The organism is Bacteroidota bacterium (assembly GCA_041658205.1).
Lineage (GTDB): Bacteria > Bacteroidota > Ignavibacteria > UBA10030 > UBA8401 > UBA8401.
This window is the reverse complement of sequence record JBBAAO010000001.1, coordinates 57,672-519,044: the sequence shown is the minus strand read 5'-3', so window position 1 is coordinate 519,044 and position 461,373 is coordinate 57,672. Positions and strand designations below refer to the sequence as shown.

Here is a 461,373-nt window from a genome sequence, read left to right as displayed (position 1 = left end):
CTAATGTCTTTAAAGTCTCAACTGAGCGGACAATATTTCCTTTCCCCTCATATAACTTTGACATTGCATCTTTATAGACATCCTTTGATTTATCCAATTGCTTCCCGACATCTTTCATATCTTCGATAAATCCGACAAACTTATCATAAAGCGCTCCGCCACGCTGAGCAATATCTATTGCATTTTTTGTCTGCTTCTCTTGTTTCCAGATTGATGAGATTGTTACTAATGTAGCGAGAAGAGTTGAAGGACTAACAATGACAATCTTTTTATCCCACGCAACACTGAACAACTCCCGATCAGCTTGAACAGCAATGCCAAAAGATGCTTCGATGGGAACAAACATCAGTACCAGCTCCGGTGAATTCAACGATTCAGCAGTTTGATAATTCTTATCACCGAGCAGCTTCAAATGACTTCTCAATGAAGCGATGTGTTCCTTTTTGAACTGTTCTCGTTCCTCATCATTCTCTGCATTGACAAGTGCTTCATATGCAGTCAGAGAAACCTTGGAGTCAATAATGATATGCTTGTTATCAGGGAGAAATACAACAACATCCGGACGGATCGTATCTCCATCAACATTTTTTGTAGAGACTTGAAGTTTATATTCCCTGTCTTTCTCCAATCCGGATCGCTCAAGGATTTTTTCAAGAATGAACTCTCCCCAATTTCCCTGGGTCTTGGTGTCTCCTTTTAACGCACGGGTCAAATTATTCGCTTCATCACTGATACGAATATTCTGTTCTGCCAGTCGCCTCACTTCATCTTTTAAACTTAACGTATCCCGCGATTCCTTTTCATACGTTGTCTCCACTTGTTTTTTGAATTCTTCAATCCTCTCTTTCAATGGATTAAGAATGGAATCAAGCGAGGTCTTATTTTGTTCCGTAAACGATCTACTCTTTTCTTCCAGAACGGTATTAGCAATATTTTTGAATTCTGTCGTCAAACGGACATTGATCTGTTCCAATTCCTTCTTCTGCTCTTCCATTCTCGCCGAAAGGTTCTTATTCTCTGTAAGTGCTTCGGAAAGCTGGCTGGTCATTAGAAGGGATTTTGCACGCTCGGTTTCTAGAAAAGTCTTCGCTTCATCCAACGATCGTTCCAATCGGTTCATTGCTTCTTGAAATTGGGCAGATTCGATCTTCACCCGGGATATTTCTGCCTGGGCGGCATCAAATTGCTCTTTGGTAAACGGCAACGGCTGTTGATATTTTGATTTTGAAACTAACCAACCGGCAGCAGCACCAACAACTAATCCAATAACTAGAAAAATAACATCCATATTAAAAAGGTTTTGTAAAAAAAATATAGAGGACAACAACAAGGATGGAATACATCATCACTCGTGCATAGAACATACTCCAATTTTTGATGCGATTCCAGACATAAGAAACTCCCATGGTTGCAGCAATCAATACTGCCGCCATCATCATCACTTCAGGAACGGTTTTTGTTTTTCCGATAATGAATGCAAGACTCTTATTGTCCCAAAACATTCCATAGATCGCTAACAGATGTCCGGCATACGCAACAAGCGATTCCGAACCAACAACACTTACCAGTGATCTGCCGGACTTAGCGGTCTTTTCCCAAATCCATAATGTTGAGAGTAATATTAGCACAATTCCCATACGGATGAAAAAGAATCCGGGACTTGCTCGCCAAAAATTGTGTTCCGGAAAAATCACAATGGGCAGCAGATCGGCAATGATCGATCCTATGATCAACACTATTCCCGCAACAAAAAAGCGCGTAAAGATCTTTTGCTCCTCCATCGTCTCTTTCCACCAGACAAGCAGTTGCGACGTTAATCCGCCAAACAATACAAATCCCATCCACGGAAACAATGGAAACTGTGACCGGTGAGCTGCCGTGAAATAGTTTCCAAGCTGTTCCGGCATGATATGATCGATATTCCTATCATACATCCATGGCGAGCCGAAGATCATTGCAAATGCAAGCAGAGCAACAGCAAAAAAATATTTCTTCTGTGTACGAGCGATCAACACAAGAGCGAGCAACACCAGCAACGAAACAGCGATGGCGTGCAAAACATCCACTTTCCAAAAAACACCCCACTCTTCCCAGGAAATATTGAGTAATTTATTGAATGAGAAGAAGGGCAAATGCAACGCGTATCCAACCGCCAACACTTGAAGGATTCTTCCCAACTGTTTCCAAAAGACAGGACTATATGCAAGATAATCGTTCCATTTTCGTTGCGCGATCAGCACAAAGGAATATCCGGCAATAAAAAGAAATGATGGGGCAACCAGTCCATTTACAAAATTCAATATTTTGAACCACGGTTCTTCCTTGATGACGGGGATCAAGAACGCGTTGAACACGTGAACTTCGATCATAACGATAACAGCCCATCCCCTCAGGAGATCGATATAGACAAAACGAGATTTTTGTTTTCCCATCAATAAGGCCTGGTTAAAAATAAAAAAATGAACGTCGCAGCAACAACAATTCGTACGGCCATAGCCGTTTTGTTAAAATGTTTTTTTAAATGGTACCATCCATACGTAAAGGATGAAATGGCAATAAAAACAATAATAAAGACAAATGATGTTTCAATTACAGATAATGTCGGAAGAATGATATGCTGCAATCCTTTGTTCACTACTGATCCGTACAAGATGATTAAATGAATAACATAAATAAACAACGATTCACGTCCCATAATCTGAGGGACTTTTGACGTGATCGTATAGGAATGTTCTGCAAAGAAGACACCGCTCGTCACCAATAACACAAATCCCAAACGTGCAAAGATAATCAATGGGTTCACTTTCCAAACGTCATGCAGCGGATAGATGTGTGTCGGTAAATTCACAACAATAAAGGATACAATGAGCAAGACGATGCCAATGGAAACTGTTTTCTGCATCAGATTGACGGCGTGGTGGTGTTCTTTCGCATTCAAAAATATGGATGAAAAAATGACCCCACAGAGAATATACGATGACCACGGAAAGATGGGAAACCAAGAATTATTCCCAGCGTTAATATACGATGCAAACCACAGAGGAGTAATTTTTGTAAAATCGACCGTCCAAATAATAGGAGAGAGGAAAATGATGATCACTGCAAATCCGATCGTAAACCATATAAACCGTTTTTCATCTTTGAGAAATAAGACAGCCGATTGCAGAATCAACATTGTTAGAGCAATGCAATGGAGTGCATCTACCTGCAGCCACATGGCGATATCAGACGACGTTGCCTCCGTGAGAATTTTTTTGAGAGAAAAGAATGGAAGATGCAATGCATACCCAATTACGATCAAACCGAAAAATTTACCGAATCGACGGGCAACATGTTTTGTCAGTGCAATATGTTCTTCCCACTTTTTCATTGTGGAAATGCCAAATGCTACACCCGACGCGAATAGAAACATCGGTGCGATAAAGCCATGGAAAAAATCATGGGCAAAGAATAAAATGTTTGAGCGAAGATTAAAATCCAGCAGCGCATCGAATGTATGACCCTGGATCATAAACACGACGGCAAGGAAGCGGAGCAGATCAATAAAGAGGTAACGTTGTTTGGAATGGATCATGAAAATCAAATTTCAAGATTACAGAATTGCAAGATTGCAAGATTACATCATCGTCTGGAATATTCTTCAGCAAGAATTTTGTAATATTGAAAATCTTAATAATTTTGATGACTATGTAATAACCTTCATTTTCTTGCCAACTTTTTCAAACGCATCAAGTGCATGATCGATATTTTTCTTCGAAAGAGCCGCAGAGATCTGAACCCTTAAGCGCGCTTCACCTTTTGGAACAACCGGGAACCACAATCCTTTCACATACACTCCTGCTTTGAGCAATTGTTTGCTCATTTCCTGCGCAACAGTCGCTTCACCAAGCATCACCGGTACAATCGGATGATCTCCTTCAAGAATATGGAAACCGAGCGATGTAATTTCCTTCCTGAAATAGGCGGTATTATCATGCAGTCGAGTCACAATCGATCTGTCTTTTGTTAACAGATCGATTGCTGCAATACTTGCCATCACAACTGAAGGTGGAAGTGAGTTTGAAAATGTGTACGGACGCGATTTTTGACGGAGATATTCTACTAATTTGTTGCTCCCGCTTACGTAACCACCAAGCGCGCCACCAATCGCTTTCCCCAACGTCCCGGTCAACACATCAACTTTTTTGAGAACACCGAATTTTTCCGGTGTTCCTCTACCCGTCTTGCCAACAACTCCGATTGCATGGCAGTCGTCAATAAATAAGATCGCATTATATTTGTTCGCCAACGCAACCAACTTATCGACATGTGCATAGCTTCCTTCCATGCTGAACACACCATCCGAAGCGATGATCTTAAACCGATAATCGGCATTTTTATCTGTCTCGAGCAACTGTTCCAATTGAGCAACATCATTATTCTTATAGATCTTTTTATCAGTCGTCTCTGTTTTACAGAGCCGCATGCCGTCAATAATACTGGCGTGATTCAATCCGTCCGTATAAATAACGTCGCGATAATTTTCATATCCGAGTTTTTCATTCAGCAATGAGGGAAAGAAGGCATTATTTGCGGCAAAAGCAGAAGAGAAAAGGATCGTAGCTTCCGTACCGATGAATTTCGAAATCTTTTTTTCCAGCTCCAGATGAATTGTTTGTGTTCCGCATAAAAATCGGACCGAAGCCATTCCATAACCGTATTCTTTGATTGCGTCAATCGCCGCTCTTTTCACCACCGGATGATTCGACATCCCCAAATAATTATTGGACGCCATCATCACTACTTTTTTGCCGTTCACTGTCACTTCGCCCGCTTGCGGTGTGGAGAAGGAAGTCTCATATTTGTACGTATTTGCTTCGTGGATGCGCGTTAACTCATCAATAAACAGATTATCATATTTCATATTCTTCCTCATAATAAATGATGGCAGGTCGGCGTTAACGCCGACTTGCCAAGTATACTATTATTGTTTCATCAATCGAATTGCGAACGAACCGTCAATCCCGTTTCGATGCGGGAAAGTCTCAATAAACCCATCGGCAGATACAATTTTCTCGTCCACATATTTTGATGCTTGGTCAATTTCGTATTCGGGATGATTCGTCAGAAATTTCTTCACGACATTAAAATTTTCTTCGGGTTCAATGGTGCAAGTACTGTAAACAATTGCTCCCCCGGATTTCAACAGGGTCGAAGCATTATTCAATAATTGCTCTTGGATCTTCACAACCTCATTAATATCTCTCATTTCACGTTTTATCTTTATGTCAGGTTTTTTCGATAATACACCTAATCCGGAGCAGGGCGCATCGATCAAAATTTTATCTGCCAGTTCCGTTTGGTACTCAGTCGCATCTGCAGCAACACATTCCACATTCGTGATTCCGAGTCTGTCGCATGAAGATTTCACAAGATTCAGGCGGGTCTGATATTTATCAACAGCAATTATCGTCCCCTGATTCTTCATTACCTCACCGAAGAATGTCGTTTTACCTCCGGGAGCAGCGCATAGGTCAATAACACGGTCTCCCTGTTGCACATTAAGCAGCGTGGCGGCAAGGCCGGCACTTTCATCTTGAATAGTAAAAAAACCTCGCCGGAATATCTCGGAATTGGAGATGTTCGTAAGATTTGATGCTCGCATAAACGTTGAAAGGAAGTTTGATTTTTCATAGGAAATGTTTTGCAGGTCGAACATCTTCCGAAAATCTTCGATGGTTGTTTTCATTGTGTTGATCCGAAGCGTCAGTCCCGGTTTTTGATTCTGTGCTTCCAACAATTTTTCAGTCTCATAGAATCCAAACCGATTCATCCATCGCTTCACCATCCAGAGCGGAAATGAATACATCGTGGAGAGATACAACGCTGCATCGTTTTGAACGTCGGGATAATGAATACCCTCTTTATTTCTGATAATATTTCGGAGGACACCGTTTACAAGTCCGGCTGCTTTTTCTCCGCGGATACGCTTTATAAATTCGACAGCTTCATTCACAGCGGCATGATCCGGCACTTTGTCTAAGAATAGAATTTGATACAGAGCTGCACGCAACGTATTGCGAACGGTTACTTCCGCTTTAGAGAAATTCCCATGGAAAAAACCGTTCAATACCCAATCCAATTTAGATTGCCAGCGTAATACGCCATGAACAATCTCCATTAATAAAGCCTTATCGAAATCATTCAGTTCGCCGGAGCGCAGCTCCCCTTCGAGTAGTTTATCAAGATAAGAATCAGTTCTTTCAACACGATTCAAAAGTTTTACCGATGTACCACGCACTCCACTGAATAATTGTTTGCGTTCATCTTTTGTTTCTACAACTTCTGGTTGATTTTCCATATTGTAATTTTACACATTTAATGCAGAATCATATATCGCATGAATTATAACGGCATGCCTCGTTTTCTTCGCTCATCACTAGTCAAATCAAAAATCTTTCGGAAAAGCTTCTCTTCTGGTTCGCTCAGATCAATCTTTCGACGATTCATTACTTTATTAGCCACACTTAACGCCTTCTCTATATTATAGGTCGTAAACGTTTCTCCCGCAGCACCCCAAGAAAATGAAGGGACATACTTCGGTGGGAATCCGGTTCCAAATACGTTCGATGAAACGCCGATGACTGTTCCAGTGTTGAACGTTGAATTGATCGCGGTCTTCGAATGGTCTCCAATCGTTACCCCAACAAACTGCATGCCGCTATCAACCGGCTCGCCATTCACATACACTTTCACAGTGCTGTAATTATTTTTGAGATCGCTTGTCACAGTCCCCGCACCGCAATTAACCCAAGCACCAAGGTACGAATGTCCGAGAAAACCGTCGTGCTGTTTGTTAGAATAACTGTGAAGAATTGTTGCTTCAATCTCTCCACCGATCTTACACACCGGACCAATGCTGCAATCACTATAAATCTTTGCCCCCACTTTGACAATCGATCCATCACCGATATACGAAGGGCCAATAATTGTTGAGAACGACATCACCTGAACATTCTTCCCGATATAGACTGGTCCATTTTCAGCATCAATCACTACTCCAGGTTTTATCACCGATCCTTCCCCGATGAAGACATTCTTCTCATTCAATATATATACACCGGGATATTTTTTTGATTTCGCTTTTTTCTTTCCGTGCAATTTTTTTAACACTTCATAGTCAGACCTTAGTTGATCGCCATTGTGCTTGATCAATTCCCACGGATAACTGATCATCTTCACATCCACTTGTTGAATATGAAGCCCGTCAAAATCAGAAATGGAAAATATTCCATTCATATGGCTTTTTAACATTTTTAATTTTGGTCCGCTCACACGCGCTGCCACCACCGTATCATCCTTTACGTATACAACATCGGAATCTCCATCGAGTGGAATCATCTTCATAAATTTTTCATCCACAATCGTACGGCCGTTAATAAAGAGAACTTCTTTTGCGGAAATCTCATTGACCGCATGACCGGGGTTCCTCAAGCGCATATAATCCGCCATATAGGAACGGCAGTGCAGGTTCACTTCCGCTTTCGGATATGCGTATTGCACTTTCTCCTTCAGTGAGAGAATACCACAACGCAAGTTAAATGTCGGACGGAAATAGACGAGCGGAAGTAGGTTTGGAAGGTAGATATCTTCGAAGAGACAGATTTGTTTAGTCATACAATCCTTTCAGGTGCTACGCGTTGCTTAAAAAGTTCACCGCAGAGATCGCGGAGAGCACAGAGTCAATCCTTGAAATTATTTACAAAACGTTTTAATCCTTTCGTTAAAATCAGTGAATTAAAATTAATTAAAAGGCCAACTGATTTCTTGGAAAGTTTAAGATATGTTAAAATTTGTGCTTCGTGTATTGGAAGAATTTTATCTACTGCTTTTAATTCAAGCACTATTTCTTTTTCAACCAATAAATCTATTCTATACCCACAATCAAGTCTAACAGTTTTGTACATAACCGGAATTTCTTTTTGTCGTTCTACAAATAATCCCGATTGATGCAATTCGTAGAGCAAACACTCTTCATATGTTGATTCCAATAGCCCAGGGCCAAGATATTTATGGACTTCTATACAACATCCAATAATTTTTTCAGTTATTGAATTCAATTTCATAAATGTTCTCGGCGAACTCAGTGTCCTCTGTGGTGACATACCGTTGCAAAATAAAAAACGGAATGATCAAAAGATACATTCCGTTTTTCCCGCCAGAGGCGGATGCGCCTTTGGCGCAAAATATTCAACATAAAAAAATATTATGCTGTTGGCGCCGCGGTCTTCTTCGCATACTTCCTGTTGAATCTTTCAACACGACCGGCAGAGTCAAGCAGTTTGTGCTTCCCGGTATAGTACGGATGACACGCAGAGCAGATTTCGACATGGATGTTACCCATCGTCGAGCGGGTTTCAAAAGTGTTTCCGCAAACGCAGGAAACAACCGCTTTTCTGTATTCTGGGTGAATATCGATTTTCATTGTAGTACTTTCTTTAATTAATTGTGAAATAACATTATTAATATAACAAAAGTGAGGGGCAGTTGCAAGACAGGATTATTTTGCACCATTCCTTGCTAATTCTCTAGCTCGACGGTATAATCTCACATTTCGTTGATGTTCTTCATAGTTTTTTGCAAAGCGATGACGCCCATTATTATCCGCAACAAAATAGATAAAATTGTGTTTCATGGGATAAAGCGCAGCGATGATCGATTGTCGTCCCGGATTGCTAATTGGGCCGGGAGGTAATCCATAATAAAGATATGTATTGTACCGCGAATCTACTTTTAGACTATTCCTTGTTAATCTTTTTGAGGAATCAGAGACAACAAACCAAACAGTTGGATCTGCCTGCAACCGCATCCGTTTCTTTAAACGATTATAATAGACACCGGCAATGATAGGGCGTTCATCGTCATAGACCGCTTCTCCTTCAACAATAGATGCCATTGTCATCACATCATTAAGATCATACCCAAGTGATCGCATTCGTTGTTGAAGTGAATCGACAAAAAACTCCCTGAACTCCGTGATCATCCGTTGGACAATTCCCAGTTCGTCATCCTGCCAGAAGAATGAATAGGTGTCTGGCATGAGATATCCTTCAATCGATTGCGCATTGTGTGGATATATTCCAATGAGAGATGTGTCGCGATAGTATTGCATAAAACGGGAGGAATCAATCCCTATGTGACGTTTGAGGATCCGTGCAAAAATCCTTGCTCTTACTCCTTCGCGAAGAGCCACATTGGAATTGACCGTTGAAAGCCCCCCTTCAATATCATCTAAAATATTTTTGTTTGATATTCCGCTGACAAAACTATACTTCCCTACACGCATCTTGTGTGTAATCCCCATGATTTTCCCGGCAAGTTTGAAAGTAAAACTGCTAAGAATAATTCCCTTATCAGCCAGTGAATCTGCCAAACTGGAAAATGATTGACCTTTGCTGACAGTGATAAATTTGGGAGATTGGTCGAAAGAGTTGGGAAGGTAAAAAAGGATTCCGCCGATAATCAGGCAAACGATAACAACTCCAATAACACTACGTAATAACAGACGTTTACTTCGGTTTCTTCCGTTCACTCATTGCCTCTCGTTCAAGTTTGCGGGATTCGTCGATGATACGCTCGAACAATCGGCGAAGGGCAAGATCGTTCAGAGGTCCTTTGTTATGCTTCATGATATTTTCCAACACTTCCTTTTCTCTTTTTGGAGAATAAGCTTCCATCCCCAGCTGTTCTTTAATCTTACCAATCTCATCAGCAAATAGAGCACGCTCATTCAATAACTCAACAAGTTTCTTGTCTGTCTCATCAATCTTATTTCGCCAATGTTCAATGTTATCCATATTTACACTAATGAAGTAAGAAATTGTGATGCAGTGGCGGTAACTTCGTCGATGGTGCGTTTATCTGCAATTGCTTGCAATAACGCTGAACCAACCACTGCGCCATTTGCCATTTTCGATATCTGAATGATTTGCTCCTTACTCTTTATTCCAAATCCTACCACGAACGGTTTTTTGGTATTCATTTTTACGCGTGTTAAAAATTCATCAAAATTTCCGCCAAACGAGTTTCGTGCACCAGTAACGCCGGTCATGGAAACGCAATAGGTAAAGTCAGTTGAAAGTTCATCAATATATTGTATCCTTCCATCCGATGATGTGGGTGCGATCAAGAAAATATTGCTTAATCCATTTTTTTTGCATAACAAACGGAACTCTTCACTCTCTTCGGGCGGAAGGTCCGGGATAATCAATCCATCAACACCGGAAGAATTAGCATCAACAAGAAATTTTTCTACACCATAATTCAAGATGGGATTGTAATATCCCATTAAGATCAGCGGAATCTCAGTTTTCGTCCGGACTTCTTTCACAACTTCCAATACTCGTCTAAGTGTAGCGCCATTCTTTATTGCAATTTCTGATGAGTGTTGAATAGTCGGTCCGTCTGCGAGAGGATCAGAAAAAGGAATTCCAATTTCGATCATTGCTGCCCCTGCTTTTTCAAGAGCAAGAATTAGCGGTACGGTGACTCCTTTGATTGGAAACTCCGGAGTAATGTACGGAATAACTGCATTTTTTTGGGAGGTTCGATATTCTTGAAATTTTAAGGTAATTCTGTTCATAATTCTAAATTCGCTGTCGCCGTAATATTCATGGAAGATACCATATTCCGAATAAATTTTCTGTAACCTACTTCTGCAATCATTGCACCATTATCCGTGCATAGTTCAAATTTTGGAATAAAGAGATTCAAACCGTTTTGATCAGTAGCTCTTTTCATCTCTTCGCGCAATCGGGAATTTGCCGATACTCCGCCTGCAACGGAAATATCATCTACCGAAAAATATTTTGCCGCACGAATAGTTTTTTGAACAAGCACATCAACAACGGAGGATTGAAAGCTTGCACAAATATCTGCAAGACGCTGTTCGGGAATTTCCGTATCTCGTAATTTATGATCGCGAAGATAATACAATACCGATGTTTTTATTCCGCTAAAACTGAAATCAAAATCATTTTCCGTTGCGTATGGTCGTGGAAATTTTATTGCTGTCGGATTTCCTTTCTTTGACCATTTGTCTACCTGTGGACCGCCGGGATATCCTAATCGTAACATTTTCGCAACCTTATCAAATGCTTCTCCCGCTGCGTCATCCTTCGTTTCGCCTATGATTTCGTATGAAAATTCATCCTTCAATAATACTAATTGTGTGTGACCTCCAGAGACCGTCAAATTTAGGAAAGGAAATCGCGGAGTCGGATCCTCTATAAAATTGGAATAGATGTGCGCTTCCATATGATTAACGGCAATAAAAGGAATCCCCAATCCATATGCGAACGCTTTTCCAAAATTCACACCAACCAGAAGTGATCCCATCAATCCTGGACCAACGGCAACTGCGATTGCTGAAAGTTCTTCTTTCCGCACTTCAGCTTTTGCCATCGCCTCATTCACCACAGGGACAATTAATTTTTGATGTGCGCGCGAGGCAAGTTCCGGAACGACACCGCCGTACTGTTCGTGAACGATCTGCGAAGAGATAATATTCGATAATAATTTTCCGTCACGAAGAACGGCAACGGAGGTTTCATCACATGATGTTTCTATTCCAAGAATTATGGCAGATTCCATAATTGAATATAAGAAAAGTCGCCTGAAATTCAATTCGTAGCCCGTAACACCTTCCGGGTCTTTAAGACCTGGAAGGTGTTAAAAAACGAAAGGATGATCAACGATCATCCTTTCTTAAAAATACTTGTTTATAGATACTGATTATTATTTCAGCGTTGCAATCCTGATACTTCCGCCGGAAGTATTTGCGCGAATCGGGTTCCCTCCTCCGTTAATTTTTCCATGCAGTTCGCTCTCTCGAACTTTTCCGCGAACTGTTACCGGTAAATCACAATCGACCGACCCACCGCTTGTCTCAGCATCAACATCGGCACCAATTCCATTTTTCACAAAAATATCAATATCGCCGCCGGATGTTTCAACTTCGATCCCTTTATTATCCCCGGTAACTTTTACAGTAACATTGCCTCCCGATGTTCCCCCTTTTACTCTTCCATCAACACCGGCAAATTCTACATCGCCGCCTGATGTATAACCTTTCACATTTCCGACAATATTTTCACAGAACACATTCCCACCGGAAGTTTCTGCATCAATATCTCCTTTCACTTCTATTGCATCAACATTACCGCCTGAAGTAGAAAGAATTGTTTCTCCATCAATTTTTTCAACCTTGATATTCCCACCGCTCGAATTATAATCAACCTTACCGATAAGATTCTTGGACTCAACATTCCCTCCGCTGGTCTTCACAACGGTATTGAATTTTTTGGGGGTGTAGATCGTATAATATGCTTCAAGGTCGCCAACATGCCATTTGAAGAAACCTTTGTCTCTTACTTTTCCGGTGACATAAATAATATTTCCTTCCTGTCTAAACTCCACTTTATACTTCTCCGCACGACTGTCGCTCCCTTCAATCTCCACAACAACGCTCACTTCATTTTTTTCCCATGAATCGATCTTCACCGTTCCAGCATCCGCTTCAACATTCACTTCGCCTCCTTCTTGAACGATAAAAAGTTTTTCGTACTTACGATTGCGATCATCTACAGAAACAGCACCCGATGCCGATGAAGATACGTCCGAATCAAACGAATCAGTTTCGTGTTTTGAATAACCTCTGGAATTTGAATATGCGATGAGTCCTGTAACAAAAACTGCGGTGAGAAGAACAAAAAGTGTCAGTCGAAGTATTGAAGATGAATTCATATGATTTTCCTTTTTATTGAATACTCTTTTAACGCATAACAATAGTAAAAGTTACGGAAATACCTAATTCTTTTGACCAGCTTGTGAGGAAAAAGGTTTCTTCGTATATTATTTTAGATTTAATGCTCGGGTGGCCCGCACTCCCGGCAAATCAGCAAGGTGGAATGTCGTCCCGATGTAAGAAACACAATGATCGCGACTCCAAAATTGGCTTCGTTCTTTCATTTTTTAGTTCCAAAATGCCCGGGTGCTGTCCCGCATTCGGATCAGTTAGCAAGGCGGGATGTCGTCCCGATTTAGAGACACGCATGATCGGGATTCCAAAATTGGTTTTGTTCTTTCATTTTTTAGTTCCAAAATGCCCGGGAGGTGTCCCGCATTCGGGTCATTCAGCAAGGCGGGATGTCGTCCCGATTAAGAGACACGCATGATCGGGACTCCAAAATTGGTTTTGTTCTTTCATTTTTTAGTTCCAAAATGCCCGGGTGGTGAAATTGGCAGACACGCAGGTCTCAGAAGCCTGTGGCCGAAAGGCTGTGCTGGTTCAAGTCCAGTCCCGGGCACATAAAAGTCAGAAGGCGTCCTTTGGACGCCTTCTGACTTTTAAATGACAATTGAATGATATTCCGTCCAGTGAAGCATCGTTATTTTTTAATATTGCGACATCCCGCTGTTTTATAGCGGGATCCCGAGCACAGAGTCGCCCTTTTTCGAAAGAATTAGGGCGATTTTATTTTAACCCTGGCATGAATTCCCAATTTTTTCTTGCAGAGAACTTAGTAAAAGATAATCGTAAGTCGATTTTTTCGATAGCTTCCAATGAAACCGAACAATTATGAAGCACGCTCTTACAAATGGAATGTCGGACTGGAACCAGTTCGTAAAAACCGGTCAGGTTGATCTTGCTGGAAAAATGATGCTGCTGGAATATTTAAATGTTTGTGAAGATTTTTCATCATTGCAAATGAAAGTTTTCTTTTCCCATTCAAAACTTCACTGACACGGTTTTTCCGCCAAAGATTTTTGCAAGTTACTCACGTGTAATACTCATTTGGTCTAACCGAAACTTTTGCCACCTGAAACGGTGGCATTATCATCTTCGCATTATAGGACGTACAGAATGTTGTTTATTTCATCAACAGTAATTTTCTGATTTGAGTTTTTCCTGCCGATGTAAGTTTCGCAAAATATATTCCGCTGGAAAGCGTAGCACCGTCAAAACGAACAGAGTATGTTCCCGTTTCTTTCACTTCGTTCACTAACGTTACAACTTCTCTTCCAATTGCATCAAACACTTTCAATGATATCTTACTACTGTTTGGTATTTGATAACCGATCACTGTTGAAGGGTTAAAAGGATTGGGATAATTTTGTTTGAGTGCGAATTCTTTGGGTGATTGTTCGAATGTCACTTCCACAGATTGTGAATACGTGAATTTCCCATCACGGTCAATCTGTTTTAAACGATAAGAATATTTTCCTACAGACATATTCTTATCGGAGTATGAATACTCTTTCGGCGCGTTTGTTGTTCCGTTTCCCTCCACAAATCCGACTCTTGCCCACGCTTCTGCTTTATTCTGACTATTGACTTCTGTATTCCGTATTCTGCTCTTCTCAATTTCAAACCCAAAATTATTTACTTCCGTTGCTGTTTGCCAATGTAACGTTACAACTACACCGGCTGTACTTGCAGCAAATGAAGTAAGCTCGACCGGAAGCGCATCAGCATTTAGTTTATATTCATATGCACCCATATCAATCGTGCCGGTTGCACCGGCAATTTTTTCTGATTTTCTGGCATATCCTGCACCGCGAATATCATATACTTGAGAATTGTACGAATCGTAGCCAACATCGACACAGGATGACGTTCCAAGAATAGAATATGGATGTGTTGCGTTAATTGAAGAACCAACAAACTGAGGATCGGTGGTAATATTGTTGTTTGTGGCAGTAAATGTTCCAGTATTTATATAGATATCTCCAGCTAAATTTGTATAACAGGAGTAATTCAGTGTAGTTGTTCCGTCATAAATAAAGAATTCATGACCATCTGTAGCCACATTTCCCCAAATAATGCAATTATTTAATGTTGGAGAGGAATAATCAGTAGATACTCCACCATAATAATTAAACATTCCGCCACCTCTGTATGTAGCCGAATTCAATGAGAATGTGCAATTGGTGAGTGTTGGAGAAGAAGTATAATTATTCATCCCACCACCGTCAGTGGTTGCCAAATTTGATGTGAACACACAATTGATGAGTGTTGCAGAATAAAGATAATTATACATCCCACCACCGCTAGCCGACGAATTCGATTTGAATGTACAATTGGTGATAGTTGAGGAAGAAGTAGAATTAGCCAGCCCACCACCAAAACTAGAAGCCGAATTTGATGTGAATGTACAATTCGTGAGGGTTGGAGAAGATCCATTATTATACATTCCACCACCACCAGTGCCGGCTGAATTCGATGAGAAGGTACAATTTGTGATGATTGGATTAGATCCAGCTTGATTAATCATCCCACCGCCGTATGTACCGGCAGAATTCAACGAGAATGTACAATTGGTGATGGTTGGAGAGGAGGCATCCCAATTATACATCCCTCCACTCTGGTAAGTAGCCGAGTTAGATGTGAATGTACAATTGGTGATTGTGGGAGAAGAAGAAGAATTATACATTCCGCCGCCATGATAATGCGGGTCACTACTAATTGCATTTGCATTTCCGCCTTTAATGGTAAAGCCATCTAAAATTGCAGAACTGGTCAAACTCAAACCTGATGGATGATAGAAAATGTGGTAGCAATCATTATCATCCTTTCCATTATTGTTTAAATCGCCACTCAATATGGTCTCGTTTGTTCCTCCAACACCATAGCTTGTTCGCTGACTTGTGACAGATTCCGTCCCGGCAAAGCCGCCGTATATTGCGACTCCGTTAATCATTCTAAAATGGTAGTAGCGTGAAGTATTTGTTAAATCATAAGCAGAGCTTGGCTTATGCGTTCCCTTTGCAACCCAGATTTGGTCACCGGATGTTGCAGCAGTTAAGGCCGATTGGAATGAAGCGGCATCTGACCAACTGGTGCCGGCGCCGGATCCAATAGCCGTGACATATTTAATTCCACTCTGCAGATTGGCAGTGAATGCAAGTATAAATGAAAGAGCCAGGAAGAGATTTTTCATGAGTCATACTCCTTTTGTACACTGTAAATGACAATTACATTAACCGGAAGCTGAGTTGAGTGCGGACAAATAATCTAGGGAGTTAATACTGTTCTAAAACGAAAAAACCTCTGTTACGCTTTCGCGCTACCAGAGGTTAACGATACAAATGACAAGCCCATTCCCCTCTAATCGGCACCGGTTCTTGACAATACTATAATATAGTCAATAGCAATTGAAATAAGTGTCTTAATACAATCTTTTCTTTTTTTGAATTCTATCAATCAGATGTTTTTATCTGCAATAGAAAATTTTTTTAAGCTTTTCCTAACATCTTCCAGGACTTTTCGGAAAATATTTGCTCGGCAATCATTTCAATAATTGCATTTTCTTCAGCTGCACTTCATGACCGCTTTGCAACCGAACAAAATATATTCCGCTCGAATGTTTTGTTCCGTCAAACGGTTTAGAATAATATCCTGCCTCTTTTGTTTCGTTCACCAAGGTGGCTACTTCTCTTCCAATCGCATCGTATACTTTCAACATTGTAAAATTGCTCGTTGATAACCGAAAATTTATCATCGTAGAAGGATTGAATGGATTGGGATAGTTTTGTTCGAGTGCGAATACGTTCGGTGTTTGTCCGACTATTATTTCAACAGATTGTGAATATTCAAATTTTCCATCGCGATCGATCTGTTTTAATCTGTAAGAATATTTTCCTACAGAAATATTCTTATCGGAATATGAATATTCTTTCGGCGCATTGGTTGTTCCCGCACCTTCAACGAAACCAATCTTGCTCCAACCCCCACCCTGCCCTCCCCCTACAAGGGGGAGGGTTTGGGAGGGGGTCATTCGTTCAATCTCAAATCCGTAGTTATTCACTTCTGTGGCAGTTTTCCATTTCAGCACAACATGGCCAGTGATAACAGAGATTGTAAAAGAAGTAAGTTCAACCGGAAGAACAACCGGCCCGGATGAACCAGTATAACGAACTAATGCACCATAGTAGCCGTGAGACATCCCCGCCACAACAATCTTCCCGTCGGTTTGGAGGGCAACACTGTTTCCCACATCGTAGCTTCCTGAACCAAAATCGGTGGTTACTTTTCCGTCAGTATCAAATGCAGTATCTAATGATCCATCACTGTTATAACGGACTACCGCAAAATCATTATTACTACCGTTGTACGTAAATCCGGCAACAACAATTTTTCCATCTAATTGGATGGCGACGCTATACCCCCAATCACTTCCTGAACCAATCGCGGTCGTTACTTTTCCGTCACCATCAAATCCAGTGTCCAAAGATCCATCGCTGTTATAACGGACTACTGCAAAATCATCATTTGTTCCATTATTTGAATATCCAGCAACAACAATCTTTCCATCGGATTGAATGGCGACACTGTTTCCCCAATCCGTGGCCGCACCAATTGCGGTCATTACTTTTCCATCAGTATCAAAACCGGTATCCAATGTTCCATTGCTGTTATAGCGAGCTACCGCAAAATCAACCGCAGTATTGCTACCACTAAAATATCCCGCAACAACAATTTTTCCATCAGTTTGTATTGCAACGCTGTTTCCGACAGCGGCTCCTGCACCGAAATTGGTCGTTACTACCCCATTGGTGACAAAGGTATTGTCAAATGTCCCAACACTGGTAAAGCGGACTACTTCAAAATCATCATACGAACCGATATGAGCATATCCTGCAACAACAATTTTTCCATCTGATTGAATGGCGACGCCGTATCCTGGATTGTCGCTATTGCCAATCACCGCTGTTATTATTCCACTTGTCCCAAATGTGTTGTCCAATGTTCCATTACTGTTGTAACGAATAACGGCAAGATCATTATCAGTACCGTTGGAAGTAGTGCCCGTAACGACGATCTTTTGATCAGATGATTGTACGGCAATGCTGTACGCAACATCATTGTATGAACCAATCGAAGTTGTTACTTTTCCACTCGTGCCAAAAGTATTGTCCAATGTTCCATCACTGTTATAGCGGACTACTGCAAAATCATCATTCGTGCCATTGCTAGAATATCCTGCAACAACAATTTTTTGATCGGCTTGTATTGCGACACTTTTCATTCCGGAAAGCGAAGTGTTTTCTACTTTTCCTGTTGAGTTAAATGTAAGATCCAGCGCCCCTTCCTGTGCAAAAAGTAACGGACCGCTGCAAAAGTGTCCGGTTCCGCTATAGGTCCCAGCTCCTGCAATCACATCGGCACACACATCTGCTCCGGCACCGATATCGATGTTTGTACCTGCACTATAATTCGAATTACTCTGGCTTTGGCAGTACATCAGTGAAGAAATGAAAAGAGTGAAAAGGCCATATATTTTAATTTTCATTTCGTCCCCAGGCTCACATTGGTAGTTTCATTATTATTTGCTTTTAGCTTTTCTATTTCAGCAGCTAATTGAATTTGCATCTTCTCATATTTGGTTAGTCTATTTTTTAACTCATCGGTGGTAGTCTTTAAATTCTCATTAGCAACCTGAGACATTTCATTTTTTGATTTTAATACGTCATTCTCTTTTTTCAAATCCTGTATTGCTTTTACAATAATTGGCAGAAGGTTGCCTGAGGTTGCCTCTAATTTGTTTGGATTTGTTTTCAACACGAGATTAAGCCATTCAGCATTTTCACTCATCTGTGCTGTATCAAGTTCTTGCGCTATAAAGCCAGCAGTGGGTGCCTTCTGCATTTTGCTCCCATCTGATTTTTTACTGCCATACCATTCTCTTTTATCCCAGTTGAATTGTCTTGGTTTTAATTTCATTAAGAAATCAATTCCTAAATTTAAATCTTTAATATTTTTTTTATCTCTTGCATCGGATATCGTGGTAATTGTTGAAGTTCCAGACCGAAGTATAGTAACTCCATTTCCAAATGTCATCTCATTCATTGCAGTGCCGGCGCTCGGCTGAGCATCATATCCAATTAAGGTGAGATTAAATCCGGTTGTAACATTGTAACCTGATTTAGATCCCAATGCAGTGTTAAAGTGACCAGTTGCAAACATCAGAGAATAACTACCTAAGGCAGAATTATACGTGCCGGTTTCATTGCTGTAGAGTGAAGCATAACCAAATGCTGAATTATAGTGACCTGTCGTGTTAGCCTGAAGTGAACTTAATCCAAAGGCTGAGTTTACTTGTCCTCCGGTATTGGCAAAAAGCGAACTCATCCCGAACGCGGAATTACCATTCCCTGAGGTATTGCTATGAAGTGCCGTGCTTCCAAAGGCGGAATTAGTATAGCCCGTTGTAATAGAGGATAATGACAACTCACCAAATGCATTATTATAACTTGCTTCATTGTTAGTGCCACTCATCGTAAAATTACCGGCATTTATTCCCATAAATATGTTATACCCGTCTGTTCCTGGCGCTTTATAATCGTGAATAAACCTATCCGTTCCTTTAAATATTACCCCGGTTGTTGCGCTATTTCCTGTTACCTCAAGCCGTAAACCCTTTAAAATATTGACTTGTCCGGTTGATTGGGTTAAGGTAAAAAAATTGCTGGTTGCGTCTTTTATGTAAAATACTCCGCCTGCGCCAAGAGTATTAGTAATGTTTTGACTGTAGATGGATGTCGTAAGTGCAACTATCAATACGATACTGAATAATTTTGTTTTCATTGACTGTATCCCTTTAGATTTGATAAAGATGCCCTCCAAAGAGAGCGTGCGTTGTTTGATATATTACATTTTCTTCTTCTGTATCACGACTGTTGAACAATGCGTCCCGACAACCCTTCAACTTTGCTCAGGTCCAAAGGACTCCTTCGGAAGTGACATCGGGGCGCAAACGTTCAACTAAAAAACTATTTCATCAACAGTAATTTTATCATTTGTGTTTTTCCTGACGATGTAAGTTTCGCAAAATATATTCCGCTGGAAAGTGTAGTGCCGTCAAAACGAACCGAGTATGTTCCTGCTTCTTTTACTTCGTTCGCCAATGCAGCAACTTCTCTTCCAATTGCATCATACACTATTAATGATACTTGACCGCTCATTGGTAATTGATAACTGATCACCGTTGAAGGATTGAAAGGATTGGGATAATTTTGTGAAAGAGATAATTCTGCTGGAAGTATTTTTTCGTTCTTCTCTACCTTTGTTGTTTTTGCATTTATTGAAAACGTACGTGGGGTAGAATAAGTGAATGTATATGATCCAACGTGTTCCATATCAACAAGAGCCCCGCTACTGTTATCTTTAAGACTAAACTGTAACGTTCTTGACAAACCTCCCAGCAATGTATTATTCCAAGAAAGCGTAATATCATCATTCTGTGAATTTTCAATAGTAAAGTCCCAATTTGCATTGGAGCTATCTCTGAAGTCTTTCGCATATTTACTGCCAAGCACTGCCGGGTACTTGCCGCCTTTATGAGTGAAATACATCTCAAGATAATTGTTCCCCGGATTTCTTGGCGGGCGCGGCGCATCATATTCCGCATCAAAATCTGCCGTTGAATTTTGCTTAATGCCAATCATTGCAATATCATCTGTCTGCGAGGCGGTGGATACTTTTATCGGTAATTCCCAATTCATAGCAAATATTTGCGCTTGTTTTACAAGCGGCGTGACAATTGAAACATTTGGCTTTTGTGTTAACTGAATACCGTTTTGCAAGACGCCAATCCAATATCCGCAAAACAGCGACATCGTATCTACAGATGAATATGACGATGATGTAAAGCCATATAATGCATTGCTGATAAGTCCGGCGCTGACGGCGGAGTTGAAGTTGTAGTATGAGCCGGATTGTGCGAAGAATAGATTATTCTTGGAAACATTTCTGACAAAATTGTTGCCGATGATGTTATAACCGGGCTGTAAATTTTGAGTGCTGCTGTCCGACTCATTGGCCATACCTTTGACGAACCAATTCTTTTGCGATAATATCCCAAGGAAATAGCCATTGCCAAGTGTTATTTGTGATGGCTGCGTGAATCCTGTTGATGGCAGATATAACCAGAGATACGATGAATTATCAAAGATGCTGGAAGTAGTAGGATCCGTTGGGGTAAGCGGTACGCTAATCAAAGACCAACCGGGGGAATTTGTAGTCGCAAGACTGTCTCCAACAACGGTAAATGTTTTTGCTGATCTTACGGTTGATGTATTGCCAAGCGAATCCCGGGCAATGATCTTTATAGAATAATTATTATTCAGATATTCGCTTGGAACATTCCAATTGTATGATTGCGCAAAACCTAATGACATTGATAATGAATATGACGCTCCAGCATCTGACGATGAATACACGAAAATTGTATCAATTCCAGTTTCATCGCTTGTTAACCACGAAATATTTTTACTTGTTCCGCTTCGCCAGATGTTGCTGCCGTTTGGTGTTGTAAGCGCTAATGATGGAGCGGTGCTGTCTCCAATAATCAGCATAAACGATCGTGCAATTGCAGACGTGTTATAATATTTGTACGAAGAAGTATTTTTGAGATTTATTCGTTTTCCCGTATTCAAGTCGGTGAAATATTTTCCAAATGCTGATGGAATTCTATCGTTCATAAATGTAAGTGTCACTGTATCATTGAGGACATTGGATGTGACCTGGAAATACCATCGCTTTACAGTATCGGCAAGAGCAGTATTCAGTTTTATATCGTCGGCAAAATTATCGCCGGTATTTGAGTGCCATTCTGCATGAGGGAAATAGAGGGAGACATAATTTCCCGGAGATGCCGGCGGTTCCGGTATATCAAATGATGCATCCTGTCCATCGGTAGCAATATCAGAGACTCCGGCAAAATTCTCGTTGTCTTGATACGATGAAATAGAAGCACTGATTTGCATTCTCCATCGTACTAATTCTGTCGGAAGAGGGCCCGAAGAACCGTTATAACGAACTACCGCCATACTCACACCACCGCTATGGATGGTGGTACCGGCAGCAACAATCTTTCCATCGGATTGCAGAGCGACACTGGATGCAAAGGAGCCGATTGCTTCGATCGCGGTCGTTACTATTCCATCAGTATCAAATCCGGTATCCAATGTTCCATTGCTGTTATAGCGAACTACCGCAAAATTATTATGGCTGCCGCTAACAGCAGACCCCGCAACAACGATCTTTCCATCCAGTTGGAGGGCAATACTGCCTCCACTGCCTCCTTCACCAACAGCAGTCGTTGCTATTCCGCCGGTACCAAATGTGCCGTCCAATGTTCCGTCGCTGTTATAGCGGACGACGGCATAACCGCTGCCGCTGCCGCCTGCAACAACAATCTTTGCATTTAATTGAACTGCAACGCTGGAGGCAGAGGAGCCGGCTGAAGGGATCGCGGTCGTTACTTTTCCGCCAGTACCAAATCCCAAGTCCAATGTTCCATCACTGTTATAACGAACGATCGCCATATCATTGGATGTAGAACTGGCGTTTTGAACCGTTCCCACGACAACAATCTGTCCGTCGGATTGGATGGCGAGACTGTTTGCAACTTCGTTGTTTAAACCGATCGCGGTCGTTACTTTTCCGCCGGCACCAAATCCACCGTCCAGCGTTCCGTCGCCGTTATAGCGAACCACAGCGAAATCATATGAATTATGCTCAGCACTCATTTGAGCGGATCCCGCAACTATAATTTTTCCATCGGACTGGATGGCGACGCAGTTTGCAATATCATCTACTGGACCGACCGCAGTCATCACTATTCCACCAGTTCCAAATGTGTTGTCCAATGCCCCGGTGCTGGTATATCGAACGACTGCAATATCTCCATTGGTACCAGCGTAACCCAATGCATGTCCGGCAACAACAATGTTTCCATCGGATTGGATGGTGACGCTGGACGCATACGCGTTGGCCGGCCCTATCGAAGTCTTTACTATCCCAGTCAGATCCGGACCAAAACTATTGTCCAACGATCCATTGACGTTGTATCGAACAACTGCAAAGACATCATAACTACCGTTATGACAATATCCCGCGACTATAATCTTTCCATCGGGTTGGATGACAACGCTTCCCGCTCCTGTGGCATTATTGATGAAGGTTGTTACTATTCCGCCAGTGCCAAATCCGGAGTCTAACGTTCCATCCTGCGCAAATAAAAAGGACGAACTCAGGAACAAATAATTGATAAAGAGTACTGTTAGTTTCATCTTGGTTCCTCTATTGTCTATGTGGTTGTTTCTTGTTTGCTTCTTCAAAGTATTTCACCATTCCTGATTTTAATTGAAGTTTTGTTCTTCAAATTTTTTAATGACGCTCGTAACTTTTCTATTTTTTCAGCAGAAACATTCGGATCATGCTCCAGATCAGCGATTGCTTCCTCAAAAGATCTGAATTCTTTTACATTGCCGTCATCGGCATTCTTTTTTATAATTAAAAGAGGTGCGGACTTTGGAGTTTTTTTTGTGAATATACTCATCAGCGTTTTTATGGTTTTTATTTTGTCATTATACGGTGTATTGGAACCTATAGAAAATGTGCAGGTGCTACAATAGCTAACAAGCTTGCGGTACGTTTAATTAATTTAACGGTAGGTATTAGTAAACGAACGGTAGGAGTAAATAGAGGTATTTGAATACTATCACGATGGTGTCATTGAGAAGTGTTCTTTGCTGAGGTACCGCTTTTTGAATTCCGCCTTAAATGGGATTCATAAAAACGGACTAATCTCGTTTTTATTCGATGAAGCAGACTACTTCGTCGCTTCCTGCCCGACGACGTTGTTCAGGCGGCGCTCCTTGTAATGACAATAATTTAGTTCTTAAGGTGTTTCAAATAATTACTCGGTAAGCGACGAAGGAGAGTCGGATTCGGAAAGAATGATTTTATAGAGCGGCGGGGGAAGTGAAATTATTACTTCTGTTCCGTGTGAATTGTCATTGCGGGTACCGAGATCATCGAACATGATCGGCGTAGGAAGCTCCATTTTGGAGCTTAACAACCGGAGACGTTCTTCAATAATGTGAATCCCTTTTGAAATGTGATCTTCTTTTTTATTCTTTTTTGCTTCTGTAATTCCAATCCCATTATCGGTTACTTTTATTATTAATGATCGGCAGATGATGGAGTCGATATCAACATCTTCAAATGTAAATGAAATTGTCACGTGTCCTTTCATACCGGAATTAATGATACCGTGCCAAAGGGTATTTTCCACAAACGGCTGGATGATCATATTCGGTATCATGATAGAACCCGTATCAACATCCGTTCCGGTGTTAATTTCATATGTAAAACTTTCCTGGAATCGCAGTTTTTCCAGATTAAGATACAGTGTCAGCCGGTTTATTTCTTCTGATAGAAGAATAAATCCGTTTCCTGCCGTGTCAAGATTTTTTCTGATCAGTGTTGCCATCATTGCGATATAATCATTTGCCTCTTCGTTTCTCTGGCTGTTGATGAGGAATTGCACCGAATTAAGTGAATTAAATATAAAATGCGGATTCATCATTGCAGATAATGCCTGATGTTTTAGCTCGTTGATCCTTTCCGTTAACGCCAATTCTTCCCGATTTTTTTTATTGTTCAGTTTCAATCGCCACGTTACTGCAAAGACAGAGATAAAAACAACAATTGATATGATCCCTAGTTTAAACCAAATCGTTTCATCGTACCGAGGCAGCACTTCGAAGGTGAGATGATATGGTTTGCCCCAGTAACTATTCTGAGATTTTGCCATGATCTGCAATTCATATTTTCCGCTCTCAAGAGAAAGAAAATCTAGAAAATCATGGTCAGTTTCCTGCCACTTGCCGTTCAAACCATATTTATATTTCACTGAGCCCGGTGAAGAAAAGCTGAGTGCTCTAAAATCAATGTACACATGATGATGTTCCGGCTCAAAAACTAATTCGCGATAGTTTGTATAAACCGAATCCCCTGCCTTTATACTGATTATTTTAACATCAAGTAAAGAAGGAACATAATTATCGAACATGGTTATGTCAAGGAAGGATATCCCGTTACTTGTGCCGACATAGAGAATATTTTTCGTGTCGTCATAATGGAGTGAAAATACTTCGTCTGACGGAAGACCTGTTTGCCTGTTAAGCAGTTTGATTGAACTGCCGTCAAATAAATAAAGTCCCTTTATATTTCCGATCCAGATCCTTTTCTTACTATCTAACGCAAGCGAAGTTGAAGAGGATAAATCATATCCTCCAATTTTTGTGTAATTGGTGACCGAATCATTTTTTAGATTATACCGTGCAATTCCATTTTCGCCTGCAAACCAGACGTTATTTTCATTGTCATGATTGATTGAATTTATTTTTGAATTCAGAACCGGAGAAGAGGGGAAAAATGTTTTCTTCCATACTGCTTTTCCCGATGTATCGGGAATGATGGATATTTTGCATAAACCAAGACCTGTTCCTATCCAGATATTCTTTTTTGTATCCTCGTAGATATCGTGAACGCGGTTTATACTTGTGCTATCTCCATATATATGGAACCGGAATAATTCCGATTGTTTATCATTAAATTCGTTTTGGACGAGTATAGAATTCCACCCTGTTCCAAAAAGGTTTATTCCATTGCTTATTTTACAAAAAGATGGCTGATTGAAGATATAAAATTGTATCCCTTTGTAATGAATATTTGTCTCTACATTTCCACCGAACGCACCGCTTATATAAAATTCGTTATTAATATTCTTAATACTGTAGATATAATCCGTTAACGTTTTTTCCGAATTGCTTTTGATATGGTCGAATCTTCCGTTTTCCAACATGTTAACACCGTTAAAAGTCCCGATGATTAATTTCCCGGATTTCTCTTTGACAATGGAATAAACATTATTGCTGCTCAATCCGTCGCTTTCATTATAGCTTTTTAGATAAAGATTATTGAGACAATAAACGCCTTTGCCAAATGTGCTTATCCAGATATTTCCTTCACTATCTTCAAGATAATTATTGACAAGAGTATTCTGCAGTCCCATTTTACTTCCGATATCAATGATGTTACCAGAACCGTTCTGAATCAGATAGAAGCCTCTGTTCATAATCGAAAACCAAAGATTATTATTTTTGTCGCAAAAAATAGCGTTAACATCATTATTACCGGATAAATTTATTTTATATCGTCTGATTACATTATTGTTTTTAATCTTATAGATCATCCCTTTTGTGCCAATGAAGCAACTGCCATCATCCCCCTCAGATAGACAATAAACCGCAGCATCGGGTAAACCATTAATGTACAATTTTGAAAGAGTATCATTTATTAAATTAAATAATCCGCTTGTCGTTAAAACTCTTATTTCCCCATTCTTGATCATTTCTAATTTCACTATAACGGCGGGTTTAATATTAATAGGATTAATACTACCAGCAATTAATCTTCCGGTTTTATTTCCCCTGATTGAATTTATATACCCCGCGCTCCGGTAGGCGTAAATTTTTTGTTCATCGTTCCCCGAAGGGACGAGCAATAAATATGATAGAGAAAAACTTTTTCCGTTAATCTCGCTGCAATATTTTTCAATCCGGCCGTTTCGTAAAACATTGATCCCCTTTTCATAATTGCCGATATACAATTCGTTCTTTTCCCCTTCGGCAAGAGATATAATTGAATTGGAATTTAAACCATCGTTTATTCTGTATGTCGTAAAACGTTTTCCATCGAACATGCTTATTCCGTTTATTGTGGCAAACCAGATAAAACCGTTTCTATCTTGAATGATATCATAAACAGTAGAGGAAGCAAGACCGTCAGATGAAGTGTAGTGATAATATGAGGGTGTCTGCGAATTGAGTTGAGATAATTGAAGGATATTGATTAGTATAAATCCTAAAAACAATTTTACTTTAGTCAAACTGTATTAATCACTGCTTTCACTCTTTGTATAAATTCCGGCGTTTTCCGGCGTGACATTGCAATTTTGCTGCCATCTGTCATCGTCACAATATTTCCACTGACATTTGAATAGTCTTTGATATACTTCAAATTGATTAGGTGAGATTTATGAATTCTGAAAAATTTATCTTTTGGTACGGACTCTTCAAAATCTTTTAATGTGCGCGTTATTGTCGTATTTTTTCCGTTTTTCATCACAACTTTTGTATAGCAACCTTCAGCTTCCAGACGGATGATGTCGTCAATTTCTAAAACAGTAAATCCATGCGATGCGGGAAGAACCATTTTATTAGAGTCAACCATAGATTCAACTTCCTGCTCTTTATTATTTTTGATCATGAGCAGTTTTTTTACCGTTTGCTTAAGTTCTTTGATATTTACCGGTTTTAGAAGATAATCAACCGCGCCGGTTTTAACGGCGTCGATCCCAAATTCCTCATGTGCACTAACGAAGACAACCATAAATTTCCGGTTGTTGAATTCATTGAGAAAATCAAAACCGTCGAGCACCGGCATATTAATATCGAGGAAAACAACATCGGGATGATGAATCCCGACAAGTTCTTTTGCGTTCACTGCGGAATCAGCGCAAGCAAGAATTTCTATCTCACTGCAATACGTTTCAATGATTTTTTTAAGATTTTCCCTACCGTAAAGTTCATCATCAACGATGATTGCTGTAAGCTTAGTAATCACACTTTGTGTTGACATAATTCGCAGGTTTTGTTTGCATTTTACATCTTGAACAGATTTTAAATGCTTATTTAAAACGTAAGTACCTCTTTCACGCATTTGCAATCCAAAGGATTTATGAAATAAAATCCACTAGCATCATAGTTCCGTTACGTCTTTATTAATAAGGTAGTCATTTGAACACACACAAATGTGTAATATTTCTACGCATCATTCGATGATAACAGAACAACAGACAATTTTGTCGGTTATTAAAGAAGAAAAAAGAGACTGCTAGCACAATCCCATTGTCATGTTTATGCTTTATCCAATTTCCTACTAACACTTTATGGAATTAAAATTTTCTTTTGATTACGATTTATATCAATACTCCATCTCTTTAACTACGATTAAATTTACAGTAAATCTTTGCCGAGTCCCGGGCACTCAACTGGAAATAGCATCCGAAAGGATGCCATTTCTAGTTACAGTCTTGCGAATGGAAAACTACTTTCTATCACTTGCTGTGATAAAGCAATGCAAAATTATCACTCATAACATAGAATCACTCTTCTCCAAAATACATTGATAAAAACAACAAGATCCTTCGCTCCCTTCTTTTCTTGACTGAGTTCCAAAGGAATGCCGTTCAGAAATTAACCATTTCATGTGGCACAAGAAAAAAAGTCCCGCCCTTGGCGGAACGAAATTTAACGCACGCGATGAATCCTCGACGAGTCGAGTCGTCGACCGTTCGCTCTTGCCCGTTGATGGCGCGAATCGCGCCATCAAAAGTTCCGTCATTCATCGCTTTCCCATTCGCTCAATCCTCCTAAATTTCGCCTACCTCGACGTTCGCGAAGCGACACCTTTAGTGCAGGCAGGCACCCACGCACTTTAATACAATCTCTACAATACAACTAAGGGGCTTACGACTTGTTATCAAAATATATTTACCCAATTTGAGGTAGTATGGCCAATTTTGTATTCACTTATAACTTATTTTGGAAAGCAGTGTTGCGATATGAATATTTATCATGTAGCGGTTGAATGATACATGAATTCACACGAAATGGGATATCAGAATGATAAAGAAAATACTATCATTTTGATAATAAATCTGATCTAAACCTTTGTAAATTCTCCAGAAATGGAATCTTACCACTCGGCACAATTTGTGTAGCTTTTGGTCAGATGGCTCAGGCAGATTTTCATATAGTCATTTCTGAGATGATGCAGGAACAGCTTTCACTTCATCAAGTAGAACATTTGGTTCGACAGCAGTATATAGAATTCGTCCGCTCCAAATGTGAATCTGATGCTGATGCTGCACAAAAACTGGGACTTGCCCCGCCGAATTATCACCGAATGTGTAAAGAGCTGGGGATGAAGTAATGCTATTATTTGTATCCATCGTTTCTGTTTCCGCTAACAGTCCTCATCATTATGCTTATCCCAGTGTGTAATAAAAAACAGAATCATATTATTTTTAGAGAGACAATTCCACTGCACTATATTTCGGGAGATTCTTTGATGTCTCAAAAATCTCTTCTCTGATAAACCTTTATTGAAAAAATTTATGAAGAATTTACTATCGTTTGTTCTCGTCTGCCTCGGTACAGTTTTATGTTCTGCTCAACAGTCAGATTTGCCTAAAGACATCACTGTATTCACTACGGCAGAAAAAACGGATTACCGGTTAACACGCACAGGAACAAATCCTTTTCTACCTTCGATACAGCCACTTGAATCAGAAATTTGCATTTTTGTCAATCCCCAGAAGACTTTTCAGACATTCCTCGGTATTGGCGGTGCAATAACGGATGCTTCAGCAGAGGTATTTGCAAAGCTTCCGGCCGCCAAACAGCAGGAACTGTTAACTGCATACTATGACAGCACTAAAGGAATCGGGTATTCATTTGCGCGCACAACAATTCACAGTTCAGATTTTAGCAGCGGAAGTTATACCTATGTAAAAGAGGGTGATAAAGAATTGAAGACATTTTCAGTTGAGCATGATAAACGTTTCCGGATTCCGCTCATCAAGCAGGCAATAAAAACTGCAGGCGGAACATTAACACTGCTTGCAAGTCCGTGGAGCCCCCCGGCTTTTATGAAAGATAATAAATCAATGCTTAAAGGAGGCAAGCTGCTACCGGATTTCTATAAGAGCTGGGCGACATATTTTACAAAATTCATCAACGCATACGAAGCCGAAGGAATTCCGGTGTGGGGTGTTTCCGTGCAAAATGAACCGATGGCAACACAAAAATGGGAATCATGCATCTATACCGCCGAAGAGGAACGTGATTTTCTGAAACTCTATCTTGGACCAACAATGGCACAAAAAGGATTTTCAGAAAAGAACATTATTGTATGGGACCATAATCGTGATTTAATAAACCAGAGAGTCAATGTAATCTACAACGATCCCGAAGCTGCCAAATATGCATGGGGTACAGGATTTCACTGGTATGAAACTTGGGCTGGCGGCACACCGATGTTTGACAACGTCGGAGCAGTGAACGAATCATATCCCGACAAAAAACTTCTCTTTACTGAAGGATGCGTTGAGAGTTTTAACGCAGAGCGTTATCAATACTGGCCGAACGCTGAACGGTATGGGACGTCAATGATCAATGATTTCAACAATGGAACAGTAGGCTGGACTGATTGGAATATTCTGTTAGATGAAAATGGAGGACCGAACCATGTCGGCAATTTCTGTTTTTCTCCTGTACATGCAAATACAATAACGGGCGAATTGATCTTCACCCCTTCGTACTATTATATCGGCCATTTTTCAAAATTCATCCGTCCAAATGCGAAGCGCGTTAGCACCGTCAGCAGCCGCAGTCTATTGCTTAGCACAACATTTGTCAATGTGGATGGTTCAATGGTTACAGTTGTCATGAATCAATCCGATGTACCTGTAACGTACAAACTTGTCGTTGGTTCTAACTCAGCGGTGCAAACTATCCCTGCAAGAGGAATTCAAACGTTAATCTATTAATTCAATAGCGCTACTGGTTACTATAGAGACAAAACATGAAAAAAATATTGTGGATATCTTTTATCATTGTGTTCACCGCAATGGCTCAACAAAAATCAATCGATCAACGCATTGATTCCGTTTTGCAGTTAATGAATCTTGAAGAAAAAATCGGTCAAATGAATCAATACAATGACGATTGGAAAGCGACGGGTCCCGTAACAGTAGATAATGACAAAGGAACGCAAGTTCGTTATGGACAGTTAGGTTCATTGCTGAATAGCTTGGGGACTGAACGGACAAGAAGCTGGCAAAAACTGGCAATGCAATCTCGTTTGAAAATACCGCTCCTATTCGGACAGGATGTTATTCACGGATATAAAACTACATTTCCAATTCCATTGGCCGAAGCTTGCTCCTGGGATTTGGATGCTATTCAATTATCGGCAAGAATTGCTGCAACGGAAGCAAGTGCCGGAGGCATCCATTGGACATTTGCACCAATGGTTGATATTGCTCGCGACCCTCGCTGGGGAAGAGTGATGGAAGGTGCCGGCGAAGATCCATATCTCGGTTCTCTGATTGCGTCCGCACGAGTAAAAGGTTTCCAAGGAAATACATTGGGAGATGTAAATTCAGTTATGGCGTGCGCTAAACATTTTGCGGCATACGGTGCCGCTATTGGAGGAAGAGATTATAATTCCGTTGATATGAGCGACAGACTTTTATGGGAAGTATATCTTCCCCCTTTCAAAGCTGCTGTTGATGCAGGAGTGGCAACATTCATGAACTCATTCAACGATATTAACGGAGTTCCTGCAACAGGAAATTCTTATTTACAAAGAGATATTCTCAAAGGAAAATGGGGATTTAAAGGATTTGTCGTCAGCGATTGGGGCTCCATTGGTGAAATGATCAATCATGGTAATGTAACAAATGGATATGAAGCAGCTTTATCCGCAGTTACCGCTGGCAGTGATATGGATATGGAAAGCCGCAATTACAAAAATCATCTGATGCAATTGGTAAAAGATAAGAACGTTTCGACTGATTTGATTGATGATGCAGTTCGAAGAATCTTACGGAAGAAATTTGAGCTCGGTTTGTTTGATGATCCTTTCAAATTTTGCAATGCCGAACGAGAACAAAAAGCATTACATAATCCTGAACATGCCAAAGCGGCAAGAGAAATTGCTGCAAAAAGTATTGTTTTATTAAAGAATGAAAATAATTTGTTGCCCTTATCCAAGAATACAAAAACAATCGCGTTCATCGGTCCGTTGGTGAAACCTCTAAAACAAAACAAAGGATTCTGGGATATCGAACTGCCGGGAGTTGATTCTAACTTTATTGTATCCCAATGGGAAGGCCTAAAAAATAAAATAGGCAAAGGAACAACATTGCTGTATGCACAAGGTTGTGAAATTGAGGGAACCAATAAGAATGGATTTGCCGAAGCTATAAACGCTGCAAAACAGGCCGATGTTGTCATTCTCAGTATTGGCGAACGAAGAGATATGACCGGAGAAGCGAAAAGCCGCAGTGATATTTCTATTCCCGGCGTACAGGAAGATTTACTGAAGGAACTTCTTGCAACCGGAAAACCGGTGGTGGTTTTAATAAATACCGGCCGTCCATTAGTATTTAATTTCACTGCTGACAATGCTCCCGCCATATTATATACGTGGTGGTTAGGGAGCGAAGCAGGAAATGCTATTGCCGATGTGTTGTTTGGGGATTATATTCCTGCCGCTAAACTTACAATGACTTTCCCTAGAAGCGTTGGACAAATACCGATCTATTACAGTCATTTTAACACTGGCCGTCCTGCTATCAATGATAATAATCATAATTATAATTCTTCCTATACAGATTTATCCATCTATCCAAAGTATGAGTTTGGTTATGGATTAAGCTACACCACGTTTCAATACAGCAATTTGCAACTGAATAAAAAGAAAATGACAAGCACTGAAAAAATTGAAATCTCTGTAACAATCGCCAATACAGGAAAATCTACCGGAGAAGAAATCGTGCAGTTATATCTCAGGGATAAAGTTGGGTCAATTGTCAGGCCCGTCAAAGAGCTGAAAGATTTTAAGAAGATAAAACTTATGATTGGTGAGCGTAAAACAATTCAATTTGTGATTGATAAGGAAAAGCTTTCGTTCTATAATCAGCAATTACAGTGGGTAGCTGAACCCGGCGAGTTTGATATAATGATCGGAGCTTCATCGGAGGATATTAGAGTAAAAGATAATTTTGAATTTGTGAATTAATATCTGAACAAACAGCAAACTCCTGTTGTAGTCCATGCATTATCCGCTATACTATAGATTTTACGATTACAATTTTGAAATTGATACCGGGCTGCACCGGTGGATAGACAAAGCAAGCTGAAAACAAGGAATTTATTATACGATCATGAGATCCAATTCACGACAAGAACCAACGATTTAAGACTTTCGTGTTACAAACGTACTGACGAATAAATAAATATAGAATCAACAGGAAGTATTTTCCTAAGTGGTTGTATTTGTTATAGATTCCTCAATAGATTTGATGACACCTTTTTCATGAATCTAAACATGGCCAAACACTCTTTCCGAAATATATTCGCCTATGGATAATGAAGAAGTCGCTGCCGGAGAGGGTGCATTACAGACATGGATAGTTGATGTCTCTTCGAGAATATAAAAATCATCGAGTAAGTTTCCATCATAATCGCACGCTTGAGCTCGAACACCGGAACCGCCTGCAACAAGATCTTGTTCGGTAATTTCCGGAACCAATTTCTGTAGCGCTTTCGTAAATGCCGTCTTATTCAATGAACGATAAAATTCCCCCGCACCCATTCGCCAATATTTTCTGGCAATCGATCGGAATCCCGGCCATGCAACAGATTCAAAAATATCTTTCACATTAAAACTGGAACGAGTATATCCTTCACGAGCAAATGCAAATACGGCATTTGGTCCAGCCTCGACATCACCATGGATCATTCTGGTAAAGTGAACACCGAGAAATGGAAATGAAGGATCGGGAACCGGATAGATAAGATTTTTTACAAGATATTTTTTCTCTGTTTTTATTGTATAGTATTCGCCGCGGAATGGAATGATTCGCAAACGGAGATCTTTTTGTGTCAATCGTGCTATCCTGTCGGAATGTAATCCTGCACAACTAACAATCACTTTACAAAAATATTCACTTTGTCGTGTTTGGACAAGAGAGCCATTATTTTCCTTTTGAATACCAATCACTTTTTCTCCGCAACGAATCTCCACTCCTCCATTCAAGAGAATGTACTTCATGGTATTGGCAACTTCACCAAAATCTACAATACCGGTCTGCGGAACAAAAATACCTTGGATGCCATTAACGTGCGGTTCAATTTCTTTTAACTCGCCGGCCGATAATTCTTTTAATCCGGCAAGTCCGTTAGCAAGGCCTCTTTCCAATAATTTGTTTAATTGAGGAATTTCTTGGTCAGATGTTGCAACGATGATCTTGCCACATATTTCGTGTTTAATTTCATTTTCTCGACAAAATTGCACCATCTTTTGATAACCGCTTACACAATTTTTGGCTTTCAGACTTCCCGGCTTGTAATAGATGCCTGAATGGATTACTCCGCTGTTATGACTGGTTTGATGTTGAGCAACAACAGATTCTTTTTCGAGGATGAGAATTTTACGCGATGACTGTTTAATGTGAATTTGTAGTGCGGTCGCCAAACCAATAATTCCTCCCCCTACAATTATTATATCGTATTGTTTGCTCATAGTAATTTTTCAATTTTGTAACGCGCTTGGAAAATGCAGCTCCATCGACTCCTTCAAATATGAATGGCTGAACAAATTGAGTATATTAATATATCTTTTTTTAGATTAGGATATCTCACTCTACTCACTATCAAAGATAGAATTTACATTATGAAAAGTACCTTTGGATTTACACTCCGTATTTCTCTCACTTTATGTTTTATCTCTTCACTTTCGATTGCACAGGGGATCGGAAATCTGACTGAGATTCAGATCCGACAGAATCAACTGATACTAAACTGCACTTCAGACCAAGTAGTCATCAGGGCTATATCCGATAATGTGGTCCAGGTAAATTTCCGACCGAATCGTATAAAAAATAATGATACGCCAGTTTTGGGTGATACAAATTGGACATACTCTTCAGCAATCATCGACACCTCATCTGATCCTATCATCTATAAAACGAGCAAATTTTTACTTGAAATACATCGATCACCGCTTCGTTTTGCGGGATACGAATCAAGCGGTAAACTCCTTTTTAATGAACCGGCAAGCGGCGGATTTATTTCCAACGGACTTTTTCTGCACGCAATCGGTAATAATTTTTACGGCATCGATAACAATGCTACCGGAAGTCTCACCAAGAACAATGGAGCAAAGATTGATGCTGGAGCTCAAGGTGGCGCAGGAGCACCCTTTGTCTGGACAACAGATGGTTGGGGGATGATGATGGATACCGATGGAGGGTCGATTTCAATTTCAGGATCGAGCGTACAATATGTGCAGAGTTCGGAAACCAATAAAATTGATATTAATGTATTTTTCCTTTTTGGAACCCCAAAGGAAATCTTTAAAGGAATGACGGATGTTTCCGGTAGAGCGCCGATGCCTCCGAAGTATACATTTGGATTTATGAATACAGAATGGGGAATAGATGAAAATGAATTACGGTCGAATGTTCAATCCTACCGTACAAAAGAAATTCCGATTGATGCTTACATTCTGGATTTTGATTGGATGGCATGGGGTTCAGATAATTATGGTGAATTCCGTTTCGGTGATAAGTTTCCTTCCGCCCCTTCTGGTCAATTAAAACATGACATGGATTCTGTCGGATTAAAACTTATGGGAATTCGTAAACCTCGTATCCACACAGGAACTGTTCAAGGAAATTACGCGAAAGACAATGGCCTCTTCATTGATTATGTCAATGACTATTTCAGCGGAAAACAAGTTGGAAGATTAGATTTTCGAAAAAAGGAAACACGGAATTGGTATTGGGATTCGTTCGTGAATAAAGGCGGTGCATATCAAAATGGCATTATCGGATATTGGAATGATGAGAGTGATGAGTATGGCGGAAATTTGATGACTCTTTATATGGAATCATCAGAATACGAAGGGCAACGCTTATTTAATGATCGAAGAGTTTTTTCACTGAATCGAAATTTTTATCTGGGGGCACAACGGTACGCTTATGGCTTATGGTCTGGAGATATCAATACAGGTTTTGCCAGTATGGCAAATCAACGCCTGTTTATGCTCTCCAGCATCAATCTCGGTGTTCCGTGGTGGGGAATGGACATCGGAGGATTCAATGGCAATCCTACACCGGAAAATTATTACCGATGGATTCAGTTTGGCGCGTTTGTTCCGATCTTCAGGGTGCATGGAACATTGAATCAGGAACGGGAACCGTGGAATTATGGAACCGAAGCGGAAGCGATCGCAAAAAAATATATCCGTTTGCGGTACGAACTTCTCCCATATATTTATTCTGCAGCTCGAAAAACTCATGAGCTCGGAATTCCCATGGTTCGTCCCTTGATCTTTGACTATCCTCAGGATGCGAAAGTCATCAATATATCCAGCGAATGGATGTTTGGCGATAACATGCTCGTTTACCCAATCGTCGCACAGGGAGCTACTGTTGCCAATGTGTATTTTCCTGAAGGAGAATGGATTGATGCTGTTACCGGACAAGTTTTTAATGGGCCAGCATATGTTAACGTTTCGGTGACAAAAGAAGATATCCCGTATTTCATCAAATCCGGATCGGTTATTCCAACTGCAAAGGTAGGAGCATTTGTGGATGATCCGAACACACAGAACATTCTCGTCTTAAAAGGTTTTGGAATTGGATCGGGATCAACGATTCTCTATGAGGATAATGGAACGAATTATGATTATGAAAAAGGAATCCATACAAACAGAATATTCTCACATCAACGAAATAATGATAAAGCAACAATCTCTATCGGTGCTCCTGCAGGTTCATATGTTACTCCCGTACGAGATTATATTGCTGATTTTTGTTTCACTCATATGCCCGACTCCGTAACAGTTGATGGACAATTGATTTCATATGTTTCTTCAGACAGTGTTCGTAATTACTCCATTAAAGCATGGGGTTACGATGAACAGCTCAAAAGCACGTTCGTCCGACTTCCCGATAATCAATCAGCACACATAATTTCTGTTTATCTCGGACTCGACAAAATAGCACCAAAAGTCGATACAGTCTCCATTCTTACAGACTCAACACTCTATGTGCAGTTTGATGAGCAGGTCTTGCTTGGAACGAATGGTTCGAGTGCAGAAAATCCGGCAAACTATTCCATTTCCGGAGGGATCACGATCAGAAAAATTGTATCGAATATGCAACAGAATGGAGTAACCCTCTACACGTCGAAGCATCAAAAGAAAACAAAATACACATTGGCAATATCTAATATTGCCGATCAAAGTGATCAGCACAATGTTTTGAACAAAGTAGAATTCTCGTATACAATGCCGCGACGAATGAAAGTCATACTACAGCAAGGGATGAATGGTTACAATGGAACAACTGACACACATATTGCCGAATACATGCCCAATAACAACATGGGAGGCAATGACCTGTTTGAGGCTTGTCGTTTCGGAGGTAGTAGTAATAATGATGATAAATCGGCGTTAATCCGATTTGATCTTACCGGAATTAAGATTGTCGATAGCAGTCTGGTAAAAGCAGAATTACTTCTTACGCTCGCTGATAATCGAAACGGTTCCATTGAAAAACAATTGGCTTCCTATCGCGTATTGACACCGTGGAATGAAGGAACAAAAAGCGGAATTGACGGGAGCCTTGCCGATCCAGAAATGGTTACATGGAACAGCGCAAAATATAATGTACTTACCTGGAATACTGCCGGAGGAGATATTACTCCTTCATATTCATCTGTGGTTACCGTCAACAGCAATACTCAAAGCGAGTTTGCGTGGGATATTACAGACTATGTTCATTATTGGAAAACAAATCCTGCTGAAAATTTCGGAATATTATTGAAGGAGCCAGATCCTATAGCACAGAATGGAACGAAAGTTTTTTATTCAAAAGAAAATTCATCGAGTGCCGTTCGACCACAACTGATTTTTACATATAAGGATGATATCGACGATATTGGATTGAGTGTGCACAATGGCGCCTCAGTTATTCTTCCGGAAAATTTTCAATTGGAACAAAATTATCCCAATCCGTTTAATCCCATCACAACCATTCGATATGCGGTACCCTATTCTGCTCATGTGAAACTGACCATTCACGACATTCTTGGGCGTGAGATTGCAATGTTAATGGATAATGAACAATCTGCCGGGTGGAAAGAACTTCAATGGAATGCAAACAATGTTTCTAGCGGGGTATATTTTTATCGATTGCAATCCGGAGGTTTTGCCGAAATGAAAAAAAGTTTACTGTTAAAATAATCTTCAGTGTGTGCCTCGTTCCAGTCCCACAACTACGTTTTTACTTATAAAGAAAATACCAACATCTTAGCCGTATTTTTTTGTTAAGCACTGCAACTGATTTATGTGTCAACTATATCGTCATGAGGCATTTCTGTATCGATTGGATTGTTCGTTCAATATCCTCCTCCGAATGCGATGCCGAAATAAAAGCTGCTTCAAATTGAGACGGCGGCAGATAGATTCCTTGTTCCAACATGAGCCGAAAATATTCACCGAACTTCACTGTATTACAACTCCGTGCATCATTCGCATTATGCACTTCGTTTTTGGTAAAGAATAGGGTAAACATTGATCCGACTCTGTTCACCGTAAGGGGAAGATTTTTATCTTTCGCGATACGCAGAATCTGTTTCTCTAATGTTGATCCTTTTTGCTCCAATTGCGTGTATATCGAACTGTCATTTTTTAAGATGTTCAATAGCGTCATACCTGCAGCCATCGCCAATGGATTCCCCGACAAGGTTCCCGCCTGATACACCGGACCTGAAGGTGCAATCTGCTGCATGATTTCTTTCTTTCCTCCATACGCTCCCACTGGCAGGCCGCCACCGATGATCTTTCCGAGTGTGGTAAGATCAGGTGTAATATTATATAATTGTTGAGCTCCTCCAAGTGCTACACGAAAACCTGTCATCACTTCATCGAAGATTAAAAGAATATTTTCTCGAGTACATAAGGTGCGAAGTTCAGTCAAAAAATTTCCTTGTGGTGGAATACATCCCATATTTCCAACAACCGGCTCGACAATGATTGCCGCAACATCTCCTCTATGAGCATCGACAAGCGCTTGAACCGATTGGATATTATTAAAATCTGCAACAAGCGTTTGACTAGCTACCGATGATGTAACACCGGGACTATCCGGAACACCGAATGTTGCCGCACCTGATCCCGCTTTAATTAAAAATGAATCGGCATGACCGTGATAACATCCGTCAAATTTTATGATCTTGTTTCGTTTGGTAAATGCGCGAGCCAAACGGATAGCACTCATTGTAGCTTCCGTACCTGAATTCACCATTCGAACCATTTCCACTGCAGGCATTATGGAATGGATTAGTTCGGCCATTTCCACTTCACGTTCCGTTGCTGCTCCAAAACTTGTTCCATCAATTGCGGTTTTTTGAATCGCTTCAATAATGAGCGGATGTGCATGTCCGAGTATCATCGGACCCCATGATCCGACAAAATCGATATATTCATTTCCATCTTCATCCCACATTTTTGAACCGAGTGCTTTTTTTATGAAGACAGGATTCCTGCCGACAGATTTAAACGCCCGCACGGGTGAATTGACTCCTCCCGGAATGAATTGTTGTGCTCTTTCAAATAATGTATCGGATTTTTTTGTGTTCATGGATTTATTTCCTCGCCAATACTTTTGCGGCATCTTTTGCAAAATACGTTAAGATAAGGTCGGCTCCCGCACGCCTCATACCGATGAGTGTTTCCATCATTACTCGCTCTTCATCAATCCAGCCATTTCGCGCGGCCGCTTTAATCATTGAATATTCGCCGCTGACATTATACGCTGCGGTAGGAATATTGAATGTATCCTTTACTCTGCGGATGATATCCATATACGCAAGAGCGGGCTTCACCATAATAATGTCAGCCCCTTCACGAATATCCTGCTCCACTTCACGGAGCGCTTCGTTAGAATTTGCCGGATCCATTTGATGCGAACGGCGGTCACCAAACTTCGGTGTGCTTTCAGCCGCCTCTCGGAACGGTCCATAATATCCTGACGCGTATTTTGCAGCGTAAGACATAATCGGAGTATTCTTAAAATTATTGTCATCCAATATTTTGCGAATTGCACCGACACGACCGTCGAACATATCGGACGGAGCAATCATATCTGCGCCCGCCTGTGCATGGGTCAATGCTTCTCTCGTTAACAGTTCCACTGATGCATCGTTGACAATCTCGTCACCATGAACAATACCACAATGCCCGTGCGAAGTATATTCGCAGAGACATACGTCGGTGATAACGACAAGTTCGGGAACTTCTTTCTTTAAAGCCCGGACTGCCTGTTGAATAATTCCGTTTTCGTCGTATGCTCCGCTGCCAACCTCGTCCTTATGATCCGGTATGCCGAAAAGAATCACTGCGGGAATTCCTAATTTATACGTTTCAATACTATCGTTAACTAGCTCATCGATGGATTGTTGATACACACCAGGCATTGATGATATTTCTCGTTTGATATTCTTTCCCGGAACGACGAACAATGGATAAATAAAATCGTTCGGTGCTAACTCCGTTTCCCGCACCATACTGCGAAACGCAGGAGTCATTCTCATTCTGCGAAGACGTTGGTTCGATTCAATTGTTATTTTTGTATCAGCCATGGCAGCCTCATAATGTTGTTCGTGAAGCAAGATATTCATTAACTCGTTGACTTATTTTCCCGGATTGTATCACACAATCACCTACGCTAATCCCATCACGATAATTACCGGAAAGGAAAATTCCGGGGTGACGTTCTTCAAATTGTTTCATTTGCTCCACAATGTTGAGATGCCCTATATGGTATTGCGGAATTGCTTTCTCCCACCGGGTAATGTGCGTAAAAACAGGTTCGCCATCCACTTGCATCAATTCCTTCAATTCGGTACTTACAGTTTGCAAAAGTTCGGCATCATTCCGAAGAGCATACTCCGGCTGCCGTGATCCTCCCACAAAAACTGTTAGAGCAACTGATCCTTCGGGAGCTCTTCCTTCAAATAATGTGGAAGACCAGATGACCCCAAGAATTTGCCGTTGTTCTTTTGCGGGAATCAAAAATCCGAAACCGTCTAATTGACGGTGTACTTGTTTTGACTTGTAGCCAACAAATACTTCTGTTACTGGAGGATAAACAATATTGTCAATACTTTTGGACAACGTATCATCAAATGGTTCGATCAATCGGGCTGCAACTGAGGCCGGAACGGCAAAGACAATGCTATCTGTATGATGTGTGTGCACTGATCCTTTTGTAGAATAACGAAGAACATATCGTTTCCCTTTTTCGTCGTACTCCAGCCCTTCAACATTTGATGAAGTTTGGATATCATTTCCCAATGCCTTAGCGATTGCATCCGGCAATGTTTGCATTCCATTTTTGAATGAAAACATTTGTGCCCGGTCTTTTGCCACTTCTCCCCGTTTCTTCCGCTCGCGAGCCCCACCAATTTGCCCTCGAATTAAACCGCCATATTTTTCCTCAAGGGCATATAATTTAGGAAATGCCGCACGCACACTTAATTGTTCCGGAGCACCAGCAAATATTCCTGCAACAAATGGATTAATCGCATAGTCCAGCAATTCTTTGCCAAGACGTCTCTCGACAAATTCGGCAATCGATTCTTCTTTTTTTGCTCTTCCAACGAACGGTTCCTTCAGTAATCGAATTTTCCCTGACAAAGACCATAAGTTGGTTCGTAAGAATTTTACCGGAGACATTGGAAGTGGGTGTAGCATACCGTTGCGTAAAATGTATCGGTTATTTCCGACAGGATTTGCATAGACAAGTTGATCGGATAAACCAAGATCAGCGAACAACGTTTTAAATAACAGAGATGTTTCCAGCGCACTGTTCGGACCGGTTTCAATCAGCCAGCCGTTGTTGCGGATAGTCTTCATCGTTCCGCCGACTGTCGCATCACGCTCCAGAACTTTGATTGAATAACTCTGCTTACGAAGCCACCACGCTGTCGTCAGTCCGGAAATTCCACCGCCAATGATTGTGATTTGAGAAGAGGTCATTATTTTGCAGCTAATTTTTTCTCTACAAGATCCGATAAACATCCGATAAACAGTTCATCCGTTAACAACGCGGGCATCATGTCGTAGTATTTCACTCCTAATTTCATTGCCTCATCTCGCGCTTCGATGTTGATTTCGGAAAGAGTTTCGATATGGTCGGTAACAAATGCAATCGGCACAACAAGAAGATGTGTTGCTCCCTCATGTCCTAATCGTTCGATTGTTCCGGTCAATGAAGGGGTCAGCCATTTTTGCGGGCCGACCTTACTTTGGAAACATAACATATGGGGAAGTCCAAATTGTCCGCGCTCTACAACCAGTTCGTACGTTTTTCGGATATGATGCGAATAAGGGTCACCATCGCGGACTAATTTCATTGGTGTGCCATGAGCACTGAACACAATCTGCACTTTTGATCTTTCGTTATTCGGCACACGGTTTAGCGCGCAGCGTATCCGCTTTACAATGGCATCTATATAAAGTGGGTGATCGTAATAGTGATCAACAAGAGTCGTGGGAATACTCGGAAGCTTTAATTCTTTCACTGCGCGTTTCCACTCATTCACACTTGACCCGGTCGTTGCTTTACAATAATGCGGATACAAAGGCAATAACACGATCCGATCTGGTTTTGATGCCATAACGTTTTTTACAATCTCGGCTGTCAAAGGATGCCAATATCGCATCGCAATATGCACATCAACATTATACCCCTTCTCTCTTAATGATCCCAATAAACTCTTTGCCTGAAGTGTCGTCTGTTTGAAAATTGGAGATCTTTTGCCGATCCGTTTGTATAATTCCTGTACTTTGGGTGCACGACGGGATGAAATGAGACGGGCCAATGATTTCCGAAACAGAAATGCTCCTGGAATATCAATGATATCCGGATCACAAAACAAATTATAGAGAAATGGTTCTACCGATTCAAGACTGTCCGGTCCCCCCAGTTGAAGCAGCACAACGGCAATTTTTTCTTTTTTACTATTCATAAATGACTAAACAGTTTTAGAGAAGATCGGTTTTTCTTTCATCATGGCATCAATATATGCATCGAATGACATGGCAATATTCCGGATGACAAGCCTGCCAAGACCGTGAACCAATATCTTATTCGGTTCAAGAGTTACCAGACCATCATCAATGAACGGTGTCAATTTGTTAAAGGCTGGTGCGAAGTAATCCCGAAAATTAATCTTATGTTTTGCTTCAACCGACGGGATATCAAGTTCCATGTCGCACATGATCCGCATTATCACATCTTTCCGAATGTGGTCATCATCGGTCATTCTGTATCCGAGCGTCGTTGCAAATTCATTCTTTCCAGCTGCATCGGTATATTCTTTTACTGTTTTTAAATTTTGGTGATATGAATTCCTGAAGTGACCGATAGCAGACATTCCGAATCCATACAGATCACATCCGGCTTTTGTAGAGTATCCCTGAAAGTTGCGGTATAACGTTTTATTTTGTTGTGCAATCGACATCTCATCGGTCTTTTTTGCAAAATGATCCATGCCGATATTCCAGTAACCGGCATCAAGAAGTTTTTCTATTGTCATCTTGAAAATTTCGAGCTTCTCTTCCACTGTTGGCAGAGTTTCAGTCTTGATCACTTTCTGGTGCGGTTTTAGCCAAGGAACATGAGCATAATTGAAGACGGCAATTCTATCCGGCGAAATATCAATTACTTTATCCACCGTCTCTTCAAACGTTTTTAATGTTTGATACGGCAGGCCATAGATCAGATCAAGATTGATGCTGGTAAAACCGAGACTGCGGCTCCAATTCACTGCATCCCGTGTGATCGATTCAGGCTGGATTCGATTAACTGCCTCTTGTACTTTTTCGTTAAAATCCTGCACACCCATACTCACACGATTGAAGCCGCTTTCACGCAATGCTTTCATATGTTCATATGTCAGCCCGCGCGGATCAATTTCCACGCTCGCTTCAATATCGTTGTCAAAATGAAAATGATTTTTAATGAACGAACCGATATTGAGAATCTCTTTCGGATCCTGATACGATGGCGTTCCCCCGCCCCAGTGCAGCTGTGTCACTTTGCGGTTTCGAGCGATCATTGGTGCGACCAGTTCAATCTCTTTTTTCAAATACTCATTGTATTTATTAATGAGACTCTGGTCGTGAGTAACAAGCATTGTACAGCCACAGAAATAGCAGAGTGTGTCGCAATATGGAAAATGAAAATAGAGGGAAAGATCTGCATTTTCATCGGCAGAGTTCGTCTTGAGAATCTCTTCCTTGTATTCTTTCGGACCAAATGCTTTTGAAAATAGAGGTGCAGTAGGATAACTGGTATATCTCGGTCCCTGCCCGGAGTATTTTTTTAAGAGTGCAACATCAATTGATTCAAACTGTTTCATCGACTTATTTCGCTTTCTTGTGATACTGCATGCTGTGTGTCTTCACTGCATTAATAAATGCCTTCACATTTTCTACCGGTGTTTCGGGAAGAATCCCGTGTCCGAGATTAAAGATATGCCCCGATCCATTACCATATTTTTGAAGAATCGATTGCACACCTTGTTCAATCCGCTCTGGAGTTGAAAACAACATTGTCGGGTCAAGATTTCCCTGCAGCGCGACCTTGTTTCCAATGGCATTCCGTGCTTTTCCAATATCTGTTGTCCAATCCAACCCTACAACGTCCGCACCAATCTCAGCGATCTTTTTAAGCGAGTGGCCGCAATCTTTACAGAACACGATGACCGGGACATTTTTCTTTTTCACCTGTTCAACGATCTGGTGAATATAACGGAGTGAAAATTCTTCAAACTCTTCCTGTCCCAGTATTCCACCCCACGTATCAAACATCTGAACGATATTTGCTCCTGCATCCACTTGTGCAGAAAGATAATCAGCTACTGATTGTGCAAGTTTCTGCAACAAGATATGCGCCTGCTGCGGATGGGAAAAAATTAATTCTTTAATGTAGCGATAATTCTTTGATCCTTTTCCTTCTACCATATACGTTGCCAGTGTCCATGGCGAACCGGAGAAACCAATCAGCGGAACTCTCTCTTGCAGTCGTTCTTTCGTCACGCGCAGGGCATCCATCACATATCGCAATTCTTTGTTCGGATCGATTGTGTGGAGTTTATTTATATCGTCGACAGTACGTATCGGAGAAGGAAAGCGCGGTCCCCCTTTTCCTTCTTCAACTATCAACTCCATGCCCATTGCTTCCGGAATCACGAGGATATCGGAGAAAATGATTGCAGCATCAACACCGACCAGATCGACCGGTTGCACAGTCACTTCGGCAGCAAGATCGGGCGTTTTGCATAAGGTGAGAAAATCTACTTTATCCCGAATTGCACGGTATTCAGGTAAATACCGGCCTGCTTGCCGCATAAACCAGACCGGGGTTCGTTCAACAAATTGTTTTCGTGCAGCTCGTAGTAACAGATCATTTTTCAAGTGAACATCTTCTTTCATGTTAAGTTGTATAATAGTTTCGGATCGCCTTTGCAAATGCTTCCGCCGTTGAATGTGGTGAAACCAGCACAAGATTCATTCCTTCGCGCCGAGCAGCATCGGCTGTCGTTTGACCGATAACAGCAACATCTATATTTTTTATCGCCTGTTGCGTAGCACGCAAAACATAATGAGCAACACTGGAAGGACTAAAAAATGTTATCATGTTCGCTTTCTCTTCTATCGTCTTCAACATCTTCTTCCGTTCATCAGTAAACGGCGGTTCCTGCGTACGATAGATCGTGATAGAATCAACCCTTAATCCATGTGAAGAAAGAGCCGTTTCAATATCACTCTTTGCAAGATTTCCCTTTGGAAACAAGAACCGTTCCCCTGCAACTGATTTACGCACAATTTCCTGAGCTAATTGTTCCGCTGAAAATGTTTCCGGTATTTTTTCTGTCTCCATCCCGTATCGATCAATTTCTGATTTCGTTTTTTCACCAACCACATACAATCTGCATTTTTTCATTTGCTCTATGCTAAGATGATATTCCGCACGATGAAAAAAACACTTAACCGCATTGGCACTGGTAAAAATAATTCCCGCATATGTGCTCATTACAGCAATTGCAGTATCGCATTCGCTCCATGTTTTCGGCTCTATAATTTCGACCGTAGGGAAAAGAATAACCTGTGCACCATATTGTTCCAACAGTTGAGAAAAATCTTTCGCCTGCTCTATTCCTCTGGTGACAGCAATTGTCTTGTTTCGAAGAGGTAACTGATTGGCATTACGATCATCGCTCACGACGCAGACTTCCGTATTTCTTCCAAAATCTCTTTTGCTCCGTTTGACATCAATTCCTTTGCAAGCGCAGTGCCGAGTGTCTCCGATTCTTCCGGAACGCCATTGACCGATCCTTTTACAATCCTTTTCCCATCTAGTGAACCGACCATTGCATCCAGAAAGAATTTCCCTTGCTCTATTCTGCCATACGTCCCTATTGGTATTTGACAGCCTCCTTCAAGATGACGGAGCAGCGCACGTTCACCGAGTGTTGCTTGGTATGTTTCTTTATGTCCTAACGGAGAAATCAATTTCAATATTTCAGCATCATTTTCCCGGACTTCAATTCCTAACGCCCCTTGCCCGACTGCGGGAAGGATGAACGCAGGTGAAAATACTTCGGAAATCATTGATGTCCAGCCAAGACGGGTCACTCCTGCTTTTGCCAACAACATTCCATCCCAGTCACTTTGTTCAAGTTTTTCTTTTCGTGTTTTTAGATTCCCACGGATGTCGATGATGGTTAAATCCGGCCTGTGATGAAGCAATTGGCATTTTCTCCGCAGACTCCCTGTTGCAATCATCCCACCCTTCGGAACATCATTCAACGATGAATATTTTTTCCGCGGATGAGAAATAAAGACATCTCGAATATCTTCCCGTTCGGATATCGCACCAAGAATCAATCCGGGATTCAACTGTGTCGGCACATCTTTTAAGCTATGGACGGCCAGATCTATTTCTCCGTCAAGCAATGCCCGATCCAATTCCTTTGTAAAGAGTCCTTTGTCACCAATTTTTGAAAGGGGTGAATCCAAAATGATATCACCGGTCGTTTTAATTTTTTTAATCTCAACGGTAACGGAAGGATGTAATTGTTGAAGTAAAGAGGCAACGTGTTCAGATTGCCAGAGAGCCAACGCACTGGCCCGTGAACCAATAATGATTGTATTATTCCGCACGTTCTGTCTTTTCGGTATGTTGTGATTGTTCTTGTGAATGATGATAAAGGCCGAACAAATCGCGAATAGCTTGGAGTTTTGCTTCCTTCTGCTGCCTGGTGTCCCCTTTTCCATTTCGCAATTCAGAAGCCGGCAGTTGAATCAGACGGTGAATAATTCTTCGTGTAACCAGTTCGACTGTTTCTTTATCCTTCTCACTGAATTTATGGATGTGATAATCCAATTCCTCTTGTCTGATGGTATCATATAACTCACGCAAACGATCGATCGTTGGAGCGATAGCATGTGATTGATACCAGCGATTAAATTCAGTCAATTCTTCTAACATAATCGCATTGACTGAAGGGATGCACGATTTTCGACGTGCATGATTTTGTTCTACAATGTGGGAAAGAGAATCGAGATCATGCAAGAAGATGTTTTCAAATTTATTAATGTCCGGATCAACGTTACGGGGAACACCGATATCGATGATCAATAAGGGGGATTGCCTTCGTCCTTTATTGATATTTTTGAATTGTTGAGCATTCAACACATAATCCGTTGCGCCAACGGAAGAGATAACAATATCAACTTCAGAAAAAGTTGACATAAATGATTCAAAGGGAACCGGTGATGCGTTTAAAGTCGCCGCAACTTCTTCCGCTTTCTTCAATGTGCGGTTTGTAATCAATAATTTGCCAATTCCGCGAGCAACCAGATGTTTTGCAGTCAGTTCACCAGTTTCACCGGCACCGATCAACAGAACAGTTTTTTGGGATAGGTCAAAAAAGATTTTTGCTGCAAGATCGACCGCAGCATAACTTATCGATACAGCACCTTTTGATATCTCTGTTTCTGTTTTCGTCCTCTTCCCGGCATGAACCGCCGATTGAAGAAGCTTATTCATCACCGATCCGCTCACTTTTGACTCGGCGGCAATTGCATAGTGATCACGAATCTGATTTAAGATCTGCACATCTCCCAAAATCATCGAATCCAAACCAGTTGCGACTTTAAACAAATGATTAACAGCGAAAATATCCTTTAAGTGATAAAAGTGCTTTTCCCCAACAATCGGCGATGCTTTTTTTGTGGTAAGTATTTCCTTGGTCAATTCCGACGTCAGTTGTTCTACTGAAGTGTCAAGAATCTCAGATTTTGTTACACCATATAACTCTGTTCTATTGCATGTTGAAATCATAAAACATTCGTCAAAAAACTTTTCCTTCACTGCCGGTAAAAACGTACGTATCTCGTTATCTGAAAACCAGATCTTTTCCCGTACTGCGACGTCCGCCGTCCTATGATTAATACCTAAAAGATATAACATGTAACTATTTGATAAAAAAATGAAACGATGTTAAATACATGTTAATAATTGTCAACGAAAACACCGTGAACAAAAAGCCGGATATTGCTAAATGCATTACTTGGCGTCCTCGCCTTTTTCCACTTTGGATAAGATAAATTTCAACCGCATACATACTCCAAATAATAATTGTGCCGATGAGTTTTGGATCAAGGTATGAAAAATTATCAATTGCACTCGGAAGCCATACATACCCTATCACAATTGCCACACTTAACGGAATGAATCCAATCAAAATTCCTTTTTTCGTCAGATATTCCAATCGCTCCAAACTTGGAAGATTATCAAAAATAATCCCGAATGAGTTCGATTTAAGAGCACGATATTGAAGCAGGTACATCAGGCCATACACTGCCGCAATCGTGAAGGCGGAATATCCTAAGAGCGCGCTCAGAACATGTATCCCAAGCAAATTATTGCGCAGCACCTTATCGACCACATAGACATCTTCAATAAACAGTGAGGATATTACTTGAAATACTAACGCAAAAGCCAAAACAAACAATCCCGTATTTTTTATCTTGGTTTGCATTTCAATAACACGATATGATGCCGCAACAGAAAATGCTAACAGCGACATAATTTCAAAAACCGAAATAATGGGAGGGTGTTGAAGATCTATCGTGCGAAGAAGTAAGTAAAAAAAATGTGTTACGATTGTTACGAATAATAAAACTGTTTTGAATTTTTTTGCCTGTTGCTGTTGCCTGAAAAATGCAACAGCATAAGCCGCTACAGTAATACTGTAAAATAGCGGCAGTAGAATTTCGAATATTTTTCCCATTTGGTCCATGATGTACCCTAATGAAATCACATGTAGCAGATGTTCGTTCAATGGTGATCGCCTAATAAAATGCTCTTTTGCTAGTCGATCAGTTATGGATTTTTATTCAATAATTAATCAAGAAAGGTGCCAAAATTAGTTATTGTTTTCTGCAAACAAAGACATTTATTAAAGACTTATTTGTCGATTTTAAGAAAAACTGTGGAAATTTCTTATTTTAGCACTTAAATCCTACTTAATATAAGCAAGATTTACCGTTCTTACACTATTACGGAAAAATTTGACCAACGCTTAGAATGGAGTGAATTATTCCAGAGGAAATAATGACAGTAGGTGGAAGGATTTTTCCTATGCCATACGGTGTAGAATTTTTTTGAGGTATCGATCAGATTCGAAGTGAGGCAAAGGGGTTGCAGACTCTCTCCTTAACTGCTCGATCACAGCACCACAGCCCTCGTCAAATGAATCTCAAAATTGAAAGTACCTTCAATTGTCACACTGAGCGGAAACTACGTGCGACAATTGAAGGGAAGCACGCCACGGTCTCGTTCGGCATAACAGTGATTCAATGTTATTGCGTTTCTTCTAAATAGAAATTGAGACACGTGCATAGACAAATCTTCACACAAACGGTTCACTTGAGAAGTAGCATCTTTTTCATTTGCATCTTTTCTTTACTTTGTAATCGAACAAAATAGATTCCGCCGGCAACCGTTGATCCGTCAAATTTTTCTGTGTAGAAACCGGCATCCTTAAATCCATTCACGAGAAAAGCAATTTCCCTGCCGAGAATATCATGCACTATAAGTGAAACATTTCCGGAAAGCGGTAACTCATACGAAAGTTGTGTTGTAGGATTAAATGGATTTGGATAATTCTGCCGAAGAATAAAGTATTCCGGTATATTGGCCGAATTCGTTTTCACGGATGTCGCCATTTCTGATAGTGGTCTTTTCCATATACCATCGGCAGTCCCAGCAAATAGATTTGAACCAAATACCGTTAATACATTCACCCTAGGACTTGACATCCCAGACGTGGCTTTTGTCCAACCTGATCCGCTATTATTCGAAAAAAGAACATCTCCATTTGTTCCGGCAAAAAGCGTAGTGTTATTAACGGCAAGCGAAAGTGCATATTCATAAGGATAACCGGTATTTACCGCATTCCAATTTGCGCCATTATTAGTTGATCGAAAAACAAATTCCTGAGTTCCGGCAAAAAGGTTAGTTCCAATTGTTGCAAAAGCATACACATACGTATTCGTCAAACCAGAACTGAGTGTGAGCCAATTTGTGCCCCCATTTGTCGTGCAATAAATTCCATCCGTAGTGCCTGCAAATAGATCTGCACCGTTTGTCGCTAATGTGACGAGATTTAGTGATGATGTAATTCCAGCACTTATTTTTGTCCAATTGGTTCCTGTGGTAGAGTGATACACTGCACCGCCGGAAAAAGAATATGTGCCAGCATATATGTTTGTACCGATTACGGCAAGTGCGGTAACATCGGTTTCCGATAAGCCGGTGTTATTGAGTGTCCAGCCGGTGCCATTGTTCGTGGAAATAAAAATACCTCCATCAGTACCTGCATAAACCGTTCCCAGAGAATTTACTGCCAGCACATTTATAAATTTATCTGTCAATCCTGTGTTTACTTCGGTCCAGTTTGCACCATTGTTCGTGGAAAGAAAGACTCCATCCCCTTCCGTTCCGGCAAAAAGATTTGTACCGGAAGAAGCAAGAGTGATTACATATTTTCCGGTCAATCCGGCTGTGACCCATTGAGCATCTGTCTGAGTGCCAACAATTAACAAACACAGTAATAATCGTAGATTGGTTTTCATCTGTTCCTCCCTTTTTTGAGATTGTAAGAAACGACAAAAAATTCCGAGCAATAACACAACGAATTTTTTCACACGGAGATCACGACAGCAACTTGCTCCATAAACAAAAAATCCTCTTTCACGCATCAGCGATCCAGAGGTTCACTTGTATAGGCTTTTGATAAAACCATCCCCCGTGGTTCGATGCATGCCAATGCGAGATTGTAGAGAAGATTCGTCAGAGAAGCAATGCGACTAAGCACAAGTTTTTTTATTTTTACTTTTTAAAAGATAAAAAACTCCGTTAAGGTTAGACTGGTTCGGGAATTGCGCTATTCATATTAAGTGAATATATTCATTCGTTTAAAGACGATAACCTTGTTTACACTCAATAATTACAGTTATGATAAAACATCTCCTCTTCCCAATCCTATTAATATTGATTATGAATACACAAATGCTTGGACAATCGACTGCCTCCGAACCGCTAAGAATCGGAGTGATTGGTCTTACACACACTCACGTTCATTGGATATTAGGTAGGCCGGATCGAGGTGATATAAAGATTGTGGGTATTGTTGAACCCAATCGAGAACTGGCTCAACGGTACACAACTCAACATAATTTTTCCATGAAGATTGTCTACAACACAATGGAAGAAATGATTGCCGCCGTAAAACCGGAAGCGATAACGGCGTTTGGGACTATTTTTGACCATCTGAAAGTTGTTGAGACATGTGCGCCACTCGGCATTCATGTAATGGTTGAAAAACCGTTGGCCGTGAGTATGGACCATGCAATCAAGATGAAAGCATTCGCCGAGAAACATCACATTCAATTACTGGTCAATTATGAAACAACATGGTATGCTACAAATCATAAAGCGTACAACATGGTTCAAAACGGAGCAATAGGAGAATTGCGAAAGATTGTTGTCCATGACGGACATAAAGGACCAATCGAGTTAGGCATTAATCAAGAATTTTTGGATTGGCTTTCAGATCCTGTAACCAATGGAGCTGGAGCACTCACAGATTTTGGCTGTTACGGAGCGAATCTTATAACGTGGATGAAGAACGGTGAACGGCCTGAAGCGGTAACGGCAGTTGTACAGACAATTAAGCCGGAGCTCTATCCGAAAGTGGATGATGAAGCGACAATCATTTTAGGATATCCAAAAATGCAAGGCATCATTCAAGCGTCTTGGAATTGGCCAATCTCAAGGAAAGATATGGAAGTGTATGGTAAGACAGGATATATTTTTAGTGACAATCGTTCCACCATTCGTTTTCGCTTAAACGAAAGCACAGACGAACAAAAAGAAACATTAGCAGAACGGCCTTCGCCGTACGATGATCCATTTTCATTATTCGCTGCGGTGGTAAAAAAGAAGATCACATTGCCTGCGTACGATCTCTCCTCTCTGGAGAATAATATGATTGTAATGGAAATATTAGATGCGGCAAAGGAGAGCGCTAAGACCGGAACAACCATTCTACTCAAAAAATAATATGATGACCAGATCAGTGATTCTCTTCCTCCTTTTAATTTTTCAGACTCACAGCAGGAATAGTAATTGTAAATATAGTTCCACTCGGAAGGTTGTTCCTAATTTGTAGTGAACCGTTATGCTGGGTAACAATTTGATGTGTGATAGCTAGTCCCATACCCGTGCCGGTAGATTTTGTCGTAAAATAAAGATTAAATATTTTTTCTTGAATTGCAGTTGGGACCCCCAATCCCGTGTCAGAGATTTCAATCATCACATCGTTACCGATTTGGCTTAATCTCAAAGTAATTACTCCCTTTTTTGGTGTCGCTTCCAAAGCGTTTTGCAGCAGATTCAACACAGCCTGGGTCATTTGTTCGGAATCAATCGATAATTGAATTTCTTCCGATTGAAACGAAAACGATACCTTCTTCTCCTTTGCTTGTGACTGGAATAACGTCGCTACATGGTTAATGAAGTCCAATGAAGAAACATGCTTTTGTACTATTGTTTTTGGTCTGGCAAACTTTAAAAATTGTTGAATAATCCCATTAATGCGAATCGATTCACGTTTGAGTACACCGGTTAGCTCCTTATATTCACGGACTCCTTTTTTAGGTAAAAATTCTCTCTCATATCGTTGCGCAATCATCGATATGGCATTCAATGGATTCCGAATTTCATGTGCAACACCGGCTGCCAATTCTCCCATTGCGGTCATTTTTTCTTTTCGCTGAATCTCTTTTTCCAGCAGTTTGGATTCTGTAAGGTCTTTAATAACCAATGTTAATGTCTCCCGTTCTCCATTATTCATCAATGTTTCCGATGTGGAAACGGAAACGATTCGCTCTTTGTTTTTTGCACACAGCAATGATCGTTCCAGGTGCTCTTCTTGTTGAGAAATTAATGATAATAGACAAGTGCGGACATTTTCGGGAAGCGTTTCTATTGAATAACCGATCACATTCTTTGCATCGATATCAAAAAGCATCTCGGCCCGCCGATTGAATATCGTTACGTGATGAGAACCATCAATTGTGATGACCGCGTCATTCATATGCTCAAGAATATTACCGGTCAACGTCTGTATCGAACGATACTTTCCCGAGATGAGTTTTATGTTTTGTGAAGCAACAATAAATGAGACGATGATAACGCCAAGAAAGATAAACACGAGGGACATGATGACCATCCGGCCTTGCATCCGTTCATCAACGGCTCGTAGTTCATCCATGGAAAGTCCAATACGCAAAACACCGACTGTTGCTCCTTTAATTGATAATCGTTTTAGTACTTCAAATGTTGTACGCTGATGAAACATCATTTCTCTGCTGATCGTTGTATCGAGATCCAGCACAGTAAGTAGTGATGGATCATTTTCAACAGTCGACATTTCTGTTACATCTTTCGTTGCGGCAAGTATTCCTTCTTTATCCTGAATAACAACGTATTCAATTTCCGAATTGTTACCAAGATCGTTCACAAGTTTACCAATCCCAATCTGTTTTCGGAATTCGATAAACTTTGCCGCATCCAGATTAGCGACAATTGCCCCACCAGCACGGTTCGTTCGTTTGACTGCAACAGCGTACCGTTGACCTTCTTCAAACCGGGCTTCTTTTAACCCGATGACAATTTGATCGGTTTCCCCTCTCAAGATCCGTAACAAATATTTTTGAGGAGAGTGTTTTCCCGGAAGTTGTTCTTTGTGCATTTCGGGAAGATGGCTCGAAAGAATTCTTTTCCCCCTCCGATTAAAAACATTAATGCGATAAATTTCATTTTGTTCTGCTATTGCGCGTAACATGTTTCCATCTACTATTCCCATGCTGTCCAACAATGCAACAAAATGAGCATTGTTTAACAATCGCTCAGCCAATTGTTCTTCTATCTGATCGGTAGAAAGAACAACATTGGCACTGCTATTGATAATCGTTTCGGAAAGTGATAATGCATGTTCTTGAAGAATATGATAAAGTTCTTCGCGACTTTGGCGCAGTTCAAGAAATGCAGAAGTGAACATCAATACCGCTACGCCAAGCGTAATGGCAATAATGTATCGGGGTTTAATAATGGTAATAAAACGGATCAAGGGAACCTATAGTTACTAAGTAAGATGCTCACAATAGCAATAAGGATCCCTTTATGAACGAGTTTTTTGTTCTTAAAATCAAGGCATTCCTTTTAGAAAGGAATACCTACTTCCAGGGTAACGGCATTGTTGTTGTATTCATAGAATGCATCATTCGATGAGTTTTGAATGATATCAATTGCTCCTTTTAATGAAAAGCCGAGTTCATCAAAATTTTTGGATAAACCAATATTGATATAAGACCGCATATCAATCCGTTGATCAGCGACATAATTTCCAGCCATATCGTATGCGGCAAGTGATGAATACAGTTTGTTTTGAATTCCGCCGGAGAGTTTTAATGTCATCGATTCAGAAAGAAGCGATGTCACAGTCGCACTTGTATGCAATCCTTCATAGCCGTAATGATCATCAAAGAGTTCATCGTCCGAAATGAATCCATACTCAGAACTGAGATACCTGGTTTGTTTCTGAAGATTCCATTGATATCGTCCGGTAACACTTAACCCTATTTCATCGGATAATCGTTGCCCAATTTTTATTGTTCCAATAAACTGCGTAACACTTGGCATTAGAGATGATAAGACCCCTTTTCGCATGGATGAACTGGCCATTGATGGAGTTGAAGAATAGAACTTACTGCCAAGATCCGTTTGAATAATTGCTGTGGTGGTTGAGGTTGCGGCAAATGCTGCATGAAGAAATATTGAATGCTCCGTATAACTAAAGTCATCCAATGAAAAAAAGGTGATGTTCCGCAGTGAATACCCTGCTTTATGGATCATCCAATCAGCAACAAAATATTTGTAATTCATATTGCCGGAGTAAACGTTGTGATCAAAAATCGTGTAAGCATCCCTGTTCACACTTGTCCCGATTAATCCGCTTATGTTGAATGCATTTTCATTATCATCACCATAATACTGAGAGAAGTCAGCATTGAGCGAATGGAAATGATTAGTGCGTTCAAGCAGAGATTCAAAATAGGTAAAGGTTCCATCATAGGATAACTGAGTCAACGAGCTTTCTCCTTCTAATACATACCCTCCGGTAAAGTTCATTGTGGTAACATTACTTTGTAATTGAAGAGCGTTATTATTCACATTATCGTCATACATAGAACTTATCGTTGTCTGTGCTTCAACTTGGCCTACTGCATGTTGAGCAAACAAGACAATAATGATACCGGTAATAAGTTTGATTGTTTTCATTTTTGTTTTCCTTGTTGTCGTTTTCCTGATTGATTGGGTGATTGAGTTTTACCGCGGCGAAATCCAAGACCTTGTTCGCGAGTATCGCAGATTCCGTCTCCGTTTGTATCGATAAACCGGTCGTGCATTTTCATTTTTTGTTTAGCACCTGATTGTTGAAGTTCTTTCGTATCGTCTATGCCGTCGGCGTTAAGATCGTTAACAATGGGTGTTGTTGCCTTTTTATCCCCCTTCTTTTTTTCCATCGATTGTGATGATTGCGCCACAGTGACGGATCCGAAGAATATCGTCATCAGAAGGAACGTTTGAATGATGTTGTTCTTTTTCATTGTTTTGTACTTTACAGTGTAATGAATGTGTTTCGTTAAGAGTGCATATGGAAAGTTCACACCTTCCATATGCTAAAGAGCACCTTACTTTTTGCCTGTACGATTCATATTTCCCTTTGGTCCTGTCCCATCACAGATACCGGTTCCTGTGCAATTACCTTTTCCGGCACCATATCCTGTTCCATCTTTCGGTCCTTGACCTTTGTTGCCTGTACCATCTTTCGGACCCATCCCTTTTCCTTTTTGACCATTTCCCATTTTCTGGCCCTGATGTGTTCCGAAATTGTCACAAATTCCATCGCCATCTTGATCGACAAAATATTGACCGTTACCTTTTGGTGTTCCGGTCCCTTTTTGCTGTGCAAATGCAGAAGCTGTGAACATAACACCGAGTGCGAAGACTACGGCAAGTGTTAAAGCAGTGTTGATGATGCGTTTCATAAAACCTCCTATTGGATTGTAGTGTTGGTAAATCAGTTGTGAACTTGTTGCGTTCTGGTCATAGTATCACAACCACCGTGCCAAAACATTTTTAATGTTTTTGCTGAGAGAAATGAAAGATTTTAATTTACCGGTAAGATTAATCGACAAAATTGTCGAATCGATTCGACGTTTATGTCGAGCATAGAAATGGAAACGCGCTAGAAATTTTTCAAAAAATAAATACGTTAAGATTTGTTCTTCGCTCATAAGGAAAATATGCTCAGATCCTTCGCTTCGCTCTAAGGTAAGCATGCTCAGATCCTTCGCTTCGCTCTAAGGTAAGCATGCTCAGATCCTTCGCTTCGCTCTAAGGTTAGCATGCTCAGATCCTTCGCTTCGCTCTAAGGTTAGCATGCTCAGATCCTTCGCTTCGCTCAGGATGGCAGTGGGTGATGGTTGGAATGGAAGAAAGGGGTGCTCTTAAGGAAAGCGATGGAATTACTTTACGCCCCATTTTTTTAAGCGATAGCGTAAATTTCGTTCTGAAAGTCCCAGAACTTCTGCTGCTTTGGATTGGTTGTTGCCATGAAGGCGTAGAGCTTCGAAGATAAGTTCTTTTTCTAATTCTTCCACTTGATCGGAGAAGGAATGTTGTTCACGTTTCTTTTGGCTGATCTCGTGGGAAGTGCCGCGGACAATTAACGGTACATCCTCGGTGGTAATCATATCTCCCCTTGAAAAAATAACAGAGCGTTGAACAATATTTTCCAACTCACGCACATTACCGGGATAATCATATCGGGTCAACAACTCCCAAGCTTCTTTGGAATAGGACAATTTTTTCCGTTTATGTTCTTTGGCAAACCGAAGCAGGAAATGTTCCAAAAGCAATGCAATGTCCTCTCTTCGTTTGCGAAGCGAAGGTATTTCAATGGAGACAACATTCAAACGATAGAAGAGATCTTCGCGAAATTTCCCTTCGCTAATAGCCGTTTCAAGATTTTTATTGGTCGCCGCAACAACACGAACATCAACAGAAATCGTTTCGGAACCACCGACACGCTCGAATTGCTGTTCCTGCAAAATACGTAACAGTCGAACCTGTGTCGCGGGAGAAATGTCCCCGATCTCATCCAGGAATATTGTCCCGCCATCAGCAAGCTCAAATCGGCCGCGGCGTTGTTTTTCCGCGCCGGTAAACGATCCTTTTTCGTGACCGAATAATTCACTTTCCAAGAGATTATCATTCAGTGCAGCGCAATTGACCGCAATGAATGGTTTATTTTTTCGAGGACTATTGAAATGGATGGCGCGCGCAATGAGTTCTTTACCTGTTCCGCTTTCACCCCGAACAAGCACCGGAGCTTTTGTCTGAGCAACACGCGATGCAGTGGACAATACCTCCTGCATAGAGGCAGATTGGGAAACAATTTCTGTAAAGGCAAATTTATCGACAAGCTGTTGACGTAATGATTTATTTTCCGATATCAATTCCTGACGTTCCTGTAAACGCCGAATAAGAAGATCGATCTCATCCAGTTCAATCGGTTTACTGAGATAATCGTATGCACCGGCGCGCATTGCATCCACAGCCCCTTCAATCGTGCCAAAAGCAGTCATCAATACAACAACTGCTTCTGCATCAACCTTTTTTATCTCTTGCAAAAGATCAAAGCCGGTTTTCCCCGGCATTTTATAGTCTGTCAGAACCACATCAAAATGTTGATTGCGGACCTGCGTCATTGCTTCCTGAACTGAGGCGGCTTGAAAAATGGAATGTTTTTTCTTTTTTAAATAACCGGAGAGGACATCCCGTTGGGAAGGTTCATCATCAACAATCAAGATACGGAAGGAGTTCATCGGTCAGCTATCATTGCAACACTGAAACAAAACACATTATATTTTCGTTACAGATATTTTTTTAACTTTATTACTGAAAATTAGCCTTTTAATTGCAGAGAATAGAGGACATTGTGTACAGAAATTCGTGGCAGACATAACAATGAACATCCCACCCACAAATAGTCCGAAATATTGATGAAGTCCATTGATCACAAACACAAGAATCTGAACCAGACCAAAAGTAGCAAATAATAGCCGGACTATCTTCCTTTTTGTCATTCTTCCCTTTCGCGATGCGTGGCACTAGAAGTATCTCAAAAATGAATTTTATTGTCATTCTCTACGAGTCGTAGACCGAACTAAGTGAGGAATCTCGTTTTTATAATTGAAGACAAAATCGAGATTTCTCGATGCTTCGCATCTCGAAATGACAATGTTTAGGTATTTTTGAGACCACTCCTAATTATTTTATCCCTTTTTCTTTAAGGTATTGTTCAAAATTCTTCTTTTCAAAATGGTTCTCACCAATAAATGTTAATACATGGATGAACATTTTCGGCTCGGAAAATCCCGGAAGCACGGTAATTGGCTCGCCGTTTGTTTTCATAAACAATGTGGCAGGATATCCATCGACTCTCATTCCCTGAGCAAACTCACCCGGACTCATTTTTTGTCCTGAATATGTAATCTGCTCATTTCCCTCTGCGTTTAATTTGATCAACACATAATTTTTTTCAAGATATGCTTTTATTTTTTTATCCTTATAGGTCACCGTGTCCATTGTTTTGCACCATTTACACCAATCCGTATAGACATCAATAAGTACTTTTTTGCCAGATTTTTTTGCTTCGGAAATTCCTGCGTTGAATTTTTTCCACGGAAGGTCTTTCGCCAAAACAGTTGAGGATAGTGTAATAACAAGCATTACAAATAATAATCTTTTCATATGAGTCCTTCTTATCTTCTGTAAGCTACAACATTGTTTTATAAGCCGGGCATATCATACAATCCGCCGGCATTAACGACATCAGTATATCCTGCGTTCTTTAGCATGCGGGCAACGTACGCACTTCGCGCGCCGGAAGCACAATAGACGATGACCGAACTGTTTTTGTCTCCGAATTCACTCATCCTCAGCTGCACTTCATTTACCGGAATGTTCACTGCATTCGGAAATGCTTCTTCATTAAACTCTTCCACTGTTCGTACATCGACAATTTTTGCACCATTTGATATTTTGTCTGCTAAACTAGACATTTCTTTCTCCTTAAAATAAATATGATATTATATCAGACTTGTTCAAAATACATTAAAAAAAACAACAAAATACTTCACTCTCTTCTTTTCTTGACGGAGCAAGAAAAGAAGCAAAAGAACTCCTTGCGAAATTTAACGCGCGCGATGAATCCCGTTCGCTCTTGCCCGTTGATGGCGCGAATCGCGCCATCAAAAGTCCCGTCATTCATCGCTTTCCCATTCGCTCAGTCCTCCTAAATTTCGCACCCACACACTTTAATACGATCTCAACAATACACCAAAGGGGGTTTACTACTTGTTATAAAAATATATTTGTCCAATTTAAGTTACTACAGTAAATTTTGTATTCATTTAAGACTTATTTTGGACAGCAGTGATATTATATATTGAAATTCCAACCATCAAACCATTGTGCCGCGGAGTATCCACCCGTAATATTAAATATGTTAGTCCATCCTTCGGCTTTAAGAATCTGTAAACTCGTGTGTCCAAGGAAACCATCTTTGCTTAATAAATATACCGTTTTATTTTTCGGTATATCATCAAGACGATCTCGAATTTCATCTGCAGGAATGTGAATAACATTCAACAGAGGAGCTTTCGCCTGTTCTCCAACAGTTCTCACATCCAGAATAATTCCATTCCCTTTTTCCAACTCTTGCATTACTTCAACTGGCGTCTTTATTGGACTATATCCGCTGATATGATTGAGACCGATGAATGATGCCATATTTACGGGATCGTTTGCGCTGTTGTATGGTGGAGCATAGGCAAGATCCAATTCAGAAAGATCTTCCAGGGTCATTTTTCCATGAAGAGCTGTTGCAAGCACATCGATTCTTTTTTCCACTCCAGCTTCGCCGTATGCTTGTCCACCAAGAAGCTTCGTCGTTTTCTTATCATACACAATTTTCAATGCAAGTGGTTTTCCGCCGGGGAAATAAGTGACATGATTATCTTTAAAGACATAGGCAATCCCAACATCAAAACCTGATTCACGTGCCGCTTTCTCCGATAATCCTGTTGAAGCAGCAGTTCGATCAAATAATTTTACAACCGATGTCCCAAGCGCGCCCCGATACACCATCTTGCCGCCAAGCACATTTGTCCCGGCTATTCTTCCTTGTCTATTTGCAGGTCCGGCAAGAGGAATACGAACTTTCTTACCATGCACCTTATTTTCTATTTCTACCATATCACCGGCAGCATAAATATCCGGATCATTTGTACACATTGTTTCATCAATAATAAGACCGCCGCTTGGGCCAATCTCTAATCCGGCAGATTTTGCCAGCGTCAATTCAGGACGAACACCAATCGAAAGCAAAACCATATTTGCTTCAATTGTTGAACTATCACTCAGCGTTACACTGTTTTCTGCAATCGCAGAAAGACCGATTGACGTTTTGACAATGATACCTTTTTCTTGAAGTCCCGATTTGATCATCGCTCCAAATTCAGGATCCATCAAAATCATCACTTGTGGAGCCAATTCAACTAATGTTACTTCTATCCCTCGTGCATGCAGTGCTTCTGCCATTTCCAAACCGATAAATCCACCTCCGGCAACAACAGCCTTCTTTGGTTTTTTCTCTTCGATAAATTTATGGATGCGATCCATATCCGGAATTGTCCAAAGCTTAAAGACATGATCATTCACAATACCGGGAAGTGGCGGAACAATTGGTGAGCCCCCTTGAGCTAATATCAATTTGTCATAGGAAAATTGTTCTTCACCTTGAAGTGTTCTTGCAAAAACTATTTTTTTACTTCGCTGAATTTCGATTGCTTCCGTATTGGTCTTAACTTGCACACGATAACGACTGAAGAATCCTTCCGGAGTCTGAAGAAGCAGATTTGAGCGACGCTGAATATCTCTACTAATAAAGTATGGAAGTCCGCAATTGGCAAAACTAACATACGGCCCTTTTTCTAGGACTGTAATCTCTGCCGTTTCATCCAATCGTCGAATACGTGCTGCCGCCGTTGCGCCGCCGGCTACGCCGCCGATGATCAATATTTTTTTAGGATTGCTGTTTGTCATAAAATTCTTAAAAATCTCTTTATTCCATCTGTATTTGAAATAAGTCTAAATAGTCCGGTTGCACAGTTTCTTTCGTTGATATGATGCATCAAAGTACACTTTCGATTCAAACATAATCACAAAAAAGGAAGAAAAATTAAGAATAATACTCCAAGATCGAAAAAAATTGCATTTGAGAGGAATTCATGAGTGAAAAACTATTTTTATTCGGTTTTTTAAAATAAAAACGCCAATCGGATGACTGGCGTTAAAAATTAGTGTTGCATTTCAAGTGCAATAAGCGTTATTCTTTCATCGTGGTGAGATTAATTCTTGTTTCGGATTGCATGGTTGCCGGTTTTGACGCCTTAAACCCGCGCGTCTTCACCAAGAATGATTTCAAGTCTTCTTTAAGGTAATCATATCCATCAATACTTTCGATTGGCGCCGGATCAAATTTATCAGTCCGTGCAAAAATTTGCAGTACCTCACTTCCAAAAGGAGGTGAACATTCAAATTCTTGCGGTATCTCATACGCAACATTCACTTTGGTAGCATCCAGAAAATATTCATTATACAATAATGCCCGTTTCCCATCTGCCAGGTGATAGATAAAGCGGATATAAGAAGGCATATTCACACGAACAGTTACTTTCATCTTTTCTCCCTCGGTGAACAAATTCCCTTGGGTCTCTTTGTTCGTCCACGCTTCTACCATCAAACCTCCCCCGGCACTCTCTCCCTCTGCAAATATTTTTTGATCGGCAAGCGCACTTTTGTAATTTTCCGGCGTCATGCTTTTATTACTTGATGCAATGATTAATATCGGGACCGTCGCCTCAGCGCTGGCAATAATTCTTCCATCCTTCACATTCCTCATATTGATCAGGAATTTAACATTCTCTTTCTGTTCCCAATACGATCCGGTCAAAATATACGGCGCACCTGCCTGTGCAACGGCATCCCATTGAGCTACTTCCGGCAATTTTTGTTCCAGTACTTGATTGAAATATCGTGAGAACGAACTTCCAATTTTCGTATCCTGATAAACTAATGGAGTCACCAATGTTTGAATTTTTCCTGACTGCTTTTGTTCTGCCTGATCTTTCAATTGATAACTAAGAAACCATGCCAAGTCATCCACCGTGTTGATTGGACGTTGAACGATCTTTGACACCGCTTCCCGAATTTGGCCGACGGTAACTTCATTTGTTTTTGCAGTTTGTTCCAGTTCATTTAAGGAATTTGAAACTTTTACAAATGTAAGGATCGATTGCGATTCTTCTAATTGACGAACCAGCGGATAACAGCTGAGATATTCGTTTAAAGCCTGAGTGGATTTTTTTTGCCCCTCCATTGTTTTTGCCAGTTGTATTTTGTCCTCAATCTCTTTTTTCAGTGCACTTACTTTAGAAGAATAGAGCAAAACAAGATGGTCCCTTTTCACAAACACAAACGCATGGATCTCCTCTTCATCGTCATCGTAAAACGTTTCAGTTTCTAATCCTTGAATTTCCAGATTGGACGTTGATTGAGTGGCACTGGAAAAAAATGATGAAAATGCACCTCCGGTCTCCTCCGATTTCGCAGCAACGGTCGATTGAATATTAATTCGGATCTTTTCAATAAGATTTTTGCGGGCGTCGGCAATAGCATTCCCTTTTGCCTTTTCTTTTTGAGCATCATTCTCTACCGATTCAATCCCATACCCAGTAAGAAATTGAAACTCGGGATGCTTTGAACTTTTCCCCTGCTTTGTCACCCATTCGGGTGTTTGGCTGAAGAGCAACGATATTGAGAAGACACAAAGAAGAGTTTTCATAATAAACCTTTATACTAAAAAAATACGGCACGTGGAGTACCGTAGTTTTTACGCTAACGATTTTGCGATACCACTTTGTTAAGATACCGTGAGATCACTTCAGCAGCAACATTTTTTTTGTCTGCACAAAATCCTTGGAATATAAGCGGTAAATATAGACGCCGGTAGCGAAGTTTTGAGCATTCCATCGTGCTGTGTAATAGCCCGCTTTTTGGTTTCCATCCATCAACGTCGCAACCTCTTGTCCTAAAAGGTTATACACCTTTAACACAACTCGTGTATCTTTCGGCAGCTGATATTCGATAGTCGTTGCCGGATTGAATGGGTTAGGATAGTTTTGCGAAATGGCAAAAACTTCCGGAACGACCGGACGCCAGCTAATAGACGAAGTTCCTCGTGCGATATATTTCACTGCTCCGCGATAATCGTAATATACTGCCGATAATTCGATTGGTTCTTCCGTTAACTTCTTCGTGGTATACAGTGAAAGTGAAAGCGCCCGATCGATATTTTTCTTTTCCAGCGTAGAATCGAACGAAGCAACAGTAAATGTAATCAAACCGTTATCGCCGTTTTTATTTACCAAAGAGAAATTGTTTCCTTCACTGTGCGCTTGAACGGAATCGAGAGCAAATGATCCCACTGTTGTCTTAATATAGACTGCGACTGCCCTCGCTGAATCAATTTTTGGTAATTGGATTGTGAAGTTCTTCTTCTCATTCGGTTTTAAGTGTGTCTGTCCGACCAAAGCAACTTCCTGTTTTTCTTCCGTTGATCGTTTTGCGAAGAATGCATTCGGCACAGGATTTTCTACCCACCAATTCCACATGCGTGAGAATGTCATTAAATCTTCAAAATCGCGGTTTTTATCTTTGGCAATGACAAGATTTGGAGGCGTGCCTGTTGCCGGACCGATATCGACAACACTTAAATTGTTATTGGACCAACCGTTAGCAAACACAGCAAGGTCGCCCGTGGATACACCTTTTACGCCATCAAAATCTGCAATGTACGGAACATCATATATCTTCACTGCGTTATTGGTATCGATATTCCACATTGCATCTCGTGACCGGACATAAAAGTAATATTTTTTATTGTTTTCAAGATTTCGAATGGTATCACTTGTTGATGCCAGCGAATCATACTCAGCAGGAAGAGTATTTTTATCAAACACATTTTGTGAATGATAGATATAATACATAATCGGCTTAGACGTATCTTTCGCACTACTCCATTGCAGAATCAACGAACCCAATTCATGCGATGCATTATCCAATACAGTGGTGATACCCGAAAATTCCGGTATTTTCGTATCCACAGTGAAAAGACCAGATTCGCCAGCAACGCCAGATCCGCCTCTTCCATTAGGAACTATTTTAATTTTTACTAAAGCGCCTTCGAAATTCGGAATCTCTTGCAATGGATTCCATTGGACGGACAATAATGATCCAAACTGAGTTATGGCAGATTGTGTACCGGTGATTTTTGATGCAGTTTTCCACTCTGTTCCATTATTAGTAGAATAGGAAATAGCAATTGATGCTGTATCATTATTCACTGATTCCAGCAGATACGAGATCGGGACAGATGACCGGTACGTTGCTGATGAGACTGTGACTGTTAATGCCTTTATTTTCCTTGATGGCACAACGGAAAGTATTGTACTATTTTGTTCACTGTTACCTACAGCATCACTCCCCCGAACCGCAAAATAATAGGTCTTAAATGCTGTTAAATTTTTAATCACAATTGTAGTATCTGTCAAATCTGTTACTATAGGTTGTGTATAATTTATCGTAGAAGATTCGGATTGATACAGCGAATACTTCATCGGTAAAGAATAATCATTTCCCCTATTCCATTGTAGGATGACTCCGGTTCCACTGGTATCCGCAATCGCAGCAACCAAGCCACCAAAGACGGGCGCTTTGTTATCAATTGCAAATTGAGAGGAAATAAGTGAAACGCCATCACCAGCTCTTCCAACCGGCACAAGCTTAAGCGTAACTGTTCCTACTTCTCCCGAAATATCGGCGGATGTATTCCATGTGAGCGTATCGTTTTTCGATTGAGTAATTTTCTGCGCTGAAACAGGAATTCCTTTAACAGTGTCATACACTATACCATTGATAGAGTGCAGAGCCACAAGACTAACTGTATCCGAAGTAGCCACAACAACCGAATATGGTATTTTTATTGCACCACGTTGTGTAACGGACGGAAGCGTTATCAATGCTATTCGTGATTTTGCAGAGGGAATTGCTGTGACTATTGTTGTGTTCGTATCAAGATTTCCCACAGCATCAATAGAACGAACAACAAAATAATATCGTTGAAAATTCTGAAGGTTTGCGATGGTAACCGAAGTTCCAGTAAGTTGGGTATCAATCTTTGAATAATTGAACGATCCATTTTGTGTAGCAATGAACACGCGATATGTTATTGGCGGAGTAATGTCCGCAGCTGCTCCCCACGAAATGGTAACCTTGTTCGTATCACCAATTGCAACAGTTGCCCCTGCAAATTGCGGTGTTTTATTGTCAACCGAAAATATCGGCGTTACCACTGAATCACCGATGCCGCCAAGTCCTGTCGGACTGATATAGAATTTCACTGAAGTCAATTCTTGATTTGGCAAATCGATTTTTGTGTTCCAATAGACTGTATCCTGTAATGCCGAAATGATAAGGTTAATTTTTCCCGAAATGTTACTTGTTTTCACGTACGTCTTACCGCTATCGGTAGAATAATAACCGGTAAGTGAAACAGTATCAGCGGTTCCTAACGATACCGTATATCGAATTGCAACAGTGCCGAATTTTGTTGAAGGAACAGTAGCAATCGGAGTGAGTGCTGTAATTTTTGGTAACGTTCGAGTAGTCTTTATTTGTAATACATTGCTCCAAGCACTCGAATCGTTTATTTCGTTTAGTGCCGAAATGCGATAATAATAATTTGTTGATTCTGTTAAACCGGAATCAATAAAAACCGGCTGCGCCGATGTCCCTAGGATTGAAAACTCGGATCCGTCCAGACTCCGGTAAATGATATATTTTGTTGGTGTACCACCTCCGCTTGACCATTGAATTTTAATTCGGGTATCTTTAATCTGCGATGCACTTAAAGAAACAGGCGTTTCTGGTTTTGCTATTACTTTTATCGCAAAACTTGTATCACCTGTTGCATTAAACGCTGTCTTTGCGCCTACTTTGTAAAAATATTTTCCTGAAGGACTCAACGTTGAATCGATGTGCAGTGTGTCCGATACCGTTCCTATGAGCGCAGTTGTTACACTGTCAGCACCTCGATAAATGGAATAGGAAACAGCATTTGCGATACTTTTCCAAATAAGTGTTGCACGAGTTTTCTGTATTGCTTGTGAAGAAAGAGCCGGGGCATATAATTTGGTGATAAATAATGCGGCATAACTTTTTTCACTTTCAAATCCTGTAATATCCACGGAGCTTAATCGATAGTAATATCGTTTCCCTGATTCTAAATTAACACTGGTGAAATTTGTTTGTATTGTGGAATCAATCAGCACAACGTTCGACGAATCCGATCCTCGGTAAATTTTGTATCGAGTCAATGCAACTTGTCCACCACCCTCTTGCCATGAGAGCGAGATATTCGTATTACCTAATGTTGCCGTTATATTGACGGGAGGAGCTTGGAGATTAAACGATTGTGGAGCTCTTGCGATCTTGGAAATTCTCACTTCATCGATCAAACCTTGCCACCGTTCAGCCATTGTGCCTGACGTTCCAATTTTCAGATCGGCAGTGTTTGCATCACCAATGTTTCCTGCTGCCGAACTCAACAGTCTCCCATTCACATACATCCGTAACGTTGTTCCGTCGAATGACCCGACAACGTGAGTCCATTTATTCATCGGTGCAAAAACGGTATCGGATTTCACTTCAGAGAGGATACTATTTTTTTTTGCGTTAAAGACATACCCTTTGCCGCTTTCCCATACAAGTTGGTAATTTATCTGATCAGACGTTCCTACTCTTTTACCAAGGATATGCATACTTCCAGAAATGGGATTGCCGGTCCGATAGACCCACGCTTCTATTGTTAAAGGATCGGTAGAAGTAAAATTAAGAGACGCTGAATTTGCAACTGTAATTTCATCGCTCGTCCCATTAAAGTTTCGTGCTCTGCCAAATCGTCCTGTAACAATTGTCGTTCCCGTTGCTATTCCATTGTTACTCAATGATGTTGAATCTGTAACGGATGTCCCATTTAATTCGTTCATGTGAAGAATCATTGAGGTATTTGCATCAACAAAATATTCACCGGCAAACAGACCAGTCGGTGTTGCAGAAAGTATTTGACTGTATTCTCCCTGTTGACCGACACTATCGACGGCGGCAACGCGAAAATAATATTTTTGATAATTGATAAGGCCGGAAATTACCCGCGATGTATCATTTTGATTTCCGGCAATAGTGGAATCGATCTGCTTTAGGGGAATGGCTGATGTATCGGCAAAGATGCGGTAGCGGAGAATGTCTTTGTCTGAGACTTTATTCCATTTAATGGTAACTTTTGCGTCGCCTGACAATGCAGAAACAAAGATTGGAATAACCGGAGGAGAATTTAGGGTTATTGTATTTCTCAGGATCATGAGGTCATTTACCGTTCCCGTTGCCGACAGGATATCGGTTCGTCCGTCATTATTAAAATCACCCAGCGACATTGAATATGATACCGTCGGTTGATATTGCGGCGACGCTTCGAATGAGTTTACGCTGAAGCTCGATCCGCTGCTGACGATCTTATTCCTGAAGATCGTTACTGGGCCCACAATCAGATCCGGCTTCCCGTCTCCGTCCATATCGTTTATCCCTAGCACGGATGATGCTGACGAGATCAATACTGCTGTCTGGAACGTGAGACTTCCCGGTGTGGTCGTGGTATTACGGTAGGCGTTAACACCAGAGACGCCAACGGTAAAGATATCCAACTTCCCGTCTCCGTTCGCATCACCAACAACAACTTTGTCCGAGTTACCGCTATTAGTACTGCTGAACTCAACTTTTGCGGCCAATGAGACCGTTCCGGGTGTGCTTGTATTCAGAAGAACACTCACACTCCCGAATGTGTTTGTGGTCGGGCAAGACGCGATAATATCTAGCTTCCCATCACTATCGATATCTCCCAACACAACATTCCCCGGCGAGTTGCTACTGGTCGATGCCGTTGCCTCTACCTTCGGAGCGAAGGAGAGCGTTCCGCCGGCTGTGGTGTTGCGAAGAACCGATATGACCGCGCTTGTGCTCAACACAACAATATCATTCTTCCCATCTCCGTCGATATCACCGATCCTCAATGAGTTAGGACTGCCGGTTGCCGATACCGCCATCGTCACCGGACTGGCGAACTGTACCGTGCCCGGAGTTGACTCGTTCAGATAGGCTGATACTGTCTTATCAGTAAAATTATTTACTGCGATATCTATCTTCCCGTCTCCGTTCAAATCTCCGCTGGCCATACCATACGGACCAGACACCGTGTTGACTGTTATCTTCGCATCAAATGAACCGACAGAAAATGCTCCGGTTCCAGTATGATTATTGCGATACAATAAAAAATTGCTCGCATTATAATCGCCGATAGCAATATCCGTCTTCCCGTCTCCGTCAAAATCTGCAGATGTTGAGCCATAGAGTAATCCGCCGCCACTGGTTGCTGCGCTGGTAACAGTCACCCCCGCTGCGAATGAGTTCGCATCAAAACTCTGAACACCAAGAAAGGTCGGCGTGAAGAATGACTTCGATGTTGCGGTGAGTCTTGTTGCTGTATCTGTGACAGTAATTGCTCCAAGAGTTGCGCCATACGGCACAGTCACAGTGAGCGTTGCTGCGCTGCCGCTGGACGGTGTTACCGATACCGCGCCAAAGATCACTTTATTGTTTGTTGTTACAACATTAAAGTTAGTTCCAGTGATCGTGATAACGTCGCCTGGTTTTGCGGAGGTTGGAGTGAATGAAGTGATCGTAGGAATATCCCTTGGCGTGAACCCTTGCGCTGCAGAGTAATTTGTGTTTCCAATACTGTTGATGGCTCTTGCGCGCCAGAAATACTTCGTGTTGGCAGTAAGATTGTTTATGGTAACTGTTGTTAATGCTGTAGTGGTATCAAATGTCGGTGATACAAAACTGCTGTCGGTTCCTACTTGAATACGGTAACTTGTTGCTGCCGTGGATGAGGACCAGTTGAACACCACCGGGTTCCGTTCGTTCGATCCATTCATTGGTGAGATCGGTGTTGGGACAGGAACATAGGCAAGAGTATTTCTATGTATTTGGAGATCATTTGCTGTGCCGGTGGCCGACATGATATCCATTCGCCCATCGTTATTAAAATCACCCAGCGATATTGAATAGGTGATGGTCGGCGTATAATTCGGCGATGATTCGAATGAGTTGGTACTAAAACTCGAGTTGCTGCTGGCAATCTTGTTCTTCATGATATATACGCCGCCTATAATCAAATCCGGCTTCGCGTCACCATCCATATCGCTCATCACCAGTGACGCGCTTGTTCCTACACCTATGATGACCCCAGCCTGGAATGTGCTCACTGATATCGTGCCGGGTGTCGTGGAGATATTTCGATAGATATAGAGTCCACCAGGACCCGCGGAGAACATATCCAGTTTACCATCACCATTAGCATCACCCAAAACGACACTCTTTGAGCTATTGGAATTGGGACCGGCGAAGTCCACTTTTGTCCCCAGCACAATCGCTCCCGGTGTGCTGTTGTTGGGAACAATGGAGATATTACCAGATGTATTAGCAACAGGCGAAGACATCACAATGTCGATCTTCCCGTCTCCATCCACATCTCCGAGTGCAATATTCCCATATTCGACCTCGGATCCTGCCGTCGCGTCCACACGAGGAGCGAATGACAATGCTCCGGATGTGCTGGTGTTTCTGTAAACCGAAATCAATGTACCAAGTGTACCCACTACCATATCCTGCTTCCCGTCTCCGTCAATATCTCCGATTGCTACGGTAATTGGATTTATCGGTGTTGAAACTGTCAGCGGGTTAGAAAACTGGACCTGTCCCAGTGTCGATTCGTTCAGATACGCCGATACTGTTTTATCATTATAGCTAACGACAGCAATATCAACCTTTCCGTCCCCGTTCAGATCGCCTGATGCTATTCCATACGGGTGCGATCCCGTATTGAACGATACCTTCGCATCAAGCGAACCTGTAGTGAACGTACCAGTTCCTGTAAGCTTGTTGCGAAAAACTGAAAAAATACTCGATGCTGCTTCAACGATAGCAACATCGGTATTCCCATCTCCATCAATATCTGCTGAGATTGAATTGTGAATGAACCCGGCTCCCGTTGTCGCTCCACTGGTAACCGTCACCCCCGCTGCGAACGAGGTCGCATTAAAACTCTGTGTCCCTAAAAAGGTCGGTGTAAACGTGCGCATAGAAGCAACGGTAAGACCATTCACCGTCACTGTAATGGGACCAAACGTGGCCCCAAATGGGACGGTTACTTTAATATCGGAAAGCGATGAACTGGCGACGCTTGCTTTCACTGCGCCAAAATAGACGATATTGCTCGCCTGAGTTGCGCTAAATCCAGTACCTGAAATCGTGATGGTATCGCCAGGCTTACCAAAGAGGGGTGCAAAAGAAGTGATGGAAGGAACCGAAGAACCTCTGCGTATGGTAAGATTATTAGAATAATTGCTTACTGCATTCGCTGTGTTGACTGCTGTAATACGAACATAGTAAAATGTTTGCAGTTGAATGTTTGTAAATGTTTTGGATGTATCACCGGCAGTGAGCATACTGTCAACTAATGTTGTCGGATCTTGCGATGTACTGAAGTAAATCCGGTATTTTGCAAAATCGATATTTGTATTCTTACTCCATTTAATTGTGACATTTCCTCCGGTCGTATCTGTTACGACTAATCCGCTTGGAGTTGTTGGAATCACAGTACTTTTTGTAAACGACTTCTCAATCACCACACTCCATTTATTATTGGAATCTTTCGCCCGGACAAAGAGTTTATGTGAACCGGCAGCGAGTCCGCTGATATCCGCAGTAAAAGATCCTGTCGCATCATTTGCGGATGAAATTGTTACTGCGGTACCATTTCCATATCCCGGGTCGGTGTTAAAATAATATTCTATCCTCGTAATATTTGGATTGGAAGCAATATTTTGAAGAATAAAAGGCTTTGAGACAGGAATTCCCCAATGCCCGTTCTCATCCATCGCCCGAATATATAACACATGTATCCCTTCGGCCACACCTGTAAGACTTGCGGTAAAATTTTTTGTCAGATTATTAGCGCTCGTAATTGTAACGCTCGTTCCACTGCCAAAGCCCGGATCGGTGTCGATAAAATATTCTACTTTGGTGATTTGTTGAGCATTCACGCAAATGTTGAATAGAAGGAGAAAAAGGAAAGTCTTGAAAAGTCTCATAATCATACTATTATCGTTAACAAATTTCAGTGAGATTAATTTTTCCCTTGCACTTTAATTGTTACTGGTAACCCTGAAGAATTTGACCCGGAAGAAGATGCACTAAAGAAATAAACAAGAGGTATAGGTGGAAGACCGGAAAGGACATATGGATCGCTCCCACCAAACACGCCGCAATCTTCGCCGTTAGAACCAGCGGCAAGAGCAGGAGAACCTGATTTCAACTGCATCCAAGAATCACCTGAACTATAAACTGCGAGATTATTTACTAAAACAGTGCTTAAATCGATATTTAGCTTATTGTTATTACCTGATGGAAGTGGACTTCCATCGCAGATATTATTTCGAGCAATCGATGTACCTGTTGAAATTGATGATGTTGTGATGATATTATTTTCCAATACTCCCGCTCCCAACCGCATTTGACTTGCCCCCCACAATATATTGTTGCGTATATCAACTGTAGCATTCGGCGAATAAACAGGATCAGCAACTGCAACTCCTTGTTGGATATAATTATTTGAAACAGTGATATTATTACATCCAGATGTCACGTCAATTGCTGAAACACTTGACGAATTGTAAATATAATTTTGTGTCACTATAACGTTAGAAATTGCAGAAGTTCCACCGTTTGGCGCTTGCCCAATTCGAATTGGTCTGGCAGTACTTGTTATACCAGAATTTCTCTTAAACAGAACATTGTTTGCAGAGATAAGAATATAATTATTGAAAACGATACCCATCACCGTTGTTCCGCCTGCATTTGACGTTATGTAAAGTGCATCAACAATAAAGGAGGAATTTGTTATTGTGCTTGCAACAGATGAAAGAAAATATCCAGGTCCAATAAGTGTCAGTTTTTTATCAATGGTAATGTATGGACCGGTTCCCCATCCAGAATATCCTGTCGTTGATCCAATGAGATAGAGTGTATCACCAGCAGTTGCACCTGCAACTGCGGATTCCAGTGTCGTAAAATCCGATGATTGCCCAACATTATTATTCACAATCCAAATTTTTGCATAAGAACCGACAGACAGTAATGAGAGCATTACTAATAAAAAAAGAAAACGTGATTTCATCTGATATTCCTTATAACTTGATTGATAAAATATTTAAACTTTTGTCGCTCGTGAAAAAGTGCCTGCGTAATTACATTTATTCTCAATTATCCATTATCAATTCTCAATTGCTTTTCTATTGTATTACCAATTTCCCATTCACCATCTCATTTAACCCGAGGGGAACATTGTTCGAATCGCGCAATGAAGATTCTGCTTTCACAAAGGTAATGATTGCATCGGCTTTGACTTTTGCACGGATAGATAAGGAAAGTATCACATCGCTCCCAGTTACCTGTTTTGCTACTCCTTTTTGCTGTGCCAGCAATGCAAGATTAATCACCATTTTACCACTCGATGGGGTCAGTAACTGCACTGTTGCATCAAGTCCGTTCTTTTTAAAGAGTGAGCCGGTAAGATCGTTTGCAGAGACAATTTCAATTTGGGATGGATCGTAGGTGAATGTCAGTTTTGCACCGGCAACACTGCTAATCTCCTCGCCGCGAATCTGGTAAGTTATTGTTTGTCCGGTCGACACTTTCAGCGCTCTGGGATAGAACCAAATGGATTGTGCCGGAATGGCGTTAACGATAAATGTCCTTTTTGGCGGATTCTCCTCGTATGTTCCATCCTTATGTTTTGCCCGGACAGAAACGGTATGTGATCCTTCATCAAGATCCGATACGGTCAATTGTCCTTCCGAAAAATCGGGTGACCATGCTCCGCCATCCAATGCATATTGGAATGCTATAACATCGCGTGTACCGGTGAAAGCTACTGTCACCGACGAAACGGAAATAGTCATACCGTCATTCAATGTTCCGCCGAAGGTGGTGACAGGTTTAATGTAATCTTTGCTGGAAGGATCAATCGCATTATTAATAGAGGAAAGATCCTGCTCTTTTTCGCAGCTAAAAAAGAGCGTGCAAACGAATGCGAAGAGGAGAATTGATGTGAACTTCATTGTTTACCTTTATAAATAAAATGTGACAAACTTATTTACCACGATCATTTTCTTGTTTCCAACGATACAGGAGTCAAGAATTTTTGAACATTGATTCTTTAATAAAAACTGACATTTCTCACCCCGTTTACGCAGAATGAGAAATGCAAAATGTACTAAGAGGAGTTACCAGGAAATTGATGCCATCACCTGACCGCCACTCTGTTGCGGAACAACATGCAGCGAAAGATTATCCGGAGTGGAATTCCAATCCGGTTCAAACAAGTAGACATCAAGAATGTTATAGAGATAAGTCCCCGCAAGTGCAGAAAGTGCAAGCATCCGCTGATCTTTCGCGTTTTGAAGATCATCGTATGCCTTCACTAACGCAGCCTTTTTCGCCGGAATTAATAATGGAATTGTCTCTTTTTTATATAATAGTGTTGCGGTATTAAATTTATCGGTTTTTCCATTCACATTATTCACAGTGAAGAGAGCACCTCCAGCAGCGGCAAGAAATGATACACGAATGAAATATCCCATCCCATCCCGTTCTTGATAAAACTGACCGCCACCGGGAAACATCATGGACTTCACCATGGCGCTTGAAGCAGTTTTCGGAACAAGCTGATAATCGATCTTTAATGATTGGTCAGGACGAGCGCTGAAGGATTGTTCGAATTCTTCATAACCTGCTCGAGTAACAAGGAGCGTATGATGCCCAATTGGAATCTCAACATTTTTCGCAGGAGCATCACCGAAAAACTGATCATTGAGGAATATTTTTGATTTTACTTTTCCATTCAATGCAAGCAAAGCTGTTGCAGGTTTTAGTTTTGCCAGCACATCGTACCGTTTGAATTCACTCAGAACAATTTTTTCACGGAACGGTTTGTATCCCTCAGCATTCACCTCCACGGTATACTCGCCCCATGGAACATCATTTAGAGTGAGAATAGTTTTTGATTCGGTTAATTCACCAATCGGTTTCCCGTTTAAGGTTACTTTCCCATCCACCTGAACGGATGATCCGATATTCAATCCCGACAACCTGATCTGTTCCATCGTGAGATCAATATTTTTTTCTTCCGCCGATGCAATTTGAATAGTCGATTTTGCACTTTTATATCCTGTCTTTCGTACTTCAATCTCTGCGCTTCCAAATTTTACTTTCGGAATTCGCAATGTGGGTGATGCTTTGCCTATCGATTTTCCATTCAAGAATACATCAACATCCTGTACCATACCGGTATTAATGATCAGATCGGAGTATTGAGCAGAGGAAGCCCCAATGCGCGCGAATACAAAATCGCCCCCTTCATCTCCCACTTCCTGAATCACACCATATTGTGGCATTTGTCTGTTCGGACTGTTATTTACCACCGGTTCTTGAATACTGGCAAATAATTTTTGTGCATTCAGGAAGGCATCTTTATTTTCAGATAATTTTTTAATCAAAAATTCAACAAAGACGCTTTTATCCGGTACAACTTTTAATGTTCCGCTCGTCATCGCTCGTCGGCTTGGTGTCTTGATCAGTTCCTGCATCGCAACATTTGCGTTGGAGAATGCATCGCGCGTCCGGAAAATACCTCCGGAGAAACATGCATCACTAATGAGCATGGTATGTTTTGCTTTGATCCCTTTCAGATAATCGCGAATGTCGCCGTTGGAGATCCACATATCGCGAACTTTTTGTTGTGCATCGGAAGGAAGCCAGTATCCTTGTCCGCGTTTCTCATCGAAGTATCCGTGACCGGCATAAAAAATTAAGAGATTATCTTTTTCGGAGATCTTGTCAACGTACGCTTCGAGCGTGGAATAAATATCGCGTCGTTTCGGATTTTTCAAAAAGGTAATATTGTCTTCGGCAAATCCGTAGTTATCCTGTAACACCTTTTTTAATTTTGTCGCATCGTTCACCGGTTCCGCCAATGGATTAATGCTGGGATCGGAATATTCCTGCGTCGCGATCAATAACGCATAGTACGTTCCGATTTCGTCTTCACCATTTTGCTCTCCTTCCGGAGTACTCACTTGGAATCCGCGGTTTTGAGCAATGGATAACGTCATGAACGTAACCAAAAAGAAAACTGCCGAACAAAAACGTAGAAGAGTGTTCATAGAAGTTTTACCTTTTTAATTGTGGATAAATTTGTCTTAAAATCGGACAGAATAATAAAAATGTTTTTCGAAAATAATATTAGGCGACGTTTTTCGTGATGGCTAACGAAACCATTTCGGCAAGAGTCTTCACATTCAATTTCTTCTTCATGTTTTTTCTATGAGTCTTTACCGTGTGTTCGCTGAGGTTCAGTTTTTGGGCAATAAGAGGTGCTGTTAATCCTTGAGATATCAAGGAAAGAATTTCTTTCTCTCTCTTCGATATTTTTTTCCTTTTCATAGTAATGCCCACAGGAATTGACTGTAGAATTAACTCCTCTTTGCAATTACATACAATACCCAGAAGTGGGTATTTTTGTCTCACCTTAAAAAATTAGGATCAAACTATTTTTTCATTGAAATGAAAAAACATGCATCAATGTTACCTGCAAAGGGTGTGCTAGTATACGCATTCGAGAAGGGGTGTGAAACTACGAAAGTTCGTAGTTTTTCCAGAGCAGAAAAATAAAATATCTATGGTTAGATGATTTTTTCTCGAATCGTCTTGGCGACAGCATCTGGAAGACTATTTACTTGCAGTTTGCTATAGATATTGCGGATATGAAAATCGATGGTATGATAACTGAGGAAGAGTGAGCTGGCAATTTTTTTACGAGAAATGCCATGAACGAGTAATTCCAGAATCTCTTTCTCCCGGACTGTCAGAGCATAATCGGAGGAAGAGTTGGTATTATTTTTAAAAACGGCAAGAATTTTATTAGCAATATAGGAGTTGATTGGCGACCCTCCCATCAACACTTCTTCAATGGATTGAATGATTGACTCTATAGTGGAGATCTTCAAAAGATAACCATCCGCACCGCTGGAGATTGCTTGGAAGACATTTTCCTTATCTTCTTGAATTGTGAGGATAAGAATTTTTGTGGAAGGAGAAATTCGTTTAATGCGTTTTAGTGTCGTTACTCCGTCAATTCCCGGAAGACCGATATCGAGGAGCAGCACGTCGGGAGGAGTCTCTTTCTGGAATTCTTCCAGAACAAGCTCTCCCGATTCGAATGCTTTACATTGAGAGATCCACGATTCGTCTAACAGTACTTTCGTAAGATTTTGTCGATATACTTTGTTGTCTTCAACAATCCATATCGACACAGAGCGTGCTTGTATGTTAGCAATTGCATTCACAGTAACAGAGTATTCAGATTTATGAATAATAGCAACTACGAGATTTCGTGGTTATTAGTTGACGGAATGGTGAGCGCAATTGTTGTTCCATTGGTATTTGTAAGAATATCCAATTTCCCCTTACATGCGTCGGCACGTTCTTTCATTGACGGCAATCCCAAACCTGATTGCTGCTCTGTCGGATCAAATCCCTTCCCGTCATCTTGAATCAAGAGCGTAACGTCCGATTGTTGCGTTGATAATCGTATTTGAACATTCGCCGCATTCGCATGTTTCGCGATATTATTCAACGCTTCCTTATAGACAAGAAAGAGCTGACGACGAGCTTCCAGGGAAAGGTATATCATCTTCGGATTGTCAATATCAAACTGCACATCAACCATCCTCAATAATGTTGCTGCCGTTTCTTTCATCTTTATGATCAGGTTTTCCATCGAATCGTTTTGTGGATTGATGAACCAGACAATGTCATGCATGGCATTTGCCGTCTGCAATGCGGACTTCCCAATCTCCTGAAATTCTTTTTGATCGCTTTCGGAATATTTTCCGTCGCGTGCTTTTAGTTGTGTTGCCAGCGCAATTCCGCTAAGACTACTCCCAATCTCATCGTGCAAATCCCGGGCGATCTTTTCTCTATTCTGCTGCATGGTCACAGTGTAATCCCTGCGAAGAGAGAGATTATGCTGAAAAAGAAACAGTACCATCGCCAACAGCATTACAAATGGAATGTAATATATCGGTCTCAGATAAAACGGAAGTGGTATTTCAAATTGTGTTACGCTGCTTGTATAAATCGTTCCGCTGTTCCGATCTTTTGCTTGTACAGCATGTAAGTGCTGGCCGTACGATAATTGGTCATAATATTTTTTCCGGTCTTGCGACCAATCTGACCACGATCCTTGATCAATCTTATACCGTGTCTCAATATTTTGTGACGGCACGCTTCCCCAAAAAGAATAGACATGCCATTCCACTTGCGCATCGTCATTATCAATAAACGGTTCCTCAACTTCTATCTTCAAGGGTACTTCGGATTCTTTACCATAATAGACACTCACACCCGTTCCGTGTCCACCAACATAAATTTTATTCTTCAATGGCAGCGCAACACGAAGTTCGCGGATATTCTTACCTGCTCCGTTGTTGCAGGAAGTCAGGACAGAATCTTGGTATTTGAGGAGTCCTTTGTTTGTTGCCAGCCAAACAACACCGGCACTATCGCATTGAATGTCCCACACTTTTTGACTGAACTCTTGTGGGCCAGTCCATCGCCAAAGCCAATGAATCGAATCATTCCGATCGATAAAGCCGAGTGTTGCCGCATAGTTTGAGAACCAGACATTATCCTGATGATCCAGCGCTAACGTATATACTTTTGGCATCATCTTAAATTCAACGTTGCCCCAATGCTTCCATTGACCGTTTTTGTACCGACTCAATCCCTCCTGTGATCCAAACCAGCTACCCCCGCTGTTGTCCTCAATAAATGCATACACTCTTCCATCTAATAGTCCGTCGGCAACTCCAATATTGGAAAACTTCCCTCCGCGATACACAAACACTCCATCTCCTTTATTCGGGTATCGGAGGGACAAAAAATAGAGATCTCCGTTTTTTCCTTTTCGAATTTTATGGATATACACTTGATGAAATCCTGCTTCTACACCAACATGCTCCCATCGAATTCCATCCCATCGATATGCGCCATAAAATTCCGAACCGCTGGATATCCAAATGTTTCCATGCACATCTTCATTGATGCCGGTGACAAGACCAATTCTCTTTCCTAAGATGGATGGAAAGTGTCGTCGTGTTCCATTTTTCGCAATCACCTCAACTCCATCAATTGTTCCCACCCACATTTCCTGCCGTGAACTCTGGAACAATTCCATCACAATATTCCTTGGGTCGGAAAAAGGATAGGATAATTTTTCCCATTGATTAAATGATTGGCGAAAAAGAAACAATCCGTTTTCAGAACCGATCCAAAAATCCCCATTTTTTCTGCAACGGATGACACTGGCATTAAGCATTTGCGCTGGGATCGGCTGAATATCAATCCATTTTCCCTCGTGTCGCCAATGAACATCCCCTGTTTCATAAATAGCCAGAGCGTCACCATTGGGAAACATATCCATGGATCGAACAGAAATGCCACGTTCAGTTTTGGAATATTGCAACACATTATCTTTGGACCATTCTCCGATGCCAATATATTCTTTGGGAGCATCGAAGGAAATGATTCCTTCCCCTTTTTCATTTTCAGCAATCACCCGTGGAGCAAGAGGGTAGACATAAATATTTTTTGTTGATATGTGACGGGATCCAACTCCGGTCACTCTCATAAATTCTTTTTTTGTGTTATACCATATACAGTCTGTCGTAATCTTACAGTATGTATATTCAGGAGGCACAGAAATCACTGCCGCATCGTTAGAACGAATTACTATCAACGAGTTGATTTTTTTAACAAGGATGGAATGATCGTCATGTTTGCAAGCTTGTAACACACTATCATTTGTGTAACCGCCGGGAAAAATCATTTTTTGGAATCTGCGTTGGTCTCCTATATATAATTTCCCCTCCCAAATTGCTAATAATTTTCCATGATTCCCTGTCGATATTTTTTGAGGCGTTCCTTCCGGCAATCCATGCTCAGCTCCCATACGATGCCAGCGATATCCGTCAAACCATGCAATGCCATTTTCTGTTAACACCCATACTGTTGAATCTGTCGTTTCAACGACACTCACAATTTTATCGGAAGGGAGTCCTTCATACACAGTGAAATGCGACCATTTCCAGATATCATGTAATCCATCAATCTGAGTCGAAGCGATATTTGCTAACACCAAAATGAGTGCACAACTATAATAAACAGACTTTACCATATCGAAGATTAAATCACGATGATTTATTTTGGTGTCGGAAAAAGGAAAGTGAAACAAATTTATTTTTTTGTAGGTCGTACTTACCTATTCAATACTATCTCTTCCTGCAAAAGTATGAAAAGTATGGAAACAATCAAAATATGTTGGATGTTAATGAGGAAAGAAGGACGAAGAAATAAAAGCTTGCGAAGGTAATTGTGGTACGAAGTTTTTAGAAGTATCTCAAAAATGAAACTATTGCCATTCTGAGCAAGCCTTGGATGTTTTTATACTAAGCGCAGCGAAGCTCCGCAGTACGGAGTGCCGCACAATACAAAATGATGTCGGCAAATCTGATACTTTTTTCAGATTCTTCATCCCGATATCCTTCGCTTTGCTCAGGATTGCATCGGGATTCAGAATGACCGTTGTTTTTGTGTTTTTGAGGTGAGTTCTACGTTCTTCGCAAGGTTATCTTATTTTTATTTCTGGAGTAATTCCGATAATGCAGCTTGCTCAATCTTCAGAGCACTAGCCGCTTTAATCATCGCTTCATCTTCAGATGAGCCGACTCCCTTAGCAGAAAATGTTGCTGAACCAATTATGGAATTGGATGCATTATCTTTACGATGCACTGTTGCTTCAAGGGTAATATTATAGAGTGTCCCAGCCATCCCTTCAATCTTCCCCGGCACTCCCGATGTCACTTCTATCGAAAGAGTATTGTTGGACATAGTAACTACTTTGTATCCAATCTGTGTTATAGCAGATGAAAGTTTGGACTGAACGGATTCAGCAAGTTTTTTATTTTTGGCGTTCACAGTGATGGAGAATGCTTTATCCGAAGCTTGTGCATTCCATGAAAACACAACAGCAGAAGAATTGATATTCTGTTCAAATTCTCTTCCAAGTCCAGGCAACGCTATCTTTGCTTTGATTCCATTTCCACTTCTCACAATAGTTGAGAAGGACGCATCCCCTTTCTCATCAGTAATGGACTCACCAAGTTTATTCTTTTCGTCAATCAAGAAAGCAACCGTGATACCTGAACAGGCAACACCATTGGCTTTTACCGTCACAATAAAGGAAGTTGAGAATTTTTCTCCGATCTTCCCTTTTTGATTATCGCCACTTTTCTTTTCCATTTTCACGTTCGCTAAAAATGTCCGGATGTCTCCTTGTAATGCGGCCGGATTAAACACAGAAGGAAATGTGAACGGGGCGGCCGCTGCCGCGTTATGCAATATCTGCTTTGCCAATAACGGTGCAATTATCTGTTTAATCTGATTGATACTCTGAATAGCTTCTATCAGTTTTCCTTTTGCAAAAAAATCATTTCCTGCTGCACGAAGATCGCTTGCCTGTTTCCAACCGTTTTCAAGTTCTGCGCGAAGACTTCCACTGTATTTCTCTCTATTTAAAACCACCAACGCATAGGTTGTTGCGCTTTGTTCATCGACGACTGTTTCAATCACATCCGCACCGGTGATCTCATCACTCACAACTGTCCGTGACTGACGTTTGAAGTCTGAATACACTTGTTCATCATCATTCACGGATAAATTCTGTGTGAATTCTTTCATTTCAGACTGGACTTGAATGCGAAGCTGCGATGCAATATCCGCCATCGCCGATTTTTTTGCTGCATCTATTCCGGCGCTGTTGCTTCCACCAGTGCCCACTCCAATAATGAATTGTGCTGTCGGGTATTTAGGATGAGTGTGAGTGGAATACCAATTTGGAACTTGAGAAAAAGCAAATGAAGTGATTAAAAAAATAAATAGTATTTTTGATTTCATAAACACTCCAGTAGAAATTTCATCGAAACACTAAAATTTTGTTCACCCTGAGCAAGTCTCGATTAGTTGTTTAATCGAGACGTATCGAAGGATATCATAAAATTATTCCACCCCAACGACAATCAACTTCCGGTTCAGTGTCACCTGCTTTAACTTCCCTTGCGCAAAATTATTATTGAATTCTCTCCTCAATTCACGAAACAACGCGGAAGGAGACTGCATATCTTTATCCTGGATCCAAGCGATATAGTCAATTGTCTTATCGGCAGAAACATTTTCTTTCGTCTTGTTGGCGATTTTTTTTAACGTCTTCGCAGCTGCATCGGCAATATCGTATCGAGTATCTTCATCAAAATCACCGAGGATGGTGAAAATAATTTTATACGGAGTGCCGTTTTTCATGTCTTCTTGCCAATACGCATTGATCCGAGAAATAACGTTATTGAGTGCGTTGGTCATTGCCGCTTCTGTAAGAGCAGTAGCCGGCGCAGCAGATTCTTCACTATAACCGGTTTCTGTGCCAAGAACGCGTGAGGTTGTTGTCTCAAACGCCTTCACTGAAGCAGTCACTTTTCGTACTTCGGTAGAACCAACGTTACGCGTATCAATAGTGATCGTATAGGAAACATAAATATCACTTCCAACCGAAAGAGCAATCATATACGAAAGATCTTCTTCATGTCCTTTTAGGTTCAACTGTGCTTTTTGCTGTTCGTAGATCTGCGCCGCTTGTTCTGGTGAAACAACATTATATTTTTTTTGCGTCAAGTACGATTCAATTACTGATGCGCCTTGTTTTAATACGCTATTTGAACGAAGTTCATTTAACGGATTTTGACCCGGTTTTACTTCAGGCAATGCCATGAGTGTTGGCATGCCAAGCTCTTCTGTAATATCCTCTAATTTTTCAATAACTCGTTTATCGATCAAATATGTCTGTATCGCTGCACGGTTAATGCGAAACTGCTTTTCAATTCGGATCTTCTCCCCGCCGGCAATTTTCACGCGACTGTCAAAACTGTTTGCTTCCCATGCAATAAATTTTTGCACATTATCGGCAACAAAAAATTCCTGTTCCATCAGGCCGAATTTTCGTTTCTCATCTTCATTACGGACAAGACCGTCAAGTCCTGCTCCACCGTACAGAACAAAATAGACCGCAGCTTTTCGGGCATCAATCTCAGCCAATTTTACTGATTCCTCTTCTTTAAATCCGAACATTCCAGATTTACCGCCGAGCCCTTTTGCTTTGATAAGTATTTCATTTGCAGTAACTGCTTCCACAAATGTCGCTTGACGCGATTCGGGAAGATTTCCCTGAGCAATAACCGAAGTCGCTATCACGATTGTTGCAAGAAAAATATAATTAATCATAGTAGGCTCTATTATTTTGAAATTATGAGGAGATGGTTTCGTCAATTATCTGCAGAATATTATAGAATATCTTAAAAAATATTTACACTTGACTGACAAGGATCAATTCAGCGACGGGAGCGAATAGTTGAACCAAACGAACCACCCAAGTCCTGAGTATTTCACTTCCGGACCTTTGGCATTTTCCAATTTCGTATCATTCTTATCTTTATCGGTAATGGTAACATTCCATTCGTTATGGACAGGTGCACCGGAATATTCAGCTCCACCGCCGATCGAAAACTCAGGCGTTATATAAATTTCCAGAGCCGCTTTCGCATCAAATCCAAACGCTGTGTGCATTAATGAATATGTTAAATCATCACCATTCTTATCCTTGGCAACATCTGAGAGATAGGTCAGATTATAACGCATATCCGCTTGAAGAATCAATCCAAATCGGCGGAGATAGAATTTTTTGAGAAGTCCGACATCAACATATCCCCCGAGTCCTGGACCGGCATTTTTTGAACTATCATCCTTCAAAGGAGATGAAGAGTAATCTTTAAAAATGAATTTTCCCGTCATATTGGGAAATCCAAGCGCTGCGCTCATGTTCAGCCAAAGTTCGGAGACATTGGTTGCTCCTGCAAGACTCGCCTGTAGTGCTGCAGTGGGTCCAAACATACCCGAATAATCTTCATCTATTCGTAGGGTGAATGTTTTCCCATCCGGAAAAATGAATACATTTTTAGAATTTGAAATCTTTATCGGAATCTTTCCAAATCCGCCGATACCATTAATACCGATAAGCGGGATCTCTGTAACATTTAAACCGGGAGAGTAATTAGATCCGGTAATTGTCTGTGCATACGAAACGTCAGATTCATTCTTTTTATTGTTCCCGACTTTTCTAATCTTCACGAAACCACGTCGTTCTTTTTTAATATTTCCCGCCTCGTCTTCTACCAACTCCTCCACCCAATACGAATCATCAAGCCCTACACCTTCGCGCGATCCCAGATTGAGATTAATTCCAAATCCTGAAGTTTCCGTCACACCGCCGGTTAACTTAAAATCTTCCATTTTTTTTGTTTCATTATTCACATTTACCGCACTGATATTCACCACCGACGTAAATACATCCCAATCTGCTGTGCCATCTACTCCATCATCTTGATCCTCGGAACGGACAATGGCATCATTTCCCCACCCTTTCGCCGTTCCGACAAATGAAATAGTTGCATTATTCGCTTTATCAACTTTTAGTCTGTACCACAATAGTCCCACTTTCATCGAATGAGAGTAGGTTGTATAAGCTTGTTTGCGGACCACTTTCCCTGCATCATTTTTGATCTCACGTTCTCCGCGGCTTGTTGTTCTGGAATATTGTTCAACGAATGGAACAAAAAAGAATCCTGAATTCAAGATAGATTCAAGTTGTGTAGCAGAAAGTCCTGCGGACTGTGCTTTGGTTGCAAGAAATGTATTACGATCAGCTTCACTGAGGTTTTGCTTACTCAACAGTTCCTTGTTCACGTCAAGAAGTTCAAGAAGTTTTGGCGCAAGCGTTTTTTCAATAATTGGACGAACCTTTTCGGGGGAAACAGAATTCATCTGAGATGTTTCGGTTGAAAATTGAGAGATGATATTATCTGGAAGCGCAGCGTAATTAAAACGCTCCATTTGCACACTTCTTCCGATTGTGGACGAAATATAATCGCTTTGACGCTGATCGAGTCCCGATGACGAAGCAGAAAGAATTTTTTTAACGTATGAAACTGTCTTTTTCTTGTATTGTGCGTTGATGATAACTGCGGTGAAACAGAACATAACAATGACCAGTGCGATCTGTTTTTTCATATGTCCTCTGGAATTTATGTAGTGACTGTGCTGAAAGCGGGTGGGATTTTTGTGGGCGTTCACGGGATCGAACCGCGGACCTTCTGCTTGTAAGGCAGACGCTCTAAACCAGCTGAGCTAAACGCCCTTGAAGAAATTCACTTATTTTCCACCAATTTCTTGTACTTTGGTTTACTTATATCGTCAAAAAGTGTTAGAAATTGTGTTAGAAGTTTTATGATGGATTAATATAGTAAATTTCTTCGATGTTTCAAATTACTTACTGAAAATCAATTAGTTTAATTTCTTGCATTGCGGACACCATCTCATCTGTTGGGACACCAAGGTATAATTGCGTAACTCTCTCGCTAGCATGGCCTAACAAATGTGAAATTACATACTGTGGGACTCCTTTTCTTCTTAGTTCAGTGGCATATGTTTTGCGAAAACTATGAAAACTTAATCCTGCTCTTAATTGAAGCTGGTTGGTAATTTTCTTTAATTTTTTTTGCAACCTGCCTCCATCAATATTCACCCCTTTATCATCACAGATAACAAATCGTGTTTCGATTCCACATTCTCTATTGTTTGTTTTGATTACATTCAGAATACCTTCTATTTCTCGATTTATTGGGATATTTCTGGTTTTTTTGAATTTAGTATCATGTATTTCCGTACTCGTAACCGTAATAACGTGTTCTTCAAAGTTAATATTTTCCCATAATAAATTTGCAATTTCCCCCCGACGCATTCCTGTTAATAACGCTAATTTAATTGCATCACTCATCCATTTAGGTAAATTATCATGATGTAACAACATATACAATTCATCTTTTCCCCAAATTATTTTTTGTTTAGACTTTTCGGGTAGTTGTTTCAATCCTTTAAAAGGATCTTTTTCAATATACCCCTTTTTGAATGCTCTCCTGATACACGCTTTTAATGCCCTAGTATAATCATTAATGCTGGTTACATTGATTGACTTTTTTTCACGCATAGACTGGACAAATCTATCATAGTCTCTGGTGGTAATCGCTGTTACTGTTTTGTCCCCAGTAAATTCTATAAAATTATTGATGATCATTTTTGTGTTTTTCAGGTAACTTGATGATCGATTGGATAAAAATGATTGGATATCCTCATCCAACCATTGAGAAAGTGTAATATTTTGCCCTTCTAATTGTTCCGGTATGAAATATAACGAAGTTACATTAATACCAAATTCCAGGAATTTGATTAGAACATAGTGCTCTTTCCGTTCGATGATGACATTCATCTTTGCGGATAGTTTATCGATCTTCCGAAGAAATTCTTCTTTTTGCATACTGAAGAATCTGCCAATATCTTCATAGAGAAATGCTACTTGAAAAGGTAGTAATAGGATTGGTTCATCATCACAAAGGAATTGTGTTGACTTAACAGATTTTGCATTTACGAGCCCATATGCAACAATCGAACAGAGCTTAGGATCTCGAATTATGTCTACATCAAAAAGCGATTGGAGTAACATATTGCTACAATCTTTCCATCACCCGGATGGACTAAAAACAAAAAAGCCCAACATCCCAGATGAAATTATAGGTTATAAACAATTGGATTGTTTATCTGTCTATACTGTTATCTGTGATGTTAGGCTGTTTATTTCTTCTGTTTTGCCTTCGCCGTTCCAAAAGGTAGGCGACCTGTATTCCAATTTACCGCATAAATTAAAAATCAAAGAACAATTACGAATCAAAAGTAGTAAAATTATCTAACCCTGTCAATATGCGCTTAACTTTTTTCTAACTTAATTAGTAGTGGGGTCTTTTGAGTTCTACTGATTGTTTTTTTTATCTGACTATTGATCAATCTGTGAGAATTTGGTACGGGAATTACTGATTGCAATTGAGGGCGGTTATTCTGATAATTGCGGGAATTCACTGTGTCTGTCATTTATCTAATGAGGTGTTATTATGGACAATGTTAAAAAATATGAATATGAAATAGACGATAAAAAGATCAATCTCCTAATGATTCTTTTTCATAATACCGATGGAGCACCTATTGTCTTAATAAAGGTTAGAGAAAATAACCATAATATGAGAGCAAAGTAATGTTGAAATTTTTTTTAAATTTTAATCTCAATGGTTGAAGTATTCCTGCTTTTTGACTGTTCTTTGATTTTGATTAAATACCATCGTTTTCTAAAGACTTCACTACCGTAATTTTTTCTCTTCTGTAAATCGAAAGATTTTTTTTCACTGATAACTGGTTTAGTTGCAAGTTTCTTGTTTGTGTTCTAATTTCAATGAAAAAAATCAGAGTTTAATTCACTCGGTCTCTGATTTCATTGATTTTGTAAGATTAAACCCAAGAATAATTATTCAAAGTAAGCCATTCCCGTGCTTCTTTACTGCCTTGATATGCTGCTTTTTTAAACACTCTTATTTTCATTCTTAAATTATTTTTGAGTTCGTAAACAAGACCTAAATTGTAAAAAGCTGTTGAACATTCAAAATCAATCTCGACTGCTTTTTTATAACAAAGAATTGCTTTTTCAATATTGCCATTACTCTTATAAATTAATCCCAATTCATTGTATGCATAGGCATCTTGTGGATCAATTTTAATAACTTCTTCAAAACAATGAATTGCCCTATTAGTATTTCCTTTGCCTTTAAATGCAAGTCCTAAATGGTAGTATGCGTATACATCTTTAGGGTTGAATTCTATCGCCTTTAATTGAAATTGAATATTTAATTCGTTATTTCCTTTCATTCCATACGATATTCCCATCTTACAATATGCGTCTGAATATTTCGGATTATACTCAACAGCTTTTTCAAAACAAATAATGGCTTGGTCAAATTCTTTTAGTTCGTTAAATGTCATTCCTAAATTGGTGTAGGCTATGTAATCTTTCGGATCAAGTCTAATTGCTTTGTCAAAATGATATATAGCTTTGTCAAAATCATACTTATCGTAATAAATAAGTCCTAAATTATTATATGCCTCAGAATATTTTTGATCGATTTCAATGGCTTTTTCATATGCTTTAATTGCCTCATCAATGTTTCCTAATCCAGATTGTGCGATACCAATATTGAAATAGGATTTTGAAAATTTAGGACAAAATTTAATAACCTTTTGATAGTATTTGATTGCAAGACAATAATTTGAATTTTCATTAGCTTCAAATCCTTTGTTAAACCAACGTATTGCCCTATCCGCATCGGACATAGGAGTGTAATGTCGTTTCTTCTTATTTATCATAAAATGTTTATCCAGTAATAATTATCACTTAAGTCACAATTCTTTAGATAAATAAATTCGAATTTATTTCTGTTGAACAGCAATCAGAAATAAATTCGAGTTTTTACTGTGAACGTTTCTTGATTGTTATGCTATCAATTGACGCTCACAAGTTGGTAAAGAATCTATTTATTGGAATTCCCTAAAAGTTACCAAATAATTACTTCATCATAAGTTTTCCTTTGATTTGAGCTGTTGTATCACTTAACTCATTTTTAGCAAATCGCTTCATATATGTTGAAAGAGATCCTCTATTAATCCCCTTACCCTTATAAGAAAATTTCTGCAAAGCATAATTCTTTGCCTGTTCATTCCCTTGCTTAAAAATCCTTTTATTTACACCGGCAATTAAATATGCTGCTAAAGCTACTAATGTATCATCCCATTCAATAGGCTTGAACTCTTTAGATGTTTTGTTTGTTTCAGAATATTCAATTTTAGTAATTGCTTTTTGTATTTGTTGAATATTATGACGAAATATAATCTGTTTATCGTTATACATATGCATCTTAATTGATGAAAATGCTAACAACATTTTTCTTGCCTTTGTATTTTTCCTTTTTAGATACTTCTGATATTTTCTTAGAGATTCGTCGTATATTTTTGTAGCAAAGATCAACTCTTTTTTATTGTATTCCAAAAGCAACAACAAGTTAGATAAAGTAGATTTTGTTAATTTGAGATTATTTAATATCAAATCACGATGATATACGGCAGATACTTTCGGAGTGGTTTCGTGTTTTAACATTGAAGATGTCACTATTAACTTATGTTCATGAACTGACAATATTTGCAAGATGGTAGTTTTGTACGAAGGTTTTACCTTTGAAATGGAGTGTAGGCATAGTTATTTTTAATTTAATTTAGCGAGTATTGCATTATACAAATCAACAAACTCATCGTTCGTTCCATCAAACCAAGTTAATCGCAATTCATTGTATGTTAGATTACAAAAATGACGTTCCGCCACTTTACTGCCACCGATTCTACCTCTAATAGCATCATCAGGATAATCTCTGCAAATGTGCTTTGCGTGATCAAAATCGCCGTATGCAATTACAACATTGGGAACTAATCTTTGTAACGCAGTTGGATGTATATAATTCTCCAACAATCGTTTCTTTGTCAATAAAAAATCTGTTGTTGGAGTTAATCCGTAATTTGTTAAATCTGTAAGATTTTTTGAAATAGAAGCTGCATTATCCTTATCGCTATCTAAAAAAATGAAAAATGGTTTTTGAAGTTTAGTAAATAGATCAAGGTTCACCCAATGTTTTACACCACCGCACCCTCCAATTGGTATGATATTTATGTTAAGTTCATCAAAAGTATGAGATATTAATCCGTTTTGCTTATAAAGAGTTGCTAAATGATGCATTGCAGTTACGTCATCAATTCCTTCTACAAGAAAAAGCAATCGTGACGTAGAAAATAGTGGCGTGAACGTGTTGTCTGGTTTTATTCCTAAATCAATCGCTAATTCTTTATAATCTATACCGTTTTGTTTTATCGTATAAATATTATTCGGTTTTGAAATATGAATGATGTTCTCTCGTTTTGAGTTACCAACAATAGTTGATGAATGAGTTGAAACAATAACCTGATAACCATTTTCGGTAAGCAAATTTAATTTTTCAAATAAGTTTTCTTGGGCTGATGGATGCAAAAATGTTTCCGGTTCTTCAAAACTAAAAATAATTTGTTGTGTAGCAATTGCTCTTTGTGTTTCAGCCAAATATTCAAAGTATGACATCATAGTGATTCTTCGAAACCCGTCGCCTCTTAAACTTAATGGGATATTGTTACCTGATGAAGTGCTCACAAATGATGTTGATATTAATTTACTCCAGTCAAAATCGATTTTAGGTTCAACTGTTTCAGTTGAACTAACAACTTCATTTATTTTATCGGTTATCTTTTTAAGAACATCACCTAATTTTTCTTTTATTTCAGTTTCTAAATTATCGGTATCAATATCACTTTCAATTAGCCGATAAGCCATATCCTTGAAATATTTTTGAATTGCAGTATCAGTATCAGATAAAGATGTATCTGCCTTAAAATATTGAAAAGCAGGAAGAGATTTCTTAATTGCATCACCGATTATTTTTGCTTTACCAGTGCCTGAAGTTGGAATCTCTTCCTCTTCATAAGTAAACGCAATAGCATTTTGAGCGTTATGCTCTCTTAGTTTTTGTCTTTTCTCTACATTGTTAAATTCTTCTCCATTTCCTTTAACGGTTTGAATATTCTTAGTGTTACAAAGCACCATTAATTGGGGTTCTGTCTTAAAAACAAAATCATTATTGCCATCATATGTTTTTCTCAAAATAGAAGTTTTTGGCTTTGAAATATTTGTGTCCGTTATCCTCCATACTTTTTTCAATACCAATAAATTATCTTGATTCGTTAACTCTTCTGCTTCAATTGTAGTAGGAATCTCTTCGCCTAGTAAAGATGCATTATTTTGACAATCGAAATACAATTCAACCGCTATTTGGTTATCTTGTGCAGTAACATTATAATCTGCTCTTGTTGGTCCATTATCGTTAATAAAAGCATCTAACGCTTTTAGAATGGTAGATTTCCCTGCATCATTTTGTCCAACGATGCAATTAAATAGACCAAAATTAACTTCAATTGAACCGTTCATACCACGAAAATTCGTGATTACTGCTTTTTTTAAGATCATTTGGTTTTGAATTATTTTTGAATTTCTTCAACGAATTTAGAAGTTTTGGCTGTATATTTTCTTTTCCAATATACGAATTTGAATTGTTTCATATCTGCTTTGTTGCTTTTTAAAACACGCCCTTCCCATTCAACAGCCGAAACTAAATACAATTCTTTTAATGCTCTCGTCATACCAACAAACAACAGCCTTCTTTGCGCCTCAATAGTATCCAAGCCAAAAGTTTCGTTCGGCAAAAATGATCTGCCCCCAGTTTATGTACCAATGCTAAGTTAATAAATTTCTTCAGGCATTGGCAATCTGAAGTGGATAAAAAGTTACCGGTGCTGGTGGACGATACTTCAAACTACTGTGTGGCCTAATTGTGTTGTAATGTTTTCTCCATTGTTCTGTGATAACTTCAGCTTCACACATTGTATCAAAGATTTCTCCATTCAATAATTCATCTCTGAGCTTTCCGTTGAACGATTCAATATAACCGTTCTCCCATGGACTTCCTGGTTCGATGAACAGTGTTTCCACGCCAACATTATGTAACCACGTTCTAACAATCTCTGCGACAAATTCCGGTCCATTGTCTGACCTGATATATTGCGGAGTGCCTCGAACTACAAAAAGTTTTGCTAACGCTTCAACGACATCATTGGCGGTGATTTTTCTGCCGATGTGAATGCTCAAACATTCTCTTGTGTGCTCATCGATGATGTTCAGCATCCGTAACGCTTTTCCGTTACTTGTCTTATCAGCAACAAAATCATAACTCCACACATGATTCCGGTGCGTTGGACGAAGGCGAATACAGGATCCGTCGTTGAACCACAACCGTCGTCGTTTGGGTTGTCTTTTCGGCACTTTTAAGCCTTCCAGACGCCATATTCTCTCGACTCGCTTATGATTCACACGCCAGCCTTCATAACGCAGCAACGCTGTTATTCGGCGATAACCATATCGTCCATATTCTAATGCTAGCTCTGTGATGCGCGCTTTCAGTTGCTGTTGCTCTTGACTGATCTGTTGTGCTTGCCTCTGTGTTGATCTGGGTTGTTCTAGAACCGCGCACACACGACGTTCTGAGTATCCCAATGCTTCCTGTGCTTGTTCCACCGCCCGACGTTTTTTGGCCGGGCTTAAAAGTTTCCCCGTGCGACTTCCTTTAAAATGGAATTATCAATCGTTAGATCTGCTACCACTTTCCGTAGCCATTGATTCTCTTGCTCAATCTCCTTGAATCGTTTTGCCTGATCGACTCGAAGACCTCCATATTCTTTTCGCCATTTGTAATACGTTACTGAACTAATTCCCAATTGTCTCACCACTTCTTCCAGTGATTGTCCCTTTGATTGCAAAACTTCAGCTTCTCGAAGTTTATTGATGATGTCTTCTGCAGTGTGTTTCTTTTTACTCATAATTGGGCAATTGTATACTTGAGAAACCACATCAAATATCGTATAGTGAAGGAGATTCAAAATGAAAAAGAATAAATCAAAGAAACGCCGCGTAGTAAAATTCCACATTTACCCACTGCCGAAAAAATGGTTTGCTACTGAAGATAACGACTTGCAAAGTCGGCATGTATCTCGTTCATTGCATCACGCATCTTTTCATCGTAATCTCGTAAAACGGATTGCAAAGTTTTTTCGGGATTTAATTGGCAAATCAGTTGAGCCGTGAGATGGGCTAATGCCTGCGTATGTGCTAAATTTGTTGCCATTAACGCTAAATATGCAGATGGTTCCTTGCCAAATTGGATCGTGAATTGATGGTTAAACAGGCTTGGCATAATTCCTCCGATTGTGGGCTTTTATGTAAGACTCTTTTATCACAATATCAAACGCTAAACTTATGAAAAAGCAAAAAACAACAGACGATAAGATTTTGACTCTCAAGGGATTATCTAAGGACTACGGCAGAGAAGATGAGGCAAGAGAGCTTCTTGAGTCTCTACGGTGGGCTGATGGCGTATGCTGTCCTTGCTGTGGTGGTGATGCAGTTGTGAAGGTAGAAGCTAACGCAGAGAAGAAAATCCGCAAAGGGTTGTATCGCTGTAAGGATTGCAGAAAAGCAAAACGTAGCAATCAATTCACGGTTACGGTAGGAACTATATTTGAAGATTCTCATATCCCGCTTTCCCAATGGTTGCAGGCAATTACTTTGCTTTGTTGCTCTAAGAAGGGTTTCTCTGCTCACCAATTACATCGTCAATTAGGCGTAACCTATAAAACGGCGTGGTTCATGGCTCATCGCATTCGTTACGCAATGGGTACAAGTGTCTTTACAAAGATGAAGGGTATTGTTGAAGCGGATGAAACACACGTAAGTGGGAAATCTCGAAGAGCGTTTAATCAAACAGGCATGGAAAATAAAACTCCCGTTGTTTCTTTGGTTCAGCGTAATGGTAAGGTGCGTTCTTTTGTTGTTCCCAATGTAACGGGTACAAATCTTAAAGAGGTGCTAACGAAAAACATTCATCCTACGGCTAATTTAATGACGGACGAATTAGCCGCATATAAATCCATTGGAAACAATTTTGCATCCCACGATGTTGTAAATCATAGCAAGTATGAATATGTTCGCGGAGATGCTTATACTAACACTGTTGAGGGATTTTTTAGTATATTTAAGCGCGGGGTGAATGGTGTATATCACCACATTAGCAAAGAACATCTCCATAGATACCTTGCTGAATTTGATTTCAGATATAACAACAGAAAAATAGATGATCACGAACGAACATTAAAGGCATTAGCAGGCTTTGAAGGAAAATGACTTAAATACACAGACTCATAAAACTCAACGCTTACAAAAGGAAAGCAGAGAGAAAAAGACAACGAATGAAAAGACTATATCCTTATTCCCACTTACAACAAAAGAAGCGTTGAGAAAATTACTGCAAGTTAAGCTACCAGAAAAGAAAAAGCCGAGATAAATTCTCGGCTTTTTTATTTTGCCACCACTTCTTTTTTACTAATATATCCCCGTTCCTCCGATAATTTTACAAAATTTAGTATGGGAAGAATTATATTTGGCAAATTTGCATAAGAACATAACGAATAAACGTATTGTCTAATGAATGGATAAATAATAGCAGGCGCATTTATATAAGCAAAATTCGTTTTTTGTTCTTGGTTTAACTCTGAAGTTTCAAATAATCCAATATAATTTAATTCAAGATTGACCTGTTCTTTATCTAAGTTTTTAGAGGTTAGAATAAAATTAATACCTGTTGCAAACTTTGAATCTTCATTAACTTTTGCATTGAGTTCAATTTTAAAATTGTTCTCTTCCTTGCCGTCAAAGACAGCATCTGGGATTCTTAAAAATTTTGAATCTACTAAAATTACTCCAACAAGTTTAATTTCATTGTTTGGTATATCGGGCATTAGGAAGCCTTTGCGTAACTAAATGTTGGCGTAATATCTGGAGAATCTGCTGAGTCTATAAATAAATTATCGAGATTATATTTTAATTGTTTACGATTCGAAACAACAGAACCATAAATGGTAGTATCTTCGTTTATTAAGCAATTTGCAATATTGAAGTAATCGTTATTATATGTCGATCCAAACAATGGATCTAACGGGGAATGGGGATTTACAAAAACACCATTTGAAGCTGATGGAATTATACTTACAAATACCTCGGTTGCAAAGGAACCAAAAGGTTTGTTTATTTTATTTAAATCTTTCCAGGATATGTTTACCAGAGCAGGATTGTCCGGCAACGCTCTAATACCACGCATTGTATAATTAAATAAAGATATTTCATTATATACTATAACTGCGTTTGACGATAATTTTGTCAATGAATTTTCTGAAATAAATGAAATCGAGCTTTCAAAAAGTGCTTCCCATTTTTCGATAAACTCCATTGCAATCAATTCAAAGGTTGAAATAGTAATGGTTGACCGAGGAATAATTTCTACAAAATAAGTGTTCGTAGTTTTAAATAATTCAAAACTAATCTTTTTAATTGAGAATTGTTGCAGAATGTTGCCGACAAAACTTTCAATTGTTTCTTGTTCATTCATATTAATTTTGATTTTGTAAGAATACCCTTAATATTTTTACAGATGTTCTGTGCCGATTCTGCACTGTTTTTCTTTATTTCTGTATTGAAGTAATCAGAGGAGGTTCTAAATTGTTGTAAATCTTTGAAATTAGTATAATGTTGGAACTTTAAATGTTTATCGTTAATTTTTTCGTGTATAATTTTAAAAGCATCGGCATGTTTACTTTTTGAAAGACGATTACTGTGAAGAGTATGTTCTTCATCAGAATCCTCTTCGAAAGTTATACCTATTTCTTTAAGAAGCGCATGTAAATAAAGTTGTATAATCGAAAAATACGAACAATGTACACTCGATGCATATCTTTCGATAAGTATCAATTCCCCTGCTGCTTTTAAGTTTTGTTCGCTTTTGTTTAAAATGTGGCTCATTTATCAAGAGAAGCAGCCATTAACTCACCACAATTTATATAATTGTATCTTTTTATGGTGGTATATGCAATACACGATTATACGTATTTATAAGACGAACAAGGTGATTAACAATTGCACCAAAATATCATTAATTTCAACATTACTTGCAAATTTCATCAAAAAATATAGTGAAAATCACTCAAAATTGATTAAAGTAATTATCTGTGTATATTAACAAATATAATGGGGCATTAGTTCAATTGGCAGAACAACAGACTTCTTAAATTCATTTAATAATGGATTTAAGAATCTGTGTGTTGAGAGTTCGAGTCTCTCATGCTCCACTGTAATCAAAAGATATGGTTAGGTCAGACAACATTTTAAATAAGTTAATACTGTTCACACCAAATGGTTTACAAACGTCTGGTATTTTGATTTTTGTTTTTGAGTCTTCCGCAGAGACCTCTTGAGTAACAACAATCCTATTATCCGTATCTAAACTTGCAAATGCAATGAGCCACCCATCCGCACCGATTGCAAATTTTGCTTTTGCTTGTTTCTCGTATTGCTTTTTTCCGTCAACCCAATTTATTATTTCCGAAAATCTATTTGCTACGGTTGGAATATCGGTTTTGTCAAAAAAAATACGAGGAAGTTTCTTCTTTATAAATTCTTTTAACTCATCACCATGCTTATTTGATAATATTTCGTTTCTTATTTTATCAATACTGCCAACATTTTCAACTTTACCATGCTCAATTAATGATTTCCAATATCCAGGACATATTGAAAATGAATAAAAGGCATTTTTTGCTTCAATAAACGCATTTGCATCTAAAAGATATATTTTTTTACCACTCATTGAAATCCAAGTTTTTTACCATACTGATCAAACGTATTTCCATATAGACCAGTCAAGCTAAATCCATCTCGGTACAACAATCTACCCTCTTTCACAGCACCAATTACCGCTCTGGCAAACCTTTTTCCTATACGAATATTTTGATTGTTGTAAAAATTTCCGCCTGGTTTTTTCTTTTTCCTTTTCTTTATTCCGCCATCTGTATACACATTGTAAAATATTAAAAATTTTTCTTTGCTAATATATCCTAAATCAAGCATTCTTCTTGCGGTTGCAAGTTCTCCAACTTTAAAACGTTTAGAAAGTGCTTTAATTGGATTACTACTCAATCTATATAATTTCCAAAGCCTCTTCATTTCATCTTCTGGTATTAAAAATTCAGCCGCAACTTTGTTGCAAAATATTTCATCAACGTTGTTAAAGGGTTGAAGATTCTCCAAATTAAAAATTGCACCCTTCCCAAGCCATATATGCGCTAACTCATGAGCCATTGTAAATATTTGCGCACCATCAGAATCATTACCATTAATAAATATTAAAGGAGAATATTCATCAATTAATACGAACCCACGAAATTCTTCAACATTCAATTTTCTATGTGGATTGTTACCTACAATTCCATTCCCAGCAATAAGTATTCCCGCCTTATCTATACTATTTCTTAGAGCCGTTACAGCTTCATTCCATCCCTCATAAACAGATGCCCAATTTGGTAATAAACCAAGTGTGGATCGAATTTTTTCCGCCGCAATTTTTACATCGGTCTTAACGGTAATAGATCCGATAAAATTTAACGGGGATTCATCTTCACTTACAAGATATTCCCTCATCCAATCTTGTCTTCGTTGCATTGTTTGAACTGTTTCAATTAGATTAGGGCTTGGTTGTGTTATTGGTTTATCTTTTACAGTTCTGAAATTCGGAATAGGAAGAGTTTCATCTGGCGGTTCATTCAAAAAGAAATATCCAAATGGTGTATATGTAGCATTAGCTAATTTATTCAATTGCTTAAGCGTTGGCAAAGAATTACCATTTTCCCAATCGAGCAACTTGGGAAACTTCTTTATCAACGCATCGATGGATTTACCAGATCGTTCACGCGCCCATACTATAAGATTATTTTTAACGGAGATTGCTTCCATAACGAGATAAGGTAGTACTATTTTAGATTTTAAACAAGGGGTAGGGGCAATATAGTTTCAATACCGAAACTTGTCAAGGCTGGAGAAATGGCGATTTCACTTATTTAGGCACGGTTTGTTAAGTATAAAACCCCCCATAATTGACCTTTCTTGATGACCTCTAATATATTAAATTGGATCATCTTTTGGGGGGCAGGTCAGAAGGTGTGAGATTATGAATTCAATCAGAAGACATTATCTGTGTATTATTTGAATCGGGACTTTCGGAAAATGCAAATCCGAATATTAGAATCATATAAATAAATGTGTTCAATTCTTCTCCACAATTATAATTTTTTCTATAAATCCATACCGTTGAAATATCTTTTTATCATTATTATACTATGGTAGACAAAGTATTTCAAAAACGATTCGGTATTAATGCTGCTAAATTAAATATTTCATGCAGACATTTTTTAGCGAAAAAGTGATGGCGTTAAATTAATATTACTTGAGTTTTAGCAAGTGTTTAAAATAAAAATGCCCTGTCTCTTATCAAAAAAACTGGGCAGCATGAATGTTAAAATAATTTAAACTAAGAGTTCTATAATTAGGCTATTCAATTAGAGATAGAGAAAATTTTTGATTCCTAGATCTTTCGTTCGAAAAATTATTGATCGTATAGTTCGTCATAATAATAGGATCGATGTATTTTATTTGAAATCACAAGTATAATAGATTAACTAATTGCGTTTTTGGTTAATTGTGGATCTTTTAATTCCTTTTCTCTTAATCTTGATCTAAGTATATCATTTAAAAGAGCTCGGTCGAAGTCCTGAATATTTTCTACATCAATCTTAGATGTCAATTCACTTCGTGAATACTCAAAAGCTAATCGTCCAAAAATCTCATCAAAAAAAGAAACAGAAGCAATTAAGATGTTTCCAAAATTTATCTTGATCTTTTGACTAGTGTTCCAATAATCTTTAATTAAATCGTGTACTTTTTTACCGTCGTCTCGTGATACAACATTCTTACCACAAATATCAATTATATTAATCATTCCGTCCATATCTAAAATATTTGGTCGTCAACATTTTCTGATGAAAGTATGTATAATCCCTCAGCATCAGCTCTTGCAATAATATTCACAATAGTCCCATCAAAAGCAATTTTCAATACTTTTTCCTTTATAGTTACACCATTAGGTTTATAATCCCAATTAACCCATGCATCACCCGAAATAATATGCATTTGTCCTTCATTGATTTTAAGAAATTTATGGATATGGGCTAATCCGAGGCCGGCTCTTACACCTATACGGCTTGAAACGCCTTCTTGTATCGCTAACTTAATAGCATCCAAAGAATTTGCAATGTAACTATACTGTTCAACTGATTTAAGTGCTTTATGAATTCCAATTCCAAAATCCGCAATACAAATACTGACATTACCTCGTGTAGTAAAAGCTTGAGCGCAAATTAAGCATCCCCCAACAGATTTACTATGATCAAAAGTATTAGTCATCATTTCATTAATACTCATGTGCAAAGAATCTTGAACACCTTGCGATAGGTTAAGAGAACCTTTTAAAACTCTGATTACAGATTGAGTATAAGTTGGATCTACTGCTTTAAAATGTCGCAATTCTGCAGTATGATCTGGAAATTTCACAACTCTACCAATACCAGCTCCCCAATTATAAAATCCTATAGCGTTAAGATAACTTTCAAGCCTAACATTTTTTGAGCGGTTAAAAGTTACGTTATGTTCTTTTGCAATACATGATTTAATTACCCCAACGATTAATGAAATAGCAAATGGATCACAAAAACCGCAGTTAGAGAAATCAAATAATATATCCTTCTCAGAAGTTGAAATTGCTTGTTGACATTTTTCGATAATACTTTTAGCATAACGTATTGTTAAAAATATCGGAAATTTTATGATATGCATTCTTTGGATACTTTCGATTCAAAGTAAATAATTAGGCCACAATTGGTGGATTGGGTCCAATCATGATGGCAATTTTTGCGACTGTATATGGACTGGAACATGCAACAAATTCATTTTTTGTATCAGAAAGTATGAAGTCATCGTTGTAACCGTCTTTATACGAAGCATACCAAACTGTTGAGATATCTCTGCCCACATTTTCAATCTTGTTCCATTTTTTCTCGACAAGGCATTTATAAATTTTTTCCCTGTCCGTTGAATTAACATTTGGGAAGTCTGCTGTTACAAGAACGTATCTTGACATAATTCCTCTTATAAAACGTTTTTATTTAAATAATTAAGACAGTAGTCATTATATTTATTTTAGCTTCATTCATTTCACAAAATCAATTAACGATTATCAAGGATCTTTCATATTCCATTTTTGTAGCATTAAAAGGAAGCCATACTATATTACATTTATATTGATTTGTTTTTTAAGAACAAATCATTAGTGTGCTAGAATATAAGTAGATGTTGCTTAAAAAACAGATAACATATTTAAGCATTCCAATTCTTTCTTAAGTGGAATTTAACAAATCATTCCATTTACATTAAGCGATTCTATGAATCAAAATTCAACCAGCAATTAATGGGTTAAATCATATAAATACTGCATTCTAAAGTCAAACGCATATTGTAATCTTTGATTATTTTTAGTTCTAAAATTGAAACAATATGTATCTAAAGTGGTATTCTTCATCAACAAAAACCTTGTATAGTATATATGAATTAACTTCAGGCAATCTATCAAATAATGGGCTAGCTAACCTTAAAATCTGAGCACCCATATAATGTATTTATTTTAGGTAATATTTAAGAAATAGATGTGCGGAGAGAGTAAAAACATTAATAATATCTTACTTCTTATAACATTGTGTAAAGAAATATGTTTGGAATTCAATCTATTTATACTTTTCATTTTATAAAGATGATAAATATATTTTCCTTGATGGAATAGAAACGTTCAAAAAGGAAAAGGATAGTTATTTCGATTGGCCAAAAATTAATTCACGAATATGGACACAATTATATAATGATTATTGTCCTGATAGACCCCTTGATAGTGGTTGTAAATATTTTATAAATTGTGATAATTAATAATTCTAATACATCAATTAGGACTATATCGAATAGACATTAATTCATAAAATAGTTTAAACCCGTTTCACTCGTAAAATTGGCAGCTTTATAGAAATGGAAAAACGTGGGTTACGTCCTTACTGGGCGTGACTGAAAGCGTCTTTCCATAGGTATGCCAATACCTTCGAGTGAGGCGTAAGTAAGTTACGCCTTTTGTTTTTAATTCAATTCTCGGAAAGGATATGGCAATGAAAAAAATTCTCGTTTTTGTAATGTTGATAGTAAATGTTATGATGTCGCAAGGAAGTGGTTATTTTATTGAAGGATTTGATAGTCTTAAATGGGGAATGTCTCCTTATCAAACAAAAATATTATTTGCATCAGATTCAATCTCGCAACTATCAATTGAATATCATCCTGAACTGATAATAAAAATTGATGGTAATTTGAAGGAATATGCAATACAAGAAATAAAGGCTGAATTCAAAAGCGCACACAAACCTACTTTCAATTGCATTTTTATTGATAACAAATTATGTGGTATAGAAATAATTCGGGGCATCTTTACAGGAAAAAGGTTTTTTTATGAGTTACAAAACCGGTTTAATTATCTAACCGAAAAAGGTGGGCTTTTCAATAGCGGTGGTGACAAATATCCATACGTTGAAGAACGTTGGAGGAAAGATGGGGAAATAATTATCGAATATAAAAATGAAAATATTCGTTTATTTCAACATGAAATGAAAGAATTGTATGATATATTAATCCAAAAAATAGGTGAGGATCGCTTTGCTCCTATTAAGGGATAAAAATAATAGTTTGTCTCAGACAACTACACATTTACAGGTTTTTAACAGAGAAAGGGTATAGATTTGCAGATCGAAATCGAGTTACTGGTTGGGGCTATTGTTTATTCAGATTGTAAGATTGATGCGGTCATTAATGTTCTTCAAAGAAAAGGTATTACCGTTTCCTCAGAAGAAATTCAAAATGAAACACAAAGCGCTTATGAAAAGGAATTTGAGTTGAAGAGAGAGAGAGAATAATACGAACTTTTGGTGCAGCAAGTTCCATATAATAGTTTTTATATTTTGTATTTGCTGATGATCTAAAACCCGGTACTGCTGAATACACCGGGTTTCCTCTCTCTGTAATTGCTCTCTCCGATATCTGATCTTCGTTTTATTCAACATGGCTGAAATATTTCCTCTTTTTGACTGTTTGTTGATTTCTGTTAAATTTCATCGTTTTCAAAAGACCCCACTACCCTTTTTTCCGTTTTACTTCATATCGTTTCGTGTCAATTGATCCGTCTTTTTTTCCGTTTTTGTCAATTGAAAATATTGTGAATTGCTGAATGTTCTCTCATTCTCTCACCGCCGGGATACTTCCTTCTGTGGAAAATGTTTTTGTTGCCGGGAGATGCGGAAAATGTTTGAAATTTTTCAAAATTTACATGTTGAAAAACGACAAAAGTGTTCCGTGTTCTATATTGTATTGGTGTGTATAGACGTTTTTTGTCGGATAAACTGATTTAGAATATCACAAATTATTTTGGATCAACAATTACCTGAGTTTTAACATGTTGACGCTAGAAAAAAGGTTGCTTGTTTCTAAATGTGAATATATTTGTGTCATTGAAATATTCGAATGACCCAACAACTTTTGTATAAAAATAAACTTACCCCTTTTTGAGCAAGTATACTAGCAAAAGTGTGCCGAAGTGAATGAAAATGAAGCGAATTGTTTAACCCGTTGACTCTCACGGCTTTCTTAAATTGCCTGCTGACATAGTCAAGAAATGCTTTACCGCTCCTTCTTCTCCCCTTGAAAACGTAATCTTCTTTCGTTGATATTTTCTATGACAAATCATAGAATTATTGTATGCAACACAAAGATGCAAAGAAAATATCTCCGAAAGAATAGTCTAGATGTAAACTTTCGTGGAACTTGTCAATACTATTGAAACAAAACTATAATATATGATAGCATCCAGATAATACACTAAAATTCATTCATCAAGTATTAACTCGTTCATCTTTCCAAACAGAGTATACTGAATCTTTTTTTGTGTTATCTTACTTATGAGTAATCCTCTCACTTTATCCCCTTCTTTCACGTATGCCAAGGAATCGTTGTCAAATTCCAAGACCGCTGTCAGATTGGACCTGTCCTCAATGATTCCTAATAGCTTGATATTTGGATGATTTTGTGCGGGTATAATTGATTGCCTGTGATTCAATGTATCTTTAACAATAGTTTTTGCTTTGTATAATGGATAAAACGGATCTTTTGCATTGTCCGGAAAAACAAATTTATTTGTATTCTCGTTGCTACCAATGAACCGGACATCATTCTCTTTCAGCCCTTCTTCGCTAATACGAAAGAATAGTTGATACACAATGATCCCCCAAACAAAGATCACAATAATCATCAAGAAAATATTTATGATTTTTTTAACGTTGTTTGGCATCATTATAGATATACGCTTTCAGATCGATAGTTCCCATAAGATCAGATTTTGAGTGTTCTGTTTTTTTTAATTCAATCTGCGAAAGAACAACCGGAATACCGCCGTTTTCAATATCTGTAAAAAGCTTTCCTATATTAACAAATCGCCCCCGTACAGAGAGTCTGTATGATAGTTCATCGAAGTATCCGTTTTTTTTGTTAGTAAGCGGAAGAACAGAGGTTATGGCAACAGAGTTTCTTTTTGACAGTTTTGTAGCGTATTCAAATAGATCGATATCGTTTTGAGTAGTGTTTTTATACAATTTGTTAAATTCTGTTGTATAGGTCTTCTTTAACTGGAGCAGTTCATACCTTCGAGATTCAAAATTACCGATATCGCTTATTTGGGATTTTACAGAATTATATTCGTCTAATAATAAGAAAAGAGCAGAATATCGCCCAGCTATTTCTGTCACAAACAAATAGAGGGATAATCCTGCTATGGCGAGCAGGTATAACACATACTTATTCTGAAGATTGGAAATATTCATTTTCTTGTAGTAACAACAATATCAAAGAGTATTTTGTTTTTTAAAGCTCCGTATTCATCTTGTGTTACACCCGAACTTTTCAATTCGACACTTGACAATAAAGTGCTTGCTTGGAGTGATTTCAAATATCGACTTAATGACTCATTTGACACGGCTTCTCCTTTTATTTTGACCGTTTCATTTTTACTTGATTGAGCAATAGATTGTACTGATTGTAGCGCAATTCCCTCATCAGTTTTTTCAGAAAGTTCCAGCAATGTTCGTGAGACTGTTGTCCGGCGATTTGTACTGCTTTGCTTTTGAATTTCAGATTCAAAATAGGCGATTTCTTCCTGTAATTTATGCAATTCCTGCACTTTTGAACTCTCTGCTATTAAACGTTCCTGATATTCTGCAATTTTGTTCCCTACATAGATCGCTGAAACTGTTTCAAGTGTAAGAAAGAAAAAAAGAAGTATGCCCACAGTAAGGACAGCTCTTTTCAGTAACCCTTGTCCCACTACATCAAATGTTTTTTGTCGATGATTGTTCGAAAGGAAATTGACCGGTGATATTTCTGATAAAAAGCCTTTTATTCCGAGTCCAAAAGCGTGGAGATATTTTGTATGTAATTGAGGAGCTTCTAATTGTTGGAACTGAAAATTCGGTCCAAAAGAAAATGATTCGTTACCATAAACTTTCAAAGACTGCCGTTGTTCTTTTTCAGATTCAAGCTTTAACGCTTCAGCAATATCCGCGGCAGGTAACTCTTTATAATCAGTTAAAGAATAATTGTTTAATGAATATAAATGTATTTTATCGACCGAGGATAAAGCAACAAAATGTCTATCGTTGCTCGAAACGATATTCACAATGTCTCGTTTGGAATAACCAATACTAAGAAGTTCTATTCCTGCATTTAACAATATCGATTCAGTTTGATGGATCTCGTTTTTCTTTGCAATGACAACGATGATTTTCTGAAACTCTTCATTCCGCTCAAGTAGTTCATATTGAATAATGATATCATCTAACGAGATCGGAATACGTATTAGCTTCTCTACGTTATCGCCGATCCATTCAATGACATTAGAAACATCAAATGGGATCGTAGTAACGATAGTTTTGACACCAATTGATTGGAGCGATGTTACGGCAAGTTTGGTCGATATTTTATTCTCAACGATGGCTATTCGTATCTTTTCGGATTTGATTTCAGCAGTATCGGTAGGTGAGAATTGAATGGAAATCGATTTGAGCGGAAAAAAAAGTTGTGTGAATTTTTTAAATGGATTACCGCGAGCTTCCACCTCGACAATATTCGCTTCAAGTTCTGAAAGTTCAACCCCCAGAATACGCTTGAATCCCGCAAACCGGAGAATATCAAGATGTGAAATCAAACGTTTCAATGGCATTATTTCTCAAAATGACCATCACCATTCGGCAAGGAGACATTCTGGAAAGCCTCGCCGTACGATATGTGAGTTGTGAGGTAAATAATAAGCTCTGTTTTCCGGTTTGACTTTGAGGTTGACGAGAAAAGACCGCCAATCCATGGAATATCTCCAAGAATCGGTACCTGCGAACGGGTTTCCGACTCGGTCTCCTGTATCAATCCTCCAAGGACTATGGTTTCCCCTTCACGTATAACAACCGTCGAACTCATAGTCCGTTGATTAATTGTCGGTGGAATGGTTGAATTAAATGCCCCGACAGGGGTTTTAAAATCCGGTTTTATTTCCAGTGTAATTAGCCCGTTGACACCAACATACGGCGTTAACTCCAACTTTACATTGGCTTCAATTGTTTGAAATTGCTGTGACTCCTGTAATAAAGTCTGCGTCTGATCCCTATAAGGAATCGTTGATTTAAGAATATAATATTGTGTTGTCCCAACACTAAGACTTGCTTGATTTCCGTTAATTGTTGCAAGAAGTGGACGTGAGCGAATATTCGCCAAACCTTTTTCCTGCAATGCTCTAATATTCATGTAGAAATTTGGCGGTAGGGTACCAAGGTTGGCAATGCCGATTTGATTTCCAATTGTATTTAGACCTTCATTTACCGTTTTGTTTCCAAACAGAACATCAATCCCTGGTATATAGAAATCGCCCCGGGCAGCCGTTGTATCGGAACTCGAACGAATACCCGCGTCAATTCCGAATTCTTTCCCATCAGAGAGATCGAAATCAACAACAAGCGCTTCAATCAATACTTGAGCCACAGGTTTATCAATTTGAGCAATAAAATCTTCCAGTTGATTAATTACATCCCCGGGTGCAATTGCAACAATTGCATTATGTTCTTTCATTATTTTTAATGTCGCTTGGGATGAAATTGATTGCGGTACAATATCAAGGAATTTTTCTGATCTGAGGTATTTCAATTTTAACAAACGTGTTGAAACCATTGATTTATTGATCTTCTCGCCGACAAAATATATTCCATCAGATTCACGAAATGTGTAAGTGGTATTGCGAAGAATCAAATCCAATGCTTTAGTAAGAGAAACATTTGTGGCACGGGCTGTCACCGTGCCGGTAACAGTATTGTAATAGACCACATCGGTATTTAATTGCCGTGATATGTCGGTAATAATGCGTTCAAGCGGGGCGTTGGTGACATCGATGGTAACTGAGCTGTCTTTTACGCTGATCCAATATGGTCCTGTTTTTTGTCCTTGTTGCGCTGTTTGAGAACCGACGAAGTAATCTAATCTACTGACGACATAAATGTTGTTTTTCTTTTGGACAGCGAAACCATTATTGTTCATTAATTGTGTAAATCCAAGATCGAATTCAAGATCAATCAATTTTCCAGTCACAGTTCCATTGGTACCGCTTGTAACAAGAATATTTTTATTCGACTTGTCTTGAATTGCTAGAATTAATAGTTCAAGATCGACATTCTTCACCTCAAGGTAAAGATTTCCTTTTTCAAACAGGATATAAGGCTTTTTAGGTTCTTCTTTTTTAATGACGGCAACCGGAGTATTTGAGATCTTAAAGATGCCTGATTCAAGATTTAACTGTAAGCCATTTTGTTCGCATAAGAATTGTAAAGCGTCATATACTCTTATTTTGTTCAACGATACTGTAACATGTTTGGTTATCGTATTCTCAACAAAAATATTAAGATTGTATTTATACGAAATTGCCCGAAAAACATCGCGGATATCGGTATCCTTAAAACTAAACGTCAATGTATCATTAGCACGTAGAGGTAATTGTTCTTGAAATGTTTGTTGTTCGAGCGGAGTGTGCCCAGATTGGATAGAATCTTGTTGAGCGATAATAATTTGGAGCCCAAGTATTATTACGCTAAATAGTATTTTTTTCATGTTGGTCCTGATGTGTTAACATTTTAAGATGTTGCCAGTGCAATTTCAATCTTGCAGCGACCATGTCCATTCTCTGTTGTTAGCTTCTCTTATTCAAACCCGATTACTGTTGCTCTTTGGTGTATCGGTCATACTCATATTTGTAACCTTCCTCTATTGTGTAAACTGGTTTAAATATCAGTTTTGCTTTGGTTCTCTTTGCTTTTGTTAAGATGGGGCGAAGCCACGGGAGTTCATGAAATACTAATATACCCAGAAGATTGAAACCAACGATCTATTCAGTTATTAAGAAGCTTGGTTGAGATAGATGCATTTTTTTAGTGTTTTTTTAACGTAAAACATTTTACCATGTCAAGCATCGATATTTAATTTCACTCTAACCTTTTAACCTAATTCAATTAATTATCTTAACTTTACAAAAGAAATAATATATACTCAGTGAAAATGTGCGGTCCATCATAAACGATAGCTATGTAGATATATTTTTATTATAGTTTATATTTACTTTCTTCCAGAACATTTCAGCATCATTTTTAGTGTGGAATGCTTTTTTGGGAATAAAATGTCCAATTTGTGGAGTGAGGAAAATATAATAATACTCGTCATCCTCAACTAATTTGTAAATACCATTCCATTTTTTTCGATCCTCATTAACCTCCGTAGATTCTATAATCCAATCGTCAGATATTGTTATGGTGTGTTCACAAATAACACCTTTTTGTTTATCGGGTTTATAAAAATTCCATTCAAGTATTTTATTAAATAACCAGAACAATGTTAAATTGAGTAACAACATAGTCCCCATAACAAAAATAAAATAACCAATTTTATTAACAACACCTTGCTCATCGTAATTATAGACCATAAATAACGCAATCAATAAAAACCATATCTTCAAACCATATCTTAGTGTTTTTCCTTGCGAAGTATGTAATCTACAATATTTAATAAAATGTTGATAATCTTTTTTTCCAATTTTGTACGTGATTGTAATATCGTTCATACTATTTTAATTGTAGTAAACAAATGTCTTTATATTTTTATCGATTCACTATATTGGATCTTCATTCATAAACTCTAAAATCAGTTATGGAAAATTTTAGTTTTTTTCATTATGCTCGCAATACTCATTTATTAAATCTATAATTTTTGATCGCCCCACAATTCCATTCAATATTACTTCCTCATTTGGAATATTTGTCGAATTACCGTTTAGATATATTTCAAGAGTATAAATCCTACCTACATACCTTATTTTTGCACAGCGAATTGTGTCCCAAGATCTAAAATTATATTTTTCTGACCACATTCCCTGTTTCCCAAGTTTAATTTTGGGATTTCGATCACATATTTTCCTAACACCATCAATCATTATAAATATCCCAACGGTAGATAAAAATAAACAAAACACGATAATTGAAAATACATGAACTGTGTTTGTAAAAATATAAAAAGCGTATACAGTAAATGACATTCCTACTAAAACTTCAATAATTTGATAAATAACCGAATTCTGAAAAATTATGTCATAATTTGGAGATTCAATATACTTTAATTGGTTTCTAATATTTTCCAAAGACATAAAAAATTAATCGAAATTCTTAGTAAGGATCATTATGATTTCGCCATCCATATATCTCGGACCATGATTTTAATTGAGTTTGATTGTATACGCCAGATTTATCCTTAGTTGCATAACTAAAACCGGCAACTAGATCTGAATCAAATCCTTCGGGTAAAAATGTTGCTATCCCAATTTGTTTTGGATTGCCCGATTTGCCAATTTCATCATTATTTGTCAGTAATTCAAAAAATATACCTGCAACATGTCCTTTAACTCCGATTACGCCTGCAATAAATCCAAACAAACCTCCTGATTGAGCTTCATCAATAGAATTTTTTCCCATAGTAATCGCACCCATAACTGCTCCCGTCGCCGCACCTATACTAGTTTGAATAATTACATTTGACCAAAAGGAAGAAAGACCAAAAAATTTACCATTTGGATCATTAAAATTAATTGGGTCACTTGTGGCATAACAAAATATATTTATATCTTTCCCCTCAAACAAAATTGGGTCTTTGCTTGTCCACCTTCCCGCTGTCACATCATAGTCTCTTGCACCAAATCTAACAAGTTTTGTTTGAGTATCAAACAACCCACCCGCATATCCAAATGGTAAATCAAGTGAGTCTATTTGATTTATAATATTTCCATATTCATCATAATCAAATCTGGAGACAACAATTCCAGTTGTTGAATTGAGGACAAGACGAACACTGCCAAGATGATCTGTCACAATCCGATAAGAAATTCCAGATTTTACAATATATTCCGGCACATTTGGCTTGTCTATATAAACAAATCTTGCAACAACATTATCATTGCTGTCTAACTCTGCTATTGGTCGTAACTGATTTTCGTAAATCCACCGTTTAATAATTTGTCCATTAAGTTTTTTCCCAATCCGCCTGTTATTTGCATCGATTAAATACACAATCACATCCCCATTTGGTAAACGAACATCGATTAAATTACCCAAAGCATCATAAGAGTAATAAGTAGTATCAATACCTTCAATCTTACTTTGTAATTCACCGTTGAGTGTATATGAGTAAGAAATATTTGCATAGTTAAAAAGCCTGTCTTGAACATCATAACTGCCTGAGTCAACTGAAACTGTTGTTATCTTAGCAAGTCGATTGCCCGTCGAATCATACACATATTGTGAGGCAAGAGTATCGTTTCTCCAAACCTTTTCCAATCTTCCTGCAAGATCATATGCATAACGAAATACTTTTGCCTCACCTTGGATGGTCTCATTGAGTGTCGTAATTCTGCCAAGCGAATCTCTTGTATATGATGTTGCAAAAATAGAATTGCCGGAATACTTCGCATTCAATCCAGAGACTTCACCGAGGGTGCTATACGATATTGCCGTTGTAACATTTACAAGTGTATCAGCAATCGGCAATCCATTTGTGGAATTATATGCAAGTTTTAATGCACCAACACTTGTAAGTTGATCGTCAGTATTATATTTAAAACCAATACTGTCTCCACCGTTAACCTTTTGAGCAATAACTCTAAAACTGCTGTCATATTGTATTGTCACATAACCACGCACGGCACCACGCCATTCTTCTTTTATTGGCATTGTGCCATCGTAGGTATAAAGCAGCGTATCGTTTTCTGCAGAAATTATTTTGGTAATAAGTCCACTTTTTGCATTGTAATCGTGTGAGATTGTTCCTCTGTCAAATGTAAGAGTTTTGATGTGAGTGTTGCCGTTCGCAGCGCCGCCGGTTGTATCATACACAAACAGTAATGTTGTACTATCGGCGCGCACTACTTTTACATTTTGTTTGTCAAGATTGTACTCATATCCTGTTGGTGTTAAGCCATCAACTGGAAGCAATGGCGGATTGTAAGCCGACTTCTGATCGACATCATCATATGCAAATTCGTGCGCCGGTTTACTCGGAGGCGTTAACGAAGTCATATTGCTGTTTGCATCATACGAATAACCGATTGTTCTGCCGTCAGGTAGGATTTGCAGTATTGATCTTCCAACAGAATCATACAAAGTTGAAGAAGTTCTCAGCATCGGATCTTGAATACTTTGCAGGCGTCCAAGATTGTCGTACGTGAACATTGTTACACGTGTTCCTTGCTTTGTCTGAACCAACTGTCCTTTTGAATTATATGTGTTCGTTTTAGATGTAATTCCTGGAATAGAATCTTTAACCACTCTCCCTTTTGTATCAATGAAACTGACTTTCTTCCTTCCCAATGACGTAGTGCTGGTGATTGTTCGCGTAATTCCGCTATAATCACTTTTTGAAACTCGACCGTTGATAATGGAACTGTCTCTCAATCCCATTACCTGCAATCCGGCCATTTGTGTTATCAGTCTGCCATGAGACTCTGTAGTGGTTAATCCGCTCGGCTTGCGAGTGATTTTGCTTTTATCAACTGGAACCATCATCCCAAACCGTGGGTCAGGTCCGGCAAGAACAATCGTAACCGTACTATCAGGAGACGTGATGGTTGATGTGCCGTCAGGATTTTCACGTGTCAAAGTGTTTTGCCCATTTTCGTCAGTTTTTGTTACAAGAACACCACCGGGGGTAACACGCTCAACACGGTAAGTGGTTTTCTTTCCAAGTGCTGTTGTCATTTCAACCTGATACCCGCCGCTGAATTCAGTCCTATTCAACGCTTTGAATCCGCCGAGCGGATCTTCATCTTTCGTGAGGAGACCCTTCGAATTGTAGGTAAATTTATAGAGCTTATTTTTCGGATTGCTCATCGTCTTCATCAATCCACCGCCGTCATATGTAAAACGGTTTGTCTCTCCAGCTGGGTTTGTCAGTGAATCGAGATATCCATCATTATTGATGTATAAATACGTCCGTTGCCCGTACGGTGATATGACTACGGTTGCTTTTCCTGTTGAATCTCGTTCAATCGTGGTGAACAGACTATCAATATCACGGATGTGAGTGAGTAGTCCCTTTGAGTTATAATAAAAATCGAATTTAATAACACCGGTCAACGCGTCCAGAGTCTGTTCGTGTCTCCCCGCATAATTGAAGATGAATAATTCACTGCCATCTTCCGAAGGGATAACATTCGTATTAAGAGAAAACTGAGGAAACGGTTTGGAAATTTTACGAACACGTCCGCTAAAAATATCACTAAAAAACATCGAACCATCAGGGGCAAATCTCACACTGAATGGCAGATCAATATTTGCACCCGTTGCAGGCAATCCATCTCCATTAAAATTACCATTACCGCTTCCACCGATAGTCGAAATTGTGCCTCCTACACTTACACGGCGAATGCGTTTATTACCAGTTCCTCCAAAATTATCCGAAAAAATAATATTGTTTTTACTATCAACATCGATTCCCTCGGAACCATTAATTGTTGCCGAAGTTGCTGCATTACAGTCTCCGCTGAATGATCCTGTTCCGGTTCCTGCTATTGTTCTGATGATTCCATCAGGTCCTACGCGCCGTATTCGCTTTTGACTGGCGGAGGAACCAAAATAGACACTCCCGTCTTCTCCAACGGCAAGCGAGGAAATTCTACCAATTGCAGCAGTGGTAGCCGGAATATTATCTCCATTAAACGCAAAGCCACCATTGCCGGCAATAGTCGTGATGATTCCATTTGGATTGACTTTTCGAACCCTGTAATTTGCGTCATCTGCAATATAAATACTGCCATCAGGACCAATGGCAACATTAGAAGGTGAAGCAAGTTCAGCATTCACTGCAAGACCGCCGTCTCCGCTGAATCCTCGTCCATTGATATACTGTATTGTTGCTTTGCCTGCAACCGTTGTTATTATTCCGTCAGGGCTGATCTTACGAATCCGATGAATTTGTGTATCAGCAAAATAAATGCTTCCGTCCGGAGAAACAGCAATTCCCATCGGATTTGAAAGCGATGCAGAAATCGCAGGAATATTATCGCCATTGTAACCAAACGTCGACCCGCCTCCACTGGTCAATGCACCGGCAATTCTATAAATTCTCCCATCATTTTTCACTACTTGAATTAGATTATTATTCGTTTGGGTGACGTAAATATTTCCTTCAGGGCCAAATGCCAAACCATCAGGCGAATTTAACGGCGCCTGTATAGCTAAGTCGCTATCATGTGCAATTGTTCCACCGGGATAGCTTCCGCTTCCATTGCCTATCACAGTGGTCATAACCAGGTTTGCATTTTCTGCGCTTCGCGTATTACCATCGCCGTAATACAATCGTTGACCAACCGCATCATATACATGGTGATTATTGAATGTCCAACTTCCGAGACTGCGCGAGGCTTCGCTCCATATCCCAACCAAACCGGACCAGTATTGCCACAGTGTTGAAGTTGTATTCGAACGACGTTTATTCAATGTCGAGCCCGACGTATTTCCAAAAGACTGACCGCCTTGTGGTATCTGGAAGCTTGCGTTGTAATTATATCCGATTGAAGTCTTTATTGGTTGACGTCCTTGCAGTGTTCGCCCGTACGCATCTTTTCCATCCCATTCAAAATTGTATGAAAGATTTACAGATGGGGTAAAATCATAGGTAAAAAACTGTCCCGCAACTTCAATATCAAGAAAGATTCGATTCAACCCTGGTGGGAGTGTAACACCAGTTAAAGGTATACTCAATGAAAATGCATCTTTTCTTCCGGGAACTCTGTCGCTCTTGTAATAAATACTGAATGGCGTCCCGGTTATGGGCAAAACCTCACCGAGCGTTTGATTTTGAATTCCGATGATAGAACCGGAGGTAGTGCAGTCTTTATCAAGTGTCTGCTTTGTTGGTCCAGGCAGTTTCGGCCATTGTGCTGTGACAGGAGGACCGAAGGGCCAACTGAACGAAAATGAACCAAGGCGATTTGTTTCAATTCTCATGAAACTTTCACCGATACCATACATCGATGCAAGCATCTGGCGCTCATCGTTACTGATGCCAAGTGAATCCAAATTGACTTGTGCGGAAATCGAACCACTTCCGGTAACATCAAGATTTGCCAATCCGCTGCTAATAGAAATAATTTTAACAGCTCTACCGTCATTAATCGGTGTCCAGATCCCTTTCGATGAATCAAAATATGCCGTAGGTACCTTGCTCCCAATTGGCAGTGTTAAGAAGTTGTTCACATACAGTGCAAATGGCTTATCAAAAAATACGCTTTTGGCATTGCCATTGACCGCCTCATCGCTTGTTAATTCAACACCATATCCGAGAGCACTTGTTGGCGGTAACGTGCCGGGTAAAGAAACAACGCAACTTCCGCTTAATCCATATTCAGTAGCACGCAGTGTTATTGTATCTAGCGATTGGCTTGTACCATTCGAAAAACTCATCGTCGATATTGTATTGGGTTCAAAGATCAATGTGGCACGACGGGTTCCATCAGCATCGGTGACTGTGCTGCTCTGTGCGCTTTGCGATACTGCCTGATTGATAATAAGAGTCGCAACGGAATCTGCAGGAAGAAGAATAACACTGTCTGCATTAGTATAGTTCAACCAGTCGGTTTGTACTTGTCTTTGTGCCGGGATGAATCCTGATTTTGAGTATTGTAATGTCAAATAGCCACCACCGTTCAAAACAAGGTCGAACATTCCATCGTTTCTGGAAATTGTTTGTCCGTATTCCGGATGACTCAACACCATTATTTTTGCTCCCGGTAATGGAGTGCCGCAGCTTGAAAGTACTTTCCCCCGTATCACTGCCAATCTTGTTGCAGTAAGTTTCGAAGTGTCAACTCCTGTTTGAATCGGCTGCGATCCGGTGTATAAAAATTTTGTGACGTCATAAATCGTTGTTGTTACAGTCGTATCAAGCGGAGGTGCGATCGATTTCGGATCCGACGGAATTGTAGAATAGGTAATTGATCTGAAAATTGACGTACTGTTCCCTGCAGCATCAGTAATGACAAGTGAAATAATATTCACCCCTTCAACAAGAATCACTTGTTGTGAAAATGAGCCATTCGGATTTATTACTACGGGAATTGAATTAATCGTAAGTGATGTTGCGGTTGAATCATCAATTGAGCCTGAAATAATAGCACTGTTTAATTGTGTGGTTATTCCATCAGCGGGAACAATATTCGTCACTGTCGGTGAGGCGGTATCTAATCGCACAATCTTTGTTTCTGTCGCACTATTTCCTGCTGCATCTGTTGCAACGATTGTAATCGTGTTTATTCCTTCCACAAGCGATAAAACAACACCAAAACTTCCGTTGCTTCCAATAGAAAGCAATGTGCCGTTGACTGTTATGGATGCTGTCGTTGAATCTATTACAGTTCCCGAAACAAACACAGAAGTTTGATTTGTAATACTGTTGTTTGCCGGAATTGTCACTGTCAGAGTCGGTACTGAAGAATCACGGACAACGGTACGCGTTTCGGTCGAAATATTCCCTGCAGCATCGGTTACAACAATAATTATTGTATTGCTCCCTTCATTCAATGCCACCTGGCTGCTGTAGATTCCATTGATGGCTGTAACTGCATTTCCATTAATAGTTATTGTGACAAAGGATGAATCATTAACGGTTCCATTGACTGTGATGAGAGAGTTTTGTGTCAACAAGCTGTTATTTGGCGAAGTAACAACAAGCGTCGGCTGAACAGTGTCCAAAATCACCGTGCGCATTTCTGTTGAAATATTTCCCGCCGCATCAATCGATTCGATTGTGATCGTGTTTGTCCCTTCGCTTAACACCACTGATGTAGTGAAATTTCCATTTCCGTCATGCAAAACTATATTGCCGTTCACACTCATTACAACCTCATTGGAATCTGAAAACGATCCTGAGATCGTGACACTTGTTTGATTCGTAATAAGGTTATTTGCTGGTGAAGTAATGATCAAAAGAGGTGATTGTGAATCAAGAATTATTGTGCGGATAATTGTCGAAATATTCCCTGCAGCGTCAGTTGCGGTAATAGTAATATTGTTCAATCCTTCAACCAATCCGAAAGACAGGTTAAATGATCCGGTCGAATCAATGAGAACAGATGTTCCGTTAACAGTAAGAACCACTATTGTCGAATCAAACACTGTGCCTGAAACAACTATAGAATTTTGATTTACGATTATGCCGTTTTCAGGGTTTACGACAGTAAGACTTGGATTTTGAGAATCTTTGATCACAGTCCGCGTCAATGTCGTTAAGTTTCCTGCCCCGTCAGTTGCTACAATTGTGATAATGTTGTGACCTTCATTGAGGGTGACCGAATGGGTAAATGTTCCGCTGTTCACTTCAACAGTATCTCCATTCATTACAACCGTCACTGTTGTCGAATCATTTACAGTACCGCTCACCGCTACCGAGTTTTGAATTGTTATTATCCCTTCAGTAGGATCACTAACGGTCATTGATGGCGGCGTTGAATCCATTGTCACCGTACGGGTGACCGTTGTGGAATTTTCCGCCGCATCCGTTGCGATGATAGTGATAATATTCTTTCCTTCGTTTAATTGCACATTTCCTGAATACGAACCGTCTGAACCGACGATAACAGTATCTCCATTGAAAGTGACAGTAATAACAGCAGAATCAGCAACTGTGCCATTAATGGTAATGCTCGATTGCTTTGTAAGGGTATCGCTGGCAGGAGAATAGAGTACTACTGTTGGTGGAATGGCATCCTTAATCACCGTACGTGTTACTGTGGCATTATTCCCCGCGGCATCAATCGCTACAACTGAGATTGCATTCGCTCCTTCGTTTAAGAAAATAGTTTGCGAAAAAACTCCGCCGCTGCCGATAGAAACAAGATTTCCATTGATGGAAAGGGAAACAGTAGTGCCATCTGTAACCGTACCGGAAACGACAACAGATGTTTGCGTTGTATAAATCCCATCGTTCGGAGCAGAAACTGTTAACTGTGGTATTGTGCTGTCTTTAATAATATTTCGTGTTATTGTAGAACTATTTCCAGCTTGATCAGTTGCAATAATAATAACTGTATTGTTTCCTTCAACCAATGAAACAGAAATATTTAACACACCTCCTGCTGCGAGAGTGACCGGGTTTCCATTGACTGTAACAGTGACTGCCGTTGAATCGAATATTGTCCCAATTATATCACTACTTGATTGGGTGGTGATGTAACCTTGAGGAGGCTGCGAAATTGAAATAGTTGGATCTGTAGAGTCCAACCGAACCGTGCGAATGACTGTAGAAGTATTCCCAACATTATCGGTGGCAATAATAGTAATTGCATTTGTTCCTTCGGATAGTAAGACAGCAGTACTAAAGGTGCCGCCAGAACCGATTGTAACAATAGTCCCGTTCACTTTCAGTTCTGTTGTGTTGGTACTTGATACTGTTCCACTTACAGTAACCAATGATTGATTTGTTATTCCGCCGTCCGTTGGGGATGAAACCGTGATTGCGGGTGGAATGGTGCTTCTGGTAACGGTGCGCGTATCGGTCGTTGAATTTCCCGATGCGTCGGTTGCAACAGTAGTGATTTCATTCGATCCTTCATTCAAAGATAATGAATATGTAAATGTTCCGGCAGGACTCACTGAAACAGATAAACCGTTAATGGTAAGCAATACGGTCGTGGAATCGTATACCGTCCCCTGCACAAGTGTTGTTAATTGAATCGTCGTGGTTCCGTTCTCGGGGGTGGAAACAGTCAGCGATGGTGAAATTGCATCCTTGATAACTGTGCGCACTTTGGTTGTTTGATTATTGCTCGCGTCTGTTGCTATCACTGTAATCGTATTCGTTCCTTCACTAAGTGTTACGGCTGTTGAAAAAGCGCCACCGGATCCGACCGTTACTGCTGAACCATTAACCATTACCGTAACCGCTGATTGATCCGTTGCAATTCCATTTACAGTTACATTGTTTGTGTTCGTTATAAAACCATCGACCGGCGAAGATAGTGAAAGCGTAGGGGGGATGGTGTCCTGTTGCGTTGTCGAATGTTTTCCAATCACGGCTAATAGAAGAAATGTTTTTGGTTTTCCTGCAACGGTAACTTGAATCATATTGGTCGCCTGCAGCGCGACACTCTTCGTCAATAACGGGTGAAATTTTTTAAAGTCAGACGGGGAAAATATTGTTGTTCCATTAATACTAATTGTTGCACTAGTTACGGTGCTACCCAAGCTAAAGGGATTGACCACAATAAGTGTGTACGGTACCGAAGTATTGGAAGGAAGTGTAAATGACTGTGTTACTGTTTGCGGGCTGCCCGTTGCGCGATCATATTTTTGGGGCCCAAACACCAATATCGGTAACTGATGTTGTCCGATACTTTGGTGAAGTATTTGTTCCGCAATGTTGAGATCAGAATTTTGGGCAGTTACTAACGATGAGTATAATGCCAGAAAGGTTACACAAAAAAGGATTTTTTTCATTTGAACTTCCCCCCTGAAGAAATAATAAAAGAAACAACCACGTTTTATCCAATGCAGTCTGAGCTATGAATCCCCCTTCTTACGGTTTTTGACATGATGAATGTAAAGGAATAATAGTACTTGCGCTATCACGTAAACACGTGTTTTTTAAAAACACTGTTTTTCTACTTGCTTCTTAGAAAAAGAGTTGTTTTTCACAGTTTTAAAAGGACTACGGCGGGAGATTTCGTGATTATCTAGCAATCATATTTATATGAAATTGCCGGAAAGACATCGCGGATATCGGTATCTATAAAACTAAATGTGAGTATATCGTTTGCACGAAGGGATAGTTAGTCTTGTGACTGTTGCTGAACAAGTTGGGTTTGGTTTGATTGAGTAGACTCTTACTGCGAAAATAACAACTGGAGCATTATTATTACACTGAAAATAAATATTTTACCAATAAATTATTCCAATCGGTAATGCTGTACAAGTCAGAACATCATCTGACATTTATGAATTAATCGGTAACATTGATGTCAACCGAGTGTAAGTTATCGAGTATCTTGTTCATTGCATATCCAAGCATTAAAAAAGGTCTACATCTGTGTTCGATCACAGCACATTTTCTTAGAATGAGGCCATTCGATGTTGTAAAGAGTGATCTAAGCACCAAGATCACTGTGGAGTTGCTCAAGACTCTAGTGTAACTATTTCCTGAACGCTGTTTGATAAAACTTCTAATGCGTTTAGGAGAGATTAAATAGCCCGACTTTGTTTTGATAATTTTTTGATTTTGAGTCCTCTGACACCACCTATTTTAGCGAGTTAATAATGTATCGGATGATATTCTAACCAATACAGATAAAGACGAACCTGTGAATTCTGCAATATTGCCAGCAATCCCTCCTCAAGCCAAAGGAAATTATTTATCACAATATACCCATCGTTCGTGTTAATTAGCCTGCATCTTGATCTGATGAATGATTCTCTTTTGAGAGGAACTTGTTAAAAAAAATTAACCAAAGTGCAAAAGCTATGATATACCCGATATGGAAAGTTTTATGTATTATTGATAGATCTTTGAAATTAATGTTCCACAAATCAAAAAATGTTTTATAACCAAAAAATGATAGGACTAAGATAATTGCAAATATACCTCTATAGCGCAGTCCTATCTTGTAAGATTTTTCCTTCAAAATCATTATTTACCCTCAAGTCTATTATTGCCCTTTAATTATTTCAAGAAACATTTCAGTCATAGTTTCAACCATAGATTGGACACCACCTTGTTTCCATAGTGTATTGACTCCAACTGTCCCAGTTAAAGAAGAAACCAAACCCGTAGGCTCTTTACCTGGACCACGACGCACTAATTTCCCTGCCAGTTTACCTGTTGCTGCTCCTATAACCGTTTGCTCCGCAAAATCTACAAGATCCGACCACTCTGCGTTCTCTTTACATAATATTTTTTTTAAACCAATTGAAACCGCAGAATATGTGGCTGATGTTTGTAAAACGCCTCCGCTCGCACCCACTGCGCCCGCTATAGTACCTGCTACGGTATTTGCCACATAATCTTGCCACCCTACATTAGCACCTAAAGCATCTGACAAAGCTGTAGATAAGACGCCCCATACTAAACCTGCTAACGCACCTGCACCAGTGGTAACTTTTCCGTTTTTATCTATTTTGTTTATTGGATCATTTGCAACATATGCAAATAAATTTCCACTACTACCACGAAATTTTATCGGATCCTTGCTCGTCCACCTTCCCACACTTGCATCATAATCCCTCGCGCCAAATCTAATAAGTTTTGTTTGAGTATCATACAAACCACCAGCGTAAGCAAATGGTTGGAAGTCGGGATTAGTATCTTGAATAATATTACCGAATTCGTCATAATCAAGTCGTTGCGCAATTGCACCTGTAGAAGTATTGACCACAAGTCTTATACTGCCAAGGTGGTCTGTTATCAAGCGATAGGTTGCTCCTCCCTTAGTTATTATTCCTCCAACAAATCGCGCAACCATGTTACCTGCACTATCAACTTCTGCTACCGGAGACAACTGACCTGAATATATCCATCGTTTTACAAAACTGCCATTAAGCTTTTTCCCAATACGGCGATTTTGACCGTCAATGATGTATTCAATTATATCTCCATTTGAGAGAACTACTTTGGTGAGATTGCCGAAGTTGTCGTAGGTGTAGCGTGCAGTATCATTGCCATTTACTTTGGTTTGCAGTTCCCCGTTGGCTGTATAGAAATATTGCGCGTTACCATAACTCAACATTCTGTCTTGTGCATCATAACTACCGCTGTCAATCTGTAAAGCAGAGTTCCGTGATACACGGTTGCCGTTGGCATCGTACGTATATTGTGAAATTAAGAAGCCATCTATCCACACTTTTTCCAATCGTCCAACTGTGTCGTATCCGTATAGAAATACTTTTGTCGTATCAAGCGATGTTTCAGTTAATGCAGTTATCCGACCGAGAGAATCTCTTGAATAACTAGTTGCAAAGAGTGTAGAAACTCCATACGCTGCCGTATAACTTGCAAGTTCACCTTTATTGTTATATGACTGACTTGTTGTAATGTTACCAAGTGATGTCCCTGTCGGCAATCCATTTTGCGGGTCGTATGTCAGCGACATACCACCAATGTTTGTTATTTGTCCGTCATTATTATATCCAAAGTTTACTGCAACTCCATTGACACTCTGCGAACTTACACGGAAATTATTGTCGTATGCAACACTCACTGTACCCTTTACATTCCCTTTCCATTGTACGCTTTTCGAAAGAGAACCATCGTACGTATACAGTAGCGTGTCCCCTTCGGGAGTAATTGTATTAGTGAGCATTCCTGTCAATGAATTATATCCAAAGGTTTGTAATCCGCGACCGTATGCAATTGAACGGATTCTGCTCGCACTCCCACCACATCCACATCCGGATGAATCGTACGTTATTACAATGGAATCGCCATTGGGTAAAATGGTATGTGTAATCCGTTTATCAAGATCATACAGATAATTTGTTATGGTCGTGTCAAATCCCGCAATAGGCGGCGCATATCGGTTTGTTAAATTTGTGGCTGTATAATCAAAGGTATGTTCCGGTTTTCCTGGAGGAGTTAAATCGAGAAGATTCCCGTTCACATCGTATCGGTATGCAATAATATTCCCATCAGGCAATGTCTGCACCAATGTCCTTCCGACAGAGTCGTATACAAAACCTGCTGTTCGTAATAACGGATCAGTAGCTGATGAGACTCTCCCGCGCGAATCGTACGTAAATGTTGAAGTACGTTCACCCTGCGTAACGGAAACAATGCGTCCTTTAGTATCATATACGTAATTCACAGAAGCCATACCCTGAATAGAATCTTTCAGTGTTCTGCCGACCGAATCAATGTAGGTGAATGTTTTCCGGCCTTGTGGTGAAATAGTTGTAAAGAGATTTTGATTCCCATCGTAAGTTGTTAAAGAAACTTTTCCATTCGCATTGACGGAATCCATAATTCCCATAACCGTCAGCCCAACTAATTCTGTCACAGTTCTTTTGTGTGAAACAATAGATTGGAGTCCACCAGGAGTTGTGACGGTCACTGATGTTAAAGGCGATTGCATGCCAAAGCGGGGATCTGGTTTTGATAACGTGGATATTGTGGTACCATTAGGATGGAGAGTGGCTTCTGTTCCGTCGAAGTAATCCGAAGTAACTGTTGCTAATCCTGCATCATCAATCATTGTGGAACGAATGCCCGATGTAGGAATTGTTTCGATACGATATTTTGTCTTTTGCCCTTGTGCAGTTGTAGATACTACTTCGTAGCCATTCGCCAGTTCCGTTCGTGTTAATGTTCTTCCTCCTCCAATAGGATCAAGAGCAGATATAAGGCGACCATTGATGTTGTAGCCGTACTGTTTTTCGGATTGTTTGGCATCCTTCATTGTATAAAGAAGTCCATCAATGGAATAGCCAAAAGAATTTCCCTCGCCAGCCGGGTTTAGCATAGATGATAGATAGCCCACTGAATCGACCGACAATATAGATCGTTGACCATATGGAGAAACAATTGCATTCGGTTTTCCATCGCCATCGCGTTCAATTATCATCGTCAAGTTGTTGGCATCATGAATTGCTGCAAGACTGCCTGAAGTATTATATGAAAACTCCAACAAAGTGGCACCGGTAAGAGAGTGTGTCGTTTTCAGATGTCTGCCATTTGCATCAAATTGATATAACTCTGTACCATCTTCAGAGGAGACCGTAAATTCGCTGTTGGTGAATTTCGTCAACGAGTTTGTTATCCGCCGAATTCTTGCATTCCCATTGTCTGCAATATACACGACACCGTCTTTCCCTAATGCTATCGCTTCCGGCAAACTCAATTCAGCACCATTGGATGGGCCTCCATCGCCGCTGTACCTACCTCCGTTAAACCCGGTAATAGCACCATAACGTCCTGCGTATCGAGTAATTATTCCGTTGGCATCAATCATTCGGATGTGGTGAGAATAATTTTCAGAAATATATATACTACCATCAGAAGCTAAGGCTATATCGGTAGGATGTACTAAACGTGCCAGTTTAGCGGGGCCTCCATCACCACGCGTGGGGGGAATAATTTCTTGCGAATTATAACCTATACTGCCTGTACCGGCAACAGTGGAAATAATTCCATCGGTACCGACCTTTCGAACTCGATTCTGTATTTGATCGACAATATATAATGCACCGTCAGATCCTACCGCAAGTGCGTTAATGTACATAAAGGGGCTTTCTGTCGCCAAAATTCCGTCAGCACCGAGACCCCAATTGCCGTTACCCGCAACTGTAGAGATATAACCATCCGGTGTTACTTTCCTGACTCGATTATTCCCTGCATCGCCGATATACACACTTCCATCAGGTCCAACCGCTACCGACCAAGTGTCTGCTAATTCTGCATCAATCGCTTTTCCACCATCTCCGCTAAATCCATATCCCCCTATTCCGGCAAATGTTTCTATCATTCCATCTGGCCGAACGCGGCGTATTTTGCTGTTTCCATCCTCTGCAATATACAAACTGCCATCAGGACCAAGTGCAACATCTGTTGGAAATGATAAAAACGCCTGTGTTGCTAATCCTCCATCGCCGCTTCCGTCTCCACCGCCTATTAACATTGCTGCGAAACCAGCACTTTCGTTGACTCCGGCAACGGTAGTAATAATTCCTTGAGGATCAATCTTCCGAACAACATTTGCATCGGCATCCGCATAATACACACTCCCATCAGGTGCAGCACACATTCCGAAGCTGCTCCCTACTTGTGCATTCAGTGCCGCACCACCATCACCGAGCGCACCATATTCTCCATTACCGGCAAAAGGTTGCATGATTCTCCCGGTAGCTAGAACACTTCGCTTTTGAGTGTTACCGTAGAATAGCGTGCCACTATTGACATCATATGAATGATAATCACTGAGACTCCATCCTCCCAAATCTGCTTTAGGCGCAATCCAGGTTCCTAATTCATCATTAAGAACCTTCCAGTACGTAATCTCTAACTTATCGCGCGAGGCTGAAATAAGCGGCTGCTGCGCAGTAGGAGGCGTTGCACCAAAAGCACGACCAAAACCGTATGGAGTTGAATATTGTGCAGAATAGACGTATCCAATATGTATTTCTGCGTTATGCTTTCCTTGTATTGTTCTTCCGTATCCATCTTTTTGATTCCAATAAAATCTCCACGAAATATTCGGAGCGGGTTGATATTTCCTGACTGTTCTTGTTCCAGCAATCATTACTTCCACCACTATTTGCTTTAAACTCAATGGGATGGAAGGTCCGCTCACAGGTATATCAATAAATTGTTTATACCCTTCCGTTCTATCACTTGCGTAATAGAGAGAGAATGGTGTCCCAGTTATCGGCAATACTTCGCCCAGTGTTTGATGTTCAAATCCAATAATTGAACCGCAACCGGTTTTATCTTTATCCGTTTTTGGATTGTTCAATTGAGTATTCGATGATACTGCATCACTTGGCGGTACATATGGCCAATTATAATCCCACGGAGTAAAGTGATCTACTTCCACTCTCCACAATGATTGTCCAATACTATACAAGGAGGTGAGACGTTCCTGCTCTGCGGTGGAAATTCCTAACGCTGAAAGTGTCAGTTCATCATCTGCAACATCATCCCCAGTAATGTCGAGCAATGCCTTTGTTCCGTCAAAGCCTACAATTTTTGTGACAATACCATTGTTGGAAGGAACCCACTCTCCTTTCGTTCTGTCATAATATCCTGAAGGAACAGTGGTTCCAACTGGAAACCCAATAAAATTATCCACATAGAATGATACGGGCTGACTGAAACGTACGTCGGTTGCACTTGCGGAAATTGCTTCATCAACACTCAACTCTACACAGTATGTGTAACCGCTAGTCGGCGGAAGCTGTGCTGGCATTGAAGCCGGTCCGTTTTCTCCGACAGTATATTCCGTAGCACGGACGGAAAGATTTGTTAATGGCACGCTGTCTCCATTAGCAAGTGTCATCCATGCCGACGTTCCTTGTTTGAATAATAATGTTGCTTGCCGGTTTCCATCAACATCGGACACAACTGAACCGCGGGCGATTTCAATAGTATCGGAAAAATCTATTTGCGTCACCTGATTATCAATTTGAATCATAATGATGCTGTCAGCAAAAATATAATCTTGCCATGGAACATCTACCTGACGCTGCACCGGCAGGTATCCTGTTCGCTGGAATGACAAAACCAACTTACCTCCTCCATTCACTACTAAATCATACATTCCATCGACTCTGCTGACTGTTTGTCCAAATTCCGGGTGATCAAGAATTGATATCGTAACACCGGAAAGGGGCTGAGCATCGTTTGACAAGACTTTCCCCCGAATAACCCCGATCCGTACTTGATCTAGCATCGAAGTATCGACACCAGTCTGAATTGGATTGGAGCCTGTATAAATAAATTGCGTTGAAGATGTTACTGTAGTCGTCACAGTTTGATCAATTGGAGGCGCAACTGTAGCGGGATCAGGCGGTATTGTAACGGCTGAAGAATTCAACGTTACCGTTCGAACGATAGAGGTAAAATTTCCAACTGTATCAGTTGCAACAATAGTTATGACATTATTTCCTTCACTTAGAGTGAACGACGAATTAAAACTACCGTTTACGACAGAAATTTGAGAGCCATTCAATGTTAAAATAAATGATTGTGCATCTGTTACTGTTCCAGAAACAGAAATTGATGAAGCATTTGTAGTGATCCCATCTGCTGGTTCTATTACGTTTACAACTGGAGGAGTACTGTCAAGAATAACTGTTCGGACTTCTATTACACTATTTCCCACCACATCAGATGCGACAATGGAAATCGAATTGCTCCCTTCAACAAGAGAAAGTACGACGCTAAAACTACCATTGCTGTTCACTGAAAGCGGCAAACCATTTACCGTCAGAGTTACCGGGCTTGAATCATCCACACTACCTGAAACAACAACAGAAGTTTGATTTGTAAGGCTATTATTAACCGGTAAGGTCACCGTCAACGCTGGGGCTGCGGTATCCAGAATGACAGTGCGGGTTTCCGTTACGACATTTCCCGCGGCATCGGATACATTCACTGAAATGATATTTGATCCTTCGCTTAACGCAATAGTATGTGAAAATGCACCATTGGTTAATGCGACAACATTCCCATTAATAACAACTACTGTGGAAGTTGCATCAGAAACTGCTCCAGAAATCAGAACAGTTGTTTGATTAGTGATTGTGGAGTCATTGGGAGCAGCAATCGTTAATGCGGGAGGAGTTGAATCGCGGATCACAATGCGTGGAACCGTTGTTGTATTCCCTGCCCCATCTTCGGCAACTATGGCAATCGTATTCAATCCTTCAGTAAGATTGAGAGAATGTAAAAATGAATTGCCCGCTTCAATTGTAACATATGTCCCATTAATACTTACCGCAACTGATGATGAGTCAAAAACTACCCCGGTAATCTGCACGGTTGATTGATTTGTGACTGCTGAATCAATCGGCGATGTAATTGACAGCATTGGAGGTTGTGAATCTCGTACCACAAAACGAGAAACAGTGGTTGAATTTCCAGCAGCATCAGTTGCAACTATGGTTAAGCTATTTCCGCCTTCATTTAGGCTGACAGTGAACGAAAAAGCTCCTGTGCTATCTAAAGCAACTACATTGCCATTTATTGTCAATGTCACAGAAGAAGCATCTGTAATTAATCCTGTAATTTGCATCGTTGTTTGATTCGTGATTAAAGAGTCAATCGGCGAATATATTGTTATCACCGGAGAATTTGAATCCCGGTTCACGATACGCTCAACAGTAGTTGTGTTCCCAACAGCATCCACAGCAACAATAGAAATTGTATTTGTCCCATCCAGCAATGTTGCGATATAAGTAAATATTCCGGACGAATCTATGGAAACAGGAATACCGTTAATTGTCAACGTTGTGATTGTCGAATCGTAAACACTTCCCACAAATTGTATGTTTGTTTCATTTGTCAGTGTGTTATTATTTGGAGAGGAAATGTTCACTATCGGGGGTGTCGTATCCAGAATAATAACGCGAGTCTCAGTTGAACTGTTTCCTGCTGCATCGGTAGCTACAAAAGTGAAAACATTTCTTCCTTCTGTAAGAAGAATCTGTGTAGTAAACGATCCACTATTTACGGAAACAGGATTGCCATTGACGGTGAGAGTCACAGAGGAAGAGTCGGAAACGGTTCCTGTTACGTTCGCCTGTGGTTGATTCGTAATAGAGTTAATAGATGGCGAGGAAATTGTGATTATTGGTGAGGCTGTATCAACAATTACCGCTCGTGTAACTGTAGTACTATTCCCTGCCTCATCTGTCGCAATAATTGTGATCGTATTGTTTCCCTCGACTCCAGAAAGAGTTGTTTGAAAAGAGCCGTTGGATAAAGTGACCACCGCTCCATTTATTGTTACGGAGACAGCTGTTGAATCTGAAATTGTCCCTGACACTTCAATAGAAGTGGAATTGCTAATAAAATTAATACCCGGCGAAATAATGTTCGCAATTGGCGGTTGTGAATCCTTTAAGACGATCCGTGTTTGGGAAGAACTATTCCCAACAGCATCTGTTGCCACAACAGTTATTGTATTTTTTCCTTCATTCAACGCAACTGTATTTGTAAATGATCCGTCTGAACTGACCGTTACTGCTGTTCCGTTTACCGAAAGAGATACTGCCGTTTCATCAAACACCATTCCGCTGATAATAGTCGATTGTTGATTGGTGACAATAGACTGTGGATTATTCACAGTCAATTGCGGCGCTGTGGCATCTTTTCGAACCGTACGAACAACTGAAGAAGCGTTATTCGAAGCATCGGTCGCAACTACTGTAATCGTATTGAGTCCTTCAGCAATAACTATCTCTTCGGTAAATGCTCCACCGGCATCAACGACTGCATCAATTCCGTTTATCTTAACACTCACCGCGGAGTTATCTGTGGCAGTGCCGCTGACGGTAATAATACTATCCTTCGTAATCATTCCATCTACCGGCGTAGAAAGTGCAAGTGTCGGCGGTGTGGTATCGGTTTGTTGCGATTGTTTGCCGACAATGGTAATGAGAAGGTGCGTTTCCTGTTTACCTGCAATTTTTACGCTAAGAGTATTGAATTGAGCAAGTGTAACTTTTTTTATCAGCAGCGGTTTATGTTTTTTAAAATCAGAAGGTCCGAAGATTTGCACGCCGTTCAGTTTAATTGTTGCGCTTGTTATCTCTTTATCATCGCAGAAGGCGCTCGTGACCACTATTGTGTACGGTGCAGTACTGTTCCCTTTAAGAGAAAAAGTATCAACCATTGTTTTCGGCGAGCCGTGTTCTCTCTCAAATTCTTTCGGTCCGTATACAATTACTGGAGTAGGAAATTGGGGCAGAAATTGCCTGAAAATATTGTGCGACTTGTGCTTATCCTTCCTGGAAGATTTTTCAGCATGTAAAAAACTGATTTGTGTTATGCAAAGTAGTACTGCTACAATGGCAATGATTTTTTTCATGACGAGCTCCCCAAAAGATAAATCAAAAATATTTGAATGGTACTAATTGTCATCCCGACGCAGATATAACTACCCCACGATATTTGATGTATTACGAATGTAAAGAATCATTCGAAATGGAGATGTCACGTGAATACGTGATTTTTAAAATACCGGACTTTGTACTTGCTTTTTAAAATTGGCGATTTACTGATTGATGAGTTTTAGAAGGTAAAGACTTAAACAGCAGTTTCTCTCAAAACCTCATAGAGTGTTGTTTCACCCTTTTGGGCTTTGAGAATGGCGTTTTGGCGGATGGTGGTAAAACCTTCAAGATGTGCTTGTGCGTGAAGTTCTTTTGCAGATGATCGTTTGACGATTAGTTCACTCATTTCGGCAGAGATATTCAACATTTCATATGTCGCTGTTCGCCCTTTATAGCCTGAATTCAGGCAATGCGAACATCCCTTCCCCTTAAAATATTGAGCGCCGTTTTCTCTTATTCCAAGTTCTGTTAACTCTTCTTTAGAAGGATGATATTGTTCTTTGCAGTGTGGGCATATTTTTCGTAATAGACGCTGTGCTATAATTAAACGGACCGAAGAAGAAACTAGGAACGGTTCAACACCCATATCGATTAATCGGGTTACTGCAGAAAGAGAATCGTTCGTGTGCAAAGTAGAAAGAACTAAATGGCCTGTCAAAGCCGCTCGAACAGCAATTTCTGCTGTTTCGTAATCTCGAATCTCTCCAAGCATAATCACATTAGGATCCTGGCGTAAAATAGATCGAAGTACATTCGCAAATGTTAAGCCGATCTCCGCATGGACATGTGTTTGATTGATACCGGGAAGGTTATACTCAATTGGGTCTTCAATCGTGGTGATATTTACTTTTGAATCGTTGATATAATTGAGCGCTCCATATAAAGTAGTGGTTTTACCACTTCCTGTTGGACCAGTTACAAGTATCATACCATAGGGTAAATGGAGAGTCTTTTGAAATAGTGCTAAATCGTTCTCTTCAAATCCTAAATTGGTGAGCTGGAGATTCAGATGTGACTTGTCCAGAATACGAAGCACAATCTTTTCCCCGAAATCAGTAGGGAGTGTAGAAACACGGATATCGATCGTTTTTTCATTTTGCTTGACCCGGATTCTACCGTCCTGAGGTCGGCGTCTTTCGGCTATATCAAGATCGGCCATGATCTTCAAACGGGATATCAGTGGTCGTGATTTTGCTACTGGTAGGGTCATTAATTCATGAAGGACACCATCTAAACGCGTACGAACCCTTAAGAGCTTTTCGTATGGCTCTACATGAATGTCGCTTGCATTAAGCTGAATTGCTTCAGTAATGATTTTATTTGCCAGCAAAACAACGGAACCGTCAGAGGTGGCTTCTGTTTTTCCCTCTGAGTTTTCTTTTACAGAGAGCAATTCTATTCCTTTTGATGATGATTCTTTATTCATCTCGAGAGTAGAAATATCGTAATTTCGTTGGATTGCCTCGAAAAGGATTTCCCGCGGGAATGTTAGGACAGTAATTTTTTTACTTAAAAGAAATGAAAGATCGTTAACAATCTCTTGATCATATTTTTCCGGTAGACCTACTTCGATTGATTGTTCTGAAACTGATAACGGAAGTACGCAAAATTCAATTGCAGTTTTCTTGGGGATGAGCTTAAGAATCTCCGGAGAGATTATTTTTGAGTTTAACTGATCCATGTATTAAAGAACTCTTCAATATGTTTACGGTATAACATTTCAACTACAGAAACGCTAATAAGAATTGCCCCAAACGGAATTTTTGTTGATTGCTTCCCTTGTATTTTATTTACAATTCCATAGAATGAACCAAATACCGAAGCGATCCAAAGAGCCACTAAAAAGAGAGGCAACCCCAAAACAAAACCTATAAATCCTGAAAGCTTTACATCCCCCATCCCCATTGATTCCCTCTTTAAGAAGTAATTGCCTAAAAACATTATCAATAAAACAAAAATAAATGAAGTCAGTCCAAAGAGTATTTGATCCAAAACAAGAGAAGAATTATCGAATAACCGTATTCCAAGAATAAGCGCAAATCCAACGAACAATACATTGTTGGGAATGATCAAATGTTTCCAGTCAACAAAAGCAATAACGAGTGCAACCTGAAAGTAAATGAGATATTCGATGTATTCTAATGAAAATCCAAACTGATTGTACAATGATAAAAATATTATAGCAGATAATATTTCTACAAAGGGATTTTGAATCGAGATTTTAGTTTTGCACGAACGACACTTACCACTTTGTAAAATGTAACTTAGAACCGGGATGAGTTCAAACCATTTAAGCTGTTTATTGCAACTTGTGCAGAACGACCGTTTTGCAACCACAGAAATGCTACGAGGTATTCTATAAATGCAGACATTCAAAAAACTGCCAATTGATAGTCCAACGATAACAATAAATACTATATCCAAGTAGAACCTTTACCACGGAGACACAGAGTCACGGGCAATTTAAAAATTCTGTGTCTTTGTGCCTCTGTGGTTGCTTTTTATTTTTAATCTGGCACTTTTTCTTTTATTGAACCACTTTCATCAACAATCCAAACATTCATGGTTCCGTCATTATCAAAATCCACAATTGATGTTGCTTGGGCAGAAAACACTTTGTCATCAGCTGTAACAACTTCAATTTTATATCGCGCTTGACCGCCTTCTGTTGTAAGTTTTTCCTGTTCAAAGCCGATATCTGTCAATTCTATGGAATATCGATCATGTTCAAATTTGAAGCTCTTTTGTAGCGTGTGAACTTGCTTAAGCATTAATTTTGCCTCGGTTGTTTTTGCTTTGGTAACCACCGGCGCTAAACGAGGCAAGGCAAGTAATACCAAAACACCAATTATTACCAAAACGACCATAAGTTCGGTCATTGAAAAACCAGTTTGCGAATTAATTTTAAGAGTCTTCATAAAGATGCCACGATCAGATTGCTTCAAATATTAAGCGTTTCAATTTTATGCATTATCGCAGTAACTGCATTTTTCGAGTGGATATAAACTTCCTTCTTTTGCCGTCAACCGACAGTGCTTCAAGTCTACAAAAATATATACCACTTGAAAGTTCTGTATTCCAGCGAGCTTCATATAACCCTTTATCCTGTTGTTGATGGACTATTTCCTTTATTTCTTGCCCCAATATATTAAATATTTTTATGGAAACAGTGGACTCAAAAGATAAATTATAATGTATGGTGGTCATACCATTAAATGGATTCGGGAAATTCTGATAAAGATCAAAATTATTCGTCACAATAGAATTGTTTTTGACGTTCAAGACTGGATTTTTAAAATCTAATATATTCATCCATATACTTGTCATACTTGGCACACTCGAATTGCGTTTTGTCCATACAGTGAAAATTTTATTTTTGTGTAATCGCACTTTGGGAAAGTTGTCAATTCCGGTAAGGTTACCATTGACGATAAAATTAGTTCCTATCTTCGTACTATTTTCTGAAAACCGTTGAGCCATTATATTTTGACCATCTTCCCAAACAACAATGATATTTCCACCGATGTCCCTGTGGGAAGATATCGTACTTGATATTTTTGCTAATGCTTCGTTCACTTTGATTTTACCACCAATTGCAGCTCCATTTTCAGTAAATTCTTGCCAATAAATATTTGCTTTGTTTGTCAAAGTATCCTTCGACCAAAGGATGATAATATTGCCGTCATTTTTTTGAATTGCTGTGGGTCTATACAAGTATGTAAGAGTATCAAATTCAATTAACGTAAACTTAGGAGATGTTGGTTTTAAACTATCCGTGCACTGAATTCCTGATATCCTGCTCACTTTTTGAGAATCTCTTTCTGCCCAAAGTAATACATACCCGTTGCTTGCTATTTTTTTTATTGGTCTTATTTCTTCATAGTCAGTCCTCACCGAAGTATTATTAAGTGGATAATTATCACCACTCTTCTGTATTGGCATTAATAATTTTTCTGCATAGATGTCAGATTGTGAATATGTTTTAGAATGATGTCCTTGCCCACTCCATGTGCTGAATAAAATGGAGTCGTTGTGCCATAATATTTTTGGATATTTTCGGAAAGCGTCTATCGCCGCATGGTTAAAATCTCCATCGTCAATTTGGAACTCATTTCCGATTGGTAAACCATTTTTAAAAACTCTTCCTTTTATATATGAACTAAATATTGTTACCGATGATGATACTCCGTCTTCCCAAACAATTGCTGATGTGTTTTTTCTCGTCTCAATGTTTGGATCGTTCGTGTAAAATGAGTTTGAAATCCTTCTTATTTCATATAAACTATTACCGAGACTATCTAACCCGATGTACATTGTTGATCTGTCATCCTTTTTTGAGCTAATCCAAACAATATGAATATTATTATCACTATCAATATCGAACGTTGGCTTTGATCCTGAATCCGATATCATAAAATCACTACGATATTGAGCGCTACAAAGAGAAAATAGAATAAACACAGAAAAAAAATAGTTCATGATTCACAGTATCCATTATTACTATCTTAAATATAATAAAAATGTCTCAAGTAGAAATACTTGAGACATTTTTTAATTTCATAACTTATTTTTGCAATAACATTTTCTGAGTTATTTTTGTGTTCCCAGTAGACATTGTATAAAAATATAACCCGCTTGAAAGATGTTTTGCGTCATACTCAATTTGGTAAAACCCTGGTTGTTTTACACCTTCTGTAATCGTTGTGATTTCCTGCCCAACACCATTAAATATTTTTATTGATACATACTGTTCATTGGGGACAGAATATTTTATAGTTGTCGTAGGATTAAAAGGGTTTGGGAAATTTTGATACAATGTTGGATGAGAAGGGATTTGGACGATTTCAAGCATTTCATTTTGTACGCCTGAATACCTCACTCGAAGCGATGACGATCCATTTGATAGTAGATTTGTAAGATCCTTTGCTTTCACATAATACCATGCACTATTTGGATTGCTTCCACCAATGGTAAGATCGTAATCATCATATGATGTAGTCGGAGAATTCACTTCTGCAATTTTTGAATACCCTGAGCCCATATCTCTCCAAATTTCGTATTTTGTGACATCCCATTCGGAATTTGCCGACCATGATATCTTCGGGTGACCACCGTTATTAATATATGATAGATTTTGAGGTGCTGCTGGTGGTTGGACTGCTTTGTATGCATTAATTCTGCCATAACCAAGATATTGATTCCAACCGAAACCATCGTATGAATGAGTGTTCGCATCAATTTTATCTGTAGTTTTAGTAATATAATCAGTCACTTGTTGAATTGTTAAACTTGAATTGCATGAAAGCAATAATCCCGCTAATGCAGCAGTCAATGGTGCTGAGAAAGATGTGCCTGCATAGACGCCATATCCACCGTATTGTTCTGTAGTTTCAATATTATCACCAGGAGCTGAAACATCAACAAAATTCCCATAATTAAAATAAACAATGTAACCCTCTGTTCCATTCAGCGTGGTTCCTGAGACACCAATTACATTGGGATATTGTGCAGGCCATGATATAAATGGTACTTTATGATTATCACATGAATAAGAAGACCAATCTGGAAAACCTCCATTTGGAGATGTATTCCCTGTGGCGGCAACACAAACAATACCTTGGTTGATCGCATTTTCTACAGCAGTTTCGATTTCAGTCGCATTATAGGGTCTTTTGCTATTTTCCCATCCTTCGGGATCTATACACCCTAATTCATCTAACTCCTCATATGTCATTATCTTTGCAATTGACCAACTCATATTTATCACATCGGAATATGTTGTTGCTTCATATAATGCATTGGCAATCGAAGTATAGGAAGAACCAATATCGTACGAATTTAACTTAACATTAAATCCAAGACTGGCGATCCCTATCGCATTGTCAGTGTTCGCTCCGGCAACACCAGCAACCAATGTTCCGTGAGGATGTGAAATGCTATTGTCTGAACGGAAAATCTTCCCCTCAATATCTTCGTGGGTTTGACTAACTCCACCATCAACAATACCTATTTTTATAGCTGAAGAGCCTTGAGTAATGTTCCAGGCATCATATGCCTGAACAGCTTGAAGACCCCATGCGCCCGGACTTGTGATCATAGGATCAGATGGAGTATAATGATAAATTGCCAAAAGCGGTGCGTGAACATACTCAACTTCGGGTATATCTGACAATAAAGTGACCACTTCTTTTACAGATACTGGATTTTTAAACCTTATGGAATACAATTGAGATAAGTCTTTGATTTTTACGGGTTTTCCTGTCCTTTTATGAGATTTTATCAGATTATTTTCGTCGGCGCTTTTGATTTGTTTAATCAATTTAACTGATCCAGCTTTATTTTCTAACTGTTTTAGGCTATTCAGCACTTTGTTGAATTTTGAATCTATTCTCTCAGCATACGATTTGCTATCATCGGTAGATATAACAACTTTTTCTCTAAACTTTACGGTAATAGCATCGGACAGTAAATTATGACCTTCAGAATAAAAATTTGCCTCGGCAACAACATTTTTAGGAAATATTAACTTTTTTGGTTGGGAATTAGTCAGAACCCCAATAATTATAAGAGTTACAAAAATATTGAGCAACCTTTTCATGTTCGATCCTTTCGAATATTTGTGTATGATTTTCATGAATTGTATATTGTGGTTGCAAACAAACAATGCCGCACTTTTTGTACGGTAAAGACCTGTTTTGCTTGCGTTGTAACCGCCTAGGTTCTAGTAAAACTTGGGCGATTTTTTTATGGTGATTTTAGATGTTCCTTTCTGTTTGACGTTATTAACATCTCAGGTATTCCAAACGATTTACTTTCAAGTGAATACATTCAATATTGTATAACTATGATTCCTGTCAAATAAATTTTACTCTTCTACAAAAAGATAAATAGTCTTCCCCCTCTTATAATTTAGGTGATCAGTATATATTCATTGTTCGACGCTATGTTTATTCAGTATAATTTGCAATTGTGGGTTTAAATAACACATTCCGATTGGGAATAGGCATAACAAAATAAATATTGTCCAATATTTATCTGTGTATATATAATTTTTATTTTTGTATAGGCTCATATATTTGGAAACGAAGTTGATTGCTAAAAAAATACTAACAAGCGATAAAATATGAAAGACTACAAATAATAATAAAGATATTCCTTCTGCCCTGACAAAAAGATTTAATTTAATAAACACCATGATAAATATGAGGTACATAATCATGTATACTACACATGATTTGAATAAAAAAATTGATTTTAAATTATTGTTCACATTTTTTATTAAAATTGTACCTGCCATATATAACCATATCAGAAAAGGTAGCCCAGATATAATTCGCAATAACAATACTGTAGTTCCGTAAATGTCAGTTGGAAGCATTTGCACAATTAGAAAGGGAATTGAATATAATAGAAATACAGATCTCTTGCTTAATCCAAAAATTAGTTTAACAAACATATTTTCTCCTATTTCTTAGTTATCTAGTTCTTTAATTGCATCAATCAATTTTTGTATTTCCATGTTAGCTTCAATTTTCAATCCAATTAATGGTACGCTTAATTCAATGGCAGGAGGGCTGCTTTTTGTTTTTTTCTTTGATTCAACTTTGCGACTTGAGATATTCTTGGTTTTTGTTTCAGTAACATTCTTTTCGAAGGTCACTCCCAAAACAGTAAAATGAGAGCTTTCGGTAACAGAATTTGATTGGGTAAATGTGTTCAGGTCTGTTTTCACAGGGGTCAATGTTTTTTCTGTTCCTGCTCCAAAAATTGCGAGATCAATTTCTGCACCATTACTTTTTTGCTCTCCATTACTTTTGAATCCTTCAATAAAGTTTCCTTCAACATAATTGTTGCTATAAAAATTAACCCCTACCCCTACCCCTACATTAGCAACCTTAAGCTCAAATTGTGCTTGAGCACCATATGATACTGTTATATTTGTTGCTTTTAAGAGAGCCGATAGGAAACTCTTGATTCCTTTTCCATCTGGATCATAAAGTGATATAGGATTATTCGCCGCATAATTATATGGGCTTAATTCAGGGTACTTCTCTAACAACGGATCCACTGACATCCATTTGCCGATTCTACTGTCATAATATCTTGCACCAAAATAATCATATCCCGTCTCTATATCCCGCTCTTTGGTCGTATACTTATACCGAGTATCGGCTGATCCGCTACCACTTCTTTGGTCCATCGTAACCCCAAATGGATAATAATCATCCCATGAAACAGGAGTCCCACTGGAATTAACTGTCATTCGAATATTTCCGAGCTGGTCTTTCAAATAATAATATCTGGTCAATGTCGAGTAATTTCTTCTAATTTGGCCAAACATATCATTACCATTTAGATTATACAATGGTGTATAACTATTCAAACTTGTGACCAATTCTGTCTTCCCATCAATACCATTAACATAATATTCATCTATTCCACTACGTAATTTGCGAATTCTATTTCCTTTTGTATCATAACTGTAATAGATAATTTCACCGTTTGATCGATAAATACGAATTGGCAAATTAAAAATATCATAATAAATGAAAGAATTATTATCTCCTGTGGATTGCAACATGTTACCGTTATGGTCATATGTGTAATTATCCGCCGGCTGAGTATCAATATCATATGTAAAATAACTGGGATTAATTTGGTCGGTTATTCGTCTCAGCTTATTCGTATTTGGGTAGTATTCGTATGTGAGTTTATCGGAGAACATACCGCTCGTGGTCTTACGTTGAAGGTACTTTATATTACTCCCACCAGAATCATAGAGCATAGACATCATATCATACGGATTCCAGTTCACCCAGCTTGAAGTATATATTCCAAAATTTGCATCCTTAAATGTATTGTTATTATAATATGCAAATGTATAGCCAACTAAACTGGTGCCACCGGTGTTTACACCGGACATATTGTATATCATCCAACTAATATTCCCATTAAATTGAGGAACGGCATTTTGATAACCTGGATCACCAATGTGTCCAGGAACATTATATCCAAAAATCATACCTAATTTGTCTACTGGTAAACCAGAATCATAGCCATCTCTCCCTGGATCCTGAGGCTGACCTTGATACAATCCGCCTAGGTTTTGATGATTTATTGCTTTAAGCCAATCACGCTCTGAATACCGATAATCAACACCTTGAGCGTTTTCTAACTGCATTCTTTTTACTTTACCTGATGCAAAATATGTATACGCTGCTTCCTGATGTTTTCCAGCTGGATTTCCTGTTACGGAAGTATAGACTTTTAACATTCTACCAATTTCATCATAGTCGTACCACGTATAAAGCATATTTGTCGAGGACATATAATCTTCATAGATCTTCCGTGTGACATTGCCCTGAAGATCATACTCATAACTAATTTTTTTGGCGTACCAACCTAATCCGTCTTGAATCATATATTCCACACGACCCAACTCATCATATGAATAGATTGTTTCGAGTGATAAACTGCCAAGTGTATACGATCTCTCTGACGATAGTCTCCCTTTGAGATTTCGCTGCGATCCGGCGAGTGGATTTGTACTCGCAACGTCATATGTAAATGAGCGATTTACAAAATAATGATTCGTCGGGAAGGGTCCATAATTTGCATTTGATTGAGTGAAATTTGCGATATTGCTTGATTCATATTCGCCAACTTCTTTTACTCTATTTAGTTCGTCATATTTATAATACACAAATTCTAAGTTCTCACTGCATTCAATCGTGTATTCAAACTCCCCGTAATAGCCATATGAAGTTACTTCATATGTATAATCACCTTTTGGAAGCGAAAATGTACTCGAAGTCCAGTACCAATAATCGGAAGTGGCAGTTGCTACAATTGCATTGTTTCTTCTGATGTTGACAATGATATATTCATCACTATACATATCATACACTCCAGTCGATATTGTTACTCTACCAGGCATTGTCAATGAAAATGACCCTGGTGTTGTTGATGGAACTGAGATAACACCGTTTTCATAGACATAATTTGCAGCTCCTGTATGATTTGAATCTTTCATTAAACGGAGATTTCCATTTTTATCATAAAGATATTGAACAGATCCAGCATCGGGCGTTTTTTTAAGTATTAGTTGGTTTTGGGCATTATATGTATACGTGGTTGCATGCAGTGAATTTGTTTCGCCTCTTGGAGGAGTTGTCTTTAATATATTTCCATTGGCATCATATTCAAACGTAGTCTTATACTTTAATCCATTGGGATCATCTATTGATTGAATGACATTACCGTGAATGTCACTATAAGAGAGTTTAGGAATTTGATTTTCATTATACGTTGTTGTTTTAAATAACGTGTTGGCACTATATCCTGGAACTTCAACCGAAGGATTATTCGTATTTGAGCCATATTCAAATCTTGTAAAATGATTATTTGATCTAAATTCGATACCTGGGTACTTGATATTCACTGGCCGGGTACCAATTTCGTCATAGCTATATTCAGAATACGGATAAGAATCTTGAAATCCTTCGAAATAGACATTTGAATTATAGTATGAATTAGCATTCGTTAAAACATTTGCATCTGAAACGAAAGAGTTGGCACTCTGTTGATATGGTTTGTATTCTTTTGAAATTCTCCCAAACGAATCATATACCTTATGAGTCACTATTTTATCCGACCCTAGGTATAATTGAGTCTGTAGTTCCAATCCCAAACCATCGTAGTACTGATCGCTTGTGATGGGGTTTACACTGTTTATGTCCCTGTATTTTTTTTGGTTAATTTTATTGACATAGGAAAGACTATAGTTATCTCCCGCCAACGTATAAGAGTAATCGGATAATTTTTGGGATGGGTATGTTGGACCAAACGTATTTTTTAATCGACCAAATATGTCATATTCATAGCGAAATGTATTATTATTTTCATCAGTTTGGTCAGTAATATTTCCCCTAAAATCATATTTAAATTGAGCAATTAAATTACTTGGACTTATTACTTTTTCAATTGCTGTGACAAACGCATTTTTTAATGTTGTTCCAGATCCCAATGGATTAGTATTATCACCATAATAATACTTTGTTACGTTTCCGTTGGCATCTGTTTCTTGCTTTAGATTTCCATAATTATCATAATCATTAAAAGAGCGAATTGTGGTATAATTTGAAGCATCAGTCCATATCTTTTCGAGTGAAGGTTTCCATTTTCCAGATGATGATGTGAAGGTCGAATTCCACTCTGTCAATTGCTCACTTTTTTTGTCCACTCCTTGATGAATTGAAACAGAATACGGCTGCGAATACATAGTTGCATCACTCATTCCTTGATATACTGAACAAGCATAAACATACGTTGTTAGTTTATACCATAAACTATTCCACTCTTTCTTTGATTTTATTTGCCCATTAGCAGGATGTTCTCCAGGTATAGTCGATTCTGTAAATGCTTTATAATATTCATAGTCTGTTGTTGAAGTTACTCCATCCTCTAACTTTTCTGTTTTAATTAATTGAGGCCAAAGAGATTGATATTGAACGGTTTGGTTATGTTGATATCCCGAAAAATCCGCACCATATGTATATCGATCTAAGAAACTTTTAAGGGGCTTAATGTTGTATGTGTTTGTGATAGTCGAATAGAGAGTATTTGTATTCTTATATGATTCTTCTTTTAGAACAAGACCTCTTATACCTATCCTCGAAGTTATCAAAATATTTGGTTGACTCATAATTGCGGTAAAACCATCCCTATATGTACTATTTATGCTTGAACTATAATAAATCCGCTTTTTACTCGTACCATCTGGAAAGACAACATCTACATATTCATGCCCAATAGAACACCCACTGAAATAGATACTACGTTTGGAATCATTATAATCTCTATTGCTACCGTTCCATTTCACAGTGTAATTCATTGGCAATGGATGGCTCGGAGTATCAAAGTGCGCACCTGGATAGTTGTAAGTAAATGTTTTCGAACCAGTGACATTATCTTGGATAGTTTTTGTTTTCACACGTGCCCTCGGATACCATGGAAATCCTTGAGGCAGAGATTCACTAGAAAAGGCATTACCCTGTGGATCATATGCAGGATTGAATGGTTCATACGAATAATTAACATTTAATCCACTGGGGTAATGTATTTGTTTTAATTTCCACGCATCAACTGCCATACCATCTTGCTCATTTGTATAAAACCCCGGAAAATCTCCAGCTGGATTATTAACGATTTGAGCTATATCTATGAAAGGATTTTTAACATATTGAAATCGATATGAAGGAAGCACATTGCTGTAGTCTTCCGCTGGAACTGCACCAACTTGTGTAGTTATCGACAGTAATGTAAGTTGATTGTCTTTTAACTTCTGCCCGCTAACCCAATCAGCATTCATTCCTGAGTTGTTATTATCTACAGATGCATATCCAAATATTACCCTTTTTACTTCAGAGCCATCAATTTTACTGTATAGGACGATTTGCTTTAGCTTAAAATATCTGTCGGCGGTGGTAAGTTGTTCTGTTTCGATAACAGCGTAGTGAGTTTCTGTCTCGACAGTACAAGGTATTGAATATTGGAAACCTACTGATCCTAAATAACTTGAAGCTGATGAATTCGGTGAACCAAAAAAATTGCTGTTCTCATTAGTGTAATTATAGGTGTTCCCTCTATCCATATAAACACTCTCATAATTTCTTGAAATATGCTGATCCAAATTCGCTTGAGTATATTTGATGGTCGTAAATGCTCCGTCGGTATAGAGAATTTTAGCTAAGTTCCAACGATATACAAAGTAATCAGTTTGTTGAGATCCTGCCATCCCTGTTACCTTTGCTTCATCAAACTCATTGCTATTTGGGATATCTGGATTCTTACCAAAATAATATTTAGTTCCGTCATCTTTGGTTGCGTCAAAACTTGTTATCCTAGAACTCATGGTTGAGGTGATTTGCAATGGCTTCCAAGATAACGGCAAAAACAAAGCATTGGAAGGATTCCCTGTTTCATCAACTGGGAATGGCAATATTTCAAATGAATTCCCATCCATCGATATTGAATATGAATCAACCACATCTACATTTTCACTATTGAGTGCAGGTTGATTACCCATTAATCTACTATTTTGACTAACACGGTCATTATTACCATACCCAATAGCATCATCATCAGGACGACCATAAACCTGTCGGTCTACATGACCAAAATCTAAACTCCAACCCAATCCAACCCAACTTGCTTTTTGTCTTTGGGTAACATTACTATTGTAATTTAAGATCAGTGGGAAATCATGACCATTTCTACCTGGAATAGTCATAATCGGTATTGTGAGGCTTAAATCGCCTGTGTATGAAGCTCCTTCGGTTGATAGGACTTCTTTGAAATTAAAAACTTCATAGTTAGGAGATTTCATATTATCATTTTGTGAACCTGCAAATTTGTATTGTAAGGTTTGTGAATGACTTGTAATTGTCACACCTACTATCAACAAAGTGATACTGAGTATTGATGCTTTAATATTTTTCATGATATTATCCATTAGTGGTGGAGTAAATATTTTAATGTTTTATATAAAATAAATTCTTTTCGCTATTCCATGTCAATTTTGAATGGTAAGTTTTCCACCACCAGTCTCTATATTGCTTAGGTGTCATTTCAATTTTGTTTGTTCCTATTTTAATAATAATCGGTTTTCCGTTTACAACGGCACCGAGATCTTTTTCTGTCCATCGGAGCAAACCTTCCCGTGCTATTTTACCGATACTCTTTTGAAATCGTTCGACCATAGATGTATCATCAGCAAATTGTAATAATAATTTTATTGTTTCTTTATTTGGCAAAGTTTTTGGCTGGGCTACAATTGTCCTCTCATAATAACTATGAGCAAATACATTCACGATTGCACCTCTAACGTTATCATCCTGCTGAAAAGAGATCGATTGAGAAAGGATGTTTAACACATCGGGCGTGCCAATTACTTCGAGTATATAAATCGAATAAAGTTTTAATGAAATTAAAGTGTGCACTGAATCATTTTCTACAGGAATACTGTCTATCTTAATGACTATGGGTTCTTTGTATTTCAATATCCTGCTTAATATTGGAATAACATCATTTTTTCTTTCTGCTATTTTTCTAATCATTTCGAAGTTATTATACTCTCCGTGCTTTGCTTGTTTCAATATTTGAACAATATTTTTTTCGGTAAGTGTTGTCGGCAGCAGAAGAGGCTTAATCGACTGAGATATATTGTTTTGATGCAACATCACAATCGTCAACATTAATATTTTGATGTATTTCATGTGACACCCTTTAATAATTAGTTAGTTTTTGAATTTATACATTTAAGAGATATAAGAATGTCTAGTCTTTGGACGTAAATTCATTATTGCCTCTAAAATTTATCTTACTGTCGTTAATTTAATTTGAAATTGAATATTACGATGTAACGTAAACACGTGATTTTAAATGTCAACGCTTTATGCTTGCTTTTTAATTTCTTTTACTTATTGGGATTATGCTACAGGAGTGACCAGCTTAATACATCGAAATGAGTAATGCTACATTCTTTCAAAAGAGTGCTATCTCAGCATCATTTTTGAAATTGCACCAGAGCGAGTGTGCACTTGCAGTTTTTCATAAATTCGCCTGATGTATGAATCAATGGTATGGGGGCTTAAATAGACCGTTTCAGATATCTGGTTATTCGTTAATCCTTGACTCATCAGTTCAAGTATTTCTCTCTCACGACCAGATAACTCTAAATCTTGCGAAGGTTTTCGTAGGTGAGTAAATGCAGTAACAACTTTTTTAGCGATGGAAGGATTCATAGGAGACCCTCCGCGGACAACATCTTTTATCGATTGGATGATCGTTTCTTCTGTTGAGGCTTTTAATAAATATCCAGACGCACCTGCACAGAGTGCATCATAAACATGACCATTATCACTTAAAACAGTAATCATAATTATTTCAATGCCATAATTTAAAGCCTTGAATTTAGATGTGCCCTCTACACCGTTCATGCCCGGTAAATTAATATCCATTAAACAAACTTTTGGAGCATTTTTTTTGGTGATACTTTCTAACGCTGATTCACAGTTAGGAAATACCTCTGTACATTTCATACCTCTTGTTTTATTGATGAGTTTTGAAATAGTATTTCGATAAAGAGTATTGTCTTCCACAATCCACACGGTAATTGGATTGCGCTGCTGTTGTTTTGATTTTTGTTTTTTGGGGGCGGCCACTAGAATTCCATTTTTTCAACAATATAAATAATTGTTTAATCTGGTACTGTCACGTATTCACGTGATTTTTAAATGTGACCGAAATGCTTGTTCCTATTTCAGGAATACTGTGAATAATAATTTCTCCCCCTACTTCTTTCGCTCGAAGTTCAATATTATTAAGGCCATTTCCCCTTTTTATTTTTGTTATATCAAACCCAACGCCATCCTCCCTTATATCAATTCCAAAAGAGTCGATATTTTTAAAAAAGATAATTTCGACCGTTGTTGCATTTGAATGCTTAATAATATTATGTAGAATTTCCTTAAAAATAAGATAGATGTTCCGACGAATAACAATTCTTGAATCTAAATCCTTGGCATCGCCAGAAATATGCAAATATATTTTTTTTCCTTTCAACATTACTTCTGCTATTTCTTTTAAGTGATAGACAAGATTGTCCGAAGTATCGTGTTTCGGGTCTGTGTACCATACGATGTCTTGCAAATAATTAGCCGTTTCAAGGGAGGTTTTGGTGATCAACGAAAGATCATTTTTCGCTGTTCGGGTCAGATTTTTATCATGAAAGAGTCGTTGACTGAGTAGCGCAATAGTTCCAAGATTGCTCCCAATTTCATCGTGAAGATCGCTCGATATTCTTTCGCTATTTCTTTGCACCTTTAATTCATAGATCTTTTTTTGCCGCTCATTCCTTAACACCAACGTCAATATCACAACGAGTACAGCTCCATTGACTGAAATGAACGCTGGGGACAAATAAAATGGGGGCTGGATATAATATGAGATTACTTCTTCACTTTGAACTTCCGAACTATATGGATGTTTTGCTTGCACTTTCAATGTAAGACGACCAAACAGGGAATTTGCAATGGACAATTTTCTATCTTTAGTCCATTGAGACCATCCTTTTCCAGTGATACAATACCTAGTTTCAATATCCTGGGATATTATTAAACCCCAATGCGCCGCCACTGACCATTCAAAATGTGTATGGGATTCCTCATTTATTGGCTTTCGTATATGTATTTCAAGAGGAATATTCGTTAACGATCTGTCAAGAACTCCTATTCCAGATCCATGTCCGCCGACCCACACTTTGTCTTTTATTGGAAGCACAACTCTTAACTCCCTTAAACTCGCACCGGCATCAGCATTGAGGTGTGTCCATATAGAGTCTTGATAACTAAATAAACCCTTTGTTGTTGCGACCCAGAGAACATCGTTTTCGTCACTTTGAATATCCCACACCTTTTGGCTGTAATAATTTTCTTCATTCACATTCCATACAAACTGCATTGAATCATTACCGTCTATAAACCCTATTTTTGAATTGAAGTTTGAGAACCAGACTCTATCCTGTTTATCAATTTCTAATACGTAAAATCTTTCGGAGGGTGTTTTCCAATATTTCCATGTACCGTTATCATATTTACTGAGACCATTCGACGTTCCAAACCAAAGCGATCCAGATTTCGTTTCGGCAAATGAGTAGACACGATTATGAAGCAACCCATTATCGACGTTTATATTTTTAAATTTTCCTTTTTCATAAACAAAAGCACCGGGATCTTTATCCTTCTCCGTAGCACCTAAACCTAAAAACCATAATCTCCCTTTGGAATCTTTTCTGATTTTATGAACTCGTTGCGCATGTAATCCTTCAGCTCTTCCGTAATGCTTCCAGAACTTCCCATTAAAGCAATATGCTCCTTCAAAATTTGCCCCACTGGAAATCCATACCCCTTGTTCATCCTCATTAATACCGGTAATAAGTCCGAGTGGTTTTGATTGGATGTGAGAAATGTATCGTACGGGCATTCCAGGTTCACGAATTTCAAGTCCATTCGCCGTCCCAATCCAAATGGTATTCTTACGATCCTTAAATATTTCCATCACAATATTTCGGGAATCAGGATCCTTGTGACGCAACATTGTCCACGGAGAGCCAGTGGTGCGGTGTAAGAATAATCCATGATCCGTCCCTACCCAGAGATCGTTATTGGAACGATATTTGACAAATAAAACACCGGTAAGCTGTTTTGGAACCGGTGTAATCTGCATCCAATCATTTTTTCCTTTTTCTTTTACATCTCCCGATTCAAACACCGCAAAGATATTACCATCATTCGATATATCAATCGTTCGGACCGGCTGGTATATTTGCGAAGAATGTTGGTAATATCTTTTCCTATTTTGATATTGCCATACGCCAATTTCTTCTTTAGGGGAATCAATAGTAATGGCTCCGTATCCCGACTCATTTTCAACAACAGAACGGATAAATCTCTCGTGAGTTGTCTCGTAATCCCAAATATTTTTCCAGCTGTTTTCACTCCAATAAAACAATCCATTGTGAGAATTGATGATGATTCGTCCGCTTTTTGTGCACCATAAGCCAGTCACCGGTGTAGGGGTTTTTGCGTGGGATTTACTAACTCCTCCGTGAGAATAAAAATATGTTTCCGATATTTTTATTGTCGTTTGAATAATCATTAATGAATCACTTCGATAGTTTGCCGCAAAGATACGCGAATCCATTATCGCAATATCTTCAGGGATATCGATCTTCTGAAATCCATTTTTATTCCCGACATAGATCTTTCCATTGATAACGACGGATAACATTCCGGAACTGTTAATACACATTTTCTGTGGCTGTACTTCCGGCAGCCCCATCGCCGAATCAATTTTGTTCCAACGAAAACCATCATACCATGCAATACCGGATAAGGTTGATGCCCATACACCGCCGTCGGAAGATTCGACAACATCAAAAATAATATTTGAAGGAAGTCCATCCTCTTTTGTGAAATGCACCCAACGCCATTCTTCAAGATAATTTCCAACTTGTCCAAACGATGTTTGGCTTGATATCGCAAGCACACAGAGCAAGAAATATTTTTTGACGTTAATCAACATAGCGTGCAGAATTACTTGTTTTATGTGTTACGGTGTTGAGATTTAATGTATTCACAGATCAGTTCACCACATTCATAATCTCAAACATTGGCAGGTACATTGCAATCAATATCCCTCCCACAAACACACCTAAAATTAGGATAATGATCGGTTCAAGAAGCGTTGAGATGGTATCGACAATTCGTTCCATTTCTTTTTCATAATATTCTGCAACGTGGAGGAGCATTTTATCAAGATCGCTTGTCTCCTCTCCTACTGCTATCATTTGTGATACCATTGGCGGAAATAGTGAAGAACTCACAACAGACGATGAAATGTTTTTTCCCAACCGTATCTTTTTTGTGATACTTTGAATTTCCGATTTCACTTTTTCGTTGGTAAATATTCTCTCCGTAATTTTTAATGAGTCCATCAATGAAACCTGCGCTTGCAATAAAGTCCCAAGCGTTCTACAAAATCTTGCCACAGTGATGAGCAATAATATCTTCTTGATGTACGGAAGCGAAAAACTTAAGGACTGAGCTTTCTTCTTTACCGTATCATTTCCTCCGAACCAAACCAAGGTTAAAACACTGACGATACCAAGGATAATGATGGTAAAAATATTCTCTGTCAGGAAATTGGAGAGAGCAACAATAATTTGAGTTATGAGAGGGGGTTGGACCTGAAAATTCTTAAACATCTCTTCAAATGAAGGGACAATAAAGAGGAGCAAAAACAGAATGGCGGAAATAGCTACGAGAATAACCAGCGCCGGATACATTAACGCTTGCTGAATCTTTTTCTGAAACTCTACCACTCTTTCAAGATACTTTGCCAAATCTGCTAATACTTCACTCAATTTCCCGCTCTCTTCACCGACTTCAGCCGTTGTGATGAAGAGACTATCAAACGTTTTTGGATGTTTCGCTAATCCTTTGTAAAACGGATTCCCCCGCTTCACCTCTGCTAAGATATCGGAGGCGATGTTCTTCATCCCCGGATGCTGGCATTGATGAATAAAAATTTCCAGAGCCCGTTGAATGGATATTTTTGCCCCAAGCATAAATGATAATTGGGTGCAAAAATCCAATTTTTGCCGAATAGAAACTGATGAGAAGATTTGGGAAGAGGTGAAAAAAGATGTTAATATAGGTGTTTTCGCAGTGCTATTTTCCAGGGTAAAGTCTTTATACGCCATACTACTAAAATAGATGATGCTTAAATCGTTGTTTCTCCCCCCGGAGATTTTCACTTGTTGATTTTACCGTAGTATAATTAGGACTTTTCCCCGATAAATGCAAATCAATTTTTTGTTTCGCTGATGCAGAATCGGCATAAGCTTGAACGGTCAGTCGAAGAGAATCAGACTTGAGTATCATCATATCGTTTCGAAAAACCAGGCCAGACCGAATATGATATTCAATTGTATCTTCTCCTGCGGTTACAAGGATCAGGGTGGAATCATCCTGAGCAAGAATTTCCTCAGATAGCTGTATATCCTTCGTCATTTGCAGAGAAGTCCGTACCAAATCGTCCTGCTGCTCTATTCTTCCTGTCCAAGTTAAGTATGTTCTTTGGATAAATGAAAAAGTAATGTTTGAAAAAATAAATAACAATGATCCCACAGCCAAAACAACAACAAGTTCTTGTATCGTAAACCCTTGTTCATTTTTTAGTCGTTTCAACATTATTTCCCGATGAGAAATGATTTTGATAGTTTGACAATTTCTTTATTGTCATCCCGCTTTTGAACGGAGACAACCAGCGTTACTAACCTTCCATCTTTAACATAGTGTTTATCGACGATCATATTATCTATTATTGCCCTGGAATCTTGTAGGACTAAATCTTCTGATTGCAGTATGAGATTCGATTGACCGAGTAATAAACCTTTTTTTTGTTCCATGATTTTTTCATTAAATAATATCTTTACGAAAAATGTGAAGAACACAGACAACACCAGAACAAAAATTGACATCGCAACAAGTGTTTCCACCAGTGTATAACCTGACTCACCTTTTAAAGAATTTTTTCTCATTGCCAATCAAGTATTCCTAAATGAGACGCTGTCGAGAAACCAAAAGGGATCATATATCCATCCGGCAGTTTTTTGCGATTAATCTCACCGCTTCTCATCCATCCATAATATTGTGTTGGTGCGTCGTAGAACTGAAAGTCTTTTGTAATCAACGTCCCAAATAATGAGGTATTAAAATCAATATTTGTTTCAGAATAAAGAGCACCATAGACGGATGAACCGCTTTCAAACGATATTTGAGAGGTTTTGGTTTGAGTTGAAATTAACACAGTTCCTTCTATGATAGCACCCGTTTGCACTAATAAAGCACCATTTTTTTTTGAGGGAGTTAGGCACACAATAGAAGGATATGTTACTCGTACTTGAGATTCGATGGAGATCTTCGGGGCGAAAATCTGACCTGCGATTGATGCATTCGATTTAATTGCAATGGAATCTTCGCTGATTACTATGACATTATTTAACCGTGTGTTACCTTCAACAACTATTTTCCCTTTTGCTTTGAATAAAACAAAACCATTAATGTCTGTCCCGTTAGTTATCGTGATATTCCCATCTGATTTAATGAGGACAATTCCCTTTGCTCTTTTCAACACGCCTGAAATAGTACAATTGCCGTTAATATTGATAATGTTCTGATTTTCAGGAATATTTTCGAGTGTTAGTAAGTTCCCTGAAACAAAGACTTCACTATTTTGCTCTTGAATTAAGCGTTCCGTTTTTTGAATTGATTTACTATAATCTGAAATATTAAAATAATACGCTCCTGAAGAAGACAAACGTGTAATATTTCCTTCAATGGGAATCCGTCGAGGTGTTTGGTAATTCCTTAACGTTCCAATCGTAACACCCCGGTTACCCACCACCACATCGCCAGTGATATTTACATTGCCAGTTAAGATTAATTGATGTTCCTGATTATCAAAAATTAACGCTTTGGAAAATTCTTTCGGAGGATAATAACCGACTAATGCGCTTTTGGCGTGTTTTATTTTTCCGGATCGCCCTGTTGCTTGGACGAACAAATATCCGCCCCACGGAATAACATCAACAGAAGATTCCCCACCATCATCAAAAGTAAATTGGAAATGTGACAGTGTCGACTCGCTGTTATATCTGCCGAATTTTTCAACCTCGTTGATCACTTTTTCGATACCGCTTGTTGCTGCGTTCATTGCTTTTACCTTGGCAATATCAATCAACGTTTCTTTTGTGCGGAGGTATTGAAGGACAATAAGAGAAAAGATTAAAACGGTAAGGATTGTGGCGATGAATAATACAGATGGAAGGGCAAAGCCAAATTCATTACGGATGATATTTTTAATAGTATACAATGAAGGAATTTTGTCTGTTATTATTATCCATTAAAGTACTCCGAGTATTTTAGAATCAATGTTCTATAAATAATAAACTTTTCCTTACCGATAGTTTTCACAAGTTGTTTCTTCAAATTCTTGACGCCTGTAATACTTTGGTTCAACATTTTTTGTAGAAGTCCAATAACATTATCTGGCACTTTCTCTATTTTCAATCTCTCTAATACCTCCTCTGTAATCTTGTAACTTGCAAAATCTTCTGGCCAAATCATTGTTTTGTTATCAATAGCGCAGATATAATTAAAACTATATGCATTATAAAGTTTAATAGCTCGCTGTTGTTTTCTTCGATTTAACGGTCGTAACGGAGCGTAATACAACATCATTTTTATTGCGTTATACCCTGCTTCGTCTGGTGACATACCCTCCCAACCTTTAGGGAAGTCCTTTGAAGAATAAATATATTTTCCGACCTGAGACATATACCAGTATGTCATATCATATGCCACTTGTTCAATTGATTCTTCAGACCAGCCTAATGTTATTTTCCACACCCTTTTATTTATTTGAACAGCTGCATCTTGTTCATCCGGCTCATCTAATTCCCAAAACTCTATTCTACTTCCGTTGTCTGTTTTTATTCTTCTCCATTCCCTATTCAGTTTCCATTGTGAGGGTTCTATAATAATTTTAATTACTTTTGATGGATCAACTTTAATTTCGTTCTTATGGTATTCATTTTCTTGCAGTTTTAATCCACCCTTTAACCGTATAATATGTCTTTGAATTTGCTCAAGAAGTTTCCGTCTTGACAATTTCATTGATTTAATTTCAATGACCCCATCTACAGAAATATCTCTGCCATTAGATTTGGCAACTCCAGTGGAAACTATTAATCCATCTGCCCCCTTCGTATACCCTCCAAACTCTTTACCTGTAATCTTTTTACGACTTCGTTCTTTAATAGTGTCTCCAAAATATAATTGGCCAGTGCTTTCAAATTCTCCAGACTTGATTAAATTGTTTAGAAGTTCGACACACGGTTTGATCGAAAGTAACTCTGCAAGTTCTCCTTTGAATCGGTTTATTATTGAAAAAAATATAACATTAATGGCAAAGCCCAATTCAGTGTCTGACAACACTGTCTTGCCATCGCTATTTGTCGTTTTCCTTTTTTCAGGATTGTGCGGTCCGTATTCAATTAATCTTCGAAATAAATATCCTCGCGGATGTGATTCAATATCACGAATTGCAGATTTTAACGAGTAGTCAAAAACATCCCAAACGGAGGTACTACGAGCTAAATGTACGTTAGGAGAGTTCAATCCAGCAGAGATAGAATCGTATAAAGCTCTTGAGATTGGTTCTCTACCTAAAATTGAAGATATTCTATAAGTAGTTTCATCTGACATAATTTAATTCTCGTGAATCATTGAATATTTTGTTTTCTCCAAGCAATAACTGCGTCATTAATGCCATCATCATATTTTTTTTCTGCCCACTTATCCCAAAAGTCCACAGTACCACTATTTGGTTTAGAATTTGGTTCTTTAATTCTTATTCTGCTTGGAAGCAAACTAGCATCACCAACAACTAAAGCCTCCCCTGTATCAAGCACTGGCAAAATATCACTAAATCCGCCAAGACTATCAGGTAATAGACGTTTTACGACAGATTGATCCTCAGCATTCGTTAATCTCATTGAAACTAAATTATTGCATTGACTTAAAACAGTATGATTAACTTCAGAGGGGCGTTGGCTAATTACAACAAGACCTACTCCATACTTACGCCCTTCTTTGGCAATCTTTTCAAAGATTCTCACCGCAATTTCATTTGACGAATCTCCTTCAGATCTCTCGGGAATATAAATATGTGCTTCATCACAAAATAGTGCCATAGGGTGTCGTTTTTCTAGAACAGTCCATTGTTGTAAAGAAAACGCAATCCTACCAATTAAGCTCACTATAAGTGGTAAAATATCAGATGGGACTTCAGAAAAATTTATAATTTTTATACCTCCTTTTTTGTTTTTTTGTAGACTAGTTCCAGAAAACATCATTCTTGATAAATTATCCAACCATTTAAGTTGAGATGCATCTTCGGGAACTTGAAAAAGAAAACCCAAACGTCTGTCAGTTAATTTATTTTCAAGCCTTGCAATCATCCGACTCAATTTTCCATAAAAATCCCCTTGTTTTTCGCCTCTCGAACCAGTTACCATTTCAGTATTTAATCGATTAAGTTCTTCCAACAATTCTTCTAGAGAAAAAGGAACGGGGCTATCAATCGTAAAATTATCAAGAATATCTTTTTGTTTTTTTTCTTCTAAATATTTCTTTTTTAATTGGACAACAGTTCTCGAAATAATCATTGACTGATTTGGTGCATTTTGATCTGTTCGATCAACCAACATTGAAATCAAAGCTTCATATCCCAGAAGCCAAAAAGGAAGATACATTATTCCGTCATCTAAACTCTTACCACTTCCAAGATCACTAGGACCTGCTATTCGATAGTGTTTAATTCCGTCTGATTTCATTGGTCCATACTCTCCATGAACATCAAATACTAATGCATTTACACTTGGTAATTCTGCCGCCTGTTCAATTACCCTCGCCGTAGTCCAAGACTTCCCAGAACCCGTACTTCCAACTATTACTGCATGTCGCTGAAAGAACTTATTACCATTTAAAAAAGCATCCGCACTTTCATCTAGGGTGTATTGTCCCAACGAAAGTTTTTGCCCTTCTCCAGCAACATTTGAAATAACTCTCATAAAAGAAGTCAGGACGTCACCTTCGACAGCAAAGCACTTTGCATCTATTTCAGGAACTGTTTCAAGAGTCCTTCTAAAAACATTTTCTTTTTTTCCAATTTTATCAATTAGTGTTCCTATTAAAACTGCTCTTACCAAATTCAATTGTGGTTGTAATGAACCTAATTCAAGTTCATCCACTTCAATTTGACCCGATTGATCCTTATCTGAGCTGTTCCTAGTGATTTTTTGGACAAGTCCAATTAAATGTTGTCCAGGTTTACTACTTTGTAATACTACAAGTCGATTTACCTGCATCCGTCGAAGTCTTTCGATATCGGCCACTTTAATTATTACTGTTCCTGTATCGACTGATGATACTGCACCAAGAGATTCTTCATCTTTATATTTAAATATTTGCATATTCGACTCCTTTTTAAATTACTTTTGCCAGAAGTTCACCAAGGCTCCATAGATTTATACCAGGAATTTCAATCCCAGCTAAATACTTTGGAGAATACATTTTAGTGCCCTTACTATATTCTTCGAAAACAACAAAGTTTTTACATCCACCTTTTAATAAAACTGTTTGTGCTGCCTTTGTCATTTGTTTAGTAATTACAACAATATGTTTATCTTCTTTTTTACATTTCGAAATTAATTTAGGCTGAATATGCTCGTCGTTAAATCCATACCCAATGCATATAAAGCTCTCACCAGATTCAATCGCATGATCAGCCCCAGATAATATTGACCTAAATGGTTCTTCGTGGGTTCTTTTATATTTTTCGATGCCTGGTGTTACAATTACATTAGAATATTTTTTTGGATTTTTTGTCACTGCTGGTAAATAATACACGGAACCATCTTTCGAAGCGAACCAATCTAAGGAACCGTGAACCTTCCAAATATCTATTGTTCTTAATAAGCTACTATTTTTATAAAACTGAAGTTTACTGTTACTGTAGTTATTTCCGATATAACCATTTCCAAATCCTGTTGACCAAGCATAGCCTACTGCATCTGCTGCATATTCAGCAAGACAATCATAATTTGGAGTAATTACCTGAATTCGTGTTCGAGTGCTATTAAAAAGATGCTTATAGAGTTTAGATAATGACAAATAACTGGGATTTAAAATAACTTTAGTTAAAACTTTTCGATCAAACGGGTATATATATTTCCATGTTTTTTCAATAATTAAATTTGATAATTCTTGACTTATTTGTAATTCTTGTAAAGATGATTCCAAATCTGTTGATTTAATTTTCTGTTCAAGAGTTTCCCATACTTTCTTATCTTTATCAAGAACCTCTTTTTCGACTTCTTTAATAAGAAAATCTGAAAGAAGTCCCATCCCGGGAATTTTATATCCGCAGGAATGCCCACTACCCAATACAATTACAGGAAATGACTGGAAACATTTTTGTACTGTCTCGAATGCATTTTTAAGTAAATCTTCTTTTTCTTTCAATTTCATAAAATTTTATTTTTAATTTGATTATTAATTTACCCCTCCAATTCATCAATTTTTATATATTGATTTTTACTAGGCATCAACAATGATTGTTTTTCTTCGATGCGATTTTGCACGAGATCCTTTAATTTATAATCAATCGTTGATATGTCGATAAATACACCTTCGTATAAATGATATCTTTTTTGCCATATTCGTTTGTGGGATGTGATCTCTACTTTTAAATCTTTGCCAAGATCCATCAGTTGATTAACTACATCATTGATCTTGTTGTTGTATCCATTTCCGGATAGGTAGCCATACACACGCTGCACGGCTTTCTGTTTTGCCACATTTGACATCTTGAGAATTGCCATCTTTACAAGACTTTCACGAAGAGCGTAGACAATTAGTTATAGACTGATAGGACTAATCAACTATTTGCATATCAGCAATCACATTTTTTAATATCTTAATTCGCCAACCAGTTGAATTTATTCATTTCTTAGTCGGACACTTCTGGAGTGGATTCATCTCTATCAATCAACTTAGACTGAAAATATGCATGATATTTTTTTATCAATATTTTAATTTTATTTCTAAACGGAAATACAGCCCAATCATATTCATCAGAAATATTTAAGCGTTCACATATTTTTCGTCTCATATATTGTGATTCTATGTGTTTGCTAATATAATATGTATAATCAACACCATAACAATTATGGTAGTATAAATACGACATGCCATCTACTAAATGTTGTTTTAGATCAATTATCGAATTGATTTTGGCATATGGAAATTCTTTAGATATTATTTCATGTAAATCATAATCAAATGGTAACATGTGCAAGTGCGCATGATCAATACAACAACCGGCATTGTAAGAATGATTCACAATACCATGTTCAAATATTGTAACGGATCCTTTGTAAACATCAATCATGAATTGTTTTAAATGGGTAACTACATTCATAAGTTCAGTAAACTGATTTTCACTTAAGTGAGAAATACTTGGAATATGACTTTTTGAAACAATTAGTAAATATCCTTCCACAAATTGACCTAATGCGGGCTTGACGTAATAATTATCTGTTTCAAATAAAATAGTATCTTCTACCATTATTTCTTTTTTTGAGTAGTCTACTATTGAACAAAATAAGCAATTATTATTTATAGTCATTTAAGTAAACATTATTAATAACTTTCCCATCATAAGCTGTATCCCAATCAATAAACCGTCCCGTACCTTTTTCAAACTTAAATTCAAAACTTACGATTGTCAGATCGGTTGATTGAACAGTTTCACAAAAAGCGTACAATTTGTCTTTTTGGCGATTAATTAATTCTATAACTGCGTACATACAATTTCGAACGTCTACTGTATCTAAATTTTCATAGTTCGATATAATAGTTTGTTCAATTTTAAATTGGAGTTGCCCATCTTCTCTTCTTAATCTTGCATAGGGAAAGTTCTTATTCTCGAGATTCCCTTCAAGCATTCTTGGACTTGTCCACCATATTATTTCGATAACTTCGACAAGGGTATTTGTAAAATCTATTAAATATCTACCACTGAAATTTCCCTTATTTTTTTCAACATTAACTGAGCAAACCCAATATTCGATTACATCAATACTGGTTATTTTTTGTATTTTTTTTTTAAGATCGACTACAGAGGTGGGAGAGGAAACTCTGAGATTATAGAGTTGACCATAACCATCCAAAGTGACAAATTTAATTATTGCTATTTTCGAATTGGTTATATTGTCTAAAAATATTGTACTAACATATTTAGCAACTTTGTGGAGTTTGTCTTTTGAATATCTTTTTATTGCTCGTTCTAAGTAACTACTCGAAGTGAGACCAAATTGGCTTAATAATTGATATTTCTTCCATTTATTCGGTATCATTTATTTCATGTCGATGTGTGTTTATTTCAATAAATTTTTTAATTACTGGCTTCATATTCTCAATAACATCATACTTATTTATTTCTTCAAACAGCACCCACGCATACTCGGATATATAATCATCTTCCTCATGTTTTGAAAAAGATATTTCTGTTGTATTGGCATAGCACAGACTTGCAGCTGCTACTATCTGCATCTGTAAATCCACGCCTTCTTTGTTTTTTCTTTGAATTATCCATTGCCACAAATAGAACGGTTCTGCTACTTTTATATCAATTCCCACTTCCTCCTTGACTTCTCTTTTAATGTGCTCTTCAAGGTTTTCACCGAATTTCATCCGACCACCCGGCACTTCCCATTTATTAGCCTGATTTGGATCTGCCTCAGATTTTTTAATCAATAATAATCTTCCTTCATTAGTTATAAATGCTTTTTGGGCAAAATAAAATTCTTTGATCATAATACACTCCTTATTATGGTTCAATTTTTGTTTTTGATAAATTATATAGGCTCTTAAACGCATCAAGAACTGTTTTTATAAATATTCCAAAAAATATATTTCTCAACCAGTCATACCCATAGTAATGGAAAAACAACGACACCGTTAAAGAACCATAAAATATCAAGACATTCCATGAAAAATCGAGACCAAATGTGTATGAGTATTTATACCAGCTCCATATTTTAATCAATATGTTTGATTTAATTTTTGGTACATCACTCATAGTTTTAATAACAGATTTGGCATAAACATAGTATCCTCCTCCAGCTCTGTGTCCGCTCGTATCATTTTTAAATAAATTACCATCTATATTTTTATTCAGGGACATGAATACTTTATATCCCACTAATGTCTGAATAAATAATAAGTTATAGGGTGATAATAAAATCAAAGATTCTAATAAAATTATATCACTTGGCAATCTAAAATATCGAGTTCTGCCATTGTCGTGGTAATCTACATTTGTAGGATTAGGAAATTGCACTGGATTATAATACACTTTTGAATGAAGTGACTTAATACAGAATTTAATTTTGTGTTCTACATTTTTTCTATTATTTACCTTCAAAGTTGGCAATAGAATTAAAGTATTATAAATATACAATTGTAAATAGGTATTCTCTGTATCCTCAACATGCATTAATAAATAGTTTATCGCACTTTCGATTATTTCTCTGGAAATATTGTGATCATTAATTACACATCGTAATACCATTGCTGTAACAACAGGTGAACCAAACGGTGAATTTATCAATTCTCCCCAAGAACCTTGTGAATCAATAAATCCTCTCCTTAATCTTTCTAATAAAATTGTTTTTGGGCGATCACAGTCATTGCATTTTGATAATGCAAAGTATGCGAAGCATATTTTTGGAATTACGGTTTTTAATTCAACAATCTGTTTTAAATTATTTTCGTTTTCTGCAGGATTATCTATTAATATCCAACTTGCTAACTTCAATTTGCAGTTATTAATTAAATGATCATATCTAGCAAGTTGTTCTGCTGATATATTTTGAAAGGATAAATCTGAAGAAAGAATCAACCAACTACTCATGCCGTAAATACCATATTGTGCTTCCGATATTCCTTCTTCATCCCAAAACTGACCTACTAATTTTTCAATATCTCGGAGTTGTGCGTACTGCAATAAACTATTGGAGAGATTTTTTAGCAAATTGTCAATTTTATTTTTCATAACAGCAGTTTTTTTCCTTTGTCTATCGGTTCTTTATTTCGTTTACTATTGAAACTATTTTGCAACAGGATTTAGAGCAATAACTTAATGCGATGTCGGTAACTACTCTTCCAATATGTTGGGCCATCAAAGCGAATATACTTCGACAAACACGTTGCGGATACAGTCAACCCAAAAATTCAGTTGTTCTTCGACAACATCTTAGGCTCTGAGCTGGTCTTCATAAGATAATTCAACAACAAAATCGAAGTAAGAATAAAAAACTCTTCATAATAATTCCCGATACACAATATCAGAAAAACTAACCGTCACTACAGCCAACAATACTTTGTAGTGGCTTACAATTAATTCGTAGATTATAAGTGAAACATTGTAATCTTTTAATCTAGCTTTGGCAAGACCGTAAGCACGTATATTGCATTTTTTGACAATTTGAGACAAAAAACTCTTGGCTAAAATCAGTAAAAACTTTAAATCATTTTTTTATTACATGTTGACTGCTGAACGCTAAAATCTGAATGCAATTATTCAATGTTCTACTCACTTGATCAATTTGCTGAAGTTTGTAAACATTGCATGTCCGGGAAACGCATGATTTAACTCACGATAATTAACATCCAGAAGGTTATCCTGAGGTATAATGATCCTGTCGAACTCTCCTTTAAGAATGGCTTTTAAGTCTTCCAACTTCTCACGGATATCAGATGTTAATTCGAATGCCGGAGTTGGAAAATCACTTCCGAAAATCAGATACTCTGATGGCAATTTAGCTACATCCTCAAAATAATTTTGTCGGAACGGTGTGCAAAACGCAGAGACGTCGGCAAAGCATTGGCCATTATATGATTTTACCTTGTTGTTATTTAGATATTCTGATATTTCGTTAAAATCGGAATGCTCAAGGAATTTCCCTGCAATACCCGACGCAAAATACGGCAGCCCGCAATGAGCAAAAATGATTGTCATTCCTTCATCAAGCCCAGTTCGGATATTTGATCGTATTTGTTCCACTTCTGGTACAAACCATTTATCTCGGCCCAAAAACCAATTTTTCACATTATCGGTAAAGCCCCAAGTCAAGAAATCATAGGATTTTGTTCTCTGATCCGAGGACTCAATTGCATATTCTGGACCGACATGCAGCAGTAATGGCAACGGCTTACCATTTTTTGCAGTTGCAAGAAATTTCATCGCCTCCGCTACCCTTTCATCCGCCAGATTTATTTGTTGTGCGGAGGGGAGCCATTTCAGCAGCACAGCTCCCTGGTCAACACACGCAGCTATACGTTTTTTAAATTTAGGATCATACGGATGAACCGAAGCGCCGAACAACACTTTTTCTCCAGCATCCTTTTGCAATTTTTGGATATATGCATTGTCGATCCACATGTGGGAGAGCTCTTTTCTCTCATTTCCCCTGATATCAAATACAGGATCTAGTGCAAGACAAACCACGCGGTCCAATGTGCTGGTGTTGATTGTTTCAATAGTTTTTTCATGCAGCACTTGATCGCATACAATATCAGGGTCGATGCGCGCATATAATAAAAATATTTTGAAGACCGGTTGCCGTGTGAACCAATCAGACATTTTTCCCAATCCACCCCACTGATCCCCAAGAAGGCCTACATGCACATGCATGTCAATATGTTCATCGATGTGAAGTATCGGCATAAACATCCTTTCACAATTGAAATGCTAGATTAGTTTTAATGCAATCCTGCAGTGCAGTGGGATCGATGGGCGGATTCGCCATCGTGACATCTACAGTCGTTTCATCAGAAAGATGGGCGAAGAGTGTATTTAAATCGTCCAAAAAAACAGGCGTTACTTTCGTCTCCATTTTTTTTGTCAGAGGATTTGTTTTCACATCAATCATTAAAAAACTTAAATACATCGACAGATCTCCGTCTTCTACGGCAGAACGGACAAAGCTCTCGGTAATATCATGCATTAGGGTTTTCTGCATGTTCAATGCTGCAATAATTTTCCTTCCTCGAGATGAAATATCAGACCACAATTTAGCATCGGGATAACGGATGCTTTGATAGCTGCCTGTTTTATAATCGGTACTTTCCAGATAGGCACCTCCACCTCCGGCAATGGCATAGTGAGGTGCTGATACAGCTGTTCCATTATTTCGCAAATGCTCAGTCGTTAAATATCTCTGAAACGTATCCGGCGAATAATATTGAAAGTTATGTTCGTGACCGCACACAACTAATCGGATGCATTTGTACTGTGCTATTATTTTATGCAGAGTGGTCAAATATTTTTCCTTGTGATTTTCCTCTAAAAGGGCTGGAATGTGAAAGAGGACTATTACCGACGCGTTTGCTTTGGTTGCCTCTTTTAATCTGCCATCAAGCCAATCGTGCTGTTCGTGATCAGGTTCAATGTGTCGTTTCCAAATTTGCCACCAGTCATTACTGTCGTCCATATTGGCTTTCATCCCCGTATCGAGACCGAGCACAACCAGATTGCTGGCGCCAGAATTATCGCGCAACTCCCAAAAGGTTCCGGGCTGGGGCACATGACGCAATCCGTACCGTTCCCACAAGCGATCAAAGCGGTGAGTGCAAAAAAGATGGTAATACTCTTTCCCCTTATGAGGAGAAAAATATTCATGATCGCCGGGAGTCGACCAGATGGTACATTGAAGGTTCCGGTATGGCTCAAAAAAACCGGCAATAAAGTCGTTTGTATCACGGTCCATTGAGTCCATTCTTGCTGCGGGATACGCAATATCTCCGTTAATGATCATGAAATCCGGCTGTAGGGTGCGGAAGAGGGGTATTAGTGAATATTGTGAATTGTCTCCTTCTCCGGTATCTCCCACGACAATAAAACGAAACCCTTCGGAAACGTTTTTCCCTTCTTGTAATAGATTCGTAAAGGGAACAGATCTATCGGCAGGATTAGGCTCTCCAAACGTTTTTCTCCATTCTCCGGAATAATCAAGACGCGTATATTTTCGACGTGCTGCCAACCAATTCTTTGGTTGCAGCCAAAATCCGGGACCGCGGAGTTCTGCTGGATTAGGAAATATGATCTTAGCCATTAGTATCCTCACTTGCTTTTACCGGTTGCGGTTTCTTCTGTCCTTTTTGCAGGTTCAGCAGCGATGAGCTCAAATCATTCCAAAATGGAGCCCCAAAACTAATCATCAGTGCCGTAATAAAACAGCCGAAGAAATACCGGAGGATGTTTTGTACACCGTTCGTTGAACCGTGATCCCACATTTTCTCCACTTCAGACCAGTCAAGAAGATAATTAACCGGCATTGAATTCGCCTCACCTGATACAAGCCTCATTGCCTCTTCAAAACTTTCGGACGGATTATAAACCGATGTACTTTCCGGTTTCGCTTCTTTGGATGTCTCTGTTGTTCTGCGTTGATACACATCCATAGCATATTCAGCTACTTTGGCTGCCTCCTCCGGGGACATTGCTGCTGCTTTCCGGTAGAGAACATCTATCGGTAGATTGCAACCGACAGCCAGTAGAATAGCAAAGATAAATGTTTGACGAGTATTACGACGGCGGTAGGAATATTCGTAATTGGTCTGCAACCGTGAAAAATTTTTATCCACTTCATCGACGTGCTGCATAAAATGTGCACGAAAGGCGATAAGCATCCGGGAAGCGTCGATCACTTGCGGTAATTTTATTGTTCCAATTGAAAGAGATTTTGTCTTGCTAGAACTCGGAACAGTGTGTTCCCATTCCTTCAAGAATTGAACAACGCGATGCGCATTCCAATAACCGGGAGAAGCTGTCCCTGCCCGGCCAAGTTCAGTAAGAAACTGTTTCCATTGCGGTGAAGCGCTCGATGGTGTTCCTTTTTGCATCGTTGATTCTGCGGTGATGTGGTCAAGCGTTCGTTTAATCCAAGGGGGAACGGTTTTTTCCAATCCTTCAATCAACTGATTTTTTTCAAGGGGAAGTAAAGAGCCCTTTGGGCGTATTTTAAAAAGTTGGAAGGGAGACCTCATCTGAAAGTCGCTAACAATGGAGGGTTGGAAGAAAAGCGTCGACCAAGGACCGAGAAAATCAGTTAGGGCATTAGTATAAGCTCGGCTTTTACTGCTGGTGATATACTTATACATTTCCTGGAAAATCTGCACAGCAATTGCCAGGCCTAAAAACGTTCCCGCCAATCCCAATATAGTGCTCAAAAGAGATGATTCCATTAATACCTCCGAGTGATTTATTATTGACAATCATAAGCTCAATTTAATAGTGGCAACAGGATCATTATTTGCAGATGCATAGCCACCTGCATGGTAATAGTTTCAATCACAATTTGGTTACATTTCACTGTCTCTTCGACAGCGCATTGGTATGCTTATTCAATGAAGGGGGAGAACAAACGCTTTTTTACAAAAACTGATTTATATCTGAAGGGTTGTTTATTGTTTAAGATATTTTTTAAGTTTGTTTCCCCATTTTTTATTTAAAACGAAATTAACATCACGTCGGGATTGTCGTATTGCTTTTTCAGCATACTTCCTTAAGCTGACTGACTTCGACGCTTTCAATGATTGCCCAGGATACAATTCCTTCACAATTGCATCAAACACATTAGGTGTTTGAATTGATTGTTCAAGATTATTGAACGCTTTGTTAAACAATGATTTCATCGTTGTTGACATCCGTTCAAGATAATAGCCGTGATACAACCATAGCGCCGATTGAAGTAAAGGATAATCCTTGGCAGCTTTCATCAACTGCTTTAACTGACTGAGAAACGCTGAGTATTTAATAAATCCCCATACGCCGCTTTGCGCTTCCGTTTTTTCTTTGGAAAGAAATGCTTTTTTTAGTTTTTCAAATGACCGTAAGATATCATTCACATCATCGATGGTGTCGTCATCATACCAGACATGATCAAGCATGTTGATGAACATCTCAATATCTTCGTCATTTTTTAGATACCGGTTCAGGGATATAAACTCATTAAATATACTCAACGTAGCAGGGGTCGGTTTCTGGATGAACGGCTTTTGAGCATGTATGTAGTTTAATGTCACTGAACACATAGTGTAAGGATAATGCTTAGTGTAATATGGTTTTACCGAAGGATGGTCTAAAATACTTTGTATTTCCAATTTAATTTCTTCGTTGAGCAGCGGGGGAACGTATCCGGAGAATACAGCAACAAGCAATAGATTGTAGAATTCGAAAAGAGCGTCAACTTCAAATCGTCTGGTAAGTTCTGCTCCATAAACGCCATCAGGAACATGGAAACGAAGGAAGTAGGCAAGTTGTTTATCTTGGTTGTTCTGAAAGAACTTTTGGATATTATTCAATCCTCGGGCAGGCCCACCTTTGTCGTGATATTCCGTAATGAGCGATTGTAAATTTCTCTTGGCAATATCCATAGAATTATAAGATTGATTTAAGCAATTCGAATGGTTTGAGGTATTGCACGTCGGGTTTACATACGCTAATATGATTTTTATTTTTTATGATCTCAGCCGGTTTATCCAGTAAGTATTGATAACTTTTTACCACTTTATCCCCTTTTGCATGAACAACTAACTTCGCTTTAGTAAAATTAGCTTTTCCTTTGTTCTGCAATGATTCTGTTTGCGTTTTTATGGAGTTAAGAATTCCACCATCTTTTGCATCTAAATCGTTTAATATGGGGAAATTTAATAACCCGAATAGGCTAATCAATTTATTTACTCCCGATAAAGCTTCTTTAACTAATGATGTAATGTCTGTTCCATGATGCGCCGGTGCAAATAACACCAGCATCGATTTGTTCACCCACTTTCTTTTATCGATATATGCAAGCAACTGAGCTTGTCGTGCTAATACAGCTCCCAATGAATGAGCGACAAAAATAATTCGTTTATACTTTCGCTCTGGCAGATGTTGATCCGCAGGTAAAATGTTATTTTTCAATGGAGCAACAGCAAGATTGATAAAATGATACAATTCGGCAGCATGATCTCCAGCCTGACCCCGAAATGTATCATACCCGTAGATTAGGATATCAGATTTTTTACATTTACTATCCTGGAGCGACAATGAAGGAAATGTACTCCATGTTGTCTGCGTACTTCCTCCGAATCCATGAACAAAGATTATCAACGTAGTCGGATTTTTATAACTAAAATATCCTAGTGTATTTATGCCGTGAAGTATGCCAATCTGTGCAGTATGATTTGAACTCATAAAAAGTCTGCATTAAATGAAACTACCATCGCATTATGCATCAGCAGTTTTTTTGATGAAGCATAACTTAACACTATTTATTTTGCAAGAAGGTATAACTATCGCAAAGTAGTGTCAATACCGTAAATAGGGTATATTTGGAAATATGGAACATGAATTCTCGAAGTAAAATGGTCATTGTAGAACTGAGTTTTTAAATTTCGGAGTGGGGTAAGAAAATTTCGGATTTCACTTATTATACAACCACCTGCTTGATGGTAAAGGCCGTGAAATTAAACTGACTACGTCTAGAGGCAGTAGGTTTGGTATCGGCTAATGCCGACTCAAGTCTCCCAGCTTTAGAGAAGTCTGAGTCAGGAGTTTCTGGTACATCTTGATTTTTGATAGACTCAGAAATTACTTCTTCCGTCACGTTTCCAAAAATCACCACTATTAGCAATTTAAAACATATATTTTGTGGGTATAAATGGTTTAATGTCAAGGAGATACGGAAAATATTTGAAATTTTGCAAATTTTGCTACTAATAAGCGTCCCAAAGTGTCTATGTCTCTATAGTTGTAGTGTGCTGTATAGGCACTTTTGGGACGCTTGAATTACCATCTGATGATAATAATTTCTATCAGCAATTGATTATCTTAGCTTCAACAAATTGACGCTAGAAAAAAGATTACTTGTTTCAAGATGTGAATATATTTGGGTCATGGAAATATTCGAATGTCCCAATAATTTTTGTATAAAAAATAAACTCACTCCTTTTTGAGCCAGGATACTGGCAAATGTATGCCGAAGTGAATGGAAATGCAGTGAATTGCTCAACCCGTTGGCTCTCACGGCTTTTTTAAATTGTCTACTAACATAATCAAGAAATGCTCTGCCGCTATTTCTTCTCCCCTTGAACACATATTCTTGTTTCGAAGTCATATTAGATAATAGTGCAAATAATTCATCATTCATTGGAATGGTTCTCATTTTTCCAGCTTTCACCTGATAATTTATTGAACTTTGGATATGGATGCTTTTATTTATCAAATCAATATCCTTCCATCGTAAGTTGATGATCTCGCCCAAACGTGCCCCGGTAAATGCTGCAAAGAGGACAATATTATGTAACCATTCATCTTCTTTGATAGAATCCAAAAACAAATGCAGTTCTTCAAGGGTAAAGAATGCCGGAATTTTCTCCTGAATTCTTAATTGTTTTACTCCATCCATAGGATTTGTTTGAATCACTTGCCACGCTTTGATGCAATTAAAAAATGCTTTGATCGCTCTTATCTGAACATTGATGGAGATATTCTTCATAGATTTGGTGCTCTCAACAATAAATGCATCCAAATGTTTTCGGGTTATATCGTAGATCTGAATATCTTCAGTAAACTGCATAAATCGCCCCAGGGCGTGTTCATATATCTTAACGGTCTTGATTCCTCTGGTTGCTTTAATGAACGCCGTATAATCGAGAATTTGATGCGACAAAAGAGTTTTGTTGCGGGGGTTGCGAAGAGAAATGAGATTATTTATTGCTTTGTGCGCATCTAGCGCATTTCGAGTCCGAAGTGATCTCCAAATTTGTTTCTTGTTTTCTCGAATGATCGCATAGTAAATTCCTGACCGGGGGTGTTTGATGATTGATGCCATGGTTGTCAATCCCTTTCTTGGGCTTGACGATATGGTTTCCAAAGTGTGCTTGTTAGAAAAAGTGTTAGACGCTGGAGAAAAAAGTGGGGAATTCTTTAAGGTATTTACGGGTGTGCGTAAAATTGTAAGGCAGACGCTCTAAACCAGCTGAGCTAAACGCCCAAAAGACAATGAATAATTAACAATGCATAATTGAAAATTATTCAACTGTGGTAATCAATTAAATACTAAAAGAACAAGCAGAAGCTCTAAATGCCAAATTGTTTCACGACTACGTTCTTCGTGGGAATGGTTGACAATTTCAGCATCCCGCCGTTTTTAGGTCAGAGCATAGCACCCAAAAACAACTATTAAATATAGAAATATTTCATCTTTTTTCAAAGAAGAAAGTATTCACGAGTCCATGCACCATTCAAATGAACAAAAAATGAGGAGAGCAATTATTATTATTATGGATCACCTCATCATAATATCTGATGTTTCGTAAAGAGGTAAAAGTGGTTCAAGGAACAGAAAAGTTATAAATCAGTGAATCATAATTGACGTCCGAGTTTTCTTTCTTTCCAATCATATCGAGTAAAATATCCTCCAAAAACTGCAGCGATTGTGAAAGGGATATGTATTACCATTGCAGGAATGTAATATCGCAGTAGATTATTTATTTTATATTTCGTTGTAAATATATACAGTATGATAAAATCAATTGCCGCTTTAATCGCAAAAACATACAGGGGCAAAATATTGTTTACAAATAATGTCAGCGGAAGTGTAATGGCAAGAAAACAATAAAGAATAAATGTGCTGATCATAAATATTTGCATCGTCCAACGATATTTTGTTGTCTGTGCAGACCAACGCATGCGCTGATTCAGGAACTTCATCCACGTATTAACAGGATTTGTTGTGACGAAAGATGTTGGGTCGGAGATATATTTTGCTTCCCATTTTTCTGTCGCAACAATCTTTTGGACAAGAAAAGAATCATAACCGGAGTTAATAGTACGGAACGCTGAGAACCCTTTGACATCTTCAAACGCCTTTCTTCGAAAAGCCATGTTACAGCCATTCGCAGTATTCGGACTTCCAATGCCGATAGATCCTGCACTGACTGAGTTAAGAGAGATATAATCAAGGTATTGTATTCCAAAAAGCATTTGGGGAATATTTGCATTATTTCGATACTTCGTCAATCCAGTTACCGCACCAATTGAATCGGACATGGTTGAAACGATAGTGGAGATCCAATTTTCTGTGACAAAACAATCTGCGTCGGTGGTAAGAATTATTTCATTTGATGTTTTTGAAGTAGCATACGATAATGCATTTATTTTTGGGGAGATATTATGCGGCTCGTCCGTTACTTTTAATAGTGTTATTCTATCCGGATAGCGTAAGCAGTAATTTTCTACAATGTGCGCAGTATTATCGTTTGAGTTGTCATCGATTATCGTAATTCGATATTTTGTACTTGGATAATCTTGATTGAGAAGGGATTCGATACATTTGGATATCCCCTCTTCTTCATTCCGTGCTGCAATTAACACATCAACAGAGTATTCATTTAGATTCACCGAATCATGCAATCTAAATAATCCAATTGTCCACCGTACTATTTGGATTACATATATTACAAGAGTGACAATAAGTATTACATTGATAATATTATTCATTTTTTTATCTTGGATTCTCCCTGATAAACCGATCCACCACATCTCTCCAATTCGCAATAATTCTCACAAAAACAAATTGCCGTCAAAACGACATTACTGAGAGATGAATCGATTTGCTTTTATGTTTTCCTTCTCCCCGCGTGTCCAAAGGACCACTTCGTGGAGGCGGGCAGGCGTGTCCTCCCTGCCTGCCGGCAGGCAGGCAAGTGCAACCTCCGCGGTGAATTTTTCTTTACCGATACTTGCTTAAAGGGAATGCACCTGCTTTTACCTGGAACTTGAATCCTGAAACAGTAAAGTTTTTATTTCTTTCTTCTCTGTGCTCTCCGTGCCCTCCGCGGTGAATTTGCTTTATCGATACTTGCTTAAAGGGAAAGCAACTGCTTTTACCTGGAACTTGAATCCTGAAACGGTAAAGTTTTTATTTCTTTCTTCTCTGTGCTCTCCGTGCCCTCCGCGGTGAATTTGCTTTATTGATACTGCTTAAAGGGAATGTAACTGCTTTATTTGAAACTTGATTCCTGAATCGATTGGCTTTCATTTTCCTTCTCGGCGCCCTCTGTGACCTCCGCGGTGAATGCTTTTAGGTAATCGGGTATTCCTTCAAAAACCTATCCACCGCATCTCTCCAATCCGGAATCGTTATCCCTAAATCGTCTTGAAGTTTTTGGTTGGACATAGCAGAAAATAACGGTCGCTGCGCAGGACTTGGAAACGTGCTCATCGGCACAGGTATAATGGTCGATTTCAATAATAGTTTTTTTGCAATATATCTACCCCATTCATATCGAGAGGCGTAATCGCTATTAGTAAGATGATAGAGTCCTGTTAATCCTTTGTCGATTGATCGCAAGGTGAAATCGACAAGATCAATGGTACTCGTTGGGACAGAAACTTCGTCTGCTGTCAGTTTTAAAACTGGATTCTTTTGAGACCATTGCATCATCTTATTGATGAAATTCTGAGTTCCTTTGCCATACGCCCAGCTCGTCCGAAATAGCAAATATTTTCCGCCGGAAGAAAGAACGGACTCCTCGCCTTCTTTTTTACTTTTTCCATAGACATTCAATGGATTAGAGAGATCCGACTCGTTATAAACATTTCCTTTCAATCCATCAAACACATAATCTGAACTGTATTGAACAAAAAATATATTTTTCTCTTTGCAGAGAGCAGCAATATTATTAACGGCAATTGAGTTTATCAGATATGCAGATTTTGATTGCTCCTCTGCAAGATCTACTGCATTATATGCAGCGCAGTTAATGATAATAGTTGGGTTTAAGGAATCGATATATCGGGATAGTATTTCAACAGAAGTAATATCGCAGTCTTTTTCGTCAGGCGCTAATACGGGTACATTTCTGATCGCTAAATCTTTTGCAAATTGTTTACCAAGCTGGCCGTTGGCACCAAGAATGAGATATTTTTGATTATTCACTTATTTTTTATAAATAAAATTATGATTGAGTTCTTTTAATGGTATGCCTAACAAGTCTTTTTGGGATACAATTGGATTTGCTATTTTCTAATCTATATGAAGCGTCGGATCATTATAAATTAAACATCGTTCTGATGCTTTGTGGTAATAATTTGTGCGCTTATAGTGGAACAATACGGAATCCGAAAGGACAGAAAACCCATGTGCAAATCCTGGCGGAATCCATATTTGCTTTTTGTTTTCCGAGGTTAATTCTACAAAGATATACTGACCATATGTGGGTGAACCAAATCGAATATCAACTACAACATCTAACACAGCACCTAAAAGCACCTGGCATAATTTTCCTTGAGCATACTCGGCATTTTGTAAATGCAATCCGCGTAGCGTATTCTTTGCAGACCGTGAAATATTATCCTGAACAAATGTTACCTCGCCAATGTATTCACGATATTTCTTTTCTTGAAAGGACTCATAAAAATAACCACGTTCATCTTCGAATATCGATGGTTCAATAATAAAGACTTCCGGTATTTTCGTTTGAGTAATCTTCATGCTTCGTCGTGCGCAACAATATTTTCTAAATATTCACGGTAAGAAGATTTTGGGAGTGAGTTAACTAAATTGACAAAGTTTTCTTTTTTAATAAACTTTTTATAATATGCTATTTCTTCAATGCATGCAACTTTTAATCCTTGTCTTTCTTCAATCACACCAAAAAAATTTGAAGCCTGCAGCAATGCTTGAGGTGTTCCCGTGTCCAACCATGCTACACCTCTCCCTATTTTTTCAACAAATAATTGATTTTGTGTCATATAATTAACATTAACGTCAGTGATCTCAAGTTCACCTCGAGAAGAGGGGTGCAAATTCTCAGAAATATTTATTACCGAATTATCATAAACATACAAACCAGGTACCGCATAATTTGATTTAGGAATAATTGGTTTCTCTTCTATACTTATTGCTTTACCAGCTTTATCAAATTCAACTACACCATATCGTTCAGGGTCTGATACCCGATAACCAAAAACTGTCCCGCCGGCTTTTTGTTCCATTGCTCGATAGAAGAAATCCAAGTTTCCGTAAAATATATTATCACCTAATATTAATGTTACTGAATCGTTTCCAATGAATTGCTTACCCAAAATAAATGCTTCTGCTATGCCATTTGGCGCACCTTGTATAACATATGATATTTTCAATCCCACCTGAGAACCATCACCAAAAAGTGTTTGATAATGTGGGATTGTGAGTTCGTTTGAGATAATTAATATTTCTTTAATACCACCAAGCATTAACACAGATAACGGATAATAAATCAGTGGTTTATCATATATAAGAGTTAATTGTTTACTATATATTTTTGATATGGGAAACATGCGAGATCCTGAGCCACCCGCGAGGATTATACCTTTCATTGAATTTCCTTTAATCTAAATAATAATTTTAAGGATATTGTGCTTCATAATATTTTTTATATTCCCCGCTGATAATCCTCTCCCACCATTTCTTGTTCTGTAAATACCACTGGACAGTCTTTTTGATTCCATTTTCAAACTGATATGCTGGAACCCAGCCAAGATCTTTCTGTATTTTCGCAGCATCAATAGCGTACCGTTTATCATGGCCGGGACGATCTTTTACATATGTGATTAGAGATTCAGGTTTACCAAGCTCTTTCAAGACCAGTTTTACAATATCAATATTCTTCCATTCATTGTGTCCGCCGATATTATATACTTCGCCAATTGTCCCTTTATGAAGAACAACATCGAGAGCAGAACAATGATCTTCCACATAGAGCCAATCGCGGACATTCGATCCATCGCCATACACAGGAATAGGTTTATCATTCAATGCATTGGCAATCAACAATGGGATTAATTTTTCGGGGAACTGGTATGGCCCGTAATTATTGGAGCATCGGGTAACAAGAGCCGGAAAGCCAAATGTGTGTTGATACGCAAGCACCAACATATCCGATGAAGCTTTGCTGGCGGAATACGGACTATTAGGATGAAGCGGGGTTTCTTCCGTAAAATATCCAGTCGCACCGAGCGATCCGTATACCTCGTCTGTAGATACATGAAGGAATCGTTCAATACCAACTTCGCGCGACGCATCTAACAATACCTGTGTACCAACTACATTCGTATGCACAAATATTGCAGGACCGGTTATGCTTCTGTCCACATGTGATTCGGCCGCAAAATGAACTACGGTATCTATAGAGTGTTCTCGAAATGCTTTTATGACTTGATCTTTATTGCAGATATCCCCTTTGACAAAGAGATAATTTGGATTTCTTTCAATCGTACTGAGATTTTCAAGATTTCCAGCATATGTAAGCGTATCGAAGTTGACGATCTTATAGTCAGGATGTTTGTTCAACATTAAATGAACAAAATTACTGCCAATAAAACCGGCTCCTCCAGTTATGAGAATATTTTTCATCGGTCCAAAAAATGTTTATGAATTTAAGAATTTACGAAAAAATGCCAGTATTTCCAACGATTAACACTACTGACAGGTTGCGCGGGTGAAATGATGCAGTTAGTAAAGCAGAATTTATAATAAATAATTGCAAAGGATATGAAAAGTTCAGTTCATTCAAAGATTCTGATGTATAAATACTTTAGAAGAGACCATATGAAACTTGCAATTCGACACCATATTTTTCATTGTCCTTATTTTCATAAAACCCTTGAACTCCAAAACGCATGTCGTGAATTGGCTCATAGAGTAAATTCATCCCATAAATTGTATTCCTAGTTACTGTTCCGTAAAGGAATGGTAACGATGGTAAAACATATTGAAAATGAATGTCCTCTAATCCGCCTTTTCGAATATAATCATAAAAGAACCCTATCTGCAATTGAGAAATAATTCTATAGTCCACTTTAAGATATATTTGATCCGAATTTTGCCCGATATAGTGACCTAAAAGATATCCATCACTTTCATAAGTTTGAGTCTGTATATAGTGAGAATAAACCCATGGCAATATTCTAGTGTATTCTGCTGTAAACGTCGCATCAGATAATAACTGAGAATTATAAATAATACCAAGAGAATATCCCAACTGGTTACGTGACTTATCTTCATTAAAAATGGCTGTTGTTCTAATTTCATCGATAAACAATGATCCAAATAATTCAAGGGAATTGAATACGCGGAAATCAGCATTTAAAAATATTTGAGAATTATTTCCGTCATCATTATTTGAATTTGTTGTCAAGTAATGATCAACAGCACGATAAAACAATATTGGATTAAGGAATAAAAGGTTGGGAGGCATATCACTGTATATGATAGATTCTCCAAATGATATATTGAGATTTTTCAAAAGTGACACAGAAACAAAATGTGCAGCAATATATTTTGGTCTAAATATATTTCTTTTCTTTGAAGGGATTTTTGCATCATATGTACTTATAGAATCTAGTACATCCGATTGAAGCCAGCCATGAAGGTAATAAAATCGTAACCATTCAGTTGGTCTGAGATCAAGTCGTAGGAATGGAAAGGAAGGAGCTTTCGATGATAGTATCAGCTTGCTTCTTTGCCCCATTCCCCAATTAATATAATCTTTCCCCAATGAGAAACACCCCCAACCCCACTTGACACCAATTGCTGCCCGAATATCACTATACTCTATAGAATTAATATTGGGTTGACTATATAGGTTTATTCCAGTAGAAGGAATATTTTTTTTGCTTTTATCAATACGAGTGCCAAATTCAGCATTCTCTGTGAAATGAAAAGTATAACCAATGACGTTTCCTAATTGGCCATACAATTTTGCACCGCTGAATCTATGCACTGCATTTTTTTTAATATTGGCTCCCAATATCGGATCTAACGTAAGATACAATATTGTATCTGCATATTGGTAAAGATGCCAAGTATTACTATCCTTTTCATGAACTATTCTCAGTGCTCGAAGTTCATGGAACAAATCTCTTTCGTAAAATTCAAGTTCTTCTTTGTCATTTGCACTTAACTCAGAATCACTTTGGCGTATACGGTATAAACATTCTGCGATCCTTGTGCGATCCAGAGGGATCACTTCAAGATTTTCATTATGAAGGCCACGAACATATGTTCTCTGCAGGAATGCATATATAGATTGGTCCAAAGGCTCATAAACAACTTGAGCTTGACCAAGAATTACTAAGACCAAGCTCAACATTACGTAAATAATTATTTTCTTCATCTTAATCGCTAGTTATTCTCTATTTTTCCCTTAACATTTTCAAATATTCATTATACAATATCCATTGCTTATTAATATGCCCCTCTTCCAAACAGCACGGTGGGTATTGTTTCAAACAATAATTCCATATCAAAAAGAATGGAGTGATTTTCTACATAATACAGATCCAATAGTATCATTTCTCTAAATTTAATATTGCTTCTTCCAGACACTTGCCATATTCCCGTCATCCCTGGTTTGACATTTGCGCGGTCTCGTATTGCTTCCCAGAATTCATCTGATTCATCGACGTTTTCAAAGTCGTTGATTGGTAAAGGACGGGGACCAACAAGACTCATATCTCCTTTGAGAACATTAAATAATTGGGGAAGTTCGTCAATACTAAATTTGCGTATGAACTTACCTACTCTTGTGATACGAGGGTCATCTTTAATTTTAAAGAGTGCTCCGTCAGATTCATTTTCCTTTCGCAACTCCTCTTTCAGTTCTTCTGCATTGGAGACCATACTTCGGAATTTTATAAAGAAAAACTCCTTACCACCCTTGATTGATGCTCTACGTTGTAAAAAAAAGATCGGTTTTCCCGACTCAATAAATATAGCGACAATCGTAAAAATGAATATCGGGCTCAGAATCATCACTACGAGTGATCCAACAAAAAAGTCAAACGTTCTCTTGAGAAAAGATTTTAATTTATTAATATGAACTCTTGGTTGAGAGGTAAGAGTAATTCCTGCAATATCGTAGATTCGAGCTATCTTCAATAACTCTTCTGACAATGGAGACAATATTTTTACTTTAATGCCGTGTTTTTTACTAAGCGCTTTCACTGTAGAAAATCCATTCACAATAATTTCTGTAGAAGGAATAAATATTCTATCAATATTTTTAGTAACAATAATGTTTTCAAGCTCTTCAAGAGGATAAGCCTTTAGATTATCCGGTAATTGAGGATGTCGCCCTTTCTCTTTGACTAAAAATCCACTGATCTTATATCCAAGTTCAGGAAATGATGTAAAACGGTCTGCGATTTTAATTCCTTCATTATCATACCCAACAATGATAGAATTATGCACACCGAACCCCTTTGATTGGAAATAGAGATTCAACCAATATAGCAGAGACCTGTTCATTAAAAAAAATAGTGGCAGTGAGGCAGTAAACGTAAAAACTGTAAATCGATCTATATAAAGATTTTTTATAAGAGAGACAAACGCGAGAGTGATCATAATGCTGATCAAATACGATCGTGCCACGATAAAATTTTGAAGACGCAAACTGAGATGAAATGAGCCTCTGTATAAACCCAGCAAAGATGACAATGTCATGGAAACAATTGTATATATACCGAGCACTGGAACGGATTGATCAAATGGGGTATGGACTATTACGTTTACAGTATGTAGAAATGAACAAAGTAAAACAGAACAGAGAATGGCCAAAATATCAAATAATTGTGACATGGAAACAAATATTATTTTCCAGTTCCGTTTTATCACTTACAATAGTCCTATATTATTACAGTCTTTTTTCCAGTCGCTCAATGCGCTTTCCAATGAGTATGAAAATGTAAATCCGGATTCAAGCAATGCGTCAGATGATAGATGTGTGGAATAAAATAATTTTTCAATTCTTCTGTGATGAATCGGATTCTTTAATCCAATGCTATTCAATAATTCAAAAGTGTAGGAAATTCCTAATAATAATCTAAAAGGCGCAACAGGAACGAATCTTCTCCACCCCATGACTTTACAGATCGACGAGCAAATCTTACCTATAGTGTCAGGTTTCGGAAACACGACGTTATACAGAATGCGTTCCTTGGAATCACTTTGAAGGAATAACAAAGCACGCACAACATCTTTGACATATACACTCCCTTTGATCGTATCTCTTTTGCCAACGTAAACAAACAAATTAAATTTTAATGCCCTAGCCAATCTCGAAAAATTTCCATTTTCACCTTTCCCAAAAACAACACCTGGCCGAATAATTCGCAATCTGTGTTTTTTATGGCTTTTCTCCCAACCGAAGAGAACTTCTTCAGCAAGTAATTTGGATATTCCATAAGCTGTATCTGGAGCTGTTATATCCTCCTCGGTATTTCTTTTTTCGCCGGATTTGAATACCATCATTGTGCTAGTAAAAATGATATTATTAACATTATTATCAATCGCGAATTGACATATGTTTTTAGTACCAAGATAATTCGTGACAAAATATTCCTCCCAAGAATATCCCGGTTCTTTACAAAGCGCCGCAAGATGGATTAATATTGGATTATTAAAGTTTTTCTTTATTGAAATCGATTCATTAATGTCGCAATAGATATATTCTGTGTTACAATGTAAATTTTTAGGAGGTATTTTATCAAGCACAAATATTTTATCATTGGAATGGTGTACTTGTAAATATTCAATGAGATGAGATCCAATGAATCCAGCAGCACCGGTAATAATATATTCCATGCAATTATAGTTCCCTGCCGGATTTTGAAAGATATCTTCCATAGTTCAAGCCCAGATATCCCATAAATGTTTGGAGCACAAACACCCCTATCCAATATACATTATGTTGATGCAATAAATATTTAATCCCGCTTATCAGATAGTGAATTCCTTCACTTTGGAAACTTTTCCCGAGATTTTCAATAAAATTCAGCTTTGATTGCACAAATCCCATTGATCTATATCGTTTGAAGAGGTCAAGAACGCCTAAATTATGAGAGTGTATCACACCAGCAAGCGGAATATAGGATATCGTGTACCCCAAATCAATCAACTCTTTTGCAAATGCAGTATCCTCAAATATCGGTATATCCTCTCTAAATTTAATCAATTTCCATGATATCTTTCTAATTGAACAGTTGACCGTTGAAAAGAAATAATTTCGATGTCCGAATGTCTTCAACGATTCGGTATTTTTTTGAATCATTTTATCCTGATAGTTCCACGACAATCTGAAAGTATTGATAGGATCACAATCTGCTTTTGGAAATTGTTTGCCATAAACAGCACATATACGATCATCATTTAACAGCGGATCAACCAATAAATCCAACCAATTTGAACTCATTGGGCATGCATCACCTGCTATATAGATCAGATAATCACCTTGTGAAAGTTCTGCACCTAAATTTCTCGTGCCGCCATGATGAAACGCATCTCTGCGAATGTTATGGATTCGAACGGGATATTTTCCAGCAATCTCCAATGTTTTGTCGTCGGACGCAGAATCTATGACGATTACTTCAAATGAGTATTTCGTTTCCTGATTGAATACATTTTCAAGGCATCGATGAATATTTTTCTCTTCATTCAACGTCAGTACGATAATGGATACAAGAGGTGAGGTATTCATATTCAGCTTAAACATTTGATGTTAAAAATGACTTCAAAGACACTTTCCAGTGCGGCATAACGTTCAAATTATTTTTTTTCAAGGCGGCATTTTCCAATACAGAATAAAAAGGTCGTTTTATTGGTATGGATTCTTGATTGACGGTTGTCTCGAACAATGGAGTATTTATTTTCATTATTGAAAATATCTCTTTGGCAAATTCATACCATGAACATTCACCTTCATTTGTCATGTGGTAAATCCCCTGGCTGGGACGTTCTTCAATGAGAAGTTTTGTATTTATCGCAATATCATACGTCGACGTTGGAGTTAAAATTTCATTTCCAACAACTTTTACTTCAGGCTTTTCATTTGCTAGACGGAGCATCGTTGTTATAAAGTTACCTCCTTTTGCTCGACATGGCACCTTACCATAAATACCGGATATTCGAATGATATATCCTTGCTTAGAATAGTTCAATACAAAATTTTCGCCTGCACGTTTAGTGATCGCATAGACATTCAGCGGATTGGTCGCGTCATCCTCAAAATACGGTCGTTTTTTTATTCCATCAAATACATAATCGGTGCTGTAATGGACAAGCGCATAATTCAATACATTTGACATTGTTGCCAAATTCAACGTTCCAATTCCGTTAACAAGAAATGCGTGCGCAGAATCTTGTTCACAATTTGGGACATTATGTGCAGCTGCAGTATTGATCACAACATCAGGTTTAATTGCGGATAAGATTTCTTTGACTTGACCTACATTGATAATATCAATATCACTATGATTCAAACTTACAACCTCGTGTGTGGATGAAAATACAGCATCAATATCTGAGCCTAATTGACCGTTACCGCCAATAATTGCAATTTTCATATATTATAATTTTATAGATGATTCAATATTTTTAAAAACGTGAATATTATAGAAGTTTGGGTTTGAAAAATCCTTGAACGCATCATAGTTTGCAATCAAGTTTTCAAGAATGGATTCAACGTCATGTTTTGGCTTGAAGCTGAGAATATTTGTTGCTTTTTCGATGCTTACCTTATAGTTTCTGAAATCTTGAATATGTTTAATATTGAGTGAAATTTTTTTACTGAAATGCTTATCGACAGCTGTTTTCACATAATCAGCAACCTCTCCCACAGTAAAGTTTCCCGAAGCAATATTGAAAATACCTGATATGGAAGAACTAGCTTCGATTGCTCTTACATAACCATTAACAGCGTCTTCAATACTCAGTATAGGTCTCCAAATGGAAGGATTACTGATGTATATTTCATTTTTTTCCAACGCAGATTTAAACATCGTATTCACGATCAAATCTAACCTCATTCGGGGACTATATCCGCTTACCGTACCTTGACGAAAACAGATCACCGAAAAATTCTCATCCGCCATTTGCAATGATGCTTGTTCACCTTGAAGTTTGGAAATGCCGTATGGATAGTTGGATACCGCCGGAGATTCTTCATTGTACAGTTCATTGACGGTATAACCATACACCGAACACGAACCGGCATAAATGAATCTTTTCACTCCAGCACGTTTCGCTATGTATGCCAGATATGCAGGTGCTGAAGCATTAAAAACAAAATTCATGCTTGGAGAAAATTCTGCCATTGGATCGTTCGATAATCCGGCTAAAAATATTATCTGTTCATATCCTTTGACATTTTCTTCCTTTAAAGAGAAAATATCTTTCTGTATCACCTTAACTTGCATTGGCAAATTGTTGCCAAACCATAATAGATCTACAACATCAACTTCATAACCCCTATCAAGCAGTTTTGGGACCAAAAGTGAACCAATATACCCAGCTCCGCCGGCAACCAATATTTTCATAACTTATCCTTATTGTAAAAATTAATATTTGAAATTATTTGATTCATCACGTTGTAACCATTGTTTCAATGTCTGCGCTTTTTCATCTTTTCCTGATAAAAATGGATTTTTTACAGGCCATTCTATACCGAGTTCAGGGTCATTCCAAAGAATTCCGGATTCAGCTTTATTACTATATATGCCGGTACATTTATATTGGATTTCTGCAAAATCGGAAAGGACACAAAATCCCCGCGCAAACCCAGCAGGAGCATAAATTTGTAATTTGTTTTCGGCAGATACTTCCCTTCCATACCATTGACCAAGTGTCGGAGACCCTGTACGGATATCAACTGCAACTAGGAAAGCACTCCCAAACGTCACTCGCATAAGTTTTCCCATAGGCGGTTCCCATTGAAAGTGTAACCCTCGAACCACATTTTTCATTGAACGCGAATGGTTGTCTTGTACAAAAACCTCAGGAATCCCCAGCTCCTTACATTGATCCGTTCTAAATGCTTCCAAAAAAAAACCCCTGTCATCCTGAAAAACTTCAGGTTTTATAACAACAAGACCATTTAAATGTTTTGACTCAATGCTTATTTGCATGTAATCCTCTATATGTATTAAATTAAAAAAACTTCGATGCTTGATTTGATATGTAGTCACCGATCGAAAGTGATGAAGTTGCTGCAGGGGATGGCGCATTACACACGTGAATGATCGTCCCTTCTTCAAGAATATGGAAATCGTCCAATAAATTGCCTGTAATACTGCAGGCCTGGGCGCGAACTCCTGACCCACCCTCAATCAAGTCATCCTGCTGGATCTCTGGAATCAATTTTTGCAATGCTGTCGTAAATGCCAATTTACTGAGTGAACGATAGAATTCTCCTGCACCTGTCTTCCAATATTTTCTGGCCATCGTTCGAAATCCGGGCCACGAAACGGCCTCCCAAAAATCTTTTAAATCAAAACTTGTCCGTGAATAACCCTCCCGCTTGAAAGCAAATACAGCATTCGGTCCGGCTTCTATACCGCCATGGATCATTCGAGTAAAATGAACCCCTAAAAAAGGAAATGAGGGATCCGGAACCGGGTAAATGAGATTATTCACCAGGTATTGCTTCTCTTTCCGGATCGAATAATATTCGCCGCGAAACGGGATAATTCTCACCTCCAAGTCCGGCTGAGTGAGCCTTGCAATTCTGTCCGAATGCAAACCGGCACAACTTATAACAACTTTGGATTCATAGACTGAATTGCTCGTTTCAATGATATTCTTGGAATCTGTACTCTTTATTGAAACGACTTGCTCATTAAAGTGCATTGCTACGCCGCTCTGTTGAAGGATGTGTTTCATTGTTTTCGCAACGGCAGTATAATCAACGATGCCGGTCTGCGGAACAAATATTCCCCGTATTCCGTTAACGTGCGGTTCGATTTCCTTCAATTCCCGTTGTTCTAATTTTCGCAATCCCTTCAATCTATTTGCAATACCGCGGTCAAACAAGGTCTGCAAACCCGGCAATTCGCTTTCATCCGTTGCCACGATCACCTTACCGCAAATCTCATATGGAATATTATGCTGTGAACAAAACTGCACCATCTGATTGTATCCATCAATACAATTCTTTGCCTTGCGGCTCCCGGATTTATAATAGATACCTGAATGGAGTACCCCACTGTTGTGTCCTGTCTGATGTATCGCAACGGACGCTTCTTTTTCAATAATGATAATCGAGAGATTTGGATGATGCTTCCTTAGCTGAACGGCAGTCGCTAATCCGACAATTCCTCCCCCTATGATAATGATATCTGAGGAATGCATGATTATTTTCGACCCATAACTGACTGCAATTCCACAAAAATCAGTTTGCAAAGACTAAAAAGAAACTTCACCGGTCCCCGTTTTCGATTGATAAATAATTCATTTTTGGCAGAAAAATGTTTGGACAAATATGACATCTCATTGCGGGTTTTCCATCCGCGACAATGAAAGGCTATGATCTTTGGATTATAATGTATCGGATACCCACCCGCCTTGGTCCTGATGCTCAATTCGATATCCTCTTTATACATGAAAAAATTGTTTCGAAAAAACTCGTTTTGGGAGATCTGAACACGTTTTATCGCATCAGAACTGCACACCATTAATGCACCGCAAATTGCTTCCGGCATTAAATAGTTATCGTCATACTGTTGATGATCGATCTCTCCCTGCCCTCTATCATACCACCGACCATACCATTTTTGGAAAATCCCGGTAGAGTCTATAATATCAGATTCCCTGTTCTTTTCCAGGTCATACCGTAATAGTTTAGGACCTAATATACCAATTTCTTTGTTTATTTTTAAATAATCGCCGATGTCTGATAAAAATTCTCCAGGTAAGACGACATCCGGATTGACAAATATTGTATAGGGTATTGTATCAATAAAGTCTTTTGCTGCAAGATTATTTGCTCTGCTGAATCCGATATTTGATTCATATAATATCCTCACTTTGTCGCCATGAATCTTTTGAAGGTATTCCCGCTCTCGTGATCCGGAGTCAACGATTGTAATCATGTAATCAGAAACAGTTTGCGAAAGAATGGACTCCAAGCAAAGCGTAATGGAATCCTGACTGTTATGAGTGACGATGACAATATGGTAATTCAATTCACGAGTATTCATAAAAAAATTAGACATTCCAATCCGAGACTGAGCGGTATCACGATCTGCCTTCATTACTCCTTGTTAAACGGAGAAGCTGTATCAGATGTATTTTTGACCTGTGCAGAGACAACATCGGTAATTTCATAAATCCTCAACGTTATCAGCATAAAGGCAATGATACTGAACGGTGTGTTCAATAACGGATTGGTATTTCCTGTTACCCAAAAGACCATTGCTCCAAATATCAGTGCAATATCATTTTTAACGAATAAAGGAGCCTTTCGTAATTTCCACAGTTTATACGCTGATTTATACAGCCAGAACAAATACAACATTGCATATGGTATTCCGAACCACAACGCAGTATTCATGATTGCCATTTCCATCACTTGGATCTTCGTTCCAATGAAATTATTGTATATCTCACCCATCGGCCCTGCACCTATGAAGGCGATAATTGGATTGTTCTGTAGCAAAGTGAGATATCCATCAATATGACCAAATCGAACAAGCGTTGAACCATCTTCAACATTGATGAGTTCCGTTGTTCTCGAAAGAAATACTCCAGTAATACGGTATCGGATTGGTTCGAAGAGGGCGATTGCAGCACCGAGTAAAAGAATGAACAGAAAATATTTTTTAAGAATAGACCTGAAAGATGATGCTGTTGAAAACACTGTAACAAACAAAAAGACAAATACACCCCCCATAATTAATCCTCGTTGACCCAAAATAAGAAGAGCAATGAAATATAATGCGGTGAAGAATGGTGAACGCAACAATTCAAATCCCAGCATCAATATCATTGCATGGGCAACAAATGGACGAATTTCAACTTTTTGATTAGATTCTACAAAATCATCCACAACCCGGACATCTGGGCTAAATACACCAACCTTATATTCTGTCGTAAAATCCTCGAATTGTCGTACATCGATGACATTGATCAAGTTCAATACAAACAATATGCTCACAATAATTGCGACTGCTCTGAATCCCACAATCATTTGTTTATAAATAAAATTGCTTCCCACAGAAATAAATAAAGGGTACAACAAGAACCATGCTGCGACAGATATTGTATTATACGATCGTCCAATAAACTTCATAAGATCGACATTTTCTGAAGAGAAAAAATAATTTTCCGGTGTATGGATAATGATAAATAACAAAGGGATAAGTAGGATGACAATAAAATCCGCCATACGATCGCCGATGATGCGAATGCTTGATTTATTTTGCAATACCCAAAGGAATGCTAGGACAAACACGGCATACTTTATTCCGAAACCACCGTAATAATCCAAAAAAAGACCGGCGAAAAAAAGTTTCGTGATGATTTTACCGGATCGACTGGATGGTTTGACATCCCATTTCGAGGCATCAGCGGGAGTATGTTCAAGTGTATTGCTTCCCATATTATGAATTAATGAATCCTTTTCATAAAAAGAATAGATTCATTCATCATTTTGATTAATACTTGAGGAAAAAATGATGAGAGGTAGGCCAAGAACAGTCTGATACTGTACCATTTATGTGGAGCAATACTTGATCTCGCTGCTAAACTTCTGCCGTTAAGGATATCGTATTTGGCGACACTGTACTTGATTAATTGAACTTCAATATATTCGACATCCTTAGGATATTTTTTTGCAAATAGCGGATCCATATGGTTGAATTTTTCAAGTAAAAATTGGATCTCTTTAGGACCTCGTTCTGGAGATCTCATTGTTCCCATGTTTTTGTGGATTCGCCACACAGACAATGGTTCATCAATATAGGAAGCCTTGTGTTTATAAAGAACCCTCATAAAAACGTCGAATTCTTCGATATGTTGGAACCGCTCATCAAACAACGAATCGAGTGAATTTAACGATCTCCGCGATATCATGACCGAAGAAAGGCCTACTTGATAACTATACAGGAATTTAAAAAAAATCATTCCTTCTGGCTGTTTATCTTTAAATCCAAGGGCTAAACGCTTTCCTGTATATGTTGTCAATTTATAGTAGTTAGAATACACAAAATCCACATCCTGATTATTTCTCATGACGCTAACCTGTTTTGCAAGTTTTTCGGGGACCCAGAGGTCGTCATGATCTAAAAAAGCAATGAACTCACCCGATGAGTGCTCCAGCGCCTTATTCCTGGAATATCCCAATCCGTGATTCTCCTGATAGATGTAGCGAATTGGATGACCCCGTTGAATATAGTCATGAACAATGGCTTCGGTAGAATCTTTTGAACCATCGTTGATGATGACTAGTTCCCAATCCTTGCATGTCTGCTTAATAACACTGTCGATTGTCTCACGAAGGTACTTTTCGGAATTGTAACAACATAAATTTATGCTGACTGTCGGCTGCATGACTGATTGCTCGGATAGAAATAAAAAAATGAATATAGATATCTGATCAAATAGAAAATGACAGATATAGATCGTGAATCCAGCACAGGTGTCGGATATTTTCGACAGGAATGCTGGACAGATCAATCGCTATTTGCTGCAAAATTCTTTCACAGACAGTATCACCAAATCTACGTCTTCGTCCTTCATGTCGTTGTACAACGGCAGCGTAAGAATTTCCTTCCATAGAATATCCGTGGTAGGCAACGGTGTCGAGTATTTCAAGAAGAACGGTTGTATGTGGTTCGCGATGTAGTGAACACCAGTTCCTACCCCTTTCGTTTTGAGGAATTCCATTGCTTCATCCCGTTTACCGTCCAAAACCCGTATGATGTACGTGAACGGCGCTGTCTCTTCCATATTGATCGCTAGGGTCTTCAATCCCTTCACTGAGGTAAATGCCTGGTTATATTTCCGGACGATCTCCTTCTTCCTTGTGACGAATCCTTCGAACTTCTTCATTTGTGCAAGTCCAATGGCTGCATTGATGTTGCTCATATGGTAACGATAGCCTTGTGTCGTAATCTCATAGAACCAGCTTCGTTCATTTCTGTACCTGTGCCATGTGTCCTTGTCAATACCGAGGATCCTTTTCCGCCTGATCTCTTCCGCGATCTCGTCATTTGCAAGCGTGATAGCCCCTCCTTCACCGGTCGTGAGATTCTTTATCGGGTCAAAACTAAAACATGTTGCATCACCGAAGCTGCCGATCTTTTTCCCTTTATAAGAGGATCCAAAAGCATGCGCCGCATCCTCGATGATCAAGATCCCGTGGGGTTTGGCAATCTGGAACAAACCATCCATATCACAGGCATTGCCGTAGTAGTGGACGCAGATGATCGCCTTCGTTTTCTTTGTGATCTTCCTCTTCACATCGTTGATATCGATATTGAGGTCGGATTCATACACTTCGCAGAACACCGGCACAGCCTTCAATGCGGTGATCGCCTGAATGGTGGCACAGAATGTCAGCGATGGAACAATGACTTCGTCCCCTTCTTTTATCCCGAACGCATCAAGGGCAAGATGGATGGCCGTTGTTCCAGTGTTTACAGCAATGACGTTCTTTGCGCCGATGTATTCCTTGATCTTGTTTTCAAACTCAAATACTGTTGAACCTAAACCGAGCCAGCCTGTGTCGAACACTTTCTTTACTTCTTCGAGTTCTTCGTTTCCAATCGATGGTCTTGATACTGGTAGCATAATTGTCCCTTACATAAGGTTTCTAGTGATGATACAGATGTATTATTATTTAAATAATTTTTTTCTCGCTTTGAACAATCTCATGACGATATTGTTCCGGTACGGTTCAATATGCTGGTATCTTAATTCGGTCCGGTCGATGTAATCCAAAAGTTTTTTCGACACCGATGCAATATCATGATGATTCTTATAATATTGATAACACCGATCACTAACAGTTTGATACCGCTGGGGATCATGAAGTTCGTCAAGAATCTCTTCCATGGAATGCTCTCCCGTTGTAAATCCTTCACCGTCTATGTCCTTACCCAAGGTATAGTCTTTAGTTTCAAACAAATACCTGTACCGGTAATCGATACCAATGGGATGATATGAAAAATCAAGAATAATCGTCGGGATGCCGAGCCTTGCCCCTTCAAGGGCAGAAGCACCCATAGCAAAGAGAACATTTCCGCGTTCGGTCAAATACTCTTTGATCTTCGCATTTTCAATTTCCCCGATCAAGCTGACCGAGAAATACTCATTCTCACATCCAGGAATTGACCGATGCATCTGCTCCGCCTCAGGTCCATCACCAATAATATGGAACTGCAAGGCACGGTTATGTTTCAGTGCGTATTGGGACAGCTGCCTCATTATATACAGAAGGATCGATATCTTAAAATCCGCGATTCTTCCCACCCAGACGATATTTTTTCCTGAGTCAAAATGATGTCGTTCAGCTTCATCCGAAGCAACCGGTAAGTAATTTTCCTGCGGAATTATTCTATGCAATATCATTTCGGCACTCTTTTTATTCTCCTCATCCATAAACAAAAGACCGTGATGCTCCATCGCAGTGGAAGCAAACTTTCTGATGAGATGCTGGACATATGGCGAGGCGATTTTATACACTGCAGGCACATTCCTGCGATAGTTCTTAAAATACATCAGCAGATTGTAAGGATGCAGGTTCCAGAACAATAATCTCGTTCCCTTTTTCAATTGCAGTTCTTCTTCGATGTACCAGGGAGATATCGTTTGAAAAATCACGACACTATCCTCTGGAACTTCACATTTTTTATTGGGGGAAATTAGCAATGCTTGAATCTTAGAATTCCGATTGTTCAGGTACATATACCCATCGGTAAAATCACCGATATAGATATTGCAATCTGTGTGATCGGCAAAATAATTCGCGAGTTTTAGGAAAAGAATATTGACACCGCCGGCACCTTTGTTATAAGGAAAATAAAAAACAATATTCCTAGATTTCATAACAGAATTCTGAAAGCGTCTCTTCAATAAGTCGAATTGAGTTTTGGTCACTTAACTGCTTCCATAGCCCAACATTTAATTTTGATTTTTCAGGATCAAAATGTTTTTTCTTAAGCGTATGCTTACTCTTATCAACTTCTAAAAAATTTAGAATTTCTTTTAAAGTTTTATCATATTTTAAAACAATATCTTCGTATCGTAATCGTAATATTTTTTTATTATCGTCGATCTTGATTGATTTATTAATCAAGAATTGATTTTTAATGAATGAGTCAAGCTTATCGACCATTAAAAATCCTTGTTTCATTTTCCAATGATCTGGTGATTTTAAAAATTCTGGTACAAACCCTTTATTAGGCATAAATGTTGATGCAAAAATATCTCTCGGATCTCTTCGAATGACGATACTTTTGGAATTCGGGAATAATTCCATGCTAAACCGCGGATTATACGGTTCAAAAGTATTGTTAAGGACGATAGTGTGAATTTTTTCGTTACTTACAGTAACTGAAAAGAGACTGTCGAGGTAATGTTGACTCTTTTCAATGAATCCGTCTGAATCAACAAAAAGATATTCTGTTAAATATTTAAAATTAAAATATCTCTCTAAAGACAATTTTCGAAGTGTCTTAAAGAAAAATAGCACCCAATATGATTCATCGATACGCAAATAGGGCCAATCATGTTTTATACTTTTTGACTGAATCAATGAGTCTATATATTTATTTGTTTCTTCAAAAAATATTTTCCGAAAATATTTTTCATATTGTGTTCCATAAACCGCCAATTTGCTTTTTGGATCTGAAAATAAAGATTCAACCCCCATCCTATAGGCGACATTACGAAATCGTTTGATAGCTGCATCTGACCGTATAGGGGACCAGTTATCATGAACATTGTGCCTAAGGTCAACCAATCCACCGGGTATTCTTAAGAGATCAAATTCAAAAAAATAGTCCGGCACTTGGAATCCATCTATTTCTTTGAGAAGATCAATCATCACCGATTTACCAGAGTGTCCGTATCCAGAAACATCAACATAATTGTACATTATTAATTCCTTATCTGCTTACTAACCAGTCGTACATTTTTTTTAACCCTACAGACAGAGTATATTTAGGCTCCCAGTTTAAATGCTTTTTAATTTTGTTATTATCTCCATGGATGCCAAGAATATCTCCTTCGGTTTTGCCTTCAATTTTTTGAGTGATTTTGTTCGGGAAAAAACTCACCATTAATGAAATGAGTTCTCCAACAGTAGTCTTTTGCCCTGTACTTACATTAAAATAGTTGTAGCCTGTAAGATTTGATTTAAATGCAGAAATAAATGCAGATACAACATCATCAATATAAATAAAATCCCTATATCGGTTTAGATCTCCTTTAATTTGAATATCTCCATTGGTAAATGCTTGTGCTAAGAAAATACTAACCATGCCTTGACGTAGATTATCCATGTTTTGGCCAGGACCATAAACAGTAAAAAGTCTCATCGCAAATGAGTCAATCCCATATTGTGCATATAATCTTAGATAGTGCTCACTGGCTAATTTACCTACTCCATAAAAAGATTTTGGTGTTTTTTCTTCATCTTCATGAACTGCATGTTCTCCTAAATATCCATAGATGCTCATTGTGGAGGCATATAGAACTTTTTTACATCCAATTTTTAAAGCAAGTTTTAGTAATAACAATGTCGAAGAGGCGTTTGACTCAAGATCATATATTGGGTTATCAAAACTAATTTCTCCTGAACTTTGTCCCGCAATGTGAAATATTGCTTCAAAATTGTAATTTGCTAAACTATTGATAATTTTTTCGTCTTGGCAATTACCCTCAACAAATATTACTCCTTCAGGAATGTTAGAACGAAATCCTGTTGTAAGATTGTCGACAGTAACCACAATATAACCCATCTTTTGAAGTTCTTTTGCGAGAGTAGATGCGATGAATCCTGCTGCTCCTGTTACTAAGACATGTTTCATATGATTTTAAGTTTATTATTTGAGGAAAGTTAATTATTTTTTGAGGAATGAAATATTAAAATTGCAAAAAAAATGTTTGATTTACTAAATCCTTACAATCGATGTAAAATATATTAATTATGAATTAAAATTATTACATGAATTAATAACCTTTGCGACATCTTCCTGAGACATAGAAATATCTATTGGTAAGCTAATTACCGTTTTATGAATTTCCTCGGTAGTGGGAAATCGTAATTCATTATATTCCTTGTAAGCTTGTTGCTTATGAGGAGCCAGCGGATAATGGATCACTGTTTGAATCCCTTCGTTCAATAAAAACTCCTGGAAGCCGATACGGTTTTTCGTCCTCACAACGAAGAGATGCCATACATGTCTGTCAGCATCCGTCACAGCCGGCAGTACTAACTTTGGATTGAGAATTCCTTTCAAGTATTTCTTTGCAATCTCTTTTCTCTTATTATTTTCATCATCCAGGTACTTTAGTTTTGCATTAAGAATAGCCGCCTGCATTTCATCTAATCTGCTATTGATGCCTTTATAAAGGTTATAGTATTTTTTATGGGACCCATAATTTCTTAGTGCCAAAATTGTTTCATACAGTTTGCTATCATTTGTTGTAATTGCACCCGCATCTCCCAACGCACCAAGATTCTTTCCCGGGTAAAAACTAAATCCCGATGCATCGCCAAGATTTCCAGATTTTTTCCCATGATAAACTGCACCGTGGGATTGCGCAGAATCTTCAACAACTTTTAAATTGTATTTTGCTGCGATGCCGTTAATACCGTTCATATCAGAGATTTGTCCGTATAAATGAACGGGGAGGATAGCTTTGGTTTTTGACGATATCGCCTCTTCGATTCTTGAGGGGTCAATATTAAATGTTTTTATGTCCGGTTCAACCAATACCGGGAATAACCTGTTTTCAGTAATTGCCAATATCGTTGCGATATACGTATTAGCAGGGACGATGACTTCATCACCCTCACTCAAAATCCCCATCTCTTTATATGCACGGAGGATGAGAATCAAGGCATCAAGACCGTTTGCAACACCGATACAATATTTCACACCGCAATATGCTGCAAAACTGGCTTCAAACGTTTTGACAGATTCTCCAAGAATATACCATCCTGAGTCAATGACTTTTTCAATTTCCTTCAGGATTTCATTTTTATGTCGGTGATTTATCTTTTTAAGATCTAAGAATGGTATCATTTTTTTACATAGGAAATAAATTGATCATAATCGCGTATATAATCCTCACTGTCATAGACATCTGAGGCGAGAACTAGAAGCATGGCATCTGACGAATATTTATATTGAATTCCCCACACTTTTGGAGGGATATAAATACCGATCCCCTTGGAATCTAACCGATACTCTTCTCGCACAGAACCGTCATCCAACGCCACCGAACATGTGCCATTGATACAGACCAAGAATTGATGAAGCGTTTTATGAGCATGCTCCCCTCTTACTTCTTTGCTTGGTACATTATGCACTAAGAAAAACCGTTTAGGAATAAACGGTATCTGGTGTGAATACTCGGCGGCCAACAAACTGCCCCTTAAATCATCAACCATTGGAAGCTGCACTATTTTTACATCTTTAATTTTTGAGACAGGCAATACATGATGCGACAATTCCATGTATTTATCCGGCAGTTTTATATTTTCGGTACCAAAGTATTTTCGGATCGTCGCAGGATTACCAGCTACAATGGCATTCGGAGGTACATTCTTTGTTACAACAGCACCGGCAGCAACCATTGCGTTAGTACCTATGGTTATACCCGGAAGAATAGTAGCATTGGCTCCAATAGAAGCACCTTTTTTTATTATAGTCTTTAACCATTCTCTTGGATATTGCTTGCTTCTCGGATAAAGATCGTTGGTGAAAGTAGCGTTGGGACCGATAAAAACATCGTCTTCAAGATACGCACCATCCCATAACTGCACACCGGATTTTATCGTAACCCTGTTTCCCACCGAGACTTTATTTTCGATGAATACATGATCACAAATATTGCATTCGGAACCAATGACCGCACCTGGCAGTACGTGAGCGAATGCCCAAATACGTGTTCCTTCCCCGATGTGATCGGTCTCAACAATAGCATTAGGATGTTTATAGTAATTCATATATTAATTGTTTCTAAAATACTGTTCCAATAATTTTAAGAAGCTCTGGTCCATGGGAATCTTTGTTTTAATGAGTTCACCATAACTCTTCATGAGAATGCATACCAACTGATCATCGACATTCTTTTTATCCATCTTCAGGTACTTTATATACTCGACTGCTTTGATCTCTTTCAAAGGATATGAGGGAAAATTCATGGAGAGTTTTGACCGGACCTGCGCATACAGGGTTTCCGCCATCAATCCATTCTGGACTGATATGAGGTTCGCGATATCCATACCGATCGTCACAGCCTGGCCATGTTTGATGGAATAATTTGTCACGGATTCCAAGGCATGACCGAACGTGTGGCCGTAATTGAATTTATTCCTCTCCCCTTTGTCGAATTCATCGATTTCAATGACCGATTTCTTGATGCGGAGACTTTCGGTGATAAATTTTTTCAGTGACTGTCTGTTCTTCAACAAGTCATTATAGTCATCAAAAAGAGAACCGATAAACGTACTGTTCGCATAATATAGATAATGCAAAATCTCCCCTATTCCGGACTTGATGTCATCCGCCGGCAGCGTATCTAAAAAAGAGAGGTCGATGTAGATTTCCCTGGGCGGATTAAAGTTGCCGATCGTGTTTTTGATATCACCAAAATTAATGGAGGTCTTCCCGCCGATACAACTGTCTGTTTGTGCCAACAGGGTGGTGGGGATGAACGACCAGTCCACACCGCGGAACAGGACAGAAGAGATAAACGCGGTGATGTCCTGAATGATGCCACCGCCGATCGCCACCAATGTACTGTTCCGTTTGATACCTTTCTTCAATAACTCTTCGATGACCGTGCCGCAATACAGATATGATTTATGCGGCTCCGTAGCATTGACGACCAAGAACCTGTTATGTTCAATCAACGTATCGCATTGTTTCCTGTACAATTTAAAAATAATTGAATCAATGATATAGAATGAACTCTCTTTTTTTTCGTTGTTGACAAGCGAAAAAACATCTTCCACAAACTCCAACGAGTAGTTCCTCAATCTCGAGTTGATGACAATCTTTTCAGACATTGACAAATCCTCCATCCACAATAATATTTTGACCTGTCATAAAGGTGTTATTCCTGCCCGCCATGAATATGATCACTTTCGATATCTCCTCTGGAGCAGCGAAACGCTGCAGAGGAACCTGCTTCGACAATTCTGCGATCTCCGCTTCGCTTAAAATTGATTTCGTCAATTCCGTAAGAACGAATCCGGGGGAAAGTGTATTCACTAACACACCATACGGCGCCAGATCGAGCGCGGCGGCGATGGTCAGTCCGTGTAATCCATGTTTTGTTGCAGAATAAATCGAACGTTTCGATTTGCTGATCACTCCGAAAATCGAGCCGATATTAACGATCCGACCATACTTCTGGTCCTTCATTTTCCTGCTCACATGGCGCATCAACATGAAGGGGGCTTTTAGGTTCACGTCCGTGATCTTTTGCCAATCTTCCATGGCAGTGTCATAGATGAAATCAACTTTATTGATCCCCGAATTATTGATGAGAACATCGATCCGCTCGAATGCGCCAATTGCTAAGATGAAATCATTCATCGCATTAATGTCTGAAAAATCAACCGGAAAGAAATGTACTGCCCCCTGCCTCCCCTGGAAGTGCGGCCGGACCGATTCGAACGATTCCTTTTTTGTGCCGGTAATGATGAGATCCGCCCCCTGATCGTACAGTTCCTTGGCGACATTGAATCCAATCCCCCGGGTTCCGCCCGTAACGAGCGCTGTTTGTCCTGAAAAGATATTGGTCATGTTGTCACTCGGGACTGATTGTGCTGATCAAATTATTCACCGCTTCCATCTCCATTTCTCTCCTGCATTCCAACGTATAGGATCCTACGTGCGGTGTCAGGAGAACATTCTTATACCGACATAAGGGACCCTTATATGGTTCTTCAACAAACGTATCCAACCACGCTCCTCTTACCTTCTTCGTGTCCAACGCCTCGATGAGCGATGGTTCATCGATCGCATTTCCCCGGCTGGCATTCAGGATGAACACTCCATCCTTCATAAGGGAGAATTCATTCCCAGATAGAAGACAACTTTCACCGCTGCTGTGGATAGTGATAACGTCCACGGCGTGAAGAATCTCTTCAATCCGTTCCGTCTTTCGATATCCGATTTGTGACTGCAGATAAGGATCGTACACGACAATATCAGCACCAAAAGCGTGCAAAAAATCTGCAACGCGTTTTCCGATCCGACCAAAGCCAATCACGAGGCAAAGTTTATTCCTTAGTTCAAATCCAATCTTTTTAGACCATTTCCCGTTATGCAAGTCTTCGTTCATTTCGGGTATTAACCGGAGCAAACTGAGCAACGAGCCGAGTGTCAATTCGGCAACAGATTGTGTCGGCCCGTCCGGAGTTGATCTCACAGCGATGTTCAGGTCTTTAGCAGCAATTAGATCCACATTCGACATACCCGATCCAACTCTGGAAATACACCGTAGTGAAGACGCTTTCATCACTTCACGGTCCAATTTTTCCAGACCTGCGATCAATCCGATCACATCGGGTTGCAATAATTGAAGAAGTTCAGTTGTTGTTAATTTCCTTCCATAGGGATTATTGATCACTGAATATCCATTCTTTTGCAGTAGTTCTAATGGGCTTTTATCTTTCTCTGCAAACGAAGACGGTCCTATCAATATCTTATTTCTCGTCATTTTTTACTCTCTTCTGTCTTTCATATGCCACTGAATCCCTTCATGATCGGTAAAAAAATATACAGGACCTTCCGACGATGACAGTTCCTTATCGATCGTCAAACCGAGGCGTGAAATAAACGCTTTGGCATCCGGTCTTCGCAGGCAGGGGTTACAAAAACCTATTGATGACGGAAGCTGATCCAATTTGGTCTTCTTCACTTCGATATGTATTCCATCGGGGCTTAAGTACATCGATGTTCCGCTGTCGGAAATTTTTTCATACGTTCCCCCTTCAAAAATCGCGACAAGGAAATCGCAGTACCTGTTGATCTCCTTTACATGCGTTTCGATGTGATCGAACTTTGTACCCATAATGACCTTTCCACAAAACTATTTTTTGAGTTTCAGTTGAAACCAATGGGCTAAGATATGGTTAACAATCAGATGCGCATCCTCCACCGGTCCATACTCGCCGTTCACTGATTTAAAATGGAGGGAAATATCGCAAAGCTCCTTCAGTTTCCCTCCGGTGAATCCCAGCAATGCTACAGTCGTTCCCCCCTGGCTTTTTACCCATTCGACGGCATTAATAAGATTACCGGAATTGCCGCTGGCCGAAATAACGATGAACTTATCTCCTTTTCGGAAGTGGATCTTAAGCTGATTGAGGAAAATATTCTCATATCCTACGTCGTTGGAAATTGCAGTAATCACGGAATTATTATCGGTCAGAGCAAGGACTTTAAACGGCAGGTCCGTACCGGTCTTTTTCAGAATGTCGAATCCCAGGTCATTCGCCATGGATGTTGCAGTCGTAGCAGATCCACCATTCCCCGCAATAAAGATCGTTTGACGGTTTTCCCTGGCTTCTAAAAACATCTTTTCTAATTTCTCCAATTCCGAAAAATCAGTGTTTTTCAATACGAATGAGAGATACTCCGCATATCCTTTTGCAAAATCTTTAATGTTGTTGTTTTTCGTATAAAGTGAATCTATGTTGTTCATTATTTCCTCATCGTTGTTTATTGTTTGGGAGAACAATATGATAATTATCTCTCCATTTTTTGTCTGAAAAATATATTTTTTGAATTAATTTCATAATTTTCAAAGCATCCTCGGGGCTGCCGTTTACTACTTTCTTATTATTAATTATTACATCCGAAAACTCATCGATCTCTCTTTTCCAAGACAAGTCATCCAAAAATATTTTGGATATCTCATCAAAAGCTCCATTATTCGATTCAATATTTCTAGGGATAATTTTTAATCTTTCCTCCCCATAACTTTTTGAGCCAGAAAGAATTCCCGATAATTCGATTAATGCTTTGTCCAGGGTTAATTCTAAACGAAACCGATGTTGCCATTGCGTCGCAGTAGAATGGATCATTGCAACGCAGCCAGATTTATTCCTCATCATCACATATGCATTATCTTCGACATCGTGTTTCCAAAAATCATTGGAAATGAAACTGTGAATTTCATCAAAATCACCGGCTAAAGTACTGATCATATCTAGCATATGAATTCCTTGATCTAACAGAATTCCTCCGCCAGCATAATTTCTATGCGAACGCCATCCGCCTTCAAAAGTCACCATTCTGCTTTTGCCGTATACCCCCCTAATATTCTTTAAATTCCCATATTTTTTCGACTTAACAATTTTTGCAGCTTCTACATATGAATCATGATACCGGTGATTAAATCCATATTTCAATTTCAGTGTAGGATAATGTTTTTTTACTTTAAGTATTTTTAATACCTCGTCAACATCTTTTGCGGGGGGTTTTTCACAAAAAACATGAAGACGGTTTTTTAATCCTAATATTGTAGCTTCGGCAGCTAAATAATTTGGAAGGCATACAAAGAGAACATCTATTTCTTGATTGATTAACAATCGAAAATCCGAATAAAACTTAGTCCCATCGGGAAATATTCCTTCCCCTTTATATTTTATATCACTAACAGCCACCGTTTTAAAATGAGGGTTAGAGTCAATAAATGTACGGCGTCTTTTTCCAATAATTCCATACCCGGCTATCCCGACTTTTAATTTGCTATTTTTTGAATTCATATTTTAAAGTTAATAAAAGGCTATAAACACAGTTTATTAAGTAACTGATCGGGAAAGACTAACGTTTTTAATTGTTATATTTATAACGTTCAAAATATTTATCGTTTTCCATTCTCGATAAAACATTTTCTTTATCTGTAAGAACATCTATTGAGCAAAAATAATCTGGATAATTAGTTTTCACAAATTTAATTTTATAGCCATATTCTATCAATCTATTCATATCAACAGATTCAATTATTTCCAATGGCGTGGATTTCATTTTTACATATTCTAGAAGTGTTCTTTTTTCAAACATGATTAATCCAGGCTGCCTCCACATTGGAACATTGCTGTTAAATTTTTTCCGTGAAGGAATTGGCTCCCGCGAATAGTAAATGGCATACTCATTCAAGTCCATAACCACCTTTACGTTATTTGGACTTTCAAATTCTTGAGTATCAGATATTTTAGATATCATATCAACTATTTTTAAATTTGACTCGAGTTTCAGTGGCGAGATTATTTCATCTATCATTTCGGGCATAATTAATGGTAAGTCACCCTGGATCATTACAACATAATCTATTGATTCCCCAGTACTAGTTTCAATGATGGAAACAGCTTCGGCGGTTCTTTCAGATGCACGTTCGTGCATATCAGAAGTCATTATAACTTTTCCACCAATGCTTTCAATGTATTTTTTAATTTCAATATCACACGTAGCAACATAAACATCAGTCAATTTCTTACAAAATTTTGTCCTAAAAAACACATGTCCTATCATTGGAATACCAAGGATATCTGTCATTGGTTTATTTGGAAATCTTGATGATGCGAGTCGCGCAGGAATAATCCCAACTATTTTCATAATATTTAATGATAATTGTTTTATTTTAAAGATTGTGATTGCAAGAATTTCATTTGATCTCTAACAATCGACCCTAGGAAAAGGATATCAACACTAAAAGCAATAAAATTATAACCTTTGAATATTTTTTCTTTAACTAATTCGAAATCTGGTTTTATTATATGAAAGCCAATGAATTTATCATATTTTTTTGCAATGGTTTCATACTTAAGTAACGCATTGACCACATCTTCGTCATCATACATCCCTGGTTTTCCCATAGAACCAGACAAATCATACGGCCCTATAAATGTTCCATCAATTCCTTCAACAGAAATGATATCCTCCAATTCATTAATTGCATTAATATGTTCAATTTGTGCTATGAGTATAATTTGTTTTGAATTTACATCGCGATAATTTTCAAAATTAAACCCATAACCCTGTGCCCGCGCCAATCCAACTCCTCGGTTCCCTTCCGGCGGATACTTAACCGCCCGCACTGCTTTTACAGCATCTGCTTTGGAATTCACAGAAGGCACAATGATACCATCGGCACCGGCATCAAGAACGCGTTTAATGATTCTTGGATTATTCTCGCCGACACGTACATATGCTTTGATCCCTTTACCCTGGATCGCCGTCATCAATTGCTGAGTTTCAAAATAATCAGTAACTGAGTGTTCCAAATCGATACATAACCATTCAAAACCTGCATCCGCTAAAATTTCACCTATCGATGGATGATTAAGAGTTATCCATGATCCTATTGATATTTTTTTTCCGTCTATTTTCATTTTCCTCTTTCAAAAAGAAAATTCCTCACCGATGATTTCTTTTCTTCATTATAATCAACCCATTTACTTTTAAGAACGAGTTTGAAACCATGAGAGCATATATTTGAAATAAATATCTCCATTTCATTGTCCGAAGAATATTCATATTCAATAATTACCCCTTTAAGAATTGGATCTGAAAATATTTTATCTGCTGCCTGTAGTATTTTTGATTCGTGTCCATCAACATCTATTTTAATAAAATTCGGTTTTTTAAAAAACCGATCGTTATATAGATTGTTAAGTGTATTACAATATACCCCTTGCAAAAATGACTGAGAGTGAACTATCCCGGCATATTCCTTACCCACTGCAGCTGCACCGGCGCCAGATTTAACAATTCCAACATGTAGTAAATCAAATTCTACCGTATTCGATAACGCAATTTGAACTGGAATAATATTTTTTAAATTGTTATTAGAAATATTGCAGCAAAGCGATGAGAAGTTTGTAGCTTCCGGTTCAAAAGAATACACTATGCTATTTTGGTGAATTGTCGCTGCAAAAAGGCTATAAATTCCAATATTGGCACCGATATCATAAAAAATGAATTTATCATCACCATTAAGTTCTTCAAAGTGTCTAATCCAATCCAACATTTCGGGTTCTTTTGTAAAAAACGTTTTTGCTCTATGCACTTCATGCATGTTTTTTGTTTCGATACTGAACTTTATTTTGTCTGTGATTTTTATTTCTGCTGTTTTAAATAAATAACTGTAAAGAGAATAGAAAACAAACTTCAATCTTATTAAGTAGTTCATATTTTGCAATGTTTTAATTATTAATGAAATAAATTAATTGGTTCTTAAAATAACGGCCTTACATTCATTCTAAAAAGAATCTACAGCGATCGAGACACAAATCACTCCAGATAATAATTTTTTCAATCCTTTGTTTTTTTATTGAAAACATACAATTGTTCAAATAATTGCAGAGATATATTTTTAATAATATTTCTATCCTTTTCATTAAAAAGAAATATAATATTTAAGGCGCTGATTATAATAATTAAAATAATATTGACGCCTGTCTGCATGAGGATATCCATTTTGATATTTAATACGATTTCAACAACACTAATGAGAATAACAAATGGAATTGAGAGCAAAAATAGATTAATACTAATTGGAAAATAGTTATTAGATATTTTATAAATAAGAATTGCACAAATTCCAAACGAAGCGAGTTTTGAATACGCCGCGATGACAAAGCCATACATTGGGACAAATATCGAATTGAGAATTAAGTTAACTATAATACCAATTAAATATATTCCGATATAAATGCTTAATCGTTTATTTAGATAAATTCCAAAATCCAAAATATTTGAATACCCATATATGAGCTGCGAAAGGAATATTATTGGAATTATAGTAATAGCATTTTCATATTCAATATTCTTTGAAAGCAATCTAAGAATAATATTGAGGAAAAGTGATATGCTCAGTATTGCAGTGATTCCAATAAAGGTATAAAGTTTAGTAATTAAGGCAAAAAAGATAGATGTGTCACCATCTTTTGCATATTCCCATCTTATGGACGACCAAACCATTGAAAAAGGCTGGACATATAACGCTGAAATCAATAGACCAATTCGGCACCCGAATGAATATATTCCCAAATCAGCTGATGAAACGTGATTGTTCAACACTATCCGGTCCAGCCAATCTAGTAAATATGCGGTCAAACTAATCACTACTGCAGGAATACCAAATTTTAAATATTCTATTAAGTCATCATGAAAAAACTTTATAATAAATAAATTCCGCAGAGCAATTATTAGTATAACAGTTCCTATTAAATTTGAAATTAATGGACCTATTATCAATGAAACAAAGCCTAATTTTAAATAATCCAATAAATAATATGTTGTACCAAAATTAACGATAAACATGAGAATATTTGAAACAGAAAATAGTATCGATCTTCTTTCAACTCTTAATTGAAGCAATAAAAAGTTGAATAAAAAACCAAGACCTGAAGCAATAAACATGTAAAATATATAATCTGAAAATTGATCAGATCGAAATAAAAAATACGATATATTTTTAGTAAAGATGAATCCGACACATATTTGGGCAATAAAACCAATAAGAGTTAAATAAAAACAAGTTGAAAAAACTTTGCTTCTATAATAAACTTCGGACTCTTCAAAATAATATCGAGACATGGCGCTTGTCCCTCCCAAATAAAAAACAGAAGACGCCATTGTACCCACCATAACTACTAGGGAATATATACCATAGTCAGATGGTATAATATTTTTAGTAATAATTGGTAGTAAAATAAAATTTAAAGCGGATTGAGCACCTGATCCAAGAAAAAAAATGAATGAATGCTTTCCGGTTTGTTTTACTTTATAAACTAAATTTTTATTAATATTCAATAATTTTACTTGCGAATTTCAATCAATTGGTTGATTGGAAAATATTTCTGCTTTCGTGACGTTGGATTTATTTTCTCAATACTACAACACACAAAATCGATCACGAAAGTAATATTGAGAAAAATTGCATCTCATTACTGGGTGTATTTACAGAGTGCTTCAATTGAAGGTAAATCCAATCAAGTTATTCAGACAACGAGCGAATTCTCATTAAAAATTGAGAAATTTCTTTTCCATAAAGATATTCAACAATTATTTTCCCAAGGATCATAAAAAAACTCAAAATAAATATCACAATAACTATTACGGCTCTTTTTGGTTTATCCTTCCTGGCAGCAGCATGTGCAATATCCATTACATTAATCACAGGAATATTTTTAACCTCTTCAATTTTAACCAGTTCATATTGCTTTCGAAGCTCTGTATAGATCGTTGCATTAATCTGCACGTCGCGGATCAGGCGTTCCTGTTCTAACAGAAGCTGAGGTGACAATACCTGGCGGTTCTTCTCCCGGAACTCTTTCAGAATATTTTCAGATAGCGTAAGATCTCTCTTCACCTCAGTAAGTCTACCTTCGACAAATTTCCGCTGCTCGCCTGCGCTGGTCGTTCTTTTGTTTCGGATGAACTTGTCCAACTCGGAAGAGACCTCGTTGACTATATCAGCAGCAAGCTGTGGTTCGGGCATCAGGATGGACATCGTAATGACAGCAGTTTTGGCATCCATTGCTATTTGTAATAGGTCTCTCAGGTTCTTCAATGCGTTCTCGTATTCCAATTCTCGGGTCTTTTCTTTAATCTCCCAATATTCAATAAGGTTGACTGGCTGTGAAAACTCCTTGGTCTGGTATTTCCTGAAGATCACGTTCCTGAGGACCGATTCACTTTTGAGGATCGTAGGATAGAGCTTTACCAGCGTCCCTTCCCCGCCTACATTGACACCAGCCAGCGATGCAAGATCGGAAAGCCCCCCAAGAGATGAAAGTTTGCTTTTGTCAGTTTCTGGAAGAATAACTGTCGTCGCCAAAAAACTTTCCGATAACACAAAACTTATAGCAATACTAAATAATGTCGCCACTCCAACAACAATAGAGATCAATTTTCGTTTCACCCACAATGCCCTGATCAATGCAAAAATATCAATAGAGCTTTCATTATTTTCCGGAAGTTGAATTTCTTCAGCAGGCATATTTTTTATTGTATTTGAAGATCGAACAAGATCATTTTTTTTTATCTTGTAATAGAAATAACAGATACCGTTATTGCTAACAGACTAGCAAGTGTTGTCACAATATCTCTCACGTACGGCCAGGTAGTATCAGGCTTTTCCACTTTTTTGGGAGCAATAATTGTACTTCCTGGAAGAATTTCCGGATCAGGAAGAATACTCCAGCTGGATTCCCACTTTTTTCCTGTAGGTAAATACGCGGCTACCGCATCTTCATTTGCCTCACTCGTAAAACCGCCACCTTGAGAGATATAATAATTAATGGATGCACCTTCTTTGTACAAAACAGGCAGTGGAACATTGAATTCTCCTCGCATGTACACAACATCATCCTTCCACCATATATATATTGAATCACCGCCATTAACCTGGACATTATCCGGTGAGCTGTGATCTGAAAGTGCTTTCTTCAAATCGAATGGAACCATTCCAGTTCCTTTAACTTTGCGAGTGTACGTCGCCCCTTCAAGATAGGCATTATCCAGAAGTCCGCCGGCTCGTTCGATAATATCAGAAATACGATCACCAACACGTGATACTGGATAAACTCCAGGGTACTTTACTAACCCTTGAATTGTAACCAATTGCACACCTGATATTTTAGGATCGCTCGGAACGTTTACAACATCAAGGTCCAACAATTGTGTTGCTAAACCATTAATATTTTCCCAATAATTTTTCGATGATGCTATTTTCTTAGTTATCATTAAATAGTTAATATCCATTGTATCCAATCTTGACAACTCAACTGAATCTGTAAAAGCAGTTTCTGTAAAACCTCCCGCTAACACAATAAGATCCGATATCGTCATATTCTCACTGCGAGGGTATTTTCCGGGTCTACGAACTTCACCATAAATATCTACCATGCGCGACGGATGAAACATTATTTGTTTGTAGACTACCAATGAGTCTTCATTCTCAAGAGCGAAATTATTGGCAGGATCACCTTCAATTGTTTTATTCGGATCAAAAGGAAGAATCTCTCGCCGCCGGTCTGATAAATATCGAAAAACAAATCCTTTTGAAAATGTTGCATCATTCAAGCTGTCCGCTTTCGCAATAATATCTTTTACCTTCATTCCGTTCACATACTCATATACGCCTGGCTTCTTTACATTTCCGGTAATCGAAACACGATTTTGCAAGAAATCATTGATCTTATAAAATGCAATGACATCTCCATCCTGAACTTCGAAGGTACTTTTGTTCAAATCATCAAACGTTTGGAACCGTATATCGATATCTAATAGGTTCTTTTGATATTCAGTCCTTTTTTCAAATGGTATAATGCGCTCAATATGAATTCGGTTAACATATGAATCAAACAGCAATCCTCCCGCAATTCCTATAACGTCTTTTAGCTTTTCACCAGGACGCAATTCATATATTGCCGGACGAAAGAGATTCCCAGTCAGTGCGACTCTTTTTCCAACAGGTTTTACAAAAACAATATCGCCGTCTTGCAATCGAACATCTTTTGAATTATCTGCTTTGGTAAGATAATCATAGACATCGAGCGTTTTGAAATTTTTTCCATCTCGCTTTAATTGAACCTCACGCAAACTCCCTCCAACCGTGGGACCACCGGAAAGATATAGCGCCTGCATTATTGTGGCAAGTGAAGAGAGAGAATATCCACCTGGGCGGTTAACTTCACCAATAACAAAAACCTGGATCGTCTTAAGTTTTCCCAACGAAACATCCATTGAAGTCGTAGCATCAGCAGCACCATTCCGAAGGCTTGAATAAACTGAAGACATTCTTTTAAGCAGTTTTTCACGAAATTGCTGGATAGTATTACCAACAGCATTTACCGGTCCAATATCGGGGATAACGATATTTCCCTCTTTATTGATGATAAGAGTATAATTCAAACGAGTTTCACCCCAAACGGATACAATTACTTCATCGCCTACACCCAGTAAATATGTCGGTGGAGTAGCAACATTAACGATTGGCTCAAACGTCGTTTCTGTATATTGAAACATTTCATATCCGAATGGTAAGACTGTTCGCATTATTCCGGTTCTGCCGCTAAAACCAGGAATGTAAACACTATCCTTAATTTGTTTCTTTACAACCTCTTTTTGTTTTGACTTTGTTTGTGTCGATGATCCTTTGGGAATATCTTGATCTGTCGTTTGGGGCAGTTCTATGGTATTTCCTCGAAGAAAATCCTCAAGACTTATTCCGTAATCCTTTGCTTTTTGTGTCGATTGTTCACGAGTTAAACCCAATTCTTTAATCTTCGCATCTATCTCTTCAGATGACATCGATTTCAACTTCGTTTCTGCTTGTTGTCTGACCTGAAATTTGTCTTGAGCCATTACGGTCAAAGAGCAGAGCAACACCAAAAAAATAATATTACCAACTGTTTGTTTCATAAGATGAACATTAGGAAATGATGCATTACAAAATTTTCAAAAACTTACCGTAGAGTTATTTGCACACTCATTCAAATTGTTATAATATAGCAGAAATTCAAGCGTATTCCAATTTTCTTCTCTCTGAGTACCCACGAAATTTCTCGACATTCAATGAATACAATATCGTATTCATTGCTTTTTAATTAGAATTGAGAACAGAGCGACTGGTAGTAAACAAGGTTACTTGAAAATGATACCACTTTTGGTAATCAAATATCTCCCTTTACACATTTTTCCAAATCATTTGGGTCAGATTTTTGTTTTGAAATATTCGATTGTTCTGGGAAGACCTTGTTTACGGCTGACCTTTGGCTCCCACCCAAGGATGGTGCGAGCCTTCGTAATATCAGGTTGACGTATTTTGGGATCATCGGTGGGAAGCTCTTTGAAGATAATCTTACTTTTACTATTCGATAAGGCGATAATTTCTTTTGCGAGGTCCAGCATTGTTAATTCTTCCGGATTACCAATATTAACAGGCATCGAATAATCCGACATCATCAATTTATAAATTCCGTCAATTAAATCGGAAACATAACAAACACTTCGCGTCTGTGATCCGTCACCAAAGACCGTTACATCTTCACCTCGTAAAGCCTGCGAGGCAAAAGCTGGAATTGCTCGTCCATCTTCAACACGCATTCGCTCACCATAGGTATTAAAGATCCTGACAATTCTTGTCTGTACATTATGATATCGATGGTATGCCATTGTCATCGCTTCTGCAAAGCGTTTTGCTTCGTCGTACACTCCGCGCGGTCCGACAGGATTAACATTTCCCCAATATTCTTCAACCTGCGGATGAACTTCGGGATCACCATAGCATTCCGAGGTGGAAGCAATAAGAAATCGAGCATTCTTTGCCTTGGTAAATCCAAGCGCCTTGTGTGTCCCTAATGAACCAACCTTTAGAGTCTGAATGGGAAGTTTTAGATAATCAATCGGACTTGCCGGCGATGCAAAGTGCCAAACAAAATGAACGTCACCAGGAACATGAATGAAATTCGTAACATCGTATTGTTGAAATGAAAAATTTTTATTCGCAAAGAGATGTTCAATATTAGTAATAGAGCCTGTGATTAGATTATCAAGGACAATAACCTTATGTCCCTCATGTAACAAACGTTCTGATAAATGTGATCCGAGAAATCCTGCGCCGCCGGTGATGATTGATGTTTTTTGAGTTGACATAATTTTAAGATATTTTTAGGTGACCGTCACTTTGAAGGTGACAGTCACCTTTTTTATTAAACAATTACCGGTTTTCGTCCAATACTGATGTAATTAATTTTAAATTCCTTCATTTTTACTGGCTCAAAAATATTCCTTCCGTCAAAAATGATTGGTTTTTTAAGCTTTGATTTTATAATATTAAAATCGGGGTTTCGGAATTCATTCCATTCAGTCAACACTAACAGCGCTTCTGCATTTTCAAGAGCATTATATTCATTTTCAGCATATGTGATGGTTTCATCTAGGTCAAATTTAGCAGTTCCATTTGCTGCGGGATCATACGCAGTTATTGTCGCTCCGTGCTGCAACAATTTTTTTATGATTACGATTGACGGGGCCTCGCGCATATCATCTGTATTCGGCTTAAATGCCAAACCCCAAACCGCAAAATGTTTTCCCTTAATATCATTATTGTAATACTTTAAAATCTTATCTACCAATACCTCTTTTTGTTTTTTATTTACCTGGTCAACAACACTCAATAATCGAATTTCTGATCCTGAATCAATAGAGGTTTTGATTAATGCAGTCACGTCTTTAGGAAAACAAGATCCACCATATCCGATGCCCGGAAATAAAAAACGTTTTCCAATTCGTGTATCGGTCCCCATCCCCTTGCGAATTAGATCGACGTCGGCACCTACTTTTGTGCAAAAATTTGCCAACTCATTCATATAGGTAATACGAAGCGCTAAGTACGAATTCGCCGCATACTTTGTTACTTCAGAGCTTGCCGTATCCATTTCAATAATCGGATTTCCCTGTCTGACGAACGGTTCATAAAGCGCCTTCATTCTCTCTGCAGCATATTTTGTCTTCGTACCGATGACAATCCGATCAGGTTTCATAAAATCTTCCACTGCAAAACCTTCCCGCAAAAATTCCGGATTTGACACTACATCAAAGTTTTTAACATTGTGTTTTTTTATGGCATCGAAAACTAACTTCGATGTACCGACAGGAACAGTGCTCTTGTTGATAATGATTTTTTGATGTGCATCTCCCCCTGCTTCTGAGAATATTTTACCTAGATTATCTGCAACACCAAGAATGTACTTCAGATCGGCTGATCCGTCCTCGCCTTGCGGTGTTGGCAGACAGAGAAAAATAAATTCCGAAGAAAATACAGCAGATTTCAAATCACTTGTAAATTCCAGACGCTTTTGTTGAATATTTCTTTGAAATAATATCTCTAATCCTGGTTCATAAATAGTGACTTCTTTATTTTGAAGTTTAGCAAGTTTTTGAGGATTATTATCGACGCAAATAACATGGTTTCCAGTCTCAGCGAAACAAGTTCCGGTAACCAATCCAACATATCCTGTCCCAACGATAGTTATTTTCATATTATAGGTATTCTTCTCTCAAGTGCCGTTTTAATAAAAATTGTATTTTTTGTGAAATTTACCACGACTATGTTTCATGATTAATAGTACATTACATTTCTACATTTTTTTTGTTTCGAAAATTCAATTTGTGAGTTATGCCGGACTTGAATCAGCGATCCGCTGATTATGAGTCAGCAGCTCTAATGACCATTGCAAAAAATATTTATAAATATAGCAAAAATTGCAGTGTTTATCAAGGAATTGAATGGTTTTTGTGATTCGCTTACGATGATAATCGGGGAAGTGAAGAAGAAGATAACTCTAAGCAAAGTAATTTTCAGACAAATCTAACGAAGATTTAACGAAAAACTATTAATTCTCGTATAGCTATTATTGCATTCAAATCATTGTAATTGGGAATCCCCCCCCAGAAATCCAGAAGTATTCCACTTATGAAAAATTTTCTGTAGATTTTTTTATAAAAAAACGGGATGGTGTTCGTACTCGTCTTTTGCAGTTGAGTTAAGAGTTATTTTTTATTTGAAATATTATATTGATTCAACCCCGCCGATAAACTTAAAACCTTCAACATTCTCCTCGAGAAATTTCCCGATTTCAACATCATCCCCTTTTAAAGCTAAGGATTTTGCTTCTAATATCTTCGGTGTGATATTTTTAAGGTAAGAATCCGCATTATATTTTTGTTGTTTATTCTTATCGATGCCATTTTTTACGACAAATATTTTGGGATGTTTTGTTTTTTCAAATATCTCTGCATCTAATGAAAGCTCCTCAAATAATTTTTCACCGGGACGTAAACCGGTATAAATGATCTCGATTTCTTTTTCGTTTTTGTACCCGGATAGTTTTATCAAATCTCTTGCTAAATCTACTATTTTTACCGGTTCTCCCATATCGAGCACAAACAATTCTCCACCATTGCCAATCGTTGACGCAAAAAGTACCAATTGTACCGCTTCGGGGATAGTCATAAAATATCGTTTTACATCAGGATGTGTGATCGTCACTGGCCCACCGCGAGCGATTTGATCACGAAACGTCGGAACAACACTACCGCGGGACCCAAGTACATTACCAAACCGTACTGCAACAAACGGTTTACCGGATGTAATCGCAGCATCGTGAATAACTAATTCAGCAATCCGTTTCGTTGCTCCCATAATGTTCGTCGGATTCACTGCTTTGTCTGTCGATATTTGAACAAATTTTTCAACATTCGATTCCAACGCAGCTTTTGCCACATTATATGTTCCAATAACATTATTGGCAAGAGATTCACTTGGATTACTTTCCATAAGAGGAACATGCTTATGAGCTGCTGCATGATACACAATCTGCGGTGAGAACCGTGAAAATACTTTACTGATTCTTTTATAATCTCGAATATCGGCAATAACGGCACTGAATTTAAGATCAGGATATGAGACTGATAATTCACCGGCTATTGCAAAAATACTATTTTCTCCGTGACCAACGATTACCAATTGCGCAGGATGGTACCGTGCAATTTGCCTGCACAATTCCGAACCAATTGATCCTCCACCCCCAGTCACTAACACTTTTTTTCCTTTTAAGAGTTGACTCAACTCTGCAATGTCAGAACTAACAGGATCTCTTCGCAAAAGATCTTCGATGGCAATATCCCGTATTTTACTGATGCTGACTGAACCATTTAATATCTCGTAGATACCCGGTATTGTTCTGGTTCTAATTCCGGTTTGTGAACAAATAGCATTAATCTCTCTGAGTACTTTCCCGGTAGCGGTCGGAATCGCGATGATAATTTCTTGGATATTATACAATTTAACCAACTCTGGAATATTTTTTATTGGGCCGAGAACTGTGATTCCTAAAATTTTGAGATGCCATTTTTCCTGATCATCATCAACAAAACCGATCGGAATTCGCTCCATATTCGGGTTGGATTGAAACTCTTTTGCGATCATAATTCCGGCGTCGCCTGCACCTACGATAAGAACCGATTTGCCGCGCAAATTACCGAATGTATTTTTTTGAAACAACCGTTCGGAAAGTCTGATTGAAAACCGAAACCCTCCCACAAAAAAGATGGTGAGTATACCGTCAATAATTGGCAGCGAACGGGGGAGAGATTGAGTGAAAGGAACCAGATTATAGTAGAGTAAGAAAATAACTGTTTGAGAAATTGTCAATAAAACGCCAAGAAAAATAATTCTTGCTAATTCATCAATACTGGCGTGCTGCCACATTCTTCGATAAATACCTCCGAAATAAAAATGGAGTAATTTATTTACCATAAAGATCAATCCCATGATTTTTAATTCAAACATATATCCACGAACTTGTTGATAATCATCAAGACGTAAATATAATGCGAGTATGGGTGTTATTAAAAAAATGACTATATCTACATAGAGAAAATGCCTATTACGAAGAATCATAATAAATTCAAAAACACGTTTGAAGCGTTCCAATTTTTATTCCTTTAATCCAAAAATTGTTATCTAAATAAATATTTATTGTCTGTCAATAGCAAAATACAAGTTAAGTTCTTTATTTATGATGAGATGGAAATTCAAATTCTCAAAAAATATTTACACTGTTTTTAAAAAACTTTTCTTACAAAATAGTAATTGATCTTTTACAATTTCTATCAACCATTGCAGTGGGGATCTATAATTCTATTGTGTTCTAATGACAAATCTGGACTTAACTGATTTTTACAAATTAAAGTTTTTCATCCTGGAGTTTCACGACCGCAAAAAAAGGATCCTAAAGCGGTCTTAAAAATACCTGATTATTGTTATTTCGATCCCGCTTGTTTCCGCCATAAGTTTGGCCTTGCCAGGATGACCTGTCCACTGATTGTGAGATAGATATGTCAGTCGGGCAGGGAGATCTCATTAACACTTTGTTCACAAAGCTACTTTAAAAACAAAGTGTCTAAAATGAAAACCGACATTCCTCATCCCCACACAGAGATGGATCTCTTGGTCGTTTTTCAGAATGACAACTAAAATTCATTTTTTAGACGACTTCCAGTAACTGTTTCAGAAAATCAATTTAACACAAGTTTATTGATATCACTGGGTGACCAAATATATGATAATAATCATTAGAATAGAAGAATGAAGTATAAAATTATCGCCAGCTTAATGACATATTATATTCTTGTTGATAAAAACTTCTGTATTTGACAGTATTTTAAGATTTCTTTTTTTCAATACTCATTTCAATAGAGTGAAAAAACTCATCTTTTCAAAAATTTTAGATCATTACATGAAATCACACTTGTCCAAAATACATTGATAAAACAACAAAATTCCTCATTCTCTTCTTTTCTTGACGGAGTTCCGAAGGAATGCCGTTCCGAAGAAACAATTCGTATCGGCTCAAGAAAAGAAGTCCGCACAAATATAGACGGACGAATTTCCCGCTGCCACCAAAAAATATATCTGGTGGGCAGGTAACGCACGCCCTCAGATTGCTATTATACACTAAAGAATACTAACCGAGATTCTTTCGAAGAAATGAAATAGATATACTAAAAATCGTAGTAAAGATTTCTAAACGAACTCCGAATACCAAAACTGAACCAGATTGTATTATTTGTGATGCTCTCTGTTTTTAGAGAGCGATAGGTGAGAGATAATTCAAAACGAAGATTTGTTAGCGGATTTAATATATAGGCAGCCTTTGCATCTGCATACATTAATGTATTGCTTATTCCCTGACCAATAGAATTTCCGTAATCTTTAGCTCTTGTGTTATACGATTTATAAATATCGCCGCCGTAATTGGTTACAAGGGAGGAATCAGTTCCAAATCGTGCATAATTGAGTTGCAGCCGTAAATCATACCGATCAAAATAATAACTGGCTATGCCAACATATTCGTAAAAATTAGCACCAAGTGGGTGCGCTAAACTCTGGTTATAATGACCGTAATTTTTTAGGGGGATTGAATGTGAATACGTAAATGGTGAAGCAAGATTTATTTCTGATTGCAAAAACAAATTTTGATACCCAAAACAATAAAATGATTTAAAACCAAATTGTAGACCGTATTTATTACCCCAATAACCTTTATTTTTTATAAACTCATCAATAGTCATTTCATCCAAAAGCATTTGACCATAGAATAATTGGTTTTGAAATAATTTAAAACTTGTATTAACACCAACAACAACGTTTGCAGGTGACCCAATTGCAAAATCGACTGGTCTAAAAAATATAATCGGATTCAGATAATTCCACTCAAAACCATTTTCTGTTACCGTCCAAATTAATCCTTCAAATAAACCAATTGAGAAATCTTGTGATACTGCTGCATCCAAATAGTGAAAGACACCATTCTTTTTTTCAGTTGAAAAACTCTCCGTTCCTTTCGGAGAAGTAATATTGAGAAATTCCGTCCACATCACAAAATATTTTACTTTCCAAATATCAGCAGTGAATTTAATAAAGGGATAATTAAAAGAATTATCCGATAATATCATTGAACGGTACCCATCACCAATAAAATGCTTGCCGTGTCCCGCTGTGATTCCTAAATATTGAGTCGGCCTATAAGAAACTGACGCAGAAGAATAAGCAAAATCAAATCCCTTTGAGCCATAAAATTTAAGAAAGCCTTGACCAGGTATAATCGAATTTTGTCTAATATACGAATCAATATATTTCGGAAATATTGCCTGATTTTCAAATAATTCTGAGTAAAATGAGAAGCTGTTTTCAACAGAACCACCAAAAGCAAATCCCCTTGAATTTAAAAGTGAATTCCGATTATTGTTGAAATCATAACCGATTTGGAGATCTGGTAAAAAATCGGCAAAAACGGAATAACTTTCGTTTGAATAACTTAGTAAATGCTCATTATATATTTTATTCAGAATCCAACTAGAACTATCCGGTATCCATTCAATGTGTCTAAATATAACGGAATCACGGATTAGTCCATCATTCACATCAATTACTTCAAGCGGTTTTACTGAGGTGTGAACAATTCTACTTAAACGAATTGATGACTGTAATACACGGTTATTTAATGAATGCTCAAGAGGGAGTAGTTGATTTTGTGCTGGAAGAACGATGGGAGCGAAAAGCAGAACAAGTATGTAATACTTATTCCGCATTTTAACTAATATTTAATTTTTGACAATATCGCAGCTGCTTCTTCAAGAACGTGATCACGCTTAGCGAAACAAAAACGTGCGATGTTATTACCATGCATGTCATGATAAAACGCTTCGCCTGGCACAGCAGCAATTCGTGTTTTATTAAGGAAATTCATCGTTTTTTCTTTACTCGTATTTCCATCAATTTTTGAAATGTCTGCTAAAATGTAATATGCCCCTTTGGGAACTATCGGTGTGAGTCCGCTGTCATTTAAAGCATTGCACAATAATTCCCGCTTCTTAGTATATGCGGTCTGAAGTTTATGATAAAATTGATCGGTTAATTTTTTTACACCTTCGGCCACGCCGGCCTGTAATGGTGCTGGTGCACAGACATATATAAGATCGTGAACATATCCGATCACTTGCGAAATATTTTTACTACAGGCGATATAACCAATACGCCATCCTGTTATGCTAAATGTCTTTGAGTATCCGGAGATCGTAATCACATTATCTTTAATCTCATCAATTGAACCAGGACTGACATGTTCAGCACCATCGTACAAAAAATATTCATAAATTTCATCTGTGATGACATAGATGCCATGTTTTTTTGCTATTCGGCCGATTGCTAGAATCTCTTCACGCGTAAATATCTTCCCTGACGGGTTTGTTGGAGTGTTTAGAATTATGGCCTTTGTTTTTGATGTAATAGTTTTTTCCAGAGCATCGAAGTCAATTTTCCAATCGGGTTCGGGTAATCTAAAAAAAATCGGATTAATATTGACTGCATAAATCGTATTCAGATGGTAGCCATAATATGGCTCAAATAAAATAACTTCATCCTGTGGCTTCATTAGTGCAAAGAACACACAAAATAACGCTGCAGTTGACCCACTCGTTACAATAATCTCGTTTTCGGGGTCTGCATTTATCTTATTGTAGTATCGAAGTTTCTCAGAAATCGCTGTTCGCAGTTCTGTTATTCCATCAAATCTCGTATAGTGATTTATTCCTCGATCGATTGCTTCTTTTGCAGCTGTTGCAATAATGGGATCCAGTTCCGTATCAGAAAAACCCTGGGAAAGATTAATTCCACCAACCTTCGCACATTCTATTGACATATTACGAATTTCTGATTGGATAATTTTGTGCGAAGCTTTCATTATTTCCATTTTTTAATTCCAGTAATTTTATTTATATGAAGATATGACAATAATTTCCAAGCGATCGTATTATTTTCCATAGAAAGAACGCACAACTTTGATGACATACTGAATTTCTTCATCATTAATTTCAACATTCATAGGAAGCGAGCAGACTTCACGGCTTAGTGCTTCAGTTTCTGGAAACCCTCTATCAACAAGCTTTAACCCTGCGTGTTTATAATAAGGCTTTCTAAATTGTGTTAACACGCCAATATCATTCTTCTTTAAAAATTCGGAAAAATCATTCCCTTGTTTAGCGCGCACAGTATAGTTTTGATACACGTGATCAAAACCAGGTTTATCATAATGCGGCAGCATTAAATCTTGTAAATCCGACAATCCGTCAAAGTATATTTTCGCAATCTCTTTTCTTCGTACTATCCAATTATTAAAATGACGCAATTTGACATCAAGAAATGCAGCCTGTAAATTATCCAATAAACATGTAAACCCATGCCCAAAATATTCTCCCGATAACCTGTCCTCTCCATTATAACGCATCCTTCGAGCAAATTGTGCTACTTCTTCACTATCCGTCGTGATTGCACCACCATCACCATATCCGCCTAGGATTTTAAATGGGTAAAAACTATAACATCCAGTTAATCCCCATGAACCAGCACCTTTTCCGTTGATACTCGAACCCAGGCTTTGGCACGCATCTTCGATCACTGCTAAATTATATTTTCCAGCAATTTTCAGTATTGTTGGCATATCTGACATCCAGCCACTAAGATGAACCGGAATTATTGCTTTTGTTTTTGAGGTGATAACCTCTTCTATTTTCGATACATCGATATTAAAATCTTTCGTGACATCCACTAATACAGGGATTGCTCCAACATTTGAGACAGCTGAACATGTGGCAACAAAAGTATGGGCTGGAACGATCACTTCATCTCCTACTCCGACATTTGCCGCCCTTAACGACATATGTAATGCATCATAACCACTGTTTAATCCGACAGCATATTTTGTTCCAACAAATTTTGCAAGGTTATCTTCAAATTTTTTAAGATCATCCCTGTCTATATAATCGCCCCGCTCCATAACAGAATGATAGGCTGCATCTATTTCATCTTTAATTAAATGATAATTTCTCACTGCATCGACAAATGGTACTTTCATTTACTATTTTCTCCGAGTATTTAGTAGTATAATTATTTCATAAAAATATTTTTAACGTGGCGGTAGAATTTCTCTTCGTCAATATAAAATTCTGATTCCAATGATCTACTTGCCGGTGCCGGAACATCCGGCAGTGCTAAACGACTCAATGGCGTCTTTAAGACAATACCACTTTCTGCAATCACTGCTGCAATTTCAGCAGATATACCAAAACTTTTCCAGCCAACATCTGCAATCACTACCCTGCCAGTTTTTCTGATGGAATTGAAGATGGTGTTCGTATCAAGCGGTTTCACCGTTCTAAGATCAACCACCTCACAGCGAATGCCTTCTAACGATAATCGCTGAGAAACTTTTTCAGCCAAAAAAGCCATATACGAAACAGCTACAATAGTAATATCCGCACCTTCAGTACGAATAGCCGCTTCTCCAATGGTTACACTATACATCTCTTCCGGTACAACAGACTTACTTTGATACAAAAGTCGATCATCAATAAAAATAACGGGATTGGGATCCATGATTGCTGCAACCATCAAACCTTTTGCGTCATAAGCGGTTGATGGCATCACAACTTTTAAGCCGGGTATGTGAGCAAACAATGCATGTAATGCTTGTGAATGCTGTGCAGCTTGCTCTCCTCCTCTATTGATTATTCCCCAAATAACTACGGGAACATTCAATGTGCCACCACTCATAAAACTCCAATTTGCTGCCTCGTTTATGATTGGGTCAAATGCATACAACATAAAATCCATACGAGGGTGCACAACTATGGATCGATTGCCAGAGATTGATGCCCCTACAGCCATTCCCGTCATAGCGTTTTCGGAAACCGGCGTATCAATCACTCGATCTTCACCAAATGCTTCGAGTAATCCGCGGCAAGTATTACCGACATACCATGGACTCTTAAGACCCTGCCCAATCAAAATAGTATCATCATGTGCATTCATCACCTGATGCAATGCTTCGTTGATTGCAAGACTATATTCTAATTCTCTTAGTTTATTTAAAGACATACAATGGTAATTCCTTGGGATTCGGACGCGATGCTGCATTTGCGCGACTATGAATTTCAACAAGCATTGCATCGATTTTTTGATGAATTTGCTTCAATGTATTTTTATCAAACATTTTTTTTGATAACAAATATTTTTCGAATCTCTTAATAGGGTCCTTTTTTTTCCATAGGTCAATTTCTTTCGCCGGTCGAATATCGGTGAGAGTTCCCTGTATGTTATCACTTGGACCGACGTGGCCTCTCATTCTATACGTCAGAAATTCAATAAAAACTGGTCCCTTACCTTTACGGCAAAGGTCAACAGCTTTTTTACTTACATCCAATGTTTTTAAGAGATCATTTCCATCAACACGATATGAAAGAATTCCGTATGCAGATCCTATCTTTGCGATGGGAACATTCGGTCGAATTTCACGAATTGGTAGATGGGTAGAATAGAGATTATTTTCACACACAAAAATTATTGGCAGATTCTTAACTGCAGCAAAGTTAATCGATTCTATAAGAACACCTTCACCCATTGCCCCATCACCAAAAAATGCAACCGCAAGATTATTACGTTTTCTTCCTTTTAAAGCAAGGGCTGCACCTAAAGAAAGCGCTATTGTTCCGCTAACAATTGGCGCAGCTCCGAGCATCCCTACCGATGGGTCAAGGATGTGCATTGACCCACCTCGACCTTTAGCACACCCATCTTCTTTGCAATATATTTCGGCGACCATCCTATAGAGATCGCCCCCTTTTGCTAAATAGTGACCATGAGAACGATGATTTCCGAAATATATATCCTTGTTATTTAAATGTGCGCTAATGCCAACAGCAACTGCCTCCTGCCCTGAATAGAGATGAACGGGACATCGAATAGTGCCATCAAGAATAGGTTGAACGAAGCTCTCTTCAGTTTTTCTGATTAGCACCATCTGTTCGTACAACTTTTGTAAATACTTTTTTGTATACAATGCTTTAGACATTTTTAATAGTACTTTACCGAATAAGGATACGTTTTATGGTTTTAAATATTAAGAGTATATCTAATAACATATTTTGTTCTTTTACATACTTCAATTGTAATCGTAATTTTTCAGGCCGGATCAGTTTTTCATATGCTTCATCTGGGTCAGCTATACCCGAAGCCTCAATGATTTCACCCTCATTGTGAAATTGTATTGAGGCAAAGTCTGTAATCCCGGGTCTAACTGTAAGTATAATTTTTTCTTCTTCAGTATACAGGTCGACAAACTTTTGAACTTCCGGTCGAGGACCAACCAGGCTCATATCACCTAAAAATACATTGATGAGTTGAGAAAACTCGTCAAGCTTATAATTTCTAATGTATTTGCCAACACTTGTTACTCTCGAATCATTTTTATTCGTCGATGATGCACCAATATTTTCGGCATTAATAATCATGCTGCGGAATTTATATATCCGAAACTGAATTCCATTTAAGCCCACTCGTACGCCGCGATAAAATATTGGACCTTTAGAATCCAGTTTAATCCAAAGCGATATAAATAATAAAAAAGGGCTTAGTACGATAAGCCCTAACGATGAACAAATAATGTCGAATAGTCTTTTTTCCATCAATTACATTCAACTTCCTCAATATTCAAATATAACTTAATTTTTATTCTTTTTCAATTTTTTTTAACACATATACTACTTGTCCAACTAACAAGGGAAATGCTTTCGCAATAAGAAAATACAATGATGGTGCACGCCTAGACAAAAAACGACCAAGCGGTGGTATTAAAGCGCCATTTTGTATCGTTATCAATTCAGTCATTGTTCCGATAGAAAAATATCTCGATAAGTTTTTCCTGTTTAACGCATTATAATTAGGATTTTGTGGTTTTTTATACCTCCAATCTACAAGAACTAAATAACCGCCATGTTTGCAAACTCTTACCATTTCATTAGAAATTGCTTGACATAGATTATCATCAGGCAATGTGGAAAACATAGTTGATTCAAAAACAATATCAAATTTATTTTTCTCAAATGGCATATTTGAAGCATCTCCAGAAGTTAACTTTGCCTGTGGGAATGATTTTATTCCTTGTTCCAGACGCTCATTATTTAAATCAATACCATAAATGTTTTCAATTTGGAAATCCAGTCTAACAAATTGAAATATTTCTACTCCATTACCACATCCTACATCAAGAACCAACGCAGATTTTGAATCTTGATTAATATATCCAAAAGCCCGGATAACTGAAACTTCAAGTGCAAGATTCTGGAATAAAACTTCTTTGTTTCTTCTAAGATTATTTCTATTTTTTCCGTGCTTACCATAATAGACATCATACCATTTTTTTGTAACTTCTTCTCGATTTAACATATTTATCCAATTTTGTCTTAAACTGTAATTAATTATTAGAAGCTAAATGTCTATAAAAAATACGATCCGAAGCGAACTTCTGTATTCTGGTATAATTAATAGATTCTGATATTATGGATTGTTCTTTAAGTTACTATTATTTCAATTCATTGCTAAATAATTCGTAGTTCTAAATTGTTCATGAATTTCACTGTAGCATTTAATGGGAAACAAATACCCGGATTTTGTGATACGAAATATCTTCATATTGATTTCACGGAAAAAATACCAATAATCTTGAAAATATGTTCTCGAATCAATGTTGCAACCACCAAATTCAAAAGTAACAATGTCAATTTGTTTTTTTTCAAACATTTTGCATGCACCAAGAAGAGCATCAAGTTCATGACCTTCAATATCTATTTTTAACAAATGAATATGATTTACTGTATTTTCAAAACAATAATTATCAATAGTGTCTAGTTTTATCTTCTCTGTTTTATTAAAATCAATTCCAAAGTGATCTAATCTTCTCTTTGAGAGAGATGCCAACCCGGAACCAGATTTGTTAAAGTATAAACTCGCCTCTCCTTTTTCTTTACTTATTCCTATGTTATTTAACTTAATATTTTTGATGTCTTTAACATTCTTTACTAGTAAATTAAATGTATCGGGACCAGGCTCGAAACAGTGTAAACTATAATCCTCAATTAATAAGTTTTTCATTACAAGTTTGACATATTCGCCTTGGTTTGAACCAATATCAAATATGCAAAATGGTGGTACGCATTTTTGTCGTAGAATCTGAAAAATAGCCCCCTCACCACTAGACAGCACACCGCTACCAGAACCTATTCCCATTAATATTTGGGATATTTTTACATTGTATTGTAAGACGTTTTGAATAATTTCATTCCCCGACAACTGTATTAAAGCAGATTTAAATATATTCATTTGTAATACTCCATGTACGATTAACAGATTTATCTGTATTTATTTAATAACGATTTCAAATATTCCATTATTTCAGAATTAATATTATCAGAATCAAAAGACTTATCAAACAAGCGTATCGCATTTGATTTCATTGTTTCTAATTCACCTAAGTTATTTAATAAATAGGTAAGACAATCAAATAAATTATTTTCACTACTAGCATCATAAATTAACCCACATTTGTTTTTTAATAATAAATTTTCAGATTCTCCCTTCAAACTCGATATAATCGGCAGTCCCGCAGACAAATATTCAAAAAGTTTATTTGGCAACCCCTGGGGAGCTCCTTTCGCGTAAGCCATTAAACCGATATCGGCAATTTGTGACATACAGTGAAGTTCCGAAGCATTCAACCAGCCCGTAAATATGATATTTTTTAACCCTTTCGATTTATTCATCCATATTTTTTCCTGTTCACCCTTGCCTGAAAAAACAAATTGAACATCTTTTGTTTGTAATTTATTTGCTGCTTTAATAATCGGGATTAAATCATAAGTTTTTCCAAATGTTCCTGAGAACCAAAATATTAATTTTGATTTGTCGATTCCAAGACCATAAAGTTTTTCCTTAATATTTTCATTTTCTGCACTTGGTAAAATCAACCGTTTATACCCAAGCGAAAACACTTTATCAGATACATTTTTGATTCTTCCAGAATAGGATAATGCCCAGTTTAGATATCCAGGTGAGACAGCAATAATAGCAGAACATTGTCTGAATATAGTTGCAGTATCCCTAAATAGTTTAAACAATAATACTTTACCCAGCCATTTGAAACGATGAGGTAATACATCGATGAAAATGTCCGGCCATAAATCACGGACATCTATGATAACCGGGATATTATTTTTTTTACCAAATCGAACAGCCTCCAAAGATAATTCAATTGTAGGAAATGAACAAAGGATCAAATCGGGCAATGGTTCTTTCACTGCTTGATTTATAAACGCTTTTCCAATCTGCCAATGATTTATCAATCTCCTGATCGAAATATTTTTTTTATATCCCATTCCGTGTAGGAATATCATCGTTAAATTATTATTAATTAATACTCTATCATTATTTTCTTCAATGAATGATTTTGATAAATGATCATATTTTGAAGTCCACCATACTATGTCATGCCCTTGAGTTGATAAATAATGAGCTAATATTCCAGTTTTATGTAAACGACTTTTTGAATAAGTCGGAAGTGGCTCACCTACCGTTAATAACCATAGTTTCATAGGGATTCGTTTAATATCATTTTACATGCATTGTAAACATCTTTATAATTTATTGATGTTATACATTTTGATTTATTTTCAATACATTCTTTCAGTAAACAACCTTCACATTCTATTTTTGTTCTAAATACTTTGTGTCCTGTTCCATACGGATACCATTTGCCAGGCATATCAATTGATGAAAATATTGCAACACATTTGATTCCTGCTGCAGCAGCCATATGCATTGTTCCGGTATCATTTCCTAAATATAACTTACAATGGGATAATAGCGCGATTCCTTCTCGAACATTAACTTCTCCAGAGACATTAAAACCTTTTTCTAGTCTGCTAACTAATTTTTGATTATTAATAAAATCCTTTTTTGAACCAAACATAATCGGTTCTATGTTAAATTCTTTGATTAATTCTTTGAGAACAGAATAATAATTTTCAATAGGCCAACATTTACTCGGCATATTACTTACGGGGGCAACCCCTATAAGTATTTTACTTGATAGTTGATTATTAATTAAAAAATTTTTTGATTTATTTTTTTCCGAATTATTTAAGTGCAGTTTAAATTCTCCGCACCCTTTTTCTGGAATGTCAATATCTAAATCCGACAATTGGGCCATAAGCATGTCGGCAACATTCTCGGACTTACAAATGTCGCCATCAATATCTCTTTCAATGATATTTATTTCTGAATTCGGGCCAATGACTTTCTTTATTCCGCAAAATAAAAGAAACGTTTTTCTAAATGCCGACCAATATGGTGGTTCTAAAACAATGCCTATTTCAATCTTTTGAAAGTAAAGTATAAACCATACTTTCAGATATGAACTATATCGTTTTATTATTGAATCATAATTTGTGATATACAGAAATCTGTCTACCAATCCAGATTGAGCAAGAATCTCAGGGGGAGTGACATAATCAGAATTTGGTAATTTCATCCATAAATAGATTATTTCTGAATTAGGGTAATTATTTCGAATGAGATTCAGTGCCGGTAGAGATACCAATGTATCTCCTAATAATCCCGATTTAAATATTAATAATTTATTTTTTCCCATCTTGAATATTAACTTTTTATGAAAGCAATTATTTTCATTTTTAAAATGAGAATAAATGAATTACTATTTAGCTTTTCTTCATCCTTTTTCATTAAACTCATAATATATTTTAATATAACAATGAGAATATAAAATATTACAAGCTGTTTTGTAAAAAATATAAATATTTTTAATAATGAAATGGCATGAAACATCGTAATTGTATAAAATGAAAACGACCATAATGCCATTTGTTCAAATTTTCTTCCAACATAATATTTTTGCATTTTGCCCATTATGAGACCAACAATTATCATACCAATAAATATTCCGGACCAACCAAACCTTTCATACATTTCTCCAAGTAACATCATAGGTGAAGATCCACCTATTTCCGTTCTAAATTGGTATTTTTTCATCATTAGAGTCGCATCATAATTTAGTTCAAGCCCAATTTCTGGTCTTATTAATGTTGGAATGATAAAGATTGGAAATTTATCAATATCTTCAAATCCTCTGTGCGGATATTTACTTGGAATATTATCAATTAGAAAACTAACTGATTGAACATCACTTAATCTGCGGGATAACGATATTTTTGTAAAATCATCAACTATTTCAATATTGTCAGTGCTTAATTTCAATAATGTAATATCGGTAATCACTTTTGTAATCCGATCATAAAATGATGATTCATTACGCTCATTTGAAGTCAATCGATAGCTTCCAATAATCACAGTTAAAAAAGAAAAAATGAAAATGGAAGCCATTATTATGATGCCCTTCTGCACTTTTGACTTCCCGTACTCAAGAAAAAATATAAAGGGTAAAATAAGAAATATAAAACTACTACTTCGAGTACCTGTAGGAAGCATTAATAGAGTTGGGATTAATATTATTATTACCGTTCTAGTCAGCTCCTGAGAAGATTTAATCACCAAATATCTATTAACTTGAAGAATGATTCCTAAATACACTATATAAATAAGATAACCTACAACACCAAGAAGATTGGCATTCTCAAAAGAATAAGATTCTATTCCCGCAACATCTTTATGATAATAAATTCCGGAATACAGATATATAAAAACGATCGGAATTATTAACATGGTTAATAATAAATTAAATTCAAATGATGTAATTTCAATACTACTTAAATATTTGTCTTTAAATATAAATAATTTTTTACGCGGTTTAACTAACATAAATCCTAAAGTAAGGCCGAGCATACCAATTGTCATCGCCCATAAACCGGGGCTTGTTATTTCCCATAAATCCATTTCCATTGCAAGAGAGGGATGGGAAATTGTCATAATTAATATTGTTGCAACCGGATATTGAATCACATGTGCTAAAATTAATATTGTTATAGGTGAGCTCCATAAATACCCAGATACGTGCAATGCAAATCCTGCTGATATAAGTGATGCAATCACCGGGATTACATACTCTTCGGTATTAATATGAACACTATTGAGGTAGAAAATCACGAAGACAACAAATGCCCAATAATATTTTAGTTCTTTTTGAGAATTAAATATTTTATTTATTTTCATTCTAAGCGTGAAGATCTGTTGGTAATAATTTGTTGGTATGCGGATTTCATAATAAGAGCGGTCTGATCCCAAGAATAATATTTTTTCACAAATTCTCTCCCATTTTTTCCGATTTTTGCTGTCAGTATTTTATCCTTTATTAATATTTGTAACTTAGTTGCTGCGACTTCAATATCCCCATTAGGGATAATAAATCCTGTTTTACCGTCAAGAACAACCTCACTCAATCCTCCGGCATCAGAGACCACGACAGGTAGCTCGCAGGATGAAGCTTCCAAAACTGCAACTCCAAAACTTTCACTTCTCGAAAGAGCAACAAATAAGTCGAATTCATTTAAGTATTTTGGGACTTCTTTTTGTGCAATCTCCCCCACAAATATTGTACTATCCTCAATTCCTAACGAATTACACAGTGATTTCAATATTTTTTTTTGCTCACCATCTCCAATAATCATTAATTTTAATTTGCTTTCTGGCATTGTCTTTTTGAGAATTGCAAATGCTTTTAACAACCTATCTATTCCATATAGATGATGAAGTTTTTTTATTGTTCCGATGATAATTTCCTGTTTATTTCTCTTGTTTTTTAAAGGTTTGTATTCAATGCAATCTATTCCAAATGGTGTAATTAATATAGGTTTTGTCGTATACTTATTTGTTTCTTTCGCCATCGCTCGTGAGGTAGAACATATTAAATCTGCTTTAGCTAAGATGTATTTTAATAAATATCTATTCACAAATGACTTATGTGGAGCTATATATATATCACTTCCCCATACTGACATTATAAATGGTTTTATATTCACGGAAAGACAAGCTAATAATCCATAACCGCCTGCATAGTGTGCGTGAATAAATTCGGGATTAATTTTCTTTATAAGAGAACGGACTTTAGGTGCTGCAGCCAAATAATTTAATAGCGATGAACCATTTTTTTTAAATGTGATCACCCTAACATTTTCTATTGTCGATGCTTCGAAAGAAATTATTATTATTTCATAGATAGTAGAAAAATATTTCGCCCATCGAATAGTATGAATGTTTGCAGCATTAGCAAGATAAACAATTGTTTTTTTTTTCATTGTTAACTTACTACAGCACAACAGTAAACATTACGTGTAATATATTTCGGGAGTTTACCGTAAAAGTGAAAGTGAAGTGCAGAAATCAGAGGTTTGACAAAAAGGTAATGTAAGAATATATATATGATTTTCTTCATTGTATTTTGAGGAATGGTTTCTTTAAATATTATTTGACCATTAAAGTTTGCTTCCGTCAATACATATTTAAAGAGGTCAGGAGTCATGAGTGTTTTATGCGTAAGATCTCCAAAATACGTCGGCAAAACAAAAGGGCAGTCAGGGTTCGGCATTCGCAAAATAAGTTTACCGTTCGGCTTAAGAATTTTATTTGTATTCATAATCAGATCTTGAATTTCTGAAGGGTTAATATGTTCTATGACATCCAGTGCAATAATGACATCATATTTTTCAACACATTGTGATACATAGGAACTCCAATCTGATACGGTAATATTCACACCAAGAACATTTTGTCCATGTTTTACTAGCTCATTGTCAACATCTATACCTTTGACAGCTTTAATTCCATTTTCTTTTAACACTTTTAAAAAACTTCCAGATGCACAACCAATCTCCAAAACATTTTGCAATTTATCATTAATATCAAAAAAAACTGAAATAGAATTTAATGTTCGAAGCCCTTGTGTTATTGCTTCTGAAGTATTTGGGAGATAACGTGATGCATCATATTTAGAGTAATTCATAATTGTTCTGTTGAATGTCCGTTAATGATTTGCTGAGGATGCTTTGAGATTTAATCGTCGAATAAACAGAGAAACGAGATGCACTCCATCAAAGTGAGTAAGCTTTTTCCAGGTAAACTGTATTTCGAAATTTTCAATTCTCGGTGCATCAGAATCAAACCTATCAAAAAGGCTGGTTAATTTCTTCTGACTATATATTGAAATTGTATTGTTTTTGGTATACATATTCAACTTGATTGATTTTATTCACGCGGGCTTCAGGTTAAATTATTAAATGTTAAGTGGTTTTTGAAGCAATACGATTGTTGTACCGCGTATATGAATTATATTTGGATATTGGTGTTTTAATGTCCGAATGTATCTCGTTACACCAGACCACCATGCACTATGACGATAATCGTGCCAACCTATCCAACCACCGGGTCGTAGGATCTTCAAAGCATTTTCAGTGTCGTTCACAACAAAATTATAATCATGGTTGGCATCTACCCAAACAAAATCACATTTTTCTGTCCAAGGATTGAAATCAAATGTCCTACTGTCACCATATTCTTGTTGTATTCGCGATTCTTCCGGGGTATTAATATAATCTTCACCAATTTTGTGTGTGACAACAGAAATTGGTAAATCTAAGGTTATAATTTGACAATCTTTGCTACTATTTGAAGCCAATAAACGCGTAGTTCTTCCTACAAAAGTACCAATCTCAAATATTATTTTTGGTTTAATTTGTTTTACCAGATATGCTAAAGAGGAAAGCTCCATTAGTATTTGTGTTCCCCCATTTCTTTGTGAATAGTATTTACCAACAATTTGAATATCTCCTCCTCCAGGAATTTTCTCCTCAATACTTACACTTTTTAGTATATTATCATCAGTTTCAAGATCTACTGCACTCAATACTTGGTGCACAAACTTCTGCGTTTCGTGGGGATTATAAATCAGGCATACACTTAAACGGAATATTATTCTCGGTAACGCAGTGAAATATGTTCGAATGAGATGAATGGACCCGAATATTTTATTTAACATGTGATTGCCCATTTTCATTGAGGTTTGAGATCGAATCAATTATTTTTTTAATTCTTTCTTTACTGCTATATCCGTCTGTATGACATCTCAATAGTCCATTTTTTGCGATCAATATTCGCTTTCCGACATTTGAAATAAAGTATTTCGTTTTTTCGAATAATTCTTCATCAGAAGAAAAATATTCCGCTTCTTTTCCTTCTGTAAACAGTTTCTTATGTTCATCGCTTCTTTCTGCAAGCATAAATCCTCCACACGCAGGTATTTCTATGCTTCTTGTTGTTTGCAAATCACGATTAATCTTTCTAAGAAAACATAGATTTATATCAAAAGAACAAATTGCTTTTGCATATTCCATTCCCCACAATGCTCGGCCTTCTACTTTTAACCGTTTATTATATTTTCTAAACTTTGGCCATGGCCCCCATATTCTTACATTTATCCCATTTTCAGCTAAATATGTTAACGTCGACTCCCTTTCACGTTCCCAAAAACCGATAAACCCAACTGACCCGCCCAGAATATTTTTATCCTTTAATGCAATTTCATAAGGATGATGTAATAACTCGCTAAAAGAGTTGTCCATCATAATTACATTTTTAGCGCCCAAATCTTGAAGTTCTTTAACATTATAGGACTTAGTCGTTATATGGTGATCATAAATTGGAATTGATTTCAAATATTCTAATGACTGATTATTTGGGTTCATCATATCATCTGGAGAGTAGGAAATCAAGATTATTTTGCTATTTATTTCTTTAATATTTAATAACGTATCGCTAAGTATTGATAATCCTTTGTCTATCCATACAATATTTTGCTGCGAAGAAGTTATTACTTCCAGCATTCTTGCGTTTGCCTGTGTTAAATCGCTTTGATTAAATATTTTTGATTTAATACGATCTTTTGTTTTTGTAAAAATAGATCTTTTAAGGTGGTTTCCTGTGTCAATTCCAATAACATTATGTCCTAATGATTCAAGCGCCTGATATCTTTGATAACATGTCCCACCTAATTCCAATGGTCCGATATAGAGAATATTCATTGTTGATATGCAATTAATACAAAAATATTTTTTTCAATCTTTAAAAAAAATTAAACGTTGAGAATATATTACATCTTTATCAGACTGCCGAACATGAAATTAGTGATTCTACGCGTTTAGACCAAGAATGTCTTTTTAAGACAGCATTTCGTGCATTTTTCCTTATTTCTTCGCATCTTTTTTCATCGTTAAGCAGAATCACAATTTTTTTATAACAATCACTGAAATCTGTATACGTCTCAATGTCTTCTCCGAGTGTATACACTCTTGATAGATGTTTATTATATGAAGTAAGATACAAAGCTCCACAAGATGGTATTTCAAAATCACGACCTTTTAAACATTGAAAAGAACTTGATACTACATAACCAAATCCGAGGTTTATTCTACTTTCACTGAATATTTGAACAAGTTCATCATTAGTTTTGTAACCTCCCTCCCAACCTTTACCAAAACAATTCACTGAAATTCCCCTTTTTCTTAGATAATTAATCAGCAATTGCCGTTGTCCATAAAATTGACCGCAAAAAGTTACATCATATTTGAAACTCGTTTGTAAAGGTTTAAAATAATGAGGATTTGCCCCTGGGGGCCAAAAAAGTGCATTAGCTCCCAATGCGCGATATTTTATTAGAGAATCAATCGAATTTGTGAGGTTGAGATCATATTTTTTACAAATATCAATAGGTCCAGAATATTGGTCACCTGTTTTATATCCTTTAAAAAAACGTACATCATCAAGATGAAATGAAAATGTAGGTATCCCTAATTGGTTAATAACTTCAATGGTGTGTTTTGAGATATGTGAACCAGACAGATATGATATTATAAAATCAATACTATCATTTTTATGAAGGTTTGAAATATAATTTATGATTTTACCGTCGACCTCTTTTCTTACATCAGACAAATTTGTATTTAATTGAATATGGTCTTTTAAATAAAAATTACTAATTCGTCCTAAAGAAGATATATCCGGGGGTATATTATGCAGTTCCCAATCAGTGGGAATGCTGACGTATAGAATGTGATATCCTCCGTGTCGCTTTTGCGGAGGCCATGTGATTCCGCGAGATCCTAATTTCTTGTTTAACTGTTTAAACACATTGTCCGTATTTTCGCCTTGATAAATGTTGCGTGATTTCGATAAATGACGATACACGCTGTTTTCAAAAATAATATGCACATTGTCTTTTATGTTATTAATTTTATAAAAGACATAATATAAATATTGATTTTGTTTTACGAGTACTTTTAATATTTTTACTATTTTATCTGGAATCATTATTTATTTTCAACGATAACAATGTTTATGTTAGATAAAAGACAGAAGATGCTTAAAATTACATTTCATAATATTCTTCCTGCGATTGTTTTTTAAACCAAAAGCAACCGCAAGCATATTCTGAACCGATAAGGTCATTCTTTGATGCAAAGTTAATAATACCTCCACCTTTCGAATCTTCAGGTATTACACTAAACTCCACAAGCTCATATTTTGGGAAATAACCAATCACTTGGTCGTAGTTATAAATTCTGTGAGCGTTATACATAATTTTTGATTTTTCTCCCATCGGAACAACGAATAATAAGGAACCTCCAATTTCAACAACCCTTTGTAATTCAAAAATTGCTTTAATGTCTCCCTCTGGATCGAACGGATCCCCATATCGACCCAAACCAATATGTTCAACTACGTGCATGCAGGAAAGTGATTGAACGGAGTTATTTTTAAGGGGTAAACTTAAAAGGTCGCCTTTTTTTGATTTGAGTTGTGTAAGATTTAATTCGGCAGGTCGATAATCAAAGAAGTCTACAGGGACAAATGCAGAAATAATCGAACAAAAATAAAGGCTCGAAGAAATGTCAACATGCTTATTAGGATTAATTTTAGCTACACATCTTGCAGCCCACGCCGTATGAAATACATAATGTCTATCAAAAGTTGTATTATTAGTCCGATCATCTAGACACGCCTTTCCCTCGGAAAAGCGCATTTCAAATCGTTTTGTTGACTTTCTTAATAATTTCTTAAATCCAATATATTCTTTAATATAGAATAAATATTTTGATAGGTTTAATAGATTTTTAACACCAAGAAGAATTAATAAATTTTTGAATTGCCTCACCTATTCCTCATTTTATAATTAATAAAATATATTTATTCGAGACTACCTACTCAGATTGTATAATTTTCAATGAACATTTCTTTGCTTATTTGTTGAATAACACTAAATTAATTTTTTAATTTACTACAAACATGTTGATATACTTCCAGAATTACAGGGTCCTACATATTTTCAATTTTATCATTACTGCTAGCTAATATATGCTCGGGAACAATTATATTGTTTCCATAATTGCTGTAGAGAATAAACCAATCTCTAAAACACAATTCTTGTGTCGTTTTAATTGCGTCATAACTGCGCCATCTTTGTTCTTGCGTTCTAAATTCATATTTTGGCCAAAACAAATCTAAACTTTCTTTGTCTACAACACAAAATTTTTCAGCAAATACTTTCCAACTATCGGTTAATGTCCACTCAATATTCCGACCAATATTATTAAGGAATTCAGTTGTAAGATATATTTCACATAATCTTTGTTGAGCTATATCCAAGGATGTTCTTTTCTTGGATTGAAATACTTGCATTTTTGCGTCTCTATCATCTAACTTACATCCCCAATATATCATCATATCGTCTATCTCCCCAAATGTTACCATATCGGATAAACCATATAACCTATATTTAAACGTATTCAGACTGGTTCCGACGATTCTTTTTTTTTGTTTATCCTTAACGCCCAGAACAGGAAATGTATCGATAATGTTCAAAAAGAATTCAACGACATTTGGTGAATACATTCTTTGATCTGTTCTCGTTTTCAATACATATTTATTGTGATCGTTTTTAGCTTTTTTAACTCCAGCAAAGGATGAAATAATTTGGTAATTAATATTTTGAGGGCCCGGACTATATGGTTTTTTATTCAAAATTATATCAATATTTTCGTCCGATATTTTCGATAAATGAGAATCATCTTCATCATCCCATGTTGAAAAAATTAACTGACAATTCTTAAAGTGTCTTTTATATATTTTAATTGTTTCTAAGGTAAAATCATTTTCCGTTACAACGGGACCCTGCAATATTATAGCAGTTTTTATATTCACTTTACTATTATCAGAAATTGTTCCTATCACGTCGGCATACATTGGTCTTTGATGATAAGTACTATATGTTTTACTTTTTTTATCTCGAGCAATGTTTAAAGTCTCTAACAAAATATACAACACCTTTGTAGATAAAATTGAAAACAATGCTGAGAGAATATATTTTACAGTTGACGTTAAAGATATGTTCATTTAATTACAATTAGACAAAGTCGACAGAACTCCTAGTCTTCCCACGTTTTATGAAAATATTTAATTTTAAATTAATTATTGATTTAATATAGAATTGGTAAATACTCCCGTTTCCTGCACCTTTTTTGCTAGATATATATAAGTCGCCTTATTATAATGATAAGGAAAATCTTCTTGACCAGGCGTTTGTTCTTCAGGCCAATCTACAATATTTTCAACAACAGATATTGAGTAAAACATTGGTAATTCATTTGCAATATTGTCAACAGCATTTTTGATAAAACGATATCGTACATGAAATTTTTCACGCTTATCTAACTTTACTGGGAAGTGCAAAAATATAATTGGTGTATCTGGAAATTTTAACCGAAGGAATTGAAAATACGTTTTATAAGATTTAAAGATTTCTTCGTTTGGTAATAACCCTTTTGCTTCATATTTATCAATAAATTCAGATGAATGCGATATATCATTGTAATTTACACAAAAAGACCACTTTCCAATTCGATTTATAAATAATTGATCAGTTAATTCAGAAAAGGAGTCCATATAAATCAATTTAGGTTTTCCCATTGAATGCCATTTAAATATCTCTTGTTGTGCTACCAAAGGAATGATATCATTGCGTTCCATGAAACCAGCCACTTGAGAAGTTCTAGCATGTAGATTCATATTTGTATTTAGATTTAAAAGATAATCTACTCTCCCTTTTTGAATATTATAAAACGGAATCTGACATCCCGTTAATTTGAAAACATCCTGCCCCATGCATGCTACTCTACCAAATATCCAATCTTTATTGTTACTTTTTATTTTTTTTCTCCACCATAATCTAAGATAATATGGATATAAATTATTTTTGATTTTGGAGATATGTATTTTAAACATAATTTTACTCCATTTGAAACGATACAGCATTCTTAATTCGTTCTTTCCAGGGAATTGATGAAAATAAATTTTTTCTACCTTCAAAAAGAAAAATATTTGAGATGCCAACAAATATTCCAACAACTAAGATCCAAATCCAACCTAGATTAGCAGGAAGAATAATTGAAATTAGCCAGGCTATTAACACACCAGGAATAGATATAAAAAATGGTTTCATAATTCCTTTTGTTAATAAAACTTTGAACGGCATATTTAATTTTTTACTGATAAAATAAGGAGTGGAAATCCCGGTTGTTAATGTTTTACTTATTGAAGTGCCTAATGCTACTCCAACAAGACCCATTGACTTTGCTAAAAATATACTTATGATAATGTTAAATATTGCCTCCATTACTGAAGCAATTGTCCAATTTCGTAAATCTCCTGATGCAAAAACCAATGCAGTAGTTCCACGATAAATGGTGTCTTGCAAAATCCAATAAATAAATACTGAATTTAATATCGCGCCTCCATAATTATTTGGACCAACCCAGAGTATAACAAATTGTTGATTGACGATGAATACAAAAGTCGCTGCCATTACTGCGAGTCTAACCGATAGAGTAGTTAATTTAATAAAAACCTTTTGCAATTTAATGATGTTATTCTCGGCAAACATTTGCGAAATAGCCGGAAAAACTGCTATCGGCATTTTACTCGCCAAATTGATACTAAATAATGAAGGTAATTTTGAAGTTAGAGAATATGGAGTAACGCTAGAAGTACCTAATATACTGGCAATAATAACATTGTCGGCACTTGTTGCGACTGTATTTGCAATTCTGCCAATTTGGAAATATCCGCCATATTTTAATAATTTTATTAATTCTTTTATTTCAAAATATTTTCGACGAATTGACAAATCGGTAAAAATTCGTTTTGCATAAATAAAACTTACAGAGCCACTCACAACTATAATAAATAGATTCGATAAAGAAATTGCCATCAAACCAAATCCAAAAGAAAGAAGCACAATAGTAATAATTGAACCAACAATACTAACAGTATTTTTTATAGTATGTTCAATTGCCATTCTCTGAAAGCCATTAAGAATAAGACCAAAAATAGCTGATGGTAATGCAAGTGATGCTGAGGTAACTGCTATGAGATAAGCAGGAATTAACATCTTTTGTTCTTCTACAGAAACATTGAACCATTGACCAATGAATAAGGAAATACACATCCCAAAAACCAGAAATATAGTACCAACAAAACATAAGGCAAAAAAACCAGTACTAATAATACGATTTAACTCGATTTTATTGTTTGATTCTGAAGTAGTTGCAATTGCTCTAGTCAAAGGAACACCAATTCCAAAATCTGTTAGAGCCAAAAAACCTAAAATTGATGCGGCAGTAAGCCAAATACCATATAATGATTGAGAGGTATATTGTAAAATTATAGGTACAGTAATAAAATTTACAGATATCATTAATATCTGTCCGCCAAAATCTGCTGCAAAGCCCAGCAACGCTAATTTTGTCCTGCTGCTTTTCATGAAAATTTTAATTTAAATATATTCTATACGATTGTCGAGACGTACTGATTTAGATCTTCAGGTGTTCCTAATCCATGCATCTGTGATTGCAAGATATTGAAGACTCCGATTTTTTTGGTTTCTGCAATCAAATAATTATAAACTGGACATGTGTAAAATTCGTTATTGACTCTATCGTTTTTAATGATCATATCGATAGCCGAGCCTACAAAATATTTTCCTTCTTGAAAAAAATAAATACCTACGGTTGCAATATCAGATATTGGCATTTTTTCTTTTACCTCTAACACTAATCCATTTTCATCGGTTTTAGCAAACGACCATTTATCATTTCTTTGGGGATCTTTGAATGTTAAAATTGATCCATCCAAACCACGTTTAAGGCAATCATTCACAAAATCAAACATTGATATATCTACAATTTGGTCAGAATTTGCAATAAGGAGTGGGGTTTCAGTATCAATAAAACTCCGTGCAAATAATACAGTGCATGCTGTTCCTTCTGTTAGTTTATCTATCCCTACAAATATTGCGTTATATTCATTTTCTATTTGTAATACAATTTCTTTTTCTGCTTCAAAGTGAGACTTACGTCCAATTAAAATAAATCTGGCTTCTGGTAATTGAAGGTTTTCAATTACACGCACTATCATGGGTTTACCTTTTACATCAATAAATGGTTTAGGCTTATTATATCCGGCTTTTACAAACCTGCTGCCTTCACCAGCCATTGGTATTACAATATTTATCATTATGTATTTAACTCCAAAATATATTTATCGTTATTCGCTCCTGGTATCTTTACCACAGCGGTAACAGTATTAGAAATAGCATAAAAATCTGTAGCCTCAAATGGTTCAATAACAATAATATCATCCTGGTTATATACAATGCCATTCATTCTCACTTTTCCACTTACAATAACAGTAATTTCTGTTGCTATTTTATGATAATGTTTGGATTCATAATCGCCTTCGTTGTATTTTTTAACAGCAACTTCCACTTCATTGGTTTTCACCATGGTTGGTAAAAAATTCCCAATAAACCAACCCTTAGTCATATCGTTAAGGTTTGATTTTTTCATTGCTGTGATAATATTTCGTATTCTTGAATTTTTTGCGGAGAGTAAAAAGAATGGTAATTTGAGGAACTAATTGCGAATGAACCAACATGATAATTCTTTAATATCAACTCATTTAATACTGGGGCAATAAAATATAATCCGTTAAGATTCACATCTTTTTCGATTGAACGAAATGCAGCATCAACAAAATACTTTCCTTTTTTAAAATAATATAGTCCTGCAATTGCATTTTTGCTGATCGGTTTTTTTTCGGCGGTTTCATTGACTTTATTATCTGCATCGAGCTTTATATACGACCACTTTGGATGAACGGATTCGAAAGTAATTACAGCGGCATCATAATTATTTTTTAAAAATTCAGCATGAGCGGTATTTAAGGAGTTTTCAATAATCTGGTCGCTATTCACTATTATTAATTGATCATTGTTATTAATATGTTCAATTGATAACAATGCTGTACAAACAGCGCCACGCGTATCTCCTTCTACATAAATTATAATTGCCTTATCATCAGTTAACAGTTTTATCGTATCGTCTATATGATATTTCGTACAATCTTCATTTTTTAAAATGAAGATAAATTGTTTTTCGATATTGAACTCATTTAAATTTTTAATAACAAGTTCGATCATCGTTTTCCCTCTAACCTCGATTAACGGTTTAGGATAGATATATTCAGATGATTCGAAAAATATTGACTTGCCTGCCATTGGGAGGACTATATTCAGCATTCTTCACTCCTTTGGATAGCTTTAACAATATTCATATAGTTTACTTCCTCAACAGAATTAACTTTTAATAGATGCGCACCGCTTGCCAATGCTGCTTTTATACCATTCTCATTATCTTCAACCACCAAACACTCTTTGCTATTTAATCCAAGCCTGTCGATGGCTTTTATATATATTTCAGGATCCGGTTTAGCTTTTTCAACATCTTCGTTTGATAAAGTAAAATCTAAATATTTTATTAAACCAGATTTGATCATCATAACATCAATTGTTTCTCGGATGGAATTTGAGCATACAACCAAATGATATCCATCAGCCTTTAACTTAGAAAGTGCATATTCATGATGATACTTTGGTTTACAATACAAATGGACAAATTCCATAGTATATTGTTGTTTCATGTGATTAATGAAGGAGTGAAGTCCCCGAGGTAAACCACGCTCAATAGACAACATTTCTAATTTTTTCCTGGTTGGAAGCCCATCATATGAAACAAGATGTTCATAACGAGATATCTGAAATCCAAATAAGGATAATGCTTTATTTAAAGCTTCATAATGCCAGTCTTTTGCTTCTATCAGAACACCATCCATGTCAAATATTATTGATTTTATTTTATTCATAAAACCTACTTGCCTCTTCTGCGAAATCAGTGCAAAGATACAGGTTGTCATTTTTATATAAACCAGTCTGTTGAATCATTTTCCACAAATTTGCATGATTTCTCTTATGCAATTCCGGTGATACAATGCAAACTTTTTTTTCAGCTATTAGATGTTTTTCTATAACATGTTCATCATACCATTCATTATGGAATGCGTCAAGCCATATTCCCTGTGATGCTTCATAAAAAGAGGGATTTTGTTCAAATTCACTTTGCCTAGCAAATACATTAAATTTTTCATTAATATATAAATAGGCATCCGGGACTGACATATCAAAAACAAAATAATTGCGAATATCTAAATTATTTAATATATGTTTTAATTTCTCCTGTAATCCATCAGACTTTATGTTTAATGCAATACAGGGATTATTGTTTGCTTCGTTGACAATCTCACAGAAACGTAAAAAAGTTAAGCAACTGTCTTTAGCAATATCATGGGAAATAACAATCTCTCCATTATAATCTCTAACATCTGTTTCAATACCGTAATTTAAATTTAATGCACGTCTAAATGCTTTTTCAGTGTTTTTTTTTGCTGTATCGTTCCAACAACCGCGATGACTTATTATTTGCATTTTCTATAATATTAGCGCCGATTATATAAAATATTTTTAATTCTGATAAAATACACTCCAATTAAATCATTGAATAGGAAAAAAAGGAGGGAGCAGAAAAATATAACAAAAGAAGCAGAGAGCATTGTTTGCATTCTTCTTGGTCCAGATTCCAAAACCGGTATTCCGGCCCACTCCTGAACATTGATTATCGGAGCATCCCGAATTTCATCAATCCGAGCAAGTTCCAATTGGCGTGTTAACTCTATCACAAGTGTTTGATAAATTTGAATTTGCCTGTTTAACCTGGTTTGCTCCAAAAGCAACTGAGGTGATTGTGAAATAACTCTATTTCGTAAAACAAAATCTTTTAATAAATTTTCCGCATAAAATAGAGAGTCATTAACTTGTAAAACTCTTTTTTCGATGTATATCCTTTGCATTGTAGCATTAGATTTTCGTTTTGTCCGAACATATGAATCTAAAGACTTAACTAAATTGTTTGCAATCGAAGAAGATATCCGTGGTTCTCCCGTGCGAACAGAAAGTGTTATCATTCTTGTTTTATTGTCAAGGAAAAGGGTTACAATGTTTTGCAACTTTCTGAAAACATCCAAAAATCTTTTACGCTGTTGAAACGCTGTGTCAATATTTGCAGATACTTTTATATTAAAAAATGTATACAAATTTATTGAATCCGGAAATTCAGTGGAGTAATATTTCTCATTAACTACAGGTTCAATGACCGTTTCGCTATTCAATAGGCTTTTATATACATCGGCAGTACTAGATCCGTCGCCAAGAGATACACCGGCTAACGCTGCTAATCCACCGAGTGCTCCGGAAGATTTAGCTCCGTAATCAGGAAGAATAACAATTGAAGCATCATAATATGGATTTGAAAAACGAACAATGAAAATGGTTACTAATACTATCCCAAATATATTGGTAACAATAAATTTATATCGAACGCTCCAAAGCTTTTGAATATATTTTTCAATGACTTCCTTAATATGAATCTTATTTTTTTTCCCTTCTTCGTCATCAAACATTTTTTTGAGATAAGGCTCTAGGACAACGCTCCAATGGGGCTCGGGGGGAGATTGTTTCGTAGAATCTGGAGTTTGTATATTTTCTGGCTCAGGCATTATTTAAAAAAAATTAAGACGTATTGTATTAGTGATGAGATTCAAGTTTCAGGATTCAGAGTTTACGATTCAGGAATCAAGGTTCGGGAATAACAATTTAAAATTCATAACTTACGATTCACCTTCGGGTTTCAAGATTCAGGATTCATAATTTACGTTTTACGTTTCATGTTTCAGGGTTCACGATTAAAGGAATAGTTATGTGTTCGAAAAAATTAGAATTAAATATACAGAGAATATCGTGTAACCGTAAATTAATCTTCATTTAAATCACACCAAATTAAGTGACGGTCACCTTACAATTTATTTTATTTGATTAGCCAACACAATCACCGTCATTGTTGAGGCCAATAATGCCATCACATCTTTCCAGGAGCTAAAGAATGATTCTCCCGGCGGACCGGGGGGCTCCGGCGGATCGGGAATAATTTTTGTGATGACGATTGTTGACCCGTCCGGAATTTCGGGATTATCATCCCACAACCATCCTCGTTTTGCTTTTTCCACAAAGCCTTCTGGGTAATTCACCAAAACAAAATTCGCGCTGTCCGATAATCCACCCGCAAAATTCAAATAAAATTTGAGATTTTTACCGCTCACAAATGAATACAACCCCGGATTATTCACTTCGCCCAACACTTGCACTCTATTTGGATTTCGTTGAATATCAATGTTGTCTCCTGGTTGAACTGTTGCATCGTAACTGCCGCCTGTGTTACCTAATGCTTCTTCAATGTTCGTTCTAAATCTTTCGTTACCGCGCAGCAATCGTCCCCCTCGAGCATAAGCATTCTTTTTCAAACCACCTGCACGGCGGATAATATCGGATATCCGTTCTTTTGGCTTTTCAAGTGTATACACTCCCGGAAACACCACCTCGCCTGACAAAATAACATGTTCCTGTAAATGGAAATAAGGATTTGGTCGGATGAAAATTTGATCTTTGTCCTGCAATAAAAATGATCCTGCGGTGGAATGAAGGATCTCAATTGCCATTCGGGTTGTATCAAATAAATTTGGGAGATCACTGAAGACTATTCTTACCAATGAATCGTTTTTCAATTCGGTGAACATCACACGAGCTACTTCGGCCTGATGTGTTGAAGCATTTTCGGCAAAACCTCCCGCTTGCAAAATAAGATCGGTGATAGTCAGTTTGTCGGTTAATCTATACATGCCAGGTCTTTTTACACTGCCATAGATCTGTACATTTTTATCTAAAAATTTTATTTCTCCAAGTGCATATACTCTTAGTATATCACCGCGTAACAGTGGAATATCTTTTTCGGATCCCGCAAGAACATTAGCCAGATTAAATTGCATGGTGCGCTGTGAAACCAAATCTTCGTTAATTCGAACAATGTCAGCGCGATCCAAAAACGTATTTGCACGGTAGACAGAATCTTCTAATCCACCAAGAGAACGGACCATGTTACCAACGGTCATGCTATCGGCAAACGGCAACGTTCGCGGAGATTTGACATGTCCGGTTATCGTAACTGACGCCATTGGATTGATATCATAAATGGAATAAATCCGAACACTATCCCTCATTTCGAGTGCAATATTGTGACGGGGATCTTTCTGAAGAATTTTTTCAACATCAAGGGTAAAGATCTGCATCTTCTCATTTTTAAATTGACGCATCAATTCTGCACGTTTCAAATATGCCGTCGGTGCCAATCCATCAGCAGCATCGATAAGATCTTTCACTGTTCGGAGCTGATCGATCTGGTATGTCCCTGGACGTTTTACATCACCGATTATCTGCACATAATTTTCTTTCCTCCCGGAAATTGGAAAGACGGTGATAATATCACCATCTTCAATTGTATAATCTTTTTTCCCTGCGGCGATTTCGGAAAAATCCACATCGAACAACCGCCGCTCAAGATCTCCCTTTGATCGTTTTGCGAACGGTAGAATCCTGTCCACTTGGATCCGGTCGAGATAAACAGTGTTCCGTATGCCGCCGGAAAACTCCATAATTTGTTTTAGATTCTCATCCGGTTTTAATTCATACGTATACGATCGCAACACTTCGCCTCTGACCGTTGCAGTTTTTCCTTTTAAGGGAATAAAAATAATGTCGTTGTCATTAATCCGGGTATCATTGGTTTTAGTTGCACCCAGCAGATAATCATAGATATCAACTTTTGCTATAAGCTTACCGTTTCGGATCACACGAATGTCGCGGAGTGATCCGCTTGGTTTTGGACCGCCGACAACAAAAAGTGAGTTGAAAACGTTTGCAAAATTATTAACGAAATATCCGCCCGGATTATGCACTTCGCCCATAATGAACACTCGGATAGGACGAAGTTTTGAAAGAGAAAAATCTAAAAATATTGTTGGCGGAGATGTTTCAAGGCCGGAATATGAACGGGCTAAAGCAGATTTGACACGTTTCTTGGCATCATCAATGGAGTATCCAGAAACAAGCATGGAGCCGACAGACGATAATGTTATCCTTCCTTCTTTATCGACAGTCACTTCTTCTAACGACTGGATCTGACCCCACAGTGAAATTTTAATGACATCACCGGTACCGATGATATAATCCTTATCTGCTATGGAAGGAGATGAAACAAAAGCATTATCTTGCGAGCGAAAAAATGATAGCCCGAATATTTCAGCGTCCTGGGCAGAAAGCGGGGGGATAACGGCTGTTGATTGTGTTGTCGGTTTTGCATTTTTTAAAGACATTACATCACCCTGAACAACTGCCGGTTCTGCAGCAGGAACGGAAATATTCACTACCGGTCCGGACTGTGTTGTGGATACTGGAGTTCCCTTTGGCGGTAATTTATTGAGGTAGGTACTAAGATCAACGCCAAATTCTTTTGCCTTCGCCTCAGCTTCGGCACGAGTCATGCCATAGCTTTTGATCTTCGCATCGATCTCATCGGGAGACATAGTCTGTAATTGAGTCTCAGCCTGTTGTTTTATAACTTCTGTTTGTTGAGCTTTAAGGTTCACAAACGGCAAATTCATCATCACCAAGATGAAAATGAATGAATGAATAATTATCTTTCTCATAAAATTCTGTTTATTGTACAATAATTAGAACAACGCTTTAAAACTATACTATTATTACTAAAATCTGTAACTACTCACCCATGACAAATGCCAATATAAAATCATTGTCATTCGGGACAAGTAATTTTGTGGGTAATTAAATACTACGCTGAGTAATTACTGATGTTACGCAAAACTGAAAATTCTTCTTATCTCGTCCCTAAAGGGACTCTCAATTTGGAAATCGTAATGTGCTACATATATTACGCACCTACGGTGCTTTTTAAAATCAATAAAATCATAAACTAATTCGCCTGTTCCGTTGTCTCGGTAGGGACAAGATATTTGTAAAAGATCAAGCGAATCAATGTTCAAGTCCCGTCAGGTCGACGACTCGACTCGTTGAGGACGAAATATTCTTTCATTAATAAAGATGTGCGTAACATCAGTAATTACTAAAAATCTTGTAAATTTGTAAAAAAAATTTGCAATTTTTTAATTCATATCGTAAAATCAGACTTGTCCAAAATACATAGAAAAAACAACAAGAATCTTCACTCTCTTCTTTTCTTGACGGAGCAAGAAAAGAAGTCCGCCAGAGGCGGACGAAATTTAACGCACGCGATGAATCCCGTTCGCTCTTGCCCGTTGATGGCGCGAATCGCGCCATCAAAAGTCCCGTCATTCATCGCTTTCCCATTCGCTCAGTCCTCCTAAATTTCGCACCCACGCACTTTAATACGATCTCTCCTAAATAACAAAAGGGGCTTACTACTTGTTATCAAAATAAATTTGCCCAATTTGAGATAGTATGACCAATTTTGTATACACTTAAGATTTATTTTGGACAGTAGTGTCGTAAAATATGAAAATATTTTCTCTTATCCAATGTATTAGATAAGTAACTACAGGCTGTCTGATTCTTAAGTTTTTCATCTCTATCCTTAAATGATAGAAAATATTTCAATAATCTCTGCATTTCAATAGGGTTATTTCAAAAAGATCTCTGGAATTAATGGGTTATAGATGGGATTGTCAGATCAGAATAGAGGATATTCATCAAGAAGAGGTTCTTTGAACATTCAAATGAAGAATTAATTATACATAATAATAGTCGGATGATATAACAGAATATGACTACCCATCAAAACAGCTTTATGTGATGAGGTGAGCTCCTGAAACTGCAATGTTCAATTGCGTCAGATGTTATCGGGTTATTTCTATAGGAATATGTTTGCCTTGAACGATACATTGCTTTGCTATAGTGAAATGCGTTTCGGATGGAGTTACGATGATAACTCCTTTCACGGAGACATCATACAATATCGTTTCTAACGATGAGACAAATTGTATTGCAGGAGAAATTATTGTAACTGTTTTTTTTATTTCGAGATAAGAATCTACCACATGCTTCAATCGGTCGCCGATGAGCGCATGTGTTGTTTTCACATGATTTATGCCTTATAAACTAATGGCGAAATTATTGTAATAAGATTTCTGGTATCGATAATGGGAGTTCCAAGTGCAAGAAGATCGATATTTTTATATGTGTCGTGTGCGGTAGAAATAAGAATGAGATCATTTCCTTTTCCAATATCGACACTCTTTTTTCCAGCATAGTGAGCATGTTCCCGAGTCTCTTTTATCACTGGAATATATGGATCATTATATTCCACCATCGCACCACGAGACTCCAATTTCTCCATCAAAATATAACTAGGAGATTCGCGATCATCATCAACATTTGCTTTGTACGCCAAACCAAGAATTAAAACTTTTGAACCATTCAGCGATTTGTGATACTTGCTTAACACTTCCGCTGCTCTCTGCACAACAAAATCTGGCATTGCTCTATTTACTTCTCCTGCCAACTCGATGAATCTTGTATGCACTCCAAATTCTTTTGCTTTCCAGGTTAAATAAAATGGATCGATCGGAATACAATGTCCACCAAGTCCCGGTCCTGGGTAAAATGGCATAAATCCAAACGGTTTTGTTTTTGCGGCTTCAATCACTTCCCAAATATCGATCCCCATTTTCATGAAGGTGATCTTTAACTCATTCACCAAAGCAATGTTTACCGATCGAAAAATATTCTCCATCAACTTTGTTGCTTCAGCCACTTGAGTGGACGAAACAGGAACAGTACGCACAACAATTTGTTGATAAATACACTCTGCAATCTCTAATCCATCGGGAGATGTGGACCCAACAACTTTTGGAATTGTTTCTGTCGAATATTCCGAATTATTCGGATCTTCTCGCTCAGGTGAAAAAGCGACGAAAAAATCTTTGTCAACCTTCAGTCCGCTTTTTTCAAGAATGGGAACGACAACTTCGACCGTAGTTCCTGGATAAGTCGTCGACTCCAACACGATCATTTGTCCTCGACGTAGATGAGGATACATACTTTCGCAGGTCCGAACAATATACCCCATCTCCGGTTCAAGACTCTTCGTTAACGGTGTCGGGACAGCAATTAATACAGCGTCACATTCTTGTATTCGGGTAAAATCATTAGTAGCATCTAAAAACTTTGACGTAACTGACCGCGCTATTCTCTCGGAGGAAATATGTTTGATATAAGAAGTACTATTTTTTAGTGACGAAATTTTTGCGCTGTCTATATCAAAACCGATCGAAGGAAATCCTTTTTCAGCAAAACAAAGGACAATTGGTAACCCCACATATCCCAACCCAACTACTCCTACAACAAATTTTTTATCACGAATCTTTTGTACAATTTCATTTTTCATTTACTGTTTTCCGAAAAACTCGGCTATCGATGAAACAACATATTCAATTTGTTCTGGAAGTAATTCAGGAAAGATCGGCAACGCAAGAGAATTGGTTGCAGCACTATTTGCTACCGGATAATCACTCCCTTGTTTCAGATATTGGAAACATTCCTGTTCATGAAAAGAGACGGGATAATAGACATCATTCCCTATCCCTTTTTCTGTTATAAATTTCCTCAATTCATTTCGTTTTTCAACGCGGATGATGTATTGATTAAAAATATGGTGATTCTGGATGCCAAATGATTGATATAATGACGCCGGCAGCAATACTCGATTCTTTTTATCAAAGACTGTCACGCCGGTTCGTTCTGCTAAACCATGCTTTAGAAACAGGTTTGAATATAACTTAGCATTCTCACGACGTTTTGCCGACCATCCATCCAAATGCGGTAACTTGACCGACAAGACAGCTGCCTGCAACGCATCAATCCGAAAATTTCCACCAATATATTTATGGTAATACTTTGGATTCATTCCATGCACACGTAGGTATTTCATCCGTTCAGCAAGTTCAGGATTATTTGTTGTCACTAATCCGCCGTCGCCAAAACAACCAAGATTCTTGCTGGGGAAAAACGAAAAACAACCTATGTCTCCAATCGTACCAACCTTGTTCCCATCTTTATAATGAACTCCAATAGCTTGCGCAGCATCTTCAATCACAAACAGCTTATGTTCTTTTGCAATTGACATGATCACATCCATATCCGCACTTTGGCCATAAAGGTGAACAGGGATAATCGCTTTTGTCTTTTTAGTAATCTTTACTCTGATTTTTTGAGGATCGATATTAAATGTTATTGGATCAATATCAACAAAGATGGGAATGGCGTGAAGTCGAGAGACTACACCGGCAGTAGCAAAGAATGAATACGTCGGGACGATAACTTCATCACCTGGCTTGATATCGATCGCCATTAACGCAAGGAGAAGAGCATCTGTTCCAGAGGAAACACCAAGGGAGAATGAGCTGCCGATGTAGGCGTTCATCATCTGTTCCATCTTTTCGACTTCAGGTCCTAAAATAAAATACTGCGATTCAATAACTTTTTGAACCGCAGCATCTAATTCGGGCTTGAGACTATTATATTGCAGTTTTAAGTCTAATAATGGAACGTTCAAAATATCATTTCCTAGTCAATAAAAGAAGTGGGCCCTGCCGGACTTGAACCAGCGACCCGCTGATTATGAGTCAGCTGCTCTAACCAACTGAGCTAAGGGCCCGAAAGAAAATCACTGTAATCTGTTGAATATACGAAAATTACAGAATGGTCACAAGAAAAGAGTTTATTGGGTAAGTCTTCAACGAAAACTGGTCAACCTTGTCAAGGCTTGGAAAATTAGCGCTAACCTTGACAAGGTTACAAATTATAACTGTTGTTACGCAAAACCTGAAAAATTCTTCTTATCTCGTCCCTAAAGGGACTCTCAGCTTGGAAATCGTACTATGACTACAAATAGTACGCGCCTACGGCGCTTTTAAAAACAATGAACCGATTAGCTTGTTCCAGTGTCCCGGTAGGGACAAGATATTTGTAGAAGATTAAGTGAATCAGTTTTTAAATCCCATCAGGGATGAAATATTCTTTCATTAATAAAGGTGCACTAAACATCAGTTAATAACTGAAAATTCTTTTTCTTGCGTCCCTAATGGGACTCTCAATGTAGGAATTGTAATGTACTTCAAATATTACGCACCTATAGCGCTTTTAAAAACCATAAAAATCATGAACCGATTCGCTTGTTCCGTTGTCCCGGTAGGGACAAGATATTTGTAGAAGATCAAGCAAATCAAGTTTCAAGTCCCGTCAGGGACGAAATATTCTTTCATTAATAAAGATGTGCTTACATCAGTTATAATATCTTCTTTAAGAATGAACCGGTGTAAGAATGTGGAATCTTTGCAAGTTCTTCGGGCGAACCAAGCGCTACAACTTTACCGCCATTTTCACCTCCACCCGGCCCCATATCGATGATATAATCTGCACATTTTATCACATCCAGATTATGTTCTATCACGAGTAATGAATTTCCCGCATCCAGGAGAGCAGTAAAACATTTCAGTAATTTTGTTATGTCATCAAAATGAAGTCCGGTGGTCGGTTCATCAAAAATAAAGAGTGTATGTCCTTCTTTCTTGTCTACTAAATGAGTAGCAAGTTTGATCCGTTGTGCTTCTCCACCGGAGAGTGTCGTCGCTGCCTGGCCAAGACGAAGATAACCGAGTCCGACTTCATCTAGCACTTGAAGTTTTTGTGTTACCTTTTTTCCATCGGCATATTTGTTAAAAAAAGCGATAGCATCTTCAACTGTTAACGCAAGAATATCATCGACATTCTTGCCGTTCCATCGGACTTCTAACGCTTCTTTCTTATATCTTTTTCCATTGCATGATTCGCACGTGAGATATAAATCCGCCATGAATTGCATCTCTACTTTTTGTAAACCGTCCCCTTCGCATACATCGCACCGTCCGCCGGGTACATTAAACGAAAAAAATCCCGGCTGATAACCCCGCATCTTTGCTGCGGGGGTCTTTGAAAGCAATTCACGAATTCCGTCGAACACACCGATATATGTAACCGGATTTGAACGTGGAGAACGACCGATAGGTGATTGATCAACCAACTCAAGATGTTGAATCTTGTCCCATCCTTTGATCTCATGAACACCGCTTAACCGGCCGATATGACCATTCAACCGTTTTTTAATTCCTTCTCCAATAATATCATGCACAAGCGTACTTTTTCCTGAACCGCTAACTCCTGTGACACATACAAACATTTTCAACGGAATCTCAACATCAATATTTTGAAGATTGTGTTGAAATGCATTAAGAATTTGAATGGAATCATTAAAGCTGACAGTCTCCTTTGAGTTGACCGTCACCTTAGAGGTGACGGTCAACTTAGAGATCAGCTTTCGCCGTGTTTTGGGAACCGGTATCTCGAGTTTCCCAGAAAGATATTTTCCCGTTAATGATTTCTCATTCACAATCGCTTCATCATACGTCCCCTGGAACATGATTTCTCCGCCACGCTCGCCTGCTTTCGGACCGATATCGATAATCTGATCGGCAGCCCTCATCATGTCGGCATCATGCTCAACAACAAGAACGGTGTTTCCAACATCACGAAGTCGTTTAAGAATATTGATCAGCCGGTCATTATCAAGCGGATGAAGACCAATACTCGGTTCATCCAATACATAGATCGATCCGACAAGAGATGAACCGATAGAAGTTGCGAGATTGATCCTCTGCGACTCGCCGCCAGAGAGTGAATTTGATAAACGATCTAACGTTAAATACCCAACACCAACATCAACAAGATACCGAAGCCGTTTCCTGATTTCCTCAAGAATTCTTTTTCCTATACTAAGTTCAAAATCAGTCAGTTTAAGATTCACAAAGAACTCATCTGCTCGTTCAATATTCATAGCTGCAACTTCACCGATATGTTTGGTGTCGATCTTTACATTCAACGCTTCTTTACGCAGACGGCTTCCATGACATTCGTCGCATGTTGTGTAGCCGCGATATCTGCTGAGCAATACTCTATATTGAATCTTATATGCTTTTCTCTCCACCATCTTAAAGAATCCATTGATACCGTCAAATTCCTTACCGTATCCGTTCATCACAATATTCAATTGCTGTTCGGTCAGTTTTCTGAACGGAATATTCATCGGAACACCTGCGTCATATGCTATCCGCGAAAGGTCACGCAAATTTTCCTGGAACTTTGGAGTCGTCCATGGCATGACGGCACCTTCTTTCAAAGTCTTCTCATGATCAGGAACTACGAGGTCCATATCAATCCCCACGGAGCGGCCAAATCCCTGGCATTTTGGACATGCGCCGATTGGAGAATTGAATGCAAAGAGATGCGGCTCGGGTTCTTCGAAACGAATATTATCATCCGGACATTCAAAATGCTGACTGAATGGGATAAGCTCATGTGTTTCAAGATTCAAGATGGAAGCGTAGCCTTCTCCTTCCACAAATGCTGTTTGTATGGAATCTGCTAAACGATTTTGACTTTGGATCTCATTCTTTCGAAGAATATATCGATCGACAAGAACGAAGATATTTTTTTTATCATGAGAAGCTGCATGGACTTTTTTGACAGGAGCAATTGGTTTAAGCACCTGAAGATTTTTCTTCCCCGAACGTTTTGGAACAGATAACAATTCCTTTATTTTTTCAGCTTGACCAGCATCGTTCAGATCGATCATCTCACCTTTTATTACAATACGGAAAAATCCGCGTTTCTTGAGAGTCTCTAATTCTTCCGTTACGGATTTATCTTCATGATCGTGCATCGGAAACATTACATAGAATTTTTCACCTTCGTTTTGCTGACCAATTCTATCCACAACATTTTGGACGGAATCCTTCTTTATTTCCCTGCCACATTTCGGACAAATCGTTTTACCGACGCGAGCATAGAGCAGCCGCAGATAATCATAGATCTCCGTTGTCGTCGCGACAGTCGAGCGTGGATTGCGGGTATTGGTTCGTTGTTCAATAGAAATTGCAGGGGACATTCCTTGAATCACATCGACATCGGGCTTGTCCATCCTCTCCAAAAACTGGCGGGCATATGCTGAAAGAGACTCTACGTATCGCCGTTGTCCTTCCGCATAAATCGTATCGAATGCCAATGATGATTTTCCGGAACCGCTCACTCCAGTAATCACCACAAGTTTATTCCGAGGAATCTCAACGGAGATATTCTTCAGATTATGAACTCGCGCTCCCTTGATGATCAGAGGAGATTTTGTTGAGTTAAGCTGAGAAGATTTTTTAACAGTTTGAAGTTTATTTTTTGCCATGAAGATTTGTTAGTTTTGTTTTATCGTTTGTAAACCAAGGTGCTTTTCAAATGGTATAAAATCGTTATCATTATGCAAGAGCGTAAACTTCTGTTCCATGCAAAACGTTGCAATAACAACGTCAATTGTTTTGCGAATAGTAAATCCTTTTCTTCGGAGTGCTCGATAATTTTCCGCACTTTTCAGAGCAATTGCTTCACCGCAAATATCAAAACAGGGAAATAATTGCAGAATGGATTTAGCTTTATGATAATCTTTATCATTTCGAAAACCTTGCAATACTTCGGCAAGTATGTAATCTCCTATCACAACGATCTCAACACCCAAAATTTCGTCCAAGTGTCGAACCTGCCATGTATTGGTATTGTTGAAATAATCAATCAATACTGACGAATCAACAAAGATCACCGCGAGCTCCTCATTTCGTCAAGTTTTCCTTCCCATCGTATCTTACCACGCAATGTTTTCAGACGACTCTGCTTCTTAAGCTGGACAAGCAATTTTAGTGCTTCTTCAACCACCTCTTTTTTAGTAGAATGTCCGGAAGTTTTTAAAGCAGCAGACATCAATTTGTCATCGATGATAATATTGGTACGCATAATACTCCTAATGTGTATAAACTATCTTAAATATACACATCATCTTTATGAGTGTCAATTCAATGATTACGTTTCAAAGGAAAGAGGTCAAGGTATCACATTGCGTCAGACCCTTCGCTGCGCTCAGGGTAACAGACATTGTAACTCCAGTCATTCTGGCAAGGTGAATATTTCGTTGCTGAGTAGTAATAATAAAAAGAATATGAATCCTCGACCATAAAGATCGAGGATTCAGGATTAAAAAAGAAAAAAAAATCACTTATTGAGTTTAAAATTTGCGAGTTTAATAATGGCATCATCGCTCCACTCTTTGGGCTGCCATGAGCGAACATAAATTTGCGGTTGGTCTTGCAGGAAATCGACCAATAAAAATAAATGTCCCTCGTCAGCATACGATGTGGCAGTATATTGCTGCTTCATGCTGATACCGTACGTGCCGGGCATATTATTCTTCTTGTTGATCTTGAAGGTGGAATATCCGAGAAAAATATCTTTCTGATTTTGAAATGCTTTTTTCTGATTGGCTAAATATTGTTTTTTGGTGTACTGCACATACTGAATATCCGGCTGACTTTCCGTCACTTTTGCATATTGATAATTATCTGACTTTTTCCCCTTTTTCAATTCTCGGCCAACAATAATCACTGCTTCTTCTGCAAACATTGAATCAAGCATCGGCATATTTCGAGTGAGAAAAGCGGAGCGATATTTTTCAACAAATTTTACGATTGTTTGACGATTTCCCCAATCATTTCCGTACGTTCCTTGTTCGGCAAACTGCTCATATAATTGTTCCACAGTACCAAAGTTGACGTCATAAAAATTTCCATTTTCATCAAAGTCCAAGATCAAATACTCCGTCGCCTGTCGATTCAGCGATGGATAATATGTCAATACGCGAATTTTGCGCACTTCCCATCCATTTGCCGTTTTGTTTACATCGGCTTTGATCATTTGATCAATCGGAGTCGGATTATTGTATTTCACAAGATTAGAAAGTTTTTCTGCCAAGAATGAATCGCTGGCATATTCTCTCTTCATGAGATCAGGACTTTTCTTTTCCAATCGATCCATAAACTTTAACATGTTCAGTTCGATCTCTTTGAGTTTTGGAGATTTGTCCTTGTCAGTCAATTCAAAACTGTACTTTTCATCGCTTTTCTTTACGGTGATCGGTGTGACTGGAGCAGGCAACGTTTCCTGCGTCTGTTTAGCAACGGAAAGTGTAATATTTTGCGAATTTTTAAATGTCGGCTTCACAACAACACCCCAAAGCTCGGAGACTTCTTTGATCTCTTCACGCGATTCATAATACATATACTTGATTGCCAGGTCGATCTTCTCGAAGGAAGCGCTCGCACCAATCAATCGGAAAATCCCGACACCGTCAACTGCTGAAACATTTACTTGCGAAACTCCATCCCAACATGAAAAATCGAGCTTTCTGATTGGTTTCCCGAATGTATAGATCTCGAATTGTAGTTCGCGCTCTTTCTCTGATATTTTTTTATCTGAAATCAGCTTGAATTTGGTACTATTGATGAGGGAATTGATTCGTATCGGAACTTCGATTAACAGATTCTTTGTCTGATATTCCACAGTTTTATCGGGAATAGAATTCATGAGAATGGTTGAGAAGAAATAGTATTTTAATGCATTCGCTACATCCAAATCCTCTTCAAGTTCCAATGCTTTTTCGAAAATGTCTCTCACGAGCTTCTTACGCTCTTCAAACATCTTCAACACTTCACTTTTCTCCATATAGGCAAAGACTTCAATTCCGCCACTGACCGACTGTTTCAAGAACTTCACATCTTTTAACGTCGCATTAGAATAGGAGTTGACGACATCCTCGTAGGCGTCTTGAATTTTACCATTCTTTTCCGTTACAACTCTGGTCATTTGACTGGAAATATTCACCGCAATACTTTGAACAAGATTCTTTAATGCGTGGTCACTTGCTTCTTGTTCTTGCTCTGCTGTCGATTCACCATAATAATACGCGTTTGAACTTTTGATCTTTTCCCTGGTAATCGGCTGCGCGTACATGTTCAGTACAAACAAACAAAGTAGAAATAGGAGCTTCATCTTCTTCATACAATCCCTATAAAAAGTCATGTAAACTCAATGTTGAAAGAAACCGTTTCCGAATAATACTAATGTAACTGATGTTACGCACTTCTTTATTAATGAAAATATATTTCGTCCCTGACGGGACTTGAAAATTGATTCGCTTGATCTTCTACAAATATCTTGTCCCTACTGGGACAACAGAGCATACAAATTAGTTCATGCTTTATTGGTTTTAAAAGCGCCGTAGGTGCGTAATATTTGAATAGAATACGATTTCCAAATTGAGAGTCCCTTTTGGGGACGAGATAAGAAGAATTTTCAGTTTTGCGTAACATCAGTAATGTAAATAATCAATCAAACGTAGTTTTGCCGAGATAAAAAAATATTCTGCAAAGTCGGGGAGGAGAATGGATAAAAAGGCATCTAATTATACAATTTTTTTCAATGATAACAAAGATTTTCGAAATACTCCCCCAAGAGCGGGCAACTCCATTGCAATACTTCGGCATTTTTCGTATTTTTGTTCAGACTTGGCAAGCAAAGTGCGCTTCCAAGTCTAATTTTTTTCTTATGGCCAAAAAAAACCTCAAAGGACTAACACTGGAATCATTGGAACAGTTCATCGTTTCCATCGGCGAACCGAAGTATCGAGCAGCACAGATCTATCAATGGCTCTATAAATACCGTGTTACCACCTTTGATGAAATGACTAATCTCTCGGTTCCGCTCAGACAAAAGCTGAATGAAACCGCATCCATCGAACAATTTTCCGTTGCAACCTTTCAAACATCCAAAGTAGACGGAACGGTCAAGTTCTTATATGAGCTTTCCGACGGTAAAAAAATTGAAACAGTTCTTATTCCCCCTCGGCCGACAGCGGTCGATGCAGAAGAACGAATGACCCTGTGTATTTCTACACAAATTGGGTGCGCGTTGGACTGCACTTTTTGTGCTACCGCAAGCATGGGATTCCTACGGAACCTGACGACCGGCGAAATTCTCAATCAATATATCACCGCCCAAACATTTGCAGAAAAACCGATCACTAATATCGTTTTTATGGGAATGGGGGAACCGATGTTGAACTACGACAATGTCATGTCCGCAGTTGATATCATCACAGATCAGAATGGAATCGGATTAAGTCCAAAACGGATTACCCTTTCCACCGCAGGATATGCGAACCATATTCGAAAAATGGCAGATGAAGACCGAAAGATTAAATTAGCGTTGTCGTTACATTCGCTCCGAGATAATGTTCGAAAAGAATTAATGCCCATCACGAAAAAATTCGATGTGGAACAACTTATTTCTGCATTGGAATATTACAATCGTAAAACAAAAAAGAGCGTTATGCTGGAGTATATTGTGTTTGATGGCATAAACGATACAGATGAAGATGTTCAATTGCTTGTAAAAGCAGCACGCAGACTCGATTGCCGAATCAACTTAATCCCCTTCCATTCCATTGAATTTACTAATCCTCAAGGAACCTCTGCAAAACTGGTCGGTGCTTCTAAAGAGGGATTGGAACGGTTTTGGCAAAAACTTCGATCTCACGATGTGATCACATTCATCCGACATAGTGCGGGAGTCGATATCGATGCAGCATGCGGTCAACTAGCTGTGAAGGAAGAGCAAGCCATAATGAACCACTAAGTCACGAAAACACGAAATAAAAAAAATGATGCCACATTTTGAACCAATCGATAATGAAACCGAAAAAATAATTACTGCTGTTATTGATTGCGCTTTTAAGGTATATGTCACTCTTGGTCCAGGTTTATTAGAATCAGTTTATGAAGCGTGCATGAGCCATGAACTCAATAAGCGTAGAATTGCACATGAAAGACAGTTTAAAGTCCCGATCGTTTATGATGGAATTCCGTTATCCGAAGGATAGCGTATAGATCTTCTTATTGATAAAAAAATTGTTGTAGAATTAAAAGCAGTTGAAGAAATGCAGCCGATCTTTCAAAGTCAACTGATTACATATCTTAAATTAACAAAAAACAGAATCGGCCTATTAATTAATTTCAATGTTGTTAATTTCCGAAGCGCTGTAAAACGCATTATTCTGTAACTTTTGTGTTTTCGTGCTTTTGTGGTTAAAAACTCTAACTTATGTATACAATATTATTTGGCCCCCCCGGTGTTGGAAAAGGAACTCAAGCAAAAATTTTATCTGAGAAATTTCATATCCCGCATATTTCGACCGGTGATTTACTGCGCACAGAAATCAAAAATAAAACTGATCTTGGCTTGAAAGCGAAAGTGTTGATGGATGCCGGTAATCTTGTGCCGGATGATGTGATGATCGGAATGATTCGAAACATTCTTACCTCACCAAACTGCAAAAACGGTATCATTCTTGATGGATTCCCCCGCACGGTTGAACAGGCAAAAGCATTAAAAAATATATTTCAGGAGCTTTCCATAAAGCTGCGTAAAGTGCTGTATATAGAAGTCACTGAAGAACATATTATGGAGCGGCTGGTACATCGGGGAGAAGTGGAACATCGTGTTGATGATAGTCCGGAGACAGTTATTAAACGCATTGCCGTTTACAAAGCGAACACTGCGCCGGTAAAAGATTATTATTCAAAACTAGGAATGCTTTCTTCTATCAACGGCGAAGGGTCAGTAGAAGAAGTCAGCAAACTAATGCTTGCCGAACTCGGAGAAAAATAATTTCTTTTTAACTGCTCCCATTTGTTTTCTTTCCTCCGATGGAGGAAACGATGCGCACTCGTCAGCATTATTGTTTCGTGTGAATCAGGTGAAGGAATATTAACCAATCAATGCCACATAAAACACCAATTATCATTGCACACCGCGGTTTTTCGGACGAAGCGCCGGAAAACTCGATGGCTGCATTCCATAAAGCAGTTGAAGCAAAATGCGACATGATCGAACTGGATGTTCGTCTCTCGGCAGACAATGTTCCGATGGTTTTTCATGACCGAAGACTGCCGCGCACATCGGATGGCAGCGGAGCCATCAACCAAAAACATTCGCGCCAATTAATAGAAATTGATAATGGATCATGGTTCTCCCCAAAGTTCAACCGCGAGCGAATCCCACTATTGAAAGATATCTTCCCTATCCTTAAAAAAGACCTGCGGTTGAATATTGAGATAAAACCGGATGTTGTCAGCACGAATGACATATCCGCCGTGGAACTTGTCGTTAACGAAGCTGAACAATCGAAAGTCCTCTCGAAAGTCCTTTTCACCTCTTTCAACCACCAGATGATTAAAGAGATCAGTGAAATTGACGAATCAATTACCACTGGCGTTATTTATAATCCCATCACTCATTTTCGAAAATCGCCGTCCACTCTGGTAAAGAATTCCAAAGCAAAAATCTTTGTCTGCAGCAAATTCCAGATCAATACTGATGTGGTTGCAGATACGCACGAGGCAGGTTATATTTTATATGTCTATGGAGTAAAAACCGGACGAGATGTTCAACGGCTGCTCGATTTGCATGTGGACGGAATCATTTGCAATAACCCGCGGTTCGTCCGAGAGACAATCGATCTACTCTCAAAATAATGTCTCCACACCTTTGTGGAATCATCGATGCATTGAACCTTTAAACCAATGAAGATATTTCCTTTTTTCGTTCTTTTTACCTCAATCGCGTTTGCTCAAGATACCATTTCGTATCAATGGCCGGTAACTCCGTTCAACACGTCCCAAAGCATCACTGGAACATTTTGTGAATTTCGGAACACACTCTCCAGCAATCACTTCCATAACGGGACTGATATTCCTAAAGCTGACGGATCTGCTGTCTATCCGGTTCTGGACGGCCAAGTAACAACAATCTCTCCATCAAGTGTTTCCGGAACAAGTGCATATGTACGAGTCACAGGAACAGTGAATGGCGTTAGTAAGAATATGGCATATGTCCATATCGAACCTAATCCTGCTTTAGTCCTTGGACAATCTGTTACAAAAGGAGTAACAATTCTTGGAAACATTTTGACGGGTCAAGGGCATACACATCTGATCGATGGTGCTTTCAATGCTGAAACGAACGCCTTGAGAAAAACCGGTGGACTTGAACCATATATCGATACATGGAAACCGAAAGTGCTTTCGGTAAAATTTTATCAGGATAATTCTACTGTGCAATTTTCCACTAATAAAGTGTTTGGATTGTTTGATATCGTAGCGCAGATGGTTGAAGTGAATGCAAATGCATCTCCCAATTCAGGGTCAACGTCCAACAATGGAATCTACCACACGGGATACAAGATTTATTCGGCCAATAAATCAACAGTGGTGTATACTCCTCCATCAAATGGTGTTCGTTACAAGTTTGATTGGAAACCGAACGATGCCAATTCAAATATCGTCTATACACTCACATCATCAACTTCTGAACACATTTATTACTTAACGAATGGAACAGGAAATATTGGCACTTCAAAACTGCAAAGTGTCGGGAACAATTCATTTAATTCCACTTTGCTCCCGGCCGGACAATATCAAGCAATGGTCTACGCTCAGGATACGCACGGCAATGCGGATACAGTCTTTGTTCCGTTCGAGATATCGTCCCAGGATGTTATTGCTCCAGCAAATCCCATTTTAAAATCTGTCTTGAACGATTCAACAAACAGACTTACCGTGTCGTGGTATGCTAATAGTGAACCAGATCTTAAAGGGTATCGGTTGTATTCTTCTTTAAATGGAACAACATGGAATTTGCAGAAAGATGAAACGGTATTGAATCGTACTGCGACAAAATATTCATTCACCGGAATTTCATCCTCATCACAGGTTTACTTTCGATTAACTGCAGTTGATTCTGCGGCGATCATCAACGAAAGCGGAACGAGTGATATGTATGGTATTCGACCAAATCTGCCGGGACAAAAAATTCTTGTTATTGATGCGTTCGACAGAACCGGAGGGAGTTATAAAAAGCTTTCTCATCAGTTCGCCATGACGGCGGGACAATCCATCAATGCCGGATATGAATCTGCACATAATAGTGCAGTCGTCAACGGTTCAGTTTCCCTTTCCAATTACAGTGCTGTTGTTTGGCTATTTGGCGATGAAAGCTCTACCGATGAAACTTTTGGATCTAACGAACAGGCGAAAGCAACCGCATATCTTAAAGCAGGTGGGAAAATGTTTGTAAGTGGATCAGAAGTGGCATATGACCTTGATCGCTCATCAGGTCCAACGCAGTTAGATCGTGATTTTTTGAATAATTATTTAAAAACAGATTATGCCGGTGATGCATCTTCTAGTTATGTCATCAATGGTACTGCGTCGGGATTTTTGAATGGAGTTACTTTTGCCTATGGCGATACTACTCAAGGATCTCCCTATGTTGAAGATTATCCTGATTATGTTAATGCTTTCGGAGGAAGCACCGTTAACGCACAGTATGCAAATGCGTTAGGCGCAGTAACTGTATTTAGCGGAATGTTTTCGGGGGGAAGTTCGCCTGGCGCAGTTGTTTTGCTCTCCATTCCATTTGAAACGATCCATACAAAAACAAACCGCGATATTGTTATGACGAAAGTGCTAAACTACCTCGGTATCACAACATCGGTTACTGAACAATACAGCGATGCAATTCCTTTACAGTTCGACATTCAGCAAAATTACCCTAATCCGTTTAATCCCTCAACGACATTTCAATTTTCGATTCCCAAATCCGGAGAAGTGTCTTTGAAAATTTACGATGTATTAGGAAAAGAAATTACAACACTTGTTAACAGCGTGTTTTCACCTGGAACATATACTGTTCAGTGGAATGCTTCACTGTACTCTTCCGGTGTGTATTTCTATCGTCTGCAGTCAGGAATTTTTTCCGAAACAAAAAAACTTGTGTTAACTAAATAGGCAAGGAATATGAAGAACTGTTTACTGTTACTGATCGTCATAGCCTCAATTTCTTTCTCTCAATTTTCTTTGACAATAGACCGAATTGGTAATGCAAAACGTGCAGGAGAAGAGAATACATTCCGCGCGACATTACTCAATGATGGAAAAATTATTCGTACCATTGAGCGAAAAATTCCGTTTGATGTCCCTTTCCCGTCCTCCTCTATCAATGAATCCACCGGAATCTGGGTCCTGACGTATGCTTTTGATGGATTTGTGGAAGTCTATAATGCACAAGGGATAAAAATGTGGGAACAAAATTTTTTCAAGGAGATGGGACCAAATTATGAGCGGACGATCACTGTTGCTCTGGGAAAAACTTCAATTGCATTTTTAACTTCGGATGTGACATTATCGAATGCAATGGTGCATCAGTTCACAACTGATGGTGCAAAAACATCAGAGACCTCATTACCATATTCCTTGGGATATGAAATTGCAATGGCCCACGATGAAAAAACAATTGTCGCAGGAAGCTATGTTGTCGCAAATGGAATCGTTCAACACTCAACAAGGATCATCGAAACAAAAGGAAATATTGAAGGAAATGTCAACATTCTTTTCCGCAAAGCGGCATTTTCTGAGGACAACAAATTCATTGTCCTTACGTCAGATCGAGAAGTTGTTATTGTTTCAAGAGATTCACAAAAAGAAGTAAGCAGAACAAGCACGAAGACCGATGGAATCATTACAGATGTTATTTGGAACGAAGAAAATGTGATCATTCAAGAATCGACGGTGCACGTGAATCCGGAAACCGCATTTTATTATTCAAATCCCACATTCATACACTATTCAAAAAAATTAAAGGAACTTCAACATCAATCCATTGAAGTTCCTTCATTCAAAATTTCAACGCTGCGCAAAAATGGAAATTCTGTCCAGTTCCGATACAATCAAAAATCGATTCCCATTTTATTGAAACAATAATTTTAATTTCTCTTCGATTGAATTCGTTTGAATTCACGTTCGACCATCTTTTGAACAAACGCTTTTATCCTTTTATCCTCATTTTTTACAGAGGGGGACAATCCTGGATCTTCCAACAACATCGGAACATCAAAGAGGCCATTCGTTACACTCGCATTGTTTCCCGGGATGATAACATCATTTCGGAACAAGACGCCGCTTCCGTTAAATGTCCCAGTCGCATGTTGAGTAGTTAAGGTATTGAAGGTGAGTGATCCCGAGGTTAATCTATACATATCCCCCGTTTCTGTTGTAATATCACCGTTGAAAATAAACATAACGATAGCAGTATCGATTTGAAAAATATTGGTATCAATTGCTAATGTTCCGGCGGAAAGATCCTTCTTTAAAAATCCAAACGTCACTGCATCAAACAACGTCCCGCTTTTCTTTTTATATCCTGTTATCGTACAAAGATTTCCACTAGAACCTAGCAAATAGATCATGCCACCTGCACCTTCGTCGCTTGCCGGTAGATTATTCACGATAGAATAAATTCCATTCGCTGAAAAATTTCCGATATTGGAGGAGAACGTGATTTGCCCTGCAGTAGTGAATTTTGGTTCAGCAATAACTTCAATAGGAACCGTAACTTTATTCGTTGGATTTGAATCATCCCGAATAGTGACACTTGTTGTCCCCTCTGCAACCCCTCGAACGGTCATAAAATAATTGTCGAATGTTACAGCAGCGATAGAGGGATTTGCGTTCAATTCGATGACATATGGCTTTTTACCCCCTAGAATAGAAACGTAACTTGTTCGGTTTACTTTCACCTTCACGTTAGATGGAGACGCTGCAAATGTTACAACGGTGATTCCAATTTCTACCTCCGCTGTTTTCGCGCTATCCTGAATCACAATTTTCGTTGTCCCCAATTTCATTCCTTGAATATTGACATACATTGCAAATGATGCTGTTCCCGGATTTGTGGGATAGAGAAACAACTGCACAATACTTGAATCGGTAATCGATTTGACTCGATAGGTTCCTTTTCCACCCGTCACCTTAACAGACGTACTATAATTCTGTGCGACAAAGACCGGATTTTCAGAAGCAGTTAATAATTGTCCTTGTGATGACGACGGAGAAGTGGATAGCTCGTTGCAGGAAAGCGAAAATAATGCGGCGGAAACAATCGCGATTACCGTGAATATTTTAACCATAAATTACCTTTCAGTATTTTTGAAATTGTTTGTCAATTATTTTTTTCGATAACAACAAATGCAACAACCGTTGCATCGGAGTGCGACATGGATAAGAAAACGGAATATCCCTGAAGCGCATCGGCAGTTTTTCCATACAAAACAAAATCCGGTTTTCCGGTCTTATCGTTCTTCACCTCAATATTTTTCCATTCAAATTCACCGCTCCATCCAGTGGAAACCGCTTTGCTGAATGCTTCTTTCGCAGCAAAGCGAGCCGCAAAATGTTGCGAAGGAAATTGTTTGGATGTACAATAATGAATTTCGTTTTCTGTAAAGAGTTTGTTGAGGAATGCATCCTGATATTGAGCAATGGATTGTTCAATGCGGGATATTTCGATGATATCGACCCCAATGCCTCTGATCATCGGCGTGTATTTTCATTGTTGATGATTTCGACCAATTCGGCAATGTCGTTCACTTCATAATCGGCATTTGTTTCTATAGTACCGAACGTATCACCATAGCGGGCAAAAACGGTTTTCATTCCGACCTTGCTGGCCCCCACCATATCTCGCTCGGCCCAATCGCCGATCATCAATGATTCATTCGGAGCAACTTGAAGAAGAGAGAGAATTTTTTCAAACGGTGCAGGGTCCGGTTTCCGTTTACCGGTATCTTCGAACGTAACGATATGATCGAAGGTATGATGAAGATTTAAATAGGTTAACCGCAGCCATGCTTCTTTTGGCGGAGCATCCGACACAACACCGAGTTTTAATCCCATTTTCAAAAGATTAATCAGTGTAGTATAGACATGCGGATAGGGAAACAACGCCGCTTCACGTGCTTGTCGATACGCAATTACTCCAGCAGAAAGTATCTTGTAATTTACTTTTTGAAATTCATCGTACAACAGTTGATCGAATACATTCTGAAACTCCATCCCCTTTTCCAGATAGATCGTATCAATACGCTGCTGAATCTCATCACGCGTTAATTTCAATCCTGCATCAATCATCGCATTGATCGCCGCCCCGATTGCCTGGCGCTTCATTGCCATAAAATCAACAAGCGTATTATCAAGATCAAAAACGACAGCTTTAATCATAGTAAATGGTTTAACGTGTTGAAATTGAGCTGGATTTATGCACTTTTTGTGTGGGAACTTTTATGATACAGAAGCATTTCAACGGCAAGCGAATATCCGTTCGATCCGAAGCCGGACAATTGCGCCACACATACCGGAGCAGTAACCGAATGTCGGCGGAATTCTTCACGCAAATGAATATTGGAAATATGAACTTCAACGGTTGGAATCGTCAACATTGAAATTGCGTCCCGTATGGCATACGAATAGTGTGTAAATGCTCCGCCGTTAATGACGATACCATGAAAATCTTTCCCAACCGTCGATTGAAGCGCATCGATGATTGCACCTTCATGATTGGATTGAAAGAATGTCAAGTGTGCTTCGGGATATCTTCCAATGAGTTCGTGTTCAATATCCGCCAGCGTTTGCGAACCGTAGATATTCGGTTCGCGTGTGCCGAGAAGGTTTAAATTGGGGCCGTTGATAATAAGGATATTCATTCGATTATTCTGTTGGCATTACTTTTTTTACCGAGCTCTGACTATTTCGTCCTCAATGAACATCCGGACATTCGGTTTCACAAAAAGATTATCAATTCCCATTTCTCCCAGAGCCAACGCTATTACAACGGCTTTTCGAGAAGGATGGAGTTTTTTATTTACAACAATAATTTGCTGGTCTTTTAAAATACAATATCCGCCATCAAAATCCCCTTTTTCATAGCGGATCTTCAACCCCATCTCTCCGGCGAGTAATTCAAGTTCCGGTAAATAATCTTCACTATTCATGCTTCTAATTTCTGTAATGGCTTAAAGATAATAATAATCGGTATTGTATAGTAGCATAATTGCGCGATGAATGGAAGTCCGGCAAGAGCTGTGAGACGGGCAACCAATGCTTTGCGAAATTCTTCTCGTGGCCAATCACCCCAATAGTTCAACCCGACAATCTTCCAATCAAGCCAGTAACAATATAACTCAATGGGAATAAACATAAACAACAACAGAGCGCTCATCAATAACCAACCGTGCTCTTTGATTGTTCGACGCGATGTGACGGCATATCCGATTGCCGAAAGTATCACGATCGGATAGCTTAACAATATGGTGACGGAATATTCTGCCATTGCACGATAGGCGGCTCTTTCAACGACCGGATCGAGATTTTCTTCAAATTCGATCGTCGCAAATTTCAGCAAGCGACCAGCTTCATAGTTTTTCATCGATGAAGCGTACATCCAAACGACTGCACTAATGGTAAAGAGAATAATAAAGAATTTCGCAGCTGGTTTTTCCATGACTTGATAATACGAAGAATTTTAGGCGAGATCAATAAACAGATTTTCAAACTATTGCTACCGGACCAACACTTTTCTGATACGTTGTTTCGGAATGATGTTCCCTTTCCCGTTGATGATTGTTGCCAAGCTGAGATGCTCTGCTCTGATTTCAATCACCTGTACCTCTCCGACCTTTTCATCACGTGATCCCAATACATCTCCGGTGTGAGGATCAGTGACTTCCTGTCCTCCGGTAAAGACCGGTAATACATCGCCGATCTTAATTCCATCCTGCGATCCGAGATTCAAAAACACTTCATCTCCGTCAACAATCACCACTTCACCATTGATCAATTGCCGTGTCAATGTCATGGAAGAATCAGTCGAGGTAGAGTCGATGATGACGGATGAAGAAAGGACGACATTTTTACTCACCAGCGATGGAATTGCACGTTCCAATTTCGAACTGAGCTCATCCGCACATTTCAACAATGCTTCGCCTAAGATAGTTTTATTAAATGTTGCGGAACCAAATGCTACATCGTCGAGAGAAAAATACTGGTTTGTCCGATCCGTTTGTTTGCCAAACAGCGTTATTCCTAATCCGCGATTTTTCACGATCCCTTCGGCTTCGCCTTCATATACAACTGCATCCCGAGAGGAATTAAATCGAGTCGCATCATACAACGTAAATTTCAGAACAACTTCCGCTGAAAATGCTTCATATCCCGCTAACTGAACTTCGGACACCATAAATCGGCCAATCGAAAATTCTACAATCTCCGCTGAGACAATGTATCGAGTATGGAAATGTTCAGCGATCTTCCTGATGCTTGCAACTGTGTTGAATGCTATCCTATCGATCTTATGATCTTTGGCAAATTGTTTTACCGAAACCGGCGATACTACACCAACGCGAAATCGTTCTTTTTGATAGAGTGCAATAAATCGCGGAACATCCACAGCAATATTCCATTTTCCATTAAACCCTGAATGGTCTGTGAATGGTACTACAATCAACAGCGAATCAGAATTGAAAAACGTCGGATCCGGCTGAGCGGATAGTATCTGCGCAGCAATAGTCCAAGATATTCCTAATAATCTTAGCACGCGTTTATTCATACAACAAATATTTCTTCCGGACTTTCATAAATACGACAACATTGTTTTGCCACGATTCAATAATAGAAGACGCAGAATTTCCATCAATCAATCGTTTCCTCACATCATCCGTCCCGACAACTTTATCGAACATTGTAATACGGTTCGCATCTGCAAGTGTAAATGGACTTTGATCGGGATATAAAGCAATAAGCGTTTCTATGACATGAATTTGAATATTCGTCAAATTAATTTTTGATTTATCAAGAATATGAATCTGAACTCCGGAGAGTTGTTTTCCCATCTGTTTCCCGTAATATGGTTTATAACTCATTGGGCGAAACTGAACGCCTGCAAGTTTTTTTGCGTTTAATACATCCGCAAGCAATGCACCATTGATCCATTCCTGTCCCACTAATTGAAACGGCATCGTATATCCCACACCGATGTTGATCGTCTCCAATTCGCCCAGAATTCCGATGGCAGAATAATACAATGCAGTTTCAGCATTTGGAATGTGCGGCGAGGTAGGAACCCACGGAAGTTTCGTATTCTCCCAATGCATCCAGCGTTTCCAATGTTCCATACGAACAACAATAAGCTTGCAACGTATTCCTCCTTCGAGCCATCCTTCGTTGTTCAGCATTTCAGCAAATTCGCCACATGTCATCCCATAGACATACGGAATCGGATATTGACCGACAAATGATTTGAATTTCAGATCAAGAATATTTCCTTCCACTCTATTTCCGTTTAAAGGATTTGGACGATCCAATACAACAACCTCAATATTATTTTCTGCAGCCGCCTCCATCACATACGCCAGCGTATTGATAAAGGTGTATGACCGGGAACCGATATCTTGAATATCGTATACTAAAACATCAATTCCCTTCAACATTTCTTTTGTTGGCTTCCGTGTTTTGCCATACAATGAATAGACCGGAAGTCCCGTTGCGGAATCAACAAATGTCTCTATCTTTCCACCGGCTGTGACATCACCACGTACGCCATGTTCTGGTCCAAACAAGGCGACAAGTTGAACATTTTTTGCTTTTGCAAGCACATCAACGGTGGAAACAAATTGAGAAGTTATACCTGTCGGATTGGTTACGAGACCAACGCGCTTCCCTTGCAAGATCCTAAAATTTGATTCCGAAAGAACTTCAATTCCGGTTTTGACTTGCGCAAACGAGAGAGAGGAAACAAAAATTGAAAAGATTAAAAGGAAAAGAATTTTTTTCATAGAACATCCAAAGTTATGACACAAGGTAGGGAAAAATGAAACGGAGAGAAAGGGGAAAAAGAGTTCCAAAACCTCGTTTTTCTTCTCGTACAGGGGAAAGAATAACGAAATCACAAAGGACAATAACATGTGTGGAAATAATTACTGCGTTTGTTCAACGCTGAATGTACCGCTGATTGTTACTTGACGAGGGTAGGTGAGACTTCCGACATAAAACGTGATTGATTCTCTGTCTCCCCCGCCGATCTGATATGACTGCCACGTCTCAACGACCTTGCCTGCAGAATAGAGTTTTACCGTATAGTTTTTTGTGCCGACTTGAGAATGAGCGGTGGTAAAAATAACTACCGCAAAAGCGATTGAACAGACAAGTGCTACCAGGATAAGTTTCCGTTTCATTTTCTTCTCCTTTGTGATATGAATATGTCGGCAAGAACCGACGGTGCCATTCTTACATTTTTTGTAAGACGAAATATACGATTGCAGATCCGACTACGAGGATAAAAAGAAATTTCATGAATGCATTTCGATTGTTCTCGGATTGTATGGCCGAATACCGTTGCTCGAGAGAAGGATTGTCGCGAAGATAGTGTTCAACAAGGTCTTTGGAGTCTTTGAGATCCAAGTGGTGTGCATTACGGACTATCTTGATCGCTTCAATCTTGTTTCCTTTTTCAAGAGAGGCGATTGCTTGGGCAGGAAGTTCCATAAGTTTAGAATAATTTAAATTACATTATTTTTTTATTAATCCATTGATATATCGTACGTTTCGAATCTGATTCCCAAGAGAATCCCATTCTTGAAAAGGTCCATTCAATCTATCGTTACGCCAATGTGATTCTTCTTTTTTCATTCCGTTCTCGTACCAAAGCATCCGTTGAATAACTTGTCCCTTATTGAATAAAAAATACCCAGATTGATTCCCATTCTTATGCCAAGTGGTTAATGTAGAATAACAACTTCTGCTTTTCATTCTCCCTGTGTCGTAAAACTCCTCATACAATTGTTGTGTTGAATCAACTGGAATAATAGTCCGGGAATAGAGAGTTGCCGTTGGATAATATCTTCTTGCACTATCTACCATAACAGTATTTCTGATATTATAATATTCATACGCCATAATGCCATTTTCAAATTGTCCCTTTTTCGTCCGGATCAAACCATTCTCCAATGACGCCACCGTCTTCACTTTTAGGCCTAAAAAATATTCGTCATACTCTACAACATCAGTCAACTGCTCGTATGTTTTTAATAATGCTTTAATTTTTTTCTTTTCGAATTCCGGCATGCCTTCGATAAATGCATTTTTAGACGAATCATCCATAGATTTTGCCATTAATGCCCACTGAATTGATTCGTTTGATTCTGATTGTCTTGTCCTGGGTTTGCAACTGTAGAAAAGAGTGCTGACAGCGATGATGACGTATGCAATGGAAATAATTTTCACGATGCCTCTATCCTCTCAGTAATCTGCATCGACACTAACGATGAGCAATTCTTTTTCCTTTGCGGTAAAATTCGTTTCGAGTTACATTTCCAAGGGAATCCCACTCAGTCCATTTCCCGTGCCGTTGTTCGTTCTGGAACTCAAATTCTTCTTTTTTTCTTCCATTCATATAGTACCGAATACCAAAATCCTTTGAAGCATCATTACGTTTAAAATCCAACCCTAGTTGACCATTTTCATACCACTGTTGTTCAAAAGAGAACCCTTTTTCGGCAGTAAGATAATTTCGTTTTATTTGACCAGATTCATAGAATTCAGAGACGTTCCAAAACTGATCGGATGAATCTTTTCTACTTTCAAGCTGTTTTCTACCGCTAGTATAATACAATGTATATCGCACGAAGGAACTGTCGCGATATTCATATTCTACCTCGCGCTGCTCTTTGGTATCTCCGTATTTAATCTCTCTTTTTACGACACCGTTTGCAGGAATTGCATTATCATCTTTCGAGCGAACTCTGCATCCTGTAATCATAAATATGATGATGCAGAAAACAATCGGTCTCATTGAGGTAATTGTGTCGGCAGCAACTTAGAAAGAAATAAGAAAAACATTTTTTACAATTTTCTATGTATCTATCTATTATGTGGTTATTGTTTTTTTGACATTCTATGGATCAACTATTCATCCGTATGGCTCAAGGTGCTTAAATCCCCCGTAGTTTTGCCGCTTTTGCAACTCTCTCCACCGCAAGGATAAATGCACCAATCCGAAACGATACTTTGAATTTTTCAGAGGTGCTTAAAACTGATGCATAACTGGAGGTCATGATTTTTTCCAGTTCGTTTACTACTCGCGGGTACTCCCAGCGGAATCTCTGCACATTCTGTACCCATTCAAAATAACTGACCGTTACTCCCCCCGCATTTGCATAAATATCGGGAATGACGGGGATTCTTTTTGCAGCGAAAATTTCGTCCGCTTCATACGTCGTTGGTCCATTTGCTGCTTCGATAATTACCTTTGCCTGCACTTTGTTGGCATTATCTGCGCGCAGTTGATTTCCAAGTGCAGCGGGAATAAGCACATCGCATTTTAGCTCCAGCAATTCTTCATTAGAAAGTTTTACTCCCCCTTTTAATCCAACAATGGTACCGGTGTTCTTCAATTGAGTGACTGCTTCGGCATATCGAATTCCTCTCGGATTATAAATTCCGCCTTTCACATCACTTATGGCAACCACTTTTACACCCATTTCCTGTTCAAGAATTCTTGCTGTGTGTGAACCGACATTTCCAAATCCTTGAATAGCGACAGTAATTTTTTTCAGATCAAGGTGAAGCGTCTTTGCAGATTCCCGCAATGCAATACAAACACCTCGTCCGGTTGCTTCATCGCGTCCAAGCGAGCCGCCCAGTTCGATTGGTTTTCCGGTGACAACGGCGGGAGAATATCCGTGGGATTTACTGTATTCATCCATCATCCACGCCATTGTTTGCGCATTCGTATTCACATCCGGTGCAGGAATATCTTCGGAAGGGCCGATGATAAGATCAATCTTCGATGTGAAGGATCTCGTGAGTCGTTCAAGCTCTCCTTGGGACAATTTCAGGGGATCGATCGTCACTCCTCCTTTAGCGCCGCCAAAAGGAATATCGACGACAGATGTTTTCCAGGTCATCAATGAGGCAAGGGCGCGCACTTCATCCAAATCAACTTCTTGATGATATCGAATGCCGCCTTTGTATGGTCCACGGGCATTATTATGTTGCACGCGATAGCCGATAATAGAATGGAGTTTGCCGTCATCCATCATCACCGGGAGTTCAACGCGTAATTCCCTGTCCGGAGTACGAATGAGCGTCGCCAGTTCTTCGTTGAGATTTATCTTCTTTGCAGCGAGTTCAAAATTATGAAGAACTACTTCATACGGATTGTGACCTGCTTTGGGTAACACTACTGGCTGTACGGATGGTGATGCCGTTGAGTAGATTTTTTTTACAGGTTTTGCTTTCCGATGCAATCGGGATGTTGTTTTCTTTACTGGGCGCGGTTTGGATTTTTTAGTAGTTTTTTTGGATGACTTTTTTGCCATACAGAGTCCCTTTCGAGAAACATTACATCACTATCTGAGTGATGCCTACGGTAGAGGATCGCAGCAGAACGACAAAGGATCATGCATCATAAACCTGGATATGCACTACATTCCCTGCGGTGAAATTCAATCGTCAGTGACGTTGGTCTATCAGATAATTTTTGTACCAACTTAAATCATGATAGAGTAGCATTAAATTCTGCATTGTCAATGTGTTCATCTCAAGATAACTTCCGGAGAAGTGTGCCTTGGTCATCGCATCTGCTTTTTCCAGTAGCTGCTTCAGTATCTCCTGCGACTTTTTAATCTGCACGGAAAATTCATCTGAAAGTTTTTCATAACCATTTCCATCTTTACCAATGCGCTGCATCAGATCGAATGATTTGGTGATGAACTTTGCCGAGAAAACCAAATCATCCATTTGTTCCTGTAATGAATGATCTTCGGCAATTTGAATCAACACTCCAAGATCTAAGGAACGCTTCAATGATTTTCCTGAAGCCTCGTTGATGTTAGATAACAGCAATTTTGTCGTTTGGCGTAAAGTCATAAAACGTGGGCTAATATAGAAGAAGGGGTAAAGAGATGCAACGGAAAACAGGGAGATGAATCTCAACAGATAAATATTCGCACTATTTTATCAATATTTATCGGTTTTTATTGAATCAGTTAGCAACAATTTTGTAGGTTTTATGATAGTACACAGCTGTCCAAAATAAATCGTAAACAAATGCAAAATTGGCCGTAGTATCTCAAATTGGGTAAAAATATTTTATTAACAGTTAGTAAGCCCCTTAGTTGTATTGTAGAGATCGTATAAAAGTGCGTGGGTGCGAAATTTAGGAGGACTGAGCGAATGGGAAAGCGATGAATGGCGGGACTTTTGATGGCGCGTTTCGCGCCATCAACGGGCAAGAGCGAACGGGATTCATCGCGTGCGTTAAATTTCGCAAGGAGTTCTTTTGCTTCTTTTCTTGCTCCGTCAAGAAAAGAAGGCATAAGTAGTTTTCTTTTTTTTCGCTGATGTATTTTGGATAAGTATGATGAATGGAAGAGTACTTAAATCAATTGTAATATTGCGGCGAAGACTTCATCAACAGTAATTTCTTCCATGCATTTAAAGTGCCCTTTCGGACAATCTTTTTTCCCAATATGTGTGCATGGACGGCAATCAAGGTTGTTTTTCTCTATAATAATTGATTCAGTTCCATAGGGTACAAAACCAAATTCTTTTACTGTTGAACCAAAGATCGCAACGATCTTTTTTTGTTTTGCTGCGGCCAGATGCATCAATCCGCTGTCGTTGGTAACAATAATATCGCAAATTTCAAGTGCCGCAGCCGAACCAAGCAGCGAAAACTCTCCCGCAAAATTCGTGGCAGCATTTTCTGATACTCGACGAGCCACCTCTCCGCGAACAAATTCGCAGTCCTCTTTTTCATCCGTTCCGCCAAATAAGAGAATCTTTGCCTTAAACTCGTTTGCGGCACGAACGGCAACATCGGCAAATTTTTCTTTTTGCCATCGTTTTGTGAAATGCTTCGATCCCGGACATATTCCAATCACTTTTTCAAATTGATCTAAACGGAGCTTTGCCAGTTTTCCGGATGTTTCAAATAATATGGAGTCTGGGATAAAAATTTCCAAACCTTTATTATCGTTTTTGATTCCGTATTTTTCAACAGTTTCAATATATCGTTCTGCAACTGTCAAGGCATCTGTGTATGCATTCCGCTTCAAATTTACCAGAAGCCATCGTTCAAGTTTCCGTTTATCCATCACTACAACATCTCGTGCATTACATGCTGTGCGAAGTAGTTTTGTCCGAATACTGTCGTGAATATCAATGACGAGATCATATTGCTCTGCACGGAGTTGTTTTGCAAGTTCCTGCAATCCTTTGTATCCTGTCTGAACATCGTATTCGTGGACAATGGAAAGATGGTGGTTGAATTGCACCAGTTCGGCGTATTCCTTTCGAACGACAAAATCCACTCGAGAGTTATTTCCTACCGCTTTCCTGAGAATACGAAGCAGAGGCGAAGAAAGAATGATATCCCCAATGGAACTTAATCGGAGAACTAATGTTTTATGTGGTAATGGACGTGACATTGACTAAAAATAGTGTAACATTGCTGCAATTCCAAGAAATTGATTTTGGTTTACTGCAAAAGTATATTAAAAGAAAAAAGGATAGGAATTATGATTAGACCATCAACGGTAGCAGAACTGAAAAACAGTGGATATCATGTTCTCACCGTTAAAGATGAAATCCGAAACAATCTCATCAAAAAACTCCGAAAGAATGAACAACTTTTTCCTGGCATTGTTGGATACGAAACGACTGTCGTTCCAGCAATTGTGAATGCCATCCTTGCCAAACACGACATTATTCTCCTTGGGCTCCGTGGACAAGCAAAAACCAGACTGATCCGTCAGCTCCCATCACTGCTGGATGAATATATTCCGACTATTAAAGGAAGTGAGATCAACGACAATCCTTTTTCGCCTGTCAGTAAATTCGGTGCGGATCAGATTGCAAAGTTTGGCGATGAGACAGAGATAGAATGGATTCATCGTGATCGGCGTTTCAGTGAAAAGCTTGCAACGCCTGATGTGACCATTGCCGATCTGATCGGCGATATCGACCCGATTAAAGCGGCAACACAGCGGTTGCATTATTCACACAAAGGTGCCATTCATTTCGGGTTGATACCACGAAGTAATCGAGGAATTTTCGCCATCAATGAACTTCCCGATCTTCAGCCGCGCATTCAAGTCGGTCTCTTTAACATTCTGGAAGAAAAAGATGTTCAGATCCGCGGATTCAATATTCGAATCCCTCTCGATGTCTTTCTCGTTTTCACGGCGAATCCGGAAGATTATACGAATAGAGGAAGTATCATCACGCCATTGAAAGACAGAATCGATTCACAAATTTTGACGCACTATCCTCGGACATTGGAAGATGCGATTGAAATTACAGACCAAGAAGCATGGGTTGAACGGGACGGATTACATTTGCATATGCCCTACTATTTTAAAGAGATCATAGAAAATATCGCTTTCGAAGCACGGAAGAGCGAGTTTGTCGATCAAAAGTCTGGTGTTAGTGCGCGGTTGACCATTGCCGCTATGGAGAATCTTGTGAGTAATGCTGAACGAAGATCAATCGTCTTGGATGAAAAGCATATTGTCCCGCGAATGTGCGATCTTCCGCATGCATTACCGGGAATCACCGGAAAAGTTGAACTTGTTTTTGAAGGAGAACAAGAAGGATCAATAAAAGTAGGAAAAGCATTAATCGGGAAAGCGACACGCGAAGTGTTTAAAAAATATTTTCCTGATCCGCTGCAAAAGCAGAAGCGGGCTCCCCAAGGACAAGAACAAAAAGATACAAGCGAATATGCAAAGATTGTCTCCTGGTTCGAAGGAGGAAACTCAATTGAAGTTGCTGATGATATGCCATTTGAAGCATACTATGCAGAATTGAACCGCATTCCGACACTCTGCGATATTACAAAAAAATATTTCAAATTGGATCCAAGCAATCATTTCGATCTCGCTTCAGCGATGGAATTTGTTCTTGATGGATTACATCAAAATTCAAAGATCGCAAAAGACGAAATCGATCATGTCACACATTATAAAGATATGGTTGGAAGTATTTTTTCCGGCAAAGGGAAGTTTGAGGATTACGACTAGGAAAGCATTGGTGGATAACGCTAACTCTTGAAAATTATATTGAATAACTGATGTTACGCACATCTTTATTATTGAAAAAATATTTCGTCCCTAAAGGGACTTGAAAATTGATTCGCTTGATCTTCTACAAACATCTTGTCCCTACCGGGACAACAGAAAATACAAATTAGTTTATGCTTTTATTGGTTTTAAAAGCGCCGTAGGCGCGTAATATTTGTAGTACATTACGATTTCCAAATTGAGAGTCCCTTTAGGGACGAGATAAGAAGAATTTTCAGTTTTGCGTAACATCAGTGAATATTTGAGTGTGAAAAATTATCCAGTAAAACATTGTTGAATCATTGTGATGAATTATTAAAAATGCTTACTTCTAGCATTAAAACCGCAAGGCAAAATAAAATGCAATAACATAAATATAAACGAATCATTCTCCATTCATCATTATGCGTTCTCCATTTTTTTATTTCAATTTTCCATTGTCAATTGATAATTGTTAATTCAGTATGAAATTTTTATACAGTAAATGGAATGAAAATTCTTCCACCGACGAGCAGCGACTTGAACAGTTAACAAAACTGTTCAACTACCTCGTACTGCAGACAAGCGGTGATGTTGAAGAAGCTCTACAATGGCTCCGTCAACTTGCCGAAGAATACGGCATGTTTGATGAGAATATGTCCATGGAAGAACTCATCCAAAAGTTGAAAGAAGCGGGAATCATCGAGGAAGTGAACAGCAATTTCGAGCTGACAACAAAGGGTATACAGAAAATACGACAAGATGCTCTGAAAGAAATCTTCTCTTCACTGAAGAAGAATCCGATGGGTAATCATGAAACACCTAATACCGGCAACGGCGTTGAACGATTGAGCGAAACAAAAAAATGGACATTCGGAGATATGCCGACGAATATCGACCTTACTGCCACAATCACCAATGCCCTGAAACGTGACGGCATCGACGACTTCAATCTTCAGGAAGATGATCTTGAAGTGTACGAAACAGAAAGTCTCGCATCGTGCGCCACGGTACTGATGATCGATATTTCACACAGCATGATCTTATACGGCGAAGATCGGATCACTCCGGCAAAACAAGTTGCCCTGGCGTTGGCTGAACTGATTCAAACAAAATTTCCGAAAGATTTTCTTGCGTGCGTTACCTTTGGCGACGACGCCAGCCTGATCAGTCTGGCGGAGATTCCTTTCTTACAGGTGGGGCCGTTTCATACAAACACCCGGTCGGGATTGCAGATGGCGCGCAACCTGCTCCGAAAATGCGGTAATGTAAACAAACAGATCTTCATGATCACGGATGGGAAACCTTCTGCAATGTTCGACGATTCAGGGCGATTGTATAAAAATTCATTCGGTTTGGATCCAAAGATTGTCAATAAAACATTGGATGAAGCGGTTCAATGCCGTCGCGAAAAGATTACTATCAGCACGTTTATGATCGCGCAAGATCCTTACCTGATCAATTTCGTTGAGGAATTGACCAAAGCAAACAAGGGGCGCGCTTATTATTCTTCTCTGAACAACCTCGGGGAGTTTCTCTTCGTAGATTATATCCGTAACCGGAGAAAAAAATTCTAACCTCCTGTCGAGGATACGCTTTCCGTCACAAATCAGTAAAACAATACTATTAACTCTTGAAATTTACGTCCGATTCTGATACATTGACGCAGATTAATATTTACAGAATTTTCTTATCGGAGGAATTCAATGAAACGCATATCGCTGTTTCTTTTCATATTTACCTTCATCGTCCAAAGTTCCGGCGCACTGCCGAAATTTGCAACACGTCAGGGTGCAAAATGCCAATCATGTCACATTAATCCCACCGGAAAAGGGATGCGCAGCACATTTGGCTCAACGTACGGAAGAGAAGAATTGACGATGACTACCTACAAGGAGCAGACAGACATTGAGGAATTCTCTCCGATGTTAAATGACTTCTTCACAGTCGGAATCGATTACCGGACATTGTTCTACTATCGGGAACAAAATTCGTATTCGAGTTTCTTCCAAATGCAGGGAGATCTCTACCTTGATCTTCGATTGAATAAAAAATTCCGCATTTATCTGGACAAAGGGCTCTACAGCGGGTTCGAAGCATTCGGGCTTGCGAAAGTTCTCCCTTTAGAAGGCTATATAAAAGTGGGAAATTTTATTCCAGCATACGGTTTGAAAATGGATGATCATAATCTTTTAATCCGCAGCGGTGCATTCTTCCCTCTCAATCCCGCAATCGCCGGCTATCCTGGCGGTTTGGGATTTGGACAAGGAGCCGAAGATACCGGATTGGAATTTGGATTTAACCCAAGCATTTTCACCGTGAATATCGGATTATTTAATGGACGAAAAGGGGGGCTTGCCGGAACTGCCGGAACAAAAAACAAAGCGATTGCAATTCGAGCCGAGACAAATGTTCAAATGGATTTTATGAATTTCAACCTGGGTGGTTCTCTTTATAATTTGCCGACTGCCGGCGGTCCGGGAAAGACGCAGATCATGGGAGCGTTCGGTGTGTTTACATTCGATAATAATCTTACGTTGCAGGGAGAATTTGATATCATCACAACACACAATGCAACACTCAATAAACTTGTTTCGGGGAATATCCTGTATGCGGAATTGAATTACTTGGTATTGAACGGTGTTGACTTGAAGCTAGGATACGAATTTTACGATCCAAATGTCGATTTGAAAGACGGAACCATCAATCGATATACCATCGGTGCTGAGTTCTTCCCGCTTACCGGAGTTGAAGTGCGACCGCTCTATCGGATCAATCAAGAAAAACCAACTGAGTTAACGAACAACGAACTTCACGTTATGTTCCATTTTTATTTGTAAGAGGATTGCAAACCATGAACGTAAAAATTCTTTCCACCATTCTTCTTGTAATGATACTTTTTATCTCTGCTTGCGAAGATCAAGGTGATGATCCCGTTGCAGCAACTGTTCCGACACCTACGTTAACATCGGTGTCTCCCGATTCGGGTAAAACAAACGACACCATAACGGTTGTTGGTACAAATTTTGGCACCTCTCGCGGAAGCAGCACTGTCGCGTTCGGTGGAACAAATGCCGGAACATATGTTTCATGGAGTGCAACACAAATTAAAGCTGTCGTCCCTTCCGGTGTTTCGTCCGGAAGCATAAATGTTACTGTGAATGTCGGCGGAAAATCTAGTAACACAAAATCGTTCAAATCATTAGCCGCAGTCACATTGGTAAAATTTTCAACCGATATTTCTCCTCTTATTACTGCGTATAATTGCGCCAGTTGCCATCCTGGTAATGGTGGATTCAGTGTCGCATCCTATGCAACAATATTGGCAGGAGGTTCAACAGGAAATACGGTTATCCCGGGCAACGGAGCCGGAAGCAACATTGTGAAAAAACTGTTAGGTACAGCAGGATTTGGAAGCAGGATGCCGCAAGGAGGAACACCCATGTCCTCCGCTGAGATCCAGAAATTTATCGATTGGATTAACCAAGGTGCATTGAACAATTAATTATCTCTTCATGTATGAAAAAACTATTCTTCATTCTTTGTATCATTTTCACTGTTACAGCAGCACAAAGCAAAAAAGGCAAAATCTCTTTCAAAGAAGAGATTATGCCGATCTTTCAAAAGAAATGTTTGAACTGCCATAACACAGAAGATGAAAGCCCCAGCGGACTCTATTTGGACAGCTTCGACGAATTGATGAAAGGCGAAAGCAAACACGGTCCTGTTGTGAAAGCAAAGAAAGGAGAAGAGAGTGTTCTGATTATGAAATTACGAGGTACGGCATCATTCGGTAAACAAATGCCGCGGGGGAAAAAACCACTTGATGATGAATTAATCGAGTTAATTTCAACTTGGATCGATCAAGGCGCAAAAAATAATTAAAAAGGAAACTCCCTGATGAAGATAGTATCATCGATTTGTCTGTTTATTCTCCTTAGCTGCACCGTCACTGTTGCGCAGACGATTTCATATTCAAAAGATGTATATCCGTTGATCAAATCGAAATGTTTGAAGTGCCATGAAAAAGATGATGAGAATCCGAATAACTTTGCCATGGACAATGTAGCACTCATTAGAAGCAGCGGAAAGACAAAAGATATGATCATTCCCGGCGATGGCGCTAACAGTTATATAATCGCTAAACTGCTGCCGAAACCTCCAAAAGGAGCACAGATGCCGATCTTTTCGAAGAAAAAATTAACAGAGGATGAGGTCGATTTGATTAAACGATGGATTGACCAGGGTGCAAAGGACAATTGAGTTTTATTGTAGTGAGAAAAAAAACCTTGTCTGCGACAAGGTTTTTTTTGACTAATAATATTGTCGTACCTTTCAGAACTTCTATCCTTCAATCTCCTTCAACTGTTCCTTCACTTTCACCGCCGCAAGAGCATAACCGCCGTTATCAGAATCCACTAAATGCACATGGGCATCGCTGTAATTAAACAACAGACACGTAATTAAAGCATTCGATGCCACATGAATTCCATAGACTAATTTTCGTTCTTTAAATTTTTGCGCAAGATATCGTTCCAATTCTTCTCGCTGTAGAATCGAACCAGAAAGAACCTGACGGATCTTATCATCAAATTTCTTAAAGTCGGTGTTTTGAACCAACCGTTTCTTATAACTTCCCCATTCGGTTGTTTTCGTCTTATAGTTCACTGCCATTAACCATTTTCCCAATAACACATTCCAGCGGATCTTTAACCAATACCAAAGACGATACGCTTTCCCATTGTTGTACGAACGAATATTCGACTCACCGGAAAGAGTACCCTCACTGAGCGACATCTTTAAATAGTCTTGATGAACAGGATGACATTGCGTATCATCTCCATAGATCGTATTAATAGTGGCAAGCACCTCACGATAGATGGTGTTTTGCTCATCATTCGTTTTTCCGATCGCCTGCACGATTAAAGAAACAATCTCATCATGTGCACTCGGAATATTTTGCCATCGGCATTCCAGTCCAGAAAAATCCCCTTTCGACTCCACATCACCATCTTGAATGGAAAATTGTTTTGCAGCGACAGTATCTTTCAAACACTCTTCAGCAAATTGCAATCCTCCACCGCTGAATGCGGCTTGCGTAAACGAAGATGAAAGACGGCTTCGGGCCACCAGCACATCATATCCTCGTTCTCGAATAAAATTGATAGGAACAATACCAATACGCAACTCAATCCCATACAGATCCATTGCCATATTTTTTGTTGCTAACAATGCCTGACGAGTTTGTTCAACGAGTGATATGGGGATACATATTGCGGCGCCATCTCCTCCAAAAATAAACGGGATGGAAAATGACTTCGTGATATTCAACAGTGCCATGATGGTAGAGGCACCGATGAGATTTACTTCCTTGTACTTTCCCTGCAAAATCATTCCGGTGGAATTTTTTACATCCGATACGGCAACAGACCAATCATCCGGAAGTTTGCTATAGACATCGATATTGGAAAGATCGGCGAACCGATCGATGGCGGGAAGCTGCTCATAAAATGAGTCATTGCTCATTTGATATACTCTAACCTTTCATCAGTTTCAACGCATCAATTTCTTTGAGCGCAAGCATAATCTCCTGCTGCCGTTTCAAAAATGGAATGGTGTCAATTCCGTTCAACGATGCGTCCTTCATCTGAATGCGATTTTCAGCGAGATCGTTTTCCAAATGTTTCTTTTTGAGCGTTTTAATCGCACCAAGAGCTATCTCATACAACCGTGTTTCACTCACTCTGCTGCCGATCTTGCTCCATCGCTCTCCCAATTGATATCGGTTAAACGTTACGTTGGTCACGATCGATTTTCCCTTTTCATCTTTCACCATTTCCAGCAGATGATTAACGTCGACTTCACCCGTCTCGTCATAAAGAGTTAAAATCAGTCTAGTAATTTCCCTTGATGAAGGATGCGTAAAATTTTCCGGAGTGAGATTCCCGAACACAAACGGGATCATTTCTTTTGGATCTTCCAGTAGTGCGGAAAGGATCTCCTTTTCTTCCATTGGCATCTCTTCGGAGATGACTTTCCGTTCGTTCGTGGATCGTTCCTCTTCAGGAATTTCCGATTTTACTGTCTGAACAAATTTCTGAGGAACACGACGAGTCGATTTTTCCAATTCACCGTAGAGCGTTGATTCATACAGATTATATTTTTCGGCAACATCTTTAATAAAAAATGACCTCTTCAGCTGATCAGGGATCTTTGCGATTGATTGCACAAGCCCTCTGATCGCTTCGGTTTTTCCTTCCGGCGATTCAAACTTTCCGGACCGTAGGAATTCATTTGCTTTGTAATCGATGAAACTGACCGATTTTTTTAACAGCTCTTCAAACGCATCTCCGCCATTTTTTTGCACAAATGAATCGGGATCATCTCCCTCGGGAAGTTGCACAATGCGCACATCCAATCCACCTTCCAGAATAAGATCAACACCACGCATCATGGCATTTGCACCGGCAGAATCAGCATCATAGACAAGCGTAATATTTTTTGTATATCGGGAAATAAGTTGAATCTGTTCCGTCGTCAACGCCGTACCGCTGGATGCAACAATATTTTTCGTACCAGCCTGGAAAACGGAAATCAGATCGGCATACCCTTCTACTAATACGGCAAAATCACGTTCCCGGATTGTTTCTTTCGCCTGAGAAAGTCCGTATAACATTTTACTTTTATGGTAGATAGGAGTTTCAGAAGAATTAATGTACTTCCCCAGCGTGTCATCATCATATAATTTCCGGGCGCCAAATGCGATCACTCTTCCCGTGGTATTAAAGATGGGAAACATTGCTCTCCCACGAAACGTGTCATATTGAGTTCCATCATCTCTCCGCTTTACTAAACCGACTTTTGCGAGATTCTCCGGATCAATTCCCTCTTCCTGTGTTTTTTTTACAAGAGCATCCCAGCTGCGCAATGAATATCCAAGACCAAATGCCGTCATTGTTTGAGCGGTAAAGCCACGTCCGCGGAAATAATTAAGTGCAAATTCCCCTTCCGTTGTTTTGGTAAGATTATTGAAAAATGATCTCGCTGCAAACGACATAACGGAATAGAGTTTTTCTGTTTCATTTGCCGATTCATATGCCTCTTCTGTGCGAGTAATAGCGATTCCGGCACGTTCTGCAAGTTGTTCCAGAGCCTCAACATACGACGATTTTTCATATTCCATTACAAACTTCACAACATCGCCGCCGCGATGACACCCAAAACAATAAAACAATTGTTTGGCTGAACTGACACTGAATGAAGGAGTTTTTTCTTGATGAAAGGGACACAATCCAAGATAATCTTTTCCCCGCTTTTTCAGTTTCACATATGTCGATATGACATCAACAACATCGGAGGCAGCGCGAATCTCATCTATTTTCTCCTGCGGAATTTTCATGGAGAGAAGATAGTCAGAATTTGTTTGATAGTGAAATAATTTGAGATGCGTTGTTTTTTTTCTTATGTTTGGCAATCTAATCCGTTGCAGTTTTTTACTCCCACAACATACATTGAAAGGATTATATGAAAACAATCTCCAGTCGTTTGGCTTTTGTCATCATACTGCTTGCTGTCATCGTGTCATCTCAAACAGTATTCGCACAGTCTTTACCAAAAAAGACACACAGCCATGAAGTGTCATTAGACAGTGCAAAAAAATACATTGCGAACTTAAAAAAAGACGCAATGCAAATGAAGATAAAAGGTGGAATGTTTTATCGAGATGTGTTTGATAAAATGTTGGCACAAAAAGGGGTGATTGGATTGAGATTCTATTTTGGAAAAACTGACGATGGTAATCCGACCCTTATTGCTGTTGGAGTTGACAGTACAGGGAAAGATATGACGACAAGCACAATTGCAGAATCAATTTATCCATGTCCTCCTTTTTGCGATGTAACGACGGAATTGGGAAAATAATCAGGAATGAAAATCCCTATTTTTGCACATATAGCTTCTGCATTTTATCTTTTACCAGCAGTCGTTGGTTTAATACGTTGGAAAAATCAGAACAGATATCTGAAAATATTTACAATTTTCTGTATCTATTCAGTATTCCATATCATTGCTGAATTTATTCTGGGTCGATTCGGAATTTCAAATCAGGAGCTTTCAAATATCTATCGTTTAGTACAGCTTGAATGCATCTTTTGGTTATACTACCATTGGAGCCAGCGCCCTGTTGTGAAGCAGAGTCTCAAAGTTTTTGCAATGTTATATCTGCTCTTTTGGATAACAGATTTTGCCTTACATCCCTTTCCTCATGAATTCCAAGAATCCATCGCTACAGTTGCAAATTTTCTCATGCTTGCCTCCTCATTGATTATTATTGAACACTTGTTTCGGACGACCCATGAATCGATGTATTCACATTCTCTCTTTTGGATTGGAACAGGTATTATTTTGTATAGTGCAGGGACAATTGTTGTGCTCAGCATGAGCAATACCATTTTAAAGATGGGTATTGATTATTTCATATTGTTGTGGCATATCAATTGGGGATTCACAATTATTGCAAATCTATTTTTTACCAGGAGTTTTTGGTGCAAGATATTTTAGATGATTCAATCCTTGTCATAGTATTGGCAAGTGCAATTATTCTTTTATTTGCATTGGCATATGTTGCTGTTCTGGTATCAAGCAACCGAAGAATAATTGTTGAACAACAAAAGAAGTTCGACGAGGTCAAGAAGAGCGAACAGCGCTATAAAGCGCTCTTTGAGACCTCGTTGGCAGGGATGATGAAGTTCAGTTTTGCCCCATTAATCGTCTTTGAAGCGAACCAAACTATTTTGGATATGTTCAATGTGGAAACAGATTATGATCTTCAACGCGTTCTGAGCGACCTCCCCAATGGCCAAACCAATGCCATTGAAACAACGTTGAAACACAAAGGAATCATTGAATCCTTTGAGATTGAATTTGCAACAGCCAGCGGAATTAAACGAAGATTTCTGCTTTCGGCAAAAAAAGAAGAATCGGAAAATTTGGCTCATGCCGTTGTTGTGTTAATGACGGCTGAAAAACGAATCGGTTAAACAATTGACTGCGATGTTTGATCTTCATTACATTCTCTAATCTTGCATCATGCATTTTTTCCCAAACGATACGATTGCCGTCATTATTCTCTCCAGTAGTATCATTATTCTCTTTGCCGTAGCGTACATATTTATCTTGATCTTCAGCAATAAAAGAATCATCAATGAACAGCAAACCAAGATCGATGAAATCAACAAAAGCGAAGAACGGTATAAGGCATTGTTTGAAAATTCTCTCGCGGGAATGATGAAATTAGACAACCGCGCTATGAAAGTCTATGATGCGAATAGTTCCATGCTTGCTATTTTTCATGCTGATTCCATACCTGCTTTAGAAACCAGACTCAAGGAAATTCCGGAACAATATGTCAATGAAATTCGCACATTATTATCAACGTATGACCGTGTCACCGAACGTGAACTTCGAATGACTGGGCCAGATGGCAAAGAACAATGGCTACTGTTTTCTGCCAGAAATTCTCATGCAGATCAATTAACCCATGTTGTTATTCTCGACATTTCAGAAAAGAAACAGCTTGAACGGGCGTATGTTCGAGCGCAAAAAATGGAAACGATTTCTCTTTTGACCAACAGTGTTGCGCACGATCTTCAAAATATTTTTGCCCCAATCCAGATGTCGGTGCAGTCGCTGCACAAACATGTAACATCGAAAAAAGGAAGAACGATACTTACCACTGCACAAAAAAGTGCAGACGATGGGATGATTCTCGTCAAAACTATTCTTTCCGTCGGCGGCAAGGTTCCGATTGTTCGTCAAAAAGTAGAACTTGGCCGCATCATTAAACAATCTGTTGAACGATTTAATCGTAAAGCAAAAAAGAATGTCAAGGCAAGGGTACCACCAAAAATTCCACATTTTACAATTCTTGGTGATCAACAACGGTTGAATCAGGTATTTCTTAATTTGATGGAGAATGCAAGAGACGCAATGCCGAACGGCGGAACGGTGACAGTTTCATTAAAACGAATTGCACCGGATGATGTAGCACGGTTTATCGGGAAAAACGATTTTACTGATCATCTGGTAATGATATCCATTGCCGATACTGGAACGGGAATACCCGAGCAAGATCATGATAGAGTTTTTGAACCGTTTTATTCTACAAAACGTGACCGCGGAGGGACAGGATTGGGGTTATCGATTGTCCAAAGTATTGTGAAAGAGCACGGCGGGAGCATTGCACTGCAAAGTACTATTGATCATGGCACGATAATCAATGTCGTGTTTCCACTGTATCGGAACGGAAGAAAATGACCGTAAGTCAGAAAAACAAAAAACAGTTTATCAATGCATGGATTGTTGACGATAATATAAATTATTGCAAAGCCCTTGCCGAATCATTGAATTCCAGTAAAACAATACGTTGTGAAGCTTTTTTCCATTCGGCAGCATCAGCGCTTAAACAACTGTCATCAAAACCTAATCCTCCATCCGTATTGTTATTAGATATTAAAATGCCTGTCCAGACTGGACTTGATTCCATTGAACAAATTTTAAAGATTTCTCCGCATTCCATTATTTTGATGTTAACTGCCGTTGATGATGAAGAAGATATTAAAACTGCATTAAAACGCGGGGCTTCAGGATATTTATTGAAAACTTCCTCTTCTCAGGATATTATTCGTGGAATAGAAACAGCATTTCATGGAGGTGTCCCGCTCGATCCGATGATTACAAAAAAAATATTAAGCGCTCTTATTCCATCGACGAAAGAAAAAATAGAACCTCCGGAATATCACTTATCCAAACGGCAAGAAGAAGTCATTAAATTCATTGTGAAGGGACTGAGCATAAACGACATTGCTGAAATTCTCAACATCAGTCATTTTACCGTTGAAACACACATAAAAAACATCTATCACAAATTAAACGTCCACAGTAAACACACTCTCGTAGCCAAAGCGTACGACCATCACCTTGTCGATTAAAATTCATCAATAACCGTAATTTGAGATATACCCAGATTACGGTATTGATAATCCCTGCTGGAATTATTAACTTTTTAAAGAAATTTGATGCCTTCTGCTATAAAAATCGAATAAGAATCTTGTTCTTATTTGCTATATATGATTTTAACCAATGTTTTCCCCGCATTGAGAATAAATCAACAAACAATTCGAGCGAGAAAATATGAGCCACCGATATGGCGCAATAAGTTTCGCTACCTCTCTCCTTACCGTTGTCATTGGTTCTGCCGCTCTTGTAGGATGGTTCTTTAACTTTCCACTGTTGACGAGTTTTTTTCAACAATATATTCCCATGGCACCCAATACTGCTGTTGGTTTTGTACTATTGGGAATCACTCTCTCAATTTGTTCACGCAATTCCCAACCCTCAACCGTCATTCGTAGAACAAGTCGCCTCTTGGTATTGTTTGTATGCACTTTCACTTCGCTTACCATCGCAGCCCATTTCGGAATTTTTCAGGATTCTATTGATTCAATGGTCTTAACGGTACAGGATTCTTCATCGGGTCAGTTTCCTATCGGAAAGATGGCATTTTTTACTGCCATCTTATTCATCTGTGCATCGGTATCATTGTTGTTGCTGACCGTGCAACGTCGCGCCGATATGTTTGAAAATATTGCTTTCACACTTTCGATTATTGTCTGTACGCTGGGAATATTATTTTCCATCTCCTACGCAATCGGCACGCCAATGTTTTATGGTACATCCACTATCCCACTTGCATTAAATACATCAATAGCGTTCGGTGCACTAGGTATTGGAACTATCTTTCTTATTCTTCAGCGGGAAAATGTTCGAAATTCAAACAACCACATTTCAACCGATAAAAAAATATTATCCGGTTTCAGTCTAGCCCTCGCATCGGTGCTCATCGTCAGCCTTATTTCATACCAAAACACAATGCGTTCTGTTGGCGCCAGCAGCAACGTCATCCGTACGTACAGCGCGTTGGAACATCTTGAATCGTTGATTTCACTGGCAAAGGACGCAGAAACTGCATCGCGTGGTTTTGCCATTACACACCAGGAACACTTCCTTGAACCATACATTAATTCCGTAGAAACAATTCCTGAATTACTGCAGACATTGAAAATATTATTTGCTGAAGATTCCCAACAAGTTGAAGCGCTTCAGACTGTCGAATCGCTCCTCAGCAGTCATAATACTATTCTTCAGAATGAAATTTACCTCGTTCGAATGCAGCGATATGATGAGGCGAAGACCCTTATCATTAATGGACATGGGCATGTCTTTATGGATTCATTGAGACAGGTGATTACCTTGATGGAGTCACGGGAAAATAGTCGGTTAATACAACAGACCTCCGATCGCAATTTTCGAATAGAGGAAACCATTTCTACCAATATTGCGCTTATTGTAGTTGTGCTGATCATTTTTGGATTTATGTTTGTGGGTATTCAGCAGGATCTGACTGGAAGGAAAGAGGCAGAAGAAAAACTTCGACTGGCAAATGAATATCTGGAAGTTCGGGTTACTGAGCGGACTGAGATGCTTCGAAAAAGTGAAGAACGTCATCGCCATACATTGGATAATATGCAGGAAGGTTGTCAGATTATCGATTTTGATTTCCGGTATGTCTACATCAACAATGTTGCCGCAAAACAAGGTCATCAAACTACACAAGGATTGCTTGGAAAGAGAATGATGGAAATGTATCCGGGAATTGAGGAGAGCGATTTTTATAAAAAACTTCAGATGTGTTTACATCATCGCAACCATATTCAAATGGAAAATGAGTTTAAATTTGCCGATGGAACGGTTGGATGGTTCAACCTCAGTCTTGAACCTGTTCCCGAAGGAGTGTTTATTCTTTCAGTTGATATCACACAACAAAAAAAACTGAATGCAAAATTACGTTCCTATCACGACCATTTGGAAGAAATGGTCAAAGAGCGGACAAAACAAATTGAAGAATTGCAGCAACAGTTCAGGTCACTATTTGAATCTGTTCCGGGGTTATTTCTCGTATTGAAACCGGATCTCACTATAGAAGGCGCAAGCGATGCGTATCTGGAAGCAACAATGACCAAACGTGAAAATATTGTCGGCCAGCATCTGTTTGAAGTATTTCCCGATAATCCTAATGATCCCGCTGCCGATGGAGTAAAAAATCTCCACGAATCGTTGACTAGAGTCTTAGCGACCGGAATGAGCGATACTATGGCGATTCAAAAATACGATGTCCGGAAACCGGAAGCAGCAGGCGGCGGATTTGAAATACGATATTGGAGTCCGGTAAATTCTCCGGTCTTTAGTTCCGAAAAAAAGATTGCATTCATTATCCACCGTGTGGAAGATGTGACAGAATTTGTACTGAACAAGCAAGACCATGTGCATAAAGAACAGTCGCCGGAGATGCTATCACGATTGGAAAAAATGGAAATTGAGATATTCCAAAGAACGCAGGAGTTGCAAAAACTGAATCAGGAACTACATCGATCCAATAGCGAACTTGAAGCGTTCTCCTATTCTGTTTCCCATGATCTCCGTGCGCCGTTACGTCACATTAACGGATTTATTGATCTCTTACAAAAACAGACAACCGATACGCTGAGTGAGAAAGCAACTCGATATCTAACCATTATTGCAGATTCTGCAAAACAAATGGGGCAACTCATTGACGATTTGCTCGTATTCTCCAGAATGGGAAGATCAGAATTGATTTCTACTAATGTAAACTTAAATGAAATCATCACTGAAGTAATTACTTCCTTTGCTCCAGACATCAAAGACCGTACGATCGATTGGAAGATCGCACAACTTCCGGTCATCACAGCCGATGCTGCAATGATGCGTGTGGTGTTAATGAATCTGCTCGCTAATTCAATAAAATATTCCCGTGGACGTGAACAAGCGGTGATCACAGTCCGTCACGAAATACAAAATAATTCGCATGTTTTTTCCGTCAGTGATAATGGCGTAGGATTCGATATGCAATATCGCCACAAATTATTCGGAGTCTTTCAACGCTTACATTCCAGTTCACAGTTTGAAGGTACAGGAATCGGTCTTGCGAACGTTCAACGGGTCATTCACCGTCACGGTGGTAAAACGTGGGCTGAAGGAGCAGTGAATGAAGGTGCAACTATTTATTTTTCATTACCATTAAATTCGAAAGGTTAATGAATATGGATCAAAAATTTAAACGTATCCTTTTAGTAGAAGACAGCATACGCGATGCTGAATTAACTTTGGAGGCACTTTCTGACAATAACCTCGCCAATGACGTTATTCATTTATCTGACGGCGAACTGGCATTAGATTATCTGTTCTATCGTGGAATGTATACAGAACGGAAAAAAGAAAATCCCGCAGTAATTCTGTTGGATATTAAAATGCCGAAAGTAGATGGTATTGAAGTCCTTCGCCAACTAAAGTTGTATCCGGAAACGAAAACTATTCCGGTTGTGATGCTCACTTCGTCGCGTGAAGAAAAAGATCTCTTAGAAGCATATAATCTCGGCGTAAATGCTTATGTCGTTAAACCAGTAATTTTTTCAGATTTTACAACTGCGGTACATCAGGTAGGCTTATTCTGGGCGTTAATCAATGAAACACCTCCGGGGAATTAATTATGAATCGTTCATGAGATGACCAAAAAATGAATTGTGCAGTCACTCGAAATGATGAGTATAGGAAATTTTGAAAGAACATGTCTATGGGAAAACTAATATCAATTCTCCATCTTGAAGATAGTATAGCTGATTATGAATTGGTGAACGCATTCCTCACAGAAAGCGGTTTAAACGTCAATATAATCCGAACAGAAACAAAAGAAGATTTCCTCAACCGATTACAGACGGAACATTACGACCTCATCATTTCGGACTTTTCTCTACCCGCCTATGATGGTAAATCGGCATTATTCGATCTCCAAAAAATACATCCTGATATTCCATTCATTTTTGTCTCCGGCAACATCGGAGAAGAATATGCCGTTGAAAGTCTGCAGCAAGGAGCAACGGACTATATCCTTAAGAATAATTTAAAACGGTTGCCATCCGCCGTAAAGAGGGCGTTAACGGAAGCAGTAGAAAAGCGTCATCTTAAGACAATCGAACGTGAATTGAAGGACCGGGAGAAATTCATACAAAAAATTATGGATACAACACCCAATATTATCTATGTGTATGACCTTCGCACGGATGTTATTGTTTGGGTGAATAACAGCATACAACAAGCACTTGGATATTCTCCGAATAACATTATTCAACAAAAAGATGTTGCCAAGCAAATGCTGCACCCCGAAGACCATGCAAAATTCATTGCAATCGACACTTGGCATAAACCTTCGATTGGAGGAGAAGTTGTCGATTTTACCTATCGGATAAAGCACTTTGAAGGAAACTGGCGGTGGGTGTATTCCCGAACGACAATCTTCAGCACTGATGAAAACAAGATACCTGTTCAAATTCTAGGAGTTGCCGATGATGTTACAGATAAAAAGGAATTGGAAGCACGGTACTACCGTTCACAACGGATGGAAAGTATTGGCGAACTTGCCGGCGGTATTGCGCATGATTTGAACAATGTTTTTGGTCCAATGTTATTAGCCATACCGTTACTGCAACGGCAATTGCATGATGAGAATAGTAAAAAATTCTTGGCAATGATAGAAGGGGGTATTCACCGCGGCACAAATATGGTGAAACAAATTTTACTTTTTGCCAGAGGAGCAAACCAGGAAACAACGGTCTTTTCGCCGAAATCGATTCTGCAGGAAATTGAAAGCATTATAAAAGAAACATTTCCAAAATCTATCGATGTCCGTGTCATGATGGACACCAAAACCGACATGATTATGGGAGACCATACACAACTGCATCAGATACTATTGAATCTTTGTGTGAATGCCCGCGATGCCATGCCGTCAGGGGGTGTTCTGTCTTTACAATGTAATAATTTTCAACTTTTAACTTCACGTTCGGCACAAGGACGTGTCATTAAACCAGGCTCATATATTCAAATCACGGTGGAAGACACGGGAGATGGAATACCGACTGAAATTGTGGGAAAAATTTTTGATCCATTTTTCACGACCAAGGAAATTGGTAAAGGGACAGGGATAGGCCTTTCAACAGTGCAGTCCATCGTACAAAACCACAGCGGTTTTATTGAGGTGGAAAGTACGGTTGGAACAGGATCGAAGTTTAAAGTATATTTGCCCTCCCGCACAGTACATACTCAAAAAGACATTGAACAACCATCGGTAATCCCATTTGGACATGAAGAACTTATTATGATTGTTGATGATGAATCATCCATGCTTCAGATTGCAAAAGAAGCATTGGAATCAAGCAACTTTAAGACTATTACCGCGCGAGACGGCGCAGAAGCAATTGCACTCTTCACAAAACTGAGTAATGAAATTCAACTTGTTATTTGTGATATGATTATGCCTCTGTTAGATGGTTCCAAAACCATTCCTGTCCTTAAAAAAATAAAACCGTCGATAAAAATTATCATCGCCAGCGGTAATCCGACCATGCATATTGAAAATGAAATGATGAAGGAGTATGATGCCGTAATGCTGCCAAAACCGTATACAGTCCAAAAATTATTGAACACAATACACTCAACACTTTCAGGATCTCAATAAGAGAATGGAGTTTTTGAAGTAGTTCTGTAGGTTTGTAGCGTAGTTGCAATACAAGAATATAATCCATAGATGGCAATTCCCATTCCACACCAAAACATTACCTCACCCATCGTATAACTATACTCGATCAATCTCCATTCATTAAGGAGATTTGCCCAATCATGATGCGACATGCTCAACCCTCCGATTAATGGAAGTTGCAACATACCGGCATCTTTGATATATAGACTAACATCTACAATGCTGACACCGGTAAAAAAGAGTGCAACATTCGATAATATGGATTGTTCCCTTTTGGCAACAAAGAACCAGATCAACGGAATCAATATCTGATTTATCGAACCACCCAGAATAGATATTGTCCTTCCGAATAGTGAAAAGATCAGATGCCCAGCTTCATGGATATAAAGAAGAATGAGATGAATCAGCCAGAGAAGATGAGGGGGATCGAATGTCCGCGTAGGAGTATAAAGGTGAAATGGAAGAAGAATTACTATATAAAGCAATAAACCACAACCAAACAGCATAATAATTAAATTCGATTTTGCCATGGGATTGTAAAAATAAAAATCCCGCACGAGGCGGGACTTTGTCTATGGTTATGATGCCACTTCCACTTTTTCTTTCTTGTAGGTTTTCTTGCGCTGTACGCTCTTCCGTTTCCGCAGATATTTTTTCTCAATCTGTTGTTGATCGGCGGAGACTTTTTTCTCCTCCTCCTCAACATCCGGATATTCATAAATCTCGTACTTAAAATTACGCATGATAATATTGTTGCCGTTTCTTCCAAGCACATATTGCGGAAGAATCGGAATTTTTCCCCCGCCGCCGGGAGCATCAATCACATAGGCAGGTATCGCCAATCCGGATGTATGGCCGCGAAGCTTGTCCATAATCTCCAAACCGACGCTGACTGGTGTTCTGAAATGATTTGCCCCTTTGGTAATATCCGCCTGATACAAATAGTATGGACGAACGCGAATGGCAAGCAGTTTACGCATCAATTCAAGCATCACATCAGGATCATCGTTGACACCTTTCATCAACACAGCCTGATTTCCCACAGGAATTCCGGCATCAGCAAGCATTTCGCAAGCGCGTTTTGCTTCCGGTGTAATCTCCCAGGGATGGTTAAAGTGTGTGTTTACATATACTGGATGATATTTTTTTATCATATTCACAAGGGCGGGTGTAATACGCTGCGGAAGCACGCACGGCATCTTTGTGCCAAGACGAATAATCTCCACATGCGGAATTGCGCGGAGCCCGGCAATTATTTTTTCCAACATTACGTCCGTCAGCATCAACGGATCGCCACCGGATAATATGACGTCGCGAATCTCAGGATGCGCTGCGATATAGTCCAAACCGGTTTGAATATATTTCATACTGATTTTGCCAGAATCTCCTACTTTGCGTTTGCGCGTACAAAATCGGCAATACATGGAACATTGGCTTGTCGTTAAGAAAAGCACTCTGTCTGGATAACGATGGGTAATACTGGGAACAGGGCTGTGAGCATCTTCGTTCAGCGGATCATCTGGGAAGCCGTCTTCTTCCAATTCTTTCGCATCGGGAATACATTGCAGCCAGATCGGGTCGTTAGGATATCGTATCAGACTTAAGTAATATGGATTGATACGAATATGAAACAGTGAATTCAGTTTTTCTGCAAGTTCTTTATCAAAACCGAATCTGTCCACAAGATCTTTACCGCTGTCAACGCTTGCTCTTAGCATTTCCTGCCAGAGTTCCATAAAAAGTGCCTTCTATTGTGATAAAATATGAATTTGTAAAAAATCTAAAGGTACTTGCCGTAGATGACCAAGTCATCATTCGGTTTATAATATTCTTTTATATGTGCTAGCTTTTGAAACTTCTTCCGCTCATAAAACTGGCGCGTATTATCGTACTTCGATGTCGATGATGTTTCGGCAATCAACAATCGCCCTCCTCTCTGTCGCAATACATCCTCCGTATAATTCAACAGCACTGTTCCAATCCCCTTACTCTGTGTTGTCGGATCGACAGCGATCCAGTAAAGATCGAATGTTGCAACCGTTGCGGGTGTTGGTCCGATACAAATATACCCTGCAACTTTTCCTTCCCCGTCCACATACGAAAAAATTTCGTAATCCTGCTGGTTTGGATCGTTCAGATAAATTTCAAGCAGTTCAACAGCAATACCGATCTCTTCTTGACTAAATACCTCCGTAGCAATGACAATGGAACGTATCGCATCAAAATCCTGCCGTTCCGTTTTCCGTACTAACATTACTTTTTCTTTTCTTTATGCCGCTCAACGGCAAAGCCGACAATCTTTCCGATCGCATCGGCATACGACAACCCGTACGTTTTAGCTGAACGAAAATATCCGGCATCATCCGAAAGATCCGGGTTTGGATTGACTTCCAGTACAAATGGTTGCATTGATTTCGAAAGACGGATATCAACCCGAGCATAATCCCTGCAACCCATGAGTTTGTATGCACGAAGGGCAACATCTTTCACTTCCAACGCAACGTTATCCGGTAATGGTGCCGGGCAAATTCCTTTTGTTCCTTCAAACTCTTTCGTTCCATCCATCCATTTTGCATCGTAGGTAACAATTTTCGGATAATGGGCAGGCAATCCAGAAAAATCTATCTCAGAAATCGGAAGAACCAATGGAGGATCATTTCCGATGATTGCAACATTCAATTCTCTTCCCTCAATATATTCTTCAATCAGCGCCGGTTCTTCAAATTTCTTGACAATAAAGTCTATGCGTTCTTTCAACTCATCAAATGTATTGACGATGGAATTATTATCGATTCCAACGCTCGCATCTTCAGCACTCGGTTTCACAATAATCGGAAATGATAACTGGAAATTCTGCGCCGTTAACTGATTCACGTCTGCGACTAGTTTGAATTTTGCAGTTGGAATTCCGTTGTGCAACAAATATTCTTTTGTCCGAGCCTTATTTAAACATGTACCGAGTGTCCAAGGACCGGAACCGGTATAAGAAATGCCAAGCAGTTCATAAATACCAGCAACATGCATTTCGTGAATGGCATTGTCACCCAAACTTTCCACCATATTGAAGATCACTTCGGGCTGCATCGCTTTGATATATGCTAAAAAACGATCCAGATCATCAGACATATTGAAGATCGAAGTCTCATAACCGATTGCGCGGAGTGCGGTTTGAATATCCTCTTTCTCTTCAATCACACCCACTTCAGAAAGATCAATTCTCCCATCCGATTTGGCTGCAGATACCCACACACCGCTATGTCCATGATCGACCCCCGAGGTAAACGCAAACTCTCGACCATTATCGGTCTCGATTGTCGGTTCATTATAGATAATCGCTATGTGAACAGGTGTTGACATTATTATAGATTGTATCGCTTTATCCCCGCATCCAGCACTGCATTTAACATCTCGTTATAATTCAATCCTGCCATTCTTGCCGCTTTGGGAAAACATGAATTATCTTCAATTTTCGGAAGAATTCCAGGCAAAGGGTTAATTTCAATGATATTTGGACTGCCATTTTTGTCTAACCGGACATCGATTCTAGACCAATCCCTACAACGAAGGGCGTTATAGGTATTCCGGCAAAGGACTTCTATATCCGTTTTTAGATGAGTATCAAGTTTAGCAGGACATTCAAAAATCTCGAGTGGATTGGAAGATTGATCCCATATCCATTTTGCTTCGTACGAGTAGATCGGGTTCACTCCACTTGGTAGCGAATCAAATTTTATCTCGACAATTGGAAGAACTTTCAGCTCATTTCCATTCCCCAACATTGCAACGGTAAATTCCCTGCCGGGTAAAAATTCTTCGATCAACGCTGGTTCATCATATTCTTCCAGCACCTTCGTCACCTGCTCAACCAATTCTTTAGTGGAATGGACAAGCGATGAATCAAAAATACCTTTGCTTGAACCCTCAAAGAGTGGTTTGACCATTGCTGGAACCGGAAAATTCAATGATTGAAGTTCTGAGAGAGAGGATATGACGGCAAATTTTGGATTAGCGATGTTATAATACGAGAGAATTTCTTTTGCGCGGGACTTATCAAGGCAAATACCAAGCGTGAGAGGATCAGAACCGGTATACGGGATGTTCAACATCTCAAGTATCGCAGGGATTTGTGCTTCACGTGATGCTCCGAAACGCCCTTCAGCAATATTAAAAACAATATCCGGCCGCGATGACCGCAAAGTATCAAATGCATCTTCATCAGCTTCAATAAGAGAGACGGAGTGGCAAAGGGAAAGTGCATTACGTACGGCGTGGATAGTTTCGATAGTATCCCATTCCGCAAATGCATCTGCGCTTGGTGTGACTTGTATTTGTGTGTGAGTCGTTTGTTGATGTTGACTCGAAGGTTGAGCGACGCTCGCCGCGTCTTCGTTCTCTTCCTTCTTCACGTTGTAGACTAATGCTACATCCATTCAGAAGAGTACCAAAAAAATATTTTGGTTACCTTTCACAGTTTGTTTGAAATTTTTTTTATCATCATGCCGTCGCTTCGCATTTCGCTTCTCCCATGATGATGGTCGATCACTTTTTGTATCAAAGAACGTTCGAACGGTCTTTTTGACACCCTCATTTCACTACTAATATACGGAATTATACAGAGTTGTCAAGAGGTTGCGACACTTTTTCAGGTGGATGACAGATTTTTAATTTGTGGTGGGCCGAGGTTACGTTGAGAGATAATTTTAAAAAATAAATTTCCCGTCGTCAGATTGTGAGACGGGAAGATGATGCACTGAAAAAAATATTATTACCGAACTTTGACAACAACCATTGTCATGTCATCATGCTGTTCAGAATCATCTGCATATTTTTTTGTGTCCCAAACAATAATATTAGAATCGATCTCAAAAATGAAACTATTGCCACCCTGAGCGAAGCGAAGGATCTGAGCAATCCACAAAATTTTTTCCAAAAAATTTGTGCAACAAAAAATCTGAGAATAAATTCAGATTCTTCATCCCGATATCCTTCGCTCCGCTCAGGATTGCATCGGGATTCAGAATGACCGTTTTTTTAGTGTTTTTGAGATGGGTTCTAATTATTTCTTCTGAAGATTTCTCTTTGACTGCAGATCGTTGAGGGGATAAAACATATTAACGAATAAAAATGTTTCTCTATCTACGATAAGAAACCGGACCTGTTATTGTGATTATCCTACTCGCACAAATGATAACAACTCTTTAAAGACAAATTCGAATTCTTTACGAATATTTTTGTTTTCTGTGCGGGTTAAATGCGGATCTCGTTCTACCAACGCAAATGCTTCTTTTCTTGCGACATGTAGGATATCCGCATCAGTGATGATATTGGCCAGACGAAATCCGGGTAAACCGCTTTGGCGCGTGCCGAAATATTCACCGGCACCGCGCAATTCGAGATCTACTTCTGCTATTTTGAAACCGTCATTTGTTTCTACCATTGTTTCCAATCGCTTTTTTGTCCCGTCAACTTCGCGATGTGCTTCGGCCCGATTCGATGCAAGCTGCAATGTCTTTTTGGTGTAATGCTCATCGGTAACTAAAATGCAGTAACTCTGTTCTGCTCCACGGCCAACCCGTCCGCGCAATTGATGAAGCTGGGAGAGTCCAAACCGTTCTGCATTTTCTATAATCATAATCGTAGCATTCGGAACATCAATACCGACTTCGATAACTGTTGTTGCTACAAGAATGTGAATTTCATTTTTTTTGAAGCGCTGCATCAATTCATCCTTCTCTTCGGATGATAGACGTCCGTGAAGCAATCCAAGTGTATATTCCGGAAAAATCTTTTTACGTAGATATTCAAACTCTTTTGTAGCCGCTTTTAGGTCAATTTTCTCCGATTCCTCAATTAACGGATACACAACATACGCCTGTCTCCCCTGTTTCACTTCGTTCCGAACGAATTGAAATATTTTACTCTTGTCTTTCTCAAAACGGACAGCAGTTCGAATTTGTTTTCTGTCTTTTGGCAATTCATCAATAACGGAGAGATCAAGATCGCCATACACCGTCAATGACAGTGTCCGCGGAATAGGTGTCGCTGTCATCACCAACACGTCCGGATTTTGTTTCCCCTTCTCACGCAAAAGTGCGCGCTGTGAAACACCAAATCGATGCTGTTCATCTATTACGACAAACCCCAGATTAGCAAATTGGACATGCTCCTGAATCAATGCATGTGTTCCGATCACAATGGTTGCAGTTCCTCGGCGAATATCCTCCAACACATCATCACGTAGTTTTTTCTTTTGTCCGCCAACAAGGAGTCGAATATTAACGGGAATATCCTTTAGGAAATTTCGAATACTTCGCCAATGTTGTTCGGCGAGAATCTCTGTTGGAGCCATGAGTGCACATTGATAACCATTCTCAATAGCAGTCAGCATCGCAAATAATGCAACAATTGTTTTACCGCTCCCGACATCCCCTTGCAACAACCGGTTCATCGGTACAAGCTGCTGCATATCTCTGTGTATTTCCTGAATCACGCGATTCTGTGCAGAAGTCAATTCAAACGGAAGGGAATCCTTCAATGTAGTTGTCAGATTCCGTTTTAGACTAAACTGAATTCCCTTCAATTCTCCTTTAAGTTCACGTTTGCGATAAGCCATCAGTAACTGGAAATAAAACAATTCATCAAACTTCAAACGCCGCAATGCATGATCAAGTTCAGCGTAGGATTTTGGAAAGTGAATCATTTTGATGGATGAAGAGATATCAAGCAGCGTATTCCGTTGAAGAATCTCTCGAGGAAGGTGTTCTGTTAATGCATTGAGATTATTCGTAATCGCATTTTTAAGAATTCTTCTGAACCCGCGATTATCCAATCCTGCATTGCGTAATACTTCACTGGAGGAATATTTTGGTATGATTGCGCCGGTATGCAGCAGTGAGTTCCAATCCGTTTCGTCCTCTTCATCCTTAGTTTTTAATCTGTCAAACTCTGGATGAATGAACTGAACACGATTGTATTTATCGAGCTCAGGGACAGATGACACAGCAAGAATTTCTCCCGGCTCAAATGCTTTTTGGAACCATTCTACACCACCGTAAAAAACGCAGCTGACGTATCCTGTTTCATCTTTTATCGTAAGAAAAAATATTTTTTTTCTATTCCTGGTATATTTTACTTCAGAGCGAAAGACCGAACCGATCACCGTCACCTCATTACCAGATTCGACGAGTTTTGGAAGATCTTTGATCTTAGTGATACGCGAACGGTCAAGATAGTCATACGGAAAGTAATACAGAAGTTTTTGCAGGGAATCGATACCAATTTCTTTCAGCACCGATGCGCGAACAGGGCCGACCCCTTTAACGTATTGAATTTCCGTGGATGCTTGTCCGTTCATCGCTTGCGGAATGTTGGTGTGTTCCATCCAGAAGGAAGGCTAAATGCAATGCGTTGATTCGAGAACGAAACAACCAGAGAATCATTAGTGAATGCTTCTACAACAGCTTCTTTCAAATCAGATGCGTGTACGGAATCAATATACAATGTCAGACTGATTCCATCGTCTGAACGTTCAAGCAATGTCTCAACATCGCGTGATTGCCACACGCGCTGTTGTATACGTTTCAACGGAAGTTCTTTGATTGCACGTTGTTTTAGAATAATTCTTTCATCCTTTGCCAGTCGGGAAACAATCATTTTTTCTTCTGAAGCCCCCTCGGATGCTTTCTCCTTCGCCATGATCCGATCCCCTTTTTTAGCCTGTTCACTCGTTGACTCCGTTTTATATTGTGCACCCACAGATTTGCTAATCATCACCACTTTTCCAATCAACCAAATTGCCGATGAGTTCTGAGATGACGCAACTTCATCAGACAATGCATCGGCTTCTGCAATTGCTGCTGTTGGAGGCTGCTCTTGTTGAGGGACAGAAACAGCACCGGATGAAGATTGCGTCGTACGATCGATACTTTCTCCCACGGCAATTTCTTTCCCATGTAGTTGGGAAACAGTTTGTTCTCTTTTTAATCTCGTTTCACTTTGTTTTGTCCTACGTTCAGCTTCTATAGCATGATCATCTCCTCCGTGGGATTCAACGTCGTGCTCAACTGTATCTTGTTGCGGCGTCAAAACAACCTGTTGATCATGAAATCTCTTTGGAGCAACGAGATCACTGAACCAGATTTGATACAAACCGATGCCAATGGCAATAATAACAACCGCAGCGGCAAGCCCTATATATTGATAGGAATAGAATTGCGCCGCTCGTTCACGTCTTAATTTCTTTCGGAGCCGTGCTTTCATCATATCTCTGCCATACCGGCGAATGCCGGCGGCGATCTCAAACTCTGCTTGCAGTTTTTCCTTACACGGTTCACATTCGGCGATCTCTTCATCCAATCTCTTTTTTTCATCCGCAGAAAGCTGACCGAGAACGTACCGCTCTACAAGTTCATCGTCATCTGTCCAATATATTTTGTTCGATTCATTCATAGCACATCAATAGTCAAGTAGGTATTATTGCCGATCTTCAGATAATAATCCTGTTTCATTCAATATCTTTTCCAGCATTTTTTTGCAAGTATATTTTTTTGATTTCACCGTCGCAGCATTGGCAAATCCCATTTGCATTGCAATATCTTCCTGCGATAATTCGTCCCAGTAGTAAAATATCAACAATGTTTTACATGGGTCGCCCAGTTTTTCCATCGCGTCGGCAATAACGCGAGAACGTTCAGTCTGGATTAAATCATCCAGCTGCGATCGGTCGGTCGATTCGAACGAGTCATGATCAAATTCTGTCGCGGGCTCTCTCAACTTTCGCATCCGCTTGCGCGACCAGATATTCTTTGCAACGGCAAAGAGAAACGTACTCAACTTTGCAGAGTATTCAAACCGTCCGCTTTTCACGCGCTCCCATAATACAATCACCGATTCCTGCAAGACATCGTCCGCATCATCTTCACTTCCGTTGTTCCGCATCACAAGCGATGTGATCGCTTTTTTATTCTGCTGATACAGGAATATCAATGATTCTTCATCCCCCTTCTTCATCAGGTCGATAATTTTTGCATCGTCGTTAAGGAAAAAGAGAGTCGGCTTCATTGACCTTTCATCAGTTAATGACATGTATCAGCAATAGGTGAACAAAAGAAATTACGCATTCCAATCCACAAAATCCAAAGGAGGCTTTATGAAAACCAAACTCACTGCACTTATTGTGTTGATTTCAACGATTACCGCCATCGGCATGACATTACACGCACCGTCCCCGGTGATGACGCTCAATGGAAAACTGAATTGTCCCGTTGTCTCCGAAAAAGGAGGAACTGCATATTTACAACTGACGCTAACCACACCAAATATACTCGGGGATTCAAAACGGACACCAATGAATCTTTCTGTAGTGATCGATAGAAGCGGCTCAATGAGCGATCAACATAAAATGGAATATGCAAAGAAAGCATTTGCTACGCTCATTGACCAATTACAGCCGCACGATATTCTGTCCCTTGTTATTTATGACGATGTCGTTGACGTGCTTCGACGCGCAAAGAAAGTGGGAGATGATAAAAACTCCATTAAAAAGATACTGGATGAAGTGTACCCCCGCGGTTCCACAAATCTTGGCGGAGGATTAATGGAGGGATTAAAACAGGCAAAAATATTTGTCGGGAAGGAATTTGTCAATCGGGTGGTGCTCTTGTCTGACGGACTAGCGAATGTCGGCGTAACTGATCCATCGGAACTCAATAAGATTGCACGACGACACCGCAATCAATCAATCTCCATCACTTCCATGGGGGTCGGATTGGATTATAACGAAAATTTGATGATGGGAATTTCAGAAAGCGGCGGGGGGAACTATTACTTTATTGAGCATCCGAATTCTCTTTCATCAATCGTTCGCCAAGAATTTGATATGGTCTCATCAATATTGGCTCAAAATAGCGCGATCTATCTTTCACTAGGAGACAATGTCCGCGTGAAGGATGTTGTCGGATGTGAATTCAAGAATGAATCTGAGCGATATATTATTCCAATTGGCGATTTATATGCAAATGAAACCCGTGAACTCACCATAGAACTTTCCATTCCCGCCGGAAGCGGAAAACGAGTCGTTGCATCAGGCGAATTACGATATGAAAGTGCACAGATTATAGCGTCATTCCCAACATTTATTGCTCACGTAAGTTATACAAAAGATTTTGCCGAAGTGGAAAAGAACCGAGACATCAACACTCAGGCAAAAGCAGATATCGCAGTTTCAGCACGCAAAGTGGAACAGGCGATGCAAGCGATGGATGATGGTGACCAGGCGGGAGCAGAACTACAATTGAATGAAGCAAAAGACATGATCAGCAATTCTCCTGCTGCATCAGCAATGGGTGCAAGCGGTGAATCCGTTCGCTCTCAACTTGGGAAGATCGAATCGTATCAAAAAACTGCACGTGAAGAGACCGATACACGGCGCGCAAAAAAATCAATTCAGTATGACAATTATAAAACACGCAAAAATAAATAGAAACCAATCGATTTCCCTTCTCATAATGAGGAGAGAAACAATCCCCGTGGAGGTTACGATGAAAACCAAAATGAATAGTGGAACGATGGAATTACGAATATTGTCCCAACGATATATGACTGAAGGATTGATGATTGCTGGATTATTCCATTTTATGTTGATCGGCAGTTATCAATTATATTCTTCGTTGACAAATACAGAGGAGTTAAAATTTTCCAGGATTCCTAGAGATAATATGATTATCGATTATTTTCCACCATCGATAAATAGAAATCCTATACTGCCACAACTCAACATCGCAAGATCAATCTTATCGTCCGTAGGAATTCCAATTCCGATTCCTGATCCGGAAATTAATCCTGACGCTACCATCGCAACACAAACGGAAATGAGCAAATCGACAGGAAACGAAGTTGGCATCGATGGCGGAACGGGAACTATCATTTCAGACGGCACTTCCATTGGCGAAGAAGAATTACCACCCGAACCATTTATTCCAGTTCAGGTGATGCCTGTTCCCATTTCTAATCCTGCACCGGCATATCCCGATATCGCCAAAAGGGCAGGTGTTGAAGGAACGGTTTACATAAAAATGTGGGTCACCAAAGAAGGAAGAGTTAAACAAGCGGAAGTGGTAAAGTCTACGTCCGAGCTTTTTAATCAAGCAGCTATTGAGGCAGCATTGATGTGGACATTCACGCCGGCGATAATGAACAATGGTCCAGTGAGTGTGTGGGTAACGGTACCGTTCAAGTTTCGGTTGAATAATCGATAATATTTGAACACTTCCGAAGCCTAAGAAACTTCGGAAGCATTACTATCTTTTCTCATAAATAATTTCCCCACCCAACACCGTCATTTCTACTTTCGTCTGTTCTATCTTCACTGGATCGATAGAAAGAATATCATCTGAGAGCACAACAAAATCGGCAAGCTTGCCAATACTGATGCTTCCTTTCACGTCTTCCTCAAATGCAGCGTAGGCGTTATTGATCGTGTAACATTCAATCGCTTCTTTCACGGATATCTTTTGTTCCGGATACCAACCGTTTGGATTAGCGCCGTCAATTGTTCTTCGTGTCGTGGCGGCATATATACCTAATAACGGATCCAAGGGTGCAACAGTCCAATCACTACCGAAACACATTTTTACTCCATTATCCAAAAATGTTCTGAACGGATAAGTTGTTTTGCACCGCTTATCACCGATGCGTTTAATCGCCCAGCGCCCATCATCAATTGCATGGTACGGCTGAACAGCTGCAATCACTCTTAGATCGGCAAATCGTTTGAAATCTTTCGGATGAATATGCTGCGCATGTTCTATCCGGAATCGACGGTCCCATTTCGGATTTTTCTTCGTAATCCGTTCATACATATCCAACATTAAGCTATTGGCTCTGTCACCAATAGCGTGAATACGTAATTGCAACCGGACGCTGTCAGCGCTTGTTGCCCACCGTTCCAAACGTCCATCCGTAACAATATCCATTGGAAGGCCATACGTATTTTCATTGAGAAACTTCTCAAAGAACAATGCAGTGGAAGAACCGAGTGAACCATCTGCAAGCGCCTTCAGCGAACCAATACGGATCATCTCATCACCAAACGGCATCTGCACTCCGCTTGCGGAAAGATTCTTCCAATGAGAAATAAAATTGACACAATTCATTCTGGCTGTCAATTCACCCCGGCGGTTCAATTCATTATACGTTTTAATATCACGATCGCCGTTTGAGTATGCATTATCCTGAATTGACGTGACACCGAATTTTTTTGCTTCCGTTAATGCGAGTCTGGCAGCATTAAGCATATCATCGTCAGTTGGTTCGGGAATCCATCGCCAAATCGGTGACATTGCTTCATCCTTCAACAATCCGGTCGGTTCTCCGGTCTTTGGGTCTCGAACGATTGTTCCTCCCGGCGGATCTGGAGTCTCTTTCGTAATGCCTGCAAGACGCAACACATAACTATTCGCAAGAGCCATATGCCCATCATATCGATTAACGAACACCGGCGTATTCACCGTAAATGAATCGATCATTTCTTTGGCAGGAAGAATACCGCTTTTCCAAAGATCGTGATCCCAATCGCCACCAGTAATCCATTTCGCGGGTCGTTCCTCAGCTCTCTTCTTAATAATCTGAGCAAAATCAATCTCAGTGTTAGCCGTACGAAGATCGACACTCTGTAATTGAAAACCACCGCTCATAAAGTGAGTATGGTTATCAATAAAACCCGGTAACATCCGTTTCCTTTTGAGGTCAATAATCTTCGTCGCTTTGCCGGCATATTGTCGAATTTCTTTTGATGATCCGACCGCAGCGATCTTTCCGTTGCACACGGCAATAGCTTCTGCTTCCGGTCGAGTTGTATCAACCGTCCAGATTTTCCCGTTGATAAAAATAATATCGGCGGATTGTTGAGCAGAGAGAAATAGTGGAAGGAGAAAAAATAGAAATTTTTTCATACGGCATACCTGTAACGGAAGTATTGTTCTGTGGAGTTGCAGCGATGGATCAATAACTCAGTGTTCGCCTTTAATGCTTCTGCCCATCAGATCTTCTGTGGCACGGTGAGGTTCTTTTCCGTTGAACATAATATTGTAGACTTCGGAAAAAATAGCCATTTCGGTATGATGTTTTTTGGCAAGATCAACGGCAGATCGACATGTTGCAACACCTTCTGCAATCATTACCATCTCTCCTAAAATATCATCTAATTTCCTGCCGCGACCGAGCTCCTCGCCGACATGGCGGTTACGGCTGTGTTTGCTCATACAAGTCACAATAAGGTCGCCAACACCGGAAAGACCGGAAAATGTTCTTGGGAGCGCCCCCATTTTATCTCCGAGTCTGGTCATCTCAGCAATACCGCGCGTAATGATGGCGGCTTTTGTGTTATCGCCGAATCCGGCACCATCCACAACTCCGGCACCGATGGCAATCACATTTTTCAATGCGCCACCTAGCTCAACCCCTCGGATATCGTCGGAAACATACACTCGAAAATAAGGAGTGTTAAAACATTGCGCAACAATCTTTGCTGTGCGTGAACTGAATGAGGAAGCAACGACAGCGGTCGGAATTTTTTTCACGACTTCTTCCGCGTGACTAGGACCGGAAAGGATGACGATATTCGATTTTTTCTCATGTTCCAAAATATCAATCATCACCTCAGACATCGTCATCAATGTTTTATTTTCAATCCCTTTCGCCACATTGACAATGATTGTTTTATTGAGATCGACATGAGCAATATCTTTGAGAACGTTGCGAAGAAACTGAGAGGGAACAGCTGTAACAATAAGATCTTTTTTTGAGGATGCTTCCTCTAGATCATGTGTAATCTTTAAATGTTTGGGGAGTGTTATTCCGGGAAGATAGTCTTTGTTCGTTCGCGCTTCGCGCATTTCTTCTGTTTGATCTGCACGATAGCTCCACAATGTCACATCGCGAAAATTTTCACATAGTACAATGGCAAGTGTTGTGCCCCAACTTCCGGCTCCAAGAACTGAGATACGCATGGTGAACCTTAAAAAGTCGGTGAATAAAAAATTACTGGCGTATACCTTTGAAGTGTGTCAGTTTATTTTCGGTTCCATCCAGCAGCCGTTTGATGTTCTCACGGTGAGTGTACGTAATGAGAAGTGAAACAGCAATAGCAAAATAGACCAGCGTATGATATCCGGGAATATCCACCTTGAAGAGATTCTCTCGAATAAACATTGTCACAGGAATTGCCATTGCTCCCAGAATTGATCCGAGTGAAACGTATCGCCAAGCGGTAAAGACCAATGCGAATACAGCAATTGCTACAACAAATTCTATCGGGGCAAGTCCGAGCACCATACCTGCACCCGTAGCAACACCTTTCCCCCCTTTAAATCCGGCAAAGAGAGTCCAAATGTGCCCGAGCACTGCAGCGATTCCGCAAATAATCTGCACTACCGTAAAATCCTGGAAGGGAGTATTATTATTAAATGGAAGCGTATTAGGATCCCAAAATATTTGCGGGATGTAATACGTTGCAATGACCCCTTTGATAAGATCGAATAAGATTACAGCAAGACCCACTTTCCAGCCAAGCATCCGCAGCACATTCGTCCCTCCTGCGTTGCCGCTGCCGAACTTACGAATATCCCCAGCATCAGCAAGTTTTGTGGCAATAATACTGGTCGGAATCGATCCGAAAATATAACTCAGAAAAATTACGATTGCTAGATTTCCCATAACTGTCCCCTAAATACTAAAATCTATTTATTAATTGAAAATAAGAAAATAGAATGATTAGATGCAAGACCTTCATGAAAAGTTTCGGAATTTTGAGGAATTGGAAAAATTCCACAACATTGTGTGAAATTAAGGAATAAAGCGTTTTAAGAGCAATTCGGCAAGCAAAAGATCATCCGGGGTAGTAATTTTGATGTTTTCGTAGCTTCCTTCTACAATAATCGGTGAAATTCCAATCTGCTCCACCATAAATGAATCATCTGTAGCAATGAGATCGTTTTTTTTTGCAGCATCATACGCATCTAGAAGAATCTTTCGTTGAAATGTCTGCGGAGTTTGGACGCTCCATAATGATGATCTGTTCAGCGTTTTTTCTACTCTTCCGTCTGTGGAAGCTTGTTTCATTGTGTCTTTAGCTCGGACTGCTACTATAGAAGCACCAAAATATTTTGCGGTTTCGATAGATTGTGTAATTTCTTTCAGATGAACGAACGGCCTGACGGCGTCATGCACAATCACGATTTCCGTTTTTGCATTAATACATTGCAATGCTTTCGCAACAGAATCCTGCCGACGCTCTCCCCCTTCAACCGGCGAGACTAATTTTGAAAGAGCATATTTAACTTTAATCTCTTCAATGATCGGGAAGGCAGATTTCTGTGTTGCAACAACAATCTCATGGACTGCATCACATAATTGAAATCGTTCCAACGTGTGAACCAAGATCGGTTTATCGTTCAGCATCAAGAATTGCTTGCCGATGGTTGCACCCATTCGTTCGCCAAACCCTGCCGCGGGTATAATCACACTGGTAAACATGGAATTATTTCTTTTCTTTTGATTTTCCAAAATATTCGATTGCAAAATTAAACCGCGGGAATAATTTTGGCAAACGCATCACACTCAAGATCATCACACCGATGGAAAGGCGATCAATCCATGACGACGTAGGCCATCCAAGATGGATTGTGATTTTTTTGTGTGGAAGTTCATATTCCAACGCGTAGAGAATTTCCGTGATCCCCTGATAGACTGATTGACTTTGATTTGCGAATCGGAAATGATTTTTTGCAACCTTTTCGGGTATCCCTTGACGCGGATGGTAAAGACTGATAAAAGCTGACGAAGTATCATCAACTTGAGGACCATGCTCTTGAGGACGTCGGAAATAGACATGAAGATTCTCGGCCTCAGATTCCACCAAATAAAAAATCATGTTCAACGGTTGGTCTGTTTGAGCAATCTCTTTGATCTCCGGAGCGCGTTTTTGTGCAACGCGGATACCAATGAACAAGAAAATTGCGGTTACTGAACTCCACATCAACGTGCCGTACGGTTTGTGATAACCGAGATATGCAAAACAGGAAAGCATCACCACAAAGAGAAACAAAGTACCCATACGAGAAGTATTGAACGCACGGACATCCTTTGTTCCTTTTGAGTAGCGGTAAATTAACAAACTGCCTAGATTGATTGTAAAACTCGCTAATAATCCGATGGCATACATTTCCGCCAACAGCATTTGATTGCCGCCGGTAATATACACAATGAAGGTGTAGAACATTGCGTTGCCTATGTGGACACGGTATAACGACTGACGATTGTTCGTTTTGATGAGCCAATGAAATCCATACCGATGGGCAACTCGCTCCATCAATTCACTTGACGCAACATATGCCGTATTAACGGCCATCATCAACAATACGCTGGCAAGAATACCAACGATATACCCAAACGGAACTCCTCCGACCATTTTTGCAAATTGCGTAATGAGATCGGTCTCATGGAGCGAGTGATTGATGTTGGAAGAGAGGACTACCGCTGCCAACAATGGAGTAAATATCCCTGTGGTTAGTGCAAGGAAAATATAAGCGCGTTTCACATCTTTCCATGATTTCACTAATCCGGCTGTTTGTACAACTGATTCAATTCCTGAATAGGCAAGAATACAACTAGAGACACCAATAATCACGAAGAAGTATGCATTGAACCAATTTCCTTCATCCATTCCTTTGGCAATATTTGTAAAGCTGTCACCAATGGTACTCCAGCTGTTCGAGTCGATATGAAACATTCCCGCCGAGACAAGATTGATCAAAATTATTGCCGCAACAACAAAGATACCGAAGGTAAATTTTGCATTCTCTTTGATTCCCAGAATATTCAATCCTGCCACAAACCAAATGATCCCTGCTTGGAATACAAATTTTCCCATTTCCGACACATGAATAAATGCCATTCCGTTTTCTACAGCACTTACTGTCGAAAGACTTGCCGTCAGAACATAATCTACAATGATCGAAGCAACAGCGATAAACGATACTGTTGGACCCAGGACGATATACGAGAATGAATAGACTCCCCCTCCCTTCACACCATGAAACTCAAGGATTTCGGCGATCTCGGTCATCCGCATCGAAAGGTAACGAATCAAGAGCGATGTCAAAATGATGAATGCGATTGCATTCGTCCCAATGACACGAAACGCTTCACTCGGCGCATAAAAGATGGATGTCAATTCGTCCATCAACGTTATGATCGCAACAGATAACCACGTTAGCCACCATTTCCCTTTCGAAAAATACGAGAGCAGGTGTTTCTGCGTCATCAAATATCCAAACGTACCCAAAAGAGTGATATTGATGACAAGCAATACGAAAAACTTTTTAGTGAGGAAGAGTTCCATTCGTATGTGTTAGAGAATGAGCATCGCGTCGCCGTAACTGTAAAACCGGTACCCTTTTTTTATTGCGTGTTTATATGCCCGCATTGTAAGATCATGACCGGCAAACGCTGCAACAAGCATCAAAAGCGTTGATTCAGGCATATGGAAATTGGTGATCAATCTATCCGCAATTTTAAAGTCGTACGGCGGAAAAATGAATTTATCCGTCCAGCCGCGTAGTGGTTTAAGATGTCCATCCGTAGTGACACTGGATTCAACGGCACGCATGGCGCTTGTTCCAACAACACAGACTTTTCTTCTGGCGTCGATTGATTTATTGACAAGCTTAACGGTGGTATCATCCACTTGGAAGTATTCCGAGTCCATTTTATGCTTTGTCAGGTCTTCAACTTCCACTGCGCGGAATGTTCCGAGTCCGATGTGAAGAATAACCGGAGCAAAACTTACTCCTTTTTTCTCCATCTTCTTCTGCATTGCTTTGGTGAAATGAAGACCGGCAGTCGGAGCAGCAACAGCACCAACTTTGTCTGCAAAGATCGTTTGATATGAATCCTTATCCTTCGGTGTCGGATCACGTTTGATGTAATTCGGCAACGGTGTCAGACCAATCTTGTCGATCACTTTAAAGAAATCCCCGGTATAATTAAACCGAACAGTTCTTCCCCGCGAAGTCGTATTATCGATCACTTCGCACCAAAGATTTCCGTTATCAAAATAAATCTTATTGCCAATACGCACTTTACGTGCCGGGTCGACAATGACATCCCAAATATTATCTTCAACGTTTAATTGACGAAGCAAAAACACTTCAATCTTTGCATTCGTTTTTTCCTTTTTCCCGATCAGCCGAGCCTGAAACACCTTCGTTTCATTGACGACCATTGTATCGCCCTTTTCAAAATATTCGGCAACGTCGTAAAAATGTCTATCCTCGATCGTTTCTTCTTTTCGATTGATTACCATTAACCGCGCATGATCGCGGGGGTTTGCCGGATGTTTCGCGATGAGATTTCGCGGAACCGGGTATTTATAATCGGAAAGTTTCATAGCTCACTGTTCCTTTCGGGCCTCTCGCCCACTGTTATACATTTCGCGCCAGTCGATCAATTGTGGATACTGTTGCGCGTTCTTATTTCATTGAATTGAACTTTTGTGCTTCTGTAAAAAATGTTTTGCCAATACCGGTTGTGAACGGATTTTCCGTATCACGCATCCGTTCCGGATGCCACTGTACCAACATTAAGAATGATTTTCCTTTTTTTTCTTTCCACTCCAATGATTCGATCACGTTGTCATCCGATTGACCGGTAACAATAAGATCGTTTGCCGGTGAAAGAACCGATTGGTGGTGGTAAGAATTGATCTCACCTTTTGACATACCAGTTGCGGATTTCAGCAGTGTTTCATTCCTGACAGTAATTGCATGACGAAGCTCCGGTTCATTCTTTTTCCCTGTATGGCTTTGATAACCGGCCGAAGGTAAATCGGAAATCAGCGTACCGCCAAGAAATACGTTTGTTACTTGAAGTCCGCGACAAATGCCAAAAATCGGCATCAGATGTTTCATTGCACTTTCCAGCATCCTGAATTCAAAATCGTCCCGCAGTCTATCGACCTGCTGCACAAGTTCAACAGGAGATGCTTTCGATAATTTTGGATCAACATCCTCACCGCCAGTGAGAACTAAACCGTCGCAACCTGATATATCAGAATTTCCATTACGATATGACACAACCACTAATTCAGCGTCTGGATTGAATGATTGAAGCCAATCCATATACAATTTTTGTTTCTCTGATTTTCCGGTATCCGTAACAGCTATCTTCATGAAGAATTGTCAACTCAGTAAATATTTTTTCCAAGCATCCTGTTGATGAATAGTCACTTCCATGACCAATGCGGCGATCGGAAGTTCCTTCAGAAGATTCTCAAATCTCTGCAATCGAACAGCATCTTTTTCCGTCGTCAGGATAAAATCTGCTTTGTGTTGATGAAACGATTCGATAATCGAAGTCATTTCGGATTCCGTATACAGATGATGATCCGGGAAACTCAATAATTCCTTTATAACCACCCCGCATGTTTCGAGACTCATTCGAAAATTCTCTGGTTTTGCAATACCGCAAAACGCTACTGCCGTATGTCCTTTGAGAATTTCTAATGATTGCATTACATCGCCAAATACATTTTTTATTCCGGACGGTCGAAATGAACTAGAAAATTTTTGCTGACCATTACCAATCCGTACCCGGGAAATTGATCCTTTACTGTCATCATCAATCTTGGCTTTTGTTATTAACTGCACATCTGCCCTCTTTAGACTGCTGAGCAATTCCCTTCGATATCCAGCGGGAAGTAACATTGTATCGAATGGCATTTGTTCGGCATCGAGTAACACAATATCTTTTGTTCTCTTCAAATAACGATGTTGAAATCCATCATCAAGAATGATGACCTCTGCTCCAAATTCTTTGACTGCCTTTTTTGCTCCTCGCACCCTGTCTTCATCAACAATGACGATAGCTCTCTTCAAATTTCGTGCAATCATTGCTGGTTCATCTCCTGAGGAGCTACTGTCTGCAAGAATAGAATTACCGTCACAAACAACAACTGTTCCGTTTGTTGTTCTTCCATAACCCCTGCTGATAATTGCGACGATCTTTCCTGCATCCAATAATAGCTTTGCCACATATTGAACAATAGGGGTTTTTCCTGTTCCTCCAGCAGTGATATTGCCGATCGAAATAACCGGAACACCAACATCAACAGTTTTTAATATTCCAATATCAAAGAACACATTCCGTATTGAAACAACCAATCCGTAGATCAACGAAAAGGGATATAACAATGGATGCGGTTTCACGCCCGACCACCTGTCTCACCCACAATTGCTTCCGCTTCTTCAGTTAATGCGTTTAATTTATTTTGCATTTCCAACTTGAAAGTATCAAGCGATTCACCTTCAAGATCTTTGGACACGAATACAGGATCGCTGTATTTCACAACTATAGTAGAAAACGGCATTGGCACTTCAAATTTGTCCCAGCTTCGCAAGTGTCTCTTTTTCTTTACTCCTATCCCTGCAAGCACAAGCGGAACATCAGTCTTTTGTGCAACACGAACAGCACCCATCTTCATTTCATGTCGGGGGCCTCTCGGTCCATCGGGAGTGATTGCCAATGCATTTCCCTTAATGACCTCATGCACCATCAACTGCATTGCTTCTTTTCCTCCAATATGACTCGAACCGCGAATCATTGTATAACCCCACCGTTCTAAGATTGTTGAAAGAAACTCACCATCATTGCTTTGGCTGACCAATGCCGATATTGCACCTTTTTTTTCGGAACGGTGCACGAACCAGCCAACAAACATCGATCCATGCCAGAATGCTACGATATAATTTTTCTCACTCTGTTTTAGGGCATCGAACTGTTCATTATTCAATGCTGTAATCTTTAGAGTCTTTCCCCACACGAGAGCCAGTCGCCACAATACCAATCGTATTGCGAACAGTATAAATTTTTTTCTCATACCGCCAGAATCGCTTCTGCAACATTTGCCGACGCACCGACACTGCCAAGTTTTTGCCGGACGATATTCAACTCATCTTTCATAACACTGTACTGTTCCGGAGAGTTTAAGATCCCCTTCGCTTCTTTCACCAACGAATCGACTGTCACATTCCCTTGAATCATTTCCGGAACGATTGTTTTTTCCGCCACAATATTCACCAGTGAAATGTTCTTGATCTTCACCACAAACCGTGCAATCCAATAAGTAATCCTTGATGTTTTATACACAACAATCATTGGAGTCCCAACACATGCCGTTTCAAGCGTAGCCGTTCCGGAAGTGACGAACGCAAATTCGGCATATTTCATTACTTCGTGTGTTGCATGTTGAATAAATTTCACGTTTGCGTTCATTGGTAAATGCTGACGGTATACATCCATTGATAAATTCGGCGCAACGGCGACAACAACTTCTTTTCCTTCTTCGGCCAACACCGCTGCCGAACGAACCATCACCGAGAACAGATTCTCGATCTCTTGCTTTCTGCTTCCTGGGATGACGGCGATAAATTTCTTTGCCGGATCAAGATCATACCGTTTCATAAATTGCTCTTTCGTCATGACATCCTGCATCTCTTCCACTAACGGATGGCCGACAAACTGCACCGGTATATTCTCTTTCTGATAGATCGGAACTTCAAATGGAAACACGACAAGCATCATGTCGATGGTTCCACTCATTTTTTTTACGCGCCCTTTTTTCCACGCCCAAACTTGTGGACTGATATAATAGACAACTTTGATTCCATGTTTCTTCGCAATACCGGCAAACCTCAAATTGAATCCAGGATAATCTATCAGCACAACAACATCGGGCTTTTTTAAGATCAATAATTGTTCGAGCGTTTTTTCAATAGAGCGAATTAACGGAAGGTGTTTTGCTACTTCCACGAATCCCATAAACGACGTTTCACGTACATGATACGTTAATGTCATTCCCTCTTTTTGCATTTTGTCCCCGCCGATGCCGAAGATGTCCATTGACGGATTTCTGCGTTTTAACTCGCGTACAACTCCCGCACCGTGCAAATCGCCCGATGCTTCCCCCGCTATCATCATCACACGTTGTTTCATCTTACCGGACAAAATATCGGAAAACAATCAATATAATCACGGCAGAAAAAGCTTGCAGTGTTCTCATTTCTGATTGAATTCCTCGTGAAAAATTTGGTTCACGATGAAAAGAATGCTCTCCTGAATATTTTGACAACCTCGGGATGAATCGCGGTACATTTCTGCAATAGATTCCATATTCTTCGCCAAACGCAATCCGCAGATGCTCTTCTTCACGGGAAACAATCAAGTGATATTGAATAACAAACCATACAAATGCTGCTAACGCCAAATACGGTACCAATGCATTGGACATTACCCCGCAACCGACATACATAAGAATATTCCCTACATACAACGGATTTCGAACATGGCCAAACGGTCCGTCCGTAATTAAATTTGTTGCGCCAACAACACCTGTCGTGCGTGTTTCGCTTCCGCAGATCGAGACTCCCCAGAATCGAATCAATTCACCTGTTAACGCAATGACAAAACCGGCCAGAAGTGTGGTGATTGTTGGTTCTGCAAAAATAATCATAACAAGGAGGAACGGAATAGGTGTATAGCTTCGAAGTTCAAATATTTTTAATCTGATATCCATAATGTGTCATTCCCCCATAAAAACTTCTTTGCGTGCAAGTTCTGCCGTACGACGCTTCCGTGGTTTTACTGCTTCCACCATCGTACGAAACGTTTTCAGTATATCAGAAAAACTTTCAAATCGATGAAACGTGATGTTATGTGTTTCGCAAAAACTAACAAGTGAATCTTTTGCGAAGACAATATCCGCATATTGTACCGGACAACGGTCTGAAACACCATCACCGATATAAACGATCACCTGATTGTCACTCGATTTTGTCAGGATATGATTTCGCTTACAATTCGCGCACCGTTTACATTCAGAATCCGTAAACGGAAAAATTGGTTCAACTGTTCCGTTGTTATTAAACTGGAGTTTGTTCGAAAATCGAGTAAGACGACCTAATCCTTCACGCTCCAATACCGGATCGATATATGCATCATAACCGTCGCTCAACACTGTCAACGGAATACGATGCTGCTCACAAAATTCTACAAAGGATGCAAAGTGAGTATCTGCCGGATACGTTAGTGCAAATCGAGTAAATTCATCTTTGGTAACAGATTGTATCGTCGCAAATCCCTGTCTCCAACAATCACGAGCATCAATCGCTCCCGTACGATATGCTTGAAAACTTTTCGTACAGACATCAACATCACCAAACCGTTCAAACACTGCATCACCAATATCGTTCACCGCGATCGTTCCGTCGAAATCCGTAAACACAGTATATGTCAATTGGTTTTGCATTGCCCACCGACAGAACGGTTTAAATACCGATCCGTTTTTGTTAATTCGTCGCCACTTTATTTTCGTTAAACCGAACCGAAACGAGCTTCGATACACCCTGTTCTTCCATTGTTACACCGTACATCGCATTCGCTGCTTCCATCGTCCGTTTATTATGGGTGACAATAATGAACTGCGTATTATCACTGAATTTTCGGATGATACGTGCAAACCGATCGATGTTCGAATCATCGAGTGGAGCATCAACTTCATCAAGGATACAGAATGGAGAAGGTTTTACAAGATAGATTGCGAACAGAAGTGCAATCGCCGTTAAAGTCTTTTCTCCACCGGAAAGCAAATCGATGGATGTCGGACGTTTACCACGAGGCTTTGCCGTGATTTCTATCTTTGCTTCAAGAGGATCGACCCCCTCTTCCAGCTGGAGATCGCATTCATCGCCTTCATCAAATAATCCTTTAAACGTGGCAATAAAGTTCTCACGGATCTTTTCAAACGTATTTAAAAACTCACGTTGCGCTGTGTTATTAATCTCTTCAATCGTTTGCAAAAGTGTCTTTTCGGATTCTATCAAATCCTCGCGCTGTGTTGTAATGAAGTCCAGGCGTTCTTTTTCCGTTTTGTATTCATCGAACGCTGCAAAGTTGACCGCGCCGAGCGAGCGGATCTTATCCTTCATCTGATGCACTTCTTCTTTTGCCGCTTCGATATCAAATACATCTTCTCCAGTGAACTCTTTCAATTCCACCACATAATCAAACTCTTCTTTACCACGAGCGACGAGATTCTGCGCTTTTATCGACAGTTCGGAGATTTTCATTTCCAACTCATGGGAGCGGGACATCGATGTATCGTGCAGCCGTCGCGCGTCTTTCAATTTCAATTCGATGTCGTGCGACTGAGTTCTTTTTGTGTTAAAATCAGTCTGCACGACACGTTTTCGCTCCACAATTTCTTTCAATTCAGAATCAAGTGTCTCCAATTCATTTGCATTGGAAAGCAAATTCTCTTTCAATCGTACGATGTCTCGGTTTGCACTTTCAATATCCACATCACGCTGCGCGAACGTATTTCTTATATTCGCAATGGTAGCACTGGTATATTCCAATTCCCTCGCGAAATTTTTCTCTTCATTCTCTAAACGCATCATTTCTAATTGTGCATCGGTGGCAACTTTGGAGAATTCATTCCACATCACTTCCATTGTTTCCAGTTCGCTTGCCGTAGCGCCGGACTGTTGTTCAGCTCCAGATTTTTTCTTTTCCAGTTCTTCAATGCCGGGTTGGAGGTTTTTCAACTCTTTGCTCAGTGAATCCGCTTCATCACGCAATCGTGCATTTTCAGAATCATTTCGCTGCACATTCTCCGCCATCCTCTTTTTCTCATACTCAATCTGTGCAATGCGCATTTCCACTGTTGTCATTTGTTGTTCGATTTTTTTTGCAATATCGAACAATGATTTTACATCAATGGAGGAGACAATCCTTTCTTTTTCAGCAGTGAGTTTACGAAGCGAATCTAATTGTTCCGAAAGCGATGTAATTTCTTTTTCCAGTTCTTCAATCTGCACCTTTTTACCGAGCATTCCGCCATCTTCAATACGGTTGCTTCCACCGCGCAAAATTCCTGACCCCGTTACAAGTTCACCATCCAGTGTAACGCATTTCAATGAGAAGTACTTTCGCACAAGGGCAGAGGCAGTTTGAATGTCTTCAACAATCATCGTCCCGGAAAGGAGGAAATCTCGCAACGAACCATACCGAGTATCGCATTTCACAATTTCATTTGCCCACGCAACTACTCCGCCTTCGATAATATCCAATTTATCGTCCGGCATATGCGGAATTGACTCCAGACAAACAAAGGTGGCTCTCCCTTTGTCATTTGTCTTCAATAATTCTACTCCGCGATGTGCATCATCAATGGTGTTAACGACAATGTATCCCGCAACATCCCCCAACGCTGCTTCGATAGCAATCCGATATTTTGCCTCAGTGGAAAACGCATCAGCAACGGTTGTGTGCATTGCATCTTTCCAACCATCATTGGAAAGAAGATATTTTGCCCCTTCCGAAAATCCTTCATGGCTTTCGACAAGTCCTTTTAAGAATTCCAAACGGGAGCGACGACGCTCAATGGTTGACCGAATCTCAAATTCTGAATTTCGGTGTTCTTCAATCTCCTGCTGCGCTGTCGCCTTTTTTGATTCTTCATTCAGGGCTTTCAGTTCGGCTTCGGCATATTTTTTTCGAAGATCTTTATCCTGAGCCGTTAAATCTGCAACGGTTGCCGAATTCTTTGAAATCTCAGTGGTGTAGATTGCATTTTCTTCACCAGAGTAGTCCAGACGACCGTTGATATTTTCAAGTCGAGCTTTCGTCCGCTCGTATTCATTTCGTTTGGATGAGATTTCATGGAGAAGCGCAATCACTTCATCTTGCTTCGATTTTACTTCCCCTTTTTTCTTTTCCAGTTCAATAGTAAACGCATCAAGCTCTTCTTTTTTCTCATTATATTGCGCAGTAGAGGAGATGACACTCGCATGTGTTTGTTCGATGGATGTTGCCAATTCACCGGCACGCCCTTCCAATTCCGGAAGCTGGTGCTGCAGCTCTTCTTTCTCCTTCAGGAATCGATCGATCGCTTCATTTAATGAATTCGTCCGCTCATTTGCTTTTACACGTGCTTGCTGAGAAAGATTGATCTTCTGCTGGTGTTCATTCAATTCCAATTGCACTTCATTCAGCTTTTCTTCTAACGATGTCAGCTCTTCACGAAGTGTGTCCAGGAGTGTTTCTTCGGATGATAATTCATCACTGATCTTTTTCTTTTCATCAACGGCAGAGCTGAGTTTTTCTTTCAGCGGTTCGATAGAATGTGTGATATCATAATACTCTCGCTCGAGCAATATGATTTCTTTTGTTCGCAGTTCCTGAGAGATGAGATTGAACTGTTCTGCTTTGTTGGCTTGTCGTTCAAGAGAGTTCACTGCTTTCTGCACTTCTTTCACGATATCCTGCACCCGCATCAGATCCTGTTGAACGTGATCCAGTTTCGTAAAGGTCTCTTTTCGGCGGACTTTGTATTTTGTCACACCCGCGGCTTCCTCGAATAACAGACGGCGTTGATCTGCCTTGTCACTCAGGATCGTTTCAATCATTTTCAACTCTATCACGGAATAAGCATCCGAACCCATTCCCGTATCCATAAAAAGATCTTTGATATCTTTTAAACGACAGAGAGTCTTATTCAGATAATATTCCGATTCACCGGAACGGAACACCCGACGCGTGATCACCACCTCTTTATACTCAGATGGAAGAATACCTTTAGTGTTTTCAATCGTCAACGAAACATCAGCCATACCAAGCGGTTTGCGATTTTTCGTGCCGTTGAAAATAACATCTTCCATTTTATCGCTTCGCAAACGACTGGGCTTTTGTTCCCCAAGTGCCCACCGGATTGCATCAACAACGTTTGTCTTTCCGCAGCCGTTTGGTCCAACAATCGCTGTCAAACCGGCATCGAACGACAAGTTCACCTTGTTTGCGAATGATTTAAAGCCAAGAATTTCTAGTTTAGAAAGATACATTCTTCTGAAAGATTAATTGACAAAGGGGAACACACGCGTGACAAAAAACTCAGCGTATGATGTCAGCGAAAATGCGTAATCGCAATAAGCATACACGCCGCCGACACACAACAGTAAGAAGATGCATCCGATCATGTACATTTTTGGAGTATAGATATGGTAAATAACGGAAATTCCCTTTAATGTCCGGAGATATACCCACCCGGACATGATTGTCACCAGTCCCAACACCCACGGGACATACGGTTCACTTTCAAGCACACGGAAGAGAATCATTCCTATGGGAATAAAGAACGCCCACGGAAGCGCTGTCCAGACTGCGATGGAATAAGAATGGAAAAGACTCACTTTGACACGAGCAAGGTATGCAAATATTTGAATGAATACTGTCAACATCACGAACCATATCACCATTACCGCAGTTAAATACACAACACTCAACACTGGATCCCAAGACATTCTGATAAAAATCAGTTTAATCTCATCAGGCAGAAGATGTGAAAGCAAATAATCCAAGACAATGCTGTCACGGAAGTGATGAAGTATGCTCGAGCTGATCACGGAAAATGTTATCGCAATAATGAATGCTGTGAGTGTCGTATGGAATAATGGTAATGTATATTGATCCCGTATGTCTGCAAAAAAATTATAGGAATTGAAGATGGCTCGTCGAGTGCTTTCACGGTATCGACGGTTACCATTCACTAGCCATGCGGCAATAACTAATAACACAAGTCCGATCACTACATAGGTATACGGCGATTGCGGCACATAATTACCGATAGGAAGTGCGGAGATTTTTTGTTCGTGGTATAAAGAATGTACAACATCATACGCCACTTTCTTTTCCCGGTTCAGCTCTACAATTCCGTTGGTATGTCGGTTTGGCGAAAGTGGTTTTATATTCAAAATCGGACGGTCACTTCGGTAGTCATTGAACGTAAAAACCAATGAACCAGCAATATTCAAATCTTTAATGACGGCAAATCGTTGTTGAATCAAACGCGCCTGTGCTTCTTGTGATTGAGGGTCACTGTAACCGTTGCGGTTTTCTTTTTCAATAGCTTTCCCATATCCGGCAACAATGATCGGCTTTTTTGGATTGGACTCTTTGAAAGCCATCAAGCGAGAGCGAAATGTTCTCACATCCACATTCAAAAAACTTATCGCAGCGATATCAACAATAGAGGTCAAATAGTTATCAGGACCGTGAGACACAATATAGGTAAGACGATCATCCAGCGATTTTGATGTACGATGTAATTGCGTAATAATATTATTATTAATATCGGATGAGCGACCAGATCCTTCCCCTAATCCCCAAGCAATAACAGAAGGATTATATTTATCCCGTTCAATCATTTCTTTCAAATAATTCACTGCCAATGCGCGATAATTTTCTTCTTCAATAATTTTTGCCGGAATTTCAAAGTTGGGTATCTCTTCCATTACCAGGATACCATATCGGTCACATAATTGGATAAAAAAAGGATGCGGCGGATGGAATCCCACACGGACAACATTCGCGCCAAGATTCTTGATCAATGCAACATCTTTTTCCATCTCTTCATACGTCATCGCACTGCCGTGATGTTCAGAATCTTCAATCCATACAACACCTCGCAGATTGATCGGTGCGCCGTTAAAGAGAAGAACATTCTTATCTTTTGTCAGCGTTTTGATTCCCGTGTTGACCGAGACAATATCTAATAACGAATCTTTTTTTCCTTCCACAGCAACCAGCGAGACTGTTACTGTATACAATTCCGGTGTATCCGGTGACCATAATTTTGCGCTGGGGATGGAAAGAGTAAATTGCGTGGTGATTTCTTTATTTGATTCTGGTGTAACAGAAGTTACAACTGGTTTACCGATGGGTATTCCATTCGCGGCCTCAGCGATCTCCGCTGAGAGTTGGAATGATTTATTTGTCAACTGAGATAATGCCGAAAGTTCTTTTGATGAAAGTATTGCCGTTACCTGCAGCTTTGTTGCTTTTGGCTCGATTGCTTCAACAACAACATTCACACGATCGAGCCAAACTTTTGGAGATTCAACAATAAATAGGTCGCGCAGTATGCCATTGTAATTTTTCCAGCCGCTCACTTGCGCTCGCGGAGGAAATGTTGAACGGTAGTTCAATCTATTATCCACTACTACCCGAATAACATTTTCTACACCGACTTGAATGATATTCTCAGGAATAGCAAGTTCGAAGGATGTATAACCCCCTTCATGTTTGCCGACGAACGTCTCGTTGATATACACTTCAACCTGATAATTCATCCCATATGAAACAAACGTGAATGTGTTATTGCTGATTGATCCTTCCGTAACGGAAAACTTCCGACGATAAACTATTTTCCCTTCATAATTCGCCGCTGCGGGGATCTTTACTTTATTCCATGTAATACCGTTATCAAGCGAATAATTCCATACTCCAGCCAAATCAATCACAGAACGCATGGAGGAGCTATACCCCAGGACATTTGGATGCGACGGCGAGCCATTTTCTAAAAACAACTGCTGGGAAAATAGAGTGGTTGCGACGAGGATTGAAACAAAAAGATAAACTGATAATCGAAAGAGCAATTTGTTCAACTATTGACTCGAAATTGTTGAATTTTCGTTGTTTTAAGGGATTTTACTTAGTAAAACAACGTAAATATAACACACGAACCTGCTGAAACCAAGAGATATTTTGAGTGAATTTTATGAAGAGAAAAGCCATAAAACGTAGGTATTCATCCAGTTTTATGGCTTTTAATAACAGGTTACACTGCTGAGATAATTGCAGCGAATGATTCAGCCTTTAAACAAGCTCCACCTACCAATGCACCATCAATGTTGGGTTGAGAAAGAAGTTCTTTGGCATTGTCAGCCTTTACACTTCCACCATATTGGATGATAACTTTCTCTGCCACAGCTGCAGAATATAACTGACCAATCACATTACGAATTAGCTGGTGTGCTTCTTCGGCTTGTTCTTTGGAGGCGGTCTTTCCGGTACCGATCGCCCAGACAGGCTCGTAAGCAACGATCGATTTTTCAATATCCGCAGCAGGTAGTCCGGCAAGGACTCCCTTCACTTGCGTTGTCAACACTTGACTGGTGATATTCTTTTCGCGTTCTTCCAACGTTTCCCCGATACAAATAATGGGAATGAGTCCGCCAGCCAATACTTTTTTTGCCTTTTGGTTGATCACTTCATTTGTTTCGTGATGATACTGTCGGCGTTCGGAATGTCCAACAATAACATATGAACAACCGACAGATTTTAACATTGATAGGGAGATCTCTCCTGTGTATGCTCCGCTGTCATAAAGCGAAACATCCTGAGCACCAAGTTTAATATTTGTGTTTGCAATAAGTTGATGAGCAATACTGAGAGAAGTAAATGGTGGACAGATGATGACAGTCGATTTCGCAGATGCAACTAATGATTTTAATCCATTAATCAATTCAGTCGATTGTGCAATATCGTTATTCATTTTCCAATTGCCGGCGATGATTTTTGTTCTCATGTTCGTATCCTTCATGAAGTATAAAGAGCTGTTGAAATTAGTAGAAATAGATATGTCGTTGAGTCGTTAAACATATGAGAAAGAAACAGAATACAATTAATATAAATTGAGATAGTCTCAACTACTCATATACTACACGATTCAAATATTTTGATCAAGTTTTTTCTTCAAAATCTCATTGATCAATTTGGGATTTCCTTTTCCCTTCATTACTTTCATCGTTTCGCCGACAAAGAATCCCATCAATTTAGCTTCGCCGCCGCGATATCGTGTTATTTCATCTGGAAACTTAGAGAGAATCGCATCAATCTCCTTCTCAATTGCTCCAGTATCCGAGATCTGAACAAGCCCTTTTTTCTCAACAATGGTTTTGGGATGCTCTTTTGTCTTCAGCATATCCTCAAATACTTCTTTGGCGATCTTTCCACTGATCGTCCCATCTGCCAACAGGTTTACCATAGCGCCCAGGTTTTTTGGCGACACAGGAAATTCCGTGATGGTCATTTTCGTTTCATTCACCACGCGCAGAACATCCGTCATTACCCAATTGCTGACAGTTTTATATTGTTCTTCATTTTTTTTCGTGAGCTCACGAACGGTCGATTCAAAATATTCTGCAAGCTCTCTCTCCTGCGTCAACACCTCAGCGTCGTATGCGGGTAGTTTAAACGAATCAATAAAACGCATTCTGCGTGCTTTGGGAAGTTCCGGAAGAAGTTTCCTTGCAGATGTAATCCATTCTTCATTAATAACAACAGGGACAAGATCGGGATCAGGGAAATATCGGTAATCGTGCGCTTCTTCTTTGCTTCGCATCGATGTGGCGATATTTTTTTCTGCATTCCACAACAGTGTCTCCTGTACAACTGCACCACCTTCTTCAACCAAGTCAATCTGTCGTTTGATTTCATACTCGATTGCCCGTTCAACATTACGAAACGAGTTCATATTTTTTAACTCAGCTTTTGTTCCGAGTTTTGTTTCGCCTTTCAGTCGGACAGAGACATTAGCGTCGCAACGCAGACTTCCTTCTTCCATATTTCCATCACAAATTCCAAGATACTTAACCGTCTGCCAGATAGAATAGAGATATTGATACGCCTCTTTTGCAGAGTGCATATCCGGTTCGCTAACAATTTCTAAAAGCGGAGTTCCGCAGCGATTCACATCTACAAGCGTATCAGTGTCCATATCATGGATCGATTTGCCTGCATCTTCTTCCATATGAATTCGAGTAATACCGATCCGTTTCGTCTCCCCATCACCTAATTCAATGTCAACGAAACCATGCTGACAAATTGGTTCTTCATACTGTGAGATCTGATATCCTTTTGGAAGGTCAGGATAAAAATAATTTTTACGGGCAAAGACAGATTTGGGAGTGATGGAACAATGCGTTGCGAGTCCCAGACGAATGGCAAACTCGACCACTTGTTTGTTTAAAACAGGAAGAACACCCGGCATACCCAAACAGACTGGGCAGACATTTGAATTCGGCGAGTTGCCAAACTCCGTTGAACATCCGCAGAAGATCTTGGATTTCGTCGAGAGTTGCGCGTGAACTTCTAAACCGATCACCGCTTCGTATTTATCGTAGATTGACATTCGATTTTAATTATAAACTTCTCTTCGATGACGGATCCGAATAATATCAATAACCAACATATCAGGGTATACAGAATAAATTATCCGGTAATCGTCAACTCGAATCCTCCAAATATGCTTTTCACCTTTAAGCTTCTTGCACCCGCCGGGAAATGGTTCCGAGGAAAGTTTCGAAATTGAAGCGAGAATTCTTTCGACTGCAGCATTTGGCAAATTTTCCAACTCTTTTCGTGCAGAACGTGTAAAAAGAATCGCAAACTTAGCCACGAATTTTTTCTTTGACCTTCAACTTGGCCTTGACTGATGCATACGTTTCACGAGGTTCATGCACCCTCATTTTTGCTGTGAGCGAATCATAAAAATCTTCCCAGGCATTGCCATGCACTTTCAAATCAACAACAACGGCTTTCCTTTTTCCACGGGCATCAACGACATATTCGATCCCTTTCATGATATCCTCCAATTCATATTATGCTGCCAACGCTTTTGTTACCTTATCTGCTGCATCTTTCAAATTTTCTGCAACAAGGAAACTCATTCCGGAATTGCGCAGAATATCGGCGGCAATATCCGCATTGGTGCCGGCAAGACGGATGACGATCGGGATCTTTACATCAACAACTTTTGCTGCTTCAACCACACCGTTTGCCACACGATCGCAGCGGACAATTCCGCCAAAGATATTGATGAGAATCGCTTTCACATTCTTATCGGAAAGAATGATCTTAAACCCGCTTGCGACCGTTGTTGCGTTTGCTCCACCGCCGACATCGAGGAAATTTGCCGGTTCGCCGCCGGCCAGTTTAATAATATCCATTGTTGCCATGGCAAGACCGGCACCGTTGACCATACAACCGACGTTGCCGTCTAGTTTGATATAATTGAGGTTGGATTTTGACGCTTCAACTTCATGGGGATCTTCTTCATCCAGATCGCGAAGTTCTGCAAATTCCGGATGACGGAAGAGTGCATTATCGTCAAAGTTCACTTTGGCATCGAGCGCAATAACATTTCCCTCTTTCGTGATGACTAAAGGATTGATCTCAAACAATGATGCATCAGTCGCTTCGTATGCTTTATATAATGATGTTAAAAACTTTACGGCATTCTTCAACGCATCGCCGCTTAAACCGAGCGCAAAAGCAAGCTTGCGTGCTTGAAATTGTTGGAAACCTATCGTTGGATCAATCGCCTCTTTCACAATTTTTTCCGGATGTTCTTCCGCTACTTTTTCGATCTCCATACCACCTTCAGTGGAAACCATCATCACATTTTTGGATTGTGAACGATCAAGCGTAATACCGACATACATTTCTTTATCAATGTTTGCACCTTCTTCAATGAGCAATCGTTTTACCAAACGACCTTCAGGTCCGGTCTGATGAGTAATGAGTGTCATTCCCAGGATTTGTTTTGCATAATTCTTTACTTCATCAATACTCTTTGCCACTTTCACTCCGCCCCCTTTGCCTCGTCCACCGGCGTGAATCTGAGCTTTCACAACCCAGACACTACCGCCGAGACGTTTTGCAGCGTTCACTGCATCGTCAACAGTAAATGCTACTTCACCGCGAGGAACCGGAACACCGAATTTTCTTAAAATATCTTTACCCTGGTATTCATGAATTTTCATTGGATCTCCTTCAATTATTATTTTTTCATTGGTAAGTTATACTGTAACGTCCCAACGAAGATCATTATTTTATTTTATGCGAAATTAATTTAGCCTGCGTGAATAATAACAGATAATCTCTGCCACCCGCTTTCGAGTCCGTTCCGCTTAAATTAAATCCGCCAAACGGATGGACTCCGACGAGCGCACCGGTAATTTTTCTATTAATATAAAAATTTCCAGCGTGAAATTCGTTTTTCGCTTTTTCTTGTTTCTTCTTGTTCTTCGTCCAGACACCGCCGGTCAATCCGAATTCCGTGTTGTTCGCAATCTCAAGCGCATGATCGTAATCTCTCGCTTTGATGATAGCGAGCACCGGGCCAAAAATTTCTTCCTGGGAGATGGTCGCTTTGGCATCAACATCGGCAATTACTGTCGGTTCAACAAAATATCCATCAGTGCCAACCCGTTTTCCTCCTGCAACAATTCTTCCACCCTCTTTCACTCCGGTTTCAATATACTGAAGAATCTTTTCCATTGAACCTTTATTCACTACCGGTCCCATATACGTTGTTCCGGTTTCCGGCATTCCAACAATCAATTTTTTTGTACGCTCAGCGACTTTTTCAACGAATTTGTCATAGACGGATGCAACAACAATTGCGCGCGAAGCCGCAGAACATTTTTGTCCCTGAAAACCAAACGCGGATGCAACCGTTGCCTGCGCTGCTGAATCAAGATCTGTTTCATTGTCAATCAGGATGGAATCTTTTCCTCCCATTTCAGCAATAACGCGTTTCAACCAGATCTGTCCCGGAACTACCTTTGCTGCAAGTTCATTAATATGAATTCCAACTTCTTTGGAACCTGTAAACGAAATAAATCTGGTTTTTGGATGAGCAACCATCGTATCACCGACCGCACCGCCGGGACCGGTAATGAAATTGATGACACCTTTTGGTAAACCGACTTCTTCCATCAATTGAAAGAACATGTACCCAATAGCCGGCGAATCAGAGGATGGCTTTAATACAACGGTATTTCCTGCGACTACCGCTGCCGAGGTCATACCGACGAGAATAGCGAGAGCGAAATTCCACGGCGGCACGCAGACACCAACACCAAGAGGAATATAGCGTAACTCATTTTTTTCACCAGCAACTTTTGTTAACGGTTGTGGTGCGGCAAGACGAAGCATCTCTCGTCCATAAAACTCTAAAAAGTCGATAGCTTCAGCAGTATCCGCATCGGCTTCTGGCCATGATTTTCCCACTTCATATGTTAACATTGCACTAAATTCGAACTTCCGTTTTCGCATTAATGATGCCGCTTTGAACAGATAGTCCGCCCGTTTTTTTGCCGGAACATTCTTCCATGATTCAAATGTTTTTGCCGCTTCACTGACTGCTTTATTGGCAATATCAACATTCGCTTTTTGGAAAATACCAATGACTTCGCTTGGCTTTGAAGGGTTATAGGAATATAGTTTTTCGGTGGTAGTGATCTTCTCCCCGCTGATCACAATTGGATGTTCTTTTCCAAGCTCAGCACGAACTTTTAGAAGAGCTTTCTCCATCCCTTTTTTGTTAGCTGGTTTGGTAAAATCGGTGAATGCTTCATTCTTAAACTTGGCAGGCATAATTTCTCCATAATATTGTACAGACCTTCTAGGTTTTGAAATCCTGGAAGGTCTTGAAATAAATTTTTGTGGCGAAAGATACGATATTTTCAGCGGGGAAAAAAATGGAATTCTCGGAAGAAAACCATCCGAATCCTTATATATTCGGATGGTTGACTGGCAAATATTATTCTTTTTTCCATTCGGGCAATCGTCCCGGGATAATTGGTGAGGTCATCGCATCCAGACTTCGATAGAGCGCAGGGAGTTCCTCATTCGAAATCTTTTTGATATTGGCATATTCACGGTTAAACTCATCCACTGCAATTTGATACGCCTTCTTTTGCGTCTCAGTCACATCGGCATACGATGAGAAAAAACTTTCGGTCAGAGAGTTCATTCTCGTCAGAATTCCCGGTGAAGCGACATCATTCCTGCGGGAAATAATTTCATCTCCCGAGAAAGACCGTTTAATCTGAACAAGGCGCAATTCCAAATCGCGAAGTGTTTTATATGTTGTTCCTGTCTCACCCTGGCTTTGCATTAGTGCTGCTTTGATTGCATTCATTTTTGACTTCAGTTCATTCAAGTAACTGTTCGTTGCAAATACCACTCTTTGCAATTGAGCGGCTTTGCGCTGGAAGGAAACAAGGGCAGTTCTATCGTTGGTCGGGACAGAAGAAGTGCCAAGTGGCTTACAGAGAAATTCCATTGATGATGCAAGAGCAGTTTCAACTCCATCCAATCGTTTTGACATTGTTACAGAATATTTCCCGGGCATCACAAACCATGCGGAGTTCTTTCCATCAGCTGAGGTTGAATTGGTAACGGGATCGAGAGAAGAATAGCGCAGATCCCATGTAACACGGTTCACCCCTGCAGAATTCTCTCCCAATATTTTTCGAACGATAGTTCCCGATTCGTCCTTAATAGTAAAGATAATTACCGGCGAATCTTCGTCGTTTTCACTCCTTGCTTCATCATGCGATGGAATTTTAATATCGGACTTCTTCTTTTCCGCTTCCTTTTCTGCATCTTTACGGAGCTGCTTCTTCGTTTTATATGCTTCCTTCAGATAATAGGTGAATGTGGCGCCAAAGGGAGGATTGCTTGCATGATAAAAATTATCTCCCTGCCATCCCTGATCATCGCCGGCAAGAGGATCTTTTTCAACGTAGAGAAGAGCATCTTTCACTTCAAAAATGGACGCTTCTTTTTCCAAGATATCCGGCTTCATATCGCGAAGAGGAGAATAATCATCCAATACATAAAACCCTCGACCAAATGTTGCGATCACCAAATCATTCTCTCGTTTTTGAATATCGATATCCCTTATCGCAATGGTCGGCAGACCAGAATTTAACTGTGTCCAAATCTTACCGCCATTGTTGGAAACATATATACCAAATTCTGTGCCGACGAAAAGCACATTTGGATCAACATGATCTTCGATAAATGATTTCACTGAACCGTTTGCGGGAAGATTATTCGAGATCGTTTTCCATGATTTCCCTTTGTCCTCACTTCGTAACAAGTACGGTTTAAAATCACCTTGTTGATGATTATCAAATGCAGCATAAGCAACGTTTTCATTATGCTGTGATGCAAAGACAACCGATGTATATGCCAGTTCGGGAATTCCGGAGATTTTTTCAATTTTTCTCCAGTTGACTCCACCATCTTCTGTTATTTGGATCAATCCATCATCTGTTCCGATATAGATAAGATTTTCTTTCTTTGCAGATTCGGAAATTTGCGAAAGATTTCCCCACGCCGCCGTATTCCCATGACGATTGATTGCATCAATGCTCCACAATTTTCCCATCATCGGAATTGAGTTACGATCTTTTTGACGTGAAAGATCTCCGCTTACCGCTCTCCATGATGCCCCACGGTCGTCGCTGCGGAATAGTTTGTTTGCACCAAAATAGAGACGTGATGGAGAATGAGGTGAGATTAACAATGGTGAATCCCAATTCCATCGCAATCCCGCTTCCCCTTTTTCCTCAATTGGCTGGATCCATAAACCTTCCCCCGTTTTTTTGTCATATCGTGCAATCCCGCCGTATTGGTACTGTGAATAGACAATATTTGGATCGGTCGGATCGATTTGAGATTCGAATCCATCTCCGCCGATGGTGACAAACCAATCAAAATTATGGATACCGTATTTGCTCATTGTGCGCGACGGACCACCAAGCGATGCATTATCCTGTGTTCCGCCGTAAATGTTATAGAATGGCTCGGCATTATCAACAGTGACACGATAGAACTGCATTGTCGGCATGTTATTAATGAATCGCCATGTTTTGTTTTTATCATGGGATTCATAAAGTCCGCCGTCAGTTCCTAACAGCATATAGGAAGGATCTTTCGGATCGATCCAAATGGCATGATAATCTACATGAACACTTTTTTCGCCAATGCGGGACAATGTTTTTCCGGCATCATTCGAATAATACATGAATGTTCCCGTAGCGTAAATTCTGTCAACGTTGACCGGATCACAATAAATCTTTGAATAATACATCGGAACGTCATTATAGGAATTTCGTTTTTCCCATGTTGCACCGCGATCCGTTGAACGATAAATTCCACTTCCATCTCCTTGCGCTTCAACATAAGCAAACAGCACATCGGGATTGACCGACGAAATTGCAAGACCAATCTTGCCAAGATCACCGCTTGGGAGTCCGGTTGATAATTTTTTCCATGTTGCGCCACCATCGATCGATTTCTGAATTGATCCTTCCGGTCCCCCATCAATCATCGACCAGAAATGTCTTCGGCGCTGATATGTTGTAGCATACACCACGTCTGGATTTCGCGGATCCAGAACGATTTCGAATACTCCCGTATGTTCACTTGGTTTGAGAAGATTTTTCCAAGTGGTTCCCCCATCTGTAGATTTGTATAACCCGCGATCTCCACCTTCCTTCCACAATGGACCTTGTGCAGCTACATACATGATTTTTGTATCACGCGGATCGAATACAATCGCCGAAATATGCTCAGACTTTTCCAGTCCCATTTTTTTCCATGATTTTCCACCATTGTCAGATTTATATATTCCATCTCCGTAACCGACACTTCGCTGACTGTTCAGTTCGCCCGTTCCAACCCACACTTCATGAGGATTACTTGGATTTAAGACAACACAGCCAATGGAATATGATCCTTCATTTTCAAAAATTGATTCCCATGTTGTTCCGCTGTTTGTCGTTTTCCATACACCGCCGGATGCAACACCGACATAATAGATGCTCCGATTTCCGGGATAGACAGCAAAATCAATAATTCTTCCGCCGACGATGGAAGGCCCAACAGATCTGAATTTTAAACCACTTAATATGGAAGATTTCAGTGTATCGAATTTTTGCGCGAAGGAAATGGAACAAATGGCGAGAATAACAACGACGACTTTTTTCATGTATACCCCGGAGTGATGGACAATGATGTGCGAAAAAGTAAGAAAAGAATCTGTCAGATTCGAGAGGAAAAAAAGTTGATTGAGAATTGTAAACTATGGCTTCTGAGGGAAACAAAGGGAGTTTGAAGTTTAATCCAAATTCGCCGATCTAAATGTTAAAAATGGTGAGTGGTGATATCCAAATGTTGCAGTAAAACGACAAGTTTGGATAAAAAGGATTCGGCATTTTTTTTATTACCAATCATTTTCTTCCACTATTTAAGTGCACGAAAAACAGCTTCATGCACTACGGGACGAAGACGTAGTAACTTTAATGTGTTGCGCGTTGGATAGACACGATTCGTCAAGAAGACGACGATCACCCTTTTTTCAGGATCGACAACAACTGAAGTTCCTGTAAATCCTGTATGCAAAAATGTGCGCTGTGAGGTATACTGTCCTGAAAATGATCGTCCCGTAGACCGGGTATCCCATCCTATACCGCGGCTGCTCTTTTCGCTCTGTGTCTGGGTGAATAATGCAATAGTAGACGAATCTAAATACCGTTTTCCGTTGTATCGTCCATAATTCAATTCCATTTGCAGGATCTTTGCCAGATCCGACGCAGTGGAGAATAATCCTGCATGTCCGGATATTCCGCCGAGCGTTACTGCATTTTCATCATGCACTCGTCCCCGAACGGCAGCATAGGTTTTCTTCCAGAAGGAATCGACTTCCGTCGGTACGACACGTTTCCACAATTCTGCCGGAGGATTATACATGGTGCTCATCATCCCCAGAGGCTTGAAAAACATTGAATCAACATAATTTGCAAGGGTTGCTCCGGTCACTTTCTCAATAATTTTTCCGGTGGTGATTAATCCAAGATCGCTATACATCGTTGAATCGCCCGTCGTATAAATGAGCGACGTTGCAAAAATAGAATCCATAACGCATGTTGCAGAATCGCAAAATTCATAAAATTTTCTCCATGCCGGCAAGCCGCTGTTATGCACTAAAAGATTATAGATGGTAATATTTTCTTTGCCATTTTGTCCGAAGGCAGGAAAATATTTTACAATTTTATCATCCAGCGAAATCTTTTTTTCTTCCACCAGTTTCATTACGGCACTTGTTGTGGATATCACTTTGGTTACGGAAGCAAGATCGAAAATAGCATCCGTTGTCATCCGTTCGGAGAGAGCATCATAAGTGAAATGCCCGTACGCTTGTTCATGAACGACAATGCCATCTTTCGCCACGAGCAGCACTGCCCCGGGGAATGCGGAATCCGCAATTGCTTTTTCAATAATGGAATCGACTCGAGAAAGAGAATCAGCATTGAAACCTGCCTCTTCAGGCTTGCCTTCGCGAAGAACAATTGATTTATATGCTACCCCTTCGCCAAAAGCATAACGTCCCGGTATGGTGACGGGAAGTTTTCCATAAGATGGTTGTTCACCAAAGACCACCTCAGCGGCTGCATCCAATGAGAATTTGCTGGGACTAAACGTTGCGACATACGCATCAAGTTTGGGAAATTCCATCACCACGTACGGGTTTCCCATGGAGATCCCAATCACTGGTTTTTTAAATTCGATAATGGCACTCATCAGTTCGGAGACTTTTTTGGGAAGGAATCCCGACATCGCTTCCGATCTGGTATAATACATAAACTGACAGATAATCATATCCGCAAACTTGGCTTTCTTCAGCGCATCATCATATTCCATTTGATTGCTGCGAGGATCAATGCGGACAAGTTCCATCCGTTTCCGTTTGAAGAGTTCATCATGAAGATTGTCTGCATCGTCCGGATCTTCTGTGTCGGAAAAGACGAAATCAATTATTTTTTTACCATTAAGATTTTGGAACGGAAGAATATTGTTTTCGTTTCCCAACACCGTAATGGATTTCCGCGCTATTGTTTTCGCTAATTCCTGGTGCGTTTTAGTAAAGACAATATTGGCAACTGTATCAATATCAACTAACCGATTGGTGTCGAGGCCAGCCCATTGTTTGTACTTCAGCATTTTACGGACAGAATAATCGATACGCTCTTCCGATATTTCTCCTCGATTAATTGCTGCGAGAATCGAATCAATGGCATCGTCAGTATTGGGGGACGTCAACAATACATCCGCTCCGGCTTTTACTGCACGTGTAGCAGCATCCCCCGGATTGAAGAGCTTAGAAACGCCTTTCATCGCAAGTGCATCGGTAACAATCATACCATCAAACTTCATTTCGTTCTTTAACAATTTTGTAATGACATTTTCCGAGACAGTGGAAGGTATCGAATCGGATTCGTCAAATACAGCGGCATGAATGTGGGCAATCATCACTGACATCACTCCATTAACAATTGCATCTCTATACGGAAGAAGTTCTAACGAATCAAAACGCTCTCGGGAGAAATGAACTGAAGGAAGATCAAGATGTGTGTCAATGTCTGTGTCACCGTGCCCCGGAAAGTGTTTCACCGTTGCAATGACATTCCCTTCTTGTGTTCCACGAATGAATGCACGAGCAAAATTGCTCACGAGGCGGGGATCTTCTCCAAACGAACGGGTGTTGATGACCGGGTTTTTCGGATTATTGTTCACATCGACAACGGGAGAATAATTTTGATGGATTCCCAGTGCACGTGTTTCGTGGGCAATTGCTTTTCCCATTTCATATGAGAGATTCGTATCCCTTGTTGCACCGAGCGCCATTGCCCGTGGAAATGTGGTTGATTCTTGGATGCGCATTCCCGCACCCCATTCAAAATCCGCAGTCATCAGCAGCGGAATTGATGCAACTCGCTGCAGTTTGTTTGCATTCACCGGAAACCCGTAGGCGCTGCCATGAGAAAAATAGAACCCACCGACACCGACCTCTTTTGCGTAACGATAATTTTCCTGCCATGTTTTGGAATCATGCGGCATATAACCGGCTCTTGTCCAAATAATGAACAGTTGAGCTACTTTCTGTCTGATTGTCAGATTGCGCATTATCGACTCAACCCAATCGCTTGACTTTGTTGAATCAACAACGGAGGATGACCGTGTAGAATTTGGTTCAACTTGAACATCGCGGGACGAAGAACAGCTAAAAAAAATGCCGAAGAGACAGAATGGAAGAATTCTTTTCATGATTTTTTGAATTGAGAGAGCCCTAATACAGCCGCACCGTACGCCGGTGATGACATGGGCGGGATCATTTCGATGACCGGGAAATTTACGTCAAGATATTGTGTAAGCAGCCGTGAAACAATTGTTTCGTTAGCGATGAGGCCTCCAATGAACGAAACATGGATCTTCTCTTTCACTTTTTTGGAAGTGGCGGATGAAATTTTTTCCGCAGCAATTTGAACATGCCATGCAAGTTCAACAACCGCATTCTCAATAATTGCAAGACAAACTCTGTCTTTGTTTCCTGCCGCTGTCATTACTAATGGAGCGATTGACGCCACATCGAAATTGTTTTTATAAACAGCATTGATTATGGACGTCTGATCGTTCAATCCGAATTCTTTTGCGATCATATCAGACAGCTTTGTCTTATCACCGCGTCCGTCAATATGTCTTGTGACAGCAGATAATCCTAAACGACCGAGAAAGTAACCGCTTCCCTCATCTCCAAGCACTCTTCCCCAACCACCGACTCGATGTACATTCCCTTTTACATCTTTACCAAAAGCAATCGATCCCGTTCCGGCAATCAAGATAATTCCAGCCCCACCCTTGAACGCCCCTTCAAGTGCAATCCGCGCATCACTTTCTATAATAACCTTTTTCAGTTTTTTCTTTTTTGCAGCAGAAAATTTTTTCAATCCATCTGCCATTCGTTTTTGGTCGCCGGTTCTTCCTGCCCCCGTTAAGCCGCACGCAACAATGGAGAGATCACTTATTGCACATTCAACAGAATCGCAACACATTTCAATCAATGAATAGATCGTTTCGGCAGCTTTCTCGACGCCGATAATTTGGAAATTCGACGGACCGGCAATATGTTCTGCTAGAATAACACCGGACAGATTAGTAATGACCGCATGCGTTTTGGTCCCCCCTCCATCCATTCCGATAATATATTTTTCGAGCTTCATAAATACTCTTCTATTATTGAGATTTCTTTTTTCCGAATTCAGGATCGATTTTCACCAACAAGGCAACCACAAACCCGGGAATTGTCGATGCCATCACCCATAAAAAGAAATACTGATAGCCGATTGCATCCTGCAGTTTACCGCTGAACATTCCCGGAATCATCATCCCGAGAGCCATAAATCCGGTACAGATAGCATAGTGCGCCGTTTTGTAGGGACCGTCAGAGATCATCACCATATACAACATGTATGCAGTAAATCCGAAACCATAACCGAATTGTTCAACGCCGATTGCCGCACAAATGATGGCGAAATTTTCGGGCTGCATATAGGACAAATAAACAAACATTGCATCAGGAAGATGGATTGCAAAGACCATAATCCAAAGCCAGAATCGAAGACCTCGTTTAGAAATTACATATCCCCCAAGCAGTCCACCAAGAGTTAAACAAATTACTCCCACAGTTCCGTAGGCAATACCAACATCACTTGTTGTTAAACCCAATCCTCCATCTGTTCGGGAATCAAGCAAAAACGGAGTGACAAGTTTTACCAACTGCGCTTCGGCAAAACGATAGAAGAGAAGAAAACAGAGAACAACAATGATCTCTTTTTTCTTGAAGAACGACCCGAATGTCCGGAAAAATTCCTTTAAGACAGCTGATGCCGATGCTTTTTCGACAACTGATTTGTCGCTAACAGGGTACGGCAGCATAAAACGATGATACATTGCGAGCGAAAGAAATATTCCTGCCAAAATAAAAAATGTGATTGACCATGCCGTAGCAATTGAACCGGAATGTGTTTCCAAATACCCTGCAAGATAGACCAATGCACCTTGTCCCGTAATCATAGCAATTCGATAGAATGTGCTTCGCACACCGACAAATGCAGCTTGCTGATGCTGTTCAAGTCCAAGCATATAAAACCCATCAGCCGCAATATCATGCGTGGCAGAACTGAACGCCATCAGCCAAAACACAGCAATGGACCATTGGAAATAGGCATCCATCGGAATCGTAAACGCCACAGCCGCCAGCGATGCGCCGATAATCATCTGCAGCGCAACGATCCAAAAACGTTTGGTTTTAAAAATATCTATCAGCGGACTCCACAACGGTTTAATCACCCAAGGCAGATATAACCAACTAGTATAGTATGCGATATCGGTATTGGAAACACCGAGTTTCTTATACATGATTACCGAGATTGTCATAACAACAACGTAGGGAATCCCTTGTGCAAAATATAATGAGGGAATCCACGACCATGGACGTTTCCCCGAAGAATTATTATTGACATCCATAAAGAATCCTTACATGCTACCAAAAATCCGTTCGATGTCATTTCAAACGAAGTCCCGGTAGGGACAAGTGAAAAATCTGAACACTTTCGAAACTCTCAGATTCCTCGTCCCGAAACTCTTAAATCATTCCGAAAAATAATACGGAATTGCTCAGGATAAAATTGGGACTTGGAATGACGGTATCGTTACATTTTGGAACTTGATTTTTGTAATTTGGAATTTCTTAATACAGTTTCTTTAATTCCGCATCCTGAAAATAGTGTTTCACAATCTCTTCCGCTTTGAAGCCCTTCACCGCCATCACTGCCGCACCAATTTGACACAATCCGACTCCGTGTCCCCATCCCGCACCACGTAAAACGAACGCATCATTCTCCTTCTGCACAACAAAAGCAGAACTGTATAAATGCGATTTTGATAGCCATCGGCGAATCTCCAGCTCTTTGCCAACAACCAATGTCCTTTTTGTCCCTTCAATTTTCAAACGGGTGATCCTTCCCGATGGACCGCGTTGGAGCGGGATGAGACTTAATATTGTGCCGAAATCGATCCCCGATTTATTTTGAACCAATTCTGAAAGCTCGGTTGTTGAATATTGTACTTTCCACCGAAAAAAATCTGTCGTTTCTTGATCGAATGACGGAAGAATCTGGCGTAATATGTTGCCGTCTGTTGTGTTACAAAACGCTTCAGGCGAAGAAAGGATCCACTCTTCCGCTTCTGTGTTTGATTGTGGTGGAGTATACTGATGTTGCTCTGAACATGAAACCGGCATTAGGTAATGATATTGTGTTTCTCCCCATGTTGTATGGAATGGTTCGGAAATACCTCCGCACGATTTGGAAAAGCGTGCATCGCAGATATCATTTTGATACACAAGAAACATTCCTCGTGTTGCGCTTATCGCTTCGGTGGCGGCATTCGAAATATCTTTTGTAATACCTTGATACCGTTGACAATGGTCATCCGCGCAGACGTCAAAGATATCATGATCTTCACGATCATAATATCGGATTAGTTCGTTCTCCGTTTGGGTTGTACGTTGCGATGGTATGCCGAGATTGGAGAATTTTTTCTTCATCTCCAGCATTGCTACCAGCCAGCTGCGAGATGTAATGGCATGTGCTTTTAACAAATCCATCGGAGCGCTGGCGCTCATCTCCGAGGAAATAACGCTGGCAAGATATTTTTCTACTGATACTTCATTGATCGCGGTGATTCCTTTGTTGCGGGCTACCAAGCGTAACGAACCCTGAAATGTTTGATGCTCTTTTCGTTCCCAATGAAAATTGATTCCGAAAACAACATCATGGATCGTAAATGCTCCGCCATTGACCGGTGCAAAGGTGATCTCTTTCCCGCGAATCAGTTCTATCTCCTTCCCTCCATAGAGTATAATTTCCCCATTCTTTAGGATAGCCTTGAACTTACCGGTCACAATGACATCATTCGTAATTTTAAACTTTTCCAGTAATTCACCGGAAACTTCCACATAATTTTCTACTACTCCAATTTTAATGATCGGTTCAGATGAGATCATATTTTTTCAAGAATAATATTCAGTGTTTCTTCCGGAATGGAAACTTCGTGATAGATCCCGCTGAGATGAGGAGCATCTACCGTAAGAAAATCTTTTTCCATCGGCGTTACAACTAATCCGCCGATATCCACAGCTGCGGGACTAATCAATACTTTTGCTTCACGTTCAAAAAAAAAGGAAGCCGGACGATGTTTACTCCGAACGAAAATGATCAAACGCCACACTCCATCGTCATAGGAACCAATAACATTCATCATCGGTTCTTCGTTCGTGTTCATCACTTTTCTTAACGATGAGGTCAACCGAAGGAACGACAACTCCATTTCCTGTTCACTTTTCCCCTCCAATGTAATGACGCTTCGTCCGTACCGTTCAAGTGTTGAGACTGTTATTCCGTTAATATTTTTTTTAATTTTTTTGTGTTCTACCATTTCCCGTTCGACAGGAATCAATCCTGCTGGAGAAGCTTGAAAATGCATATGATCGGGGGCGGAAGCACCGCATTTAGGCCCGTTATAAAATACGGTATATCCGGGTGACAGATCTTTTGCCAAGGAAAGAAACGAAAGGATCTGCTCTTCAATCGATTGGGGAATATGCTCAATATGAGAAATTGTGAAATGTTCCCGAAAGATTGGCATGGGATTGCACAGCACGAGAAATTTTTCTTTATAGAGAACACCTTGTTGTTCCGGCGGAAGATTTTCTAGACAAAGAAAACATTTTCGTTCTTTGATCGATACCGCATCCACCTTTGCACCGGTGCTGACAATGCGCTTTGGATTATATTGCAGGCGTGCGGAAAATGAACCGCAGTCAATAACTTTTGTTTGGACACTCTGTAAAGCCGAAACTCCTTCGGCAAGCATCGGCCATTGATGCTGTTGTTCATGATAGAGATGAAGTATCTGTTCGGAAAGTGATTGATGTTGTGCCGTCGGAAATCGTGAAAAGGTCTTCTGTGAGAGCATGAGCAATACTATTTGATGTCTCTATATCCTACAAAGTGGTTTACGGATGATTTGCCCATTTGAAAGGGGGACTGTTCAATAAAATTGAAGCCTAATTTTTTATACCACTTGAGCGAAGGAACATTTTGCTCCATCACTCCAAGCCAAATTTGTTGAAACAAATGCTGCTGTGCTTTCTGTTCAACAATCTTTAATAGTTCTAAGCCAATCCCGTTTCCTTGAAATTCTGGAAGAACATATAATGATTCAAGATAACAGCGTTTCTGTTCGTGATTGATCTTCATCCGAGCATAACCGACAATATGGTTTTTTACTTCGGCAACGAAACCGATACTGTCTTTGTCATCATATAACTGTGCAAAATTGATCTCGGAGTAATAATTGTTAAAATACCATTGAATATCCGTCACAGGGATAAAATCCGCATACGATGCAAGCCATGTATTGAGCAACACTTTTTGGATTTCATTAGTATCGTCCAGAGTCCATTCACGATATTTTGGCTGAATAGACATTATTTTTTCCTATTCAAATGAATACGTGCGTGCATTTCTATCGTGCGTATTTTATCTTTGTAAAAATCGTTGCGATTAATCTTTTCGATTGGAAGAGATGCATCGGTATTCCCTTCCCAGCGGCGGCAATGATAGAGAGATGTGTAGATTCTTCCGATTTGATACTGACGCGATATTCGTATCGCTGCTGCGTAATCTTCGCCATAACTTGTGTTCGGTAGAAGGATCTCGCGTAATATCGGAGTGTAAAATGCCCGCGGTGCTCCAAGTCCATTAATGCGAAGTGCATTGTTTCGTCCGTTATCCGAAGTCCATTCCTTATGATCGATCAAACCTGGAGGAATCGGTTCTAGATTTGCATTAACAAGCGTGTATGATCCTATCACCATCGCAACATTCTCTTTGCGAAACACATTCACAACATTTTGAAGCGTATTATTATCGGAATAGAGATCATCGGAATCAAGTTGAATAGCATACATTCCGCAATATTCGGAAAGGATCGCTTCGTTCCAACAGCCGCCGATTCCCAAATCCTCCCGATTCGGGATGATATGTTTTACTCTTGGATCTCGTTTTGAGAGATCGCTCAGGATGTTCGTTGTGTTATCCGTCGAATGATTGTCCACGATAATCACATTAAATGCAAAGTCTGTTTTTTGTGACAGCACACTATTCACCGCTTCTGTAACGGTTTTTTCGCGGTTTCGGACAGGAATAATCACACTTGCTTCAACCGGAAACTTTTCCTTTGATCTTGGAACTTTAGCAAACTTCGGTTTTAAATATGCACTGATATTTTTCAAATGTTTTGTAGCAACAAGTTCGTTCTCTTTTTGGACCGAAATATTCCTTGGATCGACATAATCGAACATTTTTTCACCGCTTTTGCGAGTATCAGATTCAGTCTTTGTATAGAGATATTCCTGATTATGAAAGATCTCGCTGAGTGCTGAAACTTTTAATCGCAAATCGTACAATCCGGCACGTTCTACTTTTTCGATCTTCCCGTATTTTTTAATCGCCTTTTTTACGATTGAAACGGAAAAGAACATCACTGCACCAAAATCGAAATTATCGCGGATACTTCCCAATTGGTAATCGATGGTCGGATGTTCAGAACGTTTTCCATCCTTCACTTCATAAAAATCAGAATAGATCATCCCAGCTTTTGTGTCCTGGGCAATATGGACAAACCGTTCCAAAGCTGCCTGGTTCAATGTGATGGATTGCGCTTGATTAATAAAGAGCAGATAGTCGGTAGAAAGTTTCTCAATGATTGCATTCAGTGTCTTTCCGGATGTAAGCGAATCGACGTTCACACCCACACATTTTTCCTGCGAAGTTGAATATGCTCCATCGTGCGCAATAATAATTTTTTTAACAAGCGGCGATCGGATGAATTGCTGTAGTGTAGAAGCAAAGTATGGTTCCGAACTAAACGGTAGAATAACAGAGATCATAAACGATAAGACCTTAGACGTTCTAAAGAAAAATAAAGTTTGCGAAAGCAATGTAAAAAGAAGAACAAGCGAAAGCAAACCAAAATACCCGACTGATATACTTGACATTACTCATAAAATTCATAACATAAAGGTAGCAATGTTCCAATTTCAGGAAGGAATCGCCATGTCTGAACTTGATTTGAAAGAATTTGAAAAAAACATTGTCGTACGGACCATAGCAATAATCGATTACGACAAAATTGTTGATTTGCAAAAGAGATGTTTCCCGGGAATGAAACCGTGGGCAATTGAACAACTCGAAAGCCAATTGAAGATATTTCCCGAAGGACAAATCTGTGTTGAGTACGAAAACAAAATTGTCGCCTCATCCAGCAGCTTAATCCTCGATTTTTCTCTCTATTCTCAATGGCATAGTTGGAAGGAAATTGCTGACAACGGATATATCCGGAATCATAATTCCGAAGGAAATACGCTTTATGGTATTGAGATTATGGTCGACCCTGATTACCGAGGAATGCGACTTGCGAGAAGATTGTATGATACTCGAAAAGCGATTGCGACAAAATATAATCTCATGAGAATTATTCTCGGTGGACGAATTCCGGGATATGGAAAATATTCAACTGAAATGACCGCGCGCCAATACGTCGGAAAAGTATTGGACAAATCGTTGTTTGATCCTGTGCTAACTACTCAACTGGCAAACGGTTTCGTTCTGAAGCGATTGCTTCAAGATTACATGGTCTCCGACTCGGAATCAAAAGGCTATGCGACGTTTTTGGAATGGACCAATCTAGATTATGTTCCCGACACATCTCGAATCTTTATGCCGGTGGAATCAGCGCGCATTTGTGCCGTTCAATATCAAATGAGAATGGTGAAAGACTTTGAAGATTTCGCCAAACAATGTGAATACTTCATTGATGTCGGTGCAGACTATCGGAGTGATTTTGTTCTTTTTCCTGAAATTTTTACAACGCAGCTGCTTTCGTTTATGCCCAAAGATCGTCCGGAAGTTTCCATCCGGCATCTTTCGGAATTTACTCCAAAATATCTTGAACTCTTTCGATCTCTTGCAATTCGATATAACGTCAACATCATCGGCGGATCACATTTTACCGTTGAGAATGATAACCTCTATAACATTTCGTATTTATTCCGAAGAGATGGAACGATCGGCAAACAGTACAAACTGCACATTACACCAAATGAACGGCGTTGGTGGGGCGTAAAACCGGGAGATACGTTAGAAATTTTCGACACAGACAAAGGGAAAATTTCCATTCAAATCTGTTACGACATTGAATTTCCGGAACTAAGCCGCATTGCCGTGGAGAATGGAGCGCAATTAATCTTCGTTCCCTTCTGTACAGATGAACGGAATGCCTATCTGCGTGTCCGATACTGTGCACAAGCGCGATGCATCGAAAACCATATTTATGTTGCCATTGCCGGCGGCGTGGGAAACCTTCCTTTTGTGGAAAATCTGGACGTACATTATGCTCAATCGGCAATCTTCACTCCATCCGATATTCCCTTCACACGCGATGCAATCCAATCCGAAGCAACACCAAACACCGAGATGGTCATTGTGGATGATGTTGATCTTGAATTATTGAAACGTCATCGGCAAAGTGGCGGGGTGTTGAATTGGTTGGACAGAAGAAAAGATCTCTACGAAATCCGATATAAAGGAGGAAAAGGAGTTACAGTATTGTAATATAATTCTATAGCCTGCCGTTGAAGCAGACTATAGAATAACAATCAATTGTGTTAAAAGGATCATTTTTTCAATTTTCGAAATACCAGTTTTCCTTCTCCTTCCAATCCAAGTTCAAGGGCATCTCCTTCAGTAACTTCGCCGCCAAGGATCTTTGAAGAAAGAACATCGATAATATGTTTTTGGATCGTCCGCTTTAATGGACGCGCACCAAAACTCGGATCGTACCCAAGACGTGCAATCCATTCTTTTGCATCGTCTGTCACAACAAGTGTCATCTCTTTTTTCGCCAACATGGCATCCACATGTTTCAATTGAATATTGATCACTTGTTTTATATCCAGCTGCGAGAGAGGCTTAAAGAGAATCACTTCATCAACACGGTTCAAAAACTCAGGACGGATAGTTTGGCGAAGCAATTGATTCAACTGCGAACGAAGATCACCGGCCATATTCTGCCAGTCCTCTTCCGTTTCCATTTGCGCCATCTGTTCCTGAATTATTTGTGATCCAATATTCGACGTCATAATAACGATGGTGTTCTTAAAATTCACCGTCCGGCCTTTTGAATCAGTCAACCGTCCGTCATCAAGCAATTGCAAAAGTACGTTAAACACTTCCGGATGCGCTTTTTCAATCTCATCAAGAAGCACCACGGAATATGGTTTTCTGCGGACTGCTTCCGTTAACTGACCACCCTCTTCATAACCAACATAGCCTGGTGGAGCGCCGATCAAACGAGAAACGGAGAACTTCTCCATATATTCGCTCATGTCAATCCGCACCATTGCGTTCTCATCATTAAAGAGCAATTCGGCAAGGGACCGAGCAAGTTCCGTTTTTCCAACACCAGTTGTGCCAAGAAAAATAAAAGAGCCAATCGGCCGTTTTTCATCCTGCAATCCCGCGCGACTTCTTCGGATAGCATCGGCAACAGCTTTTACCGCCTCTTCCTGATTCACCATCCGTTCGTGGATTTTTGTTTCAAGATGAAGCAGTTTCGACCGCTCGCTCTCTAGCATCCTTGTAACAGGGATTCCAGTCCACTTCGAAACAATCTCGGCAATATCTTCCGCATCAACCTCTTCCTTCAGCATTTTTTTCGTGTTTTGAATTTCAGAAAGCTTTACGGTCGCCTCTTTTAATTGCCGTTCAAGATTGGTCAATGTTCCGTACCGAAGTTCGGCAACTTTTCCGAGATCCCCTTCACGCTCTTTTTTATCCGCTTCAATCTTCACATTCTCAATCTCACCCTTCATGTTCCGGATAGATTGAATGAGATTTTTTTCATTCTCCCAATGTGTCCGCAGAGCAGTTCGGGATTGATTCAATTCAACAAGATCTTTTTCAATTTCTTGAATGTGCGTTTTTATTGCTGCACGATCGGATTCATCAGCGTATTCCGCGGAAAGCTCCCGTTTAACCGCTTCGCGTTCAATTTCCAAATGCTTCACCCTTCGCTCGATATTGTCCAATTCTTCCGGCATCGAATCTATCTCAATCCTCAATTTCGATGCTGCTTCATCCACAAGATCGATCGCTTTATCGGGAAGAAATCTATCCGATATGTAACGGTGGCTTAACTGTGCGGCGGCAATAATCGCTCCGTCGGTGATCCGTACACCATGATGCACTTCATAACGTTCAGCGAGTCGACGCAAGATTGAGATTGTATCATCAACAGTAGGTTCATCAACATGAACCGGCTGGAATCGGCGTTCCAGTGCCGGATCTTTTTCGATATATTTTCTGTATTCATCGAGTGTTGTTGCACCAATCGCACGCAGATCTCCCCGTGCCAACGCCGGTTTCAGCATATTTGCCGCATCGACAGCTCCTTGTGCTGCTCCCGCTCCCACCAATGTGTGAAGTTCATCAATAAAGAGAATAATTTCACCGTTGGAATTTTCGACTTCTTTCAATACGGCTTTCAGTCGTTCTTCAAACTGTCCGCGAAAACTTGCACCGGCAATAAGCGAAGCCATATCCAATGCAATAATTCGTTTCGATTTAAGATTTTCAGGGACATCTCCAGAAATAATTCTATACGCAAGACCTTCTGCAATAGCCGTTTTCCCGACACCAGGTTCACCAATCAGCACAGGATTATTTTTTGTTCGACGTGACAGAACCTGAAGCACGCGTCGAATTTCATCTTCACGTCCGATGACAGGATCAAGTTTTCCTTTCCTTGCAAGATCGTTCAAATCCCTACCGAATTTTTCGAGTGACTGATACTTGTCTTCAGGATTTTGATCCGTCACACGGTGTGATCCGCGAACTTCTTTGAGTGCTTTCAACAAACCTTCTTTTGTGATTCCTTGATCCAAAAGCAATTTCACTCCGCTATTGCTCTTTTGATCAAGCAAAGAAAGTAATAGATGTTCCGTGCTAACATAATCGTCTTTCAGGTTCTCTGCTTCTTTTTGAGCCTGTTCAAATATTTTTTGCAGGATTGTAGATACATATTGCTGAGCGCCACTTACTTTAGGAAGTTTTTCAACAACTTCATTGATCTTTATTTTAATATAATTGACATTTGCTCCAAGTTTTTGGAGAATGGGCGTAACAATCCCTTGCGCATCCTGCACTAATGCAGCGAGCAAATGCTCCGGTTCTAACGATTGGTTTCCGTAGGATGTCGCAATCTCTTGCGCATTTTGCACAGCTTCTTGTGATTTTATGGTAAATTTATTGAAATTCATTTTTCTATTTTTTCAAATTTAGGTTGTTGCTTATTTACATTCTCTGTGATCTCTGTGTTCTCCGTGGTGAAATATTTTATTTTATTTTGGTACTCTGCATTCTGGTAAACTCTTTTTCTCTTTCCTGCATTACCGCCGGCACATTCAATAAATCGTTCAATTTATATGCAGGGATAACACTCACAATTCCATTGGATTTACTCTTCTGCTTGTCATAAAATCCCGATATAATCCCTGTCAGAAATAGTCTCGCCGGAACAGTAGCAGTTCCTGTATCTTTTATCGCTGGCGAATAAAAGAAAAGAGGGGAACCACTGCTTTCTTTTGAAATGTTCGTTTCTACCAAATAGAGTTCTGTATATCCATTTTCCACTGAATATTTTTCTTCGGAAAGCTGGGCGATTTTTCCAAACCTTACGATTGGTATGTTTTTGAAAATTCCAAAATGGGAAGACTCCATACCAGTATAAAACACTTCGTCTCCTTCAGAAATATTTTCCTTTTTCAGGAAATCTATAGCCGCAATCATGCCAACGGGAGTGAATAAAAAATCATACCTATTCAGGTCCGGATACGCAGGAATAATTGCGAGATCAACAGTCGAATCCGGATGGAGAAAATATCGTGGTACAGAATTCAGGACCATCGGAATAATCAATGTGTCGGAGTATCCATCCTTTCTATTGATTCTGATGTACACTGTATCAAAGAACGATCCATTTGATTTTTTTAATGTGCTTTTGGTTGTGACCAAATAGCCAAAGTTTGCAGTATCGTTGTTCTGATTCGTTTTCAGCAAAACAAAAAAACCTGTCCCTTGCGGAGTCAATCTATTATTTGTATCCTTCGAAAAAATAAACGTCACTGATTTTTTTACCTGTGCCGGAAATTTTGCTGCAGACGATGTCGCTATGAGTAGAACGAGTGCAAGGAATAGATATCGAATTTTCATGTATACTTCTTTCATCAAGATTGAGAATGATTAACTATTGTTTTTCGCCAGTCTCTTGTTCAAATCGTTTCTTGCCCTCTTTTTCTTCTATGACAGTCTCCATTGCATTCCGTTTTTCCTGATTCTGCATATCAGCAAAAACAGAAGTAGCGGCAAAGTTTCCCGAACTGCTCATTTTTTTATTAATAATCGCCATTAACAATATCAATGCTAAGGCAATCAATATAATCCAAACTATAATGTCCATCATAGCCTAACCCTCATTTCCTCATCCTTCAATGAAAGAATTATGATAGCTCAACCAATTGCACCTGAATCACTTCCTCTATACGTGATGAAATGGATGAAAGAGTTTTTTCCGGCGGTTTGGCATCAAGTTTTAAAGTGCAACACGCAGTTTGCGTACCTTCAAAGATCAAATTCTCGACTTCCTGAATATTGATCGCTGCCGACTTCAAATCCTCAAACACATTTGCTAAAACACCCGGCTTATCATAATGTCTCACAACCAATTGGAATTTTGCCGGAGTTACTTTCGCTTTATTCACCCAATTCTTTACCGTCCCCCGCTCCTTATACATTTTGATAATCGCCACGGTCTCATCGGCAATTGCATTTTGCGCCTGTTCTGTTGAAGCACCGATGTGATGCGTTCCGTAGACATTTGGCAATGAGGCAATCTTATTGGTAAACGGCGAAGTCTTATCTTCAGGTTCACCGGAAAAGACATCTGCCCCGACTCGAATTTTACCCGCTTGTGCGGCTTCATACAACGCATCTTCATCAACCACTTCCCAGCGCGATGTATTCAAAAAGATTGCTTTGGGTTTCATCATCCCAATCAGCTCTTTCGTGATGATTTTTTTCGTCTCGGGTTTTAGCGCCAAGTGAACCGACACAACATCGCAGAGCGGAATCAACGCTGCGATCGACTCTGCACTCGTCACTCCAAGAGATTCTGCTTTTTCTTTTGTCAAAGAACGCGACCAGGCGACAACATTCATTCCAAACGCCTTTGCGCGATGAATGAACTCTTTTCCGATCTGGCCGGTACCGATTACTCCGACGGTCTTGCCGAACACTCCATCAGCTTTGGAATATTCGCTCTTGTTCCATTTCGCATTCTTCAGATCGATGACATTATCCGGAATTCTTCTATCGATCGAAAGAAGCAAACCCATAGCAAGTTCTGCAACTGCAACGGAATTTTTCCCCGGACAATTTGAGACATAGATGCCTCGGGCATTGGCAGCTTTCATATCAATATTGTTGACACCAGCTCCTGCTCGAACAATGAGCGAAAGATTTTTTGCAGAAGAAATACAATCTGCATGAACTTCCGTAGAACGGACAACAAGCACATCGGCATCTTCAATTGCACCGGCGAGTTCTTCCGCTTTGAGTTTTGGTTTATTAATAACAACCATACCGAGTGACGCAAGGTTATCAATGGTTTTTTGTGGTAACGAATCTGCTAAGAGGACTTTCATACGACATCTCCTTTTAAGGAATGTTCTATCGTGGTAATAAGTATTTGTACCAAAAGGTACGTCCTTTTTCCTGAGCCATCAATTACAAATAATCACCTTTTTTCGGGCATATCCGATATAACAAAGGCGAGGAATCACCTCGCCTTGTTATCTTTAGATCACCAAAATGCTTTTGGAGTGTTATAAACGAGTTATTTATCGTCAACAACTTCAAAATCAGCGTTTTCAACTTTCTTTCCGCCGTCGGATTGACCACCGCTTTGAGACTGCTGCTGTTGTTGTTGCCCGGTTGCGTCGGCACCTGGTTGCGGTCCCGCTGTTTTGGCTGCCTCATACATTTTCGTGGAAGCTTCATTCCAGATTTTTTCCAGTTCTTCCTTCTTTTCTTTGATCCCCGAATTTGCTTTAACAGCTTCTTCTAACGCATTCGTTGCAGATTCAATCTTTGCTTTTGTATCAGCATCGATCTTATCACCGAGATCAGTCAATTGCTTCCGCGTTGAAAAGATGAGGGAGTCAGCCTGATTTTTGATCTCAATTTCTTCTTTGCGTTTTGAATCCTCTGCAGCGTGTGCTTGCGCATCTTTCTTCATCTTCTCTACTTCTTCCTTGCTCAATCCGGATGAAGATGTAATGCGAATATTCTGTTCCTTACCTGTGGCTTTATCTTTTGCGGAAACGGAAAGCATACCGTTCGCATCGATATCAAGCGATACTTCAATCTGAGGAACACCGCGCGGTGCTGGTGGAATTCCGTCAAGATGGAACTTTCCGAGAGAGCGGTTATCAACAGCCATCGGACGTTCACCTTGAAGAATATGAATCTCCACTGATGTCTGGCTATCGGCTGCCGTGCTGAATGTTTCACTCTTCTTTGTGGGAATGGTTGTATTCGCATCGATCAGCTTTGTCATCACGCCACCGAGTGTTTCAATCCCAAGTGACAATGGTGTCACATCCAAAAGCAATACATCAGTCACATCACCAGCAAGAACGCCTCCTTGAATAGCTGCACCAATAGCAACAACTTCATCAGGATTCACTCCTTTGTGTCCTTCTTTTCCGAAGAATTTTTTTACCAACTCTTGAACTGCCGGCATACGTGTCATGCCGCCAACAAGAATCACTTCATCAATTTGGCTGGTGGAATAACCGGAATCCTGCAGCGCTTTTTCCGTTGGATGTAAACATCGTTTTAACAGATCGTCTACCAATTGTTCAAATTTGGAGCGCGACAATGTCATCGTAAAATGTTTCGGACCGTCTTGTGTAGCCGTAATAAACGGAAGATTGATCTCTGTTTGTGCAGAGGAAGATAATTCAATCTTTGCTTTTTCTGCAGCTTCACGCAATCGTTGAAGTGCCATAGCATCCTTCAATAGATCGACCCCTTCTTGCTTTTTAAATTCTTCTGCAAAGAATTCCACGAGACGCTGATCGAAGTTATCACCGCCAAGATGTGTATCGCCATTCGTTGATTTCACCTCAAAGACACCATCGCCGAGGTCAAGAACGGAAATATCAAATGTTCCACCGCCAAGATCGAATACAGCAACTTTTGAATTCTTATGTTTCTTATCCAAACCGTACGCAAGTGCAGCCGCGGTCGGTTCGTTAACGATACGTCTCACGGTTAATCCGGCAACTTCACCAGCTTCTTTGGTCGCTTGACGTTGAGCATCATTAAAATATGCCGGGACAGTAATAACTGCTTCGGTTACTTTCTGGCCAAGATAATCTTCCGCAGTCTGTTTCATCTTTTGAAGAATCATCGCGGAAATTTCTGGTGGTGAATAAACACGATCGGATATTTTCACTCGCGATGTGTTATTGTCTCCTGTGACAACGTCGTAGGGAACGAGTTTCATTTCTTCGTTCACTTCGTTCATAAATCGTCCCATGAAGCGTTTAATAGAATACACCGTGTTCTTTGAATTTGTTACTGATTGTCGTTTCGCTGACTGACCCACCAATCGTTCGCCGTTTTTTGCAAAAGCAACAATGGATGGTGTCGTTCGTGCACCTTCTGAGTTTGCGATCACAACCGGTTCATTTCCTTCCATCACAGCAACAACCGAATTTGTTGTGCCGAGATCGATACCAATAATTTTTCCTGCCATAATATTTTTCCTCTATTTAATGTTGTAGTTTCAGACTTTTCTACGTATCTCTGTGCAAGCAGTGTGCCACAATAAACACTGCGTTTTTAACCATTTTTGATGCTACAAAACAAAATTTAAAAAATTATAGTGCCATTATGGCAGTCATTCCATCTTATTGTTTTACCATTCAAGAAATTATGGCAGACAAAGATGAAGCTTGTATTTCTTTCAATTTGTCATATCTTGACAGGCGAAATAGGGACTACGTAGTTTCTAAGCTACACTAAGAGGAAATTGAAAAAAAGAATGATTGAAAAAGATACGATATTAGCCTCGCTGAAAACCAAACAATTGGGGAAAAATATTTTTTCTTTCCAATCGATTGATTCAACGAATACCTATGCAAAATCCTTAAGCAAGTCAGAAGCTCCACATGGCACGATTGTTATCACTGAAGAACAGACGTCCGGACGAGGGCGTTTACAGCGAAACTGGGTATCTCAAAAAGAAAAGAATTTACTTTTTTCGATTATACTCTTTCCCGAATTCACTGTGGAGAAAATTTCCCTTCTTCCCTTTGCCGGTTCGCTTGCCGTGGCCGATGCCATTGAAAAAGTGACTGCTCTTTCTCCAATATGTAAATGGCCGAATGATGTTCTCGTCAACAATAAAAAGATATGTGGAATGCTTCTAGAATCTTCAACAGGGCAAGTTGCGCTGGAAAAAATTGTTTTTGGTATCGGGGTAAATGTAAATCAAGAAGAATTTGATGGTGATCTTCGGTATAAGGCATCATCCATAAAAAATGAATGTGGAAAAGAAATTGACCGTGTTCTATTGCTTCAATCGATATTAGAAGAATTAGAAAATCGGTACGAACAATTGTCTCATTTTCCACCTCAGCAATTACTGAATGATTGGAAAATGAAGGCATTGCTTTTTGGAAAAAAGATTACTGTATTAGAGAGTGAATTTAGTTTTGCTGCTACTGCGATTGATGTGGACGAAGATGGTAGCCTGATTATTGAAACGGAAGACGGACAACGAAAAAATATTTTTGCCGGAGATGTAAGTCTGGCTTATCAATAAAGAAAATCACAAAGACACAAAGTGATCTTTGTGTCTTTGTGATAAAAAAAGGAAGTAATATATGATACTTACCATCGATATCGGCAACACACACTCCGTTTTTGGAATATATAATGGAAACAAATTACTCGGCGATTGGCGGGTAACAAGTTTTGTCACTCGCACGGAGGATGAATTTGGCGCACTGGTGAGAGAGTTTTGCGAACATGCGAACATTTCAACAAAGAAGATTACTTCCATAGGAATTGCTTCAGTCGTCCCAAATTTGACAGACGTTTGTCTGAAAATGTCTCGCAAATATTTCCATATTGAACCGATCATCATTTCATCAGATCTTGACCTCGGTATTAAGGTTCTTTATGATGATCCCCGTTCCGTCGGTGCTGATAGATTGTGTAATGCCGTTGCTGGATATGTAAAGTATAGGGGTCCCCTCGTGATCGTTGATTTTGGAACGGCAACAACGTTCGATGTTATATCAAAAAATGGTGAGTACCTTGGAGGAGTGATTACCGCCGGAATTGAAACCGCATCCGGAGAACTTCATCGTCGGGCGGCAAAGTTGCCTAAGATTGATCTGAAATTTCCCGAAAAAGTCATTGGAAAAAATACGGTTGAAAGTATGCAGGCAGGTATTTTGTACGGAGCGCTTGATTCAATGGAAACAATGATCCGCCGTATCTCAAAAGAATTAGACGACTATCCAACCGTTATTGCCACCGGGGGATTTTCTGAAACGATGAAAAAACAATCCAAGGTCATCAATAAGCATGAACCAACATTAGTGCTGGAAGGAATTAGACTGATTGTGGAGAGAGTGGAAAAGAAGAATAAGAAGAAAAAGTGATGGACAAAGTGACCATCATCTTAAAGGTGACGGTCACTTAAAGAAATTATTTCATTCCAAACATCTGCACAGACATCTGTGCAAATTCTACCAATGAATTAAAGAATAATCCAAAATAAAGTGTTGGAATCAGTAGCGACATCAATAAAATTTGTTGTGCCAATGGAAATGTCATTGGTTCCACTGTTGCAGATTGTTCATCTCTCAAAAACATATTCCTGATGATTCGAACATAATAGTACAAAGAAACAACGCTGTTCAGCACTCCGATAACCGCAATCACAATCATTTTTGCATTAATGAGGGAAAGAAAAATCATCCATTTACCGATGAATCCTGCTGTCGGAGGAAGTCCTGTAAGTGAAATAAGAAATACTGCAAGCGATACAGAAAGGAGCGGCGATCGCTTCCCAAGTCCTCGATAATTATCAATATGTTCACTATTGATTTTATTAGCGATGAGCATCACCACATAGAATGCGCCGAGATTCATGAACAAATACACCACAAAATAAACCATCACTGCAGAAAATCCATCGTTACTGAGGACAACCAGTCCAAGCAGCATATAGCCAGCTTGTGCGATGCTTGAATATGCCAGCATCCGTTTCACATTGTCCTGCCAAAGCGCAACAAGATTTCCAAGAGTCATCGTGAGCACCGAAAGAATCATCAAAGCATTTTGAATATGAACCCCGCTCAGAAATGTCCATGTCCCGGCTGGAAGATTCATCACTGAAGAATCGATAAACATCACTTTGAATGCGCGCATCATCATGGCGAAACCAGCCGCTTTGGAAGCGACAGAAAGAAACGCTGTGATTGTCGTCGGTGCTCCTTCATAAACATCAGGTGTCCAGAAATGAAATGGAACAGCAGAGATCTTATACCCGAATCCAACAAGAATGAAGATGGAAGCAACAATCATGGCAAGGTGATTGGAACTTCCCTGCATTAATACTTGATTAATTCCAGAGATATTGAGTGTCCCGGTCAAACCGTAGACGATTGATATACCGTAAAGCATCACACCGGAAGAGAAAGCTCCATAGAGCAGATACTTCATGGACGCTTCGGACGAATCTTTCGCTTTGCGCGTAAAGCCGGATGCAACGTAGGATGAAAGCGAACTCATCTCCAGCGTTAGATACATCATCAACAAATTCGAAGAGCCAACCATGAACATCATTCCGAGAGCCATTGACAGAATCAGGAAATAATATTCTCCGATCGTTTTGTGTTCTGCATTTACTTCATCAGAAAATCGGGACATCAACACAACAACGATGGTCGCAAGGATGATCACAAGCTTAAAGAAAATTGCGAAAGGATCCACACTCAGCATACCGCTGAATGTTGAACTGTTCATTCCGATCTGTTCCGTCAACACATAGAACGATGCAAGTAACCCCGTCAACGAAAGCACCATCATCATCTGAGCATTTTTTCGGTTTACCAAATGAGCTAACAGAACAATACAGAGTGTTATCGTAAGGATGACTTCAGGCAGGATGTTTGAGACATTATTAAGAATAGTTTCTAGCATGATATATTCAAATTAATACAACAAATAATAAAAAATGCTTTACAAAAGATTAGTTACCGACCACTCCCACTGCACTTCCTTTGACAAAATCGACCAACGTATTTGCCGAGGCATTCATCACATCAAGCATAATATTCGGATACAATCCGAGGGCAATAACAATGATTGCCAACGGAACTAACATAATAAGTTCGCGGGTGTTGATATCGGTAAGGTCATTCCATTTTTCCGGAAGTGATCCGAGAAATACTCTCTGCAGCGTCCACAACATATAGCCCGCTGTTAACACAATGCCGAATGCTGAAGCAATTGTCAGCCAGCGAAAGGTTTGGAATGCACCAAGGAACGAGAATGCTTCCGAAATGAATCCGCTTAAACCAGGCAGTCCGATGGCAGCAAAAAATGCTATCGTCATCACACCGGAATATTTCGGCATCTTGTTCATCAATCCGCCGAAGTCATCAACGCCGCGTGTATGAGCACGATCATAGATGACGCCGACAATCAAGAAGAGCATTGCTGTGATCGTTCCGTGATTGAACATTTGCAGCATACCCCCGAGCATTCCCTGTGTATTCATTGCGGCAATTCCAAGGAGCACAATTCCCATATGACTGACAGAAGAATATGCGATCAATTTCTTAAAATCTTTTTGTGCAAGCGCGCAGAAGGCGCCGTAGATAATATTGATGAACCCAAGAAATGCGAGCGGATAGAGATAATGCATTGCTGCATCCGGAAATATTGGGAAGGCAATTCGCAATAATCCGTATGTCCCCATTTTCAACAAAACACCAGCAAGAATAACACTAATGGCGGTCGGCGCTTCAACATGCGCATCGGGCAGCCATGTGTGAAATGGAAAAATCGGAACTTTGATCGCAAATCCTATAAAGATTGCGATGTATGCCAAATATCTCCATGATGTTGAAACACCGGATAGAATCGAACCTGCTTCATAGTTTGCAGGATTCATCATCGCCAGCATATTGAACGTATGAATCTTTTCACCCGATGCCGGATCAATGATTGTCACACTAAAATAGAGCGCTAACATTGCCAACAACAGCAAGACCGAACCGAGCAATGTATAGAGAAAGAACTTAATGGCAGCATATTCTCTTCTCGGTCCGCCCCACACACCGATCAGGAAATACATCGGCAGCAACATCACTTCCCAGAAGATATAGAAGAGGAAGAAGTCGAGCGACACAAACACACCCATCATACCGGTGTCAAGAAGAAGCAAGAGTGCAAAATATCCTTTGATCGATTTTTCGATTGTCCACGATGAGATGACGGCGATACAGGAAATAATCGCTGTCAACAATACCATTGGCAGACTGATACCATCGATACCCAGAAAATAATCGATCTTTATTGATCCAAACCACCCTGTACTCTTTACATTAATCCAATTGAACACTTCTTTGAACTGCATTGTGTCGACAGAATTTACGCCGGCTAGTGACCGGTCGAATTTAGCGAACAACAAAAATGCAAAGACTACCTGGAGCAATGTGAATACCAATGAAGTCCACCGCACAGCTGACTTTTGTTCTTTGGGAAGTAATAAGACAATAATCATCCCAACGATAGGAAGAAACGTAAGCCACGTGAGGATACCGATGTTAAGAATTTTAAGTTCCATAGTATTAATAAGATTAGAAAATAATGTAGCGCTTTTACAAAAAATGATTTTAGATATACATAGCCAACAACACCATCAAACCAACGATTGCAAAGATCATATATGTCTGAACTTTTCCCGTTTGAACTTTTCGGATGGAAAGGCCCAACAGTCCGGCAAAATATGCCGTAAAGTTCACCATTCCATCAACAACGTATGAATCGAACTTTCCGCTGATGGTGGAAACGATTTTCGTAACCCATGCTGCTCCATTCACAATTCCATCCACAATTGTTCCATCAAACCATGCCAGAATCTTTGCAATACCGAGCATTGCTGCAACGGCGGTCGCATCATACAACTCGTCGAAGTACCATTTCCGATACAGGAATGTATGAACCGGCTTCAAAGCACGTTCAAACGCGTCGGCAGAAATTTTCTTCCAATAGTAAGTAACGAAAGCAAGTAGAATTCCGAGACCGGATACTCCAACAGAAAGGATCATCGCCATCGAATGCTGATGATGGATCTCTTCAATAAATTCGCCGGTTGGTGTCGATGCAACTTGTTCAGAAACAGCCACTGTTGGATAGGTCATTTTCTCAAAAAACCATCCATGACTTGCGTTGATTGGATTTAATGAGAAGAAGAAAAAAAATGAGAGAGCAGCCAGAGTCATTAACGGGATTGTCATCACCCGAGGGGATTCGTGAATATGCTCATATCGTTGTTTATCCTGATGTTCCCCCATGAATGTGAGAATCAACATTCGAAACATATAAAATGCCGTCAGGCCTGCAACAAAAAATCCAATAATGGGGATAAGGGAATGTCCCGTAAAATGTGAAAACGCAAGCGTTCCAGCCAGAATTTCATCTTTACTCAAAAAGCCAGAAGTCAGCGGAACACCGGAAATTGCCAGCGTAAAAATCATCATCGTCCAAAACGTCACTGGCATTTTTGATTTCAATCCGCCCATAAATCGGACATCCTGCGCATCCGTATGATGATCGTTCAAATGATGAAGTGCATGATGCATTGCATAGATAACGGAGCCGGATGCAAGGAAGAGTCCGGCTTTGAAAGCAGCGTGCGTAACAAGATGCATAACGCCGGCGGTATATGCACCGACACCGAGTCCCATCACCATATACCCTAATTGACTGACGGTAGAATACGCAAGAATTTTTTTAATATCATTTTGAACAATTGCAATTGTAGCGGCAATAAATGCAGTAATCGCTCCTGTATATGCTATCACTAACAGTGCATCTGCGGTTAGCATCGGGAAGGTTCTTGCGACAAGATAGACACCAGCCGCCACCATTGTTGCGGCATGGATCAGTGCGCTGACCGGAGTCGGACCTTCCATCGCATCCGGAAGCCAAACGTGTAGCGGGAATTGTGCCGATTTGCCGACAGCACCGCAGAAAATGAGAAGACCGGCAGCCGTTAACCAGGTACTTGAATCAAACGGAATATTTCCGTTTCCAATTGCTGAAAAAATACCGCTAAACGTTAATGTTGAAAACTGCATCCAGACAATCATGATTCCAATAAAGAAGCCTAGATCGCCGACTCGATTGACAATAAACGCTTTCTTTGCAGCGTCTGACGCAGATTTTTTTTCATACCAATGACCGATGAGCAAATAAGAGCTCAATCCAACTAATTCCCAAAAAACATACATGAGTAAATAGTTGTTGGTAACAACGATGCCGAGCATTGAAAAAGTGAAGATTCCGAGATTAGCATAATACCGCGAATAACGAATATCCCCTTTCATGTATGCCAGTGAAAAGAGATGAACCAAAAAACTAATGAGCGTCACCACAACAAGCATCACTGCCGTAAGATTATCGACCATAATGCCGATATCAATTTTCAGTGGGACTTGATTAACGACGGTGTGAAAATCGATCCAGGTAAATGTGAAATCCCATGTCGATTCCACAGAAAGTTTCGCAAAGAAGATGTAGATCGCAAGGGCCAGGTCAATTCCGAGGAATGTTGTACCAATCAGACCGCTCTTTTCCGTGAATCGTTTTCCAAAGAAAATCAGAAGGACAAAGCTGACAAGCGGGAGAAAAAGAATTGCGAGAGCAATTTTAAGTTCGGGTATCATTAGTCTTTTAAGTATGAAATTTCGTCAACATTGACTGTATTGAAGCGTTTGTAAATATTCAGCACGATTGCAAGAGCTATTGCAGCTTCCGCCGCTGCAAGGATAATCACGAAAATGGCCGCCATCTGTCCTTCGATGTTCATCCCGCCAAAACGGGAGAACGCAAGAAAATTGATGTTGGCAGAGTTTAAGATGAGTTCAATACCCATCAAAACCATGATTGCATTTCTTCGCGAAAGGACGGCATAGATCCCAAATGAGAACAACACCGCGCTGATCAAAAGAAAATGTGTAAGTGTAATAGTCATAAAATTAAAAATCCCAAAATACAATATTCAAATTCCAAAAAAGCTGAGTCGAAATCACATATCCAAAAATAATTGATATTTGTTATTTGGAATTTGGAATTTGTGATTTGGAGCTTTCTCTTCTCGCCATCATCGCCGCACCAACAATCGCTACGAGCAAAATCACAGACGCAATTTCAAACGGCAGCAAATGTGTTGTGATCAATGCCGTTCCAATATCTTTTGATGTAGTCTGCACCGTCAATTCGCCCATCTGTTTGCTGACAAACCAGTCACTTGTCCAGAAGAGTCCGGCAAGCAATCCTGCAATTGCAGCAACAACGCTGACTGCCGGGAGAACATTCAGTGAACCGGATTTGATATCGATGCTGACAGTATTAGTCGTTAACATCACGCCAAACAGCAACAACACAAGGATACCACCGACATAAATGAGTAATTGTGTAATCGCTAAAAAGTCTGCGTTCAGTAGAACATAAATTCCCGCTACCCCGAAGAAGGTGAACAACAATGAGAATGCCGAGTACACTATATTACGGGAGAAGACAACAAGTGCAGCCGAAGCAACAGTGACAACAGCGAAGAAGTAAAAAATTATTTCGTATAGATTCATAATAGTTCTATTGCTGAGTTGGTGGTGTTTCGGGATCTTTTGGTGAAGGATTCTGCACCGGTGGAACAAGAACTGGTGGCGCAGCAGAAGCAAGCGGTGCAGCTGCTTGAGCAGAGGCGGTAGCAGCTGCAGCGGCTTTTGCAGCAGCAGCCTGAGCAGCCACAGCAGCTTTTTTGGCTGCCTGTTCTTCATCATTTTGTTTTACTTTTAATTTTGCTGTTTCAATTTCGGAAGGAGACATCGTCCCAAAATTGTAGATGAGATTGTTCCGGTTGTATTCCGAAAACTCATATACATCGGTCATCTTCAAACATTCGGTCGGACAAGGATATACGCACAAACCGCAGTAACAACATTTAGCAATATCAATATCGAACTTTGTTACGTAGATCCTTTTCTTTTGACCCGTTGATGTTTCACCAAGACTTTCTGTGGGTGGTGCTTTCATCACTTCAATTTCAATGCAGTCAACCGGGCATGCTTTGGCACATAATTCACAACCGATACAATCATCAAAATTCATGTATAATCGGTTACGAACGCGATCCGGCATTTGCTTTTTCACATGCGGATATTGAAGCGTTACGGTCGGCGAAACCATTTGCTTAATAGTAATTCTCATTCCGATCATTGCCGAACTGACCGAACGATAGATATCATTAAAATATGTTGTAAATGCAGTCATAAATATTTTGTTTTTCTCTTTGCGTCTCAGCGTCTCTGCGGTGAGATCACATAACCATAATAAAACCGATTGCGATAATGCAGAACAATGCAAACGGTGTTAACACTTTCCAAGAAACGTACATCAATTGATCAACACGCAATCTGGGAAGTGTCCATCGGAGCCAGATGTTCAAGAAAACAAAAAGCATCCCTTTCAACACAAACCAGAATGCGCTCCAAACCGGACCACTCATAAAGGATCCAAATGGACTTGTCCAGCCTCCAAAGAACATCACCACAACAACGGCTGAGACTAAAAAGAGATTCGCGTATTCTGCTAAATAGAAGATTGCAAATTTCATTCCGCTGTATTCTGTGTTATAGCCTTGCACCAATTCCGATTCTGCTTCAGGAAGATCAAACGGTGTTCTGTTTACTTCCGCCATCGATGACAACAGATAGATCAAAAAGAGAACAAACGTAAACGGAATGAGTGCCAGTTTTTGTCCTAATGGAAAATTACCACCAAGAATCAACCAGTTTTGTATTCCTCCATCCTGCATTTGCGTCATCGTTTCCATATTCATTGTGCTAAACACCATCACAACTCCGAGAATAGCAAGCACTCCGGGAATTTCATAGCTGACGATCTGTGCTGCGGAACGAAGTGCGCCGAACAATGACCATTTATTATTGGAGGCCCAACCGGACATTAACAATCCAACAACAACAATTGAAGAAGCGGCGACGAGATAAAATATTCCAAGATCAATACTGCTGCCTATGTAGCTGCTGCTAAAGGGTAGCACTGCAAAGGAAGCATACGTTCCGATGAAGACGAGATACGGAGCAAGGATAAACAAAAATTTATCGGCTGCTGTCGGAATAATGTCTTCTTTTTGCAGCAACTTTAAGATGTCGGCGAACGGCTGCAATGTCCCATGCCATCCGTTTTCCATATAGGCAAGTCGATTTTGAATGTGCGCCGCCATTTTCATTTCGCCGTACAGCACAACGAGTGCATAGACGAGAATGAATACTACCGGAATCAACGCCAATAGTATTGACATGACGATCGGATTGTTGATGAATGCAAGAAGATTTTCCATTGATAATTCTATTTAATTTTTCACAACCAGCTAAACATTTTTAACTTTTCACTTTTTACTTGTCTTATCTGTCCACTTCCCCAAGCACTATGTCAATACTTCCTACGATGGCAACAAGATCGGCAAGCATTGCCCCTTTTGATATCGCGTTAATAACGCTCAGATTAACAAATGCCGGAGCGCGGGCTTTAATCCGATACGGTGTTACATTATCTTCCGCAACAATATAAAATCCTAATTCACCACGCGGACCCTCAATACGTCCATACGCATCTCCCGGCACCGGACGAATTCGTTTCGGAACTGCTTTTTGGACATCACCCTCAGGAATCGACACAAGAGCTTGTTCAATAATGCGGAGACTCTCCCACATTTCGAGTTGCCGCACCATGTTTCTATCCCACACATCACCAACTGTGCCCATTTCTCCCTTACCGACAATCACATCCCATTCGAATTTATGATAGAGGGTATATGGATCATCGCGACGCAGATCAAAATTCACTCCGGAGCCTCGAAGCATCGGACCGCTGCATGCATAATTGATTGCAAGATCTTTGGGAAGAATACCAACATTTGCCGTACGTTTAATGAAGATTTCATTATAATTGAGAAGATCGTTTACTTCTTGCAGCGTTTTTTTGAAATCTCTGCAAAATTCTTTTGTTTTATCGACGAATTGAGGGGGAATATCATGCGAAAGACCGCCGATCCACATGTAGTTGTACAGTAATCGGGCACCGCATGTCATTTCAAATAATTCGAGAATCTTCTCCCGATCACGGAAGTAATAGAGGAATGGAGTAAATGCCCCCATATCAATACCGAACGTACCGATCGCAATCAAATGTGAAGCAATGCGTTGCAGTTCCGCCATGATGATGCGGATATAATGAACTCGTTCGGGAACTTCTATTTTCAGCAGTTTTTCAGCAGCTACAACGTATGCCATTTCGTTGGTCATGGCAGCAACATAATCCATTCGATCAACATACGGAACAACCTGCTGATAACTGGTCATATGTTCGCAATGTTTTTCAAAGCATCGATGCAGATATCCTAAATGCGGTATCACATCCATCACAATTTCACCATCCAGCACAACCTCGAGTCGAAGCACGCCGTGTGTTGACGGGTGCTGCGGTCCCATATTGACGACCATCTCTTCGGTACGGAGAGTCTTTCCGGTGGATGTTTTATGTTTTTCTAAGGTTTCAATCATTGTCATTGAAAGATGACCGACACTTCTTAAGTGACGGTCATCTATAATAAGTTAATACGGAACTTTCATTCCATTGTAAAATTCAGGTGTTTGATAATCTTTCCGTAACGGATGTCCTTCCCAATCGTCCGGCAGTAAAATTCTTCGTTGATCAGGATGTCCGGCGAAGTTGAGTCCAAACAAATCGAATGCTTCACGTTCATGCCAATTGGCTGATTTCCAAACAGACTCAACGGATGGTACATTCGGATTTTCCGTCGGCACTTCTACTTTCAACACCATCTTATGTCGATGTACCATAGAATAGAGATGATACACAACGCCAAGTTTCCCCTTGTAATCCACACCGGAGAGACACATTAAATAATCAAACTGTAACTGTTCGCTGTTCTTTGCGAATTCGGAAATTTCTTTGATGGTTTCAGGTTGAATTTTGATGAATGGATCAGCAACATTCTCAAGTTTTGCTTCGAGAACTGCTTCGGGGAATTGTTTCTTGAAGAGGTCGTGAATTTCTTGTGCTGTCATTTTTTTTTCTAGATTTTCCAAATCTTTAAGATTTGGAAAATCTTAAATTATTTACACTGCTTTTTTCTGGACGGAACTTTCGTTACGGATCTTTTCCTGCAACTTAATCAATCCTTCAATTAACGCTTCCGGACGTGGCGGACAACCCGGCACATACACATCAACCGGAATTACGCGGTCAACTCCTTTGAGGACATGATATCCATGTTCCCAATACGGACCGCCGCAATTCGAACAGCTTCCCATAGAGATGACATACCGCGGTTCCGACATCTGATCATATAAACGTTTAATACGTGATGCCATTTTTAGCGTAACGGTTCCAGAGACGATCATCACGTCGCATTGACGCGGCGTTGCGCGCGGAATTACACCAAAGCGCATCATGTCAAAATTGGATGCCGATGCCGCCATCATTTCAATGGCGCAGCATGCAAGGCCGAACTGCATCTGCCAGAGCGATGAAAGACGCGCCCAGTTCAACAAATTATCCATCGTTGTAACAACGATGTTCGAGTTTTCAAATTTTTGGTCGAGTAATCCCATAAAATATTTTTAGTTCAATACTGTTTCTTCGTGTTCTTCAAAAACGGGTTGTTTTGATTTCGGTAAAAATTGCGGAATTGGTTTGTCCCATTCAAGATCTCCCTTTGCCCATACGTAGATATAACCGACGATGAGAATTCCAAGGAAGACGAGCATCTCTACAAATGCGAACATGCCGAAGTCTTTGTATACCAGCGCCCAGGGAAAAAGAAAAACAGTTTCCACTTCGAACACCAGGAAGATCAACGCGACGACATAAAATCGAATATTAAATTTAACATGTGGAGCACCGATGGGAATTTCACCGCATTCATATGTGGAAAGTTTTTCCGCATATGGCCGCCGCGGCCGAAGAAGTGAAGATGCAATAAGTCCGCCGGCTGTGAAGAGCGCACCGACGATGAAAAAAGCGAGAATGTTTCCAAATTCTGTGAGCATAATGTTTTTGAATGGTAAAGATTCAGAACCGGATGTATTTAAAACAAAACTGCGTCGTAAAGTGCAATTGAGCCCCCTGCGACGCAGTTAATACTAAAGAGAAAAAACGATTTGCTTATCCTCGTAGTTCGTCCAAATATCTCTCCGCATCCCTTGCTGCTGCCGAACTCGAATGTTCTTTCTTGATTAACTTATACAGTTCAATTGCTAGTTCCTTGTTGCCAGCTTTAGCGTAATTCCGAGCGGCATTTGCCAAATACTCCGCTGTGTTCGGATCATTTGCGTTCGATTTTCCGGCTTTCTCAAAATATTTTGCAGCATCAGCATGATTCAACTTTGCTTCATAACATGCTGCTATTCCGGCTACTCTCGATGCTTCCAAAATCGGCGCATCCACACTTGCGTCATCGTACGCTTCCATCGCTTTATCATATTCACCGGTATTAAAGTAACTATTTGCAAGATAAAATTGTGCAATGTTACCATACTGCGTTGAGCCGTAATCACTGACAATGGCTTGTAACCCACGAACATTTTTTTCCGGCACTCCGTTGATCGCTAATTGATATTGTCCGTTATCGTAATAGGAAAATACCTTTGCAAATTCGTTTGCCGCTTTTTCGTTGTTCGTCCGGTTATTGTTGATGTAAAACCATCCGCCGGCGATAAGAACTACAATTGCTATGCCAACATTGGTAATAAGTTTCTTATTTGTCTCATACCATGAAACCGCGTTTTCATACGTAGTAATAAGGTCGTCTTGTTTCTTTACCCGCTTTGCGAGCTCTTTCTGCTTTTTTAACATCGTCTCTTCAAATCAAAAGTGAAAAAATGTGAATTAATTGTCCTAAATATACGAAAGTTGTCTGCGTTCAGCAAGAACTCTTATGCCCGTTCATCGATAAAATCATGCTCTTCTGACCGAACAACTAAGACCGGACATGGTGCTTTTCGGATAATTTTCTCCGCTGTGCTGCCAAACAGGATATGCTCAACGCCAGTTCGTCCATGCGTCGCTACAATAATCATATCTACTTCCTGTTCCTTTGCAAATGTTGTTATCTCTACGAATGGAATTCCGGAACCAACCATTGTCTGTGTATTCAACGTCTTCGGCACAACAGCATCGATCAATGCACTCATTTCGCTGATTGCTTTCTCATGCAATTCTTTTTCCACATCAGGAAATCCAACTTGGCCAAAACCAAAGTCCGATGGATAGATTGTCGGTTCAACAATGTAGACTAAAATAAGCGACGCATTAAATTGTTGTGCAAATGGAATTGCATATCGAAGCGCTTTTTTGGAATTATCCGAAAAATCGATCGGAACAAGTATCTTTTTTAGTCCAATCGCTCGGGTTGGACGAAGTGCATCTTTTTTGGTGACAGCACGACGCGTTGGTTTAGGACTTTGTTTCTTTCTTTTTGGAGCTGGCTTTTTCATCGCTCGTCTCCTTCTGTTGTTTAAGTTGTTCAAGTTCGCCGCGAAGTTTCGAGAATTCGTTGTTCATATTTCGCAAGCGCTCACCGATCATTTCAGCAAGTTTTACAACAATCTTCAGTCCGGTCTTCGGAGTTTTTTCGATGATCTCAAACAGGTCCGGACGAAAAAATCCGATCAACTCCGAATCTTCTTTGATCACCACCGAAGCGGAACGGGGAGATTCATCAAGCAAAGCAATCTCACCAAAAAAATCTCCGTTGTTCAGAGTAATAATCTCTTTTTTGGTTCCATCTTCACCGGCAACAACTACACCGACGGAACCTTTTTCAATGACATACATACCAAGACCGGGGTCGCCTTGATAGAATACAAATTCATCCTTCACATACTGTCGCCGATGAACAATCGAAGCAACCTGACGAAGTTCTTTTGGCTCAAGTTTTTCAAAGACCGGAATCTTTGAGAGCATCTCTTCAACAGATGCCGGCTTGATCTTAGATTTGAAAACTTCCTTGAATGCGAAATCTTTCCCCATACATTTCTCGTTGATTCATAAAAAGGCAGTGTCCTATATCGATGAAGAGTCGGACATTGCGGGTGAGTAATCAAATGAAATCCAACCAGCCGTGCAGATCATTCCCGCCTTCAATAACATCAAAAAATCGTTTCTGTAATTCGCGAGTGATCGGCCCAGGTTTTCCGGTTCCGATAGTGATCCTGTCAACAGAACGAATCGGGGAAATTTCCGCCGCTGTTCCCGTAAAGAATACTTCGTCCGCAAGATAGATAATTTCACGCGGTAAATTTCCTTCCACCACAGGAAACCCTGCATCTTTCGCAAGTTGAATGACGGATGCGCGGGTAATTCCCGGAAGAATCGCATTGACAAATTGCGGTGTATAAATCACGCCGTTGCGGATGATAAAAATATTTTCGCCGCTTCCTTCCGATATCTGTCCGTTCACATCAAGAGCAATTCCCTCTTCATAGCCATCAACACGAGCTTCCATTTTCATCAGCTGCGAATTGAGATAGTTACCGCCTGCTTTTGCCATCGTCGGGAACGTATTTCCCGCTGCACGCTGCCACGATGCAAAACGAACATCAATTCCTTTTTCAAGCGCTTCTGGTCCGAGATATTTTCCCCATTCCCATACGGCAATCGTCAGATCCACCGGGCAGCCCATAGGATATACGCCAACATCACCATATCCACGATATGCGATCGGTCGAATATAACATGATTTTAATTTGTTTGCTTTAATTGTTTCTTTGTTTGCCTGCATTATTTGATCCACGGTGTATGGGATCTCGGCACGATACAGTTTTGCAGAGTCGCACAATCGAACGATATGTTCTTTATGTCGAAAGATTGCAGAACCTTTTTTTGTTTCGTAACAACGAATTCCTTCAAACCATGAACTTCCGTAATGAATCACATGCGACAACACATGAATTTTTGCATCATTCCAATCGATGAGTTTCCCATTCATCCAAATTTTTTCAACAGGTTTAACAGCCATTGTCTTCCTCAGAATTTATTATTGTCAAAAACTAGTGTAGCTATAAAATACGAATTACTTGTGTTGCAGTCACTATTAAATTTCCTGCTGATAGATTCTGTACGTTTTATATCGCTTCCCTTGCATCGCTTCAGCGGCACGGTTCATCATTACGTTATCTTCGAGGATCCAGCTTGCTTCACCGTATTGATATCCAAGTCGTTTTGCGCGAACGGCGGTCTCATAGAATAACACACCTGCGGCTCCGGATTTTTGATATTCCGGTATCACACCGAGAACAATAATTCTGACGAGATCGATTTTTTTCTTGAAGACTAACAAACGCAATAATCCGCCGAGCAATCCACCGTTCCGATTTGCTTTCAATCGAACATTAATATCGGGAAGCGAAAGGCCAAAACCGACCATTTTTCCTTTGGATTCTGCAATCAACACGAGCTCAGGTTCGACAACCGCTTTCAGATCATCCGCCAATGCGTCAAATTCTTCATCCGTCATTGCCACTGCACCCCAGTTATATTGCCAGGCAGCATTATACACTTCCTTAATTCGTCGGACTTCATTCTTAAAATCCTTCATATTGATTGGTCGAAACGTAAGACTATTTCGTTGTTTTACAATCTCATTCGCGCGATTGAACTTATCCGTATAGACAGAATTTTGATTCAGAATATATGCGTAAAGATCCTTCTCTTTTTTTAGCCCATAATTCAGAATGAGCGTTTCATAATATTGAGGATTATACGTCATCAGAACAACCGGAGGTGAATCGAAACCATTCACCAGCAATCCATATTCGTCATTGACAGATGGATTTGCCGGTCCGCGCATTGCATTCATTCCTTTTGAAAGAAGATATTTTTTCGCTTCGTCAAAGAGTGCATTAGCAACTTCTTGTTCATTCACGCATTCAAAAAATCCGAAGAAACCGACTTTGTCGTTGTGTTCTTTGTTATGATTATCATTCACAATCGCACCAATACGGCCGACAACTTCCCCATTCCGTTCTGCAAGGAACAATTCCATATGCGAATGTTTGTAAAACGGATTTTTCTTTTTATCGATCAACTTTTCGCGATCCATTCTTAGCGGCGGAACCCAGTTGGGATCGTTTTTGTAAAGAGAATAAATGAAGTCGATAAATTTCTTCGTATCGGCTGCGGATTGCACGGAACGAATGGTAAAATTTGCCATAGGTTTTCTTTCCATAAAAAAACCACGCTGATCATCTGATGATCGGCGTGGTTCAGTGGTGATCTACATACTGTTAACTGATAACGCCAAGTTTTTTTCCGATAATGCCAAAAATCTCAATAATCTTGTCGAGATGTACATTCTCGTGAGTAGCCATATAACTCGTCCGCACCATTTCCATTCCTGGAGGAACGCCGGGGCGAACAAATGCGTTGACGAAAACACCAGCTTCGAATAATTCCTTCGTGAAAACAAGAGTTTTCTCCGTATCGCCGATAATCACCGAAACGATTCCCGTTTCTGGTTGACCGACAACATGGAATCCTAATTTTCTTAACCCTTCTCGCACTCGGTCTGCATTGTTATGCAGTTGAGTTACAAGTTCTGGATGCGCCTCTATAATATCAAGCGCAGCAAGTGCTGAAGCAACAGATGCCGGTGTTGGGCTTGCTGAAAAAATCAATGCGGGAGAAGAATGTTTAATGTAATTAACAACGGATCTTGTAGAAGCGATAAATCCTCCCAACGATGCAAAGGATTTGCTGAATGTTCCCATCGTAATATCAACATCCTTAGTCAGTCCAAATTTACTTGCTGTTCCGCGTCCGCCGACACCGACAACACCGGTTGCATGTGCATCGTCGCACATTATTCTGGCATTATACTTTTTCGCAATGGCAACAATGGATGGCATATCCACGACTTCGCCGCTGGTGCTAAACACTCCATCAGTCACAATCAATTTCCCGGCATCGGCTGGAAGCTTGGAGATTACACTCTCGAGATGTTTCATATCATTATGCTTATATCTAACTACTTCTGCAGTCATACCAATAGCCATCATGTTTGCCATAACGATGCATGCATGATTATCTTTGTCCGAAACAATATATTCACCACGCTGAACAAGTGTAGGAATTATTGCCTGCGCAGTTTGATAGCCAGTTGAGATCAACAACACATCTTCATAACCGAGAAATTTTGCAAGGCGTGCTTCAAGCTCATTGTGCAAATCAATCGTTCCAGTAAGATATCGTGATCCCGAACAACCTGTTCCGTACTTCTTCACGGCATTGATTGCCGCTTCTTTCACTTTGGGATGTGCGGTCAGTCCAAGATAATTATTTGAACCTGCCATAATAATTTTTCGTCCGGCCATTTCTACGATCGGACCTTCGTTAGCTTCGATAGGACGGAAATACGGATAGAGGCCGGCAGCTTTTACTTCATCTGCGCGGGTAAATTCAATACATTTTTGAAATAGATCCAAGGGAAAAACTCCTTTTTTGACACTGATATTGGTATATTATGTGTGTTGAATATACTTTAACATCAAACGAAATGCAATTTCAGATTCTTGAAAGAGATTTTCTATGACTTCAAAACCGATCGCCTTTGTTACAGGAGGAACCGGATTTATCGGCAGCCATCTAATTGACAGATTACTTTCCAAGGGATACCACGTGCGAGCGTTGGTTCGCAATCCTAAAAAACTCGGATTTTTGGAGAACCTTCCGATCGAGATTGTAGAAGGTGATTTGTTCTCCACTGCAGCATTGGAAAAAGCGATCGAAGACTCTCATTACGTGTATCATGTTGCAGGATTAGTAGCGGCAAGATCGAAAGAGGAGTTTTATCGTGCAAACCAGGATGCAACTCGCAATATGATCGAGATTACTGCTCGCGTTAATCCCACTATCAAAAAATTCGTTCACATCAGCAGTCAAACGGCTGTAGGACCCGGAACAGGAATGACACCCGTTACGGAATCTACTTCTCCGCATCCATTGACGACTTACGGAAAGAGTAAACTCGCATCTGAAACAGAAGTCTTAAAATTTAAGGAAAAAATTCCGGTAACAATCCTGCGTGTTTCGGCTGTTTATGGACCAAGAGACACGGCGACGTTTGACTATTTCAAATCTGCCTATATGGGATTGGAACTACTGATCGGATTCCATGATACGTACGTCAGCCTTGTTCATTCAACAGATCTTGTAAGCGGAATAATTCTGGCGGGCGAAAAAGAAATCTCAAACGGTCAGACTTATTTTCTTGGAAGCGAACAATACTATACATGGAATGAAATCGGTTATGTGACAAAAAGTGTCTTGAATAAAAAATTATTCCGTGTCCGTGTTCCAAAACCGTTGGTCTTTATGATTGCGGGAATTTCCGAACTGGCATCGAAATTTAAAGAAAAACCTTCCGTGCTCAATTATGAAAAAGCATACGATCTTATTCAAGATAATTGGTGTTGCGACATTTCGAAAGCGAAAAAAGAACTTGGGTATCGACAAGAGGTAACTTTAGCAGATGGTGTGAAGGAAACGATCAAGTGGTATCTTGATCATTCGTGGATGTAAAATTGTCGAATTTTACAGTTTTTTGCAAAGCGCGGAGACAATCCGCGCTTTTATTTTTATTTCTCCTCTGTTGTTTGTACTTTATCATATGATGACTGTAACTATTGAAATATTTTTCATTTTTTGTCTTATTATTCTTAACGGTGTTTTCGCACTTTCTGAAATTGCCATTGTCTCTTCACGCAAACCCCGTTTGCAGCATCTGGCAAACAAAGGGAATCTCAGAGCTAAAGTTGCGCTCGAACTGGCAAATAGACCGGATCATTTTCTATCAACGGTTCAAGCTGGGATCACTCTTGTAGGTATCCTTGCCGGTGCTTTTGGAGGTGCAACGCTTTCTGAATCCGTTGCATTATATATTGTGCAATTCCCATCACTTACAGAGTACTCAGTACCAATTAGTCTGGCCATTGTGGTAGTCTCCATTACATATCTCTCACTCATCGTTGGCGAGCTGATACCAAAACAACTCGCATTGAAGGATCCAGAACGTGTTGCATGTCTCATCGCCATACCAATGCGGACTCTCTCCGTTGCAATGTATCCAATTGTGAGATTTCTGACATTTTCGACAAATATTATTATCCGAACATTTGGGATCAAAGACAGCACAAACCCGACAGTTACCGAGGAAGAAATTAAGGTGATGCTGGAGGAAGGGACAAAAGCAGGCACCTTCAATGAAGTTGAACAGGAGATGGTAGAACGAGTATTCCGCCTTGCCGATCAAAGTGTGAATGCATTGATGACCCCCCGAACGGAGATTATCTGGCTGGACACTGAGGATACACTTGAAGAAAATTTTAAGAAAATCAAAGAAAGCTCTCACTCATTCTTTCCAGTGTGCAAAGGGGGGATTGATAATGTTCTCGGTGTGGTTCATGTAAAAGATCTTTTTTCTGCGACCATGGATAAGAACATCGTTTCACTTGAACAGCATTTACGCAAGCCTCTCTACATTGTCGAAAATGTTCTGGTGGTGCAGCTGATAGAACAATTCAAAGAATCCGGAACTCATTTTGCTTTTCTCGTGGACGAATACGGCGGAATCCAAGGATTACTCACACTCAATGATATTTTAAAAGCGGTTGTTGGTGAAGAGATCGATTCTACAGACAAATCTAATCCATATGTTGTGCAGCGGACCGATGGTTCGTATTTGATCGATGGAACACTCTTGATCGATGAATTCAAAGAATTATTCAAGATCGATTCCATGAGTGAAGATGAAACAGGAAATTACCAAACGCTGGCAGGGTTTACGATCAACCAAATGGGAAAAATTCCCACAGCAGGTCAGTCATTTGATTGGCGGGACTTACGGATAGAAGTAATGGATATGGATGGCAACAGAGTGGACAAATTACTGATCACGAAAAGAACATCCCCTGAAAAAAAATGAACAAACCGCGCCGTAACGATCTCTTGATCCCGTTTCTTACGTTATTTTTAGACATTGCAGCATTCGAATCGGCATTTCTTCTTTCTTATTGGTTTCGGTTCTTTTCACCTTTAACGGAATATTTTGAAATCACGCTCGGCGTGCCACCAATCGAAAGCTATATTACCGCGTCATTCATTTTCATTCCAATATTTCTCCTTGTATTTCAAACTCGAAAACTTTACGGAGCGCGACGGAACACGCACCTCAGCGATGAATTCTTTGTTCTTGTCAGACTCATCACTGTTAGTATGATGATTATGATGAGTGTTTCATTCTTCTATCGTGAATTTTCTTTTTCACGAGGTGTGTTTATCCTTCTCTGGCTCATTTCCATTTCGACAGTCACCTTCGGCAGATTACTGGTGCTCCGGTTTGAACAATGGTTATACCGGAGAAGAAAAGAATTGAAATCGATTGTGATCGTCGGGAAAAATAAAACAGCCGAACAACTCTATCAACTCTTCACTCATCATCTTGGTTTAGGGTACGAAGTGCTCGGCTATTATGCAGAATCATCGGTTGATGTATCATCGAAGCTTTCCCCATGTCGATATCTTGGTTCCATGAAAAAATTAAGTGACGATATTATCCCGTTACGAATTCAAAGCGCCATTGTAGCTCTGTCCCATCACGAACAGGAAAATTTGCTCGACGTATTACGCAATACGGAAGGAAAAAATATTGAGTTTATGATGGTTCCAGATATGCTTGAATTGATGACAAGTCGAATCCGTATACAAGAAATCGGAGGAATACCTTTCCTTACTGTTAAGGATATTCCTATGTCCACATGGAACAGAATCCTCAAACGCACATTTGATATTGTATTTTCAGGTTGCGCATTGATTGTTGCGTTTCCCGTCATGGCGCTTATCGCTTTTGTGATCAGGGTAACCTCGAAAGGACCTATTTTCTACATCCAAGAGCGAATTGGATTAGATGGAATCATATTCCCACTGATTAAATTTCGATCGATGAGAATTGATGCGGAAAAATATACCGGGCCTGTGCGAAATAAAAAAGATGATAACCGAGCAACACTTATCGGAAGAATCCTTCGGCGAACAAGTTTGGACGAATTACCGCAATTATTTAATGTGTTATTTGGGCAGATGAGCATAGTAGGACCGAGACCTGAACGACCATTCTTTGTTGAACAGTTCAAAGTAAATATTCCAAAGTATCTTGAACGCCATCGCGTGAAAACGGGAATGACAGGGTGGGCGCAGGTGAACGGTATGCGCGGCGATTCTTCGATAGAAGAGAGAACGAAATTCGATATCTATTATGTAGAAAATTGGTCGCTTGTGCTCGACGTAAAAATTATTTTGAAAACCATTCGTGCAGTAATTTTTGCTAAAGATGCCTATTAGGAGTTACCGTTTGATGAACATCATCCGATCACTAGATGAATCTTCGAGATGCACTTGTAAAAACATTGGAGAAGAATAATGATTCCGCTGTTAGTTTTTTATATACACATCATCGCATTCACGGCTGCTTTTACCTCTGAATTTCAAAAAGAGGGGTTGGGTGCGGGATTGCTTTCTGTCGGATTTTTTGTGTTGATATTCTCTGTTGGCTGGTCAATCAGTTCTTTTGTGTTGAAATATGTGATAGCAGAAGCAGGATTTGGATTCTGGCTTAACCGTGACGCTCTTTCGCTGGTGCTGTTAACGATTGCGGAGGGATTCTTTTATTTCTTGTATTTTAGAGATGCGAAGAGGAATGTTGTTCAACACTGAACTATTTCAACGTAAAATTAAATGTAATCGTGCAATCCTGTTCTATTTGAGGTTGAGCACTCAGCAGCGGTTCAAACTTCCATAACTTCACTTTACTGATCGTAACATTCTCCAATCGCGTATCCCCTTTTTGAGCCGGTGTAACAGACCGCACTGTTCCATCTGGTTGAACTCTTACCCGTAATTTAATTTGTGCAGAAATGTTGACATTCGGTGGATATGCCGGAGCATCACCACTCAATAATTTTCTATTTCCGCCTCCTGCCCATTGAACGGCGTACGCAACATTATCACCTAATCCCCCTGCCTCATTTCCGACACCAAAAGGAGTTGCAACCTTCATATTCGATGTACTGGTAGACTTTCCGGCAATGTTATCTCGTGCACCAAGTCCGCTGGAAACAACATTGCTGCGTTGTTCTTGCGCCGAAATTTTTCCGCTTCGACCGGTGTTCGAAGGAATATCCGCACTAACATTTTTTTTATTTTGCTTTACCGAAATAACTTCATCAGGAAGATCAAGATATTTTCGCGAGGGAAGCGCAACAGAGTTATCAGTCTGATCAGCTTGCTGCACTTCCTCTTTCGCCGCAGTTTGTTCCGATGGAATTTCCGGTATGGGTGCCTGCAATGAGGAAATATCTCCCCACGTCATTTCCACAAATTGGGGTTCCGGAATATACTGCTGGAACCGGGAATAAAAAAGGATGACAGCGACAGCGATGTGAAAAAAAAGAGAAACAATCCACCCTGTTTGCAATTCTCGTTGAGAACGGACCATGTTAATTTCCTTCAACAGGCTCTGTGGCAATCAAAAATCTCTGGGCTCCGACACCTTTGGCAAGGTCAATTACTTCTACAGCTTTTTGCAGACTCACTTCTCTATCGGCACGGACAATGATCACTTGTGAACGATTTTGGTCGAGGATAGGTATTAGCTTCTGACCAAGCGTCTCAGTAGTGACCTCCTCCGAATTAATGTATAATCTTCCCGAGGTTGTAATGGTAAGAACGGTTTGGCGATCCGTCTGCGTTTCACTTGTCTGCGCCTTAGGCAATTGTACCTGAATTCCCGGAGACGATACAAACGACGAGGTAATGAGAAAAAAAATCAACAATTGCAGAACGATATCCGTCAAGGATGCATAGTTGAAGTTCGGTTCGATCTTATGTTTTCGCTCAAATTTCATATCGCTTTATTCATCTCTTTCGAGGAAAGAAGATTATTCATCTTTCGGTTCAAAATATTCATCATCAGCAAAAACCGTGCGGGTTGGTCCGGATTTTTTATCCGTTTTTTTCTCCGATAATGTTCCATCCTCTTCAAATTGACCTGTCTTCATCAATGAAAGGAATTCTTCTGCGCTATTTTCAATTTCGAATACAAACCGATTTACCTTTGCAACAAAATAATTATAGAAATAGAGCGCTGGTATTCCGACGATTAATCCAAACGCAGTTGTTAACATCGCTTCCCAAATTCCTGCTGCTAAAATACTCGGATTGACATTTCCACTAAGCTGTTCAATGGTATGAAAAACGGCGATCATACCTGTTACTGTTCCTAGAAATCCTAACATTGGCGCAGTTCCCGCCATATTTGCCAGAACCGAAAGTCTTTTTTCGAGATGGAAAATCTCTTCTTTCCCTGCTAGTTCAATCGCTTCTTTCACCGCCTGATGTCCGTACTTATAATTCAAGACACCATGCTTAAGAATATTCGAAACAGGTGCTTTCACTTTGGAACATGCATCGACGGCACTCACAACATCATTACGCGACAGCGCACTCCGAATTTTTGTCATTAATTGTTTCGGATCAACATTCGACCGAGACAGCATGATATATTTTTCGATGATCACCGCGACTGTGATGAGCGAACACAACAAAATCGGCCACATCACCAATCCGCCCTTCAAAAAAAGTTCTAACAGATTCATTGACGATCCTCGTAGTATTGGTGCATACAAAAATGAATTTCTCCCTCCGAACGGAGGGAGAAGAGAAGAAGGAGAGAGAGAATATTATTTGCCGACTTTAGCAATCACTGGACGGGATTCGAGCATATGCTCCATCTTTTCCAATTGTGCTTTCGCATCTGCTTTTGTTTCAAATCGTCCAACACAGACCCGGTAGTAATTGCCCAACGGTTCCACGAATGCATCAAATCCAGCATCAGTGAATATTTCTGACTGTGTGCGCGCTTTTTCTATAACAGGCCAAGACGAAATCTGCACAGTAAACATTCCTGTGCCGCGAACGATTTGTTTCGACGATGAAGTTTTATTTGATGGTGTACGAGCAGTCGATTCAACTTTCGTCAGATTTTCTTCCAATGCCGGGGCAGGAGTTTCCGTTGCTGCCACTTGTTCTTCTGCTACCTGGGAAGTATCCTGAGTAACCGGTTCATAATTTTCCGTAGGCAAGGCTACAACTTGCGGCGCCGGCTTTTTCTTACCCCACAATTTTACAATTCCAGTGGTATTCAAAATAATTGCTATTGCGGCGAGTGCGACAATTGTGCCGACGATGATAATAACGATCTTTGGAATCCCTCCTCCGCCCCCCGATAACGATGATCCGGCTGTTTTAGGTGCATCACCTTTTACATTTAAGTTTGGCATTGTTGGTTCTCCTTCTGTACTGTGATAAAGTAATTTTCCGTTACCATTGATAACTGATACCGAGCAATAAAAAAATTGTCCGCTCTCGATATCCGTTCCACACATAATAATGCTGATCGATCATATTGTTCAGCTCAGCATGACCGCGGAACTGTTTAAACAATTCCATCTCCGCTTTTACTCCGGTATAAAGATAACCGGAAGTCGTGTGTGTGTTTGAAAAATTCGTGTAACGCGTTGAATTGAACTCCGCAAATGCTTCGGCGTGTAGTCCAAAATCAAAAAAATGATGATACGCCGAACCCACGGTAAACCTCGGAAGATATGGCATCAATCCGATCGAATCTTTTTGACGAACCGTCTGCGTAGAAAAATATGCCGTCACATTTTGTTTTTGGTTCAGACGATACAGCGCAGACAGATCAAACTTTGTTGAACGAATGCCTGAAAGATAAAGAACTTCCCACACTTTTGCACTATCCTTGTCATAGAAAGTGGGATAATTATTGATCTGTTTATAGGTTAATTTTACCGTCGTAGTTATCTCTTCCACTGGTGTGAATTCCATTCCAGCATAGATATTCAAGCGTATATCAGATGGGATCAGTGCGGCATTGAACTTTGAATATCGGTTGTGTTTTATAATAGACGCCAGAGTATTTCGTTCAACGGTCGACGCAGAACCTATATACATGGATCCCTTCTCCGTAAAGGAATATCGCAATTCAAGATTCGGGTAAAACCGCCCAGCCGCCTTGCCTAAATTCCCCCGATAAATGAATTGTTGCAGAGCAAAGGAGATTTGAAGTGCTGGCATGAGCAATTGTTGACCGTCCGTGCGGAGGAAAAACCAATGGCCAGATTGCACCCCGGGTAGATCCATCGAATAGCCGATTGCACGATATTCCGTCTGCCCTCTGAATGATGTTTCGAAAAATCGCGTCGCGGCACTTCCACTCACGAAGAATTCTGCCTCACTTGATTTTCCGGAATCACTCGCAGAAAAATATCCCCATCCCATCCGTGCGGAATAATCAACTCCGCTCAGTGATTTGTATGGGAGTGCGTATCGTGAACCGATTCCTCCGCTGACCTCAATTCCGCTTAAATCGCGCACGCGATACGGCGAACGGGAAGCGAATGCGCGGTATGATTCTCGTCCATACTTTGTTTCCCCATTCAATTGAGCAAACGGAATCAGTGCTGACGATTCCGGAAGTGTATACGATCCCCGCGCTCCGAATCCTCCGCGCCAGAAACCTGCATCAGTCACATGGCCCTGACTTTCGGAATAATATCCATTAACAACAACTGAACTAATCGGATCATACTGCCCGAACCATCCATCAAATTGTGGCGTACCATAAAAACCAAAACCTCCGAAAATTTTACCGTTTAAAGCACCGGGTGTTTTCGTGAACGTTTTAATCTGTTTTGGCGTGAGAGCCTCTCCCACATTCATTGGACGTTCCCCAGGTGTTGGTTTTGCGGGAAAAAAAATCCTCTCCTGTTCATCTTCTGATTTGGATTCGATATTCAAATCAATTTTTTCATTTCCGGTAATGACAAACTCAGGAAGATCAATCTTCGGCAAAGGAGATTCTGACTTAGGCACTTGCACATTCTGTAGATCAATATCTTTCTTTACCGCCTCTTTCTTTTCGGGTTCTTGAGCCAATATGACGCTTATCATAAAACCAGAAAACACCATCATCAATATTATTCTGAATGGAACAGCATAGTGGTGCGTGATCTTCAAATCATTGAAGGGAAGGTGTTGTTTGATTGTTCGTATCACAACTGCTCCAATGATTTCAATTTTTTCTCCGCCGCCGGAACAAGATCTGCAACTTTATTCTGTTTCACCACAAAATTAAATGCATCTTTTGCCTTTTGAATTTGGTTCGTTTTTTCATAGCACTCGCCAAGATTAAAATACGAACGTCCGATCCACTGTACGGCAGCGGGAAACACATAACGCACGCGCAGATAGTTTACAATTGCTTCCGTGAAATTTTTCTGTGTTTGATATGTAATGCCCACGGCATATTGGGCCTCTGCGGCGATCTCATCTGTACGATTGACTGCAACCGATTTAAAATATTCGATCGCTTTCGAATATTGTTCGGATTCTACATTCAACCATCCAAGCGCAAGTTTGCTTCTATCCGCAGCAGTGGTCTTTGCATACTTCGCGAAAGTCTCTTCAAACTTTTTCACAGCCGCAGTCAGTTGACCCGTCCCTTTCAATACCAATGCCTGCTGATACGAAGCTTCGGATGCTTCATTAGAATGTGGATATTCCTCTTCAATCTTCGCATAAGCACTTAAAGCAACATCCGGTTTTCCTCGCTGTGATGACAGTCCGCCGATCTCAAATAACGCCGCACTTGCCACTCTGCTTGTCGGATAGTTATCGGCAGATGTTTTAAACGATTCAAGCGCAGATTGTCCGTTCCCCAGATTTTGATATGATTTTCCAAGCCAAAAATATGCATCGCCGAGAAGTTTACTCTTTGAGAATCGACCAAGGAAATCTTTGTATGCGACAATCGCACTGTCATATTGCTTTTGACCGAAGTAGAGGTCACCTTTCTTAAAATAGAGCTCATCAGCCAAACGAACATTCGGATTCATTTTTACAAAATCATCAATCACAGAGATTGCATCGAGCGGTTTTCCCAATAAAACAAAGCAATATTGCATACCATTGACGGCATCGCTCGCCAGCGGTGAATTTTCGTAATTTTTCACCACTTCGCTGTATGCTGCGATGGCTTCTGGGTAATTTTCAAGATTGTAATATGCGTCGGCAATACTGTATTGTGAACGGGATGCCATTTCACTTTTTGGAAAACTTTTAATCAATTTTTCAAATTCCGTGATCGCTTGCTGATACCGCTTATTTTGGAAATGAATCAGACCGATCCCGTATTGTGCATCATCAACGTACTGCGACTTTGTATATTTTGAGATGAGTTCCGTGAATCGGGCGATGCCTTCTTTATCATTATTAAATCGATATTCGGCATTCCCTACCTGGAATAGTGCATAATCATTGTTTGTCGCCGAAGGATTCGATTTGATATATCCGCGATAGGCTTCACTTGCTTTGTCGTACATCTTTGCGGCATAATAACTATCAGCGGTCCGAAGCTGAGCATCCTGCGTATATTTTTTTGTTGAATCGCTTTCAACGACCTTTTCAAAAGTATTTGCTGCGGGAAGGAATTTACCTTGCTTAAGGTACGACCATGCTAAACCGTAGTGAGCATCAATCTGTTTACCAGGAGGAAGATTGGCAATTGATTCCGCATAATAGCGTTCTGATTCCAAAAATTTCCCAATCTGAAAGTACGATTCTGCAGCCCAGAAATTCGCTTCAGCATTCTGGGGTTGTTTCGTGTTTCGACGTGCGTACTGCTCAAACAATTTTGCAGCATCAGAAAACTTCTTCATCTTATACAACGCCCATGCCTCCTGAAATTGAGCATCGCTTTTCAACGAAGCATTTCCCGTTTCAACTTTTCCGGCTGCTCGGAATGCCGTCAGCGCACTGTCAAATTTTTTCTGCGCCAGGTACGTCTCCCCAACCATTCGATGCGCGTCAGCAATAACGTCGCTCTGTTTAAATTTTGAAGTGATCTGTTGAAATGATTCAAGCGCTTTGTCGTAATCTTTATTCTCAAAATAGATCATTCCGGATTCATACAACGCATTGTCGGAAAATTCTCCGGTAGGACGGGCCAAAACAGTCGAGAGGTAGGTGAAAAGAGCGCTGTCCACATTGCCGTTTAATTGAAGCGATCGCCCTTTTCGAAACATTGATTTATGGGCGATGGCATCATTACCGAATGCAAGCTCGCCAAAGAATTGTGCTGCCAGTTCATATTCCTTTAAATTCAGGAATGTCCAGGCATACGAATATTTAACATCTCGATAAATGACGCTCTTAGAATATTTTTTTAAGAAATCAGCATACCGTTCTTTCGCTTTTGGATAATCGGCAAGACTGTAATACGATTCGCCAATAAGATACTCACTCCGCTGCACTTCTGTGGAATCTGTTAATGTTACCTGCGTCTGCGTGAGATATTCAATGCATTTTTTGTAATCACGTGACTGGAAATAACATTCCCCAATGCGGACTGTTGTTGCGGAGAAGAGATCACTCTCCTTTTTTTCCGTCAATAATTTTTGATACACTTCAATCGCTTTGGAATACTCCTTTTTTCGTTCGTATGTCCATCCGATTGAATACAGTGCATAATCCACTAATCGGTGTTTTGGATACCGTTCATAACTGACTCTAAAGTAGATTTGAGCGTTGGAAATGTCGTTTAATTTAAGAAGACATTCTCCAACCCAATATGCCGCCTCACCGGCTTGGTCATTAAGAGGGAATTTTTCATATGCTTCTTTATAATATGGAAGCGCCTCTTTATATGCTGTCAACGCATAGTTCATCTCACCAAGGCGAAATAACGCATCAAGGCGAAGTTTGTGTTTCGGATAATCGTGAGTGAAATTCTTGAAGATGGAGATAGCAGATTGATACTGGTTCAACCGAAACTGCGATTCGCCGGAAAGGAAAATAGCGTCGGGTCTTTTTACGCTATTTGGATATTGATCAATAAATTTTTTGAACTGTTCGAATGATAACTGATAAAGCTTATCATCAAATAGTCCATAAGCAAATGCATAATCCTGCTCTTCCTGTAGCTCACCGGACGGCTGTTGCGAGTGTAAAATTCCAACAAAAAGCAGAACAAACGTAAATAAAAATAATCTCTTCACAATAACCTCAATTACAAATGGTGCTTAAAGTAATGGTTTTAATTAACCCACTAAACCAATTGTAATTTAAGACTTCAAAACTAGGGAGTCAAGGGAAGGAGAAAAGGATTGTAAAACCAGATATCTCATTTTTCCAATATTTAGGAGTATAATCCACCCGTTGTTTCCATCCAATCCGCTACAGAATCCGTCAACTGTTTTACATTGTCTGAAGAGACATCCAAATATAATTTTGGTAAAATTGACTTTTCTACTAATTCAAACAGTATCTCTTGTTCTTCAAAAAAAATATTGAGGTTGTCATACTGTTTTGGATTTCCTGAAACTTTTAACCGTTTTCGTTTTGCTTTTTCAAAAGATTCGCGAGAGCGGTGACAAAAAACTATATGAAATCCAAGAGGAAGCAGACGTTCTTCAATCCAGCGGAGGTCATAATTCCGTCCGCAATATTTTTGCTGATGCATCATTGTCGAAATGTGAAAACGATCCACAATCCACGAATAATATCGTTGCAGTTCGAACAGACGAAGCCATGTATGGTACGTCTCCATTGCTTGTTGTTCTTCCGTTTTGTCGAAATTGATCAGTCCCCTTCCCCACGGAAAATTTGTAAAAGCGCACCACTCACCTGAGATCAAGGGTGAATGATATTGATATTTTCTGGGGCCGACAATTCGGGGATGTTCATTCAACGCAAACGCGAGATCGGTCTTATGGGTGAGCCGCGTTCCTTCAAGAATTATTTTGGGAGTAAGTTTTGGCAAGAGAAAACTAAAAAAGATATTAGACGACAGATACCAGATTTACAGATTAAAATTCAAATAATTCTCGGTGAAGTATGGGGTTTGGAGATTAAAGTTTAGAGATTTATGGTTTCAATTCTTTTTTCTTATTTCACTACTTCCCTTAATGGAATCCCATCCAAGTTTTTAGGAAATGAAAATCCGGCAAACTTAGCAAGCGTCGGAGCTGCATCGGCAGAGTGAACTTCGCGGGAAATCTTTTGAGGAACTGCACTATTCCACCAAAAAATCAATGGAATATGCGTATCATATGAATACGGAGAGCCATGCGTCGTTCCGTTTGAACGGGACGAAATAATGCAATGTTCCCGAATCCGATACTGGAAATCTTCACCCCGAGGTGCGTAATAGCTGTTTCGATATTTTTGAATGAAGGGCTTGTCTGACGGAACATTACCAATCAACTCGTGACGGAAATAAACATCAACGAATGCATCAATCGCAAGCAATCCTTTGGTAATTTCACGTTCGAGATTCAAACTGTCCCAGCCATCTTTTGTTGCCAATGTATAATTAATAAAACTATTTTTGATAATAACATCTTCCGAAGTATTCAGCTCGTATTTTAATAATGAAGAGAGTGAATCAAGTTTCGGCTTTATATCGGTTGCGTAGATATACCGTTTTGCGGGAATATTTCTGTACTGAACCGAATATTCGGGAAGAGGGCAAACAGCATGATCAGCGCTCAATGCGACGATATAGTTCTCTTTTCCGACACTGTTATCCAATTCTTCAAAGAATTTTCCTAACGCTTTATCCGTATTCACTAGCAAATCCAATAACTCATGACTATCCGGTCCATATCCATGCCCCACATAATCACAGTTGGATAATGACATACAAAGCACATCTGTCATTCCCCGTTTACCGAGTTGTTCTGCTTTGATTGCCGTAAGGGCGAAATCAATCAAAAAGAAATCCCCATATGGCGTGCCCATTATTTGTTCCGATTTTTTTTCCGGGGTGAACAGATGGGGAAAGGATGAATTATCACCCCATTGCTGTTCTGCAACAAATTCGTCGGGACCGATTACGGTATAAATTGATTCCGGTAGACTTTTTGTCCATGCATCGGGTACATTTTTGTCGATCCAGCCAGAAGCATTGAACTTCTTAGCCCAGTCAGGAAGCGATGTCATATAATAATCCGAGGTCACCATGGCGCCGTTCTTTTTCCCGTACCAAAAAACAAAATCCGCTTTCATCCCCCCCATTAAAATGGCAGCTCGGTCTTTCGCCGATACAGAAACCACTTTTGATTTTTTTGATTTTTCTTTCAACCAATCACCAATAGCGGAAACGACCAAATTGCGAGGTGAAAATCCACCTCCATTCCCCTCTACTTTTTTTGCCAACGAATCTTCAACGCAGTAAATAGTTTTTTTTGTGTTAGGATCGATCCACTCATTGCCCAGAATTCCGTTTTTTCCGGGATAACATCCAGTGCCAAGCGTTGCATGACCGGGACCGGTTTCACTCGATGCATAATTCAGATCGGCATTGGTATACACAATTCCCTGTGTATACAATCTCTTAAATCCACCGGTAAATAAATGACCATATCGTTCAAAATAATCAGGGCGTAATTGGTCAACGGAAAGAAAGACAACAAGTTTTGGAGTAGGTGATTTTGCAACAGCAAAAAATGACACAATGCAAAACATGAACAAAATTTTTCTCATTATTATCTCCACATGGAAAGCAGCGCGGCCGAAATGACCGATGTTACAAGAAAATAACCTGAATAGATGCTCTTAATTAGCATAGAATTCTTATCGAAACGGAACGCCACTGATAAATGGATTAGCGAAATAAGAAGCCACACTGCAACACCAACATATACCCCTTGACTCATTCCGACAGAACCTATAGAATCGACAACTACTTCCATGACCATCGTAAACAACATAACGAAAACAAATTGCGATGCAAACTTGCCAAGTGTAATATTGTTTTCACGATGCTGGCGATATTTCCGGATAACATTTCCAAACAATGCGGGTGAAAACCAGAGTGCCAGCAATGAAAAACAAATGAATGCTGAACTGATGATTGCCGGGATATTGAGGGATATCTGAAATGGCATATTATTTCAACATCGCTTTCGCTTTTGCTAGAACGTTTTCTGTCGTAAATCCGTAATGTTTATATAACGCTTCATAGGGGGCTGACTGTCCGAATGTATTGATGGTGACATTATTGGATGCATATTTGTGCCAACCAAGTTCAACACCCGCTTCAACTGCGAGTCGTTTTGTTACCGATGGCGGAAAAACCGATTCACGGTATTCTTTTGGTTGTCGTTCAAACAACTCCCATGAGGGCATACTGACGATTCTGGCTAACACTCCATCCTCCACCAATTGTTCGTACGCACCAAGAACAAATTGAAGTTCTGAACCCGTACCAATCAAAATAATTTCCGGCGTTGAAGAATTCTCTGCGAGAATATATGCTCCCTTCGCTGTACGTTCGGCGGGAGCGAATTTCGTCCTGTCGATGAACGGCAGTTTCTGTCTTGTTAATGCAAGCACGACGGGACCCGAAGTATGTTCAATTGCAATTTTCCATGCCTGTGCCGTTTCATTTGCATCCGCGGGACGAAGGACGGTAATATTTGGAATTGAACGAAGTGACGCGAGCTGCTCTACCGGTTGATGTGTCGGTCCATCTTCGCCGAGCCCGATGCTGTCATGCGTAAAAACATAGATCGGACGAATTCCCATCAACGCTGCAAGACGGATCGGAGGTCGCATATATTCTGAAAAGATAAGGAATGTTCCGCCATACGGAATCATGCCATTCGTCAGTGCAATACCATTCATCAATGAACCCATCGCGTGTTCACGAACTCCGTATCGAACGTATCTCCCTCCGTAATTTGCTGGTTGAAAATTTTCCATCCCTTTTACATACGTATTGTTCGATGGTGTTAAATCTGCTGAACCACCGATTAGCGTCGGTAAATGCTCTGCTATCGCCGCAAGAACTTTTCCCGAAGCTTCGCGAGTTGCAAGCGTTCCATTCTCAGAAGTGAATACTGGTAATGCTTTTTTCCATGCCTCACCGTAATTACTGTTGATGGAATTTTCAAAGGTAACGGCTAGCTCCGGATGTGTGTTTTTATATTCAGCAAAAAGTGTTTTCCATTCACCTTCCCGCTTTTTCCCTTCCTCAACAGACATTCGAAATTGCTTAAGTGCTTCATCAGGAATAAAAAATGTTTTATTCTCATCCCAACCATAATTTTTCTTGGTCAGTTTTATTTCATCATCACCCAATGGAGAACCATGCGCATCATGTGAGTCCTGTTTATTTGGACTTCCATAACCAATGTGGGTTTTTACTTTTATCAAGGATGGTTTATCCGTTACCTGCTGTGCATGACGAATAGCTGTTTCAATTTTTTCGAGATTGTTGCCATCATGAACAGTCTGTACGTGCCAACCATATGCTTCAAACCTTGCTCCAACATCCTCGGTAAATGCTAATCCAGTGCTTCCATCTATACTAATGCTGTTGTCGTCATACAAATAAATGAGATTGCCCAGTTTTAAGTGACCTGCAAGTGAAGCAGCTTCTGACGCAATCCCCTCCATCAAATCACCGTCACCGCATATTGCATAAATAAAATAATCTACAATCGAAAAATTCGGCCTGTTAAATGTTGCTGCCAGGTATTTTTGCGCCATTGCCATACCGATTCCGTTGGCAAATCCTTGACCGAGCGGTCCTGTTGTCGTTTCAACTCCGGCAGTATGTCCATACTCAGGATGACCGGGAGTCTTGCTCCCTAACTGCCGAAATTTTTGAAGATCATCAAGCGACAGATCATATCCGGTAAGGTGAAGAAGTGAATATAGCAGCATGGAACCATGTCCGGCAGAAAGAACAAATCTGTCCCGATTCATCCATTGAGGATGAGTAGGATTATGTTTCAAAAATTTTGTCCAAACAACATACGCCATAGATGCCGCACCCATCGGCATTCCTGGATGTCCAGATTTTGCTTTTTGAACGCCATCCATGGCGAGCGTACGAATAGTATTAATACAAAGTTGATCGAGTTGTGCTGATGACACAGATACTCCAAGTTATCATAATGAGGGTTTTCGTTGAGAAAGATAGAAAAAAAAGGAAGAATAAAAAAGGAAGGAATCGAAATACTGTTATAGTATTGAGAAGGTCGGCGAATTTGAAACGGAAAACAATCATTCCATAAATAAAAAACCTGACAATATTTTGTCAGGTTTTTTTATCGACTTCAAACGTTGATCATTGTTCTTTATAGATGGTTATGCCCCAGTGAGTCCTGTCCTCAGGCGGATCGTCATTCCAATCATTAAATGCGTGCGAATCATCTGTCTGAAAATGCACCTCGTATTCACCATTTTCAAGATAGACCAATTTATCGAAGATCCGGTTCTTTTTTGCCCCGCCCGCATGCGAGGTATTACGATACGTCATTTCCCAAACTACATCGCCATTCTTAACATTTTCGATCCAAGCATAATCCGCCATATCATTGTTTACCCCTTCGCCGATCGCATAGATCCGCACTTTCATTGCTTTGTCCAATGCGAATTTTTGCCGGACATGCCTGTCATCCCGCACTTTGATCAATTGGACAAGAACATTCTCATCGGCCACCTCTTCAAACTTGGAGATGTTTTTCATTGAAAAATTTTCCCCCACACCCATCACGGTGATACCGTATGATTCAGCATCGAACGGTTTATCATCATTCCAATCATTGTACGCATGAGAATCATCTGTTTGATAGAATACAATGTAGTTTCCAGCTGGAAGTGTGATGAACTCATCGGTCAGTCGGTTTTTCCTTGCACCGCCCGCATGAGTTGTGTTTGATTGATTCATGTCCCACACACGTTCGCGTGTTTTCGCATTAATAATCCAGCCGTAATCAGCAAGTTCTTCCCTGTCATTTTCAAAGACCGCTTTCCCCATTATCTTTACACGCACCGATCCATGACCTTCGCCCAAAGCATAAATGTGAAGCCGGGTCTCAGCTTTCAGCGTGAAGCCGGATTGAACAAATTCATCATTCCGCACTCTGGTCAATTGAACAATAATATTTCCTTTTTCAAAACTATAATCAGATATTGCAATGGCAGATTTATCACTTTCATTCTTTGTGGTAACAATGATTCCATAGTTGAACGGATCGTATGGGGGTTTTGAATTCCAATCTTCGCGTGAATGAGAATCGTCCGTTACGAAACTTAACTCATAATTACCTTTTGTTAAACGAACATCACCGCTGAATACAACATTCTTTGAAGCACCTCCAGCGTATTCAGTATTGCTATATTTCATCTCCCACACACGTTCACGCGTATCGGAATTCGTGATCCAGCCATAGTCGAACACTTCATCTCTGCCGCGGCCTTCACCAAGAGCATAGACTGAAACTGAGACATCTTTATTCACTGTTAATTTTTTTCGGACATATGCACCATCGCCGATTCCGGTTGCGGCAAAAACGATGTTCGCATTTTTTCGAGGAGCATTAAATGTTTGCACGGCATTTTCTTCACCGGTCGGGACAGAAAGCAGGATTCCGTAATCATTTTTTGCACGATCCATAAACTCATCATACATGGAGCTGTAATCATCGTTAAACCAATTCAAATATTTTTTCCATTTGTTGTGTGATTTTCCTTCTCGTCTGTCAATATTGATGGATGTGAAATTTCCGAAAGAAGAACTTGAGGAGAATCCGTACGCTGCATAATACACTTCGTACGATCCTTGCTTTAATTTTACATCATCTTCACACGTTCGGTTTTCTTCCCTGCCTGAGGTATTATCCATCGACATTTCCCATACCATTTCTCTCGTCTCAGCATCAATAATCCAGCCGGCAGCAAACATATCATTCGAACGATTTCTGTTGCCAAACATTTCTTTCCAGGAATTTTTACTCCCTCCGCCAACAGCATTGATGTGCACAGTGATATCTTTTGAGAGAGTAAAACCGAGCCCTTTTACTTCATCCGTCGTAAAATCCTTGAGTGTGATAAAATATTTTTTTGATTCTGATTGTATTGGGGAATTATTGGGAGAGTCTTTTTCGTCTGGAAGTGTATTGCCGAGGAATACGATTGCAGCGGCAGCAACAACAATGAATAAGGCAATCGGTGATTTTTGGACATTCTTCATAAAGTTATTCTCCTATAATACAGGTTTCTAAACTTTACGAGAAAAAAACGGGTTAAGTTGCAGATTTTTTAATGAGATAGCGTTAAATCGAGGTCTTTACAATGGTCAAAAACGATGATTTTATCGAAATTCAAGCATTTCTTTCATTGGTTTCCAATAAAAATCTATCCACCCTTGCTTAATAGCAGAAAAATGCTGCAGAGGAACTTTTTTATGAGTGAATGTCAGCGTACAACCTGTTTTGGTGGGAGTAATCAAGAAAGTCACTTCGGAAAGATCTGCATCATCCCAATCAGAGGCACGCCACTCTTGGACAATCTTTTTATCATCCACAAGGTCAAGATTCCTTCCTGTCGCGTAGCCGTCATACACCGAAAATGTTCCGCCAATCTTCCGGCTTATTTTCGCAGGACCACCGGTGAATTTTGCATGCTTCTTCGAATCCATCAATGCACTATACACATCGTGCGCTGAAGCTTTGAATGAAATTTTTTGTTTGAAGGATTTGGTTTTCAAAACAACCTTAAATTGATTCGATCTCTTTTTCGGGAATCCAGCCAACTTTTCCGTCGGCAAGACGGATCTTATACCACTTATTCACATTATCCAAAACTTGCACTTTCAAACCGCGATGAATAACAAAAAGATCGTTTCCCTTGCTGTCCGGCGCTGATTTAATGTTGGCAACATCGGTCATCACGACGGCAAATTCCGATTCAGATTCACGGATAGATTGAATCACAAAATTTGCTATTCCCAATACCAATAACGCGGAGCAGATCATACCGCTCATTAATGAATACCGGCGGCCTTCATATGTTTCCGCAAATAGAAAATAAGAGAATGATAGCAGTGCCAGAATGAAAAATGAATACAGCATCCATACCATTGTATCACGTGTGAAAATAGTTAACAATGCGTCTGCCCAACGGTAAATAAATAGTTCTGGGATCGATTCAATTTTATCAGTCAATTGAAGATTCACTAATTGAAGATTAAATTCCAGATCATCGTCATTCGGAATAAATTTTCGCGCCCGTTCGTAATTCAAGATAGCATGTTGAAGCTTTCCCGATTTGTAATAGGCGTTCCCAAGATTGAAATAAACTTCACCATTCTCATATCCGTTTGCAATGATCGATTCATATCGGGAAATCGCAGCATCAAATTTTTGTTCCAAATACAGACGATTAGCATCTTCAAAGACCGATGTCAATTCTTCGCTTTGCGCTGAAGTAATCACCGCAGAAACACAGAGACACAGAGTAATTTGCCGGAATATTTTTTTCATCGCACCAACTCCCGCTCTGCCGCAACAATAATACTGCTTGCCATTTCATACATCTTTTTCTTTTCTTCCGTTGAAGAACTGCCCGGGGCAAACCGGGCAAATTCGCACGATTCCAATAATTCTTTTATCTTTTGCGTCAGGTCATCTGAGACTTTCTTTTCGTGTAATTTCTGAGTGACATTGTCGATAGAAAGTTCAGCACGATCAATCGCCAGTTTATCGGAAACATATTGCCACATTGCCGTTGAGACTTCAGCATAGAACTCTTCCGGCTTGTTGGCATGCAAAAGCATATTTGCATTTGCAAGCTTCTTTGCAGCAATCTTCAATGCTTTGCGTGAACGGAAGGAAACAACGTCCGACATTTCAGTCAAAGCTTTTTGACGATAGAATAATAATCCTATAAAAGCAGCGAAGGGAATGACAGTCATCATTATTGCCGCAGTGGGATCGATTAATTCCTTATTCTTTTCGCGAAATGCACTTACATCCGTTTTGATAAAGCGAATATCCTGGTTCAACAATCTCACATCTTCTTTTGAGAGTCCGGCAGCATTCTGCGGGGCTTCAGCACTCCCTTTCTCCACAAGTACATTGAACTCATTCGTTCGAAGCGTCACATATCGGCGTTGACCAACATCAAAATAGGAAAATACTAACGCCGGAATCTTTTTATCGCCGGGATACCTCGGAACAATAAGCCATTCAAATGTTTTTGTTCCACTAATTGCTGAACCGGTTCGGTCAATATCTTCTTTTACTTTTGGATCGTATTGTTCAAAATCTGTAGGAAGTTTCAATTTCGGCGCTTCAAGAATCTTCACATTGCCGGAACCGGTGATGATGGCTTTTAACGAAATTGGTTCGTTTGTTTTTGCCCGGCGTTTGTTAAGGGATGCTGTCAGCGAGAATTTCCCAACTGCGCCTTGGAATGATTCCGGAACAGGATTTTGCGGTAATGGAAGCACCGTGATTTTTACCGGATCACTTTTCAACGGAACATTTGCTGTTTGCGCACCAAAGAATGGATCATTAAAGAACTGATCAAAGATGTCGTTGGAACGACGGCGTGACTGCACTTGCACCTGACAGGTCAATTCCATCGGATTGATCGATAACGTGCCGCTTTGTGTAGGGAACAACGCCATTTTCCTAAGAGTACCTACTTGATACTGCTTTCCGTTGATCATCTCGTTTGACAAATTTACCTGCTGCGGAAGAGGCAGTTCTTCTCCCCAAAAACCGGTCATTGTTGGCAGTTTGTTGATAGCATAATTAACAATTCGAGCGCGCGTATAAATCTTATACGTCACTGTAACCTGCTCACCCTGATATACTCGTGACCGATCCACAACGGCGCGTAGGAAAACATTATCTCCAATATCAACACCCTGTGCTTGGGCCGACTGGGTCTGTTGAGATTTTTTTCCGGATGCCTTGGTCACCGTCAATTCAATGGGATTAGATTTAAATTGATTCCCCCCAACTTCAATTACTGCGGAAGCGATTGTAAACTTTCCTGCTTCACGAGCCTGCAACACGTAGCTGAATGTTTGGGATGAGCTCACAGCTCCATTAATTATTTGCATGCTTGTTGATTGGTTCGGACCGGAAAGGAGGAGGAACTTACTAAAATCAGGAGCTTTGAAATTCCGAGGAGTCTCGCCTGAAGAATTCATTGTAAGTTCAAGTGTGAATTGTTCATCCTGCGTAACAGGATTTTTGTCCACCGTGGCAATAAATGCGGGATTCTGCGAAAAAAGGAGTGCAGAGAAGACCCACATTGTCAGTATGATGCAATATATTTTTTTCTTAACCATTCGAATTGCTTACTACCAATCTTTTTCCACATTTAATTTTACGGGAGCTTTTTTGCGAACTTTCTTCTGTGTGTTCTTTTCATCGTTCTTCAATGCTTCTAGAATACGCTCTGCTTCTTTTTTTGAGAGTTCTTTCTGCTGCTGCGCCATTTGTTGTTGCTGCTGTTGTTGTTGATCTTGCTTTTGTTGCTGCTGCTGATCCTGTTTCTCCTGATCTTTTTTCTCCTGATTTTTGTTCTTATCCTTTTTCTGCTGCTGTTGTTGTTTCTGTTGTTCCTTCAGCATACGGGATGCGTAGGAAAGATTATATCGGGCATCTTCATCACTGGGATTCAGTTTTAATGCCCGTTTATACGCATTGATACTTTCTTGATATTGCTTCCCTTCAAAATACGAATTTCCGATATTGTAATGAATCTGTGATTGCGTCGATTTATCGGAGGCTTTGGACAATGCTTGTTGATAATTTTGGATTGCTTCGTCGTACCGTTGTTGTTTGTGGACGGCATTGCCAAGATTAAAAGTGCCTTCCATAAGGTCCTTTTCTTTTTCAAGAGATTTCTTGTATTCCGCTTCAGCATCGGAAAACTGTTTCTTTTCGTACAGTTCATTTCCATTGTTCACCAGGGAACGAATCGACTGTGCATTCAACACGCCGCACAGCAATATCCACACAAAAAGCATCTTCTTCATTTTACCTTCTCCGTGCGAAGCAGTCCTCTGAAAGGATTGTATTGTGCAAGCCATTCGGTCTTTTTATCTGACAGAATCACTTCAACCACCATCAGCATTAATGCCATAAAAAGAAAATACTGAAACTTGTCATCGAATTCAGTGAATTGTTTAGCGCCGAATTCCCGTTTTTCCAATGTATTAATATCTTTGTAAATAGCATCCAATTCATCCTGTGAATTCGTCGCGCGGTAATAATTTCCTTTACCAATAGATGCAATATCCTGTAACGAAACTTCATCCAGCTTTGTCAGAACAATATTTCCGGATCGGTCACGTTTGAAATCAACCTGTTGGCCTGATCCATTATAGATTGGAATAGGAGCACCAGATGAAGAACCAAGGCCTATAGTATAGATACGAACTCCCTTTTCTGCCGCTGCTTTTGCCTGTTCAATAGCATCGCCGGAATTATTCTCACCATCGGTCATAATAACGAGTACTTTGGTGGAAGGTTCTTCAAAATTGAATGATTTCATTGCCTGAATGATGGCGGAACCGATTGCTGTTCCCGGATTGGGGACGGATTCCACATCGACAACTTCGAGCAAAAGACCAGCGGCGGCATAATCGACAGTCAAAGGAAATTGAGTATACGCTTCGCCGGAAAAAACGATCACGCCGATCTTATCCCCTGCCAATCGATCGATGAGATTGTTGATTTCGTATTTTGCTTTTTCTAATCTGTTCGGTTTGATATCTTCTGCGAGCATGGACTTGGAAACGTCCAATGCAATAAACATATCGACCCCTTCTTGTTTCACCTCTTCCATTCTCGTACCCACTTGCGGATTCGAAAGTGAAATGATCAGCATGACATATGCTAAAAGAATAAGAGTCGCTTTTACTATTCCTTTGCGGGTACTATGTTGCTCAGAAAGACGAACGAATAATTCCGAGGAGGAAAATTGTTTTCGCGCCTTACCGCTTTGCATCCGTACATAGAAAAACAACAGCAGAAATAACGGAACCGCTGCTAAAAAATATAAATAGTCTGGATGTGCAAATCTAAACATAAAGTAAAAAAAATTAAAAAGCGGTTCTGATACTGAACTTTTAGATTATGGAATTTTTCTTAACCACGTATTTGAGAGACCAACATCACTAATCAACAGAAACAGTGTAACGAAAATGAATGAGTAGAACAATTCCGTGTATCGGCGATATGAACGGACTTCCACACGGGTTTTTTCCAACTGATCGATTTCCTGATAGATGGAACGCAGTTTTTTATTATCCGTGGCGCGGAAGTATTTTCCTTCTGTCATTTCGGCAACTTGGTTTAAGACTTTTTCATCAATCTCAACAGGGACCATTTGATAACGAATGCCGAACGGCGTCTGCACCGGATAGGGCGCTTCGCCGACTGTTCCGACACCAACGGTGTAAACCCGAATACCATATGATTGAGCAATTTGTGCTGCGGTGATCGGATCAATTTCGCCGCGATTATTTACACCATCAGTTAAAAGGATAATGACTTTACTTTTTGCCTTGCTTTCGCGCAATCGATTTACCGCATTGGCAAGCCCTAAACCGATCGCCGTTCCATCCTCGATCATTCCGCTTTTCAACGGTTTAATCAATGTCTTCAACACTTCATAATCAACCGTCAAAGGACATTGAGTAAAACTTTCGCCGGAGAATATTACCAACCCAATTCGATCATTTGTTCTTCCTCCGATAAAATCCTGCGCGACATTTTTTGCTGCTTCGATTCGATTCGGTTGAAAATCTTCTGCAAGCATACTTCCTGATATATCCAGAGCAAGAACAATGTCAATTCCTTCGGAATAGACATTTTGTCCTTTTGAAGAAGATTGCGGACGCGCGAGTGCAAAAATAACAAGAGAAAGCGCAATCATTCGAAGGATGAACGGCAAATGACGGAGTCGTTCCTTTGCGCTGTATTTAACCATTGCAAAAGGTTGCAATGTTGAATACCGCACATCGCTCTCCTTTGCATGAAGACGGTAATAATACCAGACGACAAGACTGGGAACGAGGAGCAGTAAAAATAGTACTTCAGGATTTGCGAATGTTATATCGGTCATTTAATTAAATAAACTACAAAACACGAAAGCACTAAGAAGTTGCGATTACATTACTTTGCGTTTTAGTGTTTTGCTGGTTGCTATTTGTTTCAACCGATTCAATAACCGGTTTTGTTTGTTCCACAATCATTCGGGACCGAGTTATGATCTGTTCATTCTCCACGGCGACCGGTTGATATTTTGCAAATTTTACCAGATCAGCACTAGACAATAATGATTCAATAGATCCGAATGTTTGTTTCGTTAGTGCAAATTTTTCTAACTGCATCATTACTTCACCTGTCGTCATTTCAAGCGCCATAATTCCGTATCGCAGTTCAAAATAGCGACGCACAATCTCGGTTGCCTCACTATAATACGCTTTAATCTCACCCGCTTGCCACAACCGTTTTGCTTCCAACTCCTCCAACTGCATTAATGCCAGCACATGTGGTGGGATATTTGGCTTTTTCTCTTCTTCGATCTCGCCGGCAGTTCGTTTCCTCTTTTGAATGTAATAATAGAGACCATAACCAAGTCCCGCAAGGGAAAGAACAATACCAATATAAACAGCAATTTCTTCCACAGACATTGGGACCGTCAATTGCGGTTTGACATCCTTAATGGTTTGGGATGTATCAACTTCGACTCCTCGAATTTCCACAGGGATAGGATTTGATTGAACTGAATCGAGTTTCCCATTTCCCTTTTTGAATTGAACAACAAACGGCCGTATATAAAAATTTCCGGCATCATATTTTGATAGAACAAAATTTTTCTTTAGTTCAATCTCGCCATTTTGTTCAGTCCTTGAAATTGTATCTTGTTGGACAATATCGAATGAACCAATGGAATCTTTCAATGAAGGAAATTTTACGGTCACAGCAGAGGGGTGTTTCACCTCCACAGAATATCGTATCCAATCACCAATCACGACTGATTGTGAATCAACAGTAGCCGTGACAGTGACATTCTGAGGGAAAACCAGACTGACAAATAGTAAAGGAATAAAAAATATTTTCAATGTTAATACTTTCATTACACTACAACTTTAAATCCTTGGACAAACTCAAATAAAAAACTATAGCAAAAAAAACTGAAGGAATTGCTCCGTTGTTTCGATATTATCGGAACTCTTCGCAATAACCTCATTGTTACACTCGCGCTTCTCTCATTTTGAAGAAATCAACCAGCGGGCGCAGGTATGGCTTATGTGTTTCGATTGTAATGCGGTCAACTTTTGTAGACAGAAATGCTTTCTTCATCCGTTCATCATGTTGCTTCCAAAACTGAGTGAATGACTGTCGGATATTATTGTCATTCGTATCGATCCAGCGTTCCTGACCAGATTCTGCATCTTTTATTTTAATCAGACCGATTTTTGGAAGTTCACGCTCGCGAGGGTCATTCATTGTTACCGCAATAACATCATGGCGTTTGCTGACGATGCGAAGGGCATTATCATAATTGCTATCGATGAAATCAGACAAGACGAAACTGATGGAACGTTTTTTGATGACACTATTCAAATATTGCAATGCACCGCTGACATTCGTTCCTGTCCCTTTGGGTTGGAACGAAAGAAGTTCCCGAACAATACGGAGAATGTGAGACTTCCCTTTGTTTGGCGCGATAAATTTTTCCACGGTATCCGAGAACATAATCAATCCGACCTTGTCATTGTTTCGGATTGCCGAAAATGCGAGTACGGCACAGATCTCTGTTGCAATTTCATTCTTTGTTGCACTGACTGTTCCGAACTGTCCCGACCGACTGACATCAACAACGAGCATCACCGTCAATTCACGTTCTTCTTCAAAAATCTTGATGAACGGTTTATTGTTTCGCGCAGTAACGTTCCAATCAATCTTTCGGATATCATCACCGTAGGAATATTCACGCACTTCTGAGAATTCCATTCCTCGTCCTTTAAAGACAGAGTGGTACTCTCCCGAGAAGACCTGGTTCACCATTCCTCGGGTTTTGATTTCAACTTGACGTACTTTTTTTAATAATTCTGCTGTGGTCATTGTTCAATTAGCAATAAACAATGAACAATTATCTTAAGAACCTGTTCACAGACAACTGTTCATTGATAACTGATTACGGTACTTCTACTTTGTTCAAAATTTCCTGAACAATCGTTTCGGATGTTACTTCTTCTGCCTCGGCTTCGTACGAAACACCGATTCGATGTCGCATCACATCCATAGCAACGGCACGAACATCTTCCGGAATAACGTATCCTCGTCGTTTAATGAAGGCATACGCTTTCGATGCCAGTGCAAGAGAGATTGTGGCCCGAGGTGATGCACCATAATTGATGAGATTGGCAAGATTCGGAAGCTGAGCATCTTTCGGATTACGGGTTGCAAAGACGATATCCAGAATATATCGTTCGATCTTTTCATCCATATAAATTTCTTGCAGTGAAGCGCGTGCTTTCATAATCTCTTTTGTCGAAACAACTTTCTGCACTTCACTGTTTTTTCCCATTACATTTTGACGCATAATACCAAGTTCATCTTCCTTCGAAGGATAGGTAATTTTCACTTTCAGCATGAATCGGTCAACCTGTGCTTCGGGAAGTGGATATGTTCCTTCTTGTTCGATCGGGTTTTGTGTGGCAAGAACTAAAAACGGCTCATCAAGTTTGAACGTCTCTTCACCGATTGTCACCTGGCGTTCCTGCATTGCTTCAAGTAAAGCGCTCTGCACTTTTGCCGGTGAACGGTTGATTTCGTCCGCTAAGATAAAGTTGGAAAAGATCGGTCCCTTTTTTGTCTGGAACTTTCCATCTTTCTGATTATAGATGAGTGTTCCAACCAAATCGGCAGGGAGCAGATCCGGGGTGAATTGGATGCGCTGGAACTTTGCATCGATGGCGGATGCAAGTGTTTTAATCGCCAATGTCTTTGCCAGACCGGGAACACCTTCCAATAAAATATGACCATTCGCCAGAAGGCCGATGAGCAGACGCTCAACCATATGCTTCTGACCAACAATAACCTTGTTGATTTCAAGCGTCAAAAGATCGACAAAGGCACTTTCCTTTTGGATCTTTTCGTTGATCGCTTTAATATCGTAGTTCATTATTCCTCCGAATTTAAAATCAAGATGTCAGACACCAAGCACATTTTATTCCACAACCGAGGTGGCTGACATTTTAGTTTTTTATGGTACACTACCCTGTAAACGACAGATTAGACGTCCTTAAAATAAAAAATGTTCCGATGAAAAAGAAGAAAGATTAGTGTATTTTTTATACAATCTTTCGTATTTTCTTACAACCGTAAAGCAAAAAGAAAGGAATTTTTTCGATGAAATATGCCCTGCCGCTTGTCGCAACAATGATGTTCCTGTTCGGATGTTCGGAACCAAAAGCCGACGCTGAAAAATTAAATCACGCCAACGCTCTGGTGAACACCGGAAGCTATGACGAAGGTATCAAAGCTCTAGATGATATTGCAAAATCCAGCCCGAACGATCCGGCGCTGAAACAGTCATTGATCTCCGCCCATATGAAATTTGGGCATTATTTTATGTTCAACGATACACTGGCACCAAAAGTAAAATACCCGAGCGCATTAAAGCATTATCGCGAAGTGTTGAAGCTCGATCCAAACAATCAGGACGCGAAGGAAAATGCACAGCAGATTATCGATATCTATAAAATGATGGGACGGGAAGTTCCGCAAGTGTAGTTGCAGAAAAATCCGACATAAAAAATTTCAACCATTGACTCAGAATAACATGACGACCATAACAGCTTCTATCAGCTCTATCACAAAACGGAAGCTATCAAAAATTGCGAAAGAGAAAAACGTTTCACAATCAGCACTATTTCTCGAGGCGATCAATGATTTTATTGATGAGAATAATGTAAGTGCAGATGTTGTCAAACAATTGTCATCCTCAAAACGAAGAATGAAGCGAGGAAGTGTAATAACTCATCAAGATTTTTGGAAAACACTTAATGTTTAGGATCCTTTATGATGTGGCTCTGTTAAATAAACAGGGCGCTTCACTTCAAGCGATTCCTAAAAATGTTCTGGAGATGATCAAGAATAAGATAGAAAGTGCGGCAACAGAAAAGTATCCTCACATATATCTTACGGGAACTTTAAAAGGATTTTGCAAACTCAAGATTGGACAATTCAGAGTTATTTACAGTGTCGATGAAAAAGGAAAAATATGCATATACACAAGATAGGACATCGTCATAATATTTATAAAATATAAGATAATAGGAAGTGAAGCTACACAAGTATAAACAGTAATTAATGCGTTTGATAAACAAAACGGCGGATATAATCCGCGTTTTTTGTTTTGTGGGCTTTGAAAAGGAAGACTAACAATGTGCAAACCTTGTCAAGGTTTAGTGAAAAATATTCATAACCTTGACAAGGTTTTAACAAATCCCAGGCAGATGTTCGCTGAACATCATTTCCACCACGCTTCCCATCAGTCGATGTTTGTAGAACAACCCCTGAAGGTAGAGTGAGTCGAAATCGAGGATCTATAGATCAGAATTCACGTTATTATTTCATTCATCAATAAAAAAACAGAGTGAGATCTCGGTTTTTTTTACATTCTAATTTTCGGCAAGAAGGCTTTTTACAGAAATGTCTTCGTCCACATCTTCCCAATGAATACCAATTCCCTTTCCTATCAAACGCCAATTTTTGCGCTGTTGTTCGTTAGCATCCCGTAACCGAGGGAACCATTCCAATGGAGCAGAGACTTCACGACCATCTGCTAACACAACTTTAATCGCATCGGAGGTAAACGAGAAATCTATAATTCTCGATTCAACTCTTACGGCTAAAGAATTCATACCATTTCTCCTCAAATAAAATTTGATTTTCTTGAACCAATTTACTCAATTCTGAAATTTCATTACTGCGAAATCCATTAGATTCTGCTAATTGAATCGGCTTCAACCAAAATTTTGCATACCGCTCAGCTTGTTCAATGTGTATATGCATCGGTTCATTACCTTCGCGGCTGAAAAAGAAAAACCGATAACCTTTTATTAGCAGAATTGTGGGCACTCAGCAATATACAATTTTGTCTGGAACATGGAAAGCGCCATTTCATAGCCAATTCAAAATATATCCATTGAGTAGACTGTGAATTGTTTTGGGACAAAAAACGGCGGATATAATCCGTCGTTTTTTGTTTTGTGGGCTTTGAAAAGGAAGACTAACAATGTGCAAACCTTGTCAAGGTTTAGTGAAAAATATTCATAACCTTGACAAGGTTTTTTAACAAATTCTCGGCAATTGTTCGCCAGTGATCATATCTACTACTCGTTCCCCACCGATTGCAGTTTGCAGTAATACCATAGAAGGCCGTTCATCTGTTACTGTTCCGATTATCGCAGAATGTTTTCCTGCCGGATGATTTCTCATCGCAGAGAGTATCTTATCCGTACCGCTTGCAGAAACGATAGCAATCAATTTCCCTTCATTGGCAACATATAAAGGATCGAAACCGAGAATCTCGCAAGCAGAACGGACATTTTCATTCACCGGAATTGAACGCTCAATCAATCGGATTCCTTTTTGCGAAGATGATGCAATTTCATTCAACGTACTTGCAACTCCACCTCGTGTAGGATCACGCAAGAAATGAATGTCTGGAGAAACACGATACATCTCTTCTACCAATCCATTCAACGCTATTGTGTCGGAAGCAATTTCGGATTCAAATTCCAGACCTTCGCGCACGGACATAATCGCCATTCCATGATCAGCAATTGTTCCGCTGATGATAATCGAATCTCCCGCTTTAATATTTGAAGGGTGTATATTTCTTCCAGCTGGTATTGTTCCAACACCAGCAGTTGTTATGAATAATTTATCTGCTTTTCCCCTAGGAACAACTTTTGTATCTCCAGTAACAATCGAAACTCCGGCTGTTTTTGCAGCACGCGACATAGATTTCACAATGGATTCCAATTCGTCTATGCTCAAACCTTCTTCTATAATAAATGAAGCGGAAAGATATTTTGGCTGAGCGCCGCACATGGCGATATCATTCACCGTTCCATTGACGGCTAATTCTCCAATATTTCCGCCAGGAAAGATAATTGGGCTGACAACATAGGAATCAGTTGATATTGCAATCCTACCCTTATTCACTTCCACCATCGCTCCGTCATGCATCAGATCCAGATCAGGGTTCGAGAAATGTTTTTTGAAAACCTGTTCGATCAATTGATGAGTCAGTTTTCCGCCTCCTCCATGCGCGAGAACCACAGTTGCATGGTTTTCAATCGGAAGGGGGCAGTTGAGTCCTTGTGCTATATTGTTCGTCATAAAATTCTAATATGTGAATAGAACACGGATATCACGAATCGGACGGATTTTTTGCGGATTCAAATCTGTGGAAATCTGTTTATTCCGCATTCTTTTTAAAATCATTGCGCTATTGAAACATTCTGACGTTTGTAATTATAATATGCAGCACATGCTCCTTCGGACGAAACCATTGGCGCACCAAGTGGATGTTCCGGTGAACATTTTTTCCCAAATGCTGCACACTCAAACGGTTTTTTCAATCCGCGCAAAATTTCTCCTGCAATGCAAAGGGGCGATTCCTGAACATCAATCTTCCCGAGATCAAATCTATTTTCCGCATCGTACTTCGTAAATTCTTTTTTCAAAGAATATCCGCTCTGAGGAATTTCTCCGATCCCTCGCCACGTTCTGCGTGATATTTCGAAAACATTAAAGATCATTTCCTGCGCGGTAACATTCCCTTCTCTCTTCACCATGCGGGAATATTGATTTTCAAGATCGTAGCGTCCTTCTTCCAACTGAGTAATAAGCATCAATGTACCATGAAGGATATCGATCGGTTCAAATCCTGTCACAACAATGGGAACTTTAAATTTTTTCGCGAGCGGAATATATTCCTCATATCCCATCACTGTGCAAACATGTCCTGCAGCGAGAAAACCCTGGACTCGATTTAATGAGGAGGATAACAACGCTTCTATTGCCGGGGGAACAAGTACATGAGAACAGAGAATGGAAAAGTTTTTGAGGTTTTTCTTGTACGCTTGCCACACTGCCATGGCATTTGCGGGCGCAGTGGTTTCAAAACCAACAGCAAAAAAGACCACTTCCTTTCCTGGATTTTTTTCTGCGATTGATACCGCATCCAGCGGAGAATAGACTATTCGGACATCACCGCCATTCGCCTTTACTGTTAACAAATCGGAAGATGATCCCGGAACACGCAGCATATCGCCAAACGATGCAAAGATGACATTTTTTTGTTGAGCAATCAGGATTGCTTTTTCAATCATTTCCAGCGGTGTTACACAGACAGGACATCCGGGACCGTGCACAATAGAAAGTGATGAAGGAAGCAAATTTTCCAATCCTGATTTTACAATGGAATGTGTTTGTCCACCACAAATCTCCATGATTGTCCACGGACGAGTCGTAATTTTATGAATTTTCTCGGAAAGAGATTTTGCGAATACCGGGTCGCGAAATTCATCAAGATATTTCATACTGTCTCCCCCTCTTTTAATTCATCCAACGCATTTCCCATTTGCTTGAAGAGTTCAATTGTCTCTAACGCTTCCTCTTCATTCACTTTCGTCAACGCCACACCAACATGAACCAAAACATAATCATGCAGAACAGCTTCCGGAAGAAAATCAAGGCAGACATTTTTAATGATTCCTCCAAAACTCACCTTTGCCATTTTTGGTGAAGAACCTTCTTCAATTTTTTCAATTCTGCCGGGAATTGCAAGACACATGGTAACCTCTCCAGTTAGTGATGCTCCGGTTGTGTAAGAAAATAAGAGTAAATTTGTCCTAACGAAATTCCGCCGTCATTCGCCGGAATCCGTTGATGCCAGTAGGGAGTAAAACCATTCCGACGAAGCAATGTGATGCTTTTCTCTAACAAGATCATGTTTTGAAAACATCCGCCCGACAGAACTACTTTTTCTATGTTCCAATGTTTTGCCATTCGCAGAATAACTTCTGCAAGAGTATTATGAAACATCGCTGCAATTTCTCTTTTTGGCATCCCTTCTTTGGATTGTTTTAAGATTGATTCAAACATCGGGATCCAATTCCATGTTAAGAGTCCCTCATGGCCTTGAAGAGTTATTGGATAAATTTCTTCCGTATCAGATTGCATTGCAAGATATTCCAATCCCATTGAGGCTTGCCCTTCAAACGAACTCTTCATCTTCACACCACAAAAAGCAGCCACTGCATCAAAAATCCTTCCCATGCTGGAAGTTAATGGAGCATTGATTTTCTTTGACATCATGTCTAAAAGCAATCTTCTATCACGTTCAAGGAAACTGTCGTCTATTATTTGTGACTTTCCCAATGAATCGATCCCATAGATTTCGTGAAGGATGCTTGCAGCACATCTCCGCGGTTCACGAATTGCCGTTTCACCTCCGGGAAGTGTGAATGATCGAATTGTTCCTACACGACGAAATACTTTCTGGTCAAACAGAATACATTCTCCGCCCCAAATCGTTCCGTCAGTTCCGTAACCGGTTCCGTCCCATGAGAATCCAATCACTGGACCGGCCAATTCATTTTCTGCCATGCATGATGCAATATGGGCAAAGTGATGTTGCAAGGATATAACCGAAGCATTGTTCAGTTGAGCTGAGAGTCCATTTTTTGCGATTGTGGTAGAAAGATATTCTGGATGCAGATCATGAATAATCACCGAAGGAACAGTATCAAATAATGTCCGGACATCTTTAATAGTTTTCTTAAATGACGAAAGAGATTCCGCAGTTTCAAGATCACCAATATGCTGACTGACAACGATCGAGTCGTCGTGAGCAATTGCTATCGTATTCTTCAACTGCGCTCCGACGGCAAGAACCGGGAAGTTGATTTTCTTTGGAAGATGGATTGGAAGAGGAGCATATCCACGTGCTCTGCGAATCATTAATTCGCGGCCTTGTACCACACGCATGATTGAATCGTCACAGTACCGTTCAATTGGTCTGTTGTGAACTAAAAAATAATCAGCGATGCCATGGAGTTTTGTCACAGCACTTTCTTCGTGAAAACAGATCGGTTCGTCGCTAATATTTCCACTGGTGGCAACAAGTGGAATTTGCAACATCGACATCAAGATATGATGTAATGGTGTATACGGAAGCATTACCCCTAAAAATGGATTTCCAGGAGCTATGCCTGATGAAAGTGATGGAGCAGAACTTGTAAGAGCCCTTAGCAGTACAATAGGAGCTTGCGGTGAAAGCAATAGTCTCTGCTCAATCTCAGAAAGCTCACATTCATTTTCCACATGAGAGATGGAAGGGAACATCAGTGCGAATGGTTTTTCGTCCCGGTGTTTTCGCTCTCGTAATGTTTGAACGACGTCATCTCTTCTTGCATCACACATCAACAAATATCCCCCCAACCCTTTCACCGCAACAATTTCGCCATTCAATATTGCTTGAACCGATTGTTCAATAGCGGTCTGATGCGATGTTACCAAAATACCGTTTCGATCCCACAATTCTATATGCGGACCGCATTTCGGACAAGCGTTTGGCTGGGCGTGGAATCTCCGATCACGCGGATCATGATATTCCTTTCCACACTCCTCACACATGGTGAACGACTTCATTGTGGTATTTTTTCGGTCATACGGTAATGACTGAATAATCGTAAATCGGGGACCACAATTGGTACAGTTTGTAAAAGGATATAAATAGCGGCGATCGTTAATGTCAAATATTTCCTTAAGACAATCAGGACATGTAGCTATATCCGGCAACACAAGTGCCGTTGCCGATCCTGTGATTGTGCTTTCGCGGATTTCAAAACTTCTAAATCCCAGCGGATCCAGAAAAGAAGTTTCACAACTGTGGATACTTGAGAGCGATGGCTTTTCGGAATGGATTCTTGTTAGGAATGAGTCAAGAGTGATGCAATCCCCTTCGGCTTCGATTAACACTCCTTGAGGAGTATTCGATACCCAGCCGTGCAAATGCATTTCGGATGCAAGTCGATACACAAACGGACGGAATCCGACACCTTGGACTGCTCCGTGAATGATGATCTTTAAACGCCGCGTTTTTTCGTCTGACTTCTCAACCACTCGCACCATTCGGGAATTCCTTTGTTTGTGACGCAGGATGTTTCGAATATTTTTAAAGCGGGATTAATTTGCAATGCATTCTTTTTAATTACTTCAGGATTAGAATTGACATACGGAACAAGATCAATTTTATTGACGATCAATACAGAGGCGTTATGGAACATTCCGGGATACTTCAGCGGCTTGTCATCTCCCTCGGTTGTGCTGACAACAACAACCTTCATCGCCTCGCCTAGATCATAATTTGCCGGACAGACAAGATTGCCAACATTTTCAATCACCAACAGATCGATATTCTTCAAATCAAAATTGGAAAGTGCATCGTGCACAAGTTTTGCTTCAAGATGGCAACCACCGTTCGTTACAATCTGCACCACCGGGACATTAAATTTTGCAACACGCTGAGCATCAAAATCCGTCTGCACATCTCCTTCCACAACAGCAATGCGGACACTTCCGTTTAAATGCTTTAGCGTTTGTTCAAGAAGACTTGTCTTTCCGGAACCGGGCGAGCTGACAAGGTTAAACACAAAGAGCTTGTTTGCAGCAAACAGCTCCCGATTGCGACGTGCGATGTCGTCATTTTTTTCAAGAACTTTTCGTTCAATCGTCAATACACTCATACAAGTTCCTTTTCTACATCTTCTAATTCAATATCTTTTACCTGTAATTCTCTTCCGGATATTATTGTTGTCCTGAAACTGCCGCACGATACGCATTGTGTTACACCATCATCATTGATCAATTTTGCGTGGCAATCGTTGCACTGAACAACAAAAGGAATCCGTTCAAGTGAGAGAGATGATTGTTCAAGCGGTGTCGCCGCGGTAATTGCCTGATACGAAAACTCCAGCGAATCAGCAACCACTCCGGAATACGTACCGACCTTCACAGTTACCGATCGTACATCATGCAGTCGATCGTTCTCGACATGTTGATGGATGATCTCGACAATATTTTCTGCGACTGATAGTTCGTGCATATTTTTAAGTATTTAACCTTGTCAAGACTTTTTATTCCTACAAACCTAAAAATTGAACAGCAATACCACACATTAAAATCGCAAAACCCCCAAGTGCATGGCTGTATTGTTCCATCCTTTTCATTGGGACAAAAGAGAGTCCGTATAATGCGCTAAAGACGATTCCGAGCATTGTTCCAATAGTTATGATAGTGAATACGATGCATACAAGAACTACGTCAGTTACAGTTCCTCTCGCCGCAGGATACATTAGAATAGGAATGAGCGGTTCACAAGGACCAAAAATGAAAATGGTAAAGAGAAACCAAAGCCGCATGGAAGATTTTGCTTCCTGATGATGATGATGGCCTTGATGATTGTGTGCGTGTACTTCCATCATGCCGTCATGATGAATATGTTTGTGTGCATGCGGTTTATTCATCAATGCGCGGCGAATTCCCCATCCCGTATACAACAATCCAAAAATAATTAGCAGCCACCCTGCAATATCGCCTCGATATGATTCGATTGATTGAAGATGAAAGACTGTATATCCGAAGACAATGCCGATGCATCCTAACGCAATGGTGCTTCCAACGTGACCGATACCGCACAAAATAGTGACCCACATTGTTTTGAACTTCGTCCACTCACCCGCACGGGACATTGCGATAAATGGAACATAATGATCAGGACCAAGAATGGTGTGCATGAATCCAACCGTTGCGGCCGTCAGCAGCAATAAGGAAAGCTCATTCGACATAGATCACCTTACATCATTTTAGAGAGTGTTTTGATCAATCACAGTCTAACACTTACATCTAGAATTATATCAATCGCTGTGCCTAATTTTCTTCTAAAATCGGACTATTTACTGACTTTTTGTTTTCATTCTTAAGAATACTCAGAACTGTTGTTGCCACATTTGGGAGCGCTTGTTTCACATTAGGGGAGAGTTCCAAAGACATTGGCTGAATGGCGTTTATTGAAACTGTGATCAAAAAAACCGGGGGGACAGTAGCAAGCAATGCTGCAGTTTCAATCAAATCCCGCAATCCAATGTCATGTGCACTAAGTGTCTTGGGAAAATCGGAAGCAAATTTTGGCTGTAACAGGCGAACTGTTCCGTCAACGTTTCCATCCATGGTTGCATCAATGAGAATAATCGGTGAATAATCTGCGAAGTACGAAAGAAGATGGAATCCACCAGTTCCACCATCAACCAGCGTTACATTCGGAGGAAGAGAAAATTGTTTGAGATGTTCAACAGCATGAACACCAACACCTTCATCACCTAAAAGAACATTGCCAACGCCTAGAACTAATATTTGTTTTTCAGAATTCATGTTAAGCCTTTTTTAAAGTCGAACGATTTTTCCGCTTCAATATTTAACCGAAATTTTTTCTCGGCAGGCATATATTCCTGCAATTGTCTTGCCACCATTAAACCACCTTCATGCTCGGGAATAACAACCGAATCCACTCCAGCATTTTTCATTGCTTCGGCATAACGGACTTGGCCGGCACGACAAATAATTTTCACATTCGGGTTTAATGCTTTCGCTGTGATACTGATGTATAAATTATCAGCATCATTATCAATCAGCACACATAATGAATGGGCTTTATGAATTCGGGCAGTCATTAACAGATCTCGGCGTTTCGCGCTCCCATTCAGAACGAGAATTCCCTCTTTCGTCAATTCCGAACAAAGTCCTTCATTTGTTTCAATCAGCACAAACGGATATTTGGATTTGATCAGTTGGTCTATCACCGTTCTCCCAACCTGTCCATATCCGCAAATAATAAAATGATTTTTCAATCGAGATATTTTTAAGTCATTCACACGCGCGCTCCATATTTTTTTTGCTTCTTTATTAAAAATGCTGACGAGGATACGTTCGACAATCCATATCTGAAAAAGAACAACTCCCGCATATACACCAACAGCAAATAATTTTGTGATCCCCTTACTTGTTTCCGGAATTCCATGTGGATGCGTTATCCAAAAGAATCCATCAATCCACGAAACACCTTCCGCATACATATAAAACAATGTCACCCCGATAACAAAAACTGCAGATGAAACCAGCGGGGTAATAAATGCACGAAATATAGCCCAAACGAGTACTCCGGATGATTTCATATATTTATGAGTAGAAGGGGCATCAAAAATACCTTGAGATTGACATTCTGAATCCGTCGAAGGCGGATGAAGAATTTGATTCTACAATAAGATTCTTCGCTGCGCGGTGTGATAAAATTCTTGAGCTTGCTCAGAATAACAACCGTTAACATTTAAGATCACTTTGAAACAAAAATGGCGGGCATATTCCTGCCCGCCGTATAATTCTATCAAGAATACAAACAGGAATTATTTTTTACGAACATCTTTTTCAATAAATTTCCATCCGCCAGCCATTGATGAGATGATCCCGCGCCCTTCAACATAATCATGATAAAACACGAGATAGACATGAATCATTGAAAAGACGATGAAAAACCACATCATTAAGTGATGCCATTGCCGAACCGCAAAATCTCCTCCCATCAACGGAACGATCCATGCAAACAATTGCGGCAACATCGATGTACTCATTGCGGCATACATCCCAAATCCTGTTAAGCATTGAAATAAAAATGCTAAAAATGTAATGAAGTACGTAAATCCTGCGAGACTGTTATGACCGATTGATTCCAACGGTTTTATTTTCGCCTGCAGAATATCCACCTTCAACACTTCATTCATTTCTTGATATTGTTTCTTCTTCGTGGGAATAAAATTTCGCCAGCTGGAATATTTATTACCCACAAATCCCCAGTAAATGCGTCCAAGGAAATTGAAGAAAAAGAAAAAGGCCGAAACAAAGTGTATGAAGCGCACGGTGCCAAACCAATAATTATCGTACGCTTCAGTACCGCTTTGAATCGCAAACGGATGCCCGATAAGATACCCGGTACATGCAAGCAATAACACGGCAACAGCATTCACCCAATGGTATAGCCGCACCGGCAATTGCCAGACATATATTCGTTGGATCAATATATTTTCCATGTACGCCTCCTAAAATGTATTGATCTGATGAACGTAGCGGCCTTTTTCATCATACAAATGAACCGCACACGCCAAGCATGGATCGAACGAATGGATTGTCCGCAATATTTCCAACGGCTGATCAGGATTTTTAATTGGTGTCCCAATTAATGCTGCTTCGTATGCAGAACGCTGACCTTTTGGATCTCGGGGAGAAGCATTCCACGTTGTCGGAACGACAAGTTGGTAATTATCAATTTTCTTGTCTTTGATGACAATCCAATGTGCTAACGCTCCGCGGGGAGCTTCCGTCAATCCAACCCCTTTTGCTTCGCTAGGCCATGAAGAAGGTTCCCACATATCTTTTACAAACATTCGGGAATCACCATTTTTAATGTTCGAAAGAAGCTGTTGATAGAACTCTTTTGCCCATACGGCAACAAGTTTCGTCTCAACGCCGCGAGCAGCAGTTCTACCAAGTGTTGAGAACAATGCTCCCACTGGAACATCCAATGCTTTCAAGACGCCGTTAATTTCTTCAATAACTTCTTTGTTTCCTGAAGCATAGGCTACCAACATTCTGGAAAGAGGTCCGACTTCCATTGCATGACCTTTCCATCGCGGAGTCTTTAACCAGCTGTATTTCTCTTCAACGTTAAGATGTTGATACGGTGGTTTCGGTCCGGTGTATTTTAATTTTGTTTCACCTTCCCATGGATGTTTTGAAACTTCATCGCCTCCGGCATATTCATACCACGAATGTTTTACGAATTCCTGGATTTCGTCGATATTCCTTCCGTCGACTTCATGAACTTTGGAAAGATCCCTATTGAGTATGGCACCGCGGGGGAATTTAAATTTCGAAACATCTCCGTAGCCGTTCATCGGGAGATCTCCGTATGCGAGATAATTCGGAAGTCCGCCGCCAATTGCTCCCCAATCTTTATAGAATGAAGCAACCGCAAGCAGATCCGGAATGTAGACTTGATTGACGAATTCAAATGCTTGATCCAGCAGTGTTCCGACGTATGCAAGTCGTTCTGCGTTTATTGAATTTGCTTCTTCAATATTAACGGAACAAGGAACTCCACCCACCAGATAATTTGGATGAGGATTTTTCCCACCAAAAATCGTATGAATCTTTACGATCTCTTTTTGCCATTCTAAAGCTTCAAGATAATGCGCGGTTCCCATCAGATTTGCTTCTGCGGGAAGTTTATACGCGCCGTGACCCCAATATCCATTGGCAAATATTCCTAACTGTCCGCTTTCGACAAACGCCGCCAATCGTTTTTGAACATCGGCAAAATATTTTGGCGAACTTTTTGGCCAATTGGAAATACTCTGCGCAAGTTCCGATGTCTTTTTTGGATCGGCTTTTAAGGCGCTGACTACATCAACCCAATCCAATGCATGTAAATGGTAAAAATGGACGACGTGATCTTGCAAATACAATGTGGCAAACATCAGGTTGCGGATTAATTCTGCATTGGGAGGGACAACAATCTTTAGCGAATCCTCAACAGCGCGGACAGATGCTAATGCATGAACCGTCGTACAAACACCGCAGACACGTTCAGTAAACGCCCATGCATCACGAGGATCCCGACCTTTTAGAATCAATTCAATCCCGCGCACCATTGTGCCGGCACTCCATGCATCAATAATTTTTCCATCTTTTATTTCTGCTTCAATACGAAGGTGCCCTTCAATCCGGGTAATTGGGTCAACAACAATTCGAGTAGACATTATGCACCTCCCTTTTTGGTCGTTTCTTCTTTTTCACTGCTGCTGGCAATTTCAGCATTGATCAATTTTCCTTTTTTAATATTTGTGGAAATTGCGTGTGCAGCAATTCCAACCGCCGTTGCAGCACCAACAGCCACACCAATATTATCCGCGGTTGTTTCAATGCCAAATCCCGGGAATGATGCGAGATGTTGATAGAATGGTCCATTGTCCCAGAAATCTTTTTCGCTGCAACCGATGCAGCCGTGACCTGATTGAATTGGATAACTAACACCGTTGTTCCATTTCATAATTGCGCAAGCATTATACGTTACCGGACCTCGGCAGCCCATCTTATACAAACAATATCCGCGACGTGCATTTTCATCATCAAACGATTCAACGAATAAGCCGGCATCGTAATTTGGACGGCGATAACATGTATCATGGATTCTTCTTGAGTAAAATGCTTTCGGTCTTCCAAGACCATCAAGTTGCGGAATGCGATCAAACGCCAGCAAATGAACAATGGTCCCTGCCATCACCTCTGCAATTGGCGGACAACCCGGAACATTGATGATCGGCTTTCCGGAAATAATTTTATGAACAGGTGTTGCTGTTGTGGGATTCGGTTTTGCTGCTTGCACGCAGCCATGGGTTGCGCAATTTCCCCATGCTACAATTGCTTTTGCATCTGCGGCAACTTCCCGGACGATATCAATCGCAGATTTTCCGCCGATACAGCAATACACACCGTCGTCTCCTATGGGAATTGATCCCTCAACACACATTAAATACTCCCCTTTATACTTCTTCATTGTATCATGCAACGATTTTTCCGCCTGGAATCCCGACGCCGCCATTAATGTTTCGGTATAATCCAGAGAAATTTTGTCAAGAACGATTTCCGATACCACCGGGTGAGATGAACGGATAAACGATTCACTGCAACACGTACATTCCTGAAAATGCATCCATACGACAGGAAGCCGCGGTTTTTTTTCCATTGCGTGAATAACCTGACCGACAGCCGATGCTTCAATTCCTGCTGCTGCCGCAAGCCACGAACAATATTTAATAAAATCCCGTCGGGAAACTCCCTGCGATTGTGCATGTTCCCAAAGAGTAAGCGGAGAACCATTCATATCTGCCTCCTAGGTAATGGTTGAACATTTATTGCATTGATTAAAAATGAAATTTCTATCGCTGCTTCATCACCGAGATGAGCATCGTTCATTTCCTCTACTTCGATGGTAAATGGCCGAATGAGAAGTGTCGTGACCGGGTTTTCTTCTTTTTGAAAGACACCGACGACTTCTGCTTTCAGAGTGGTTTTATGAGTGAGATCTGATAATTGGATTGTCATACAATGCCGTTGAATTGCTCAACACACTGCAACATCAATGCCAATAGAAATATGACGGATTTGAAAGAATTAGGAGTATCGGGGTTTTGAGGTAGCGGAAATCCGCTTATCGATGAACGGATTTCCGTGGGACATGCAAAAGCTAGTCTTCAAGATTAAATTTTTTCAGTTTATCCCGAAGTGTTGAAGGACTGAGATTCAAAAACTTTGCAGCTTGTGTTCTGTTTCCTTCTGCTTTGAGAAGGGCTTGTTTCACGAGATTCATTTCAAGACAGTTTACGACTTCTTCAAAGCTCATCTTTTCTTCAACTAAACATTTATTACATGCCTTTAAGATAGATTCGAGTGAACTGCTGGAATGAATCTCTTTAGGCAGACTCTTCGGGGTAATTGATCCGTTTGCAAATATTGCCATCCGTTGTACAACATTGCGCAGTTCACGAATATTTCCTGGCCAGTCGTACGATTGCAATATCTGCATCGCTTCGTCGGAAACATCCACAGAATGATCCGGAATAAATCGATGTAGAAAATGATGGATCAACAATGGAATATCATCCCGTCGCGAACGGAGCGGCGGAATATGGATTGGCACGACATTGATTCTATAATAGAGGTCAGAACGAAACATATTTTTATCGACCAAAATCTTCAGGTCAATTTTCGATGCGCAAATCACACGTACGTTGACAGGGATGGGGGCTGTTCCTCCCACGCGCATGAGTTCACGCGACTCAAGAACGCGAAGAAGTTTCGATTGTAAATGGAGTGGGAAATCATCAATATCATCAAGAAAGATACTTCCGGCTTCTGCTAATTCAAACAATCCTTTTTTTTCTGTCCCGGCACCGGTGTATGCCCCTTTTTCATGACCAAATAATTCACTTTCCAATAACTCAGCAGGGAGAGAAGCAAGACCAACTTTTACGAAGGGAAAACTATCACGCGTACTTTTTTTATGAATATATTCTGCGAACAGTTCTTTGCCGACACCTGTTTCACCCACCAGCAGCACGGAGGAATCCGAACGCGACACTGTATCAACATGTTCTAATAATTCCCGCATCATTGCACTTTGTGCAATGAGCGTTAATGATGAAGTCGGACTCATAACTCCTTATTTTTGCAGAAATGTAGGCAGGGAGAATGGTAAAAGCAAATCGTACGTAAAATAAAGTAGCATAAAAAAGAACGCGGAGCAGAGCTCCGCGGTATATGTAAAAACAAAAAGAGAGCAGCGTACAAATAATTACGAATGTTCGTGCTCGTCTTCGTGGTGATGTTCCAATTCAATCCACTCTTCCAGTTTTGTCCGGAAGAAGTGAAATGCTTTCCACAAATTCCTCTCCGCATGCTCTGAAAGTCCCTCCAACATTTCCCACTCATATCCTTTTATCTGAAGCAAAAACGTGTCCGGTTGTTTTCCATAGAGTTCCGTGCACAAATATAATACGCCCGAAGGGAGCATTGAATGTGTCGTAAATGGGGATTGGGACTCCGGCAATATTTTCGTGAATGAATAATCCCATTTCTCATCCTTTGTTGCATCCACAAACACCACTATATCAAACTCGCTCATAGTATATGCATCTTCCACATTCAGCTGGTAACTACTTTCGATGGTGACGTGGTGTGCATACTCAGAAGACAACCAAGGCTGACACATCTCGATAAAAGCATTTCCCACTCCATCATCACCTCTGCCGGGATTTCCATAAGCATGGATAAGGATTTTTGGTTTATTTTCCAATGAATTCATTTTACCCTCCTATCAAGAAGAGTTCCTTGATGATTAAATAATAACACTTCAAGCGGCATCTGACCAAGAGCATGTGTTGAACAACTCAAGCATGGATCAAAACAGCGGATGCCTGCTTCGATACGATTTAAAATTGGTTCGGGGATTGTCTTCCCCTCCACAAATTGCATTGCTATCTGACGTACTGTTCGATTCATCGCCATATTATTTTGCGCAGTGGCAATTAACATATTCACTTTTTGCAGCACGCCGTTCTCATCCACCCAATAGTGATGGAATAATGTACCGCGCGGAGCCTCCGATGCTCCCACTCCTTCCAGTTTATTAATCTCTGCTTTAGACCGGATATTTTTGCCAAGGATTGCCGGATCGCACAACAATTGCTCAACACGTTCCACAGCAAACAACAATTCGATTAACCGTGCATAATGATAATAGAACGAATTATTCACCGCTTCGGTCATCGGAGTCAAATCCTTAAACATCTTCCGTTCCTGTTCGGCTAGAGGAGTTTCGATGGAATCACAAATATTTAACCGGGCAAGCGGACCTACACGATAGATTCCTTTGGGATAACCAAGCGGTTTGTAATACGGAAATTTGAGATAAGACCACGATTCGCTCGCTTCACCGAAATGGTTGTAATATTCCCTCGGATCAATATTGTCTGCAATAATATTTCCCGTGCTATCCATAATCCGCAGGTTGCCTCCGTAATATTCCAATTCTCCTTTTGGTCCAACCATTCCAACAAACAGGGAATGGAAATTTCCGAAACAGGCAATTTCTTTTGTAAACTGTCCGTGAATTTGTTTGATGGTGTCAATTGCCATCAATGCAGTCTCTAATACTTCAGGATACCACTTTAACAGTGCATCTCGTTCTTCTTTTGTAAACGACTCACGCACTCCTCCGGCGACAGCCCACGGAGTATGAATTCTTCGCCCTCCAAGAAATTCGATGATCTGTTGTCCAAATTTGCGAAGCCGAATCCCCCTTCGCGCAAATTCTTTATCCTGTTGCAGCAAACCAAAAATATTCCGTACGGCGGGATCAGCATCAAACCCAAGTAGGAAATCCGGAGAAGAGAGATGGAAAAAACTCAGTGCGTGAGACTGGATCCATTGTGCGAGTACCAGAATCCGGCGGAGTTTTTCGGCGGTTTCCGGGATACCGATGGCAAGAATATCATCTCCGGCTTTTGCCGACGTAACAAGATGACTTGCAGGACAAATTCCACAGATTCGAGATGTCAGTCCCGGCATTTCCCACAAAAGACGCCCTTCACAGAATTTTTCGAACCCACGGAACTCGTTGACATGAAAGCGGGCATCTTCTACTTCGCCTTTATCGTTTAGATGAATGGTGATCTTCGCGTGACCTTCGATGCGGGTAACAGGAGCGATCGTAATTATATTTGACATGATTTACCTAAAATATACAGCAGATCGGCGTTAACGCCGACTTGCCACCGTGTTTAACCGTACCGTAAAAACTGTGTTTTAAATACAGGAACTCTTCCTTGGAGTAATTCATTTATCGCAAACCAGATCTCATCCGGCGTGGGTGGACAGCCGTGCAAAAATGCATCCACACGAATAAGATGATGCAACGGAATTGCTTGCTCCCGAAGTTGAGCAATTAACGTATGATCATTCGGTACAGAGTTGCAAATATCTGCCAACTCTTTATATGCACGATCTATCAATTCGGCATTACCGAATCTGTTTCGCATAGCAGTAACATTACCCGTGGTAGCACAGTCTCCAAATGAAAGAACATACTTTGAATGTTTCCGGACTGTATGTGCCATTTCTTCATTCTCATCATTCGTCACTGCACCTTCCACCAACGTTATGTCCACATTGGCGGGAAATACTTTAATATCAGCAATCGGCGAATAGACAAGATCGATTTTATCTGCCAGTTCAATAAGCCGCTCATCCAAATCCAGAAATGACATGTGGCATCCTGAACATCCACCAAGCCAGACTGTTGCAACTTTTGGTTTTTGAATTTTTTCAGTCATACTTACTCTTCTATTCGAATGGAAAATAATTGTTGGTCCCGAAGCGATCGTTTAACAATCAAATGATCTCCTTTTACCAGACCGGGCCATCGAACAAAATAATGATCGTGCGGCTGGTTTGGCCCTTGACACTCGCAATGATATGATTCAATTTTTGCTTCTTTCTTCATATGTCCGTTAGTTAACAAAAATGTCGAACCAACAACCGGAAAGAGTGATAGTTTATTTTTCAGGATAAGGAAGTATCCTTGCTCTGCTTCTAAAGATGAAATTGTGCGTTCGTATGTGTTGGGCAAGATCTTTACTCATTTATTCGGTAACAATCCTTAACGTGTTCGTCCCTAAAAATCAGGGACTCACTTGCCCGCCATTGACGGGCTTGCTCGGGATGATCAACATTATATTATTCGTTTGAGATCCATTCTTTCTTTTGACGCGCAGTGATAATGTATTTTAGAAACCCTTTTTTCTTTTCCATTTCGGAGACTGTCACTCCTTTTTCAAATAGAGCGCCCGTCGGACAAACCATGACACATTTTCCACATTCGGTGCAGGTTTGCGAATTGCCCCATGCATAATCGAGTCCGGTAATGATTTCACAATTAATACCTCGTCCCGCAACATCCCACACATGCGCCCCTTCCACTTCATCACAAACTCGAACACATCGCGTACACAAAATGCAGCGATTGTGATCCATCACATAATCCTTATGCGTAGCATCTAATTGTTTTTTCGGAAAGAGATACGGGTATCGTACTCTCACTAATCCTACTTGATAAGCAAGATCTTGCAATTCACAATGATTGTTGGCGACGCAAACAGCACAGACATGATTCCCTTCGGAAGCAAGAAGTGCTATAATCATTCGTCGATATTTGTTCAATTTTTCGTTTGATGTCTGTATTACCATTCCCTCTTCCACTTTGGTTGTGCAGGCGGGAAGAAGTTTTGGAATTCCTTCGATCTGCACCACACACAATCGGCATGCACCGACTGTTGACAATCCTTCCAGGTTGCAGAGTGTTGGAATAGGAATGTTATGCTGCCGCGCTACGGAGAGGATCGATTCACCTTCCTGTGCGCTGTATTGTTCGCCGTTGATTGTTAATGTTTTGACTGCCATAGACTTGTCGTTAAATTGAAAAAAACTTTTCAAAACTACTGGATTCAGGATTCGTGTTTCATGCTTTATGATCTTTCTGAATTCTCTGTGAAATTGTACCGAATCATGCAACCTGAACTTTGAATCTTGAACCCTGAATCAATTATTTTTTTATTCTGTTCATTTTTCAAAGTCCGCTTCTACTCCCGGTTCACCCATATACATTTCAATAGGCTGCAGCAACTCTTCATATTCGTGACGGAAGAAGCGAAGTGTTGAAAGAACAGGATTCGGCGCAGACTGCCCGAGTCCACACAGACTGGTCTCTTTCACCATCATGCAAAGTTCTTCCAGCAGCACCATATCGTCTTGTGTCGCTTTTTTCTTCGAGATCTTGTCGAGCAATCCATAAATGTGTCTTGTACCGACTCGGCACGGAATACATTTTCCGCACGACTCATCCATGCAAAACTGCATGAAGAATTTTGCCACTTCTACCATTTTCGATGTTGAATCCATCACAATCATTCCGCCGCTTCCCATGATAGACCCAACCTTGGAAAGCGATTCATAATCCACAGGAATATCGAGATGATCCACAGGAATGCATCCGCCGGAAGGTCCGCCGGTTTGAGCAGCTTTAAATTCTGTTCCTTCGGTTGTTCCGCCGCCGATATCGAAAATTATTTTTCGGAGCGGGATTCCCATCGGCACTTCGATGAGTCCGGTATTCTTGATATTTCCTGCGAGGGCAAAGACTTTTGTCCCTTTACTTTTTTCAGTTCCGATTTTGGAGAACCAATCACTTCCATTTCGGATAATTGGTGCGATGTTGGCAAATGTTTCCACATTATTAATCAATGTGGGCATACCCCAGAGTCCTTTTTCGGACGGGTACGGCGGACGCGGTTTTGGATTTCCCCGTTTCCCTTCGATCGATTGCAGCAACGCTGTCTCTTCACCACAGACAAATGCACCGGCCCCAATGCGAATATCGACTCGGAAATTGAACTGCGATTCGAGAATTCTGTTTCCGAGTAATCCCATTTTTTCCGCCTGCTTAATGGCGAGCTTAAGACGTTCAATTGCCAACGGATATTCGGCGCGGCAATAGATATATCCTTGTGTTGAACCGACGGCATAACCTGCAATTGCCATTCCTTCAAGCACTCTATGCGGATCACCTTCCAACACGCTGCGATCCATAAAGGCACCGGGATCACCTTCATCCGCATTGCAGACGACATATTTTTGTTCGCCATGAGCTTTACTAACAATACCCCACTTCAGTCCGGTAGAATATCCCGCACCACCACGTCCGCGTAATCCGCTTTTGCGAATTTCTTCGATAACATCAGCAGGCTGCATTTCATTAACGACTGTAGCCAGAGCCTCATATCCTTTTACGGCAATATATTCTTCGATACTTTCGGAGTTAATTGCTCCGCAATTTTCCAAAACGATTTTGGTCTGCGATGCAAAAAACGGCGATGAGATATCGCTCAGCTTTGCTTCAACTTTTTTGTTCTTGAGAATATGTGATTCCACAATCTGTTCTGCGGTTTGCACGTCAACATTTTGATACAGTGTATTATCACTCTGCACTTTCACCAATGGTCCTTCACCGCATAATCCCAAACATCCGGTCCCAATCACTTCGCAATCCTTTTCAAGCGCATGCTCTTTGATTTTTGATTTGAGGGCAAGGCTCACTTTATCGCTTCCACAAGAAACACATCCTGCTGCGGAACAGTAAAGAATGCGATGTTTCTTTTCAGACTGACGCTGCTGTTCTTTTTCCGATAATTCCTGAAGTTCTTCCAATGTCATATTGCTACCTCGTGAAAGGTGTTCTTCAACTGTTCAACACGTTTGAGCGCTTCTTCGGGATTCAGTTTACCGACAACGGCATCATCCAGTACTGCTACTGGTGCAAGTCCACACGAGCCGACACATCTTGCCGTAATGAATGATACTTTATTATCCTTTGTGGTCTGCCCAAACTTGCATTGATGACGTTCTTCCAAGGCGGTTTGAATGTGCTCCGCCCCTTTTACATAACATGCCGTTCCCATACAGAGCACAAACGTATGTTCGCCATTCGGTTTAAGATTAAAGAAATGATAAAACGTCGCAACGCCATACACTCTGCTGAGCGGGAGTTTTAACGCTCGGGCAACATAGATAAGAAGATCATTTTCTAAATAACCAAAAATTCCTTGTGCTACATGAAGCACTTCAATCAGCGCATCACCGCGAGCTTGATGTTTGGTGATTGCGCGATCCAATAATTTAAAACGATTGTCACCGCTGGGGTGTTGTTGTTTATCAGTTTGAGCCATAGTCGTATGGTGGTGGATGAGAGTATTACACTTGAGGTGGCGCGGAGTGTACGCTTCGTACCATCCTAATGACATACAGCAAATATTATGCTATTATTTATTCAACCGAGCGCTGAATTTTCGACAGAATAGTTTTGTCTTGTTTCCGATTATGAGAATAGAGACTCACCATTTTGCAAAAAAAGAAATGTCAAATGGATGTCAAAAATGCATCAGTATGAACCCCATGCTTCTGTTGGTGGAGAGTATATTTTTCTGAAGGGTTTTTGAAAACAAGATAACAGAGAAGAATATCTTACCCAATTTCCTTTGTTGAATGAGAAGCAATTATTCTAAAACGAAAAACGGCGGGACCAACATTACTGAATCACCGCCGTTTTGCTTTTATGTTATAGAGGAAGAGGGTACGTGAAGCATCACCAACAGCATACCGTTTGGAGCAACCGCCTACAACAACTGATGAGATTTTTGTCTTTAGCGTTTTTACATCAATTTATAAAGCTACATCAATTTCTGATAATTTGCGTTCTTGAAACTCCGTGGGACGCTCACATGAATAGAGAAACTCCTGCATTGTATCCATCTGTTTTTTTAACAGATTCACTTGATCCTTCATGGCAGCAAGTTTAGCATCATGTTCTTTCGCAACATGAACTTCATGAATCTCTCGTGTCAATTTGATCACGATATCCTGCATTTTGGAAATGTCGTTAATGACATGTTCAATGGAATGGAACATCCGTTCTTTTGCATTCATGGATTGTTTTTCTTTCCTTCCCCGCCGCCAAAGATCGTCTGGCGTTGAGGATGATTGATACCGCTAAAGTTCATTCGGCGGTTTGGTTTGAGGATAAAAAACATTGCCGAGCAAAGCTCGGCAATATGATATTATTTCTTTAAATCTTTCAGAGCTGCGCGTGCTGCGGCCAAGCGGGCGATCGGTACACGGAACGGCGAACAACTGACGTAATCCAAACCGATCTGATGACAGAATTCCACACTGGTTGGTTCACCGCCATGTTCACCACAAATACCAATCTTTAACCGTGAACGTGATGAGCGTCCTTTCTCAACAGCGATCTTCATCAATGCACCAACGCCTTCTCTGTCGATAGCTTCGAACGGATCCTTTGCATAGATATCTTTTTCAACATACGGTACGAGGAATCGAGCAGAATCGTCACGGCTGATGCCGAGTGTTGTCTGTGTAAGATCATTTGTTCCGAAGCTGAAGAATTCAGCAACGTGAGCAATTGCATCTGCTGTGAGTGCTCCGCGCGGAACTTCGATCATGGTACCGACGAGATACTTAATCTTTTTCTTCTTTTCTGCCATCACTTCCTCTGCAACCCGGTTCACCACTTTTGCCTGATGTTCAAGTTCATGAACATTACCAACGAGTGGTATCATAATTTCGGGAATAACACTCTTTCCTTCGTTGATGACATTGATGGCCGCTTCAAAAATTGCGCGGCTTTGCATTTCCGTTATTTCAGGATACATGATGCCAAGTCGGCACCCACGGAAACCAAGCATCGGATTGAACTCATGTAATTCCTGTACTCTGCGATGGATTTTTTCATACCGAATTCCCATTTCGCGTGCAAGAAAACGCTGCGTTGCCTTATCATGCGGAAGAAATTCATGCAGCGGAGGATCGATTGTACGGATGGTGACCGGACGGCCATCCATTGCACGAAAAATTCCTTCGAAATCTTCGCGCTGCAGCGGTAAGAGTTTTGCGAGCGCTTTTTTACGCTGTTCAATTGTATCAGCAAGAATCATTTCGCGCATCGGAGTGATTTTTCCTTCTCCGAAGAACATATGTTCCGTACGGCAGAGTCCGATACCTTCAGCGCCAAACGCTACTGCGTTTGATGCCTGATCCGGTTGATCGGCATTCGTACGAATACTCAAGCGACGATACCGATCTGCCCATGTCATAACCTTTTGGAAATTCTGATATGTGGGAGCTTTCTTCGGGTCGAGTGTTTTTTGGATCAACACTTCAACAACTTCGGATGGTTTTGTCGGAATCTTTCCTTCAATCACTTCTCCGGTGGAACCATCAATAGAAATCCAATCGCCTTGGCGAACGGTTTTTCCATTTACTTTCATGGCGTGTGTCATATAGTCGATCTCAAGCGATGCACAGCCGACGATACAGACTTTGCCCATTTGGCGTGCAACCAGTGCAGCGTGCGATGTTGTGCCGCCGAATGCCGTGAGAATACCTTCTGCGGCATTCATCCCTTTAATATCTTCCGGAGATGTTTCCGTACGGCAAAGAATAACTTGTTCGCCACGATCTTTCCATTCTTCAGCATCAGGTGCTGAGAAAACGATACGTCCACTTGCAGCACCAGGACCTGCATTCAAACCTTTCGCAAGTAATCGTCCACCTTTTACGGCAGCCTCTTTCTCCACAAGATTGAACACCGGTCTCAACATTTGATTCAACTGATCCGGTTCAATACGCATTAATGCTTCTTTGTCATCAATCAAACGTTCCTTCACCATATCGATCGCAATCTTTGTTGCTGCAAGCGCTGTTCGTTTGCCGACGCGGCATTGCAGCATGTAGAGTGTGCCATCTTGGATCGTGAACTCAATATCCATCATGTCTCGGAAATGTCGTTCTAATTTTTTCCGGATTCCGTCGAGCTGTTTGTAAATAACCGGACGGGCTTTTTTCAATTCACTGATCGGAAGCGGCGTACGAATGCCGGCAACAACATCTTCTCCCTGCGCATTCATCAGATATTCACCGTAGAATTCATTTTCTCCCGTTGCAGCATTGCGTGTAAACGCAACGCCTGTTCCGGAATTGTCTCCCATATTTCCATACACCATTGCTTGAATGTTGACCGCTGTTCCCCATGAGCTCGGAATTCCATTCATTTTGCGGTACGCATTTGCGCGCTCATTGTTCCACGAACCGAACACGGCACCAATCGCACCCCATAATTGTTCTTCAGGATCTTCCGGAAAATCTTTTCCGGTATTTTGTTTGATCGCTTTTTTGAATAATCGGACAAGATCTTTCAAATCTTCCGTGGTGAGATCAGTATCCAAATGGACATGACGAAGTTTTTTCTTCGTTTCGATAATTGCTTCGAACGGATCGACATCATGTTTTCCTTTTGGACGAACACCCATCACCACATCCCCATACATTTGCACAAATCGTCGATATGAATCGTACACAAATCGCGGATTGTTTGTTTTTTTGATCAATCCTTCGGCAACGACATCATTCATCCCCAAATTCAAAATGGTATCCATCATACCAGGCATGGACGATCGTGCGCCAGAACGGACAGAGACAAGAAGCGCATTGTTTGGATCGCCAAACTTGGCTTTCATTTCTTTGTTCAATTTTTGAGTTGCCTTGAATACTTCTTTAGCAAGTGATGTAGGATAGTGTTTATTGTGAGAATAAAAATATGTACAAACTTCCGTGGTAATAGTGAATCCGGGTGGGACTGGCAAACCAATGTTAGTCATCTCTGCTAGATTTGCCCCTTTGCCTCCAAGCAAAGCTTTCATTCCTGCTTTTCCTGCTGCACGTCCTCCGCCAAAACTATAGACATACTGTGACATAATGCTTCCTTTCAAATGATAGAATCAAAAACTCGAACGAACTATCTGCAATTAGAGTGCCATCCGTCAGAAAATGACATGTTGAAAAATCCAACGATATTGGCACAGATTAAAGAGTCCCGTTTAACAACCTTTTCATGGATAAGAAAGGGGTTTCATCTTTTGTCAAAAAAAGGAAGTGTATCGTTTTTTTTGACGAAATAGCCGAAGTTATAACGGCATAGTACTTGCTAATTATAAATGTAGGTATGAAATCTGAACATTACGACAATCCACTCTTTTCGATTGGAACTGCAGCAAGAATTCTTGACGTCTCGGTACAAACGTTACGGTTATATGAAAGTGAAGGACTTCTTGTTATTCATAAAACCAAGGGAAATCAGAGATTATATTCCCAAGCCGATATCGACAGGATAGCATGTATCCGGACAGCAATCAATGAAGAGAAAATCAGCATCGGTGGGATGAAACGAATCCACGGTATGATACCTTGCTGGGATATCATTAAATGCTCTCATGATGAACGCTCTCATTGTCCTGTCTTTCAAAATCACACAGGTGGATGCTGGACAATGGAACATACGAAATCTGTTTGTGCAAAGAAAGAGTGCCGCCTGTGCGAAGTGTATAAACTTTCCAGCTCGTGCGGAGAAATCAAAGAACTCATCTTTCGGTCATCTCTTCCCCTCCAAACTGAATCACAAGAGACACCATTATGAAACGTATTATTATTCCTGTTATCGCTTTGGCAATCGTCGTTCTCTATTTTATATCGACAATCACGAAAAAAGAGGTTGAACAGACACCCACGGAAGCATTGAAAGCACAATTTGCCCAAAAAGAAAAACCTTCCGTCGATCACTCAAAATTTTCCCAGCTCCAAAAACGATTCATCAAACCGCAGGAGGTTACTGCCGCTTGCATCGACTGTCACAATGAACGCCACACGGAAGTGATGAAGTCATCGCATTGGAACTGGGAGCGTGAAGAATATATTGAAGGACGAGGCATCCGGTATGTCGGTAAAAAAAATATTTTGAATAATTTTTGCATTGGCATCAACACCAACGAACAGAGCTGCAACAAATGTCATATCGGTTACGGCTGGGGGGACAAGAATTTCGATTTTACCAATCCGAACAACGTGGATTGTCTTGCATGCCATGACAACAGCGATACGTACGTGAAAAAATCTTCCGGTGCGGGAATGCCTGATCCTTCAGTTAATCTTTCATTCGTTGCACAGCGCGTCGGCAGACCAACGAAATCAAATTGTGGAACATGCCACTTCTTTGGCGGCGGCGGCAATAATGTAAAACATGGCGATCTTGAAAAAGAATTGTTCGACACTCATCGCGAAATTGATGTGCATATGGGAACTGACGGCGGAAATCTTGAATGCGTTGACTGTCACAAAACGGAAAAGCATCAGATGTTGGGGAAAGTATATTCGCTTTCTTCCATGAACCGCAATCGTTCCACCTGCGAACAATGCCATACCGAAACACCCCACATGAATGAAGTGATCAACGAACACACGGTAAAAGTGGCATGCCAAACCTGCCATATTCCTGAATATGCCAAAGTAAACGCAACAAAGATGGCGTGGGATTGGTCCACTGCCGGAAAAATGAAAGACGGAAAACCGTACGAAGAGAAAGATTCACTTGGGAATATTACATACGCGACTATTAAAGGTACCTTTATCTGGAAAACTAATGTGAAGCCGGAATATATCTGGTTCAACGGAACAGCATCGCATTACCTGACCGGTGATCAGATAAACGCTGAGACGCCTGTGCAGATGAATACGCTCCATGGAAGCTATGATGATCCAGACGCAAAAATTATCCCGGTAAAAGTGCATCGTGCCGTTCAGCCGTACGATCCTGTCAACAAATTAGTTGTTCAACCGAAGACGTTTGCCGAAAAAGAAGGCGAAGGAGGTTATTGGAAAGATTTTGATTGGAACACCTCCATTCAACATGGTATGGACTATGTCGGTCTGCCGTACAGCGGAAAATATTCTTTCGTCAAAACAGAAATGTATTGGCCAATCAACCACATGGTTTCGCCAAAATCCAAAACTGTTTCCTGCACAGAATGCCATACACGCTACAATAGCCGCGTCGGCAATCTTAAAGATTTTTACATGCCCGGAAGAGATTATAGTGCAACTGTTGAAACACTGGGATTTGGAGCTATCATACTATCGTTACTGGGCGTCGGTGTACATGCAATAATAAGAATTGTTGCAAAAAAGAAAAATTAGGGAGATGTCATTCCAGAACGAACCGCCACTTTTTTCCCATTCGGCGATGTGAGGAATGATAAAAATAACGAGCATTTGATTTTCCAAGTCTTAAAGATTTGGAAAATCTACCTAAGGTAAAATATGAAAAAACAATTAGTCTATAGTCGCTTTAACCGCTTCTGGCATTGGATGCAATCTGCATTGATTTTATTTTTGGCCTTAACGGGATTTGAGATCCACGGTTCACTTTCGTTCTTTGGATTTGAACAAGCCGTTACATTTCATAACATAGCAGCGTATATATTTTTAATCCTTATTGGTCTGGCCATTTTCTGGCATTTCACAACCGGTGAATGGAGACAATATCTCCCCACCCGTCAGCATCTTCGTGCTCAGATAGAATTTTATTTGACCGGAATCTTTCGAAACGCTCCACACCCGACAAGAAAAAGCGCACTCTCAAAATTGAATCCCTTACAACGATTGGTCTACCTTGCATTAAAAATTCTGGTTATTCCAATCATGGTGGTTTCGGGATTGCTCTATATGTATTATCGCTACCCTCAATCAAGAGGTATTCAAAGTTTAAATATTGATGGACTTGAAACAGTTGCCATTCTTCATACTATCGGTGCTTTTTTCCTGATTTCGTTCATTATCGCACATCTTTATTTAATTACGACAGGACACTCACCTACTTCAAATTTGAAAGCGATGATTACGGGATATGAAGTTTTGGAGGATGGAAGTAAAGTAGTTGAGTAAATTGAGTAGATGAGATAAGAATATTAATCGTGAGAACATTATGAAAACAAGATACATGAATCCATACTTAGCCGGGTTTTTTCTCGGACTGACATTATTGGCCACCATCGTCATTACCGGACGAGGACTTGGTGCAAGCGGAGCATTGAAAAGCACAGTTGTTGCCACAGTCAATGCCATCGCGCCGCAGCATGCACATGAATCAACATTCTATTCTGAAAACTTGAAATCGCTTCACGAGAATCCTCTCAAAGCATGGCTCGTCTTTGAAGTGCTTGGTGTGATTATTGGAGGATTTCTCTCCGGAGTTGTTTCCGATCGATTGAACTTTGTCACAGAACGAGGTCCTCGCATTACCAACACGATGCGTCTCGGTTTTGCATTGATCGGAGGATTGCTCTTTGGTATGGGGGCACAGTTCGCCCGTGGATGCACAAGCGGTGCCGCATTAACCGGAATGGCCGTTCTTTCCACCGGCGGAATAATTACGATGATGGCAATTTTTGGAACAGGGTATGCAGTAGCGTATTTCTTTAGAAAACTATGGTTGTAAACAAATTCCAAATCACAATAATAAGCACCAAATGGCAAACATCAAATTACAAACACCAAATAACAAGCACCAAAATCCAACGATAAATTTATGATTTTACACTTTTAACTTTTACTTTTGACTTTTCATTTTTGACTTTTTCTTTGAGGTTTTTATGTTCCCCTTAGTCCCCAATCTTATCAGCGAAGAATTGAATCTGATTGTAGCACTTTTGATCGGAATAGCGTTTGGATTCATTCTTGAACAGGCAGGATTCTCTTCATCAAAAAAACTTGCCGGTGTATTTTATGGCTACGACTTCACCGTTCTCCGCGTCTTCTTTACTGCAGGCGTCACGGCGATGAGCGGAGTAATTATTCTCGGATATCTTGGCTGGCTGGATACTGATTTTATGTATGTCAATCCCACCTATCTTCAAGCGGCAATTCTCGGCGGAGTAATTATGGGATTTGGATTTATCATCGGCGGATATTGTCCCGGAACAAGCATTGCCGGGATGGCAATTGGAAAGATTGATGCTATGTTCTTCGTGGGAGGTGGATTGATTGGTGTATTTCTTTATGCAGAAATGTATCCCTGGTTCGAAGAAATTACCAATGCAAGTTTTCTGGGCAACATCCGTATTTTTAATTCTCTCGGTATTTCACAAGGATTATTTGCCCTTCTCCTTATTGCGGTAGCTGTTGGAGCATTTGCAATGACTACAAAGATCGAAAAGAAAGTAAACCCCAATGGACCCGCTCAATCATTCAATGGAATGCACCATCGAATCGCAGGTCTAAGTATCTTAACAATTGGTGCAGTCCTATTGTTCTTACCGGATTATAAAGAACGAGTATTTAACGAAATTTCCGATTCGGAATATCTGAAGACGCACTCGGTAAAAGAAATGACTGTTGATGAATTAACATTTCGCATTATTGATCATGATCCTAAATTAGTAATTATTGATGTCCGTTCACCAAAGGAGTTTTCAAACCTACTGCTCCCCGGCTCCACCAATATTGAAACCAAACAAATCTTTCAGAAAGAATTCAGTGACGTGTTGGGAAATCGTCACAAGAAAAAAGTATTTGTGGGAAATGATGAAATTAGTTCTCGAACTGCGGCACTGATTGCTCAACGATTGGGATACGAAAATATATCGATATTGTGCGGAGGACTTCCACTATTATTAAATTCCGTTGTGAATGTTAAACCCGACAATGGAATTACGGAATGCACTTTCTTATCGGCATCGCAATCCAATTCAACAATAAATCTAGCAATGGATTCGCAACAATTAAAGGATACGCAACGTTTTCGCGCAAGAGCAAGTGTTGTGTTGGCAACAATGATGAAAGAAGCAAAGAATTCATCAATAAAACCGACGAAGTTGGTAAAGAAAGTTGCCGGGGGATGTTAAAATAGATTCGTTGAAAGAGCGTTTTATTTTGTAGCGATAATTTTAACGTAGACGATTCGGCGTAGGACGAATTTTCATCGTTCCCATAATGTTGCCGCTATTGTCACGGAAGTTCAATAGTAACCATGAGATTACATTTGAACAAACAATTAGTCTATCCTTTGTGGAAAGATTCTTTTTTAATTTGTTCATACATCGATTCATCACACTCTTTTAAGAACCTGCCGAACGATGTAAATGCTCCGATGACAGCCAAATACAGTAAAACCCCAATAATGATTTCCATAACCCTACCCTTTCCCCTAGTGAATGTTGCACCAATACTTATTGCAAGCTCTGTGCCAGCATATTACAACAAACTTTTTTGTAAAACCTCTTAAAAGATTTTAAGAACGTTGTGTTTTGTAGAAATGACTATAGATCTTTTCAATAATCCTACACTCTGTATCATTATGAAAATGCTACTCTCACAAAATTGTCAAATTACTATTTGGAACGGTACTCAATCATTCATATATTTAGTATAATCATTGGACGTTTAGCTCAGTTGGTTCAGAGCGTTCGCCTCACACGCGAAAGGTCGTAGGTTCAAGTCCTACAACGTCCACAAAAAAAAACACTTTTCATGTATTTAAGAAAAGTGGTTAGTCAACTGGTTTCTGTTGCCTACTTGCTTGGAATCTAATCTTTTTATCCAAATCATCATCAGACAAACAGGTGTGAAAGGTAGTGAATAGGTTCTGCGCCGGAGGCGCATCAGCCTCCACGAAGTGGTCCTTTGGACTGGCTGAAAGTCTTACAACGGTCCACAAAAAAAGCCCGGAGAATTCAATTCCCGGGCTTTTTTCTTATCCTTCGGACTTATGAGTAAAAGGACGGACATGAGTCTATCCTTACATTTATCTTTGTTTTCTCCGTGTACTCCGTGGTAAAAAATTATTACGAAATAGACTTTACCAGAGAAGCACTCTGCTGAGCCACCCCTACATTATACTCCAACGCGATCGATCGGAAATTGACGAGATCGATAATGGTCCCGATAAAACAGAATCCCAAGGTGAACAGATAGAGAAGACCCATTCCTGTTTGATTCGTCAGAAATCGCTGGATTCCGGCAACGCCAAAGAATCCGATTACTGTCGCGACAAGGACCATTGTGGTATCTTTCCTTCTATTCATATACACAGCGGCAAATTGTTGTGCCTGATTATCTGTCATATCTTTAATAATGCCCTGAACATATACCATTTCATCAGGTTCTAACATCGGTAGTAATTGCATAACGTTTGGCATATTTCCTCCGTTTTTACAGTAAGGAGCGCTGTAGTTGATGATATCTTTTTACGTGAAGAATCAATTGCATAATCCTGTACATCAAAACGATCACTGCTGGAATTCCTAAAAGATGGGTTCGAAAGGACGAAGAAATATCTCCATGAAGTAAGAATGAGATCGAACGTCCGAGGCCGCAACCGGGACAAAAAGAAAGACCGGCATTATGCAGAAGACAGAAGGAAAACGAGGAGGCAATCATCGGATTGAACAAAAAAAGAAATAACAATGCAGTACACCAGCAGATCAATTCAATATAATATGGTTTGTTATTGGACATTGAAAAAAATGGAGCAATGCTTGTGATCATTGCTCCATATGCTACGACAGTATTGGGACAAAGTTTCTCATCAACAAATATTTTGAATGCAAAATGAGAGCAGAATCATTTTTGAGATGATTTTTACTTATTTAACGACTTCTTCCGAACTAATTCAAATTCGCTTCCACTGTTCCAATAGGGCATTTCGATAATATTTGCTATGCGCCACACAACGCGGATAACAATCTCTGCTTGTTGTAATGCACCATCATAATTCCAGTCGCTGCTAATCTCGTCGCTTGGTTGATGGTAATTTTTTCCGCTTCGTTCACGCATCATCCGCACAAATGCTGTATCGACTCCAACAAATTCTTTTCCTCCACCCATGGACATTGCAGGAATGCCGACCTTAGCAAAACTAAAATGATCGCTCCGGAAAAATCCCCCTTGTTCGGGCGCAAGGTCTGGCATAACTGTCAAACCGAGTTCGTTCGCGACAACGGTCAGATCATTTCCCAAAGACGATCGATCACTCCCCTGCCACGAAATATCTTTCGTTCTCCCAATCACATTAATCACATCGGTATTGATGTTGGCTGCAATGTTAGAAGCGGGAACTGTCGGATTATTTGCAAAATATTTTGATCCAAGCAATCCTTGTTCCTCCGCAGCAACAGCGGCAAACAACAAAGAACGTTTCGGTTTTTCTTTCAACGAAGAAAATGTCTCCGCAAGATTCAACATTAATGATGTTCCCGATGCATTATCAAGTGCACCATTATAAATTGAATCTCCGTCGATCGGACGACCGATGCCGAAGTGATCGTAATGTGCAGAGAAGATGATGTATTGCTCTTTCAGCAACGGATCACTTCCCTGAATTTTTCCGACAATGTTGTTTGTTTCCAGTCGTTTTACTTCAGAGCGAATCACACCGGACATGGTGATACCGAGCGGAATCGGTTTAAACGACCGCAACTCCGCAAGTTTCATTAATGAATCCAACGTATATCCTGCAAGCGTCAGATAATTCTTTGTCGCTTCTTCCGTTGTCCACGATTTCAATTGCAGACGATTTCCGGATGTTTTTTCATCTAGATCGAACATCTCTCTGCTCCACGAATTTCGGATTACTTCATATCGATACCCTGCAGATGGAGTAGTATGAATAACAATGGCGCCGAGTGCCCCTTTTTCTGCCGCGATCTCATATTTATATGTCCATCGTCCATAATATGTTCTTCCTTTTCCGGCAAAAAAGTTCTGATCGTCGGAGGAGGGATCATTATTCATCATCACCAATATTTTTCCCTTAACATCAACATCCTTATAATCATCCCATTGTTGTTCCGGAGCAACAATGCCATATCCAACAAACACCAGTTCAACATTTTTTAGTGTGATGGTCGGCTCATATGTTCCTGTCGTTGCGACAAAATCGGTGGAATACGTTAAGTCAACAAATTGTTTCCCATTCCCAATCGTCAACGTTGTTGCAGGATCTACCGTAACTCCCACCATCGGAACTTTTTGGATATAGCTTTTTTTCTCTCCTGCCGGAAGCAGTCCGAATTTTTTGAATTGAGAGACAATATACGCCGTTGCTTTTCGGTCACCCAAGGAAGCAGGCCCGCGTCCCTGAAGTGAATCATGTGCAAGAACGGCAATATGAGAATGCAATTTTTCCTTCGTGATCGCTTGAAGGGCAGTTGCAGGCGGATTCAGTTGAAAAAACAGAAGAAAGATTGAGACAATGGAGGTCATAGTGGTTATTATTAACGTATGATAAAAATGGTTGATTATTCTTTGTCATTGTATGAATTAATTGATTAAGTTTCAAAAACATTCTAGCCAACTCATTAATAGAGAGAAATTTTCCTCTTGCGTTCAAATCTTTCTAACCGTAGATTTGGTGCGTATTGATTCGAGGTTTGAAGCATTCAAAGATATCGCTGCCTCCACACAATGGAGGCATTTTTGTTTTTTATGACCATAAACAACACAATAACTACTCACTCTTAAACGAAAGCAAACTATGAAGCAACTTTTTTTTGTAGCTATTACTGCTGCTGCACTCTTCTTAATGTCATGCGGTGACAAAAAAGCGGAACTCAAAACCGATATGGACAGCATCAGTTACAGCATCGGTCTGGATGTCGGCACAACCTTCAAACGTCAAGGAATTGAAGTGACACCAGAAGCATTCCTTCAGGGATTAAAGGATGCTTCGGACACCTCAGGCAAACATCTCCTCACGGATGAGCAGATCCAAAAAACAATGATCGCCTTCCAGCAAAAGATGATGGCAAAACAACAGGAAAAAATGATACAGCAATCCGGTCCTGCAAATGCTGAAGGAGAAAAATACCTTGCTGAGAATAAAACGAAACCGGGTGTTGTTACTACCGCAAGCGGATTACAATACAAAATTATTAAGGAAGGAAAAGGGAAAAAACCAACGGCGGCCAACGAAGTAAAAGTTCATTATCGCGGCACGCTGATCAACGGAACGGAATTTGATAACTCGTACAAACGAGGTGAACCAATCACCTTTCCGGTCGGTGGTGTTATTGCGGGATGGACGGAAGCATTACAATTGATGCCGGTTGGCTCAAAATGGGAATTATACATTCCATCAAATCTCGCATATGGTCCCAGCGGTTCAGGTCCAATTCCGCCTGGCTCCACATTGATCTTTGAAGTGGAATTATTGGGAATTGTGAAATAGTAAAAGGTTGATTCGTTACTGAACTGTCCTGCACCCAACAAGTGTTGGACAGTTTTTTATTTGTTGAAATCCTGCAAGCAAATATGTATGTTCTTGCGAACTGAGTCATGATCGGAATTACCATGAATCGTGCAGAGCATACTCCGGTTTCATTCATACTATCCTTAGCGTTATTGTTTTTCCCCACATCGGTATTTTCTACTCATCGTAATGTCCCTCATCAATATCAGACAATTCAATCTGCGATCAATGCTTCAAAGCCCGGTGATACTGTTCTCGTGGACGAAGGAATTTATTACGAAAATATTCTTATCAAAAAAAATATTGTTGTCGCCAGCAGGTTCATTCTAGACAGAAATCGATCTCATATTGAACAGACAATCATTGACGGCAGCAAACCAACCGACACATTCAATGCAAGTGTTGTTCGCATTCAGGGAAATACCGACACAACGTGTGTGCTTATGGGATTCACTCTGCGCGGAGGTACAGGCACATACAATTATATTGTAGAGAACAATGTTGGTACACCCTGGATAAGCGGAGGTGGCATCTGCATCCTTAATGCCGGCGCACGGATCGCTCACAATTTCATTTCTGCAAACATCCTCTCAACACGCATTGGAAATAATTTTACATTCGGCGGCGGTATCTCTACCATCGATACAACGAATGGGTCGAATCCTCCCCCTTATCTTATTATAGAACAGAATACAGTAACTGGCAATAGATCTGCCGGTGATTATGCTGAATCGGGCGGGATCTTCACATCTCAACCGGGGGTTATCCGGCATAATGTGATCACTGAGAATCGTACTCTTTCCCGCAGGCGCGCCCCGGGAGGAGGACTGACTGTAAATGTTGCGAATTATGAGGTGCTCATCGACGGTAATTACATCAGTCGTAACATTGCCGGAATTGGAGCCGGAATACTTCTCACATCGGGATTCATCCGTCAAGGCAGAATATTTGTGACAAATAATATCATCTCCGATAATGAAGCGGACGAAGTCGGCGGGGGTTCCAATGTCGGGGAACAAGCAACAGCAATTTTCATCAACAATACGATCGTGAACAACAGTGCAAAGATGCGGGGCGGGGGAATAAATAATCCAACAGGTTCGCATGTCTCACTCCTCAACAATATCATCTGGAGCAATTCTCCCGATCAGATTGGAGCGTGGCAGGTTCTTAAGACAGAACATAACCTTATCGCAGATGGATATCCGGGATTGAGCAATGTCTCCTCTCCACCCCTCTTTCTTTCTAACGATACGCTGTACCGCCTTTCAGCGGAAAGCCCTGCCGTTGGTATTGGTACATCCATGTTTCGTCTTATGGGAAAAGCGATTTTGTTTCCTTCCACAGATTATCACGGTGCTCCGCGAAACCTTCCCGCAGGAACCGATCCCGATTTGGGAGCAATTGAATCTGAATGGAGTTCGAACGAAATCTCTTCCACCATCAAGAACGAATGGAAAAATGCGGCTGATGCGCATTTAACCTTAACGATCGACTTTCAACAACTTTCAGCACCAATAATAAGTCCCGACACTCTTACTATGCTACAAGAAGGACGTTTCGCCACAACGATCACAGTCAACAACAATATCACGTATCTATACAACGACACAACGCCGGAACTATCGTTCGTGCTCCCTCCCGGCAAAAATTTATTCGAGTTCGATCTGAAAGCACGGGGAAGGGATTTATCAAAAGGACTGGTCTGCACATACAGGATGGAAGGATTGGATTGGCAGAATAATGCATTATTCAGGGAATGGAAATATCTGTACAGAGCATATTCTGATCTGCGGCCGGGATCGTACACTCTCTTGGTTTTTCCACAGGATGAAAACAATTATGTTGTTATTGCAAACAAAATTATTATCCACATCGTTGTATTACCGTACTGGTATCAGCGATGGTGGGCGTATGCATTGTTTGCATTCGGGGTCATCCTTTTCGTCTATGGTGTCTACCGCAATCGGATACACCAAACGCTAATGGAACAACGATTACTGACGGAACATCTCCAATCCGAAAAATTCAATGAAATGAATTCTACGAAATCCCGTTTTCTGGCTAATGTATCACATGAGCTTCGAACACCGTTAACAATGATCATCGGTCCGATTGACTCCATGCTCTCCCAACCGCTGAACAAAGAATTTTCTGATCAGTTGGGATATGTTCAGCGTAATGCAAGAAAACTGCTCCAATTAATCGAGCAGCTGCTGCAATTCTCCCGACTCGAAGCCGGCAGCATTGCATTGCATGTTTCTCAGATGGATGTTATACCTCTTTTCCGCCTGATCACGGGATACTTCACGAGCCAGGCTGCAAAAAAACAGGTAGAGATGCGGTTCAACGCTCCCTCCTATCCGATCAATGGGATGATCGATGCTGAAAAGGTCGAACATATCATGCAAAACTGCATCTCAAATGCATTGAAATATACACCCTCCGGTGGACTCATTGAAGTGCGGATATGGCAGGAAAAGAATGAGGTTGTTTTTTCCGTCAAGGATACCGGTGAAGGTATCGCACCGGAACATCTGCCTCATGTGTTTGATCGGTTCTATCGCGCAGACCCGACACACAAAACAGAAGGGATCGGTATCGGACTTTCCCTGACGAAGGAATTGGTCGAGATCCATCACGGCGCGATCTATTTGGACAGTGAACTCGGAACAGGAACCACAGTCACGGTTCGCTTACCATTATCGGGATATAACGTATCGGATATATCACCGGTCCCCTACATCCTCGAGGAGTTTGAGCCTTTGCATAAAATCTCTTCGATCAACGACGTTTCAACCGATGATCAGGAGGAATTACCAATCATCCTGATCGCAGAAGACAATGACGATGCGCGAGGATTCATAAAACTACAGCTATTAAAACTGTATACAGTACTCGAAGCCACGGACGGGGCAGATGCATTGAATAAAACAAAATTCCAGATCCCCGATCTCGTCATCAGCGATGTGATGATGCCAAAGAAAAACGGATTGGAATTGTGCCAGGAGTTGAAACGGGATGAACGAACAAGCCATATTCCTGTTATCCTGTTAACCGCACTGTCAGAAAAAGAAGACCGGTTGAAGGGATTAACAACGGGTGCCGATGACTTTCTGGTAAAGCCATTCGATGCAGAGGAGTTATTGACTCGCGTTCATAATCTGTTGGAGAATAGAAAGAAAATAAGAGAACAGTATGGTAAAGCGGTATCGTTAAAACCTGATGAAATATTGGTCACCTCGCTTAATGAAACGTTTCTTATAAAAGCAAAAGCAATTGTTACAAATCATATCGCAGAGCCGGAATTCGGTGTAGAGATATTCGCCCATGACATGTTCTTAAGCCGGACACAGCTGCAACGAAAAATAAAGTCCGTTACCAATCTTACACCCGGCGATTTCATCCGTCTCCTCCGCTTACAGCGTGCAAAAGAACTTCTTGAAAAAAATGCCGGCTCGATCGCCGAAATTGCAGACAGCGTCGGTTTTACCAATCACTCCTACTTTGCCAAATGTTTTCAGGAACAGTTTGGCCTCCTTCCCAATCAGATCCGCATTACGTAGAAATAATACTATTTGGTCTTAATTCGTACAGCTCTTCAACGTTGAGTTTTGCATCACCAGTGGTATAGAATGTGCTAATAGTGTTAACACTTGTTCTTCTGCTTTCGTTACTATTGTGCTGTTTTATTGAATACATCTCTACACCGCAAGTCCGCACCGCCAAAGGCAAACAACTATAGCGAACAGGCGGCGGGGTATTAAACCGACAAAGAATATTTCACCATTATTTGGAGGCATTATGCGTTCCGTAACTACTCTGCTGTTGCTGTTTACACTCACGGTAAGTTCGTTTTCCACCACCCTAAAAGTACCGCAGGACTATGCTAAGATCCAGCTGGCGATCAACGCAGCAGTCAATGGAGATACTATTCTCGTAGCAGAGGGAACATATTTCGAGAATCTTGTCATCAACAAGAAGATTGTACTTGGCAGTCTATTTATCGTAGATAATGATACATCTCATATCCGAAAAACGATCATCGACGGAGGTTCACCTTCGAATATCGATTCGAGTTCGTGCATTTTCATACTCGCTGAAACCGACACAAATACGGTGATCAAAGGATTAACGTTACAAAATGGACGTGGGACAAAAGGGACGTATCACGATATCATCTGGAGGTGCGGCGGAGGGATTTTCATCTACGCCGGAGGAGCAACAATAGTTCACAATATCATTCGTGACAATGACTGTAATGAAACAACCATCAATGCCGGCGGCGCACTTGATATCTGGCCCGATTCGACATACACGCACGGTCCAAAACATTGGGTGATTGCCTACAATTCAATTATTGATAATAATCGTGCTGCCATGTCGTGGGGATTAATGGGTGAAGGCGGCGGGGCAGTCCTGATGGGACACGGAAAATTCTATAACAATGTAGTGAGGAATAATACCAGTTCTGGTCAGGTATTTGGAATTGGGGCTGGGATACAAATCTATAGTGATATCGGGAATACGGATATTGAATTCCGTAACAACTTGATCGTCAATAATTCTGCTTCGCTGTATGCGGGTGGAATCTGCAGTTCGCCCGACCCTTCATACACAATTCGGGCAGCATTTTATAATAATATCATCTCGGGAAATACAGCCGCACAGAATGCAGCCTTTCGTGTCGGTCTTGGTGATTACACATTCGTAAATAACACTATTACCGGAAACATTAGTACAAACGCGCTATGGTTCACCTCTGCAAGCGGTTCATATTCGTACAAATTCATGAATAATATCATCTGGAATCCTTCCTGTCCGGTTGAATTCAATTCAACTGCCCGGATTATAGCAGCATACAATTGCGTAAGGGGTGGATTGGCCGGTATTGGGAATATCTCTACCGATCCTCTCTTCGTCGCGGACGATTCTCTCTATCGCTTAGAGAAAATGAGTCCCGCAATCGGTACTGGTACTAAATCAATAACGCTTGGAGGCACCCTCATCACTTCGCCATCGACCGATCGAACAGGAAGTCTCAGACCGAATCCATCCTGGGGCAGCCCCGATCTAGGTGCAACGGAATCACCGATTGCACTTCCAGGAGTCACAATAATTAGAGTTCCTCAAGACCAACCCACCATTCAAAAAGGGATCAATACTGCATCCGCTGGTGAGATCGTTCTCGTATCAGAAGGAACATTTACAGAGAATCTTGTTATCACAAAAAAACAAATTACCGTCGCAAGCCTCTTCTTCATAGATAAGGATACCTCTCATATTTCAAAGACTATTATTGACGGAAGCGCACCTTCAAATCCCGACAGTGGATCTGTTATCTCCATCCGAAATGTTGATACCACCGTGCTGATCACGGGATTCACAATTACCAAAGGATCAGGAAACAAACACGTTAATCCGCATTGGAATCCATCAACAACTGCATTGACATGCGCCGGTATCGAAATGAATGGAGGCGGAATGACCATCCGACATAATATCATTACCGGCAATACACTCAAGATACTTCCGCCGGCAACCGAAGGATGGGGCGGCGGTATCGGGGTGTACGACATTGATGTACCGGGCTCCACGACGTACTCCATTATTGAATCGAATGTCATTTCAAATAACTCGATTATTGGAGGAACGCAAAATGGAGGGGGCGGGATTGACATGATAGGGAGCGGAAGGATTATCAACAATACGATCCTTGGTAATTCAAGTATGTATTCAATCAATACTGCCGTGCAGACGATAGCGTCTAAAATGGACACTGCTTTTATTGAGAACAATCTTATTCAGGGTAATTCAGTCATAAATACCATGCCAGGGTTCGTGGTCGGAGGGAGTGGAATGACCGCAAACGTTCGCAACAATGTCATAATAGATAATGTTGCTGGTGGTGAAAACTCGGCGGGCTGCTGGGTCTTAGATAATTGCCGAGTAGTGGTTGAATGTAACTTCATTGCAAGAAACGGAGGAAATGAACGTCACCATGGAATTCTTTTACAGACCAGCGGTGAAAGCCTGATTCAAAACAATATTATTGCCAACAATTCGGGAACCGGAATTTATGTATTTAATTCGCTCCCATCAGCAATTGTGAATAACACAAGCGTTGGAAATAGCCGATATGGATTTTATTCAACTTCTGTTAGCTATTTGTTAAACAATATCCTGTGGAATAATACATTGGGAAGCATATCTCCTAACTCCCTTAACTTTAATACGGCGTACAATCTTATTTCAGGCGGTCCTCTCAGCACAGACGATATCGACAGCAATCCTAAATTTAGAGTTAATGATTCTCTCTATCATTTTTTGTCTGGAAGTCCCTGCAATGGTAAGGGAAGAATGAGCGCAAAATTCGGAGGAGTAACAATCAATGCTCCCATCACTGATTATTTTAATCTACCAAGACCTCAGCAACCGAATTCTCCGGCAGTGAATCCTGATTTAGGAGCTGCTGAAATGAACTATTTCGTAGGCGTAGAAGGTGTAAAAGAATTGTCGATAGATATTCCAATAGATTTTTCATTGTCGCAAAACTACCCCAATCCCTTCAACCCGTCAACAACAATCCGGTACGCTCTCCCCTCCTCCTCACACGTGAAACTAACAATTAACGACATTCTCGGAAGAGAGATTGCAACACTCGTTAACGAAGAACAGACTGCTGGGTGGAAGGAAGTGCAGTGGAATGCCAATAGTGTTTCATCGGGGATTTATTTTTATAAACTCACGGCAAACACATTTGTTGAAACGAAAAGAATGATGATGTTAAAATAATAATTGATGCTGGTAGTGGCAAGAGCTAGCAGAGGTATTGTCACCTTCTAGTGATCAAAAACAAGGAAAAGAGGATGGTCATGAAAATAATTATACCACTGTTCATTTTTTTATTGTCAAACCTTTTGTTTGGTCAGATACCTACATCCGGACTCGTTGCCTATTATCCGTTCAACGGTAACTCAAATGATTCATCCGGGAATGGGTATCACGGTATCGTTTCAAATGGTGTTACGTTTGACACCAGTCCCTTTGGTAGTAGTGTACATTTCTATGATAGAACCACCTATGTCTCAATCAATCAAGGAAGTTTAAATTTTAATGGCTGGTCTGCGCTCACCATTTCTGCTTGGATAAAAATGCAAAATTATACGACGTACGGAACGGTCTTTGACCAGGGAAGAATGAATATGGATCACGATGGCATAATTTTAAATGTGGGAGGAAGTTGGGGGTATTGGATTCCTGGAGTCTTTGCGGTGACCTTGGAAGACTCAGCGCCGGAATATGTCGTCCCTCACACTTTTGCAGAGAATGTAGATCCAATGCCTAGTCTTGAAGTATGGTACCATGTCGTTGGTACATATGATGGAGAGCACCTTCGGTACTACGTGAACGGGGTCTTGGATGGAGAAAAAGCTGTTTCATCTGAACATCGTGGAAATCGAATCTGGTCTGATCCGAACGCACAATCTAGAATTGGGATGAGTGCGAACCATCCCGATTGGTATGATATGCACCTAAGCGGTCTAATTGACGAAGTCATAATATATAACCGCGCGCTTACGGATTCAGAAATTCAATCACTCTATCGTGAATTTCCATGGCACATAGGACCACAAATCATTTCTGTTAAGGATACTCCAAATGATCAAGGAGGCAAAGTAGGTCTCGTTTGGGAATCAACATATCTGGATAAGAATGCGACAAAGCTTCCTTTTTATAGCATCTGGCGCTCCACAGACAAAACACCTGCAGAAATGCATAAAATTCTATTCTTGTCAGTTATAACGCCTCAGTTTTCTGGTATGGCATTTCGAACCACTACGGTCGACGGTAAAGAGTATACTTGGGAATGGATTGCCAATCAGCCTTCTCACAAATTCGCAATGTATTCCTATACTGCCACAACGTTATTTGACTCCATGTCGACGACGAACGGATTACATTATTTCCTAGTATCTGCACATACTGATGATCCAAATGTCTTTTATGATTCAAACATAGACAGCGGGTATTCTGTGGATAATTTATCACCATCTCCTCCAAAAAATGTAGAGGGACGTATCGTAGGAAATGATGTCGTTATTGGTTGGAACAGCAACAGAGAACCGGATTTATCTCATTTCGAAATTTACCGCTCATTTGAATCCAATTTTAATCCAGATACGATGACAGCATTCGCAATTATAACAGATTCAACCTACCGTGAACCCATATTGAAACCGTTTTTAAATTGTTACTATTCGCTTCTGGCTGTTGATATTCACGGTAATCGAAGTGAAATGAGTAATAAGGTGGCTATTATAGTAACAGGTTTGCGAGAGAAATTTGAAGTACCTAAAGTCTATAGTCTTAGTCAAAACTACCCCAACCCATTCAACCCATCAACAACAATTCGTTATGCTCTTCCTTCATCAGCAAAAGTAAAACTTGCAATCTACGATCTGCTCGGAAGAGAAATTGCAACATTGGTGAACGAAGAACAATCTGCGGGATGGAAGGAAGTGAAGTGGAACGCGATCAACTTTGCAAGCGGAATGTATTTTTACAAACTCACTGCTGGTAATTTTGTCGAGATAAAAAGAATGATGCTTATAAAGTGAGGTAATCGGTATTCGAGACCCCATTGAATCCTGAGCTAAGTTAAAGGATAGCGGGGATGAGACGAGAAAGATGTTATTGGTATGATAAAAAAATAAAAAAAAGGAAAGAGTATGAAACAATTTCTAAAAGTTATACAATTGATTCTTTTATTCAGTCCGTTATTGTTGTCACAGGACAAATGGTATTTTCAATGGGAAAGTATCACAAGAGAGTGTCTTGTATATTTGCCTAAAAGTCGTGTAGATCAGGCTGGATTGCCCGTTGTCTTCAATCTTCATGCTTATGATTGGACAGCTGCTTACACCCGAGATTATCTTAAGACGCATCTGTTCGGCGACAGTGTTGGCTTTATTACAGTATATCCAAGTGCAAGTGACCTTACACATTGGAACAGCGGTATTTCTGAAAATCCCCAATACCCAACTCCCAATACTGATGATGTTGGTTTCATTTCAATGATCATTGATTCATTGATATCTCGGTTCAATATTGATACTCAACGTATCTATTCGTGCGGATATTCCAACGGCGGATTTATGAGTCTTAAACTGGCAGGCCGTCTGGGAAACCGTATAACTTCAATCGCCTCTGTTTGTGGTGTTATTACCGCTGGTACAGTAGCAGCATATAATTCTCCAAAACCAATTCCTGCTATGCTGATCCATGGTACCAATGATCAGGAGGTGTATTACAATGGGGGACAAACTGGGTGGTACTCGGTAAATCAAACAATTGATTTATTAATAAACAAAAACCTTTGTCAATCATCTCCGGAAACTCTGTATGTCCCTAACATAGACATCCATGATCAATCAACAATCGAAAAGTATACTTATCGCTCATCTGCAAATACATCGCAAGTAATTCTATTCAAAGTCATTGGTGGTCGGCATGTTTGGCCAGACGCGCCTCCTATTGGCACTGTCCCTATCAACCGGGATATCAATGCAACTAAAGAAATTTGGAATTTCTTCAAACAGTTTCCTATTCCAAATCCTCGCTTTACGGCATCGTCACACGACGCCAAATTAGATCGTTCGTATTATCGTCCCGATTTGGATAGCATCTTTCTCAACGTAATTCTTTCAAATCCATTAAAGCACACAACCAAGCTCAGCGCGTTAATACATTATGTATCAGGAGTGAGATACGATAGCATATCCTTATATAATGACGGATTACATGGAGACGGAAATCCAGACGACAGTGTATGGGGCTGCCGCTTGCTTGCCCCAAAGAAAGAAAGCAGTTTCACCGTTAAAATACGGACTGATGACATTATTGATGGATCTTTCCATTTGTTACCGCAACTCAAAAATTTTTTTACCAACGGACCTGTTAAATGTAAAAATGTTGTTTTTACAACCACCGATACAATTCCAAACCCGGGAGATAGTTTTCGATTGAGATTTCGTCTTGGTAATATTGGGACAGTTGATACGGTAAAAAATGTGGAGGCAATGGTAACAAAGATTGATACTATGATTAGTTTGGGTACAACAGCAACGATATTTTTTGGAAACCTTCCCCCTGGCAAGGACAGTTTAGGAATATTTCGACAAGAAGTAAAAGTAAATCCTGCCTGTCCTTCACCAAAAATAGTAAAATTACTCCTCACCATTTTTAGTGAAGGAATTCCAGTCTGGACCGATACGGTCTCATTCACGATTCAACCAACTGGAATTTTTATTTCGGACAACATGCTGCCTACAGAATTCTCTCTTGAACAAAATTTCCCAAATCCGTTCAACCCAGCAACAACAATTCGGTACGCTCTCCCCTCCTCCGCGCACGTGAAGCTGACCATACACGACATTCTCGGAAGAGAGATTGCAACACTCGTGAACGAAGAACAGACTGCCGGATGGAAAGAAGTGGAGTGGAATGCAAGCAGCGTGTCGTCGGGGATTTATTTTTACAAATTGTCAGTAGGGAGTTTTGTTGAAACGAAAAAAATGATGATGGTGAAATAATCTGTAGGACGGATCGGTGATCCGTCCTACAAAAAAGAAGAACAATCGGCGGGATGGAAGGAAGTGGAGTGGAATGCCAAAGATATTGCGAGCGGGATGTATTTGGTGAGAATGACAGCAGGTAATTTTACTGAGGCAAAGAAAATTTTGTTGATGAAATAGTTTCATAATCTTGCGAAGGTTTGGCCTGCCCGCCTTCTTTGTGGGAACCTTCGCAAGGTTGCACGTGCAGAATAAAGAACAATCGGCCTGCAAGAATAAAATCATTTGGTTCTTTTTTATATTGTTGAATCCAACAGATCAAATATGTATGTTCTTTCGGCTATCATTCTGTCATTCGGGGATATTGAATGAATCGAACAGAACATCATCTGGTGGCATTCGTAATATTTTTGTCGCTGATAACACTTCCCTCCATTGTTGTTCCTTCCCAACTTAGCGTTCCTCAACAATATCGGACAATACAATCCGCAATCAATGCGTCAAGGATCGGTGATACTGTTCTTGTTGATCATGGAATTTATTTTGAGAATATCCTTATCAACAAAAATATCACCCTTGCCAGTCGTTTCATAGTCGACAAGGATACATCTCACATTTCCAATACGATTATCGACGGCAGCAGACCGAAAAACGCTGCTCAAGCTTCTGTCGTAACAATTTTTAATGGCACGGACACATCGTGTGTTCTGATTGGATTTACCATTACCGGTGGATCAGGGACGGGTAACTATTGGCCGGATGATCCTCCCGGCTTTCAGTATTGGAAGAGCGCTGCTGGTGTCCGGATCGTAGAATCTGGTGCACGAATAGCACACAACATTATACGGAACAATCATCTTACAAAATCCGCTCAATGGAATTGCGTCGGAGGTGCTGCACTGGCAACAATTAATACCAATTATCTTCCCAACCTGCCGTTATTGATTATTGAAGAAAATATTATTGAGGATAATACCGTTACGGGGTTTCATGCCGAATCCGGCGGGATCTCAATTTTTCAACGCGCAATTATTCGCAGAAACATTATTACACGAAATATTTCACGCGGTCAACAACGTGCTGTTGGCGGCGGAGTATCGGTAGGGAATTTTATCGATGTACTTATTGACGGCAACTTTATACATAATAACAGTGCAGGTATTGGTGCAGGTATCGTTGTGGTAAAAGTTCCCGGGAAATTAGGCAGAACCATCATCACCAATAATATAATTTCTGATAACCGTGCCGAAGAAGGAGGAGGAGGATTATATTGTTACACAAACGCATACACCGTCATTGCCAATAATACTATCGTTGGGAACCGAGCGAGAAGCTTTGGAGGAGGCATCGATTTGGGACAATCAATTTCCGACCTTTTCAACAATATCATCTGGAATAATACTCCCGATCAGATCACCACGAACGGAAACAAACGCGTAACAAATAATTTAATCCAAGGGGGATTTCCTGGCCGAAATAATTTTCACCGCAACCCAGGATTTCTTTCAGGCGATTCACTCTTTCGTCTTTCACCACGGAGCCCTTGTATTGGGATTGCCATTGATTCATTCTGGTTATTTCGTGAAATCTTCATCTCCCCTAGAACGGATTTTTTTGGATCGGATCGTACAAATCACTCCGGAGGACATGCTGATATTGGCGCTATTGAATCAATAGAAAATAGGTCCGATGAAGCCGAAGAATTACTGAAGGAGTTTAAAATACAAAATAGTCAATTTGTAAAACTGACATTTCTCCTCAGACAAATTTCTCAGAAGGTCTATGATGTAGACAGCTTCCACATCCTGCGCGGCGGAAAGATTGTAACAACAATTGTTATGAATGACGACAATATATTCCATGCAGATTCGCTTCAAACGATCACACCAATCACATTGCCGCCGGGAGATAATTTTCTTGAAATAGAATTGAAAATGAAACCCCTTTCGCGTCAGGGTGGTTTCTACACAAATTATTGGTTAATGGGGGCAGATCAAAAGTTTGAATTTATCACCGTCGAAAATGATCGCCGATATCTTTCCTATACCGGACTGAAACCAGGATCGTACAGTTTTGTTATTCAACCTGCTGATGAAGATAAATATAGAGAACGGGGAAACATCGTATCGATTCCCATTACCGTCCTTCCCTATTGGTATCAACAATGGTGGGCATACGTATTGTATGGATTAACAGTAATACTATGTACAGTTTTTCTATCAAGTATACGGAACAAGCGAATCCTGATGGAACATAACGTGAAAACAACCCAAATCCAGGCAGCAAAACTGGAGGAATTGGACAAGTTAAAATCAAGATTTTTTGCGAATGTTACGCATGAACTTCGCACTCCCCTTTCACTCATACTTGGTCCTGTAGAGTTTTTACTGCATCAAAGAAAAGACAGCGAAGGATTAGAGCAACTTGGATTGATTCAGCGAAATGCCCAACGATTGATGCGGCTGATTGAATTATTGCTGCAATATTCCCGGCTGGAATCCGGCACGATTAAGTTGCGTGTAGCACAGTTGGAAATTGTTTCCCTCCTTCGCCGCATTACGGGGTATTTTTCGAGCCCCGCGGCAAAGAAACAGATCGACATACGTTTCATTTCGGAACAAGAACAACTAACGGGATGGATCGATGCTGAGAAGGTGGAACATATTTTGCAGAACTGCATATCCAACGCCATTAAATTTACTCGAGCCGGGGGCATTATTGAGGTAGGTGTTAAGGAGGAAAAAGGTGATCTGGTTCTTTTCATCGGCGATACCGGCGAAGGGATCGCACCGGAACATCTGCAGCATGTTTTTGACCGTTTTTACCGCGTTGATACCACACACAAAACAGAAGGGACCGGGATCGGTTTATCATTATCCAAAGAACTTGCTGAAATTCATCATGGATCGATCAGCCTAGAGAGTGAATTGGGAAAAGGAACAGTGGTAACGGTACGAATTCCTCTTTCAGGGTATGATGTTTCCGAAATCGATTCGAACAATATCAATGATGCATCGAAAGAGAAACAACACAATGGATCTTCATATCAAGACTCTTCAGAAATTCCAGTCAGTTCTGATGAACAGCCGCTCATTCTGATTGCCGAGGATAGCGAAGATGCGAGGATCTTTATCCGCTCACAGCTCTCCCCCTATTACAATATTATTGAAGCAATAGATGGTGATGAGGCGCTCCAAAAAACAAAATTCCAAATCCCCGATCTTGTCATCAGCGATGTGATGATGCCAAAGAAGGATGGTCGGGAACTTTGCAGCGATTTGAAACACGATGAACGTACGAGTCATATTCCAATTATCCTGTTGACTGCGTTAGCGGAAAAGGTCGACAAAATCAAAGGATTGAAAACAGGAGCCGATGATTATCTGGTGAAACCGTTCGATGCTCAAGAGCTTCTTACCCGTGTCCACAATTTATTGGAAAATAGAAAGATACTTCGTGAAACCTACGGTAAAGCAGTTCCACTAAAGCCGGGTGAAATCGCTGCTGTATCTCTTGACGACATATTCCTGCAAAAATCAACGGCAATTGTTACAGCACATATTTCTGAACCAGAATTTGATGTTGAAACATTTGCCCACGAAATTTTCCTCAGCCGTACGCAACTTCAACGGAAATTGAAAGCGATCACTAACATGGCTCCAAGTGACTTCCTTCGCCATCTTCGTTTACAGCGTGCAAAAGAACTTCTCGAAAAAAATTCCGGCACCATCGCCGAAATCGCAGACGCTGTCGGATTCAGTAACCACTCCTATTTTGCCAAATGTTTTCAAGAACAGTTCGGCCTCCCTCCTAATCAATTCCGCAATCATCAGAAATAATACTTTTTTGTCTTTTTTGTTCAACCCTTCAACGCTGAAAAATGCATCACCAGTGGTAAAGTTTGCATCATTGGTGTTAACACTCATTTCCGTGCTTTCTTTAATTTTGGCGAGTTAATTACCAATCACTACCATCACCATAGGAGGCATTATGCGTTCAATCTCTATTCCAATTCTAATCGTGTTGTTTCTTATCATCTCACAATCCAAAGCAACCACGCGAAGAGTACCACAGGATTTTGCAAAGATTCAACTTGCGATTAATGCTGCAGTGAATGGCGATACCGTGCTGGTGTCTGAAGGGACATATATCGAAAATATCCGCATTACAAAAAAGATTGTTGTAACGAGTCACTTCATCATCGATAACAATAAATCCCACATCGCCAATACGATCATCAACGGAATTAATTCTTCACATCCTGACTCCGGATCGGTCGTTACCATTGAAGGGGATGTCGACACAACGGCAGTGATCATGGGATTTACCATCACCGGAGGAAAAGGGAATAAACGATTTGTTACTGCAGAAAATATTTATGGTATGCAAGGTGGCGGAGTAGATGTAGTTACCACAGGTGGAGCAAGGATTTCGTACAACGTTATTAGAAATAATGCAATTGTCAATACGGGTTCCGTTACAAACACGTGGGGGGGAGGAATTCAAGTCGGATCATCATCATCGGATAGTATCTTAAAATATGCAATAATCGAAAATAATACCATCATTGAGAACATCGTCAATGGCACCTATAGCGAAGGAGCCGGGATGCTTCTGGGAATGAATGGACGTATTACCGGAAATATCATCACCAATAATTATTGCGGCAGGAGCGGAGGTGGAATGTCCATTGGAGGAGGAAGCAATATTATTATCAGCCAGAACTATATTAGTCATAATATCGCCGCGTTAAATGGCGGTGGCATCTTAGTCTATTATTATTCACCATCCCTTCAACAACCAACGTTGACACTGATCAACAATATTATTGTGAAAAATACGGCTCAGGGGGGATCGGCAATGCGAATGAACGGCGGTGACCTACGGTTGATACATAATACGATTGTCAATAATTCAGCAACGACATATTCTATTCATCTTGGTACAATTTCCGGTTCCTCAAACACGGTCCGACTTTTAAATAATATTGTATGGAGCCCTCTCTCTTCAAATCAGATAACGACAACTAACGGAACGATCTATTCATCGAATAATTGTTTCTATGGAGGATTGACCGGGACAGATAATATCTCTACGGATCCGAGTTTCGCGCCATTTGACACGCTCTATAATCTAAGTTCTGGCAGTCCATGCATAGGAGCCGGGGATTCATCCGTATCACTTGGCAACATAACACTCAACGCACCATTGTTCGATTATTTAACTAAAGCACGGCCGAGGGAGACAGGGACAAAACCGGATATCGGCGCTGTTGAAAACGATCTTCCAATAAACGTTTCTGTAGAAGATATTTCTGGAATTCCAACATCTTTCAATCTTGATCAAAACTATCCAAATCCCTTCAATCCGTCAACAACAATACGGTATTCACTTCCATCATCGGCAAACGTAAAACTCGTTGTCTATGATTTGCTAGGGAGAGAAATTGAAACGCTTGTGAACGAAGAGCAGACTGCAGGATGGAAGGAAGTGCAGTGGACCGTCCATAACGTTTCGTCGGGAATATCCGCCAAAGGCGGATACGCCTCTGGCGTATATTTTTACAGAATCGATATAAACAATAAAGAGAAAACGGTAACCGAAATGAAAAAGTGTATTCTGTTGAAATAAGAACGGAGTGCGGATTCTTCCATCGATTCATCACCAAACTGAAAGTGAGTGCAGTGCTCTATGCGGACTTTTGTTACTACCATTCTCATTGTTATCGCATTTTTCAATTTGATTCATGCTCAAGATCCGATCGCAATGAAGTTTGTCGCACGATCACATACGTTCAGAGGTGTGACTATACCATACCGGCTCTTTATACCGGATCATTATTCTACTTCTAAAAAATTTCCAATAGTTCTTACGCTTCATGGTTCCGGCCAACGAGGCACGGATAACCTTTTGCAAGTTCAATCTACTCGAATGGCAACTTCATGGGCTGATCCAGTCAATCAGGCAAAGTATCCGTGTTTTGTCATTGCACCTCAATGTCCTCCCAGTCAGGATTGGTTTTTCAACGCGAACATTGTTTCCAACATACTCGACTCGCTTCTGCACGAATTCACCATCGATTCGAATCGGTTATATGTTACAGGATTTTCAATGGGTGGGCATGGAACATGGGAAATGATTAGACGATTTCCGAATCGTTTTGCTGCAGCTATTCCAATGTGTGGAAAGGGAAATGCGAGTGCAGTTTCGCTTTTTGCTCAGACTCCGATCTGGAATTTTCATGGAACGAAAGATCCTACTGTTTCCGTATCGGAGTCTCGAAGTATGATCGAAGCTCTCAAAAACACTGGACGATCGGTTGTGTATACTCATTGTTTCAACAATGATTGTTCTGGTCAGTCGGATAGCTCAATTGAGATGTATGTAAAGAGTCATGCCGACCTTTTTTATACTGAATACAAAGATGGCGGACACGCAATCTGGGACGAATCATACGATTACACTTTCCTCTTTCCTTGGGTATTCGACAATTACAGAAAAACATCAGGCGCCATTGCAATTACAAATTTGAATACCCGAAGGACTCTGAAAGGCATTGAAACAATCAACTGGAATTCTGCTGTCATTGACGACAGTGTGGAGATTTGGTTCAGTCCGGACGGTGGAAGAATATGGCGATTGGTGAGTCGTGCTGAACCCAACAACGGAAATTACCAATGGGATACACAAAACTTTAATGATTGTGCGTTCGGATTGCTGAAAGTATGTGTAAAGAATCATGAAGGATTTATCTATGGAATAGATCAATCAAGTTATTTTTACATAGATAACGGAATTAACGGGACTCCATTTGCGATCATTTTGAATGGAACAGTTTCAAGTACAACGCTCAACTATTCGTTTCGTGTTGGCGACCCTGATGATACCACATTAATATTAAATGCATATTATAAAACTGGTGTGGATTTCAAACTTTTTCATTCAGAAGAATTTACCGTCGATTCAGTACAAAATCATTTTCTGATCGATATTAACAAGATTCCAAATAGTTCTTCAATAACAGTAAAGCTGGAATTTACCGATAGCAATACTGCTTACCCCATTGAATTAGCACCATTTAGCAAGTCAGTTTCTCGACAGAAACTACCCGCTTCACAAATTTCATTTGCACCAAAAAATACAAGCGCACAAATCACGCTGAACATTCTCGATCCTTCGCAGACCACCAACCATTCCTATGCAATTTCATTCTGCGATACCGCTGTGAATGGTTCCAAAACATTTTCTGTGTATGACCGGACAGAAGGATTGTATCTCATTCAAAAAGTACCGTTTTCTTCTTCTACTGAAAGTGATGTTTTTGAAGGGTTATCATTATTTGCCGAAGATGTCGTTACGACTAAGGATGTGATGCGTTGGAGTACCGTTTCAGGGAGCCCATTCTATTCAGTAATTGATATTGTTAATCACCCGCAATATTTAATGAAACCATTTAGACATGCGTGTGATTATAAAATAATATTTTATGACCATATCGTTGATACCTCGCTTGGTTACTTTGGAGGAATACCGACGGAGATAAAATTTAAGGTTTTCAATGTAACTCAGGGAAAGAGTGTGAAGGTTGTTTTTGAACATACTACGGGATTGTACATCTATTTCTTCGAACAGGTCGCAAATAAGGAACGGTATACATGGACAACGTTTATTATGCCTGACAACGGAAAAATTCCGGATACAGGAGATACGTTATACATTACAATGAAAAAAGGCATTTCCCAATATGATACACTCCTAGTAACGAACATTGCCCTATCAGTAAAAGATATACGATCTGCTTCACAAAATTCGTATGAACTTTCACAGAACTATCCCAACCCATTCAATCCATCAACAACAATTCGCTATGCTCTCCCCTCCTCCGCAAATGTAAAACTTGTTGTTTACGATCTTCTTGGAAGAGAAATTGCAACACTTGTGAACGAAGAACAATCCGCAGGATGGAAGGAAGTGCAGTGGAATGCAAAAGATGTTTCGAGCGGTATATATTTTTACAAACTTCAGGTGGGAAGTTTTGTGGAAACGCGAAAAATGTTATTGGTGAGATAAATAAATGTAGGGACGGTCGCCCAACCGTCCCTAAGGCACGGACTTTCGTCCGTGCCTACAAAAACGAAAAATAATTTGCAGGATGGAAGGAAGTAGAGTGGAATGCTAAGGATGTATCGAGCGGGATGTATTTAGTGAGAATGAATGCTGGAAATTATTCAAACACAAAGAAAATTTTATTGATGAAATGAAATGCCAGTTGTAGGACACTTCTAAAGTGTACTACAACTTTGTAAGTTTATAAAATAACGTAAAAACATTTTGGAGGATATATGAAACACTTTTTACAATCCATTATGGTCACTTTTTTTGTTTCTACTTTTCTCAATGCTCAAATAATTTCGCACGAGTATGTTCAAGCACGAATTGATGAAAAGAGAGACCACCCTCATCAGAACCTTCCACAGAACAATGCACAGCGACAATACAGAGAAAATGAATTTTTGTTCGAACATCGCTTACGTGCAGATTTACCGATGCCGCATGTGGTGCCACAAATCAAAAAACGTAAATCAAATGCTTTCAATGTGAATTCCTTTTCTCAAACAAACATATACGTCATTGACACTGCAATTGTATGTAGCACAACCGATACTTCGAGGTATTTGTATACTTACAACGTAATTGGAAAGAAATTAGAGTATCTAGACCAACGATGGTATAATAATCAGTGGGTGAACTCGTATCACGCAACCTATAGCTATGATGAAAACGGGAATATGTTGACCTATATATTTGAAGTATTGCAAAATAATCAGTTGCTGAATATGGGGCGTCAAACGTACACCTACGATACACGTGGGAATATGCTGACCGTATTAGGTGAAAGATGGATAAATAATCAATGGGAGAATACTTTACGGATATTCTATCTCTATGATACAAAGGGCAATTTGCTTTCAGAATTTTGGGAGGATTGGGTAAATAGCCAATGGGTGAACGCTGCTCGCGTAACCAATACCTATGATTCAGTAGGCAATATAACTACAATATTACATGAATATTGGTCAGATAATCAGTGGACGAAATTTTATCAATATGATTTCACTTATGATGCAAATGGAAATATGTTAACCGAATATTTTCAGGACTTTACACCTCGTTATAACTCTGAATATCTCATTACTTACACTTACGATGCAAACAGCAATGTTTTAACTATTCAATATGATTCTGATGGCTCACCAAATGAACGTTATACTTACACATATAATGCGAGCAATATTAAAACATCTGAATTGTATGAATCTTGGAGTGACAGTCTGTGGATAAAGTTCTATCGTATAACTTATTCTTATGATACAAATGCCAAATTAGTATTAGAAATGCGCGATAACTGGTCGAATAATCAATGGACAAATGCTGTTCGCGTTATATATACCTATGATGTGAACGGAAATCAACTATCATATTTGGAAGAGTATTGGATAAATGAATTGTGGGTAAACTACGAGCGTTATATGTATAAATTTATTCAAAATAATTTGTTGACAGAGGTTGTCCACGAAGCATGGCAAAATTCTTCGTGGAGGCCAATAAATAAAGACTTTAGCTTATACAATATCGCTGGGATTTCTTTTAGTGCTTATGGTTACAAAATAAATCTTTCTTATAAATTAATTGTAACAGATGTTTGCAAAAATGATGGAATGATCGCCACCGTATATTCACTATCGCAAAACTATCCCAACCCATTCAATCCGACAACGACAATTCGGTACTCTCTCCCCTCCTCCGCAAATGTGAAACTCTCCGTATACGATCTGCTTGGAAGAGAAATTGCCACACTCGTAAACGAGGAACAATCTGCTGGATGGAAGGAAGTGCAGTGGAACGCCAAAAATGTTTCGTCGGGAATTTATTTTTACAAACTTCAGGCGGGAAGTTTTGTGGAAACTCGAAAAATGTTATTGGTGAGATAAAAAAAATGTAGGGACGGACGGCAGTCCGTCCCTACTGCACGGATTGCCATCCGCGCCTAAACAAAAAATAATTGGAGGTTCCATGCGTTCATTAAGTGCCGCAATTTTCGTTGCTTCATTTTTGCTCATATTACAATCCGAAGCAAAAACAATTAAAGTCCCACAGGATTTTGCAAAGATTCAACTGGCGATCAATGCGGCAGTGAATGATGATACAGTGTTGGTGGCTGAAGGAACGTATATGGTAAACCTTTTCCTGAATAAGAAGATTGTACTGGGGAGTCATTATTTGATCGATGGCGATGAATCACATATAGCTAAAACGATACTCAACGGAAGTACTCCAATAAATCAGGATTCGGGTTCGGTGATTGTTCTCGGTCCTGACACTGACACAACAGCGATTATCATCGGATTGACGATCACCGGAGGAACTGGTACGTTGATAATCGATCAATCCAATGGAAGGCGATGGCTGTGCGGCGGTGGAATTTTTTCCAACGGTAACGGGGTTAAAATTCTTCACAACAGAATTGTTGACAATCCGGTCCTGTCACGGCCGTCAGAGCCCTATACATTTGGCGGCGGTCTCTGCATTGGCTTGGTATTGAATCATGCATACTTCAACGTTATTGAAGACAATATCATTGCTAACAACATCGTGACGGGAACGCAAGCAGAGGGAGCCGGGTTCACCCTTGGAACGCGCGCGCGGATTGCCCGCAATATCATCGAAAAGAACACGGCTACGGCACCAGCAAACAATAACGCAGTCGGAGGCATCAGCATTTGGCCCGGTGCCGGAGATGTTGTTGAGATCCGTGAGAACATCATCCGAGAAAATAGCTCGAGCAATAGAGGAGGCGGTGTCGTAGTCTATCGACCCACGAGTGCGGGTGGAGCGATTGTGACCATGACCAATAACCTGATCGTCGGTAATACTGCTGCAACACTTGGCGGTGCAATTGACTTGAGAGTCGGATGCCGACTAACACTTGTCAATAACACGATTGCCGATAATTCTGCTGGAGGGCAGTTTAGTTCAGGCCTTTTTATCGGAGGGACTGGTTCGTTCATTGCCAATGTCACCGGTATAAATAATATTTTCTGGGACAAAAATCCGGAATTCAGCGACGTCTATGGTGCCCGTTTTGAAAGTATGCACAACAATCTGATCCGCGGAGAATCTTCGATCGGTGAGAACAATTTCTCTGCTGACCCGATGTTTGCTGCAGATGGTTCGTACAGACTTACAGCTGCAAGTCCCTGCATCGGTGCAGGTACCACAAGCCGCGAAATCTTTGGAACAACAATTACTTCCCCATCGACCGATCTAACAGGAGCCGTTCGTTCCAGTCCTTCCGGAAGCATGCCTGATATTGGCGCGATTGAATCTGACTTTGCAACAACGACTTCATTGCGTCCTAACCGTGCAGAAGTACGAAAGTTCAACATTGGGGGAATCACCAGACATCATATTGTCTTCAGGCCTAAAGGGCGTGAATCGGAGATCAACAGACCGGTGTTGATCCATCTCACCGGATACGATGATGCCATCGACTATGAAATAAACTACATTCGGTTTCATCTATATGGTGACACTGCCGGATTCGTCACGGTATATCCCGAGGCATATCAGCGGCGATGGAACAGTACTGCATTCGAAATCAATGGATGGCCTACCTCGAATACGGACGACGTGGCGTATATTTCTGCACTCATTGATACGCTTCGGGCTCAATACTCGATTGATACGACAAGAGTATTTGTTTCCGGATGGTCCAATGGAGGAACTATGGCAAATCTTATAGCAACCAAACTTGCTCACCGGATCACTGCAGCATGTGTTGTCGACGGGGCGTTAACGCCGACCATTGTAAACGGATATTCTCCCAAACGTCCTGTTCCGATCATGATTTTAAACGGCACGGAAGATCCTTACGTACCTTATACCGGCGGTGGTAATCGGTACACCGTAGAACAGACGGTAGGTATTTGGCAAACATGGAACAACGCGACGGTGAGAGTAGATTCAACAGTGATGGATGGAAACTCGAACGATCAATCATCTGTCCTTCGCGTCCGGTACTATGGCAGCAGGGTTGATACACCGCTTGTCGTGTTCTATAGAATAGACAATGGTGGACATGAATGGCCGGGCGCGCCCCCATATTTCGGTTCAGGAACAATTAACAGAGATATCGATGCCTCCGCTGAAGCGATGAAGCTTTTCATTATTTCGAAACCCATCAGTACCGTAGTAGGTATTAAAGAACTGACTCTTGGGAATCCGACCGAATTTGCATTGTCCCAAAACTACCCCAACCCGTTCAATCCTTCAACAATGATCAGTTATCAATTGCCCATAACCAGTAAAGTGAATTTGAAAATATTTGATCTGCTCGGCAGAGAAATAGCATCGCTTGTGAACGAAGAACAATCTGCGGGATGGAAGGAAGTGCAATGGAATGCTACGAATTTCGCGAGCGGGATGTATTTGGTGAGAATGACAGCAGGTAATTTTACTGAGGCAAAGAAAATTTTGTTGATGAAATAGTTTTATAACCTTGCGAAGGTTTGGCCTGCCCGCCTTCTTTGTGGGAACCTTCGCAAGGTTCTACGATCAAACAAAACATTTTGGAGGTTGTATGAAACAATTTCTCATAGTATTACAATTAGTTCTTTTATTCGGTCCGTTATCGTTTTCACAAGAAAGATGGGATTTTCAATGGGAAGGAAAAGCGAGGGATTGTTACGTTTATCTGCCTCAAAGTCGTGGAGCTCAGGCAGGATTACCGGTTGTCTTTAATCTTTATGGTTATGGCGGATCATATTATGAAGCTCGAACATATCATCATTCGCATATTCTCGGTGATAGTGTCGGCTTCATTACGGTTTATCCAGATGCGTTTAATAAACGCTGGAATAGCGGTCTCGGTGATAATCCAGATTGGCCAACTCCCAATGTTGATGATGTTGGATTCATTTCTTTGATCATCGATTCACTTATTTCCCGCTACAAGATAGATACCGCAAGAGTGTACGCGTGCGGTAATTCCAACGGCGGATTTATGTGCTTGAAGCTTGCCGGTCGACTAGGAAATCGAATTGCAGCGGTAGCAAGTGTTTCAGGAGTTGTGGCAAACAGTACTGCCGCATCGTATGCCACAACAAGACTTGTTCCAGTCCTTACTATGAACGGTACAAGTGATAATTTACTCCCATATTATGATAGTACAATAACGGGTTTGTTCTCAGTAGATCAAACGACAGAATTTGTACGGAACAAGAATTTTTGCCTCTTACCCGCAGAAGTGATATCAATTCCAGATATAAACCCGAACGATCAATCGACGGTTGTGAAATATCTCTATCGGTCATCCACAAATACATCTCAAGTGGTCCATTATAAAATCATTGGCGGCGGGCACGAGTGGCCCGGTTCACCCACGTACGCAGGCGCAACTGTTATCAACCGCGACATTGATGCCATTAAAGAGATATGGAATTTCTTCAAACAGTTTACTATCTCAAATGTAATACCTGCCGGTGCTAGAATTGCAGTAAACCCGCTGGTCGTCGATTTCGGCAATATTGAAGCTGGCGTATCCAGTGATACGCTTGTTGTGTCACTATACAATTACGGTTCAGATCAACTTACCGTTACCGCCATTTCAGAGAATTCTCCGATGTTTTCCCTTGTTAACCTTCCGACGCTCCCGGTAAATATTACTTCCTTAGCGTCGACCTCTTTTAATGTGCTTTTCAAACCGACAGCGGCGGGAGCAATAAGCGATACAGTCGTCATAGCGAGCAATGATACCACAAATCCCATTGCAAAAATTGTATTACGCGGAAAAGGAATATCGATAGGTCCGGCTGCAGCAGGTGTGATGTATGCGACACAGTCCGGTCAATCAGATGGCTCGCTGTACAAAATTGGTACGTTATCAGCTGAAGCCATATCCATTGGTTCACTTGGTGTTTCCCAAATTCGAAGCTTGGCGATACAACCGTCGACCAAAAAATTGTACGGAATTTCCTCGAATTCGATAACCACGTCGTTGTACCGAATCAGTGCTGATTCGGGATCTTCAGCCTTCGTAAAAACAATTCCGGTGGGTGATATTAATGCAATAGCGTTTAGTACGGGGGACACATTGTACGGCGCAACGTCAACGGGAAAACTGTACCGCATCAATCTCAATTCAAGTACTGCCGTACTTGTTGGAACTGCTGCAGATATCCAATATTGGGGACTTTCCTTCAGTCCTTCGGGAAAATTATGGGCTGCCGCGCGCAACTTTCGCGATAGCATTTACATTATCAATACATCAACCGGTCTGACACATGCGGTAGGTGAGATCGGTCTTTCTGCTATTCCGCGTTCGATCGCTTTCAATCCTGCCGGTGTTATGTACTGCCTGATCGACAATGGGAGCGGGGAGAATTACCTTGCAACACTGGATACTCTTAATGGAATTGCAACATTGGTCAGTGAAAACCCAATGAGCGTGAGTAATCTAACAGCAATTGCTATCAGCAGTAATATTGTTAACAGCGTATCACTAGGAAATAATGTACATCTGCCGACAGAATTTTCACTATCACAAAACTATCCCAACCCGTTCAATCCTTCAACAATGATCAGTTATCAATTGCCAACAACCAGTAATGTGAATTTGAAAATATTTGATTTGCTCGGAAGGGAGATCGCAACGCTCGTGAACGAAGAACAAATCGCAGGATGGAAAGAAGTGCAGTGGAACGCTACAGGATTTGCAAGCGGATTGTATCTGGTGAAGATGGAATCGACTAATTTTGTGGAAACGAAGAAAATTTTATTGATGAAATAACTATGTCGTCCCTAAAGGGACTGCACAATAATTTATTGTCTTAAGTCCTATAAATATATTGTGCCTCCGGCACAATACGTACGTCATTAAGAAATGTAGAATTAAAATCTAAAATTGATGAACACGTAACGCTGTGGCCGATGTACAGTATCATGCAATCCCGTAGGGATTGGATAATTTATAGACAATGTATCGCATAACAGTAGTAAATCCCTTGAGGTATGAAATATTTGTCGCAATGAAGACAGTCTAAGTTGTATTTGAATTAGTGAACTAGGAACCATCTGCGGGATGGAAAGAAGTGCCTATGGAATGGCACAACTATTTTCGAGCGGAAAATATTTTTACAAATTGATTGCAGGAAATTTTGTTGTTTGACAGTGCACCGTAAATTGATTATACTCAAAAAGTTTTTCGATAAGATGATTTCTTATGATGAAAATTTTCAATATAAGATCGAAAAGTCTTCTTTGTTTGCGTTTATTAACTCACATTGTTATCCTCTCCATATTCATCTTCCCAATTCAATTGAAAACTCAAACTCCCAATTTTTCGGGAGGAAGTGTCATTTTCAAACGCTTGTCGATTGATCAGGGGCTTTCCACTCGGAATATACGATGCATCACTCAGGACAGCCGGGGATTCATCTGGGTCGGCACAGATGTGGGAGTGAACCGGTTTAACGGAGAAAAATTTATTCAATTTCCCATCGGTACCGATTCTACAAACCTCAGTCCAGCTGGTGTTTGGGGAGGAATATGTGCTGACCTTGATGGAGTCGTCTGGGTGGGAACTGATCGCGGTCTTCACAAATTTAATCCATTAACACGTTCCTTCAAGAGATACAAACACGATCCGAAAAATCGTGGTAGCATTAGTTCGAACGGTATCAATTGTCTTTGCATTGACCGTGAAGGAACTCTTTGGGTTGGAACTGCAGATGGTCTCAACAAGTTTGATAAAAAAACTGAGACCTGGACACGATTCTACCCTCACTCGGATACTGGTTTAAATGCAAGTGATAATTATATCAGTACGCTTCTTGAAGATCAGAATGGAACTCTCTGGATCGGTACAGGGGGAAGAAGCGATCAGTATACGGGAGGAGGATTATTCGTCTTCGACCGCAGCAGCGGAAGATTTTCACCATTTGGTCCCCGCACAGGAATAAACGCTATGTTCGAAGACCGGTCGGGTCAATTTTGGGTGAGTCTCGTCGGTCCACGTTTATGTACCGTAAACCGATCCAGAGGAATTTTCACGAACATTTCACTTCCGCCGCGAGATCCGGGAAATCCGCGACTTCAGGGGATCATGGGTATCAGCGAAGACAAGTCTGGATCCCTTTGGATGGCGACACGCGGCTGGAATCTTTTACGGTATGAGAAACATACCAACACCTTCACACGGTTTTCCTACGATCCGAATAATTCAGAAAGTATTTCAGGTTCAGGTCTCAACTCAGTCTTTACAGACAGAGACGGACTGATCTGGGTCGGCACCGACCGGGCAGGTGTGAATACTGTTTCACCCAAACCGTTTCTTCATCTGCATACACTTGGAAAATCGTTTCGGCTTTTATCACGAATCGATATGGTTTTACAGGATAGAGAAGGATTCCTTTGGGTCGGATCTCAAGCAAACGGGTTGTGGAAATACAATCCGAAGAATGGAATTGCAGCATGCGTCCTACCTAAGGCGGCGGTGAGACGGGCTGTAGAGGACGATGAAGGAAATATCTGGTTTGCAGATCGTTTTTCGGTGTACAAATATGAATCCAACACGAAGCGAGTTAAGACGGTTTGGGAAGAACCTAAGATCCGCGGTAAACAAGATATGTTCACAGCCATGATAATTGACAGAGACAAAAATCTTTGGTTGGGATGCCGTTCCTCTCTGTATCGGCTCAACCGTGATTTGAAAAACTATCAGCTTTTTGTTCATGATCCGCGCGATGACCGGAGCATCACAGCCGGATATGTACACTCCATTGCTCAGGATCAAACAGGTAAGATTTGGATCGGCACGGAACTGGGATTGAACCAATTCGAACCGGCGTCTGGAACATTTAAACATTTTCGTTACGATAAAAAAGATTCTTCAAGTTTGAATCTCAATCAATTGCCGCGATTACATATTGATAAGAAAGGGGCTTTATGGGTCGGCGCTCAAGCAGGTCTTTTTAAATTTAATGAAAATACCTCAACATTCACTCAGATTAAACCCCGTAATGGAAGTTTGAAATTCATCACCTTTGTTCAGGAAGACAAGAAAGGATCTTTCTGGTATGCAAGAAGTGGAGGTTTTCTCGTAAAGTTCAATCCCACAGAAAGTTCATTGGTTTCATTCAACCGTTCAGACGGAATTGAAGATGTTGAAATGCTGCCGGCATCACATACGGCAATGAAAAACGGTGAATTGGCGTTCGGCACTATTGATGGTATTCTCTTCTTTCATCCTGACAGTCTGAAAAAATCGACTTCTGTCCCTCCTATTGTTATCACCGGTATAAAGAAACTCAATCAACCTGTAGGTTTAAAAATCACGCCTGAACTTCTTCGTGAAATTTCTTTCGTTCATGAAGAAAATGTTTTTTCAATCTCCTATTCCGTTCTCAGTTATGACATGCCGGAATACAATCTGTATGCATACAAGCTGGAAGGATTCGATAAGGATTGGGTTCCGTGCGGCAACAAAAAAGAAGTGATGTATACCAATCTTGATCCGGGCAGGTACACGTTTCGCGTGAAGGGAGCGAATCATGACGGAGTGTGGAATGAAGCCGGTGCATCGCTTACGGTAATTGTTAAACCAGCGTGGTGGCAGACTGCATGGTTTACTGCTCTGGTGTGGATCAGCGTCATCTCCGCCGTTGGTGGGACAGTTCGTTTTGTTGCCGTTCGAAGATTGCAGCAGCGGATTGCACAATTAGAGCAGGAAAAAGCGATCGAGCGGGATCGGGCACGTATTTCTCGAGATTTGCACGATGAAATCGGATCGAATCTTTCAGAAATTGCCATTCTCAGTTCGCTGGGAAAACGGAAACCCAAAGAAGCACAAGCACGCTTGGAAGAGATCTCTGAGCGAGCCGGTTCAGTCATAGAAAATTTGGGAGAAATTGTGTGGGCAATCAATCCTAAGAATGATACGCTCGATAATTTGTTCTCACGCATCCGCAGATACACGGTGAATTATTTGGGTTTAGCGAAGATACCATGTGTTTGTTCCGTTCCGGATTCCATTCCTTCCGCGCCCCTCTCGGCAGAGATGCGGCGAAATATTTTTCTTGTTGTGAAAGAAGCACTGCACAATGTTGTCAAATATTCCCGCGCATCACAAGTTTCATTCGACTTGATGTATCACAACAATACCATCACTATTATCGTTGCGGATAATGGAAAAGGATTCATTCTCAGTGAAAAAATAGATTCGGGAAACGGTTTGGGGAATATGAAACGACGCATGGAAGATATCGGAGGAACGATTTCCATTGAAACGGCACCGGATTCCGGAACTCGCATTTCTCTGAACGTTGCAGCCCGGCAAATTCCTCAACATAAAATACCTAATTCTACCGATTGACTGTCACCGTATGATTCTCTACAATAACATATGGCAATACGAGTTGCAATAGTTGAAGACATAAAGAAAATCCGGGAAGGTCTTGCCTCGCTCATCGACGGTTCCGATGGATTTCAATGTACGGAAACTTACGAATCCGCCGAAGAAGCACTCCGGGGCATTCCTTCGTATCACCCCGATGTTGTGCTGATGGATATTCAACTGCCGCGTATGTCCGGAATTGAATGCGTTGAAAAACTAAAAGAACTGACTCCCGATCTCGAGATCATGATGCTCACCTCGTTTGAAGACAGTGATAAAGTCTTCAAGTCCATTGTGGCTGGAGCGTCGGGATACATTTTGAAAAGCACCCCTCCGGCGGAATTGTTGGAAGCCATCCGTGACCTTCACGACGGCGGCTCGCCGATGTCCGATCAAATTGCAAGAAAAGTTGTCCAGGCATTCAGGCAGATGGGTTCATCATCCAAAGAGACGGAAAATCTTTCCGACCGTGAAACCGAAATTCTTTCCTATCTCGCAAAAGGATATCAGGACAAAGAAATTGCCGATACGTTATTCCTCAGCATTAAAACAATTCGGACTCATTTACGGAATATCTACAAAAAACTACATGTCCGTTCCCGCATGGAAGCCGTGTTGATGTACCTCAAAAAATAAACTTCTGCTTTCCTTATTCGTGTTACACTGATGACATTTTTTGTGCCACAAAGACTCAAAAACACAAAAAATTTAATTGACCAATCGACAAAGTAATATTTTACTACCTGATGTAACGGAAAAACTGACAATTCTTCATCTCTCGTCCCTAAAGGGACTCATAATTTGGGAATTGTAATGTACTACAAATATTACGCGCCTACGGCGCCTTTAAAAACCGATAACATCATGAACTAATTTGCTTGTTCATAGTCCCATAGGGACAAGATATTTGTAGATGATCAAGCAAATCAATTTTCGAGTCCCGTCAGGGACGAAATATTCTTTCGTTAATAATGAAGTGCGTAACATTAGTTATTAACTCATGTTGCGCAGAGAGTATTTAAGTCATCCTGGTGAAGTACAACATAAATTTATTATGACATCCTTCTGCCATAGGCATCCCTTCGGGAGACGCACTCGTCCAAAAAATAGGACTCGCTTGCTCAGGATGAGCATTGATGTTGTGCCGAGTCAACGTACGGCATCGTAGAGAAGCATTTTCAATATTGTGTCTTACCATCAGTTATTAACCATTGTTATGCCTTGGTGTTTTTGTTGTAATTTTTTACTCCCCTTTTAGAACATACCTAAAAGTGCCTAGTTTTTTCTTGAAATTACCTTCGAAATCGAAATTTTTACCTCGTTTAACCGATTTACATGATGGTTGAGGTTTTCTACCTTGTATCAAAATTAATTTCACAACACTATTTCGAGGAGGGCTCCATGCGTATCATTTCTATTTTTGGTCTGCTTACTATTTTCGTTTTTCACTCTCTTGAGGCATCTGTAAAAAAAGTGCCGCAGGATTATGCAAAAATTCAACTGGCAATTAATGCTGCTGTAAATGGGGATACCGTTCTTGTTTCTGATGGTACATACAAAGAGAATCTCGTCCTCACAAAAAAAATTACTGTAGCGAGTCTCTATTTTCAAGATAAAAATACTTCGCACATTTCGAATACAATCCTTGATGGAAGTTCACCAACAAATCCAGACTCAGCGTCAGTCATAACAATTGACGGTGCTACGGATACAACTACGATGATCGTAGGGTTTACCATTAAAGGTGGTAAAGGGAATGTTTACAATACTTACCGAATGGGTTTTGCTTTTGATGTGGAAGGAGGCGGAGCTACAATCCGCAAAAATATCATTACAGCAAATAACGTGACAACTACACAGAATGCCGGTGGTGTCATCAACATCTGGGATATGACTGAGACAAATAAATTGACCTTCGTTATTGTTGAAGATAATACGATAGCTGATAACGTGGTGCAAGCAGCAAGTGCAGAAGGAGGAGCATTCGGAATCGGAGGAAACTGTAGAATCGTCAGAAATCGGATTCTTCGCAATACAGCTTTTGGCACCGGTAGTGGTTATGGCGGAGCCGCTCAAATTTGGAACGGCATTATCACGTTTGACGGTAACCTGATTGCAGATAACTACGCAAGTCATTGGGGTGGAGCTATACAGGCGAATCAATTTAATGCCTATGTGCCGATAATTACCTTTGTGAATAATATTTTTGCCAACAATTCTGCCGGAACTCAAGGCGGTGCGTTGTGGGTTTCCGGTTCACTCAGTAAAATGACCTCAATCAACAACACGTTCGTCGGCAATACCAGTCCGAATGGTGCATCACTTTATATGCAAAGTGGTTCATTTAAGGCACTGAACACAATTCTGTGGAATTCAGGAGTATCAGAAATAGTAAGAATAAGTGGAAGCATAGCAGTAGCATATTCTAATATACGGGGAGGATTTACAGGAGTGGGAAATATCGATACCAATCCACTTTTTAAATCCACAAATATCGATTCCCTCGGAATATTACAAGACACGAGTCGGTGTATAGGGACCGGTATTTCATCCGCCTCGGTCGGCGGCGTAACATTGAACGCACCATTTGTTGATTATTACAGCACAACGCGTCCTCGAGGTGCAGGAACAAATCCGGATATGGGTGCTGTGGAAAATGACCTTCCAACAGCGGTCGAAGTAGTTAATAATCTTACAGAACTTCCGATATCATTTGAACTTTCACAAAACTATCCTAATCCATTCAATCCAACAACAAAAATTCGATACGCTCTCCCCTCATCTGCCCAGGTAAAACTGGTTATTTACGACATAATGGGACGAGAGATCGAAACACTCGTGAACGAGGAGCAATTTGCGGGATGGAAAGAAATGGAGTGGAATGCCCATAACGTTTCGTCCGGTATATATTTTTATAAACTAACAACCCGCCATGCTTCGGCAGGCTCAGGACAGGTTTTTGTTGAGGTAAAGAAAATGTTGTTAGTGAGATAAATTGTGAGATGTAGCCCACCTTTAAGGTCTACGACCCCGTAGAGGTGGACTACATCAGATGGATTAAATATTTTTTTGGAGGCTGTATGAAATTTTGTTTCCGAATCACCTGTTTATTTTTTATCAGTTTTTTCATATCAACAATTTCACACTCACAGGATAATCCATTCAAGGATAACTGGCGGCTCAATCCCAAGAAGATCCATATCGGAACCGATCAATCGGTGAGACAACGAACACCGTATGTTACGATCAAAGATTGGAGGAAAGCCATCGATTCAACGTGGGGTTTTGGTCTTCCGACTTCACAAAAACTTCAGATCTTCGATACGTTTTGGAACAACGCCGATCAGCAATATGGAGGATTTCCCAACCTCACCGTGAACTGGGATTCAATGAAAACCCTTTACCGCCCGGAAATTGAATCGGGCGTCAGCAAGGGGAGATTCTCCGCTATCATGGCCCGATTGATGTACGCATTGCAGGAAGTTCACACCTACGTTATCGATCAGAGCGTTGACAGTTCCTTCTACATTCCGAACGTGGGATGGTGGACTGTACAAGGAGTTCCGACGTTTGCACCGGGGACAGGATATGGTTTCAGCACTATTGGCGCCGCTGTTTCTCCGATGCCAGACAGTACGGGAATCATTTACAGAGTGCAGGAGGGAAATCCTCTTAAGCTAAAACCGGGTGACAGAATTCTTGGCTACAACGGCAAGGGCTGGGGAAGTATTTTGCGCATGTTTGATTCTGTACAGATGCCGTACTCTACTGGTATGATGGGAAGTCACATCGAAAGCAAAACTTATATGTTCCAGAACTCGATCGGCGTCAGCTGGTATCTGTTTGATACAATGGATGTTGAACGATATCCAAGCGGACTTGTGGAACATCTTCCCACACAACCTCTTGCCGATGCGGGTGTTGGGTGGGATTCGATGTTCTGTTCAGACCAGATTCCTGTTCCGGGCATACGGATGCCCGATATACTGAATGGTGAAAACTGTACGTGGGGAATTGTTCAGGGGACAACCATTGGCTATATCTATGCCTGTGATTGGAGTACTGTGTCCACTAAATTCAGTCAAGCTGTTTCGGAATTAAAAAATAAAACCACCGGTCTTATTTTAGACTTTCGCTTCAACACGGGTGGATCTTCATCTCAGGCAAATGGTGGATTTGCACAACTCTTTAATGAAAATATTAACTTGAACTATGAAGTTGTAGTTCGGTCAAGTACCACCAATCATTTTTTATTTACTCACGCGCCAATTGGCGGATTTACTCCGGGAATTGAAGTCTATCAACATCCAATAGCAGTACTACTCGGTCCAGCCTGTATGAGCGCAGGAGATTATAATGCGTTTCGAATGAGATTTCACCCCATGGCGCGATCCTTCGGGAAACGAACAAACACCGGTTATGTCAACGGCACCTATTCACAAGGAACACTTGTTACCTCTCCCTGGAAATATCGGTTTCCGAAAGGAGGAGTCTATTCGAAATATAATAACGAAGGATTTCTCATCCATAAAGGATTTCCAGTCGATGAGGATGTTTGGTTTACCCAGGAAGGTGCAGCCAAACAAGAAGATGACGTTGTAAAGCGTGCACTGCAATGGATCAATACAGTTCCATATGCGTACTCTCTACAATTTAATAAACTCAGTTTTAATCCTAATGGAGATTCTGTTACGTGTACAGTTATAGTGAATAATAATCTTTCACATTCTCTCGTGGTCTCACTCTTGTCATCGGATTTGAATGGATCGTTGAATGATTCTGTTCAATTTTTTAACGACGGGCTTCACGATGACGCTCTTGCAAATGACAGTATTTGGGGTACAACAATAAAAACATCCCCGCTTATCAATATATACAAGTTTAGTCTTCGGACCGATGATATGACCAACGGAACGTTTCGAAAAATTACAGATGTGCGTTATTTGACCTCTACTGGCCCAGTTGGCATAGAAATGTTTAGAATAGCATCAACAGACACCATCCCGAGTCCCGGTGATCTTATTATGTATAATCTTACCTTAAAAAATATTGGGAGCGTTGCTGCTGTACCAAATGTTACTGCAAAAGTAAAAAGCGGCGATTCAAGTATTTTTACAGGAGATCGTATACTCAATTATGCGGATCTTGCACCCGGCGCATCTTTGAACCGCGTATTGCCGATACAGTTTACCGAAAAAACGCCCGTTAGCAATCCTGTTCGTTTAACAATTGAGATTTCGAGTAATTATTTGCCTCTTTGGAAATATGATATTCCTATAAAAATAACCGGCGTTAATGCTCATGAGCTCAATTATCCAACAACATTTATATTACAACAAAATTATCCTAACCCATTCAATCCATCCACAACAATTCGTTACGCCCTCCCCTCCTCCGCAAAAGTAAAACTGACCATTCACGACGTTCTCGGAAGAGAAGTTACAACACTCGTGAACGAAGAACAATCTGCAGGATGGAAAGAAGTGCAGTGGAATGCTTCGAATTTTGCAAGCGGGATGTATTTGGTGAGAATGCAAACGGGTAGTTTTGTTGAAACAAAAAAGATTTTATTGATGAAGTAAAAAAAATTTATTAGGAGACAATATGAAAACATTATTACAGATTTTCTCTTTTCTTTTTTTCGTTTCCTTGATGTTTGCTCAGGAAGAAAATTACGATCAGTTCCGGCGCGACAGACATAATCAATACCGATCTCAAATTGATCGGCGCAAAGCGCTTAATCAAAAAGAAACAAACCGATCAAGCAACAATATGCCGCAACAGCTCGAACAAAATTCAAAACCTACACACAAAATCTTCGGCAGCGGCGTGGATACGGCGTGGGTAAGACATTGTGGGTGGAATGACTTTTCTTTAACGGACGAACCTGTTGCTGTTGTTGTTGACGGGTCTGGTAATGTCATTGTAGCAGGAAACAACGGAATGAATGGGACAGGTCCTGGAGGCCCACCACTTGACTTTATGATAATTAAATACAACCAGAATGGTGATTTGTTATGGGCAAGATATCGTCTAGGTTCAAACATTAATAGAAAAGATGCGCTTGCAACTGACCCAATGGGAAATGTGTATGTTGCACTCGGTAGTGAGGGCATAGTGAGTGGAGTAGGCTGCCGCTCTGTATCGAAATATATAACGGTGATAAAATATGCAGCAAATGGAGATACTGTGTGGGTGCGGCGCTACAATGGTATTGCAAATCAATATGATTCACCCTCATCTCTCGTTATTGGTGGAAACGGGAATATTCTTGTAACCGGTACTAGTCGAGGTTTGAATAATCTCTACAGTTATGCCACTGTTAAGTACAAAGCGAATGGCGATGAAGAGTGGGTACGAAGATATAACGGAGCGAATGGCAATTATGTTCACGCTGTTTCTTTAACCTCAGATGTCAACGAAAATGTATTTGTAACAGGAATTAGTGGTGGAGATATTCAAACAATTAAATATACGGCAAATGGCGATTCTGTATGGGGTAAACTGTATGATAGCAAGACTTCTACTGATGTCGCACGTTCAATTGCATTAGATGGTGGCGGTAATGTGTATATCTCGGGTCATAATGAAGTAGGTCCCAGCAGCCCTGCCACAATCAAATACAACTCTTCCGGTGATATGCTTTGGCAAAAGCAATATGGACCACCAGACCACTATTGGGAATCAGTCCGTACCGTTGATAAAAACGGCAATGCATATTGTATAGGTCATATTGACGATACTTCATATGCTGTCGTCAAATATAATTCGTTCGGCGATACGATGTGGTTAAAGCGATATTCCGAATGTGATCCGACCTCTATTGCTGTTGATGGAAATCAAGACGTTTATGTCGCCGGCAATATCATTGGATCTGTTGGTTATTCTACTGCAAAACTAGATCCACAGGGTGATACGCTGTGGGTGAAACGTTACTTTGGACAGACTGATATTGATGGTCGTGTATCAGCTCTTACTGTTGATGTGGCCGGTAATGTTTATGTAACAGGCTGGTGTGCTACACCGAGTACCAATTCTGACTTCGTTACAATCAAATATAATCCACAAGGTGATATACTCTGGGTTCGACGTTACCACAGTCCGGGTGAGAGTGTGGATAGAGCATTTGCATATGCTCTTGCCGTTGATGCCGGCGGTAATGTTTATGTTACGGGAAATAGCACTGGATTAGCCTACACCATTTCCCGTTTAGTAACGATTAAATACAACCAAAATGGAGAAACGATTTGGGCGAAACGTTTCAATGGTATAGGGAATTCTTATGACTATCCACAAGATCTTGCCGTTGATGGAATTGGAAATGTCTATGCGACTGGAACGAATTATAGTAATGATCCTTTCCAAGCACCGTCAACCTATTTAGTGATTAAATACAATTCCCTGGGAGATACGCTTTGGGTGCGGCGATATAGTAGTCCTGAGACAAATAACAATGTGTTATATTCTTTATGCCTTGATGCTGTCGGGAATGTTTACGTTACAGGGTCCAGCGGAAATGAGATAGCCACCGTAAAATATAGCGCATCTGGTATGGAAGAATGGGTGGCTCGATTTTCTGATGGGGAAGGATCATATGATACTCCTTGCGGTGTAAAGGTAGATGGTGCTGGCAACGTTTTTGTCGGAGGAACAAGTTCAAGTGGAGTTTTTCGATCGATGTACACCATTATCAAATATAGACAAACTCCCAATGCAATAGGCAAGGATAATACAATACTTCCAATGCGATTTGCGTTAGAACAAAACTTTCCCAATCCATTCAATCCGACAACAACAATTCGGTACTCACTCCCCTCCTTCGCTCATGTGAGACTCACTGTCTATAATATGCTCGGACAAGTGGTGAGCGAGTTGGTGAACGAAGAACAATCCGCAGGATGGAAGGAAGTGCAGTGGAACGCAAGCAGCGTGTCGTCGGGGATTTATTTTTACAAATTGTCAGTAGGGAGTTTTGTTGAAACGAAAAAAATGATGATGGTGAAATAATCTGTAGGACGGATCGCCGATCCGTCCTACAAAAACGAAGAACAATCTGCGGGATGGAAGGAATTACAATGGAATGCATCAGGATTTGCGAGCGGGATGTATTTGGTGAGGATGACAGCGGAGAGTTTTGTAGAGATAAAAAAAGTTTTGTTGATGAAATAAAAAATTAAACAACAAACTTTGTCAAAGTTTAAACTCTTTACAAGGCTCTATTGGCAAAAATATTTTGGAGGTGGTATGAAAAAATATTTACTACTGATCTTTTTAGCGCTCCAAAGCCTTAGCGCTCAGTGGGTAGAAATGACCGGACCCTTTGGGCCTTTTATTAATTGTCTGGCTTCAAGTCCGAATGGACACGGCGGTTCAATTATTTTCGCCATAGCAAGTCCTCTCTATAATGAAAAAAATAACGGCATTTATTTTTCCACAAATAACGGTCAAAACTGGACCGCGACCAATTCCGACTTGAAGGTTAAAGTGATCAGTTCTCTGGCAGTTAGTTCAAACAGGGCTGGCTCCATGACTGTCTTTGCAGGAACAGATTCGGGTATTTTCCTTTCGACGGATACGGGTGCAAGTTGGACTGCAGTCAATGTCGGTTTACCGTCTCAGTCATCTATATCCTTTCTTGCTGTCACCCCCGATACTGGCAATACAGGTAGTGCCAGCATCTTTGCCGGATCCCCGGAAAACGGGATTTTCCGTTCTACCAACAACGGCGCAAGTTGGACTGCGGTAAATTCTGGCTTGATTGACTTCAATATCACTTCGCTTGCTGTCGGTTCGGCTTCAGCTGACAGCGATACGCATCTCTATGCAGTATCTTATGAAAAGGGAATTTTCCATTCTACCGATAAGGGCGCATCTTGGACCGCGATAAATAATGGTTTACCAAAGTCTTCTTTTGATTCAACGATAATTCGGATTTCATCTATTGCTGTCAGTGGTGATAATCTGCTCGCAGGACTATATCCAAATTCTGGCGGGATTTATATTTCAACTAATCATGGTTCCAGTTGGACTGCTGTTGATTCAGAAATGCAAAAACTTTATTTCAACTGTTTTTCCGCGGGTTGCTCAAATGTTTTAGCAGTCGGACTCAATAATTTCATCCCCGAAAAAGAAGGCAATTATTTTTCTACGAACAATGGTAAAAGTTGGACACATTTGAATGATAAACTAAAGCGTAGCATTTTTTCTCTCGTTTCAGTACCCCATGAGATCCATGGAACTGCTCTCTATGCTGGAACCCGATTTGGTGTTTTTCTGTCCGTCAATAATGGCGCCAATTGGGCGCCGGTAAATTCTGGTCTACCGGCAAACACCATTGTGAATTCTCTTCTAATTTCCCCCGATGGTTCAGGAGGTACCACATTGTTTACGGGAGCAAATTGTATTAATGGTGATTACGGCGGTTTACTCTCAACTTCTGATCATGGCAATAATTGGACACAGACTCTCGACAATCTAGACGTCTTGTCACTCGCCATTGATCCCAATACTGCAGATTCTTCTGTAATGTTTGCTGGCTGCGCCGGTCGAGCAAAATTTGGGGATCGTACGGCAAAAGGCATATTTCGTTCCACTGATCGTGGAAATAGTTGGACGTCGATTGGCTTGACGGAAGATTTTATTGGATCAATTGCTTTTTGTGGAAGCAGCATTTTCACAGGCTCGTTTTGGGGAGCTGATAGTTGGGGCTCACGGGGGGTTTTTCGATCTACCGATAATGGGTCAAGTTGGATTTCGCTCAATTCAGGTCTGCCAGCAACGCCTAACGACTACCACACTCTTGAAGTTCGAGCCTTTGGTGTTATCGGAACCAAAATCTTTGCCTGTGTTAATGGAAGAGTTTTTCTTTTAGCCAATAATGATACGATTTGGTCTCCTGCTAATACACCTTTTTCGAATTTCTCAAGCATGACTACAATAAGTACGAATCTTTTTGCCGGGACTGACGATGGTATTTATTTTTCTTCTGACAGCGGAGCGACGTGGATGGCAATAAATTCAGGTCTAACAAATAAAGCAGTCAAGTCTCTCACAGTAAGTAACGGCAACATTTTTGCGAAAACCTCTGAGGGTGGTATCTTTCTCTCCACCAATAATGGCACATTTTGGATTCCTATCAATACCGATTTGAGTCAATCAGATATTTCAGCAATGGCAGTAAGCAATACGCATATCTACGTTGGTACAAATGCAAGTATCTGGCAGCGGCCATTGTCTGATGTTGTAGCATCTTTCACCAAACAAAGAAATATTTTACCATGCGTATTCTCATTGCAACAAAACTACCCCAACCCGTTCAATCCAACGACAGTGATCAGTTATCAGTTACCAGTTATCAGTAAGGTGACACTGAAGATTTACGATGTGCTGGGGCGTGAAGTCGCCACGCTTGTGAACGAAGAACAATCTGCGGGCACAAAAGAGGTGCAATGGAATGCCAGCGGTTTTGCGAGTGGAATGTATTTGGTGAGAATGCAGGCAAATAATTTTGTGGAAACAAAAAAGATATTATTGATGAAATGAATAAATGATTTTTGATCGTATCAGGATTCACATAATAAACATTTTGGAGATTGTATGAGACTCCTGTTGCAATGTATCACAGTCACGGTTTTTGTTTCTCAGTTTCTTTTTGGCCAAGATGTATCGAACAAGAATGTGCTACGGCCAAATAATGATTTCATGCGTTCGCACGTACACAAAAAGCTGTTGGAACAATCTCATAATCTTTCACCACGATATCAAAGGTCTATTTCCAAAACCTTTACCGGTGTTGATACCGCCTGGGTGAGGTATTATGGTTCCGGTTTGCTTCCCGCAAGTCAAAGTACGGCTGGCATTGCGGTTGACGGTTTTGGCAATACCTATGTCATTGGTACGTGCGAAAACGGCCTGAACGGATTTGATTATTGTACGATCAAGTTTGATTCATCGGGGAAAGAACTCTGGGTACGGCATTACAATGGATCGGAAAACAGTTCAGACTATGCTGCTTCACTTGTTGTGGACA

The 461,373-nt window shown here is 39.7% G+C and carries 359 protein-coding genes, 5 tRNA genes and 1 pseudogene (2 of these 365 running past the window's edge); 66 read left to right on the top strand and 299 right to left on the bottom strand.

What is annotated here, in order from left to right:
* The 13 genes from rmuC to WDA22_01955 form a co-directional block, all read right to left on the bottom strand.
* On the bottom strand, positions 1-1,288 hold the 5' portion of the coding sequence (gene rmuC / locus WDA22_02015; protein ID MFA5832227.1) for a DNA recombination protein RmuC. 59 nt of this gene lie to the left of the window's left edge; only the first 1,288 of its 1,347 coding nucleotides appear in the window; it begins with the start codon at positions 1,286-1,288; its stop codon lies off the left edge, out of view.
* Position 1,289: 1 nt separating this feature from the next.
* The gene (locus WDA22_02010; GenBank protein ID MFA5832226.1) at positions 1,290-2,432 is read right to left on the bottom strand and encodes a heparan-alpha-glucosaminide N-acetyltransferase domain-containing protein; all 1,143 of its coding nucleotides are present in this window, start codon (positions 2,430-2,432) and stop codon (positions 1,290-1,292) included.
* A complete protein-coding gene (locus tag WDA22_02005; GenBank protein ID MFA5832225.1) occupies positions 2,432-3,574 on the bottom strand; it encodes a heparan-alpha-glucosaminide N-acetyltransferase domain-containing protein in 1,143 nt (380 codons plus the stop codon). The genes WDA22_02010 and WDA22_02005 overlap by 1 nt, the downstream gene beginning before the upstream one ends.
* Before the next feature lie 111 nt (positions 3,575-3,685).
* The gene (locus tag WDA22_02000; GenBank protein MFA5832224.1) at positions 3,686-4,903 is read right to left on the bottom strand and encodes a glycine C-acetyltransferase; all 1,218 of its coding nucleotides are present in this window, start codon (positions 4,901-4,903) and stop codon (positions 3,686-3,688) included.
* A 60-nt stretch (positions 4,904-4,963) separates the two neighbouring features.
* Positions 4,964-6,340, bottom strand: a complete 1,377-nt coding sequence (gene rsmB, locus WDA22_01995; protein MFA5832223.1) for a 16S rRNA (cytosine(967)-C(5))-methyltransferase RsmB — start codon at positions 6,338-6,340, stop codon at positions 4,964-4,966.
* Between the two features lie 44 nt (positions 6,341-6,384).
* Positions 6,385-7,656, bottom strand: a complete 1,272-nt coding sequence (locus WDA22_01990; GenBank protein ID MFA5832222.1) for a GlmU family protein — start codon at positions 7,654-7,656, stop codon at positions 6,385-6,387.
* 65 nt (positions 7,657-7,721) lie between these two features.
* On the bottom strand, positions 7,722-8,105 hold the full coding sequence (locus WDA22_01985) for a GxxExxY protein (GenBank protein ID MFA5832221.1): 384 nt from the start codon (positions 8,103-8,105) through the stop codon (positions 7,722-7,724).
* A 140-nt stretch (positions 8,106-8,245) separates the two neighbouring features.
* The gene (gene rpmE, locus WDA22_01980; protein ID MFA5832220.1) at positions 8,246-8,464 is read right to left on the bottom strand and encodes a 50S ribosomal protein L31; all 219 of its coding nucleotides are present in this window, start codon (positions 8,462-8,464) and stop codon (positions 8,246-8,248) included.
* 75 nt (positions 8,465-8,539) lie between these two features.
* Positions 8,540-9,571, bottom strand: coding sequence for an endolytic transglycosylase MltG (gene mltG, locus WDA22_01975; GenBank protein MFA5832219.1), 1,032 nt, complete (start codon positions 9,569-9,571; stop codon positions 8,540-8,542).
* Positions 9,549-9,836 (bottom strand): chorismate mutase, encoded by a 288-nt coding sequence (locus tag WDA22_01970; GenBank protein ID MFA5832218.1) that lies wholly within the window; start codon positions 9,834-9,836, stop codon positions 9,549-9,551. The genes mltG and WDA22_01970 overlap by 23 nt, the downstream gene beginning before the upstream one ends.
* 2 nt (positions 9,837-9,838) lie before the next feature.
* Positions 9,839-10,621 carry a tryptophan synthase subunit alpha gene (gene trpA / locus WDA22_01965; GenBank protein MFA5832217.1) on the bottom strand — a complete coding sequence of 261 codons (783 nt, stop codon included), beginning with the start codon at positions 10,619-10,621 and terminating at the stop codon, positions 9,839-9,841.
* On the bottom strand, positions 10,618-11,631 hold the full coding sequence (gene tsaD, locus WDA22_01960; GenBank protein MFA5832216.1) for a tRNA (adenosine(37)-N6)-threonylcarbamoyltransferase complex transferase subunit TsaD: 1,014 nt from the start codon (positions 11,629-11,631) through the stop codon (positions 10,618-10,620). Before tsaD ends, trpA begins: the two co-directional genes overlap by 4 nt.
* A gap of 144 nt (positions 11,632-11,775) precedes the next feature.
* Positions 11,776-12,783 carry a DUF4097 family beta strand repeat-containing protein gene (locus tag WDA22_01955; protein ID MFA5832215.1) on the bottom strand — a complete coding sequence of 336 codons (1,008 nt, stop codon included), beginning with the start codon at positions 12,781-12,783 and terminating at the stop codon, positions 11,776-11,778.
* Positions 12,784-13,262: 479 nt separating this feature from the next.
* On the opposite strand from WDA22_01955, the gene WDA22_01950 reads away from it, so the two are divergent.
* Both WDA22_01950 and WDA22_01945 read left to right on the top strand, forming a co-directional pair.
* Positions 13,263-13,346: transfer RNA gene (locus WDA22_01950), tRNA-Leu, on the top strand.
* A gap of 272 nt (positions 13,347-13,618) precedes the next feature.
* Positions 13,619-13,783, top strand: coding sequence for a hypothetical protein (locus tag WDA22_01945; protein ID MFA5832214.1), 165 nt, complete (start codon positions 13,619-13,621; stop codon positions 13,781-13,783).
* Between the two features lie 127 nt (positions 13,784-13,910).
* Here the strand turns inward: WDA22_01945 and WDA22_01940 are convergent, their stop codons facing one another.
* The 7 genes from WDA22_01940 to WDA22_01910 form a co-directional block, all read right to left on the bottom strand.
* Complete coding sequence (locus tag WDA22_01940; protein ID MFA5832213.1) at positions 13,911-15,980, bottom strand: T9SS type A sorting domain-containing protein; 2,070 nt, start codon at positions 15,978-15,980, stop codon at positions 13,911-13,913.
* A gap of 348 nt (positions 15,981-16,328) precedes the next feature.
* Positions 16,329-18,332: a T9SS type A sorting domain-containing protein gene (locus WDA22_01935; GenBank protein ID MFA5832212.1), complete on the bottom strand. Its 2,004-nt coding sequence runs from the start codon at positions 18,330-18,332 to the stop codon at positions 16,329-16,331.
* Positions 18,329-19,627 (bottom strand): tail fiber domain-containing protein, encoded by a 1,299-nt coding sequence (locus tag WDA22_01930; protein MFA5832211.1) that lies wholly within the window; start codon positions 19,625-19,627, stop codon positions 18,329-18,331. Before WDA22_01930 ends, WDA22_01935 begins: the two co-directional genes overlap by 4 nt.
* A gap of 185 nt (positions 19,628-19,812) precedes the next feature.
* Positions 19,813-23,115, bottom strand: coding sequence for a T9SS type A sorting domain-containing protein (locus tag WDA22_01925; GenBank protein ID MFA5832210.1), 3,303 nt, complete (start codon positions 23,113-23,115; stop codon positions 19,813-19,815).
* Positions 23,116-23,159: 44 nt separating this feature from the next.
* Positions 23,160-23,384, bottom strand: coding sequence for a hypothetical protein (locus WDA22_01920; GenBank protein ID MFA5832209.1), 225 nt, complete (start codon positions 23,382-23,384; stop codon positions 23,160-23,162).
* Positions 23,385-23,744: 360 nt separating this feature from the next.
* Complete coding sequence (locus tag WDA22_01915; protein MFA5832208.1) at positions 23,745-26,783, bottom strand: two-component regulator propeller domain-containing protein; 3,039 nt, start codon at positions 26,781-26,783, stop codon at positions 23,745-23,747.
* Positions 26,780-27,535 carry a LytTR family DNA-binding domain-containing protein gene (locus tag WDA22_01910; GenBank protein ID MFA5832207.1) on the bottom strand — a complete coding sequence of 252 codons (756 nt, stop codon included), beginning with the start codon at positions 27,533-27,535 and terminating at the stop codon, positions 26,780-26,782. Before WDA22_01910 ends, WDA22_01915 begins: the two co-directional genes overlap by 4 nt.
* Before the next feature lie 1,155 nt (positions 27,536-28,690).
* Here WDA22_01910 and WDA22_01905 point away from each other — a divergent pair.
* From WDA22_01905 to WDA22_01895, 3 genes are all read left to right on the top strand, one after another.
* Positions 28,691-28,891 carry a hypothetical protein gene (locus WDA22_01905; protein ID MFA5832206.1) on the top strand — a complete coding sequence of 67 codons (201 nt, stop codon included), beginning with the start codon at positions 28,691-28,693 and terminating at the stop codon, positions 28,889-28,891.
* A 184-nt stretch (positions 28,892-29,075) separates the two neighbouring features.
* Entirely contained in the window at positions 29,076-30,509 is a 1,434-nt protein-coding gene (locus WDA22_01900) for a glycoside hydrolase family 30 protein (protein ID MFA5832205.1), read from the top strand.
* Between the two features lie 35 nt (positions 30,510-30,544).
* Positions 30,545-32,767: a glycoside hydrolase family 3 N-terminal domain-containing protein gene (locus WDA22_01895; GenBank protein ID MFA5832204.1), complete on the top strand. Its 2,223-nt coding sequence runs from the start codon at positions 30,545-30,547 to the stop codon at positions 32,765-32,767.
* 303 nt (positions 32,768-33,070) lie between these two features.
* On the opposite strand, the gene lhgO (WDA22_01890) is transcribed toward WDA22_01895, so the two are convergent.
* A complete protein-coding gene (gene lhgO / locus WDA22_01890) occupies positions 33,071-34,273 on the bottom strand; it encodes an L-2-hydroxyglutarate oxidase (protein MFA5832203.1) in 1,203 nt (400 codons plus the stop codon).
* A 150-nt stretch (positions 34,274-34,423) separates the two neighbouring features.
* On the opposite strand from lhgO (WDA22_01890), the gene WDA22_01885 reads away from it, so the two are divergent.
* Complete coding sequence (locus WDA22_01885; GenBank protein MFA5832202.1) at positions 34,424-38,002, top strand: TIM-barrel domain-containing protein; 3,579 nt, start codon at positions 34,424-34,426, stop codon at positions 38,000-38,002.
* Between the two features lie 112 nt (positions 38,003-38,114).
* Here WDA22_01885 and hemL read toward each other — a convergent pair whose 3' ends face one another.
* The 11 genes from hemL to WDA22_01830 all read right to left on the bottom strand — a co-directional run bounded on the left by hemL (position 38,115) and on the right by WDA22_01830 (position 50,974).
* Positions 38,115-39,401 (bottom strand): glutamate-1-semialdehyde 2,1-aminomutase, encoded by a 1,287-nt coding sequence (hemL, locus tag WDA22_01880; protein MFA5832201.1) that lies wholly within the window; start codon positions 39,399-39,401, stop codon positions 38,115-38,117.
* A gap of 4 nt (positions 39,402-39,405) precedes the next feature.
* Positions 39,406-40,401 carry a porphobilinogen synthase gene (gene hemB / locus WDA22_01875; protein MFA5832200.1) on the bottom strand — a complete coding sequence of 332 codons (996 nt, stop codon included), beginning with the start codon at positions 40,399-40,401 and terminating at the stop codon, positions 39,406-39,408.
* 7 nt (positions 40,402-40,408) lie between these two features.
* Positions 40,409-41,800 carry a protoporphyrinogen oxidase gene (gene hemG / locus WDA22_01870; protein ID MFA5832199.1) on the bottom strand — a complete coding sequence of 464 codons (1,392 nt, stop codon included), beginning with the start codon at positions 41,798-41,800 and terminating at the stop codon, positions 40,409-40,411.
* On the bottom strand, positions 41,800-42,792 hold the full coding sequence (gene hemH / locus WDA22_01865; protein MFA5832198.1) for a ferrochelatase: 993 nt from the start codon (positions 42,790-42,792) through the stop codon (positions 41,800-41,802). The genes hemG and hemH overlap by 1 nt, the downstream gene beginning before the upstream one ends.
* Positions 42,793-42,798: 6 nt before the next feature.
* The gene (hemN, locus tag WDA22_01860) at positions 42,799-44,187 is read right to left on the bottom strand and encodes an oxygen-independent coproporphyrinogen III oxidase (GenBank protein ID MFA5832197.1); all 1,389 of its coding nucleotides are present in this window, start codon (positions 44,185-44,187) and stop codon (positions 42,799-42,801) included.
* Between the two features lie 4 nt (positions 44,188-44,191).
* A complete protein-coding gene (hemE, locus tag WDA22_01855; protein ID MFA5832196.1) occupies positions 44,192-45,262 on the bottom strand; it encodes a uroporphyrinogen decarboxylase in 1,071 nt (356 codons plus the stop codon).
* A gap of 1 nt (position 45,263) precedes the next feature.
* Entirely contained in the window at positions 45,264-46,052 is a 789-nt protein-coding gene (locus WDA22_01850; protein ID MFA5832195.1) for a uroporphyrinogen-III synthase, read from the bottom strand.
* Positions 46,049-46,993, bottom strand: coding sequence for a hydroxymethylbilane synthase (gene hemC, locus WDA22_01845; GenBank protein ID MFA5832194.1), 945 nt, complete (start codon positions 46,991-46,993; stop codon positions 46,049-46,051). Before hemC ends, WDA22_01850 begins: the two co-directional genes overlap by 4 nt.
* Positions 46,983-48,305 (bottom strand): glutamyl-tRNA reductase, encoded by a 1,323-nt coding sequence (gene hemA / locus WDA22_01840; GenBank protein ID MFA5832193.1) that lies wholly within the window; start codon positions 48,303-48,305, stop codon positions 46,983-46,985. Before hemA ends, hemC begins: the two co-directional genes overlap by 11 nt.
* A gap of 4 nt (positions 48,306-48,309) precedes the next feature.
* A complete protein-coding gene (ccsA, locus tag WDA22_01835; GenBank protein ID MFA5832192.1) occupies positions 48,310-49,137 on the bottom strand; it encodes a cytochrome c biogenesis protein CcsA in 828 nt (275 codons plus the stop codon).
* A 625-nt stretch (positions 49,138-49,762) separates the two neighbouring features.
* Entirely contained in the window at positions 49,763-50,974 is a 1,212-nt protein-coding gene (locus tag WDA22_01830; GenBank protein ID MFA5832191.1) for a T9SS type A sorting domain-containing protein, read from the bottom strand.
* Between the two features lie 382 nt (positions 50,975-51,356).
* Between WDA22_01830 and WDA22_01825 the strand changes: the two genes are divergently transcribed.
* A complete protein-coding gene (locus WDA22_01825) occupies positions 51,357-52,463 on the top strand; it encodes a Gfo/Idh/MocA family oxidoreductase (protein MFA5832190.1) in 1,107 nt (368 codons plus the stop codon).
* A 34-nt stretch (positions 52,464-52,497) separates the two neighbouring features.
* On the opposite strand, the gene WDA22_01820 is transcribed toward WDA22_01825, so the two are convergent.
* The 27 genes from WDA22_01820 to WDA22_01690 all read right to left on the bottom strand — a co-directional run bounded on the left by WDA22_01820 (position 52,498) and on the right by WDA22_01690 (position 92,863).
* A complete protein-coding gene (locus WDA22_01820) occupies positions 52,498-54,534 on the bottom strand; it encodes an ATP-binding protein (GenBank protein MFA5832189.1) in 2,037 nt (678 codons plus the stop codon).
* 92 nt (positions 54,535-54,626) lie between these two features.
* Positions 54,627-55,745 carry a hypothetical protein gene (locus WDA22_01815; protein ID MFA5832188.1) on the bottom strand — a complete coding sequence of 373 codons (1,119 nt, stop codon included), beginning with the start codon at positions 55,743-55,745 and terminating at the stop codon, positions 54,627-54,629.
* On the bottom strand, positions 55,742-56,074 hold the full coding sequence (locus tag WDA22_01810; protein ID MFA5832187.1) for a hypothetical protein: 333 nt from the start codon (positions 56,072-56,074) through the stop codon (positions 55,742-55,744). The genes WDA22_01815 and WDA22_01810 overlap by 4 nt, the downstream gene beginning before the upstream one ends.
* An 84-nt stretch (positions 56,075-56,158) precedes the next feature.
* On the bottom strand, positions 56,159-56,515 hold the full coding sequence (locus tag WDA22_01805) for a hypothetical protein (GenBank protein ID MFA5832186.1): 357 nt from the start codon (positions 56,513-56,515) through the stop codon (positions 56,159-56,161).
* Positions 56,516-56,995: 480 nt separating this feature from the next.
* Positions 56,996-58,357 (bottom strand): sigma-54 dependent transcriptional regulator, encoded by a 1,362-nt coding sequence (locus tag WDA22_01800; protein MFA5832185.1) that lies wholly within the window; start codon positions 58,355-58,357, stop codon positions 56,996-56,998.
* 445 nt (positions 58,358-58,802) lie between these two features.
* The gene (locus WDA22_01795) at positions 58,803-59,285 is read right to left on the bottom strand and encodes a DUF255 domain-containing protein (GenBank protein ID MFA5832184.1); all 483 of its coding nucleotides are present in this window, start codon (positions 59,283-59,285) and stop codon (positions 58,803-58,805) included.
* Between the two features lie 38 nt (positions 59,286-59,323).
* Positions 59,324-59,596: a rhodanese-like domain-containing protein gene (locus WDA22_01790; GenBank protein ID MFA5832183.1), complete on the bottom strand. Its 273-nt coding sequence runs from the start codon at positions 59,594-59,596 to the stop codon at positions 59,324-59,326.
* A 379-nt stretch (positions 59,597-59,975) separates the two neighbouring features.
* Positions 59,976-61,640: an FAD-dependent oxidoreductase gene (locus WDA22_01785; protein MFA5832182.1), complete on the bottom strand. Its 1,665-nt coding sequence runs from the start codon at positions 61,638-61,640 to the stop codon at positions 59,976-59,978.
* Between the two features lie 283 nt (positions 61,641-61,923).
* Positions 61,924-63,441 (bottom strand): DUF4384 domain-containing protein, encoded by a 1,518-nt coding sequence (locus tag WDA22_01780; GenBank protein ID MFA5832181.1) that lies wholly within the window; start codon positions 63,439-63,441, stop codon positions 61,924-61,926.
* A 94-nt stretch (positions 63,442-63,535) separates the two neighbouring features.
* Positions 63,536-71,875 (bottom strand): FG-GAP-like repeat-containing protein, encoded by an 8,340-nt coding sequence (locus tag WDA22_01775; GenBank protein ID MFA5832180.1) that lies wholly within the window; start codon positions 71,873-71,875, stop codon positions 63,536-63,538.
* Positions 71,876-71,958: 83 nt separating this feature from the next.
* Positions 71,959-73,008, bottom strand: coding sequence for a hypothetical protein (locus WDA22_01770; GenBank protein MFA5832179.1), 1,050 nt, complete (start codon positions 73,006-73,008; stop codon positions 71,959-71,961).
* Between the two features lie 115 nt (positions 73,009-73,123).
* The gene (locus WDA22_01765; GenBank protein ID MFA5832178.1) at positions 73,124-73,951 is read right to left on the bottom strand and encodes a cohesin domain-containing protein; all 828 of its coding nucleotides are present in this window, start codon (positions 73,949-73,951) and stop codon (positions 73,124-73,126) included.
* A 165-nt stretch (positions 73,952-74,116) separates the two neighbouring features.
* Positions 74,117-76,054: a PEGA domain-containing protein gene (locus WDA22_01760; GenBank protein MFA5832177.1), complete on the bottom strand. Its 1,938-nt coding sequence runs from the start codon at positions 76,052-76,054 to the stop codon at positions 74,117-74,119.
* A gap of 79 nt (positions 76,055-76,133) precedes the next feature.
* Positions 76,134-76,334 carry a helix-turn-helix transcriptional regulator gene (locus WDA22_01755; protein ID MFA5832176.1) on the bottom strand — a complete coding sequence of 67 codons (201 nt, stop codon included), beginning with the start codon at positions 76,332-76,334 and terminating at the stop codon, positions 76,134-76,136.
* A gap of 239 nt (positions 76,335-76,573) precedes the next feature.
* Positions 76,574-77,236 carry a response regulator transcription factor gene (locus WDA22_01750; protein MFA5832175.1) on the bottom strand — a complete coding sequence of 221 codons (663 nt, stop codon included), beginning with the start codon at positions 77,234-77,236 and terminating at the stop codon, positions 76,574-76,576.
* Between the two features lie 35 nt (positions 77,237-77,271).
* Positions 77,272-80,127, bottom strand: a complete 2,856-nt coding sequence (locus WDA22_01745) for an ATP-binding protein (GenBank protein ID MFA5832174.1) — start codon at positions 80,125-80,127, stop codon at positions 77,272-77,274.
* Between the two features lie 461 nt (positions 80,128-80,588).
* Entirely contained in the window at positions 80,589-81,905 is a 1,317-nt protein-coding gene (locus WDA22_01740) for an LPP20 family lipoprotein (protein MFA5832173.1), read from the bottom strand.
* A 102-nt stretch (positions 81,906-82,007) separates the two neighbouring features.
* Complete coding sequence (locus tag WDA22_01735) at positions 82,008-83,279, bottom strand: DUF6175 family protein (protein ID MFA5832172.1); 1,272 nt, start codon at positions 83,277-83,279, stop codon at positions 82,008-82,010.
* Between the two features lie 102 nt (positions 83,280-83,381).
* A complete protein-coding gene (locus WDA22_01730; protein ID MFA5832171.1) occupies positions 83,382-85,121 on the bottom strand; it encodes a hypothetical protein in 1,740 nt (579 codons plus the stop codon).
* A gap of 52 nt (positions 85,122-85,173) precedes the next feature.
* Positions 85,174-85,248: transfer RNA gene (locus WDA22_01725), tRNA-Val, on the bottom strand.
* A 132-nt stretch (positions 85,249-85,380) separates the two neighbouring features.
* Positions 85,381-86,610 (bottom strand): tyrosine-type recombinase/integrase, encoded by a 1,230-nt coding sequence (locus tag WDA22_01720; GenBank protein MFA5832170.1) that lies wholly within the window; start codon positions 86,608-86,610, stop codon positions 85,381-85,383.
* Between the two features lie 833 nt (positions 86,611-87,443).
* A complete protein-coding gene (locus WDA22_01715) occupies positions 87,444-88,352 on the bottom strand; it encodes a tetratricopeptide repeat protein (protein MFA5832169.1) in 909 nt (302 codons plus the stop codon).
* A 199-nt stretch (positions 88,353-88,551) separates the two neighbouring features.
* Entirely contained in the window at positions 88,552-89,139 is a 588-nt protein-coding gene (locus WDA22_01710; GenBank protein ID MFA5832168.1) for a hypothetical protein, read from the bottom strand.
* Between the two features lie 105 nt (positions 89,140-89,244).
* Positions 89,245-91,083 carry an AAA family ATPase gene (locus WDA22_01705; GenBank protein MFA5832167.1) on the bottom strand — a complete coding sequence of 613 codons (1,839 nt, stop codon included), beginning with the start codon at positions 91,081-91,083 and terminating at the stop codon, positions 89,245-89,247.
* Between the two features lie 11 nt (positions 91,084-91,094).
* Positions 91,095-91,319 (bottom strand): hypothetical protein, encoded by a 225-nt coding sequence (locus tag WDA22_01700; protein ID MFA5832166.1) that lies wholly within the window; start codon positions 91,317-91,319, stop codon positions 91,095-91,097.
* 49 nt (positions 91,320-91,368) lie between these two features.
* Positions 91,369-92,489 (bottom strand): IS3 family transposase gene (locus WDA22_01695; GenBank protein ID MFA5832165.1). Its coding sequence is split into 2 segments (ribosomal slippage): positions 91,369-92,225 and positions 92,225-92,489, totalling 1,122 coding nucleotides; the frame shifts between segments, so codons are not numbered across the junction.
* Positions 92,490-92,623: 134 nt separating this feature from the next.
* The gene (locus tag WDA22_01690; GenBank protein MFA5832164.1) at positions 92,624-92,863 is read right to left on the bottom strand and encodes a hypothetical protein; all 240 of its coding nucleotides are present in this window, start codon (positions 92,861-92,863) and stop codon (positions 92,624-92,626) included.
* A gap of 62 nt (positions 92,864-92,925) precedes the next feature.
* Here WDA22_01690 and WDA22_01685 point away from each other — a divergent pair, with 62 nt between their 5' ends.
* Positions 92,926-93,849: an IS1595 family transposase gene (locus WDA22_01685; protein MFA5832163.1), complete on the top strand. Its 924-nt coding sequence runs from the start codon at positions 92,926-92,928 to the stop codon at positions 93,847-93,849.
* A 173-nt stretch (positions 93,850-94,022) separates the two neighbouring features.
* On the opposite strand, the gene WDA22_01680 is transcribed toward WDA22_01685, so the two are convergent.
* The 3 genes from WDA22_01680 to WDA22_01670 are packed head-to-tail and all read right to left on the bottom strand — an operon-like array spanning position 94,023 to position 95,520.
* Entirely contained in the window at positions 94,023-94,463 is a 441-nt protein-coding gene (locus WDA22_01680; GenBank protein ID MFA5832162.1) for a protein-export chaperone SecB, read from the bottom strand.
* Entirely contained in the window at positions 94,463-95,110 is a 648-nt protein-coding gene (locus WDA22_01675) for a hypothetical protein (GenBank protein MFA5832161.1), read from the bottom strand. The genes WDA22_01680 and WDA22_01675 overlap by 1 nt, the downstream gene beginning before the upstream one ends.
* Positions 95,107-95,520 (bottom strand): HEPN domain-containing protein, encoded by a 414-nt coding sequence (locus WDA22_01670; GenBank protein MFA5832160.1) that lies wholly within the window; start codon positions 95,518-95,520, stop codon positions 95,107-95,109. Before WDA22_01670 ends, WDA22_01675 begins: the two co-directional genes overlap by 4 nt.
* Positions 95,521-95,747: 227 nt before the next feature.
* Here WDA22_01670 and WDA22_01665 point away from each other — a divergent pair.
* Positions 95,748-95,846, top strand: a tRNA-OTHER gene (locus WDA22_01665).
* On the opposite strand, the gene WDA22_01660 is transcribed toward WDA22_01665, so the two are convergent.
* The 5 genes from WDA22_01660 to WDA22_01640 all read right to left on the bottom strand — a co-directional run bounded on the left by WDA22_01660 (position 95,837) and on the right by WDA22_01640 (position 99,745).
* Positions 95,837-96,364 (bottom strand): DUF4411 family protein, encoded by a 528-nt coding sequence (locus WDA22_01660; protein ID MFA5832159.1) that lies wholly within the window; start codon positions 96,362-96,364, stop codon positions 95,837-95,839. The two genes, WDA22_01665 and WDA22_01660, sit on opposite strands and share 10 nt — an antisense overlap.
* Positions 96,361-97,506: an ImmA/IrrE family metallo-endopeptidase gene (locus WDA22_01655; GenBank protein MFA5832158.1), complete on the bottom strand. Its 1,146-nt coding sequence runs from the start codon at positions 97,504-97,506 to the stop codon at positions 96,361-96,363. The genes WDA22_01660 and WDA22_01655 overlap by 4 nt, the downstream gene beginning before the upstream one ends.
* Before the next feature lie 718 nt (positions 97,507-98,224).
* Positions 98,225-98,548, bottom strand: a complete 324-nt coding sequence (locus WDA22_01650; protein ID MFA5832157.1) for an STAS-like domain-containing protein — start codon at positions 98,546-98,548, stop codon at positions 98,225-98,227.
* An 11-nt stretch (positions 98,549-98,559) separates the two neighbouring features.
* A complete protein-coding gene (locus WDA22_01645; GenBank protein ID MFA5832156.1) occupies positions 98,560-99,441 on the bottom strand; it encodes a hypothetical protein in 882 nt (293 codons plus the stop codon).
* Positions 99,442-99,472: 31 nt separating this feature from the next.
* Complete coding sequence (locus WDA22_01640; protein ID MFA5832155.1) at positions 99,473-99,745, bottom strand: hypothetical protein; 273 nt, start codon at positions 99,743-99,745, stop codon at positions 99,473-99,475.
* Positions 99,746-100,811: 1,066 nt separating this feature from the next.
* On the opposite strand from WDA22_01640, the gene WDA22_01635 reads away from it, so the two are divergent.
* Positions 100,812-101,372, top strand: a complete 561-nt coding sequence (locus WDA22_01635) for a hypothetical protein (GenBank protein MFA5832154.1) — start codon at positions 100,812-100,814, stop codon at positions 101,370-101,372.
* Positions 101,373-101,435: 63 nt separating this feature from the next.
* On the top strand, positions 101,436-101,609 hold the full coding sequence (locus WDA22_01630; GenBank protein ID MFA5832153.1) for a hypothetical protein: 174 nt from the start codon (positions 101,436-101,438) through the stop codon (positions 101,607-101,609).
* Between the two features lie 965 nt (positions 101,610-102,574).
* Here WDA22_01630 and WDA22_01625 read toward each other — a convergent pair.
* The 107 genes from WDA22_01625 to WDA22_01095 form a co-directional block, all read right to left on the bottom strand.
* Positions 102,575-103,036: a hypothetical protein gene (locus WDA22_01625; GenBank protein ID MFA5832152.1), complete on the bottom strand. Its 462-nt coding sequence runs from the start codon at positions 103,034-103,036 to the stop codon at positions 102,575-102,577.
* The gene (pilO, locus tag WDA22_01620) at positions 103,020-103,565 is read right to left on the bottom strand and encodes a type 4a pilus biogenesis protein PilO (protein ID MFA5832151.1); all 546 of its coding nucleotides are present in this window, start codon (positions 103,563-103,565) and stop codon (positions 103,020-103,022) included. Before pilO ends, WDA22_01625 begins: the two co-directional genes overlap by 17 nt.
* Positions 103,562-104,959, bottom strand: coding sequence for a PilN domain-containing protein (locus tag WDA22_01615; protein MFA5832150.1), 1,398 nt, complete (start codon positions 104,957-104,959; stop codon positions 103,562-103,564). The genes pilO and WDA22_01615 overlap by 4 nt, the downstream gene beginning before the upstream one ends.
* Positions 104,959-106,884 (bottom strand): hypothetical protein, encoded by a 1,926-nt coding sequence (locus WDA22_01610; protein MFA5832149.1) that lies wholly within the window; start codon positions 106,882-106,884, stop codon positions 104,959-104,961. Before WDA22_01610 ends, WDA22_01615 begins: the two co-directional genes overlap by 1 nt.
* A gap of 469 nt (positions 106,885-107,353) precedes the next feature.
* The gene (locus tag WDA22_01605) at positions 107,354-107,887 is read right to left on the bottom strand and encodes a YcxB family protein (protein ID MFA5832148.1); all 534 of its coding nucleotides are present in this window, start codon (positions 107,885-107,887) and stop codon (positions 107,354-107,356) included.
* 96 nt (positions 107,888-107,983) lie between these two features.
* Entirely contained in the window at positions 107,984-108,466 is a 483-nt protein-coding gene (locus WDA22_01600; GenBank protein ID MFA5832147.1) for a hypothetical protein, read from the bottom strand.
* Positions 108,467-108,485: 19 nt separating this feature from the next.
* Positions 108,486-117,800 carry an RHS repeat-associated core domain-containing protein gene (locus WDA22_01595; protein MFA5832146.1) on the bottom strand — a complete coding sequence of 3,105 codons (9,315 nt, stop codon included), beginning with the start codon at positions 117,798-117,800 and terminating at the stop codon, positions 108,486-108,488.
* Between the two features lie 1,205 nt (positions 117,801-119,005).
* On the bottom strand, positions 119,006-127,876 hold the full coding sequence (locus tag WDA22_01590) for an Ig-like domain-containing protein (protein ID MFA5832145.1): 8,871 nt from the start codon (positions 127,874-127,876) through the stop codon (positions 119,006-119,008).
* 218 nt (positions 127,877-128,094) lie between these two features.
* Positions 128,095-129,582 carry a GspE/PulE family protein gene (locus WDA22_01585; GenBank protein MFA5832144.1) on the bottom strand — a complete coding sequence of 496 codons (1,488 nt, stop codon included), beginning with the start codon at positions 129,580-129,582 and terminating at the stop codon, positions 128,095-128,097.
* Positions 129,570-130,067 carry an A24 family peptidase gene (locus WDA22_01580; GenBank protein MFA5832143.1) on the bottom strand — a complete coding sequence of 166 codons (498 nt, stop codon included), beginning with the start codon at positions 130,065-130,067 and terminating at the stop codon, positions 129,570-129,572. Before WDA22_01580 ends, WDA22_01585 begins: the two co-directional genes overlap by 13 nt.
* A gap of 341 nt (positions 130,068-130,408) precedes the next feature.
* Positions 130,409-130,819 carry a prepilin-type N-terminal cleavage/methylation domain-containing protein gene (locus WDA22_01575; protein MFA5832142.1) on the bottom strand — a complete coding sequence of 137 codons (411 nt, stop codon included), beginning with the start codon at positions 130,817-130,819 and terminating at the stop codon, positions 130,409-130,411.
* Positions 130,820-130,871: 52 nt separating this feature from the next.
* Positions 130,872-132,380, bottom strand: coding sequence for a T9SS type A sorting domain-containing protein (locus WDA22_01570; protein ID MFA5832141.1), 1,509 nt, complete (start codon positions 132,378-132,380; stop codon positions 130,872-130,874).
* Between the two features lie 85 nt (positions 132,381-132,465).
* Positions 132,466-134,499 carry a S8/S53 family peptidase gene (locus WDA22_01565; protein MFA5832140.1) on the bottom strand — a complete coding sequence of 678 codons (2,034 nt, stop codon included), beginning with the start codon at positions 134,497-134,499 and terminating at the stop codon, positions 132,466-132,468.
* 873 nt (positions 134,500-135,372) lie between these two features.
* The gene (locus WDA22_01560) at positions 135,373-141,402 is read right to left on the bottom strand and encodes an RHS repeat-associated core domain-containing protein (protein MFA5832139.1); all 6,030 of its coding nucleotides are present in this window, start codon (positions 141,400-141,402) and stop codon (positions 135,373-135,375) included.
* Positions 141,403-141,433: 31 nt separating this feature from the next.
* Positions 141,434-142,177, bottom strand: coding sequence for a hypothetical protein (locus WDA22_01555; protein MFA5832138.1), 744 nt, complete (start codon positions 142,175-142,177; stop codon positions 141,434-141,436).
* Positions 142,178-142,456: 279 nt separating this feature from the next.
* Positions 142,457-143,125 (bottom strand): response regulator transcription factor, encoded by a 669-nt coding sequence (locus tag WDA22_01550; protein ID MFA5832137.1) that lies wholly within the window; start codon positions 143,123-143,125, stop codon positions 142,457-142,459.
* A 49-nt stretch (positions 143,126-143,174) separates the two neighbouring features.
* Positions 143,175-146,045 (bottom strand): two-component regulator propeller domain-containing protein, encoded by a 2,871-nt coding sequence (locus WDA22_01545; protein MFA5832136.1) that lies wholly within the window; start codon positions 146,043-146,045, stop codon positions 143,175-143,177.
* A 58-nt stretch (positions 146,046-146,103) separates the two neighbouring features.
* Positions 146,104-147,225: a type II secretion system F family protein gene (locus WDA22_01540; protein ID MFA5832135.1), complete on the bottom strand. Its 1,122-nt coding sequence runs from the start codon at positions 147,223-147,225 to the stop codon at positions 146,104-146,106.
* Between the two features lie 4 nt (positions 147,226-147,229).
* A complete protein-coding gene (locus tag WDA22_01535; GenBank protein MFA5832134.1) occupies positions 147,230-147,715 on the bottom strand; it encodes a hypothetical protein in 486 nt (161 codons plus the stop codon).
* Positions 147,715-148,065, bottom strand: a complete 351-nt coding sequence (locus WDA22_01530; protein ID MFA5832133.1) for a prepilin-type N-terminal cleavage/methylation domain-containing protein — start codon at positions 148,063-148,065, stop codon at positions 147,715-147,717. The genes WDA22_01535 and WDA22_01530 overlap by 1 nt, the downstream gene beginning before the upstream one ends.
* On the bottom strand, positions 148,062-149,399 hold the full coding sequence (locus WDA22_01525) for a hypothetical protein (protein MFA5832132.1): 1,338 nt from the start codon (positions 149,397-149,399) through the stop codon (positions 148,062-148,064). Before WDA22_01525 ends, WDA22_01530 begins: the two co-directional genes overlap by 4 nt.
* 23 nt (positions 149,400-149,422) lie before the next feature.
* Complete coding sequence (locus WDA22_01520; GenBank protein MFA5832131.1) at positions 149,423-150,793, bottom strand: hypothetical protein; 1,371 nt, start codon at positions 150,791-150,793, stop codon at positions 149,423-149,425.
* 17 nt (positions 150,794-150,810) lie between these two features.
* Positions 150,811-152,562: an ATP-binding protein gene (locus WDA22_01515; protein ID MFA5832130.1), complete on the bottom strand. Its 1,752-nt coding sequence runs from the start codon at positions 152,560-152,562 to the stop codon at positions 150,811-150,813.
* 13 nt (positions 152,563-152,575) lie between these two features.
* Complete coding sequence (locus tag WDA22_01510; GenBank protein ID MFA5832129.1) at positions 152,576-153,619, bottom strand: SIR2 family protein; 1,044 nt, start codon at positions 153,617-153,619, stop codon at positions 152,576-152,578.
* Between the two features lie 29 nt (positions 153,620-153,648).
* On the bottom strand, positions 153,649-153,948 hold the full coding sequence (locus WDA22_01505) for a hypothetical protein (protein ID MFA5832128.1): 300 nt from the start codon (positions 153,946-153,948) through the stop codon (positions 153,649-153,651).
* A 152-nt stretch (positions 153,949-154,100) separates the two neighbouring features.
* On the bottom strand, positions 154,101-154,718 hold the full coding sequence (locus WDA22_01500) for an HIT domain-containing protein (protein ID MFA5832127.1): 618 nt from the start codon (positions 154,716-154,718) through the stop codon (positions 154,101-154,103).
* 46 nt (positions 154,719-154,764) lie between these two features.
* A complete protein-coding gene (locus tag WDA22_01495; GenBank protein MFA5832126.1) occupies positions 154,765-155,508 on the bottom strand; it encodes a hypothetical protein in 744 nt (247 codons plus the stop codon).
* A complete protein-coding gene (locus WDA22_01490; protein MFA5832125.1) occupies positions 155,495-155,968 on the bottom strand; it encodes an NUDIX hydrolase in 474 nt (157 codons plus the stop codon). Before WDA22_01490 ends, WDA22_01495 begins: the two co-directional genes overlap by 14 nt.
* A 13-nt stretch (positions 155,969-155,981) precedes the next feature.
* Positions 155,982-157,208, bottom strand: a complete 1,227-nt coding sequence (locus WDA22_01485; protein ID MFA5832124.1) for a hypothetical protein — start codon at positions 157,206-157,208, stop codon at positions 155,982-155,984.
* 540 nt (positions 157,209-157,748) lie between these two features.
* Complete coding sequence (locus tag WDA22_01480; protein ID MFA5832123.1) at positions 157,749-158,882, bottom strand: hypothetical protein; 1,134 nt, start codon at positions 158,880-158,882, stop codon at positions 157,749-157,751.
* A 10-nt stretch (positions 158,883-158,892) separates the two neighbouring features.
* On the bottom strand, positions 158,893-160,269 hold the full coding sequence (locus tag WDA22_01475) for a metallophosphoesterase (protein ID MFA5832122.1): 1,377 nt from the start codon (positions 160,267-160,269) through the stop codon (positions 158,893-158,895).
* Entirely contained in the window at positions 160,262-161,401 is a 1,140-nt protein-coding gene (locus tag WDA22_01470; GenBank protein ID MFA5832121.1) for a hypothetical protein, read from the bottom strand. The genes WDA22_01475 and WDA22_01470 overlap by 8 nt, the downstream gene beginning before the upstream one ends.
* Positions 161,402-161,620: 219 nt before the next feature.
* Positions 161,621-162,592, bottom strand: a complete 972-nt coding sequence (locus WDA22_01465) for a hypothetical protein (GenBank protein MFA5832120.1) — start codon at positions 162,590-162,592, stop codon at positions 161,621-161,623.
* Between the two features lie 4 nt (positions 162,593-162,596).
* Positions 162,597-163,394, bottom strand: coding sequence for an alpha/beta hydrolase (locus tag WDA22_01460; protein ID MFA5832119.1), 798 nt, complete (start codon positions 163,392-163,394; stop codon positions 162,597-162,599).
* 631 nt (positions 163,395-164,025) lie between these two features.
* Positions 164,026-165,033 (bottom strand): site-specific integrase, encoded by a 1,008-nt coding sequence (locus tag WDA22_01455; protein MFA5832118.1) that lies wholly within the window; start codon positions 165,031-165,033, stop codon positions 164,026-164,028.
* Between the two features lie 533 nt (positions 165,034-165,566).
* On the bottom strand, positions 165,567-166,703 hold the full coding sequence (locus tag WDA22_01450; GenBank protein ID MFA5832117.1) for a glycosyltransferase: 1,137 nt from the start codon (positions 166,701-166,703) through the stop codon (positions 165,567-165,569).
* A gap of 583 nt (positions 166,704-167,286) precedes the next feature.
* Complete coding sequence (gene rfbD / locus WDA22_01445) at positions 167,287-168,144, bottom strand: dTDP-4-dehydrorhamnose reductase (protein MFA5832116.1); 858 nt, start codon at positions 168,142-168,144, stop codon at positions 167,287-167,289.
* Between the two features lie 87 nt (positions 168,145-168,231).
* The gene (gene rfbC, locus WDA22_01440) at positions 168,232-168,699 is read right to left on the bottom strand and encodes a dTDP-4-dehydrorhamnose 3,5-epimerase (GenBank protein MFA5832115.1); all 468 of its coding nucleotides are present in this window, start codon (positions 168,697-168,699) and stop codon (positions 168,232-168,234) included.
* A complete protein-coding gene (gene rfbA / locus WDA22_01435; protein ID MFA5832114.1) occupies positions 168,696-169,565 on the bottom strand; it encodes a glucose-1-phosphate thymidylyltransferase RfbA in 870 nt (289 codons plus the stop codon). The genes rfbC (WDA22_01440) and rfbA overlap by 4 nt, the downstream gene beginning before the upstream one ends.
* Before the next feature lie 28 nt (positions 169,566-169,593).
* Entirely contained in the window at positions 169,594-170,601 is a 1,008-nt protein-coding gene (gene rfbB / locus WDA22_01430) for a dTDP-glucose 4,6-dehydratase (protein MFA5832113.1), read from the bottom strand.
* A gap of 181 nt (positions 170,602-170,782) precedes the next feature.
* The gene (locus tag WDA22_01425) at positions 170,783-172,363 is read right to left on the bottom strand and encodes a capsule assembly Wzi family protein (GenBank protein MFA5832112.1); all 1,581 of its coding nucleotides are present in this window, start codon (positions 172,361-172,363) and stop codon (positions 170,783-170,785) included.
* A 71-nt stretch (positions 172,364-172,434) separates the two neighbouring features.
* Entirely contained in the window at positions 172,435-173,826 is a 1,392-nt protein-coding gene (locus tag WDA22_01420) for a sugar transferase (GenBank protein MFA5832111.1), read from the bottom strand.
* A 36-nt stretch (positions 173,827-173,862) separates the two neighbouring features.
* The gene (locus WDA22_01415) at positions 173,863-174,831 is read right to left on the bottom strand and encodes an NAD(P)-dependent oxidoreductase (protein ID MFA5832110.1); all 969 of its coding nucleotides are present in this window, start codon (positions 174,829-174,831) and stop codon (positions 173,863-173,865) included.
* Between the two features lie 4 nt (positions 174,832-174,835).
* Positions 174,836-175,723: a glycosyltransferase family 2 protein gene (locus tag WDA22_01410; protein MFA5832109.1), complete on the bottom strand. Its 888-nt coding sequence runs from the start codon at positions 175,721-175,723 to the stop codon at positions 174,836-174,838.
* Positions 175,724-175,730: 7 nt separating this feature from the next.
* Positions 175,731-176,588 (bottom strand): dTDP-4-dehydrorhamnose reductase, encoded by an 858-nt coding sequence (gene rfbD / locus WDA22_01405; GenBank protein MFA5832108.1) that lies wholly within the window; start codon positions 176,586-176,588, stop codon positions 175,731-175,733.
* 3 nt (positions 176,589-176,591) lie between these two features.
* Positions 176,592-177,560: an NAD(P)-dependent oxidoreductase gene (locus tag WDA22_01400; protein MFA5832107.1), complete on the bottom strand. Its 969-nt coding sequence runs from the start codon at positions 177,558-177,560 to the stop codon at positions 176,592-176,594.
* Positions 177,561-177,581: 21 nt separating this feature from the next.
* Complete coding sequence (gene rfbC / locus WDA22_01395; protein MFA5832106.1) at positions 177,582-178,148, bottom strand: dTDP-4-dehydrorhamnose 3,5-epimerase; 567 nt, start codon at positions 178,146-178,148, stop codon at positions 177,582-177,584.
* A 22-nt stretch (positions 178,149-178,170) separates the two neighbouring features.
* Positions 178,171-179,370: an L-2-hydroxyglutarate oxidase gene (gene lhgO / locus WDA22_01390; protein ID MFA5832105.1), complete on the bottom strand. Its 1,200-nt coding sequence runs from the start codon at positions 179,368-179,370 to the stop codon at positions 178,171-178,173.
* Positions 179,371-179,372: 2 nt separating this feature from the next.
* Positions 179,373-180,272: a glycosyltransferase family 2 protein gene (locus tag WDA22_01385; protein ID MFA5832104.1), complete on the bottom strand. Its 900-nt coding sequence runs from the start codon at positions 180,270-180,272 to the stop codon at positions 179,373-179,375.
* Positions 180,272-181,618, bottom strand: coding sequence for a hypothetical protein (locus WDA22_01380; GenBank protein ID MFA5832103.1), 1,347 nt, complete (start codon positions 181,616-181,618; stop codon positions 180,272-180,274). The genes WDA22_01385 and WDA22_01380 overlap by 1 nt, the downstream gene beginning before the upstream one ends.
* A gap of 8 nt (positions 181,619-181,626) precedes the next feature.
* Positions 181,627-182,568, bottom strand: coding sequence for a glycosyltransferase (locus tag WDA22_01375; protein ID MFA5832102.1), 942 nt, complete (start codon positions 182,566-182,568; stop codon positions 181,627-181,629).
* Positions 182,569-182,697: 129 nt separating this feature from the next.
* The gene (locus tag WDA22_01370) at positions 182,698-183,810 is read right to left on the bottom strand and encodes a DegT/DnrJ/EryC1/StrS family aminotransferase (GenBank protein ID MFA5832101.1); all 1,113 of its coding nucleotides are present in this window, start codon (positions 183,808-183,810) and stop codon (positions 182,698-182,700) included.
* A 45-nt stretch (positions 183,811-183,855) separates the two neighbouring features.
* Positions 183,856-185,067, bottom strand: a complete 1,212-nt coding sequence (locus WDA22_01365) for a hypothetical protein (protein ID MFA5832100.1) — start codon at positions 185,065-185,067, stop codon at positions 183,856-183,858.
* Positions 185,057-186,118: a sulfotransferase gene (locus WDA22_01360; GenBank protein MFA5832099.1), complete on the bottom strand. Its 1,062-nt coding sequence runs from the start codon at positions 186,116-186,118 to the stop codon at positions 185,057-185,059. Before WDA22_01360 ends, WDA22_01365 begins: the two co-directional genes overlap by 11 nt.
* Positions 186,119-186,128: 10 nt before the next feature.
* Complete coding sequence (locus tag WDA22_01355; GenBank protein ID MFA5832098.1) at positions 186,129-187,052, bottom strand: NAD-dependent epimerase/dehydratase family protein; 924 nt, start codon at positions 187,050-187,052, stop codon at positions 186,129-186,131.
* 117 nt (positions 187,053-187,169) lie between these two features.
* Positions 187,170-188,273 (bottom strand): DegT/DnrJ/EryC1/StrS family aminotransferase, encoded by a 1,104-nt coding sequence (locus tag WDA22_01350; GenBank protein MFA5832097.1) that lies wholly within the window; start codon positions 188,271-188,273, stop codon positions 187,170-187,172.
* Complete coding sequence (locus tag WDA22_01345) at positions 188,270-189,199, bottom strand: WxcM-like domain-containing protein (GenBank protein MFA5832096.1); 930 nt, start codon at positions 189,197-189,199, stop codon at positions 188,270-188,272. The genes WDA22_01350 and WDA22_01345 overlap by 4 nt, the downstream gene beginning before the upstream one ends.
* Before the next feature lie 3 nt (positions 189,200-189,202).
* Positions 189,203-190,264, bottom strand: coding sequence for an AroB-related putative sugar phosphate phospholyase (cyclizing) (locus tag WDA22_01340; protein MFA5832095.1), 1,062 nt, complete (start codon positions 190,262-190,264; stop codon positions 189,203-189,205).
* The gene (locus WDA22_01335) at positions 190,257-191,006 is read right to left on the bottom strand and encodes an SDR family oxidoreductase (GenBank protein ID MFA5832094.1); all 750 of its coding nucleotides are present in this window, start codon (positions 191,004-191,006) and stop codon (positions 190,257-190,259) included. Before WDA22_01335 ends, WDA22_01340 begins: the two co-directional genes overlap by 8 nt.
* A 4-nt stretch (positions 191,007-191,010) precedes the next feature.
* Positions 191,011-191,925, bottom strand: coding sequence for an NAD(P)-dependent oxidoreductase (locus WDA22_01330; GenBank protein MFA5832093.1), 915 nt, complete (start codon positions 191,923-191,925; stop codon positions 191,011-191,013).
* 3 nt (positions 191,926-191,928) lie between these two features.
* Entirely contained in the window at positions 191,929-192,279 is a 351-nt protein-coding gene (locus WDA22_01325; protein ID MFA5832092.1) for a hypothetical protein, read from the bottom strand.
* 18 nt (positions 192,280-192,297) lie between these two features.
* Complete coding sequence (locus WDA22_01320; protein ID MFA5832091.1) at positions 192,298-192,912, bottom strand: SIS domain-containing protein; 615 nt, start codon at positions 192,910-192,912, stop codon at positions 192,298-192,300.
* Positions 192,913-192,919: 7 nt separating this feature from the next.
* The gene (locus WDA22_01315) at positions 192,920-193,978 is read right to left on the bottom strand and encodes a Gfo/Idh/MocA family oxidoreductase (GenBank protein ID MFA5832090.1); all 1,059 of its coding nucleotides are present in this window, start codon (positions 193,976-193,978) and stop codon (positions 192,920-192,922) included.
* Between the two features lie 67 nt (positions 193,979-194,045).
* Positions 194,046-194,828: a 3-deoxy-manno-octulosonate cytidylyltransferase gene (locus WDA22_01310; protein MFA5832089.1), complete on the bottom strand. Its 783-nt coding sequence runs from the start codon at positions 194,826-194,828 to the stop codon at positions 194,046-194,048.
* Positions 194,829-194,848: 20 nt separating this feature from the next.
* A complete protein-coding gene (locus WDA22_01305) occupies positions 194,849-195,604 on the bottom strand; it encodes an aldolase/citrate lyase family protein (protein ID MFA5832088.1) in 756 nt (251 codons plus the stop codon).
* The gene (locus WDA22_01300) at positions 195,601-196,404 is read right to left on the bottom strand and encodes an FkbM family methyltransferase (GenBank protein MFA5832087.1); all 804 of its coding nucleotides are present in this window, start codon (positions 196,402-196,404) and stop codon (positions 195,601-195,603) included. Before WDA22_01300 ends, WDA22_01305 begins: the two co-directional genes overlap by 4 nt.
* Positions 196,405-196,526: 122 nt before the next feature.
* The gene (locus WDA22_01295) at positions 196,527-198,029 is read right to left on the bottom strand and encodes an oligosaccharide flippase family protein (GenBank protein ID MFA5832086.1); all 1,503 of its coding nucleotides are present in this window, start codon (positions 198,027-198,029) and stop codon (positions 196,527-196,529) included.
* A 184-nt stretch (positions 198,030-198,213) separates the two neighbouring features.
* Positions 198,214-199,218, bottom strand: a complete 1,005-nt coding sequence (locus WDA22_01290) for a Wzz/FepE/Etk N-terminal domain-containing protein (GenBank protein ID MFA5832085.1) — start codon at positions 199,216-199,218, stop codon at positions 198,214-198,216.
* 41 nt (positions 199,219-199,259) lie between these two features.
* Complete coding sequence (locus WDA22_01285; GenBank protein MFA5832084.1) at positions 199,260-201,644, bottom strand: SLBB domain-containing protein; 2,385 nt, start codon at positions 201,642-201,644, stop codon at positions 199,260-199,262.
* A gap of 291 nt (positions 201,645-201,935) precedes the next feature.
* A complete protein-coding gene (locus tag WDA22_01280) occupies positions 201,936-202,877 on the bottom strand; it encodes a UDP-glucuronic acid decarboxylase family protein (GenBank protein ID MFA5832083.1) in 942 nt (313 codons plus the stop codon).
* Positions 202,878-202,933: 56 nt separating this feature from the next.
* The gene (locus tag WDA22_01275; GenBank protein MFA5832082.1) at positions 202,934-204,265 is read right to left on the bottom strand and encodes a UDP-glucose/GDP-mannose dehydrogenase family protein; all 1,332 of its coding nucleotides are present in this window, start codon (positions 204,263-204,265) and stop codon (positions 202,934-202,936) included.
* 530 nt (positions 204,266-204,795) lie between these two features.
* Positions 204,796-206,577: a nucleoside-diphosphate sugar epimerase/dehydratase gene (locus tag WDA22_01270; GenBank protein MFA5832081.1), complete on the bottom strand. Its 1,782-nt coding sequence runs from the start codon at positions 206,575-206,577 to the stop codon at positions 204,796-204,798.
* 1,214 nt (positions 206,578-207,791) lie between these two features.
* The gene (locus tag WDA22_01265) at positions 207,792-209,381 is read right to left on the bottom strand and encodes a hypothetical protein (protein ID MFA5832080.1); all 1,590 of its coding nucleotides are present in this window, start codon (positions 209,379-209,381) and stop codon (positions 207,792-207,794) included.
* Between the two features lie 5 nt (positions 209,382-209,386).
* A complete protein-coding gene (locus WDA22_01260) occupies positions 209,387-210,490 on the bottom strand; it encodes a pyridoxal phosphate-dependent aminotransferase (GenBank protein MFA5832079.1) in 1,104 nt (367 codons plus the stop codon).
* A 111-nt stretch (positions 210,491-210,601) separates the two neighbouring features.
* On the bottom strand, positions 210,602-211,702 hold the full coding sequence (locus tag WDA22_01255) for a DegT/DnrJ/EryC1/StrS family aminotransferase (protein MFA5832078.1): 1,101 nt from the start codon (positions 211,700-211,702) through the stop codon (positions 210,602-210,604).
* Between the two features lie 32 nt (positions 211,703-211,734).
* On the bottom strand, positions 211,735-212,724 hold the full coding sequence (locus WDA22_01250) for a transketolase C-terminal domain-containing protein (protein ID MFA5832077.1): 990 nt from the start codon (positions 212,722-212,724) through the stop codon (positions 211,735-211,737).
* Entirely contained in the window at positions 212,711-213,697 is a 987-nt protein-coding gene (locus WDA22_01245) for a thiamine pyrophosphate-dependent dehydrogenase E1 component subunit alpha (GenBank protein MFA5832076.1), read from the bottom strand. The genes WDA22_01250 and WDA22_01245 overlap by 14 nt, the downstream gene beginning before the upstream one ends.
* Before the next feature lie 13 nt (positions 213,698-213,710).
* Positions 213,711-214,310: a sugar transferase gene (locus WDA22_01240; GenBank protein ID MFA5832075.1), complete on the bottom strand. Its 600-nt coding sequence runs from the start codon at positions 214,308-214,310 to the stop codon at positions 213,711-213,713.
* 43 nt (positions 214,311-214,353) lie between these two features.
* Positions 214,354-215,070, bottom strand: coding sequence for a class I SAM-dependent methyltransferase (locus tag WDA22_01235; protein ID MFA5832074.1), 717 nt, complete (start codon positions 215,068-215,070; stop codon positions 214,354-214,356).
* A gap of 141 nt (positions 215,071-215,211) precedes the next feature.
* Positions 215,212-216,003, bottom strand: a complete 792-nt coding sequence (locus WDA22_01230) for an FkbM family methyltransferase (GenBank protein MFA5832073.1) — start codon at positions 216,001-216,003, stop codon at positions 215,212-215,214.
* Between the two features lie 29 nt (positions 216,004-216,032).
* The gene (locus WDA22_01225; protein MFA5832072.1) at positions 216,033-217,271 is read right to left on the bottom strand and encodes a glycosyltransferase family 4 protein; all 1,239 of its coding nucleotides are present in this window, start codon (positions 217,269-217,271) and stop codon (positions 216,033-216,035) included.
* The gene (locus tag WDA22_01220; protein MFA5832071.1) at positions 217,268-218,329 is read right to left on the bottom strand and encodes a glycosyltransferase family 9 protein; all 1,062 of its coding nucleotides are present in this window, start codon (positions 218,327-218,329) and stop codon (positions 217,268-217,270) included. Before WDA22_01220 ends, WDA22_01225 begins: the two co-directional genes overlap by 4 nt.
* Positions 218,330-218,337: 8 nt before the next feature.
* Complete coding sequence (locus tag WDA22_01215) at positions 218,338-219,864, bottom strand: O-antigen polymerase (protein ID MFA5832070.1); 1,527 nt, start codon at positions 219,862-219,864, stop codon at positions 218,338-218,340.
* Positions 219,861-220,946, bottom strand: a complete 1,086-nt coding sequence (locus tag WDA22_01210; GenBank protein ID MFA5832069.1) for a glycosyltransferase — start codon at positions 220,944-220,946, stop codon at positions 219,861-219,863. Before WDA22_01210 ends, WDA22_01215 begins: the two co-directional genes overlap by 4 nt.
* A 2-nt stretch (positions 220,947-220,948) precedes the next feature.
* Positions 220,949-221,650, bottom strand: coding sequence for a class I SAM-dependent methyltransferase (locus WDA22_01205; protein ID MFA5832068.1), 702 nt, complete (start codon positions 221,648-221,650; stop codon positions 220,949-220,951).
* Between the two features lie 270 nt (positions 221,651-221,920).
* Entirely contained in the window at positions 221,921-222,550 is a 630-nt protein-coding gene (locus tag WDA22_01200; GenBank protein MFA5832067.1) for a class I SAM-dependent methyltransferase, read from the bottom strand.
* Between the two features lie 121 nt (positions 222,551-222,671).
* Positions 222,672-223,724, bottom strand: a complete 1,053-nt coding sequence (locus WDA22_01195) for a glycosyltransferase (GenBank protein ID MFA5832066.1) — start codon at positions 223,722-223,724, stop codon at positions 222,672-222,674.
* Between the two features lie 79 nt (positions 223,725-223,803).
* On the bottom strand, positions 223,804-225,009 hold the full coding sequence (locus WDA22_01190) for a glycosyltransferase (GenBank protein MFA5832065.1): 1,206 nt from the start codon (positions 225,007-225,009) through the stop codon (positions 223,804-223,806).
* A gap of 58 nt (positions 225,010-225,067) precedes the next feature.
* Positions 225,068-225,853: a DUF268 domain-containing protein gene (locus WDA22_01185; GenBank protein ID MFA5832064.1), complete on the bottom strand. Its 786-nt coding sequence runs from the start codon at positions 225,851-225,853 to the stop codon at positions 225,068-225,070.
* A 161-nt stretch (positions 225,854-226,014) separates the two neighbouring features.
* Complete coding sequence (locus tag WDA22_01180) at positions 226,015-227,091, bottom strand: WavE lipopolysaccharide synthesis family protein (GenBank protein MFA5832063.1); 1,077 nt, start codon at positions 227,089-227,091, stop codon at positions 226,015-226,017.
* 75 nt (positions 227,092-227,166) lie between these two features.
* Positions 227,167-227,979 carry a hypothetical protein gene (locus WDA22_01175; protein ID MFA5832062.1) on the bottom strand — a complete coding sequence of 271 codons (813 nt, stop codon included), beginning with the start codon at positions 227,977-227,979 and terminating at the stop codon, positions 227,167-227,169.
* Positions 227,980-227,983: 4 nt separating this feature from the next.
* Complete coding sequence (locus WDA22_01170) at positions 227,984-229,516, bottom strand: oligosaccharide flippase family protein (GenBank protein MFA5832061.1); 1,533 nt, start codon at positions 229,514-229,516, stop codon at positions 227,984-227,986.
* 23 nt (positions 229,517-229,539) lie between these two features.
* Positions 229,540-230,265 carry a glycosyltransferase family 2 protein gene (locus tag WDA22_01165; protein MFA5832060.1) on the bottom strand — a complete coding sequence of 242 codons (726 nt, stop codon included), beginning with the start codon at positions 230,263-230,265 and terminating at the stop codon, positions 229,540-229,542.
* 2 nt (positions 230,266-230,267) lie between these two features.
* Positions 230,268-230,600 (bottom strand): hypothetical protein, encoded by a 333-nt coding sequence (locus WDA22_01160; protein ID MFA5832059.1) that lies wholly within the window; start codon positions 230,598-230,600, stop codon positions 230,268-230,270.
* The gene (locus WDA22_01155) at positions 230,597-231,331 is read right to left on the bottom strand and encodes a glycosyltransferase family 2 protein (protein MFA5832058.1); all 735 of its coding nucleotides are present in this window, start codon (positions 231,329-231,331) and stop codon (positions 230,597-230,599) included. Before WDA22_01155 ends, WDA22_01160 begins: the two co-directional genes overlap by 4 nt.
* On the bottom strand, positions 231,325-231,954 hold the full coding sequence (locus tag WDA22_01150; GenBank protein ID MFA5832057.1) for an HAD family phosphatase: 630 nt from the start codon (positions 231,952-231,954) through the stop codon (positions 231,325-231,327). The genes WDA22_01155 and WDA22_01150 overlap by 7 nt, the downstream gene beginning before the upstream one ends.
* On the bottom strand, positions 231,947-232,573 hold the full coding sequence (locus WDA22_01145; GenBank protein MFA5832056.1) for a hypothetical protein: 627 nt from the start codon (positions 232,571-232,573) through the stop codon (positions 231,947-231,949). The genes WDA22_01150 and WDA22_01145 overlap by 8 nt, the downstream gene beginning before the upstream one ends.
* Positions 232,574-232,584: 11 nt before the next feature.
* A complete protein-coding gene (locus tag WDA22_01140; GenBank protein ID MFA5832055.1) occupies positions 232,585-233,700 on the bottom strand; it encodes a hypothetical protein in 1,116 nt (371 codons plus the stop codon).
* 303 nt (positions 233,701-234,003) lie between these two features.
* The gene (locus tag WDA22_01135; GenBank protein ID MFA5832054.1) at positions 234,004-236,739 is read right to left on the bottom strand and encodes an SLBB domain-containing protein; all 2,736 of its coding nucleotides are present in this window, start codon (positions 236,737-236,739) and stop codon (positions 234,004-234,006) included.
* Positions 236,740-237,924: 1,185 nt separating this feature from the next.
* On the bottom strand, positions 237,925-238,167 hold the full coding sequence (locus WDA22_01130) for a Gfo/Idh/MocA family oxidoreductase (GenBank protein MFA5832053.1): 243 nt from the start codon (positions 238,165-238,167) through the stop codon (positions 237,925-237,927).
* A 5-nt stretch (positions 238,168-238,172) separates the two neighbouring features.
* A complete protein-coding gene (locus tag WDA22_01125) occupies positions 238,173-239,474 on the bottom strand; it encodes a nucleotide sugar dehydrogenase (protein ID MFA5832052.1) in 1,302 nt (433 codons plus the stop codon).
* A complete protein-coding gene (locus WDA22_01120; GenBank protein ID MFA5832051.1) occupies positions 239,475-240,641 on the bottom strand; it encodes a DegT/DnrJ/EryC1/StrS family aminotransferase in 1,167 nt (388 codons plus the stop codon).
* A 28-nt stretch (positions 240,642-240,669) separates the two neighbouring features.
* Positions 240,670-240,743: transfer RNA gene (locus tag WDA22_01115), tRNA-Ile, on the bottom strand.
* 630 nt (positions 240,744-241,373) lie between these two features.
* Positions 241,374-244,355, bottom strand: coding sequence for an excinuclease ABC subunit UvrA (uvrA, locus tag WDA22_01110; protein ID MFA5832050.1), 2,982 nt, complete (start codon positions 244,353-244,355; stop codon positions 241,374-241,376).
* Between the two features lie 9 nt (positions 244,356-244,364).
* Entirely contained in the window at positions 244,365-244,763 is a 399-nt protein-coding gene (locus WDA22_01105; GenBank protein MFA5832049.1) for a PIN domain nuclease, read from the bottom strand.
* On the bottom strand, positions 244,760-244,954 hold the full coding sequence (locus WDA22_01100; protein MFA5832048.1) for a type II toxin-antitoxin system VapB family antitoxin: 195 nt from the start codon (positions 244,952-244,954) through the stop codon (positions 244,760-244,762). Before WDA22_01100 ends, WDA22_01105 begins: the two co-directional genes overlap by 4 nt.
* A 255-nt stretch (positions 244,955-245,209) precedes the next feature.
* Positions 245,210-247,042: a hypothetical protein gene (locus tag WDA22_01095; protein ID MFA5832047.1), complete on the bottom strand. Its 1,833-nt coding sequence runs from the start codon at positions 247,040-247,042 to the stop codon at positions 245,210-245,212.
* 555 nt (positions 247,043-247,597) lie between these two features.
* On the opposite strand from WDA22_01095, the gene rlmN reads away from it, so the two are divergent.
* From rlmN to WDA22_01065, 6 genes and pseudogenes are all read left to right on the top strand, one after another.
* Positions 247,598-248,686, top strand: coding sequence for a 23S rRNA (adenine(2503)-C(2))-methyltransferase RlmN (rlmN, locus tag WDA22_01090; protein MFA5832046.1), 1,089 nt, complete (start codon positions 247,598-247,600; stop codon positions 248,684-248,686).
* A 25-nt stretch (positions 248,687-248,711) separates the two neighbouring features.
* Positions 248,712-249,110, top strand: a pseudogene (locus WDA22_01085) (GxxExxY protein).
* A gap of 41 nt (positions 249,111-249,151) precedes the next feature.
* Positions 249,152-249,718: an adenylate kinase gene (locus tag WDA22_01080; GenBank protein ID MFA5832045.1), complete on the top strand. Its 567-nt coding sequence runs from the start codon at positions 249,152-249,154 to the stop codon at positions 249,716-249,718.
* Between the two features lie 110 nt (positions 249,719-249,828).
* Positions 249,829-250,584, top strand: coding sequence for a glycerophosphodiester phosphodiesterase family protein (locus WDA22_01075; protein ID MFA5832044.1), 756 nt, complete (start codon positions 249,829-249,831; stop codon positions 250,582-250,584).
* Positions 250,585-250,632: 48 nt separating this feature from the next.
* Positions 250,633-252,897 carry a T9SS type A sorting domain-containing protein gene (locus WDA22_01070; protein ID MFA5832043.1) on the top strand — a complete coding sequence of 755 codons (2,265 nt, stop codon included), beginning with the start codon at positions 250,633-250,635 and terminating at the stop codon, positions 252,895-252,897.
* A gap of 9 nt (positions 252,898-252,906) precedes the next feature.
* The gene (locus WDA22_01065) at positions 252,907-253,869 is read left to right on the top strand and encodes a hypothetical protein (protein ID MFA5832042.1); all 963 of its coding nucleotides are present in this window, start codon (positions 252,907-252,909) and stop codon (positions 253,867-253,869) included.
* A gap of 2 nt (positions 253,870-253,871) precedes the next feature.
* On the opposite strand, the gene WDA22_01060 is transcribed toward WDA22_01065, so the two are convergent.
* The 15 genes from WDA22_01060 to waaF form a co-directional block, all read right to left on the bottom strand.
* Positions 253,872-255,074 (bottom strand): hypothetical protein, encoded by a 1,203-nt coding sequence (locus tag WDA22_01060; protein ID MFA5832041.1) that lies wholly within the window; start codon positions 255,072-255,074, stop codon positions 253,872-253,874.
* Between the two features lie 32 nt (positions 255,075-255,106).
* Positions 255,107-255,481 carry a holo-ACP synthase gene (gene acpS, locus WDA22_01055; GenBank protein MFA5832040.1) on the bottom strand — a complete coding sequence of 125 codons (375 nt, stop codon included), beginning with the start codon at positions 255,479-255,481 and terminating at the stop codon, positions 255,107-255,109.
* Positions 255,478-256,164: an HAD-IA family hydrolase gene (locus WDA22_01050; protein MFA5832039.1), complete on the bottom strand. Its 687-nt coding sequence runs from the start codon at positions 256,162-256,164 to the stop codon at positions 255,478-255,480. Before WDA22_01050 ends, acpS begins: the two co-directional genes overlap by 4 nt.
* Before the next feature lie 35 nt (positions 256,165-256,199).
* Positions 256,200-256,646, bottom strand: coding sequence for a type II 3-dehydroquinate dehydratase (gene aroQ / locus WDA22_01045; protein ID MFA5832038.1), 447 nt, complete (start codon positions 256,644-256,646; stop codon positions 256,200-256,202).
* A gap of 27 nt (positions 256,647-256,673) precedes the next feature.
* Positions 256,674-256,934 carry a hypothetical protein gene (locus WDA22_01040; GenBank protein ID MFA5832037.1) on the bottom strand — a complete coding sequence of 87 codons (261 nt, stop codon included), beginning with the start codon at positions 256,932-256,934 and terminating at the stop codon, positions 256,674-256,676.
* Positions 256,931-257,443: a hypothetical protein gene (locus WDA22_01035; protein MFA5832036.1), complete on the bottom strand. Its 513-nt coding sequence runs from the start codon at positions 257,441-257,443 to the stop codon at positions 256,931-256,933. Before WDA22_01035 ends, WDA22_01040 begins: the two co-directional genes overlap by 4 nt.
* Positions 257,444-257,500: 57 nt before the next feature.
* Positions 257,501-258,547 (bottom strand): hypothetical protein, encoded by a 1,047-nt coding sequence (locus WDA22_01030; protein MFA5832035.1) that lies wholly within the window; start codon positions 258,545-258,547, stop codon positions 257,501-257,503.
* Complete coding sequence (locus tag WDA22_01025; protein MFA5832034.1) at positions 258,540-259,772, bottom strand: DUF1343 domain-containing protein; 1,233 nt, start codon at positions 259,770-259,772, stop codon at positions 258,540-258,542. Before WDA22_01025 ends, WDA22_01030 begins: the two co-directional genes overlap by 8 nt.
* 141 nt (positions 259,773-259,913) lie before the next feature.
* Positions 259,914-260,171, bottom strand: a complete 258-nt coding sequence (locus tag WDA22_01020) for a hypothetical protein (GenBank protein ID MFA5832033.1) — start codon at positions 260,169-260,171, stop codon at positions 259,914-259,916.
* A 52-nt stretch (positions 260,172-260,223) separates the two neighbouring features.
* A complete protein-coding gene (locus WDA22_01015) occupies positions 260,224-260,481 on the bottom strand; it encodes a ribosomal protein L7/L12 (GenBank protein ID MFA5832032.1) in 258 nt (85 codons plus the stop codon).
* A gap of 24 nt (positions 260,482-260,505) precedes the next feature.
* A complete protein-coding gene (locus WDA22_01010) occupies positions 260,506-261,219 on the bottom strand; it encodes a hypothetical protein (protein MFA5832031.1) in 714 nt (237 codons plus the stop codon).
* 34 nt (positions 261,220-261,253) lie between these two features.
* A complete protein-coding gene (locus WDA22_01005; GenBank protein MFA5832030.1) occupies positions 261,254-261,787 on the bottom strand; it encodes a hypothetical protein in 534 nt (177 codons plus the stop codon).
* A 139-nt stretch (positions 261,788-261,926) separates the two neighbouring features.
* Positions 261,927-263,315: a Glu/Leu/Phe/Val dehydrogenase dimerization domain-containing protein gene (locus WDA22_01000; GenBank protein MFA5832029.1), complete on the bottom strand. Its 1,389-nt coding sequence runs from the start codon at positions 263,313-263,315 to the stop codon at positions 261,927-261,929.
* Between the two features lie 133 nt (positions 263,316-263,448).
* The gene (locus tag WDA22_00995) at positions 263,449-263,802 is read right to left on the bottom strand and encodes a hypothetical protein (GenBank protein ID MFA5832028.1); all 354 of its coding nucleotides are present in this window, start codon (positions 263,800-263,802) and stop codon (positions 263,449-263,451) included.
* A gap of 572 nt (positions 263,803-264,374) precedes the next feature.
* Positions 264,375-265,427 (bottom strand): lipopolysaccharide heptosyltransferase II, encoded by a 1,053-nt coding sequence (gene waaF, locus WDA22_00990; GenBank protein MFA5832027.1) that lies wholly within the window; start codon positions 265,425-265,427, stop codon positions 264,375-264,377.
* Between the two features lie 90 nt (positions 265,428-265,517).
* Here waaF and WDA22_00985 point away from each other — a divergent pair, with 90 nt between their 5' ends.
* The 6 genes from WDA22_00985 to WDA22_00960 all read left to right on the top strand — a co-directional run bounded on the left by WDA22_00985 (position 265,518) and on the right by WDA22_00960 (position 271,301).
* Positions 265,518-267,020 carry a magnesium chelatase gene (locus WDA22_00985; GenBank protein ID MFA5832026.1) on the top strand — a complete coding sequence of 501 codons (1,503 nt, stop codon included), beginning with the start codon at positions 265,518-265,520 and terminating at the stop codon, positions 267,018-267,020.
* Positions 267,021-267,523: 503 nt separating this feature from the next.
* Complete coding sequence (locus WDA22_00980) at positions 267,524-268,615, top strand: VWA domain-containing protein (GenBank protein MFA5832025.1); 1,092 nt, start codon at positions 267,524-267,526, stop codon at positions 268,613-268,615.
* Positions 268,616-268,744: 129 nt separating this feature from the next.
* Positions 268,745-269,878: a hypothetical protein gene (locus WDA22_00975; GenBank protein MFA5832024.1), complete on the top strand. Its 1,134-nt coding sequence runs from the start codon at positions 268,745-268,747 to the stop codon at positions 269,876-269,878.
* 14 nt (positions 269,879-269,892) lie between these two features.
* On the top strand, positions 269,893-270,543 hold the full coding sequence (locus WDA22_00970; GenBank protein ID MFA5832023.1) for an IPT/TIG domain-containing protein: 651 nt from the start codon (positions 269,893-269,895) through the stop codon (positions 270,541-270,543).
* A 14-nt stretch (positions 270,544-270,557) separates the two neighbouring features.
* A complete protein-coding gene (locus tag WDA22_00965; protein ID MFA5832022.1) occupies positions 270,558-270,923 on the top strand; it encodes a c-type cytochrome domain-containing protein in 366 nt (121 codons plus the stop codon).
* 15 nt (positions 270,924-270,938) lie between these two features.
* A complete protein-coding gene (locus WDA22_00960; GenBank protein ID MFA5832021.1) occupies positions 270,939-271,301 on the top strand; it encodes a c-type cytochrome domain-containing protein in 363 nt (120 codons plus the stop codon).
* An 81-nt stretch (positions 271,302-271,382) separates the two neighbouring features.
* Here WDA22_00960 and WDA22_00955 read toward each other — a convergent pair whose 3' ends face one another.
* Both WDA22_00955 and dnaG read right to left on the bottom strand, forming a co-directional pair.
* Positions 271,383-272,564: a DUF3095 domain-containing protein gene (locus tag WDA22_00955; GenBank protein MFA5832020.1), complete on the bottom strand. Its 1,182-nt coding sequence runs from the start codon at positions 272,562-272,564 to the stop codon at positions 271,383-271,385.
* 10 nt (positions 272,565-272,574) lie between these two features.
* Positions 272,575-274,437 (bottom strand): DNA primase, encoded by a 1,863-nt coding sequence (gene dnaG, locus WDA22_00950; GenBank protein ID MFA5832019.1) that lies wholly within the window; start codon positions 274,435-274,437, stop codon positions 272,575-272,577.
* A gap of 125 nt (positions 274,438-274,562) precedes the next feature.
* On the opposite strand from dnaG, the gene WDA22_00945 reads away from it, so the two are divergent.
* The 8 genes from WDA22_00945 (at position 274,563) to WDA22_00910 (ending at position 283,686) form a co-directional block, all read left to right on the top strand.
* Positions 274,563-274,958, top strand: a complete 396-nt coding sequence (locus WDA22_00945; protein ID MFA5832018.1) for a hypothetical protein — start codon at positions 274,563-274,565, stop codon at positions 274,956-274,958.
* 6 nt (positions 274,959-274,964) lie between these two features.
* Positions 274,965-275,597: a hypothetical protein gene (locus WDA22_00940; GenBank protein ID MFA5832017.1), complete on the top strand. Its 633-nt coding sequence runs from the start codon at positions 274,965-274,967 to the stop codon at positions 275,595-275,597.
* Positions 275,582-276,076: a hypothetical protein gene (locus WDA22_00935; protein MFA5832016.1), complete on the top strand. Its 495-nt coding sequence runs from the start codon at positions 275,582-275,584 to the stop codon at positions 276,074-276,076. Before WDA22_00940 ends, WDA22_00935 begins: the two co-directional genes overlap by 16 nt.
* A gap of 49 nt (positions 276,077-276,125) precedes the next feature.
* The gene (locus tag WDA22_00930; GenBank protein ID MFA5832015.1) at positions 276,126-277,352 is read left to right on the top strand and encodes an ATP-binding protein; all 1,227 of its coding nucleotides are present in this window, start codon (positions 276,126-276,128) and stop codon (positions 277,350-277,352) included.
* A complete protein-coding gene (locus WDA22_00925; GenBank protein ID MFA5832014.1) occupies positions 277,349-278,026 on the top strand; it encodes a response regulator transcription factor in 678 nt (225 codons plus the stop codon). Before WDA22_00930 ends, WDA22_00925 begins: the two co-directional genes overlap by 4 nt.
* 202 nt (positions 278,027-278,228) lie before the next feature.
* A complete protein-coding gene (locus WDA22_00920) occupies positions 278,229-281,210 on the top strand; it encodes a CHASE3 domain-containing protein (protein ID MFA5832013.1) in 2,982 nt (993 codons plus the stop codon).
* Between the two features lie 5 nt (positions 281,211-281,215).
* The gene (locus WDA22_00915; protein MFA5832012.1) at positions 281,216-281,659 is read left to right on the top strand and encodes a response regulator; all 444 of its coding nucleotides are present in this window, start codon (positions 281,216-281,218) and stop codon (positions 281,657-281,659) included.
* Positions 281,660-281,745: 86 nt separating this feature from the next.
* Positions 281,746-283,686 carry a response regulator gene (locus WDA22_00910; GenBank protein ID MFA5832011.1) on the top strand — a complete coding sequence of 647 codons (1,941 nt, stop codon included), beginning with the start codon at positions 281,746-281,748 and terminating at the stop codon, positions 283,684-283,686.
* Here the strand turns inward: WDA22_00910 and WDA22_00905 are convergent.
* The 9 genes from WDA22_00905 to WDA22_00865 form a co-directional block, all read right to left on the bottom strand.
* Positions 283,680-284,237 carry a hypothetical protein gene (locus WDA22_00905; protein ID MFA5832010.1) on the bottom strand — a complete coding sequence of 186 codons (558 nt, stop codon included), beginning with the start codon at positions 284,235-284,237 and terminating at the stop codon, positions 283,680-283,682. The genes WDA22_00910 and WDA22_00905 overlap by 7 nt on opposite strands.
* Positions 284,238-284,285: 48 nt before the next feature.
* Positions 284,286-285,443 carry a KamA family radical SAM protein gene (locus WDA22_00900; protein MFA5832009.1) on the bottom strand — a complete coding sequence of 386 codons (1,158 nt, stop codon included), beginning with the start codon at positions 285,441-285,443 and terminating at the stop codon, positions 284,286-284,288.
* Positions 285,444-285,487: 44 nt separating this feature from the next.
* Entirely contained in the window at positions 285,488-285,961 is a 474-nt protein-coding gene (locus tag WDA22_00895) for a GNAT family N-acetyltransferase (GenBank protein MFA5832008.1), read from the bottom strand.
* Positions 285,961-287,064: an ATP-grasp domain-containing protein gene (locus tag WDA22_00890; protein MFA5832007.1), complete on the bottom strand. Its 1,104-nt coding sequence runs from the start codon at positions 287,062-287,064 to the stop codon at positions 285,961-285,963. Before WDA22_00890 ends, WDA22_00895 begins: the two co-directional genes overlap by 1 nt.
* A gap of 2 nt (positions 287,065-287,066) precedes the next feature.
* Positions 287,067-288,137, bottom strand: a complete 1,071-nt coding sequence (locus WDA22_00885; GenBank protein MFA5832006.1) for a D-alanine--D-alanine ligase — start codon at positions 288,135-288,137, stop codon at positions 287,067-287,069.
* A gap of 335 nt (positions 288,138-288,472) precedes the next feature.
* The gene (locus WDA22_00880; protein ID MFA5832005.1) at positions 288,473-288,637 is read right to left on the bottom strand and encodes a hypothetical protein; all 165 of its coding nucleotides are present in this window, start codon (positions 288,635-288,637) and stop codon (positions 288,473-288,475) included.
* Between the two features lie 237 nt (positions 288,638-288,874).
* Positions 288,875-291,088 carry an ATP-dependent DNA helicase RecG gene (gene recG / locus WDA22_00875; protein ID MFA5832004.1) on the bottom strand — a complete coding sequence of 738 codons (2,214 nt, stop codon included), beginning with the start codon at positions 291,086-291,088 and terminating at the stop codon, positions 288,875-288,877.
* A complete protein-coding gene (locus WDA22_00870) occupies positions 291,058-292,155 on the bottom strand; it encodes a hypothetical protein (GenBank protein ID MFA5832003.1) in 1,098 nt (365 codons plus the stop codon). Before WDA22_00870 ends, recG begins: the two co-directional genes overlap by 31 nt.
* A 24-nt stretch (positions 292,156-292,179) precedes the next feature.
* Positions 292,180-292,767, bottom strand: coding sequence for a sigma-70 family RNA polymerase sigma factor (locus tag WDA22_00865; protein MFA5832002.1), 588 nt, complete (start codon positions 292,765-292,767; stop codon positions 292,180-292,182).
* Between the two features lie 88 nt (positions 292,768-292,855).
* Between WDA22_00865 and WDA22_00860 the strand changes: the two genes are divergently transcribed.
* Positions 292,856-294,187 (top strand): VWA domain-containing protein, encoded by a 1,332-nt coding sequence (locus WDA22_00860; protein MFA5832001.1) that lies wholly within the window; start codon positions 292,856-292,858, stop codon positions 294,185-294,187.
* A 58-nt stretch (positions 294,188-294,245) separates the two neighbouring features.
* Complete coding sequence (locus tag WDA22_00855) at positions 294,246-294,962, top strand: energy transducer TonB (GenBank protein ID MFA5832000.1); 717 nt, start codon at positions 294,246-294,248, stop codon at positions 294,960-294,962.
* A gap of 42 nt (positions 294,963-295,004) precedes the next feature.
* On the opposite strand, the gene WDA22_00850 is transcribed toward WDA22_00855, so the two are convergent.
* The 28 genes from WDA22_00850 to WDA22_00715 form a co-directional block, all read right to left on the bottom strand.
* Positions 295,005-296,657, bottom strand: coding sequence for an amidohydrolase (locus WDA22_00850; GenBank protein MFA5831999.1), 1,653 nt, complete (start codon positions 296,655-296,657; stop codon positions 295,005-295,007).
* A 57-nt stretch (positions 296,658-296,714) separates the two neighbouring features.
* Positions 296,715-297,713 carry an NAD(P)H-dependent glycerol-3-phosphate dehydrogenase gene (locus WDA22_00845; protein ID MFA5831998.1) on the bottom strand — a complete coding sequence of 333 codons (999 nt, stop codon included), beginning with the start codon at positions 297,711-297,713 and terminating at the stop codon, positions 296,715-296,717.
* 31 nt (positions 297,714-297,744) lie between these two features.
* Positions 297,745-298,419 (bottom strand): glycerol-3-phosphate 1-O-acyltransferase PlsY, encoded by a 675-nt coding sequence (gene plsY / locus WDA22_00840; protein ID MFA5831997.1) that lies wholly within the window; start codon positions 298,417-298,419, stop codon positions 297,745-297,747.
* Between the two features lie 129 nt (positions 298,420-298,548).
* Positions 298,549-299,238: a 2-C-methyl-D-erythritol 4-phosphate cytidylyltransferase gene (ispD, locus tag WDA22_00835; protein MFA5831996.1), complete on the bottom strand. Its 690-nt coding sequence runs from the start codon at positions 299,236-299,238 to the stop codon at positions 298,549-298,551.
* Between the two features lie 4 nt (positions 299,239-299,242).
* Complete coding sequence (locus tag WDA22_00830; protein MFA5831995.1) at positions 299,243-301,105, bottom strand: APC family permease; 1,863 nt, start codon at positions 301,103-301,105, stop codon at positions 299,243-299,245.
* Positions 301,106-301,114: 9 nt separating this feature from the next.
* Positions 301,115-302,152 carry a tRNA preQ1(34) S-adenosylmethionine ribosyltransferase-isomerase QueA gene (gene queA / locus WDA22_00825; protein MFA5831994.1) on the bottom strand — a complete coding sequence of 346 codons (1,038 nt, stop codon included), beginning with the start codon at positions 302,150-302,152 and terminating at the stop codon, positions 301,115-301,117.
* An 82-nt stretch (positions 302,153-302,234) separates the two neighbouring features.
* Entirely contained in the window at positions 302,235-302,933 is a 699-nt protein-coding gene (locus WDA22_00820) for a gamma-glutamyl-gamma-aminobutyrate hydrolase family protein (GenBank protein ID MFA5831993.1), read from the bottom strand.
* Positions 302,934-302,942: 9 nt separating this feature from the next.
* Positions 302,943-303,968 carry a tetraacyldisaccharide 4'-kinase gene (gene lpxK, locus WDA22_00815; GenBank protein ID MFA5831992.1) on the bottom strand — a complete coding sequence of 342 codons (1,026 nt, stop codon included), beginning with the start codon at positions 303,966-303,968 and terminating at the stop codon, positions 302,943-302,945.
* Complete coding sequence (locus WDA22_00810) at positions 303,965-304,639, bottom strand: lysophospholipid acyltransferase family protein (protein MFA5831991.1); 675 nt, start codon at positions 304,637-304,639, stop codon at positions 303,965-303,967. Before WDA22_00810 ends, lpxK begins: the two co-directional genes overlap by 4 nt.
* The gene (lpxB, locus tag WDA22_00805) at positions 304,636-305,754 is read right to left on the bottom strand and encodes a lipid-A-disaccharide synthase (protein MFA5831990.1); all 1,119 of its coding nucleotides are present in this window, start codon (positions 305,752-305,754) and stop codon (positions 304,636-304,638) included. Before lpxB ends, WDA22_00810 begins: the two co-directional genes overlap by 4 nt.
* Position 305,755: 1 nt before the next feature.
* A complete protein-coding gene (locus tag WDA22_00800) occupies positions 305,756-306,334 on the bottom strand; it encodes an isoprenylcysteine carboxylmethyltransferase family protein (protein ID MFA5831989.1) in 579 nt (192 codons plus the stop codon).
* A 6-nt stretch (positions 306,335-306,340) separates the two neighbouring features.
* The gene (locus tag WDA22_00795) at positions 306,341-307,066 is read right to left on the bottom strand and encodes an MtnX-like HAD-IB family phosphatase (protein MFA5831988.1); all 726 of its coding nucleotides are present in this window, start codon (positions 307,064-307,066) and stop codon (positions 306,341-306,343) included.
* Between the two features lie 40 nt (positions 307,067-307,106).
* A complete protein-coding gene (gene smc / locus WDA22_00790) occupies positions 307,107-310,658 on the bottom strand; it encodes a chromosome segregation protein SMC (GenBank protein ID MFA5831987.1) in 3,552 nt (1,183 codons plus the stop codon).
* Between the two features lie 12 nt (positions 310,659-310,670).
* On the bottom strand, positions 310,671-313,259 hold the full coding sequence (locus WDA22_00785; protein ID MFA5831986.1) for a glycoside hydrolase family 2 TIM barrel-domain containing protein: 2,589 nt from the start codon (positions 313,257-313,259) through the stop codon (positions 310,671-310,673).
* Between the two features lie 173 nt (positions 313,260-313,432).
* Positions 313,433-314,182 (bottom strand): triose-phosphate isomerase, encoded by a 750-nt coding sequence (gene tpiA, locus WDA22_00780; protein MFA5831985.1) that lies wholly within the window; start codon positions 314,180-314,182, stop codon positions 313,433-313,435.
* Positions 314,183-314,323: 141 nt separating this feature from the next.
* Positions 314,324-315,787: an Asp-tRNA(Asn)/Glu-tRNA(Gln) amidotransferase subunit GatB gene (gene gatB / locus WDA22_00775; protein MFA5831984.1), complete on the bottom strand. Its 1,464-nt coding sequence runs from the start codon at positions 315,785-315,787 to the stop codon at positions 314,324-314,326.
* 6 nt (positions 315,788-315,793) lie between these two features.
* On the bottom strand, positions 315,794-316,054 hold the full coding sequence (locus tag WDA22_00770) for a type II toxin-antitoxin system RelE/ParE family toxin (GenBank protein MFA5831983.1): 261 nt from the start codon (positions 316,052-316,054) through the stop codon (positions 315,794-315,796).
* The gene (locus WDA22_00765; GenBank protein MFA5831982.1) at positions 316,047-316,238 is read right to left on the bottom strand and encodes a hypothetical protein; all 192 of its coding nucleotides are present in this window, start codon (positions 316,236-316,238) and stop codon (positions 316,047-316,049) included. The genes WDA22_00770 and WDA22_00765 overlap by 8 nt, the downstream gene beginning before the upstream one ends.
* Before the next feature lie 18 nt (positions 316,239-316,256).
* The gene (gene sucC / locus WDA22_00760) at positions 316,257-317,420 is read right to left on the bottom strand and encodes an ADP-forming succinate--CoA ligase subunit beta (protein ID MFA5831981.1); all 1,164 of its coding nucleotides are present in this window, start codon (positions 317,418-317,420) and stop codon (positions 316,257-316,259) included.
* Between the two features lie 64 nt (positions 317,421-317,484).
* Positions 317,485-319,038 carry an L-glutamate gamma-semialdehyde dehydrogenase gene (gene pruA / locus WDA22_00755; GenBank protein MFA5831980.1) on the bottom strand — a complete coding sequence of 518 codons (1,554 nt, stop codon included), beginning with the start codon at positions 319,036-319,038 and terminating at the stop codon, positions 317,485-317,487.
* 166 nt (positions 319,039-319,204) lie between these two features.
* Positions 319,205-322,447: a glycosyl hydrolase gene (locus tag WDA22_00750; protein ID MFA5831979.1), complete on the bottom strand. Its 3,243-nt coding sequence runs from the start codon at positions 322,445-322,447 to the stop codon at positions 319,205-319,207.
* Positions 322,448-322,701: 254 nt separating this feature from the next.
* Positions 322,702-325,563 (bottom strand): glycoside hydrolase family 3 N-terminal domain-containing protein, encoded by a 2,862-nt coding sequence (locus tag WDA22_00745; GenBank protein MFA5831978.1) that lies wholly within the window; start codon positions 325,561-325,563, stop codon positions 322,702-322,704.
* Entirely contained in the window at positions 325,560-326,516 is a 957-nt protein-coding gene (locus WDA22_00740) for a BadF/BadG/BcrA/BcrD ATPase family protein (GenBank protein ID MFA5831977.1), read from the bottom strand. Before WDA22_00740 ends, WDA22_00745 begins: the two co-directional genes overlap by 4 nt.
* A 13-nt stretch (positions 326,517-326,529) precedes the next feature.
* Entirely contained in the window at positions 326,530-327,822 is a 1,293-nt protein-coding gene (locus WDA22_00735; protein MFA5831976.1) for an MFS transporter, read from the bottom strand.
* A 223-nt stretch (positions 327,823-328,045) separates the two neighbouring features.
* A complete protein-coding gene (locus WDA22_00730; GenBank protein ID MFA5831975.1) occupies positions 328,046-329,362 on the bottom strand; it encodes a SpoIID/LytB domain-containing protein in 1,317 nt (438 codons plus the stop codon).
* Positions 329,359-330,333 (bottom strand): DUF4922 domain-containing protein, encoded by a 975-nt coding sequence (locus tag WDA22_00725; GenBank protein MFA5831974.1) that lies wholly within the window; start codon positions 330,331-330,333, stop codon positions 329,359-329,361. The genes WDA22_00730 and WDA22_00725 overlap by 4 nt, the downstream gene beginning before the upstream one ends.
* Positions 330,334-330,341: 8 nt before the next feature.
* Complete coding sequence (locus WDA22_00720; GenBank protein MFA5831973.1) at positions 330,342-330,848, bottom strand: GNAT family N-acetyltransferase; 507 nt, start codon at positions 330,846-330,848, stop codon at positions 330,342-330,344.
* Positions 330,848-332,419 (bottom strand): glycosyltransferase family 2 protein, encoded by a 1,572-nt coding sequence (locus WDA22_00715; protein ID MFA5831972.1) that lies wholly within the window; start codon positions 332,417-332,419, stop codon positions 330,848-330,850. Before WDA22_00715 ends, WDA22_00720 begins: the two co-directional genes overlap by 1 nt.
* 58 nt (positions 332,420-332,477) lie before the next feature.
* Between WDA22_00715 and WDA22_00710 the strand changes: the two genes are divergently transcribed.
* The gene (locus WDA22_00710; GenBank protein ID MFA5831971.1) at positions 332,478-334,034 is read left to right on the top strand and encodes a GNAT family N-acetyltransferase; all 1,557 of its coding nucleotides are present in this window, start codon (positions 332,478-332,480) and stop codon (positions 334,032-334,034) included.
* Positions 334,035-334,096: 62 nt separating this feature from the next.
* On the opposite strand, the gene clpB is transcribed toward WDA22_00710, so the two are convergent.
* The 5 genes from clpB to dnaK all read right to left on the bottom strand — a co-directional run bounded on the left by clpB (position 334,097) and on the right by dnaK (position 341,301).
* On the bottom strand, positions 334,097-336,739 hold the full coding sequence (gene clpB, locus WDA22_00705; protein ID MFA5831970.1) for an ATP-dependent chaperone ClpB: 2,643 nt from the start codon (positions 336,737-336,739) through the stop codon (positions 334,097-334,099).
* Positions 336,740-336,815: 76 nt separating this feature from the next.
* Positions 336,816-337,691, bottom strand: coding sequence for a hypothetical protein (locus tag WDA22_00700; GenBank protein MFA5831969.1), 876 nt, complete (start codon positions 337,689-337,691; stop codon positions 336,816-336,818).
* Positions 337,692-337,725: 34 nt separating this feature from the next.
* Complete coding sequence (locus WDA22_00695) at positions 337,726-337,941, bottom strand: hypothetical protein (protein MFA5831968.1); 216 nt, start codon at positions 337,939-337,941, stop codon at positions 337,726-337,728.
* Between the two features lie 37 nt (positions 337,942-337,978).
* The gene (locus tag WDA22_00690) at positions 337,979-339,181 is read right to left on the bottom strand and encodes a 3-phosphoglycerate dehydrogenase family protein (GenBank protein ID MFA5831967.1); all 1,203 of its coding nucleotides are present in this window, start codon (positions 339,179-339,181) and stop codon (positions 337,979-337,981) included.
* A 191-nt stretch (positions 339,182-339,372) separates the two neighbouring features.
* Positions 339,373-341,301, bottom strand: coding sequence for a molecular chaperone DnaK (gene dnaK / locus WDA22_00685; protein ID MFA5831966.1), 1,929 nt, complete (start codon positions 341,299-341,301; stop codon positions 339,373-339,375).
* 288 nt (positions 341,302-341,589) lie between these two features.
* Here dnaK and WDA22_00680 point away from each other — a divergent pair, with 288 nt between their 5' ends.
* Complete coding sequence (locus WDA22_00680) at positions 341,590-342,372, top strand: biotin--[acetyl-CoA-carboxylase] ligase (protein MFA5831965.1); 783 nt, start codon at positions 341,590-341,592, stop codon at positions 342,370-342,372.
* 61 nt (positions 342,373-342,433) lie between these two features.
* Entirely contained in the window at positions 342,434-343,219 is a 786-nt protein-coding gene (locus tag WDA22_00675) for a type III pantothenate kinase (GenBank protein MFA5831964.1), read from the top strand.
* 46 nt (positions 343,220-343,265) lie between these two features.
* Here WDA22_00675 and WDA22_00670 read toward each other — a convergent pair whose 3' ends face one another.
* From WDA22_00670 to WDA22_00590, 17 genes are all read right to left on the bottom strand, one after another.
* Positions 343,266-344,765 carry an NADH-quinone oxidoreductase subunit N gene (locus WDA22_00670; protein ID MFA5831963.1) on the bottom strand — a complete coding sequence of 500 codons (1,500 nt, stop codon included), beginning with the start codon at positions 344,763-344,765 and terminating at the stop codon, positions 343,266-343,268.
* A 49-nt stretch (positions 344,766-344,814) separates the two neighbouring features.
* A complete protein-coding gene (locus WDA22_00665; GenBank protein ID MFA5831962.1) occupies positions 344,815-346,416 on the bottom strand; it encodes an NADH-quinone oxidoreductase subunit M in 1,602 nt (533 codons plus the stop codon).
* Positions 346,417-346,465: 49 nt separating this feature from the next.
* Positions 346,466-348,520 (bottom strand): NADH-quinone oxidoreductase subunit L, encoded by a 2,055-nt coding sequence (nuoL, locus tag WDA22_00660; protein ID MFA5831961.1) that lies wholly within the window; start codon positions 348,518-348,520, stop codon positions 346,466-346,468.
* The gene (gene nuoK, locus WDA22_00655) at positions 348,520-348,828 is read right to left on the bottom strand and encodes an NADH-quinone oxidoreductase subunit NuoK (protein ID MFA5831960.1); all 309 of its coding nucleotides are present in this window, start codon (positions 348,826-348,828) and stop codon (positions 348,520-348,522) included. The genes nuoL and nuoK overlap by 1 nt, the downstream gene beginning before the upstream one ends.
* Positions 348,829-348,910: 82 nt before the next feature.
* Complete coding sequence (locus WDA22_00650; GenBank protein ID MFA5831959.1) at positions 348,911-349,441, bottom strand: NADH-quinone oxidoreductase subunit J; 531 nt, start codon at positions 349,439-349,441, stop codon at positions 348,911-348,913.
* 7 nt (positions 349,442-349,448) lie between these two features.
* Positions 349,449-350,126: an NADH-quinone oxidoreductase subunit I gene (locus WDA22_00645; GenBank protein ID MFA5831958.1), complete on the bottom strand. Its 678-nt coding sequence runs from the start codon at positions 350,124-350,126 to the stop codon at positions 349,449-349,451.
* Positions 350,127-350,172: 46 nt separating this feature from the next.
* Complete coding sequence (locus WDA22_00640; protein MFA5831957.1) at positions 350,173-351,216, bottom strand: complex I subunit 1 family protein; 1,044 nt, start codon at positions 351,214-351,216, stop codon at positions 350,173-350,175.
* A 64-nt stretch (positions 351,217-351,280) separates the two neighbouring features.
* Positions 351,281-352,438, bottom strand: a complete 1,158-nt coding sequence (locus WDA22_00635) for an NADH-quinone oxidoreductase subunit D (protein MFA5831956.1) — start codon at positions 352,436-352,438, stop codon at positions 351,281-351,283.
* A 51-nt stretch (positions 352,439-352,489) separates the two neighbouring features.
* Complete coding sequence (locus WDA22_00630; GenBank protein MFA5831955.1) at positions 352,490-352,966, bottom strand: NADH-quinone oxidoreductase subunit C; 477 nt, start codon at positions 352,964-352,966, stop codon at positions 352,490-352,492.
* A gap of 51 nt (positions 352,967-353,017) precedes the next feature.
* The gene (nuoB, locus tag WDA22_00625; protein MFA5831954.1) at positions 353,018-353,512 is read right to left on the bottom strand and encodes an NADH-quinone oxidoreductase subunit NuoB; all 495 of its coding nucleotides are present in this window, start codon (positions 353,510-353,512) and stop codon (positions 353,018-353,020) included.
* A 9-nt stretch (positions 353,513-353,521) separates the two neighbouring features.
* Complete coding sequence (locus tag WDA22_00620; GenBank protein ID MFA5831953.1) at positions 353,522-353,950, bottom strand: NADH-quinone oxidoreductase subunit A; 429 nt, start codon at positions 353,948-353,950, stop codon at positions 353,522-353,524.
* A gap of 115 nt (positions 353,951-354,065) precedes the next feature.
* Positions 354,066-354,755, bottom strand: a complete 690-nt coding sequence (locus WDA22_00615; protein MFA5831952.1) for a tetratricopeptide repeat protein — start codon at positions 354,753-354,755, stop codon at positions 354,066-354,068.
* Between the two features lie 80 nt (positions 354,756-354,835).
* A complete protein-coding gene (locus WDA22_00610) occupies positions 354,836-355,396 on the bottom strand; it encodes a universal stress protein (GenBank protein MFA5831951.1) in 561 nt (186 codons plus the stop codon).
* A complete protein-coding gene (locus tag WDA22_00605) occupies positions 355,356-355,931 on the bottom strand; it encodes a cyclic nucleotide-binding domain-containing protein (GenBank protein MFA5831950.1) in 576 nt (191 codons plus the stop codon). Before WDA22_00605 ends, WDA22_00610 begins: the two co-directional genes overlap by 41 nt.
* A gap of 70 nt (positions 355,932-356,001) precedes the next feature.
* Positions 356,002-356,919 carry a branched-chain amino acid transaminase gene (locus WDA22_00600; GenBank protein MFA5831949.1) on the bottom strand — a complete coding sequence of 306 codons (918 nt, stop codon included), beginning with the start codon at positions 356,917-356,919 and terminating at the stop codon, positions 356,002-356,004.
* Positions 356,920-356,994: 75 nt separating this feature from the next.
* A complete protein-coding gene (locus tag WDA22_00595) occupies positions 356,995-358,113 on the bottom strand; it encodes a hypothetical protein (GenBank protein MFA5831948.1) in 1,119 nt (372 codons plus the stop codon).
* A 73-nt stretch (positions 358,114-358,186) separates the two neighbouring features.
* Positions 358,187-359,383 (bottom strand): pyridoxal phosphate-dependent aminotransferase family protein, encoded by a 1,197-nt coding sequence (locus tag WDA22_00590; protein MFA5831947.1) that lies wholly within the window; start codon positions 359,381-359,383, stop codon positions 358,187-358,189.
* Positions 359,384-359,486: 103 nt separating this feature from the next.
* On the opposite strand from WDA22_00590, the gene WDA22_00585 reads away from it, so the two are divergent.
* The 4 genes from WDA22_00585 to WDA22_00570 all read left to right on the top strand — a co-directional run bounded on the left by WDA22_00585 (position 359,487) and on the right by WDA22_00570 (position 363,668).
* On the top strand, positions 359,487-360,479 hold the full coding sequence (locus WDA22_00585; GenBank protein MFA5831946.1) for an NAD-dependent epimerase/dehydratase family protein: 993 nt from the start codon (positions 359,487-359,489) through the stop codon (positions 360,477-360,479).
* Between the two features lie 91 nt (positions 360,480-360,570).
* On the top strand, positions 360,571-361,881 hold the full coding sequence (locus tag WDA22_00580; protein ID MFA5831945.1) for a hemolysin family protein: 1,311 nt from the start codon (positions 360,571-360,573) through the stop codon (positions 361,879-361,881).
* The gene (locus WDA22_00575; GenBank protein MFA5831944.1) at positions 361,878-363,296 is read left to right on the top strand and encodes an undecaprenyl-phosphate glucose phosphotransferase; all 1,419 of its coding nucleotides are present in this window, start codon (positions 361,878-361,880) and stop codon (positions 363,294-363,296) included. Before WDA22_00580 ends, WDA22_00575 begins: the two co-directional genes overlap by 4 nt.
* Positions 363,297-363,374: 78 nt before the next feature.
* Positions 363,375-363,668, top strand: a complete 294-nt coding sequence (locus tag WDA22_00570) for a hypothetical protein (protein ID MFA5831943.1) — start codon at positions 363,375-363,377, stop codon at positions 363,666-363,668.
* A gap of 1 nt (position 363,669) precedes the next feature.
* On the opposite strand, the gene WDA22_00565 is transcribed toward WDA22_00570, so the two are convergent.
* The 20 genes from WDA22_00565 to WDA22_00470 all read right to left on the bottom strand — a co-directional run bounded on the left by WDA22_00565 (position 363,670) and on the right by WDA22_00470 (position 387,047).
* The gene (locus WDA22_00565; protein ID MFA5831942.1) at positions 363,670-364,449 is read right to left on the bottom strand and encodes an energy transducer TonB; all 780 of its coding nucleotides are present in this window, start codon (positions 364,447-364,449) and stop codon (positions 363,670-363,672) included.
* A 1-nt stretch (position 364,450) separates the two neighbouring features.
* A complete protein-coding gene (locus WDA22_00560; GenBank protein MFA5831941.1) occupies positions 364,451-364,858 on the bottom strand; it encodes a biopolymer transporter ExbD in 408 nt (135 codons plus the stop codon).
* 33 nt (positions 364,859-364,891) lie between these two features.
* On the bottom strand, positions 364,892-365,608 hold the full coding sequence (locus tag WDA22_00555; protein ID MFA5831940.1) for a MotA/TolQ/ExbB proton channel family protein: 717 nt from the start codon (positions 365,606-365,608) through the stop codon (positions 364,892-364,894).
* Positions 365,609-365,692: 84 nt separating this feature from the next.
* Positions 365,693-366,292 carry an SPOR domain-containing protein gene (locus WDA22_00550; protein ID MFA5831939.1) on the bottom strand — a complete coding sequence of 200 codons (600 nt, stop codon included), beginning with the start codon at positions 366,290-366,292 and terminating at the stop codon, positions 365,693-365,695.
* Positions 366,293-366,332: 40 nt separating this feature from the next.
* Positions 366,333-368,090, bottom strand: coding sequence for a hypothetical protein (locus tag WDA22_00545; protein ID MFA5831938.1), 1,758 nt, complete (start codon positions 368,088-368,090; stop codon positions 366,333-366,335).
* Positions 368,087-371,089, bottom strand: a complete 3,003-nt coding sequence (locus WDA22_00540) for a tetratricopeptide repeat protein (GenBank protein MFA5831937.1) — start codon at positions 371,087-371,089, stop codon at positions 368,087-368,089. The genes WDA22_00545 and WDA22_00540 overlap by 4 nt, the downstream gene beginning before the upstream one ends.
* A 140-nt stretch (positions 371,090-371,229) precedes the next feature.
* Positions 371,230-371,853 (bottom strand): hypothetical protein, encoded by a 624-nt coding sequence (locus WDA22_00535; protein ID MFA5831936.1) that lies wholly within the window; start codon positions 371,851-371,853, stop codon positions 371,230-371,232.
* 125 nt (positions 371,854-371,978) lie between these two features.
* A complete protein-coding gene (locus WDA22_00530; protein ID MFA5831935.1) occupies positions 371,979-373,577 on the bottom strand; it encodes an alkaline phosphatase family protein in 1,599 nt (532 codons plus the stop codon).
* 2 nt (positions 373,578-373,579) lie between these two features.
* Entirely contained in the window at positions 373,580-373,981 is a 402-nt protein-coding gene (locus tag WDA22_00525) for a DUF1761 family protein (GenBank protein MFA5831934.1), read from the bottom strand.
* A gap of 1 nt (position 373,982) precedes the next feature.
* The gene (gene tkt, locus WDA22_00520; protein MFA5831933.1) at positions 373,983-375,977 is read right to left on the bottom strand and encodes a transketolase; all 1,995 of its coding nucleotides are present in this window, start codon (positions 375,975-375,977) and stop codon (positions 373,983-373,985) included.
* Between the two features lie 193 nt (positions 375,978-376,170).
* Positions 376,171-378,078 carry a hypothetical protein gene (locus WDA22_00515; protein MFA5831932.1) on the bottom strand — a complete coding sequence of 636 codons (1,908 nt, stop codon included), beginning with the start codon at positions 378,076-378,078 and terminating at the stop codon, positions 376,171-376,173.
* A gap of 120 nt (positions 378,079-378,198) precedes the next feature.
* Entirely contained in the window at positions 378,199-378,594 is a 396-nt protein-coding gene (locus WDA22_00510; protein MFA5831931.1) for an SRPBCC domain-containing protein, read from the bottom strand.
* A gap of 7 nt (positions 378,595-378,601) precedes the next feature.
* Complete coding sequence (locus tag WDA22_00505; protein ID MFA5831930.1) at positions 378,602-379,369, bottom strand: SH3 domain-containing protein; 768 nt, start codon at positions 379,367-379,369, stop codon at positions 378,602-378,604.
* Positions 379,366-381,189, bottom strand: coding sequence for a BatD family protein (locus WDA22_00500; protein ID MFA5831929.1), 1,824 nt, complete (start codon positions 381,187-381,189; stop codon positions 379,366-379,368). Before WDA22_00500 ends, WDA22_00505 begins: the two co-directional genes overlap by 4 nt.
* A 12-nt stretch (positions 381,190-381,201) precedes the next feature.
* Positions 381,202-381,882 carry a tetratricopeptide repeat protein gene (locus WDA22_00495; protein MFA5831928.1) on the bottom strand — a complete coding sequence of 227 codons (681 nt, stop codon included), beginning with the start codon at positions 381,880-381,882 and terminating at the stop codon, positions 381,202-381,204.
* A complete protein-coding gene (locus tag WDA22_00490) occupies positions 381,879-382,937 on the bottom strand; it encodes a VWA domain-containing protein (GenBank protein ID MFA5831927.1) in 1,059 nt (352 codons plus the stop codon). The genes WDA22_00495 and WDA22_00490 overlap by 4 nt, the downstream gene beginning before the upstream one ends.
* Positions 382,938-382,982: 45 nt before the next feature.
* Positions 382,983-383,966, bottom strand: coding sequence for a VWA domain-containing protein (locus tag WDA22_00485; GenBank protein ID MFA5831926.1), 984 nt, complete (start codon positions 383,964-383,966; stop codon positions 382,983-382,985).
* Positions 383,967-384,006: 40 nt separating this feature from the next.
* On the bottom strand, positions 384,007-384,993 hold the full coding sequence (locus tag WDA22_00480) for a hypothetical protein (GenBank protein ID MFA5831925.1): 987 nt from the start codon (positions 384,991-384,993) through the stop codon (positions 384,007-384,009).
* A 115-nt stretch (positions 384,994-385,108) separates the two neighbouring features.
* Positions 385,109-385,984: a DUF58 domain-containing protein gene (locus WDA22_00475; GenBank protein MFA5831924.1), complete on the bottom strand. Its 876-nt coding sequence runs from the start codon at positions 385,982-385,984 to the stop codon at positions 385,109-385,111.
* Positions 385,985-386,057: 73 nt separating this feature from the next.
* Positions 386,058-387,047, bottom strand: a complete 990-nt coding sequence (locus WDA22_00470) for an AAA family ATPase (GenBank protein ID MFA5831923.1) — start codon at positions 387,045-387,047, stop codon at positions 386,058-386,060.
* 227 nt (positions 387,048-387,274) lie between these two features.
* Between WDA22_00470 and WDA22_00465 the strand changes: the two genes are divergently transcribed.
* Both WDA22_00465 and WDA22_00460 read left to right on the top strand, forming a co-directional pair.
* Positions 387,275-387,658: a hypothetical protein gene (locus WDA22_00465; protein MFA5831922.1), complete on the top strand. Its 384-nt coding sequence runs from the start codon at positions 387,275-387,277 to the stop codon at positions 387,656-387,658.
* A gap of 49 nt (positions 387,659-387,707) precedes the next feature.
* Entirely contained in the window at positions 387,708-387,938 is a 231-nt protein-coding gene (locus WDA22_00460; protein MFA5831921.1) for a hypothetical protein, read from the top strand.
* 610 nt (positions 387,939-388,548) lie between these two features.
* Here WDA22_00460 and WDA22_00455 read toward each other — a convergent pair.
* From WDA22_00455 to ppdK, 25 genes are all read right to left on the bottom strand, one after another.
* Positions 388,549-388,791: a DUF2442 domain-containing protein gene (locus WDA22_00455; GenBank protein ID MFA5831920.1), complete on the bottom strand. Its 243-nt coding sequence runs from the start codon at positions 388,789-388,791 to the stop codon at positions 388,549-388,551.
* Complete coding sequence (locus WDA22_00450; protein MFA5831919.1) at positions 388,766-389,008, bottom strand: DUF4160 domain-containing protein; 243 nt, start codon at positions 389,006-389,008, stop codon at positions 388,766-388,768. Before WDA22_00450 ends, WDA22_00455 begins: the two co-directional genes overlap by 26 nt.
* 213 nt (positions 389,009-389,221) lie before the next feature.
* The gene (gene hypE, locus WDA22_00445; protein ID MFA5831918.1) at positions 389,222-390,277 is read right to left on the bottom strand and encodes a hydrogenase expression/formation protein HypE; all 1,056 of its coding nucleotides are present in this window, start codon (positions 390,275-390,277) and stop codon (positions 389,222-389,224) included.
* Positions 390,278-390,378: 101 nt separating this feature from the next.
* Positions 390,379-391,482, bottom strand: coding sequence for a hydrogenase formation protein HypD (gene hypD, locus WDA22_00440; GenBank protein MFA5831917.1), 1,104 nt, complete (start codon positions 391,480-391,482; stop codon positions 390,379-390,381).
* A complete protein-coding gene (locus WDA22_00435; protein MFA5831916.1) occupies positions 391,479-391,736 on the bottom strand; it encodes a HypC/HybG/HupF family hydrogenase formation chaperone in 258 nt (85 codons plus the stop codon). The genes hypD and WDA22_00435 overlap by 4 nt, the downstream gene beginning before the upstream one ends.
* A 14-nt stretch (positions 391,737-391,750) precedes the next feature.
* Entirely contained in the window at positions 391,751-394,078 is a 2,328-nt protein-coding gene (gene hypF / locus WDA22_00430) for a carbamoyltransferase HypF (GenBank protein ID MFA5831915.1), read from the bottom strand.
* Positions 394,033-394,692 carry a hydrogenase nickel incorporation protein HypB gene (gene hypB / locus WDA22_00425; protein MFA5831914.1) on the bottom strand — a complete coding sequence of 220 codons (660 nt, stop codon included), beginning with the start codon at positions 394,690-394,692 and terminating at the stop codon, positions 394,033-394,035. The genes hypF and hypB overlap by 46 nt, the downstream gene beginning before the upstream one ends.
* On the bottom strand, positions 394,689-395,051 hold the full coding sequence (gene hypA / locus WDA22_00420) for a hydrogenase maturation nickel metallochaperone HypA (GenBank protein MFA5831913.1): 363 nt from the start codon (positions 395,049-395,051) through the stop codon (positions 394,689-394,691). Before hypA ends, hypB begins: the two co-directional genes overlap by 4 nt.
* 37 nt (positions 395,052-395,088) lie before the next feature.
* Positions 395,089-395,793, bottom strand: a complete 705-nt coding sequence (locus WDA22_00415; GenBank protein ID MFA5831912.1) for a sulfite exporter TauE/SafE family protein — start codon at positions 395,791-395,793, stop codon at positions 395,089-395,091.
* Positions 395,794-395,875: 82 nt separating this feature from the next.
* Positions 395,876-396,376, bottom strand: a complete 501-nt coding sequence (locus WDA22_00410) for a HyaD/HybD family hydrogenase maturation endopeptidase (GenBank protein ID MFA5831911.1) — start codon at positions 396,374-396,376, stop codon at positions 395,876-395,878.
* On the bottom strand, positions 396,373-397,176 hold the full coding sequence (locus WDA22_00405; protein ID MFA5831910.1) for an NAD(P)-binding protein: 804 nt from the start codon (positions 397,174-397,176) through the stop codon (positions 396,373-396,375). The genes WDA22_00410 and WDA22_00405 overlap by 4 nt, the downstream gene beginning before the upstream one ends.
* Positions 397,177-397,404: 228 nt before the next feature.
* Entirely contained in the window at positions 397,405-398,085 is a 681-nt protein-coding gene (cybH, locus tag WDA22_00400; protein MFA5831909.1) for a Ni/Fe-hydrogenase, b-type cytochrome subunit, read from the bottom strand.
* 9 nt (positions 398,086-398,094) lie between these two features.
* A complete protein-coding gene (locus tag WDA22_00395) occupies positions 398,095-399,813 on the bottom strand; it encodes a nickel-dependent hydrogenase large subunit (protein MFA5831908.1) in 1,719 nt (572 codons plus the stop codon).
* On the bottom strand, positions 399,813-400,937 hold the full coding sequence (locus tag WDA22_00390; GenBank protein MFA5831907.1) for a hydrogenase small subunit: 1,125 nt from the start codon (positions 400,935-400,937) through the stop codon (positions 399,813-399,815). Before WDA22_00390 ends, WDA22_00395 begins: the two co-directional genes overlap by 1 nt.
* A complete protein-coding gene (locus WDA22_00385) occupies positions 400,934-401,158 on the bottom strand; it encodes a hypothetical protein (GenBank protein MFA5831906.1) in 225 nt (74 codons plus the stop codon). The genes WDA22_00390 and WDA22_00385 overlap by 4 nt, the downstream gene beginning before the upstream one ends.
* A gap of 142 nt (positions 401,159-401,300) precedes the next feature.
* Positions 401,301-402,269: a sigma-54 dependent transcriptional regulator gene (locus tag WDA22_00380; protein ID MFA5831905.1), complete on the bottom strand. Its 969-nt coding sequence runs from the start codon at positions 402,267-402,269 to the stop codon at positions 401,301-401,303.
* A gap of 138 nt (positions 402,270-402,407) precedes the next feature.
* Positions 402,408-402,917 carry a hydrogenase maturation protease gene (locus WDA22_00375; GenBank protein ID MFA5831904.1) on the bottom strand — a complete coding sequence of 170 codons (510 nt, stop codon included), beginning with the start codon at positions 402,915-402,917 and terminating at the stop codon, positions 402,408-402,410.
* Complete coding sequence (locus tag WDA22_00370) at positions 402,914-404,341, bottom strand: Ni/Fe hydrogenase subunit alpha (GenBank protein ID MFA5831903.1); 1,428 nt, start codon at positions 404,339-404,341, stop codon at positions 402,914-402,916. The genes WDA22_00375 and WDA22_00370 overlap by 4 nt, the downstream gene beginning before the upstream one ends.
* Positions 404,342-404,394: 53 nt before the next feature.
* Positions 404,395-404,934, bottom strand: coding sequence for an oxidoreductase (locus WDA22_00365; protein ID MFA5831902.1), 540 nt, complete (start codon positions 404,932-404,934; stop codon positions 404,395-404,397).
* A gap of 14 nt (positions 404,935-404,948) precedes the next feature.
* Positions 404,949-405,242, bottom strand: a complete 294-nt coding sequence (locus WDA22_00360) for a hypothetical protein (GenBank protein MFA5831901.1) — start codon at positions 405,240-405,242, stop codon at positions 404,949-404,951.
* A gap of 107 nt (positions 405,243-405,349) precedes the next feature.
* Positions 405,350-406,072 carry a bidirectional hydrogenase complex protein HoxU gene (hoxU, locus tag WDA22_00355; protein MFA5831900.1) on the bottom strand — a complete coding sequence of 241 codons (723 nt, stop codon included), beginning with the start codon at positions 406,070-406,072 and terminating at the stop codon, positions 405,350-405,352.
* A 159-nt stretch (positions 406,073-406,231) separates the two neighbouring features.
* Positions 406,232-407,881 (bottom strand): NuoF family protein, encoded by a 1,650-nt coding sequence (locus WDA22_00350; GenBank protein MFA5831899.1) that lies wholly within the window; start codon positions 407,879-407,881, stop codon positions 406,232-406,234.
* A complete protein-coding gene (gene hoxE / locus WDA22_00345; GenBank protein MFA5831898.1) occupies positions 407,878-408,393 on the bottom strand; it encodes a bidirectional hydrogenase complex protein HoxE in 516 nt (171 codons plus the stop codon). The genes WDA22_00350 and hoxE overlap by 4 nt, the downstream gene beginning before the upstream one ends.
* Before the next feature lie 493 nt (positions 408,394-408,886).
* Positions 408,887-409,150 carry a hypothetical protein gene (locus WDA22_00340; protein ID MFA5831897.1) on the bottom strand — a complete coding sequence of 88 codons (264 nt, stop codon included), beginning with the start codon at positions 409,148-409,150 and terminating at the stop codon, positions 408,887-408,889.
* 131 nt (positions 409,151-409,281) lie between these two features.
* Complete coding sequence (ppdK, locus tag WDA22_00335; protein ID MFA5831896.1) at positions 409,282-411,996, bottom strand: pyruvate, phosphate dikinase; 2,715 nt, start codon at positions 411,994-411,996, stop codon at positions 409,282-409,284.
* 248 nt (positions 411,997-412,244) lie between these two features.
* On the opposite strand from ppdK, the gene WDA22_00330 reads away from it, so the two are divergent.
* The 5 genes from WDA22_00330 (at position 412,245) to WDA22_00310 (ending at position 416,973) form a co-directional block, all read left to right on the top strand.
* Positions 412,245-412,715, top strand: a complete 471-nt coding sequence (locus WDA22_00330; GenBank protein ID MFA5831895.1) for a MerR family transcriptional regulator — start codon at positions 412,245-412,247, stop codon at positions 412,713-412,715.
* On the top strand, positions 412,712-414,268 hold the full coding sequence (locus WDA22_00325; protein ID MFA5831894.1) for a tetrathionate reductase family octaheme c-type cytochrome: 1,557 nt from the start codon (positions 412,712-412,714) through the stop codon (positions 414,266-414,268). Before WDA22_00330 ends, WDA22_00325 begins: the two co-directional genes overlap by 4 nt.
* A 123-nt stretch (positions 414,269-414,391) precedes the next feature.
* Positions 414,392-415,015, top strand: a complete 624-nt coding sequence (locus tag WDA22_00320; protein ID MFA5831893.1) for a cytochrome b/b6 domain-containing protein — start codon at positions 414,392-414,394, stop codon at positions 415,013-415,015.
* 40 nt (positions 415,016-415,055) lie between these two features.
* Positions 415,056-415,568, top strand: coding sequence for a YeeE/YedE thiosulfate transporter family protein (locus tag WDA22_00315; protein ID MFA5831892.1), 513 nt, complete (start codon positions 415,056-415,058; stop codon positions 415,566-415,568).
* A 154-nt stretch (positions 415,569-415,722) separates the two neighbouring features.
* Complete coding sequence (locus tag WDA22_00310) at positions 415,723-416,973, top strand: YeeE/YedE thiosulfate transporter family protein (GenBank protein MFA5831891.1); 1,251 nt, start codon at positions 415,723-415,725, stop codon at positions 416,971-416,973.
* Positions 416,974-417,127: 154 nt separating this feature from the next.
* On the opposite strand, the gene WDA22_00305 is transcribed toward WDA22_00310, so the two are convergent.
* Entirely contained in the window at positions 417,128-417,259 is a 132-nt protein-coding gene (locus tag WDA22_00305; GenBank protein MFA5831890.1) for a hypothetical protein, read from the bottom strand.
* 246 nt (positions 417,260-417,505) lie between these two features.
* On the opposite strand from WDA22_00305, the gene WDA22_00300 reads away from it, so the two are divergent.
* A tRNA-Val gene (locus WDA22_00300) sits at positions 417,506-417,580 on the top strand.
* A gap of 332 nt (positions 417,581-417,912) precedes the next feature.
* Here WDA22_00300 and WDA22_00295 read toward each other — a convergent pair.
* From WDA22_00295 to WDA22_00285, 3 genes are all read right to left on the bottom strand, one after another.
* The gene (locus tag WDA22_00295) at positions 417,913-418,266 is read right to left on the bottom strand and encodes a TM2 domain-containing protein (GenBank protein MFA5831889.1); all 354 of its coding nucleotides are present in this window, start codon (positions 418,264-418,266) and stop codon (positions 417,913-417,915) included.
* A 13-nt stretch (positions 418,267-418,279) separates the two neighbouring features.
* Entirely contained in the window at positions 418,280-418,615 is a 336-nt protein-coding gene (locus WDA22_00290; GenBank protein ID MFA5831888.1) for a DUF2752 domain-containing protein, read from the bottom strand.
* A gap of 93 nt (positions 418,616-418,708) precedes the next feature.
* Positions 418,709-420,331: a M28 family peptidase gene (locus WDA22_00285; GenBank protein ID MFA5831887.1), complete on the bottom strand. Its 1,623-nt coding sequence runs from the start codon at positions 420,329-420,331 to the stop codon at positions 418,709-418,711.
* Between the two features lie 271 nt (positions 420,332-420,602).
* On the opposite strand from WDA22_00285, the gene WDA22_00280 reads away from it, so the two are divergent.
* The 18 genes from WDA22_00280 to WDA22_00195 form a co-directional block, all read left to right on the top strand.
* Positions 420,603-421,295, top strand: coding sequence for an FKBP-type peptidyl-prolyl cis-trans isomerase (locus WDA22_00280; GenBank protein MFA5831886.1), 693 nt, complete (start codon positions 420,603-420,605; stop codon positions 421,293-421,295).
* Positions 421,296-421,417: 122 nt separating this feature from the next.
* The gene (locus WDA22_00275) at positions 421,418-424,882 is read left to right on the top strand and encodes an ATP-binding protein (GenBank protein ID MFA5831885.1); all 3,465 of its coding nucleotides are present in this window, start codon (positions 421,418-421,420) and stop codon (positions 424,880-424,882) included.
* Positions 424,883-425,120: 238 nt separating this feature from the next.
* A complete protein-coding gene (locus WDA22_00270) occupies positions 425,121-428,111 on the top strand; it encodes a right-handed parallel beta-helix repeat-containing protein (protein ID MFA5831884.1) in 2,991 nt (996 codons plus the stop codon).
* Between the two features lie 80 nt (positions 428,112-428,191).
* Positions 428,192-429,937, top strand: coding sequence for a LamG-like jellyroll fold domain-containing protein (locus WDA22_00265; protein MFA5831883.1), 1,746 nt, complete (start codon positions 428,192-428,194; stop codon positions 429,935-429,937).
* 111 nt (positions 429,938-430,048) lie between these two features.
* A complete protein-coding gene (locus tag WDA22_00260) occupies positions 430,049-431,911 on the top strand; it encodes a T9SS type A sorting domain-containing protein (GenBank protein ID MFA5831882.1) in 1,863 nt (620 codons plus the stop codon).
* 350 nt (positions 431,912-432,261) lie between these two features.
* Positions 432,262-435,732: an ATP-binding protein gene (locus tag WDA22_00255; GenBank protein MFA5831881.1), complete on the top strand. Its 3,471-nt coding sequence runs from the start codon at positions 432,262-432,264 to the stop codon at positions 435,730-435,732.
* Positions 435,733-435,883: 151 nt separating this feature from the next.
* Positions 435,884-437,524 (top strand): T9SS type A sorting domain-containing protein, encoded by a 1,641-nt coding sequence (locus tag WDA22_00250; protein MFA5831880.1) that lies wholly within the window; start codon positions 435,884-435,886, stop codon positions 437,522-437,524.
* A gap of 60 nt (positions 437,525-437,584) precedes the next feature.
* Entirely contained in the window at positions 437,585-439,963 is a 2,379-nt protein-coding gene (locus WDA22_00245) for a T9SS type A sorting domain-containing protein (protein MFA5831879.1), read from the top strand.
* A gap of 272 nt (positions 439,964-440,235) precedes the next feature.
* Complete coding sequence (locus tag WDA22_00240; protein ID MFA5831878.1) at positions 440,236-441,885, top strand: T9SS type A sorting domain-containing protein; 1,650 nt, start codon at positions 440,236-440,238, stop codon at positions 441,883-441,885.
* Between the two features lie 82 nt (positions 441,886-441,967).
* The gene (locus WDA22_00235; GenBank protein MFA5831877.1) at positions 441,968-444,442 is read left to right on the top strand and encodes a T9SS type A sorting domain-containing protein; all 2,475 of its coding nucleotides are present in this window, start codon (positions 441,968-441,970) and stop codon (positions 444,440-444,442) included.
* A gap of 91 nt (positions 444,443-444,533) precedes the next feature.
* The gene (locus WDA22_00230; protein MFA5831876.1) at positions 444,534-446,741 is read left to right on the top strand and encodes a T9SS type A sorting domain-containing protein; all 2,208 of its coding nucleotides are present in this window, start codon (positions 444,534-444,536) and stop codon (positions 446,739-446,741) included.
* 528 nt (positions 446,742-447,269) lie between these two features.
* A complete protein-coding gene (locus WDA22_00225) occupies positions 447,270-450,323 on the top strand; it encodes a two-component regulator propeller domain-containing protein (protein ID MFA5831875.1) in 3,054 nt (1,017 codons plus the stop codon).
* Positions 450,324-450,353: 30 nt separating this feature from the next.
* Positions 450,354-450,980 (top strand): response regulator transcription factor, encoded by a 627-nt coding sequence (locus WDA22_00220; GenBank protein MFA5831874.1) that lies wholly within the window; start codon positions 450,354-450,356, stop codon positions 450,978-450,980.
* Between the two features lie 765 nt (positions 450,981-451,745).
* Positions 451,746-453,338 carry a T9SS type A sorting domain-containing protein gene (locus tag WDA22_00215; protein ID MFA5831873.1) on the top strand — a complete coding sequence of 531 codons (1,593 nt, stop codon included), beginning with the start codon at positions 451,746-451,748 and terminating at the stop codon, positions 453,336-453,338.
* A gap of 86 nt (positions 453,339-453,424) precedes the next feature.
* Complete coding sequence (locus WDA22_00210) at positions 453,425-455,926, top strand: S41 family peptidase (GenBank protein ID MFA5831872.1); 2,502 nt, start codon at positions 453,425-453,427, stop codon at positions 455,924-455,926.
* A gap of 22 nt (positions 455,927-455,948) precedes the next feature.
* Positions 455,949-458,351 carry a T9SS type A sorting domain-containing protein gene (locus tag WDA22_00205; protein ID MFA5831871.1) on the top strand — a complete coding sequence of 801 codons (2,403 nt, stop codon included), beginning with the start codon at positions 455,949-455,951 and terminating at the stop codon, positions 458,349-458,351.
* Between the two features lie 237 nt (positions 458,352-458,588).
* A complete protein-coding gene (locus WDA22_00200; GenBank protein MFA5831870.1) occupies positions 458,589-460,886 on the top strand; it encodes a T9SS type A sorting domain-containing protein in 2,298 nt (765 codons plus the stop codon).
* Positions 460,887-460,940: 54 nt separating this feature from the next.
* A protein-coding gene (locus WDA22_00195) for an SBBP repeat-containing protein (GenBank protein ID MFA5831869.1) crosses the window boundary here: on the top strand, positions 460,941-461,373 show its 5' end (the start). Its footprint extends 2,558 nt past the window's final position; 433 of the gene's 2,991 nt are visible here — the first part of the coding sequence; it begins with the start codon at positions 460,941-460,943; the stop codon falls past the right edge of the window.

Coding starts and splice junctions, on each gene's coding strand:
- WDA22_02010 (MFA5832226.1), bottom strand. CDS start 2,432: ATGGGAAAACAAAAATCTCGTTTTGTCTATATCGATCTCCTGAGGGGA.
- WDA22_02005 (MFA5832225.1), bottom strand. CDS start 3,574: ATGATCCATTCCAAACAACGTTACCTCTTTATTGATCTGCTCCGCTTC.
- WDA22_02000 (MFA5832224.1), bottom strand. CDS start 4,903: ATGAAATATGATAATCTGTTTATTGATGAGTTAACGCGCATCCACGAA.
- rsmB (MFA5832223.1), bottom strand. CDS start 6,340: ATGGAAAATCAACCAGAAGTTGTAGAAACAAAAGATGAACGCAAACAA.
- WDA22_01990 (MFA5832222.1), bottom strand. CDS start 7,656: ATGACTAAACAAATCTGTCTCTTCGAAGATATCTACCTTCCAAACCTA.
- WDA22_01985 (MFA5832221.1), bottom strand. CDS start 8,105: ATGAAATTGAATTCAATAACTGAAAAAATTATTGGATGTTGTATAGAA.
- rpmE (MFA5832220.1), bottom strand. CDS start 8,464: ATGAAAATCGATATTCACCCAGAATACAGAAAAGCGGTTGTTTCCTGC.
- WDA22_01970 (MFA5832218.1), bottom strand. CDS start 9,836: ATGGATAACATTGAACATTGGCGAAATAAGATTGATGAGACAGACAAG.
- trpA (MFA5832217.1), bottom strand. CDS start 10,621: ATGAACAGAATTACCTTAAAATTTCAAGAATATCGAACCTCCCAAAAA.
- tsaD (MFA5832216.1), bottom strand. CDS start 11,631: ATGGAATCTGCCATAATTCTTGGAATAGAAACATCATGTGATGAAACC.
- WDA22_01955 (MFA5832215.1), bottom strand. CDS start 12,783: ATGAATTCATCTTCAATACTTCGACTGACACTTTTTGTTCTTCTCACC.
- WDA22_01945 (MFA5832214.1), top strand. CDS start 13,619: ATGAAGCACGCTCTTACAAATGGAATGTCGGACTGGAACCAGTTCGTA.
- WDA22_01940 (MFA5832213.1), bottom strand. CDS start 15,980: ATGAAAAATCTCTTCCTGGCTCTTTCATTTATACTTGCATTCACTGCC.
- WDA22_01935 (MFA5832212.1), bottom strand. CDS start 18,332: ATGAAAATTAAAATATATGGCCTTTTCACTCTTTTCATTTCTTCACTG.
- WDA22_01930 (MFA5832211.1), bottom strand. CDS start 19,627: ATGAAAACAAAATTATTCAGTATCGTATTGATAGTTGCACTTACGACA.
- WDA22_01925 (MFA5832210.1), bottom strand. CDS start 23,115: ATGAAACTAACAGTACTCTTTATCAATTATTTGTTCCTGAGTTCGTCC.
- WDA22_01920 (MFA5832209.1), bottom strand. CDS start 23,384: ATGAGTATATTCACAAAAAAAACTCCAAAGTCCGCACCTCTTTTAATT.
- WDA22_01910 (MFA5832207.1), bottom strand. CDS start 27,535: ATGTCAACACAAAGTGTGATTACTAAGCTTACAGCAATCATCGTTGAT.
- WDA22_01905 (MFA5832206.1), top strand. CDS start 28,691: ATGGCTCAGGCAGATTTTCATATAGTCATTTCTGAGATGATGCAGGAA.
- WDA22_01900 (MFA5832205.1), top strand. CDS start 29,076: ATGAAGAATTTACTATCGTTTGTTCTCGTCTGCCTCGGTACAGTTTTA.
- WDA22_01895 (MFA5832204.1), top strand. CDS start 30,545: ATGAAAAAAATATTGTGGATATCTTTTATCATTGTGTTCACCGCAATG.
- lhgO (MFA5832203.1), bottom strand. CDS start 34,273: ATGAGCAAACAATACGATATAATAATTGTAGGGGGAGGAATTATTGGT.
- WDA22_01885 (MFA5832202.1), top strand. CDS start 34,424: ATGAAAAGTACCTTTGGATTTACACTCCGTATTTCTCTCACTTTATGT.
- hemL (MFA5832201.1), bottom strand. CDS start 39,401: ATGAACACAAAAAAATCCGATACATTATTTGAAAGAGCACAACAATTC.
- hemB (MFA5832200.1), bottom strand. CDS start 40,401: ATGGCTGATACAAAAATAACAATTGAATCGAACCAACGTCTTCGCAGA.
- hemG (MFA5832199.1), bottom strand. CDS start 41,800: ATGACCTCTTCTCAAATCACAATCATTGGCGGTGGAATTTCCGGACTG.
- hemH (MFA5832198.1), bottom strand. CDS start 42,792: ATGAATAGTAAAAAAGAAAAAATTGCCGTTGTGCTGCTTCAACTGGGG.
- hemN (MFA5832197.1), bottom strand. CDS start 44,187: ATGAAACAGTTTGAATCAATTGATGTTGCACTCTTAAAAAAATACTCC.
- hemE (MFA5832196.1), bottom strand. CDS start 45,262: ATGAAAGAAGATGTTCACTTGAAAAATGATCTGTTACTACGAGCTGCA.
- hemA (MFA5832193.1), bottom strand. CDS start 48,305: ATGTTATATCTTTTAGGTATTAATCATAGGACGGCGGACGTCGCAGTA.
- ccsA (MFA5832192.1), bottom strand. CDS start 49,137: ATGGACCAAATGGGAAAAATATTCGAAATTCTACTGCCGCTATTTTAC.
- WDA22_01830 (MFA5832191.1), bottom strand. CDS start 50,974: ATGAAAACCAATCTACGATTATTACTGTGTTTGTTAATTGTTGGCACT.
- WDA22_01825 (MFA5832190.1), top strand. CDS start 51,357: ATGATAAAACATCTCCTCTTCCCAATCCTATTAATATTGATTATGAAT.
- WDA22_01815 (MFA5832188.1), bottom strand. CDS start 55,745: ATGAAAACAATCAAACTTATTACCGGTATCATTATTGTCTTGTTTGCT.
- WDA22_01810 (MFA5832187.1), bottom strand. CDS start 56,074: ATGAAAAAGAACAACATCATTCAAACGTTCCTTCTGATGACGATATTC.
- WDA22_01805 (MFA5832186.1), bottom strand. CDS start 56,515: ATGAAACGCATCATCAACACTGCTTTAACACTTGCCGTAGTCTTCGCA.
- WDA22_01800 (MFA5832185.1), bottom strand. CDS start 58,357: ATGAACTCCTTCCGTATCTTGATTGTTGATGATGAACCTTCCCAACGG.
- WDA22_01795 (MFA5832184.1), bottom strand. CDS start 59,285: ATGAAAAGATTATTATTTGTAATGCTTGTTATTACACTATCCTCAACT.
- WDA22_01790 (MFA5832183.1), bottom strand. CDS start 59,596: ATGTCTAGTTTAGCAGACAAAATATCAAATGGTGCAAAAATTGTCGAT.
- WDA22_01785 (MFA5832182.1), bottom strand. CDS start 61,640: ATGACAAACAGCAATCCTAAAAAAATATTGATCATCGGCGGCGTAGCC.
- WDA22_01780 (MFA5832181.1), bottom strand. CDS start 63,441: ATGAAAACTCTTCTTTGTGTCTTCTCAATATCGTTGCTCTTCAGCCAA.
- WDA22_01770 (MFA5832179.1), bottom strand. CDS start 73,008: ATGAAATCACGTTTTCTTTTTTTATTAGTAATGCTCTCATTACTGTCT.
- WDA22_01765 (MFA5832178.1), bottom strand. CDS start 73,951: ATGAAGTTCACATCAATTCTCCTCTTCGCATTCGTTTGCACGCTCTTT.
- WDA22_01760 (MFA5832177.1), bottom strand. CDS start 76,054: ATGAACACTCTTCTACGTTTTTGTTCGGCAGTTTTCTTTTTGGTTACG.
- WDA22_01755 (MFA5832176.1), bottom strand. CDS start 76,334: ATGAAAAGGAAAAAAATATCGAAGAGAGAGAAAGAAATTCTTTCCTTG.
- WDA22_01745 (MFA5832174.1), bottom strand. CDS start 80,127: ATGGTAAAGTCTGTTTATTATAGTTGTGCACTCATTTTGGTGTTAGCA.
- WDA22_01740 (MFA5832173.1), bottom strand. CDS start 81,905: ATGAAATCAAAAATACTATTTATTTTTTTAATCACTTCATTTGCTTTT.
- WDA22_01735 (MFA5832172.1), bottom strand. CDS start 83,279: ATGATTAATTATATTTTTCTTGCAACAATCGTGATAGCGACTTCGGTT.
- WDA22_01730 (MFA5832171.1), bottom strand. CDS start 85,121: ATGAAAAAACAGATCGCACTGGTCATTGTTATGTTCTGTTTCACCGCA.
- WDA22_01720 (MFA5832170.1), bottom strand. CDS start 86,610: ATGTTACTCCAATCGCTTTTTGATGTAGACATAATTCGAGATCCTAAG.
- WDA22_01715 (MFA5832169.1), bottom strand. CDS start 88,352: ATGATAAATAAGAAGAAACGACATTACACTCCTATGTCCGATGCGGAT.
- WDA22_01710 (MFA5832168.1), bottom strand. CDS start 89,139: ATGTTAAAACACGAAACCACTCCGAAAGTATCTGCCGTATATCATCGT.
- WDA22_01705 (MFA5832167.1), bottom strand. CDS start 91,083: ATGATCTTAAAAAAAGCAGTAATCACGAATTTTCGTGGTATGAACGGT.
- WDA22_01690 (MFA5832164.1), bottom strand. CDS start 92,863: ATGCCAAGCCTGTTTAACCATCAATTCACGATCCAATTTGGCAAGGAA.
- WDA22_01685 (MFA5832163.1), top strand. CDS start 92,926: ATGAAAAAGCAAAAAACAACAGACGATAAGATTTTGACTCTCAAGGGA.
- WDA22_01680 (MFA5832162.1), bottom strand. CDS start 94,463: ATGCCCGATATACCAAACAATGAAATTAAACTTGTTGGAGTAATTTTA.
- WDA22_01675 (MFA5832161.1), bottom strand. CDS start 95,110: ATGAATGAACAAGAAACAATTGAAAGTTTTGTCGGCAACATTCTGCAA.
- WDA22_01670 (MFA5832160.1), bottom strand. CDS start 95,520: ATGAGCCACATTTTAAACAAAAGCGAACAAAACTTAAAAGCAGCAGGG.
- WDA22_01660 (MFA5832159.1), bottom strand. CDS start 96,364: ATGAGTGGTAAAAAAATATATCTTTTAGATGCAAATGCGTTTATTGAA.
- WDA22_01655 (MFA5832158.1), bottom strand. CDS start 97,506: ATGGAAGCAATCTCCGTTAAAAATAATCTTATAGTATGGGCGCGTGAA.
- WDA22_01650 (MFA5832157.1), bottom strand. CDS start 98,548: ATGATTAATATAATTGATATTTGTGGTAAGAATGTTGTATCACGAGAC.
- WDA22_01645 (MFA5832156.1), bottom strand. CDS start 99,441: ATGCATATCATAAAATTTCCGATATTTTTAACAATACGTTATGCTAAA.
- WDA22_01640 (MFA5832155.1), bottom strand. CDS start 99,745: ATGTCAAGATACGTTCTTGTAACAGCAGACTTCCCAAATGTTAATTCA.
- WDA22_01635 (MFA5832154.1), top strand. CDS start 100,812: ATGAAAAAAATTCTCGTTTTTGTAATGTTGATAGTAAATGTTATGATG.
- WDA22_01625 (MFA5832152.1), bottom strand. CDS start 103,036: ATGCCAAACAACGTTAAAAAAATCATAAATATTTTCTTGATGATTATT.
- pilO (MFA5832151.1), bottom strand. CDS start 103,565: ATGAATATTTCCAATCTTCAGAATAAGTATGTGTTATACCTGCTCGCC.
- WDA22_01615 (MFA5832150.1), bottom strand. CDS start 104,959: ATGCCATTGAAACGTTTGATTTCACATCTTGATATTCTCCGGTTTGCG.
- WDA22_01610 (MFA5832149.1), bottom strand. CDS start 106,884: ATGAAAAAAATACTATTTAGCGTAATAATACTTGGGCTCCAAATTATT.
- WDA22_01605 (MFA5832148.1), bottom strand. CDS start 107,887: ATGAACGATATTACAATCACGTACAAAATTGGAAAAAAAGATTATCAA.
- WDA22_01600 (MFA5832147.1), bottom strand. CDS start 108,466: ATGTCTTTGGAAAATATTAGAAACCAATTAAAGTATATTGAATCTCCA.
- WDA22_01595 (MFA5832146.1), bottom strand. CDS start 117,800: ATGAAAAAAATCCTTTTTTGTGTAACCTTTCTGGCATTATACTCATCG.
- WDA22_01590 (MFA5832145.1), bottom strand. CDS start 127,876: ATGAAAAAAATCATTGCCATTGTAGCAGTACTACTTTGCATAACACAA.
- WDA22_01585 (MFA5832144.1), bottom strand. CDS start 129,582: ATGGATCAGTTAAACTCAAAAATAATCTCTCCGGAGATTCTTAAGCTC.
- WDA22_01575 (MFA5832142.1), bottom strand. CDS start 130,819: ATGAAGACTCTTAAAATTAATTCGCAAACTGGTTTTTCAATGACCGAA.
- WDA22_01570 (MFA5832141.1), bottom strand. CDS start 132,380: ATGAACTATTTTTTTTCTGTGTTTATTCTATTTTCTCTTTGTAGCGCT.
- WDA22_01565 (MFA5832140.1), bottom strand. CDS start 134,499: ATGAAAAGGTTGCTCAATATTTTTGTAACTCTTATAATTATTGGGGTT.
- WDA22_01560 (MFA5832139.1), bottom strand. CDS start 141,402: ATGAAAAATATTAAAGCATCAATACTCAGTATCACTTTGTTGATAGTA.
- WDA22_01555 (MFA5832138.1), bottom strand. CDS start 142,177: ATGAAATACATCAAAATATTAATGTTGACGATTGTGATGTTGCATCAA.
- WDA22_01545 (MFA5832136.1), bottom strand. CDS start 146,045: ATGTTGATTAACGTCAAAAAATATTTCTTGCTCTGTGTGCTTGCGATA.
- WDA22_01540 (MFA5832135.1), bottom strand. CDS start 147,225: ATGGCGTATAAAGACTTTACCCTGGAAAATAGCACTGCGAAAACACCT.
- WDA22_01535 (MFA5832134.1), bottom strand. CDS start 147,715: ATGTTGAAACGACTAAAAAATGAACAAGGGTTTACGATACAAGAACTT.
- WDA22_01530 (MFA5832133.1), bottom strand. CDS start 148,065: ATGAGAAAAAATTCTTTAAAAGGTGAGTCAGGTTATACACTGGTGGAA.
- WDA22_01520 (MFA5832131.1), bottom strand. CDS start 150,793: ATGTCAGATGAAACTACTTATAGAATATCTTCAATTTTAGGTAGAGAA.
- WDA22_01515 (MFA5832130.1), bottom strand. CDS start 152,562: ATGCAAATATTTAAATATAAAGATGAAGAATCTCTTGGTGCAGTATCA.
- WDA22_01510 (MFA5832129.1), bottom strand. CDS start 153,619: ATGAAATTGAAAGAAAAAGAAGATTTACTTAAAAATGCATTCGAGACA.
- WDA22_01500 (MFA5832127.1), bottom strand. CDS start 154,718: ATGGTAGAAGATACTATTTTATTTGAAACAGATAATTATTACGTCAAG.
- WDA22_01495 (MFA5832126.1), bottom strand. CDS start 155,508: ATGATACCGAATAAATGGAAGAAATATCAATTATTAAGCCAATTTGGT.
- WDA22_01490 (MFA5832125.1), bottom strand. CDS start 155,968: ATGATCAAAGAATTTTATTTTGCCCAAAAAGCATTTATAACTAATGAA.
- WDA22_01485 (MFA5832124.1), bottom strand. CDS start 157,208: ATGAAAAATAAAATTGACAATTTGCTAAAAAATCTCTCCAATAGTTTA.
- WDA22_01480 (MFA5832123.1), bottom strand. CDS start 158,882: ATGCCGATACTTCACATCGATGAACATATTGACATGCATGTGCATGTA.
- WDA22_01475 (MFA5832122.1), bottom strand. CDS start 160,269: ATGGCTAAGATCATATTTCCTAATCCAGCAGAACTCCGCGGTCCCGGA.
- WDA22_01470 (MFA5832121.1), bottom strand. CDS start 161,401: ATGGAATCATCTCTTTTGAGCACTATATTGGGATTGGCGGGAACGTTT.
- WDA22_01465 (MFA5832120.1), bottom strand. CDS start 162,592: ATGGATATTGCCAAGAGAAATTTACAATCGCTCATTACGGAATATCAC.
- WDA22_01460 (MFA5832119.1), bottom strand. CDS start 163,394: ATGAGTTCAAATCATACTGCACAGATTGGCATACTTCACGGCATAAAT.
- WDA22_01455 (MFA5832118.1), bottom strand. CDS start 165,033: ATGGCATCAATCATCAAACACCCCCGGTCAGGAATTTACTATGCGATC.
- WDA22_01450 (MFA5832117.1), bottom strand. CDS start 166,703: ATGAATAATATTATCAATGTAATACTTATTGTCACTCTTGTAATATAT.
- rfbC (MFA5832115.1), bottom strand. CDS start 168,699: ATGAAGATTACTCAAACGAAAATACCGGAAGTCTTTATTATTGAACCA.
- rfbA (MFA5832114.1), bottom strand. CDS start 169,565: ATGAAAGGTATAATCCTCGCGGGTGGCTCAGGATCTCGCATGTTTCCC.
- rfbB (MFA5832113.1), bottom strand. CDS start 170,601: ATGAAAAATATTCTCATAACTGGAGGAGCCGGTTTTATTGGCAGTAAT.
- WDA22_01425 (MFA5832112.1), bottom strand. CDS start 172,363: ATGAAGAAAATAATTATTTACGTAATGTTGAGCTTGGTCTTAGTAATT.
- WDA22_01420 (MFA5832111.1), bottom strand. CDS start 173,826: ATGTCACAATTATTTGATATTTTGGCCATTCTCTGTTCTGTTTTACTT.
- WDA22_01415 (MFA5832110.1), bottom strand. CDS start 174,831: ATGGAATATATTATTACCGGTGCTGCTGGATTCATTGGATCTCATCTC.
- WDA22_01410 (MFA5832109.1), bottom strand. CDS start 175,723: ATGAATACCTCACCTCTTGTATCCATTATCGTACTGACGTTGAATGAA.
- rfbD (MFA5832108.1), bottom strand. CDS start 176,588: ATGAAAATTGCAATTATTGGCGGTAACGGTCAATTAGGCTCAGATATT.
- WDA22_01400 (MFA5832107.1), bottom strand. CDS start 177,560: ATGAAAATATTGGTTGCCGGCGGAGCTGGGTATATTGGTTCACTTTTG.
- rfbC (MFA5832106.1), bottom strand. CDS start 178,148: ATGCAAATAAGCATTGAGTCAAAACATTTAAATGGTCTTGTTGTTATA.
- lhgO (MFA5832105.1), bottom strand. CDS start 179,370: ATGCATTCCTCAGATATCATTATCATAGGGGGAGGAATTGTCGGATTA.
- WDA22_01385 (MFA5832104.1), bottom strand. CDS start 180,272: ATGAAGGCAGATCGTGATACCGCTCAGTCTCGGATTGGAATGTCTAAT.
- WDA22_01380 (MFA5832103.1), bottom strand. CDS start 181,618: ATGGGAAGCAATACACTTGAACATACTCCCGCTGATGCCTCGAAATGG.
- WDA22_01375 (MFA5832102.1), bottom strand. CDS start 182,568: ATGCAGCCGACAGTCAGCATAAATTTATGTTGTTACAATTCCGAAAAG.
- WDA22_01370 (MFA5832101.1), bottom strand. CDS start 183,810: ATGCTACCAGTATCAAGACCATCGATTGGAAACGAAGAACTCGAAGAA.
- WDA22_01365 (MFA5832100.1), bottom strand. CDS start 185,067: ATGAAATCTAGGAATATTGTTTTTTATTTTCCTTATAACAAAGGTGCC.
- WDA22_01360 (MFA5832099.1), bottom strand. CDS start 186,118: ATGTACAATTATGTTGATGTTTCTGGATACGGACACTCTGGTAAATCG.
- WDA22_01355 (MFA5832098.1), bottom strand. CDS start 187,052: ATGAAACATGTCTTAGTAACAGGAGCAGCAGGATTCATCGCATCTACT.
- WDA22_01350 (MFA5832097.1), bottom strand. CDS start 188,273: ATGATACCATTCTTAGATCTTAAAAAGATAAATCACCGACATAAAAAT.
- WDA22_01345 (MFA5832096.1), bottom strand. CDS start 189,199: ATGAATTACTATAAACATCCTAATGCTATTGTTGAGACCGATCACATC.
- WDA22_01340 (MFA5832095.1), bottom strand. CDS start 190,264: ATGTCTGAAAAGATTGTCATCAACTCGAGATTGAGGAACTACTCGTTG.
- WDA22_01335 (MFA5832094.1), bottom strand. CDS start 191,006: ATGACCAATATCTTTTCAGGACAAACAGCGCTCGTTACGGGCGGAACC.
- WDA22_01330 (MFA5832093.1), bottom strand. CDS start 191,925: ATGACGAGAAATAAGATATTGATAGGACCGTCTTCGTTTGCAGAGAAA.
- WDA22_01325 (MFA5832092.1), bottom strand. CDS start 192,279: ATGGGTACAAAGTTCGATCACATCGAAACGCATGTAAAGGAGATCAAC.
- WDA22_01320 (MFA5832091.1), bottom strand. CDS start 192,912: ATGAACAACATAGATTCACTTTATACGAAAAACAACAACATTAAAGAT.
- WDA22_01315 (MFA5832090.1), bottom strand. CDS start 193,978: ATGAATTCAAAAAATAGCAAATTAAAAGTCGGGATAGCCGGGTATGGA.
- WDA22_01310 (MFA5832089.1), bottom strand. CDS start 194,828: ATGAAAATAGTTGGGATTATTCCTGCGCGACTCGCATCATCAAGATTT.
- WDA22_01305 (MFA5832088.1), bottom strand. CDS start 195,604: ATGAAAATAGACGGAAAAAAAATATCAATAGGATCATGGATAACTCTT.
- WDA22_01300 (MFA5832087.1), bottom strand. CDS start 196,404: ATGAACTACTTAATAAGATTGAAGTTTGTTTTCTATTCTCTTTACAGT.
- WDA22_01290 (MFA5832085.1), bottom strand. CDS start 199,218: ATGCCTGCTGAAGAAATTCAACTTCCGGAAAATAATGAAAGCTCTATT.
- WDA22_01285 (MFA5832084.1), bottom strand. CDS start 201,644: ATGAAACAAACAGTTGGTAATATTATTTTTTTGGTGTTGCTCTGCTCT.
- WDA22_01280 (MFA5832083.1), bottom strand. CDS start 202,877: ATGTCAACTCAAAAAACATCAATCATCACCGGCGGCGCAGGATTTCTC.
- WDA22_01275 (MFA5832082.1), bottom strand. CDS start 204,265: ATGAAAATAACTATCGTTGGGACAGGATATGTTGGATTGGTTACCGGA.
- WDA22_01270 (MFA5832081.1), bottom strand. CDS start 206,577: ATGTTTGAATTAAAAATCATGGGATTGATCTTTATGGTAAATAAATTA.
- WDA22_01265 (MFA5832080.1), bottom strand. CDS start 209,381: ATGCGGAATAAGTATTACATACTTGTTCTGCTTTTCGCTCCCATCGTT.
- WDA22_01260 (MFA5832079.1), bottom strand. CDS start 210,490: ATGTCAATAGAATGTGCGAAGGTTGGTGGAATTAATCTTTCCCAGGGT.
- WDA22_01255 (MFA5832078.1), bottom strand. CDS start 211,702: ATGAAAGTACCATTTGTCGATGCAGTGAGAAATTATCATTTAATTAAA.
- WDA22_01250 (MFA5832077.1), bottom strand. CDS start 212,724: ATGTCTTTAAATAAACTAAGAGAATTAGAATATAGTCTTGCAATCAAC.
- WDA22_01245 (MFA5832076.1), bottom strand. CDS start 213,697: ATGTCTAAAGCATTGTATACAAAAAAGTATTTACAAAAGTTGTACGAA.
- WDA22_01240 (MFA5832075.1), bottom strand. CDS start 214,310: ATGGAAAAAAGACTATTCGACATTATTTGTTCATCGTTAGGGCTTATC.
- WDA22_01235 (MFA5832074.1), bottom strand. CDS start 215,070: ATGTTAAATCGAGAAGAAGTTACAAAAAAATGGTATGATGTCTATTAT.
- WDA22_01230 (MFA5832073.1), bottom strand. CDS start 216,003: ATGAATATATTTAAATCTGCTTTAATACAGTTGTCGGGGAATGAAATT.
- WDA22_01225 (MFA5832072.1), bottom strand. CDS start 217,271: ATGAAACTATGGTTATTAACGGTAGGTGAGCCACTTCCGACTTATTCA.
- WDA22_01220 (MFA5832071.1), bottom strand. CDS start 218,329: ATGGGAAAAAATAAATTATTAATATTTAAATCGGGATTATTAGGAGAT.
- WDA22_01215 (MFA5832070.1), bottom strand. CDS start 219,864: ATGAAAATAAATAAAATATTTAATTCTCAAAAAGAACTAAAATATTAT.
- WDA22_01210 (MFA5832069.1), bottom strand. CDS start 220,946: ATGAAAAAAAAAACAATTGTTTATCTTGCTAATGCTGCAAACATTCAT.
- WDA22_01205 (MFA5832068.1), bottom strand. CDS start 221,650: ATGAATTACTCTAAATATGATGCATCACGTTATCTCCCAAATACTTCA.
- WDA22_01195 (MFA5832066.1), bottom strand. CDS start 223,724: ATGAATATTCTCTATATCGGACCATTGGAATTAGGTGGGACATGTTAT.
- WDA22_01190 (MFA5832065.1), bottom strand. CDS start 225,009: ATGATTCCAGATAAAATAGTAAAAATATTAAAAGTACTCGTAAAACAA.
- WDA22_01180 (MFA5832063.1), bottom strand. CDS start 227,091: ATGAACATATCTTTAACGTCAACTGTAAAATATATTCTCTCAGCATTG.
- WDA22_01175 (MFA5832062.1), bottom strand. CDS start 227,979: ATGTTTAAAATACATATCTCCAAAATCAAAAATAATTTATATCCATAT.
- WDA22_01170 (MFA5832061.1), bottom strand. CDS start 229,516: ATGAAAAGCAGCAGGACAAAATTAGCGTTGCTGGGCTTTGCAGCAGAT.
- WDA22_01160 (MFA5832059.1), bottom strand. CDS start 230,600: ATGAAAAAATCAAACCTTAACGATATGACTAAGGGTTGGTTTATTGGG.
- WDA22_01155 (MFA5832058.1), bottom strand. CDS start 231,331: ATGCTGAATATAGTCCTCCCAATGGCAGGCAAGTCAATATTTTTCGAA.
- WDA22_01150 (MFA5832057.1), bottom strand. CDS start 231,954: ATGAATAAAATAAAATCAATAATATTTGACATGGATGGTGTTCTGATA.
- WDA22_01145 (MFA5832056.1), bottom strand. CDS start 232,573: ATGCAAATAATAAGTCATCGCGGTTGTTGGAACGATACAGCAAAAAAA.
- WDA22_01140 (MFA5832055.1), bottom strand. CDS start 233,700: ATGCCTGAGCCAGAAAATATACAAACTCCAGATTCTACGAAACAATCT.
- WDA22_01135 (MFA5832054.1), bottom strand. CDS start 236,739: ATGAGAAAGATAATTATTCATTCATTCATTTTCATCTTGGTGATGATG.
- WDA22_01125 (MFA5832052.1), bottom strand. CDS start 239,474: ATGAAAAATGAAATTGTACAAAAGATTCGTGATAAAAAATTTGTTGTA.
- uvrA (MFA5832050.1), bottom strand. CDS start 244,355: ATGGCAAAAAATAAACTTCAAACTGTTAAAAAATCTTCTCAGCTTAAC.
- WDA22_01100 (MFA5832048.1), bottom strand. CDS start 244,954: ATGCGTACCAATATTATCATCGATGACAAATTGATGTCTGCTGCTTTA.
- WDA22_01095 (MFA5832047.1), bottom strand. CDS start 247,042: ATGAAGCTCCTATTTCTACTTTGTTTGTTTGTACTGAACATGTACGCG.
- rlmN (MFA5832046.1), top strand. CDS start 247,598: ATGGCCAAAAAAAACCTCAAAGGACTAACACTGGAATCATTGGAACAG.
- WDA22_01080 (MFA5832045.1), top strand. CDS start 249,152: ATGTATACAATATTATTTGGCCCCCCCGGTGTTGGAAAAGGAACTCAA.
- WDA22_01075 (MFA5832044.1), top strand. CDS start 249,829: ATGCCACATAAAACACCAATTATCATTGCACACCGCGGTTTTTCGGAC.
- WDA22_01070 (MFA5832043.1), top strand. CDS start 250,633: ATGAAGATATTTCCTTTTTTCGTTCTTTTTACCTCAATCGCGTTTGCT.
- WDA22_01065 (MFA5832042.1), top strand. CDS start 252,907: ATGAAGAACTGTTTACTGTTACTGATCGTCATAGCCTCAATTTCTTTC.
- WDA22_01060 (MFA5832041.1), bottom strand. CDS start 255,074: ATGGTTAAAATATTCACGGTAATCGCGATTGTTTCCGCCGCATTATTT.
- acpS (MFA5832040.1), bottom strand. CDS start 255,481: ATGATCAGAGGCATTGGGGTCGATATCATCGAAATATCCCGCATTGAA.
- WDA22_01050 (MFA5832039.1), bottom strand. CDS start 256,164: ATGATTAAAGCTGTCGTTTTTGATCTTGATAATACGCTTGTTGATTTT.
- aroQ (MFA5832038.1), bottom strand. CDS start 256,646: ATGAATATCCTTATTATCAACGGCCCCAATTTAAACCTTCTCGGCACA.
- WDA22_01040 (MFA5832037.1), bottom strand. CDS start 256,934: ATGAATAGTGAAGATTATTTACCGGAACTTGAATTACTCGCCGGAGAG.
- WDA22_01035 (MFA5832036.1), bottom strand. CDS start 257,443: ATGGAAAAACCAGCTGCGAAATTCTTTATTATTCTCTTTACCATTAGT.
- WDA22_01030 (MFA5832035.1), bottom strand. CDS start 258,547: ATGAATAAACGCGTGCTAAGATTATTAGGAATATCTTGGACTATTGCT.
- WDA22_01025 (MFA5832034.1), bottom strand. CDS start 259,772: ATGAAAAAAATTCTTTTCCTTTTAATCTTTTCAATTTTTGTTTCCTCT.
- WDA22_01020 (MFA5832033.1), bottom strand. CDS start 260,171: ATGAAACGGAAACTTATCCTGGTAGCACTTGTCTGTTCAATCGCTTTT.
- WDA22_01015 (MFA5832032.1), bottom strand. CDS start 260,481: ATGGAACTTCCTGCCCAAGCAATCGCCTCTCTTGAAAAAGGAAACAAG.
- WDA22_01005 (MFA5832030.1), bottom strand. CDS start 261,787: ATGAGACCGATTGTTTTCTGCATCATCATATTTATGATTACAGGATGC.
- WDA22_01000 (MFA5832029.1), bottom strand. CDS start 263,315: ATGGCAAAAAAGTCATCCAAAAAAACTACTAAAAAATCCAAACCGCGC.
- waaF (MFA5832027.1), bottom strand. CDS start 265,427: ATGTCACGTCCATTACCACATAAAACATTAGTTCTCCGATTAAGTTCC.
- WDA22_00985 (MFA5832026.1), top strand. CDS start 265,518: ATGATTAGACCATCAACGGTAGCAGAACTGAAAAACAGTGGATATCAT.
- WDA22_00980 (MFA5832025.1), top strand. CDS start 267,524: ATGAAATTTTTATACAGTAAATGGAATGAAAATTCTTCCACCGACGAG.
- WDA22_00975 (MFA5832024.1), top strand. CDS start 268,745: ATGAAACGCATATCGCTGTTTCTTTTCATATTTACCTTCATCGTCCAA.
- WDA22_00970 (MFA5832023.1), top strand. CDS start 269,893: ATGAACGTAAAAATTCTTTCCACCATTCTTCTTGTAATGATACTTTTT.
- WDA22_00965 (MFA5832022.1), top strand. CDS start 270,558: ATGAAAAAACTATTCTTCATTCTTTGTATCATTTTCACTGTTACAGCA.
- WDA22_00960 (MFA5832021.1), top strand. CDS start 270,939: ATGAAGATAGTATCATCGATTTGTCTGTTTATTCTCCTTAGCTGCACC.
- WDA22_00955 (MFA5832020.1), bottom strand. CDS start 272,564: ATGAGCAATGACTCATTTTATGAGCAGCTTCCCGCCATCGATCGGTTC.
- dnaG (MFA5832019.1), bottom strand. CDS start 274,437: ATGAAAATTCCGCAGGAGAAAATAGATGAGATTCGCGCTGCCTCCGAT.
- WDA22_00945 (MFA5832018.1), top strand. CDS start 274,563: ATGAAAACAATCTCCAGTCGTTTGGCTTTTGTCATCATACTGCTTGCT.
- WDA22_00940 (MFA5832017.1), top strand. CDS start 274,965: ATGAAAATCCCTATTTTTGCACATATAGCTTCTGCATTTTATCTTTTA.
- WDA22_00930 (MFA5832015.1), top strand. CDS start 276,126: ATGCATTTTTTCCCAAACGATACGATTGCCGTCATTATTCTCTCCAGT.
- WDA22_00925 (MFA5832014.1), top strand. CDS start 277,349: ATGACCGTAAGTCAGAAAAACAAAAAACAGTTTATCAATGCATGGATT.
- WDA22_00920 (MFA5832013.1), top strand. CDS start 278,229: ATGAGCCACCGATATGGCGCAATAAGTTTCGCTACCTCTCTCCTTACC.
- WDA22_00915 (MFA5832012.1), top strand. CDS start 281,216: ATGGATCAAAAATTTAAACGTATCCTTTTAGTAGAAGACAGCATACGC.
- WDA22_00910 (MFA5832011.1), top strand. CDS start 281,746: ATGGGAAAACTAATATCAATTCTCCATCTTGAAGATAGTATAGCTGAT.
- WDA22_00905 (MFA5832010.1), bottom strand. CDS start 284,237: ATGGCAAAATCGAATTTAATTATTATGCTGTTTGGTTGTGGTTTATTG.
- WDA22_00900 (MFA5832009.1), bottom strand. CDS start 285,443: ATGGAACTCTGGCAGGAAATGCTAAGAGCAAGCGTTGACAGCGGTAAA.
- WDA22_00895 (MFA5832008.1), bottom strand. CDS start 285,961: ATGTTAGTACGGAAAACGGAACGGCAGGATTTTGATGCGATACGTTCC.
- WDA22_00890 (MFA5832007.1), bottom strand. CDS start 287,064: ATGTCAACACCTGTTCACATAGCGATTATCTATAATGAACCGACAATC.
- WDA22_00885 (MFA5832006.1), bottom strand. CDS start 288,137: ATGGATGTAGCATTAGTCTACAACGTGAAGAAGGAAGAGAACGAAGAC.
- recG (MFA5832004.1), bottom strand. CDS start 291,088: ATGGAACACACCAACATTCCGCAAGCGATGAACGGACAAGCATCCACG.
- WDA22_00870 (MFA5832003.1), bottom strand. CDS start 292,155: ATGAATGAATCGAACAAAATATATTGGACAGATGACGATGAACTTGTA.
- WDA22_00865 (MFA5832002.1), bottom strand. CDS start 292,767: ATGAAGCCGACTCTCTTTTTCCTTAACGACGATGCAAAAATTATCGAC.
- WDA22_00860 (MFA5832001.1), top strand. CDS start 292,856: ATGAAAACCAAACTCACTGCACTTATTGTGTTGATTTCAACGATTACC.
- WDA22_00855 (MFA5832000.1), top strand. CDS start 294,246: ATGAAAACCAAAATGAATAGTGGAACGATGGAATTACGAATATTGTCC.
- WDA22_00850 (MFA5831999.1), bottom strand. CDS start 296,657: ATGAAAAAATTTCTATTTTTTCTCCTTCCACTATTTCTCTCTGCTCAA.
- WDA22_00845 (MFA5831998.1), bottom strand. CDS start 297,713: ATGCGTATCTCAGTTCTTGGAGCCGGAAGTTGGGGCACAACACTTGCC.
- plsY (MFA5831997.1), bottom strand. CDS start 298,419: ATGGGAAATCTAGCAATCGTAATTTTTCTGAGTTATATTTTCGGATCG.
- ispD (MFA5831996.1), bottom strand. CDS start 299,238: ATGTTTACCAGTGTGATTATACCCGCGGCAGGGTTTGGCGAACGAATG.
- WDA22_00830 (MFA5831995.1), bottom strand. CDS start 301,105: ATGGAACTCTTCCTCACTAAAAAGTTTTTCGTATTGCTTGTCATCAAT.
- queA (MFA5831994.1), bottom strand. CDS start 302,152: ATGAAACTTTCCGATTATAAATACCCGGTTCCGCGAAATCTCATCGCG.
- WDA22_00820 (MFA5831993.1), bottom strand. CDS start 302,933: ATGAAGATAGCTGTTACGGATACCGGAAAATCAGAGAAACAAAAATTG.
- WDA22_00810 (MFA5831991.1), bottom strand. CDS start 304,639: ATGAGAAAAAAATTTATACTGTTCGCAATACGATTGGTATTGTGGCGA.
- lpxB (MFA5831990.1), bottom strand. CDS start 305,754: ATGAAACAACGTGTGATGATGATAGCGGGGGAAGCATCGGGCGATTTG.
- WDA22_00800 (MFA5831989.1), bottom strand. CDS start 306,334: ATGGATATCAGATTAAAAATATTTGAACTTCGAAGCTATACACCTATT.
- WDA22_00795 (MFA5831988.1), bottom strand. CDS start 307,066: ATGCAAAACCAATTGACATATACTGTGTTTACGGATTTCGACGGAACG.
- smc (MFA5831987.1), bottom strand. CDS start 310,658: ATGTATCTTTCTAAACTAGAAATTCTTGGCTTTAAATCATTCGCAAAC.
- tpiA (MFA5831985.1), bottom strand. CDS start 314,182: ATGAGAACAAAAATCATCGCCGGCAATTGGAAAATGAATAACGATATT.
- gatB (MFA5831984.1), bottom strand. CDS start 315,787: ATGTCAATCTACGATAAATACGAAGCGGTGATCGGTTTAGAAGTTCAC.
- WDA22_00765 (MFA5831982.1), bottom strand. CDS start 316,238: ATGAAAGGGATCGAATATGTCGTTGATGCCCGTGGAAAAAGGAAAGCC.
- sucC (MFA5831981.1), bottom strand. CDS start 317,420: ATGAAAATTCATGAATACCAGGGTAAAGATATTTTAAGAAAATTCGGT.
- pruA (MFA5831980.1), bottom strand. CDS start 319,038: ATGCCTGCCAAGTTTAAGAATGAAGCATTCACCGATTTTACCAAACCA.
- WDA22_00750 (MFA5831979.1), bottom strand. CDS start 322,447: ATGAAAAAAGTCGTCGTTGTTATTCTCGCCATTTGTTCCATTTCCTTC.
- WDA22_00745 (MFA5831978.1), bottom strand. CDS start 325,563: ATGAAAAGAATTCTTCCATTCTGTCTCTTCGGCATTTTTTTTAGCTGT.
- WDA22_00740 (MFA5831977.1), bottom strand. CDS start 326,516: ATGAAGCTCGAAAAATATATTATCGGAATGGATGGAGGGGGGACCAAA.
- WDA22_00735 (MFA5831976.1), bottom strand. CDS start 327,822: ATGGATGTCAATAATAATTCTTCGGGGAAACGTCCATGGTCGTGGATT.
- WDA22_00730 (MFA5831975.1), bottom strand. CDS start 329,362: ATGATCTCATCTGAACCGATCATTAAAATTGGAGTAGTAGAAAATTAT.
- WDA22_00725 (MFA5831974.1), bottom strand. CDS start 330,333: ATGCTCTCACAGAAGACCTTTTCACGATTTCCGACGGCACAACATCAA.
- WDA22_00720 (MFA5831973.1), bottom strand. CDS start 330,848: ATGTCTATTCAGCCAAAATATCGTGAATGGACTCTGGACGATACTAAT.
- WDA22_00715 (MFA5831972.1), bottom strand. CDS start 332,419: ATGTCAAGTATATCAGTCGGGTATTTTGGTTTGCTTTCGCTTGTTCTT.
- WDA22_00710 (MFA5831971.1), top strand. CDS start 332,478: ATGTCTGAACTTGATTTGAAAGAATTTGAAAAAAACATTGTCGTACGG.
- clpB (MFA5831970.1), bottom strand. CDS start 336,739: ATGAATTTCAATAAATTTACCATAAAATCACAAGAAGCTGTGCAAAAT.
- WDA22_00700 (MFA5831969.1), bottom strand. CDS start 337,691: ATGAAAATTCGATATCTATTCCTTGCACTCGTTCTACTCATAGCGACA.
- WDA22_00695 (MFA5831968.1), bottom strand. CDS start 337,941: ATGATGGACATTATAGTTTGGATTATATTGATTGCCTTAGCATTGATA.
- WDA22_00690 (MFA5831967.1), bottom strand. CDS start 339,181: ATGAAAGTCCTCTTAGCAGATTCGTTACCACAAAAAACCATTGATAAC.
- dnaK (MFA5831966.1), bottom strand. CDS start 341,301: ATGGCAGGAAAAATTATTGGTATCGATCTCGGCACAACAAATTCGGTT.
- WDA22_00680 (MFA5831965.1), top strand. CDS start 341,590: ATGATTGAAAAAGATACGATATTAGCCTCGCTGAAAACCAAACAATTG.
- WDA22_00675 (MFA5831964.1), top strand. CDS start 342,434: ATGATACTTACCATCGATATCGGCAACACACACTCCGTTTTTGGAATA.
- WDA22_00670 (MFA5831963.1), bottom strand. CDS start 344,765: ATGCTAGAAACTATTCTTAATAATGTCTCAAACATCCTGCCTGAAGTC.
- WDA22_00665 (MFA5831962.1), bottom strand. CDS start 346,416: ATGGAACTTAAAATTCTTAACATCGGTATCCTCACGTGGCTTACGTTT.
- nuoL (MFA5831961.1), bottom strand. CDS start 348,520: ATGATACCCGAACTTAAAATTGCTCTCGCAATTCTTTTTCTCCCGCTT.
- nuoK (MFA5831960.1), bottom strand. CDS start 348,828: ATGACTATTACACTTACACATTTTCTTTTGATCAGCGCGGTGTTGTTC.
- WDA22_00650 (MFA5831959.1), bottom strand. CDS start 349,441: ATGAATCTATACGAAATAATTTTTTACTTCTTCGCTGTTGTCACTGTT.
- WDA22_00645 (MFA5831958.1), bottom strand. CDS start 350,126: ATGACTGCATTTACAACATATTTTAATGATATCTATCGTTCGGTCAGT.
- WDA22_00640 (MFA5831957.1), bottom strand. CDS start 351,216: ATGGAAAATCTTCTTGCATTCATCAACAATCCGATCGTCATGTCAATA.
- WDA22_00635 (MFA5831956.1), bottom strand. CDS start 352,438: ATGATTGAAACCTTAGAAAAACATAAAACATCCACCGGAAAGACTCTC.
- WDA22_00630 (MFA5831955.1), bottom strand. CDS start 352,966: ATGACAGCACAAGAAATTCACGACCTCTTCAAGAAACAATTCCCCGAA.
- nuoB (MFA5831954.1), bottom strand. CDS start 353,512: ATGGGATTACTCGACCAAAAATTTGAAAACTCGAACATCGTTGTTACA.
- WDA22_00620 (MFA5831953.1), bottom strand. CDS start 353,950: ATGCTCACAGAATTTGGAAACATTCTCGCTTTTTTCATCGTCGGTGCG.
- WDA22_00615 (MFA5831952.1), bottom strand. CDS start 354,755: ATGTTAAAAAAGCAGAAAGAGCTCGCAAAGCGGGTAAAGAAACAAGAC.
- WDA22_00610 (MFA5831951.1), bottom strand. CDS start 355,396: ATGAAAAAGCCAGCTCCAAAAAGAAAGAAACAAAGTCCTAAACCAACG.
- WDA22_00605 (MFA5831950.1), bottom strand. CDS start 355,931: ATGGGGAAAGATTTCGCATTCAAGGAAGTTTTCAAATCTAAGATCAAG.
- WDA22_00600 (MFA5831949.1), bottom strand. CDS start 356,919: ATGGCTGTTAAACCTGTTGAAAAAATTTGGATGAATGGGAAACTCATC.
- WDA22_00595 (MFA5831948.1), bottom strand. CDS start 358,113: ATGGCAAATTTTACCATTCGTTCCGTGCAATCCGCAGCCGATACGAAG.
- WDA22_00585 (MFA5831946.1), top strand. CDS start 359,487: ATGACTTCAAAACCGATCGCCTTTGTTACAGGAGGAACCGGATTTATC.
- WDA22_00580 (MFA5831945.1), top strand. CDS start 360,571: ATGACTGTAACTATTGAAATATTTTTCATTTTTTGTCTTATTATTCTT.
- WDA22_00575 (MFA5831944.1), top strand. CDS start 361,878: ATGAACAAACCGCGCCGTAACGATCTCTTGATCCCGTTTCTTACGTTA.
- WDA22_00570 (MFA5831943.1), top strand. CDS start 363,375: ATGATTCCGCTGTTAGTTTTTTATATACACATCATCGCATTCACGGCT.
- WDA22_00565 (MFA5831942.1), bottom strand. CDS start 364,449: ATGGTCCGTTCTCAACGAGAATTGCAAACAGGGTGGATTGTTTCTCTT.
- WDA22_00560 (MFA5831941.1), bottom strand. CDS start 364,858: ATGAAATTTGAGCGAAAACATAAGATCGAACCGAACTTCAACTATGCA.
- WDA22_00555 (MFA5831940.1), bottom strand. CDS start 365,608: ATGAATCTGTTAGAACTTTTTTTGAAGGGCGGATTGGTGATGTGGCCG.
- WDA22_00550 (MFA5831939.1), bottom strand. CDS start 366,292: ATGCCAAACTTAAATGTAAAAGGTGATGCACCTAAAACAGCCGGATCA.
- WDA22_00530 (MFA5831935.1), bottom strand. CDS start 373,577: ATGAGAAAAATTTTGTTCATGTTTTGCATTGTGTCATTTTTTGCTGTT.
- WDA22_00525 (MFA5831934.1), bottom strand. CDS start 373,981: ATGCCATTTCAGATATCCCTCAATATCCCGGCAATCATCAGTTCAGCA.
- WDA22_00515 (MFA5831932.1), bottom strand. CDS start 378,078: ATGAAGAATGTCCAAAAATCACCGATTGCCTTATTCATTGTTGTTGCT.
- WDA22_00505 (MFA5831930.1), bottom strand. CDS start 379,369: ATGAAAAAAATATTCCGGCAAATTACTCTGTGTCTCTGTGTTTCTGCG.
- WDA22_00500 (MFA5831929.1), bottom strand. CDS start 381,189: ATGGTTAAGAAAAAAATATATTGCATCATACTGACAATGTGGGTCTTC.
- WDA22_00495 (MFA5831928.1), bottom strand. CDS start 381,882: ATGAAGAAGATGCTTTTTGTGTGGATATTGCTGTGCGGCGTGTTGAAT.
- WDA22_00490 (MFA5831927.1), bottom strand. CDS start 382,937: ATGTTTAGATTTGCACATCCAGACTATTTATATTTTTTAGCAGCGGTT.
- WDA22_00480 (MFA5831925.1), bottom strand. CDS start 384,993: ATGAAAGTATTAACATTGAAAATATTTTTTATTCCTTTACTATTTGTC.
- WDA22_00475 (MFA5831924.1), bottom strand. CDS start 385,984: ATGACCACAGCAGAATTATTAAAAAAAGTACGTCAAGTTGAAATCAAA.
- WDA22_00470 (MFA5831923.1), bottom strand. CDS start 387,047: ATGAACTACGATATTAAAGCGATCAACGAAAAGATCCAAAAGGAAAGT.
- WDA22_00465 (MFA5831922.1), top strand. CDS start 387,275: ATGAAATATGCCCTGCCGCTTGTCGCAACAATGATGTTCCTGTTCGGA.
- WDA22_00460 (MFA5831921.1), top strand. CDS start 387,708: ATGACGACCATAACAGCTTCTATCAGCTCTATCACAAAACGGAAGCTA.
- WDA22_00455 (MFA5831920.1), bottom strand. CDS start 388,791: ATGAATTCTTTAGCCGTAAGAGTTGAATCGAGAATTATAGATTTCTCG.
- hypE (MFA5831918.1), bottom strand. CDS start 390,277: ATGACGAACAATATAGCACAAGGACTCAACTGCCCCCTTCCGATTGAA.
- hypD (MFA5831917.1), bottom strand. CDS start 391,482: ATGAAATATCTTGATGAATTTCGCGACCCGGTATTCGCAAAATCTCTT.
- WDA22_00435 (MFA5831916.1), bottom strand. CDS start 391,736: ATGTGTCTTGCAATTCCCGGCAGAATTGAAAAAATTGAAGAAGGTTCT.
- hypF (MFA5831915.1), bottom strand. CDS start 394,078: ATGGTGCGAGTGGTTGAGAAGTCAGACGAAAAAACGCGGCGTTTAAAG.
- hypB (MFA5831914.1), bottom strand. CDS start 394,692: ATGAGTGTATTGACGATTGAACGAAAAGTTCTTGAAAAAAATGACGAC.
- hypA (MFA5831913.1), bottom strand. CDS start 395,051: ATGCACGAACTATCAGTCGCAGAAAATATTGTCGAGATCATCCATCAA.
- WDA22_00415 (MFA5831912.1), bottom strand. CDS start 395,793: ATGTCGAATGAGCTTTCCTTATTGCTGCTGACGGCCGCAACGGTTGGA.
- WDA22_00410 (MFA5831911.1), bottom strand. CDS start 396,376: ATGAATTCTGAAAAACAAATATTAGTTCTAGGCGTTGGCAATGTTCTT.
- WDA22_00405 (MFA5831910.1), bottom strand. CDS start 397,176: ATGAAATCATCCGGAGTACTCGTTTGGGCTATATTTCGTGCATTTATT.
- cybH (MFA5831909.1), bottom strand. CDS start 398,085: ATGGAAAATATATTGATCCAACGAATATATGTCTGGCAATTGCCGGTG.
- WDA22_00395 (MFA5831908.1), bottom strand. CDS start 399,813: ATGTCTACTCGAATTGTTGTTGACCCAATTACCCGGATTGAAGGGCAC.
- WDA22_00390 (MFA5831907.1), bottom strand. CDS start 400,937: ATGAATGGTTCTCCGCTTACTCTTTGGGAACATGCACAATCGCAGGGA.
- WDA22_00385 (MFA5831906.1), bottom strand. CDS start 401,158: ATGACAATCCAATTATCAGATCTCACTCATAAAACCACTCTGAAAGCA.
- WDA22_00380 (MFA5831905.1), bottom strand. CDS start 402,269: ATGAGTCCGACTTCATCATTAACGCTCATTGCACAAAGTGCAATGATG.
- WDA22_00375 (MFA5831904.1), bottom strand. CDS start 402,917: ATGAATTCATTGGAAAATAAACCAAAAATCCTTATCCATGCTTATGGA.
- WDA22_00370 (MFA5831903.1), bottom strand. CDS start 404,341: ATGTCAAATATAATTACGATCGCTCCTGTTACCCGCATCGAAGGTCAC.
- hoxU (MFA5831900.1), bottom strand. CDS start 406,072: ATGGCAGTCAAAACATTAACAATCAACGGCGAACAATACAGCGCACAG.
- WDA22_00350 (MFA5831899.1), bottom strand. CDS start 407,881: ATGACATTGGAAGAACTTCAGGAATTATCGGAAAAAGAACAGCAGCGT.
- hoxE (MFA5831898.1), bottom strand. CDS start 408,393: ATGGCTCAAACTGATAAACAACAACACCCCAGCGGTGACAATCGTTTT.
- WDA22_00340 (MFA5831897.1), bottom strand. CDS start 409,150: ATGAATGCAAAAGAACGGATGTTCCATTCCATTGAACATGTCATTAAC.
- ppdK (MFA5831896.1), bottom strand. CDS start 411,996: ATGTCACAGTATGTCTATAGTTTTGGCGGAGGACGTGCAGCAGGAAAA.
- WDA22_00330 (MFA5831895.1), top strand. CDS start 412,245: ATGAAATCTGAACATTACGACAATCCACTCTTTTCGATTGGAACTGCA.
- WDA22_00325 (MFA5831894.1), top strand. CDS start 412,712: ATGAAACGTATTATTATTCCTGTTATCGCTTTGGCAATCGTCGTTCTC.
- WDA22_00320 (MFA5831893.1), top strand. CDS start 414,392: ATGAAAAAACAATTAGTCTATAGTCGCTTTAACCGCTTCTGGCATTGG.
- WDA22_00315 (MFA5831892.1), top strand. CDS start 415,056: ATGAAAACAAGATACATGAATCCATACTTAGCCGGGTTTTTTCTCGGA.
- WDA22_00310 (MFA5831891.1), top strand. CDS start 415,723: ATGTTCCCCTTAGTCCCCAATCTTATCAGCGAAGAATTGAATCTGATT.
- WDA22_00305 (MFA5831890.1), bottom strand. CDS start 417,259: ATGGAAATCATTATTGGGGTTTTACTGTATTTGGCTGTCATCGGAGCA.
- WDA22_00295 (MFA5831889.1), bottom strand. CDS start 418,266: ATGCCAAACGTTATGCAATTACTACCGATGTTAGAACCTGATGAAATG.
- WDA22_00290 (MFA5831888.1), bottom strand. CDS start 418,615: ATGATCACAAGCATTGCTCCATTTTTTTCAATGTCCAATAACAAACCA.
- WDA22_00285 (MFA5831887.1), bottom strand. CDS start 420,331: ATGACCTCCATTGTCTCAATCTTTCTTCTGTTTTTTCAACTGAATCCG.
- WDA22_00280 (MFA5831886.1), top strand. CDS start 420,603: ATGAAGCAACTTTTTTTTGTAGCTATTACTGCTGCTGCACTCTTCTTA.
- WDA22_00275 (MFA5831885.1), top strand. CDS start 421,418: ATGAATCGTGCAGAGCATACTCCGGTTTCATTCATACTATCCTTAGCG.
- WDA22_00270 (MFA5831884.1), top strand. CDS start 425,121: ATGCGTTCCGTAACTACTCTGCTGTTGCTGTTTACACTCACGGTAAGT.
- WDA22_00265 (MFA5831883.1), top strand. CDS start 428,192: ATGAAAATAATTATACCACTGTTCATTTTTTTATTGTCAAACCTTTTG.
- WDA22_00260 (MFA5831882.1), top strand. CDS start 430,049: ATGAAACAATTTCTAAAAGTTATACAATTGATTCTTTTATTCAGTCCG.
- WDA22_00255 (MFA5831881.1), top strand. CDS start 432,262: ATGAATCGAACAGAACATCATCTGGTGGCATTCGTAATATTTTTGTCG.
- WDA22_00250 (MFA5831880.1), top strand. CDS start 435,884: ATGCGTTCAATCTCTATTCCAATTCTAATCGTGTTGTTTCTTATCATC.
- WDA22_00245 (MFA5831879.1), top strand. CDS start 437,585: ATGCGGACTTTTGTTACTACCATTCTCATTGTTATCGCATTTTTCAAT.
- WDA22_00240 (MFA5831878.1), top strand. CDS start 440,236: ATGAAACACTTTTTACAATCCATTATGGTCACTTTTTTTGTTTCTACT.
- WDA22_00235 (MFA5831877.1), top strand. CDS start 441,968: ATGCGTTCATTAAGTGCCGCAATTTTCGTTGCTTCATTTTTGCTCATA.
- WDA22_00230 (MFA5831876.1), top strand. CDS start 444,534: ATGAAACAATTTCTCATAGTATTACAATTAGTTCTTTTATTCGGTCCG.
- WDA22_00220 (MFA5831874.1), top strand. CDS start 450,354: ATGGCAATACGAGTTGCAATAGTTGAAGACATAAAGAAAATCCGGGAA.
- WDA22_00215 (MFA5831873.1), top strand. CDS start 451,746: ATGCGTATCATTTCTATTTTTGGTCTGCTTACTATTTTCGTTTTTCAC.
- WDA22_00210 (MFA5831872.1), top strand. CDS start 453,425: ATGAAATTTTGTTTCCGAATCACCTGTTTATTTTTTATCAGTTTTTTC.
- WDA22_00205 (MFA5831871.1), top strand. CDS start 455,949: ATGAAAACATTATTACAGATTTTCTCTTTTCTTTTTTTCGTTTCCTTG.
- WDA22_00200 (MFA5831870.1), top strand. CDS start 458,589: ATGAAAAAATATTTACTACTGATCTTTTTAGCGCTCCAAAGCCTTAGC.